The organism is Streptomyces sp. NPDC017095 (genome assembly GCF_044332325.1).
Classification (GTDB): domain Bacteria; phylum Actinomycetota; class Actinomycetes; order Streptomycetales; family Streptomycetaceae; genus Streptomyces.
In genome coordinates this window covers 1-338,294 of sequence record NZ_JBIROU010000001.1, presented here as the reverse complement: position 1 = coordinate 338,294, position 338,294 = coordinate 1, and the positions used below count along the sequence as shown (strand labels likewise).

Genomic DNA, 338,294 nt, shown 5'->3' with positions numbered 1-338,294 from the left:
AGACCCGCATGCGGCCGACGGTTTGGTGGCGGGGGGGGCGGTGGGGGCGGCGGGGGCGGCGGGGGCGGCGGGGGGGGGGGCCCCCGGGGGGGGGGGGGGGGGGGGGGGGCCCGGGGGCCCCCCCGCCCCCCGGGCGGGGGGCCCGCCGCCTCTCCCTCTTTGCTCATAGCGTGAACTAAGGTGTGGGGAAATGTCGCGCCCCGGTACCCGAAGGGGTATGTTGCAGGTCGGGCAGGGTTTGTGAAGGGAGCCACATGGCGGCGCGCAACGGGCGCACGGTACGCGACCTGAGACGGGGCAACCGCACGGCGGTGCTCCAGCGGCTGTACTTCGACGGCCCGCTCAGCCGCTTCGAACTGGGCCCGGCCACCGGACTCAGCTCCGGCTCGGTCAGCAACGTGGTCGCGGACCTGATCGCCGACGGCCTGGTCGAGGAGGCCGGCAGCGTCGACTCCGACGGCGGCCGGCCCCGCACCCTGCTGCGCGTCGCCCCGCACAGCGGACAGATGATCGGCGTCGATGTCGGCGAGACCCGGGTCCGCGTCGAGCTGTTCGACCTGGCCCTGACGGAACTGGCCCGCGTCGAACGCCCGTTGTCCCCGCAGGGCTACGACGTCGACGTCATCACCGGCCACATCCGCGAGGGCATCGCCGAGGTCCTCACCGCCCCGGAGGCCGAGCCCCGCCGGCTGCTCGGCGTCGGCGTCGGCGTCCCCGGCATCGTCGAGCACAGCCCGGACCGGGGCGCCGTCGTCCACGGCCAGACCATCGGCTGGGACGCGGTCCCGCTGGAGCGGCTGCTGCGCTCCGCCTCGCCGCTGCCCGACGAGGTGCCGTACCTCATCGACAACGGCGCCAAGACCCTCGGCCAGGCGGAGATGTGGTTCGGCGCCGGGCGCGGCGCCCGCAACGCGGTGGTCGTGCTCTTCGGCTCCGGTGTCGGCGCCTGCCTGGTCACGCCCGAGGTGGAGCACGGCCGGGCCGTGGAGTGGGGCCATCTGACCGTGCGGGTGCGCGGGCGGCGCTGCCGCTGCGGTGCGCCGGGCTGCCTGGAGGCGTACGCCGGCGCCGAGTCGCTGCTCGCCCGCTGGCGGGAGGAGGGCGGCCGGCCGCCCGGGGACACCGACGAGGAGACCGCGCTCACCGCGATGCTCGCCGCCGCCTACCCGCCCGAGGGCACCGCGCCCGACCCGGTCGCGCTGGCCGTCCTGGAGGAGACCGCCGAATACCTCGGCGCCGGCCTGTCCGACCTGATCAACCTCTTCCAGCCCGAGCGCATCCTCATCGGCGGCTGGGCCGGACTCCAGCTCGGCACCCGCTTCCTGCCCGCCGTCCGCCGGCACGCGGCGACCTACGCGCTGCGGTACCCGGCCGACAAGGTGAGCATCGACCTCGGCCGGCTCGGCCCGGACGCGGTCACCGTCGGCGCCGCGATCCTGCCGCTGGCCGAGTTCTTCGCCAGCGGCGGCCGGCGCCCGGAACCGGCCGCCGAAGACCGCCTGCCCGCCTGGCGCGCCGCCCTCCGCGAACGCATACCGCGATGAGCGGCAGACCCTAGGCGCGATGAACGACAGACCCTAGGCCGACGGCTCGTCCGGTCCCGGGGCCTCCGTGTCGGTGCGGGGCGCGTCCTGGGCGTCGGTGCCGGAACCGTCCGGGCCGGGCGCGGCGTCCTCGTCCGGGCCGGGTGTCGTCTCCTTGTCCGGCTTCTCGCCGGCCGGGCGCCCGGGGGAGAGGTCCCACGGGTCCTCGTCGGGGCCGGCCTGCTGGTCGGGCATGTCCCGGGGCACCGGCTGCTCCTGCGCCCCGGATCCGGGCTCCTGCACAGTCATCGTGTTCTCCGCTTCTCGTAATGTAGGGGGTGGTGTACGGGACCCGTTCAGCCCGCCTTCCGGCCCCGCAGCGGTTCGGTCTCCATCCCGCCGCCCTGCCGCAGGCCCTCCAGGAACTCCTGGATCACCTCCGTCGCCGTACGCCGGGGCTGCCAGCCCAGCTCGGCGCGCGCCCGCGCGGAGTCCATCAGCGGCAGCCGCAGCACGGCGTCGAACAGGTGCGGCGAGGCCGGCAGCAGCCGCAGCCCCCAGGCCGCGGCGATCGCCGAGCGGGCCGCCGTACGCGGCAGCCGGACCGCCCGGGAGCCGAGCAGCCCGGCGAGCACGGTGGCGTCCAGCGGCGGGTCGGCGGCCAGGTTGTACGGGCCCCGGGCGGTGTCCGAGTGCACCGCGAGCCGGTAGGCCTCGGCCGCGTCGTCGGTGTGCAGCGCCTGCACCCGCAGGCCCGGAATGTCCGGCAGGACCGGCAGCAGCTCGGGCCGGGCCAGCGGTCCGGGCAGGAACCGCCCGCCGAAGATCCGCCGCTGCTCGCTCGCCGACTGCCACTTGAACAGGAACGCCGGCCGCATCCGGACCACCCGCACCTCGGGATGGTCGCGCTCGAACACGTCCAGGGTGCGCTCCAGATAGGCCTTCTCGCGGCAGTACGCGGCGTCCGGCCAGCCGTGTGTCGGCCAGCTCTCGTCCACCGCGCGGTCCTTCGGCCCCGGCGAGTACGCGCCGACGGAGGAGGCGTGCACCAGCACCGGCACCCGGGCGGCGGCGACCGCCTCGAACACCCGGATGCTCCCGAACACGTTGGTCCGCCAGGTCTGCACCGGGTCGTGCGTCGGCTGGAACGCCCAGGCCAGGTGGATCACGGCGTCGGCGCCCGCGAACCGCTCGGCGAGGTCCTCCCGGTCCGACCGCAGGTCGACGGCGGACCACTCGGTCTTCGGCGGCGCCCACGCGGGCGTCCGCCGGGCCAGTCCGTGCACCGACGCGACCCCGGGGTCCTCCGAGAGCAGCCGCACCACACTGGTCCCGACGTTGCCGGTGGCGCCCGTGACGACCACCCTGCTGCCCGCTGAGCTGCTCACCTTCGGCTCCTCTCGCCTGCTCACGGAGGCTGTGACGAGCCGCCGGGTACCCGGGCGGACGACCCGCACACGCGGTACGCCAGGCCCGTGGCAGGGCCGTACCCGAGGAGCGGGGGCCCGTGACAGGCCCGTACCCGGGGAGCGGGAGGCTCGCGGCGGTGTCGGTCACGCGGGGCCGGGGCATGGAGAAGCCCCGGCCGTGACGGGGGAATCACGGCCGGGGCGGTCGGGTGGCGGGCGCGGAGGGCGGTCGCCTCGCGGCGAAAGGCTCCACAGGGCTTCAGCCGAACGATCGTCCCTGTGGGCGAGAGATGAGGCCCGGGGACACTGTCCCCTCCGTACCCACGTCTGGTTCAACGGGCAACCACTTCGGGGTGTTCCGGCCCCTTCCGTGACCTGCGTCACCCTGGCTCACGCCAGCGGGCTCTCTGCCAGCCGCGCCAGCAGATCGGCGGGATCGGCGTACACCGCCTCCGCCCCGGCCTCCTCCAGGTCCGCGCGCGGGATCCCGCCGCACAGCACCCCCAGACAGCGCACCCCGGCCTTGCTGCCGGCCCGCATGTCCCACACGGTGTCCCCGACGAACACCGCCCGCGAGGCCGGCACCCCGGCCAGCTCCAGGGCGTGCTCCACCGGCTCGGGCGCCGGTTTGCCCTGCTGCACGTCGTCGGCGCTCGCGGTGTCCGTGATGGCCTCGTCCGCGTCGAGCGCCCGGCGCAGCGCGCCCAGCTCGGCACCGCTCGCCGAGGTCGCGAGCACCACCGTCCAGCCGTCCCCGTGCAGCCGGCGCAGCAGGTCACCGGCGCCGGGCAGGGCGGGGAGCCGGTCGAAGTACTGGCCGTACAGCGCCTTGTGCGCGGCGCTCAGCTCGTCGTCCTGATCCGGGTCGCGGTCGTCGCCCAGCAGATGGGCGATCAGGTCCGTGGAGCCCAGCCCGACGGCCCGGTGCACGGCGTGCATGGGCACGTCGTGCCCGGCCTGGCGGAAGGCCTCCCACCAGGTGACGACGTGCAGATGGTTGGTGTCGACCAGGGTTCCGTCGACATCGAAGACGGCGGCTCGTTCCATGCGGAGTATCCCTTTCCCGGCTCCCGTACGGCGACCACGGCGCCTTCCCGGCTGCCGCCCGGTCTCCCGCCTGGTGCCTCGCGTCCGGCGTCTGTCGTCCGGGCGTCTGTCGTCCGGTCGTATCTGGTCCGGGCGTCTGTCGTCCGGTCTCTCGTACGGGTCCGGGTACCACGACTCCGGGTTCAGGAACCCGCCGCGCGCGCCGGGACCCGGCCCTCCCGCGTCCAGTCCAGCAGTTCCCCGGCCGGCCAGGTGGTCACCACCCGTTCGGCGGGCACCCCGCACTCCTCGGCCCGGGCGCAGCCGAGGATCTGCCAGTCCAGCTGGCCGGGCGCGTGCGCGTCGGTGTCGACGGCGAACAGCACGCCCGCCGCGACCGCCCGGCGCAGCAGCCGCCGCGGCGGGTCCAGCCGCTCCGGCCGGCTGTTGATCTCCACCGCCGTGCCCGACTCGGCGCACGCCGCGAACACCTCGTCCGCGTCGAACTGCGACTCCGGCCGCCCGCGGCCCGTCACCAGGCGCCCGGTGCAGTGCCCGAGCACGTCGGCGTGCGGGTTGCGCACGGCGGCCACCATGCGGCGGGTCATGGACCGGGCGTCCATCCGCAGCTTGGAGTGCACGGACACCACGACCACGTCCAGCCGCTCCAGCAACTCCGGTTCCTGGTCCAGCGAGCCGTCCTCCAGGATGTCGCACTCGATCCCGGTGAGCAGCCGGAACGGCGCCCACCGCGCGTTCAGGTCCGCCACCACCGCGAGCTGCTCCCGCAGCCGCTCCGGCGACAGCCCGCGGGCCACGGTGAGCCGCGGGGAGTGGTCGGTGAGCACGGTCCACTCGTGGCCCAGTCCGGCCGCCGTCCGCCCCATCTCCTCGATCGGGCTGCCGCCGTCGGACCAGTCCGAGTGCGTGTGGCAGTCCCCGCGGATCAGCGCCCGCAGCCCGGACCCGGGACCCTCGGCGCCGGCCGCCGCCCCGGCCTCCTCCTCCAGCCGGCGCAGGTAACCGGGCATCTCACCGGCCAGCGCCTCCCGCGCCACCTGCGCGGTCTTCGGCCCGATCCCCTTCAGCGACTCCAGCGTCCCGGCCGCCGCCCGCGCCGCCACCTCCTCGGCGGGCAGCGCGGCCAGCGTCCGGGAGGCGGTGCGGAAGGCCCGTACCCGGTAGGCGGGCGCGAGCGCCCGCTCCAGCAGGAAGGCGATCCGGTCCAGGGCGGCGACGGGGTCCATGCACTCCAGGTTCACACCGGACGCCCCGGAGCGGCGCGGGGAACCACGCGGACGGCCGACCCATGGCCCGGCGGCCCGCACCAGCCCGTGTCCCCGGACCGCCCCCCGCGCCCGGTCGGCGCGGCCCGTTTGCCGCCCGCGCCCCCGGGTACTGCGAAGGCCCGTCCTTGCGATCACCTACCCGAGGAGGCGAGCCATGCCCACACCGGCCGCGCAGCGAACGGCACTGATCACCGGCGCGGACTCCGGCATCGGCCGTGCCACCGCCGTACGTCTGGCCGAGGCGGGCCTGGACGTCGGCATCACCTGGCACTCCGACGAGAGGGGCGCCGAGGAGACCGCCGAGGAGGTCCGCGCGCACGGCCGCCGCGCCGCCGTGGCCCGGCTGGACCTGACCCGGCTGCCCGAGGCCGCCGACGTGGTGGACACCCTCTGTGCCGAGCTGGGCCGGATCGACGTCCTGGTCAACAACGCCGGTACGGGCACGATGACCCCGTACCTCGACCTCACCCTGGAGGATGTGCGCCGGGTCCTGGACGTCGACCTCGTCGGCCCGTTCCTGCTCGGCCAGCGGGCCGCGCGCCACATGATCCGGCAGGGCGACGGCGGCCGGATCGTCAACGTCACCTCCGTGCACGAGCACCAGCCCCGGGTCGGCGCCGCCCCGTACTGCGCGGCCAAGGGCGGACTCGGGCTGCTCACCCAGGTGATGGCCCTGGAGCTGGCCGAGCACGGCATCACGGTGAACGCGGTGGCGCCGGGCGAGATCGCCACCCCGATGACCGGCCAGGAGGACACCGACGTGCACACCGAGCGCCGCCCCGGCGTACCGCTCGGCCGGCCCGGCGACGCCCGCGAGGTCGCCGCGGTGATCGCGTTCCTGGCGAGCCCGGACGCCTCGTACGTCACCGGCGCCTCCTGGAGCGTCGACGGCGGCATGCTGCGCATGGGCCCGCAGGCCGGATCCCATCTGACCAGCGACGACTGGCGCCGCCCCTGAGCCGGGGCCGTGCGGGCCGCGGTGCTCAGGGGCGGCAGGGACCCGGTGGACGACCCGTCGGCCCGCGTCGCGTTCTAGGCTCTATTGCATGACCGAACAAGCAGCTCCCCACATCTGCCGGCCGCGGGTCCTGGTCCATGGTGTGTGCCCGGGCCGGCACGGTGATCCGCCCTTCCGGATCATGGAGATCGACGGTCAGGTGGTCGGCGAGGCCAGGACCGTCACGGACGTGCTGGAGACGGCCGCCTCCTACGGCGTCACCATCCATGATCTGGACGACCCGGACGTGGTCCGCTTCGTCGGCGGGGACAAGTACACCTGGAAGGTGCGCTGAGCGGACCCCTCAGCCGACCGTCCACTTCTGGTTGGCGCCGCCGGTGCAGGTCCAGATCTGCAGCCGCGTCCCGTTGGCCGAGGTGTTCCCGGCGACGTCGAGGCACTTGTCGGCCTGCGGGTTGACGATGTCGTGCGCACCGGTGACGGTCCACTTCTGGTTGGGACCGCCGGTGCAGTCCCACAGCTGGACGGCGGAGCCGTCGGCCGTGCCGTTGTCCTTCACGTCCAGGCACTTGCCGAGCGCCCGGAGGGTGCCGTCCGAGCCGACCGTCCAGGACTGGGCGCCCGTGCCGTTGCAGTCGTAGAGCTGGACCGCGGTGCCGTTCGCCGGGTTCGCGCCGGCCACGTCCGCGCACTTGCCCGCCAGGCCCCGGACCGGCACACCGGCGGCGCTGTCGCTCGTCGTCACCGACACCGAGTCCACCAGCAGCGTCTGCGGGAACTGGGTGGAGCCGTCGGGGTCGCCGGGCCAGTAGCCGCCGACCGCGAGGTTCAGGATGAGGAAGAACGGCTTGTTGAACACCCAGGTCTTGCCGCCCAGGTCGGCGGGGGTGCGGCGCTGGTAGACGGTGCCGTCCACCGACCAGGTGATCGAGTCGGGCGCCCAGTCGACGGCGAAGGCGTGGAAGGCGTCCGCGAAGGACTGCCCGTTCGGCAGCGAGTACGGCGCGCCGATGCCGCCCGAGCCGGAGTAGCCGGGGCCGTGGATGGTGCCGTGCACGGTCGAGGGTTCGAAGCCGACGTTCTCCATCACGTCGATCTCACCCGAGTCCGGCCAGTTGACCGGGGTGCCGAGCATCCAGAACGCCGGCCACATGCCCTGCCCGCGCGGGATCTTCATCCGGGCCTCGACATGGCCGTACTGGGCGTTGAACTTCCCGGCGGTGTTCAGCCGGGCCGAGGTGTACTGGCAACTGCCGTACCAGCACTGGTAACCGGCCGGGTTCTCCTTCCGGGCCGTGATCACCAGATGGCCCTGGCCGTCCAGGGCCGCGTTCTTCGTCCCCGACGTGTAGTACTGCCGTTCGTGGTTGTTGACGTTGTCGCCGGTCTCCAGGGTCCACTTGGAGCCGTCCACCGCGGCGCCCGCGGGCCCGTCGAAGGTGTCGGAGAAGGTGGTGACGGCCGCGGCCGCCGGTGCGGCGGACTCCGCGTGCGCCGGTCCGACGGCGGCCGAGCCGATCAGCGCGGCCGACAGGGCGGCGAGGAGACATCTGCGGAGCAGGCGTGGGGAGGCCATGGCTCTCCGTTCTCGTGGGGGGACACGGATGCGTGATGCCTCTTGATTTAAGGAGTGAGATAAGGGGTCCGTCAATACTCTGGTACAGACCTGTTGCGCCGGCTCAGCCGGCCGACGGCTCCCGCACGCGCCGGTGCACCCCGTGGCCGAGCCGCCGCCCCAGCAGCAGCCAGCCCAGCAGCGCCCCGGTCGTGTTGAGGATGACGTCGTCGACGTCGAAGGCCCGCCCGGTCACCAGCGCACCCTGCACCAGCTCCACCATCAGCATCACCAGGGCCGTCAGCGCCAGCACCCGCAGCACTCCCCGGGCGCGCGGCGCCAGCACCGGCACCAGCACGCCGAACGGCACGCCGAGCAGCACGTTCCCGCCGATCTGCCGGATCGCCTCCCGGGCCGGCGCCTGCTCCAGATAGGCCCGCAGCGAGCGGCCCGGGTGCACGTTGCTGTGCGTCAGGGACACCGACGCGGGCGACGGCTGGAGCGTCAGCCGGGCCAGGACGACGGCGAACACCACCATGACCGCGAACGCGGCCAGCACCGCCAGCAGCCGTACCGGAAGCGGCAGCGCGTGCCGCGGGGGCCGGGCCGGGGTCTCCGTCTCCGGGTACGGCGCCGGGCCGGCGTCCGCTTCCGGCTCGCGGGCGGCGCCCGTGCGGTCCGGCCGCCGTATCCGGGCGGCGCGCAGGACCTCGGGCAGGCGCGGGACGGTAGGGGCCATGCGGTCCTCCCAGGCGGCGACTTACCGGTGTGGAAGCCCGCTTACCCGCCCGGCGCCGCGAGATGCCACCCGCCGGACGGTCCCGGCCGCCGCCGGCCGCGTCGTTCACGCCTGCGGGGCACCGGGCGCGCGGACCCGCCTGCCGCCGGGTCCGCCCGGCGCCGACGGTGCTTGGATGCCCCCGGCGGTCCACCTGACACGGGACCGCGTACCACCGCACAACGGACCGAGGAGGCACCGCGTGCTCCGTCGTACGGCCCCTCGCGCGGTCCTGCTCGCCGCCGGCGAACTCCTGGTCTGGTGGGTGGCGCTGGCCCTGATGCTGGTGAAGGCGGCTGCCGTGCCGTTCCGCTTCTGGCTCCCGGACGCGCACGCCGTCGCGCCCACCCCGGTGTGCATGCTGCTGTCCGGTGTCATGGTCGAACTCGGCGCGTACGGCGTGTGGCGGGTGTACGGCACCGTCTTCGCCGGACCCGGGGGAGTGCCCGCCGCCGACCTGACGCGGGTCCTGGTGACGCTCGGTGCGCTGACCGCCGTGACGGGCGCCGTCATGTGCTGGTACCAGCGGCACATCAAACGGCTGCCCGCCTGCTCCACCGTCGCCCACACGGGCCTGTTCCTCGTCGGGCTGGGCGTCCTCACGCCCGAGGGGGACGACGGCGTCGCCTTGTACCTCCTCGGGCACGCCGGGGTGAAGGCCGCGCTGTTCGCCTGCGCGGGCGTCCCGCTGGACCGCTTCGGCAGCGTCGACGAGCACGAACTGCACGGCCGGGGCCGGTCGCTGCCCGCCGCCGGGGTGATGTTCGCCGTGGGCGCGCTGGGCCTGGCCGGTCTGCCGCCGTTCGGCACGGGGCTCGGCAAGGCGGTCGGCGAGGAGGCGGCCGGCGGCCCGCTCACCGTGGTGTACGCGGCGGCCTCCGCGATCACCGCGGGCGCGGTCCTGCGGGTCGCCGCCCGGGTGTTCCTGGGCCTCGGACCGCGCCCCGGGGACGCGGCGTACGAGACCAAGGGCTCCGGTGAGGAACCGGAGACCGCCGGCCTGCTCGGCCGGATCCCGGACACCATGACGACCGTGCCCGCCGTGCTGCTGGCCGCCGCGCTCGCCGTCGGCGTGGCACCCGGCTTCGGCGGCCTGGTGGCCCGCTCCGTCAACGAGGCGGGTTCGGGCGGCGCCCACGCCGTCGTGGGCCGGACCGCGCACGGCGTCCTGCTGGGCGTGGCCTCCGCCCTGCTGGCCGTGGCGCTCGCCGGCCTCGCCGTCGTCCGCCCGGCCTGGGCGGCCGCTCCCGGCCGGGCCGAGCCCCTGCGGCGCCTGCAGCCCGGGCACGTCGGCGATTACGCGGCCTGGCTGCTGGTGGGCGCGACCCTGCTGGGGGCGCTGGCCCTGCCGGGCGTGCCGGGCTCCTGATCAGCCGCTCCCGCCCGGAGCGCCGCCCGCGCGCCCGGCGCCGTAGGAGACGTGCACCTCCTTGAAGCCGAGCGAGCGCAGCAGGCCCTGGAGCATCCTGGTGGTGTTGGTCTCGGCGCGGGCGGTCAGTCCGCTGCCGCGTGCCGCGTCGCCGATGTGCCGTACGGCGAGCCGCTGTACGGCCTGCTCGCCGTTGGGGTTGTCCGAGAACAGGTCGCCGAGCCGGTCCAGCAGCCCGCGCTGCTTGGCGACGGCGTAGGAGTGGTCGGGGTCCAGGGCCGGTTTGCCGAGCCGCGCGTGCGGCAGCCGGAGGGTGGCGGACGTACGGCCGGCGTCGACCGTGACGTCCTTCTCACCGACCTGTCCGAGGTCGACATAGGCGTCCACGGTGCCCGCGCCGACGTACAGGGTGCGGGTGCCGCGCAGGGCGTCGGGCAGGAACCTGGCGTCCTTCTCCAGGTCCACGACGACCTGGAAGTTGCCCGACGCGGCGGTGTAACGGCTCATGTCCCGCACCGACTTCAGCAGTGCGGGCCCGGAGCGGTCATGGGTCTCGGTGCCGAACAGGTCCTTGACGCCCGGCAGTACGGCCAGCCGTATCCCGGCGAACAGGACGGCGAGCACCACCACCAGCGCCACCACGGCCTTGACCCAGCCCGGCAGGCGTGCGGGGGAAGTCGTCATCGTGACGGTCCTCCTTCCTGCCCACCGGATGCCCGCCGGCGGCCGGAACAGGCCGGGCGCATGCGCCGAATGGCCGTCAGGAAGCCGTCGTCACGCCGGTGCCCCGTCCGGGGCCACCGCCGCGGCCCGGTCCAGCGCCGTGTCCAGGTCCGGCTGCGGGGGCAGCAGCCGGGCCAGGCCGGTGACACGGAAGACGCGCAGGGTCAGCGGGCGGGTGCACACCAGGTGCAGCCGCCCGCCGCGCTCCCGCACCCGGGCGTGCGCCCGGTACAGCAGCCGCAGCCCCGAGCAGTCGAAGAACTCCACCTGCCGCAGGTCGATCACGGCCCGGACGCCGGTGCCGGCGGTGACCCGGTCGAGGACCGGGCCGATCTCCTCCGCCGCGACGAGGTCGATCTCACCCCGGAACTCCAGCACCGTGTGCCCGCGGTAGGCGTACACGCCCAGTTGCCGGGTGGGGGACACGCATTCCTGTCGCACCTCGGCACCACCTTCCACCCGTGCACCGACGACGTCATCCGATCGTCAAGTTACCCCCGATGGAAGGAATTTGAGCACGTTCGATTGACATATGTCTTCGAGTTTGTGGCGTGTCGCCCCGGGTGCCCCTCAGTCCGTCAGCAGCACCAGCTTGCCCGTGGTCCGGCCGGTGTCGCCCAGCTCGTGCGCCTTCGCCGCCTCCGCCAGCGGGAACGTGCCGGCGATCGTGGGCGTCAGCCGCCCGGACTCCGCCAGCTCGGCGATCGCCCGCATCCCGCTCCGGTCGGCGTCGACGAGCATCCGCACCGCCCGCACGCCCAGCCGCTCCGCCTCCGCGGGGAAGTCCTCGTCCCCGATGGGCAGGATCGACACCACCACACCGCCGGGCCGCAGCGTCCGCAGCGACCGCACCGAGGTCTCCCCGCCGAGCGTGTCCAGGACGACGTCGACGTCCCGCACCGCCTCGGTGACGTCGGTGGACCGGTAGTCGACCGGCTCGTCCACGCCGATCTCCCGCAGGAAGCCGTGCTTGCCCTCGCTCGCGGTCCCGATCACGTACGCCCCGCGCGCCTTGGCGATCTGCACCGCCACATGACCGACCCCGCCGGCCGCCGCGTGGATCAGCACCCGCTGCCCCGGCCGGACGTCCGCGTGCTCGGTCAGCGCCTGCCAGGCGGTCAGGGACACCAGCGGCAGCGCCGCCGCGTGCACATGGTCCAGGGCGGCCGGCTTGAGCGTCAGGGCCCGCACCGGGGCCAGCACGTACTCGGCGTGCGAGCCGTGGCCGTACGGGTACGGCAGCATGCCGAAGACCTCGTCGCCGGGGCGGAAGGCGGCGGCCCCGATCCCGGTCTCCACGACCTCGCCGGACAGGTCCCAGCCGAGGACGAACGGGGGCTCGCCCAGGAAACCGCCGGTGGCCCGGTGCTTCCAGTCGGTCGGGTTGAGCCCGGCCGCCCGGACCCGGACCAGCACCTGGTTCGGACCCGGCACCGGCCGCTCGATCCGTACTTCCCGCAAGACCTCGGGGCCGCCGAGGACGTCCTGGCTGATCGCTCGCATCGTGTTCACATCGCTCATGGTCACCCAGCGTGCCCCAGTCCGCCCGGCCGGGAAATGGCAGAAAAGTCAACCTCCGATAGGATCGTGCCATGTCTGACCGACAGCCGCGCCCCGGCCGCCCGGAACGGGTCGCCGTCCTCGCCCTCGACGGCGCCTACCCCTTCGAACTGGGCATCCCCAGCCGCATCCTCGGCGCGGCCGACGGCCGCTACGAGGTGATCACCTGCTCGGTCGACGGACGGCCGGTGCAGACCTGCGCCGACTTCACCATCGGCGTCGCCCACGGTCCCGAGGTCCTCGATACCGCCGACACGGTGATCGTCACCTCCATGGCGCCCGCCCGTATCCCCGACCGGCTGCCCGCCGAGGTCACCGCCGCGCTCGCCCGGATCCGCCCGGACGCCCGGATCGTGTCCATCTGCACAGCCGCCTTCGTCCTCGCCGAGGCCGGGCTGCTCGACGGCCGCCGGGCGACCACCCACTGGCAGATGACCGACCTGTTCCGGCGCAGCTACCCGCGGGTGGAACTCGACCCGGACGTCCTGTTCGTCGCCGACGGCCGTATGCTCACCTCCGCCGGCGCCGCCTCCGGCGTCGACATCTGCCTGCACATCGTCCGCACCGACCACGGCAGCGAACTGGCGAACGCCGTCGCCCGCCGTTGCGTCGTGCCCCCGTTCCGCGACGGCGGACAGGCCCAGTACATCGAGCAGCCGGTCCCCGACAGCGGCGCCGCCGGCACGGCCGCGACCCGCGCGTGGGCACTGGACCGGCTGGACCGGCCGCTCACCCTGGCGGACCTCGCCGGACACGCCCGGATGAGCCTGCGCACCTTCGCCCGCCGCTTCAACGACGAGGTCGGCCTCAGCCCCGGCCGCTGGCTGATCCAGCAGCGGGTGGCCCGCGCCCGGCACCTGCTGGAGGCCAGCGACCTGCCGGTGGACCGGATCGCCGCCGAGGTCGGCTTCGCCACCGGCGCCTCGCTGCGCCAGCACCTGCACGCGGCGATCGGCGTCTCCCCGCAGGCCTACCGGCGCACCTTCCAGCGGGCCCGCTGAACGTTCCCGCCCGTCCCGGCGTCGAAGGACCGTCCGCGACACGGCGGAGACACGACCGGGACACGAGGGAACAGGGGCGGGAATGCGCGCAGGACACGTGGCGGCGGCGGTGCTGGCGGTGGTGACGGCGGTGACGGCGGCGGGCTGTGACACCGGCCCCCGCCCGGACCTGGTGGTCGAGGGCACCGCGCCGGCCCGACCGTACGGCGGCCCGCTCTCGGTGCCCACCAGGGAACTCGACGAGAGCGGCCCCCGGGCGCTGCGCCTGGCCTCCGGAGCGGCCGGCCGGGCCCTGGAGTGCGACGGCGAGATCTTCGAGGGCTCCGGACCGGACGGGTGGAGCGCGTCCGAGGGCGGCGGCACCCCGGAGGAGGGCCTGGCCCTCCACTTCGACATGGACCAGTCGGACCTGCCCGACCACGGCTACCGCGTGGAGCGCCGGGAGCGCGACCGGGTGCTCTACTCCTACGACGTGGACGGCCGGACCAAAGCGGTGGTCGTGGTGGCCCGGGACCAGAAGGACCGGCCCGGCTGGGGCCCGGAGACCAACGCCTCCTGCGACCCTGCCGAGTTCCCCGAGAGCGTGGCGGCCGCCGAGGGCTGGGAGGTGTGGACCGACCGCGCGGGCCGCAGGGTGCCGGTGAGCCGGCTGCACAGCTCCTCGGGAGCGGAGCACTGCGACTGGCAGTCCGCCCGCTTCCTGACCCTGGCCGGCCGGCTGTACGCCCGCGATCCCGAGGGCGTGCTCGCCGGCCTGCTCCAGGGGCCGTACCACGCCCGGGTCCGCATGCCCGCGGGCGCCCGCGACACCGGCTACCACCGCGCCGGCCGCAGGCTGTGGCTGACCGACGGCAAGACGGTCCTCTACGTCCGCACGGCGACCGGAGTGGAGGCCTGGCCCCGGGTGAAGGACGGCGTCGGCTGCGCCTGAGGCCGCTCACCGGGCGCGGGCCGCTCCCCGGCCGCACACCGCTCCCCGGCCGTCCGCCCGCTCCGCCGCCCGGCGCAAGCGGAACACCCGCCACCGCCGACTGAATCGGGCGGCCCGGGATAAGCGCTGGGAAGAGGACACATCCCGGGAGGACCCATGGCAGTGGTGAAAGCGGGCGTGGTCGTACTGGACTGCGCCGAGCCGGAGAAACTCGCGGAGTTCTACCGCGAGTTCCTGGAAGCCGAGCGGACCGTCGCGTCCGCCAACCTGGTGGAGATCCGCGGCGCCGACGGCATCCGGCTGGCCTTCCGGCGTGACGCCAACGCGACCCCGCCCAGCTGGCCGCGCCCCGAGAACTCCCTCCAGGTCCACCTCGACTTCCTGGTCGAGGACCTGGACGAGGCCGAACGGCGGGTGGTGGGACTCGGCGGCCGGCCGATCGAGACCAGGGACGCGGCGGGTCCCTACGAGGAACGCGGCTACTCCGACCCCGCCGGCCACTCCTTCACCCTCCGCCTGGTGCCGCCCACGGCCCCGAAACAGGGCTGAGCCCTGGCCCTCGAACAGGGCTGAACCACGGTCCCGAAACTGTGTGCAGTCACGGCCGAAGGCCCGGCCGCCGGACCGCAGCCGGCCGGCAGCCGGGCCTTCGGACGGGTCAGTCGCGGCCGCCCTTGCCGGTCGCCGGCCACACGCCCGTCGAGCGGGCTATGGCCTGCGCGCCGGTGCGGTCCACGGCGCTGCGCACCACCGCGAAGATCGCGCCCTGGACGGCCGCCGCCAGCAGGATCTCGCCCCAGCCGCGGTCCGGGTCCAGCGCGTCGGGCGCGTCCTCCTCGTGCCGGATCACCTTCCACGCCTTGCGGAAGGCCATACCGGCCAGCGCGCCACCCGCCCAGCTGAGCGCGAATCCGACCGGCTGGTAGGCGAGAGGGAGCTTGTTCTTCTTGTTCTTGGCCATGGCTGTCTCCTTCCTCGTCAGACGATCCTCATGCGGGCCGTTCTTCCCCGGCCACCCGTCCGCTTCCGCGAGGGTGTCACCGGCCGGATACCGCTGCCCGGACCGCCGCTCACCGACCGGTTCCGGCCAGCGGAAGGCTCTGTCCGGTGCGGTGCGCACGGTGTGAGCCGCCCGGTCCGGGGCAGTCGGCGAAAGGTGAGCGGGACATCCTCGGAACGGGAGACGGCCGGACCAACGGCCGGACACAGGACGACACCACCGGCGTACGGCGCGCCCCCGGACGCGGGCGGGGCACGCCACGCGGCCGGCGCGGCGCCGGACGACGGGACAGCGGCCGACGGCACGCCGGACGCACCCGCCGCCGACGGCGGCCGCACCGGCCGTCGCGGCGGCGAGCGCGCGGAGCCCGGCGCCGGCGACGAGCACAAGGAGCCCGCCGGCGAGGGCGAGGGCTCCGAGGCCGACCGGCACACCAAGATCACCGTCCTCGTCGCGCTCGGGGCCAACCTGGTGATCGCCGTGGCCAAGGCGGCCGGCGGTGTCCTCGCCGGCTCACCCGCGCTGCTGTCGGAGGCCGCGCACTCGGTCGCCGACAGTCTGAACGAGGTCTTCCTGCTGGCCGCCCTGCGCCGCAGCCGCCGCCCGGCCGACACCCGGCACCCGTTCGGCTACGGCAAGGAGCGCTTCTTCTGGTCGCTGCTGGCCGCCGTGGGCATCTTCGTGATGGGCGGCTGCTTCTCGTTCTTCCAGGGCGTCGAGGCGCTTCGCGAAGGCGCCGACGAGACGTTCGGCGGCTACATCGCGGGCCTGATCGTGCTGGCCGTGGCCCTGGCCGCCGAGGCCGGTTCGCTGCTGCGGGCCCTGCACCAGGTACGCCGCCAGGGCGGTGGCCTCGCCGGGCTGCGCGATCCCGCGCTGCGCACGGTGGTCGCCGAGGACGGCACGGCGGTGCTCGGCGTGACGCTCGCCCTGATCGGCATGGCGCTGCACATGGTCACCGGGCAGGTCGTGTGGGAGGCGTCCGCCTCGCTGGCGATCGGCGTCCTGCTGGTCTACGTCGCCTACCGCCTCGGCCGCGAGGCCCGGGACCAGCTCATCGGGCAGGCCGCCGATCCGGAGCTGACGGGCAGGATCCGGGCGCTGCTGCGGGCCCAGCCCGAGATCGACAGCGTGGAGGCGCTGTTCACCATGCAGACGGGTCTCGACTCCACCCTGGTGGCCGCCCGGATCGACCTGGTGCCGGGCCTGGACAGCGAACGCGTCGAGGAGGTCGCCGTACGCATCAAGCGGTCCGTGGCCCGGACGTTCCCGGAGGCCGGACAGATCTTCCTCGACGTCACCGACCGGCCCGCGGGCGAGGCGGCACAAAGCCCCGCCGCGACGGGGGAACGCGGCGGGGCCTGACGGCACGAATGCCCGGGCACCCGCCGGCTCACACGTCCCCGGAACAGATTTTTCTGAAACGGATCGGTGTCCGGCCGGAAATCAGCTCTCGTCCGCGGCGCTGTCCGCGAGGGGTTCCAGCACGAAGACCGGGATCTCCCGGGACGTCTTCTGCTGGTAGTCGGCGTACGGCGGGAACGCGGCCACCGCCCGCTCCCACCACTCGGCCTTCTCCTCGCCGGTCACCTCACGGGCCAGCATGTCCCGCTTGACCGGCCCGTCCTGCAACTCGACGTGCGGGTCGGACTGCACGTTGAAGTACCAGACCGGGTGCTTGGGCGCGCCGCCGAGTGAGGCGACCGCCGCGTACCGGCCGCCGTGTTCCACCCGCATCAGCGGCGTCTTGCGGATCTTGCCGCTCTTCGCGCCCCGGGTGGACAGCACGATCACCGGCAGCCCGGTGTCGAGCAGCGTCGTCCCCTCCGTCCCGCCGGAGCTCTCGTACAGCTCGACCTGCTCGCGCACCCACTGCGTCGGACTGGGCTCGTACTCACCCTCAAGAGGCATTGCCTGCCGTTCCCTTCGTCGTCCAGCACCGTCTGTGCCACCGTCAACACCGGAGGCCTCACGATGCATCCCTACCGCATACCGGGCCGCCGACGCGATCATCGCTGCTCGTACGCACCATGGGAAGGAGGCTGGTTGCCGCCCCTGGGACCCGTGGTGTTCCGGCCAGATCGGCCGGGTCACCGAAGTGGCCGAACTTCACGTCGCACCATAGATGCCTGAGGCATCTAATGAAGATCGGCACGACGCACCTCCCGACGTCTGCGAGGTCTTTCCATGACGGAACTGACGGACACCACCGGCCCGGCTGCCGCGGCCGGACCCGTCGCCTTCCCGCAGGACCGCTCCTGTCCCTACCACCCGCCCACCGGCTACGCCCCCCTGCGCGACGGGCGGTCCCTGTCGCGCGCCACCCTCTACGACGGCCGCGAGGTCTGGCTGGTCACCGCGCGGAACACCGCCCGCGCCCTGCTCGCCGACCCCCGTCTGTCCACCGACCGCCGCCGCTCCGGCTTCCCCGCGCAGACGCCGCGCTTCCAGGCCAGCCTCAGCCGCAAAGTGGCCCTGCTCGGGCTGGACGACCCCGAGCACCAGCGACAGCGCCGGATGCTCATCCCGGCGTTCACCGTCAAACGCGCCGCCGCGCTGCGCCCCTGGATCCAGCGCATCGTGGACGAACTGCTGGACACGATGATCGCGCGCGGTCCGGTCGCCGACCTGGTCACCGCCTTCGCGCTGCCGTTGCCCTCGATGGTCATCTGCGGCCTGCTCGGCGTGCCCTACGCCGACCACGAGTTCTTCGAGGCGCAGTCCCGCCGGCTGCTGCGCGGTCCGAACGCCGCCGACACGCTGGACGCCCGGGACCGGCTGGAGCAGTACATGGGCGAGCTGATCGACAGCAAGGCGAAGGAGGCCGAGCCCGGCGACGGCATCCTCGACGACCTCGTCCGCCACCGGCTGCCCACGGGCGAACTGGACCGGACCGACCTGATCTCCCTCGCCCTCATCCTGCTGGTCGCCGGGCACGAGACGACCGCCAACATGATCTCCCTGGGCACCTACACCCTGCTGCGGCACCCCGCCCGGCTGGCCGAACTGCGCGCCGACCCGGCGCTGCTGCCCACCGCCGTCGAGGAACTGCTGCGGATGCTGTCCATCGCCGAAGGGCTGCAGCGGGTGGCGCTGGAGGACATCGAGATCGAGGGCATCACGATCCGGGCCGGCGACGGGGTGCTCTTCTCGACGTCGGTGATCAACCGGGACACGTCCGTGTACGACGGCCCCGACGATCTCGACTTCCACCGCGCCGACCGCCACCACGTGGCGTTCGGCTTCGGCATCCACCAGTGCCTGGGCCAGAACCTGGCCCGCGCGGAACTGGAGATCGCCCTCGGCAGCCTGTTCACCCGGCTGCCCGGGCTGCGCCTCGCCGCCCCGGCCGAGGACATCCCGTTCAAACCGGGCGACACGGTGCAGGGGATGCTGGAACTCCCCGTGACCTGGTAAGAGGCTTCACTCATGCATATGGACATCGAGATCGACAAGGACGTCTGCATCGGTGCGGGGCAGTGCGCGCTGGCCGCGCCGGGCGTCTTCACCCAGGACGACGACGGCTACAGCGCCCTGCTGCCCGGCAGCGAGGAGGGCGTCGGGGACCCGATGGTCCGGGAGGCGGCCCGCGCCTGCCCGGTCAGCGCCATCACCGTGCGGGAGCGCACCGCCTGACGGCCCGCGGTACGGCGGCCCCGGCCGCCGTACCGCCGTACCGGCCCGCCTCCGGGAGCGGGCGGGCGCTACGGCTAGCGCACCGCGCGGACGTAGGCGGCGCTGCCCGGGGTGGTCACGTCCCGGTCCCGGCGGACGATGCTCAGCCGGCCGGCCCAGCGGGCGCGGGCCGCGCCCAGACCGCGGTCGGTGTACTCGATGTCCACCACCCGGTCGTCGAACGCCTTCGCGTACACCCCGCACTCGTCGTACTGGCCGCACTCCTCCGCCACCGCGAAGTCCAGTCCGGCCCGCTGGCGCCGCGCGGCCAGTTCGGCCGTGTTCTTCTGCGCGATGGCCAGGTGCCGGGTGTGCGCGTGCCGGGAGAGCAGACGCATGAACGCGAGCGCGTCGGCCGTGCCGAGCAGCCCGTGGGAGCGAGTGTAGCTGTCGTAGTTGTCGGGTTCGACGGCGTCGAAGCCCTTGTCCGCGCAGTCGTCGATCCAGCGGTTCACCCGTTGTGCCACCTGTTCCCGCTTGGCCGGAGTGCGCAGGTCCAGCAACGGCTCGTTCCAGTCCTCGTCGATGACGGGCTTGCCGTGCCCGTCGCGCAGCAGCAGGCCGGCCGGCCAGGAGGCGCGCTCGGCGGGCTGGGCCTGGAACGCGTTGACGTAGCAGATGTTGTACAGACCCGGCGCCGGGCGGTCGGAGCGGTCGCGGCTGACGATCCGTACGCCCGGCGGCGGGGGATAGGCGCCGCCGATCTGGTAGTCGAAGCCGGCGCCGCGCGGCGGCAGCCGCACCGCGGCGGGCTTCGGGGAGCCGTGCCGCTCCGTGCCGCCGGAGGCGCAGCCGGCCAGGACCGACGCCGTGACGGTCAGGGCCGCCGCCAGGGCGCCCAGGGCCGCGCGCGACGCCGGGGTGCGCGCATCTCCGGTGGGGGGCACATCCGCTCCATTCCGCCCACGCCGGGCGGCGCGGCACAGGCCAGGATCAAATCCCCCGCCCGCTCCCGTCGTCAAGTCGGGCCGGGCGGCCACCCCGTAGGCTCGGCCACGACCGTCGTTTCCAAGGCAGGAGCAGCAACGATGCGGTATGTGAAGCTCGGAAGGACCGGCCTGGACGTCTCGCGGATCTGTCTGGGCTGCATGACGTACGGCGTGCCGGACCGCGGCACCCACGAGTGGACGCTCGACGAGGAGGCGTCCCGTCCGCTGATCCGGCAGGCGCTGGAGGCGGGCGTCAACTTCTTCGACACCGCCAACATCTACTCCGACGGCACCAGCGAGGAGATCGTCGGCAGGGCACTGCGGGACTTCGCCCGCCGTGACGAGATCGTGCTGGCCACGAAGGTGCACGGCCGGATGCGGCCGGGTCCCAACGGCGCCGGGCTGTCCCGCAAGGCCGTCATGACCGAGATCGACCACAGCCTGCGCCGCCTGGGCACCGACTACGTCGACCTCTACCAGATCCACCGCTACGACCACGACACTCCGGTCGAGGAGACGATGGAGGCGCTGCACGATCTGGTCAAGGCGGGAAAGGTCCGCTATATCGGCGCGAGTTCGATGTACGCGTGGGAGTTCGCCAAGGCGCAGTACACCGCCGAGCGGAACGGCTGGACCAAGTTCGTTTCCATGCAGAACCACTACAACCTGCTCTACCGCGAGGAGGAGCGCGAGATGCTGCCCCTCTGCGCGGACCAGGGCGTCGGCGTGCTGCCGTGGAGCCCGCTCGCCCGGGGCCGGCTCACCCGCGACTGGGGCACGGTCACCGGACGCAGCACCACCGACGACTTCGGCAGCCGGCTGTACCTGGAGAGCGACCGCGCGATCGTCGAGGCGGTCACCCGGATCGCGGCCGGCCGGGGCGTGCCGCGCGCCCGGGTGGCCCTCGCCTGGCTGCTGCACCAGGACACCGTGACGGCACCGATCGTCGGCGCCGCCAAGCCGCAGCACATCGAGGACGCGGTGGCCGCCGTAGACCTGGAACTGACGGACGAGGAGATCTCGGAACTGGGGCAGCCGTACACCCCGCGGGCCGTCAGCGGCCACTGAAAGCGCAAAACCGCCGCCCTTGACGGAATGTCAACAAAGAAAGCTCCGCGGTAAATTCCGGGAATCGCGGAATCTCTTGTTCGGGCCTGTTCCGCTGTGCAAAAGTGAGCGCGGCTTCACAAGAGCCGCCTCGCAGGGACGTTCGAGTTTCCTCACGTCTTTCTCTGCCAGTTGGTATGGACTTATTCCGTCATGCGTGTCGGGAGGAATGCGGCCGTGACCGAGGCGGGCCCGTCGGACGAACGGCTGAGCGGTGCGCTGAAGAACTGGACGGGCGCGTCACCGGCGCCGCATCCCGTCGGCGCGCTCCTCGACCGGCACTGGGCGGCGGCCCTGGCCTACGCCCGGCTGTGCGCCGACGGGCCGCGCGCCGCGGGCATGCTGACCACCGCCGCCTTCACCCGGCTGTTCGGCGACTGCCTCCGCCAGGCCGGCCCCGGTGCCGCCTGGCGGCCCCAGGTGCTGGTCGCCGTCCGCCGTATCGCGGCCGAGTGGAGCGCCGACGAGCGCCGGGAACTCCTCCACCCCGCCCTGCGGTCCGACGCCCGGACCCTGCTGCGCCCGGCACCCGGCCGGCCCCTGCTCTCCCGCGCCTTCCGGCGGCTGCCCGACACCGCGCGCGCCGTGCTGTGGCACACCGAGGTCGAGTCCGAACCCCTCGCCGTACCCGCCGCGCTGCTCGGCCTGGACGAGGAGGACACCCGCGCCGCGCTGCGCCGGGCCCGCGAACGGCTGCGCGAGGAATGCCTCCAGGCGCACCGCGAACTGGCCTTGCGGGAGGAGTGCCGGCGCTATCCGCGGCTGCTCGACGTGACCTTCCGGCGGGCCGGCACCGCGATGGACCCCGATCTGCGCCGGCACCTGGCCGGCTGCGCCCACTGCGACCGCACCGCCGAGCAACTCGCCCGGTTCCACGGCGGCCTGGGCCTCGCCCTCGCCGAGGCGGTCCTCGGCTGGCACGCCCACGCCTATGTGACGGCCCGCGCGACCCATGCCGACGAGCCGTCCGCCCCGCCCCGGGCGGACACCGCCGTCACACCGACAGCGGCGGACACCCCCGTCACATCGGTCGCGGGGGACGCCGCCGTCACACCGGCCGCGCGGGGCGCCGCCGGACTGGCCGGGGAGGGCACCGGGGACGGTGGTGTCTTCCGGGTCGCGGACGGCGAGGCGTCTTGGGGTCCGGTGCCGGGGGTGTTCGGGGGCCGGGGCGGCGGCGCATCGCGGGGCGCGGACGGCGAGGTGTCTCGGGGTCCGGTGTTCGGGGCGTTCTGGGGGCCGGTGTCGGGGGTGTTCAGGGGTCGGGGCGGTGGCGTGTTGCGGGGCGCGGACGGCGAGGCTCCCCGGGGCCCGGCGTCCGAGGTGTCCCGGGGTCCGGTGTCCGGGGCGTTCTGGCGGCCGGTGTCGGGGGTGTTCCGGGGTTGGGGCGGTGGTGTCTTCCGGGGCGCGGACGGCGAGGCGTCTCGGGGGCCGGTGTCGGGGGCGTTCCGGGGTCGGGGCGGTGACGTGTTGCGGGGCGCGGACGCCGAGGCTCCCCGGGGCGCGGACGCGGAGGCTCCCCGGGGCGCGGACGCGGAGGCTCCCTGGGGACCGGTGTCCGAGGCGTCCCGGGGGTCGATGCCCAGGGTGTTCCGGGATCGGGGTGCCGGTGTGCCTCCGGGGTGGGGCGCCGATGCGGCCGGGGAGGGCCGGGCCGGTGGCGGACCGTGGCCGTCGGATGTCCCGGGTGCGCGGGCCGGCCGGCGTCGGGCGGCCGGGCGGAGCGGGCCGCTGTCCCGTCGCGGAGCCGCCGGTGCCTTGGATGCCGGGGCGGGACCCGGACCCGCGGGTGCCGGTGTGCCTCCGAGGTGCGGCGCCGATGCGGCCGGGGAGGGCCGGGCCGGTGGCGAACCGAGGCCGCCGGGTGCCCCGGGTGCGCGGGCCGGCCGGCGTCGGGCGGTCGGGCGGAGTGGGCCGTTGACCCCTCGCGGCGTCGCCGGTGCCCCGGATGCCGGGGCGGGACCCGAACCTGCGCGTGCCGGTGTGCCTCCGAGGTGGGGCGCCGATGCGGCCGGGGAGGGCCGGGCCGGTGGCGGACCGTGGCCGTCGGATGCCCTGGATGCGCGGGCCGGCCGGCGCCGGGCGGGCGGTGAACCGGGCCCGTCGGGTGCCCCGGGTGCGGGGACCGGTCGGCGTCGGGCGGTCGGGCGGAGCGGGCTGCTGACCCGTCGCGGCGCCGTCGGTGCCCCGGATGCCGGGGCGGGATCCGGACCCGTGCCCGTCTCCCGGCGGGTGCGGCGCCGGCATCTCGCGCTGGCCGGCGCCCTCGCCGGCGGTCTGGTCGTCCTGCCGGTCGCGTTGTGGTCGGTGGCCGGTTCCGGCGGCACAACCGCGCCCGCCGGGACGCCGGGCGGCGGCGCGGCCTCGCCCGGCGCTTCCTGGGCCGGGACCGGCCCGTCGCGGGGCGCCCCGCACGGCGGGCTGCGCGACCTCGCCTCCGGGCTGTGCGTCGGCGTCGTGGGCGACCGGGCCGTCCCGGGCGCCGAGACGGAACTGACCGGCTGCTCCGCCGCCGCGAGCCGGCAGTGGACGTACGACAAGGACGGACTGTTGCGCAGCGCCGCCGCGCCCGGTCTGTGCCTGGACTCCCGCCTCGGCTACTCGGTCCGCCTCGCGCCGTGCCCGGCCGCCGGCGAGGCCGCCCCCGGCCTGCGCTACGACTTCACCCGCCAGGGCGGCGCCCTGGTGCCGCGCTCGGACCGGGCGCTGGCCCTCACCCCGGCCGCGACGGACGGCTCCGGCGCCCTCGTGCTCAAGACCCGCGCGCCGGGCCCCGCCCAGCGCTGGACCGTCGGCGCCGCCCCCGCGGACCCGCGGAGGGCGAGCGCCAAGTGGGGCACCGGCAGCCGGGCACCGGCCGCACGGGGTCACGGGTGACGCGGCGGCGGAGGCGGGAGCGTGCCCAGGCCCGGGGCCGGTTGCGGCCACACCAGCAGGACCGGACAGGGCGCGTGGTCGACGGTGAACCGGACGGCGGGGCCGAGGCTTTTCGGCCCGAGGCGGGACCGGTCCCCGTCCCGGGCCAGCACCAGCAGCCCCGCTCCCTCGGCCGCGGCCACCACCTCCCGCTCCACCCGCCCCGACCGCTCCACGCGCGCGCAGGGCCGGCCCAGGCGCCGGGCCGCCGCGTCGAGCAGCGCGGCCGCCGACGTGCCGCCCAGCGCCTCCAGCCGGTCGCCCGGATCGCGCTGCCAGCCCTCGGCCGGACCGTGCCCCGGCCGGTGACCGCGCCCGAGCAGCCCGGCGAACGCGCCGTGCGCCACCGTGGGCACGTCCGGTCCGCTCACATGGAGCAGCACCACCTCCGCGTCGTCCGGCGCATGGGCGCGCACGGCGTCCACACAGGCCGGCCAGGTGCCCTCCACCACCCAGGCGATCACCCGCATCCCTCGGCCTCCCTCCGTCGTGCGCACCGCTACAGCAACCGCAGCGATCCCCACAGTGCCACCACCGCGACGGCGAGCGAGGACGGCACGGCGAGCAGTCCGAGCCGGGTGAACTCCCCGAGGTCCACGTCGTGCTCGTGCTGGTGCACGATCCGCCGCCACAGCAGCGTGGCCAGCGACCCGGCGTAGGTCAGGTTCGGGCCGATGTTCACGCCGAGCAGGACCGCGAGGACCGCTCCCGGCCCCGAGGCCGCCGCCAGCGGCAGCAGCACCAGCACCGCGGGCAGGTTGTTGATCAGGTTGGCCAGCAGGGCGGCGAGCGCGGCGGTCCCGAGCAGCGCGGTCAGCCCGGTGCCGCCCGGCACGACCCGCCCCAGCACGTCCGCGAGTCCGTTGTCGACCACCGCCCGCACCACGACGCCCAGTGCCAGCACGAACGCCAGGAAGGCCGGGGCCGCCGCCCGGACGACCGTCAGCGGGCTCGCCCGGCGCCGCACCAGCGCCCGCCCGGCCAGCACCAGCGCGCCCGCGGCCGCCACCCAGGCCGGTTCGACGCCGAACGCCGACGCCACCACGAACCCGGCCAGCGTGCAGCCCACGGTCACCAGCGCGAACAGCGGCAGCCGCGGTGCCGCGCCGGTCTCCCGGTCCGCCACGGCCGCCGCCGCCAGGTCCCGGGCGAAGAACCGCCGGAACACCAGGTACTCGACGCCGATCGCGGCCAGCCACGGCAGCGCCATCAGCGCCGCGAACCGGGTGAAGCTCAGCCCGCTCGCCGCGAACGCCAGCAGGTTCGTCAGATTGGACACCGGCAGCAGCAGCGACGCCGTGTTCGACAGATGCGTGCAGGCGTACACGTGCGGTTTGGGGCGTACGCCGGTGCGCGCGGCCGTGGCGAAGACCACCGGGGTGAGCAGCACGACCGTCGCGTCCAGGCTGAGCACGGCGGTGATCGCCGACGCCAGCGCGAACACGGCCGTCAGCAGCCGCACCGGCCGCCCCGCCGCCCAGCGGGCCATCCACGCCCCGCACGCCTGGAACAGCCCCTCCACGTCACAGAAATGGGCGAGCACCAGCACGGCCGCCAGGAACCCGACCACCGGGCCGAGCCGTTCGGCCTCGGCCCGGGCGTGCCCGAGCGAGAGGGCGCCGGTGGCGACGGCGATCCCGGCGGCGGGCACGGCCAGCACCGCCTCCGGGAGCCCGAAGGGCCGTACGACGGCCCAGACCAGCACGGCGGCCAGCAGGACGGCGGACAGGGCCTCGGCGAGCGGGGTGTTCAGGGCGGGTCCTTCCGGAGGTGATCACCAGGGTGCCCGCCCATGAAAACAGACCGCAGCGAACGGGTGACGACGACCCGGTGCCCGCCGCGCCGGGGAACTCCGCCGGCGGATCAGGGACCGGTGCCGGGGCCGAGCACCGTCAGCCGGACGGCGGAGGAGGTGCCGGACACCGGTACCGGCCCGCCCGGCCAGCTCACCTTCAACGGGTCCCGCTCGTCCGGCGGGGTGACCACCAGCACGGCCGGGGTGGCCGCCTTCGCACCGCTGACACCCGGGTTGGAGAAGGTCAGCCCGGCCCAGGCGCTCTGCCCCGGCCGCAGGGTGACGGTCACCGCGGAACCCGGCGCACGCCGGGGATCCGCGCCGAGCTGGGCACCGGAGCGGTTCACGAAGGCCGCGCCCGGATAGCCGCGCACGGTGCAGGTGCGGCCGGAGGCGTTGGTGAGCACCAGCGGGAAGTTCTCCTGGCCGGCGCCCGGGTCGTTGCGGCCCACGGCGGCCCGCAGCTCGGAGGTGTGGCAGCGGGAGCCGGCCGCGGCCGTCGCGGACGGGGCCGCTCCACCGTGGCCCGTGGACGACGCCGTCCCGCGCGGCGGGGCCGGCGTGGCGGCGGTGGGCGAGGCGGAGGCGGACGGGGTACCGGGCGGGGCGGCCGGCGTGGACGCCGGGGCGCTCGGGGTGTCCCGCGCGGGCGCGGCCGTACCGGAGTCCGTGACCGGTGGACCGCCGCGGACGCCGTCACCGCCGCCGCAGGCGGTCAGCAGGCCCAGCACGGCGGCCGTGCCCACGAGCAGGGCCCCGTGCCGCGTGGACCGGGGGGTGTGCACCATGTCGCTCCACACTCCTGAAGAATCACGGCACGCGACCGCACGCGTGCCTGGGCGCCGGGTGCGCCGTTCCCACCGTCCGATGCGCGGACCGCCGGAAAAGTTCGGAGCACGCCGGGTTCTCTTCCCCGCCGCGGCCCCCGGCAGGCGTGGTCAGGCCACCCGCAGGGAGCGCAGCACGCCGGCGGTCGCGCCGTCGTCGCCCCGCTGACGCACCTGCACATATACCTGCGGCCGGGCGCCGCCGCCCGCCGGGGCCAGCGCGCACTCGGTGACCGAACCGCCGTCCGGGCAGCCGCTCCAGGACCGGACCAGGCCGCGCCAGGCGGCGTCCGCGAAGGCACGGGCGCCCGAATGGCGGCAACCCGGATGGGTGAGCGCCCTGACCCGGGCGGTGACGCCGCCGCGCGCGCTGACACCGACGAACACCCCGTCGACGGGGGCCGCCGGATCGGACCAGTGGGACAGGTCGTCGGCCACCACCAGGCCCGGCTCGTGCCCCGCCGCCAGCCCGAGCACGCGCGGGTCCCAGCCTGAGCCGCGCAGTTCGCGGCCCCAGCCGGCGGGCACCGCCAGCGTCACCCGCCCGCCGGCGTCCGTGATCCGCACCGTGTCCGGCCCGCCGCCGCCCCGGTGCGCCGCCACGGTCACCGGGACCGCGACGGCGGCGAGGACGGCGGCGAGGGCCAGGGCCGCCCCGCGGAACCGGCCGCGCCGCCCGGCCGGCCGCCGCGGCACCCGGCCGGCCCGCACCCGCCGTACCGGCCCCGCGGCCAGCCGGTCCAGCTCCTCGGCGAACGCCAGGGCGCCCGGCCAGCGCCGCTCCCGGTCCGGTTCCAGCGCCCGCAGCAGCGCCCGCTCCACGTCCTCGCCGAGCTCCGGCCGCAGCCGCCGCGGCCGGACCACCTTGCCGGGCGGTCCGGGCACGGTCCCGGTGAGCAGCGCGTAGCCGACCGCGCCCAGGCTGTAGACGTCCGCCCGCTCGTCGATGCCCGCGCCCGGCTCGGCCTGTTCCGGCGGCCGGTAGCCGGCCGAACCCGCCGCCAGCGTCAGCACCGACGCCTGCGCGAGGCTCTTGGCCAGGCCCAGGTCGGCCAGCAGCACCCGCCGGGCGCCGTCCGGGGCGGTGTGCAGCAGCACGTTGGCCGGCTTGATGTCGCGGTGCACGATGCCCGCCTCGTGCAGCGCGGCGGCACCGCGCGCGGCCTCGGCGGTCAGCGCCAGCGCGTCCGGCACCGGCGGCACACCGCCCGCGAGCAGGTCGGCGAGGGTTCCGCAGCCGGCGTACTCCATTACGAAGTACGGCCTGCCGTCCGGGAGTTCACCGATGTCGTAGACCTGCACCACCCGGCCGGAACCGGCCTGGCGCAGCAACCGGGCCTCGGCCAGGAAGCGTTCCCTGACGTCGAGCCGCTGCGACCAGTTCTCGGCGAGGACCTTCACCGCCACCGGCGCCTGGAGTCCGGGATCGTGGGCGAGCCACACCGTGGCGAAGGCACCGCTGCCGAGCGGCCGTTCGAGACGGTACCGGCCGATCCGCTCCAGGGGACGCATACGACTATCATGCCTGGGCCGGGACCGACGCGGAGGGGGCCGTCCCATGCAGGACCAGGCGCCGGTGGAGGACCTCGCGCGGCGGGCCGCCGCAGGTGACGGCGCGGCCCTGGACCGGCTGCTGGCCGAGATCCGGCCCGAGACCGTGCGCCGCTGCGGGCGCTTCCTGCCCTGCCGGGAGGACGCCGAGGAGGCCGCCCAGGACGTGCTGCTCCAAGTGGCCCGGCACATCTCCGGGTTCGAGGGCCGCAGCCGCTTCGGCACCTGGCTGTACACGGTCGTCGCCAACTGCTGCCGGCAGAAGTACCGGGAACTGAAGCGGCGGGCCGCCGAACAGCCCGCCGTGATCGAGCCGGCGCACGCCGTCGACCCGCGCACCACCAGCGTCATCGCCGGCTCCCGGGTCGATCTGCTGGAGGCCCTGGAGCGCCTGGAGCGTGAGCGCCCGCAGCTCGTCGCGCCGCTGGTCTACCGGGACATCTGCCAACTGGACTACGCCGAGGCCGCCGAGCGCGCCGGCATCCCGCTCGGCACGCTCAAGTCCCGGCTGCACGAGGCCCGCAAGCGGATACGGCCCTGGCTGACGGTGTCCTGACCCGTCAGTGGTCCTCCTCGAACAGCGGCAGCTCGGCCCAGATCGTCTTGCCCTCCGCGGTGTGCCGGCTGCCCCAGCGCTGGGTGAGCTGGGCGACCAGCAGCAGACCTCGGCCGCCCTCGTCGAAGACCTTGGCCCGGCGCAGGTGCGGGGCGGTGTGGCTGCTGTCGAAGACCTCGCAGATCAGCGTGGAGGCGTCATGGATGAGCCGGAGCCGGATCGGATGGGAGCCGTACCGGATGGCGTTGGTGACCAGTTCGCTGACCACCAGCTCCGCCGTGAACGACGCCTCGCTCAGCGACCACGCGGCCAGCTGTTCCACCACCTGCTTGCGGACCGGCGCGACCAGCGCCGGGTCGGCCGGGATGTCCCAGCTCGCCACCTGCGAGGCGGGCAGGCCGTGGGTGCGGGCGAGCAGCAGCGCCACGTCGTCGGGGGCGCCGCCGGACGGCAGCAGCGTGTGCAGCACCCGGTCACAGGTCTCGTCCAGCGAGTCCGCGTACGCCGCCAGCGTCTCGTGCAGCAGCTCCCGGCTGGTCTCCGGGTCCCGCTCCCGGGCCCACACCAGCCCGTCCGTGTACAGCGCGAGGACGGTGCCCTCGGGCAGTTCCACCTCGGTGGACTCGAAGGGCAGCCCGCCCAGGCCCAGCGGCGGACCGGCGGGCACGTCCAGCGCCTCCGGCGCGCCGCCCGGCCGCAGCACCACGGGCGGCGGATGCCCGGCGCGGGCCAGGGTGCAGCGCCGGGACACCGGGTCGTAGACGGCGTACAGGCAGGTCGCGCCGACCTCGCCGGGACCGCCGTCCGCACCGGAGGCGTCCGCGCCGCCGGACTCGTCCGACAGCCGCAGCACCAGGTCGTCGAGGTGGGTCAGCAGCTCGTCCGGGGCCAGGTCGATGTCGGCCAGGGTGCGGACGGCGGTGCGCAGCCGGCCCATGGTGGCCGAGGCCTGGATGCCGTGCCCGACCACGTCCCCGACGACCATCGCGACCCGCATCCCGGACAGCGGGATCACGTCGAACCAGTCGCCGCCCACCCCGGCGCGCGCGGCCGGCAGATAGCGCGAGCACGCCTCCAGCGCGGCGGTGCGCGGCAGGGTGCGGGGCAGCAGGCTGCGCTGGAGCGCGAGCGCGGTCTCCCGCTCGCGCGAGTAGCGGCGGGCGTTGTCGATGCAGACGGCGGCCCGCGCGGTGATCTCCTCGGCCAGCAGCACGTCGTCCGCGGTGAACGCCTCCGGGCGCCGGTGCCGGGTGAGCACGGCGATGCCCAGGGTCAGCCCGCGCGCCTGGATGGGCACCGACATCGAGGAGTGGATGCCGTACCGCCGCACCCGCTCATCGCGTCCTCCGTGCCAGGCCGGCCGCGGGTCCGCCGCGCCGTCCGCCGCCGAGGTGGTCAGGGTGCGTCCCTGGGCCAGCGCGTCCGCCTGCGGCGAGGACCGCGGATACCGCTCGGTCTGCCCGGGGGCGATCACCGCCTCCGGCACGCCGTCGAGTACGGACTGGTGGGCGGCGCGGCGCAGCCGTACCGGCGCGGTGACGCGGGCCGGGGGCTCGCCGCCGTACTCCTGGGGGTCGAGCAGGTCGATGGTGACGAAGTCGGCGAGCGCGGGCACGCACATGTCCGCCAGTTCCTGGGCGGTGCGGGTGACGTCGAGCGTGGTCCCGATGCGCACGCTGGCCTCGTTGACCAGGTGCAGCCGCTGCCGGGCCCGCTGGTTGTCGGTGACGTCGTGCGCGGTCATGCACACGCCCCGCACCCGGCCCTCGGCGTCCCGGACCGGCGCCATCCGGGCGAGCCAGGCGTGGGCCCGGTCCTCGCCGCCGGTGCGCAGGAAGATCTCGACGTCCAGCGGCCGGCCCGAGGTCAGCACCCTGAGCAGGTTCCGCTCCAGTTCCTCGCTCTGCGGTTTGCCGCCGATCTCGGCGAGCCGCAGTCCCCGCACCCGCTCCTGCGGCAGTCCGACGACGGCGGCCATCGCCTCGTTCATCCGGCGCAGCCGCAGCCGCTCGTCGTACACGGAGATCGCGCAGGGCGACTGGTCCAGGCCCGCGTCGGCGAGCGGGTCGCGCGCGGCGGACGGCTCGGCGCCGGGGAGCGGGGTGACCACGAGCCAGTGGCCCGGGTGCCCGTCGCGCGGCGGGAGGTGGTGGGCGAGCAGCCACACGGGGACCGTACGGCCGTCCCGGTGGCGCAGGCCGACCGTGCCCGCCCAGCGGGGGCCGGCGGGCGGCGCGGGAGCGGCAGCGGCCAGCAGGCCGGCGGCGGGGCGGCCCACGACGGCGTCCGCCGGGTGGCCGAGCAGGCGCCGGGCCCCCTCGTTCCACTCCACCAGCGTGCCGTCGTCGCCGATGACAGCGCGGGCCGTGGCCGCATCGTCGAACGGATAGACCCGGCTCATCGTCGCCGCTCCCAAGGGCACACTCACAGTGAACAGGTGGCACCACCCGTGTCCCAGCGTAGTGCTTCACGACCTTCCGTGGACGCCGGCGCCGGGCCCCGGCGGGCCGCCCGGCCGCCCGGCCGGACCCGGCGGGAGCGGCCGGGGGCGGCCGGGAACGGGTCCGCGGCACCCGGCCGGCCGGGCGCGGCGGATCGCCGCGACCCGCTCGTCCGCGACCGGCCATGCCCTCTGGACCGCCCCGGCCGGTACCGCGACGGGTGCCGCCCCACCTGCGCGTATTTACGCGCGAGTACCCGCGCGGTACCGTGGAGGCATGCCAGCTCTCAACGTGGAGTTCAGCGATCGGGAACTCGAGGACCTGCGCCAGATCGCCAAGGAGCGCGGGACGTCGATGAAGGCGCTGGTGCGTGAGGCCGCCGCCGCCGACATCGCCCGGCACCGGGCCCTCCAGGAGGGCGCGGAGGCGTTCCGCCGCTTCTTCGCCGGCCACGCCGAGGAGTTCGCGGCGGCCTTCCCGGACGACGAGCGCCCCGTGCGCGGCCGGGCCGCCTGACCGATGCCCTCCGTCATCCACATCGACGTCCCCTGGCTGCTCCAGCGGCATGAGGAGGTCCTGCCCGACCAGCCCGCCGTGGACGACTTCTCCGCGCTGGTCGCGGCCGTCGCCCGGCACCGGGTGGACCCGCCCCGGCTCGGCGTCGACTCCGACGCGGCCTGGCGCGCCGCCGCGCTGCTGCACACCCTGGCCGTGCTCAAGCCGCTGCCCGCGGCCAACGCCCGGTTCGCCTGCGCCACCGCCGTGGCCTACATGTTCGTCAGCGACGCCGGCATCGACCCGCCCTACGGCGCCCTCGTCGACCTGGCCCGCGACCTGATCTCCGGCAAGACCGACGTCTACGGCGCCGCCGACCGGCTGCGCTCCTGGCAGATCTGACCCGCGGCCGGCCCGGCCGGCGGGGGAGGCCGCCGGGGCCGCCGGCCGGGACCGGGCCCTCCGGAGAGGGCCGCTGCCCACTGCACCACCGGCCGCGCACGCCCGGGAAGCGTGCGCGGCGGGCCGGCGCGCGCGTCCGCCGCACACGGGGCGCGCGCCGAGGGCCGGGCCCCGGGACAGCGCACCTAGTCCGGTTCCAGTGCCGTCCGGTCCACCGTGTCCAAGGCGGCGTGGCCGGACAGGGCCAGGGTGAGGTCGAACTCCGCCAGCAGGCAGCGGATGACGTGTGCCACGCCCGCCTGGCCGTCCAGACCGAGTCCGTAGGCGTACGGCCGGCCCAGCAGGACCGCCCGCGCGCCGAGGGCGAGGGCCTTGAACACGTCGTCGCCGGTGCGCACCCCGCTGTCGAACAGGACCGTCAGCCGGTCGCCGGCCGCGTCCACGACCCGGGGCAGCGCGTCGGCGGCCGCGACGGAGCCGGCCACCTGCCGGCCGCCGTGGTTGGAGACCACCACGCCGTCCATCCCGGCGTCCGCGGCGAGGCGGGCGTCGTCCGGGTGCAGCACGCCCTTGAGGACGATCGGCCCGTCCCAGTGCTCGCGCAGGAAGGCCAGGTCGGGCCAGGTGTGGCCGGCGTCCCCGAACAGGCCGAGGAAGTGCAGCACCGCCGCCTTCGGGTCCTCCTCCACCGGCCGGGCGAGACCGGCCCGGAACGCCGGATCGGTGAAGTAGTTGGCGGTGCCCACCCCGTGCAGGAACGGCAGGTACGCCTGGTCGAGATCGCGGGGCCGCCACGCCAGCAGGGGCGTGTCCAGCGTGACCACCAGCACCGAGTAGCCGGCCGTCCGCGCCCGGGCGAGGAAGCTGCGGGTCACCTCGCGGTCCTTGCCCCAGTACAGCTGGAACCACCTCTCGGCGTCCCCCATCGCCTCCGCCACCCGCTCCAGCGGCGTGCTCGACGCCGACGACAGGACGAACGGCACGCCCTGCGCGGCGGCGGCCCGGGCGGCGGCGGGCTCGGCGTCCGGATGCATGAGGGACAGCACGCCGACCGGCGCCAGGGCGAGGGGCGCGGGCAGCGTCCGCCCGAACACCTCGGTCGTCAGGTCCCGTTCTCGCACGTCGCGCAGCACGCGGGGGACGATCCGGCGCCGGGCCAGGGCCGCCCGGTTGGCGCGGGCCGTGCCGCCGTCGCCCGCGCTGCCCGCGACATAGCCCACCGGACCGGGACCGAGCCGGTGCTCGGCCAGCTCCTCCAGGCGGGTCAGATCGGTCGGCAGCCGGGGCACCGTGCCCGTCATCCCGTTCAGATAGATCTCGTACTGGAAGTCCGCCCAGTGCTGCCCCATCCGTCCCTCCCCGGCAGTCGTCGGCCGCATGCCCGCCCGACGATACCGACCGGTACGTCGGGCGAGGAGGGTGCGGGTGCCGGTCCGGTGCGCGGACGGGGCGCGGGCCGGTCCGTCCCGGGATGGCGGACGGCCCGGCTCCTGGTGATCACTTCATGAACACAGGGAGTCATGAAGGGACGCGGAGGGGGCGGAGTCGGAATGTTTCAGGACGATTAACGAACCGCTGACTTTCGGCCATCCGGCCGTTTCCCTACCGGGGGAACCGCTCTGTTGCGGGGCCCCGACGTTCGAATTCCGTGACTTCGCGCCACTGATTCAACACGAAAGGTTACCGAAACCCATGGGTTCGATGTGAGTTTCGCCCGCGGACTCGGCAGAGTGGCGCACGCCGCTCCACCGCCCCGACCGGGCAGGAGCCGGCACCTCGTCTGTTCGAGCGGAAGGATGCACACAATGCGGAACACCGCGCGCTGGGCAGCGGCCCTCGGCCTCACGGCCGCCGCCGTCTGCGGACCCCTGACCGGGGCCGCCGTCGCCGCACCGGGCGCCGCCCCGTCGTCGCTCTACGCCCCCTCGGCGCTGGTGCTCACCACCGGCCACGGCGACGACGCGGCCACGGCCACGCCGGAGCGCGCCGTCACCCTGAGCTGCGCGCCCACGGCCTCCGGCACCCACCCCGCCCCGGCCCAGGCCTGCGCGGAGCTGCGCGGCCTCGGCGGCGACCTCGACGCCCTGAAGCCCGTCGACGGCGTGATGTGCACCAAGGTGTACGACCCGGTCGTCGTCACCGTCCAGGGCGTCTGGCAGGGCCAGCGCGTCTCCTACGAGCGCACCTTCGGCAACACCTGCGCGAGGGATGCCGTCGGCGGCAGCCTCTTCGCGTTCTAGAGACCGGGATCGCAGGGTGTCCCCGTGACGCCGGATCAGGCCCGCAACTGGGGAGTGCGGCCCCCTGGAGCGGGGAACCTGCGATCTCGCACCGGGACGGGCGGGCGGAGTGGGGCCGCCCGCGTCCCGGGCACACAGCCGCTCCCCGGGTCGGCCCGTGGGGGGCCTCCCCGGGGAGCGGCGAAAAACAACCGGTTTCAACCGTGTGCGTGAGCGCACACGAAGGTGGCGCGGATCACACCGGAACGCCGGCGGCCGCGCCCACGTCTACGCAGAGCAACGCCCGGCCGGCCGCGCACGGACCCGGGTGCCCGGCCCGCGGGAGCGCACTCCTCGCCGGCCGCGCCCCGCGAAGTCACCGGACGGCCCGGCCGCGCGGTGACTCACCCGTCGCCCTCGGCCTGCTCCTGGGCCCCGGTGTTCGGCGTGATGGCGTCCCCGGCCTCGCCCGAGGATTTCTTGCCCCGGTCGTCCTCGTCGCGCTTGTCCTCGCGCTTCCCGGCCTCCTCGACCTCCCGGAGCACCTCCTCCACGGCCGTCTCCGGCCGGTCCTCGTGGTCGTCACGGCCGTTCCCGCCCGGCATGGCGTCTCCTTTCGCCGTCGTGGTGATCTCTCCTGCGAGTTACCCGCCGAAGCCGTCCCAAGCGTTCCGCCGCACCCGGCGGGGGCCCCGCGGGACGGAGGCTCGCCGTGCGCGGTGTTTCAGTGTGTGGCGCCCTGGATACACCGCGAGGGTTCGACCCCCTCAGTCAGCGAGCCCGCGCACGCCGTCGCAGTGAGGTCGTCACCATGTCCCATGCCCCGTCACCCGCAGGACCGTCCCACGGCACCCGGCCCGCCCAGGCCCTGGAGAAGACCGCCGCACGGCCCCCCGGCCCCGGCCGGGCCGGGCGGGGCGGCGCCGCCCTGGTGACGGGCGCCTCCTCGGGCATCGGCGCCGCGGTGGCCCGCCGGCTGGCCGCCGAGGGCGGCTGGCGGCTGGTCCTCAACGGCCGCGACATCACCCGACTGGAGCAGGTGGCCGCGCAGGCCGGCGCCCTCGCGCTCCCCGCCGACCTGGCCCGGCCCGGCGCCGACCGCCTGCTCACCGACCTCGCCCTGGACCACCTCGGCCGGCTCGACCTGCTGGTGGCGGGCGCCGGCGTCGGCTGGGCCGGGGACTTCACCGCCATGCCCGCCGCCCGGATCGACGAGATCGTGACCGTCGACCTGCTGGCCACCGTGCGCCTGGTGCGCGCCCTGCTGCCCCACATGGTCGCGGCCGGTTCGGGACGCGTCGTCCTCATCGGGTCCCTCGCCGGCAGCGTCGGCGTGCGCGGCGAGGCCGTCTACTCCGCGGCGAAGGCCGCCCTCGGCACCTTCGCCGACTCCCTGCGCTACGAACTGCGCGGCACCGGAGTGGGCGTCAGCCACGTCGTCCCCGGTGTGGTCGACACGCCCTTCTTCGACCGGCGGGGCCTGCCCTACGCGCGGTCCTGGCCCCGGCCCGTGCCCGCCGAACGGGTGGCGGACGCGGTCTGCGCCGCCGTACGCCACGGCCGCGACGAGGTGTACGTCCCCGCCTGGCTGCGCCTGCCCGCCCGGGTACGCGGCGCCGCGCCCGGACTCTACCGGCGGCTCGCCGGCCGCTTCGGGTGAGCGGGCCATGACCGCGGTCACGGTGCTGCTCGCCCTGCTCGCGGCCCTGTCCAACGCCGCCGCTTCGGTCCTCCAGCGCCGGGCCGCCGTACAGGAGCCGGACCGGGGCGGCGGGGCGGGATCCGCCGTACGCCGGTTCGGAAATCTGCTGCGGCGCCGCTCCTGGCTCGCGGGCGCCGGGCTGCTGGCGCTGTCCAGCCTGCTCCAGGCCGGGGCACTGGCCACGGGCAGCCTGTCCCTGGTGCAGCCGCTGCTCGCCGCCGAGCTGCTGTTCACCCTGGCCGTCGGCAGCGTCGTCTTCCGGCGCCGCCCCGAGGCCCGGACCTGGCTGGCGTTCCTGGCCCTCGCCGGCGGGCTGTCGCTGTTCCTGCTGGCGGCCGCGCCGACCGCCGGGCGGCCCACCGCGCCGCCGGCGGCCTGGCTGCTGGGCGGCGGCGGCGCGCTCGGCGCCGTCGTCCTGCTCGTGCTCGCCGCCCGCCCGGTCCGCGGCGCCGCCCGGGCCGCGCTGCTCGGCCTGGCCTCGGCGGTGTCCTTCGCCACCACGGCGGCGCTGCTGAAGGAGGCCGTGGGACGTCTCGCGCAGGGACCCGCGGCGATGTTCGGGCACTGGTCGCTGTACGCCACGGGGGCCGCCGGCCTCGTCGCCTTCCTGCTGTTGCAGGGCGCGCTCGCCGCCGGTTCGCTGACCGCCTCGCAGCCCACCCTCACCCTCGGCGACGCGCTCGCCAGCGTCGTCCTCGGCTGGGTGCTGTTCGCCGAGACGATCCACCTGGGCCTGAACCTGCTGCCGGAGGCGGTCGGCGTCGCCCTGATCGGCGCGGGCAGCATCGGCCTCGCCCACGCCCCGTCCGTGGGCGGGCAGTGGGACGCCGGCGACCCGGCGGCGGCCGGCCCGGCCACCACGGTTCCGCGCGCACCGAGGAGGTAGGTCACCGATGCCCGTCCTGTCCGGCCGCTCCTGGCGGACGGCCGCCGCCGTGCTGCCGGCCGCCGCGGCGGTCCACATCGTCCCGGCGGCCACCTGGCTGCCGGGCGTACGGCCGCTGCTCTTCCCCGGGTTCGCCGGCACCGGCCATCCCCGGCACATCGCGCTCACCTTCGACGACGGACCCGACCCGGAGTCCACCCCGCGCTTCCTGGACGCGCTGGACGCGCTCGGGGTGCGCGCCACCTTCTTCGTGCTCGGCGAGCACGCCGTACGCCATCCCGGCGTGGTCCGCGAGACCGTGCGGCGCGGGCACGAGCTGGGCGTGCACGGCTGGCGGCACACCCGGCCCTGGCGGCCCGCGCCCGCCCGCGACGCCGAGGAGGTCGCACGCGCCGTCCGCGTGGTGCACGACCTCACCGGGCGGCGCCCGCGCTGGTACCGCCCGCCCTACGGCATCCTCACCGCCGGCCGCTGGCGGGCCGCCCGGCGGGCCGGGCTGCGGACCGTGCTGTGGTCGGCGTGGGGCCGGGACTGGACGGCCGCCGCCACGCCGGCGTCGGTACGGGCGCGGATCGCCGCCGACCTGCGCGGCGGCGGCACCGTCCTGCTGCACGACTCCGACCGCTGTGGGGCGCCCGGCTGCTGGCGGGCCGCGCTCGGCGCGCTGCCGGCCCTCGTCCGGGACTGCCGCGAGGCCGGCCTGACGGTGGGCCCGCTCGGCGCACACCACGTGGACCCGGCACCGCCCGCCGCACCCGTCCCCGGCGAACGGCCGCCCGGCTGAGGGCACCGGCCTTCCGGCGCACGTCCTGAGGGTGGTACGCCGGGTCAGGGGCGGGCCAGGTGGTCCATCGGGTCCGCCCGGAACAGCGCGTGTCCCCGGGTCACCCGGGCCGCGCGTTCCCGGCCGCCCTCCGCGAGCGCGTCCAGGGCGGTGAGCAGCGCGGGACCGTCCGGGGCGAGCGCGGACAGACCGAGGCCGGCCATCCGGCGCACGCCGTCCGCGCCGTGGCCGGGCAGCGGGCGGTGACCGATCACCGGCAGGCCCGCGGCGAGCGCCTGGACGGCCGTCTGCCCGGCCGCGTTGTCCACCAGGGCGTACGCCGCGGCCAGCAGGCCGGGCATGTCGTCGACCCAGCCCAGGGCCAGCGCGGCCGGCTCCCGGGACACCCGGGCGCGCAGCCGCTCGTTGCGGCCGCACAGCACCACCGGCAGCCAGCCGGCCGCCGCCAGCAGCCGGGCGGTGGCGGCCGGCCGCGCCGCCGCGCCCCAGGCACCGGCGGACAGCAGCACCGCGGGCCGGCCGGGCGCCCGCGCGGCGAACCGCTCCCGCCACCGCGCCGCTGTCGGGGCCGGCCCGCGGAAGGCGGGCGGAACCACCGGCCCGGTCGTGACCGCGGGCACGGCGAGCGCCGCGCGCACCCGCCGCGCCGCCGGCTCCGTCAGGCACAGGTACCGGTCGTTGCCCGGGTGCAGCCACTGCCGGTGCACCGCGAAGTCCAGCAGGAACACCGCGCTCGGCACCCGCAGTCCGCCGTGCGCCCGCAGATGCCCGGTCAGCTGGGCGGCCAGGTGGAAGACGGACACCACCACGTCGGCGTCCAGCCGGTCCACCAGCTCCGTCAGCCGGTCCCCGGCCAGCCGGGCCAGCGGCACCCCGCTGGGCCGCGGACCGCGCCCCTCGCGCAGGAACGCGCCGTAGACCCCGGCGTACAGCCACGGCAGGTGCCGCACCGACGCCTGGTAGCCGCGGCGCAGGCCCGTGCCCAGGCCGTACGGCAGCAGCCGGAGCACGTCGGCCACCTCGGCCTCCTGTCCCCGGGCCACGGCCCGCCGCGCGAGTTCGGCGGCCACGGTGTCGTGCCCGGCCCCCATGCTCGCGCTCACGATCAGGATCCGCCGCGGGCCGTCCGGCGTCCGAGGGTCGCTGCTGCGCACGCATGGACGTTTCTCCGCCGGCGCGCCGCCCAAACGGCGCCTCGGCCGGCCGGGTCACCCGGCCGGCCGCCCGTGCGCGGCACGCGGCGCCCCGGTGCCCGCCCTGCGGCTGCGAGCCGCCCGCCGCGTGCCACGCTGGAGGAACCGGTACGACGAAGGGTGTGGGGCTGGCGAGCACGGGAGGAGCCGTGAGGCGGTTGCGGCACGGCCTGCACCGCGCGTGGCAGTGGCTGCGGATCCGGGCCCTGTTCGAGCACGGGCGGGAGCTGGAGCTGATGCACCGGGCCATGGGCTTCGCCACGCTGGCCCTGGTGACGCTGGCACCGCTGCTCATCGTGGTCGCCGCCGCCGACCCCCTGGTGCGCGGCGGCTTCGCCTCCTGGCTCACCGACGGCATGGGGCTGTCCGGCCGGTCCGCGCACGTGGTCACCGACGTGATCAGCGCGCCCCGCAAGGTCATCGGCACCACCAGCGTCTGGAGCGCCGTCCTGCTCGCCGTGTTCGGGGTGGCCTTCGGCGGCAGCGTGCAGAACGCCTACGAACGGATCTGGGGCCTGGCGGCCGGCCCCTGGCACCGGGTGTGGCGGCAGGCCACCTGGCTGGTGGTGCTGACCGCGTACCTGTACCAGGAGGTGGCGACGAAGACGACCCTGCACGGCGCTCACCGCATCACCCTGTCGGCGGTGAGCGGGGTGCTGTTCTTCTGGTGGGGGCAGCGCTTCCTGCTCGGCGGGCAGGTCCGCTGGCGCGCGCTGCTGCCGGGCGCGGTGGCCACGGTCATCGGCCTGGTCGGGCTGCGGGCCTTCTCCTACCTCGTCTTCACCCCGCTCATCGTCACCAACGCGCTGAGCTACGGCGCCGTCGGCACCGTCCTGGTCGTCGAGTCCTGGCTGATCGGCGTCGGGTTCGTCATCTACGGCGGCGCCCTGTTCGGCCGCTGGTTCACCGAGCACCACTGGATGCCCTCGCATCACCCGCAGGAGTGGACGGACGGCACCGACGAGACGTCCTAGGCGAGCTGCCGGCGTACCAGTTCGTGCAGCCGGCCCGTCGTGTCCGCGAGGAGTTCGGCCGGGGGGCCCTGCTGGACGACCTTGCCGTCCTCCATCACGATCACCCGGTCGGCGTCCAGGACGGTCGACAGCCGGTGGGCGATCACCACGCGCGTGGCGTTCAGCTTGCGGGTGCTGTCGATGACGACCCGCTGGGTGTCGTTGTCCAGGGCGCTGGTCGCCTCGTCGAAGAAGAGGATCCGAGGCCGCCGGATCAGCGCCTGGGCGATCATCAGCCGCTGCCGCTGACCGCCGGAGACCGCCCCGTTGCCCGCGACGATCGTGTGCAGCCCCATCGGCATCCGCTGGATGTCCTCCGCGAGCCCCGCCAGCTCGGCCGCCGCCATCACCTCCTCGGCGGTGTACGGCTCGGCGCCGCAGATGACATCCATGATCGAGCCGCTGAACGGCTGCGCGTGCTGGAGGACCACCCCGCACTGGCGGCGCACCGCGGACTGGTCGAGTGCCGCCAGGTCCTGCCCGTCGTACAGGACGCTGCCGGACACCGGCCGGTCGAAGCCGATGAGCAGCCGCAGCAGCGTGGACTTGCCGCAGCCGCTCGGGCCGACGACCGCCACGAACTCGCCCGGGCGTACGGCGAAGGACACGTCGTCCAGGACGAGCGGGCCGTCGTCGGCGTACCGGAACGACAGCCGGCGGGCCTCCAGGGCGCCCGACAGCGGGCCGGGCCGGGTGCTCGCGGCGCGGACCTCGGGCGTGGCCCGCAGCACCGGCCTGATCTCCTCGAACAGCGGCAGCGCCGCCACCGCCGACACGAACGCGCCGGTGAGCTGGGTGACCGAGGTCAGCAGCATGGTCACCGAGGTGTTGAAGGCGAGGAAGTCCGCCGCCGACATCGAGCCCTCGGCCGGCCCCGCCAGCAGCATGAACATCACCAGGGTGCACACGGGCAGGTAGACCGCGCCCAGCACCGTGGTCAGGTTCTTGATGCGGCCGGCCTTCTGCTGGAGTTCCCGGCTGCGCGCGAACTGCCGAGCCCAGGCCGCGTAGGCGTAGTTCTCGGCCGCCGCCACCCGCAGCTTGGGCAGCCCGCGCAGCGTCTGGAACGCCTGGTTGTTGAGCTTGTTGCCGAGCACCACCAGCCGCCGCTGCCAGCGCACCTGCCACAGCCCGAGCCCGCCGAACAGCGCCGCGACGACGAGGAGCATCCCGAGCGCCGCGCACGCCAGCGGCACGCTGTAGTACAGCAGCAGCCCCAGGTTCATCGCGCCGACGGTCACCGACTGCGCGACCACCGGGCCGACGCCCGCCAGCAGCCGGCGCATCGCGCTGACCCCCATCGCCGCACTGGCCAGCTCCCCGGTCGAACGCCGGGTGAAGAACCGGGTGGGCAGCCTCAGCAGCCGGTCCCAGACGGCCGGTTGCAGCGCCGCCTCGATCCGGCCCTCGAGCCGCAGGATCGACAGGTTCTCCAGCAGCGTGAACGCCGCCGCGACCACCCCGCCGATCATCACCGCCAGGCACACCCGGGCGATCAGGCCCTCCTGCGCCTTCGGCACGTACTCGCCGAGCACCTTGCCGGTGGCGATCGGCACCAGCGCGCCGATCGCCACCGTCACCAGGCCCGCGAGCAGCAGGTTCAGCAGATCGGCGCGGCTGCCGCGCAGACTGAACCGCAGCAGCCCGAGCGGGGTGAGCGGCCGGTCGGGCAGCGGCCGGTAGAACATCACCGCGCGCGGCTCGAACTCCGCCGCGTTCGCCTTGTCCACCGGGGTCCGGCGGCCGGTGCCAGGGTGGACGGCGACATAGCCGCCGCGCCGCCACAGCAGCGCCACCGGCGCCCCGGACAGCGCCCGGTGGCCGACCAGCGGGCCCGTGTTCTCCCGCCACCAGCGCCCGTCCAGGCGGACGGCCCGGGTGCGCACCCGGGAGGCCAGCGCGATCCGCTCGACCGGGTCCAGCCGCTCGCTCTCACTGCCGCCGCGCGCGGGCTCGGCGAGCGTGATCCCGGCCGCCTCGGCGACGATGCGGCAGGCCGCGTACGTGGCGTCCGCGTCGGCGGCCGTCAGCCGGCGGGCCGAGCGCTTGCCGATCGCGGCCAGCAGGGTCCGGTCGGCCTGCGCGCGCACCGCCTCCCCGGCCCTGATCCCGGCGGCCGCCCGGGTCTCGTGCGCCTCCTCCAGCTGTTCGATCCACCGGTCCAGCGTGGTCAGCAGCCGGTACTGCTGGTCCACCACGGTCTGCCACAACGCCGGGTCCATCAGCAGGTCGGCGGCGGCCTCCGCGCCGTACAGCGAGCCGTACTGCACGCTGCCCGGCGGGACCTGCATCCAGAACACGTCGTCGTCGGCGGGCGCGGCGCCGCGGTCCTCCGCCTGCGGCGCCTGGAACAGCACGGACAGGCCCCGGCCCAGGCCGAGCGCGACCGCGTACTCCAGCGGGCTGGAGGCGGGCGGCACGTACTGCGGGTTGCCGTACTCGTCGTACGACCACGTCTGGGTGCCGGCCGGCTGGTACAGCTCGCGCAGGGCGACGCGGTGCACCACGCAGTCCCGGACCGGCCGGGCCACCAGGGTGTGCTGGGGCCCGGCGACCGGGCCGAGCAGCAGCGTGCCCGCCTCCAGCCGGCCCAGGTGGTGCCAGTGGCCCTGCTGGGCGGCGTCCACCGCGAACAGGTCCAGCGCGCCGGCCGCCACCAGCCACAGCACCTGCGGCCCTTCGAGGTCCAGCCGGCCGAGCCCGGCGCAGTCCAGCCGCGTCCCCAGCGATCCCAGGGCGCCCAGTACCAGGTCGCCCTCACCGACGGTCGTCATCTCACCGCTCCCTGACCAGCGCCGCGTACGCGCCGCCGCGTGCCACCAGCTCCTCGTGCCGCCCGCGCTCCACGACCGTGCCGTGCTGGAGGACGACGATCTCGTCGCTGTCGCGAACCGTGCTCAGCCGGTGCGCGATCACCACACAGGCGCAGCCGCGCCGGCGCAGGTTGTCCATCACCACCTGCTCGGTCTCCGCGTCCAGCGCGCTGGTCACCTCGTCCAGCACCAGGATGCTCGGCCGGCGCACCAGCGCCCGCGCGATCTCCAGCCGCTGGCGCTGGCCGCCGGAGAAGTTCCGGCCGTCCTGCTCGACCTCGCTGTGCACGCCGCCGGGCCGGCGCATCACCACGTCGTACAGCGCCGCGTCCTTCAGCGCCTCCACCACGGCCTCGTCCGGGATCGAGGGGTCCCACAGCGCCACGTTGTCGCGTACCGAGCCCTCGAACAGGAAGACGTCCTGGTCGACGAAGGAGACCGAGGCGGCGAGCGCCCCGCGCGGGATGTCCTCCAGCCGGCGGCCGTCGATGCGGATCACCCCGTCCCACGGCGTGTACAGACCGGAGATGAGCCGGGAGACCGTCGACTTGCCGCTGCCGGAACCGCCGACCAGCGCCACCTGCTGCCCGGGGCCGACGGTCAGGTCGAAGCCGCTCAGCAGCGGCCGGTCCAGCGGGCTGTAGCCGAACGTGACGTTCTCCAGCTCCACGTGCCCGCGCAGCCTGCGCACGGAGCCGGCGCCGCCGGGGCGGTCGTAGAGCGGGTCGGTCTGGAAGTTCTCCACGTCCTTCAGCCGGGCCACGTCGGCCGCGAAGTCCTGGATGCGGCCCGCCACGCCGTTGAGCCGGGTCAGCGGCGCGGTGAACCGGGTGACCAGCGCCTGGAACGCGACCAGCAGACCGACCGAGATCTGCCCCTCCACCGCGCGCAGCCCGCCGATCCACAGGATGAGCGCGCTGTTGAAGGTGGCGAGCGCCGGCGCGACCACGCCCAGCCAGGCGCTGGGCACGCCGAGCCGCTGCTGCTCCTCCAGGGTGGCGGCGTGCTGCCCGGCCCACTTGCGGAAGTAACCGTCCTCGCCGCCGGTCGCCTTCAGCGTCTCGATGAGCTGCAGGCCGGTGTAAGAGGTGTTGGTGAGCCGGGCGGTGTCGGCCCGCAGCTTCGCCGTGCGGGTGGCGCGCAGCCGTACGACGAGCCGCATGGCCACCACGTTCAGCAGGGCCACGGCGATGCCGAGGAAGGTCAGCTGCGGGTCGTAGGTGTAGAGCAGCACCGCGTACAGCACGACCACGACGGCGTCCACGCCGGCCGCCGCGAGATCGCGGGCCAGGGTCTCGGCGACCTGGTCGTTGGACTGCAGCCGCTGGACCAGGTCGGCGGGGGAGCGCTGGGCGAAGAACGTCACCGGCAGCCGCAGCAGATGGCGCAGGAATCGGGCGCTGGACAGGGTGGAGGAGATGATCCGGCCGTGCAGCAGGTTGGCCTGCTGCAGCCAGGTCAGCACCAGCGTGAGCAGCACGCAGCCGGCCATCGAGGTGAACAGCACGCCGAGCAGCGAGGTCTGTCCGCCGATGAGGAACATGTCGATGTAGGTGCGGCTGAGCGCGGGCACGGCCGCGCCGACCGCGACCAGCAGCAGACTGGCCAGCACCGCCGCCGGCAGGGCGCCCGCGGTGCCGCGCAGCCGGGCCGGCAGCGCGCCCAGCACGCCGGGCCTGCGCCCGCCCCGGGTGAAGTCCGCGCCGGGCTCCAGCACCAGCACGACCCCGGTGAAGCTGCCGTCGAACTCCTCCATCGGCACGAAACGGCGGCCCTTGGCCGGGTCGTTGACGTACACCCCGCGCCGGCCGAAGCGGCGGCCCATGCCGTCGTAGACGACGTAGTGGTTGAACTCCCAGAACAGGATGGCCGGGGCCCGCACCTCGGCGAGCGCGGCCAGGTCCATCTGCATGCCCTTGGCCGTCAGGCCGTAACCGCGGGCCGCCTTCAGCAGGTTGGAGGCGCGGGAGCCGTCCCGGGAGACACCGCAGGCGATGCGCAGCTCCTCCAGCGGGACGTGCCGGCCGTAGTGGCCGAGGACCATCGCGAGGGAGGCGGCGCCGCACTCGACGGCCTCCATCTGGAGCACGGTGGGCGTGCGGACCGTGCCGGCGCGGGAGGCGGGGGCCGGCCGGCCGGTGGGGGCCGCGCGTCTGCGGCCCCGGGCGGGCCGGGGGCCACCGGTCTGTACGGTCACGGGAGCAGCCAATCGACGGGACGCTGGTCGGCGAGCCGGACGGAGCCGGTGGCGAGGGTCATGGAGCCGAGCCGGAAGGGCGGGCCGCCGGCGGTCGACCACTGGTAACCGCTCTTCGTGGACGGCGACGTGCGCAGTTCCACCAGGACGGCCACCGGGCGGCCGTCGCGGGTGAACTGCCGGCCGAGCTGACTGTCGCCGAGGAACGCGGCGATCGACTGCGCGGACTGCGCGACGCGGTCCACCGACTTCACCTCGCCGCGCAGGACGCCGTAGCGCTCCGCCGGCACGGAGGAGACGGTCAGGTCGACCGGGGCGTGCGCCGGGATGGCGGCGGCCTCCTCGGCGGGCACGTACACGGTCGCGTACAGCGGGTCGGAGGCGTGCGCGGTCTTCTCGACCGCGGCCACGTCGGTGCCGGTCCGGATGATCTGGCCGATGGTCGCGGCGAGCGTGGTCACCTGGCCCGCGGCGACGGTCCGCACGACCGTCTCGCCGTCGCCCGTACGGACCTTGAGGACCGGGGCGCCGGCGGGCAGCCGTTCGCCCTGCCGGGCGAGGACGGCCGTCACCTGTCCGGCCACCGGGCTCTGGAGCAGGTAACTGCCCTGTCCGTGGGTGAGGATGGCGGGTGCGCTCACCGTGGAGGCGACCGAGCCGGTCACCGCCCACACGGAGGCGGCGGCCATGACGACGACGGCGACGCCGAGGGCGAGCCGGCCCTGCGGGCGGGCGAGCCGCACCGGGAGGTCCAGCTCCTCCGGCGACTGCTGCCTGGCGAGGGCCTGTTGGCGGAACTGCACGGAACTTCCCTCACCTGGGGGAGAGACGCAGGAGGGTTCAACACGTCCGAGAGTCCCGGAGCCGAGGGACGGCTCCGGGACTTCGGTGACACCGGGGTGCGGTCAGAGACCGGCGACCAGGCCGGTGACCGGGGCGGTGTTCAGGCCGGTGACACCCTCGACGGTGCCGACGACCGTGTTGACCAGACCGGTCACGCCCGGGGCGATCTCGTTCACGGTGCCGAGGGTGCTGTTGAGGGTGTTCACGGACAGACCGCCGGAGACGTTGTCCAGCTCGGCGTCCGAGATCTCGACGGTCTCGACCTGGGGGGTGGAGTTCATGATGGAACTTCCCTTCGTATGGGTATTTCACAAGGGGGGAGCGGCCCCCTCTGGGGGACAGACGGACGGCCGCGACCGCGGGCACCGGGCCACCCTCTCCGGGCGGCCCGCCGACCCCTGCGGTGCGATGGATCAAAGCACGCACGCGGCGCGCGCTTCCACTCAACCAGTGCTCTCACCTGCGCACTTGGCTCGTGACGGGCGTGAACCGTGCAGGGCTGCGCACGGCTTGTCGGCGACTCCTTCACACGCCGCACGGCATCGCCGCACCCGGCGCCCGGTCCGCCGGAACGCGAAACCGGCACTCCTCGCCAATGGCGCCACACGGGACGCGCGGATGTGCAGATAGCCGGGCGCCCGTGCGGTGCCTGGGTAATCGATGTGCAGATTCCCTGAAGGGGGTATTCCGCTTCACGTCTGGAACCGAGCGTTATCGATCAGTCGCTGAACGTGTCTGACCGGTGTGGTCGAGCGGACCGTCTCGGCCGGGATGTCCGCGCCGGTCCGGGGTCCGTGAGGTGTGGCTGTTTCCTCGCGTCCGCGCTGCGTGGCCGATTCGCAGCGTCCGCGCTCCGGGCCGAGTCCCGCGTTCGCGCTGCGTGGCCGATTCGTCGTGTCCGCACCGCCGTTCGGAAGCGGAACTGAACGCACCGCGCGGCCGGCGCGTACCTAAGGCCATCCAGGCGCCGCACACCCACCCCGCTCCACGCACTGTCCGCGAGCGGCAGCCCCCGTTCCCAGGAGGTCGAGAAGGTTGAGTCACCAGCGCAGGCCGAAGCGCAAGGCCGCGATAGCGGCGGGCGGTGTCGCGGCGCTCGGCGCCGCGGCCCTCCTGCTGCCCCACGCCCACGCGTCCCAGGACCCCCGGGGCACGGACCAGGCGTCGGCCGTCACCGGCACCGCGAAGACCCTGAAGGCCGCGGACGCCTCGGGTCTCGCCACCCGGGTGCGGCAGATCCTCGGCGACGCCTTCGCCGGGTCGTACTACGACGATGGCAGGCGGCAACTCGTCGTCAACGTCGTCGCCGGCAGCGATGGCGATGTCGTCCGGGCGCAGCAGGCGGGCGCGGTCGTCCGCCGGGTGGACCACGGCACCGCCGAACTGCGGGCCGCCGCCCGGACCCTGAAGGCCGAGGCGACCATCCCCGGCACCTCCTGGGCCGTCGACCCGCGCACCGACAAGGTCGTCGTCACCGCCGACAGCACCGTCACCGGCGCGCGGTGGGACCGGCTGCGGACCACCGTGCGCGGCCTCGGCCCCGGCATGGCCACCCTGAAGAAGTCCTCCGGCACGTTCAAGACGTACCTCTCCGGCGGCGACGCCATCTTCTCCCAGGTGCAAGGCGGCGGCGTCCGCTGCTCCCTCGGCTTCAACGTCACCGCCGCCGACGGCAGCCCCGCCTTCCTGACGGCCGGTCACTGCGGGGTCGCCGCCGAGAAGTGGTCCGACTCCCAGACCGGGCGGCCCCTCGCCACCGTCGACCAGGCCACCTTCCCCGGCCAGGGCGACTTCTCCCTCGTCAAGTACGACGACGCCGGCACCCAGGCGCCCAGCGAGGTCGCCGTGGGCGGCGGGCGGACGGTACGGATCAACCAGGCCGCGGACGCCACCGTCGGCCAGACCGTCTTCCGGATGGGCTCCACCACCGGGCTGCACGACGGCCAGGTCACCGGGCTCGACGCCACCGTCAACTTCCAGAGCGAGACGGACCCGAACGGCGTCGACACCGTCACCGGCCTGATCCAGACCGACGTCTGCGCCGAGCCCGGCGACAGCGGCGGCTCCCTGTTCACCCAGGACGGCAGTGCCCTCGGCCTGACCTCCGGCGGCAGCGGCGACTGCACGAGCGGCGGCGAGACCTTCTTCCAGCCGGTCACCACCGCACTCCAGGCCACGGGCGCGACGCTCGGGGACGGGGGAGGGGGCGGGGGTGGTGGCGGCAACGGCGGTGCGGGTGCGGGCGCGGGTGACGGTGCGGCTGCGGGTGCCGGTGACGAGGCCGGGGCCGGTGGTGACCAGATCGGCGGAGGCGCCGAGCCGTCCGACCCGACCGGCTCCGACCCCTCGGGCTCTGACCCCTCTGGCTCCGACCCCTCCGGTTCCGATCCGTCGGCTGCCCACCCGGGCGGTTCCGACCCGACCGGTGACCAGTCCGGGGCCGGGATGGCGGACGACGGCTCGTCGCCGGTGACCGACACGCGCTGAGCGGTCCGGTCACGGACCGGGCGGTCTGGACGCGGAGCGGCGCCGATCGAATGGACTGGTCGCTGACCGAGCGAGCCGGTGCCGACCGAACGGCCCGGTCGCGGACCGGTCTCGGCCGGGCGATCGGGTCGCGGGGCGGCGTCGGCTGAGCGGTCCGGTCGCGGATCGGTGCCGGCCGGGCGATCGGGTCGCGGGCCTGCGTCGGCCGGGAGATCGGGGCGCGGACCGGTGCCGGCCGAACGGTCCGGTCGTGGACTGGTGTCGGCTGAGCGGTCCGGTCGCGGATCGGTGTCGCCCGGGCGATCGGGTCGCGGATCGGTGCCGGCCGAACGGTCCGGTCGTGGACTGGTGTCGGCTGAGCGGTCCGGTCGCGGATCGGTGTCGCCCGGGCGATCGGGTCGCGGATCGGTGTCGACCGTGCGGTCCGGTCGCAGGCCGGTGTCGACCGAACAGTCCGGTCGCGGACCGGCGTCGGCTGAGCGGTCCGGTCGCGGTCCCGCGTCGGCCGAGCGGTCCGGTCACCGACCGAGCGGACCGGTGCCTGCCGAGCGATTCCGTGCCGGCCGATCGGTCCGGGCGTGGTCGCTGTCCGTGGGAGCCGGACGCGCACCCGTTCGGCCGGTTCCCCTCTCTATACCCCCCGCCGGCCCCCCTCGGTTCCAGTCGGCGGGGTGGGGCCCGGCCCTCCGGCGGGAGGGCCGGGTCTTCGCCACGGCGCTCAGCCGTCGTCGCGTGCCCGCAGCAGCAGCACCGCCACGTCGTCCGCCCGCTCCCGCGCCGCCGCGCTATGCCGCACCACCTCGTCCGCCAGGTCCTCCAGCGGCCGGTCACCGACCTCCGCGAGCAGCCCGCCGAGGTCCGCCAGCGCGTCCTCGATGTCGACGCCGGGGGACTCCACCAGACCGTCGGTGTACAGGACGAGCACCGAACCGGGCGCCAGGGACACCTCCGTCGTCGGGTACACGGCCGCCGCGTCGATCCCGAGGAGCGGCCCCCCGGCCAGGTCCAGCACCCGCACCCGCCCGTCCGGCCGGCGCAGCAGCGGCGGCGGATGGCCCGCCCGCGCCATGACAGCCCGCCCGTGCACCGGGTCCAGCCGCAGATACAGACAACTGGCGAACAGCTCGGCGTCGAGGTCGATCAGCAGCCGGTTGGTGCTGCCGATCACCTCGTGCGGCGCCTGTCCCACCATGGTGTAGGCCCGGACACCGGTGCGGATCTGGCCCATCAGCCCCGCCGCGGTCACGTTGTGGCCCTGCACATCGCCGATCACCGCCGCCGCCTGCGGCCGGGTCGGCACCAGGTCGTAGAAGTCGCCGCCGATCTCCATGCCGTCGGTGGCGGGCAGATAGCGGGCCGCCGCCTCGATGCCGGGCAGCGCGGCCAGCGAGCGCGGCAGCAGCGCCTGCTGGAGGCCGTGCGCCAACCGGTGCTTCGTGTCGTAGAGCCGGGCCCGGTCCAGCGCCTGCGCGATCAGCCCGCCGAGCGAGGTCAGCACCGCACGCTCGGCGGCGGGGAACGGGTGCGGCTCGGCGTACGCCAGCACACAGGTGCCGACCGGCCGGCCGGACGCGATCAGCGGCAGATACGCCCAGGCCGCGAAGCCGTCCGGTGTCTCGTGCCGGTTCGGGTACACCCGCTCCAGGTGGTCCTGGGAGTCGAAGAACGCCGGCACTCCGGTGCTGAGCGCCTGGGTGCCCGGGGTCCGCTCGGCCAGCGGCAGCCCGTCGAACCGCTCCACGATGTGCGGGTCCCGGTAACCGCGGTGCCCGAGCACGTGCAGCCGCCCGCCCTGCGAGCCGAGGATCACCACCGCCTGGCCGCCGACGGCCGGGACCACCTCCTCCCAGACCAACTGCACCACGTCGCGCACGCCCACCGCCTCGGTCAGCGCGCCCGCCAGGTTCAGCACCTGGGAGATCGTCACCAGCCGGGTCGGGGCCGGGTCCGTGCGCGGGGTGCCGCGCGCCATCTCGGCCACCTCGCGGGCCCGGCTGACCCGTACGCTCAGCCCGGTCGTGCTGGGGTACAGCCGGAACGACAGCCAGTCCCCGGGCGGGCGCAGCGCCACGAACGACGTCGCCTGCTGGCTGAGCAGCGCCGCCCGGTAACGGTCCTCGTACATCGGGTCGTTCAGCCAGGGCACCGACGCCCACAAGGGCGTGTCCAGCAGCTCCCGGGCCGGCCGGCCGAGCAGCTCGGCGGCGGCCGCGTTCAGGAAACCGATCCGGCCGTGCAGATCCAGCGACATCAGCCCGTACGGCAGCCGGGACACCAGCCGGGCCGCCTCGACCGAGCCCAGGGTGTCCGCCGTGCCCGAGACCGCTGCCGACAGCACGTCGTCCTCGCGGCCGGGCGGGCGGCCCTCCCGCGCGGACCGCTCCAGCCGCAGGGCCAGCCGTTCGCAGGCCGCCGAGAGATGGTCGCGCTCCGCGCCGGACAGCTCCTTCGGATGCCCGCCGGGCCAGGTCACGAACACCGCGCCGTACACCTGCCGCTCGGTCGCCACGGGGACGGCGGCCAGCGCGAACGGGTACGGCAGCACCACGGCGACCCGCGGATAGCGCCGGGCCATCTCCTCCTCGCCCGCGACCCACACCACACGCCGCTCGCGCACCGCGTCCGCCACCGGGAGCGGCGCGTTCAGTCCCACCCGCTCCCAGGGCGCCGCGAAGGCCCGGGGCATGCCCGCGTGCACCGCCATCTCCAGGACCGGCTCGCCGGCCTTGAGCAGGTACACGGCACCGGAGTGGGCGCGCACCTCCTGCATCATCGAGACCAGCGCGAGCGACAGCACCGGCTGGGCGGCCGGTGTCACGCCGGCCGCCGGCGCCGGTTCCGGCCCCGGTCTGTCGGACACGCCGACCACCTCCTCCCGCGCCCGCGCACCGCGTCCGGCACCAGACTCCCCCGGCGCGCGGGCCGGCGCACGGCGAGCCCGCGCGGGTCTTCCGCCCACCGTCCGCGCGGGTCTTCGCGCACCGTCCGCGCCGGTCCTCCGCACCGTCCGCGCCGGTCCTCGGCACCGTCCGCGCGCGGCGGATGCCTCCGCATACCCCCTTCCGCCGTATCCATGCGCGGGCACCCACGGCGCGTGCGCCGGCACCCGGCGCGGAGCCGGTGGCGCCCGCTCCGGCTCGCCCCGGGCACGCCCGGCGCCGGGGCGCGCGACGGTGCGGGAGGAGCGGGGGTGGTGTTCCGAAGTCACGCGTGCGCTCCGGTCGCGCCAGGATGGCCGAATTCATACACAGGGAAGGCGGTCGGCGGCTTTCGGACGCCCGGCCGGGCGGGGACCGGGACGGCTCCGCGGGGAACGCCTCGGGCGTGTCGTGGCCGCGCCGGTGCGGTCCCCTGCGTGTCGCTTCACTCTTTCGAGTGCAGTTTGCCGACTGTCCGATGGCCGGATCATCACCCCAGTTCAGGGAAGGTCCGCCCGGTCCGCCGCGGCGCTCCGGGCGGCACCGCACGGAAGTGGCCAGGGCGCCACGACGGCCCGCACGCCGCTTCGGCGGCGACTTTTCTCGTACACGGCCGGTTTGTGTCCGGGAGGACGGGGCACACGCGTCGGCGACTGTTCCGGTCGAGCTCCCCCCGTGCGCCAGGAGGGAGCGGAATCAGCCGGACGGTGACGCAAAAGCACCGGCACAGCACTCTCCGTTCAACTCCTGGGGGTTGCTTGCTCGTGACTCGCCGTGAAGACTGTGGCCGAGTTCCATCGAAACGAAGGTGTCCTGAGGGGCGCATTGTGCCAATCGCAAGGCGGCGCGCCCGAGGACTGCGTATTGTCACACCTCGTTTCGGACGACCGGGCTGGGGGCCCTGCCGTCCGTCCGGGAACCGGGAGGGTCCCGTGCGTTCGCCGCGCGGGAGGTATCACCGAGGGGATGGGGTTATGTCGGGTTGGCGCGTCACAGGGCCGGGCTCGCCGCGGGGCCGCGGCCGGCCGCGCGGCCGTGGTGTCCGGCACCGTGGGTACGGCGTTCCGTACCGCGTGTGTTGAGGACGTCCGGCGCGCTCCGGCGTCCGGGCGACGGCGGCTGACCCGCCCGCCGTGCACGAGGAGGGCCGCGCGGGCCACGCGCTCCCTCCGTCCGATCTTCCGGAACAGCACAGGCACAGCCGTGCCCGGGACCGCCCGCGGTCCGGGCCGCCCCGGTCCACGACCTCCCGTGCGGGCACCCCTTCGTGCCCGCACCCGCCAGCCGTTAGCGAGGAGACATGGTGATCAGCAGCCAAGAAACTGGCGGACACCTCCTGTTGGAGGAGTTACCCGACCGCTGGCGGCGCTTACGCGAGACCGGTCCGGTGCGCTACGACGAGAGACAGGGCGTCTGGCAGGCGCTGGACCACGAGACCGTCTCCACCGTGCTCGGCGACCCGGCGGCGTACTCCTCGGAGCTCTCCGCCCTCGCTCCCACCCAGTCCGACTTCGAGACCTTCACCCAGGGCAACTTCGTCGGCATGGACCCGCCGCGGCACCGCACCCTGCGCACCCTGGTGAGCCAGGCGTTCACCCCGCGGGTCGTCCAGGGGCTCGGCCCCCGGATCGAGGCCGTCTGCGCCCGGCTGCTGGACGCCGTCGCCGACCGCGACCGGTTCGACCTGGTCGACGCGCTGGCCTATCCGCTGCCGATCATCGTGATCGCCGAACTCCTCGGCATCCCCGCCGAGGAACACCCGCTCTTCCAGGAGTGGGCGAGCGTCCTGTTCGGCGGCGACCAGCTCGGCGAGGCGCCCGACATGGCCGACCTGGAGCGGGCGCTCGACGCCATCGCACCCACCGTGCGCGAGATGAACGCCTACATGCTGGAGTACATCCGCGCCCGCCGCGCCGCCCCCGGCGACGACCTCACCAGCAGGCTCATCGCCGCCGAGGTGGACGGCGTCCGCCTCGAAGACCAGGAGATGGTCGGCTTCGTGGCGCTGCTGCTGGTCGCCGGGCACATCACCACGACCGCGCTGCTCGGCAACGCCGTCGTCACCTTCGACCGGCACCCCGGCACGGACGCCGCGCTGCGCGCCGACCCCGCGCGCATCCCGGCCGCCGTCGAGGAGGTGCTGCGCTGGCTGCCGCCCTTCCCCGAACTGGGCCGCCGGGTCACCCGGCCCGTGGTCCTCGGCGGCCACGCCATCCCGGAGGACTCCCTGCTGATGGCGCACCTGGGTGCCGCCAACCGGGATCCGGCCCGCTTCACCGCGCCCGACCTCCTCGACGTGACCCGCAGCCCCAATCCCCATCTCACCTTCGGGCACGGCATCCACTTCTGTTTCGGCGCGCCGCTGGCCCGGCTGGAGGCCCGGATCGCCCTGCGCATGATGCATGAACGATTCCGCATGGTGGCGATCCCCTCCTGCGAGGACATCGCCTACCAGAACCCGGCCGTCATCGTCGGCGTACGACATCTGCCCGTCGAGGTCCGCAGACCGTAACCCCCCGCGCCCGCAGCGCCTCCGGCCGGTCCCCGCACCGCTCGTCCGCGGACCGCACCGGAACACCCGCACCTGAGCCCCATCCAACGGGAGTCCCTGCTCATGCCGTACACCATCCCCGCCGCTCCGGCCGTATCCCGGCCGCCGTCCCTGTTACACCGGGACCTGCAGGACCGCCTCGACGCCCTCGCCCGCACCCACCGGGTCCCCGGCGCCCAACTGGCCCTGGCCACCGGCACGGACGTGATCGCCGTGCACACCGGCACCGCCGACGTCACGACCGGCGCCCCCTGCGCCGCGGGCACCGCGGTCCCCCTGGGATCGCTCACCAAGCCGTTCACCGCCGCGCTCGTCCTGCTCCTGGCCGACGACGGCGACCTGGACCTGGACGAACCCGCCGCCGGCCACCTCCCCGAACTGAGCGGCATACCCGAGGTGACGATTCGTCACCTGCTCACGCACACCGGCGGACTGCCCACCGGCCCCGACTCGGACACCGCCGCCACGACCACCGCCGCCCGCTATCTCGCGGCCGTCTGCACCGAGCGCGACCTGCTCTTCGCGCCCGGGACCGACTTCTCCTACTCCAACGCCGGCTACGTCGCCGCCGGCCGGCTGGTGGAGACGGTCACCGGCATGCCGTGGCCCGAGGCGGCCGGGGCGCTGCTCCTCGAACCCCTCGGCATCCGGCCCGCGTTCGTCGGCGAGCCCTCGCCGGCGCGTCCCGTGGCCGCCGGACACGCCGTCAACACCGCGACCGGACAGGCCCGTCCGGCCCGGCAGAACCTCGCGCCGCTGGAGGCACCGGCCGGCGCGCTGCTGGCGAGCGCCCTGGACCTGACCGCGTTCGGCCACGCGCTGACCGGCCGCTCCGACCTGCTGCCGCCCGCCGTCGTCAAGGAGATGCGCCGGCCCGATCCCGCCGCCCGCCCCGGCACGCTGGCCGACGGCTGGGGCCCCGGGCTCGCCCTGTACCAGCGGGACGGCCGGGTCTGGTGCGGCCACGACGGCAACGCCCAGGGCACCTCCTGCCACCTGCGGGTCGACCCGGAGAGCGGCGTGGTCGTCGCCTTCACCGGCAACGCCGGCGGCGCCACCGCCCTCTGGCGCGACCTCACCGAGGAACTGGCCGGGCTGACCGGCGTCCGGGTGCCGGCCGCCGTGGAGAGCGCGGACCGCGGCCGGCCCGTCGCCGCCCCGGCCGGCTGCGCGGGCACCTACCGCAACGGCACCACGGCCTATCGGATCGCGCCCGGACCGGACGGCACGCCGGCCCTGTCCGTGGACGGCGACCTGCCCCTCCCGCTGGTCTGCTACGCCGACCTGTCCTGCGATCTGCGCGATCCGGCCACCGGATACCTCGAACCCGGCGGACGGTTCCACCGCGATCCCGCCACCGGCCGGATCGACCGGGTGCAGATCTCCGGGCGCACGGCACGCCGCACCGACGACGGCTGAGCCGGGGCCGCCGGTACGGGGGCTTTCCCGGCCGTCCGGTTCCGGGCCGCTCCGCCTTGGGCGGTGCCGGGTGCCAGGTGCCGGGTGCCGGTGCGCGGCGGGCGTGTTCGCCCCGGTCCGGTGGCGCCGGTCCGGTCGGTGACCGGGCTCCGCACGCCGGCCGGCGGCCGCCGGGCCGGGCGGTTCCGGGTGCCGGGTCCCGCGTGCCGGTCGCCGCACCGGCCCCGGCTGACCGCGGTCACCGGCAGGCGTCCCGCCGGCCGCACGGCCCGCGAACGGCACCGGCAGCAGACAGCACCCCGGCACCAGGCCACTCCGGCACCGGGCCATCCCGGCACCGGGCCATCCCGGCACCGGGCCATCCCGGCACCAGGCCATCCCAGTACCAGGCCACCCGGCACCGGGCCACCCCGGTGCGAGGCCGGCCCGGCACCAGGCCATGGCCCTGGCACCGGTCGGCCGCCCTCCGCTCACCGCACGGCAGCAGTCCCACCGCCGGGCACACCCGGTGTGCCACCTCCGATCCGGCGCGCCGCCTTCGTGGCGGGCCGCGGCCGGCCGGCCCGCGCGTCGCATCGTCCCGCTCTCCAAAGGACTTCACCCATGACGGACCTGCACGACAAGCCCGCTCCGGCGTCCTCCCTGCCGCAGGCCGGCCCCGCGGCCGGTGCCCCGGAGAGCGCCGCGCCCCCGGCGCACCCGACGCTCGGCGAGCTGTTCACCGCCTGGGTGGTCCACACCCCGGACGCGCCGGCCCTCACCGACGGCCGGCGGACCTGGACCTACCGTGAACTGGCCGGCCGTGCCGACCGGCTGGCCGCGCACCTGGTACGGCGCGGAGCCGGGCCCGACCAGGTGGTGGCCCTGGTGCTCCCGCGCTCCATGGAGCTGATCGCGGCGGAGCTGGCCGTGGCCCGGGCCGGCGCCGCCTTCCTGCCCGTGGACCCCGCCTACCCCGCCGAGCGCCGGACCATGATGCTCACCGACGCCGCGCCCGCCGTCACCCTCGACGACCCGCGCCTGGTCAGGGAGTTGCTGGACGGCGACGGCGAAGACGCGGCCGGCGGCGACAGCGGTGACGGTGCGAGACGGCCGGCCGCCGCCGACGCCGATCACGCGGCCTACGTCATCTACACCTCGGGCTCCACCGGCACGCCCAAGGGCGTGACCGTCACCCACCGCGGCATCGGCGGCTTCACCTCGGCCGCCGCCGAACGGTACGCGGTGGGACCCGGCGACCGGGTGCTCCAGTTCTCCTCGCCCAGCTTCGACGCCTCCGTCCTGGAGCTGTGCGTGTCCGTGCTGTCCGGCGCCACGCTCGTCGTACCGCCGCACGGGCCCTGGCTGGGCGACGAACTCGCCGCCGTCCTGGACGAGCACCACATCACCCACGCCCTGATCCCGCCGGCCGCGCTGGCCACCCTGCCCGATCCCGCGCAGGGCACCGCGCGCGAGCTGCGCACACTGATCGTGGGCGCGGAGGCCTGCCCCGCCGGGCTCGTGGACCGCTGGGCACCCGGCCGCCGCATGATCAACTCGTACGGCCCGACCGAGGCCACCATCGTGGCGACCTGGACCGGGCCGCTCACCGCGGGGCAGGGCACGCCGACGATCGGCGGCGCGCTGCCGCACACCCGGGTGTACGTCCTCGACGCCGCGATGCGGCCCGTGCCGCCCGGCGCGGACGGCGAACTGTTCGTCGGCGGCGACGCGGTGGCCCGTGGCTACCTGGGCCGACCGGGGCTGACCGCTGCGCGCTTCGTGGCCGATCCGTTCGGTACCCCCGGCGCGCGCCTGTACCGCACCGGGGACCGGGTGCGCTGGACCGCCGGAGGGGAACTGCAGTTCCTGGGCCGGCTGGACCGGCAGGTGAAGATCCGCGGCTTCCGGATCGAGCCGGGCGAGATCGAGGCGGCCCTGCGCCGGGTCGGCGCCGGCCGGGTCGGCGAGGCGGTGGTCGTCGTACGCGAGGACGAACCGGGCCACCAACGCCTCGTCGCCTACGTCACCCCGGCCACGGAGTCCGCACCGGCCGCGGAGTCCGCCCACGCCGCGCCGGCGGCCGGGACCGCCCCGGCCGCGCAGGCCGTCTCGGCCGCCCGCCGTATCCTCGGCACCCCGGCCGCCCCGGACCCCGTCGCCCTGCGGGCCGCCGTGGCCGCCGTGCTGCCCGGCCACATGGTGCCGGCGGCCGTCGTGGTGCTGGAGCGGATGCCGCTCACCCCGCAGCACAAGATCGACCGGCGGGCGCTGCCGGCACCGGAGCGCACGGTCGCCGCCGGGCGGGTGGCGCCCCGGACGGACCAGGAGCGGGCACTCGCCGTGATCTGGGCGCAGGTCCTGGGCGCCGACGCGGTCGGGGTGACCGACGACTTCTTCGACCTGGGCGGAGAGTCGATCCTCGCCGCCCGGGTCCTCGCCCGGGTCCGGGAGGAGCTGGGGGTCCGGCTGAGCGTGCGGGACGTCTTCACCGCGCGGACGATCGCCGCGCTGGCCCCGCTGCTCGCCGACCCCTCGGCCGCCGCGCCGCCGGAACCGATCCCGCCGGCCCCGGCCGGGGACACGCTGCCCCTGTCCAGCGCGCAGCGACGGCTGTGGTACCTGGACGAACTCACCCCGGGCGGCACCGAGTACAACACCGGAGTGGCCCTGCGGCTGCGCGGTGAGCTGGACCCGGACGCGCTGCGCCGGTCCCTGGACCGCCTTGCGGCCCGCCACGCCTCCCTGCGCACCCTCTTCACCACCGTCGACGGCCAGGGCGCCCAGCGCGTCGTACCGGACGCCGGTCTGCCGCTGCGGACGGCCGACCGCGCCGGCGCGCCCGACCCGGACGCGGCCGTCGAGGCGCTGCTCGCCGAGGAGCTGAACCGCCCCTTCGACCTGGCGGCCGGCCCGCTCACCCGGGCCCTGCTGATCCGGCTGGGCGCCGAGGAACACGTACTGCTCCTGGCCCAGCACCACATCGTCACCGACGGCTGGTCGGTGGGCATCCTCACCCGCGAACTCGCCGCCCTCTACCACGCGGAGACCACCGGCGAACCCGCGGACCTCGCCCAGCCGGCCGTGCAGTACCCGGACTTCGCGGTGTGGGAGCGGCGGCAGCGGGCCGGTGACGCGGACCGCGCCGACCTCGCCTACTGGAGACGGCACCTGGCGGACCTCCAGCACCTGGAGCTGCCCACGGACCGGCCGCGTCCCGCCGTGCGCGGCGCCGCCGGCGCCGCCCACCGGCACGTGCTGCCCGCCCATCTGGTCGACCGGCTGCGGCAGTTGGCCACCGGCCGCGGCACCACGGTGTTCACCCTGTTCGCGGGCGCCGCCGCGCTGCTGTTCTCCCGCTACTCGGGACAGCGGGACATCGCGTTCGGCACCGTCACCACCGGACGCGGCCGGCGGGACCTGGAAGAGGTGCCCGGCTTCTTCGCCAACACGGTGGTGCTGCGCGGCGAGGTGGACGAACGGGCCACCGTGGACCGGTTCGTGGAGAGCATGCGGACCACGGTGCTGGACGCCTTCGCGCACGACGCGGTCCCGTTCGACCGCGTGGTGGAGGAACTGGCCCCGCCCCGCGACCCCAGCCGCACCCCGCTCGTCCAGGCCCTCGTCGTCCAGCAGACCGCCCTGCCCGTGCCGCCGCGCGCCGGCGGCCTGCGCCTGGCCGAGCACCCGCTGCCCCGCCCGGCCGCGCGGTTCGACCTGGTCCTGGAGTTCACCCCGGACACGGACGGCGGCTGCGTGCTGACCGCCGAGTTCAGCACGGACCTGTTCGAGACGGCCACCGTGGCCCGGCTCACCTCCCATCTGCACCGCCTGCTGGAAGGCATGGCGGACGGCCCCGGCCGCACCCTCGCCGAGCTGCCCATGCTCTCCGCCGAGGAGCGGCACACCCTGGTGGACCGCTGGAACCCGCCCGCCCGCCGGTCCCGGGAGTCCGGCCGGGACACGCTGCCCGGGCTGTTCCACGCCCAGGCGGCCCGCACCCCGGACCGTACGGCCGTGATCTGCGGCCCGGACCGGCTGGACTACGCCGAGGTCGCCCGCCGCGCGGCCCGGCTGGCCCGGCTGCTCGTCGCGCGCGGCGCGGGCCCGGAGACGCTGGTCGCGCTCTGCCTGCCGCGCACCGCCGACCTCGTGCCCGTGCTGTGGGCGGTGCTCGGCTCGGGCGCCGGCTATCTGCCCGTCGACCCGGCGTACCCCGCCGAGCGGGTGCGTCTCATGCTCGACGACGCCCGGCCCGCCCTGGTGCTCGCCACCCGGGAGACCGCCGCCGCGCTGCCCGCGGACTGCGACCCGCTGTTCCTGGAGGACTGCGCCGGACCGGAGTTCGCCGACACGCCGCTGGCCGACGCCGACCGGCTCCGGCCGCTGCTGCCGGACCACCCGGCGTACGTCATCTACACCTCCGGCTCCACCGGCCGGCCCAAGGGCGTCGTGGTCACCCACCGCACGGTCGCCGCGCTGGCCCGCTGGGCGGGGGAGCGGTTCGACGCCGGGGAACTGGCCCATGTGATCGCCGCGACCTCCCTCAACTTCGACGTCTCGGTCTTCGAACTGCTCTGCCCGCTGCTGGCCGGCGGCACCGTCGAGGTGGTCGCCGACCTGCCGGCCCTCGCCGACGGCGCCGGTCCGCGCCGGGCCGGGCTGCTCAGCGGCGTGCCCTCCGTCGTCTCCCGGCTGATCGCCGGCGGCACCGCGCCCGTGACCGCGTCCACCGTCGTCCTGGCCGGCGAGGCCCTGCCCGCGCAGACGCCGCACGAACTGCGCGCCGCCCTGCCCGGCTGCCGGATCGCCAACATCTACGGCCCCACCGAGGCCACCGTGTACGCCACCGCCTGGTTCGCCGGGGACCGGCTGCCCGAGCAGGCCCCGCCCATCGGCGACCCGGTGGCGCTCACCCGGACCTACGTCCTGGACGCCTCGCTGCGCCCCCAGCCGGCCGGCGTCACCGGCGAGCTGTACCTCGGCGGCGGCGGTCTGGCCCGCGGCTACCTCAACCGCCCCGGACTGACCGCCACCCGGTTCGTCGCCGACCCGTTCGGCGCGCCCGGCGAGCGCATGTACCGCACCGGCGACCTGGTGCGCCGCCGCTTTGACGGCGCGCTGGAGTACGTCGGCCGGATCGACCAGCAGGTCAAGGTGCGCGGCTTCCGCATCGAGCTGGGCGAGGTGGAGGAGGCGCTGCGCGGCTGCGCCGCCGTGGCCGAGGCGGCGGCCACCGTCACCGACGACGGCGAGGGCCACCGCCGCCTGGTCGGCTACGTCGTCCCGGCCGCCGGACAGCGCACCGAACCCGAGGCCGTACGCCGTGAACTCGGCCGCACCCTGCCCGACTACATGGTCCCCTCGACCGTGGTCGTCCTGGACGCCCTGCCGCTCAACCCGAACGGCAAGGTGGACCGCGGCCGGCTCCCCGACCCCGGCCCCGCCGTCCGCGCGGTACGGCACGTCGCGCCCCGCACGCCCACCGAGCGCGCCCTCGCCGCGGTCTGGGCCGAGGTGCTGCGGACGGAGCGGATCGGCGTCGACGACAACTTCTTCGAACTCGGCGGCGACTCCATCCTCAGCATCCAGGTGGTGGCCCGCGCCCGCCAGGAGGGCCTGCCGCTGACCTCCCGGGACGTCTACCGGCACCAGACGATCGCCGCCCTGGCCCGCTGCGCGGACGCCGCGTCCGGCCCGCGCGAGACCGCCCCGGCGCCGGAGCCGGCCACCGGCACGGCACCGCTGACGCCCATCCAGCGCTGGCTGTTCGACTCCGCCGCCGACCGCGCCGCCCACTTCGCGCAGGCGCTGTCCCTCCGGCTGCCCGACGACCTGGACCCGGCGGCGCTGGAGGAGGCCCTGAACGACCTGGCCGCCCACCACGACGCCCTGCGCTCCCGGTTCACCGCCGGCGGCGCGGACCCCGCGCCCGGCTGGTCCGTCGACGAGCGGACGCCCCGCCTCCCCTTGGCCCGCCACACCGGACCGGAGACGGACACCCCGCACTTCGGCCCCTTCGACCTCGCCCACGGACCGCTGCTGCGGGCCGTCCTGCACGACACCGGCGCCGACGGGCCCCGCGTGCTGCACCTCGCCGTCCACCACCTGGTGGTCGACGGGGTCTCCTGGCGGGTGCTGCTGGAGGACCTGGACCGCGCCTACCGGGCCCGCCGCGCCGGCCGCGACGGCGCCGCCGCGCTGCCCGCCAAGTCCTCGCCGCTGCGCCAGTGGGCCCGCCGGCTGACCGCCCACGCCGCGGACGGCGGCTTCGACGACGAGCGGGCGTACTGGGCCGAGGCGGTCCCCGCCGCCGAACCCGACCTCCCCGCCGCCCTGGCCGGCGGCGCCGGCACCTACGCCGACCAGCGCGCCGTCACCGTGCGCCTGAGCCCCGAGGACACCTCGGCCCTGCTGCGCACCCTGCCCGACACCTACCGCACCCAGGCCAACGACGTGCTGCTCGGCGCCCTCGGCCGGGCACTGTGCGGCTGGACCGGCCGGGAGCGGGTGGTGGTCGACGTCGAGGGCCACGGCCGCGAGGAACTCTTCCCCGAACTCGACATCAGCCGCACGGTCGGCTGGTTCACCACCCGCTACCCCGTCGCGCTCGCCGTCCCCGAGGACGCCGGCTGGGACACCGTGCTGAAGCGGGTCAAGGAGCAACTGCGCGCCGTACCCCGGCACGGCCTGGGCCACGACGCGCTGCGCCGGCTGGCCGGCCCCGGCGCGGCACCGCCCGCCCCCGAGGCGCGGATCAGCTTCAACTACCTGGGCCGGATGGAGCTGCCGGCGGACCCGGACGGCCTGTACCGGGGCACCGTACGCCCGCTGGAGCTGGACGCCGACCCGGCGGCCGGGCGCCCGCACGCCCTGGAGGTCGTCGGGCGACTCGCCGGCGACCGACTGGAGTTCACCTGGTTCTACGCGGACGGACCGGACCGCGAGCAGACGGTCGCGGACCTCGCCGGGCGGTTCGCCGGCGCGCTCGCCGACCTGGCCCGGTACGCGGCCCGGCCCGGCACCGCCGGCCGCACCCCGTCCGACTTCCCGCTGGCCCGGCTGGACCAGGCCGCCGTGGACCGGATCACCGGCACGGACCCGGCGGCGGTGGCCGACGTCTACCCGCTCACGCCCACCCAGACGGGCATGCTCTTCCACGGCCTGTCCCAGGACGACCGCGGGGTCTACGTCCAGCAACTGACCTTCGTCCTCGACGGCGTGCCCGACCCCGGGGCCCTCGCCGCCGCCTGGCAGCGGGTGACCGACCGCACCGAGGCGCTGCGCGGCCGGGTCGTCTGGCAGGACGTGCCCGAACCGCTGCTCGTGGTGCCACGCCACGTCGCCGTGCCCGTCACCCGCCTGGACTGGCGCGACCTGACCGGGGACGAGCGCCGCGACCGGCTGGCCGACCTGCTCGTCCGGGACCGCGCCGAGGGCATCGACCTCGGCCGGGCCCCGCTCCAACGGCTGTGCCTGGCCCGCCTGTCCGAGACCTCGGTACGGGTGGTGTGGTCCTTCCACCACCTGCTGCTGGACGGCTGGAGCATGTTCCAGGTCCTCTCCGACGTCTTCGCCGAGCACGCCGGGACCGGGACCCTCCCGCACCGCCCGCCCCACCGCGACTACGTGGCCTGGCTGCGCCGGCGCGACCCGGAAGCGGCCGAACGGCACTGGAGCCGGAGGCTGTCCGGCCTGACCGAGGCCACCCCGCTGCCGTACGACCGCGAGCCGCGCGAGGCCCACCGCGCCGAGTCCACGCACGCGGTCCGCCGCGCCCTGCCCGCGGCCGCCACCCGGGCGCTCCAGGAACTGGCCCGGACCTCCGGGCTCACCCTGAACACCCTGGTGCAGGGCGCCTGGGCGCTGCTGCTGGCCCGGCAGGCGGGCCGCGACGAGGTGGTGTTCGGCACCACCGTGTCCGGCCGGCCGCCCGAGCTGCCCGGCGCCGACGCCATGACCGGCCTGTTCATCACCACCCTGCCCACCCGGGTCGCCGTCCCCGGCCACGGCACCCTGCTCGACTGGCTGCGCGCGCTCCAGCAGGACCAGAGCGAGGACCGGCGCTTCGACCACCTGCCGCTCACCCGCATCCGGACCTTCACCGGACTCCCCGAGCGCGTCGGCCTGTTCGACAGCATCGTGGTCTTCGAGAACTACCCGGTGGACGACGACCTCGCCGCCGCCCACGGGCTGCGGCTGAGCGGTCTGGAGGGCGTCGAGACCACCAACTACCCGCTGAGCCTGACCGCTTACCCGGGCGCCGAGCTGGGCCTGCGGCTCGGCTACGACCCCGAGCTGTTCGACACCGGCACCGCCGAGCGCCTGGCCGAGTACCTGACCGTCCTGCTCACCCACCTGCCCGCCGGCGCCGGGCGCCCGCCCGCCCGGCTGCCGCTGCTCGCCCCGGACCGCCGCGCCCAGGTGCTCGGCGACTGGAACGACACCGCCACCGACCTGCCCGAGGCCACCGTCGCCGGTCTGTTCGCCGCGCAGGTGCGCCGTACGCCCGACGCCGTGGCCCTGGAGGCCGGGGACCGGCACCTCACCTACCGCGAACTCGACGCCCGCGCCGCCCGGCTGGCGGACCGGCTGACCGGACTCGGCGTACGGCCGGAACGCGCGGTCGGCGTGCTGATGGACCGGTCCGTGGAGCTGATCGTCACCCAGCTGGCCCTGGTCCGCACCGGCGGTGTGTACGTGCCGCTGGACGGCAGGGCACCGGCCGAGCGGCTGCGCCGGACCCTGGCCGAGGCCGGCGCCGGCCTGCTGCTCACCGACGCCGGCTGGGAGGAGACGGCCCGGCAGGCGCTGCCCGGCGACGGAGTGGTGCGGGCCGACGACGCGTCCGGCGCCGCGGGGACCGACGCCGCTCCCGGCGCCCCGCTCGCCGACGGCCCGTCCGGTCCGGCCGTCGCCGTCCACCCCGACAACGTCCAGTACCTGATGTTCACCTCGGGCTCCACCGGCACGCCGAAGGGCGTCGCGGTACGCCAGCGGGACGTCGCCGCGCTCGCCCGGGACCGGGCCTTCGCCGGGCACGACCGGGTCCTCGTGCACTCGCCGCACGCCTTCGACGCGGCCACCTACGAGGTGTGGGTGCCCCTGCTGCGCGGCGGCACGGCCGTCCTCGCCCCGGCCGCCGACCTGGACGCCGCCCAGGTCCGGCACGCCGTCACCGAGCGGCGGGTGAGCTGCCTGTGGCTGACCGCCGGCCTGTTCCGGCTGCTCGCCCAGGAGGACCCGGGCTGCCTGCGCGGCGCCCGCGAGGTGTGGACGGGCGGCGAGGCCGTGCCCGGCGCGGTGGTGCGCCGGGTCCTGGACGCCTGCCCCGGGCTGACCGTCGTGGACGGCTACGGCCCCACCGAGACCACGACCTTCGCCACCCGCCGCGTCTTCCGGTCCGGCGACCCGCTGCCCGCCGTCCTGCCCATCGGCCGCCCGCTGGACAACACCCGCGTGTACGTCCTGGACACCGCGCTCCAGCCGCAGCCCCCGGGCATTCCGGGCGAGCTGTACATCGCGGGCGCGGGTCTCGCCCGCGGCTACGCGGGCCGGCCCGGCGCGACCGCCGCGCGCTACGTCGCCGATCCCTACGGCCCGCCCGGCACCCGCATGTACCGCACCGGGGACATCGTGCGCTGGAGCGCCGACGGCGAACTGCACTTCACCGGCCGCGCCGACGACCAGATCAAGATCCGCGGCTTCCGTGTCGAACCCGCCGAGATCGAGGCCCGGCTCACCGCGCACCCGGCCGTCGCCGAGGCCGTCGTCTCCCTGTACGAGGACGGCGGACGCAAGCGGCTCGCCGCCCACCTCGTACCGGCCGCCGCCGCGCTGCCCACGGCCGCCGAGCTGCGCGCCCACCTGGCGGCCGGACTGCCCGACTACATGCTGCCCGCCGCGTTCGTCACCGTGCCCGCGCTGCCGCTGACCGCCAACGGCAAGGTCGACCGGCGCCGGCTGCCCGCGCCGGACTGGTCGGCCGGCGGCGACCGGGCCCACCGGGAGCCGCGCACCGAGGCCGAGCGCGCCCTCGCCGGGATCTGGGCCGATCTGCTCGGCGTCGAACGGGTCGGCGTGGACGACAACTTCTTCATGCTGGGCGGCGACTCCATCCTCAGCATCCAGGTGGTCTCCCGGGCCCGCGCCGCCGGACTCGCCCTCACCCCGCGCGACCTGTTCCGCCACCCCACGGTGGCCGCTCTGGCCGCCGCCGGCGGCGCCGCGGCGCCCGCCGTCGCCGGGACCGGACCGGTCGACGGGACGGCGGACCTCCTGCCGATCCAGCACTGGTTCCTGGACCCCAAGCCGGCCCACGCCGGGTTCTTCAACCAGTCCGTGGTCGTCGAGACGGCCGGCCCCGTCGACCGGGACGCCCTGCACCGCGCCCTCGCCGCCCTGTGGACCCACCACGACGCCCTGCGCGCCCGCTTCCCGCGCGGCGGCGCCGGCGACGGCACCCGGCGCCAGGACATCGCCGCCGCCGACGGCTCCGTCCCAGAACTGCTCCAGGTCCACGACCGGTCGGCCGAGGAACCCGTCACGGCGGCCACCCACGCCGGACTGGACCTGGACAGCGGCCCGCTGTTCACCGCCCGCCTGTTCACCACCGACGGCCACGGACCCGCCCGGCTGCTGCTCGTCGCCCACCACCTGGTGGTCGACGGCGTCTCCTGGCGCATCCTGCTGGAGGACCTGGAGACCGCCTACCGGCAGGCCGCGTCCGGCGAGCCCGTACGGCTGCCCGCCCGCACCACCTCCGTACGGGAGTGGGCCGGCCGGCTGCGCGACCACGACCGCTTCACCGGACAGCTCGCCCACTGGGAGCGGGCCGCCCGGGCCTGCGCCGACCCGCTGCCCGTGGACGGCACCGGCGGGAACACCGCCGCCGACCTGCGCGAGGTGACCGTCCGGCTGGACCGCGACCGCACCGCCGGCCTGCTGCGCCGGGTCCCCGGCGTCTACCGCACCCGCGTCGACGACGTGCTGCTCACCGCGCTGGGCCGGGCCCTCGCCGACTGGACCGGACGCGACACCGTCGCCGTCGGCCTGGAGGGACACGGCCGCGAGGACCGGCTCTTCGAGGACGTCGACCTGTCCCGCACGGTCGGCTGGTTCACCTCCCTGTACCCCGTCGCCCTCTCCGTCCCGGCCGGCGACTGGGGCACCGCCCTGAAGTCGGTCAAGGAGCAGCTACGGGCCGTACCCGACCGGGGCCTCGGCTACGGCGTGCTGCGCCACCTCGCCCGCCACCCCCGGCTCACCGGCACACCCGAACCCGGCATCAGCTTCAACTACCTGGGCCGCTTCGACTGGTCCGCCCCCGACGCCACCCTGGTCAAGGCGGTGCCCGGCGGACTAGGCGGCGCCGACGCCCCGGACGCCGAACGGCCGCACCTGCTGGACGTCGTGGCCCGCGTCGAGGACGACCGGCTGGAGATCACCTGGCACTACAGCGCCGGACGGCACCGCGAGGAGACCGTCACCGCGCTCGCCGAGGGCATGCTGCGCGCGCTCGGCGAGATCGTCGCGCACTGCGCCCGCCCGGACGCCGGCGGCCGCACCCCGTCGGACTTCCCGCTGGCCGGGCTGGACCAGGCCGCCGTGGACCGGATCGCCGGGAACGGCCGGGACGTCGCCGACGTCTATCCGCTGACCCCGATGCAGGCCGGCATGCTCTTCCACAGCCTGCTGGACCCGGCCGCGCGCACCTACGTCAACCAGGTGCAGCTCGTGCTGTCCGGCGTCACCGACCCGCAGGCGCTCGCCACGGCCTGGCAGCACACCGCCGACGCCAACCCGGTGCTGCGGACCCGCCTGGTCTGGCAGGAGACACCGCGCCCGCTCCAGGTCGTCCGGCACCACGCCACCGTGCCCGTCACCCGGCACGACTGGTCGCGGTGGCCCGCCGAGCGCCGTGAACGCGAGCTGGACCGGCTGCTCGCCGAGGACCGGGACACCGGCATCGACCTGGGCGCCGCGCCCCTGATGCGGCTGACCCTGATCCGGCTGGCACCGGACCGGGTCCGCCTGGTGTGGACGTTCCACCACGTCCTGCTCGACGGCTGGAGCGCCGCCCAGGTCTTCGACGAGGTGTGCGAGCGGTACGCCGCCCTCACCTCCGGGCGCCGCCCGAGTCTGCCCGAGCGCAGGCCGTTCGCCGACTACCTGGGCTGGCTGGCCGGGCGGGACACCGCCGGCGCCGAAGCGTACTGGCGCACCGCCCTGGCCGGCTTCCAGGCCCCCACCGAACTGCCCCGCGACCGGCGGCCCGCCGAGGCCCACCGCAGCTCCTCCTCCGGGTCCGTGCGCGTGACCCTCGGCCCGGACGTCTCGGCGCGGCTGCGGGAGACCGCCCAGCGGGCCGGCCTGACCCTCAACACCGTCCTCCAGGGCGCCTGGGCGCTGCTGCTGTCCCGCTACGGCGGCGGCACCGACGTGGTGTTCGGCACGACCGTCTCCGGCCGGCCCGCCGAACTGCCGGGCGTCACCTCGATGGTGGGCCTGTTCATCAACACGCTGCCCACCCGCGCCCGGGTGGACGGGCGGCGCCCGCTGCTGGACTGGCTCGGCGAACTGCAGTCCGCCCAGTCCGAGGCCCGGCGGCATGACTTCGTCCCGCTGGCCCAGGTCCAGTCGTGGAGCGAAGTGCCGGGCGGTACCGGCCTGTTCGACTCCATCGTGGTCTTCGAGAACTACCCGTTCGACGAGGGCGCGCTGTCCCGGCACGGCCTCGCCATGGAGCAGGAACGCGACCTGGAGCCCACCAACTACCCGCTCAGCGTGGTCGTCGCGCCCGGTGACACCCTGACGGTCAACCTGGACTACGACCCGGCCGCCTTCGACACCGCCACGGTGCGGGCACTCGGCGAATCCCTGCGCACCCTGCTGACCGGCATGGCCGACGCACCGGAGCGCCGGCTGGCCGAGCTGCCGCTGCTGGATCCTGCTCAAGGACGGGCGCTGGTGGCCCGGTTCGGCGGCCGGACGGCCGAGGCACCGCGGGACACCCTGCCCGACGCGTTCCGGCGGCAGGCCGAGCGCACCCCGGACGCCCCGGCCGTACGCCACGGCGACCAGTGCCTCACCTACCGCGAACTCGACGCCCGCTCCAGCCGGCTGGCCCGGCGGCTCATCGCCGCCGGCGCCGGACCCGAGCGCTTCGTCGCCCTCTGCCTGCCCCGCACCGCCGACCTGATCACGGCCCTCCTCGCGGTGCTCAAGAGCGGCGCCGGCTATCTGCCGGTCGACCCGCAGTACCCGGCCGAGCGCGTCGCGTTCCTCTTCGAGGACGTCCGGCCCGACGCCGTGATCACCGCCGCGGAGACCGCCGGCCGGCTGCCCGAGGGCCCCTTCACCCGCATCCTGCTGGACGCCGAACCCGACCCCGGGGTGCCGGACACCCCCGTCGGCGACGACGAGCGGCGCACCGCCCTGCTGCCCGGCCACCCGGCCTACGTCATCCACACCTCCGGCTCCACCGGCCGTCCCAAGGGCGTGGTCGTCAGCCACGCCTCCGTACGGGCCCTGACCGACTGGGCGGCGGCCGAGTTCACCGGGCGCGGCCTGGCCCACGTACTGGCCTCCACCTCGCTCAACTTCGACGTGTCGGTGTTCGAGATCTTCGCGCCGCTGCTGTCCGGCGGCTGCGTGGAGATCGTCCGCGACCTGCTGGCCCTCGCCGAGCGCCCCGGGACCTGGCGGGCCGGACTGCTCAGCGCGGTGCCCTCGGCCCTGGACCGGCTGCTCGCCGAGGACGCCGTACGGATCACCGCGGACACCGTCGTCCTCGCGGGGGAGGGGCTGCCCGCGCGGACCGTGGAGCGGGTCCGCGCCGCCGTCCCCGGCAGCCAGGTCCGCAACATCTACGGCCCCACCGAGGCCACCGTCTACGCCACCGCCTTCACCTGCGACCCGGCCGACCCCGACCGTGACCCGCCGATCGGCCGGCCCCTCGGCGGCGCCCGCGCCTACGTCCTGGACGAGCGGATGCGCCCGGTGCCCGTCGGCGCGCCCGGCGAGCTGCACCTCGCCGGGACCGGGGTCGCCCGCGGCTATCTGGGCCGCCCCGGCCTGACCGCCGGCCGCTTCCTGCCCGATCCGTTCGGCCCGCCCGGCAGCCGCATGTACCGCACCGGCGACCTCGTCCGCTGGACGGCCGACGGCGACCTCGTCTACCTCGGCCGCGGCGACGACCAGGTGAAGGTGCGCGGCTTCCGCATCGAACTCGGCGAGGTGGAGGCCGCGCTGGCCCGCCACCCGGCCGTGGCCGCGGCGGCGGCCCGGGTCGTCGAACACGCCGGCCACCGCCGCCTGATCGGCTACGCGGTACCCCGCACCCCGGACCGCCCGCACACCGGCACCCTCGCGGGTCCGGCCGGGTCGGACACACTCGCCGGGTCGGCCGGGTCGGCCGGGTCGGCCGGGTCCGCCGGGTCCGCCGGGTCCCCGGCGACCGGTCCCGGTCCCACCGGTGACACGGTCACCGACCCCGTCGGTCTGCCCGACCCCGCCGAGCTGCGGGCCTTCCTCGCCCGGAGCCTTCCCGACCACCTCGTGCCCGCGCTCGTCGTCCCGCTGGAGCGGCTGCCGCTCGGGGCCACCGGCAAGCTGGACCGGCGGGCGCTGCCCGTGCCCGAGTGGTCCGCACCGGCCGCCGGCACCGCCGGCCGGCCGCCGCAGACCGAGGCCGAGCAGATCCTCGCCGGGATCTGGACCGAGGTGCTGGGCGTACCCGAAGTCGGCGCCGACGACAACTACTTCACGCTCGGCGGCGACTCCGTCCTCGGCATCCAGATCGTCTCCGCCGCCCGCCGGGCCGGGCTCGCCCTGACCCCGCGCCACCTGTTCACCCACCAGACCCTCGCCGCGCTCGCCGCCGCCGCCGAGCGGCTGCCGGCCGCCGCCGTCACCGCCGAACAGGGACCGGTGACCGGCGACGCCCCGCTCACCCCGGTCCAGCACTGGCTGCTCGGCACGCTCACCGGCGACCCCGCCCACTTCAGCCAGACGGTCGCCCACGAGCTGGCCACGGACCCCGACGAGAACCTGCTGCGGGCCGCGCTGGCCGCCGTGGCCGGGCACCACGACGCGCTGCGGCTGCGCTACGCGCGCACACCGGACGGCACCTGGCGGCAGTACGGCACCGCGCCCGGCGACTACGACGTGGTCCTGGAGGTGCACCACCGAGCGGACCCGGACGAGGTGGCCCAGGCCCTCGGCGCCGACTTCGACCTGGCCGGCGGGCCGCTGCTGCGGGCCGCGCTGTGCCGGCCGGACGACGGCGGCCGGCCGGTGCTGCTGCTCGCCGCCCACCACCTGGTCGTGGACGCCGTGTCCTGGCGGCTGGTCCTGGAGGACCTGGACGCCGCCTACCGCGCGCTGCGCGACGGCGCACAGCCCGCCCTCGCCCCGAAGAGCACCCCGTTCCGCGACTGGGCGCGGCGGCTCGCCGCGCACACCGAGGCGGGTGGCTTCGACGGCGAACTCGCCCACTGGGGCAGCCTCGACACCGGCGCCGCGCTGCCCGTCGACCGGCCCGGCGGCGCCAACACCGCAGCCGACGAGGAGAGCGTGACCGCCGGACTCGACGCCGAGGAGACCCGGCGGCTGCTCCAGGAGGTGCCGGAGGCCTACCGGACCCGCGTCAACGACGTACTGCTGTGTGCGCTGGGCCGGGTCCTGGCATGCTGGACCGGACGGGACCGGGTCGCGGTGACCCTGGAGGGCCACGGCCGCGAGGACCTGTTCGCGGACACCGACCTCGCCCGGACCGTCGGCTGGTTCACCGCCGTGCACCCGGTCGCCCTGGACGTGCCCCGGGACGCCGGCACCGGCACCGTGCTGAAGTCCGTCAAGGAGAACCTGCGGGCCGTACCGCACGGCGGAATCGGTTACGGCGCGCTGCGCCACCTGCATCCCACGGCCGGCCGCGAGCTGCCCGCCCTGCCGCAGATCTGCTTCAACTACCTCGGCCGGCCCGACCGCGACCCGGCCCCGGGCGGCCTGCTGCACGCGCCGTACGGCGGTCTCGCCGGCGGCATGGACCGCTCCGCGGACCGCCCGCACCTGCTCGACGTGCTCGGCCAGGTCGTCGGCGACCGGCTGGAGTTCACCTGGTCGTACTCCCGCGAGGTGCACCGGCGCGAGACCGTCGCCCGGCTGGCGGCGGAGCTGACGCGGGAGCTGCGCGCCGTCATCCGGCACTGCGCCGAACCCGGCGCCGGCGGCCGCACCCCGTCCGACTTCCCGCTCGCCCCGCTGGACCAGGCGGCCGTCGACCGGCTCGTCGGCGACGGAACGGACGTCGCGGACGTGTACCCGCTCACGCCCACCCAGGCCGGCATGGTGATGCACGGTCTGGACGAGGCCGCCCACGGGCTCTACGTCGAGCAGATCACCTTCGTCGCGGACGGCGCCCGGGACCTCGCGACCCTGGCCGCCGCCTGGCAGCACGTGGTCGACCGCACGCCCGTGCTGCGCACCTCCGTCGCCCTGCACGGCGTACCGGTGCCGCTCCAGGTCGTCCACCGGGACGTCACCCTGCCGGTCACCCGGCACGACTGGACCGGGCTGCCGGCCGGCCGGCACGCGGCGGAGCTGGAGCGGCTGCTCGCCGCCGAACGGGCCCCGGGCACCGCCCTGGACCGGGCCCCGCTGCTGCGGCTCGCCCTGGTCCGGCTCGGCCCGGACGCGGTCCGCGTGGTGTGGACGTTCCACCACGTCCTGCTGGACGGCTGGAGCGTCTTCCACGTCCTGTCCGACGTCATGGCCGCGCACGCCGCCCTGGCCCGCGGCGAGCGGCCCCGGCTGCCCGAGCGCCGGCCGTTCGCGGACTACGCCGCCTGGCTCGCCGCCCGCGACAACCGGGCCGCCGAGGAGCACTGGCGCGGCGTCCTGGCCGGCCTGGACAGCCCGACCGCGCTGCCCTACGACCGGCGGCCCGCCCCGGACACCACCGCCCGCTCCGGCACCTGGCTGTCGCAGCGGCTGGACGCGCGGGAGACGCTGCGGCTCCAGGAGTTCGCCCGCCGGCACCGCCTCACCCTCAACACCCTGGTGCAGGGCGCCTGGGCGCTGCTGCTGGCACGGTGGAGCGGCGAGCGGGAGGTCTGCTTCGGCACCACCGTCTCCGGGCGGCCCGCCGGACTGCCCGGCGCCGACACCATCACCGGCCTGTTCATCACCACCCTGCCCGCCCGCACGGCCGTCGACGGCGGTGCTCGCGCCGCCGCCTGGCTGCGCGCGGTGCAGGAGGCCCGGGCCGAGGACCGCCGCCACGACCACCTGCCCCTGAACGCGCTGCACGCCCTCACCGCACTGGAGCCCGGCACCGCCCTGTTCGACAGCCTGGTGGTCTTCGAGAACTACCCGGTCGGCGACGCGACCGCGGGCGCCCACGGGCTCGCCCTGCGCGACCTGGACGCCCGCGAGGCCACCAACTACCCGCTCACCGTGGTCGTCTCGCCCGGCGACCGGCTGACCGTCGAACTCGGCTACGACCCGCGGTACTTCACGGAGGGCACCGCCGCCTCGCTGGCCGGCCAGCTGCTGCGCACCCTGCACGCGCTGGCCGCCTCGGACGGCACCGTCCGCCTCGACGACCTCGACGTCCTGCCGCCCGCGCAGCGCGAGCGGCTGCTGCGCGGCCCGTCCCGGCCGGCTCTCGGCCCGGTGCCCCCGGCCACCCTGCCGGCCCTCGTCGAGGCCGCCGTCGACCGCCGGCCCGACGCGCCCGCGCTCGACGCGCCCGGCACCCTGCTCACCTTCGCCGAGGCCGAGGAGCGGGCCAACCGGCTGGCGCACCACCTCATCGCCCGGGGCACCGGCCCCGGCGACCTCGTCGCGCTGCTGCTGCCCCGCTCCGCGGACATGGTGCTGGCGCAGCTCGGGGTGGCGAAGGCCGGCGCCGCGTTCCTGCCCGTGGACCCCGCCTACCCCGAGGAGCGGATCGCCCTGATGCTGCGCGACGCGGCCCCCGCCCTCACCCTGGACGCCAAGGAGGCCGCCGCGCTGCTCACCGCCGCCCCGGACGGTCTGCCCGGACACCGGCCCACCGACGCCGACCGGACCCGCCCGCTCGACCCGGACGACCCGGCCTACGTCATCTACACCTCCGGCTCCACCGGCACGCCCAAGGGCGTGGTCGTCACCCACCGGGGTCTCGCCGCGTTCAGCGCCGCCGAGGCCGCCCACTACCAAGTCACCTCCGGAGACCGGGTGCTGGCGTTCGCCACGCCCAGCTTCGACGCCTCCGTGCTGGAGCTGTGCATGTCGCTGCCGCACGGCGCCCGGCTGGTCGTACCGCGGCCGGGTCCGCTGCTCGGCGCCGAACTCGCCGAGGTCCTGCGGTCCGAGCGGATCACCCACACCCTGCTGCCGCCGGCCGCGCTGGCCACCCTGCCCGCCGGCACGCCCGGCACCCTGCCGGACCTGAAGACCCTGACCGTCGGCGCCGACGCCTGCGGACCCGACCTGGTCGCCCGCTGGGCCCCGCACCACCGCATGGTCAACTCCTACGGCCCCACCGAGGCCACCGTCGTCGCCACCTGGTCCGCGCCGCTGACGGCGGACGGCACCGCACCGCCCATCGGCCGCCCGCTGCCCGCCACCGGCGCCTACGTCCTCGACGCCCGGCTGCGGCCCGTCCCGGACGGCGTCCCCGGCGAACTGTGGCTCAGCGGACCGGCGCTGGCCCGCGGCTACCTCGGCCGGCCCGGACTGACCGCGGCCCGCTTCGTCGCCGACCCGTTCGGGCCGCCCGGCACCCGCATGTACCGCACCGGCGACCTGGTGCGCCGCGACGGCGCGGGCGAACTGCACTACCTGGGCCGCACCGACCACCAGCTCAAACTGCGCGGCCACCGCATCGAGGCGGGGGAGGTCGAAGCGGCCCTGGTGCGCCATCCGGGCGTGCTGGACGCCGTGGTGAGCGTGCGCGAGGACGAGCCCGGCCTGCCGCGCCTGGTCGCCCACCTGCTCACGGCCCCCGGCGCCGAACCGCCGGCGCCCGCCGCGCTGCGGGAGCTGGCCGCCCGCTCGCTGCCGGGGTACATGGTGCCGTCGGCGTTCGTGGTGCTGGACCGCTTCCCGCTCACCGAGAACGGCAAGACCGACCGGGCCGCCCTGCCCGCGCCGGCCCCGGCCGAGGAGCGGGCCCGGCCCGCGTACGTGGCGCCCCGCACCCCGACCGAGGAGGCGCTCGCCGCCATCTGGGAGGAGACGCTCCAGACGCCCGCGGGCGCCGAGGACGACTACTTCCTGCTCGGCGGCGACTCGCTGCGCGCCCTGCTCATCGCCTCCCGCGCCAACGAGGCGTTCGGGGTCGCGCTCACCCCCCGCGACGTCCTGGTCTCCCGCACCGTGGCCGCCCTGGCGGAACTCGTGGAGGACCAGGTGCTGAGCGAACTGGAACAGGCCGCGTACGGCGGCCACGACGACGAAGACGCCGCGTACGGCGGCCACGACCACGACGAACGGTGAGGACCCGACGACCATGACGTCTTCGACCCCTTCGAACCCCTCCGGTTCCGCCCAGTCCTCCGGGCCGTCCGGGTCCTCCCGGCGGGACCGCGCCGAGGCGCTGCCCGAGGAGATGCGGGAGGCGCTGCGGCGGCGGCTCGCCGGCCGGTCCGGCGGCGCCGCCCCCGCGGCCCGGCAGGGCATCCCGCGCGCCGACCGGGACCGCCCGCTGCCGCTGTCCTTCGCCCAGCAGCGCCTGTGGTTCCTGGACCAGCTGCGGCCCGGCGACGCCCGCTACAACAGCGCGGTCGCGGTCCGCTTCACCGGCACGCCGGACCAGCAGGCGCTGCGCGCGGCCCTGGCGGCCGTGGTCGCCCGGCACGAGGCCCTGCGCACCACCTTCGAGGAGACCGACGGCCGGCCGGTGCAGCGCGTCCACCCGGCGGGCCCGGTGCCGCTGCCGGTCCGGGACACCGGCGACCTGGACGCGGACCTGCTCATCGAGTACTCCCGCCCCTTCGACCTGCGGCACGGCCCGCTGCTGCGCGCCCTGCTGCTGCGCGAGTCCCCGACCGCGCACGTCCTGCTGCTGACGGCCCATCACATCGTCACGGACGGCTGGTCGATGGGTGTGGTCCTGGACGAGCTGTGCACCGCCTACGACGCCCTCGCGCACGGCAGCGCGCCCGAACTGCCGCCGGTGCTCACGCAGTACCCCGACTTCGCGGTGTGGCAGCGCGCGCAGCTCTCCGGCCCCCGCCTCGAACGCCACCTCGCGTACTGGAAGGAGAAGCTGGCCGGGGCGGCGGCACCCGCACTGCCCCTGGACCGGCCGCGGCGCGGCGAGGAGGCGGGCGAGGGCGCCGTCCACACCTTCGCCGTCCCGGCCGCGCTGACCGGACGCCTGCGCGACCTGGCCACCGGACACCACGCCACCTTGCACACCGCGCTGGTCGCCGCCGTCCAGGCGCTGCTGGCCCGCTGGTCCGGCCAGGACGACATCACCGTGGGCTCCCTCACCCCCGGCCGGTCCCGCACCGACCTGGAACGCACCGTCGGGTTTTTCGTGAACACCGTCGTGCTGCGCACCCGGGTGGACGCCGCCGAGTCCTTCGGGGACCTGCTGGCGCGGGCGGCCGAGACGGTCGGCGAGGCCTTCGCCTACGGCGACACGCCGTTCGAGCGGATCGTGGATGCGGCGGGCGCCCACCGCGAGGCGGGCCGCAACCCGCTGTTCGACGTGATGGTCCTGCTGCACCCCGACCCGCCCGCCGCGACCGCTCCGCGCGGCCTCGCCACCACCCCGGTCACCGTGCCCCGGCACGCGGCCACCTTCGACCTGAGCGTGGAGTTCGTCCCGGACGGCGAGGGCCTGACCGGCCTGCTGGAGTACCGCACCGACCTGTTCGACGCCGCCACCGCCGAGCGGCTGGCCGGGCAGTTGCTGCGGCTGCTCCAGGGCGCGGCCGACGCCCCGGACCGCCCGCTGGGCAGCCTGCCGCTGCTGTCCGGGGACGAGGCACGGCACGTCCTGCGCGACTGGAGCGCGGGCCCGCGCCTCACCGCGCCCGACACCGTCCACGCGGAGACGTTCCAGCGCCGCGCGGCCGACGCCCCGGACGCCCTCGCCCTCGTCGCGGGCGGCGAACGGCTGGACTACGGCACGCTCAACGCCCGCGCCAACCGGCTCGCCCACCACCTGATCGCGCTCGGCGCCGGCCCCGAACGGCTGGTCGCGCTGCGCCTGCCGCGCACCGCCGACATGATCGTCGCGATCCTCGCCGTGTGGAAGTCCGGCGCCGGCTATCTGCCGCTGGACCCGGCCCTGCCCGAGGAGCGGGTCCGCTACCTGCTGGAGGACGCCCGTCCGGCCCTGGTCCTGGACGAGGACGCCCTGCGCGCCGTCCCCGCGACCGCCCCGGACACCGACCCCGCCGACGCCGACCGGCGCGCCCCGCTGGACGCGGAGCACACCGCCTACGTCATCTACACCTCCGGCTCCACCGGCCGGCCCAAGGGCGTCGCCGTCTCCCACCGCGCGGCGGCCCATCTGCTGGCCGCCCACCGGGCCGGCTTCGTCGCCGAGGCGGGCGGCGGCCCGCTCAACGTCGCGCTCACCGCGTCGTTCTCCTTCGACACCTCCCTCGAAGGCGTGCTGCTGCTCGCCGACGGCCACCCGCTGCACCTGGTCGACGAGGTCACCCGGATGGACCCGGCCGCCCTGGTCGAGTACGTGGTGGAACACCGGATCGACTTCCTCGACGTCACCCCGTCCTATCTGCGGCAACTGCTGCCCGCCGGGCTGCTCACCGACGCCCGGCACCACCCGCGCGTCCTCATGCTCGGCGGCGAGCCGGTCGGACCCGCGCTGTGGCGGGAACTGGCCGCCCACCCGGACGTGACCGCCCACAACTTCTACGGACCGACCGAGTGCACGGTCGACGCGCTGTCCTGCCGGATCGACGGCCGCGACCGCCCGCTGGTGGGCCGCCCGCTGCCCGGCCTGCGCGCCTATGTGCTGGACGGCCGGCTCCGGCCGGTGCCGCCCGGCGTCGGCGGCGAGCTGTACCTGGCGGGCCCGCAGCTCGCCCGGGGCTACACCGGCCGGCCCGGCCTGACCGCGGCCCGCTTCCTGCCCGACCCGTACGGGGCGCCGGGGGAGCGGATGTACCGCACCGGCGACCTGGCCCGCTGGACCGCCGACGGCCGCCTGGACTACCTGGGCCGCGCCGACGACCAGATCAAGGTGCGCGGCCACCGCATCGAACCCGGCGAGATCGAGGCCGCCCTGCTCGCGCTGCCCGGCATCACCGCCGCCGCGGTCGTCGCCGTGCCCGACCCGCACGGCCACGCCCGCCTCGCCGCCTACGTGGTGCCCGCACCCGACGCGCCCCGCCCCGCCCCCGCCGACCTGCGGGCGGCCCTGCGCCGGGTGCTGCCCGACGCGCTGGTGCCCTCCTCCTTCACCGCGCTGCCCGCGCTGCCGCTGACCACCAGCGGCAAACTGGACCGCCGCGCCCTGCCGGCGCCCGAGAACACGGACGAGGAACGCCGGTACACCGCCCCGCGCACACCCGACGAGGAGACCCTGGCCGGCATCTGGGCCGAGGTGCTCGGGGTCGCCCGGGTGGGTGTCACGGACAACTTCTTCGAGCTGGGCGGCGACTCGATCCTGAGCATCCAGGCCGTCTCCCGGGCCCGCGCCGCCGGCCTGCACATCGGCTCCCAGGACGTCTTCCGGCACCAGACGGTCGCCGACCTCGCCGCCGCCGCGTCCCGCCGCACCGCCCCCGTGCCCGCGCCCCGGCGCCCCGAGGACGACGGGCCCGCCCCGCTCACCCCGGTGCAGGAGTGGTTCTTCGCCACGCACGGGCCGCTGCGCCACTTCAGCATGTCCATGCTGCTCGACCTGCCGCACGACCTCGACATCCGCGCGCTGGAGACGGCACTGCATGCCCTGGTGGCCCGGCACCCCGCGCTGCGCACCCGGTACACCCGCACCGACGGCACCTGGCGGCAGCACCCCGGCGCCGGCCCGGCCACCGCACCGCTGGCCCGGTACGGCGCAGACACCGCACCCGCCGAGGCGGCGCAGACCGCCCGCGCCGCCCTGGACCCGGCCACCGGCACCCTGCTGAGCGCCGCCCTGCTCACCGGCCGGGACCGCCCGCGCCTGTTCCTGACCGCCCACCACCTGGCCGTCGACAGCGTCTCCTGGCGCATCCTGCTCGGCGACCTGGAACAGGCCTACCGGCAGGCCGCGGCGGGCGACGAACCCGCACTGGAACCCGAACACACCCCGTTCGCCGCCTGGGCCCGCGACCTGGCCGCGCGGGTCCGCTCCGGCGGCCTCGACGACGAACTGCCCTACTGGACCGAGGAGACCGCGCAGCCGCGCACCCCGCTCCCCGTCGACCTGCCCGGCACCCCGCTCGCCGGGTCCGTGCGCACCGTCCGCACCCGCGTGGACCGCGCCACCACCGAGGCCCTGCTGCGGCGGGTCCCGGGCGTGTACCGCACCCAGGTCAACGACGTGCTGCTGAGCGCGCTCGGCCGGGTGCTGGCCGACTGGACCGGCACCGGCCGGGTGACCGTCGCCCTGGAGGGCCACGGCCGCGAGGAAGACCTCGCCGAGGGCGCCGACCTGTCCCGCACGGTCGGCTGGTTCACCACCCAGTACCCGGTCACCCTGACCCCGGCGGACGACTGGGGGACCACCCTCAAGACCGTCAAGGAACGGCTGCGGGCGGTGCCCCGCCGGGGCCTGGGCTACCAGGCCCTGGGCCACCTCGGCTCGCCCCGGCCCGAGGCCCGGCCGCTCGGCGGACTCCCGCTGCCGCAGGTCTGCTTCACCTACCACGGCCAGTGGGAGGCGTCCGCCGGAAGCGACTTCGCGCCCGTCGCCGGCGTACCCGGCCGGGACACGGACCCGGACGCGCCGCTGGACCACCTGCTCGACGTGTCCGCGCTGGTCTCCGACGGCGAACTGGAGATCACCTGGCACTACAGCGACCGGGTGCACCGCGCCGGCACCGTCGAGGAACTGGCCGCGGCCATGGTGCGGGCGCTCGGCGCCCTCACCGAGCACTGCGCCGCCCCCGGCGCGGGCGGCCGTACCCCGTCCGACTTCCCGCTGGCCCGGCTGGACCAGGCCGCGGTGGACCGCCTCGCCGGTGACGGCCGGGACGTCGAAGACCTGCTGCCCCTCACCCCGCTCCAGGAAGGCATGCTCTTCCACCGGCTGGTCGGCGGACCGGACGACGTGTACGTCGACCAGGCCGCGCTGCTGCTGGAGGGCATCACCGACCCCGGTGCCCTCGCCCTGGCCTGGCAGCGGGTGACCGACCGCACGCCCGCCCTGCGCACCCGCGTGGTGTGGGAGGGCGTGCCGGTGCCGCTCCAGGTCGTGCACCGCACCGTCCGGGTGCCCGTACGGCAGGTGGACTGGCGGGAGCTGGACGCGGCGGAGCGCGCCGGACGGCTGGAGCGGCTGCGCGCCGACGACCTCGCCCAGGGCATCGACCTCCATACGGCACCCCTGATGCGGCTCACCCTCGTCCGGCTGCCCGACGCCCGGCTGCACCTGCTGTGGACCTCCCACCACCTGATCCTGGACGGCTGGAGCCTCGCCCAGGTGCTCGCCGACGTGTTCGAGGAGTACGCGGCGCTCACCACCGGCGCCGCCCCCAGACCCCCGGCCCGCCGCCCGTTCGGCGACTACGTGCGCTGGCTGGCCGGCCAGGACACGCGGGCCGCGCACGCGCACTGGCGGACCGTCCTCGCCGGCTTCGCCACCCCGACCCCGCTGCCCGCCGACCGCGTCCGGCGCCCGGGTCACGAGACCCGCTCCGCCGGCGTGCACACGGCCGGGCTGTCCGGCGAGGTCTCCGCGCGGCTGGCCCGGACCGCCCGGGCGAAGGGACTCACCCTCGGCACCGTGGTCCAGGGCGCCTGGGCCCTGCTGCTGTCCCGCTACGGCGCCGAACCCGACGTGCTGTTCGGCACCACCGTCTCCGGACGCCCCGACGACCTGCCCGGCGCCGAGTCGATGGTGGGCATGTTCATCAACACCCTGCCCACCCGCGTCCGCGTGGACGGCGGCCGGAGCGCCACCGACTGGCTGCGACGGCTCCAGGAGGAGCAGGCCGAGGCACGGCGGTTCGCGGCGGTCTCGCTGGCCGAACTGACCTCGCTGAGCGACGTGCCCGCCGGCAGCCCGCTGTTCGACAGCATGGTGGCCTTCGAGAACTACCCCTTCGACCAGGCCCGTTCGAACGCCACCGGGATACGCCTCGCGGACGTCTCCGCCCGCGACGCCACCAACTACGCCCTCGTCCTGCGGGCCTACCAGGGCGAGCGGTTCGGCTTCGATCTCGCCTACGACCCCGAGCTGTTCGACGCCGCGACCGTGCGCTCCCTCGCCGGCCGGCTCTGCCTGCTGCTGACCGAGCTGGCCGACGACCCGGACCGGCCCGTGCGTGCCCTCGCCTGGACCACCGCCGAGGAACGGCACCGGATGCTGACCGGCTGGAACGGCACCGAGGAGGGCCGGCCCGCCGCCACCCTGGACGCCCTGTTCGCCGCCCAGGCCGCCCGCACCCCCGGCGCCGAGGCTGTCACCTGCGGCGGGGAACGGCTGGACTACGCCACCCTGGACGCCCGCGCCGGCCGGCTCGCCCACCGGCTCGCCGAACTCGGCGCCGGACCCGAGCGGTTCGTGGCCCTCGCGCTGCCCCGCTCCACCGACCTCGTCGTCGCGGTCCTCGCCGTCCTCAAGACCGGCGCCGCCTACCTGCCCGTCGACCCGCACCTGCCCCCGGAACGCCTCCGGCACCTGCTCGCCGACGCCCGACCGGTCGCCCTGGTGACCACCGGGCCGACGGCGGCGGAGACGGCCGTACCCCGGCTGCTGCTCGACGACCCGGACGTACGCGCCGACCTGGCCCGCCGGCCCGCCGCCGGCCCGCCCCGCCGTGCCCTGCCCGACAGCCCCGCCTACGCCATCTACACCTCCGGCTCCACCGGCCGGCCCAAGGGCGTCGTCGTCCCGCACGCCAACGTCGTCCGGCTGTTCACCCGCACCCGGCAGTGGTTCGGCTTCGGCCCCGACGACGTGTGGACGCTGTTCCACTCCTACGCCTTCGACTTCTCCGTCTGGGAGCTGTGGGGCCCGCTGCTGCACGGCGGCCGGCTCGTGGTCGTCCCCGAGGACACCGCCCGCTCCCCGGAAGACTTCCTGCGCCTGCTCGCCGACGAACGGGTCACCGTCCTCAACCAGACGCCCTCCGCCTTCTACCCGCTGATCCGCGCCGACGCCGAACTCCCGGACGTCAGCCGCCGCCTGGCGCTGCGCACGGTGGTCTTCGGCGGCGAGGCGCTGGACGTCACCCGGCTCGCCGACTGGTACACCCGCCACCCGGACACCGCGCCGCGCCTGGTGAACATGTACGGCATCACCGAGACCACCGTGCACGTCACCCACGCGCCGCTGGACCGCGCGGCCACCCGGGCCGGCACCGCGAGCCCCATCGGCACCGGCATCCCCGACCTGCGGCTCTACGTCCTGGACGGCACCCTCCAGCCGGTACCGCCCGGCGCCGTCGGCGAGCTGTTCGTCGCCGGCGAGGGTCTGGCCCGAGGCTACCTCGACCGGCCCGGCCTCACCGCGGCCCGCTTCCCCGCCGACCCGTTCGGCCGGCCCGGCACCCGCATGTACCGCACCGGCGACCGGGCCCGCTGGCGGGCCGACGGCACCCTGGAGTACCTGGGCCGCGCCGACCAGCAGGTCAAGATCCGCGGCTACCGCATCGAACCCGGCGAGATCGAGGCCGCCCTGCACGGCCACCCGGACGTCGGCGCGGCCGCCGTCGGCGTGTACGAGGACACCGCCGGGACCCGCCGGCTGGTCGCCCACGTCGTGGGCACCGGCACCGGCGACCGCGCCCTGCCGCCGCCGCCCGCCGCCGAACTCCGCGCCCACCTGGAGAAGCTGCTGCCCGCGCACATGGTGCCGGCCGCCTATGTGCCGATGGCCGCGCTGCCGCTCACCGGCAACGGCAAGCTGGACCGGCGCGCCCTGCCCGCGCCCGGCCCCGACGGCTTCGCCGCCGACGGCCCGCGCACCCCGCCGCGCACCCTCGCCGAACGGCTGGTCGCCGCCGCCTGGACGGACGTCCTGGACACCGACGAGGCCGGCGCCGACGACGACTTCTTCGCCCTCGGCGGCGACTCCATCCTCGCCGTCCGCGTCACCTCACGGCTGCGCGCCGCCTTCGGCACGGACGTCTCGCCCCGGCTGCTGTTCACCCACCCCAAGCTGTCCGACCTCGCCGCCGCGCTCGGCGAACCCCGTACCGGGACAGCCGCCGACACCATCCCGGCCACCGACCCGGACACCCCGGCCCCCCTGTCGTACGCCCAGCAGCGCCTGTGGTTCCTCGACCGGTTCGAGCCCGGCAGCGCCGAGTACACCACCCTGTCCGTGCTGCGGCTGCGCGGCCCGCTCGACACCGGCGCGCTGCGCACCGCGCTGGACGGTCTGGTCGCCCGGCACGAGGCGCTGCGCACCACGTTCGCCGAACACGACGGCCAGGCCCGGCAGATCGTCCACCCGCCCCGGCCCGTGGACCTCCCGGTGACCGGCCTCGCGGACGACGCGGCCCTGGACGCCCTCCTCGACCAGGAGGCCGCCACCCCCTTCGACCTGGCCGCCGGCCCCCTGCTGCGGGCCCGGCTGGGCCGGTTCGCCGCCGACGCGCACGTCCTCGTCCTGGCCGTGCACCACATCGTCACCGACGGCTGGTCCGTCGGCGTACTGGCCCGGGACCTGGGCGAGCTGTACGCGGCGGCGCTGGACGGCCGCCGCCCCGACCTGCCCGAACCGGCCGTGCGCTACGCCGACTACGCCACCTGGCAGCGCGCCCGCGCCGCACACGCCGACACCGAACTCGCCTACTGGCGGCGCGTCCTGGACGGCGTGACCCCGCTGGAACCGCCCACCGACCGGCCCCGCCCGGCCGTCCGCGGCCGTGACGGCGCCCTGCTGACGTTCACCCTGCCGGCCGCGCTGACCGAGCGGCTGCGCGAACGCGGCCGGGAAGCCGACGCCACGCTCTACACCACGCTGGTCACGGCCTGCCAGGTGCTGCTCGCCCGCTGGGCGGGCCAGGAGGACGTCACCGTCGGCACCGTCACCGCCGGCCGGGAGCGGTCCGAACTGCACGACGTGGTCGGCATGTTCGTCAACACCCTGGTGCTGCGCTCCCAGGTGCGCCCCGGACTCTCCTTCCGGGAACTGCTGCGCCAGGTGCGCGGCACCGTCCTGGAGGCGTTCGCCCACCAGGAGGTGCCCTTCGAGCGGGTCGTGGACGCCGTCCAGCCCGAGCGGGACACCAGCCGCACCCCGCTGTTCCAGGTCATGGTCGCCCTGCACAACCTCGGCGCCGCACCGCCCCGGCTGCCCGGCCTGGCCGTGGAACCGGTCACCCCGCCGGTCCGCACCGCCACCTTCGACCTCGCCTTCGACTTCGTGGAGGACGACGGCGGCCTCACCGGCCACCTGGAGTACGACACCGGCCTGTTCGACGCCGCCACCGCCGAACACCTCGCCGCCCGGCTGCGCGTCCTGCTGGAGGCCGTCGCCGAGGACCCCGGACAGCGCGTGGCCCGGCTGCCGCTGATGACCGACGCCGAACGCACCCGGGTGCTGGGCCACGGGCAGGGCGCCCGGCTGCCCGAGCCGGACACCACCTTCCCCGCCCTCTTCCAGGCCCAGGCCGCCCGCACCCCGCACCACACCGCCCTGGCCGCCCGCGACACCACCGTGGACTTCGCCGGGCTGAACCGGCGCGCCAACCGGCTCGCCCACCACCTCATCGCCCGGGGCGCCGGCCCCGAGGACGTGGTCGCCGTACGCCTGCCGCGCACCTCCGACCTGGTCGTGGCGCTGCTCGCGGTCCTCAAGGCGGGCGCCGCCCTGCTCTGCCTGGACCCGGAACTTCCGGCGGAACGGCAGCAGTTCCTGCTCGCCGACGCCCGGCCGCGCCTGCTGCTCACCGACCTCGACGCGGTGCCCTGGGACCTGCTGCCCGACCACGACCCGACCGACGCCGACCGGGTCCGGCCCCTGCTGCCCGGGCACACCGCCTACCTCGTCTACACCTCCGGCTCCACCGGCCGCCCCAAGGGCGTCGCCGTCGAACACCGGCAACTGGTCAACCTCTGCCACGACCACCGCACGGGCCTGTTCGCCCCGCACACCGCCGGCGGGCGGCGGCTGCGGGCCGCGCTCAGCGCCTCCTTCTCCTTCGACACCTCCTGGGAAGGACCGCTGCTTCTCGCCCTCGGCCACGAGGTCCACCTCATCGACGAGGACGTCCGCCTGGACCCGGGGGCGTTCTGCGCCCAGGTCGCCGGGGACCGCCTCGACCTGGTCAACGTCACACCGTCGTTCCTGCGCGAACTGACCTCCGCCGGGCTGCTCGCCCCCGGCCGCCACCACCCGCGCCTGCTGCTCGTCGGCGGCGAGGCCGTCACCGCGGCCGGCTGGCGCGAACTGGTGCGCGCCGACGAGGAACTGGGCGTGGCCGTGTACAACATGTACGGGCCCACCGAATGCACCGTCGACGCCGTCTACGGCCGCGTCACCGACCGGCCCGGCCGCCCCGTCATCGGCCGCCCCGGCGGCAACCTGCGCGCCTACGTCCTGGACGCCGCGCTGCGCCCGGTGCCGCCCGGCGTGCCCGGCGAGCTGTACCTGTCCGGGGCACAGGTGGCGCGCGGCTACCTCAACCGGCCCGGACTGACCGCCGCGCGCTTCCTCGCCGACCCGTTCGGAGCACCGGGGGAGCGCATGTACCGCACCGGGGACCGGGCCCGCTGGGACGCGGGCGGACTGCTGGAGTTCCTGGGCCGGGTGGACGAACAGGTCAAGATCCGCGGGTTCCGCATCGAGCCCGGCGAGGTCGAGGCCGCCCTGCGGGACCACCCGGACGTCGCCGACGCCGCCGTCGCCGCCCGCGAACACGCCGGCCGGCTCCTGCTCGTCGGCTATGTCGTGCCCGCCGCCGGCCGCGTCCCGTCCGCCGACGCCCTGCGGCTCGCGCTGCGCCGCACCCTGCCCGACCACATGGTGCCCGCCGCGTTCGTCCCGCTCGCCCGGATCCCCCGCACCACCAGCGGCAAGACCGACCGGCGCGCCCTGCCCGCACCGCCCGCCCAGCCCGACAGCGGCACCCCGTACATCGCGCCCCGGCCCGGCACGGAGGAACGCCTGGCCGCGATCTGGGCCGACGTCCTCGGCGTCGAACGCGTCGGCACCCGCGACAACTTCTTCGCGCTCGGCGGCGACTCCATCCTGAGCATCCAGATCGTCGCCCGGGCCCGGCAGTCCGGGCTCGCCCTCACCACCAAGGACGTGTTCCGGCACCAGACCATCGCCGAACTCGCCCTCCGCGCCACCGAGTCGGCCCCGCCCGCGGCCGTCGCCGAGGAGACCGGCGAGGCACCGCTGACGCCGATCCAGCACTGGTACCTGGACGGCCGCGACCCCGGACAGCCGCTGCGGTTCACCATGACCCAGCGCCTCGAACTCGCCCCCGGCACCCAGCACACGGCGCTCCAGGCGGCCGTCGCCGCGCTCGTCGGCCACCACCCCGCCCTGCGCACCCGGTTCCACCGCACCGCCGACGGCTGGCGCCAGGAGGCGCTGCCCGCGGCCCCGGACGGCGTCTTCACCCGGCACCCGGTGTCCGGGCTGGACGACACGGCACTGGAGGCCGAGGCCCAGCGGCTCACCGACGCGGCGCAGCGGACCCTCGACCCGGCCGCCGGGCGGGTCCTCCGCGTCCTCCACCTGGACCGGGGAACAGACCTCCCGGGCCAATTGGTCATCACCGCACACCACTTGGTGATCGACGGCGTGTCCTGGCGGATCCTGCTCGCGGACCTGGAGACCGCCCACCGGGCGGCCGCGGCCGGCCGGCCCGCCGACCTGCCCCCCGCCGGCACCTCCTACGCCCGCTGGGCCGCCCGGCTCGACCGGCACACCCGCTCCGGCGCCCTGGACGCCGACCTGCCGTACTGGACCCGCACCGGCACGGCCCCCGCCGGCCTGCCCGCCGGCCGCCCCGGCCCGAACACGTACGGCACCGCCGCCACCCTCACGGTCACCCTGGACGAGCCGACCACCGGCGCCCTGCTGCGCCGCGTCCCGGAGACCTACCGCACCCAGGTCAACGACGTCCTGCTCAGCGCCCTCGGCCGCACCCTGGCCCGCTGGTGCGGACGCGACACGGTGCTGCTCGGCGTGGAGGGCCACGGCCGGGAGGAACTGTTCGCCGACCTGGACCTGTCGCGGACCGTCGGCTGGTTCACCGCCGAGTTCCCGCTCGCCCTGCGCGTCGCCCCGGACGCCGGCTGGCACGACACGCTCCGCTCGGTCAAGGAACAACTGCGCGCGGTGCCCCTGCACGGCCTCAGCCACGGCGCCCTGCGCCACCTCGTCCCGGACAGCCCGCTCGCCGGCGCCCCGGCACCCCGGGTCGGCTTCAACTACCACGGACAGTGGGACGCCGACGGCACCGGCGCCGACGGCCTGGTCCGCGGCGCGCTGCCGCCGGCCGGCCGGGACACCGACCCGGACGAACCCCGCCCCTACCTCCTGGACATCACCGGCGTCGTCCAGCACGGCCGCCTCGAACTCGGCTGGACCTACCCGGCGGCCGTCTACGACCAGGACACCGTCCGCCGGCTCGCCGAGGAGACCCTGACGGCCCTGCGCGAGATCGCGGCGCACTGCGCGGACCCCGGGGCCGGCGGCCGCACCCCGTCCGACTTCCCGCTCGCCGGCCTCGCACCGGACCAGCTCGACCGGCTCGTCGGCACCGGCCGGCACACCGAGGACGTCCTGCCGCTCACCCCGCTCCAGTCCGGCATGCTCTTCCACGGACTCGTCGACACCGAGCACGCCTACTTCGACCGCACGGCCGTACGGCTGTCCGGCGTGCCCGACCCGGACGCCTTCGCCGCCGCCTGGCAGCAGGTCGCCGACCGCACCCCGGCGCTGCGCACCAGCGTCCACTGGCACGGCCTGCCCCACCCGGTCCAGGTCGTCCACCGCCACGCCGAGCTGCCCGTCACCCGCCTCGACTGGCGCGCCCTGACACCCGCCGAACGCGCCACGGCCACCGAGCGGCTGCTCGCCGAGGACCGCGCGGCCGGCCTGGACCTCACCACCTCGCCGCTCACCCGGCTCACCCTGGCCGCCCTGCCCGGCGACGAGGTGCTGCTGCTGTGGTCCACGCACCACATCGTCCTCGACGGCTGGAGCACCGGGCAGCTGCTCACCGAGGTGTGCGAACGCTACGCCGCGCTCACCGGCGGCCCGGACCCGGCACCCGCGGTACGGCGGCCCTTCGCGGACTTCCTGCACTGGCTCGCCGCGCAGGACGAGACGGCGGCCGAACGGCACTGGGCCGAGACCCTCGCCGGGTTCACCGCCCGCACCCCGCTGCCGTACGACCGCACGCCCGCCGAGGCCCACCGCGCCCGGTCCGCGGCGAGCGTCCACCACGCGCTGGACCCGGAGGTCTCACGGCGGCTGCGGGAGGGCGCCGCCCGGGCCGGACTCACCGTCAACACCGTGGTGGAGGGCGCCTGGGCGCTGCTGCTGGCCCGCTCCGGCGGCCGGGACGACGTGGTGTTCGGCACCACCGTCTCCGGGCGCCCGGCCGAACTGCCCGGCGTCGAGGGCATGATCGGCATGTTCATCAACACCGTCCCGGCCCGGGTCCGGATACCGGCCGGACCGGTGCTGCCGTGGCTGCGCGACCTCCAGGAACGGCAGAGCGACGCCCGCCGCTTCGACTTCCTCGCCCTGCCCCGCATCCAGGCCGTCAGCGAAGTCCCGCCCGGCGAAGCGCTGTTCGACAGCATGGTGGTGTTCGAGAACTACCCCGTGGACGAGTCGGCGACGGCCCGCACGGGCGTCCGGGTCGAGGAGGTGCGCGCCGACGACGCCACCACCTTCCCGTGGTGCCTGCGCGCCCACCTCGCCGGCCGGCTCGCCTTCGACCTGGCCTACGACCCGGCCCTGTTCGACCCCGGCACCGCCGAGCGCGCCGCGGACCGCCTCGCCGCGCTGCTCACCGCCCTCGCCGACGGGTTCGACACCGACCTGGCCGGCCTGGACCTGCTCACCCCGGCCGACCGCGCGCTGCTGGCCGGCTGGAACACCACCGCCCGTCCGGCCGACCCGCGCAGCCCCGTCGACCTGTTCGCCGAGCAGGCCCGCCGCACCCCGGACGCGCCCGCGGTCCGCGACGGCGACCGCGTCCTGACCTACCGTGAGCTGCACGACTGGGCGACGGCGCTGGCCGGCCGGCTGGTGGCCGGCGGGCTGGCACCCGAGGACCGCGTGGCGCTGGTGCTGGACCGCTGCGCCGAACTCGTCGTCGCCCAGCTCGCGGTGCTCCTGGCCGGCGGCGCCTACGTCCCCGTCGACACCCGCGCCCCCGAGGAACGCCGCCGCACCCTGCTCGCCCGGGCGGGCACAGCCGCCCGGCTCACCACCGCCGACGTGACCGCCGCCCGCCCCGGCCCCGCGGACCCCCGGCCCCCGGCCGCCGGCCCGGCCGCCGACCCCGACCGGCTGGCGTACGTGATGTTCACCTCCGGTTCCACCGGGCTGCCCAAGGCCGTCGCGGTGCGGCACCGGGACGTGGCGGCGCTGGCCACCGACAGCCGGTTCGCCGGCGGGGTGTGCGACCGGGTGCTGCTGCACTCGCCGGCCGCCTTCGACGCCGCCACCTTCGAGGTGTGGGCACCGCTGCTGAACGGCGGCTGCGTGCTCGTGGCGCCCGGCGACACCGTGGACGCGGCCCTGCTGCGCCGGCTGGCCGGCGACGCCGGACCGACCGCGCTGTGGCTGACCGCCGGACTGTTCCGGCTGCTCGCCCAGGACGCCCCCGACTCCTTCCGGGGCCTCAGGCAGGTCTGGACCGGCGGTGACGTCGTCCCCGCGCAGGCCGTGCGCCGGGTGCTCGCCGCCTGCCCCGGCCTGACCGTCGTGGACGGCTACGGGCCCACCGAGACCACCACCTTCGCGACCAGCTTCGCCCTCGCCGACCCAGCGGCCGTGCCCGGCACCGTCCCCATCGGCCGCCCGCTGGACGACATGCGGGTGCACGTCCTCGACGCCCGGCTGCGGCCCGTGCCGCCGGGCTGCCCGGGCGAGCTGTACCTCGCCGGCGAGGGCGTCGCCCGCGGCTATCTCGGCCGTCCCGGCGACACCGCCGCCCGCTTCCTCGCCGACCCGCTCGGTCCGCCCGGCACCCGGATGTACCGCACCGGCGACCTGGCCCGGCGGCACCCGGACGGCACCGTCGAGTTCCTGGGCCGCGCCGACGACCAGGTGAAGATCCGCGGCTTCCGGGTCGAGCCCGGCGAGGTCGAGGCCGCCCTCGCCGCCCACCCGGGCGTCGTGGACATCGCCGTGCTGGCCCGCGAGGACCGGCCGGGCGCCAAACGGCTCGTGGCCTACGTCGTCGGACCGGCCGGGCAGGACGGCGCGGAACTGCGCGCCTTCGCCGCCCGCACCCTGCCCGACTACCTCGTCCCCACCACCGTCGTCCCGCTCACCGCCCTCCCGCTCAGCCGCAACGGCAAGGTCGACCGGGCCGCCCTGCCCGCACCGGACACCGGCCCGGGGCGGACCCGGGTCGAGCCCCGCACCGAGGCCGAGCGGCGTGCCGCGGCCGTCTTCGCCGAGGTGCTGGGCAGCGAACCGCCCGGCGCGGAGGACGACTTCTTCCAGCTCGGCGGCGACTCCATCCTCAGCATCCGGCTCGCCTCCCGGCTCGCCGAGACCTTCGGCACCGACCTCACCCCGCGCGCGGTCTTCACCCACCCCACGCCGGCCGCGCTGGCCCGCCTGCTCGCCGCACCGGGCGACACCGGCCGCCCGGCACTGGTGCCGGTCGCCCGCGACGCGGTCGCGCCGATGTCCCACGCCCAGCAGCGCCTGTGGTTCCTCCAGGAGTTCGAACCCGGCGGCGCCGAGTACGTCACCGCGCTCGCCCTGCGCCTGCGCGGCACCCTGGACACCGGCGCGCTCCGCGCGGCACTCGCCGCCGTGGTGGCCCGGCACGAGTCCCTGCGCACCACCTTCGACAGCGTCGACGGGCACGGTGTCCAGATCGTCCACCCGCCCCAGGACGTGCCGCTGCCGCTGCGCGACCTGTCCGGGCTCGCCGGACCCGCCCGCGAACCTGAGCTGCGCCGTCTGCTCGCCGAGGACCGCGCCCGCCCCTTCGACCTGCGCGAGGGCCCGCTGCTGCGCGCCGGTCTGGTCCGGCTCGGCACGGACGACCACGTGCTCTCGCTCGCCCTGCACCACATCGTCACCGACGGCTGGTCCACCTCCGTCCTGCTCGGCGACCTCGCCCACCACTACCGCGCCGCACTCGGCGCCACCGAGGCGGAACTCCCGCCGCTCCCCGTGCAGTACGCCGACTACGCGCACTGGCAGCGCGCCACCGGCGACACCGAGTCCGCGGAGCACCTCGCCTACTGGAAGGAGCAGCTCGCCGGCACCGCACCGCTGGAACTGCCCGCCGACCGGCCCCGGCCGCCGGTGCGCACCAGCGCCGGCGCGACCACCCGGCTGGTGGTGCCCGCGGCGGCCGTCCGGGGGCTCACCCGGCTCGCCCGGGACCACGGCACCACCCTGTTCACCACGCTCGTCGCCGCCGCCCAGACCTACCTGGCCCGGCTGTCCGGCGCCGAGGACGTCACCGTCGGCACCGTCACCTCCGGCCGCGACCGGCCCGAGACCCAAGGACTCGTCGGGTTCTTCGTCAACACCCTGGTGCTGCGCTCCCGGGCCGCGGCCGACCGGCCGTTCACCGCCTTCCTCGGCGACGTCCGGCGTACCGTCCTCGACGCCTTCGCCCACCAGGACGTGCCGTTCGAACGGGTCGTGGACGAGGTCCAGCCGGTGCGCGACACCAGCCGCAGCCCGCTCTTCCAGGTCATGGTCGTCCTCCAGAACACCCCGACGGCCGGTCTCGACCTGCCCGGCCTGCACGTCACCGACGTCGAACCGGAGTCGGAGCAGGCCGCGTTCGACCTCACCCTGGAGTTCGCCGAGACCGCCTCCGGTGACCTGCACGGCCTGCTCACCTACAACACCGACCTGTTCGAGGCGGCCACCGCCGAACGGATGGCCGGCCAGCTCGGCACCCTGCTGCACGCCGTCGCCGAGGACCCCGGCCGCCCGCTCGGCGCGCTGCCGCTGGCCTCCGCCGACGAGCTGAGGCGCCTGTCGGCCCAGGGCCGGAGCACCTTCCGCCCGGTGCCCGAGACCACCCTGCCCGCCCTGTTCGAACGGCAGGCGGCCCGCACCCCGGACGCGGTGGCACTCGCGGACGGCGACCGGGAACTGACCTACGCGCAGACCGACCGGGCGGCCAACCGGCTGGCCCACCGGCTCCTGCGGGACGGCGTCGGACCGGAGCGCGTGGTGGCCCTGGCGCTGCCCCGCTCCGCGGCGAGCGTGGTGGCCCAGCTCGCCGTCGCCAAGGCCGGCGGCGCCTTCCTGCCCGTGGACCCCGGCTACCCGGCGGAGCGCCGCGCGTTCATGATCCGGGACGCGGGCGCCCACCTGGTCCTCGACGACCCGGCCCAGGTCTGGGACGCCGACGGCGCGGACACGGCGCCCACGGACGCCGACCGCCCCACCGCGCTCACCGTCGGCCACCCCGCCTACGTCATCTACACCTCCGGCTCCACCGGCACACCCAAGGGCGTCGCCGTCACCCACCGCGGCCTCGCCGCGTTCGCCGCGGCCGCCGCCGCGCAGTACGCGGCGGGCCCCGGCGACCGGGTCCTGCAGTTCGCCTCGCCCAGCTTCGACGCCTCCGTCCTGGAACTGTGCGTCTCGCTGCTCGGCGGCGCCACGCTGGTCACCGGCGAGGAAGGACCGCTGGTCGGGGAACGCCTGGCCGAGGTGCTCGCCGGGCGGCGCATCAGCCACACCCTGATCCCGCCGGCCGCGCTCGCCACCGTACCGCCCGGCACCGCCGCCGCCCTGCCCCACCTGCGCACCCTCATCGTGGGCGCCGAAGCCTGCCCCGCCGACCTGGTCGACACCTGGGCCCCCGGCCGCCGGATGATCAACTCCTACGGGCCCACCGAGGCCACCGTGGTCGCCACCTGGACCGGCCCGCTGACCCCCGGCACCGGCGCCCCGTCCATCGGCCGCCCCGCCGCCGGCACCCGCGTCCACGTCCTCGACGCCGCGCTGCGCCCCGTACCGCCCGGCGTGACCGGCGAGCTGTACCTCGCCGGGCCCGGCCTCGCCCGCGGCTACCTCGGCCGGCCCGGGCTGACCGCCCAGCGGTTCCTGCCCGACCCGTACGGGGCGCCGGGGGAGCGGATGTACCGCACCGGGGACCTGGTCCGCTGGACCGCCGACGGCCGGCTCCGGTTCGCCGGCCGCGCCGACGACCAGGTCAAGCTGCGCGGCTTCCGCATCGAGCCCGGCGAGATCGAGAGCGCGCTGCGCCGCAGCCCCCTGGTGCGGGACGCCGTGGTCGTCGTCCGCGCCGGGGAGAAACCCGGCGCACCGGACCGGCTCGTCGCCTACGTCGTCCCGGCCGAGCCGGCCGGCACCGGCCTGCCCGTCGGCGACCTGCGGCTGCACCTGGGCGGACTGCTGCCCCCGCACATGGTGCCCTCGGTCTTCGTGCCGCTCGACCGGCTGCCGCTCACCCCGAACGGCAAGACCGACCGCCGGGCCCTGCCCGCACCCGGCCCCGCCCAGGCCCCGGACGGACCGCGGACCGCGCCGCGCACCGACACCGAACGCCGTATCGCCCGCGTCTGGGCCGACGTCCTGGGCATCGGGGAGGTCGGCGCCGACGACAACTTCTTCGCCCTCGGCGGCGACTCCATCCTGACCATGCAGGTCGTCTCCCGGCTGCGCCGCGACGGCCTGCACGTGGCCACCCGGGACCTGTTCACCCACCAGACCGTCGCCGAACTCGCCACTGTCGTGCGCACCGCGCCCCGCCCGTCCGCCGACGGCCCGGCGACCGGCGAGGTGCCGCTCACCCCGATCCAGCACTGGTTCCTGACCACCCCGCGCGCCGCCCACCACCACTTCAACCAGTCGGCGCTGCTGGAACTCGACGGCACCCCCGACCAGGGGGCGCTGCGCACCGCGCTCGACGCCCTGCTGGAACACCACGACGCGCTGCGCATGCGGTTCACCCGCGACGAGCACGGCTGGCGGCAGTTCAACCCGCCGCCCGCCCCCGGCCACGGCCTCCTCGTCACCCACGACCTGACCGGCCTGTCCGCCGACGAGGCCGACGCGGCCATGGCGAAGGCCGCCGACGAACTGCACGCCGGTTTCGACCTGGCCCGCGGCCCGCACCTGCGCGCCGCCCTGTTCACCGGGGAGGCGGACCGGCCCGCGTTCCTCCTCCTCGTCGCCCACCACCTGGTCGTGGACGCCGTCTCCTGGCGCATCCTGCGCGACGACCTGGAGACCGCCTACGGGCAGGCCCTGGCGGGCGGCCCGGTCACCCTGGGGGAGCGGAGCACCAGCTTCCGCGAGTGGTCCCGGCGACTCGCCGCCCATGTCGCCGAAGGCGGCCTCGACCACGAACTGCCTTACTGGGAACAGGCGGTGCGCACCGAGGAGGCCCCGGCCCCGGCACCCGGCGCCGGACCGGCCGCCACGGTGAGCGTGGAACTCGGCGAGGAGGACACCACGGCCCTGCTGCGCGCCGCGCCCACCGCCTACCGCACCCGCGTCAACGACGTGCTGCTCGCCGCCCTGGCCCTGGCCCTGGCCCGCTGGACCGGACGCGACCGGGTCCGCCTGGACCTGGAGGGCCACGGCCGCGAGGACCTGCTCGACGGCGTCGACCTGACCCGCACCGTCGGCTGGTTCACCACCGTCCACCCGGTCGCCCTCCAGGTGCCCGACCCCGGCGCCTGCGGTCCGGACCGCGACTGGCGGTCCCTGGTGAAGTCGGTGCGCCGCCAGTTGCGCGCCGTACCCGGCAACGGGATCGGCTTCGGCGCGCTGCGCACCTTCGGGCCGCCCGAGGTCCGCGAACGCCTCGGCAACAGCGCCCACAGCCAGGTGGTGTTCAACTACCTCGGCCAGTGGGACGCCCGCCCCGAGACCGGGGACGGCGGCCTGGTCCGCGCCGAACACGGCTCCCTCGGGCAGGACCACGACCCCCGGGACCCCGGCTCCCACCTGGTGGAGGTGGTCGGCGCGGTCCAGCAGGGCCGGCTCGCCTTCACCTGGCACCACCGGCCCGGCGTCCACGACACGCAGACCGTGCGCCGGGTGGCCGAGGACTTCGCCGAGGCCCTGCGCCAGTTGGCCCGGCACGCCCGGGGAGGCCGGTGACGACCTTCCGCCCCCGCGAGGCACCGCCCCGGCGCACCGCCCGGCGCGGCCCTCGCGCACCCCGCGCCCCGACCGGCCACCGCCGGTGCCCACCCGTGAACCCACGACGACGAAAGAGAGACGACATGGATGAGAACACCCGCTACCAGGTGCTGCGCAACGACGAGGAGCAGTACTCCCTCTGGCCCGTCGACATCGAGGTGCCCGCCGGCTGGCAGCCCGTCGGCAAGGAGGGCACCGAGGCCGAGTGCTCCGCCTACGTCGACGAGGTCTGGACCGACATGCGGCCCAAGAGCCTGCGCGAGCGCATGGAGAACGCCGGCGCCTGACCGGGCACGCCGCCACACCCGCCGGGCCGGCCACGCGCCGGCCCGGCACCGCCTCCCCCCACGTGCCGCCGTACCGGCGCCCCACCGCCCTCGGCCCCCGCCGCACCGCACCACTCCCCGAGGAGCCCGCCATGACCCCCGTCCTGCGCACCGAACGCCTGGACTTCCTCCCCTACCGGCCCGAGCACGAGGACGTCTTCGTCGCCCTGCTGCGCGACGCGGAGGTGTGCCGCTGGATGGGGCAGGACCTCGTGCCCGAACCGCAGCTCCGCGAGCTGTTCCGCGCCATCCTCGACGACGTCTACCCGCGGCGCCGGTTCGACGTGTGGGGGCTGTGGCTCGCGGACGCCTACGTCGGCCACGCCGAGGTGAAGCCGACCGGCAACGTCGACGGCCATGAACTCGTCACCGCGCTCGCCCCCGCGTACTGGGGCCGGGGCCTGGGCGGCGAGGTGGTCCGCGGCCTGCTGGCACACGCCGCCGACAACCTCGGCCTCAGCGAGGCGTACGGCATGGTGGGCGCCGGGAACACCGCCAGCCTGGCCATGTGCCGCCGCCTGGGCTTCCGCCACGTCCGCGACGTCGTCGACGACGACGGCGCGGTCACCAAGCTGCTGGTCGTCCCGACCCGGCGGCCCGACGAGGGGACGACCACCGAGGGCGTACCGGTGGTTGGTCAGGCCGAGTCGGCCGGTGACCGGCCTGAACCGGCGGTTGACCGGGGCGAGTCGGCCGTCGCCGGGCTGGAACCGGCGCTTGGCCGGGGTGAGCCGGTCGTCGCCGGGCTGGAACCGACGCTTGGTCAGCAGGAGTCGGTCAGCGCGCTCGATCCGGCGGTTGGTCAGCAGGTCAGCGCGCTCGATCCGGCGGTTGGTCAGCAGGCCAGCGCGCTCGAACCGGCGCTCGGCCGGGCCGAGTCGGCTGTCGGCCGGCGTGAACCGGTGGGCAGCGCCGGTGCGTCGGCGGCTGTCCCCGTTCACTCGGCCGGCCCGGCGGCCGGGCTGGCGGCCGGGCCGCCGGTGGCTTCCGCCGTGGACGCCGCCGGGCCGGCCGCCGCCGAGCACGGTCGCGGCGCGCTGTCCGCCGAGGACGCGGGGTGAGCCGGCCGGCGCCGGGCGACGGCGCGGCCGTGGACACCGGGCGGGCGCCGAGCCTGTGGCGCAACCGCGACTTCACCCTGCTGTGGACCGGGCAGTGCCTGTCCGACCTGGGCGGCGCCATGGTGGACCTGGCGCTGCCGCTGCTGGTCCTCCAGCAGACCGGCTCCCCGGCACGGGCCGGACTCGTCGGCACCGCCGGGCTCGTCACCACCCTGGTGTGCCGGCTGCCGGCCGGTGTCCTCGCCGACCGCTTCGACCGGCGCCGGCTGATGATCGTCTGCGATGTCCTGCGGCTCGCCGGGTACGCCCTGCTCGGCTGGGCGGTCGCCACGGGCGCCGCGAGCCTGCCGGTGATCCTCGCCGTGGTGGTGGCCGGCGCCGCCGCCACGGCCGTGTTCAGCACCGCCGAGCACGCCGCCGTCCGCAATCTGGTCCGCCCCGACCAGCTCACCTCGGCGGTCGCCCGCAACGAGGCGCGCGCCTACGCCGTCTCGCTGACCGGTCCGCCGCTGGGCGGCCTGCTGTTCGGGCTGGGCCGGGCCCTGCCCTTCCTCGGCAACGCGCTCAGCTACCTGCTCTCCCTCGTCGCCGTGTCCCGCATCCGCCGACCCCTCCAGCAGCCCCGGCGGACGGCGGTCCCGGCCGGCGGCGCGTCCGCCACCCAGGGGCTGCGCTTCCTGCTGGCGCATCCGTTCCTGCGCGCGCTGCTGATCATCGCCGCCCCGCTGAACATGGCGTTCACCGGCATGGTCTTCGCCACGACGCTCGCGCTGCGCCGCGCCGGCGCCCCGCCGCTCCTGGTGGGCCTGGCCGGCGCGGTCTTCGCGCTGGGCGGCCTCCTCGGCGCCTTCGCCGCCCCCGCGCTCCAGCGGCGGCTGCCGCTGCCCGCCCTGCTCACCCTGCTGTGCTGGGTGACCGCCGCGCTGATGACGGCCGGCGCGCTGCTCGCCGGCTCGGTCCTGGCCGCCGTACCGCTGGCCGCCGCCGTGTTCCTCGGGCCCACGGCGAACGCGGCCCTCTTCGCCCGCCAGGCCGCCGTCACCCCGGACCACCTGCAAGGCCGCGTGGTCGCCGGTGTGCTGCTCGCCGCCGGGTCGGCCGCCGCGCTCGCTCCCGCGCTGGCCGGCGCGCTGCTGGCCCGCTGGAGCCCGGCACCGGCCATGCTGGTCTTCCCCGTGCTGGTCACCGCCGCCGCGGTGACCGCGACCTTCAGCCGGGGCATCCGGACGACGGACGACTAGGGTCCCCGTCCGGATCCGGCCGGAGCGGACCCGGCCCGGCCGGGCGGTCCCGGCTCCCGTGCACAGGGGCTGCGCGGGCGGCCCGTACGCGCTGTAATGGCGAGGTGGTGAGTGAGGGCGTTGCGGCCGGCGGAACGAGCACGGCGCCGCAGCGTGCCGAAGCCGCCCTCGCCTCGCTGGCGGCCTCCCCGGCCACCCCGGACCGGCTCCGCCGCGTGCTGGAACTGGCGCTGGTGTTCGCCGGGGCGTCCTTCGCCGGGGTGTACACACCCGGTGACGATCCCGCACTGCTCCGCCTCGCCGAGTCGGCAGGTCTGCCGCGCACCCTGTACGGCCTCCGGGACGGCTACCCGGCGGCCGGCTCCTCCGCGGTCGCCGAGGCACACCGCACCGGACGGCCGCTCCGCCTCGGCCCGGCGGAACCGGCCGGCGGCCCGGACGCCCGCCGTGTCCCGTCGCCGGACTTCACCATGGTCGTCCTGCCGCTCGGCGCGGCGGGCGGCGGCTGCCTGCTGGCGGTCGGCGAGCACCCGGGCGGCTTCGGCGCCGGCGACCGGACCTGCCTGGAACTGATCGCCCGCGCGGTCGCCGTCCCCGCGCCGCCCGCCCCGGGCGACCCCGGCGAGCTGTCCGAGGACGCCTTCAGCCTGGCCATGGACACCGGCCGGGTGGAGGCCGGCGACGCCCTCCTGCGGCTGTTCGGGATCGACCGCGACGCCTTCGACGGCCGGGTGGACACCCTGCTGGGCCGCACGGTGCCCGAGGACCTGCCCACGCTGATGTCCGTGGTCGAGGCCGACCACATGTCCATCGGCGAGCGCGAACTGGAGTTCCGCATCCTGCGGTCCGACGGGCCGCCGAGGTGGCTGCGGCTGCGCGGCCGGCTGCTGCCCGGCGGCCCAGGCCGCTCCGCCCGGCTCGTCGGCACGGTCGTCGACGCCTCCACCGTGCGCTCCGACGCCACCGACGTGGCCCGCGTGCAGCGCCTGGCCGCCGCCCTCGCCACCGCCGGGACCGTCAAGGACGTCGGCCGGGCCGTCGTCGCCGCGCTGCGGGAGCCGCTGCGGGCCGACCGGGTCGCCCTGGCCGAACTGGAGAACGACCGGCTGGTCGTCACCGTCCTCGACCCGCCCGAACCCGAGGCCTGGCCCGAGGTGTGGCGCAGCGAATGGCGCACCGAGTGGCCGGACGCGCCGGTGCGCGCCATGCCCACCCTGGCCGCCGCGCTGCGCGCGGGCCGGGCCAGGATCTGGCCCGCCGGGTCCGCGCTGGAGCCCGCTCTCGCCGGGGTCGGCCCGGGCGGCCTCGCCGTCCTGCCGCTGCCCGCCGGCAGCCGTATGGCCGGCGCCTGCCTGGTCGGCTGGGACCGCCCGCACGACTTCGCCCCCGACGAACGCGCCCTGCTGACCGCCTGCGCCGGACTGACCGGTCAGGCCCTGCTGCGCGCCCACGCCTTCGACGCCGAACACGAACTGGTCGGCATGCTCCAGCGCTCCCTGCTGCCGCGCCGGCTGCCCCGGCTGGCCGGTGGGGCCGCCGTCGCCCGCTACCTGCCCACCACGGCCGGCCTGGAGGTCGGCGGCGACTGGTACGACGTGATCCCGCTCGCCGACCACCACGTGGCCCTCGTCATCGGCGACGTCCAGGGCCACAACGCGAGCGCCGCCGCCCTGATGGGCCAGATGCGCACCGCGCTGCGCGCCTACGCGGCGGAGGGACACGCCCCGGACGTGGTCGTCTCCCGCGCCAACCGGCTGCTGCTGGACATGGAGACCGACCTCTTCGCCACCTGCGGCTACGTCGACGTCGACATGGAGGAGGGCACCGCCTGGTGCGTACGCGCCGGCCATCCGCAGCCGGTGCTGCGCCACCCGGACGGCCGCGCCGAGATCCTGCGCACGGAGGGCGGCCCGCCGCTGGGCGTGCTCGCCGAGGCCGAGTTCCCGATGACCCCGCTGCGGCTGCGGCCGGGCACCGTGCTCGCGCTGACCACCGACGGCCTGGTGGAGTCGCCCGGCTCCGACCTGGACACCGGTATGGACCGGCTGGCCCGGGCGCTGGCCGCCGCCGACCCCGCCCACCTGGACCTGGCCGCCGACGCCCTGCTCGCCGGCGCCCACCGCGGCGACGACGTGGCCCTGCTGCTGATGCGCTATGACGGCCTGGCCGTGCGTCCGCTGCGGGAGAGCTGGACGGTGTGGCGGGTGCCGGAGGCGGTCCGCCACGCCCGCCGCTTCACCCGGCGCACCCTGCGCGCCTGGGGCATGCCGCAGGACACGGTGGACGCGGCCCTGCTGGCCGTCTCCGAACTCGTCACCAACGCGCTGGTGCATACCGGGGGCCCGGTACGCCTCGACCTCACCCTGGTCAGCCACCGGCTGCGGCTGGCCGTCGCCGACTCCTCGCCGCGCAGCCCGGTCAAACCCGCCGGCATCGGCTGGGAGGCCACCGGAGGCCGGGGAATCCTGCTGGTGGAAGCCGTGTCGGCGGCCTGGGGCACGGTCCCGGTCAGCGGCGGCAAACAGGTGTGGGCGGATCTCGTGCCCGGCGGCTGACCCGCCACTCGGGTACGGGTGCGGCCGGTTCCGGCAGGTCGCCGGGGGCCCGCCCGCCGGCACTGCCCTAAGGTCGGGTGGCGTGTCGCACACCTTCGAAGAACTGGTCGCCAAGCAGCGCGCGGCCGACGCAGCCCAGGTCCAGGTCCAGGAACTGCGGGACGCCTACGGCCCGCCGGCCGAGCGCCGCATGACGGGCGTCCAGTCGGGCACCTACGAGACCGCCCTGCGGGCCTGGCGCGACCTGGCCCGCGATGTCCAGACGGCGGTGAGCGAGTACGCCAAGCAGACGGGCCGGCCCCGGGCCGAGGTGGAGGCGGAGGTGGAACGCGCGGCCTCGGACACCGGCGACTGACCGCCGGCCCTGCCCCGGTGCGCCGCCGGCCCCGCCCCGGTGCGTCGTCCGCTGGTCAGCCGGTGCGCCGGGGCGGACGTGCGGACGGCCGCGCAGGCATCCGGCGGGCCGCGCCGGGTACCCGGCGGTCATGAACAATGCCATGTACCAAGCGGCCTCGGGCGCCCAGGTCTTCGGATACGCGCTGATCCTGATCGCCGGAGTGGCCTGCGTCGTGGGGATCATCTACGCCTTCCGGCTGGGCATCAAGGTGCGCGAGCGCGAGCCCGCGCCGCCGCGCCCGGAGGAGCAGCCCAAGATGCCGGCGGGGGGCCCGGTGCGCGAGACCCGTGAGGTCCGTGAGCCCGGCGAGGTGCCCCGGGCCGCCGACGGGAGCGACCGCCTCACGCCGCACGAGCTGGGCAACGTGGGCACCAAGCGCGCCGACGACCAGCAGCGGCCGCGCTGGTCGTCCGGTTCGAGCGGCTCCTTCGGCAGTGGCGGCGGCGGCCGCACCTGACCGGCACCGGACGAGCCCGTGGCCACGCGGTGCCGGGCCCGCGGACCTCGCGGCCCGGCCCGGGCGGCGGGGGCGTCATCGCGCGCGGTGAGGACTGACGACCCGCGTCTGACCGCCGGCCCCCGGCTGCCGGGGGCCGGCGGTCAGACGCGGGTCCGGGCGAGCAGGGCCGCGATCTCGTCGGCCGTGCCGGTCTCGCCGAGCCGCGGGAAGATCCGCTCCACACTGTTGGCGTGCGCCTCGGCGTCGGCGTCGGCCATGGCGTCCGTGGCGAGGGTGACGTGGTAGCCCCGGGCGTAGGCGTCGCGCGCGGTGGACTCGACGCCGATGCTGGTGGCGATCCCGGTCAGCACGATCTGCGTGATGCCCCGGCGGCGCAGCTGGTCGTCGAGGTCGGTGCCGTGGAAGGCGCTCCAGTTGTGCTTGGTGACCCGGATGTCGCCGGGGTGGCCGGACAGCTCGTCCACGACGAGGTCCCAGCCCTCCGGGAAGGCGAGCCCGCGAGCCTGACGCTCGGTGCGGCCGGGCACGGCGTCCCCGCCGTCGGCCGCGAAGGAGACCCGGACCAGGACCACGGGCAGGCCGTGGGAGCGGAAGGCGTCGGCGAGCGCGGCGGTCCGGGAGACGACCTCCGGGCCCGGCAGGGGCTGGGTGGGCATGGCCACGATGCCGTTCTGAAGGTCGATCGCGACGAGGGCGGTACGGGGGTCGAGCGTGGTGAGCGACATGCGTCGGTCAGGCCTTTCCTGTGGTTCGGGGGAGACGCCGCGGTGGCGGCGCAGGCGCGCGGCGGCACACCGGCCGCGTCCCGGCGGGCACGCGCCCCGGTGTCAGGGCCGGGACAGCCGGTCCAGCAGCTCCAGCGCCGTGCGGACCGTCTGCCGTTCCTCCTCGGTGTAGCGGTCCTGGAAGGCGCGGGCCAGCCACTCCTCGCGCACCTGCCGGTTGCCCTCCGTGCGGGCCCGGCCGACGTCGGTCAGGGTGACGAGCTGGCGGCGGCCGTCGTCGGGGTCGGGCGCCCGGCGGACCAGCCCGTGCTGCTCCAGGGCGGCGAGCGTGCTGGCCATGGACTGCGGGCGCACACCCTCGGCGGCGGCGAGCGCGCTGGCCGTGGCCGCGCCGTGCTTGCCGACCAGGGTGAGCGCCGACTCCTGCGAAGGGCTGAGGCCGGCGTCCCGCCCGACCTCGCGGATGCGGCGCCGCAGTCTGCTGAAGACCACGCGCAGGTCACGCGCGGCGTGGGCGGCGGAGTCGGAGATGTCGGCCATGGACGCCAAGACTAGGACCGACAGGCCAGGCTGTCCAGCCAAGCCTGTTCAGTTCAGCCTGTTCAGCCTGCCTGTCCTTTTCATGGTGCGGCGCTCCGGGTACTTGCCTGTCCCTTTCGCCGTGCGGCGCCTCGGGCATCTGCCTGTCCCTTTTACGGTGCGGCGCACCGGGTACTCGCCCGGCCCGGACAGCGCGGTACGTCGGTGAACCCAGGGAGCGCAGATGACCCCTCCGGACAGCTCCGGCCTGGAGGCGGCCCTCCACGCCGAGGTGGACGGCGAAGTCCGCTTCGACGCGGGCAGCCGCGGCGCCTACGCCACGGACGGTTCGAACTACCGTCAGCCCCCGCTCGGCGTCGTCGTGCCCCGCACCGTGGAGGCGGGCGCCCGGGCCGTGTCGGTGTGCGCGCGCTTCGACGCCCCCGTCCTGTCCCGCGGCGGCGGCACCAGCCTGGCGGGACAGACCACCAACGCCGCCGTGGTCATCGACTGGAGCAAGTACTGCACCGGTGTCCTCTCCGTGGACGCCGAGCGGCGCACCTGCGTGGTGGAGCCCGGCATCGTCCTGGACGAGCTCAACCGCCGGCTGGCCCGCCACCGGCTCCAGTTCGGCCCGAAGCCGTCCACCCACAGCCACTGCGCGCTCGGCGGCATGATCGGCAACAACTCCTGCGGCGCCTCCGCCCAGGCGTACGGCAAAACCGTCGACAACGTCCGCCGCCTGGAGATCCTCACCTACGACGGACAGCGCGCCTGGGTCGGCCCCACCCCGCCCGACGAGCGGGCCCGGATCATCGCGGGCGGCGGCCGGCTCGCCGGGATCTACGCCGGCCTCGACCGCATCGCCACCGAGTACCTGGCCGACATCCGCCGCGGCTACCCGAAGATCCCGCGCCGCGTCTCCGGTTACAACCTGGACTCGCTGCTGCCCGAGAACGGCTTCGACGTGGCCAAGGCCCTCGTCGGCAGCGAGGGCACCCTGGTGACCGTGCTGCGCGCCGAGATCGACCTCGTGCCCGTGCCGCCGTACCAGTCGCTGCTCGTCCTCGGCTACGACGACATCTGCGCCGCCGCCGACGACGTGCCCCGCCTGCTGGAGCACGGCAACCCCACCCAACTGGAGGCCCTGGACGGCCGGATGGCCCAGCTGATGCGCGAGGAGGGCGCCTACCTGGACTCGCTCGCCATCCTGCCCGAGGGCGATAGCTGGCTGATGGTGCAGTACGGCGGCGACAGCCAGGAGGCCGTCGACGAACAGGCGCACGCGCTGCTGCACGCCCTCGGCCGCCAGGAGGCGGACGCGGATGTCGCCTTCTCCGACGACCCCGAACGCGAACAGAAGATGCTCCGGGCCCGCGAGGCCGGACTCGGCGTGACCGCCCGCCCGCCGGACGACCGGGAGACCTGGGAGGGCTGGGAGGACTCCGCCGTACCGCCCGAACGGCTCGGCGACTATCTGCGCGACCTCAGGGCGCTGTTCGAGGAGTTCGACTACGACCACCCCTCGCTGTACGGCCACTTCGGGCAGGGCTGCGTCCACACGCGCATCCCGTTCGGGCTGCGCACCGCCGAAGGCGTGGCCCGCTTCAGGCGGTTCCTGGAACGCGCCGCCGACCTCGTCGCCTCCTACGGCGGCTCGCTGTCCGGCGAGCACGGCGACGGCCAGTCCCGGGGCGAGCTGCTCACCCGGATGTTCGGGGCCCGGCTGGTGACCGCCTTCGGCGAGCTGAAGGAGCTGTTCGACCCCGGCGGCCGGATGAACCCCGGCAAGATCGTCCACCCCCACCCGGTCGACGGACAGCTTCGCCTCGGCCCCACGTGGCGGCCCGCCGCCCCCGCCACCCACTTCGGCTTCCCCGAGGACGACCACTCCTTCGACCGCGCGGTGCTGCGCTGCGTCGGCATCGGCAACTGCCGCGGCCACTCCGGCGGCGTCATGTGCCCGTCCTACCGGGCCACCAGGGAGGAGGAGCACTCCACCCGCGGCCGGGCCCGGCTGCTGTTCGAGATGCTCGGCGGGCACGCCGACTCCGCGATCCGGGACGGCTGGCGCTCCACCGCCGTACGCGACGCCCTGGACCTCTGCCTGGCCTGCAAGGGCTGCAAGTCCGACTGCCCGACCGGGGTCGACATGGCCACGCTCAAGGCGGAGTTCACGGCGCACCACTACGCGGGCCGGCCGCGTCCCATGGCCCACTACTCCATGGGCTGGCTCCCGCTGTGGGCCCGGCTGTCGCGTACCGCCCCAGGGCTGGTCAACGCCGCACTGCACGCGCCGGGTTTGGCCGGCCTCGGCAAGCGGCTCGCCGGCGTCGACGCGGCCCGCACCGCACCCGTGTTCGCCGGGGAGTCCTTCGTCCAGTGGTGGCGGGCCCGCGACCGGCCGGAACCGGACCCGGCCGACCCCCGCACGGTGGTGCTCTGGCCGGACACCTTCAGCACCTACTTCCACCCCGCCGTCGCGCAGTCCGCCGTCCGCGTCCTTCAGGACGCCGGCTTCCGGGTCGCCGTCCCCACCGAGCCGGTGTGCTGCGGCCTGACCTGGATCTCCACCGGCCAGCTCACCGTCGCCAAGCGGGTGCTGACCCGCACCCTGAACGTGCTGCGGCCCTACCTGGAGGCCGGTACGCCGGTCATCGGCCTGGAACCGTCCTGCACGGCCGTCTTCCGCTCCGACGCGCCCGAACTCCTGCCCGGCGACCAGGACGTGGAGCGGCTGGCCGGACAGGTCCGCACCTTCGCCGAACACCTGGTCCGGCACGCCCCCGACGGCTGGCGGCCGCCCCGGCTCGCCCGGCGGGCCACCGTCCAGACCCACTGCCACCAGCACGCCGTCATGAAGTTCGACGCCGACCGGGAACTGATGCGCCGCGCCCACCTCGACGCCGAGGTGCTCGACGCGGGCTGCTGCGGTCTCGCCGGCAACTTCGGCTTCGAACGCGGCCATTACGACGTCTCCATGGCCGTCGCCGAACAGGGCGTCCTGCCCGCCGTCCGCGGCGCGGCACCCGACAGCCTCGTCCTCGCCGACGGCTTCAGCTGCCGCACCCAGATCGAACAGGGCGGCACCGGCCGGCGCGCGCTGCACCTCGCCGAGGCGCTCGGGCTCGCCCTCGCCGGCGACCTGCCCGGCGACCACCCGGAGCGTCTGGCCCCCCGCCCCGCCCGGCCGTCCCGTACGGCCCGCTGGGCGACGACCGCCTCGGTGGCCGCCGCCGGCGCCGGCGCCGCGGCCGCCGCGGCCGGACTGCGGCGGCGCGGGAGGTGACCATGGACGACCAGCCGGCCGTCGACGCCGTCGACACCGCCGTCTACACCGTGCCCACCGACGGCCCCGAGGCGGACGGCACGCTCGCCTGGGACAAGACGACCCTCGTCCTGGTCACCGTACGCTCCGGCGCGACCACCGGACTCGGCTACACCTACGGCGCCGCCGCCACCGCCCATCTGGTACGCGAACTGCTCGTCGGCACCGTCACCGGCCTGTCCGCCTGGGACGTGCCGCGCGCCAACGAGCTGATGTGCCGCGCCGTGCGCAACGCCGGACTGCCGGGCCTCGCCGCCCAGGCCGTCGCCGCCGTCGACATCGCCCTGTGGGACCTCAAGGCCCGCCTGCTCGGCCTGCCCCTCGTCCGCCTGCTCGGTGCCGCCCGCGACGACGTGCCGGTCTACGGCAGCGGCGGCTTCACCACCTACGACGCCGCCCGGCAGGAACGCCAGTTGCGCGGCTGGACCGAGGAACAGGGCATCCCCCGCGTGAAGATCAAGATCGCGGAGTCCTGGGGCACCCGGCAGGGCCGCGACCTCGAACGCGTCGCCCGCGCCCGGGCCGCCATCGGCGACACGGCCGAGCTGTACGTCGACGCCAACGGCGGCTACACCGGCGGGCAGGCGGTACGCGTCGCGGGCGCGCTCGCCGACCAGGGCGTCACCTGGTTCGAGGAACCCGTCTCCTCCGACCACCTCGCCCTCCTCGCCGACCTCCGCGGCCGGACCCCGCTCGACATCGCCGCCGGCGAATACGGCTACACCCTCGCCTACTTCGGGCACATGCTGGCCGCGGGCGCCGTCGACTGCCTCCAGGCCGACGTCACCCGGTGCGGCGGCATCACCGTCTGGCTGCGCGCCGCCGGGCTCGCCCACGCGCGCGGGCTTGACGTCTCCGGGCACTGCGCGCCCCACGCCCACGCCCACGCGGCGGCCGCCGTGCCCAACCTGCGCCACCTGGAATGGTTCCACGACCACGTCCGCATCGAACGGCTCCTGTTCGACGGCGCCCTCGACCCCGGCGGCGGCAGCGTCACGCCGGGCGCCGACGGAGCACCCGGACTCGGCCTGACCCTCGCCGCCGAACGCGCGGCACCGTACCGGGTGCAGTGAGGAAGACCCCGTTGACCAACCCGTTGACCGAGGAGAGGACCATGCCCCCCACCGTCGTCATCACCGGCGCCAGCGCCGGCATCGGCCGGGCCACCGCCCGCCTGTACGCCCGGCGCGGCGCCGACGTCGTCCTGGTCGCGCGCGGCGAGGGCGGCCTCGAAGCGGCGGCCGACGAGGTCGCGGCGCTCGGCGGACGGCCCCTGGTCCAGGCGGCCGACGCGGCCGACCCGGAGCGGCTGGAGGCCGTCGCCGAGGCCGCGGAACAGGCGTTCGGCCCGATCGACGTCTGGATCAACTGCGCGTTCTCCACGGTGTTCGCGCCGTTCGACGAGATCACCGCCGAGGAGTTCAAACGGGTCACCGAGGTCACCTACCTCGGCTTCGTCAACGGCACCCGCACCGCCCTGCGGCGCATGCTGCCCCGCGACCGCGGCACCATCGTGCAGGTCGGCTCCGCGCTCGGCGAGCGCTCCATCCCGCTGCAGTCGGCGTACTGCGGGGCCAAGCACGCGATCAACGGCTTCACCTCCTCGCTGCGCACCGAACTGCTGCACCGGGGGAGCAACGTGCACGTCACCGTCGCCCAGATGCCGGCCGTCAACACGCCCCAGTTCCAGTGGGTGCGCTCCCGGCTCTCCAAGCACCCGATGCCGGTCCCGCCGATCTACCAGCCCGAGGTCGCCGCCCGCGGCGTGCTCTACGCGGCGGACCACCCGCACCGCAAGCAGTACTACGTCGGCGCCTCCACCGCCGCCACGCTCTGGGCCAACCGGTTCGCGCCGGCGCTGCTCGACCGCTACCTGGCCCGCACCGGCTTCGACTCCCAGCAGACCGACAGCGTCCCGCCGGCCCACCTGGACAACCTCTTCGAACCCGTCGACCGCTCACCCGCCGACGACCAGGGCGCGCACGGCGCCTTCGACGACATCTCCCACGCCCGCTCCTGGCAGGAGACCCTGGTCCGGCACCCGGCCGCCACCGCCGCCGTCCTCGGCGCGGGCACCGCCACCGTGCTGGCCACCGTACGCGGCCTGCGCCGCCGCACCGCGTAGGCTCCGCACGTGCGCCTCCTGCTGCTGTCCGACACACACCTGCCCAAGCGGGCCAAGCGGCTCCCGGAGCAGGTGCTCGCCGAACTCCCGCGCGCGGACGCCGTCCTCCACGCCGGCGACTGGGTGGACACCGCCACCCTGGACCTGCTGGAGAGCCGCAGCCGCCGGCTGATCGCCGTCTACGGCAACAACGACGGCCCCGACCTGCGCGCCCGGCTGCCCGAGGTGGCCTACGCCGGACTGGGCGGCCTGCGCTTCGGCGTCGTCCACGAGACCGGCCCCGCCCAGGGCCGCGAGGCCCGCTGCGCGGCCCGCTTCCCGGACCTGGACGTCCTGGTCTTCGGACACAGCCACATCCCCTGGGACACCACCGCACCCGGCGGCCTGCGCCTGCTCAACCCCGGCTCGCCGACGGACCGCCGCCGCCAGCCGCACTGCACCTACCTGACGGCGACGGCCGCCGGCGGAGCGCTCACCGACGTGACCCTGCACCGGCTGCCGCGGCCGTAGCGCCACCCGTCCGCCGCAGCGGCTGTGCGACCATGCCGGAATGATCACCGGCACCGGCATACCCCCCGTCGTCCCCGCGGGCCGCATGGCCGGCCGCGCACAGCCCGTCCTCGACCTGCCGGACGGCGGCCCGCAACTCAGGCCCTGGCGGCCCGAGGACGCCGACGCGCTGGTCGCCGCCGGGCAGGACCCCGCGATCCGGCACTGGAACCTGTTCACCGTCGCCGACCGCGCGGAGGCCCGCGCCCGGATCGCGCGCATGCACGAGCGGTGGCGGGCCGAGACCGGCGCCGTGTGGGCCCTGGCCCGGCCGGACGGCCCGCCCCTCGGCCTCGTCGGTCTGAACGACGTCGACCTGGCCGCCGGCGGCGCCGAACTCGTCTACTGGCTGCTGCCCGAGGCCCGCGGCGCCGGCCTCGCCGTCACGGCGGTCCGGCGGCTCGCCCGGTGGGCCCTGGACGACCTGGGCCTGCACCGGCTGCGCCTGTGCCACTCGACGGCCAACCCCGCCTCCTGCCGGGTGGCGAACCGCTCCGGCTTCACCTTCGAGGGCACCCAACGCAGCGCCCTGCTGCACACAGACGGCTGGCACGACCAACACCTGCACGCCCGCATAACCGACACCCCGCAAAACCACACGCCATAACACAGCAAGCCCACGCCACCCGCCCAGACCGCCAGCCCCGGCCGGCCGCCCGAACGACGCCCTGCGGCCGGCCCGTTCCGGGTGTCTGGCCGAGTGGCGCCCTGCGGCCGACCCGGCCGAGCGGCGTTCTGCGGACGGACCGCCCCGGGCGTCTGGCCGAGCGGCGCTTCGCGGCCGGCCCGCCTTGGCCGTCTCGCCGGGTGGTCCCCTGCGGTCGGGCCGCCTGGGCTGTCTGGCCGAGTGGTGCTCCGTCGCCGCCTCGGTGCAGGGCCACGCCCGCCGGGCCGCGCGCCCCTGCGGCCGGGCTGCCCCGGCCGTCTGGCCGGATGGTGCCCTGAGGTCGGGCCGCCCGGGCTGTCCGGCCGAGCGGTGTTCCGTCGCCGCCTCCGTGCAGGGCCACGCCTGCCGGGCCGCTCCCGGTGGCCTCCGGGCCGGGGCGACACCGCGCCCTCGGCACAGCCGCCGCGCACACCGCCGGCCTCCTCGCTGTCCGGGCCAGCCACGGGCCGCGTACCGGCGGGCCGGCATCGCGTGACTCTCACGCAGGGTCCGCTCGCCCGGTGCCCCGCCCCAGGGGACGGGGATGTGGTCCTGCCCCGCCCCCGGGGACGCGGGCGTGGTCTCCGGGGTGAGTGGGGCACCCCGGAGACCACGGTCTGGGGGTGTCAGGCGTCGGTGCCGTTCCAGTCGGCCGGTACGTGTCCCAGCCGGACGCGTTGCGGGTGATCGCCGACCGGGACCGACGTCACCTTCCGCCCGGTGGCGAAGTCGATCGCCGTCACCTGGTCGGCGCCGCTCTCGGAGACGACGCAGTCCAAGCCGTCCCCGCTGACCGTCGCCCAGTACGGCTTGGACGCGGGGATCAGCGGGCCCTCCTGGAGCGAGGCGCGGTCGACCACGGTCGCGTAGTCGTCCATGGTGCCCGCGACGCACAGCTTGGTGCCCGCGGGGTTCATCGACAGGCCGTGGTGGCGTGAGTCGTTGACCCAGGTGGTGCGGTCCTCGCTGGTCGCCGGGTTCTTCGGCAGGGTCTTCATCCGGGTGATCTTGTCGGTGGCGACGTCGTACTCGAAGAAGCCGTTGAAGAAGGACACCTGGAAGTACAGCTTGGACTCGTCGGAGGAGAACACGGCCGGGCGGACCGCGTCGGAGAAGTCCTTCAGCCCGTACGCGTCCAGCCGCTGACGCATGTCGACGACCTTGACCTGCTTGTACGTCGTCGCGTCCACGACCGTGATGTGCCGGTCGCCCTTGGTCCAGTCCCAGCCGGGACTGTCGAGGTCGGTGTTGACGTCGCCGATGGACATGTTCCAGATGTACTTGCCGTCCTTGGTGAAGATGTTCTCGTGCGGCTTGGCCCCGGTCGCGAACGAGCCGAGCTGCCGGCCGGTGGCGATGTCCAGCACGTGCACGGTGTCGGCGGTCGAGGCGGAGACCGCCACCCGGGTGCCGTCCGGGGAGACCGCCATGTGGTCGGCCCGGTAACCGGCCACGGGGAACCGCCAGTTGACCTTCCCGCTGGTCAGGTCGATGGAGACGACATCGGCGAAACTGGGCCGGGAGACCACCACCGACCGGCCGTCCGGCGTGGAGTACATGTCGTCGGCGAACTGGTCGTGGCCCTCGCCGACGCTGTTGCGGATCGCCTGGAAGTAGATCCACTTGACCGGGTCGGCGTTGATCTCCGCCAGCCGCGCCGCCTTGTCCGGGATCACGCTGATCCGGCCGATCCTCGCGAAGTCACCGGAGGAGCGGATGACATCGGCGGTGCCGTCCCAGTTGTTGCCGACGAACAGCACCTCGCGCAGGCCGTCGGGGGCGGCGGGACGGGCGGAGGCGGCGGCCGCGGGGCCGGCGGCGGTGAGGGCGAGGGCGACGGCCACGGAGCACAGGAGCCTGGTTCTGGAGACAGCCATGACGGCTCTCTTTCCTCGGAGGGAATCTGAACACGGGCGCTTTCACAGTGGACTTACTGAAAAGTAAGGAGAAGGCGGCCTTCTCGACAAGAGGCGTGCACGACACGATCGAACGACCGGCGGATGACGGAGGGGGACGCGTGGACGGCAGGCTCAGAGCGCCGACGGGACGCTACGGCGGCCGGTCCGCCGCGGAACGGCAGGCCGAGCGGCGCCGCCGCTTCCTCGACGCGGCCCTGCGGCTCTTCGGCGACACGCCCGGCTACCGGAGCACCACGGTCGCCGCGCTCAGCCGGGCCGCGGGCCTGTCCACCCGCCAGTTCTACGAGGAGTTCCGCACCCTGGAGGACGTCCTCGCCGCCCTGCACCTCCAGGTCAACGGCTGGGCCGAGCAGGCCGTCCTGGACGCGCTCGCCGACGCCGAGGGGCTGCCCCTGCCCGAGCGCGCCACCGTGCTCTTCCGGGCCTACGCCCGCGCGGTCACCGCCGACCCGCGCCGCGTCCGCATCGCCTTCATGGAGATCATCGGCGTCAGCGCCCGCCTGGAGGAGCAGCGGCTCGCCCGCCGCGCCCGCTGGGTCGCCCTGATCCGCGCCGAGGCGGACGCGGCCGTGGCCCGGGGCGAGGCGGCGCCGCGCGACTACCGGCTCGCGGCCACCGCCTTCATCGGCAGCGTCAACGGCCTGCTGCACGACTGGACCGCCGGCTGGGTCGACGCCACGCTCGACGAGGTGGTGGACGAGCTGGTCCGGCTGCTGCTCGGCATGCTCCGGCCGGACGGCCGGCGGCCCGGGACCGGCTGACCCCGGCGCCCGGGCCGCAGTCCCGGCGGGCAGGGCGCGGCTCGGCGCGCGTGATCGCAGCGGAGCTGGTCTGCTGGGTGGGAAGGCCGTCGTACCCGTTCACACCGGAGACCACCATGAGTACCTACCGGGTCGCGCAGGTGACCGCTCCCCACGGCTCCTTCGAACTGGTCGAGCGCGAGGTCGCCCGGCCGGGTCCCGGCCGGGCGAGGATCGCCGTCGAGGCGTGCGGCGTCTGCCACAGCGACGCCCTCTTCGTCGGCGCCGCGCTGCCGGGCGTCACGTTCCCGGTGGTGCCGGGCCACGAGATCGCCGGCCGGATCGAGGAGCTGGGCGAGGGCGTGCGGGAGCGCGGCTGGCAGGTGGGCGACCGAGTGGCCGTCGGCTGGTTCGGCGGCAGCTGCGGCCACTGCGTGCCCTGCCGCGAGGGCGACTTCGTCGTGTGCCCGAACCTGACGGTGCCCGGCTGGGCCTACGACGGCGGGTTCGCCGAGCAGGTCACCGTGCCCGCCGACGCCCTGGCCCGCGTTCCCGACGCCCTGGCCGCGAGCGACGCCGGACCGATGGCCTGCGCGGGTGTGACCACGTACAACGGGCTGCGGCGCAGCTCCGCCCGGCCCGGGGACCTGGTCGCGGTGCTCGGCCTCGGCGGTCTGGGACACCTCGGTGTGCAGTACGCGGTCGCCATGGGCTTCGAGACGGTGGGCATCGCCCGGGGCGCCGAGAAGGCCGACTTCGCCAAGCGGCTGGGCGCCCACCACTACATCGACAGCACCTCCGGCACGCCCGTCGCCGAGGCGTTGCGGTCCCTCGGCGGCGCCCGGGCCGTCCTGGCCACCGCCGGGAACTCCGATGCCATCACCGCCACCGTGGACGGCCTGGCCCACCGCGGCGAGCTCGTGGTCATCGGAGCCGACACCGCCCCGCTCGGGGTCAGCCCGGCCCAGCTGCTGATGGCCGGCCGGGTCGTGCGCGGCCACCCGTCCGGCACCGCGCGGGACGTGGAGGACACCATGGCGTTCAGCGCCCTGCACGGCATCCGCCCGATGACCGAGACGGTGCCGCTGGAGCGGGCCGGGGAGGCGTACGACAAGATGCTCGCCGGCGCCGCCCGGTTCCGCATGGTGCTGACCACCGGCTGACCACCGGCTGACCGCCCGGCAGCGGCCCGGCACGGGACGCGAGGGCCGAAACGGCTCAGCCCGGCAGCCGTTCCAGCGCGGCGAGCACGGGCGCGGCACCGTCCTCGTCCCGGATCCGGGCCCCCAGCGCCTCGGCGCGCCGCCGGTACGCCGGATCCCGGGTGGCCCGGACCAGGGCCGCGGCCAGCGCGTCCACGGTCAGTCCGCGCAGCGGTACGACGGCCGGGGCGACGCCCAGCGCGACCAGCCGCGCCGCCCAGAAGCCCGCGTCGAACTGCACCGGCACCGGCACGGCCGGCACCCCGGCGCGCAGCCCCGCCGCCGTGGTGCCCGCGCCCGCGTGATGGACCACGGCGGCCAGCCGCGGGAACAGCGGCGCGTGCGGCACCTCGCCGATGGTCAGCATGTCGTCCCCGTCCGCCGCGAGCCCGCCCCAGCCGCGCTGGATCACTCCGCGCAGCCCGGCCCGCCGCAGCGCCGCCACCACCCGCGCGCTGAGCCGCCCGGCGTCCGGCACGGTGGCGCTGCCCAGCCCGACGAAGACCGGCGGCGGCCCGGCGTCCAGGAACTCCCGCACGGCCCCGGGGAGCGGGGTCCCGTCCTCGTACGGCCACCAGTAGCCGCCCACCTCCAGGCCGGCCCGCCAGTCACCGGGCCGGGGCACCACCAGCGGGCTGAAGCCGTGATGCACCGGCCAGCGCCGCCGCTCCCGGGCCCGCAGCGCGGCACCGGTGCGCAGCGGGGGCAGGCCGAGCCGCTCGCGCAGGGCCGGGACGGCACCGGAGAAGATCTGCTCCACCGCCTGGTTCACACCGTGCCCGGCGAGCCGGTTGACCGGCCCGCCCCAGGACCCGCCGCCGAGCACCGCGGGGGCGAACTCCCGGGTGGCGGCGAGGGGTTGCAGATAGACACCCAGGCTCGGCAGCCGCAGTCCCTCGGCGATCGTCTGCCCGAGTGGGGCCACGGAGGCGGACAGCAGCAGCACGTCGCTGTCCCGGGCCGCGCCGAGCAGGTCCTCGGTCAGCCGGCCGACCACGCGCCGCGCCAGATCCGCCACCCGCAGCAGTTTCCCGCCGCCACCGGCACTGCGGTGCAGGCCCCGGCCGCGCGGGGACTCCAGTTCCGCCCGCGGGTCCACCGGCAGCGCGTGGAACCGCACGCCCGAACCCGCCACCAGCGGCTCGAACCGCCCGTGGGTGACCAGGGTGACCTCGTGCCCGGCCAGCACGAGCCGGTGCCCGAGCCCGGTGTACGGGGCGGCGTCGCCCCGGGAACCCGCCGTCATGACCGCAACGCGCACGAGCGTCAGTATGGCCGCTCCCCGCGGCCCCGGTACCCCGAAGTCCCGATTCCGGGGACGCTTTCCGCCCGCGCGGCCCCGAGAGCTCCAGGGCGGTGACATCGTCGTCCCGCAACGGACGCTTTCCGCCCGCGCGGCCCCGCGCCCGGCCCGCGTCCGGACGGCGCTCTTACGCCCCGAGCTGCCGGGCGGCGGCCGTCACGGTCTGCTCCAGCAGCGTGGCGATCGTCATCGGACCGACCCCGCCCGGCACCGGCGTGATCAGCGCGGCCCGCTCCACGGCGGAGTCGAAGTCGACGTCGCCCACGTTCCCCGGGTTGTAGCCCGCGTCGATCACGACCGCGCCCGGCTTGACGTCCTGCCCGCGGATCAGCCGGGGCCGGCCGACCGCGGCCACGACGATGTCGGCCTCGCGGACCACCGCCGACAGCTCCCGGGTGCGCGAGTGGCAGTACGTCACCGTGGCGTCCCGGGCCAGCAGCAGCATGCCCACCGGCTTGCCGAGGATCGCGCTGCGGCCCACCACCACGGCCCGCTTCCCGGCCGGGTCGACGCCGTACTCGTCCAGCAGCCGCATGATGCCGCCCGGTGTGCAGGAGACGAAGCCCGGCAGCCCGAAGCTCATCGTGGCGAAGGAGGCGAACGTGACACCGTCCACGTCCTTCTCCGGCGCGATCGCCTCGAACGCCGCCCGCTCGTCGATGTGCTCGCCCGCCGGGTGCTGCAACAGGATGCCGTGCACCTCCGGGTCGGCCGACAACTCCCGCAGCGCGCCCACGAGTTCGGCGGTCGTGGTGGTCGCGGGCAGCGTGACGTGCCGGGAGGTGATGCCGGCTTGGCGGCAGCGGTTCTGCTTCATGCGGACGTACGTCACGGACGCCGGGTCCTCGCCGACCAGCACGGTGGCGAGGCACGGCGCGGTGCCGGTGCGTGCGGTGAGGGCGGCGGCCTGCCGCGCGGTCTCCTCGACGATGCGGCGGGCGGGCGCGGTGCCGTCCATCAGACGGGCCTGAGTCATGCGGCACACTCCTGGGCGGGGATCGGCTCTTCTCGCCCAGGCGCGCGGCTGCTGCACGGGCCGCTCCCCGGTGGTGCTCCACCTCAGCGCCAGTCACGGCCCGCGTCCAGGGTAACCGAGCGTGCGTACGTCCGCCGTACCGCCCTCCCGCGGCCCCGGGGCCTACTCGTCCCAGGCCTGGATGATGAGCTGATCGGCGATCTTGCCGTCCCGCAGGGTGACCATCGACTCGGCGAGGACCCGGGTGCCGTCCGCGTACTCGCAGGACTCGCTGTAGGCGGCGCGGTCGCCCTGGACGACGCACTGCTCCAGCTTGTGCGTCATGTCGCGGCTGTAGATGTCGTCCAGCAGCTCGGCGATCGGGCCCCGGCCGTGCAGGACCGTGGGGTGGCTGGGCTGGTGGTCGCGGTCGACGATGCGGATCTTTGCGTCGTCCGCGTAGAGCGACAGCAGGTTGTTGCCGGTGTTCCCCTCGATCCCCCGGCGGAGGGTCTCGATGTCGAAGGCGGAGCCCGTCGTACTCATGGTGACCTCCTTCAGATGCCCGGGGCCCGTCCGGAAGCGGACCGCACGGGTCCCCTTCGACGAGACTCCTCCGCCCCGGCGGTTCCGGCAAGCGCGGCCGCCGCGCTCAGCCTCACGGGTGAGGCCGTCGCGCCGCCCGTGTCCGGCCGGGGCCCGCGGCCGTTGCCGGGACATGATCTCAACACGACGTATCGTCGCCGCCGTCGGTCTGGCCGCCGGGATCGCGGGGCTGGCCGTGCCGCAGGCGAGCGCGGCGGGCTCCGGCGCGCCGCTGGTCGGGAAACTGGGCGCGCTCAACACGCTGGACTCCCTCACGACCGGCGCCGTGCCCGCATCCCACCGGGACCAGGTGCCGCGCGTCAGCGGCCAGGTGCAGGAGCTGAAACACCTCCGCGAGCTGCACCAGCTGAACCAGGTGCAGCAGGTCCTCGCCCCGGCGGCGCCCGTGCTCGGGCTGCTGGGCGGCATCCACTGAGGACACCCGCCGGGGTGCGGGCCGTACCGGCCGGGACGGCCCGCACCCCGGCCGGCGGCCGGAAAGATCCACGAACGCCCCCGTGGCCCGTCCCGCCGGGGATCACTCCCGCGTAGGGTCGGCCGTGCAGGCATTCGACGAAGGGACCAGTCCATGGCGCAGGAAGTACGCGGAGTGATCGCACCGGGCAAGAACGAGCCCGTGCGGATCGAGACGATCGTGGTGCCGGACCCGGGGCCCGGCGAAGCCGTCGTACGCGTCCAGGCCTGCGGGGTCTGTCACACCGATCTGCACTACAAGCAGGGCGGCATCTCCGACGACTTCCCCTTCCTGCTCGGCCACGAGGCGGCCGGCGTCGTGGAGTCGGTCGGCGCGGGCGTCACCGACGTCGCCCCCGGCGACTTCGTCATCCTCAACTGGCGGGCCGTGTGCGGCCAGTGCCGGGCCTGTCTGCGCGGCCGGCCCTGGTACTGCTTCGACACCCACAACGCCCGGCAGAAGATGACCCTCGCCGCCACCGGCCAGGAGCTGTCGCCGGCCCTCGGCATCGGCGCCTTCGCGGAGAAGACGCTCGTCGCGGCGGGCCAGTGCACCAAGGTCGACCCGGCCGTCTCCCCGGCGGTGGCCGGCCTCCTCGGCTGCGGTGTGATGGCCGGCATCGGCGCCGCGATCAACACCGGGAACGTCGGCCGCGGCGACTCGGTCGCCGTCATCGGCTGCGGTGGTGTCGGCGGCGCGGCCGTCGCCGGGGCGAACCTGGCCGGCGCGGCGCGGATCATCGCCGTGGACATCGACGACAGCAAGCTGGCCAAGGCGCGCGCGCTGGGCGCCACCCACACCGTCAACTCCCGGGACACCGGCCCGGTGGAGGCGGTCCGCGAGCTGACCGGCGGCTTCGGCGCCGACGTCGTCATCGAGGCCGTCGGCCGCCCGGAGACCTACCGGCAGGCCTTCTACGCCCGTGACCTCGCCGGCACCGTCGTCCTCGTCGGCGTCCCCACGCCCGAGATGCGGCTCGAACTGCCCCTGCTGGACGTCTTCGGCCGCGGCGGCGCCCTGAAGTCAAGCTGGTACGGCGACTGCCTGCCCACCCGTGACTTCCCGATGCTGATCGACCTGCACCTGCAAGGCCGCCTGCCGCTCGACGCGTTCGTCACCGAGACGGTCCGACTGGACGAGGTGGAGCAGGCGTTCGAGCGGATGCACCACGGTGACGTGCTGCGCTCGGTGGTGGTGCTGTGATGGCCGCCCGCATCGAACGCCTCGTCACCCGCGGGCAGTTCACCCTCGACGGCGGAACCTGGGACGTCGAGAACAACGTGTGGCTCGTCGGCGACGACCGCGAGGTGATCGTCATCGACGCCGCGCACGACGCCGAGGCCATCGCCCGCGCCGTCGGCGACCGGCGGCTGACCGCCATCGTGTGCACGCACGCCCACAACGACCACGTCAACGCCGCCCCGGCCCTCGCCGACCGCACCGGCGCCACCATCTGGCTGCACCCCGACGACCTGCCGCTGTGGCGGCAGACCCACCCGGAGCGCGACCCCGACCGGCACCTCCTGGACGGCCAGGTCATCGAGGCGGCCGGCGCCGACCTCACCGTCCTGCACACCCCCGGCCACGCCCCGGGCGCCGTCTGCCTGTACGACCCCGGGCTCGGCACCGTGTTCACCGGCGACACCCTCTTCCAGGGCGGCCCGGGTGCCACCGGGCGCTCCTACTCGCACTTCCCGACGATCATCGACTCGGTCCGCGACCGCCTCCTCACCCTCCCGCCCGCGACCAAGGTCCTCACCGGCCACGGCGACGCCACGACCATCGGCGCCGAGGCTCCCCACCTGGACGAATGGATCGCCCGCGGACACTGAGACCGCGCAAGTCCCGTCCCGCGCCCGCGGCGGCCGACTGACATCCCGCCCCGGAAAGCCGACAGAAGGTGTCCGGTTTCCCGGTGAGGGTGGGTCACGGCAGCACACGCACCGCACGGGAGGCAGGACATGACAGGACCACTGGACGGCAAGGTGGCGCTGGTCGCCGGGGCGACCCGGGGCGCGGGCCGGGGCATCGCCGTGGAACTCGGCGCGGCCGGCGCCACCGTGTACGTCTCGGGCCGCAGCACCCGGGCCCGCCGCTCCGAGTACGACCGCCCGGAGACCATCGAGGACACCGCCGACCTCGTCACCGCGGCCGGCGGCCGGGGCATCGCCGTACCGGCCGACCACCTCGACCGGACCGCCGTACGGCACCTGGTGGACCGTATCGCGGACGAGCAGGGCCGCCTCGACGTGCTCGTCAACGACATCTGGGGCGGCGAGAAGCTCTTCGAGTGGGACACGCCCGTGTGGGAGCACGACCTGGACAACGGGCTGCGGCTGCTCCGCCTCGCGGTCGAGACCCACGCCGTCACCAGCCACTACGCCCTGCCGCTGCTGCTGCGCCGGCCCGGCGGCCTGGTCGTGGAGGTCACCGACGGCACCGCCGAGCACAACCGCGACACCTACCGCGTGAACTTCTTCTACGACCTCGCCAAGGCGTCCGTGCTGCGCATGGCCTTCGCCCTGGGCCACGAACTCGGCCCGCGCGGGGCGACGGCGGTGGCCCTGACGCCCGGCTGGATGCGCTCGGAGATCATGCTCGACGCGTACGGCGTCCGCGAGGAGAACTGGCGGGACGCCCTGGCCCGCGAACCCCACTTCGCCATCTCCGAGACCCCGCGCTTCACCGGCCGCGCCGTCGCCGCGCTCGCCGCCGACCCGGACGTGGCCCGGTTCAACGGCCAGTCCCTGTCCAGCGGCGGCCTCGCGCGGACCTACGGCTTCACCGACCTCGACGGCAGCCGGCCGGACGCCTGGCGGTACCTGGCCGAGGTGCAGGAGGCGGGCGGCCCGGCGGACGTCACCGGCTACCGGTGAGACCGGTGGTGGGCGTCCGGTGTGTGAGGAAAGCTCGTGCAGCGGCGGTGAAACGGGGCCCGTCGGGACGTACCGTCGGCGCATGACCGATCCCACCCGCTTTGCAGGGCACGGAGTTCTCGTCACGGGCGCCGGCCGTGGCATCGGTGCCGCCGTCGCCCGGCGGCTCGCCGAGGAGGGCGGCCGGGTCCTGGTGACCGACCGGGACCTGCCCGAGGCCGAACGCACCGCCGCCGGACTGCGCCGGCGGGGCCTGGCCGCCGAGGCGTTCGGCTGCGACGTGGCCGACCGCGCCGCCGTCGAGGCGGCCGTCGCCCGCGCCGTCACCGCCTTCGGCTCGCTCGACGTGCTGGTCAACTGCGCCGCCCAGTGCAGCCCGGACGTCCCGCTCTTCGAGGACGACCCCGACGAGGTGTGGGCGCGCGACCTGGACGTCACGCTCACCGGCGCGCACCGCTGCTGCCGGGCCGCCCTGCCCCACCTCGCCGCCTCCGGACGCGGGGCCATCGTGAGCATCGGCTCCGTCAACGGCCTCCAGGACTTCGGCAACCACGCCTACAGCGCCGCCAAGGCCGGCCTCGGCTCGCTCACCCGGACCCTCGCCGGGCACGCGGCGCCCAGAGGCGTCCGGGTCAACCTCGTGGTGCCGGGCACCGTCCGCACCTCCGCGTGGGAGGGCCGGGAGGACGACCTGGACGCGGTGCGCGGCCTGTACCCGCTCGGCCGGGTCGGCGAACCGGAGGACGTCGCCGCCGCGGTCGCCTTCCTCGCCTCGCGCGACGCCGCCTGGATCACCGGCACCACCCTCGTCGTCGACGGCGGCCTCACCGCCGTCCACACCGGATTCCGCGCGGCGGTCCGGCGCGCCCCCTGACCCCGGAGCCCTCACCCGGAGGCCGCCGCCAGCACCGTCAGCACCCGGTCGGTGTCGGCCTGAGTGGTCCGCCAGTTGCTGAACGCCGCGCGCAGTGCGGGCACCCCGTCGTACACCGTCGGTGTCACATACGCCTCGCCGGACGCGGCGACCGCCCGGGCCAGTTCCGCCACCCGCTCCCGCGACGGGTCCGCGGCCAGGGTGAAGCAGACCACGTTGAGCCGCACCGGGGCCAGCAGCCGCAGGCCCGGCAGCGCCTCGATGCCCGCGCCGAGCCGGCGGGCCAGGGCCACGTTGCGCGCCACGATCTCCCGGTGCCCGGCCCGCCCGTACGCCACCAGCGAGAACCAGGCCGGCAGGGCCCGCAGCCGGCGCGAGTTCTCCGGGGTCAGATGCAGGAACTCCGGGTCGCCCTCCGGCACGCCCAGATACGGCGACGCGTTGTGGAACACCTCCACCTGGAGGTCCGGGCGCCGGGTGAACTGGACGGCCGCGTCATAGGGCACGTTGAGCCACTTGTGCAGGTCCACGCAGACCGAGTCGGCCGCGTCCAGCCCGTCGACCAGCGCGGCGTGTTCCGGGCAGAGCGCGGCGAACGCGCCGAACGCCCCGTCCACGTGCAGCCAGAAGTCGTACCGCTCCTTCAGCGCGGCGATCGCCCGCAGATCGTCGAAGTCGACCGTGTTCACGGTGCCCGCGTTGGCGACGACGAGCACCGGCCGGCCGGCCCGCTCGGCCAGCGCCGCCTCCAGCGCGCCCACGTCGACGGCCTCCCGGCCGCCCGGCAGCAGCGGCACCCGCCGCAGCCGGTCCCGGCCGAGGCCCAGCACGGACATGGCCTTCGCGATGCTGGAGTGCGGGCTGCCCGAGAGCACGTCGAGCGGGCCCAGCGCCGCGGCGCCCTGCCGGGAGACGTCCACGCCCAGCCGTTCGCCGGCCCACTGGCGGCCGATGGCCAGCCCGACCGTATTGGACATGGTCGCGCCGGTCACGAACGCCCCGCTGTGCGCCTCGCCCAGCCCGAACAGCTCGCGCAGCCACGCCACCGTCTCCCGCTCCAGCTCCTGCGCCCAGGAACCGCCCGCACCGGACAGGTTCTGGTCGAACGCGGAGGTCAGCCAGTCGCCGGCCACGGAGGCGGGCGTCGCGCCGCCGGTGACGAAGCCGAGGTAGCGCGGTCCGGCCGAACCGGAGAAGCCGGGCGCCCACCGCTCGGCGAAGTGCGCGAGGGCCGCCTCGCCGCCCACGCCGCCGGCCGGCAGCGGGGCGCGGTCCGGGGTCCGGCCGGGCGCGGCGACCGGCCGCCCGGCCAGCTCCGCCACCTCCCGGGCTGCGAGGTCACGGGCGGCCTGGAGCAGTGCGGGGAGCCGGGCGAGATCACCGGCGAGCGTGGGGTCCATGCGCCGCAGCCTAGGCCGCGGGGCATCTCCCGCGCCTGGTCCACTTCGCAGGGAGTGGACCGGTAAAACTGGACCGGTGGACACTGGATTCGTCGCCGCGCTCGGCGACTGGCGCACCCGCTCCGAACCGCTCGCCCACGCCCTGGCCGCGGCGGTCCGGGAGGCCGTGATCGACGGCCGGCTCCCGGCCGGCACCCGGCTGCCCTCGGAACGGGAACTGGCCCGCGCCCTGCGCCTGAGCCGGGGCACGGTGGTCGCCGCGCTCAGCCTGCTGCGCGCCGACGGCTGGCTGCGCACCCGGCACGGCAGCGGCAGCGCCGTACGGCTGCCCGCCCGCCTCACCGAACGCACCAGCCCCTGGTCCCTCGACCGGGGCGGTGCTCCCGGCGCCGACCTCGACCTCACCCTGGCGGTGACCGCCGCACCCCACGACGCCTACCGGGCCGCCCTCGCCCGCGCCGCCGAGCTGAGCGGGCCCCTGCTCGTGGACTCCGGCACCGCCACGGCCGGCCTGCCCCGGCTGCGCGCCCTGCTGGCCGACCGCTACACCCGGGCCGGCCTGGCCACCCGGCCCGAACAGATCCTGGTCACCGCCGGTGCCCAGGCCGCCCTGACGCTGCTCCTGGACCAGCTGCACACCGACCGCACCGCGCCCGTGCTGGTGGAGAACCCCGCCTACCCCGGCGCCCTCGCCGTACTGCGCGCCCGCCGGGCCCGCCTGCTGCCCCTCCCGGTCACCACCCCGGACGGCTGGGACACCGCGCACCTGGCCGCCACCGTGCGCCGGCACCGTCCACGCCTCGCCTATCTGGTCCCGGACTTCCACAACCCGACCGGCGCCCACATGGACACCGCCACCCGCCGCGAGGTCGCCGCGCTCGCCGACCGCCACGAGCTGACCGTCATCGCCGACGAGACCATGCGCGAGCTGGACCTGCGGACACCGCCCGGCACCGAGCCGCACCTCGCCGGCGCCCGGGTCATCCAGATCGGCTCCACGAGCAAGATCCTGTGGAGCGGCCTCAGGGTCGGCTGGCTCCGGGCCACCGCGGAGCTGGTACGGCAACTGCGGCTGAACCCGCTCCAGGCCCAGCTCGCGCCGCCGCCCCTGGAGCAGCTCATCGCCGCCGAACTGCTCGGCGCGCCGCTGCCGGACCTGCTCGCCGACCGGCGTGCCCGGCTGCGCGCCCAGCGCGACCACCTCGCCGGGCTGCTCGCCGGCACCGGCTGGACGTACACCGTCCCGGCGGGCGGACTGACCCTGTGGCTGCGTCTGGACGGCACCGGCCCGCGCGCCACGGACCTGGCCGCCCGCGCCGCCGCCCGCGGTCTCGCCCTCACCCCGGGCCCCCGTTTCGCCGCCGACCGCACCACCCTGACCCGGCATCTGCGGCTGCCGTTCACGGCGACTCCGGAGACCCTGACCCGGGCGGTCGAGCTGCTCCGGGCGTGTTGTACGGTCTGAACTTCACCGTTTCGTCACAGCCTGACCGGAAACACAACCATGCCCTCACCGGCCCGGTCTAGTAGTCCGAGACCGCGGGAATGCGCGCAGGAAGGCACCCGGGGAGGACCGGGCGAACCACCGGAGAACCGGAAAGAAGGAGAGAGGCCGCCATGGGGGGCATACGCACAAGAGGCGTCGTCGCGCTGGGTGTCACGGGACTGGTGGCGCCGCTCGCGCTCGCCCTCACCGCCGCACCGGCACAGGCCGCGAGCTGTACGACGCGCACGGGGCCGTACCAGAAGCAGGTGGAGAAGTTCCTGGGCCGGCCGGTCGACGGCAGGCAGTCCGCCGGCGACTGCAAGGCGGTCCAGGCGTTCCAGAACAAGCACGGCATCACGCCGAACATCGGCTATGCCGGGCCCGTCACCTGGGGCGTGATGGACCTCATGAACAAGCAGAAGGCCGTCGGGAAGAAGCCGAACAAGGACGGCAAGTGCCCGGTGAACAAGGGCCGGATCGCCTGCGTGAACCTCACGCTCCAGCTCAGCTGGATCCAGGACGGCGGCCGGCTGGTCTACGGCCCGGTGCCGGTGCGCACCGGCCGCGACGGCTTCGAGACCCGCACCGGCCTGAAGAAGATCTACTGGCGGGACATCGATCACGTCTCGTCCGTCTACGACGTGCCGATGCCCTACAGCCAGTTCTTCGACGGCGGGCAGGCCTTCCACTCGGTCGGTCTGAGCATGTGGAACCCGCCGGGCTCGCACGGCTGCGTCAACATGACGAAGACGGTCGCCAAGAAGTACTGGTCGCTGCTGAGGAACGGCGACGACGTCTTCGTCTACGGCCGCAAGCCCGGCACCTGAGCCCGCGGCGCCGGGGCGGCGGGTGGCACCGGGAACGGACGTGCCGTTTCCGGTTGACACCTTGACGTGATGAGTAACACGGTCCGGAATGTCCGTATCGCGGGTACTTACTCACATCGCCTTCACGTCGCTCGGCATATGCTTCACAGCATGTCCACCACTGTTGAACCCGTCTCCGAGCGATCGGCCGCGGAGGTCAACGAGGAGATCCGGGCCCTGTGGCGCCGGTCGGGCGGGACTCTGACCACCGAGCAGCGCGCGGAGTATCAGCGCCTCGTGCTGGAGTGGGCCGCCGCGGCCCCGCGGTCGCACCGGGCAGCCTGACCGGCCCGCGCGCACCACGCCGTACCGTGGAGGGCACCCGTGTCACCGCACGGGTGTCCTCTTCTCGTCCTCCCCGCCGCGCCCCGGCGCCCGGTCAGCCCCAGGTCGCCGAATAGTGCCGCCGGTAGGCCTTGCGGTCCTGCTCGGCCCGCAGGTACCGGGTGGCGACCAGCGCGATCAGACTGCCCGCGACCACCAGCAGTCCCGGCCCGACGTTCCGGGTGTCGACCAGCCGGGCCAGCGGGGTGCCGCCCGGCCCGCCCGTCACCGGCGCAGAGGAACCCGGCGAGGCCGTGCCGGGCGCCCGCGCGCCCTGGTCCGCCGGGGCCGACCGCGCGGGCGAGCCTTCCCGGGCGCCGCCCGCGGCGGGACCCGGCACGATCAGCCGGACCCCGAGCGCCGACAGCGCCTTGGTCACCGGCTGGAAGAACGTCGTCCCGCCCGCCGCGCAGTCCCCGTTGCCGCCCGAGGTGACGCCCAGCGCCACGCCCTCGGAGAACAACGGGCCGCCGCTGTCGCCCGGTTCGGCGCACACCGTGGTCTCGATCAGCCCGGTGACCGTGCCCTCCGGGTAGTTGACGGTCGCGTCCAGCGCGGTGACCCGGCCGTCGTGCAGCCCGCTGGTGCTGCCGCTGCGGAACACCCGCTGCCCGACCGCCGGATCGGCCGCCCCGGTGATCCGCACGCCCTTGCCGCCGCCCACCGCCACCACGTCGGCGCCCGCGCCCGCGGTGCCGCCGGCGTACCGCACGAGCGAGAAGTCCCCGCCCGGGAAAGAGCTGTTCACGGTGGTGCCGAGCGGCGGGCCGCCCTGGCCGCCGGCGAACCAGGCGGCCCCGGTGTCCCCGCAGTGCCCGGCCGTGAGGATGAAGTCGGAGCGCCCGTCGGTGACGTTGAACCCGGCCGAGCAGCGCCCGCCGGCCGACAGGATGGGCTGCGCGCCGTTCAGCCGCGTGGTGAACGCGCCGTTCGTCCGTTCCATGTGCACGAAGGAGCCGATCCGGCCCGCGACCCGGCTCAGCCGGGACCAGTCCCCGGCGGACACCGTGGGGTCGGCGCGGACCACGACCCGGTTGGCGCGGTAGTCCACCGCCCAGGCCGTGCCCGGCACCCGCGGCGCCGAACGCAGCGCCGCCGCCGCCGACTTCAGCTCGTCCATGCTGTGCGTCACGATCCGCGCGCCGGCCCCGGCCCGGCGCACCGCCCGCGCCGCCGCCGCGTCGGTCACCGCCACGACCGGACGCCCGTCGGCGCCGAGCCAGCTGCCCGCCGTACGGGCGGTGCCCAGCCGCGCCACCAGCGCGGCGCCGGTGCCGTCCGGGGCGCGCAGGACACCGGCGACGGCCGGCGCAGGCGCACGCGCGAGGGCCGCCTGGGCGGTCATGGCGCTCCCCAGGAGGAGTCCGCCGGCCGCCGCCAGCCGTGTCACTCGCCGGACGACCCGTCGTCGTGCGTGCCGCATGGAAGGCTCCCGAAGCCGAACCCGACCGCGCGGTGCCCGCACCGGGCACCGCGGGGCCCCCGGTACGTCGACGGCCCGCTCCTCCATACGGCGTGCGCGGCACGGGTGTTCACCGGCGCCGGCCGCTCAGTTCTTGCGGGCCACCCCGCCGAACATGGCGACCTCCTCCGGCGCGGCCCCGGCGTCCGGCCCGGGCCGCCACCGCGAGCGGTCGCCGGCGGCTGCCGGGTTGTCGGTCACGTGAGTCAGCTCCTGTGCCTGAGGGATGCCTGACGGGAGGTACACCGTGCGCTAGGAAATCCAGACGGCCGAGCCGATCTTCACGGCCCGACCTGGAATGTGACCGGCCCTTACACTGCGGACATGGACGACACGCGGCTCGACCGGCTCGGTTCCGGCAAGTATCTGCTGCTGACCAGCTACCGCAGGAACGGCACGCCCGTCGCCACCCCGGTGTGGGTGGTCCGGGACGGCGACCGCCTCGGGGTGTGGACCGCCGCCGGCAGCGGGAAGGTCAAGCGGGTCCGGCGCCGCCCCGACGTCCTCGTCGGCCCGTGTGACCTGCGCGGCAACCCGACCGGCGATCAGCGGCCCGCCACCGCCGAGATCACCGACGCGGCCACCACCGCCCGTTACCGCAAGCTGATCGCCCGTAAGTACGGCGTCCTCGGCCGGCTCAGCCTGCTGGGCAGCCGGCTCCGCCGCGGCAAGGCCGGCACGGTCGGCATCCGGGTGACCCTCGGACCGTGAGGGCCACCCGGGGGTGTCCTACGACGCGTCCAGCACCGAACCCGTCAGCTCCAGCCCGCCGGCCTGCGGTTCGCCGGTGCCCAGGTCGGTCTGCCGGAACCGCACCGACTCCGTGGCCTCCCGGACCCGGTCCTTGACCGTGGGCACGGTGATGTCCGCGCTGGTGCGGCCGGCCGGGATGTCCGCCCACAGGTAGAGCCCGGACAGCTTGGACAGGGCACGCTCGGGATCGGGCTTCTCCCCGGTCATGTCCTTCAGCCAGCCGGCCGGCACGTCCTTGGTGGACAGCTCCGGAGCGGTGGCCGGCGCGACCTCGAACAGGGCGCCGAGGTCGACGTCCACCGGCTCCGACAGCGACAGGCGCCAGGTGAGCGTCTTCCCCTCGGTCACCTTGCCGGCCACGGGCGTGACGGTCATCGTGGGCGCCGGGTCGTCGTCGTGCACGGTGACCCCGCCCCGGTAGGAGCCGACCCGCGCGCCCCGGACCGCCTTGACCAGCACGTCGTGCGACACGTCGGTGCCGTAGCGGGTGTTGCCCGTCACCTGGACCGGCACGTCGATGTCCTGGCCGCCCGGACGCACCGTCACCAGCCGGTCCGTGGTCCGCCCGGTCGCCGGGTCCAGGACGTACACCCGGACCCGGCCGCTGCCGCCCCGGCCCGTCACCTGCACCGGGACCCGGTAGGTGCGCGTGCCCGAGTCGCCCTCGTCCACGGTCGTCCGGCCGACGTCCACCCGCGGCAGCGCCTCCGCGCGCACCGCGGGCGTCCCGGGCCGCCAGCCCCAGGCGTCCATGAGCCAGGCCCGCCCGGACGCCGAACGCGACGTCAGTTCCATGGACTTGACCGAACCCAGCTTCAGTCCGGCGCGGCCGGCCGGCGACAGCGGCACCCGGACCTCCCGGGCCCAGTAGGAGGCGGTCCGCTCACTGCCGGGCAGTCCGTCCAGCGTGATCCGGCCCAGCCTGGCCTTCTTGCCGGAGGTGTCGGTCAGGGACACGTCGAACCGCGCGCCCCGCGTGTTCGGCGGCACGAACATCCGCAGCGCCAGCGCCGAGGAACCCGTCAGCGACACCGGTTCGCGCGGGGTCACCCGGACCGGAGCGCCGGTGCGCGTCCAGCGCAGTGCGACCGCGCGCCGGCCGGTCTCCCGCTCGGTCTCCCACTGCGCGAAGTGCGGCGAGGTGCCCTTGGTGTCCGGCCCCAGGCAGCTCTTGGCCGGGCTCGGGTCGACCGCGGCGCACAGCCTGCCGCCGGTCACCGACACCGCGCCGTCCGGCAGGAAGCCGGCGCCCCGGCGGGCGCCCACCGCGTGGCTCAGCACCCGCGCCGGATCCGCGGACGGTGCCCGCTTGCCGGAACCGTCCAGCAGCGGCCGCACCCGGTCGTCGCCGGCCAGGAACAGCCGCGCGGCGGCGGCGATGTAGGTGGCTCCGGCCCGGTGCTGCTGGTTGGCGGTCAGCCGGGTCGCGGCCCGCTTGCCGCACACCGGGTCGGGGTGGTGCGGGTCGTCGGAGAAGTCGTCCTCGGCGGGGGCCGCGGCCTGGCCCGGCGTCCACTCCGAGTTGAAGAAGTTGTGGTCGGCGCCGATCACGTACACCGCGCTGTGCAGCGCGGTGCCCTTGCCGACCCCGCGGGTGCCGTCGACGTACACCTCGCCCTGGAGGTCGGAGACATCGCCGTCACAGCCCGGCAGGACGGACACCGACGGCACGTCCGGCACCGGGTTCTGGCCGAAGACGGTGGGGCCGATGAGGACGGTGCCCTTGATCGTCCAGCGCACCGGGCCGTGGTAGCCGTCCTGGTCGGCGGGGGGCGGGGCCAGGCTGTCCAGCGCGGCCCGGTTGACGCCCTCGCCGCCCCGGGAGTGCCCGACCAGCAGCACCTTCGACAGATCGGCGCGCGGTGCCTCGCGGACCACCTTCGGCGCGGTCTCGGGGTGGGCGGCCCAGCCGGCCCAGCGGGCCAGGTGCAGCCGCACCAGTGACGACCGGGCCTGTGCGCCGCCGTCCTCGGCCGCGTAGTCCTGGCCGTTGACGCCGTTCGCGGAGACCGACACCGTGACATAGCCCTGGGAGGCGAGCAGCCGCTGGTCCCGCAGATAGCCGCGGTGGCTGGGCACCGGCTTGCTGCCGGCCGCGCAGGGCCAGTCGCCGGTGATGTCCGCTCCCTTGTAACAGGTGTAGTGGCGGCCGTGCAGGAACAGCGCCAGCGGGCGCCTGCCGGTCGCGCCGACCGGCGCGACGACCACCGCGCGCATCTCCACCGGCGCCGGCAGACCCGGCAGGCGCACCGACTTCAGCGCGTACTCGCCGGTCCTGGTGCGGTAGGCGCCGGGCTTGCCCGGGTCCACGCCGTTCGCCGGCAGCGGGGCCGGCGGCCGGGCCGCCGGCGCGGTGTCCTGCGTCTGGCGCGCGTCCAACCGCCGCCCGCCGGACCAGACTTGCAGATCACGCAGCCGCTTCGCCCCGGGGCCGTCCAGCGGCAGCCGGAAGGTGTGCCCGTCGGCGCTCGGCCGCGGCACGCCCAACAGCCGTCCGCCGGAACGGAATTCGACCCGTGCGTCACCCATCGGCACCGCCCGGCCCGACCGCCACACCAGGTGCGGTGCCGAACCGTCACCGGCCAGCCGCCAGCCCGGCGGCAACGGCGGGTCGTCCGCCAAGGTGCCTGATCCCGCGGCTGGCCGGGAATCGGCGACAGCCACTCCCGGGGATGCCCCCGCCACCGCGAGCAACGCGGCGGCGGCCACCCATATGCGCCGGGCACGGACCACTGTTCCTCCTCGAACCCCGTCCCTCGGACGTCCCGGCGGTACCGGGCGTCCCTCGCTCCCGGAGGATGGAAAGCGAAGGCTGTGGGTTGCCTGTGCACGGCAGGTGATGTGTCACACCGTCGTGCGGGCGGCGATCAGGTCCAGGCCCGGTACGGCTCGTCCAGCAACTGGAAGACCGGTTCGCCGCGCACCGGGTCCTGGGCGGTGGACAGCCGCACCCGGTCGCCGCTGTGGATCCCGACCGGCGGGCCCATCACCCGGCCGCGGACGACGAATCCCTCGGCCATCTCGATCAGCGACACATTGCGCGCCGCCGGGGTGTTGCGGTGCACCACGGTGGAGTGGCGGACCGTGCCGACGCCCTCACTGCGTTCCGTGCGCAGCTCGCTGCCCTGGCACACCGGGCACAGCAGCCGGTGGTACGTCGCGGTGCCGCACCAGGTGCAGCGCTGGAAGAGGAGGGCGTCCCGCGAGTCCGTGGCGGTGGGTTCGAGAACACCCGTCGCGGACCCGGCCGCCGGCTGCGAGGCGCTTGCTGAGTGGTGGTACACGCTGGTCAACTCCCTGCACTCGGCCGGAATCCCGCATGCCCGTGGGGGGCCGGGCACACGTGTGCGCGGTTGCCGTGCCACCGTGCACGCCGACAGGTTATGGCACTGAGTGTCACGCGTAAAGGCACTCCGTACCCCGAAATCAGGCCGATGCGCCGGGTCAGGAGCGGTCCAGCACCGACTCCAGCTCCCGCACCACCCGCCACAGCGGGGCGTCCCGGCGGGAGACCAGCACCACCACGTCCTCGTCCCGGCCCGCCGCGCCGGAGCCGTCCGGTCCGGCCCAGACGGCGGCCGCCGGGGCGTCCGCCGTCCGCGCGTAGGTCCGCTGCACATGGTCCAGCGCGTGGTCCACGGCCGCGCCCGGATCACCCGCGCCGTCCGCACGCAGCCAGGAGCGCAGCGCGTTGTTGTGCGCGGCGACCACCGCGGCCGCGATCACGTCGGCGCGCAGCGTCCCGTCGGGCCGGCCCGCGAACCGGTCGCGCAGGTACGCGGCGAGCGCGCGCTCGTAGCGCCGCACCACCGACAGTTCGTGGGCGCGCAGCCCCGGCACCCGGCGGGTGATGCGGTAGCGCTGCACGGAGAAGGCCGGGTTCTCGGCGTACATCCGCAGCACCAGCCGGGCCGCGTCGCACACCCGGCGCACCGGCTCGTGCTCCGGGCCGCTCGCCGCGAGGAACGCGGTCATCTCGGCCAGACAGCCCTCGTGATCGGGGAAGACCACGTCCTCCTTGGAGGGGAAGTAACGGAAGAACGAACGCCGGCCGACCCCGGCCAGGGCCACGATGTCGTCCACGGTGGTCTGCTCGTACCCGCGGTCCAGGAAGAGCCGGAAGGCCGCCGCCACCAGGGCGTCCCGGATCGGCGGCCGGGCGGCCGGCGCCGTGCTGCTGGAGCTCATGGACGAGGAACGTAGCACCCGGACCCGTCGCCTGGCACTCGGTGCAGCGCGAAGGGTGTCACGGGGGAACCGAGTGCTGTCCGGCCGCGCCCGCCGGGCGTACCCGGGGTGGACGAAGGGCGCCGTAACCTGCGGCGTAACCTTTCTGCACCGTCTCTGCACCGTCGCCGGAGCACTCCGCTGCCGGACCACTTCCCGAGGAGCCCGCATGCCCGACGCCCGTCCCCGCCTGCTGTACGTCACCGACCTGGCGTACCGGGCCCGCGGGCGCCGCTACGGCGACGAGGACGTCCACCTGGCCTCCCGGCTGCGCGACCGCTTCGACCTGGTCCTGTGTCATCCGGCGGACGCGGTGGCCCTGATGGACGCCTTCGACGCCGTCGTCGTACGCAACAGCGGGCCCGTCCTCGGCTATCAGAAGGAGTACGACGCCTTCCGCGCCCGCGCGCTCGCCACCGGCGCCCGCGTGTACAACCCGCTCACCGGGAAGGCGGACATGGCCGGCAAGCAGTACCTGCTCGACCTGACCGCCGCCGGCTGCCCCGTGATCCCGACCGTCGGCCGCGTCGAGGACGCGCACCTGCTGCCGGCCGCCGAGCGCTATGTGGTCAAGCCGAAGCAGGGCGCGGACTCCCTCGGCCTGCGGATCGTCCCGGCCGGCCGGCTCGCCGGCTTCGCCGCCGGCGACGTCCTGGTCCAGCCCCGCGTCGACTTCGCCTACGAGGTGTCCTTCTACTTCGTCGACGACGACTTCCAGTACGCCCTGTACGCCCCCGACCCCGTCCGCCGCTGGGAGCTGAAGCCGTACGCGGCCACCGCCGCCGACCTGGAGTTCGCCCGCCGCTTCATCGACTGGAACGCCCTCGGCTACGGCATCCAGCGCGTCGACGCCTGCCGCGCCCCCGACGGCAGCCTCCTGCTGGTCGAACTGGAGGACCTGAACCCCTACCTGTCCCTGGACGCGCTGCCGGAGGACACCAGAGACGCTTTCGTCGCCGCGTTCACGGCATCCCTGAGCCGATTCGCAGAGGGAGCCCCCGCCCCGACCGGCCCGTGACCGGCAGCCGGCCGCCGAGACGGTCCCGGCGATGGCCGCTCGGTCCGGCCGGCCCGTGATCTGCCGGCCGGCTCCCGCCGTACCGGTCGGACGGCCGGACGCGGGGGCCGACGCGGGTTCGGTGCGGATTCGGTGCGGCCGGGGCGGGGATGACTGCCGTGACCGTCCCGGCGGCGTCCGCTCGGCCGGGCGGGGCCGTGATCCGCGGTCGGCCTCAGCCGTGGCCGTCGGACGCGGGACGCGGGAGCGGCGGGGGCTCGGTGTCGCCTGGGCGGGCCCGGCGTGGACGGTGCCGCTGTGACCGTCCCGGCGGCGCCCGCTCGGCCGGGCCGGGTCGTGATCCGCGGTCGATCTCAGCCGTGGCCGTCGGACGCCGGGCGCGGCAGCGAGCGGGGCCCGGTGTCGCCTTGGCGGGGGTGTTCGGCGCGGTCGGCGCTGCCGTGAGCGTCCCGGCTATGGCCGCTCGGTCCGGCCGGACCGTGATCCGCCGGCCGGCTTCCGCCGTGCCGGTCGGACCGCCGGGCGCGGGAGTCGGCAGAGGGCCGGTGTCGCCTTGGCGGGCGGGACCGGCGCGGTGCGCGCCGCCGTGACCGTCCCGGCGATGGCCGCTCGGCCTGGCCCGACTGTGATCCGTCGGCCGGCCACCGGCCTGGCCCTGGCACCGCGGGACGCGGGGGCTGGCGCTGGTCCGGTGTCGCCTTGGCGGGGGTGTTCGGCGCGGTCGGCGCTGCCGTGAGCGTCCCGGCGATGGCCGCTCGGTCCGGCCGGACCGTGATCCGCTGGCCGGCTTCCGCCGTGCCGGTCGGACCGCCGGGCGCGGGAGTCGGCAGAGGGCCGGTGTCGCCTTGGCGGGCAGGACTGGCGCGGTCGGCGCCGCCGTGACCGTCCCGGCGATGGCCGCTCGGCCGGGCCGGACCGTGATCCGCCGGCCGGCTTCCGCCGTGCCGGTCGGACCGCGGGCGCGGGAGCGGGCAGAGGGGTCCGGTGCCGCCTTGGCGGGCGGGACCGACGCGGACGGCACTGCCGTGACCGTTCCGGGGACGATTCGCGGGCGGAAGGCGGGGCACACCGAAGCGGGACGGACAGTGCATCGGCCGGCGCGGGCCGGGCGGCGGCGGACGGGAGCGGACCGCATGACGGAGCAGAGCGGCACACGGCATACGGACGGTACGGAGGGCGGTGCCGTGGACGGCGCGGGGCACGAGCCGGACGCGGACGGTCCTTCCAAGCGCCCGGACCCGGACCTGGACGGCTTCTTCGACCGGCTGGACCCGGACATGTGCGTGGTCACCGCCGTGGCGGGCGGCGAGCGCGCCGGCTGTCTGGTCGGCTTCGCCTCCCAGTGCTCCATCCGGCCGCCCCGGTTCGTCGTCTGGCTGTCCAAGGCCAACCGCACCTACCGGGTCGCCGGGGCCGCGCAGCACCTCACCGTCCATCTGCTCACCCGCGACCAGCGGGACCTCGCGGAACTCTTCGGCGGCGAGACCGGCGACGAGACCGACAAGTTCGCGCGGACCGGCTGGCGGGAGGGACACGCCGGCGCCGCCGTGCTGGACGGCGTGGCGGCCTGGTTCGTCGGCACCGTCCTGGACCGCGTCGACGGCGGCGACCACGTCGGCCATGTGCTCGACCCGGTCGAGTGGGGCGAGGGCCGGGACGGACCGCTGCTGCGGCTCTCCGCCGCCGCCACCATCGAGGCGGGCCACCCGGCGGACTGAGCGGCCGGCCGGGTCCGGTCTCCTCGGCTCCGGCACCGCTCATCTCACATCCGACATACCGTCAAATGCCGTAACCAGTAAGAGGGTTCGGCGTCACCTGCCGTTTTCATACGCGCCATCCCCGGTCAACCCGCCATTTTGTCGAAGAGGGGAGGGGGCTGCTCGACCAGCAAGATCATTTACCTTCGGTCCGCACCTGGCTAGCGTCCTTCGCAATCACTGATCCGTGCAGCTCGGGGGCTTGTGGCACGGGGTCCCGGAGCGCGAAGGAGAGAGTCAGGCATGGCTTTGAACGCACAGGGCTTCGCGATCATCGATACACCGGAACTGGACGAGTACACCCTCTCCCAGTTCGAGAACCTCCCGCTCGACCCGTACACCGGCTCGGAACAGCGCTACCGCCGCTTCTCGCAGTTCCGGCTGGTCCACGACGGCGAGTGGAAGCTGGAACTCCTGCCGCACCGTCACTTCGCCCAGCCCCGCCAGTACAACGACCTGGTCGGCGGCCGGCTGCGCACCCTGGAACCGCTGACGACGGACCCCACGCCGCTGATCGCGGCCGGAGCCGAGGCCCTGGACCTGGACAAGGGCACCGTCTGGCAGCTGAACGTGCACCAGTGCCGGGTCGTGTCCACCCCGGAGGTGGAGGGAGTGGCGGCGCCCGAGGGCCCGCACCGCGACGGCCACCACTACGGCATCGTCGCCGTGACCCGGCGGCACAACATATCCGGCGGCGAAACGCAGTTGATGCCGCTCGGCGGTGGTGAGCCGTTCTTCACCACCACCCTCCAGGACGGCCAGGCGATCTGTTTCGACGACCGGTCGATGTTCCATCACGTGACCGACATCGAGCACCTCAGCGAGGAGGGCGGCTACCGCGACGTGTGGCTGGTCGCGGTGAACCCGTGGGAGCACCGGCGCTACGGCGAGGAGTACGAGGCCGAGGTCCTCGCCAGCAACAGTGAGGCGTGAGCCCCGTGACCCACACCGTTCTCGACAGCCTGCCCGCCGCCGACTCGGGCACGGCCGCCGTCTATGACCGCATCGGCGTAGGCTACTCCACCGTCCGCCGCCCCGACCCGCGCTGGGCCGCGCTGATCCGCGAGTCCCTGCAAGACGCGCGTACGGTCCTGAACCTGGGAGCCGGTTCAGGCGCGTACGAGCCGGAGGGTCTCCAGGTGATCGCCGTCGAACCCTCACTGGAGATGCGCGCCCAGCGGCCCGCGGGCAGTGCCCCCTGCTTGGCGGGCCGCGCCGAGGACCTGCCCTTCGACGACCGGACCTTCGACGCGGCCATGGCCGTGCTGACCGTCCACCACTGGTCGGACCTGGAGGCCGGGATCGCGGAACTCCTCCGTGTGGCCGACCGGTTCGCCGTCGTCACCTACGACATGGACGTCCAGGCCGACTACTGGTTCACCCGGGACTACGTACCGGAGATCGCCGACGCCGAGCGGTCCCGGGTCCCGTCCCTGGAGCGGATCACCACGCTGCTCGGACCCTGCGAGGTCGCCGAACTGCCCGTCTGGCACGACTTCACGGACGGTTTCATGACCGCCTTCTGGCGCCGGCCGGCGGCCTACCTGGAGCCGGCCGTCCGGCGGGCCTGCTCGGCGTTCGCGCTGACCGATCCGGCGGCCGTCGAGCGCGGCGTGGCCCGGCTGCGCGCCGACCTCGACTCGGGTGCGTGGCACCGCCGTTACGCCGACCTGCTGGAGCGCGACCACATCGACGCCGGGTTCCGGCTGCTGACGGGGACCTCGCGGCACGCCGCGGCCGGGACGGAGGCCGCGTCGTGAGCCGCCTCGCACAGGACCCCCGGACCGCCGCGGACTGGGACTACGACCGGCTGGTCGACATCGCGGGCCGGCACGGCACTCCGGTGCAGGTGCTGGACGCCGGGCGGCTCGACCGCGCGGCCCGCGAACTGCTCGCGGCACTGGACTCGTTGAGCAGGCCCACGCGGGTCTACTACTCGGTGAAAACCAACTACCTGCCCTATCTGTGCCGGCGGCTCGCCGGTCACGGCATGGGCGCCGACGTGGTCTCCGGCTACGAGCTGGCCGCCGCGCTGGCCGCCGGATTCCCGCCGGAGGCCATCGTGTTCAACGGCCCGGTGAAGACCGAGGAAGAGCTGGCGACGGCCGTACGGCACGGAGTGCGGGTCAACATCGACGGCGAGCAGGAGATCGAGACGCTGGAGCGGCTGGCCGCGGCCGCCGGGCGGAGGATCGAGGTCGGCATCCGGATCTCCCCGGGGCTGCCGCTGTCGACGTCGCCGGACCCGTCGTACCGGGCACTGGCCGAACGGGCGGCCCGCCGCAACCGCTTCGGCTGGCCGGCCGGGTCCGCGCAGCTCGCCGGTCTCGTCGAGCGGATCACGGCCTGCCCGCACCTGTCGCTGACCGCGGTGCACGCCCACCTCAGCAGCCAGATCGTGCACCAGGAGCTGCTGGTGGCCGCGCTGGAGCCGATCCTGCGGGAGGCCGCGGCTCTGCACCGCACGGTCGGGCTGCGCGAGGTCAACATCGGCGGCGGCTTCGGGGTCCCGGGCATCCGCCGCCCCCGCACCGGCCCGCTCACGGCACTGTGGGGTCAGCAGGGCGGCACCCCGCCGCCGGACCCGGAGCCGGTCCTGGACGTGCCCGCGCTGCTGGCCGACGTGGACAAGCGGCTGCGGGAGGCGGGCCTGGCCGACGTCGACCTGGCCTGCGAGCCGGGGCGCTGGCTGGTCTCCGATGCGATGGCCCTGGTGACCCGGGTGATGTCGCGCAAGGAACTGCCGGACGCCCGCTGGCTGATCCTGGACGGCGGCAACAACGTCGCCCCCTGGACGGGCAGCGGCGAGGTGCACCGCCTGGTGCCGCTCGGCCGTGCCTACGCGCCGACGACCGCCGCGTGGTCGGTGGCCGGACCGCTGTGCTACGAGAACGACATCCACGCCGCCTCCGTCGACCTGCCCGAGGACATACGGGCCGGCGACCTGCTGTGCCTGCACGACACGGGCGCCTACTCGCTCGGCCGGAGCAACAACTTCATCCGGACCAGGTCCGCCGTGGTCGCGCTCGACGGCGACCGGGAGGAACTGGTCTGGCGGGCGGAGACGGGAGCCGACGTGTTCCGGCTGGCCGACCCGGGCGCCCGGCCGTCCGAGTCGTCGTGATGTTCAGGAGTTACGCCGAGCTGCTGAGGCTCCCCGGCGCGAGTGCGGCGGCGGTGCCCGCCGCGCTCGCGCGCCTGGCCGGCACGATGGTGCCGCTCGCCCTGCTGCTGGCCCTGGTCCAGTCGGACCGCTCCGTGGCGGTGGCGGGCGGTGCCGGAGCGGTGTACGCCCTCGGCAGCGCCGTGGGCGGACCGTTCATCGGCCGGCTGATGGACCGGCGCGGGCCGGCACCCGTGCTGCGGATCACCGGGCCGGTGGCCGGCGGGCTGCTGGTCGCCGCCGCGCTCGGGGCGTCCCGCGCGCCCACCGGCGTCCTGTTCGCCGTGGCCTGCTGCGCGGGCCTGGTCACGGCTCCGGTGGGTGCGTCGGCGCGGGCGATGTGGCAGGACCTCACCGACGACGAGAACCTGCGCAAGCGGGCCTACGCGTTCGAGTCGACCCTCAGCGAACTGCTGTTCGTGCTGGGCCCGTCGGTGGTCAGCGCGCTCGGCTGGCTCCTCGGGGCCCGCACCGCGCTGCCGGTCACCGCCGTGCTGCTCGCGGCGGGAGCGGTGGGCTACGGGCAGGCGGGCATCGTGCGCCGCCGCGCGCCCGTGCCCCGCCGCCCGGCGGCCCGCGGCACCCGGCGCGGTGCCGCCGCGCTGTCGGTGCTCGCCGCGATCGCCCTCACCGCGGCCCTGTCCAGCGCACTGGCGGTGGCCGTCACGGCGATGCTGCGCGCTCAGGGGTCCGCCCCCGAACTGGCCGGATCGCTGGTCGCCCTGCAGTCCGCGGGCAGCGTCGTGGGCGGTCTGCGCTACGGCGCCCGGACCCGTGGCGGCAGCACCTTCCGCCGGTACGTACGGCTCCTGGTGGTCCTGACCCTCGCGCTGGCCGTGCTGCCGTCGGCCGCCCTGGCCCACCGCGCGGGCCTGCCCACGGTCTGGACGCTCCTCCTGCTGGGCGCCCTGCTGGCGCTGAGCGGGCTGCCCATGGCCCCCACCGGCGCCGAGGAGTTCCAGCTCATCGGCGACCTGACGGCGCGGCACCGGATGACGGAGGCGTTCGCCGGTGTGGGCAGTTTCATCGCCGTGGGCGGCGCGCTGGGCTCTGCGCTCACCGGTGCGGTCGCCGACAGCGCCGGCCCGGTCACGGCCCTCGGCCTGCCCGCCGCGTGTACCTGTGCCGCGCTGCTCCTCACCCTGGCGGTCCGGCGGCCGATCGCCGAGGCCGTCGCCGCGGCCCGCGAAGAAGACCGCGTCCGATGCGCGACGCCCGAATCCGAAAGGCACACCCATGAGCACTGAACCCGGTGTCCTCGCCGTCGTCGAGAGCCAGTTGTCGAACTTCGGCCTGACCCCGCTGCGGGCAGCCCACGAACTGGGCTTCCACACCGTCCTGGTGAGCAACGACCCGGACCGCTACCGCGTGGTCAGCCTGGCCGAGGAGGTGTACGCCAAGCACCTCGACGAGGTCGTCACCGCGGACACCAACTCCGTCGACGCGGTCGTCGCCGCGCTCGCCCCGTTCCACGCCGCGGGCCGGCTGCGCGGGGTGATGACCGTCACCGACTACAACATCCCGATCGTCGCCGAGGTCGCCGCCCGCTTCGGTCTGCCCGGACTGTCCCCCGAGGCGGCCCGGAACTGCCGGGACAAGCTGCTGATGCGCGACGCGTGCCGGGCGGCCGGTGTCGCGGTGCCGGACTACCGCCAGGCCACCGGAGAGGCCGACGCGCTGGCCGCGGCCGACCGCTTCGGCTACCCGTGCGTGGTCAAGCCGATGACGGAGTCCGCGAGCATCGGGGTCACCCTGTGCCGCACCCCCGCCGAGGTGGTCGCGGCCTACCGCGACCTGACCGCGAGCCCCACCGACTTCCGCGGCCAGCCGCGCCGTCCCGGCGTCCTGGTCGAGGAGTACCTGATCGGCTTCGAGGTCAGCGTGGAGTCGGTCCTCGTGGACGGCGAACGGCACATCCTCGGCGTCACCGACAAGGCACTCGGCCCCCATCCCCACTTCGTGGAGATGGGCGACACCTTCCCCTCGATGCTGTCCGAACCGGTCCGCCGGAGCTGCGCCGACCTGGCCCGGCGCGCCCTGGACGCGGTCGGCCACGACTTCGGGGCCGCCCACGCCGAGGTGAAGGTGACCGCCGAGGGACCGCGGATCGTGGAGGTCAACGGGCGCATGCCCGGCGCCGAGATCACCCAGCTGATACGCGAGGCGACGGGCGTCTACCTGCAGCGGGAGGTCGTCCGGCTGCACGCCGGGCAGACCGCCGACCTCACCCGCACGCGCGACCGCGCCGCCGCCTCCCGCTATCTGGCCGCGCACCGCACCGGCATCCTCGCCCGCGTCGAGGGCGTGGACCTGGCGCGGCGCGTCCCGGGCGTGGCGGACGTGGACCTGGAGGTCCGCCCCGGGGACCGGGTGCGGCCCGCCGAGAGCAACCTGGACCTGCTCGGGTACGTCGTCGCCGTGGGCGACACCACCGGCGACGCGGTCCGCCGCGCCGAGTCCGCGCTCGGCCAGCTCGCCCCGGTCTTCGCCGCCGACGAGGACGAGCAGTGACAGCCGCCCCGGCCGAGGGCACCGCCGCGTGGGACGTGGCCGTGCACCGGGACCTGGCGGACGTCGGCACGGAACGCTGGGACGCGCTGTTCGGACCGCGGGGCTTCTACGCGACGTCCCCGTGGCTCCGGCACGCGCAGGCGACCGCGGCCACCCCTCCGTACTACTTCACGGCCCTGCGGGACGGCGAGCCGTCGGCGGCTCTGCCCGCCTACCCGCTGGAGGCGGACACCCCGTACGTCTTCTGCGCCCCCGGACGGGTCGTCGCCTCGATCCACGAGCGGCTGACCGGGCAGACCGCCGACTGGCCCGGCGCGCTCATGCCCGCGCTGGCCTGCGGCGGCCGCAACCCCTCGCACACCAAGGCCGGGGTGCGGGCCGGCCTGCCGCCCGAGGAGCAGCACGCGGCGGTCAGCCGGCTCGTCGCGACGGCGGAGGACGAGGCGTGGCGGGCCGGCCTGGAGGCGGTCTCGTTCCTGTACGTCGACGAGGACGACACCCTGCTGCGCCGGGTGCTGGAGTCCAGGCGGTACACCGTCCTGCCCGGGCAGACGGCCTACTCCCTGGAGGTGCCGGCCGACGGGGACTTCGGCACGTACCTCGCCCGGTTCCCGTCGCGGCACCGGGTGAAGATCCGCAAGGAGGTCCGGGTGCTGGCGGAGGCGGGCGTCACCTACCGGACCCAGCCGCTCACCGGGGAACTCATCGAGCGGATCGCTCCGTTGGAGACGGCCCTGTACGCGAAACACGGGACGCCCGCGGACGCGGCGGCCTTCCTCGCGGTCCTGCGCAGCGTGGCCGCCCACGCCGGTGCGGCGGCCCGGGTCACCACCGCCCACCTGGACGGTGAGCTGGCCGGTTTCGTGCTGACCTTCACCCACGGCGGGCAGCTGTACGCCCGCCAGGGCGGCTTCGACTACGCGGCGAAGGGGCGGCTGCCGCTGTACTTCGGTCTCGTCTATTACGAACTGCTGCGGCTGGCCATGGCCGAGGGCCTGACGCACATCCACTACTCCACCGGCTCGGACGCGGTGAAGCTGTCCCGGGGCTGCACCCCGGTACGGCAGTTCGCCTACGTCAAGGCACGCCGGGAGGACCTCACGCGACGGCTGGCCGAGCTGGCCGTCTGACGACTCTCCGGGCCGGCCCTTTCCGGTCCGTCGCCTGAACGGCGTACCACCCGATGTGCCCGGCGGCCCGCCCGGCCGCCGCGCGCGGTGCCCGCGTGCTCCCCGCGAGCACGCGGGCACTGGACGGTACGGGGAAGCGGCCGCGGCTCCCTAGCCGTCCGTGTCCTGCGGGGTCGCCACCGCCTCCTGTACTGCCTCCAGCGGCAGCCGGATGTCCAGCACGCACACGTCGTCCCGCCGTTCGGCGGCGAGCATCGCGGCGAGCAGGGCGTCCAGCGAGCCGGACTCGCCGCTGCCGTGGCCGCGCACCGCCTCCGCCAGCCGGTCGAAGCCCGCGTCGAGTCCCTCGCCGGGACGCTCCACCAGGCCGTCGGTGTACAGCAGCAGCCGGTCACCGGGTTCCAGCCGCAGTTCCAGCGACTCGTAGACGGGGGCGCCCGTCGCGCCGAGGAGTATGCCGCCGGGACGGTCGAGGAAACGCGCCTCGCCGCGGCGCACCAGCAGCGGCGGCAGATGCCCGGCCTGGGCCCAGGCCAGGACCTGCCGGCCGGGGTCGTAGCGGGCCAGGACCATGGTGGCGGTGGTCTGGCTGTCGCGGGAGTGCAGCAGCAACTGGTTGAGCCGCGCCAGCGCCCCGGTGAGCGAGGAACCGGTGCTCACCATGCCCTTGGCGGTGAACCTGAGCTGGGCCATGGCGGCCACGGCGTCCAGGCCGTGGCCGGCCACGTCGCCGACCACGAACAGCGCGTCGCAGTCGGGCAGTTCGATCGCGCTGAACCAGTCGCCGCCGACGTGGATGCCGGCCTGCGCGGGCAGGTAGGCCACCTCGACGCGCAGCCCGGCCAGCCGCACCGGTTTGCCGGGCTGCGGCAGCAAGGCGTGCTGGAGCCGGGCCGCGAGGGCCCGCTCGGCCTGGAGGATGCCGCGCTGGAGCAGCATCGCGCGTTCGCTCTCCACCAGCGCGAGTTCCGCGCTGCGCTGCGCGGTGAGGTCCTGGACGAAGCCGTGCACCTCGACCGGGGTGCCGTCGGACGCCATGACCGCCTCCGCGACCATCCGCAGATGCCGGACGCCCTCGGACGTCTCGGTCCGGAACGGCACGTCGAAGGGGCGGCCGTGGGTGACGAGCCCGGCGATCGCGTGCGCGAGCGGCCCGGTGTCCTCGGCCACGGCCAGGTCGGGCAGCCGCTCCAGCCGGACCGGCCGTTCGTCCTCCCGCAGCCCCAGTACGGCGTACGTCTGCTCCGCCCAGGAGATCTCCTGGGTGACGAGGTTCCAGTTCGCCCAGCCGAGGTTGCCCAGGCGCTGCACGTCGGCCAGGCGCTGCTCCTGCCGCTCCGCCGGGTCGTGCCGCAGCCAGGACACCACCAGGCCCTCGCCCAGCGGAGCCGCCCGTACCGTGTAGGTGGCGGTCACGGGCAGCTCGCCGATCACGTCCTGGTAGGCGAACGGCTCGCTCTCGAACGGCACTCCGGTGCGCAGCGCGCGCAGGTACCCCTGCCACAGCGGTTCGCCCGCGACCGACGGATAGCTCTCCAGGATGTGCCGGCCGACCATGTCCCGCCCGGTCCGGCCGAACACGTCGACGGCGTCCGGGGTGGCGGCGACGATGCGGTAGTCCTCCACCTCGCCGGCCGCGGCGCGCAGCGGGATTAGCAGGAGCACCGCGCCCGGCAGCGCGTCGAAGACCGACTGCACGGTCCGCGAGGTGTCCTCGGCCGCGTCGTCCCGGGACGCGTCGAAGGCCCGCAGCCGGCCCGCGCACAGCCGGGCCACGGCCCGCAGCAGCTCCCGCTCACGGGGGGTGAACCGCGCGTCGCGCCGGCGCAGCACACCGAGGGCGACGCGCGCGGTGTCCCCGGCGGACACCGGCAGCCAGGCCCGGGTGAGCCAGCGCTGCGGAGGGGTGCCGATGAGCAGATGGCGGGCGCTGTCCCGCTCGTGGTCCTCCAGCCAGTACGGCTCTCCGGCGCGCAGCGCCTCCAGCGCGGGCACACCCGCCACCGGCGGGATCTGGCGCCACTGGGCGGCGAGGGTGGGATCGACGCCCGCGTGCCCGATCAGGCCGAGGCCGCCCTCGGGCAGCCGCTCGTAGAGCATCACCGCGTCGGCGTCCGTCTCGGCCGCCAGATGGTCCAGCAGGCAGCCGGCCAGTTCGTGCGGCGAGCCGACCCGGACCAGGTCGCGGCCGAGGCGGGCGAGCACCGCCGCCGGCTCCCCGGTGCCGGCGGGCCCGCGCCCCCAGGAGCCGACGGCGGGCGGTTCCGGCGGGGCGGCGGGCCGCTGTCCGGGCGGCAGCGCGCCCAGCGTGAGCCAGCACTGTTCGAGAAGGGTGCGGTTGCCGTCCTCGGCACGCCGGACCAGATCCCGGTGAGCGGCGTCCGGCGTACAGCCGGTGACGGCCATCAGCACACCCTTGGCCCGTTCCAGCAGTGCCGAGGAGGCCGCCACGTCCCGCAGCCGTTCCAGCTCGGCGCGCTGCCGGGCCACGATCTTGGCCAGTGCCGCCAGCTCGTCGCTGGTGGCGCGGTCCACCGGAGGCAGGGGCTCGCTCGTCACGCGACGAGCATGGCATACGCCGGCCCGCTCGATCACTCGTATGCCAGGTCAAGGTTTATGCCACCTTCACACGGGGAGGCGGGGCGGCCGCGGGGGTGCCGCGCGCCGCGGCGACCGCTCCCGGCGGGGCCGGACCGGCGGACACGCGGACGCTCGGACCCGTCCGCTGCCGGGGTGCGTCCGGAGCGGGGGACTGGGGGCTGGGGGAGGGTCAGCGGCCCGTGCCGCGGCCGGCCAGGGCCTCGCTGACGGCGCGGACGCTGCGCGCGATGTGCTGGAGCTGGAGGATCTCGGCGGCGTAGAGCTTGATCGTGTGCTCGATCACCGACTCGGGCAGGCCGAGCACCGGCAGCTCGGCCCGCGCGGTCTGCAGGGCGGTCCGCGCGACCCGGATCTCCTGCTGCACCTGGAGCTGCGCGTGCCGGGCGAGCAGGACCGGGTGCCGGATGAGCGCCGGATAGCTGGCGTAGCGCGCGGGGATCAGCTCGCGCAGCCACTTGGCCGCCGAGCGCTCCCAGTCGTAGCTGCCCGGCGTCTTGACCTGACAGGGCCAGTCGGGGCTGATGCGCGTGCTGGTCAGGGGCATGATCATCGCTTCCGGTGGGCGGCGGCGTGCGGGCGGTCGGCGGTGCGGCGGCCGACGGGTTCGGGGCGGCCCCGGCCTAGGGGATGACCGGGGCCGCCACGGGCGCGTCGCGCAGACGACGCGCCCCTCGTCCACCCCGGGCGCCGCCGCGGGTGGGGCGGCGGCTGGGGGTGTCCGTGCGGTGAGTCTGCGGAGCAGTATTTATATATGCCGACCCGTTTTCAAGACGCATGAAAACATTCATGCGCGATATGCGGTGAATGATCCCCGTCCAGGGGGTGGACGACCGCAAGATCTTCACGGATGCACCGGTACGAGCGGAAGGAGCCGGCCACCGCACCGGCCCCCGTCCGGCCCGTCGCGGCAGCGACTCAGTCCTTGTAGAAGAGGCTCAGTCCTTGAGAAAGAACTGATGCTGCTCCGACAACTGCTCGTACGTCTCCAGTCGCGCCTGGGTGCGCTCCGGGTCGGCGTCGGTCATGGCCTGGAGCAGCGCGGCGGCCAGCACCCCGGGCGCCGCGTAGGAGTCGAACACCAGCCGCGACCCGGTGCCCGTGGCGAAGGTGACGTCGGCCTCGTCGGCCAGCGGCCCCAGCGCCAGGTCGGTCACCAGGGCCACCTTCAGACCCGCGGCGCGCGCCACCCGGACCGCGGTCAGCGTCTCCTGGGAGTGCCGGGGCATGGCGAAGGCCAGCACCCAGGTGCCGCCGGCGCCCCGGGCCTGCGACAGCGCGTCGTAGGCCACGCTGCCGCCGCGGGTCACCAGCCGTACGTCCGGGTGGATGCGGCGGGCGGCGTAGCCGAAGTACTCGGCGAGCGACACCGAGATGCGCAGCCCGAGCACGGTCAGCGGAGCGGAGCGGGACAGCTCGCGGCCGACGTGGATGACCCGCTCGGGGTCGGCGAAGTCCCGCCGCAGGTTCTCCAGGTTCTCGATCTCGGCGTCGACGGCCGCCTGGAGTTCGTTGGCCCGGTTCTCCTCGCCGGGCCCGCCCGCCAGGCTGCTCAGCGCGATCGACTGGAGCGTCTCGCGCAGCGCGGGGTAGCCGCTGAAGCCGACGGCGGCGGCGAAGCGGGTGACGGAGGGCTGGCTGACGCCGACCCGGTCGGCCAGCTCGGTGATCGACAGGAACGCGGCCTCGGTGAGGTGCTCGATCAGGTACTGGGCGATGCGCCGCTGGCCCGGCGACAGACGCGGGCCGTCGAACAGTTCCCGCAGCCGCGAGGCGGGGGCGGCGGCCTCGGCCTTCGGAGCGGTCCTGCCCGACGTGATCGCTGATGCCTGTGCGCGTGCCTGCTGCGGCGAGGGCACCGGTCGGCCTCCTTTGTCTGCCACGAGCACTCAACATAGCTCACCCACCGCCGTGACCAGGGGGTTGAGACGAGGGGCTCAGCGCCGGTACAGGGTGATCGAATGGCCCACTTCGCCGACCGGCCGGCTGTCCGCGAGCAGCCCGGCGAGCCGGCCGCGCGCCGTGGCGACGGCGGAGTCCGACACCGCCAGCAGTCCGTGCACCCGGTCCGGCGCCACTGTGCGCGGATCGGCGGCGCGGATGCCGTAGTACGACGGCACCCCGCTGCCCTTGTACACCAGCCACACCCGCTCGCCGGGGTACCGCTCGCGCAGCCGCTCGGCGAGCCGGCCCAGGTCCTGCCCCCAGTCCACGCCGGAGTCGTGCAGCAGCAGGTGGGCGCGCGCGGGCCCGCCGAACGCCTCGTTGGCGTACGGCAGGTAGTACGGGAACGCGCGCACCGAACTCACCGCCGCCCACAGCACCAGCGCGCCGCCCAGCGGCCCCGCCCACCGCCGGCCGGGCACGGGCGCACAGGCCGCCGTCACCGCGAGGAACACCGGCACGAACAGCGCGTACCGGGTCCCGAAGTTGCGCGCCCCCGTCATCGCCGCCGCCAGCAGCACCGCGGGCGGCAGCAGCAGGTACGGCGCAGCGGGCCGGGTCCGGCGCCGTACCGCGGCCGCCACGGCACCGGCCCCGCCCAGCGCCGCCAGCCCGAGCGGGGTCTTCACCAGCAGGGCCACCGGCAGGTAGTACCAGCGCGGGCCGGTGTACAGGTGCCCGAAGAGATAGCCGCGCCACGGAAGCCGCTCCAGCCCGAACTGCGCCCGCATCCCGGCCCGGTACGCGGGCGGCACCGGCAGCAGCTCCACGAGACCGGCGCGCGGCCCGTGCACGGCCGGGACGGGCTCGGCGGGGACGAACCGCAGCCGCGGATCCACGGCCAGATACGCGGCCCACACGATGCCGACCGCCACGACGGCCACGACGCAGGCCCCGCCGAGCGCGGCCACCACGGGCCGCCGTGCGGCGAGCCGGCCGGAGAGCGCGGGGGCGCAGAGCGCGCGGGCGGAACGGAGCGCGGGGTGGGCGATGCGCACGCGGGCGGAGCGGAGCGCGAGACGGGCCACGCGTGCACGGCGCCCGACCGGGGAAGCCGGCGCCCCGCCCGGACCGGGCCGTGCCACCGCCGGGCGGGACGGGCGGACGGAGGCGTCCGGTGCCACCGCCGGGCGGGACCGGCGGGCGGCCGCGACGGACACCGCGGCCAGCGCCATCAGCACCGGAACCGCCGGCAGCGCGCTCATCTTCGTCGCCACGGCCGCGCCCAGCGCCGCCCCGGCGAGCGGCAGATACCGGGCGGGCCGGCACCGGGCCCGCCACACCAGCCAGACCGACGCCAGCACGAACCCGGTGGCCGGTGCGTCCAGCGTGGCCAGCGAGCCGTGCGCGACGACGTCCGGGCAGAACGTGTACAGGGCGAGCGCGGTCAGCCCGCCGGCCGTACTCGTCAGGTCCCGGGCGAACACGAACACCACCAGCCCGGTGAGCAGCGTCAGCGCGATCACCGGCAGCCGCGCCCACAGCATCAGCCGCCAGGGATCGTTGCCCGACTCGTACAGCAGGTGCCGGCCCACCTGTCCCTGACCGCCGTGGTACGCCGGGTCGTAATGCGGGCCGGCCACCGCGACCCCGGCCGCGATCAGCAGCTTGCCGAGCGGCGGATGCTCGGGGTTGTAGCGCAGCCGGTGCGCGCGCAGACAGTCGGTGGCGGTGGCGACGTACACCGGCTCGTCGACGGTCGGGGTCTGCCGGACGGCCGTGGTGACCATCACCGCGGCCATCTGCCCCAGCAGCAGCACGACCAGCAGCGGCGGCCCCCACCGCCGCAACCGGCGCGGCGGCGCGGCGCGGCCGGCCGGCGCGGGAGCCGCGGAGGGCCCGGGCGCCGCGTCACGGCCCCACTGTCGCACCGCCCCACCCCCGCACGCGTCGTACCGGCGGACCTTCCGCCGTACCCACGGATACGGCCGGCGGCCGCGCGGAGTTCACCGGGGCCCACCATCGACCGGAAGGGGCGGCCGTCCGGGTCCGGCCCGATGAACATGACCGGGAACGTCCGCCCAGGGCTGACGACCCGTCAGCTCTCCGCGCCCATCGCTGTCGCCTCCACCACCAGGTCCGCCCGGTCCCGGGTCGCCGCCACCAGGTCGGCGTTGCGCTGGTCCGTGCCCCGGACCCAGGCCACGGCCGCCGCGTGCTCCTTGCCGAACTCCTCGTGCCGGGCGACCAGACGGCGTATCCGCTCGTCCTCGGCCGTCTCGCAGAACCACACCTCGTCCAGGCAGGGCCGCACCCGCGCCCAGGAACCCTCGGTCAGCAGCAGGTAGTTGCCCTCGGTCACGAGCAGCCGGGCTTCCGGCGGCACCGGGATCGCGCCCGCGAGCGGCTGCTCCAGCACCCGTTCGAACGCCGGCGCGTACACCACCCCGTCCGTCTCCTCGCGCAGCCGCCGCAGCAGCGCCGCGTACCCGGCCGCGTCGAAGGTGTCCGGCGCGCCCTTGCGGTCCCGGCGGCCCAGCCGGTCCAGTTCGGCGTCGGCGAGGTGGAACCCGTCCATGGGCACGTGCGCGGCCCACGGCGGCCCGTCGCCGTTCAGGGCGGCCACCAGCCGCTCGGCGAGCGTCGTCTTGCCGGCGCCGGGACTGCCCGCGATGCCGAGCAGGGCGCGCCGGCCGTCCCGGGTCAGGGAACGGGCGCGTACGAGGAGATCGTCGAAGGTGGGCGGCACACAGGAGAGTGTGTCACCACCCGCGGGGAAAACATGTGGTGTGCGCCACCCACTGGACCGTCCCGGACGGGGAAGAGTCCCCGGTATGACTCAGCTCGGTCTCCCCGACACCATCCAGGCCTGCCTGTTCGACCTCGACGGGGTCGTCACCAAGACGGCCGTCGTGCACGCGGCGGCCTGGAAGGAGACGTTCGACGCGTTCCTGCGCGAGTACGACGGCGAACGGGGACGGCCGTTCGACGCCGCCGACTACGACGAGTACGTGGACGGCCGTCCGCGCGCCGACGGCGTCCGCGCCTTCCTCGCCTCGCGCGGCATCGACCTGCCCGAGGGCGACCCCGGCGACCCGCCGGACGCCCGTACCGTGCACGGCCTCGGCAACCGCAAGAACGACCTGCTGCTGGAGAAGATCCGCACCGGCGGCGTCGAGGTCTACGAGGGCACCGTGCGCTATCTGGAGGCGGTCCGCGCCGCCGGCCTGCGCACCGCGATCGTCTCCTCCAGCGCCAACTGCCGGGACGTGCTGCGCTCGGTGGACGCCGAGCACTTCTTCGACGTGCGCATCGACGGCGTGGTGGCGGCGGAGCGGAACCTGCCGGGCAAGCCGCGTCCCGACACCTTCCTCGCCGCCGCCCGCGACCTCGGCGTCGAGCCGTCCGGTGCAGCCGTCTTCGAGGACGCGCTGGCCGGCATGGACGCGGGCCGCGCGGGCGGCTTCGGCTATGTCGTCGGCGTGGACCGGGTGGGCCAGACCGACGCGCTGTACGCGCACGGCGCCGACACCGTCGTACGGGACCTCGCCCAGCTGGGAGACGAGAAGTGATCACCGACCGGTCGTACACCGTCGAGCCGTGGGCCGTCCGGGAGACCGCCCTCGACCTGGACGTCCTCGCCCAGAGCGAGTCGGTGTTCGCCCTGTCCAACGGGCACGTCGGCTGGCGCGGCAACCTCGACGAGGGCGAACCGCACGGGCTGCCCGGCAGTTACCTCAACGGCGTGCACGAGGTGCACCCGCTGCCGTACGCGGAGGCGGGCTACGGCTATCCGGAGTCCGGGCAGACCGTCATCAACGTCACCAACGGCAAGATCCTGCGGCTGCTGGTCGACGACGAGCCGTTCGACCTGCGCTACGGCCGGCTCGTCGCCCACGAACGCGTCCTGGACCTGCGGCGCGGAGTGCTGGAGCGGACCTGCGAGTGGACCTCCCCGGCCGGCTCGACGGTCCGGGTGCGCTCCACCCGGCTGGTGTCGCTGACCCAGCGGGCGGTGGCCGCCGTGGCCTACGAGGTGGAGGCCGTGGACAGCCGCAGCCGGGTGGTGATCCAGTCGGAGCTGGTCGCCAACGAGAGCCTGCCCGCGTCCGACGGCGACCCGCGCGCCGCGCGGGCTCTGAAGTCACCGCTGGAGCAGGAGGACGGCTTCGCCGCCGAGGGCCGGCTGCGGCTGGTCCACCGCACCCGGAACAGCGGCCTGCGGGTCGCCGTGGCCGCCGACCACGTCGTCACCGGGCCCGAGCGCACCACCCTGCGCGCCGAGAGCGGCATCGACGTGGCCCGGCTGACCGTCACCTCCGTACTGGAGCCCGGCCAGACGCTGCGGGTGGAGAAGCTGGTCGCCCACGGCTGGTCCGGCGCCCGCTCGCTGCCCGCGATGGCCGACCAGGTCGACGCCGCGCTCGCCGCCGCCGCGCACGACGGCTGGGAAGGGCTGCTGGCCGGCCAGCGGGAGCGCCTGGACGACTTCTGGTCCCGTGCCGACGTCGAGGTGGAGGGCGACGAGGAGATCCAGCAGGCCGTCCGGTTCGCGCTGTTCCACGTCCTTCAGGCCGGTGCCCGCGCCGAGCGGCGCGCCATCCCGGCCAAGGGCCTGACCGGCTCCGGCTACGACGGGCACGCCTTCTGGGACACCGAGATGTTCGTGCTGCCCGTGCTCACCCACACCGCGCCCCGGGCCGTCGCCGAGGCGCTGCGCTGGCGGCACAGCACCCTGGACGAGGCCCGCGAACGCGCCGCCCAGCTCGGACTCGCGGGCGCCGCGTTCCCCTGGCGGACCATCGCCGGCCCGGAGGGCTCCGCCTACTGGCCGGCCGGCACCGCCGCCTTCCATGTGAACGCCGGCATAGCCGACGCGGTCGTCCGGTACGTCGAGGCCACCGGCGACACCGCCTTCGAACGCGAGACCGGCGTGGAGCTGCTGGTGGAGACGGCCCGGCTGTGGCGGTCGCTCGGCCACCACGACAGCCACGGCGTCTTCCACCTCGACGGCGTCACCGGCCCCGACGAGTACAGCGCCGTCGCCGACGACAACACCTACACCAACCTGATGGCGCGGCAGAACCTGCGCGCCGCGGCCGACGCGGCGGAACGCCACCCGGGCGAGGCACGGCGGCTCGGCGTGGACGAGGAGGAGAGCGCGGCCTGGCGGGACGCGGCCGACGCCATGCACGTCCCGTACAACGCCGAACTGGGCGTCCACGAACAGCACGCCGGGTTCACCCGCTACCAGCGCTGGGACTTCGCCGGCACCCGCGCCGACCAGTACCCGCTGCTGCTCCACTTCCCCTACTTCGACCTGTACCGCAAACAGGTCGTCAAACAGGCCGACCTGGTACTGGCCATGTACACCTGCAACGACCACTTCGAGCAGGTGTACGACGCGGAGCAGATCGCCCGGAACTTCGCCTACTACGAGCCGCTGACCGTCCGCGACTCCTCCCTGTCCGCCTGCTGCCAGGCCGTCATCGCCGCCCAGACCGGCCACCTGGACCTCGCGTTCGCCTACACCACCGAGGCCGCGCTGATGGACCTGGCGGACCTGGAGCACAACACCCGGGACGGGCTGCACATCGCGTCGCTGGCCGGCACCTGGATGGCGCTGGTCGCCGGGTTCGGCGGCATGCGCCGGGCCGGCGACACGCTGCGGTTCGCGCCCCGGCTGCCCGAGCGGCTGCGCCGGCTCGCCTTCCACGTCCAGTTCCGCGGGCGCCGGCTGCGCGTGGACATCGGCGCGGACAAGGTGACGTACGCGCTGCTGGACGGCGAACCCCTGACGCTCAGCCACCACGGCGAGCCGCTGACGGTCGGCACGGACATGCCCGCCGTACGGGCCGTACCACCGGCGCGCCGCCGCCCGGCCCCCGGCCAGCCACGCCACCGCGCCCCGAACGGAGGCAGCACGCGCTGAGCGCGCCCGCCCGCCGCGGCGGGAGCCGTCGGCCGGGCGGGACGCACCGGGCCGGCGGACTCCCGCCGTAAGGTGTGCCGGGGCGTCCGCCGGATGGCCCTGCCCGCCGGGCGCGGCCGGGTGATCCGCGCCGGTGCGGCCGTGTCTCCCCGCCCGCCTCCCGGCCCCCGGGCATCGCGGAGGGACAGTGGACCTCGCGATCCGAGGGCACTTGAGGGGTGGTCATGGGCGGCAGCGCGCACGCGGCACTCGGCACGGCGGACCGGGAACACGAGCGCCCCGCGTCCGCCCGCCCCGCCCCGGCCGGCCGGCCGCTCGCGGCCGTCGCCGTGGCCTTCACGCTGGCCCAAATCCTGCTCGTGCGGCCCGGGATGGGCCTCGGCTGGGACGAGACGGTGTACGTCAGCCAGGTCAGCCGGCACGCCCCGGCCGCCTTCTTCAGCGCGCCCCGCGCCCGGGGCGTCTCCCTGCTGGTCGCGCCCGTCGCCGCCTGGTCCTCGTCCACGGCCCTGCTGCGGACCTACCTCGCCGTTCTCTCCGGTCTCGCCCTGTTCCTGGCGCTGCGCGCCTGGCGCGGTCTGTTCCCGGTGCGGGTGCTCGCCCTGGCCGGCGGTCTGTTCGCCTCCCTGTGGGTGACCCTGTTCTACGGCCCCCAGGCCATGCCCAACCTCTGGGTCGCCGTCGCCGCCCTGACCGCCGTCGCCTGCTTCCTGCGCCTCGGGGCCGACCGGGCCGACCGGGCCGGCCGCGCCGACCGCGCGGCCCTGTGGGGTCTGGCCGGGAGCGCGCTGCTGATGGCGTGGATGCGGCCGGTGGACGCGGTCTGGGCGAGCCTGCCGCTGCTCGCCGTGGGCCTCCGGCGCGGTCACCGGCGGGCGCTGCTCGTCCTCACGGCCGGGCTCGCCGCCGGCGCCGTCCAGTGGGTGGCCGAGGCGTACACGCGCTACGGCGGCCTGGCCCGCCGGCTGGCCGACGGTGCCGCGATCCAAGGCGGCCTCGACTGGCACCTCGCCTTCGCGGACCAGTTGCGGGGCCTGGGCGGCCGGACCCTGTGCCGCCCGTGTGCCGGCGCCCTGCCGCATCCCCTCCTCACCTTCTGGTGGTTCGCGCTTCCCCCGCTCGCCGTCCTCGCGGTGGTCCTCGCCGTCCGCGCCCGGCGCCCGGCGGCCACCGCACTGCCGCTCGCCTGCGCGGCGACCGCCGCGTTCCCCTACCTGTTCCTGCTCGACTACGCGGCCCCCCGCTTCCTGCTGCCCGCCTACGCGCTGCTCGCCGTCCCGGTCGCCGACGCGCTCACCCGGCTGGCGGCCGCCCGGCGCCCGGTGCCGCGTCCGGTCCTCGCGGTGCTGGTCTGCGCCGGGCTCGCCGTGTACCTCCTGGTGCAGGCCGCCATGGTCCTGCGGGTGGCCGGCACCACCACGGCCGCCCGCCGGGCCTGGGCCCGTACCGCGGCCGAACTGCACCGCCACGGCGTCCGGCCGCCCTGTCTGGTCACCGGTCACGAGGCCATCCCGGTCGGCTTCGCCGCCGGGTGCGCCTCGGCCGCGACGACCGGGCCCAACGCCAACACCACCGTGGCCGGCATCCTCCGCACCGCCCGCCGGATCCCGGTCGCCACGCTGGTGCCGGCCGGTGCGGCGCCGCCCGGTCACACCCGCGGCTGGTCCTCCGCGCCGGCCGGCGCCGTCCGGCTCTACTACGCCGTGCCGGGCGCCCGCCCATGACCTCACCGGCCGGCCTCGCCGCCGCCCTCGGCCGCCGCCGCGCCTGCTGGCACGCCGGCGGCTGCCTCACCGTCCTGCTCGGCGCGCTGTACCTGCTCCACCGGTACTGGCCGGTGGTGGAGAGCGGGGCCGGGCGGCTGGCGGTCGCCGATCCCGGCTGGCTGCTGACCGGCGCGGTGGCGGCCCTGGGCACCTGGGCCGCCGCCGCGCTCGCCCAGCAGGGCGCCGTCGTCCGGCGGCTGCCCGGCGCCCGGCTGGTCGCCGCCCAGTTCGCCGCCTCCGCCGCCAACCATCTGCTGCCCGCCGGCCTCGGCGCGGGCGCGGTGAACCTGCGTTTCCTGATGCGCTGCGGGCTGCCGGCCCGGCGCGCGGCCGGCGCCCTCGCCGTCAAGGCCGCCGCGGGCGCCGCCGTCCGCCTCGCGCTGATCGCGCTGCTCGCCCCGGCCTGCCCCGGGCTGCTGCGCCTGCCGCGCGTCTCCCCGGTGGCGGTCGCCGCCGCCGGAGGCGCGGCCGTACTGGTCGCCCTGCTGCCGCTCACCCCGTGGTGGGCGCGGTGCCGGCAGGCGCTCGGCACCGCGCTGGCCGGCCTCCGCGCGCCGCACGCCCGTCCGGCCCGCGCGGCGGCCCTGTGGGGCGGTTCCCTGGCCTTCGCGGTGCTGCACGCGCTGGTCCTCATCGCCGTCACCCGGGCCGTCGGGCTGGCGCTCGCCCCGCTCCAGGTGGCGCTGCTGTACCTCGCCGCCAGCAGCGCCGCCGCCCTGCTGCCCACGCCGGGCGGCCTCGGCTCGCTGGACGCCGCGCTGGCCCTCGCCCTCACCGCCGCCGGCACCCCGGGTGCCGCCGCCGCGTCCGCGGTGCTCGGCTACCGGCTGCTGACGGTCTGGCTGCCGCTGCTGCCCGGTCTGCTGGTGCTCGGCGCGCTGGTGCGCCGCAAGGCGCTGTGACCTGCCCCGGACCAGCGGCCCCGGCAGACTTTCCCGCTCACGCTTTCCCTCTCCATGGGCAAGCCGTGCCGCCCTCTTTACTGCAGGGCTGTTGCAGGTACGGATCGATGGCACAAGGCTTGAGGCGCAGCCGTACCCGCTCCACCCGGAGGAAAGCCTCCACACGGCCGCCCCTGACTCCGCTCCGCGCCTCCCCGCCCGGCCGGACCGAACCGCCCGGCCGGCACCGCGTCCGCGGCTCCACGACGCGGCGGGAGCGGATCAGGGCCGCCGGGCACGCCCCGGGCCGCCGATCATGCTCGGACCCCCGGGCCGTCGATCATGCTCGGACCCCCCGGGCCGCTCCCGCGCCGAGCCGTCCGGGCGGGATTAATGATCCGCCCACGGGAAACGCGGACCGGGACCGCCCGCGAACCCCGAAGGAGGCGACCATGAGCGAGCAGCAGTCCGAGCAGACCCCCATGGCGGACGACGCGTACCAGCCCACCGGAACCAACGAGGAACAAGAGGACGCCGCGCCCCTGGACTTGCAGGACGCGGTCGGCGAGCGCACCTACGACGACATCCTCGACGAGGGCTACTCCCCGCCCGAACGCCCGCTGGGCGTCACCAAGCACGGCATCACCGCCGGTGAGCAGCACGAGGGCGAGAGCCTGGACGAGCGGCTCGGCCAGGAGGTCCCGGACGTGACCGCGCCGCCCGGTGACGAGATCGGCGACCTGCCCGGCGGCGAGGGCGAGCCGGTCGACCCGGAGGCGGGCGGCGCCCGCGCGGGCCGCCTGGTCGCCCCGGACGAGGGCGCCCACACCGACACCACGAAGGAGGAGGTCGCCCGGGACATCGGGATCGACGGGGGAGCGGCCGGCGCCGAGGAGGCGGCGATGCACGTGGTGGAGGAGGAGCCCTGAGCACACCGGGGACGCGGGCGGGTCCTTGCGGGCAGGCGTCCCGGGGGCCGTCCACGGCGGACACGGCGGGCGGGTGACAGCGGGCGGGCCGGGCGCGATCGCACCCGGCCCGCCCGTCCGCCCGGCCTCTGCGCGCCGGATCCCCGGACCGCCCTAAGGCAGCAGCTTCTCGATGGCCGCCGGGCCCTCCGACTCCAGCTTGCGCCGCGCCCAGTCGAGGGTCTTCGGTGTGACGTCCCTGCCCGCCGCCATCACCAGGTCCTCCGGGGTGACATCCCTGGGGGGCGCGGAGTGGAGCAGGGCGTCCGGGGTGCGCACGTCGTCCGACGCACGGGACTCTTCGGGTGTGGGTGCCGACATGATGCCTCCTCCTCGGTCCGGATGACCGCATCCGTGCCGGTGCCTCCGAACGGGGCACACTCTCACCATTGCCCGCCGCGGCCCACCCTGCATCCGGAAGGCCCGGGAACGGACGCCGAGCGCCTTCCCGCGCCACCGCGAACCCCGCACTCGTAAGCTGGAGCAGACACCGCGGACCGGGAGGACCCCGGCAGCGGGAGAACCCCGCGAGCGCGGGGAAACGCACCGCATCGCACCGCACCGCTCACCGGGAGGCCGCCGATGGCCGCGACCCCGTTCGCCGAGGACGCCCCCAGCCCCCGCTACCTGCCCATCGCCGATCACGGCCTCATCGGCGACCTGCGCAGCGTGGCCCTGGTCGGCACCAACGGCACCATCGACTGGTACTGCAGCCCCTCCTTCGACTCCCCGAGCGTCTTCGCGGCCATCCTCGACGCCGAACGCGGCGGACGCTACGAGCTGGCCGCCGCCGTACCGGCCCGCACCAAGCAGTTCTACTTCCCCGACACCAACGTGCTGATCACCCGCTTCTTCACCGACGAGGGCGTCGGAGAGGTGCAGGACTTCATGCCCGTGTACTGCGACGAGGCGCGCGAGGTGTGCGAGGTGCGCCGGCACCGGCTGATCCGGCGGGTGATCTGCGTCCGCGGTACCGTGCCCTTCCGCGCGCTGATCGCCCCCCGCTTCAACTACGGCGCCGACCCGCACACCCTGCGCCTCGTGGACGACATGATCGTCTTCGAGTCGCCCCAGCAGTCCCTGGCCTTCACCTCCACCGTCGCCGTGGAGAACGACGGCCGGGACGCGCGGGCCGAATTCAAACTGGCCGAGGGCGAGACGGCGGTGTTCGCCCTCGACCAGCTCGGCGTCCGGGTGCCGCCCCGCGGCTGCGCCCACGCCGAGGCGGAACACGAGTTCAACGCCACCGTCGCCTACTGGCGCCACTGGCTGCACCAGTCCCGCTACCGGGGCCGCTGGCGGGAGATGGTGCACCGCTCCGCCCTCACTCTGAAGCTGCTCACCTACGCGCCCACCGGCGCCATCGTCGCCGCGCCCACCACCAGCCTGCCCGAGCAGCTCGGCGGCGAACGCAACTGGGACTACCGCTACGTCTGGGTCCGCGACGCCGCCTTCGCCGTCTACGCCCTGCTCCGGCTCGGCTTCACCAGCGAGGCCGCGGCCTTCATGCACTTCCTGACCACGAACATCAGCCCCGGCGACGGCGCGGGCACCGGACCGCTCCAGATCATGTACGGCATCGACGGCCGCACCGAGCTGCCCGAGCGCGAACTGCCCCACCTGGAGGGCCACCTGGGCTCCGCGCCGGTCCGGGTCGGCAACGCCGCCGCCGACCAGCTCCAGCTCGACATCTACGGCGCGCTGATCGACTCCGCCTACCTCTACGACAAGTGGGCGCAGCCCATCCCGAGCGGACAGTGGGACGACCTGTGCCGGCTCGTCGACTGGGTCTGCGACCACTGGGACCAGCCCGACGAGGGCGTCTGGGAGACCCGCGGCGGCCGCAAGAACTTCCTGTACTCCCGGCTGATGTGCTGGGTCGCGATCGAGCGGGCGATCCGCCTGGCCAACCACCGCGGCCTGCCCGCCGACCACCGCCGCTGGCGCCAGACCCGGGACACCATCTACCGGCGGATCATGGACCGCGGCTGGTCGGAGCGCCGGGGCGCCTTCGTGCAGTACGAGGGCGCCGACGTCCTCGACGCCTCGGTGCTGATGATGCCGCTCGCCAAGTTCATCGCCCCCACCGACCCCAAGTGGCTGTCCACCCTGGACGCGCTCACCGAGGACCTCGTCTCCGACTCCCTCGTCTACCGCTACGACCCGCAGGCCAGCCCCGACGGCCTCCGCGGCGACGAAGGCACCTTCTCCATCTGCTCGTTCTGGTACGTCGAGGCGCTGGTCCGGGCCGGCCGGCTGGACGAGGCACGGCTGGCCTTCGAGAAGATGCTCACCTACGCCAACCACCTCGGTCTGTACGCCGAGGAGATCGGCCGCACCGGCGAGCAACAGGGCAACTTCCCGCAGGCGTTCACCCATCTGTCCCTGATCAGTGCCGCCTTCAACCTGGACCGCGCCCTCGGCTGAGCCGCCCCGCGGCGCCGGCCCGGCACCGCCCGCGCCCCGGTGTGGCCGGATACGGCCCGGTGCCCGATGCGTGGCGGTTCCGCACCCGAACGGGCGGTGTGTCCGCACCCGGCCCGGGTACCCGGGCGGTCCCACAGCGGGACCGACTCAGGCTCGACACAAGGAGGGAATCCCGGATGACCAGCACCAGCGAGACCGGCGACGTCACGGGCACGCGCGACAAGGACTACAACCTCATCTGGTACGTCGAGGCGTGTCTGAGCAACGCCCTGCGCCTGGAGCAGTACATCCAGGACGCCGAGCGGGAGAAGGACAACGAGGTCGTGGAGCTGTTCCGCAAGGCCCAGTCCGACAGCCGCAAGGGCGCCGAGCTGGGCAAGCAGCTGCTGCGCGCCCGCCTCGGCGGCGACTGACCGCCGCCCCGCCCGGGCGTCCCGGTGCCCCGCCACGGGCCCGGCGGACCGCGTGCCGCCGTCCGCCGGGCCCGTGCCGTGCCCCGGCGCCCCTTCCGTCCGCGCCGGCCCGCGCTCAGGGCAGCGGCTGCTCCGCCCAGATCACCTTGCCGTGCGGCGTGTACCGGGTGCCCCAGCGCTCGGCGAGCTGCGCCACCAGGAACAGCCCCCGGCCGCCCTCGTCGGTGCTCGCCGCGTACCGCAGGTGCGGCGAGGTCGTACTGCGGTCGGAGACCTCGCAGATCAGCGTCCGGTCCCGCAGCAGCCGCACCCCGATCGGACCGCGCCCGTAGCGGATGGCGTTGGTGACCAGCTCGCTCAGGATCAGCTCCGTCGTGAACGCCAGCTCCTCCAGCCCCCAGTCGGCCAGCCGCCGGGTCACCGAGGACCGCACCCGCGACACCGCCGCCGGATCGGACGGCACCTGCCACTGCGCCACCCGGTCCTCGCCCAGCACCCGGGTACGGGCCACGATCAGCGCCACGTCGTCGCTCGGCCGCGCCGGCAGCCGGTCCAGCACCGTGCGGCAGGTCTCCTCGGCCGAGGCGCCCGGCGTCCCGCCGAGCGCGTCGGACAGCAGAGCCAGGCCCTCGTCGATGTCCCGGTCCCGGTCCTCCACCAGCCCGTCGGTGTACAGCACCAGCCGGCTGCCCTCCGCCAGCTCCAGTTCCGCCGTCTCGAACGGCAGCCCGCCCAGCCCCAGCGGCGGACCCGCGGGCACGTCCGCGAACTCCACCGAGCCGTCCGGACCCACCAGCGCGGGCGGCGGATGACCAGCCCGGGCCAGCGTGCACCGCCGGGACACCGGGTCGTAGATCGCGTACAGACAGGTAGCGCCCGTCACCACGGCCCCGCCCGACGCCGGGGTCTCGTCCTGGTCGATCCGTCCGACCAGCTCGTCCAGCAGCGCGAGCAGCTCGTCCGGCGGCAGATCGAGTGCCGAGAAGTTGTGCACGGCCGTCCGCAGCCGGCCCATCGTCGCCGCCGCGTGCAGCCCGTGCCCCACCACGTCCCCGACGACGAGCGCCACCCGGGCACCGGACAGCGGCAGCACGTCGAACCAGTCGCCGCCGACACCCGACTGGGCCGGCAGATAGCGGTAGGCGATCTCCAGGGCGCCCTGCTCGGGCAGGGAGCGCGGCAGCAGGCTGCGCTGGAGCGTGACCGCCATGCTGTGCTCGCGGGTGTACCGGCGGGCGTTGTCGATGGACACCGCGGCCCGCGCCACCAGCTCCTCCGCCAGCGACACGTCCTCGGCGTCGAACGGCTGCGGCTTCTCCGCCCGCCAGAAGTTCGCCACGCCCAGCACCAGCGCGCCCGTCCGCAGCGGCACGGTGATCAGCGAGTGGATGCCGTACGCCAGCACCTGGTCGGTGCGCTCCAGGTCCTGCGCCCGCCAGCCGGGCGTGTCCCGCAGCCGCGCCGCCACGACCGACTGCCCCGTCGTCAGGGCACGGGTCTGCGGCGAGGTCGCCACGAACCGGATCCGCTCGCCCACCGGGTACAGCGGGACGTCCTCGCGGTCGCCCGCGCAGGCCGTACGGCGCAGCGCCGTATCCGGCCGCGGCTCCTCCCCGCTCAGCACCGCCTCGAACAGGTCGACGGTGGCGAAGTCCGCGAACCGGGGCACCGCCAGCCCGGCCAGCTCCTCCGCGGTCCGCGACACGTCCAGACTGGTGCCGATGCCCACCCCGGCGTCGTACAGCATGTTCAGCCGCTCGCGGGCCACGTCCGCGCGGCCCGACAGGGCGCGCAGCTCGGTGGAGTCGCGCAGCGTGGTCACACTGCCGGGCGGGCCGCCGCGCAGATCCGTCGGCCGCTGGTTGATCGCCAGCAGCCGGTCCTTGACCAGGTGCACCTCGTCCGTCGCGACCCGCCCCGAGGCCAGCAGACCCGCCGTCTCGTCGTTCAGACCCAGCTCCAGCACATGCCGCCGCTCGGCGTCCGCCGGCAGGTCCAGCAGCCGGTGCGCCTCGTCGTTGGCGAGCAGCAGCCGGCCGTCGTCCGCGACGATCAGCACACCCTCGCGGACCGCGTGCAGCACCGCGTCGTGGTGCTCGTACATCCGGGTCATCTCGTACGGCCCGAGGCCGTGCGTCTGGCGCAGCAGCCGTCTGCTGACCAGGGCCGTGCCCGCCGTGGCCAGCGCCAGCGCGGCGGCCGCCGCGGCGAGCAGCAGCGGCAGCTGCTGGTCGGCGGTGCCGCCCACGTGCGCGGTGGTGATCCCGGCGGACACCAGGCCCACCACCGTGCCCGCCGCGTCCCGCACCGGCACCACGACCTGCACCAGCGGGCCGATGGTGCCGGTGACGTGCTCGGTGACCGTCCCGCCGGCCAGCGCCGGACCGATGTTCCCGACGAACTTCTTGCCGATCCGGTCCGTCTCGGGGTGCGTGTAGCGGATACCGTCGGTGTTCATCACGACGATGAAGTCCACGCCGGTCGCCTTGCGGGAGGCCTCCGCGCGCGGCTGGAGCACGGCCGTGGGATCGGCGGAGCGCAGGGCCGCGGCCGTACCCGGAGCGTTGGCGAAGGTCTCGGCCACGGCGAGGGAACGATTCGCCGCCTCGGTGTCGCTGTCGTGCCGCACCTGGAGTACCTGGGCCACCACCGCCGAGACGACCAGCAGCAGCACGATCACCACTTGCAGCAGGAACACCTGACCGGCCACGCTGCGCCCGGTCACCGCCGACCGGAGCACCCCGGGCCGGCCGCCCCCCGGGCCACGGCCCGGCTGCGCCGGGCCGTGCGGTGCGCGCGGGTACCCGAGCGTTCGGGGCGGCCGGGTCGCGGACCGGCCGGGCAGTCGCACCATGTGCCCATGTCTACACTGCCCGGCGCCGTCCGGCGAGACCGTCACCCGGTCGGAGCAGGGCCCGCTGCCGGTTCTCTCACACCGGCGCGCCGCCCGGGTGGCGGGGCCCCGGACCCGCTCGTAGGAATGGACTGCGCGCCGCCGTGACCGGCGACGGACCACGTACGTGCCGTGACCGGCCGACCGGCCGCGGACCGTGTGACGCCGACCGCGTGCGGGGGCGCGCCCCCGCACCCGTCCCCTGGAGCCGAGATGACCACCCGCTCTCCGTCACCCCGTCCCGAGGACACGCTCATAGCCCCGGCGCCCACCGGCCCGCCCGCGGAAGGCTCCGGGGACCCGCGCGACCGCACGCCTGACGGCTCCGCGCGTGACAGCGCCGAGTACGACGGGCACCACGATCCCGTGTCCAGCGTCCCGGTGTACGACACCCCGGCGGACGGCGACCCGCTGCACGGTCTGGTCCACGCGGCCGTCGCCGACCGCCCGCTGGAGGACGTCGTCCGGCTCCTCGGCTTGCTGGAGCGCTCGCCCGGACACGCCCGGACCACGGCGTCCGCGCTGCGTGCCCTGGGGACCGAACGGTCGGTGGAGGACGTCACCCGCCTGGTGGCTCTGCTGACCGAGCCGCCCCGGAAGACCGACAGCGCGGACGAGTTGATCCGCGCCGCCGCCGAGGGCCGCCCGCTGGCGGAAGTGTCGCGGCTGGTGCGGCTGCTGCACCGCGGCCCCGTGGAACCGCACTGCGGGCAGGCGGCCATACGCGCGGTGGCCGTCCACCGACCCGTCGAGGAGCTCGCCGAACTGATCGACAGCCTGGCCACGGAAGGCGAGCCGCCCGAACGCTCGGCTCTGAACCCGGCGGACTCCGGTCCGACCGGTGCCAGGTCGACGGGCTTCAGGGCGGCTGATGCGCCGTTCCAGCAGGGGCGGGGGACACCGCCGCGGGCAGGATGGCCCGCGAAGGAGCCGGCGACGCAGGGGAGCACGATCGAGGTGCGGGCTGCTTCGGTGCCGTCGCCTTCCGCTTCTGCACCTCTCGCTTCCGCCCCGGCCTCCGCGTTCCTCTTCGCGTCCGCCTCCGTCCCGGCCACGGCTGTGCACCGGGCCGGTGGCGGACGGGCGCCCGCGGCCACCGTGTGGGCCGCCCGGTGTGCCGCGCTGCTGGTGTTCCTGTGCGGGTTGGCCCACCTGCCGCGCTACTGGACCGGGCTGTCCCACGGCAGCCTCGGGACCACCCTGCTCGCCTCCGCGCTGTGCGGGCTGCTGGCGCTCGCCCTCACCGCGCGCACCGCACCGGCCCGGCTGGTCGGGGCGACGGCCTCGGCCGTCCTGACGGCGGCGCTCGCCGCGGGACAGGTGTTCGGCGCCCGTCTCGGCCTGCCGGACGTGGCGCTGCCGGCGGCGACCCTGGCCCCGCCCTGGCTGGCCGGCCCGGTGGCCGTGACAGCCACCGCCGGGGCACTGGCGGTGCTGCTGACGGCCGTGACGGCGCGCAGGACGGAGGGTGCGGGAGCGGGCTGAGCCACGGTCCCCTCGCCGGCGGATCACCCATAGCGAGCCGGGCCGGGCCTGGGCCGGTCAGGCGTCCTTCGTCCCGCCCGGCAGCGGCCGGGCGCTGCGCAGGCTGCGCAGGGCGAGGAGGAGGACGCCGATGTCGTCCAGGTAGACCGGGTCGGGCATCAGGTCGGTGGGCAGCAGCAGATACGCGACCGCGCCCCAGAACACCCAGCGCGGACCGGTCGGCAGCCCCGCGCGCCGCAGCGTCTGCCGGGTCCGCACCAGCCGCACCAGCAGGACGACCGCGACGGCGAGCAGCACCGCCGCGACGACGCCGCCGAGCACCAGCAGGGTCGTGGTCGTGTCCATCCTCGCTCCTTCTCCGGTCCGCCCTCTGCGCTCCGCGCTCCGCGGTCCGCGTTCTCCAGTCCGCGTTCTCCGGTCCGCGCGCCGAGCAGGCCCGGCCGGTGGTCCGGACCGCTCTAGGACGCCTTCCCGTCCCCGCGGCCCGTACCCCCGACGCCTTCCCGCACGATCTCCTCCGGCGCACCGGACGCGTCCGGTGCGCCGTCCGGTGTGCCAGGCGCGTCCGCCGACGCCGCCGCGCCGGAGTGTTCCGGCTCCGGCTGGCGGCCCCTGCCCGGCAGCCGCAGCCGCTCGAACGTCCGGGTGAGCTGCTGCAACGCGCCCGGCGAGCGGGAGCCGGGCCGCTGCTGGGGCAGGGTGGGCACCGGGACGTCGCGGTAGGCGGCCAGGGCCTCCAGCGCCTGCTCGGCGGCCTCCTTGTACAGGTCCCGCGACTTCGTCATCGCCTCCAGCGCCTCGGCGTACATAGCCACCAGCCGCCGCTGGGCCTCCAGCTCCTCGCGCAGGGTCAGCAGGGTCCAGTTCTCGCGCAGGTCGGCCAGCGCCTCCGCGGCCCCCTGGGACAGCGGCCGGGGCAGGGCGACGAAGTGCCGCAGGGCTGCGATCAGCTCGGCCGGCTCCGAACCGTCCAGGAAGACGTTGCGTACGCTGTGCTCCCGGCCGTCGTAGCCGTCCGGCGCCGGATCCGGCGGCAGCAGGACCGCGCCGCCGCGCGGCACCTCGACGCCGAGGTCCTTCAGGGCCCAGTTGACTCCGCGCAGCTGCTGCGGGGCGGCCCGGTGCTCGATCACGCGGTGGCGCAGTCCGGGCGGGAGCAGCCGGGCCAGCGGCCGCCGGCCCCGCTCGTCGGGGGTCATCGCCTCGTGCACGACGACATGGACGCACCACGCCTCCCGGGCCGCGTCCCGAAGCCGGCGCCGCATCTCCTTGTCGTCCTCGGGCAGCGTGTTGACGTGCCGGAAGCGCAGCCCGGGGACCGCGGGGTGATGGTCCCAGGAGCCGTCGCCGTCCTCGTCGGCGGCGCCGTCGGGCCAGAACAGGGTCGCCGGCGAGGGCCACGCGTCGTCCCACGGCCGCTCGGCCTCCGCGACCAGCCGCCACTCGTGCCCCGTGAGCCGGTCCCGCGGCGGTACGAGGGTCAGCCGGGCCCGCACGGTCACCGTGCCCCCGGCCCGCCAGCGGGCCTCGAAGACCCGCAGGCCAAGGTCCCCGGCCGCGGCCGGCTCGGCGAAGTCGTCGATGTCCCCGCTCTCCTTGTGCCGGCGCAAGGTGCGGCGGACGACGTCCTCGGGGGCGGGACCGGTGTGACGGCCCCGCACCGCCCAGAGCGTCTGCGGGACGGTGGCGTGGTCGGCGGCGGAGTTCGACATGAGCCAATCTGCTGACGGGGGCGGGTGCGCCTCCCAGTATCACCGCTCGGCGGCGCGACCGGGGCGCGGGGGCCCGGCGCCGCGCGTCGCCCGGGAGTGCGACCGGCGCACGGAGCGCACGCCGTACGCCGGGGCCCGCGGACCGTCAGCCCAGCAGCGCGAGCAGCCGCCCCAGCGCCTCCATGACGGGCCTGCCCACCTCGCCCACGGTCGCCGCGATCTGCGCGACGGACGCCAGGATCATGCCGCGCTCACGCAGGGCGGCCCGGTCGGGGGTGAGCGCGGGCAGCGCGTTCTCCACGGTCCGGGCCTGCTCCGGGGCGAGCGCCGGGCGCAGGTCGTCGAGGAGGAGGGTGAGGTCCGTCACGGCGGCCTGGAGCCCGGTGTCCTGAGCGGTGCCGTCGTGGTGGACGACGGTGCCGTGGTTGATGCCGACGACCTTTTCGCCGCCGTTCACGTTGACGACGTCCCCGTAGTAGTTCGACGTGTCGCTCACAGTCTGATCCCCGTGTTTCCCCTGCCGCCGTTCAGGTTGACGACGGAACCGAAGTTGTTCGTGGTGTTGTACTGCTGAAGGACGGCGGAGAACTCGTATTCCGGGTGGTCGATCGCGTACACGATCTGCCCGGCGATCGCCCGCAGCTCATCCATGGTCGGCAGGGTCAGGACCACCCTGGAACCGCTGTTCATCTCGACGACCAGCACCGGCTTCCTCGGCCAGACCAGGACGACGAAGACGACGATCAGGGGGAACAGGACCAGGACGTTCGGGGCAGAGCCGCCGCCCCCGTCCGTGGAGTCGAGCCGGGCGGAGACCAAGAGGACGGCGACCACCAGCAGCAGGGAGTAGACGCCGGCCTTGCCCCAGGCGCGCTTCAGTCTGAACACTTCGACCCAGCTGACATTGCGCAACGGCACCGCCGCCGACCCCACCCACAGGATCTGCCGCTGGACCCGGAGTTCCAGTGGCCTTCCCCGGCGGGGAGGCAGCGGCATCGGCGGTATCCGAGGAGGCGGCTGGGACGGAGGAGACGAGGGCTGGGGCGGAAGTTGTGGCGGAGGCCAGGGAGGTGTCCCGGGACGTGGTACGCCGATGCCGCCGGTGCCATCCATGGTTCCCCCGTGCTGTCGTCACACCCACCCGCGCGGTGCGTGACGCGGGAGCATCATTAAGCCGGTGCGGGGTCATGGGACGGCAGACGAGATACGGCCAATCTGCCGTGCTCCTGCACGGATGAGCTGGGGCTTCGTCGTCACGTGCGGGCGATCTTCAGGAAGACGAACCGCTCCGGTCCGGCGCGGGCCGCGCGGCCGCGGGGGCCGGCGCACTCGCGCCGGCCCCCGCCGTCCCGCCGGTGGAGCCGGGGCCTTACGCCCCGCTCTCCCGCAGCATGTCCTCACGCTCGACCAGCTTCACCCGTTCGCGGCCCTGCGGCTCGCCGAGGGCCCGCTCGGCGGCATCCAGGCGGTACCAGCCCTCCCAGGTGGTGAAGCGGACGTTCCGCTCGGCGAGGAAGGCGTCCACGGCCTCCGGCTCGGGCGTGGCCGGGGTGTGCAGGCGGCCGTTCGCGTAGTCGTCCAGCAGATTGGCGACGGTCTCGTTGGCGTCGCCCTTGGTGTGGCCGATGAGACCGACCGGGCCGCGCCGGATCCAGCCGGTGACATAGGTGGACTGCAGCGGGGTGCCGCCCTCCTCGACGACGCGGCCGCCCTGGTCCGGGACGGTGCCGGAGGCGATGTCCCAGGGCAGCTTGGGCAGTTTCTCGGAGAGGTAGCCGACCGCGCGGTAGACCGCCGTGACGTCCCAGTCCTTGAAGACGCCGGTGCCCTTGACGTTGCCGGTGCCGTCCAGGGCGGTGCGCTCGGTGCGCAGGCCGACGACCCTGCCGTCCTCGCCGAGGATCTCGGCGGGCGACTCGAAGAAGTGCAGGAACAGCTTGTGCGGACGGTTGCCGACGTCCCGGATCGCCCAGTTCTCCAGCGTCTTGGCGACCATGTCGGCCTGCTTGTTGCCGCGCCGGGTCTCGATCGAGCCCTCGTCGTAGTCGATGTCCTCGGGGTCGACGATGACCTCGATGTTCGGCGAGTGGTCCAGCTCGCGCAGCTCCATCGGGCTGAACTTCGCCTGCGCCGGGCCACGGCGGCCGAAGACGTGGATCTCCACGGCCTTGTTGGCCTTCAGACCGTCGTAGACGTTCGGCGGGATCTCGGTCGGCAGCAGTTCGTCGGCGGTCTTGGCCAGGATGCGGGCCACGTCCAGGGCCACGTTGCCGACACCGAGGACGGCGACCTTCTCGGCCTCCAGCGGCCAGGTGCGCGGCACGTCCGGGTGGCCGTCGTACCAGGAGACGAAGTCGGCGGCGCCGTAGGAGCCGTCCAGGTCGATGCCGGGTATGGACAGGTCGCGGTCGGCCATCGCGCCGGTGGAGAAGATCACCGCGTCGTAGAAGGCGCGCAGGTCATCCAGGCCGAGGTCCGTCGGGTAGTCGACGTTGCCGAACAGCCGGATCTGCGGCTTGTCCAGCACCTGGTGCAGGGCGGTGATGATGCCCTTGATGCGCGGGTGGTCGGGCGCGACGCCGTACCGGATCAGGCCGAACGGGGCGGGCATCCGCTCGAAGAGGTCGATGGACACACCGGGGCCGGCGGCCACCTCGGACTTGAGCAGGGCGTCGGCGGCGTAGATCCCGGCGGGGCCGGCTCCGACGATGGCTACCCGCAGGGCGCGCGGCATGATCAGGTTCCCTTCGCGTGAAAATGGGCGACTTGATCAGGAAGCCTAAACTAAGGCAGCCCTAAGTTGGTACGGGGGTCTGGTCTATGACCTCATAAGTCGGTCTTATGGCTCACCCAGGCCGCACTTATGGCCCTGCTGTCGCGAACCACCCAGGCTCCCCACCGGGCGGGCGGTACGTACGACGTTTCCCGGGCGCATCCCCCGCGAGAGCTACAGGAGCTGTCCATGCGCGGGTGATTCGCGGACGGCGCCGGATTCCTAGCGTGGTGGTCGGGTCGCCGCCGGGGCGACCGCGACAGGGGGCCACCATGAGTACACCATCCACCGCACGGCGCGCCGGAGTCCCCGGCCCGGGCCCGGGCCCGGGCTCCGACGATCCCGGCGCGCGCGGCGGCCGTCTCGGCCGGATCGTCCGCTCTCCGCTCGGCTGGATGGTGACGGGCCTGGTCGGCGTCGGCCTGGTCTCGGCCCTGACCGCCACGGGCCCCGGTCCGGTTCCGGCGCTGGGTGCGGTGGCCGCATTGGCCGTGTACTGGCTGGTCATGCGCCGTGTCGCGCGACGCCCGACGCCGGAGATCGCCCGGCGGGGAGCCGGCGGGGAGGCGCTGCTGGGCGGCGCGACCGGCCTGGGCTTCGTAGCGGTGTCCGCCTTGCTGATCACGGCGTTCGGGGGTTACTCGTTCTCCTGGGCGGGCCACGGCTTCACGGCGGTCGTCTGGTCCGCGGTCATGGTGCAGACCGGCGCCGCGGTCACCGAAGAGTTGTTGTTCCGCGGTCTCGCGCTCCAGGCCCTGGAGCAGTTGTGGGGCAGCCGGGCCGCCATCGTGATCACCGGGCTGTTCTTCGGCATCGCCCATCTGAGCGTTCCGGAAGCCAGTGTGTGGAGCGCGCTGGCGATCGCCGTGGAGGCGGGCGTGATGCTCGGCGCCGCGTTCCTGTGGCGGCGTAACATCTGGTTCGTCGCGGGGCTGCACTTCGCCTGGAACACCACCGAGGGGCTGCTCGGCATCCCGGTCTCCGGGCACACCGCCGAGGGCCTGTTCACCGTCGACGCGCATGGCTCCGCCGTGCTGACCGGCGGTGGCTTCGGCTTGGAGGCGGCGCTGGTGCCCGTCGTCCTCGGTGTGCTGCTCGCCGTCCGCATGGTCGTCCTCGCCCGCCGCGGCGGCCGTCTGCTGCCCCGCCGATCCGCACGACACACCCAGGCCGGCTGACCGGAGGAAACGGTAGTGACATTCCCTCAGGCGCCCTGGAGCCGTGCGCTGTTCCGTGCGCCGCTCGACTGGTGGGAGGAGCGGGACGCCTTCCTCAAGGACGGCGTCCTCGCCCTGGCGCTGGCCCTGTTGGCCTTCGTGCCCACCGTGTCCCACATCGGGGCGCAGATCGGGGATCTGCCCGAGCGGCCGGTGAGCGTGCCGAGCATCGGGCTGATCCTGGCCCAGACCCTGCCGCTGGCGGCCCGCCGGCGATGGCCCGCGGGCTGTCTGGCTGTCGTCGCGGGCGCGTTCGCCGTGTACCAGGCGCTGGGCTTCGCGACGACGTCCGGGAGTCTGGGGCTGTATCTGGCCCTGTACTCGGCCGGGGCCCACCAGGTCCGCCTCCGCCACGCTCTGGCGGGCGTGGTGAGCGCGGGCTACGCCGCACTGGCCCTCGTCCTGAACCGCCTCGGCTCACCGCAGGGCATCGCGGACTATCTCGCGTTCTATCTGACGCTGGGCGCGTTCTGGCTGGTGGGGAGCGCCGTACGCACACGGCGGGCGGAGGAGGCGCAGCGGCGGCGGCTGGCCGCCGAAGTGGCCACGGCCGCGGAGCGGGCACGCATCGCCGGCGAGTTGCACGACGTGGTCACCCATCATGTGACGGCCATGGTGGTCCAGGCGGACGCGGCACAGTTCCTGCTCACCTCCGCACCGGACAAGGCCGGCGAGGGACTGTCGGCCGTCAGCGACACCGGCCGGCGGGCGCTGACAGAACTGCGCTACCTGCTCGGCGTATTGGAGGCGACCGGCGAGTCGGCGTCTGCGGGCCCGGCGCGCGCGGACCGGGCACCCACCCTGGGACGGCTCGGCGACCTGGTCGAACAGGCCCGCTGGTCGGGGCAGCCGGTCGAGTTCAGCGAGCGGGGCGAGCGGCGAGCGCAGTCCGTGGACGTGGAGCTGGCCGCGTACCGGGTGGTGCAGGAGGCGCTCACCAACGCGATGAAGCACGCCGCCGGGCAGCCGACACGGGTCCTGGTCCGGCACGGCGAGGAGCGCATCGTGATCACGGTGACCACCGACGGGCCCACCGCCTCCCCGGCGGCCCCACCCGCCGTGCGGCAGACGGGCCCTGGGGGCGGGCGCGGACTGGCGGGGCTGCGTGCACGGGCGTGGATGGCCGGTGGTGAACTGGAGGCCGGACCCCGGCCCGAAGGCGGGTTCGAGGTCCACGCCACCCTTCCGTCCAAGCCCCCACCGGAGTGACCCCGTGAGCCATGCGCCGCCGCCGATCCGTGTGCTCGTCTGCGACGACCAGGCACTGGTGCGCACCGGCTACGTCACCATCTTCTCCGCCCAGCCCGACCTGGAGGTCGTCGGAGAGGCCGAGAACGGGCACGAGGCGGTCCGGGCCGCACGGCGCCTGCGTCCCGACGTGGTGGTGATGGACATCCGGATGCCCCTGCTCGACGGCATCCAGGCGACCCGGCAACTCGCCGGCCCCGACGCCGAGGCACCCCCGAAGGTGCTGGTCGTCACCACCTTCAACGTCGACGCCTACGTCTACGACGCGCTGCGTGCCGGGGCCAGCGGCTTCCTCCTCAAGGACGCGCCCCCGGCGGAGCTGGTCAACGGCATCCGGACGGTCGCCCGGGGCGAGACCCTGCTGGCCCCCGCCGTCACCCGCCACCTCATCGGCCACTTCGCCGCACACCTGCGCCCGGCCGACACGTCCCGGCCGGCCAGGGAGGACGTGGTACGGGCACTGACCCCGCGCGAGCTGGAGGTGCTCCGGCAGATCGCCGAGGGACTGTCGAACGCGGAGATCGCCGCGCAGCTCTACATCACTCCCGAGACGGTCAAAACCTACGTGTCGAGAATCCTGGCCAAACTCGGCCTACGCGACCGAGTCCAGGCCGTCGTCCTCGCCTACCGGGTCGGACTGGTGACCTCCACGGGCTGACCGGCCGGCCAAGACGCATCACGAGGCTCCGGTCGACTCGGCTGGTTACGGCCCGTGGTGCCGCCCGCAACTCCAACCGCCGGACGCGGGCGGGGATTGAGGTCACTTTGCCGCAGCTTCGGGAGAGCAGGCCGTTATGGCTCACGCCGGGCGGTCTCAGGCGGGCCGGATGATCCGGCGGATCGCCGCCTCGCCGGCGCCGTAGATCGACTCCTCGCGCACCGACGAACCGGGTCCCGGAGCGTGCACCATCATGCCGCCGCCGACGTGGAGGCCCACGTGCCGCTCGTCGTCGAAGAAGAAGACCAGATCGCCGGGCTCCATCGTGGCCACCGTCACCGGGGCCCCGGCCAGCGCCTGTTCGTACGCGGCGCGCGGCAACGTCACCCCGGCGGCCCGCCAGGCGGCCCGGGTGAGGCTGGAGCAGTCGTACGAGTCCGGTCCGGTCGCACCCCACACGCACGGCTTGCCGACCTGCGCCCGGGCGAACGCGACCGCCTTGGCGGCACGCAGCGCACGCAGGGCACCCGGCGGCTCCGGGACGGGAGCATCGGTGAGGGGGGACCCGGAAGCCCAGGTGGGGGTGGGCGCGAGGGCGAGGGAGGCCGGGTGTGGAGTGGCTGGCGCCGGGGCCGGCGGGGGTGCCGGTGTCGTGATCGTTGCGGTTGCGGTTGCCGTGGGCAGGGGCATCGGCGGGGTGGACAGGGTGGCGTGGTGGGTGAGCGGATCACCGGGGGTGGCCGGCTCCGGGGGCATGCCGAAGGACTGGTGCTGGGGCTGGAGCGACACGGCACCGGGTACCTCACCCGCCACGCGAACCACCGGCGGTTGCGGCATGACGCCCCCGACTGTCAGCGCGACCGTCGCAGCGCTGTCGGGCGCCGGGGCCGCCACACCTCTCCCGGGCGAGGCGTCCAGCGGTGCGGCCGGGGGTGGCGTGACCGGCGCGCCTCCCTCGGGTGCCGCGGTCAGCACAGCCCGTGCAGGCAGTGCAGTCACCGCACCCGTCGGAAGCGGTGTGGTCATCGCGCTTGCCGTAGGGAGCGCGTTCGCCGCAGGCACGGCCGGTGACCCGTCCGTACCGTCCTCCAGGGCCGCGGGCGCCGGGCCGGACGGGCCCGGTTCCAGGGCCGCCGCCGGGCCGGCGCCCGGCAGGATGGCGCCCTCGCCGATCGACGGAAGGCGGGCCGGGGCGGGTGCCCGGTCGGGCAGGCGGGCGGCGGGCAGTACGGCGGGGACGGTCGGGCCGAGCGCGGTGCGTGCCGTGTCGAACCACTGCCGGGTGATCTCGTCCGGCTCCGACATCGGCTCCGGGCCGGGACGCCGGCCCGGCCGCCTGGCCGGTGGCACTCCGCGGGAGCGCGCCCGGACGGCCATGGCCCGGGTGGCGTTGAAATTGCCGGTGTCGTTCTCGGCCTGGTCGTACAGGAAGTCGATCCGCTGCCGAACCTCGTCGCGGCTATCCGGCGCCATCGAAGACGTGCTCCTTCCTCGCCCCGCAAGGCAGTTGGGCGGCACGCCGGGTGCTGCCGGGCGGCGGCCTCGCGTCAACCTAGCCAACGTGTGTGCCACGTGTGAAGGTTGAGGCGCGGAATGCCCGATACGTATGCGTGATCTTCGTGATGACGTGCGACGCCCCAGAGGTGTGAACCGTGCTTTCCTGTGTGTTCCGGCGCACGCGCGACTCCGTTGAAAATGACGGCCTCGTGTGAACACGGCGGCCTCGTGTGAACACGGCGGCCTCGCCATCCGTATGAGGTCGGGGAACTCCATACCCGACCGGTGATCACACACAGGGAAACGACCTTGGCACGCAACAGGCGCAGACGCCCGCCCCGCGCGCGACGCGCGATCCTCACGGCGGTCGCCCTGATACTCGGCGGAGCCGGGCTCGTCGCCGCGAACGTCTACGCCTTCGCCTCCGAGAGCCGGAGCGCCGCATCCGTCCCGGACACCGCCGGACCCGTCCCGCCCGCCGGCCCGCAGGCCGGTGCGGGGCAGGGCGGCAACGGGCCCGTCGCCTCCGACTACGCCGACATCACCGCCGTACCGCCGGACGCGCCCGCCCCGCCGCCTCGGCCCGGCGCCTCGCGCGGCACCTTCACCTCCGACTGCGGGGTGAACGCGGGCGGCCTGTTCAACTCCGACAACCTGATCGTCGCCCCCGGAGTCGCCAACGGCGCCCACCACGTCCACGACTACATCGGCAACCAGTCCACCAACGCCTTCGCCACCGACACGGACTTGGCGAACGCCGCCACGAGCTGCGTGAACAAGGGCGACAAGTCGGCGTACTACTGGCCGGTGCTGCGCCTGCAGAACGGCAGGCCGGAACGGGACGCCGGGGCCCCGGGCGGCGGTACGGAGGGCAACACCGGCCAGATCGTCACGCCTGAGGAGGTGACGCTGACGTTCGTGGGCAACCCGCGCGGCAAGGTCACCGCCATGCCGCGCCTGCTGCGTGTCGTCACCGGCGACGCCAAGGCGTTCGTCAACGGTCCCGGGAACGCCAACGCGTCGTGGAGCTGCACCGGTTACGAGGACCGGCAACTGACGGACAAGTACCCGCTGTGCCCGCCGGGCAGCGACGTGGTGCGCACCTTCCGCTTCCAGAGCTGCTGGGACGGCCGCAACACCGACAGCGCCAACCACCGCACCCACGTGGCCTTCACCGCGCCGGACGGCTCCTGCCCGGCCGGCTTCCGGGCGATTCCGCAACTGGTGCAGCGCATCGTCTACGACGTCCCCGCGCCGAGCGTCTCGGACGGTGGCCGTACCGTCCCGCTGTTCGCGGTGGACTCCTTCCCCGAGCAACTGCACAAGCCCGTCACCGACCACGGCGACTTCATCAACGTCTTCGACGAGGACCTGATGCGCGAGATGGTCGACTGTGTCAACACGGGCCGCGCCTGCCGGCCTTCGGGCGACTCCGGTACGGCGGCGACGCCCACGGCGTCCGGCGGGACCGCCGTCTCCGCACCGGCGCCCAGCACCAAGAGCGACACCCACGACACCGCCCCGGCCCCGGCAACCGCCCCGGCCCCGGCAACCGCCCCGGCACCGCCCGCCTCCCTGCCCCCGGCTCCCCGGGCTCAGCCCCAAGCGGCGCCAAGTGGTCTGGCCGGCACCGGAGTCCACCTCTGGTCCGCGGCCGCCGGCACACTGCTCGCCCTCTCGGGCCTGTTCATGCTGCTCCGGGCCAGGCGCCTGCGCTACTGACGCCAACGCCAACGCCAACGCCTCCGCCCCGCCCGGCAGGCCCCGCGATCGGCCCTCATCCTTGTGGGAGCGCTCCCAAACCCCGCAGGATAGCCCCATGGCAACCCCGCACCCGTACCCCGTCATCCGGCCCTACCGCCCTGCCGACCGCGACGCCGTCGCCGATGTCTGCGTCCGTACCGCGCATGCCGGAGGCGACTCCCGGGCGATCTACCCCGACCTCCGTCTCCTGCCGTCGATCTTCGCCGAGCCGTACTGCCACTTCGACCCGGACCTCGCCTTCGTGCTGGACGACGGCACGGGCCGGGCCGTGGGATACCTCCTCGGCACCGCGGACACCGGGCGCTTCGTCGAGCAGTTCCGGCGGGACTGGATCCCCCGGCTGGCCGACCGTTACCCCAGGCCCGCCGGACCGCCGCGCACGCCCGCCGAGGAGATGATCCACCTCCTGCACCACCCGGAGCGGATGCTCGTGCCGGAACTCGCCGGCTACCCGGCCCATCTGCACATCGACCTGCTGCCCCGCTGGCAGGGGCAGGGACACGGCCGCCGTCTGCTGCACACCTTCCTGCGTGCCCTGCGCGGACAGGGTGTCCAGGCGGTCCACCTGGGCATGGTCACCGCCAACACCGCCGCCCGCGCCTTCTACGACCGGGTCGGCTTCCATCCGATCCGGGTGCCGGACGCCGGTCCCCTCACCTATCTGGGCCGGGCCACGGCCACGGACTGAGCGGCCCGGCCGACGGCCGTCAGGACAGCCCGAGGGTCTGCTTGGCCAGCTCGTACGCCGGCCGCATCGCCTCGTGCTCCCCGGTGTCCAGGCCGCCGAGGTGCAGGACGACCGGGCCGCCGGGCGTGCTGACGGCGAAGGCGCTCTCCTTCTTGGTCTCCTCCAGCAGCTTGCTGGTGTACAGGTACTCCACCTCCACGGCGGCGAGGCCGCCGCCGGTCGTGAAGGAGTGGTACGCCGCCTTGCCCGAGCCGTCCTCGGCGGCGACGAACGCGCGCAACACCCCGCCCGCGTCCGCGTCGCCGGGCCCGCCGGTCCACACGCGCAGGAAGCCGAGGTGGCCGGCCGGCTTGGCGTCGATCTCGCAGGCCGCGGTGACCGGTCCCTGCCGGAGGAGGCCGTCGAGCGCCGCCGCCAGGTCGTCGTCCCCGCCGTTCGCCGTCTGTGCCGGCTCCTTCACGGCCTCGACCGCCTTGGCCTTCCAGCCCTGGGCGACGGCGAACCTGACGGGCAGTTCACAGGCCGAACCAGCGGGCCCCACCGTGCCGCCGCGCGCCGCCGCGGCCTTCGCCGACGTGTCCCCGGCCGTCGCCCCCGTGCTGCCGGACGGCGTGCTCGCGGACTTCTTCCCGTCGTCGTCCGCCGGCTGTGCGCACCCGCCGAGCAGCGCCGCGAGCGCCGCCGCGGCGACCACGCCGCCCCCGACCGTCCCCACCCTGACCTGCACTGTCGTCTCCCCTCCGGTTCGGAGCCGTCACTGTAGCCGAGGGCCGGGGCAACGCCGGAGGGAGTACGGCTCACCCGCTCGCGGAGGGCCCCGTCTCCCGCCGGGCGTGCAGGAACAGCTGCGGCTCGGGCACGGCCCCGGGGTGGTCCGGGGCGAACAGGGTCCGCTCCTCGGCCAGCACCGTCAGACCGGCGCCGGTCACCAGGTCGGTGAACGCCTCCGCGCTGAAACTGGTCAGCGACGCCGGCTGGCCCATGAAGAGGCCCTGGGCGTCCTCCACGTCCACGGGCACGGTGGCCAGCGCGACCAGACCGCCGGGCCGTACCGCGCGCGCCAGCCTGGCCACCACGTCCGCCTGTTCGGCGCGCGACATCTGGAGCAGCGAGAAGTACGCGCACACGGCGTCGAACGAGGCTTCCGGCAGCGGCGTCTCACGGATGTCGGCGAGCCGGAACTCGGCCCCGGGCACCTGCCGGGCGGCCAGGTCCACCATGACCGGCGAGACGTCGATGCCCAGCACCCGGTGCCCGGCCTCGGCCAGCGTGTGCGCGGTCGGGCGTCCCGTCCCGCTGCCCACGTCCAGCACCCTGCTGCCCGGTGCCAGCCGCTCCAGCAGCCGGCGCAACGACGCCCGGTGCGCAGCGGAGCCGGCGAACGCCCGCTCGTAGTCCAGGCCCAGCGCGTCGAACACCGCGGCGGCCGGCGCCCGGCGGTTCTCCTCGGTCACGGCGACTCCTTCCGTCCTCCCCGGCCGTCCGTCCCCTCGCGACGCCCGCCGCGGCCCGTCGTTTGCACGGGCGGCGGCCACGGGGCAGGGTGCCGGGTGTGCCTACTGTGCTGATCATCCATCACACCCCGTCGCCGAACTGCCAGACCCTGCTGGAGGCCGTCGTGTCGGGCGCCACGACACCGGAGATCGAGGGCGTCCGTGTGGTACGCCGGGCCGCCCTCTCGGCCACCGCCTCCGACGTGCTGGAAGCCGACGGCTACCTGCTCGGCACGCCCGCCAACCTCGGCTATATGTCGGGCGCGCTCAAGCACTTCTTCGACCAAATCTATTATCCGTGTCTGGACGAGACCCGGGGCCGCCCCTTCGGCTACTACGTCCACGGCGGCAACGACGTCACCGGTGCCGTGCGCGCCGTCGAGGCCGTCACCACCGGCCTGGGGTGGCGCCGGGCGGCGGAGCCGGTGACCGTCACCGGGGAGCCGGACAAGGCCGCCACGCAGGCGTGCTGGGAGCTGGGAGCCACGCTCGCGGCGGGCCTGATGCCCGGCGGCTGAGAGGGCCGGGCATACCGCCGGGCCCCCCCACGCGGCCACCGGAGTGATCTTCATACGATCACGCCGCGTGACCGGCGTGGACCGCGGCCGCCCGGACAGGGCCCTGCTAATCCTCTCCCTGTGCTCGTAGCGGTGACAGGGAGGCAGGGGCGGACCCTCGCGGCCCGCCTCCCCACGGTGCTTCCGCTGCTCCTGACCATGTGCGCCGGGGCGGCGGACCGCGCCGTCGCCGACGGCGCGGGCAGTCGCGGGCTCGCCCTGGAGGTCACCGTCGACACCAGGCCCGGCACGGAGGCGATCGACCCGGGCATCCGCGTCGGCCACCCGCTCGTCAAGACGTACCGCCTGGTCAACCGGACCGGGGCCGACCTGTACGACGTCCGCGTCAGCGACCCGGAACTGCCCGACGCCGCCATCCGCTGCCCCGGCGGCGGCGATCACGTCCCGATGCTCCGCGGCCTCGACACGGCGACCTGCACCGCCTGGTCCACCGCGCGCGAGGGCGTCCGGACCGCGGACGTCACGGCCGTCGGCCGCGTGCCCTCCCTCGGCTACGAGTCCCGGGCGGCCTACCGGTCCGGCTACGCGGGCGTCGGCGGACGGCTGTCCCTCTCCGAGACGGTGATGACGGCACTGCCCGAGACCGTGCTGCCCGGCGGCGAGATCTACGACGGGGCCCTGGCCCTCGGCCGGGCCACCGTGTTCTACGACGTGACCAACACCGGCAACCGCACGGTGTTCGACCTGCGGATCACCGACCCGGTGCTCCAGTCGCCCGTCATCGTCTGCCCGTCCGGCGACGATACCGTCCCGAGTCTGGAGCCGGGCGGCTCGGCGCGCTGCGTGGCGACGGTGGAGCGGCCACCGGGGGAGTACTTCAGCGAGGGACACGTCAAGGGAACCGACCGGATCAAGACCCTGCGGCCCGACGGCTGTCCGGAGTGGCCGCCCCCGCTCAAGGCCTGGGCGACCGGCGGGTTCACCCTGTACCCACCGCCCCCGCCGCCCGCTCCGCCGGCCCCCACACCCGTCCCGGTCCCGTCGCCACCTCTCCCCGTCCCCGTACCGCCGCCGGTCCCGTCCGTCCCCGCGCCGCCCGTTCCGGCCCCGCCCGCCCCCGTACCCGTGCCGCCGCCCGTGCCGCCGGTCCTGCCCGTGCCGCCCGGAACCGTCTTCCCGCCACCCCTGCCGCTGCCCCTGCCCGGCGCACCGGCACCTGTCCCCGGAGTGATCGTGCCGGTGCCGGGTGGGGCCGTACCCGGGCCTGGCGGCGGTGCGCCCGGTGCGGTGGCGGGTGCCGCTGCGGGAGGGGCGGGTGCGGCTGCCGGTGCCGGTGCGGGTGCGGCGGCTGGAGCCGGGGCCGCGGGAGCGGCGGCGGGCGTCGGCGCGGCAGCGGGGGCCGGAGCGGCAGCGGGAGCAGGTGTGGGGGCGGGCGCGGCTGCGGGCGTTGGAGCGGTCGCCGGGGCAGGTGCCGGGGCGGCGGCGGGCACGGGTGCGGGTGCCGGTGGAGGGGCAGCCGCTGGTGCTGGTGCTGGTGCTGGTGCTGGTGCAGCAGCGGGGGCGGGCGCGGGTGCGGGTGCCGGCGCTGGAGCGGGCGCGGCCGCCGGGGCGGGAGCAGCCGCAGGTGCCGGCGCGGGAGCGGCTGCCGGTGGCGCGGGTGCTGCGGCCGGGGCTGGGGCCGGGGCTGGGGCCGGCGCTGCTGCCGGTGCGGGCGCCGCTGCTGGGGCCGGTGCTGCCGCCGCTGCCGGCGGTGCGGGCGCTGCCGGCGGTGCGGGCGCCGCAGCAGGTGGAGGCGCCGCAACAGGCGGAGCGGCGGCTGCCGGCGGGGGCGGAGCCGCGACCGGTGGAGGAGCCGGGGCCGGAGGCGGAGCCGCGGCCGGCGGAGCAACAGCGGGTGCGGTCGGCGGAGGGACGGCGGGAGCCGTCGCCGGCGCCTCAGCCGGCCAGGGCGGGACCACCACGGGAGGCGAAGCAACCGGCGGCCAGTCCACGGGCGGCCAGTCGACCGGCGGCGAATCCGCAGGCGGCCAGTCCACGGCAGGCCAGGCCACTGGCGGCCAGGCCACAGCCGGTCAGGCCACCGGCGGTCAGACCACCGCAGGCCAGACCACTGCCGGTCAGGCCACCGGCGGTCAGACCACCGCAGGTCAGACCACTGCCGGTCAGGCCACCGGCGGCCAGGGCACCGGCGGTCAGTCGACCACCCCCAACTCCCCCTCCACCCCCCGCACCTCCCCGACCGCGCACGCCTCCCCCCGCAACCCCTCCATCACCTCCCGTTTCATCCGGCCCAGCGGTGGGCCCACCGGGCTCGGGCTGCTCGCCGCGCTGTTGCTGCTGCTGATCCCCGCCGCCCTCGCCGCCGCGCTCCTCGGCTCGCGGCGCATCGGCAAGTAGCCGCCGTTCCCGCCGCCGAGCACCCCTACGCCACCGAGCACACGTAGACGACAGGAGCATCCGAGCCGATGATCGAGACCTTCGCCGTCGTTCTGGGCATCGCCGTGGTCGCCGCCGGCATCGTGGTGATCCGGCACCGCTACTGGCCGCCCGCCCCGGACGAGGAACCCCGCGAGGACGTCGCCGAGTACATCTCCATGATGGTCGGCGTGCTCTACGCCCTCGTGCTCGGTCTGTCGATGGTGTCGGTGTGGGAGACGCGGTCCGGCGCGGAGGGCCATGTGCAGGCGGAGGCGAGCGCCGCCCACCAGATCCGCCTGCTCTCGGCGGGGCTGCCGGCGCTGGAGGGCGAACGGACCAGGACCGCCGTGGACGCGTACGTCCACCAGGTCGTGAGCGAGGAGTGGCCCGCCATGACCGGCGGACAGCCGCCGGGCCGGCGCGGCTGGGACCTGCTGAACGACCTGCGGGCGGCGGGCCGGCTCCCCGCCGACGCCACGCTCGCCCAGCAGGCCACGCTCCAGGAGATCCTGGCCCAGCTCAGCACCCTGGACGACGCCCGGCGCGGCCGGGAGGCGGACGTGGGAAGCTCCATGTCACCCGTGCTGTGGTTCGGGCTGATCGTCGGCGGCGTGCTGACCGTTGCCTTCATGTTCATGTTCGGCGTACGGCGCAGCGTCACGCACGTGGTGATGGTGATGGGCCTGACCGGACTCATCACCTTCACCGTGCTGCTGGTCTACCAGCTGAACGAGCCCTTCAGCGGCATGTTCGCCGTCGACTCGACCCCGTTCTCCCGTTACTTCGCGGGCGGCTGACGGTCCGGCGCCCACCGGCCGGCCGCCCCGTCGCGCAGCCGGGCGCTGATCCGCCGCTCGTCCGGCCAGCGCACGTCGTACGCCCAGCCCCACCGCTCGAACCGGGCGATCAGCCACGCCGTCAGGTCCGGCTGGCCGCGCAGCCCGCCGTGCCGGGCGCTGTTGGGGTCGGCGTGGTGGAGGTTGTGCCAGCCCTCGCCGAAGGTCAGCAGGGCCACCCAGGGCACGTCCCGGGACTGGTCGCGGGTCGCGTAGTGACGGGAGCCGAAGGCGTGGGCCACGGAGTTGACCGACCAGGTGACATGGTGGACGACGGCGTACCGGACCAGGCTCGCCCAGAAGAAGGTGACCAGCGCCGACCGCCCGTCCTGGGTGAGCGCCCAGACCAGCGCCGGCGGCAGCGCCAGCGAGACGGCGATGGTGAGCGGGTAACAGCGGTCCAGGCGGCGCACGTCGGGGTCGGCGAGCAGGTCGGGGACGTAGCGCGGATGGTGGGAGCGGACCGGCGAGGAGGAGAACCAGCCGACCTGCGCGTGCCACAGCCCCCTCAGCAGCGCCCGTCGGCCGGTGCCGTACCGCCACGGCGAGTGCGGGTCGCCGTCCCGGTCCGCGTACTGGTGGTGGCGCCGGTGCTCGGCCACCCACAGGGTCACCGGTCCCTCCATCGCGAGGCCGCCCGCGATCCCGAGGGCGATCCGCAGCGGCCGTTTCGCCTTGAACGACAGATGGGTGAAGTGCCGGTGGTAGCCGGCGGTGATGCCCATGATCGCCAGCGCGTACATGCCGGCGCCGAGGACCGCGTCGTACCAGCGCGGCCCCCAGCCGCCGGCCAGGGCGGCCGGCAGCGCCAGCGCCAGCACGGCCAGCGGGCCCACCACGAGGGTGAGCAGATAGCCGGTGCGCAGCGGCAGTCCGACCGGGACGGTGTCGGGGAGCGGGCTGGTGCGCAGCGGCAGTCCGACCGGGACGGTGTCGGGGAGCGGGGCGGGCAGGCCCTCCGGGTGGTCGGGGGACAGGGTCACGGCGCGCCTCCCGCGAGGCGGCGCGGGGCAGTGCAGGGGGTCATGTGCGGCGATTATGCGCCCGCCCCGGGCACCCGGCGCCCAGGCTCGGCGCCCGGCGCGGCCCCGGCGGACATCCTCTACCTGGATGGATGAAGGTGCGGGCGCCGCCCCGCTGGCCGACCATGGGAGCGGGCGCCGCGCCACGGCGCGGCGCCCGCACCTCCCGCCCCATGTCGTCGAGCAGAGGGAGCGTCGGATGCGCGCGGACGGCACCGCACCCGGACGGCCCGTGCCGGACGGCCAGGAGACCAAGGAACTGCTGCGCCGGTGCGCGCGCGACGTGGTGGACGTCGCCGAGGGCATCCGCGCGGTGTCCGCCCGCACCAGCACCGCGCTGTTCTCCCCGGCCCTGACCGTCTCCGCGCGCCGCCGGCCCCGCACCGGCCTGGCCGCCCAGTGGGCGCTGCTGCGGGCTCTGACCACCAGACAGGGCCTCGGCGGCTCCGCGATCACCGCGCCCAGGGGCGTGGGCCACCTGCTCGGCGCGGCCGGCGAGGTGCTGGGCCGGGAGAGCCTGGCGGCGCTGGTGGCGGTCGGCTCGCTGCGGCTGCGGATCGCCGCCGTGCTGGCCGACCACCCCGAGTTCGTGCGCGACCCCGGCATGCGCCGGCTGACCGAGGCCGTCACCGCCGACCGGGACCTGGAGGCCGTACGGGCCCTGCGCGCCCTGTTCCGCGACCAGGGCGCCCAGCGCGCGCTGTCCGGGCTGGCCCCGCTGATGGCCGAACTCCTCGCCATCCGCGCCCTGCTGGACGAGGACCCGAAGAACGACGAGACCGGCTGGGCGCTGGCCGCCGGCCGGGAGCTGTCCGCCGACCCGCTGCACGGCGTCAGCGCCGCCCGGCTGGCGAACCTGGACCGGGGCGAGGGCGCCGCGGAGGCCGTGCCCCTGACCGACCAGGAACGGCAGGTCATCGCCACGGAAGGCACCTTCCTCGGCTTTCTGCGCAACATCGAGACGCTCTCCACCGACGGGCGGATCCTGCTGCAGAACGTGCGCGGCCCGGACGGCGTCGTCCGCTACGTCCTCCAGGCGCCCGGCATGGCGCCCGGCCGCCCCCGCAACGACTCCCCGCAGGACTTCATCGGCGCCTGGCGCAACCTGTTCATGCCCGACTCGCCGTACACCCGCTCCCTCCTGCTCGCCCTGCGCGACTACGGCATCCCGCGCGGCGCCGACCTCGCGCTGATCGGGCACAGCGAGGGCGGCATCGCGGTGATGAACCTCGCCCAGGACGAGGAGTTCTGCCGCACCTACCGGGTCACCCACGTGGTGACGGTCGGCTCCCCGGTCGACAACAAGAAGCCCGCCGACCCGCGCACCTGGGTCGCGAGCATCACCAACCAGCACGACATCGTGCCCGTCCTCGACGGCCGGGGCGCGGGCTCCGCCTTCGACCCGCACCCGAACTGGTACGAGGTCGACTACACCGGGCCCACCCACGAGTTCCCGCTGTGCCACATGATCCACGAGTACATCGAGCACCTCAGGACCGTCGTCCCCGAGGCCCGCCTGCGCGTGGACGAGGCCCTGGCCCCCTACCGGGGCCCCGTCGTGCGCACCCAGGCCTACCAGCTCAAGGACCGCGCCAACCCGCCCGAGGGCTACCCCTTCCTCACCCTGCCCACCGCCTCGCTGCCCACCGCGGCCGGTCCGGTCGACGTCCCCGTGCGCTACTACGACTCCTCCGCCGCCCACCTGTGCTTCCCCGTCGACGCGGACACCGCCCGCACCCTGCTGCCGGACGTCACCTGGATGACCCCGAGCCGGCTCGGCCGGCACGCCCTGGCCGTGCTCTCGCTGTACGAGCACCGCTGCACCACCATCGGGCCGTACGCCGAGATCGCCCTGTCCGTGCTGGTGGACGACCTGTGGCGGCCCCGTCCCTACGACGTCGCCCTGGACCTGCTGCGCCGCGTCGACCTCCGGCGCACCGGCCGGTACCTCCTCTCCCTCGCCGTCACCAGCGAGGAGGCCCGGGTCGTGGCCCGGGAGATCTGGGGCCAGCCCGCGACCCGGACGGCCGTCGACGCCGAACTGACGGGCCGGCGGATCGACGTCCGCTCCCCGGACCTCGGCCTCACCGTGGACGGCCGCCTCGGACCCGGCGCGCGCTGCCCCGACGCCGACTGGATCCTCTACGGCCGCCGGGGCGAGAGCACCATCCGCACCCAGGTCCGGACCCACGGCCGGCTCCGGCTGCACGGCGGCGGCGGCCTGCGGCTGCGGCTGGACACCGCGGCGGCCGTACCCCTCGCCGGGCAGCTGCGCCGGCTCGGCATCGCCGCGGCCCGCCCCCGGTTCGTCCTGACCTGCCCCCAGTTCATGCTCCACCGCAGCGCCGGCGCCGTCCTGCCGCGCTGATCCCCACCCCCTCCACCGCCTCGCGGGAGCACTCCATGGTGACCGAGACCCCCGACGTCACGTCGTACGCCACCGAACTGCTGGAGCGCGCCGCGGCGTTGCGGTCGGACGCCGCCTTGATGGAGGAGTACGCCCGGCGGCTGCGCGCCACCGCGGCCGCGCTCGCCGGCTGCCCGGCGGCCCCGGACTGGAGCCGCCCCACCCTGGAGCGGCAGGCCGCCTCCTGCACCTCGGCGGCGGGCCAACTGCGCACCGCCGCGGAGGCGTTGCGCGCCCACGCGGGAACCGACGCCTGACCCCGCTCAGCGGGCCCCGCACGAGGCCTCGGCCGCGCTCCTGCCCAGCGACACGAGGTAACGGCCCTTGTCCTCGGGCAGGTTGCGGTGCACCAGGTCCGAGAAACCGCGGGTCCGCCGGACGATCTCCAGCCCCTCCGGGGAGAAGGTGGCGGGCCCGAACAGCCGGGGCGCGAGCAGCGGGTTGTTCAGCGCCTCGGAGAACGCGTCCACGGAGATGACGCGTTCGAGCAGCCGCCCGAAGAGCGCACCCGGCTCGGGCTCCTCCGCGAACAGCCCGACGTACAGGTCGATCGCGTCGACGTCGCCGTACAGGTCGAGCAGCGCCTCCCGCACCCGCGGGTCGCCCGAGATCTGCCCGACGTCGGTGACCCGGGGGAAGCCGTAGTGGGCGCGGTAGTCGTTGTACGAGGCGAGGCGCAGCTCCCGGCCCACGGCGACGGCGTGCGCCTCCAGCGGCAGCAGCAGCTCGTCCGTGTTGAACAGGCCCACCAGACCGGCCGGCTGCCGGGACAGGTCCTCGAACAGCGGGCCGAGGCCCCGGTCCAGGACGAGCTGCCCGTTGGCGATGGTCCGCACGAGCGGCACCGTGCGGCCGGCCAGGGTGTACGCGGACGGGACCAGGCTGTGCCAGCGGTAGACGAGGCTGAACTCGATCGTCGCCCGGTTCTCCCGGTGCCACCGCCCGCGGTCGGTGCGGACCGGATCGAGGACGAAGTCGAAGTGGTACGGCGTGATGTGGTTGATGTACTCCTCCAGCATCACCCGGATCATCATCACGATCAGCGTGTTGCGGGTGGTCTGGAAGATCCGTTCGTCGTCCCAGCCGGGGTGCGCGGCGGCGAGGATCCCGGCGACCCGGTTGTGCTCGCGCAGGAACAGGACGTTCAGCGCCATCGGCCCGATGTGCGCGTGCGCGCGCTCCCCGCCCCACGCGAACAGCGTGTCCACGAACTCCTCGGGCACCTCGTCGAACCGGACCGGCCGGATCGGCCGGTACTCGTCCAGGACGCGGCCGCCCTCGCACAGCGCGGGCGGGAACTCGCCGCCGCCGACGGTCCGGCTCTTCAGCCGGCCGCCCTCGAAGGCGCGCAGACAGGCGGTGACCTCCTCACGGTCGCCGTAGAGCTGGCTCATGTCCAGGGTGTGCGGGGAGTCGGTGCGGCGCGGATCGCCGGTGGCCGCGTGACCGCGCAGGAAACCGTCCGTGAACCACTGCGCGAAGGCCGGCAGCAGCGCGCTCGACCGGGTGCAGTAACGGCCCCCGCCCTCGCGGCGGAACAGCCCGGCCACCCGCTCCGGGGACGGCAGGTCCCGGCGTACCTCGGCCACCGGTGGCAGGTGCCGGCCCACCCACGACCGGTCGGTCAGCGAGTCCCAGGAGGTGTACGGGGCCTTCGTGCTCAGCGGGTTGGGGCGCGGCGGCGCCTTCAGCACGGCCAGGTCGGTCAGCGTGGAGTTGAGCCTGCGGTGCAGCCACCGGCTGCGCCGCACCGTCCGCCAGGCCGGGCCGTAGTGGGTCAGCAGATGTGTCTCGAAGCGGTTGCGCACCCCGTCCCGGGACCGGTCCCGGGCCCCGGTCCACGGCAGGGCCCCGGACGGACGAGAGGTGACGGTCATGGGTCCTCCGGTGGGTTCGCGGACCGGACCGGCGCTGCCGGGGCCGCGGGTCGCGGGTCGGTGCCGGTGTCAGGGCGTGGGCACGGCGGTACGGCCGGACCGCACCGTGTAGTGCTGCGGGAACGGGGTGCCCGCGTAGTCCAGGTCGCGTTCGGCGCCGGGCAGCGGACGGACACCGGGCCGCAGCAGCACGCGCCGCACCAGCTCGGGCACGATGACCCGGGCCGCGTACCTGCCGACGCAGTCGTGGGCGCCGTAGCCGAGGACGAGGTCGTGCGCGGGCGGGCGGCCGGGCCGGAACTCGGCGGGCCGGTCGAGCACCTCCTCGTCGAACATCGCCGACGCGAAGCAGGCCAGCACCACGCTCTTGGCCGGGATCACCGTCCGCCGCCCGGTGCCCGCGGCCAGCACGTGGTCGCGCACGCACAGCCGGGGCGTGACCGGCACAAACGGGTGGAAGCGCAGCGCCTCCCACACATAGGCGTCGAAGCGCGCCGGGTCGCCCTCGCCGGCCGCGCGCTCCGCCTCGGCCAGCACACCGGGACGTACGGCGAGTTCCTTGAGCGCGGTGACGGTGCACTGGGTGGCGTTCTGCTGATAGCCCGTCAGATAGCCGACCAGATTGGCGTTGACCCGCTCGTCGTCGAAGCCGTACCCGGCGGGCAGCGGGGTGCCCAGCATCCGGGCGAGCACATCGTCGGGGCCGTCCCCGGCGGCCGTGGCCCGGCGGCGGGCGATCACCTCGGCGACCCGGTCGCGCAGTTCCCGGCCGGCGGCCACGCCCGCCGCGTGGATCTCCGGGTCGCGGCCGGGGTTCACGGCGAACGCCCACTGCATCCGGCGGGTGCAGGAGTGCAGCGTGTCCTCCTCGATCCCGGTGAAGCCCAGGTAGGCGGCGGCGACCCGGGCGGCGGCCAGACGGGCGTAGTCCTGGACGAGGTCGAAGGTGTCCGCACCCCGGCCGATCGCCTCGTCCAGCGCCTCGTCCGCGATCCGCGCGGTCAGCTCCCGCACCCGGGGCGCGTCCTCGGCGGCGAGCATGAGCTGCCCGTACCCGCGCTCCCGCCAGTGCACGTCGGCACCGTCCCGGGCCAGGATGAACGGCGCGCCGAGCACATCCTCCAGGACCGGCCCGAAGACGCCCACCGTGAACGTCTCGGGCGCCGACAGCACCTCCAGCACATCCGGGTGCCGGGTGACGAACACCCCGATCGGCGTGGTGAACACCGGCCGGCGGGCGCGCAGTTCGGCGAACAGGGCCGCCCTGCCGGTCACCATGGTCCGCCGCAGCAGCGCCACCCGCTGCGGTACGTCGTCCTCGGGGATCGCGTCGTACGCGGCGAGAAACTCCATGACGGCCATTCAGCCACCGGCTCCCGGGCACCGCACGCCGGACGGGCATTCGGGGCGGCACGGGCGTGCGCGCGGGCACCGGGCCGGTGATGATCGGCACCCGGGCGGGAAGCGGCCGAGAGGAGCGCCCGATGCTGTACGCGTGGGCCGGGGCCCTGGTGCCCGTCTTCGGTGACACGAGCGTGAGCGGCACCGGCAACCTGCCGCGCACGCCCGGCGGCGGGTACGTCCTCGCCGCCAACCACACCTCGTTCTTCGACCCGGTGCTGCTCGTCGGCACCCTGCACCGGCTCGGCCTGCGCCCCGCCGTCCTGGCCACGGCCGGACTGTGGCGGGTGCCGCTGCTCGGCCGCGTCCTCACCCGGGAGGGCCACGTCCCCGTACACCGGGGCAGCCGCCGCGCACCGGACGCCCTGCGGCACGCCGCCGACGCCCTGGCCGCCGGACGGGGCGTGCTCGTCTACCCCGAGGGCCGCCTGCCCCGCTACCACCCCGCCCACGACCGGCCGCCCGGGCGCCTGAAGTCCGGGGTGGTCCGGCTGGCGCTGTCCACCGGCGCCCCGGTGTTCCCGGTCGGGCACGCGGGCGCCCGCCGGGTCTCCTCCGGCGGCCACGCCAAGCAACTCGCCGGCTGGGCCACCGCACCGGCCCGCCGCCCCCGCGTCCACGTCCACATCGGCCCCGCCCTCCGCCTCGACGCCTCCGGCCGTCCCCTGCGCGACCTGGAGGCGGCGCTCACGGCGGCGTGGTCGAGCGCGGTCCGGGCCCTGGACCCGGCCGACGCCGGGAACGACACGGACGACGCGCCCGAGGACACACCTGACCCGGAGGACGGCCCCGACGCTTCCGGGCCGGGGCGGTAGACCCGGCCCGGCCCCGGGGAGGGGGCGGTGCCGAAGCGGGCCGGTCGGGGTTGCCGGGGCGGGCCGTGCGTCCGGGTCGGGCGGGAGAGCCGGGGCCGGGCCGGTCGGGGGAGGCGGGGCGGGCTTTGTGTCCGGGTCCGGTGGGAGGGCCGGAGCCGGGCGGGCTGGGGGAGCCGGGGCGGGCCGTGCGTCCCGTGTGGGTGGCGCTGTCCGGGGGCCGTCCGTCCCGGGGCGGGCGGCCGTCGAGCCGGCGGGTCCCGGCGGCGGATCGGCGCACGCGTTCGTTCATCCGGGTGGTAGCGCCCGCCATGCCGCGCCGATGGCCCGGTCACGGCCCGCGGCCGGCTGCTCCCGCCCGGATAATCACGCCTCATGCAGCAGGTGGAAGCAGGTACGCGGCGGGCCCCGGTGGCCGTCACCGGGCTCGGTCTGATCACCCCGGCGGGCATCGGCCGGGACGCGGCCTGGGCGGGACTGCTGGCCGGCCAGTCCACCGCCGCCGCCGACCCCGCCCTGGCCGGGCTGCCCGTGGCCTTCTCCTGCCAGGTGCCCGGCCTGGACCCGGCGGCCCTGCTCGGACACCGGCTGGCCCGCCGGCTCGACCGGTTCACCACCTTCGCGCTGCTCGCCGCCCGCGAGGCCGTCGCCGACGCCGGGCTCGCCCCGGCCGGCTGGGACGGCGCCCGGATCGGCGTCGTGATGGGCGTCGGCACCGGCTCCATGCAAGGCTGGCAGACCGAGTTCGACCGGCTCGCCGGCGACGCCCCCGACCGGGTCTCCCCGCTGGCCCTGCCCCGCAGCGTGCCCAACATGGCCGCCGCCGAGATCGCCCTGGACCTCGGCGCCCTCGGCCCCAACATGGTGGTCAGCACCGCCTGCGCCTCCGGCACCACCGCCATCGGCCTGGCCCGCGACTGGCTGCTGTCCGGCCGCTGCGACCTGGTCCTGGCCGGCGGCAGCGAGTCGGCCCGGCTGCGGATGACCGCCGCCTGCTTCGCCCAGATGCGCGCCCTGTCCCGCCGCAACCACCGGCCCGACACGGCCTCCCGCCCGTTCGACCGGGACCGCGACGGCTTCGTCCTCGGCGAGGGCGCCGCCGTCCTCGTCCTGGAGCGAACCGAGGACGCCCGCGCCCGGGGCGTCCGGCCCGAGGCGCTGCTCGCCGGGTTCGGAGCCTCCTGCGACGCCCACCACTTCACCGCCCCGCGTCCCGACGGCGACGGCGCCGCGCGCGCCCTCGGCGGCGCCCTCGCCGACGCCGGCCTGGGCCCCGAGGACATCGACCACGTCAACGCGCACGGCACCGCCACCCCGCAGGGCGACGCCGCCGAGCACAACGCGCTGCGCCGCGTCTTCCACCGGCCCCCGCCCGTCACCGCGGTCAAGGGCACCATCGGACACGCCATCGGCGGAGCCGGGGCCATCGAGGCGGCCTGCACCGTGCTCACCCTGCGCCACCAGCTCATCCCGCCCACCGCCAACCTGGATACCCTCGACCCGGCGATGGACCTGGACATCGTCACCAAGACGCCGCGCCCGCACCGGATACGCGCCGCGGTGAGCAACTCCTTCGGCTTCGGCGGCCAGAACGCCGTACTGGCCTTCACCGCCGTCGACTGACGGCCTCCCGGCCCGGATCGCGCCGGGTCCGGGGTGCCGGGCTCAGCGGACCCGTCCGGCCGCCGCGCGCGTGAGGTGACGGCGGGGCCCGGACGCGCCCCGGGCCCGGCCCGCGCCCGGCGCCTGCGCGTCGGCCAGCTGCCGGACGAAGAGGCTGACCGTGGCCTCCTCGGCGAAGCCGTTGCGGCGCATCAGCTCGGCGGAGGCGGTGTTGCCGCGCTCCACGTCCGTGACCACGCACACCGCGCCGGCCTCGGCCAGCCGCGCACAGCACTCCCGCACCAGCCGGGAGGCCGCCCCGCGTCCCTGGTAGTCCGGGTCGACGGCGATCCACTCCAGGTAGCCCCAGTCGGCGCGCTGCTCGAAGGAGAGCGAGCCGAGCACGAACCCGGCGACCCGGTCGCCGTCGAGCAGCACCAGACAGGCCGGGTCCGGTGCGTCCAGATGCCCGGCGACGGCCGACAGCGACCAGCCGGTGTAGGGCATCGCGTCCGTGTCGTACACCCGGCGACCGAGGTCGAGGACGGCGGCCAGGTGCGCGAAGCCGAGCGGCCGGAGCGTCAGCTCGGCGGCCGGGGAGCCGGACGGGCCCGATGCGCCGGATGAGTCCGACGGGCCCGGTGCGTCCGGGGGGCCGCCTGGTGCGTCCGATGGGTCCGGTGCGGCGGTGGGGCCGGTGGGCGTGTCGGCCATGGGCACTCCCTTCGAGGGCGGCATTTCGCAGCATATGTCCGCTCCGCCGGCCAGGCACGGCCGAGCGCCGCGACCACCGGTGTCCCCGAGTGTCCGCCCGACCACCGGGACCGGTACGCCCGCCTGCCCCGCACGCCCCTTCTGCCCTGCCTGCCCCGTGATCAGCGGCAGCGTGTCGCGGCCGGGCTGTCGTGCCGGTGCCAGACCGCGTCGACCACGCGGCCGTCGGGCAGGGTGTGCCGGGCCGGGCCGCCGTCGGGAACCAGTCCCGCGCGGAGCAGGGCCCCCCGGCTCGCGGTGTTCCCCCGCTCCGCCCCCGCGCGGACCGTGGCGAGCCCGAGATGGGTGTGGGCCAGCTCCACGCCCGCGCGGAACAGCTCCGCGCCCAGGCCCCGGCCACGGCAGCCCGGTGCCAGCCAGCCGCCCATCTCGCCCGTCCGCGGATGCAGTTCGAGACCGCCGGCGTAGCCGAGGTCGGACCGGCGCAGGCAGACCAGCAGCAGCGGGCCGTCGGGACCGGGTGCGTACGGCTCGGCCAGCACGGGAGGGATCCGGCGGCGGTCGTGGCCGGCGGGCCGCCAGGCCAGCAGGGCCCGGCGGACGGCGGGGTCGGGCAGCAGCTCGTCCGCCTGGGTGCCGAGCCATCGCTGCGCCTCGGCGTCCGCGCTCGCCGCCAGCACCGCCACCACGTCCAGCCGGGTCCGCGGGGTGAACAGCAGCAGCCGTTCGGTGGCCAGCACGTGCCGGCCGGGCCCGCACTTCCCGGGCGTGGGGAGCGCGGACGCGGCCCGGCGGCGGAGCAGCGACCAGACCATGGCACCCCTCGGCGGTACGGAACGCGCGGCGGGCCCGGACACCGGTGGGTAACCGGCCGCCGACGGGTGCGGACCACCCGCACCGGCCGTGAATCTAGCGGGTCGCGGGCCGGAACGCCGCAGCGGTACGGCCGGTTCGCCGGCCGGGGCGGACGGCCTCCCGGCCCGCGGTTCAGCCGGCCTGTTCCCGGGGGCCGGGCTTGGGGTGGGCGCGGGTCCAGGACGGATCGGCGGACGCGGGGGAGGGGAGCGTCGGGTGCACGGGTTTCCTTCGGACGAGTGGGGGATGGTCCGGGGCGGTACGAAAGGGGGGTGCGGCGAAGACGGGCGCGGGCGGAACCCGGCCCGGCGTCCGCCGGCGGCGGTCAGCGCACGGCCGGCGGCCCGCCCGTGGCACGGCGGCCGGTGCGCACGGCCCCGCGCCGGGCGGTCGGGCCGTGGCCGGTCGGGCCGGTGGCCGGCCACGGGCGGCCGGTGAGGCGGGGGAGTGCGGCCCCGGAGGCGAGCCGGTCGGGGCCGTAGGGCCCAGGGAGTCGACCAGGACGCTCGCCTCCGGGTGGTCCGGAGCGGCGGGCCGGGTCCGGCGGCCGGCGTGGAGGCCGGCTGTCCGGTGTCCCGCCGAGGCGGAGCACGGTCTCCGCCGCCCGGTGCCGGGACGCCGGCGCGACCGGGTACGGGTCCGGGCGCGCCGGGGCGGAACGCCCCGGCCGGTTGGGACCGGCCGGGCGGCGGAGCCGTCGGGGATGGAGCGGTGGGCGCGGGAGCGGTCGGAGCGGAGAGGGCCGAGCCATGCGCCTTTCCTCTCGTCCGACCGTGCACGAGCGGGCTCGCGGCCACCGGGGCGGCGGACTCCGTACCGTCCGCCCGGCTGCTTGCTTTGCCCGCTGGAGCAGTGCGCCCACTCTGGCACCTGCCAACCGGGCACCGCAACCGACAAGTTGAAATTTGCAAGTGGCGACGTGCATGCTGCATCCGCCACGACGTGATCGAATGGGTGCCGGACCGGACCCGTGCGAAGGTGATCCCGGGAGCTGACGAGGGGGTGGGCGTGACCGCGGAGACCGACTGGGGCGGCGCACCTTCCGTGCTGCGCATGATCCTCGGCAGACAGCTCGGCGGGCTGCGCGTCCGGGCCGGCCTCAGCTATGCCGAGGCGGGCGCGGCCATCGGGGTCAGCCACTCCACGATCCGCCGCATGGAGGCCGCCAAGGTGGCGCGGCTGCGGCTCGCGGACGCCGAGAAACTCCTGCGCGTCTACGGCGTCACGGACCAGGAGGAGATCGAGACCTTCCTGCAGTCCGTGCGCGAGGCCAACAAGCGCGGCTGGTGGCACGCCTACCGGGACGTCATGCCGGACTGGTTCGCCGCCTACCTCAGCCTGGAACAGGCGGCCCAGCAGATCCGCGCGTACGAGAACCAGTTCGTGCACGGCCTGCTCCAGACCGAGGACTACGCCCGCGCCCTGCTCACCGCGGGGGAGCCGCACGCCACCGAGGAGACCGTCGAACGCCGCGTCGCGCTCCGCCTGCGCCGCCAGCAACTGCTGGCCAGGCCCGCCCCGCCGCGCCTGTGGGTGGTGATGGACGAGACCGCGCTGCGCTGGCCGGTCGGCGGCCCCGAGGTGATGCGCGCGCAGATCGACCACCTCGTCGAGCTGAGCCGGCTGCCCCAGGTCACCGTGCAGCTCATGCCGTTCGCCAACGGCCCGCACCCCGCCCTGCGGGCCGGCGCCTTCCACCTGTTCCGGTTCCGGGCCCGCGAACTGCCCGACGTCGCCTACCTCACCGGTCTGGCCGGGGCGGTGTACCTCGACAAGTCCGAGGAGGTCGTGGTCTACCGGGAGGCCCTGGACCGGCTCAGTGCCCAGGCCGCGCCCGCCCGGAAGACCGAGACCCTGCTCGCCGCACTGCGCAAGGAGTGGTGAGCCGCCGCCCGTACCGCCCGCCACACCCCTCCTCCACGCGCCACCGCGCTCGCGGACGCACCCGCGGGCGCGAGCCCCGACCTCGACCGAATGGGAGACACGGCGTTGCCCGACAACGGATGGCCGGCCGACCGGATCGACACCGAGAACGCCCACAGCGCCCGCATCTACGACTACATACTCGGCGGCAAGGACTACTACCCCGCCGACAAGGAAGCGGGCGACGCGATGGCCCGGGAGTGGCCCGCGCTCCCGGTGCACATGCGCGCCAACCGCGACTTCATGAACCGCGCCGTGCGCTGGCTCGCCCGGGAGGCGGGTGTGCGCCAGTTCCTGGACATCGGCACCGGCGTCCCGACCTCGCCCAACCTGCACGAGATCGCGCAGGCCGTGGCGCCCGAGTCGCGTGTCGTCTACGTCGACAACGACCCGATCGTGCTCACCCTCTCCCAGGGCCTGCTGGCCAGCGCCCCCGAGGGCCGGACCGCGTACCTGGAAGCCGACTTCCGCGACCCGGCCGCCATCCTGGACGCCCCCGAGCTGCGCGAGACCCTGGACCTGAACCGGCCCGTGGCGCTCACGGTCATCGCGATCGTGCACTTCATGCTGGACGCGGACGACGCGGTCGGCGTCGTACGGCGGCTGCTGGAGCCGCTGCCCTCCGGCAGCTACCTGGCGATGTCCATCGGCACGGCCGAGTTCGCGCCCGAGGAGGTCGGCCGGGTCGCCCGGGAGTACGCGGCCCGGAACATGCCGATGCGGCTGCGCACCGCGGAGGAGGCCCAGGAGTTCTTCGCCGGCCTCGACCTGGTCGAGCCCGGCATCGTCCAGGTGCACCACTGGCACCCCGACGGCAGCGGCGAACAGGGCATCCGGGACGAGGACATCGCCATGTACGGCGCGGTCGCCCGCAAGCCCTGACAGACCCGGGGCCGGGGTCCGACCCACCTCCCGGACCCCGGCCCCGTCCCGCCCGTACGACGGGCACGGCGGCCGGCGCCCCCGACCCGCCCCTCCGGCCCGTGCCCCCCCAACGGGCGAATTGACCCGAACGGACCATGGGGAAGCGGAACCGGAGCGCGCGGAATACGGTCTTAGGGACCGTCGGTGACCGGGATGGCCCGGTCGCGCAGAATCCGGGGGAACGAAACGTATGTCCGTCCGCAACCGCAAGACCCTGCTGACCGCCGCGGCCCTCACCGCGGGCCTCACCCTGGCCGCCGTCACGCCCGCCCTCGCGGGCGCCTCCGCGAGCCACACCACCCGCGCCGCCGCCGTGTCGTCCGCGCAGGGCGATCCGCGCAACGTCAGCCAGCGCGTGACCGACTTCTACGGCGCCTACATCGACGCCGTCTGGGCCGCCGACGAACCCGGCGCCGCGGCGACCGCCAAGGCCCTGCGCGGCTTCTACCTCTCCGCCGCGGCGCAGAAGTCCGTGGCCGCCTTCGAGAAGAAGGAGCACGCCGACGGCATCCTGTTCGCCCAGAACGTGCCGGTGAAGTGGAAAGTGGCCTACACGGGCTCCGGCATGGGCCACGCCACCAGCCGGGTCACGCTCACCTGGGGTGACGGTCCGCACCCGCAGGTCAGCCGGATCGACGTCCAGTCGGACCTGAAGACCCTGAAGATCACCGGTCTGAAGCAGGCCGGCTGAACCGGGGACGGCCCCGCCCCGCCCCATTCGGGGCGGGGCCACGACCGGCGCCGCGCGCGGCAGCCGTCGGCCCCCGCCGTGCGGGCGGCAGGACCGCGGCAGCCGCCTGCCCGGCCGGCCATGACCCGCCGCACCCCGCCGCACCCGGCCGGGATCGTCGGCCTCGCCGTCCTGCGGGAAGCCGTAGCCGGGGGAGAGGGCCGTGAGAGCGGGCACGGCCGACGCCGTCCGGACGACGTCACCGCCGTAGTCGTCGGCGTCGAAGCCCGCCACGGCTTCTCCCCGGCGGCCCGCCGGGCGGACCACCCTCCCGGCTGAACACCGCCGCGCGGACGGGTGGACGTTCCGCCGGCCGGCCGGGCCGCGCCGGTCGCCGCACGGACGGGTGAGCGCTACGGCCGGTCAGCCCGGCCGCGTCGGGTCGCCGTGCGGGAGGTGGTGGCGGCGTCCGGCGGGGGAGCGGTACAGGGCGATCAGCGCGGCGTCGTCGCCGAGCCGGCCGCCGGCGTGGGCGAGCAGATCACGCCGCAGGTGGTGCATCAGCGCCTCGGGGCCGTCCCCGGTCCACCGCGCCACCCGTTCGGCGAGCGGATAGAACCGGCCGCGCCCGTCCCGCGCCTCCACCACCCCGTCCGTGTACAGCAGCAGCGTGTCGCCCGGTCCGAAGGAGAGGACGTCGAGCGTGTGCCCGGCGCCGTCGTACACACCGAGCGGCGGCGACGGGTGCAGGCCCGGAACCGTGACGACGTGGCCGGGGCCCAGCAGCAGCGGCGGCGGATGGCCGCAACTGGTCAGCCGGGCGACCGGCTCCCCGTCCGGGATCTCCACGAGCAGCGCGGTGGCGAACCGCTCGCCCCGCTCCTCCGGCGGGTCCAGCTCCGCGGCGTACCGGGTGATGCTCCGGTCCAGCGCGGCGGCCAGCTCCGTCAGCGGGATCCGGCGGTGCGCGCTCTCCCGGAAGGCGCCGAGCAGCAGCGCGGCCTCGCCGATCGCGGGCAGCCCCTTGCCCCGCACATCGCCGATCAGCACGCGCACGGCGCCGTCGCACCGGGCCGCCGCGTAGAGGTCGCCGCCGATCTGGGCCTCGTCCTCGGCGGCCAGGTACAGCGAGGCGATCCGCAGCGTGCCGAGGCGCTCGGGCAGCGGCCACATCAGGACGTGCTGCGCGGCCTCGGCGACCGTGCGGACCCGGGCCAGCTGGGCCTGCCGGCGCTCGCGCAGGGCGCTGTAGAGGACGGTGAGCACCACGAGGAGCGTGAGGGTGACGATCTGCACGACGTGGTTGGTGGTGCCGAGCCCGCCGTGGGTGACGCCGAGGAGGACCTGGGCGGCGACCGCGAGGGCGCCGACGCCCGCGGTGGTCCGGGGGCCGGCGAAGGACGGGGTGAGCGCGGGGGCGATCACCAGGGCCGGTCCGAGGTGGACGTCGACGGGTGTGTGCATGTCCACCACGGTGATCACCACGATGAGGGCGACCGGGAGCACGAGCAGCGCGTGGGCCGACCGCCATGGCCGCCGCGGTGCCGTGTGCCCGGGCCGGGAGGTCATGCCTCCCAGGGTGCGCCGACGACGGTAGTGGCGCACGTCACAGGGAAAGAAAGGGAACGGGATATTCCGGACGGCCCTTCGTTTCCCGAATGGCGGACAGTCGCCGCGTTGCCTTCATCCCGTGGATCGACTAGCGTAATCTGCCGTTCAAATACCGGCCGGTTTGCTCGATGAGCCTGCGGATCAAAGGTTTACCGGGTTCCTTCTGTACCGCCCTCAACCGAAATCGCAGCATTTAGCGTCCTGTGTCATGACACAGACGGCGATGAGGCCGGACGCCCCCGACACGGCAACCGGCGACGGTGTGCGGGGCAAGGGCCTCGGCGGCAATTCCATCGGCCTGCTGGGCAGCGCGGTCATCGGTGTCTCCACCGTGGCCCCGGTCTACTGCCTCACCTCCACCCTCGGCTCCACCGCCGGTGAGGTCGGCCTGCACATGCCGGCCGTCTTCCTGGCCGGCTTCCTGCCGATGCTGCTGGTCGCCTTCGCCTACCGGGAACTGAACAAGGCGGTGCCCGACTGCGGCACCTCCTTCACCTGGACCGTCAAGGCGTTCGGCCCGCACGTCGGCTGGATGTGCGGCTGGGGCCTGGTCATCGCGACCGTGATCGTCCTGTCCAACCTCGCCGGCGTCGCCACCTCCTACCTGTGGCTGCTGGCCGGGGAGATCACCGGCAGCGACGCGGTCGCCGGCCTCGACGCCCACAAGGCCGTCCACATCCTCACCTGTCTGGCGCTGATCGCGGCCGCCACCGCGATCAGCTACCGCGGCATGACCACCACGAAGGGCGTGCAGTACGCGCTGGTCGGACTCCAGCTCGTGGTGCTCGCCCTCTTCGTCGTCATGGCCCTGCGGAAGGCCCGCGCCGGCGCCTTCCCCGGCCACACCGACTTCTCCTGGTCCTGGCTGAACCCGTTCGCGGTGGACTCCTTCGCCTCCTTCAGCGCCGGACTCTCCCTGTCGATCTTCATGTACTGGGGCTGGGACACCTGCCTGACCGCCAACGAGGAGACCGTCGGCAGCGAGAAGACGCCCGGCCGGGCCGCCCTGATCGCCATGGCCGTCCTGGTCGGCTCCTACCTCACCACCGGCGTCGCCGCCCAGATGGCCGTCGGCTCCGGCACCTCGGGCCTGGGCCTGGCCGATCCGGCCACCTCCGACAACGTCTTCGCCGCCCTGGCCGGACCGGTCATGGGCCACGCCTTCGGCATCCTGCTCTTCGCCGCCGTCCTCGCCTCGGCCGCCGCCAGCCTCCAGACCACCTTCATCCCGGTCGCCCGCACGGTGCTCGCCATGTCGACGTACCAGGCGCTGCCCGCCTCCTACGCCCGCGTCCACGAGCGGTTCCGCACCCCCGGCCGGGCCACCGTCACCGCCGGCGTCGCCACCGGCGCCTTCTACACGGTGATGTCCCTGCTCAGCGAGCACGTCCTGGTCGACACCATCTACGCCCTCGGCCTGATGATCTGCTTCTACTACGCGCTCACCGCGTTCGCCTGCGCCTGGTTCTTCCGCCGCGAGCTCACCCGCTCCGCCCGCGACGCCCTCTTCAAGGGCTTCTTCCCGGTCCTCGGCGGCCTGCTGCTCACCGCCGTGTTCGGCAAGACCCTCTACGACATGTGGAACCCGGCCTACGGCAGCGGCTCGGCCGTCCTCGGCGTCGGCTCCGTCTTCGTCATCGGGGTCGGCCTGCTGCTCCTCGGTGTGGTGATCATGCTGGTGATGCGGCGTCGCGCCCCGGCCTTCTTCCACGGACGGACCCTCACCGCCGGCACCCCGGCGCTCGTCGTGGAGGAGTGAACCTCCGTAGCACCCGGTGTCGCGGGCGCGGCGCCGGGTACCCGTACTCCCCGGGCCGACCGGCCGCCCGGGGAAGTCAGGGTGCGAATGGAGAGGTCATGACGCACAACGGGGAGGACACCGCGCCCGTGGGGCGACCGGAGGTCACCGAACTCCGCATCGCCACGGACGGACCGGACCGGGAGCCGGCGCCCGCTCCGGAGCCACGGCAGCCGACGGGCGCACACGCCCCGGAGCCGTCCGGGCCCGCGCTCACCCACGCCCCGGGACCCGTGCAGCCGACGCCCGCGCCCGCCCCGGGACCGGTGAAGCCGGCGCCGCCCCCCGCTCCGGGCCCCGCCCAGCCGGTCCGCACGCCCGCCCCGGGACCGGTACGGCCGGCGCAGCCACCGCTCCCGCCCGCTCCGGAGGCGCCGCACGCGGCCGACACCGAGCCACCGCACGCGGCCGAGCCGGCGGAGCTGCCCCAGGACCGCAGCCAGGCGATCCTGGAGGCCGCCAAACACATCGGCGCGCTCCTGAAACGCGCGGGCCACCCCTTCGCGCTCGCCGGCAGCGTGGCCGTCTACGCCCACGGCGGCAGCCGCTACCTCCAGCACGACGCCGACTTCGCCATCCTGCCCGACGACGCGGAGGCGGTGGCCGCCACCCTCCGGGAGGCCGGGCTCGGCGTACGGACCCCGCCGGAGGACTGGCTGCTGAAGACCACCAGCCACGGCCAGAACGTCGACATCATCTTCGCGCTGGCCCACCGGCCCGTCACCCGGGACATGCTGGAGCGGGCCCACGTCCTGCCGGTCGACTCGGTCCTGATGCCCGTGCTCAGCCCGACCGACCTGATCCAGAGCCTGATCCACGCCTTCTCCGAGCACTACTGCGACTTCGGATCGGTCCTGCCGGTGGCCCGCGCGGTCCGCGAGAAGGTCGACTGGGACGCGGTCCGCGCGGCCTGCGGCGACGAACCCATGCCCGCCGCGTTCCTGTTCCTGCTCGAACGGCTGAACGTGATCGAACCCCGGGAGGGGCAGCCATGACCGACACCAGCCCGCCCCCGCAGACGGCCGGGAGCCTGGACTACCGCGTCGCCCACCTCGCCGAACGACTCGCCTCCGGAGACCTCGGCGAACTCGGCGTACGCCTGGAACTGCGCGGCGACGCCGTCCTGCTCACCGGCACCGTGCCGTCCGCCCAGTGCCGGGACGACATCCTGCGCATGGCCCGGGAGCAACTGGCGGGACATCCGGTCCACAGCGACCTGCTCATCGCCGGAACCTCCTCGCCCGACCACGGAGAGGACCTGACATGATCCGCGTCGCGGCCGTCGGGGACATCCACATGGGCCCCGAGAGCCAGGGCACGCTGCGCCCCTCCTTCGAGACCCTGCCCCAGTGCGCCGACGTCCTGCTGCTCGCCGGCGACCTCACCCGGCACGGCACACCGGAGGAGGCGGCCGTCGTCGCCCGGGAGATCAAGGACCTCGGGGTGCCCGTCGTCGCCGTCCTCGGCAACCACGACCACCACGACGAGCGGCCCGAGGAGGTCACCGCGATCCTCGAGGAAGCGGGCGCCCACGTCCTCGAAGGACAGTCCGCCGTCGTCACCGCGGACGGCGTCCGGATCGGGGTGGCCGGGACCAAGGGCTTCGGCGGCGGCTTCGTCGGCCGCTGCGCCGGAGAGTTCGGCGAACCCCTCATGAAGGAGTTCGTCCGCTACTCCCGCCGTTGCGCCGAGGGCCTGCACGGCGCCCTGAAGGAGCTGGAGGAGCAGGACTGCGCCGTACGGATCGCGCTGACCCACTTCTCGCCCGTCCCGGAGACCCTCGCCGGGGAACCGCTGGAGATCTACCCGTTCCTCGGCAGCTATCTGCTCGCCGAGGCGATCGACACCGGCGGCGCCGACCTCGCCGTGCACGGCCACGCCCACGCGGGCACCGAGCACGGCATGACCAGCGGGGGCGTGCGCGTGCGCAACGTCGCCCAGCCGGTGATCGGGCAGGCGTTCCACGTGTACCACCTGCCCGGCCGGACCGCCTGACGCCGGGCGGGGCCCGTCAGGCCGCCGTGCCGAGGGCCGCGCGGCCGGTGACGTCGCCGTCCTTCGCGGGCAGCGCCACCGGCACCGGGCCGCCCCGGCCGCGCCGCACCAGCAGGCCCGCGCCGACCGGCCCGGCGATCAGCAGCCCGCCCGCCACCAGGGCACCGCGCGCCCCGGCCCACTCCATCAACAGCCCCAGGAGCGGCGGCCCGCCCAGGCTCCACACCGTGCCGACGCTGCTCCACACGCCGAGCACCCGGCCCCGCAGCCGCGGCGGCGGATCGGTCTGGAGCACGGCCGTGCCCGCGGTGTCGGAGACCGACTCCACGACCGCCATCGGCAGCACCAGCACCAGCAGCACGGCCAGCGACGGCGACAGCCCCGCCACCACCTGGAGCAGGGCGCCCGCCGCCGCGAGGAGGCCCACGGTCCGCACCGAGGGCGCGCGCAGCCGGGCGCCGAGGACCGCGCCGAGGATGCCGCCGACGGCCAGCACCGTGGAGACCGTGCCGAACGCCCCGGCGCTGCCCGCCAGCGGCCCGGTGACCAGGACGGCCAGGGTCAGGCCGTAATTGCGGCCGAAGACGGAACTGAGCCCGGTGATGCCCGCCAGGGCGACCAGGCGGGGACTGCGCAGGAAGAAGGACAGGCCCTCCCGCACGGTCGTCTCCGCGCGCGCCGCGGCCGGCCGCGGCCCGGCCGCCGGCTCCCCGGCGGCCCCGGGAGCCGGCCGCAGGAACGGCACCACCGCGGCCACGCACAGGAACGACAGCCCGTTGGCGGCGTACGCGGCGCCCGTGCCGAGGAAGCCGACGGTCACCCCGGCCAGCGCGGTGCCGGTCAGCCGGCCCGCGCCGTGCACCAGCGCGCCCACCCCGATCGCCGAGGGCACATCCGCCGCGGGCACGAGATCGTTGCCGAGCAGGGCACAGGCCGGGCCGTCGACGGTGGCGATGACACCGGTCACGGCGGCCAGCACCAGCAGCGCCGTCATGTCGATCCGGCCCGCCGCCACGAGCAGCGCCGTCGTGAAGGCGACCGCGCCGAGCAGGGCCTGGCTGACGGCGACCGTCGTCTTCCGGGGCCAGCGGTCCACGGCCGCGCCGCCGAGCAGGCTCACGAACAGCGCGGGCGCCGCCTGGACGGACATGGACAGACCGGTCGCCGCCGCGGAGCCCGTGAGGTGCAGCACGAGCAGGTTCTGCACGGTGAGCTGCATCCACGTACCGGCGTTGGAGACGAAGTTCGCCGCCGACCACCAGCGCATGCCCCGGTGGCGCAGGGAGCGCCACGGTGCGTGCGAGGCCGGGGCCTGGGCGGGCGCGGACGTGGGCGGGGCGGAGGCACGGGGCACGGCGGGATACTCGACAACCAGGCGGGGGAAGAGAGACCGGCGGAGCCCGAGGGTCCGGCTGTGCTGCACGGCCGGGCCGCCTGGTCAAGGGCGCCGACCATGCTGGCAGACGGGACACCCCGGTCATCGCCACACCGGCCGCCGGCCGCGCCCCCGCCCCGGCAAACCCCCCGCGCGCTACGGCGGTTGGCCCGCGCGTGGGTTTCCTCACAGCTCCCTTCCGGGGAGGCCGGCTAGCGGTTGACCGAGCGCATCCCCGCCTCGTCGTACCGCTCGCCCGCCGCCTCGGGCAGCTCGGCGTCGATGCGGGCCAGGTCCTGCGGGGTCAGCTCGATGTCGACCGCCGCGGCGTTCTGCTCCAGGTAGGCGCGCCGCTTGGTGCCGGGGATCGGCACCAGGTCCTCGCCCTGGGCCAGCACCCAGGCGATGGCGAGCTGGGCCGGGGTGACGTCCTTCTCCGCGGCGATCTCCTTCACCTTCTCCGCCAGCCGCCGGTTCGCCTCCAGGTTGGCGTCCGTGAAGCGCGGGTTCGTCCGGCGGAAGTCGTTCGGGTCCAGCTCGTCCGGCGAGGAGAACCGGCCCGCGAGGAAACCGCGGCCGAGCGGCGAGTACGGCACGAAGCCGATGCCCAGCTCCCGGCAGGCGGGCAGCACCTCGGCCTCCACGTCCCGCGTCCACAGCGAGTACTCGCTCTGCACCGCCGTGACCGGATGGACGGCGTGGGCGCGCCGGATGGTCTCCGCGCTCGCCTCGCTCAGCCCGATGCAGCGCACCTTGCCCTCGGCGACCAGCTCGCCCAGCGCGCCGACCGTCTCCTCGATGGGCACCTCGGGGTCGACACGGTGCTGGTAGTACAGGTCGATGTGGTCGGTGCCCAGGCGCCGCAGCGAGCCGTGCACCGAGCTGCGCACATGCTCGGCGGAGCCGTCCTGCGGGCCGATCGTGCTGATGTCGCCGGGTACGGCGTCGTCCATCCGGTAGTTGAACTTCGTCGCGATCACGTACTCGTCACGGCGCCCCTTGACCGCCTCCCCGACCAGCGACTCGTTGGTGAGCGGGCCGTAGAGCTGCGCGGTGTCCAGGAAGTCGACGCCGAGGTCGAGGGCGCGCCGGATGGTGGCGATGCCTTCCGCCCGGTCGGCGGAGCCGTAGAAAGCGGACATCCCCATGCATCCGAGTCCGATGGCCGATACCTGGAGTTCCCGCAGGCTGCGCTGGTGCATGGAAGTTCCTTCCGTGAGCTGGTCCGTCCTTCTCCGGGCGCGAGGGACTGCTTCCATCTAGCGACGGATCCGGGCACCCGGCATCCCGTGGGAAGGACCGGGCGCGCACATCCCCACGCACCGGCCGTGACGCTACGGGTTCGAGCGCTCTCGAAGTCAAGCCGGGCGGGCGGGTGCCCCGGCGGACGCACGTCAGGCGTGGAAGTGGTGGCGTGCGGCCTCGATGGCGCCCAGGTGCCGGCGGGTCCACGCGCACATGCCGTGGACGGTGGCGCGCAGACCCTGGCCGGGGCCGGTGAGGGTGTAGTCGACCCGTGGCGGGACGGTCGGGTGCACCTGACGCCTGACCAGACCGTTGCGCTCCAGCATGCGCAGGTTCTGGGTGAGCATCTTGTGGCTGACGCCCTCGACCGCGTCGCGCAACTCGCTGAACCGGAGCGTGCGTTCACCGAGTGCCTCGATGATCAGGAACGCCCACTTGTTGGCCACGTCGGAGAAGATCTCCCGCGCCAGCGAGTCCACGCGCCGGAAATCCGCGTCCTCGGGCGGGTCGGACTCCTCGGTGGCCATGCGGTTTCCCTCTCACTGGACGGTGCGTTCTTCCACGCCGGCGGTCACTCTCCTACGGTTCCCGGGCCGCCACAAGGGACGCTCACCCCGCCTGGGGCGCCTTGTGGGCGAGAGCCCCGGCCGGGCCGGTGCCGGCCGAGGCGCCCGGGACGACGCGGTTACGGGTTCAGGCGCACCGGCAGCTCGTACAGGTCGTTCTGCGTGACCACCGGCTTGTTGCGCAGCTCTGCCGCAGGGACCGCCAGGTCCAGGCCGGGGAACCGGGCGTAGAGCGCCGGCAGGGCGACACCCGCCTCCAGCCGGGACAGGGCGGCACCGGGGCAGACGTGCGGGCCGTGACCGAAGGAGATGTGCCGGTTGACCGGCTCGCGGGTGAGGTCGAACTCCCCGGCGGTCGGACCGTGCGCGTTCTCGTCGCGGCCGATCGCGCCGTACGACACGATCAGCGCGTCCCCGGCCGGGATCACCTGGTCGCCGACCGGCACGTCCTCGGTCGCGAACCGGATCAGGACGTGCGAGGTGGGCGTCGAGTAGCGCAGGGTCTCCTCGATCACCGCCGACCACTCGGCCTTCCCGGACAGCACCAGATCGCGCTGCCCGGGGTGGGCGGAGAGGTTGACGACGGCGTTGACGATGAGCGAGATCGTCGTCTCGTGGCCGGCCGCCACCATCAGCTGGAGCGTGGAGACGATCTCCTCGTCCGTGAGCCGGTCGCCGTCCTGCGAGGCCAGGATCAGCGCGCTGGTCAGGTCGTCACCGGGCTCGGCCCGCTTCGCCGCCACCGTCGCCGCCATGATCCCCGCCAGCTCGGTGAGGGTCGCGAGCACCTCGGCGGGCGGGGTCTGGGTGGAGAAGAACTTCTCGAACAGCGTCTTCAGCCGGGGCAGCCGGGCCTCCTCGATCCCCATGAGGTCGGCGACGACGTACATGGGCAGCGGGTAGGCGAAGGCCGCCTTCAGGTCGACCACCCCGCCGTCCGCGGGCAGCGCGTCCAGCAGCCCCTCGGTGAGGTGCTCGATCCGCTCCCGCAGCCGCTCCACCCGGCGCGGGGTGAGTGCCTGCGCGACCAGGGCGCGCAGCCGGCGGTGGTCGGCGCCGTCGACCGTGAGCATCGAGCGGCCCGGGTTGGCCAGGCCGATCAGCGGCCAGTCGGCGGGTATCTCCCCGCGCTGCCAGGCACCCCACACGTTGATGTCCTTCACCAGGCGCGGATCGGTGAGCAGCGCCTTCGCCTCGGCGTGGTGGGTGACGGCCCACACCGGGACACCGCCCGGCAGCTCCACGGCGGCGAGCGGACCGGCCGCGCGCAGCGCCGCGCTCTCGGCGTCCAGGTCGGTGACGAAGGGATCCAGGACGATGCGGGGTGCTTCGGTACCGGTCGTCATCGTGACGTGCCTCCCAGTCGGGGGTCGGAGTGCGGCGGTACGGCGCCGGTCCGGGGACGGTGCCCGGGCCCCGGCCGCACCGCTCACCGGCCGGGTCGGCGCGCGATCAGCGGGCGGGTACGGGGGTGAACCGCACGGGAAGTCTGGTCAGCCCTCTCAGCCAGGGCGAGGGCCGGCGGGCGAGGGAGTCGGCGGGCACCGCCAGATCGATGTCCGGGAGCCGGTCCAGCACCACCTCGATGCCGGTCCGCGCGATCACCTCGGCGACCTCCTGCGCGGGGAACGGGCAGCGGTGCTCGCCGTGCCCGAAGGAGAAGTGCGCGCTGTTGCCGCCGGTCAGCGCCGAGGCGTCGGTCCGCACCTGCGGGTCGGAGTTGGCGCCCTGGAGACCGAGCAGCAGCAGATCGCCGGCCCCGATCCGCCGGCCGCCGAGGTGGGTGTCGCGGGCGGCCCAGCGGCCCGCCACGTTCTGTGTGGGCGTGTCCTCCCACAGCACCTCGTTCATCGCCTCCGCGACGCTGTGCCGGCCTCCGAACAGGGAGGCCGCGAACCGCTCGTCGGTCAGCATCAGCCGCAGCGAGTTGCCGATCCAGTCGGCGGTCGGCTGGTGCCCGGCCGCCATCATCACCATCAGGTCCTGCACGATCTCCTCGTCGCCGAACCCGCCCTCGTCGGCGAGCATCCGGGAGACCACGTCGTCCGCGGGCTCCTTGCGCCGGTCGGCGACCAGCCGCGCCATGGAACCGGCCAGATGCGCCTGCCCGGCCAGCGCCCGCTCCCGGCCGTCGATCATGTCGTTGAGGGCGGTGACCAGCCCCGGGCCGTCCTCGTCCGGGACGCCGTAGAGCCGGGCCAGCACCCGCACCGGCAGCAGCATCGCGTACTGCGCGATCAGATCGGCCTCGCCCGCGCTGCACAGCGCGTCGATCAGCTCGTCCGCGAACCGCTCGGCGTGCGCGCGCAGTTCGAACGCGTCCACCTCCTCCAGCGCGTTGCTGATCATCGCCGCGCGCTGCCGGTGCCGTTCGCCGACCGTGTACAGGATCGACGGCTGCTTGCGCCCGATCATCGGCAGCAGCGGCCAGTCAGCCGGGATGTTCTCCCACTGGTTCCACAGGTCCGAATCCCGGCTGAACAGCACCGGATCGCCGGTGACCTGGTGCAGCTCGCGGTAACCGAGCACCAGCCAGGCCGGGATGCCGCCGTCGAGCACGACCGGCACCACGGCGCCGTGGTCGCGCCGCATCTCCCGGTACAGGCGGGCGGGTTCGGTCTGGAACCTGGGTCCGCCGAGCGGGACGGCGTCGGGGGTGGTCACACGAACTCCTGTCGGGGCAGGCCCGCCCGCGCGGACGGGTCGGCGTACCGGTTCTTCACATGCTGCACCAGCGTGATCAGCACCTGTTTGGACGACTCCCGGGAGCGGGCGTCGCAGTCGATCAGCGGCACGTGCGGGTCCAGGTCGAGGGCCTCGCGGACGTCCGCGCCGGCCCGGACCGGGCCGCCGAAGTCGTTGCAGGCCACGATGAACGGCGTGCCGTGGTGCTCCAGCCGGTCGATGGCGTACCAGGAGTCGTCGATGCGCCGCGTGTCCACCAGGACCACCGCGCCGAGCGTGCCGGAGAACAGCCGGTCCCACAGGAACCAGAACCGCTCCTGGCCCGGCGCGCCGAACAGGTACAGCACCTTGCGCGCGTCCAGCGTGATCCGGCCGAAGTCGAAGGCCACCGTGGTGGCGGTCTTGCCGCGCACCTGGCCGATGTCGTCGACCGTCTCGCCGGCCCGCGTCATCGTCTCCTCGGTGTTGAGGGGGCGGATCTCGCTGACCGAGCGGACCAGCGTCGTCTTGCCGACGCCGAAGCCGCCCACGACCACGATCTTGAAGCCTTGGTCGGCGGAGGCACCCAACGGGGTGCGCGCGTCAGAGATTGCGGAGTCCAACGAGCACCTGCTCCAGGATGTCGGGATCGGTTATGGCCGGCGGGCGCGGATGCCGCGCGCTGACGCGGCCCGCCGCCAGCAGGTCGGAGAGCAGCACCCTGGTGATGCCCACGGGCAGCCGCAGCTCGGCGGCGATCTCCACCACCGAGGTGGGCGAGCGGGTCAGCTCCAGGATCGCCACGTGCTCGGACTGCATGCCGGTCGTCGGCTCCGACTCGGCGACCACCAGGGTGACCAGGTCGAAAGGGTTGTCCGGGTCGCTCCGGCTGCGGCCCTGGGTGATGGTGTACAGCCGGTCCGGGGCGTCGTCCCGGCCCGGCCGGTGCCCGCCGGGTCCGCTCATGAGGTGCGGGGCGGAGCGGTCAGGTGCTCGCCGAGCTGCTCCACCAGTTCGCTCATGTTGTGCCCGACGACACCGGCGTCCGCGTCCTCGGTGGTGATCACGGCCAGATGGGCGCCGGCGCCGGCCTCCACGATGAACAGCACACCGCCGTAGAACTCCGTCATCGCCGAGCGCACGCCACCGCTGCCGTCGCCGAACTCCACGGACGCGCCGTGCGACAGCGACTGGATGCCGGCGGCGATCGCGGCGAGCTGGTCGGCCTGGTCGACGCTCAGCTCGGGCGTCCGGCACAGCTTCAGCCCGTCCCGGGACAGCACGAGCGCGTGCCGGGCGCCCGGGGTCCTCTCCAGCAGGCCCTCCAGGAGCCAGGTGAGCGTGTCGTCGGCGGTGGTCGGGCCGGTCATGAAGTGGTGTCGCCTTCCGGGTGCGTGTGCGGGTGGGTGTCCGAGGGGAGATGCGGGTGGCGGCCGGCGGCGGCCTGGTCACCGGCTGCGGTGCCCGGCCCGGCCGCCTGGCCGGGTTCCTGGTGCGAAGAGGGTACGGTCGTCTGGCCGCCGGGTGCGGGGTGCGCTGAGGCTACGGCCGTCTGGTCGCCGGGTGCCTGGTGCGGGGAGGGTACGGCGGCTCGGGCGCCGGGTGCGGGGCGGGACGGGGACACCGGGGGGAGCGCGTCCGCGGCCCGGGCGTCCGGCGCGTGGGCCGTGCCCTCGCCGCCGTCCCACGCGGTGCCGCGCACGGGTGTGGCGGCGAGGCCGTCCGGCACCGGCGCGTGCGAGGCATCGACCGAGGGGTTGGTATTCGGAGTGCTGGGCCCGTCGCCGGCCGGTGTGGTGGGCGTGGCGCCCGGCCGGCCGCTTGGCGGATCCGCCGGTGTGGCACCCGGCCCGCCGCTCGTCGGGGCGGTGCGCGGGGTGTCGGTTCCGTCACCGACCGGTGTGGTGGGCGTGACGCCCGGTCGGCCGCTCGTCGGGGCGGCCGGTGTGGCACCGGTGCCGCCGTTCGTCGGGATGGCCGGAGTGGCGGCTGAGCGGCCGTTCGGTGGGCTGGACGGGCGGACGGCCTGGCGGAAGCTGCTGAAGCGGGCGACGCGGGTCCTGCTCTCCTCGGCCGTCGGCGCGGTGCGGGACCCGGTGCCGGACGCGGACCGGGCGCGCTCGGCCTCGGCGAGCGTACGGCCCCGGCGCCGCTTGGGCAGCCCGGCCGGGCCGTGTTCCGGCGGGGGAGCGGACTCGGGGGCGGAGGCCGCCACGGCGGCCGGTGCCGGTGCGGGCGAGGCGCCCGGGGAACGCGGGGCGGCGGCGGGCGGCGCGGCCGCGGCCGGGCTGCTCAGGATGTCCTGCGGGACGAGCATCAGCACACCCGTGCCGCCGCGCGCCGACGGCCGGAACGACACCTTCAACCCGTGCTTGCGGGCCAGCCGGCCGACCACCGCGAGCCCGAGCCGGGTGCCGGTCAGACCGCCCAGCTCGGAGGCGTCACCGGAGACCGCCCGCTCGGCGCGGCGCAGTTGCACCTCGCCCATCACCAGGCCGCTGTCCTCCACCGACACGATGACCCCGGCCGGCACCTCCTCCACATAGACGTGCACCTCGGCCGTCGGCGGCGAGAAGTTCGCGGCGTTGTCGAGGAGTTCGGCGAGCGCGTGCATCACGCCCTCGGCGGCGTGCCCGGCGACGGCGGTCTCGCTGACCGAGTGCACCCGCACCCGTCGGTAACCGGCGATCCGGCCCATCGCGCCGCGCAGGATCGACTCCATCCCGATCGGACGCGCCCAGCGGCGGCCCGAACGCGCCCCGGTGAGCACGGCGATGGAGTCCGCGAGCCGGCCGGCCTGCGCGGTGCGGTGGTCGAGGTGGAGCAGATCGGCCAGCACGTCCTCGTCGGTGTGCCGGTCCTCCATGGCCCGCAGGTCGGCGAGCGTGGCCGTGGCGAGCGCCTGCATCCGGGCGGCGGCGTTGGAGGTCGCGGAGATCGCGGCCGCCCGCTCCCGCCGGGCCCGCTCCGCCTCGCCCGCCAGCCGGGCGTTGTCCTGCCGGAGCCGCTCCAGATCCCGGGCGCCCTCCGCCGCCAGCCGGTCCCGCTCGGCGGCGAACGACTCCGTGAACTCCGCGCGCTGCCGGGCGAGTTCCTCGGCGAGCCGGTGCTGCTCCTGGCGCGCCTCCTCGGTCGTACGGGCCTGCTGCTGGAGCAGCCGTCCGATGTCCTGGGTGACCTCCTCCAGCCGGCGCCGGGCGTCGCGCGCGGTGCGCCGGGCGTGCGCGGCCGTGGCCACCACCACGCTGAGCAGGACCGCCGCCGCGGCCCCGCCCCGGACGACGGTGGTGTGCGCCGGCCCCGGTGCCACCGCCACGGCCGCGCAGACCGCGAGCGCCGACAGCACACCGGTCACGGCGAGGGCGGAGACGAACGTACGGAGGGTGGCTCGGTCGCCGGGTTGCGTGGGCGCGGTCATCGGTCCGGTCTGGTCCTCATACGGCTGGGAGAGGTGACACTGCAGGTGAAGTTGCGGTCACTATACGAGAATTCGTGATCCAAATAGAAAGAGTCCAGGCATCTTCCCGAAAGCGGACGGTCGGTCAGGCCGGGAAGCCCGGATCCGGGAACGGAGCAAACGGGGCGAAGATCACCTCTCGGTGATCTGTGGCGCCGCACACCCTGTCGGTGTGACGGTTTTCGCACCTTGCCCCCTACGGTCAGACCCTAGGGTGTCCGCGAGTACGGCAGGGCGGGCCGACACCAGGGTGTTCGTCGCCGGGCAGGCAGCTGAAGGGAATCCATGATGTTCCGCAAGGTGCTGGTCGCCAACCGTGGGGAGATCGCCATCCGGGCGTTCCGGGCGGGCTACGAACTCGGCGCGCGCACGGTCGCCGTGTTCCCGCACGAGGACCGCAACTCGCTGCACCGGCTGAAGGCCGACGAGGCGTACGAGATCGGCGAGCCGGGCCACCCGGTGCGGGCCTACCTCTCCGTCGAGGAGATCGTGGCCGCCGCCCGCCGGGCCGGCGCCGACGCCGTCTACCCGGGCTACGGCTTCCTGTCCGAGAACCCCGCGCTGGCCCGCGCCTGCGAGGAGGCGGGCATCACCTTCGTCGGGCCCGGCGCGGACACGCTGGAGCTGACCGGCAACAAGGCCCGCGCGGTCGCCGCCGCCCGCGCGGCCGGCGTGCCCGTCCTCGGCTCCTGCCCGCCCTCCACCGACGTGGACGAACTGGTGCGCGCCGCCGGGGACATCGGCTTCCCCGTCTTCGTCAAGGCGGTCGCGGGCGGCGGCGGACGCGGGATGCGCCGGGTGACGGACCCGGCCCGGCTGCGCGAGTCCGTCGAGGCCGCCTCCCGCGAGGCCGCCTCCGCCTTCGGCGACCCGACCGTCTTCCTGGAGAAGGCCGTCGTCGAGCCCCGCCACATCGAGGTGCAGATCCTCGCCGACGGCGAGGGCGGGGTCATCCACCTCTTCGAGCGCGACTGCTCGGTGCAGCGCCGCCACCAGAAGGTCATCGAGCTGGCCCCGGCGCCCAACCTGGACCCGGAGCTGCGCGACCGGATCTGCGCCGACGCGGTCCGCTTCGCCCGCGAGATCGGCTACCGCAACGCCGGCACGGTCGAATTCCTGCTGGACCGCGAAGGCAACCACGTCTTCATCGAGATGAACCCGCGCATCCAGGTCGAGCACACCGTGACCGAGGAGGTCACCGACGTCGACCTGGTCCAGGCCCAGCTCCGCATCGCCGCCGGCGAGACCCTCGCCGACCTCGGCCTCACCCAGGACGCCGTCACCCTGCGCGGCGCCGCCCTGCAGTGCCGGATCACCACCGAGGACCCCGCCAACGGGTTCCGCCCGGACACCGGCCGCATCAGCGCCTACCGCTCCCCGGGCGGCTCCGGCATCCGGCTCGACGGCGGCACCACCCACGCCGGTACGGAGATCAGCGCGCACTTCGACTCGATGCTGGTCAAGCTCACCTGCCGGGGCCGGGACTTCCAGGCCGCCATCGGCCGGGCCCGGCGCGCGGTCGCCGAGTTCCGCATCCGCGGCGTGGCCACCAACATCCCGTTCCTCCAGGCCGTCCTGGACGACCCGGACTTCCAGGCGGGCCGCGTCACCACCGCGTTCATCGAGCAGCGCCCGCAGCTGCTCACCGCCCGGCACTCCGCCGACCGCGGCACCAAGCTGCTCACCTACCTCGCCGACGTCACCGTCAACAAGCCGCACGGCGAACGGCCCGGCCTGCCCGACCCGCTGACCAAGCTGCCGCCGCTGCCCGCCGGCGCGCCGCCCGCCGGATCCCGGCAGCTCCTGGCGGACCTCGGCCCCGAGGGCTTCGCCCGGCACCTGCGCGCGTCGCCGACCATCGGCGTCACCGACACCACCTTCCGCGACGCCCACCAGTCCCTGCTCGCCACCCGGGTGCGCACCAGGGACCTGCTCGCCGTCGCCCCGGCCGTCGCCCGCACCCTGCCGCAACTGCTCTCCCTGGAGTGCTGGGGCGGCGCCACCTACGACGTGGCGCTGCGCTTCCTCGCCGAGGACCCCTGGGAGCGGCTGGCCGCGCTGCGCGAGGCGGTGCCGAACATCTGCCTCCAGATGCTGCTGCGCGGCCGCAACACCGTCGGCTACACGCCGTACCCGACCGAGGTGACCGACGCCTTCGTGCGGGAGGCCGCCGCCGGCGGCATCGACATCTTCCGCGTCTTCGACGCCCTCAACGACGTGGACCAGATGCGCCCCGCCATCGACGCCGTGCGCGAGACGGGCACGGCGGTCGCCGAGGTGGCCCTCTGCTACACCGCCGACCTGAACGACCCGGCCGAGCGGCTCTACACCCTGGACTACTACCTGCGCCTGGCCGAGCGGATCGTCGCGGCCGGCGCCCACGTCCTCGCCGTCAAGGACATGGCCGGCCTGCTGCGCGCCCCCGCCGCGGCCAAGCTGGTCTCGGCGCTGCGCCGCGAGTTCGACCTGCCGGTGCACCTGCACACCCACGACACCGCGGGCGGCCAGCTCGCCACCTACCTCGCCGCGATCCAGGCCGGCGCGGACGCGGTCGACGGCGCGGTGGCCTCCATGGCCGGTACGACCTCGCAGCCGTCGCTGTCCGCGCTCGTCGCCGCCACCGACCACTCCGACCGGCCCACCGGCCTGGACCTCCAGGCGGTCGGCGACCTGGAGCCGTACTGGGAGGGCGTGCGCCGGATCTACGCGCCGTTCGAGGCGGGCCTCGCCGCGCCGACCGGCCGCGTCTACCACCACGAGATCCCCGGCGGCCAGCTCTCCAACCTGCGCACCCAGGCCGTCGCCCTCGGGCTCGGCGACCGCTTCGAGGACATCGAGGCGATGTACGCCGCCGCCGACCGCATCCTCGGCCGCCTGGTCAAGGTCACCCCGTCCTCCAAGGTGGTCGGCGACCTGGCCCTGCACCTGGTCGGCGCCGGGGTCTCCCCGGACGCGTTCGAGGAGACCCCGGACCGGTTCGACATCCCGGACTCGGTGATCGGCTTCCTCCGCGGTGAGCTGGGCACCCCGCCCGGCGGCTGGCCGGAGCCGTTCCGCACCAAGGCGCTCCGGGGCCGGGCCGGGGCCAGGCCCGCCCCCGAGCTGTCCGCCGAGGACCGCGAGGGACTGGCCAAGGACCCGCGGGCCACCCTCAACCGGCTGCTGTTCCCCGGCCCGGCCCGCGAGTTCGACACCCACCGGCACAGCTACGGCGACACCAGCGTGCTGGACAGCAAGGCGTTCTTCTACGGCCTGCGCCCCGGCAAGGAGTACGCCGTCGACCTGGAGCCCGGTGTCCGGCTGCTGATCGAGCTCCAGGCGATCGGCGAGGCCGACGAGCGGGGCATGCGCACGGTGATGTCCACGCTCAACGGGCAGCTTCGGCCCATCCAGGTCCGGGACCGGGCCGTCGCCTCCGACATCCCGGCGACCCAGAAGGCGGACCGCACCGACCCGGGCCAGGTGGCCGCCCCGTTCGCCGGGGTGGTGACCCTGGCCGTGGCCGAGGGCGACGAGGTCGCGGCGGGCGCCACGGTCGCCACCATCGAGGCGATGAAGATGGAGGCCGCGATCACCGCCGCGAAGGCGGGCCGCGTCTCCCGGCTGGCCGTCCACCGCGTCCAGCAGGTGGAGGGCGGCGACCTGCTGGTGGAGATCGCCTGACCCGCGACCGCCGCCCGGCACACCCGGCACACCCGGCACACCCGGCACGCCCGGCGTGACCGGTCGTGCCGGGCGCGCGGCCCCGCCGCGGCCGGCCGGCACCCCGGCTAGAGCCGGCCGGAGGGGTACCGCAGCCGGGCCAGGACCAGGTTCGGGGCCCGCCGGGTCCGGTAGGCGGCGCTGGGCACGTAGACCGTCCGGCCGCGTACGGCGACGGAGGTCGGGCCGGACAGCCCGTCCGCCTCGCCGAGAACGGCCGCGCGGCTGCCGTCGCGCCCGACCAGCACCACCTGGCCGCCGTCCAGCGCGGCCAGGACGGTGCGGCCGGTGCCGGCGAAGCAGAAGTCGTCGACGCCGTCGAGCCCGGCCGCCCGGGTCTCCGGCGGACCGGCGGAGCCGTCGTCGCGGACGGGGAGGCGCAGCAGCGTGCCCCGGTCGGAGTTCGACACCCACACGGCGCCGCGGTGGACCTTGACGCCGTTGGCGCCGAAGCCGCCGGCGCGGGACGGCTCCAGCTCCGTCCGGCGGGCCCAGGCGACCGCCGGGCCGCCCGACCCGGGCACGCGCCAGACGGTGCCGCGCACCGAGTCGGCGGCGTAGAGCACGCCCCGGCGCTCGTCCAGGGCCAGCCCGTTGGGGAAGCCGTCGGCCGGCAGCCGGGCGATCCGCACGGGCGGGCCGCCGCCGGGGGAGAGGCGCCAGATGCCGGTGGCGCTGGTGCCGGTGGCGTAGTTGACGTACAGCGTGCCGTCGTGGGCGCGGGCGATGCCGGTGACGACGGCGCGGCGCAGACGGGGCGTGGCCGGGTGTGCCACGACCGGCAGGGTCGCGCGGGTGGTGGTGGTCCCGTCGAGGCTCACGTGGGCGACCGTACGGGCGTACGCGAAGGTGAGGTCGGCGGAGCCGTCGGGTTCGAGCGCGATGTTCTCGGCCGTCTGCCCGGCGGCCGGGTCGAAGCGGGCGACGATGCGCGCGTCGGTGACGGGCGGCTCGGGGCCGGCGGCGGGCGCGGCGGCGACGAGGCCGAGCGCGAGCGCGGCCGTGGCGGCACCGGTCAGGCGGGGGCGTCGGGGCATGTGACCTCTTTCCGGTCGGCGCGCGGGGCGCCGGCGTGCGGGGTCACACCAACATGAGGGCGGCGGGCCGCCGGTGGCGGGAGCCGGGCCGCGGGATCGCCCGCGCGGACCACGCGGGGCCCGCCGGGCGGCGGTGCCGGGGTGCCGGCCGGCCGCACCGGTGTCTCAGGGGCGTCGGGCCCCGGCCGCACTGGCGTTCCAGGAGCCGTCGGGACCCGGCCGTACCGGTGTGCCGCGGACCGCCGGGCCCCGGTCGCGTCCCGCGGGACGGGCGGCGCGGGGCCGGGGCGGGTCAGTCCCAGAGCGGGTAGGTCATGACGTGCCGGTAGCCCGCCGGGCGGTCGCCCGGGTAGGTGAGGCTGATCCGGGTGTAGTGCCGCAGGCCGGGGTGGTTCCGCCACGGCTCCGGGCGGTCGAGCCGGACGTTCACCGGGTAGGCGCGGAAGGTGCCGGCCGCGCAGTACGGCCGGCAGTCGTTGACCACGTTCGTCCCCACGGCCGTCGCCTCGCCCCGGTTCCACTCGGACCAGCTCAGGTTGGTGAGGCGGCTGTTGCCGTCGCCGCAGGCCAGCAGGAAGTCGCCGGGGCGGACCGTGCGCTGCCACCGGCAGTCGACCAGGACGGGCCGCGCCGTGTGGCCGTGGCGGGGCGGGGCGGCGCCGGCCGGCGCACCGGCCGAGCCCGTGGTCACGGCCGCCGTCAGCAGGGTCCCCGTCGCCAGGGTGACCGCCGTTCTCACCAGTGATCCGCGCATGGCCGCTCCCGCCCGTCGTGCTTGGTCCGACCGCGTGCACCCGACGCTACGACCGTCCCGCCGTTCGCACCAGTCGCGCAGGTCGGGCCGGGTGCCGGAGCCTCGGCGCCGGGTGCTCGCGGCAGGTCAGGACCGGTGCGGGCTCAGCAGGCGCCCTCGTCCTGCCAGGGTCCCCACTGCGAGGCGCCGGGCGTCTCGTTCTGGGTCCACCACTTGGCCTTCCAGTTGTGCTTGCCGTAGGAGACCTCGGTGCCGGAGGTGTACGCCGTCGCCGCGCTCCAGGCCGGCTTGCAGGAGCCCGGGGTCGGCGTGGGAGTCGGGGTCGGCGTGGGCGTGGGCGGGGTGGTCGGCGGGGTGACGCCGGCGAATTTCACCGAGTACTTGGCGAAGTCCCACGGGCTCTGCGCCACGCTGGAGCAGGTGCCGGAGGTGCGGCCGCCGTTGTCGGGCGGGCTGCACTGCCGGTCGCGGTTGAGCGACCAGAACGTGAACCGGTCCATGTGGTGGCCGGTGGCGTAGTCGAGGACGGTCTGGAAGTCGGCCTGCGTGAAGTACTCGCCGGTGTCGCTGCGGCCGTTCATGCCCGAGAAGCCCTCATGGGCGTAGGCGGTCGCCTCGTCCCAGCCGAAGGTGGACTGCAGGACCGCGTTGAACTTGGTGAGCGCGCTGGTCTGGCTCGCCGCGTTGTTGAAGCCGCCGTCGAACGGCATGATGGAGAAGTTGTTCGGGGTGAAGCCCTGCGCCTTGGCCTCCAGCAGCATCTGCTTGCCGAACCAGCCGGTGCCGTCCGCCGTGCCGGCCGTGGTCACGGAGACGTACAGACCGGGGTTGTTCTGCTGGAGGATCTTCGCCGCGCCGATCTCGTTGTGGATGGCCGCGGTGTTCTCGTACTCCGGTTCCTCCAGGTCGAAGTCGATGGCGTGCAGTCCGTACTTGGTGATGACCTGCTGGTAGGCCGCCGCCGTGGCGGCCGGGTCCGCGCAGGCCTGGCCCAGCTTGGTGCCGCCGTAGCCGCCGATGGAGACCGAGACGTCGCCGCCCTTGGCGCGGATGGCGTCGATCACCGACCGTACGGCGGTGTCCGAGCCGACCGGTGCCGTGCCGTCCCAAGTCGGTGTGCAGCCGCCGCCGTTGGGTGCCAGGACGAAGGCGAGCTGGAACGCCTTCAGACCGGTGGCGTCCATGATGGCGCCCGCGTCCGGCGGGTCGTTGTCCTGCGGCATCAGGTAGGGAGCGGCGGCGTACCAGCGGTTGTCGAGCGCGGTGGTCGCGCCCGAGGCGTTGCCGGCGAGCAGCGCGGTGGCGCCGGCCGCGGCGAGGGTGACGGCCGCCGCCGCGCCCAGACATGCCCGAAGACGTCTCATGCGTGCCTCCAGAGGATGGGGACCCCGAACGGGGAGCCCCACCCTCCGGGAGCTGTTGCGGTCACGTCAATAAGTTGGACTAGACCAACCGAGTCTTTGGACTAGACCATACGATTCCTTTACCTCCGGTCGACCAGCCGCAGGGTGAAGCCCCGGTCGAGCGGCAGCCGCGGGGTGAGCACGGTGGTCACGCGGGTGTCCGCGTCGTACGACCAGGCGCCGGCCGGCAGCGGGCGCCCGTCGAGCAGCACCCGGGCGGGCGTCTGGGTGCCGTGCACGGTGAACCGGTACGCCCGCGCGTCCGCCTTGCCCGTGTACGCGCCCCGGCTCGCGCCGGCCGTCACGGTCGTGCCCCGGGCGTCGGCGCGCACCGACACCGGCTGCGTGGCCGCGGCGCCCCGGGCGAAGTCACGCGTCACGCCGTCGTCCTCGTACAGCGTGTAGCGGCTGGTGCCGCGCGCCGCCGGGTACAGGTCCCAGTCCAGCTCGTGCCGGTCGCGGGTCTGCCAACTGGTCGTGCCCTTCGGCCACATGGGCACGATCGCGCCCTCGCGCACGAACAGCGGCAGGGTCTCCAGCGGGGCGTGGTAGCCGTCCAGCGTCACCGGGCCCTCGTAGGTGCGCCCGGTCCAGTAGTCCGTCCAGGTGCCCTTCGGCAGATAGATGCCGTCGCGGGTGTCGGAGTCCTCGTAGACCGGCGCGACGAGGAAGTCCGGACCGGACAGGAACTCGTACTTCGCCGCGGGGCCCAGGGTGGCCGGGTCGTCCGGGTACTCCAGCCACAGCGGACGCACCGCGCCCACTCCCGTCTTCGCCGCCTCGGCGGAGAGCGTGTACATGTACGGCAGCAGCCGCTCCTTGAGCTGGAGGTACGCGCGGTTGACCGAGGTGTACGGCTCGCCGTCGCGCCACGGCTGCTGGTCGGCGGGCTTGCCGGTGGTGAGGTCGCTCGCCCAGCCGTCCATCGTCATGACGGCCGGCAGGAACGCCTTCCACTGGAGGTCGCGGGTGTACATCTCGGCGTCGTGGCGGTAGATGCTGCCCACGTCCCCGGTGTTGTAGGCGATGCCGGACATCGTCGCGCCGGCGTAGGTCGGGATCTGCCAGCGGATGTAGTCCCAGGACAGCTTCTGGTCGCCGCTCCACAGCACCCCGCAGCGCTGCGCGCCCGCCCAGGACACCGGCAGCCACACGAAGCCGCGGGCGTCGCTGTTGTCCTCGATGCCCTTCTTGGCGGCGTCGCAGGCGTCCAGTGCGAACTTGTAGCCGTTGCCGACCCAGGCCACGTCCAGCTTGGCCACCCGCTGGCCCGCCCTGACCTGCTCGGCGAGCGTGCCGATGCCGTCCTGGGTCCACAGGCCGAGCTGGGCGTGGTGGTCCTGGAGGCCCTTGGCGGTCTGCTCCAGGTTCTCGTACCCGCAGCCGTAGCCGTCGTTGACCAGCATCCAGCCGAGCGGCATGCCGTGCTCGGTGTAGCCCTCGGCGACCTTCAGCGCGTCCAGGGTGTGCCGCTCGCCCCGGTTGGCGTTGTGCAGATAGCAGTCGGAGTCGCCCGGCTCCAGGCCGTACACCGGCGGCATGAACGGCCTGCCCGTCAACGCCGTGTACTTTCCGATCACTTGCTTGGCGTCGCCGAGGAAGTAGTAGGCGTCGAACCGCCGTTCCTGCTGTCCGGTCGTCACCGGCGAACCGAAGGTGTACACACCCGGCGCGAAGGTGTTGCGGAAGACGCCGTAGCCCGCGCTGGAGAGGTAGAACGGCTGGGAGTTGTTGTAGCCGCCCTCGTTCCAGTCGAAGCTGTTGGCGACGTACACCGTCCGGCCGCGGTGCGAGAAGGAGCCGTTCTGCTCGCCGCCGCCGAAGAACTGCTCGCCGGCGCCGCGCGCGAGGCTCTGCCGCATCCCGCCGGTCGACCAGCGCAGCGGCCGGTCCTCCTGCCAGATCCGGGTGCGGTTGTCGGGCCGGTACAGCCCGAACCGCAGCGGCTTCTTGTACACGCGCAGCACGGCTCCCGGCGCGCGGACGCCGTAGTAGTCGCCGGCGTCGAAGGACGAGGTGCGCGGCTGGAGGGCCGGCCGCTCGCGCACGATCGCGGTGCCGGCCGGGTCGCTCAGCGCGCCCGACGGGTCCGCCTGGAGCCGCAGCCGGCCGTCCGTCAGGAAGTCGGCGCGGGCGGTGAGGGCGCCGGCCCCGACGGTGTAACTGCCGTGGCCGCCCGAGAAGGACGTGAGATCACCGGCGTCCGTGGTCCGGGGCAGGTAGGCGGTGCCGGTGAAGGAGCCGTCGTGCACCTCGTACGGCACGACGAGCACGTGGTACGTCCCCGAGGCCCGCGGGATCACCGTGGCCTCGGGGTCCGCGGTGCCCGCGGCGGACGCCACCTGCTTGCCGTGGTCGTCGTAGACGTACAGGTCGAAGTCGTCCGAGGGGTGCTCCCAGGCGATCGACAGCGGGACACCGCCCTCGGGGTTGTCGTCCCAGTAGCCGTCCGGCACCGAGACGGTCAGGTCGAAGCGGTCGCACACCCTGCCGTCGGGGTCGTCGGCCGCGGCGGGGCACTTCTCGGGGCCGGCGCCGGTGCCCCGGGCGTAGACCGGACTCTGCCAGCCGGCGCGGGTCTGCGCGGGATCGAGTACGGCGCCGGAGGCGGTGGCCGCCGCCTCGGCGGGTGCCGGACCGGCCAGCACGGTCGCGGCCAGGGCGGTCGCCAGCCCCAGCGGTACCCAGGCCGGCCACGGCATCCGATGTCGGAGTCTTCGCACGGCGGAACAGCTCCCCTCGCACCTTTGCGGATTGACTGTCCTGACGAGAGTGCTCGGAGACGCTCGAAACAAGCCTCAATCGAGCAACTTCACGCACGAAGCCTCGGGGGTGACACAGGTACATGTCAATACCGCGGGGCGGTCACCGCGCCGGCGCGGGGCTCAGACGATGCCGCCGTTGGCGCGGACGACCTGGCCGTTGACCCAGTGGCCGGCCGGCGAGGCGAGGAACGCCACCACCTCGGCGATGTCGGCGGGTGTGCCCAGCCGCTCCAGCGGGGGCTGGGCGGCCAGCCGGGCGACCGTCTCCTCGTCCTTGCCGTCCAGGAACATGTCCGTGGCCGTGGGGCCCGGGGCCACCGCGTTGACGGTGACGTCCCGGCCGCGCAGCTCCCGCGCCAGCACCAGGGTGAGCGCCTCGACCGCGCCCTTGCTCGCGCTGTAGGCGCCGTAGGACGGGAAGGCCAGGCCCACCACGGAGGTGGAGAAGGTGATCAGCGCGCCGCCCGGGCGCAGGGCCCGGGCCGCCTCCCGGGCGACGACGAAGGTGCCGCGGATGTTGACGCGGTGCAGCTCGTCCAGGTCCGCGAGGTCGAGTTCGGCGATCGGCGCGAGCAGCATCCGGCCCGCCGTGTGCACGACGACGTCGACCCCGCCGTACTCGGCCTCCGCGGTCCGGAACAGGGCGGCGACCTGCTGCTCGTCGGCCACGTCGGCGCGGACGGCGACCGCCCGGCCGCCCGCCGCGGTCACCTCCTCGACGGCGGCGCCGGCCGCCTCGTGGTCGCCGGCGTAGCCGACCACCACGGCGTACCCGTCGGCGGCCAGCCGCCGGGCCGTCTCCCGGCCGATGCCGCGCGAGCCGCCGGTGACGACGGCGACGCGGGCGGGGGGCCGCGAACCGGTCGGCCGGGGAGCGGCTTCCGGTGCCGTGGCGGCGGGCTCCTGCGCGGTGGCGGTGGGCTGCTGGGCGGGGGTGGGGTCCTGCGAGGTCATGGTGGGTTCCTGCCGGTCGGAGGGGTGGGCGGTGCCCCTCCAGCGTGGGCCGCGCGCCGGACGCGGACCAGGGTTGTCCGCACCCTGGGGCCGGCAACCCCTGGCTCCGCGGGCGCGCGGGCGTGACCATGGGGAGCGTGAACCATTCGGAGCTGGCCGCATTCCTGAAGTCCCGGCGTGACCGGGTCCGCCCCGCCGACGCCGGTCTGCCCACCGGGCCCCGGCGCCGGGTGCCCGGCCTCAGGCGCGAGGAGGTCGCCCAGCTCGCCGGGCTGTCCGCCGACTACTACACGGAGCTGGAGCGCGGCCGGGGCGCCCAGCCGTCCGGACAGGTGCTGGCCGCGCTCGCCCGCGCCCTCCGGCTGAGCGGCGACGAACGCGACCACCTCTTCCACCTCGCCGAACGCCCGCTCCCGGCCGCCGCGCACGGCCCCGCGGCACATCCGCAGCCCGCCCTGCTCGGCCTGCTGGACCGGCTCACCACCACGCCCGCCCGGATCATCACCGACCTGCACGAAACCCTCGCGCAGAACGCGCTCGCCGTCGCCCTCCTCGGTCCGGCACCGCTCGGACGCGGACTCGACGGCAGCTTCGCGTACCGCTGGTTCACCGACCCGGCCGCCCGCGCCCTGCACCCGGCCGAGGACCATCCGCACCACTCCCGGGTGTTCGCCGCCGACCTCCAGGCGGTAGCCGCCCGGCGCGCCAGGGACGCCGACGTGACCCGGATGGTGGCCGCGCTGCGCCGGCACAGCGAGGAGTTCGCCGCCCTCTGGGAGCAGCGGGACGTCGCCCTGCGCCGCACCGAGCGCAAGCGGATCGTGCATCCCTCGCTCGGCGTCATCGAACTGGACTGCCACAACCTGTTCAGCGAGGACGGCCGGCAGCGCCTGCTGTGGTTCAGCGCCCCGCCCGGCACCGAGGGAGCCGCCCAGTTGGAGCTGCTGTCCGTGATCGGCACCCAGGACCTGGCACCGGGCGGGGACCGGCTGGGAACCGGCCCGGCTGACGGTCCCGCACACCGGCATCGCTGACGGTCCCGCACACCGGCATCGCTGACGGGGCTCTGCTGCATTGGCAGCACGGAAGTCACCGGGTCGGGGGACCGGGACGCCGCCCGGCGGGCCGGGCCTGCCGGCCGGTGTGACGATCACGGCAAGGTGACACGGCGATTCCGGCCGTCACCACAGCCGGTAGGAGGACCCCACGATGAACCTCACTCTCACGCGCCTGTGCGGCGTCGGCGCCGCGGTGGCCACGGGCGCCGCCGCGCTGCTCGGCACCGGCGCCGCTACCGCCGAGGCCGCCGGCCGCGCCCACTGCGACCGCGCCGAACGCCCCATATGGAGTGAAGGGCCCAGCCGTAACCTGACCGCCCGTCACTGCGACGTGCCGGACCAGGACCACCGCTGGTACATCGTCGAGATCGACACCCTCGTACAGCCCCACCACAAGAACGACTACGTGGACGGAGGCGTCGAGCGGACCGGCACCCTGCACGACAAGATCATCAGGTGCCTGGGCTACACCACCGACGAGGACGAGGTGGACTGGTTCGGCTGCGTGCCCCGCCTGCGGGACGCCTCCTGACCGGGTCCCCGGACCCGGTCCGTCAGGCCGGCGGGCTCGCGATGCGCAGGGCCGCCGCCGGGGGCGGTGCCGCACTGCCGGCGGTGGCGTCCGCCCACCAGTCGGCGCCGTCCTCGGCATAGCGCAGCAGCACGCCCTCGCGGATCGCCCAGGGACAGACGACGGCCCGGGGCAGGCCCATCAGCTTCAGCGCGGTGTGCCCCACCACCGCCCCGGCCAGGCTCTGCGCGGCCCGCGGCGCGGAGATGCCGGGCAGCCCGGCCCGCTCCGCCGCGGGCAGCGCGCCGAGCGTGCGCACCGCCTCCGCGAGGTCCCGGCAGGCCAGCTCCCGCTCCACGAACGGACCGTACCGCCCCGGCGCGGCCCCGCACAGCCGGGCCAGCTGCTGGAACGTACGGGAGGTGACGGCGGCGGTGCGCGGGCCCTCCCAGCGGATCCGCGCGGCCACGTCCCGCAGTTCGTGGCGGATACGGCGGCGCAGCACCTTCAGGTCGTCCGCGCCCGGCGGGTCCTGGGCGGCCAGGTGCTCCCGGGTGAGCCGGCCGGCGCCGAGCGGCAGGGACGCGGCGAAGTCGGGCAGCCGGCCCCGCCCGAACGCCACCTCCAGCGAGCCGCCGCCGATGTCCAGCAGCGCGAGCGGGCCCGCCTTCCAGCCCAGCCAGCGGCGGGCCGCCAGGAACGTCAGCTCGGCCTCCGTCTCGCCGGGCAGGGTGCACATGCGGATGCCGGTCCCGGCCGCCACCCGGCGCAGCACCTCGTCGCGGTTCGGAGCGGTGCGGACCACCGTGGTCGCGAACGCCAGCGGGCCCTCCGCGTGCCACTCGCGCGCCGCCGCGCCCGCCGCGTCCACCGCCTTGACCAGACGCTCCACCGCCTCGTCGGTGATCACACCGTCCGCACCGGCCTCCTCGGACAGGCGCAGCTTCCACTTGACGGTGTGCACCGGCAGCGGAACACCGCCTTCCACATCCGCGATCACCAATCGGACCGTGTTCGACCCCGCATCCACCACGCTCACCCGCATGGCCGGGACGTACCCACTTCCCCGGCGATCATCCTTCGCACACGGGGGCGTGCCGGTGCACGGCGGTCACGGAGCGTGTCCCGGGACCGGTCCGCCCGGCCTTGCGACGCGCCCCGGGAGCGGGAGGCGCACGACCCGGGAACGGGCCGACGCCGGTCCGGTGGCAGCCACCGCGCGCACGTCCGCTCACGCCCGCTCACCACGGAGCCTGCCGCCGTCGCCACCGGCCGCCCTGTCCGGATCCCGGCCCCGTCCGGCCGTCGCTGCTGTTGGATGGTCACGCCAGGGGCCGCGCGAGGGGTCCGAGCACTGCCGGGGGAGCGGACGCGATGAGGGTACTGGTCGTCGGCGGCGGGATCGCGGGCACCGCGACCGCCCTGGGGCTGCACAAGGCCGGCTTCGACGTCACCGTCCTGGAGGCCCACCCGGACACGGCGGAGGACATCGGCGCCTTCCTCACCCTGGGAAGCAACGGGATGCGCGCGCTGGCCGAACTGGACGCCACGGACGCCGTCACGGCCGTCGGTTTTCCGCTGACTTCCCTGCGGCTGCTCGACGACCAGGGCACCGAGGTGGCACACACGCCGCTCGGCGAGGCGGACGACCCGGCCCTGCGCTACCGCTGTCTGCGCCGGGGCGCGCTGAACGCGGCCCTCCAGGCCGAGGCGGTCCGGCGGGGCGTCCCGCTGCGCCACGGCGTCCGGCTGGTGTCCGTGGCGCAGGGCCCGGACGGCGTCACCGCCCGCTGCGCCGACGGCACCACCGTCACCGCGGACCTGCTCGTCGGGGCCGACGGACTGCACTCGACCGTGCGCCGCCTGGTGCTGCCGGGCGTCCGGCCGGTGTACGCGGGCCAGCGGGTCTACTACGGCTACACCGCCGCCGCGCCCGGCACCGCGCCCGCACCCGGCCCGGACGGCGCCATCACCATGGTGCGGGGCAGCGCGACCGCCTTCGGGTACGCGGTGTCCCCGGCGGGCGAGACATACTGGTTCGCCCGCGCCGGCGGCGAGCCGCTGCCCACCGGGGCGTCCGCCGGACCGCCCGCCGACCCGCGTGAGCGGCTGCTGGCGCTGCTGCGCGCGGACGCCACGCCCGCCGCCGCGCTGGTCGGGGCGGCCGGCGCGGTCATGGTCACCAACGCCACCGAACTGCCGCTGGGCGCCCCCTGGCACGCCGGGCGGGTCCTGCTCGTCGGCGACGCGGCCCACGCGGCGTCCCCGGCCACCGGCCAGGGCGCCTCGATGGCGCTGGAGGACGCCGTCGTGCTGGCCAAGGCGCTGCGCGACCTGCGGGAGCCGGCGGCCGCGTACGCGGCCTACGAGCGGCACCGCCGGCCCCGGGCCGAGCACAACATCACCGTCAGCGGCGGTCTGTCCCGCGGCACCCGCGCGCCGTCCGGACCGGCTCCCGTCGTGGCCCGCCCGGCCGGACCCGACGAGCGGCTCCTCGCCCAACTGGCCTGGGACACTCCGCTGTCCGCGGTCCCGCCCGAGCCGCGCTGACCCGGGCCGGCCGGGCCGCGGGACGCACGCGAAAGTGCAAGAGGCGCGGCACGGGAGTCCATGGCCGGGGCGCCGCCGGGACCGCATCGTTCCGTGTCACCGGCCCTTCGGCGATGAGGAGTTCTCCGTGCGACTGTCGAGCCGAGCGGGCGGCGCCGTGGCCGCCGCCGTCACCCTGCTCCTGGGCGGCGCCACCCCGTCCCCCGCGCACACCGCGTCGACCGCCGACGCCCGCTACACCGTGACCGTGGGCACCCCGGTCCCGTTCACCCACCCCACCGACACCCCCGCCACGCCGTTCCTCGACCGCGACGGCACCTTCCACTACCAGCAGTCCGCCGCGCTCTACGGCGCCGGCGACCCCCGGGTGTGGGACTTCTACACCGGCGCGGACTTCGACACCGCCGTCTTCGACCGGAGCCTCAGCGAGGCGGCCGACCCGGCCAACCCCGCCGACCGCAACGACGACACCACCTGGCGGTGCGACAACAGCCCCACCGGGCGCGAGGCGACGTACGCCCCGAGCGGCTCGCACTACACGCAGCGCAACTACTGCGACCTGTCCGGAGTGTGGGTCGACCCGGACACCGGCGACTGGTACGGCCTGGTGCACAACGAGTTCACCCCGCAGCCCTTCGGCGACGGACTGCACTACGACGCCATCGACTACGCCGTCTCCACCGACCGGGGCCGCACCTGGACCATCGAGGACCATGTGCTCACCTCGCCGTACAGCACCGGGCGCGGCGACACCACGGCCTTCCCGCACCAGACGTACTCCTACGGCGACGGCGACCAGCGTCTCTTCGTCGACACCGCCTCCGGCTACTTCTACGTCTACTACGGCTCGCGGATCGTCGACAAGGACGGCGGCTGGAAGGCGTTCCACGCCCACGTGGCCCGCGCCCCGATCGCCGCGAAGATGGCCCCGGGCTCCTGGCGCAAGTGGTACGGCGGAAGCTGGTCGCAGCCCGGCACGGGCGGCCGGGAGAGCACCCTCGTCCCGGCCGACGCGAGCCATCCCGCCGGCTACCCGCCCGTCTCCGCCGAGTACGACCCGGCCCGCCCCGGCACCGCCGCCGAGCAGATCGCGGCCGGCGACATGCCCCCGACCTCGCCGCTGTTCCTGCTCAACATCGCCTACGACGCCCACCTCGGCCGGTACATCGGCACCCCGCAGGCCGTCGACCAGAGCGGCGGCGCACCGCAGTACCTGTACGCCACCGACGATCTCGCCACCCAGAAGTGGCGGCTCATCGGAGACACCGGTGACTACACCACCGCCTCCTGGTACCGCTGGTTCCTGGACCCCGTCAGCCGCACCGGCTCGTCCGTCGTCGGCCGGACCTTCCGCGCCTACTGCTCCTTCGGCTGCTCGCACGGCTCCTCGGGCGAGTACGCCGATCTCACCGTCGACTCCGCCGCGCCGGCCGCGCCGCCCGTGGACCCCGGCCGCCGCTACCGCATCGCCGGCGGCACCGGCCGCGTCCTCGCCCAGGAGTCCGGCGGCTTTGCCGTCACCTCCGTGGCACCGTCCGCCGGCTCCGCGCGCGCCGTGTGGTCGTTCGCGCCCACGGGCGACGGCGCCTACACCGTCGTCAACGCGGCGACCGGCCGGCTGCTGGGCGTCGACTCCACGCGGCCGGCCGTGCCTGGGGAGCCCGGCCCACCGCCACCGCGGCCCGGTCCGGGGAACCCGCCGCCGGACAGCAGTGGTTCGTGCTGCCCGCCCCGGCCGACGGCACCCACCGCCTGGTCAACCGCTACAGCGGCCTCGTCCTCGGCCTCTCCGCGACCGCCGGCCGGCGTGCCGAGACCACCCCGGCGCGCACCTGGACCGCCGCCGCGGGCACCCTCGGCGACGGCCGCGGCCCGGCCGAGCAGACCCTGTCCTTCCTGCCGGCCGGAGCCTGACACCGGCCGCCCGGACCCCGCCCCGCCGGCGGGGCAATCGAAGTTCTTCGGTTCCCGAGTCTTGTGGGCCGGTTGGTTCATCACTTAAATCAAAACATGAACTAAGCCGTGGGGTCAGGCATGTGGACCCCGCCCACCTCTGGAGCCGCCCGAAATGAGATGGAGATCCCTGGGTGTCGCGCTGGCCGCAACGGCCGCGCTGACCGCCCTCCCCGCCACCCACCCCTCGGCCACCGCGGCCGAGATCCCCCTGTCCCAGGGCAGGTCGGCCACCGCGTCGTCCCAGGAGAACGCCGGAACCGCCGCCGGCCTCGCCGTCGACGGCGACACTTCCACCCGCTGGGCCTCGGCCGCCACCGACGACCAGTGGGTCCGGGTCGACCTCGGCGCCTCCGCCTCGGTCACCCGCGTGGTCCTCGACTGGGAGGCCGCCTACGCCAAGGACTACAAGGTCCAGATCTCGGCGGACGGGACCGCCTGGACCGACCTGAAGTCCGTCACCGGGTCCGACGGCGGCGCCGACACGCTCGACGTGTCCGGGCACGGCCGCTACGTCCGGATGCTCGGCGTCCACCGGGCCACCCAGTGGGGCTACTCGCTGTGGGAGTTCCAGGTGTTCGGCGGCCTGGACGGCGGCCAGGCCGGCTGCGACACCGCCAACGCCGCCCGGGGCAAGCCCGCCACCGCCTCCTCGGCCGAGAACGCCGGCACGCCCGCCTCCGCCGCCTTCGACGGTGACACCGCCACCCGCTGGTCCAGCCAGGCCACCGACCCGCAGTGGCTCCAGGTCGACCTCGGCGCCGTCCGGGACCTGTGCAAGGTGGACCTGAACTGGGAGGCCGCCTACGCCAGGGACTTCCAGATCCAGGCCTCCGCGGACGGCCAGAGCTGGAGCACCCTCAAGAGCGTCGCCGGCGCGTCCGGCGGCACGGCGTCGTACGACGTCGGCGGGTCCGGCCGGTACGTCCGGATCCTCGGCACCGCCCGCGGCACCGGCTACGGCTACTCGCTGTGGGAGGTCGCCGTGCACACCGGCACCACCGGTGTCCCGCCGGTCCAGGGCGGCGGCGACCTCGGCCCGAACGTCATCGTCGTCGACCCCTCCACCCCGAACCTCCAGCAGAAGTTCGACGACGTCTTCGCCCGGCAGGAGTCCGACCAGTTCGGCACCGGCCGCTACCAGTTCCTGCTCAAGCCCGGCACCTACAACGGCATCAACGCCCAACTCGGCTTCTACACCTCGCTGTCCGGGCTCGGCCTCAACCCCGACGACACCCAGATCAACGGTGACGTCACGGTCGACGCCGGCTGGTTCAACGGCAACGCCACCCAGAACTTCTGGCGTTCGGCGGAGAACTTCGCCCTCACCCCGTCCAACGGCACCGACCGCTGGGCGGTCGCGCAGGCGGCACCTTTCCGCCGCATCCACGTCAAGGGCGGCCTCAACCTCGCCCCGAACGGCTACGGCTGGGCCTCCGGCGGCTACATCGCCGACTCCAAGATCGACGGCACCGTCGGCCCGTACTCCCAGCAGCAGTGGTACACCCGGGACAGCTCCGTCGGCGGCTGGACCAACGGCGTGTGGAACATGACCTTCTCCGGTGTCCAGGGCGCACCGGCCACCAACTTCGACAGCGGCCCGTACACCACCCTGGACACCACCCCGGTCTCCCGCGAGAAGCCGTTCCTCTACCTGGACGGCTCCGCCTACAAGGTGTTCGTCCCGGCCAAGCGCACCAACGCCCGGGGCGTCTCCTGGCCCGCGAACGCGGGCACCTCGCTCCCGCTCGACCAGTTCTACGTCGTCAAGCCGGGCGCCACGGCCGCCACCATCAACGCGGCCCTCGCCCAGGGTCTCAACCTCCTGTTCACCCCCGGCGTCTACCACCTCGACCAGACCATCGACGTCACCCGTCCGAACACCGTCGTCCTCGGCCTCGGCCTCGCCACCCTCGTCCCCGACAACGGCGTCGACGCGATGCACGTCGCCGACGTCGACGGCGTGAAGCTGGCCGGCTTCCTGATCGACGCGGGCTCCGTCAGGTCCGACACGCTCCTGCGGATCGGCACCCCGGGAGCCACCGCCGACCACTCCGCCAACCCGACCACCATGCAGGACGTGTTCGTCCGCATCGGCGGCGCCGGACCGGGTCTCGCCACCGATTCCGTGGTGGTCGACAGCAACAACGTCATCGTCGACCACACCTGGATCTGGCGCGCCGACCACGGCAGCGGCGTCGGCTGGGAGACCAACCGCGCCGACTACGGCCTGCGGGTCAACGGCAACGACGTGCTGGCCACCGGCCTGTTCGTGGAGCACTTCAACAAGTACGACGTCTACTGGAGCGGAGAGCGCGGCCGGACGGTCTTCTTCCAGAACGAGAAGGCGTACGACGCCCCGAACGCCGCCGCCGTCACCCACGACGGCATCGTCGGCTACGCGGCCTACAAGGTCGCCGACTCCGTCACCACCCACGAGGCGTGGGGCCTGGGCAGCTACTGCAACTACACGGCCGATCCGTCGATCGTCCAGGCCCACGGCTTCCAGGTGCCCGCCACCTCCGGAATCAGGATGCACGACCTGCTGGTGATCTCCCTCGGCGGCAAGGGCCAGTACGCGCACGTCGTCAACGGCACCGGCGCACCCACCTCGGGCACCGACACCGTGCCGTCCAAGGTGACGTCCTTCCCGTAGTCCGCCGGTCAGCCGGCCGACAGGGTCTCGTGCGGGGGCCCGGCGGTAGGCGCTCCGGTACAAGGACGCGAAGCGGCCCGGGTGGTGGAAACCCCACCGGGCCGCGACCCGCGTGACCGTGGCCCCGCCGCTTTTTCGCTTTCTGTACGGCCGTATGCCGGATCGTTCGCCGGACGGCTGGCGCCGGGCGGGCATGCCGCGCAAGGTGATCGCATGATCGGACGTGACGAGCAGGCCGACCAGCTGGGAGCACTCCGGGAGGAGGTCGCCCAGCTACGCCGGGCGCTCGGCTCGCACGCCCTGGTCGACCAGGCGATCGGGGTCGTCATCACCATGGCCCGGATGCGCCCGGAGGAGGGCTGGGAGGTCCTCAAGCACATCTCGCAGCACACCAACACCAAACTGCGCGAGGTGGCGCGCTGCGTGGTGGAGTGGCCCGTTCGGGGCACGCTGCCCGAGGCGATCCGCCGGGCGCTGCCCGCCGCGGTGGAACACGTGCGCGCCCGGGCCGCAGCCGACGGCCGCGACGACGAACGCGAGGTCCGCTGCGGCGGCCCGTCCTGACCCTCCTGTCCTTTCCGCCCGGCCCGGCCTCCGCCCTCACGCCTCGGACCGGCGCAGCCCTTCCCAGGCCCGCTCGCGCAGGCCCTCATCCGTCAGCGTGTCCGCCGCCGTGCAGGCCAGCGCCTCCACCACCGCGAGGAGCACCCGGCGGGCCCGGTCCGAGGCCGCCGCCTCGGCGAACTCCGGCGTGTGGTCGGAACCGGCGCCCATGATCGAGACGAACGGATGGATGGCCGGCACCCGGCCGCTGACGTTGCCGATGTCGGACGAGCCGAGGTAGACGCCGGGAGCGGGCGGGGTCAGGGTGATCCCGGCGCGGCCCAGATGACCGGCGAACCGCTCGGACAGCGCCGTGCTGTCCCGGAAGTGCTCGTAGCGCACGCTCGCCCGGTCCACCGTCACGGTCGTGCCGGTCGCCCGCGCCACACCCTCGGCGGCCGTCCGGAGCTGTCCCGCCAGCTCGTCCAGCGCGGTGGTGGTGAGCGCGCGCAGCCCGAACCGGCCCTCCGCGTACTCCGGGACGATGTTCGTGGCCGTGCCGCCGTGCGTGATGATGCCCTGCACGTGGGAGCCCTCCGGCAGCCGCCGGCCGAGCGCCGAGACCACGTTGAACAGCTCGATCAGCGCGGCGAGCGCGTCGACGCCCTCCGTCGGGTTGCCCGTGGGATGCGCGGCCCGGCCCCGGAACGCGACCCGGTACTGCTCCTGCGCGGTCAGCGGCGCCCGCACCCAGTCGTACACCCCCGGATGGAACATCAGCGCCGCGTCCACCCCGTCGAAGACGCCCGCCTCCACCTCCAGCGCCTTCCCGCCGCCTCCCTCCTCGGCGGGCGTGCCCACCGCGAGGACCGTGCCCGGCGCACCGTCCCGCACGGCGTCCACCACCAGGGCCGCCCCGAGGCCGGCCGCCGCGATCAGGTTGTGCCCGCAGGCGTGGCCGAGCCCGGGCAGCGCGTCGTACTCCAGCGGGAACGCCACCACCGGCCGGCCGTGGCCCGAGCGGGCCGTGAACGCCGTCGGCAGCCCCGCCGCCTCGCGCCGCACCGTGAACCCCGCGCCCTCCAGCTCACCCGTGAGCAGCGCCGCCGCCCGGTGCTCGGCGAACGCGGTCTCCGGGTCGGCGTGCAGCGTCGACGCCACGGCCCACAGCGCGTCGGCGCGCCGCGCGACCTCCTCGCGGATCCGGTCGTACAGGGACACGAGAACCTCCTGCGGGTACGGCGGAACGGGTGGGTGCGCCCGCCGGGTTCCACCCGAACGGCCCTGTGACACCGGCCCACCGGGTTTGGGCCGCCCGGCCGGTGCAACACGGAGGATGCGGAACCGACCGGCTCAGGAGGCTTGCATGGACCACTCACGCGTACCCGTTCTGGAGGCTCTGCAGGAGTTCCGGCGGCGAGGGGACGTGGCGTACGGGCCTCCCGGGCACAAGCAGGGCCGCGGCGCCGACCCGCGGGTGGCCGAGATCGTCGGACTGGACGTCTTCCGCTCCGACGTGCTGAGCCTCAACGGGCTGGACGACCGCCGCCAGTCCCAGGGCGTGCTCCAGCAGGCGCAGGAGCTGATGGCGGACGCGGTCGGCGCCGAGCAGGCCTTCTTCTCCACCTGCGGCAGCTCCCTGTCCGTGCGGACCGCGATGTGCGCGGTCGCCGGCCCGGGCGAGAAGCTGCTGCTGTCCCGCAACGCGCACAAGTCGGTCATCGCCGCGGTGATCATCAATGGAGTGGAACCCATCTGGGTGCACCCCAAGTTCGACGGCGAACGGCACATGGCCCATCCGCCGGAGGCCGACGACGTGCGCGCCCGGCTGCGGGAACACCCGGACGCCAAGGGCATGCTGCTGATCACGCCCACCGACTGGGGCACCTGCGCCGACGTGCGCGCGGTGGCCGACGCCTGCCACGCGTCCGACGTGCCGCTGATCGTGGACGAGGCCTGGGGCGCCCACCTGCCCTTCCACCCGGACCTTCCGGTGTGGGGCATGAACGCGGACGCCGACCTGGTCGTCACCAGCGTCCACAAGATGGGCGGCGCCATCGAGCAGAGTTCGGTCTTCCACCTCCAGCACGACCGGGTCTCGCCCGACGTGCTCAAACAGCGCGAGGACCTGCTCGGCACCACCAGCGCCTCCAGCCTGGTGTACGCGACCCTGGACGGCTGGCGGCGGCAGATGGTCGAGCAGGGCCACGGCCTCCTGGACGCCGCCCTGCACCGCGCCGAGCGCATCCGGGCCCGGCTGCGGGAGCTGTCCGGGCTGCGGGTGATGGGCGGCGAGATCATCGAGGAGGGACTGGCCGCCGAGTACGACCCGCTGAAGATCGTCGTCGACGTGCGGGACCTCGGCATCAGCGGCATGCAGGCGGCGGAGTGGCTGCGCACCCACTGCCACATCGACGTGGGCGGCTCGGACAGCTGCCGGATCAGCGCCTCCATCACCTACGCCGACGACGACGAGACCGAGAAGCTGCTGGTGGAGTCGGTGCACTCGCTGGTGGAGCGGGCGGACACCATCGAGCGGCAGCCCGCCGTGCACCTGCCCGCGCCCGGCGTCCTCGAACTGGAACAGGCCGTCCTGCCCCGCGACGCCTTCTTCGGCCCCGCCGAACAGGTGCCCGCCGACCAGGCCGTGGGCCGGATCGCCGCCGAGACGATCAGCCCCTATCCGCCGGGCGTCCCGGTCGTGGCGCCGGGCGAGGTGATCACCGCGGAGGTCGTCGACTACCTGCGCAGCGGTGTCGCCCACGGCTTCCTCATCCCGGACGCGGCGGACCCCGCCCTGGACAGCTTCCGCGTCGTGGCCCGCCCGTGACACCGGCCGGACCCGTACGCCCCTGACCGGCCGGCCGAGGACTCGTCACCGGTCCGCTGACCGACCGGCCGCAGGCCCGTCGCCGGCCCCGCACCGAACTGCGCCGGCTCCCGTCTGCGCCTAGGGTGACCAGTGCGGGCGGCCGGATCACGGTCCGCCCCGGGTCACGGCGCCGGCCCTGCCGAGGCACACGCCCTCGGCGGGAGGCGGTGCCTGGCCCTGCCGGTGGTCCCCGGGTCCGGGCCGACGCGTCCGGCGGGCCTGCCGTCCCGGCAACTTGATGGGAGACGGCCCGACTTCACCCCGACCGGGAACTCCCCGAGGTTCCCGGTTTCGGACGCTCCCGCCCGGGGACCCCGGTACGGGGCCGCCACCGACCCCTTCCATCCGCATCTCATCCGTATCCCACCCGCATCCGGCCCGGCCGGCGCCATGGCGCCCGCGCCAGCTCCCCGGCGTCGCCACCGCGCACCCGGCGGCCGCCCGTGCCTGCCGGACCCACCCGCACCCGTGACCAGCGAAGGACTGCATCACCGATGAGCGAGACGAACCCCCTGAAGCGCGCCGCGGACAAGGTGGCGGACGCCCTCCAAGGCGGACCCGCGGGCCCGGAGGACGGCATCCCGGGCAAGCCCGCGCCGCAGTCCCCGACCGTCGCCGAACCGACCGAGCCCCGTGAGCCGCTGCCGCCCAAGCCCGACCAGACCGGCCCGGACACCGTCTCCCCGACCGGCCAGCCGACCGGCGCCGACCAGGCCCGGATGGCGCAGAGCGGCAGCTATCTGACCACCGCCCAGGGCGCCCGGCTCCCCGACACCGACCACTCCCTCAAGGCCGGACCCCGCGGCCCGGTGCTCCTCCAGGACCACCACCTGCGGGAGAAGGTGATGCACTTCGACCACGAGCGCATCCCGGAGCGCGTGGTCCACGCCCGCGGCGCCGGAGCGCACGGCGTCTTCCGCAGCTACGGCACCGCGGCGAACGTGACGAAGGCGGCGTTCCTCGCCGAGGACGTCGAGACCCCGGTGTTCGTCCGCTTCTCCACCGTGCTCGGCTCCCGGGGCTCCGCCGACACCGTCCGCGACACCCGGGGCTTCGCGACGAAGTTCTACACCAGCGAGGGCGTCTTCGACCTGGTCGGCAACAACATCCCGGTCTTCTTCATCCAGGACGCCATCAAGTTCCCGGACGTCATCCACGCCGGCAAGCCGCACCCCGACCGGGAGATCCCGCAGGCGCAGAGCGCCCACGACACCTTCTGGGACTTCGTCACCCTGCACACCGAGGCCGCCCACCACACCCTGTGGAACATGTCCGACCGCGGCATCCCGCGCTCGTACCGGACGATGGAGGGCTTCGGCGTCCACACCTTCCGCCTGGTCAACGAGGCCGGCGAGACGACGCTCGTGAAGTTCCACTGGAAGCCGAAGCTGGGCGTGCACTCCCTGGTGTGGGAGGAGGCGCAGATCATCAACGGCGTCGACCCCGACTTCCACCGCCGGGACCTCGCCGACGCCATCGAGGCGGGCGCCTACCCGCAGTGGGAGTTCGGCATCCAGACCTTCCCCGACACGCCCGACCAGACCTTCGAGGGCATCGACCTGCTGGACCCGACCAACATCGTCCCCGAGGAACTGGCGCCCGTGCAGCCGATCGGGCTGCTCACCCTGGACCGCAACCCGTCCAACTTCTTCGCCGAGACCGAACAGGTCGCCTTCCACGTCGGCCACCTCGTCCCCGGCATCGACATCACCGACGACCCGCTGCTCGCCGGCCGGCTCTTCTCCTACCTGGACACGCAGATCACCCGGCTGGGCGGCCCCAACTTCCCGCAGCTCCCGATCAACCGGCCGCACGCACCCGTCAACGACATGCTCCGCGACGGCTTCCACCAGACGGCCGTACACCGGGGCGTGGCACCCTACCGGCCCAACTCCCTCGACGGCGGCTGCCCCTTCACCGCGGGCGCCGACCTGGGCGCCTTCGTCGAGACACCCGTGCGCGTCCCCGAGGCGACCAAGGTCCGCGAGGCACCCGAGTCGTTCAGCGACCACTTCAGCCAGCCGCGCCGGTTCTGGCTGAGCATGAGCCCGCCCGAGCGCGAGCACATCATCGCCGCCTACACCTTCGAGCTCGGCAAGTGCTACGAGCAGGCCATCCGGGAGCGGGCCTTGCAGGTCCTGGCGAACATCGACCCGGAGCTGTGCGCGGGCGTCGCCGCCGGCCTCGGCCTGCCCGCGCCCGAGCCCACCGTGCCCCTCGCCGACGTCGAGCCCAGCCCCGCGCTCTCCCAGATCGGGCAGACCTGGCCCACCGACGGTCGGATCATCGGCATCCTCACCGGGCCCGACGGCGACCTGGACGGCGTACGCGCCGTACGCCAGGAAGTGCTCGACGGCGGCATGGTCCCGCTGGTCATCGCACCGGCCGGCGGCACCCTCGGTGACGGCGCCGACCCGGTGACCGTCCAGCGGACCTACGCCACCGCGCGCTCCGTGGAGTTCGACGCCATCCTGGTGGCCGGCACACCCGGGATCGGCGCCGACGCCTACGGCGCCCGGGACGCCAAGGCCGGCCAGCCCGGCGGCCACGGCGCCGCGCCCGACCCGCGCGTGGGACTGCTGCTGCAAGAGGCGTACCGGCACGGCAAGGCCATCGGCGCCGCCAAGGGCGGAGAAGCCGCGCTGGAAGCGGCCGGCATCCCGCTCGACGCGCCCGGCGTGCTCGTCGGCGACACCGCGACCACCGTGCTCGGGCAGCTCACCGGGCTGCTCGCCGCTCACCGCGTCTGGGAACGCTTCCCGTCCGCCGCCTGACCCGCGGACCCGGCGGAGATCCGGGCGAGGGCCTGCCCGAACGGCGTACCAGGAGAGGCGAACGGCACACCTCACGGGATGTGATGAAGGCGTCCCAATGCCAACCGTGAGGAAGAACATGCGTCTTCGCAGCTTCGCCACCACGACCGTACTCGCGGGCGCCCTCGCCCTGACCGGCGCCACCGCCGCCGTCGCCGACTCGGACCCGGGCACGACCGGCGTCGCGGTGGGCAGCCCGGGCGTCCTGTCCGGCAACGTCGTCCAGGTGCCGATCGAGATCCAGGCCAACGTGTGCGGCAACAGCATCAACATCGTGGGGCTGCTGAACCCGGCCTTCGGCAACTACTGCCTCAACAAGTGACGCCCCGCCCTGTGCCGGCCTCCGCGACCGGAGGCCGGCGCACGGCTGGTCAGCCCCGCGCGGTGCGGCAGAGCAACAGACAGATGTCGTCGTCGTGTTCGGAGTCGTGCAGCATCGGCTTGAGCAGCGCGTCCGCCGCCGCGTCCAGATCCGTCAGATCCGCTCTGCCGAGGTCGCCCATCGCCCGGGCCAGCCGGTCGATGCCCGCGTCGATCCCGGCGGACCGCCGCTCCACCAGGCCGTCCGTGTACAGCGCGAGCGTGGAGCCCGCAGGCAACTCCACGGCGTGCTCCTCGTATTCGTACGGCAGCGGAACCCCGAGCATGATGCCCGGCTTCTCCTCCAGCACCCGCACCTCGCCGCCGGGACCGCGGGCGACGGCCGGCGGATGGCCCGCGGCGGCCCACACCACGTCCGGCTCGCCGGGCGTGAACCGGGCGATCGCGCAGGTCGCGTACAGCTCCGGCTGCTGGTGGCGGAGCATCCGGTGCAGCAGGGTGAGGATCCGCGCCGGGCCGTTGCCCTCGACGGCGTAGGCACGCAGCGCGGTGCGCAACTGGCCCATGATCACCGCCGCGCGCAGCCCGTGCCCCGTGACGTCGCCTATCACCGCCAGCACACTGCCGTCCGGCTGGGAGAAGGCGTCGTACCAGTCACCGCCGATGTTCAGGCCGCGCGTCGCCGGCAGATAGCGCGCGGCCAGCGCGAGGTCCGAGGTGTGGGGCAGGTCGGTCAGCTGGGCTCGCTGCAACGCCTCGGCGACATCCCGGTGCTGCTCGTACTGGCGGGCGTTGTCCAGGGCGGTACCCGCGCGCCGGGCCAGTTCCAGCAGCATCACGGTGGTGTCCGGGTCGAAGTGGTCGCCCGGCGCGACCAGCGTCAGCACGCCCTGCACGGTGCGCGCGCCCAGTGGCAGGCACAGCAGCGGCCGGTCCGGGGAGATCGCCGAGGCGGGCAGGTCGTCCACGCCGGGCAGCCCGCCGGGGCGGGGTCCCGCGTGCTGGGGCCGGCCGGTGCGCGCCGCCGTCACCGTGGCCGCCACCCGCTCGCCCGGGGTCCGCTCGTCGTCCATCAGCCAGACGTCGACGTGCCGGGCGTACCGCGGGACCAGCAGCCGGGGCAGCCGGCGCAGGATGTCCTCGTGATCCAGGGAGGCGTTGAGGGTCGCGCTCGCGTCGGCCAGGAAGGTCAGCAGCCGGCGTGCCTTCTCCGCCTCGGCGCGCGCCGCCCGCTCGGCGTCCAGCAGATCGCGCTGCGCCAGCGCCGCCGCCTCCAGCTCGGCGTGCAGCGCCAGCACACCCTGGTTGGTCTGGTGCAGCTCCTCCCGGTGGAACCCGAGCAGCTCCTCCGTCTCCGCCAGACTGGTCAGCAGCGCGGCGGTGTCCTCGTCGGCCTCCAGCAGTGCCTCGGCGAGCGAGACCTCGTCCGGGCGGGGCAGCGGGCCGGGCACGGGAGCCGGGCAGCGGAGCGTGTGCCGCCAGGGCTCCGGGCCGTCCACGGCGACCCGCAGCTCCCCGTCCGCGCCGGCGGCCACGGCCACTTCCGTACCGCCCGCGGCCAGGCCGTGCCGCAGCCGGGCGCCGAGCGCGCCGAGGAACCGGGCGCGGTCCAGCGCGGGCACCCCGGCGTCCGCGGTCAGCCGCGCCAGCACGGCGCGGACGCGGGCCGCGTCCGCGGCGGAGGCGAGGGTCCAGGTCTCAGAAGCGGCTGTCATGGGTGCGGGTCCGGCGGTCGGGGGCCAGTACGGCCACGGTGGTGTCGTCGCGTACGGGGCGGGCGGGGCTGCCCGCGTCGCGCAGGATGGCCGCGGCCACCACCGAGGGATCGTGGGCGAGCAGCCCGGAGTCCTCCGGCGGTGTCCACCGGCTGGGCAGTCCGTCGCTGTACAGGACGAGCAGACTGTCCCGCCGCCACGGCAGCCGGCGCACCGGAACCTGCGCCGGGAAGTACGCCCCGACGATCCCCGGGTGCGCGACCAGCGAGGACCACGACTCCCCGGTACGCACCCGCCCGCCCACGTTGCCGACCCCGGCGACACTCAGTTCCGCCCGGTCCGTGTCCACCTGGGCCACCGTCACCGCCGCACCCCGGGTGGGCCGCAGCGCCGTGTGCAGCCGGCGCAGGATCTCCTCGGGCGGCAGATGCGCGGCGCGGCGCAGCTCCCGCACCGCCGCGGTAGAGGCGTGCGCCGCCTTCGGGCCGTGCCCGAGACCGTCCGCGAGCAGCATCGTCAGCGTCCCTCCCGAACGCGCCCAGCCCCAGGCGTCACCGGAGTCCCCGGCCTGCCCGAGGGCCACCGTGATCCCGCCCGCGGGCAACTGGGCCGTGGGCGCCCCGCGTCCGGCGGGCTCCGGGTCGATCCGGGCCGTCGCCACCGTGCCCCGGCCCGGCCTGCTGAACAGGTGGAAGGCGTTGGCGCTGCGCAGACAGCTACCCAGCCCCGCGCCGAGGGAGCCGTCGGCGGTGGAGTAGCCGTCGCGCAGCGCGGCGCCCACGTCGGGGATGCCCGGCCCCTGGTCGAGCGAGAACAACTGCACCGACGTGCCGCCCGCGCCGTCCGGCGGCTCCACCAGGTTCACCACCATGCGCCCGCCGTCGGCGTGCCTGAGCAGATTGGTGGCCAGCTCGGTGGCGACCAGCTCGGCCGCCGCCGTACGCGCCGGAGCGAGCCCCGACTCACCGCACGCCTCGCGCGCCGCGATCCGGGCGTCCCGGACCCGGGTGGAGTCGTGCACCGGGACCTCCCACACCCGGCTCATCCCACCCCCGGACGCGACCCGGGCACCTGGCTCACCCAGGATGCGGCCGTCACCGTCGTGCCCCGGCCGGGCTCGGTGTCCACACTGAACTCGTGCACCAGCCGTTTCGCTCCGCTCAGTCCGAGGCCGAGACCGCCACCGGAGGTGTACCCGTCGGTCATGGCCAGTTGAAGATCGCGGATGCCAGGACCGCTGTCGATGAAGGACATGCGCAGGCCCCGGTTGCGCCCGTCGTCCAGCGGAGTGATCTCCACCCGGCCGCCACCACCGTGCACCAGCGTGTTCCGGGCCAGCTCACTCGCCGCCGTCACCAGCTTCGTCTGCTGCACCAGGCCGAATCCGAGCGCCGCCGCGCACTGCCGCACATGCTGCCGTACCCAGGCCAGGTCCGCGTCCGACCCGATGGGCAGGCTCGTCGCGGTCACCTGGCCGGACGTCTGCATCAGCTCCCCCTCTGGGAGAGGAGTTCCATGGCACGGTCGACATCCAGGGCGGTGACCAGGCCGGGCAGGGTCAGACCCAGCTCGACCAGGGTGATCGCCACGGCGGGCCGCATCCCGGCGAGGACGGTACGGGCCGCCAGCAGCCGGGCCGTGGAGGCGATCTCCGCGAGCACCCGGCCGAGGAACGAGTCGACCATGTCCACACCGGAGATGTCGATCACCACACCGGTCACCCGGTGGGTGGCGATCCGGTTGGTGATGTCGTGCTGCAACTGCTCGGCCATGCCGTCGTGCAGCTCGCCCTGCAAGGAGACGAGCAGGATGTCACCCAGGGCGAGCACCGGGATCTGGGTCGAGTGGCCGGGGAAGGGCTGGCTCACCGGGCGCTCACAGCCGCGTCCGAACGGGACACCTCGATGCCCTGCTTGCCCAGCGCGTAGGCCAGCGCGTCGGACAGCGAGGCCCGGGTGAGGACCGAGCCCAGGTCGATGCCGAGCTGCACGATGGTCTGCGCGATGGCCGGGCGGATGCCGGAGACGATGCACTCCGCGCCCATCAGCCGGGCCGCGGCCACCGTCTTCATCAGGTGCTGCGCGACCAGCGAGTCGACCGTCGGCACACCGGTGATGTCCAGGATGGCGTACCGGGCGCGCTGGTCGACGATCGCCTCCAGCAGCGACTCCATCACCCCCTGGGCCCGCGCGCTGTCCAGCGTCCCGATCAGCGGGACGGCGACCGTGCCCTCCCACAGCTTGATGACCGGCGTGGCCACCTCCAGCAGCTGCTGGCGCTGCCGCTCGATCAGCTCCGTGTTCGCGTCGAGCGCCGTCTCCAGCACCACCAGGCGCAGCGTGCCCAGCAGCAGGGTCAGCGCCAGCACGCACTCCTGGGCCTGCGGGGCCGCGGGATCGGGGAACTCGTCGCGCAGCAGCTCGATCACGGGGGCGCGCAGCGCGGCCACCTCGTCGGCGATCTGGGCCGGGGTGGACCCGGTGCGGGCCCGGGACTGGGTCATCCGCCCCAACTGGTCGCGCACCGGCGCGTAGCCGGGCGCCCTGGTGTCCTCCAGGCGTCCGCTGACGGCCACCTCCGACAGGGCGTCCACCACGGCCTTGCACGCCTCGACCGCCTCGTCGCGGGAGACGGTGAAGACCGAGCGGAACAAGGGGGCGTCGGCCCAGCGCTGGGCGATCTGTTCCTTGCGCTGTTCCAGGAAGGAACTCACCACTTGCGGTGCCGACGGGGCCGCGTCCTGCTCGGGCACTGTCATCCTCTCCTCTCGCGCAGCCAGGTGCGCTGGTGGACCGGCTCTCCCGAGCCGATCATTGCCGACCGCCCACCGTAGCTCTCGGTGTCGGGGCCTTCAAAACCCGCTCCCGTCAGCGTTTTCTCCGGCGTGACCGGGCCGGCCGAGGGGCGGTCCCGGGACGGCCGGCCGGGCACCCGGCGCGGTCCGGAGGGCCGGCCGAGCCGTGCGGCGGGTACGGCGGAGGGGGCCGGGGACAGCCGGTGCGGTGCGGCGGTCACGGCCGGCGCGGTGGCGCGGCCGGCGGCCGGCGGGCACCGGTCTGCGGCTGCCGGGGCGTACGTCCCGGGCGACAGGACGTGCTCCGGACGGCTCGGGAGGCGCCCGGGCAGGGGCCGGCGTGGCGCGGTGCGCCGGTGGGCAGGGGAGGGGGACCGGCCGGTGGCCGGCCACCCGCTCGCCCCGTGCTGTCTTCCGCGCACGCTGCTCGGCTCCTTAGATGCGTGAGTGCGGCCGGCCCGGCGGAACACGCCGCCGGCCCGGTGTCGGCAGGCGCCTACCCCGAAATCCGCGAGACTCTCCTCGATGTTGCGGACGTCACTCGCGTGTACGCGGGACGGCTCGGCCGGAACGCCGGGCCGCCCGTGCTTCCGCGCGCGGAAACCCGTGCTGACCAGGGCGCCTACGCTTCCGTCGCAGCCGGCCGCCGCTTGTCGCCGCCCGTCGCACCCGGTGGCCGCTCGTCGCCTCCTGTCGCCTCCTGTCGCCGTCTGTCGCAGTCGGTGGCCGTCAGTCGGGTACCTGGGCCGGGGCCTCCCGACGGGCCGGAAGCGGATCCGTCGGCGCGGGCGGCCGGCGGCGGTAGAGCAGCAGCCGGCGCGCCGGACGCTCCACCCCCTCGTACAGGGCCCAGGACAAGGCGAGCGACACGGCGAACGCGGCGGCGCTCACCGCCAGCCCCGGCAGCACGCCGAACCGCGGCTTCGGGCCCAGCACGGTGGCCGCCGCGCGCAGCACCAGCAGATGGACCATGTAGAAGGCGAACGACAGCTCCCCGAGCCGCACCATCCGCCGGCGCCGCCACAGGGACGGCAGCCCGCGCAGGTCCGCGACCGCCGCCGCGGGGATGAGCAGGGCGAACCCGGCGAGGGTGCACACGGTGGCCGAGTAGCCCGGGGTCACCTGCGGGACCAGGAAGTACCCGATGACGGCCAGGGCGAGCGACGCCTCAAGGCCGGGCCCACGCCAGCGGCCGAGCAGCACCAGCCGCGCGGTCACCGCGCCGAGCACGAACTCGGGCAGCCGCGCGGCGGGGAACGAGTACACCGAGTGCGTCCACCAGTGATGGGCGTCGGCCCAGGCCAGCACGGGGACCGCGACCGCCGCCAGCCCGCCGAGCAGGACCGAGCCGCGCGCCCCGAGCCGCCGCAGCAGCAGGTACAGCAGCGGGAAGGCGGCGTAGAAGAACGCCTCGCACGCCAGGGACCAGCTCACCGGGTTCAGCGTCTGCCACCACGGCCGCCACCAGGAGTGCAGCAGCAGCGCGTTCGCCAGGGCCTGCTTCGGCGTGGGCCGCGCCTGGTGCGTCAGCGCGGACGCCAGGAGGAAGGCGCCGGCCAGGGTGACCAGGTGCACCGGGTAGATCCGCGCGATCCGCCGTCGCCAGAAGGCGAGCACGCGGTCCCGGGGCCGCGCCGACCAGGTCAGGACGAATCCCGACAGGAGGAAGAAGAAGGACACTCCGCTGGCGCCGGCGCCGAAACCCCAGGCGACGAGGCGGCCGCCGGTGCCGCCGAACCAGGCGAAGTTGTGCACGTGCAGTCCGAACACCAGCAGCGCCGCCATCCAGCGCAGTCCGGTGAGCGAGGGCAGCGAGGGCGCGGCGGCCGGTGCGGGGGGTCCGGCGGCCGTCGCGCCGGTCCGTGCGGGCGGCGTCCGGGGCGTCCGGGTCGTCGCCGTGGTCATCGCATCACCTGCCGCAGGGAAATCGCGTGGGGCATGAACGGGTACGTTGCCCGTCCGCCCCCCGCGCCTCACGCCGCCCGGCGAACATCACACTGCTGCCGGACGAGGACCGGCACGGATGCCCCGTACGGCGGACCGGGTATGCCCGCTCGGGTGAGGGCGGTCCCGCGGTGTGGGCGGCTCCCGCGGTGCGGGGCGCGGAGTGCGGCCGCCGCGCAGCAGCACGTCCGCGCCCCGGCCGGCATGGCGAAGGGCCGGCCCGTGTGGTGGAAGGGCCGGCCCGCGTGGTCGCCGGGGGCGGGTGCCGTCCCGGCGTCCGGTCAGTGTCCGGCGAGGAGTTCCAGCGTGTCGATCACACGGTGGGAGAAGCCCCACTCGTTGTCGTACCAGGCGACCACCTTGATGTGGCGGCCGTCGACGCGGGTGAGGGCCGAGTCGAAGATGGACGAGGCGGGGTTGCCGGTGATGTCGGACGACACCAGCGGGTCGTCCGAGTACTCCAGGATGCCGGCGAGCGGCCCCTCCGCCGCGGCCCGGTACGCCGCCAGCACGTCGTCACGCGTCACGTCGCGGGCGACGGTCGTGTTGAGTTCGACGATCGAGCCCACCGGGACGGGGACGCGGATCGAGTCACCCGACAGCTTGCCCTCGAGGTTCGGCAGCACCAGGCCGATCGCCTTGGCGGCACCGGTCGTGGTCGGCACGATGTTGACGCCGGCGGCCCGGGCGCGGCGGGGGTCGCGGTGCGGACCGTCCTGGAGGTTCTGCTCCTGCGTGTAGGCGTGCACCGTCGTCATGAACCCGTGCTCGATGCCCGCGAGTTCGTCGAGGACCGCGGCCAGCGGCGCGAGCGCGTTGGTGGTGCACGAGGCGTTCGAGACGATCGTGTGCACGTCCGGGTCGTAGGCGTCGGTGTTGACGCCGTACGCGAGCGTGACGTCGGCGCCGTCCGAGGGCGCGCTGACGAGCACCTTCTTCGCACCCGCGTCGAGGTGGGCGCGGGCGGCCTTGGCCGAGGTGAAGCGGCCGGTGGCCTCCAGGACGATGTCGACGCCGAGTTCGGCCCAGGGGAGCTGCGCGGGTTCGCGCTCGGCCGGCACCGTGATCCGCCGGCCGTCGACGACCAGCGTGTTCCCGTCCACGCTCACCGGGCGCCCGAGCCGGCCGGCCGTGCTGTCGAAGGCGAGCAGCCGGGCGAGCGCGGCGGGCTCGGTGAGGTCGTTGACGGCGACGACCTCCAGGGCGCTGTCGCGCTCCAGCAGTGCGCGCAGCACATTGCGCCCGATGCGGCCGAATCCGTTGATGGCGATGCGAGTCATGAGTGATGTCCCTTCCCTTCGCCCGACCAGGCTCGCCCGCGGCCGGGCACCGCCGACAGTGGCGGGATCGCCATGGTTCAAAAGGATCCCGCCAGGAGGTCCGGGGCGGTTCATTCGCCCCGGGTGAAGGTGCGCCGGTACTCGCTCGGGGTGGTGCCCAGGATGCGCTGGAAGTGCAGCCGCAGGTTCGCGCCGGTGCCGAGGCCGACATCGGCGGCGATCTGCTCGACGCCGCGTTCGGAGCGCTCCAGCAGTTCGCGGGCCAGGTCGATGCGGGCGCGCATCACCCACTGCATCGGGGTGTAGCCGGTCTCCTCGACGAAGCGCCGGGAGAACGTGCGCGGCGAGACCCCGGCCTGCCGCGCCAGTATGTCGAGGGTGAGGGGTTCGCCGAGCCGGTGCAGCGCCCACTCGCGGGTGTCGGCGAACCGCTCGCCGAGCGGCTCGGGGACGCTGCGCGGCACGTACTGGGCCTGGCCGCCGCTGCGGTAGGGGGCCGCGACCAGGCGGCGGGCCGCGTGGTTGGACGCGGCCACCCCGAGGTCGCCGCGCAGGATGTGCAGGCACAGGTCGATGCCGGAGGCGGCGCCGGCCGAGGTGAGCACGCTGCCCTCGTCGACGAACAGCACGTTCTCGTCGACCTGGACGAGCGGGTGCCTGGCCGCGAGTGCCCGGGTGTAGTGCCAGTGGGTCGTGGCGCGCCGGCCGTCGAGCAGGCCGGTGGCGGCGAGCGCGAAGGCGCCCGTCGAGATCGCGGCGAGCCGCGCGCCCCGGGTGTGGGCGGCGACCAGCGCGTCGACGACGGCCGGCGGCGGGTCGTCGCGATCCGGGAACCGGTAGCCGGGGACGAAGACGATGTCGGCCCACGCGAGGGCGTCGAGTCCGTGGGCGACGTAGTATGCGAGTCCGTCGCCGCCGGTCACGAGACCGGGTGCCGCCCCGCACACCCGCACCTCGTACGGCATGCTCGCGCGGGTCGTGAACACCTGCGCAGGGATTCCGACATCGAGCGGTTTCGCGCCTTCGAGCACGAGGACGGCGACGCGATGCAGGCGGGAGGCTGGCACGGGAAGAGGGTACGGGGGCGTGACGACCCGCTGTGCGGGCGCCGCCCGGCGACCGGCGTCCTCGGGAACGGACGGGTGCGGCCCCGCACCGTGGCGGCGGCAGCGTGCGCGTACGGCGCCCCGCCTCCACCCGTGCGGCGGACCGGCCGTCGTACCGCTGTCCCCGGTCCGCTATCCGCTGCCCAGCCGGTCCGCCCGGGCCGCGGCGGTCCCGGCGCGGCGCCGGGCCTCCTGGACGGCGCGGCCGGCCTGCCGGGTGCGGTCCCGTGCCGTCTGCTCCTCGGTACGGGCCCGCCGCCGCTCCTCCTCGGCGCCGCGCAGCTCGGCGCGCAGCGCCCGCACGCGCTCGTCCGCCCCGGCCACGCGGTCGCGGGCGCTCGCCGCCTCCCGCTCGGCGGCGCGGGCCTCCGTCTCGCGGGCGTGCAGCTCCTTCTCGGCGGCGCGCACGGCGTCGCGCGCCTCGCGGAGCCGACGCCGGTGTGCCGGCTCGTCCGCACGCCGCGCCACCCCCGACCCACGCTCCGTCTCGACTCCGCCGAACTCCTTTGTCCCGCTGAGCTTTTCGGCCGTCCCGGAAACCCCGGCCCCGACGGGTTCGCCCCCCGCACCGGACTTCCCGGCGCCCCCGGCCTTCCCGGTCCGGCCGGACTTCCTGACGGCGGCGGTCTTCCCGGCCCGACCGGACTCCCTGACCGCGGCGGTCTTCCCGGCCCGACCGGGAGCGGCTGCGGCGGAGTCTTCGGCCAGGGCCTCTGCGTCGGCTCCACCGGCTTTTCGGACGCTGCCGGGTTTCTGAGGTCTGCGGGACTTCTCGGCTGCGGCGGGTCTTCCGGCGCCGCTGGGCTTCTTTGTCCTGCTGGGTGTCTTGGGCCTGTCGGGTCTGCCGATCTTTTCGGCGCTGCTGAGCTCCGCGGCGCTGCTGGGCTCCTTGGCCCCACCGGGCTCCTTGGCCCCACCGGGAATCTCGGGCCCGTCGGGCTTCTTGGCCCTGTGGGACTCTGTGGTGCTGCTGGCTCCGCCAGGCTTCTCAGCCTTGCCGGCTCCGTCGGCTCGGCCGGGCTTCTCGATCCCGGCGGACATCTGGGCCCCGCCGGGCTCCCGGGCCCCGCCGAGCCCCTTTTCCCCACCGGGCTCCTTGGCCTTGCCGGGAACCTGGGGCCCGTCGGGCTTCTTGGCCCTGTCGGACTCTCCGGTGCTGCCGGCTCCGCCGGGCTTCTCGGTCTTGCCGGGCTGTCCGGTCTTGCCGGCTCCGTCGGCTCGGCCGGGCTTCTCGGTGCCGGCGGACATCTGGGCCCCGTCGGGCTCCCGGGCCTCGCCGAGCCCCTTTGCTCCACCGGGCCTCGCCACCCCACCGGACCTTTTCTTGCCGCCGGGCCCCTCCACCCCACCGCGCTTCTCCACCCGACCGGGCCTTTCCACCCCGCCGGGCTTCTCGGCTCCGCCGAGGCTCTTCGCTCCAGCGCGGCCCTTCGGTGCGGTCGTCGCTGAAGGGGTCGTGTGGTGTTTCAGGGCGGTCTCGTCCGTCTGGGGGAAACCGGACACGGGCCGGAGCGGTTTCGCCAGGCGGCCCGTGGCCCACTCGTGGGCCGCGTCCGGGTCGGCGAGCACGGCGTGCAGGGTCTGCTCGACCTCGCGCTGCACGTCGTCGCTCACCGGGTGCCCTTCCCACGCGGCCAGCCGCCGGGCCTCCCGCCCCAACGCGCCGATCACCTCGTTGCGCCGCCGGGTCAGCTCGCGCAGCCGCGCGCCGTCCAGTTCGCGGTGCGCCCGGCGCAGCTCCTCGCCGAGGGCGGCCAGCGGCCGGACCTCCGCCGGCTCATGGCGTACCAGGAGGTTGCCGGCCCAGGCGGCCAGGCTGGGCCGCCGCAGCGCGCCGATCGCCTTGGCCAGAGCCCGGTCACCGGCCGCGCGGGCGTCCAGGGCACGCCGGTCGCGGGCCGCGACGAACTCCTCCGGCCGCAGCGCGTACAGCTCGTCGGCGACGGTGTCCAGGTCCACCGGCGTCCCTCCCGACGACCACTTCGACCACTAAGTCAGATTTTCCCACCGTTCGAGGTTCGTGCCTTTCGTGTGGCGGTCCGCCCCCTGGAACACCGCAGAACACCGCATCCGGAAGGCGGCCAGAATTGCATTCTTCATTTCCTTGAACCGTTCGTGTTTATGCCGGTAGGTTCAGCGCCATGACCGCCTCCCGGACACCGACCACCGCCGAGGAGCTGCGCGGTGCCGGACTGCGTGTGACGGCGGCCCGCGTCGCGCTGCTGGAGACCGTCCGGGGCGGCGACCACCTCGGCGCCGAGGCGATCGCCTCCCAAGTCCGTGACCGCGTGGGCCACATCTCGCTGCAAGCCGTCTACGAGGCCCTGCACGCGCTGACCGCGGCGGGTCTCGTACGCCGTATCGAACCGGCCGGCCACCCGGCCCGGTTCGAGGGACGCGTGGGCGACAACCACCACCACATCGTGTGCCGGTCCTGCGCGGCCGTGGCCGACGTCGACTGCGCCGTCGGCGACGCGCCCTGCCTGACCGCCTCGGACGACCGCGGCTTCGCCATCGACGAGGCCGAGGTCGTGTACTGGGGCCTGTGCCCCGACTGTTCCACCGGCCGCAGATCCTGAGCACCGAGTTCCGCACAGTTCGGAAGGATTGCCATGACTGAGAACCACGACGCGATCGTCACAGACGCCAAGTCGGAGGGCGAGAGCGGCGGTTGCCCCGTCGCGCACGACCGGGCCCTGCACCCGACCCAGGGGGGCGGCAACCGTCAGTGGTGGCCGGAGCGGCTGAACCTGAAGATCCTCGCCAAGAACCCGGCCGTGGCCAATCCGCTCGACGAGGACTTCGACTACGCCGAGGCCTTCAAGGCCCTCGACCTCGCGGCCGTGAAGCAGGACATCGCCGAGGTGCTGACCACCTCCCAGGACTGGTGGCCCGCCGACTTCGGCCACTACGGCCCGCTGATGATCCGCATGGCCTGGCACAGCGCCGGCACCTACCGCATCAGCGACGGCCGCGGCGGCGCCGGCGCCGGCCAGCAGCGCTTCGCCCCGCTCAACAGCTGGCCCGACAACGCCAACCTCGACAAGGCCCGCCGGCTGCTGTGGCCGGTCAAGAAGAAGTACGGCCAGAGCATCTCCTGGGCCGACCTGCTGGTCCTCACCGGCAACGTGGCCCTGGAGCAGATGGGCTTCCAGACCTTCGGCTTCGGCGGCGGCCGCGAGGACGTCTGGGAGCCCGAGGAGGACGTCTACTGGGGTCCCGAGACCACCTGGCTCGACGACCGGCGCTACACCGGCGACCGCGAGCTGGAGAACCCGCTCGGCGCCGTCCAGATGGGTCTGATCTACGTCAACCCGGAGGGCCCGAACGGCAACCCGGACCCGCTCGCCGCGGCCCGCGACATCCGTGAGACGTTCCGCCGGATGGCGATGAACGACGAGGAGACCGTCGCCCTGATCGCCGGCGGCCACACCTTCGGCAAGACCCACGGCGCCGGCCCCGCCGACCACGTCGGCCCCGACCCGGAAGCCGCCGGCCTGGAGGAGCAGGGCCTCGGCTGGCGGAACACCTACAACACCGGAAAGGGCGCGGACGCCATCACCTCCGGTCTGGAGGTGACCTGGACCAGCACGCCGACCCGGTGGAGCAACGGCTTCTTCAAGAACCTGTTCGAGTTCGAGTACGAGCTGACCCAGAGCCCGGCCGGCGCCAACCAGTGGGTCGCCAAGGACGCCCCGGAGATCATCCCCGACGCGCACGACCCGGCGAAGAAGCACCGCCCGACGATGCTCACCACCGACCTGGCGCTGCGCTTCGACCCGGTCTACGAGCCCATCTCCCGCCGGTTCCACGAGAACCCGGAGGAGTTCGCGGACGCCTTCGCCCGCGCCTGGTACAAGCTGACCCACCGTGACATGGGCCCGAAGTCGCTGTACCTCGGCCCGGAGGTGCCGCAGGAGACCCTGCTGTGGCAGGACCCGCTGCCGGAGCGCGAGGGCGAGCTGATCGACGACGCGGACGTCGCCGCCCTGAAGACCAAGCTGCTCGACTCGGGCCTGTCCGTGACCCAGCTGGTCACCACCGCCTGGGCGTCGGCCTCCACCTTCCGCGCCAGCGACAAGCGCGGCGGCGCCAACGGCGCCCGTATCCGCCTCGCCCCGCAGCGCGGCTGGGAGGTCAACGAGCCCGACGCGCTGGCCCTGGTGCTGCGCACCCTGGAGGGCATCCAGCAGGAGTTCAACGCCTCCTCCGGCGCCAAGAAGGTCTCCCTGGCCGACCTCATAGTCCTCGGTGGTGCCGCCGCCGTGGAGAAGGCCGCCAAGGAGGGCGGCTTCGCGGTGCAGGTGCCCTTCACCCCGGGCCGCGTGGACGCCGGCGAGGAGCACACCGACGCCGAGTCCTTCGAGGCACTGGAGCCGACCGCGGACGGCTTCCGCAACTACCTCGGCAAGGGCAACCGCCTGCCGGCCGAGTACCTGCTGCTGGACAAGGCCAACCTGCTGAGCCTGAGCGCGCCCGAACTGACCGCGCTGGTCGGCGGTCTGCGCGTCCTCGGCGCCACCTACCAGCAGTCGCAGCTCGGCGTCCTCACCAAGACGCCCGGCGTCCTCACCAACGACTTCTTCGTCAACCTGCTCGACCCGGGCACGGCGTGGAAGGCGACATCCGAGGACCAGACCACCTTCGAGGGCCGGGACGCGAGCACGGGCGAGGTGAAGTGGGCCGGCAGCCGGGCCGACCTCGTCTTCGGCTCCAACTCCGAGCTGCGCGCCCTCGCCGAGGTCTACGCGAGTGACGACGCGAAGGAGAAGTTCGTCAAGGACTTCGTCGCCGCGTGGCACAAGGTGATGGACGCGGACCGGTTCGACCTGGTCTGACCGGCCGGACAGCGCGTCCGGGTCCGCCCCGCGGGGGCAGTCCCGGACGCGCTGTTTTCCTGTCCGCCGGTGCCGGCCGGGGTCAGCGGCCGAGCACCGCCGCGCCCGCCCGCGCGTACCGCTCGTCCAGGTCGCCCGACGGGGCGCCCGCGACACCGATGGCCGCGACCGGCGCGCCCTTGGCGGTCACCGGCGTGCCGCCCGCGAGGAACAGCGTGCCCGGGATGTCCTTCAGGTTCGGCGTCTGCGCCAGCCGCCCGGCCAGCTCCGAGGTCGGCGCGTTCCAGGAGACCGCGGTGTACGCCTTGCGCTGGGCGGACTCGTACGACTGCGGGCCCGCGCCGTCCCCGCGCAGGGTGACCACGGTGTTGCCGTCGCGGTCGACGACGGCCACGGACACCTGCCGGCCGTCCTTCCCGGCGGCCTCCAGCGCGGCCCGCGCCGCCTTCTCGGCGGCGTCCACGGTCAGCCGCGTGTGCCGGGTCAGCTCCCCGTCACGGGCGGTCGCGGGCGCGGCGGCGGTGGCGCCGGGGGAGTCGGCGGCGCTGGCGGCGACCGTGCCGGCCGCACCGGCGGCCAGGGCGGCGAGGGCGGCGCCGCCCACCAGGACACGGGTACGGCGGGACGGCTTCGTGCGGCTGGGCATGCTGGGGGTTCCTTCCGGTGGGCGAGGGGAGCGGATGCGCTTCCGCCATCGATCCTGGGCCCGGAACGGACGGTGCCCGGTCGGTGGACCGGATGTCCCGGGGGTCATCCGATCGGATGACCCCGCGGTTCGCGTACCCGGGCACAATGGAGGGTGTTTGCCCAGTTCAGCGCGGATCCGAGGGAGGTGCCGACGATGGCCGTAGCCGAGCGCGACGACACCCGCGTCCTCGCCGTCGTCATGCACACGGCGTTCTTCGTGCTGCTCTTCGCCTCCGCCGCCCGCTACCTGGCCCGGCACGCCGACCGACCCCACACCCCGTGGGTGATCGCCCTGACCGCGCTGCTGGCCGGGCTCTACGCCCTCGGTCCCGCTCTCGGCGTCCGCCCCACCCCGCGCCGGCTGACCTGGCTCGGCCTGGTCGTGGCGGCCTGGGCCCTGCTCGTCGTCCTGGCCCCCAGCTTCGCCTGGTGCGCGGTCCCGCTCTTCTACACCGGCCTGCGCACCCTCCCGCCGCGCGCCGCGGTGCCGCTGGTGGCCGTGCTGACCGCGCTCGCGGTGGCCGCCCAGCTCCGCCTGGCGGGCTGGGCCGACCCGAACGTGCTGCTGGCACCGCCCGCGGTGGCGGCCGTGGCCACCACCGTCTTCGTCGTCATGCAGCGCCAGGCGGCCCGCCAGGACGCGCTGATCGCCGACCTGGTGCGCACCCGGCGCGACCTCGCCGCCACCGAACGCCGCGAGGGCACCCTCGCCGAACGCGAACGGCTCGCCCGGGAGATCCACGACACGCTCGCCCAGGGACTGTCCAGCCAGCGCATGCTGCTCCAGGCCGCCGACCGGCTGTGGGAGACCGCGCCCGGCACGGCCCGCGACCACGTCCGCACGGCCGCGGCGACCGCCGAGCGCGGCCTCGCCGAGGCCCGCCGCTTCGTGCACGACCTCACCCCGGCCGACCTGGCCGGGGGCGACGGCCTGCACCGGGCGCTGCACGCCGTCGCCGAGCGCGAGACGACACCGGCGCTCACCGTCCGCGTGCACACCGAGGGCAGCCCGCCCCGGCCGCTGCCCGCGCCCGTGGAGTCCGCCCTGCTGCGCATCGCCCAGGGCGCCCTGGCCAACGTCCGCGAACACGCGGCGGCCACGACCGCCACCCTCACCCTGACCTGCCTGGACGACCAGATCCTGCTGGACGTCACGGACGACGGCCGCGGCTTCGACCCGCGCACTCCCGCCGCCTCCGCGGCCGGCGCGGGGGAGCGCGGCCACGGCCTGCCCGCCATCCGCGCCCGCCTGCGTCAGCTGGGCGGCACCCTCACCGTCGAGTCGGCGCCGGGCGAGGGCACCGCCCTGTCGGCGGCGATCCCCTGGCAGCCGAGATGACCCAACCGCCCGGTACGGCCGCCCGGACCCCGGTGCGCATCCTCGTCTGCGACGACCACGCCGTCGTACGCGCCGGACTGCTGGCGCTCCTGCACAGCGCGCCCGGCATCGAGGTCGTCGGCGAGGCCGGCAGCGGCGAGGAGGCGCTCGCCCTGGCCCGCAGGACGGCCCCGGACGTCGTCCTCATGGACCTGCAACTGGGCGAGGGCATCGACGGCGTCGAGACCACCCGCCGGCTGCGCGCCCAGCCGTCCGCCCCGCACGTCCTGGTCCTCACCACGTACGACACCGACGCCGACGTCACCCGCGCCGTCGAGGCGGGTGCCACCGGCTATCTGCTGAAGGCCGAGCGCGCCGAGGACCTGTTCACGGCGATCCACGCCGCGGCCCAGGGCCACCCGGCGCTCTCACCCCCGGTCGCCGACCGGGTCATGTCCCGGCTGCGCGACCCGCGCCCCACCCTCACACCCCGGGAACGCGACATCCTCGCCCATCTCTCCCGTGGCCTGGCCAACCACGCCATCGCGCGCGCCCTCTACATCAGCGAGGCCACCGTCAAGACCCATCTGCGCCGCATCTACGACAAACTGGGCGTGGAGACCCGGGCGGGAGCGGTGGCGCTGGCGAAGGAACAGCGCCTGCTGCCCTGACGGACCAGGGGCGCGGGGCCGCACTCCCCGTCCGCCCGACCGGCCTTCCCACGGTGCCGGCCCGCCCGCGCTACCCGCGCAGCGCCTCGAACGCCTCCCGCCCCGCCGTCCCGACCGCCAGATCGATGTCCGCCGCCACCCCGGCGGAGCGCCCCGCGCGGGTCAGCGCCGCCATCGCCACTCGCTCCCCGGACTCCGCCTCCACCACGCCCGCCTCGTGCCGCAGATGCAGGAACGAACCGGTCTTCCCGCTCCACCGCAGGGTGTCCGTGCGCAGCTCGCCCCCCAGCCGGTGCGTGAAGACCTGGAGCCCCATCAGCCGGCGCAGCTCCGCCGTCGCCGAGGGAGTGGCGATCTCGTCGCGCCACACCCGCTGGAGCAGACCGACGAGCGCCGCGGCCGAACCGGTGTTGGCGTGCGCCGGGTCCAGGGTCTCGATGGTGTGCCGGCCCGCCCGCTCGTCCCGGACGGCCAGCTCCAGCGCGAGGGAGAAGTCGTTGCCGGCGGCACCGGCCGCGCACTCGTACAGGTGGTTCATCCGGTGCCGCACCCGGATCCCGGCACATCCCCAGGCGCGCAGCCGGGCGTCCACCTCCGCCGCCGGGACCAGCGTGAACAGCGCGTCCGCCGCGGCGTTGTCGCTCACCGACAGCATCAGCAGGAGCAGGTCGCCCACGGCCACGGTGGCCGGGTGCCGGAAGGCGGCGAGCCCGGTGGGTCCGACGCTGCTGGTGCCGGGGTCCACCGTCACCGGCCGCGCCGGGTCCAGCTCGCCGGCCGTGATCCGGTCCAGCACGACCAGGGCGAGCGGGACCTTCGCCACCGACGCGAGGGGCACCGGTTCGTCCGCGTCGAAGCCGAGCTGCTCGCCCGTGTCGAGGTTGCGGGCGAGGAAGGAGCCGCGCACGCCCAGCGCCGCCCAGTCCGCGGCGATGGCCTCCGCGACGTCCAGGAGGGCGCCGTGACCGCCGGTGTACACCGGGTGGTGCGCCGCCGCGCTCATCCGCGCGCCGCCAGCCGTGCCGGAACGTCCCCGGCCCCCGGTCCCGGGCCATACCCGGCCCCGGACCCCTCCCCGGGCGCCGGCCCGCCACGCCGGTGCGGTACGGCGCCCACCGCGGACGCCAGCAGCGCGGCCAGCCAGTGCGGCACCTCGCCCGCGCCGCCCCGGTCCCGGCCGGCGCTCACGTCGTACCCGCGGTGCAGCGCACGGTCGGCCAGCGGCGCCCAGTGGGCGCCGTGCTGCCGGGCGAACGGCTCGGCGCACAGCAGCAGCGCGTGCCCGGCCAGCGTCTCGGCGAGCGCGGTGGCCGCCGGCCCGGCGGGCCGGATCCGCTCCTCGGACAGCCCCGCGCGGGCCGCGGCCCGGCCCAGCCGGTCGGTGTAGTACGGCACCTGATCTTCCGTCAGCAGCAATAGCGGCGGGGCGGTGCCGCGCCCGGCCGTGCGAGCGCGGCGTGGCCGCAGCTCTTCGAGGTGGACCGTGCGCCGTCCGGCCCCGCTTCCCGCGCCGTCCGGGACCGGCGCGGACGCCAGCCCCAACGGCACCCGGAACCCGGCCTGTTCCGGAGCGGCCCGCACCAGAGCCCAGCCGAGGGAACCGTCCGCCAGCCCGGACACCCGCTCCAGGGGCGGCAGTTCACGCATGCCCAGGGTGACGCCGTGCTCGGTGCCGGCGCGGATGACCCGGGCGAGCGCGGCCGGCGCGCTGTCCGCCGGCACGCCGACGGCGCGCACCCGCGAGCGCCGGGCCGAACGGGCGGCCTGCCGCAGCCGCTGCGCCCGGTCGAGCACGTCCCGGGCGTACGGCAGCAGCAGCACGCCCAGCTCGGTGACCGTGATCTGCCGCCGGGACCGGTCGAACAGCGAGCCGCCGACATGCTCCTCCAGCGTCTTGATCCGGCGGCTGAGCAGGGGCTGGGCGATGCCGAGCCGGTCGGCGGCCCGGGAGAAGCCCGCCTCCTCGGCCGTCGCCACATACGCCTCGAGATGTGCCAGCAGATCCATCCGGCAGTCATATCAACAAGGCATGAGTCGTTCAAAGTTCCCTCTTGGACATGGCTGTCCTGCCGCTGGTTCGCTGTCCTCGTCGCCGGCCGGACGCCGGCGGCGGATGACCCGTGAAGGAGTACGCCCATGCCCAGCACCGACCGTTTCACCCCGCTGCCGCGCCGCCGCCTGCTCCAGGCCGGTCTCGCGGTCGCCGGCACCGCGCTGACCGCCACCGCGCGGTCCGCGCGGGCCGCGTCGGCGGCCCCGGACGCCCGGTCGCGCGCCGGACAGGCCGGACTGGCCGGGCTGGAGCGGCGCTACGGCGCCCGGCTCGGCGTGTACGCGCGCAACGTCCGTACCGGGCGGACCATGGCCCACCGGGCCGGGGAGCCCTTCGCGATGTGCTCGACGTTCAAGGCGTTCGCCGCGGCGGCGGTGCTGCGCGACCACGCCGGCCACGCGCCCCTGGACCGCGTGGTGCACTACCCGCCGCACGACCTCCTGCCCAACTCCCCGCGCACCGCGGAGCAGGTGGCGACCGGCATGACCGTGGCCGACCTGTGCGCGGCGGCGATCCAGTACAGCGACAACGCGGCCGGCAACCTGCTGCTCCGGGAGATCGGCGGCCCGGCCGGCCTGAGCCGCTTCTACCGGTCGCTGGGCGACGCGGTGAGCCGGCTCGACCGGTGGGAGCCCGAGCTGAACACCGCGATCCCGGGCGACCCGCGGGACACCACGACCGCGGCGGCCGCCGCCGCGAGCCTGGAGCGCGTCGCCCTGGGCCGGGCGCTGGCCGATGCCGACCGTGAGCGCCTGGTCGGCTGGCTGAAGGGCAACACCACCAGTGCCGAGCGGTTCCGCAAGGGGCTGCCCGCGGGCTGGGTCGTGGCCGACAAGACCGGCACCGGCGACTACGCGAGCGCCCACGACATCGGCGTGGCCTGGACGACCCGGGGGACCCCGCTCGTGCTGGCCGTCCTGTCCGGCAAGAGCACCAGGGACGCCCCGGTGGACCAGGCCCTGATCGCCGACGCGGCGGCGATCGTGGCCCGCACCCTGGCGCCCGGCGAATAACCCCGCACTCCTTCCCCATTCACCCATCTGAATATGAATCATGTACGCGGTGGTTGACGTGTGCATGACGTCTCTCTACCGTCGGAAAGGTCCAGGGAGAAAGCGCTTTCCCTCACCCGGTCACCATGCCACGACCGGGGGCCGGGTTCACCCCCCTGGACCACTCGCATCCGCACAGCCGAGTCAACCCGCAGGGAGACAAGCCGATGCAACTGAAACCAGCCATCGCGTGCGCCGGTCTGCTCACCGGCGCGCTCGTCGCGCTGTCCGGCACCACGGCCCTGGCCGTGCCCGCCCCGTACCAGACCGGCGGGCCCGGCTCCGCCTCGCCCGCCACCGGCGGGGCCGCGGCGGCGGCCGGCACCGTGCTCTACGTGTCGCCGAAGGGCACCGACGGCGCGGCCGGCACGGAATCGGCCCCGACCACGCTCACCTCGGCCATCAGCCGGATCACCTCCGGCGGCACGATCTACCTGCGCGGCGGCACGTACACCCCGGCGGCCACGGTCACCATCCCGGCCGGCCGCGACGGCACGGCAGCCGCCCGGACCACCCTGTCCGCCTACCCCGGCGAGAAGCCCGTCCTGAACTTCTCGGCGCAGACCGAGGCTCCCGCCAACCGGGGCATCCAGCTCAACGCCAACTACTGGCGGCTGTCCGGCCTGACCGTCGAGCACGCCGGCGACAACGGCATCTTCGTCGGCGGCAGCAACAACATCGTCGAGCGCGCGGTGACGGCCTACAACCGGGACACCGGGCTCCAGCTCGGCCGGATCGCCTCCACCACGCCCAACTCGCAGTGGCCGTCGAACAACCTGATCGTCAGCTCCGAGTCGCACGACAACGCCGACTCCGACGGCGAGGACGCCGACGGCTTCGCCGCGAAGCTGACCACCGGCACCGGAAACGTCTTCCGCTACGACGTCTCCCACAACAACATCGACGACGGCTGGGACCTGTACACCAAGACGGACACCGGCGCCATCGGCCCGGTGACCATCGAGTACTCCCTGTCCTACGGCAACGGCACGCTGAGCGACGGCACCGTCAACTCCAACGGCGACCGCAACGGCTACAAGCTGGGCGGCGACGACATCGCCGTCAACCACGTCGTCCAGCACAGCATCGCCTACAAGAACGGCCACCACGGGTTCACCTACAACAGCAACCCGGGCAAGATGACGATCTCCAGCAACGTCGGCATCGACAACGCCGAGCGGAACTTCTCGTTCGACAAGGGCACGTCCGTGTTCCGCACCAACACCTCGTGCCGCTTCGCCGGCAGCGGCTCGAACGACAAGACCATAGGCGACGCCGACGCCTCCAACCAGTTCTGGACCGGCGCGAACGGCTCCCGCTGCTCCTCGTACGCGGGCGCCCTCGGCTGGTCCTTCGCCTCCGACGGCCACCTCGCGGTGACCTTCGGCGGCCGCGTCGTGACGCCGTAGCCGCCACCCGTCACCCGCCACGCGGGACGCCGCCTCCAGCGGCGTCCCGCTTCCTGCCGTCAGCCGACGAGGTCGCCCGGTGCCACCGGGTGCGCCTCCAGGCCGGGCGCGGCCAGCAGACCGGCGATCAGCTCCGCCGAGCCGCCGACGTAGGTGCTGACCAGATCCACGTCGCCGCCGACGATCCACGCGCGGTCCTGCGGCCACCACAGGTCGGGGAGTTCGGAGAACTCGTCCATGGCCACCGGGGAGACGACGTCGGCCAGCCGGCCGGCGAGCAGGACCTCCTCCCGGCCCGGTGTCCCGAACGTGGGGAACCGGTCCCAGTCCCAGCGGCCGTACCCGTGCCACAGCCCGAACCAGCACCGCTCCGGAGTCCGGGTGTGCCGGGCCAGCACGGGCAGCAGCGCCCGCGCCACCCCGGGCGGTGTCGGGCCCTCGGCGGGATGCTCGTCCCACACGCCCGGCACTCCGGGACCGGAGCGGTCGACGTACTCGCGGTCCTTGCCGATGACCTCGTGCCAGCGGACGCCCGGCGTGATCCGGGTTCCCCGGGCGGCGGCCACGGCCGACCAGCGCACCGGCCGCTCGTCGAGCGCGGCCGGGTGCAGGACGCGCGCGTAGGCGGCGAAGCCCGGCGCGGCGACGCCCGCCACGGTGCCGAACGCGCCCTGCCCGGGCCCGCGCACGGTGAGCCAGTCGGCGGGCGAGAGGTCGTCGCTCCGCGCGCGCAGCCGTCCGTACCACTCGGGAGCGGTGTCCTGGCAGATCAGGCCGAAGTCGTTCATCCCCCCAGTGTGCGCCACCGCGCCGGCGCGGGTCCGCGCGTGGTTCTCGAACGACGAGGTCCTACCAGCCCGGTCCCCGGTGCACCACATGCCCGCCGGTGACCGTCAACGTCACGGGCGCGTCGGTGAGTTCGTCTCCGGGCGCCCGTACCGGGTCGACGCCGAGCGCGGTGAGGTCGGCGCGGCGGCCGGGCGCGATCCGGCCGGCGACGGCGCTCTCGCCTGCGGCGGCCGCCGCATGGCTGGTGCAGCCCTCCAGCGCCTGTACGGGCGTGAGCCCCGGCCGGTGCGCCGCGGCACCCCTGGGCCGGCGGGCCGTCGCCAGCACGGCCCGCACGTCGTAGTGCGCGATGGGCCAGTCCGAGCCGAGGGCGACCGTGGCACCGGCCTCCCGCAGGTCGCGCAGCCGCCAGGCGCGGGCGGCCCGGTCGCCGCCCAGCCGGCGCGACCACTCGTCGGTGCCGTCGTCGCGCGTGTAACCGGTGTGCGGCGGCTGGAGCGAGGCCGCCACCCCCAACTCGGCGAACCGGGGCAGCAGTTCGTCGGGCGCCGTCTCGATGTGCTCGATCCGGTGCGCGCCGTGCCCGCCCGGCCCGAGCGAGGCCACGGTGTCCAGGACATGCCGTACGGCCGCGTCCCCGATGGCGTGCGTGGCGGTGCGGACACCGGCCGCGTGCAGGGTCCGGACCGCCTCGGCGTAGGCGTGCGGGTCCGGCCAGAACGCGTCGGTGCCCTGGCCGTGGCAGTCGGGATGCTCCAGCCAGGCCGTGCCGCCCTCCACGGTGCCGTCCATGAAGAACTTGACCCCGCCGACCACCCAGTGCCGGCCGCCCCGGCCCTGCGCCTCGACCAGTTCGCGCAGCGCGTCGGCGTCCGCGCCCGGCATGCACCAGGGCGCGAACCGCAGCCGCACCGGCAGCACGGTCACCCGCGCCACCGCCTCCACCAGCTCCAGGTCCCCGCCGTCCATGACATGGGCGCCGGTCAGCCCGGTCGCGGCCATGGCGGACAGCAACTCCAGCAGCCGCGCCCGCCGTTCGGCGTAGGACGGCCGGGGCATGACCTCGGTGACCAGGTCCATCGCCGCGTGTTCCACCAGATGACCGGTGGGCCGGCCGGCGGCGTCGCACACCACCTGGGCCCGCTGGTCGAAGGCGCGCGGCCCGGTCACCCCGGCGGCGGCCAGGGCGGGGCCGTTGGCGAGGGCGGAGTGGCCGTCGTAGAGCCGCAGGAAGGCCGGGGTGTCCCCCAGGACGTCCGCCACCAGCTCGTGGTGGACCGGGCGGCCCTCGAACACGTTGTGGTCCAGGCCGTGGCCCACCACCCAGCCCGCCATCCGCTCGGCCCGGGCGAGCGCCGCGCGCAGTCCGGCCAGGTCCGTCACGCCGGACAGGTCGGTGCCGGTCGCCATGCCGAGCCCCCACACCGGGTGACTGTGCGCGTCGGCCAGACCGGGCACGAGGTGCGCGCCGCCCAGATCGACGACCTCGGTGCCGGGGCCGCGCCAGTCCGGGACGTCGTCCGCCGTTCCGACGGCGGTGATCAGTCCGTCGTGCAGGGCGACGGCCGTGGCGGCGGGGCGGGCGGGGTCGAGTGTGTGGACATGGGCGCCTGTGAGGATCAGACCGGCAGCGGGCATGCTGTGAACTCCTGGGTGAGGAAGGGTCATTCGGTGGGTTCGGTGCCGAACGCGGCGTAGACGGCCGGGCGGTTGCGGCGCAGCCACCACGCCAGCGGCAGACCGAGCAGGAAGACGACGGGCGCGACGGCGGCGAGCACGGTGTTCACGGTCGGGGACGCGCTGGTGAACAGGTCGATATGGCCGACCACCAGCACGATCGCGGCCGTCAGCAGGACGGCGGCGAGGGCCGGCGCCAGCACCGTGCGCACCCGGCCCTCGGTGTGCCGTACCCGCCGGAAGTAGCACAGCACGGCGATCGCTGCCAGCAGTTGCAGCAGCAACAGGCCGATCATCCCCGGGGTGTTCACCCACAGCAGGAGCTGCTGGTACGGATCGGCGCCGGCGGCCCGGAAGACGAGGACGACCACGGCGCCGAGCGCGGTCTGCGCCAGGCCGGCGACGTACGGGGAGCGGTGCCGGCCGTGGACGCGGCCGAGGCGGCGGGGCAGCACGCCCTCCTCGGCCAGGGCCAGCGCGTAGCGGTTGATGGCGTTGTGGAAGGCGAGCAGCGAGGCGAGCACGCTGGTGACGATGAAGACGTGCATCAGGCCGGCCGCCCAGCCGCCCACGTAGGTGGTGATCGCGGTGAAGAAGAGCCCGGCCGGGTCCTCGCCCGCGGCCCGCACCACCTGGTCGTCGCCGAACGCCTGGACGGCGATCCAGACGATGAAGGCGTAGAACAGGCCGAGGAAGCCGACCGCCGCGTAGGTGGCGCGCGGGACCGTGCGTTCGGGGTCGCGGGCCTCGCGGCGGTAGATGACGGTGGACTCGAAACCGGTGAACGCCGCGAAGGCGAAGGCGAGGACGGCCGCCGTGCCCGGCACGAACACCCGGTCCGGGGCCAGCGAGGCCAGGGAGAGGCCGTGCGCGCCGCCCCGCAGCAGCACCCCGCCCGCGAGCAGGACGAGTATCCCGGTCTCGGCGACCAGCAGTATCCCGAGCAGCTTGGCGCCGAAGTCGATCGAGCGGTAGCCGCCGTAGCCGATCAGCAGCAGACCGGCCAGGGACACGGGCAGCCAGGGCACGTCGGTGCCGAACAGGGTGTGCAGGGTGTCCCGGGTGGTGGTGGCGAGCAGGCCGTAGACCCCGATCTCCATGCCGTTGTAGCCGACCAGGGCGAGCAGGGCGGCGCCGACGCCGGCCGGGCGGCCCAGGCCCCGGGTGATGTAGGCGTAGAACGCGCCGCCGCCGGTGACATGGCGGCTCATGGTGGTGAAGCCGACGGCGAAGACGGCCAGGGTCAGCCCGGCCAGCAGATAGCCGACGGGTGCGCCGACACCGCCCAGCAGGATGGCGAGCGGGGCGACTCCGGCCATCACGGTCAGCGGCGCGGCGGCGGAGACGACGAAGAAGGTGATGTCGGCGGTGCCGAGCGTGCCGGAGCGGAGGGCGGCCGCGCCGGACGGCGCGGCCTCCTCCGGGATCTCGCGGGTGGACACGGACATGCGGGGAGCCCTTCTGGCGGCGAGAGGGGAGGGGGTCCCGGTGGTGGGGCAGCCGGGTTCGCGGGCGCCGGCGGGCACGGCCGGGGTGGGCCGTACGGAGCCGGTGTCTCGCGGGGGCACGACGGGATGGCGGCCCCCGGAGCCGTAAACCTAAAGGCTTTCGGTTTCCGCAATGTAACCTGCCGTTGGGCATCCGGGAAGACCTCAGGGGGAACATCGATCATGGGACGGCCGCGCACACCGCTCCTCGACCGCGAGCGCATCACCGCCGCGGCGCTCCGGCTCGTCGACGAGACGGGCGACTTCAGCGTCCCGCGCATCGCCCGGAAGCTGGGCGTGCAGACCGGGTCCGTCTACCACCACGTGGACGGCCGGGACGGCATCGTGGAACTGCTGCGCGAGCACATCAGCGCGGCCATCGACCCGGGCACGCTGGACGCGACCCCGTGGGACGCGGCCGTGGAGGCGTGGGCGCGGTCCTACCGGGCCGCGTTCGCCGCCCACCCCCGGGTGATCCCGCTGCTCATGACCTCGCCCGTCCGCGCGCCCCGGGTGCTGGCCCAGTACGAGCGCGCGGTGGGCGTCCTGCTGGCGGCCGGGTTCGCACCGGCCGGGATCATGCCGCTGCTCATCGCCCTGGAGAACCTGGTGCTGGGCTCGGCCCTCGACCTCGCCGCCCCCGAGACCATGTGGGAACTGACGGCGGGCGCCCCCACCCCACGCCTCGCCCAGGCCCTCGCCGCGGTCGGCGACGGCCGCGCCGACCGCGCCTTCGACGTCGGCCTGACGGCCTTCCTGGAACACGCCCGGCGACTACGGACAGGGGGGTGACCGCGCGGGGCCCGCTCAGTCGGTCGGGGTCAGTTCGCCTGTCAGGGGTACGGCTGGGTGGGCCGTGTTGTCGACCACGGTCAGGCGGGGGCCGTCCGGGCCCGGTTGCCACTGGCCGCCCACCAGCGGGAGCAGCGCGATGTTCGGGGTCGGGCCGGCGGTGAAGTCCAGCCGGCCGGCGACGGTGTCGAGCCGGGTGCGGGCGAGGGCGCCGGCCGACCGCGGCGCGGTCGGCCGGGTCGGCGGCCGTGGCCAGGGCGTGGCGGGCGGTCTCCAGCAGGGCGTGTGCGAGCCCCAGGGTCTGGAGCCAGGGATCGCCGGTGTCCTCCTGGTAGGCGCGGGCCGGCTCTGCGGCCGTGGTGCCCTCCAGGCTGGAGCGGCAGGGGTGGCCCGGGCTCCAGTAGACGAGCGTGCCCACCCGCGCGGCGCCGAGTTCGGCATGCACCTCGGGCGCCGGACGGGTGTGCGGGTGCGGGTAGGTCAGCCGGCGCGAGCAGGTGATCAGCCGGAGCCGCAGGCCCGCCTCGCGGACCCGGCGGTGGAAGAGGGCCAGGTCGGCCGCGGTGGCCGCGCTGGTGACGATCTCCGCGCCGAGCGCGCGCAGCCGGTCGGCCTGGTCCTGGAGGTCGCCGGCCGGCTCCCGGTAGGCACCGAGATCGGCGAGCGTGTGGCCGCGATCCGACAGCGCGGCCGGGAACCCGTACCGCTCATGCCGCAGCAGCCGGCCGTGGAGGCCGTCGTTCCCCAGGCAGCCGACCGTGGCCCGCGCGCAGACCCGCTCCCACAGCCCGGCGAAGACCCGGGCGATGTCGTCCAGACCCCACGCGAAGTGGTACGTCCACCGGAACCGGTGCGCCGGATCGGCCCCCCGGGCCCGCAGGTACGCCTGCCACGGGAACGTCGTCGACGGGCACGGCACGGCGGCCTCCTCGCAGGCGTCGGCGACGGCGGGCAGCGCCCGGGTCCCGGCCATGGTGAGCACGACCCGGGCCCCGTCGCGGTCTGCGAGGTCGCGCACCGCCTGCCGGGCGGCCCGGGCGCGGAGCGGCTGTCGCGCACGGCGACGGTCACCTCGTACCGCCGGCCGCCGTTGTGGACGTGCGCGAGGTACGGCGCGAGGGCGCGCAGCACGTAGGAGAGCGGCGCCCCGAGCGGGGCGAGCCGTCCCGTCAGGGGAGCGACGACACCGATGCGCAGGGGGGAGGAGGCCATGGCGCGCGTCCTTCACGTGGTTTCCCGCCGAGCGGTACCCGGGCACCCGGGACAACGAGGAAACGCACCGCCGGCTTCGGTCCCGCCGGGGTGAAAGGCCGGGCGGGGGAGGGCGCGCGCAGGGGGCGGGCGGGGCGGCCGGGGTCGTGGTGACAGTACGAGTTTCCCAGTACCGCCAGTAACATGATCACCTTGTTTCGGGTGTACCAGTCAGTCAACTTCGGCGCTGTCCCTCCCCGGACGCGCCCTGCCCGGAGAAGTCCATGTCTTCTGTCAACGACGCGTTGGAAAACGCGCGCCTCACCTACGAGCAGCACCTGCGGACCTGCCGCCAGTGCCATGCCGACGCCGCGCCCTGCGCCGTGGCCAAGCACTTGCTGCGGCTGTACAACCTCGCCCGGCGGGACCGGATGCGGGCCGGCGGCCCGGACGCGCCCACGGCCTGACCGGCGCCGGACGCTTTTCGTCCGCCGCTAGGCGGGAACACGGTCGGCTGTACCGAACGCGCGACACGTGAGGAGGCCACCGTGCCGGACCAGCAGGGTGAGCGGCCGAACCCGGTCACACAGCACGCCCGCCCCGACTTCCCCTCCCAGGACCAGCCGCATCCGGGGCACACCGGCCCGATGGACCCGCCGCCCGACCACGGCGAGGACTCCTACCGCGGCTCCGGCCGGCTCGACGGCCGCAAGACCGTGATCACGGGAGGGGACTCCGGCATCGGCCGGGCGGTGGCGCTCGCCTACGCCCGCGAGGGCGCGGACGTGCTCTTCACCTATCTCGCGGAGGAGGAGGACGACGCCCGCGAGACCGCCCGCCTGGTGGAGGACGCCGGGCGCAAGGCGGTCGCCGTGCCCTGCGACATCAGGGAGGAGAGCAACTGCCGCGAGCTGATCCGGCGGGCGGTCGACGAGTTCGGCCGCATCGACGTCCTCGTCAACAACGCCGCCTACCAGATGGCCCAGCCGGACGGCATCGAGGCGATCAGCACCGAGCAGTTCGACCGCGTGCTGCGGACCAACCTGTACGGCATGTTCTGGCTCACCAAGTTCGCCCTGCCGCACATCCCGGCCGGCGGCTGCGTCATCAACACCACGTCGGTGCAGGCGTACCAGCCCAGCCCGCCACTGCTGGACTACGCGATGACCAAGGGCGCGATCGTCACCTTCACCCAGGGGCTGGCCCAGATGGTCGCCGAGCGCGGCATCCGGGTCAACGCCGTGGCGCCCGGACCGGTGTGGACCCCGCTCATCCCGGCGACGCTGCCCGACACGGCGGAGTTCGGCAAGCAGAGCCCGCTCGGCCGCCCGGCCCAGCCCGCCGAACTGGCCCCCGCCTACGTCTATCTGGCCTCGCCCCAGGCCAGCTTCATCACGGCCGAGATCCTCAACGCGACCGGCGGCACCCCGCTGCCCTGACCGTCCGGGCGGTCAGCCAGCCCCGAACGGCGGCTCGGCCAGGAGTTCCAGCAGCCACTGGGCGCTCTGGGCCGCTCCCGGCCGGGCGCCGGCCGGGCCGGGGAACATCCGCCCCCAGGAGGCGGCCCGGCCCAGCGCGCTCAGCCGCCAGGCGAGCGCCGCCGCCCGCCGCAGCTGTGCGGCCGTGCGGCCGGGGCCGGTCCACGGTTCCAGATAGGCGTCACGCAGCCGGGGCAGCACCTGCGGCCCGTAGCGGTCGCGGGCCCGCTCGGCGGTGACGCGCAGACTGCAGAACGGGTGGGAGACGGCGGCGTCGCCCCAGTCGAAGAAGGTGAACCGGCCCGGCTCCGGCCGGAACAACTGGCCGTCGTGCAGGTCGGCGTGGTCGAGCGTGTCCGGCACGCCGACGGCGGCGAGTTCGGCACACCAGTCGGCGAGCCGGGGCCGCAGGGCCGCCAGCCGGGCGCGCTCGTCCGGGTCCAGCGCGTGGCTCGCGGCGAGCAGACGGTCGAACACCGCGGGCAGAGCGGCGGTGCGCGCGGAGGGCACGCCCAGCCGCTCGATCCCGGCCGCGTGCGGCACCAAGTCGCTCTGCATGCCGGCGTACTGACGCAGCAGCGCCTCCCACTCGCGCGGCGCGACCGGCTCCCGGTCCAGCACGGCCCGGAACAGTTCGCCGCCGTGCGGCAGCAGCGACCAGCCGCGTCCGGCGTCGACGGCCAGCGGCCGCAGCACCTGCCCGGGCACCCAGCGGGCCAGCGCGGCGGTCAGCGGGCCCTCGAACGCGCTGGCCGCCGGGTTCGCCTTGAACCAGACGGCCGTCCGCCCGGCCACGGGCACCCGGACGAGCACCGACCACGGCCGCAGCCGCACCTCCAGGGCCCCGTCCTGGACCAGGCCGTGCGCGGCGAGGCGGTCCGCGACCCACTCCAGGGCCGCGGCACGCCAGGACTCGCGCTCCCAGGGGGTCACCGCGTCCGGGTACCGGCCGCGGTCCACGACCGCCGTGTGATCCTCTCGCATCGCCTCATCCCAGCACCGCGGCCAGGTGCCCGGCCAGCGATTTTTCCCGCGCGGCGACGCCGGCCGGCCGCGGGGAGCGGGCGGCCGGCGTCAGTCCTTCACCGCTCCGCCCAGCCCGGAGACCAGGCGCCGCTGGACCAGGACGAAGAACACCAGGACCGGGACCGTCATCACGGTGGACGCCGCCATGACCCCGCCCCAGTCCGGCTCGTCGGGCTTGTAGAAGACCAGCAGGGCCATCGGCAGCGTCGACTGCGTGGTGTCGCTGATGATGAACGACTTGGCGAACAGGAAGTCGTTCCAGGCGGAGATGAAGGAGAACACGCTCGTGGCCACCAGGCCCGGCAGGACCAGCGGGAACAGGATCCGCCACAGGAACCGCGCGCGGCTGGCCCCGTCGAGGTACGCGGCCTCCTCCAGGGACTCGGGGACGGCCCGGACGAACCCGCGCAGCATCCAGATCGCGAACGGCAGCGAGAAGGCGATGTGCGGCAGGACCAGGGACCCCAGCGTGTTCAGCAGGTCGGCGTCCCGCATGAGGAAGAACATCGGGATGGTGAGCGCCTCCACCGGCACCATCTGGGCCACCAGGAACAGCACGAGCAGGGTGGTCCGGAACCGGAACCGGAAGCGGGTCACGGCGGTCGCGGCGAGGAACGCGATCAGCGCGGAGGCGAGCACCACGCTCACCGCGACGACGAGGCTGTTGACGAAGTACCGGCCGAAGGCGTGCTGTTCGAACACGCGCCGGAAGGAGTCGAGCGAGGGCGAGGACGTCCAGGGCCGCGGCTCGGTGGACTGGATCTCCCCGGCCGGCCGGAGCGCGCCGAGCAGCATCCAGTACAGCGGGAAGGCGACGACCGCGGCGGTCAGCAGCGCGGTCGCCTCGGCGGCCGTGCGCCAGGGGCGCCGCAGCAGGGCGCGTACGGGGCTCACAGTTCCTCCCCCTGGCGGCGCAGCAGCCGCAGATAGCCGAGCGTGACGGCCAGCAGGACCAGCAGCGTCACGACGCCGATCGCCGAGCCGAGACTGTACTGCGAGGACGCGAAGGCCTTCTGGTAGGCGTAGACGTTCAGCACCAGGTTCTGCCCGGCGATGCCGCCGCCGCCCGTCATCACGTAGATCTGGGTGAACACCTTGAAGTCCCAGATCACCGACTGCACGGTGACGATGACCAGGATGGGCCGCAGCATCGGCGTGAGCACCGAGCGCCAGATCCGCCACTGCGAGGCGCCGTCCAGGGCGGCGGCCTCCAGCACCTCGCCGGGTACGGCGCGGATGCCGGCGTAGACGGTGACCATCACGAACGGGAAGGAGCACCAGACGACTTCGAGCAGCACCAGCAGGAAGGCGCTGTACCGGCCGTACGTCCAGGAATAGTCGCCGAGGCCCAGGAGGCGGTCGGCCGGGCCGTAGTCGGGGTCGAAGAGGAACAGCCAGACCGTCGAGCCGGTGACCGTCGGTGTCGCCCAGGCTCCCAGCGCGGCTAGCAGCAGAGCGGTCCGCGGGACGGCGCGGACCCGGGTGAGCAGGACGGCGAGCGCGCAGCCCACCGCCAGCGTGCACACCACACAGGCCGCCGCGAAGCCGACCGTCGCCAGCAGCACCTGCCGGAACTGTTCGTCGGCGAACAGCCCGGTGTAGTTGTCCAGGCCCCGGAAGCGGGTCGGTTCACCGCCGCTGACCTGGGCCTGGGTGTACTCCAGGAACGACATCAGCCCGAGCTGGTACACGGGGTAGACCAGCAGTGCCCCGGACACGAGGAGGGCCGGCGCGAGATAGAGCCAGGGTGTCCAGCCGGCGTGGGCACGGGACCCACGGCGCGGCCGGGAGAGCGGGGGTAGGGCTTGGCGGGCCGCCTTTCGCGTCATCCCGCGGTGCCGAACGCGTCGTTCATCCGGCGGGCCGCGTCCGCGGCGGCGGCCGGCAGGTCCTTCTTGCCGCTGACGATCTGCTGGAACATGGTCGGCAGCACCAGCGAGGAGTCGATCTGCGCCCAGGCGGGGGAGGCGGGCACGAACCGGGTGCCGGCGGTGAGCGTGTCGACGAACGGCTTCGCGAACGGGTCCTTGGCGGCGGCCTGTTCGCGTACGTCCGCGAACGTCGGCAGGAAGCCCATCGCGTCGAAGAGCCGCCCCTGCGTCTCCTTGCCCGCGAGCCGCTTCATCAGGTCCACGGCGAGCGTGCGGTGCGAGGTGCTCTTCAGCACACCGATGTTGTTGCCGCCCGCGAACGCCGGCGCGATGGAGCCGGGCCGCACGCCCGGCAGCGGCACCACCGCGTACTTCCCCTTGGCCTTCCCGGCGTCCACGGCGGCGTGACTGAAGTTGCCGCCGATCGCCATGGCCGCCTTGCCGGCGGCGAAGGCGGTCACCGTGTCGTTGCCGTTCATGCCCGCGCACTTGGCGGCGGGACAGTTGTCGTCACCGAAGAGGGAGGTGTACGCCGTGATGCCCTTGCGGGCGGCTGGTCCGGCGATGGCCGAGGTGTACCCACCGCCTTTCCGGGTGGCCAGGTCGCCGCCGTTGGCCCAGATGAAGGGCATCGCGCCGTAGGTGTAGGCGCCGCCGACCGCGAGGCCGTACAGGTCGGGGCGCGCGGCGTGCACCCGCTTCGCGGTGGTGATCAGCTCGGCCTGTGACTTCGGCACGTGGAGGCCGAGCTGTCGGAAGACGTCGGTGCGGTAGTACAGCGCCCGGATGCCGACGTAGTACGGCGCACCGTAGACCTTGCCGTCCACGGTGACCGACTGCCGGGCGGTCGCATCGGTGTCCTTCGCCTCGCTCCAGGCGCCGAACTCCCGGGTGACGTCGGCGAGTCCGCCGTCGTGCACATAGCCGGCGGTGTCGGTGTTGCCGTACTCGATGACGTCGGGCGCGGACCCCGGGTCGTTGAAGGCGGCCTTGACGCGCTGGGCGCGGGTGTCGACGGGGATGTACTCGACGCTGACGCGGGCGCCCCGGTGGGCCTTCTCGAACCCGGCCAGGACGGTGTCGACGACCCGCTCCTTGGGCTGGTTGTCGACCTCCTGGAAGAGCCAGACGCGCAGGGTGCCGGTCTTCTCGTCCTTGCCGGGCGAGGAGGTGCCGGAGGTCTGGGGCGCGCAGGCGGTGCCCAGCGCGGCGGCGAGCGCGGTGAATACGGCGAGGCGGACGGACAGCTTCATGGACTGCTCCTCCTGAGGCGTTGCAACATGCGCAATGCTGGTTTCGCTGTGCACAACGCCTCGGAGGCTAGGCGCTGCCCGAACACGCCCACAAGAGGTTTCCACCACTCTGTGACCAGCGGACGCACCCCGTGCAACGCCTCACCGGTACAAAGACCCCATGACCGGCAAACGCCCGGTCAGCGCACGGGGAAACCGAAGGCGTACCCCTGCTGCTTCAGCCACGGCAGCAGGGTGCGCAGCGCCTGCACCGTCTGCGAGCGGTCGCCGCCCGCGTCGTGGAACAGGATCGTGGGACCGTTGGCCAACTGGCTCTTCACGGTGGCGACGACGGTCTCGCTGCCCGGCCGCTCGAAGTCCTTGGAATCCACGTTCCAGCCCAGCGGCCGCATCCCGTGGGAGGCCGCCAGCTTCCGGCTGTACGGGGTGAAGGCGCCGCCCGGGGCCCGGTAGTACAGGGGCCGCACACCGCCCGACGCCTGGGTGATCTGCCGCTCCGCGTCGAGGATCTGCCGCGCTTGGTACGCCGGGGACTTGTGGTCCATGGCCGTGTCGTGCGCCACCGTGTGGTCGCACAGCCGGTGACCGGCGGCCACCACCTGCCGGACCAGCTCCGGGTGGGCCTGGGCCTGCGGGCCGACCATGCAGAAGGTCGCCTTCACGCCGTTGTCCCGCAGCAACCGGAGCACCTGCGGGGTCCAGACCGGGTCCGGGCCGTCGTCGATGGTGATGTTGACCGCGTGCGCGCCCCGGTCGGAGGCGTGGACGATGGTCGCGGACACGGGCGCCGCCTGCGACGCGCCGGGCCGCGCGGCGGCACCCGGGGCGGCGGACCCGCCGCCGGGCTGGCCGGCCTGCGCCGTCCACACCGAGGTGGCGGCGGCCACCGCCGTCACCCCGACCGCCGCCGCCAGCACCCGCCCGTACCAGCCCCGTCCACCGTGCCGTGCCATGTCGTCCCCGCCCCTGAAGTGTCGTTCCGCCGTGCCGATCGGTTCCGTGCACCTGGCAGGACGACGGAGAACGATCACGGGATCCGTCTGTTACGGACCACGGACAATTCCGGGGCGCTCCCGCGACAGTGGGCCGGCGGCCGGGTCCGGAAATCGTCCGTCGCCTCGTCAGGTCTGTTGCGCACCGGCGTGCCACCGCTTCCAATGGCCCTGCCCGACGGCGGACCGCTGCCGGGCAACGAGCTTGTGGGCGTGGGGGGTTGGGGACAGTGAGGCAGTGCGGAACGCGCGCCGGGCGGCCGGCGGCAGGGGCGAGAGCCCGGCGGAACCTCTTGTCCGGTGCGGCGGCGCTCCTGGGGGCCGCCGCACTCGTCGTTCCGGCGGCACCCGCCGGCGCCGCCGCGCCGCCCGGCCCCCGGGACCCGGCGACGCCCGCCCTGGTGGACGGCATCCGGGAGCAGGCACCCACGGCGCGTACCGCCGCGGACGCCGCGCGCGCCTACCTCGCCGGCCGCGCGGACCGCTACCGGATCGCCGACCCGCTACGGGACCTGGAGCCCGCCGGCACGCTCGCCTCCGGGGACCGGCGGACCGTGCGGCTGAGGCAGACGTACCACGGGGTGCCGGTCCTGGGCGGGCAGTACATCGTCCGCATGGAGCAGCGGGACGGCCGCCGCATCGTCACCGGCACCTCCGGCCGGTACTTCGGCGGACTGCGCACCGGAACGGCCGCCGGGATCGGCGACACCCTGGCGGTCGAGCGCGCGGTCGACTCCGTACGGCGCGACCTCGCCGCCGGGCCGGACGGCGGGGACGCGGCGACGCCGCTCACCGGGACCTCGCACGGCCTGGTCGTCGTGCCCCGGGGCACCGGCATCCTCACCCGGCACATCACCGTCCGCGGCACCGGCCCCGCATCCGGCGAACCGGTGCTGCGCGAGGTGTACATCGACGCCCGGGCCGGCTATCCGGTGCTCCAGTACAGCGGTGTCCGCACGTTCGCCGCCCCCGGCACCAAGGCCGCCTGGAGCACCACGACCTCCCGCAGCGGCGCGGGCCGTGCCCCGGCCGCCGGCCCCGCACCCGGCACGACGGGTTCCGTTGTCCGGCTGGGCGACGGGCCCGGGACGACGGGTTCCGTTGGCCGGCTGGGCGACGGGTCCGGCGCGACGGGCTCCGCAGTCCGGCTGGGCGACGGGCCCGCGACGACCGGTTCCGGTGTCCGGCTGGACGGCACCACCGTGCCGCTCGCCGTCACCCACGACGACACCCGCGACGCCTATATGCTGCGCGACCGCACCCGGGTCCAGGGCGAGGACGATCCCGGGCACGTCCTCGCCACCTGGGACGCGCGCGACCGCTGGGCGAGCGACCTGTCCGGAGCCTGGCCCGACGGCCTGGAGGAATGGGCCTCGCCCACCCCGCTGTTCGGCACCGACGCCACCGCGTCCGGCGCGGTCGACGCCCACTGGGCCGCCGGACAGGTCTACGACCACTACCGGACCAGGTTCGGCCGGGACGGCCTGGACGGACACGGCATGACCGTCAACTCCCTCGTCGGTGCCACCGATTACGGGCAGCCGTACGTCAACGCCTTCTGGGACGGCCAGAAGATGGTCTACGGCTCCGGGGACGACGAGTACCGCCCGCTGTCCGCCGCCCTGGACGTCGTCGGCCACGAGATGACCCACGCCGTCGTCCAGCACTCCGCCGACCTGGTGTACGCGGGCCAGTCCGGCGCCGTGAACGAGGCGCTGGCCGACTACTTCGGCAACGCCATCGAGGCGGACGTCCGCCACCTCCCCATGGACGACCCCGACTCCGGGCTCCTCGGCGAGAGCCTGTGCCGCACCAAGGACCCGCGCGCCTGCGCCATCCGCGACCTCAACGACGGGCGCACCACCGCCGGTTCCTTTCTCGGCGTCGGATTCGGCACCGACAACGGCGGTGTCCACCTGAACTCCACCATCTTCGCCGGCGCGCTCTGGGACATCCGCCAGGACCTCGGGCCCGAACTCGCCGACGCGGTCGTCTACAAGGCGCTCACCGAATACCTCACCCCGCTCGACGGGTTCGCCCAGGGCCGGGACGCGGTCCTCGCCGCCGCCAAGCAGCTCAAGGCCGGTGGCAGACAACTCGCCGCCGTACGTCGGGCCTTCACCGCGCACGGCATCGTCCCGCACTGGGAGGAGGCCCTCGGCATCGACTCCGACGTGCTGCTCTCCCGCGTCGACACCTACGACTCGCGGCTCGGCGCGGGTGGCGGCTGGTGGGCCGCCGCCGACTCCGACGAGTCCGGCGCGGAACCGTACTCGGTGTGGGCCGGCCGCACCGACGGCAAGGGACAGCTCCGGCTGGTGAGCCCCAACGACGGCCGCTACCACGTGAATCCGGCCACCGACGGCAGGACCGTGGTGTGGCAGGCCCACGGCCCCGGAGGCGTGGACATCCTGGCCCGGCCGCTCGCCGGCGGACCGGTACGCACCCTGTGGCACGGCCGCAGCACCGGCACCGCACTGGACGTCGACGGTGACCTCGTGACCTTCGCCTACTACAACATCGGCGGGCGGGCCGGTGTGGCCTACCTGAGCCTGAAGGACCCCGCGAACGTCGTCACCATCGGCGGCGGCACCTACCACCGGGCGACCTTCCCGTCCGTGAGCGCCGGACGGATCGTCTACCAGGACTGGCAGCGCGTCTCCGCGGTGTACGAGGCCACCACCCGGCTGCGGGACACGGCCACCGGCGCGGAGACGGTGATCCAGCAGGCGGGTCCGCAGACCAGCCTGGGGCCGACCGCCCTCACCGCCGACCGCGTCTACTGGCTGCTCGACGCCACCGGCCAGAACGGCGCCACCACCCTGCGCCGCGCCGGGATCGACGGCTCGGGCGTCACGGACCTCAGCCCGGAGACCGGAGCCGGGGCCCTCGGCATCGCCGACGTGACGGCCTCCGCGGCCGCGGTGACGGTGGTCGCCCGCACCCCCGACGCCGAGACCGGCAACGCGGCGCTGTCCAAGCTGTGGCAGTTCACCCCGGACCGCGCGGGCGACGGCACGCACCGCGCCCGGGTCTCCTGCGACCGGGGCGAGCAGCTCTCCGCGGCGGCGGCCGACGGCACCCGGGTCGTCTGGCTGGACGCGACCACCGGCATCACCGACGCGGTGACCCGCGCCCGCCCCACCGGCACCTGCGCCTGACGGGGAGCGGTGCCACCCGCCCCGACGCCCTCCCGGCCACCTCGGCACCGGCGGGCGGTGCCCTGAGAGGAGCCGGTGCGGGGGAGGGCGGGGTTCGCCGGCCGGGGCGGCGGGGGCCGGGGGATGCCGGCCAGGGCAACGGGGTCGACGGCAAGCGCGGTTACGACCACGCACGGGTACGCGCTGACGGGCGGTGCCGTCACTGGCCAGAGGGCGTGTCGGCGCCGGTCGTGGTGCCGGGGCCGGTGGTGTGGGGGAGACGCCGGTGGCAGGCCACGGCTGGTATGCGCCCGTGTCCGGCCCTGACCGGCGGTCCCGCCCCGGAGGCCCGGCCCCCCGAAGGTCCCGCGCCCGCGCGGACCCCAGGGGTTTCCGTGCCGGGCGCGTGGGCGGGCCGCGGCCGTTCAGCCGGCGGCCAGGGCGGTCCGTGCGCGCACCGCCGTCCCGCCCGGTACCAGGACCGTGTCGCCCAATACCAAGACGTCCCGCCCGGTATCAGGACCGGCGTGACGCTGCGCCCCGTCCGGCCGGACAACCGGCGTCGGCCGCCCGCGCCAGCCGCCCGCGCCCGCCCGACGGCGTGGTCCGGCGGGTTCACGCGCCCCCGGAACCGGCCGTCGCGCGCGTCCGCCCGGCGCGCGGGCCGTTGGCCGGCGCGCGGGCGGGGCGAGGTGGCGTGGTTACCAGAAGTGGCGGCGGCCGCCGACCGCGTGGCCCATGGACCCGAGGATCCACAGGATGGCCCCTATCACCAGCAGGATCACCCCGATGGTCCACAGGATCGAGATCCCCGTGAGGAAGCCGACGACGAGCAGGATGATGCCGAGGACGATCATGGCGTGCCTCCGGATAGTGGTGCTCCTGCCCTCCGGGTGCCCATATTGCGACCGTCACCGCACGGAAAACAGGTAAAACTTCGTATAACCGAACTATTGCCCCGTGATGGGGTGACGGCCCCGGGCGGGTCCGGAGGTCCGTGTTTCAAAAGTTCGGTCCGCGATGTTGACTCCGTGTTTCGCCGGCCGCACATTACCTATCGGTAGTACTCCGTGGTAATCCCGCGGCCGGTCTCCCGCCCCGGCCCGGTCGAACCGTCCCGTTCTCGCGTTCCGGCGCAGCTCGTGGCACCGCCATGCCCGTTGGCGCACGCCCGCCGGTGCGTCCGTCGTGTCCCCTTCCGGGAAGGAAATGTCATGTCCATGACTACTCTGCGCCGTGTCCTCACCGCGGCGTCCGCGGTCGTCGGCGCGCTGGCCCTCGGTCTCGGCACCGCCCCCGCCCAGGCCACCGAACCCCTGCGCTACGCGGCGCTCGGCGACAGCTACAGCGCCGCCTCCGGCGTCCTGCCCGTCGACCTCGGCAGTCCGCTCTGTCTGCGCTCCACCGCGAACTACCCGCACGTCATCGCCGGCCGGACGGGCGCCCGGCTCACGGACGTGACCTGCGGCGCCGCCCAGACCAAGGACTTCACCGAGGCGCAGTACCCCGGCGTCGCGCCCCAGACCGACGCGCTCACCGCGGACACCGACCTGGTGACGCTGACGATCGGCGGCAACGACAACGGCACCTTCATCAACGCCGTGACCGCCTGCGGCACCGCGGGCGTCTTCAGCGGCGGCAAGGGCAGCCCCTGCAAGGACAAGTACGGCACGTCCTTCGACGACCAGATCGACGCCACCACCTACCCGGCGCTGAAGACCGCGCTCCGCGCCGTACGCGCCAAGGCGCCCCACGCCCGGGTCGCCGTCCTCGGCTACCCGTGGATCACCCCGGCGACGGCCGACCCGTCGTGCTTCGTCCAACTGCCCCTCGCCGCCGGTGACGTGCCGTACCTGCACGCCCTCCAGACCCACCTCAACGACGTGGTCCGGCGCGCCGCCGAGGAGACCGGCGCCACCTACGTGGACTTCACCACGGCTTCCGCCGGGCACGACGCCTGCCGGCCCGTCGGCACCCGGTGGGTCGAGCCGCTGCTGTTCGGGCAGAACATCGTCCCGGTCCACCCCAACGCCCTCGGCGAGCGGCGCATGGCCGAGCACACCATGAGCGTCCTCGGCCTCGGCTGACCGGGCGGGGTCCGGACCGGGCCCCGGATCAGGCGTCGGCGAGCAGCGGGTCGTACGGGGTCGAGCGTTCGCGGCCCGACATGAAGGACAGGAAGTCCCGTACGAAGGCCCCGCGCGGGTACGTGCCGTCGGCGCCGGCCAGGTCACGCCCGAAGCCCCGGCGGAACAGGGCCCGGTACTCGGCCGCGTCGATGCGCTGGTCACCGTTGGCGTCCGTGACGTCGAAGAGGACCTCGGCGACCCGGATCAGGGCGGGACCGGCGAGCGACGGCACGGCCTCGGCGTACTCGCGGCGGCTGACGCGGCCGTCGCCGTCGGTGTCGAGAGCCGCCTGGAGTTCCCGCCACCAGTCGGCGAACGCGTCGTAGAGCCGGGTCTCGGCCGGCTCGTCCAGGTCGAGCCGGCCGGCGAGTTCCCGGGCCATGGCGGCGAGGTCGGGCCAGTCCAGGTAGCCGTCCCCGGTCTGGTCCAGCACCGTGGCGAAGAACTCCTCAGCGCCGCGCCGCGTCCCCTGCGCGTCGCCGGGTTCCGGTTCCGGCGGCAGCGGGGTGATCAGCCGGACCAGGGCACCGGCCCGCTTCATCCGGTCCCGGAGCGCGCTGAGCGTCCGGGCCCGCGGGTCGTCGCTGTCGGGAGAGCCGGGGGAAAGCGAGAGCAGGTCCGTGAGGGTGTCGGTGCGGATCCAGCCGTCCGGCAGGAACCGGGCGAGACCGGCGCCCAGATAGGCGCCCTGCATCAGCGTCTGGGCGCCGGGCAGTTCGGGCAGCCCGGCGTGCCGCCGGAAGGGTTCCGGCAGCGACGCCACCGTGACCACGCCGACGAGCGGTCCGGCGAGCGCCCGGCCCGCCGCCCACAGGGTGGGCAGGCCGTGCAGCAGCGGCGGGGCGGGCAGGTGGTCGAAGAGCCGGTAGAGGATGATGCGCACCGCCTCGGTGCTCTCCAGCTCCTCCTCGACCACCCGGTCGAAGTACGGCCAGAACTCCTGCACGGTGGGCGGAAGCTGGCCGGCGTCGCCGTCCAGCACGGCGAGGTACGCCCGGAATTCGGCGTACAGCTCCTCGATGACCGTCTGCTCCAGCGGCTGTCCGCTCAGGCGGCACATCGTGACGCTGCTCTCGAAGAGGGTCGCGACCACCCAGGCCCGCACCGCCGGGTCCATCGCGTCATAGGGCCGGCCGTCCGCGTCGGTGCCCTTCAGCCGGGCGTGCATCCGGTTCAGGCGCGCCGCCTCCCTGCGCCGTACCTCGTCGTCGGCTCCGAACATGCGCTGGAGGCTCACGACCGTGTTGCGCAGCCGCCGCCACGGATGGGCCACGAACGTGGAGTTGTCGATCAGGGCCGCGCCGATCTGCGGATGCGCGGCCTCCAGGACGGTGGCCCGCACCATGGCCGGCGCCCAGCGCGGGTCGTTGAAGAAGCCGTGGAACCGGCTGCCCGCGCCGAAGAGCCGGCCGGTGTCCGCGGGATCGCCCGCGCCGGCACCGTCCCGCGCACCGGCCGTGGCACCGGCATCGGCACCGCCGTCGGGGTGCGTGGGCTCGTCGCTGCCCGTCTCCGTCATGGTCGTCGTTCTCCGTTCACGTGCGGCGGTACGCCACCGAAGCGGCGGTCGCGCTGCTGATAGGTGTGCAGGCACTCCAGGAAGTGCTCCGCGCGGAAGTCGGGCCACAGGACCGGCGGAAAGATCCACTCCGCGTAGGCGACCTGCCAGAGCATGAAGTTGGAGATGCGCTGTTCCCCGGAGGTCCGGATCACCAGGTCCACATCGGGTGTGTCGGGGAAGGGCAGATGGGCGGCGAAACACCGCTCGTCCACGTCCTCGGCCGGCACTCCGCTGCGGATCAGCGACCGGGCCGCCGCCACGATGTCCCGGCGTCCGCCGTGATCGAAGGCCACGGTGAGCGTCATGCCCCGGTTCTCGCCGGTCAGGGTCGCCAGATCGGCGAAGTCCCGGGCCAGCGGCGGAGGGATGCGCGGATCCGTCGCCCCGAGGAACCGGCAGCGGATCCCGCGCACGTGCAGCAACGGCGCGTGCCTGCGCACCACACGGCGGACCAGCCGCATCAGGAACTCGACCTCCGGGCCGGGCCGTTGCCAGTTCTCCGTGGAGAACGCGAACAGGCTCAGCCACTCCACGCCCGCCGTCCGCGCCGCCTCGATGACGTCGATCACCGTCGTCTCCGCCGCGCGGTGGCCCGACGTACGGGGCAGCGACCGCTGGGCCGCCCAGCGGCCGTTGCCGTCCATCACGCAGGCCACGTGCCGCGGCACCCTCCGGCGCGCCCCGTCCGGCGGACCGGGGGACGCGGCGGAACCGTCCATCACTTCCTCCACCGTCCTGCCCGCCCTCGGCGGCGACAGAGCGGACCCGTGGCCGCTGTCGCCCGGCCCTGCCGGATGCGGGCCGGATCGTCCCCAGCAGACTGCCAGGACCCGGACCCGGCGGCGGCACAACAACCCCTCGTTCACCCTTGGTATGCCTGTACGAATATCGGTTCAGTGATCGGCTCACCGGGCTGCGGTCCGCCCACCGGCTCGCCCGGCCGTACGGGCACCCGTCCGCCCACTGGCTCGCCGGGCTGTGCGGCACCCGTCCGCCCACTGGCTCGCCGGGCTGTGCGGCACCGGTCCACCCGCCGGCTCACCGGGCTGCACGGGCACCCGCCCGCCCGCCGGATCGCACCGGATCACCGAGCGCACGCGCCGGCGGGCGGGCCGGCGCCGGGGGTTTTCCTCCCCTTGCGCACGGGGGCCGGTCCCCGTGCGGATGCGCCTGCCTGCCGGAGTGAGGACGCCCCGGGCGCTGCCTAGCGTGGAGCGCCATGGCGATCTTCTTACCGACCCCCGCGCGGCGCCGTCGTACCGGCCCCGTGGCCCTGACCCTGGCCCTGACCTGCCTGCTCACCGCGGCCCCGGCCGCCGTCGCGCAGCCGTCCCGCGACGCGCCCCGCACGTGCGCCCCGCACCCGCAGGTGACCCGGTCCGTGCGCCACCTGGTGGCGCACGACCACATCACCGGCGCCGCGGTCCTGGTCACCGGCCCCGACCCGGCCGCCCCGTGCGCCCGCTGGACGGCGACGGACGGCACGGCCGACCTGCGCACCGGCCGCCCCATGAACACCACCGACCGGCTGCGCGCCGGCAGCGTCACCAAGACCTTCACCGCCACCGTCGTCCTGCGCCTCGCCGCCGAGCGGCGGCTCTCCCTGGACGCGCCCGTCGAGCGCTACCTCCCGGGACTGATCCGCGCGGGCGGCTACGACGGCCGCCGGATCACCGTACGGCAGCTCCTGCGGCACACCAGCGGACTGCCCGACTACCTGGAGGCGCCCGAGTGGCAGCACCCCGAGCGGATGCGGTACCGCCACTTCACCCCGCGCCGGCTCATCGCCCGCGCCCTGCGACTGCCCCGCCCGGAGCACACCTGGCACTACGCGACCACCAACTACCTGATCGCGGGGCTGATCATCCGCGCGGTCACCGGCCACAGCCCGGAGACCGAGATCACCCGCCGCATCATCACGGCGCTCGGCCTGCGCGACACGTACTGGCCGGGTGACGAGCCCCGCATCAAGGGCCCGTACTCGCACAGCTACTTCACCTCGGCCGACGGCCACCGGGTGGACGGGACCGCCTGGAACACGACGTTCGGCGGCGTCGGCGGCGCCCTGGTGTCCAGCCCGGCCGACCTGACCCGGTTCGCCACCGCGCTGTTCACCGGTCGACTGCTGCCCACACGCCAACTCGCCGAGATGCGGCGGACGGTGGCCGCCGACCCCGACCGGCTCTGGCCCGGCGCCCGCTACGGGCTCGGCCTGATCTCCTCACCGTTGTCCTGCGGCGGCACCTGGTGGGGCCACGCCGGGACCGTGCCCGGCGGCCACCGGGCACTGGTCGCCCGTGGCCCCGGCGGGCGCACCGCCGCCGTCGCCCTGACCGAGGTGCCCGCCACGCTCGAGGCCGAAGAGGACTTCCTCGCCATCGTCGACACGGCCCTCTGTGAGGGCGCGTCCAACGGAAGGACACCCGCATGACCCGCGTCACCCGTCCAGGCGGCGGACCCCGCCCGCGGCGCCTCGACCCCCGGGCCGCGACCGCCCTCGCCCTGACCCTCGCCGGCACACTGTCCCTGGGCGCAACTACGGCCGCGTCAGCAGCGCCTGTCGCATCGGCCACCACGGCCGCGCCTGCCGAGTCGGCCACCGCCACTGCCGCCTCAGTCGCGTCCACCGCGTCCGCCATGCGGGCCGCCTCGGCCGCACAGACCGCACCCGCCGCGGACCGTCCGGCCGGCGATCCGCTCGCCCGCTACCACCACCAGCACCTCCACTGGAAGAGCTGCCTGCTCGGGCCCGACGACGCCACCGGCCGGGAACTGGAACAGGCCGGTGCCCAATGCGCCGACGTCACCGTCCCGTTGGACTACGACCGTCCGCACGGCCGCACCCTGACCGTCGCCGTCTCCCGGATCCGGGGCACCGACACCGCCCACCGCGTCGGCCCGCTGCTCCTCAACAGCGGCGGCCCCGGCGGCCAGACGCTCGGCGACCCGCCCTACGTGCACGACGCCCTGCGCGAAGTGGCCGCGCGCTACGACGTGATCGGCGTGGACCCCCGCTTCGTCGGCCGCAGCACCCCGCTGGACTGCCACTGGCCCACCGGCAGCATGGTCCGCGGCGCCGGCACCGGCCGCGCCGGCTTCGACCGGATGACCGGCTTCGCCGCGGACCTCGCCCGCCGCTGCCGTACCCACGCCGGCGACCTGGTGCCGTACGCCGGGACCCGCAACACCGCGCGTGACATGGACGTGATCCGCGCCGCGCTGGGCGAGCGCAGGATCTCCTACCTGGGCTATTCCTACGGCAGTTACCTGGGCCAGGTGTACGCGACGATGTTCCCCGGCCGCACCGACCGGGTCGTCCTGGACGGCGTGGTGGACCCCGCGACCTACGGCCCCCGGCTGCTGCGCGGCACCGAGGAGGCCAACGGGCACGCCCTGCGCGACTGGGCCGGCTGGGCCGCCGCGCACGACGCGGACTACGGGCTCGGCCGCACCGCGAGCGCCGTGCTGGACACCGTCGAGGCGGTCCGGGCGGCCGCCGCCCGCACCCCGCTGCGCCTCGGCGGCCACCGCGTGGACGGACACATCCTGCCGGTCGTCGTCTTCAACGGCCTCTCGCAGGACAATCCCACCGCCTACGGCCAGTTCGCCGAGGCCGTGAGGGACGTGCGGCAGGCCGCCGAGGGCCGGACGGTCTCGCCGTCCCCGTGGCTGGCCCAGACCCTGGACTTCCTGCTGACCGGGCACGACTCCGCCTACGGCAGCGCGCAGACGGCCACCCTGTGCGCGGACGGGTCCGCACCCCGCGACCCGGAGACGTACTGGCGCGACCTGCGCCGCGCCGGGACCGGGGACCGGCTGTTCACACCCGTCAGCCACAACATCAACCCCTGCGCGTTCTGGGCCCTGCCGCGCGAACGCCCCACCGCGGTCCGCGCCGACCTGCCCGCCCTGCTCGTCAACGCCACCGGCGACCCGCGCACCCTCTACCGGAACGCCGAGGCGGTGCGCCGCAACTGGCCCAGCTCCCGTCTGGTGACCCTGCGCGACGCCGACCAGCACGCGGTCTACGGCGTCTTCGGCAGCGCGTGCGTGGACGCCGCGGTCAACTCCTACTTCGCCACCGGGCACCTGCCGGCAGGCGACGTCACCTGCCCCCGGCCCGTCGCGTGAGATGAGGCCGGCCGGACCCGCCGTCGGCGCCGCCCGGCACCGGGCCGGACGCGCGGCGGCGGGTCCGGCCGAGGGCCGTGAGCACCACCAGGCACAGCACGGCGACGACACAGGCGAAGGACTGGACGGCGAGCAGCAGACCGGTCACCGAGGCGAGGAAGCCGACCCCGATGACGGGCAGCCCGACCCCCAGATAGATGATCACGTAGAAGGTGGAGAGCACATCGGCGCGGCGGCCGGCCGGCGCCGCCTGGTTGACCGCGCTGAGACCGCCGAGATACGCCAGCCCGTGGCCGGTCCCCGCGACCACGGTGGCGGCGAGCAGCAGCGGCAGCGAGGAGACTCCGCCCGCCAGGGCCAGCAGCGCCAGCCCGGCGGCCAGCAGCGGCAGACCGGCGCGTTCGAGGGTGCCGGACGGCCTGCCGTGGCCGGCGAGCTGGGCCAGCGCCGAGCAGCACAGCAGCAGCGCCACCGCCGTGCCGCCCAGCACCAGGTTGCCGCTGCCCGAGAGCGTGGCGGCATAGGCGGGGACCAGGGCGAGGAACAGGCCGGTCACGGCGAAGGCGAGGAAACCCGTCGTACCGCTGGTGGCGAACACCGCCCGCAGCTCACGCGGGACACCGGGGCGGCGCGGACGCCACCGGACGCCGGAGCGCCCGGCCGGCAGCGCCCGGATCGCGGCCGCCGCCGGCACCAGCAGCGCGATCTCCACGGCGAACGGCAGCACTCGGGGCGCGGGCGCGTACTGCGCGAGCAGGCCGGCCAGCACGGGGCCGAGCCCGAGGCCGCCGACGGAGGCCACCGTGGACACCAGCGCCGCCCGGCGTTGGTCGCCGCGTGGTTCCAGCTCCGTCAGCGCCGCCGTGAGCGGGCCCGAGGCCGCGCCCAGTGCGAGGCCCTGCAAGGCGCGGGCGGCGAACAGCCACGCGGTGTCCCGCGCGAGGGCGAAGACCAGGGCTCCCAGCGCGGCCACGGCCACCGCCGGCAGCAGCACGCGCCGGTGGCCGACCGCGTCCGCGAGGGGGCCCGCGACGAGCAGGGCCGGGATCAGTACGGCGACGTACACGGCGAAGACCAGCGTGACGACCAGGGGCGAGAAGCCGAACTGCGCCTGGTAGCCCCGGTACAGCGGGGTGGGCAGGTTGGTGCCGGTCAGCAGCACCAGCAGGGTGTAGGCCGTGGCCCGAAACCGCAGCCGGCGCCCCGGATCGAGCGGCCCTCGGGAGGGCGCGGCGGCGACAGGACGGTGGAGCGGCATGCGTGCCTCCCGGAGACAGGGTGCGGGTGCGTTCGGAGAGCCGTTCATGTTCAAGTTCGGCGAACATAGCAGATGTTCGGAGATACTGAACATGAATCCAGGGGGAGGGGAGGATGTTCATGACGGCCGAACATGCTTGGGTACCCTGGTGGCATGGCCAGCCGTACCGCGACCCCGCTCGTCCATCCCGACCGCGACCAGTTGCGCATCGACACCGTGCTCGCCGCCCTCGGCGATCCGGTCCGGCTGGCCATCGTCGCCCGGCTCGCCGGCGTCGGCCCGGACGGCGAACTGGCGTGCACGACGTTCGCGCTGCCGGTCAGCAAGTCCACGCAGAGCGGCCACTTCAAGGTGCTGCGCGAGGCCGGTGTCATCCGTCAGCGCGACGAGGGCACCCGCCGTCTGAACCGGCTGCGCCGCGACGACCTGGACATCCGCTTCCCGGGCCTGCTCGACCTCGTCGTCTCCGAGGCCGGCGAGCCGGCCACGGCCCGGACCGAAGACGGCCGCACGGATGGCGGCTGTGCAGGAGACGGCGGTACGGGCGGCAGCCGTACGGGAGACGGTCGTACGGAGAGCTGAAGCGACGCTTCCGGATCGCGCGGGCGTCGAGAGGCCGTCCGTGTGGCGGCTCCGGGCGTATGAGCGTACGTATTCGGCCAACTTCCCGTCCGCCGGGCCGGACCGCGGCGGGGTCGGCGCGTGTCCGCTCCCCGTGACCGGCTGTCCGGCATCCGGGCGTTCAGCACGGCCGTCGCCGAGGTGTCGACCTCGCTCGCGACGCGGCTCGCAGGCGTCGGCGTGGGGAGTCGGACCGGAGCGCCGTTGGCCGGCGAAAGTCTGAAAACGACTGGTCGGCGAGGTTTCGGGTGCCCTGGCGATTAAGTGGTCAACGATCTTGGGCAGATTCCGGAGGCCGTCGGCACGTGATCTTCACCGGTTCACTCCGGAGTTGCCGCGTGTCATCCTTCCGCCCCCGAGAGGAGGTGCCGCCATGAAGCTCCTTTTCGCCATCCGCAACCGGGTCGCCGCCACCAAGAGCCTGAAGGCCAACGCCTGGTACCTGTGGTACTGATCCCGCGCCGCGCGCACAGGCGCTGACACCGCTGTCCGGTCGTACCGCGCCGCGGTCCGGCCGGACAGCGGCGTCCTTCCCCCGCCCCGCCTCACCCCCGCCCCACCCCCGTATCGGAGGAGTCATGCCGTCGTCATCCGCCCCGCCGGCGCGCACCACGGTGTTCGCGCCGCGCCTCGCCGCCCTCATCGGCGAGCACCTGGGCCGGGACGTCTTCCGGCTGGAACCGGACACCATCGGCGTCGCGGGGCACGAGGTCGCCGACCGCATCCTGGCCGCCCGCCGGGCCACCGAGACCGAACGGCCCACCTTCAAGCCGCTGCACGGGCGTTCCATCAGCCGCGCCGAGGCGTCCGCCGTCACCCGCACCATCGGCAACGACGTCCGCGAGGCGCTGGCCCGGCCGCTGCCCCGGCACGTGGACCTGGCCGGCCCCTGGCCGCTGACCGGACACCTCTTCCTGCGCGACCTCATCCTCGGCCAGGACCCCCGCCGGCTGCGCATGCTGATGAGCCGCACCCTCGAACTGACCCCGAAGCTGACCTGGTCGGTGATCGGCGTCGGCGCCGCGCTGCCCGGCTGGCCCCGGCCGGACGCCCGGCTCACCGGCCTCGCCGACCGCGCGGCGCGGGCCCGGGGCTACCAGGAGCGGCGGTACGCCATGGGCGTCTACCGCCGGGCCGCGGCCCCCGTGTGCTTCACCGTCTCCACGCTCGTGGCCAACGCGCTCTGGCTCGGCGCCCCGTTCGACGAGGGCGCGTCCCACCGCAACATCATCCTGGAGTCGCTGCGGCTGCTGCCGCCCTCCTGGAACATCCTGCGCAACGCCTCTCCCGAATACCCGGTGGTCGACAGCCGGATCGGCGCCCGGGACGACGTCCTGCTGCTGCCGCTGCTGTCCCACCGCGACCCCGCGCTCTGGGGCGAACCGGACGCCTTCCGCCCGGAGCGCTGGGACACCCTCGACCCGGACGCCACCCCGGGCTACCTGCCCTTCGGGCACGCGTCGGAGCGCTGCTGGGGCCGGCACATGGTGATGCCGCTGGCCGAGCTGCTGCTGGACCTGATCCGCGGTTCCGGGCTGACGGTCGATCCCGGGCAGCGGGCCGGCAAGGTGCCGCTGCTCGGGCTGCTGGGCGTGGAGGAGGTACGGCTCGTCCGGCGGCGCTGACGGCACCGGACCGGAACCGGGGTCCTCCAGGCCGTTGGCCACGCGTGCTATGTCAGGTAACCTGACATTAGTCAGCGCACCAACCGGAGGCTCCGCATGACCATCGAATACGCCACCCGCTACCGGTCCCGCTCCTTCATCCCGCCGGAGCCGGGCAAGCCGTACTTCATCGAGAAGGGCCTGGGCGACCGGGCGCACCTCTTCGGTGACCTCGTCACGGTCTACGCGGGCGGCGAGCAGACCGAGAACACCTTCAACTTCTTCACCTGCGAGGGACCCAAGGGCGAGCTGATCCCCGCGCACTCCCACGCGGACACCTACGAGGTCTTCTACATCACGCAGGGAGCCGTACGGCTCTTCGTGGAGGACCTCGAAGGCGAGCAGTACGAGAAGCTGCTCACGCCCGGGGACTTCGGGTTCGTACCGAAGAACTGTCCGCACTCCTACCGCATGGAACGCCACCACTCGCAGGTCGTCGGCGTGGCCGCCGGGCCGGGCGGCACGTTCGAGCGGTTCTTCGAGTCCCTCGGCACACCGGCCGACGGCCTCGGCCTGCCGGCCCGGCCGTTCGTGCCCGAACCGGAGAAGTTCGGGACCGTGCCGCGGCAGTACGACGTCCGCTTCCTCCCCGACCACCAGTGGCGCACCGGGAGCTGACGGCCGTGCCGTACGTCTAGGCGTGGCCGACGGGGCCCTCCCGCGCCAGGCACCCGCTCCGCTCGGGCCGGCCGACCCGGACCGGCTGCTGTACGGCAGCGACTGCTGCCGGACCCCCGCCGAGGCCGCCCGGGCGCACACCGTGTCCTTCGACTCCGCGCCCGAGCCGCTGCCGGGCACCGCGCTCTTCGACTCCGCGCCCGAGCCGCTGCCGGGCACCGCGCTCTTCGACTCCGCGCCCGAGCCGCTGCGGGGCACCGACTGACGCTCACCGGCCACCGACAACGCCCGGACCCCGTTCCCGCTCCTCGCCCACCGAGAGAAACCCGCCATGCCGACCGAGAACCCGATCCCCCCGCACCCCGTGCCGGACCACAGCGTTCCCGGCACCGGCGCGTCCGCGTCCGCCGACGTGCCCGCGTCGCCCCTCGCACTCCCCGCGCCACCGGACCCGGCCCGGCTGCCGCTCCCGCCGCCGGCCCGGCCCGCGCCCGGCGTACGGCTGCTGCGCGCCGCCGTGTACGCCGTACCCGACGGCAGCCGGCCGCTGGAGACCGACGTATGGCTGCCCGAGCCGGCGGCCGGCCCGCTCCCGGTCGTCGTCTTCGTGCACGGCGGCGGCTGGCGCACCGGACGGCGCGACGACCCGGGCCCGCGGCTGCGGCACTGGACGCCCGGCCCGTTCGCCCGGCTGGTCCGGGCCGGTGTGGCCGTGGTCTGCCCCGACTACCGGCTCAGCGGCGAGGCCCGCTTCCCGGCCCAGCTCGACGACCTGCGGACGCTGCTGGTCTGGCTGCGCGACCGGGCCGGCGCGCTCGGCGTGGACCCGGACCGCGTGGTGCTCTGGGGCGAGTCCGCGGGCGGTCATCTCGCCGCGCTGACCGCGCTCACCGCCGCGCCCGGCCCCGGCGGACCGGCGGCGACCGTGCGCGGCTGCGTCACCTGGTACGCGCCGACCGACCTGACCCGCCTCGCCGAGGACCACCCGCCGGGCCGCTTCGACCCGCACGACCCGGCCACCCGCGAGGCGCTGCTGCTCGGCGCCGCCCCGGCCGCCGCGCCCGGCCCGGCCCGTGCCGCGAGCCCCGCGCTGCGGGTGACGCCCGGGGCGCCGCCGTTCCTGCTGCTGCACGGCACCGGCGACGAGTTCGTGCCCTGCGCGCAGAGCGACCGGCTCGCGACGGCGCTGCGGGCCGCGGACGTACCGGTCGAGCAGGTGAAGGTGCCCGGCGGCAACCACCTGTGGGTGGGGCTCACGGAGGAGGAGGTCGAGCGCTGCTTCACGCGGACCGCCGAGTTCGTCGTACGGCACTGCGCCGGGGGATAATCCGCCGGGTACCGCCGGGTGCCCGAACCTCCGAGGAGCCATGAGCCATCGCGCCGCCCATCTGCCCCAGCTTCTGTCCGAGGCCCGCCGCTGGTTCGAGGACGCCCTGTTCGCCAGCATGGAGGCGGCGGGCGAGCAGCCGGTGACGACGGCGCAGGCGTCCGTCTTCGCGATGCTCGACTCCGACGGCACCACCGTCTCCGAGCTGGCCCGGCGGATCGGCGTCACCCGGCAGACGGCCCACCAGGCGGTGCACGGCCTGATCGGCATGGGACTCCTGGAGCAGGAACCCGATCCCGGTTCGGCGCGCCGGCGGCTGATCCGGATGACCGCCGAGGGCCTGCGCGTGCACGAGCGCGCGCAGGCCACCATCGGGGTGATCGAATCGGTGCTGGTGGAGCGCGTCGGCCCGGACGCCGTCCGCGCCCTGCGCACCGCACTCGTCGCCGACTGGGGCGTGCCCCCGCTGGTCACCGCTCCCTGAGCGGCCTCACGAGACCGCGTCCCGTTGCGGCGCGGGCGCCGGGAGCACGACGATGCGCTGCACGGCCCGGCTGAGCACCAGCACCCCCACGACGATCAGCAGGGCCCCGCACGCCTCGGGCACGAGCCACCAGCCGGTGCGGACGCGTTCGCCGAAGAGGGTGATGCCGAGGGCCAGGCTCACCACCGCGTCCCCGATGGTCAGCGCGGGCTGCGCCGCGGCCAGCGGACCGGCCTGCAACGCGTTCTCCAGCAGCAGTACGGCGGCGACACCGGCGAGCGCGAAGCCGTACGTCTGCCAGGACCGCAGGAACGCCGGCAGGCCGTGGTCGGCGAAGGTGCCGCTGGCCGACTTCAGCAGGGCCGCGGTCAGGGCGTTGCCGGTCGCGGAGGCGGCGGCCAGCAAGGCCGCGCGCCGGGCCGGCGGGCGGCCCCGGCCGGCCAGCAGCACCGCGGCGCCCATCACGGCGACACCCAGGACCAGCGCCGGGATCCACCGGGCGAGCGGCGCCTGGTCGGCCGCGCCGCGCGGGGCCGCCGCCACCAGCAGGACGGCGAGGCCCGTCACACAGCCGCCGACGCCCCACCAGCCCGAGCGCGGCAGCCGCCGGCGCATCAGCACGCCGCCGACCAGCAACGCGAAGGGCAGTTCCAGGATGAACAGCGGCTGGACCAGCGCGAGTGGACCGTTGACCAGGGCCAGACTCTGGAACAGCGCGGCGCAGATCACGCCGGCCATGCCGATGACCCAGTACGGCCGGCGCACCAGCTCCGCGAGGAGCCGCAGTCCGCCGCGGCTGCTGGCCGAGGCCGCCTTGCGCTGGAACGCGGTGCCCACGGCGTTGCTCGCCGCTCCCGCGACGCCGAACACCGCGGCGAGTTCGATCACGACCGCCTCCTGCCCGTGACAGACCTCCCGGCCCGAGGACCGGACTCCTTCAGCCTACGGAAGGCCGCCCGGCCGCGCGCACGCCGAGGACGGGCCCCGCCCGCTCAGCTGGCGCGGGTGCCGCCGCCGCGCCGGATACGGCCCAGCAGGTCCCGGTGGTACGCCGCGAGCCGGCCGGCCGGCACCGGGGCCGGGCTCCCGGAGAGGGTGTACCAGGTGTCGTCGCCGTAGTGCTGCACGGCGACGCGCACGCTGTGGCCGTCCGGCAGGAGGAGGGTCGCCACGGTGAGGTCACCGGTCAGGACGCCGGCTTCGTCGGTCATCGCGCCGCCGGGCCCGGCCGTGACCCGGTCGACGTAGCTGTTGACGCTGGGAGGCATGTTCATGGCCGCAGGCTTCCATCCTCCCGGCCGGGCCGCCCCGCACCGCGCGGACACCGTGTCCGCGTGTCGCCGGGTCGGACGTGCGGCCGGCGGGCCGCCGGCCCTCCGGGGACGGCTCACCCGAACAGCGGGAACCGGTCCGCCACCGGGCCCAGCGCGGCACGCTCGGCGTCGGTCAGTGCGGTCCGGCCGGTGCCCACGCGCGCGTAGTGGGCGTCGCTCCACTCCGGCAGGGCGGGGCCGCCGAGCAGCCCGTCCAGGGTGGCGCGCACCGCGGCCAGCCCTTCGGGTGAGGGGCCCGGGGCCAGCGGGAGGGCCACCGTCAGGTCGAGATGGTGGACCGTCGCCTCCACCGCGAGCGTGGTGATCAGGTCGCCGGCCGTCAGCACATGCCCCTGCGTGGCCACCCGGCGTCCGGGATCGGCCTGCTCCGCCGCGTGCACGGCCGCCGCCAGCGTCTCCAGGTACGCCTCCTTCAGCTGCCCGAAGTCGAGGAACATGCTGCCGTTGACCCGCGCGTAGCGCCGGCCGTGCGCCGCCCCGGTGGTGTCCGGGCGCCAGTCCCGCCAGTACGTCACCGCGTCCCGGTCGGCGGGCTCCTCCGTGAGGGTGTGCAGGGCCACCAGGGCACGCCGGGCGTCGGCCAGGCAGTGGAAGACGAGGTCGCGCACCGCCCAGCCCGTGCAGCCGGTCGGCTGCCACGACTCCTCGTCGCCGAGGCCGGCGACCACCGCCGAGGCGGCCTCGTAGGAGGCGCGCAGGGTCCGTGCCCGGCCCGTCGTGTCCCCACCCGTCATGCCGCAGCCCCTTCCCTCCGTACCGGCACGATCATCGTAGGCGGCCGGAGCGGGCGGACCCCGGCGGCTGCCCGCGAACCGGCGCCTACACGCGGCTCGACGTGGCCGTGTCCGCGGACAGCCGCTGGGCGGCGTAGACCGGGAGCACCGACAGCAGGACGAGGACCGCGGCCACGACGTTCACCACCGGTGCCTGCCGTGGCCGGGCCAGATTGTCGTAGATCCACAGCGGGAGGGTCTGGACGCCGGGACCGGAGGTGAAGGTGGTGACCACGATCTCGTCGAAGGACAGCGCGAAGGCGAGCAGGGCGCCCGCCAGCAGCGCGGAGCGCACCAGCGGGAAGGTGACGTCCGCGAACGCCCGGAAGGTGGTCGCGCCGAGGTCCATGGCCGCCTCCTCGTACGAACCGGCCGTACGGCGCAGCCGGGCCACCACGTTGTTGAAGACCACCACGACACAGAACGTGGCGTGCCCGACGATCACCGTGAACAGCCCGAGGCCCACCCCGAGCGGCTCCAGCACGGTGCCGAAGGCCGAGTTCAGCGCGATGCCCGTGACGATGCCGGGCAGCGCGATCGGCAGCACCACCAGGAAGGACACCGTGTCCCGGCCGAAGAAGCGGTGCCGGGCCACCGCGAACGCCAGGAGGGTGCCGAGCATCAACGCGAGGGCGGTGGCCCCGAGCCCGGCCTTCACCGAGACCCACAGCGCCTGGCGGACACCGGGGTTGTGCGCCGCCACCGACCACCACCGCGCGGTCAGCCCCGGCGGCGGCCAGCCCGCGCTGCGGTCGGGGTTCAGGGAGTTGAGCAGGACCAGCAGCAGCGGGGCGTAGATCACCGCGAAACCGAGCCCGGCGCCGGTCCGCAGGGCGATGCGCGCGGCGCGGCCGAGACGCATGGTGCTCCTTCCTCCGGGTTCCTACAGGGTGTCGAGGGCGCCCGTACGGCGGACCGCCAGCAGGTACAGGACGATCACGGCCACGGGCACGGTGCCGAGCGCGGCGGCCATGGGCAGGTCGAGGTCGATGTTCGCGTACACGAGGTTGCCTACGAGCTGGGTCTTGCCGCCCACGATCTGCACGGTGATGTAGTCGCCGAGGCTCAGCGAGAAGGTGAAGACGGAACCGGCGGCGACGGACGGCAGCACCAGGGGCAGCACGACCGAGCGGAAGGTGCGGCCCGGCCGGGCCCCGAGGTCGGCGGAGGCGTCGAGCAGCCCGGCCGGCACCTGTTCGAGCGCGGTGTGCACCGGCAGGATCATGTACGGCAGCCACAGGTACGTCAGCGTGAGCACCGTGGCGGGCAGGCCGTAGCCGGGGCCGTGCAGTCCGAACGGGGCCAGCAGCCAGTCGGCGAGCCCGCCCCGGGACAGGATCAGCCGCCAGGCGTACACCTTGACCAGGTAACTCGCCCACAGCGGGGTGAGGATCGCCGCCACCAGCAGCGGACGCCGGCGCGGCGGGGCGAGGCGGGCGGTGTAGAACGCGACCGGGAAGGCGAGCACCGCGCACAGCACGGTCACCGCGAGGGCCACCACGACGCTGCGCAGGACGACCTGCCGGAAGACCGGTGTCGTCAGCAGCGCGTGGAAGTTGTCCGCCGACCAGACCTTCACCACCTGGGAGGTGAAGGAGTCCGTCGTCCAGAAGGCGGAGACGAACAGGACCGCCAGCGAGCCGAGGTAGAGGACGGTGAGCCAGAGCAGCGGGGCGGTGAGCAGGAGCGTCAGCCGCAGCCGGGGCCCGCGGTGCAGGAGCGAGGCGAGCCGCCGGACGGTGCCCCGGCCGGCGGCGGCCGGCACGTCGGTCGGCACGACTCAGCCCTTGATCCCGGTCCAGGCCCGGACCCACTCGGCGTACGGCACGCACGTCACGTCCCTGCGGCCGTCCAGGCACTGCTCGATGGGCGTGTTCCAGAAGGCGATCCTCTTCCAGTAGCCCTCGTCGGCCGCGTGGTAGGCCGCGCAGAAGTTCTTGTCCTCGGTCTCCGCGCAGGCCCGGGAGTTGGCCGGTGCCTCGCCGAAGTACTCGGCGACCTGGGCGTTGACCTTGGGCGAGACGATCCAGTCCAGCCATTTGTAGGCGCAGTTGGGGTGCTTGGCCTTGCTGGAGACCATCCAGGTGTCCGACCAGCCGGTCGAACCCTCCTTGGGCACCAGCGTCTTCACCTTCGCGCCCTCGTCGGCGGCGAGTTGGGCGATCACCTGCCAGGTCGTGCCGAGCACCGAGTCGCCGCTCTTGAAGGCCGAGACCTCCTTCAGGTAGTCGCTCCAGTACTCGCCGATGTTCGCGTTCTGCCGCTTCAGCAGCGCCACGGCCGCGTCGAACTGCTTCCGGTCGAGCGCGTACGGGTTCTCGATCCTCAACTCCGGCCTGGCGGACTTGAGATACAGGGCCGCGTCGGCGATGTAGATCGGCGAGTCGTAGGCGGTGACGTGCCCCTTGTACCGGGCGGCGCCGTCGAAGACGGCCGACCAGGAGGTGGGCGCGGGCCGCACCTTCTCGGTGTCGTACATCAGCAGATTGGCGCCCCGGCCGTGCGGGATGCCGTACATCCGGCCCTCGGCGGAGTTCCAGGGGCCGTTCTTCAGCCCGCTGAAGACGTCCTTGTAGTTCGGGACCAGGCCGGTGTTGACGGGGGCCGCGTCACCGGAGGCGATCAGGCGCAGCGAGGCGTCCCCGGAGGCGGAGACGGCGTCGTACGCGCCGGTCTTCATCAGCTTGACCATCTCGTCCGAGCTGGCGGCGACCTTGGCGCGGACCTGGCACCCGGTCCGCTTCTCGAAACCGCTGACCCAGTCGGCGTGGGGGTCGTCGGAGCCGTCCTCGACATAGCCGGCCCACGCGATCAGGTTGACCTGGCCCTCGGTCCGGCCCAGTGCCGCCGGTGCCTTCAGGTCCGGCGGGTGGAGGCCGGTGGCGGAGGGACCGCCGGACCCGGAGGAGTCGCAGGCGGCGGCGAGCAGCAGCGCGGCGGCACCGAGGGCCGCGGCGCGTGCGGTACGGGTGAGGCGCACGGCGTTCCTCCAAGGGGAGAGGACGGGTAAGGGACCAAGGGCAGAGGACGGGATCAGGAAGTCAGGAAGGGAGCCGGACGGTGTGCCGGCGGTGCCACGCCAGGCGGACCCGGGTGCCCCGGTAGGCGGCGGCGTCCGCCGAGGAGGTCTCCAGGTTCTGCTGGAGCGCGGTCAGCCGGCCGCCGCCGTCCAGGTCGACCACGAAGCGGGTGGCGTCCCCGAGGTAGACGACCTCGGCCACGGTGCCGGTGGCGGTGGCGTGGTCCGGCTCGTCCGGCGCGGCAAACTCCTTCAGGAGGCGGATCTTCTCCGGGCGGATGCTGTAGGTGCCCGGAGCGCCGGCGATCCGGTGGGCCGTCTCGCCGTCGAGCAGGTTCGAGACGCCGACGAAAGAGGCGACGAACGCGGTCGCCGGGCGCTCGTAGATCTCCGCGGGCGTGCCGGTCTGGGCGATGCGGCCCTGGTCGACGACGGCGATCCGGTCGCTCATGGTCAGGGCCTCCTCCTGGTCGTGGGTGACGAGGACGAAGGTGATGCCCACCTCCCGCTGGAGCGCCTTGAGTTCGCCCTGCATCTGCTCGCGCAGTTTCAGGTCGAGCGCGCCGAGCGGTTCGTCCAGCAGCAGCACGCGGGGCCGGCCGACGAGCGCCCGGGCCAGTGCGACGCGCTGGCGCTGACCGCCGGACAGCTCGCGGGGACGCCGCTGCCCGTAGCCTTCGAGGCGGACCTCGGCGAGCGCCTTGCGGGCGCGGACCAGCCGTTCGGCCTTCGGCACCTTGCGGACCCGCAGCCCGTAGGCGACGTTCTGCTCGACCGTCATGTGCGGGAAGAGCGCGTAGTCCTGGAAGACGGTGTGCACGTCCCGTTCGAACGGCGCCAGACCGGTGACCTCCTGTCCCGCGAGTTCGATCCGGCCGTGGTCGGGCGTCTCGAACCCGGCGATCAGCCGCAGCAGGGTCGTCTTCCCGGAGCCGGACGGGCCGAGCATCGAGAAGAACTCGCCGTCCCGTATCTCCAGGTCGACGCCGGCCACGGCGGCCGTCGCGCCGAACGCCTTCCGCAGGCCCTGCAGCCGGATCGCCATTCCCTCCATACGGGAACCTTTCTGGCGCGCTGAACGTTGACCGCAAACATATGAAGTCATAGGTCATAGCTCAAGAGGGCCTTAGGGTAAAGGTTGTGTCAACGCGCGAGGTGGTGACCGTGAGGCAGGACGAGACAGAGGGCGGCGCCCGCCGGGCCGTCTTCAGCCCGGTGGACAGCCGGGCCCGCGTGGACGCGGTCGTCCACCGCATCGGCGACGCCATAGAACTGGGCCTCCTCGCCGACGGCGAGCAGTTGCCCGGCGAGAGCGAACTCGCCGGACGGCTCGGCGTCTCCACGGTCACCCTGCGCGAGGCGCTCATGGCGCTGCGGCAGCAGGGCCTGGTCACCACCCGGCGGGGCCGGGGCGGCGGCAGCTTCGTCTCGCTGCCCGAGGTCCCCGCCGACGACCGGCTCCGGGACCGGCTGCGCGGCTGGAGCACCGAGGAACTGCGCGACCTCGGCGACCACTGGGCCGCGCTGTCCGGCGCCGCCGCCCGGCTCGCCGCCGGGCGCACCGAACCCGCCGACCTCCGGCCGCTGCGCCGTACGGCGCGGGAGCTGGCCCGGGCCGGGGACGCGGCGGCGCGCGGCCGGCTGTACGGCCGCTTCCACGTCGAACTCGCCGCCGCCGCCCAGTCCGCCCGGCTCACCCGCGCACAGGTCGCCCTCCAGAGCGAGGTGGGCGCGCTGCCCTGTCTCGTCCTCGCCGAGGACGCCTGTCGTGAAGAAGTTGCGGACCGGCACCGCCGCCTCGTCGCCGCGGTGCAGGATGGGGCCGACCACACGGCCGGCACGCTGGCCGAGCGGTGCGTCAGGGAGACGACGGCGCGGCTCGTCGCCGTACGCCTCACGCTCTGACCGTGCCGCGTCCGGTTCCCGTCCGCTGGAGGACACCATGGACGTCAGGTCCCGGCTCGCCGCCGTCGGCACCGAACCGGAGACCTGGGTGGCCGCACAGGTGGGCGGTGCGCTGGAAGCCGTCTTCGAGGCGGTCGCCGCCACCCGCGCCGACACCGCGGCCCTGCTGCGCCGGGTGGCCGCCGAGGGGCGCCGGCCCGTCAGCCGCGACCTCGCCGCCCTGCGCCCCGGACTGCACCTGCGGCTGGACCGGGAAGCGCTCGTCTCGGGGGCCGGCTTCGTCGCGGACCCCGGGCTGCTGGCCGATGCGCCGGCCTGGCTGGAGTGGTGGCAGTCGGGCGCCGACGGTGTCGTACGCCCGCTGCTGCTCGATCTCGACCCCGGCCGGTCGGCCTACGCCGACTACACGCACTGGGACTGGTTCGCGCTGCCCCGCGCCACCGGACGCCGGGCCGTGGCGGGCCCGTACGTGGACTACCTCTGTTCCGACGAGTACAGCCTCACGCTGTCCGAACCGGTCTGGTTCCAGGGGAGGTTCGCCGGGGTGGCGGCGGCCGACGTGTATCTGCGGCACTTCGAGGCGGCGGTGCTCCCGCTGCTGCGCGGCCTCGCCCGCCCGGCCCGGCTGGTGAACGCCCGCGGCCGGGTCGCCGCCTCCGCCGACGCGGCCCACCTCGCCGGCTCCCTCACCAAGGGCCCGGACTTCGGCGACGTCCTCGCCACCGCCCGGCCCCGCACCTGCGAGGGGCTGCGGCTGGTGCCGTGCCGGGGCGTGCCCCTGGTGCTGGTCCTGGCCTGAGGGCGGCCGAGCGGGCGGTGGCGCGCACGCGGCCCCGGACCGCGGGTGTGGCGGTCCGGGGCCGGGGGGGGGCGGGGCCGCCTGGGCGCGGTGGCGCCTTGGCGACCGCGGCGCCGTGGTGGTGCGGCGCCGTGGCGGTGTGGGCCGGGCGGTGTCGTGGTGCCCGGCGGGCGCGGGCCGGTGCGGGCGGGAGCCGGTTCAGGCGCCTGCCGGTTCGGGCATGGGCCCGTGCGGGCTCACGCCCGTGCGGACTCAGGCCGCGAGGCGCTTGGCGAGGTCCCGCGCCCGGGTGGCGGCGTCCGCCAGGGCGCGGTCGCGGGAGGCCTCGTACAGCGGGACCAGCTCGGACATCGCCGGGTTCTGCGTCGCCGCGGTCAGCTCCGGGACGATGAACTCCACGTCCATGCCGAAGGCGTCGGCGAAGACGGCCTTGAGGTAGTTCTGCACGTACTCGTATCCCTCGCGCGGTGTGCCCGGTGCGTACGAGCCGCCGCGGCTGGCGACTATGGTCACCGGGGTGCCCTTGGCGGAGGGCGACGCGCCCGCGGTGCGGCCGATCAGGACCACGTTGTCCACCCAGGCCTTGAGGGTCGACGGGATCGAGTAGTTGTACATCGGGGCGCCGATCAGCACCGCGTCGGCCTGCTCCAGCTCCTCGATCAGCTTGACGCGTTCGGCGAAGGCGGCGGCCTGCTCCGGAGTGTGGTCGGCCGGGTCGACGAAGCCGGCGAGGTGCGCGTCGGCGGTGATGTGGGCGACGGGCTGCGCCGCCAGGTCGCGGTAGACGACCGTGCCCTCCGGGTGCTCCTCCTCCCAGTGCTTGCGGAAGGTTTCCGTCACGGCGCGGGAGGCGGACGCCCCGGCCGGGAAGAGGGACGAGTCGATGTGCAGCAGCGTGGCCATGGATGTCTCCGGGGAAAGGGCTGGGCAGCCGGACGCCGGGAGCGTTGGGCTGATGTTTCGTACTGGACTATGTTTACCACATGAGCTTACTTTTCTTCAGCACCCTACGGCGGGGTAGTAGCATGAGGTAATGGACGAGAACCACGACAGCGCGGCCTGCAAGCGGGTGGACGACGGCATCACCCGTGTCTTCCAGCTCCTCGGCAAGCGCTGGAGCGGGCCGATCGTGGCCGTCCTGGTGGAACAGCCCGCGTACTTCGCCGACCTCCGCCGGGCCATCCCCGGCATCAGCGAACGCATGCTCTCCGACCGGCTCGCCGAACTCGGCGCGGCCGGGCTGCTCCTGCGCGAGGTCGACGAGGGCCCGCCCCTGCGCGTGTCCTACCGGCTGACCGGCGCCGGCGCGGCCCTGGAACCGGCGCTCCGCGAACTGGCGCAGTGGGCCAAGACCCACCTGCCGGAAGCCTCGGCATGCCCGGGAACCAGCCTGGAACGACCGACCCGGGCACCGGCCTAGGATCTGTCCGCAGTGCCGGCCCCGGCGCCGGTCAGTCGACCGGCCAGGTGTGCACCGGGGCGTTGAGGTGCATGTAGTCGATGTACACCTGCGTCATCCGGCGCAGCGCCTCGTGCCGGCCTGAGTGGGTGGTGGCGGCGAGGTGGTGGAACATCTCCTTCTGCCACACCGCCCCGTTGCGCGCCGTCACACAGCGCTGCTCGATCACGCCGAGCAGCGGCTCCCGCCAGGCGGCGTCCATGCCGGACAGCTCCAGGCCCCGGTGCGCGAGCGGCAGCAGCCGGCGCAGCACCAGTTCCGGCGCCGGCACCTCGCCCATCCCGGGCCAGTACAGCGGCGCGTCGATGCCGTACCGGGCGGCGGTGTGCAGGTTGTCCTCGGCGGCGGCGAAGGACATCCGCGACCACACCGGCCGGTCCTCCTCCACCAGGGCGCGGGTGAGGCCGTAGTAGAAAGCGCCGTTGGCGAGGGTGTCGGCGACGGTCGGCCCGGCGGGCAGCACCCGGTTCTCCACCCGGATGTGCGGCCGGTCGTGGGCTACGGCGTACACCGGCCGGTTCCAGCGGTAGATCGTGCCGTTGTGCAGGGTGAGTTCGGACAGTTCCGGGACGTCGCCGCGGTCCAGGGTCTCCGCCGGGTCCTGCTCGTCGCACAGGGGCAGCAGGGCCGGGAAGTAGCGCAGGTTCTCCTCGAACAGGTCGAACACGCTGGTGATCCACCGCTCCCCGAACCACACCCGGGGCCGTACTCCCTGCACCTTGATCTCCTCCGGGCGGGTGTCGGTGGCCTGCTCGAACAGCGGGATCCGCGTCTCGTGCCACAGCTCCTTGCCGAAGAGGAACGGCGAGTTGGCCGCGAGCGCGACCTGCACCCCGGCGATCGCCTGCGCCGCGTTCCAGTAGCCGGCGAACTCCTCGGGCGACACCTGGAGATGGAACTGCGTACTGGTGCACGCGGCCTCCGGGGTGATGGTGTCCGCGTAGGTCCGCAGCCGGTCGGCGCCGTCGATCTCGATGCGCAGGTCCTCGCCGCGGGCCGCGAAGACCTGGTCGTTGAGCAGCCGGTAGCGGGGGTTCTCCGACAGCGCGCCCTCGCCGATCTCCTCCTGCCGCAGGGTGGGCAGGATTCCGACCGTGATCAGCCGGGTGCCGACCGACCGGGCGCGCTGTTCGGCGTGGTTCAGCGCGGCCCGGATCTCCGCCTCCCAGGCGTCCGGGCCGCCCGCGACCAGCCGTCGCGGCGGGACGTTGATCTCCAGGTTGAAGCGGCCCAGCTCGGTGGACCACGCCGGGTCGGAGATCGCCTCCAGCACATCGCTGTTGCGCATCGCCGGCTCGGCGTCCTCGTCCACCAGGTTCAGTTCGATCTCCAGGCCCACCTGGGGCCGCTCCGCGTCGAAGCGCGCCTCGCGCAGCATCTGCGCGAACGCCTCCAGGCACCTCTGCATCTTGGTCCGGTACCGGCGGCGGTCCTCGCGGGTGAAGACGAGCGCCGGAACGTCACGCCCCATCGGCCCTCCACCGGTCGCCTGGTCGGACACCTCTCTCCACCAGCGTCCCACCGGTACGCCCGGCGCACCACGGGGGTCGGTGGCACCATGGTGGTCGGCGGCGGCCCGTGCGGGCGGCGGCTTCCCGGGTGGGGGCGGCTGTCGCTCCCGCGCCTTGGCCGTGCGGGGCCGTGGCGCTTTCCCGTGCGGGTCCGTGGCACCTTCCCGTGCCGGTCCGTGGCGTCCCGTGGTGGCCCGTCCTCGCCGATGGCGGGCCACCGGTCCTGCGTGCGGGAGCGCTGCGGGAGTGCGGGAGGGGACCGGCCGGTCAGGCGGACTTGCGGGCCACGCCGCCGTAGAAACCGATCTCCTCGGACCGGGGCGGCGGCGGGGCGTCCGGGCGCCAGAACGGCACCTGGGCCAGGCCCGGTTCGACCAGCTCGAAACCGTCGAAGAACCGCTCCACCTCGGCGCGGGTGCGCAGGTTCAGCGAGGCGGTGGCGTTGGTGTAGACGTCCTGGGCGGCGGAGCGGTCGGCGAAGTCACCCGTCGCGTGCGACAGCACCAGGAAGCTGCCGGCGGGCAGCGCGTCGCGCAGGGTGGCGACGACCTCGGCGGGCCGGTCCGTGTCGGCGAGGAAATGCAGGATGGCGACGAGGAGTACGGCGACCGGCTGGTCGAAGTCGATGAGCTGGCGGATGTCCGGGTGGTCCAGGACGGCCCGCGGCTCACGCAGGTCGCCCAGGACGATGCGGGTCGTACCGGATCGGCTGAGCAGGGCGTTTCCATGCGCGGCGACGATCGGGTCGTTGTCGACGTAGGCCACGCGCACATCGGACGCCACCTTCTGCGCGACCTCGTGCACGTTCGGCGAGGTGGGCAGTCCGGTGCCGATGTCCAGGATCTGCCGGATCCCGCTGCCCACCACGTAGCGCACGGCGCGCTGGAGGAAGGCGCGGTTCGCCCGGACGCCGATCCGTGCCTCGGGGGCCGCGGCGGCGAGCCGGTCGCCGGCCTGCTGGTCCACCTCGTAGTTGTCCTTGCCGCCCAGCAGGTAGTCGTAGATCCGCGCGGGATGGGGTCTGCTGGTGTCGATGGTGACGGCCTCGACGCCGTTCTCTGTCACGCTGTGCTCCTCTCCACGGTCGGTACGGCCTCGGCCCGCACCGGCCGGGCCCAGCTTCCCATATCAACTTCCCGGGCGGCGCAGGGAGTTCCCGCAGGTCGTCGACGGGGGTCGAGGGGCGGGGGAGCGGGGTGCGGGCGCCGGGGACGCGGACGGGAGCGGGGCGGGCCGGCGGCTGGGGTGAGCGGAGGGGACGAGCGCTCCTCTTTCACCCGCCCGGACCCCTGCGGATGGCGCGGGCGGGCGCGGTGGCGGAGGGTCGGAGCAGGACCGGCGACCGGCGGTGCGGGTTCGCGCGCCGGTCGTGTCCGTGGACCGGCGCGCCGCCCCGGCCGCCCAGGCGTCGGCGGTCCGGCCGGCAGGGGCGGGGAACGGTCATCCACGCGCTCGGGCCATTCCCCGCCCCGTCGGTCGCCGCCCCACCTGCTCAGTTGGGATTTCCCACGCACTCGCATCTGACTTGAGCATCCCGCTTGCCGAGGGAAACCGATCGGTTTACGGTGGGTGGAAACCGATCGGTTTTCCCGTCTGGAGACGCACATGACCTCGATCAAGAACTCCGTCGCGCTGGTCACCGGCGGCAGCCGCGGGCTGGGCAAGGCGCTGGTGGAAGAGCTGTACGCGCGCGGCGCCGCCAAGGTGTACGCGACGGCCCGCGACCCCCGCACCGTCACCCATCCCGACGCCGTGCCCCTCGCGCTGGAGGTCACCGACCCGCAGTCCGTCCAGGCCGCGGCGACGGCGGCGCCCGACGTCACCGTCCTCGTCAACAACGCCGGCATCTCGCTCGGCGCGCACTCCTTCCTCGACGCCCCGCTCGACGACGTACGCCGGGAGTTCGAGACCAACTTCTTCGGCCCGCTGCTGGTCACCCGGGCCTTCGTGCCGATCCTCCAGCGCAACGGCGGCGGTCACCTGCTCAACGTCCACTCCGCGCTCTCCTGGGTCGGGCTCGCCGGCTCCTACAGCGCGACCAAGGCCGCCCTGTGGTCCCAGACGAACTCCCTGCGCCTGGAGCTGGCCCCGCGCGGCATCGGCGTGACCGGGCTGCACGTCGGCTACGTCGACACCGACATGACCGCGCAGGTGGACGCGCCCAAGTCCAGCCCCCACCAGGTCGCCGCGCTCGCCCTCGACGGCGTGGAGACCGGGGCGTACGAGGTGCTGGCGGACGACGTCAGCAGGCAGGTCAAGGCCGGTCTGTCCGGAGACCTCGCGGCCATGTATCCCCAGCTCTCGGCTCAGCGGTCCTGACAGAAGTCGTCGCCGGGCTCCGGCCCGGGGATGACCGGCGACTACGTCACCATCAGCGACAACTCCACCCGCGGGGGCGCCCGGGCCGTCCAGGCCCCCTACGCCGGCACTGACGGGCGGTCCTACCCCGCGCCCAACCAGACCTTCTGCCTCCACCCCACACCCCAGTAGGCCCCCGACGCGCGCTCGGCGCCAAGGCGTTCCGCGTCGCTGTGCCCCGGCCGTCACGGGTGGCCGGGGCACAGCACTACGACGAGAGCAGACCTGCGCCGAGCGCCGGCCCGCGCACCGCGGCGGTCAGAAGTGGGTTCCGCCGTCGACGCGGATCTCCGTGCCCGTGATGAACGCGCCGTCCCGGGAGGCCAGCATCGCCACGACGGACGCCACCGTCTCCGGTCCGGCGAAGCCCTGGCCGAGGGCCGGGGACAGCTTGGCGAACAGGGTCATGTCGGCGTCGGCGGGCAGGCCCGGCCCCGTGCTCTGGCCGCTGGCACCGCTGCCGTCGGTCATGCCGCTGGAGATGGAGCCCGGCTGGACGGCGGTGAAGCGGATGCCCCGGCCGGCGTACTCGGCCGCGAGCGCGTGCGTCATCGACTGGATGCCGCCCTTGCTCGCCGCGTACGCCGCCATATAGGGGTGCGCGAACGCGGCGGAGGTGGAGCTGAAGTTGACGACCGCGGCGTCCCGGCCGGCCAGCAGCGCCGGTATCGCCTCGCGGATCATCAGGAAGGTGCCGACGAGGTTCACCTGGAGGACGCGGGTGAAGTCCGGGAGGCTCGTGCGGTCCGTGTGTGAGGAGCGCAGGATCCCGGCGGCGTTGACCAGCACGTCCAGACCGCCGAGCGAGGCGATCGCCGCGGCCGTCCCGGCACGCACGGAGGTCTCGTCGGCGACGTCGATGACCAGGGTCGTCAGCCGGTCCGCCAAGCCGCCGGCCTTCTCCGCGGTGTCCCGAAGGCCCCGTTCGCTCACGTCCGCGGCGACCACGCTGCCGCCCTCGGTGAGGACACGCAGCACGGTGGCCTGGCCGATGCCGGAGCCGCCTCCGGTGATCAGCACGCGGCGGCCGTCGTAGCGGTTCATGTGTGTTTCTCCTGCCCGGCCCGCCGGGGTGCGGCGAGCCCTGTGGGACGCCGGTTCTCTTGCCGTCCGGCGCCTCGGTGTCCTTCACGTTACGCCGTTGTGGCACGTTTTGCCACGTCGGCATCACATGCCATTTGGCTGTCCGGGGCCGTACGCGCTGACTGCCCGGGGCCGTACGCTTCAGAGGTGAGCACGAAGCCGCCGCCCTCCTCCCTGACCGAGCGCCGCAAGGCCGCGACCCAGCTCGACATCGCCCACGCGGCGGCCGGGCTGTTCGCCGCCCAGGGCCCGCACGCGACCACCGCCGAGGAGATCGCCCGGCACGCGGGCGTCGCGCTGCGCACCTTCTACCGCTACTTCCGCTCCAAGCAGGACGCGGTGAGTCCGCTGCTCGCGGCCGGGGCCGACCGGTGGCGGGCGCTGCTGGAGGCGGCCGAGCCCGGGGCCGGTCTGTTCCGGGCGCTGGCGACGGCGGTGGAGCAGTCGCTCGCCGCGCCGGACGAGGAGGCCGCCGAGGCGCTGCTGCGGACCCGGGGGCTGCTGCGCGCCGCCGCGGACGATCCCGCGCTGCGCGCGGTGTGGTACCGGGTGAACCAGGAGTCCGAGGAGCGGCTCGTCCCGGTCGTCGCCCGCCTGGCGCAGGCGGGTCCGGACGCGCTGGAGGTGCGCCTGGTCGCGGCGGCGGCCACGGACGCGATCCGCATCGCGCTGGAGACCTGGGCCGGCACGGAGGCCGGCGTCACGGGCGAGGGCTCCCCGGCCGCGCTCGCGCTCCGGTGCCTGCACCGGCTACTGGGCGGCACGGAGCCACCGACGCCGACGCCGACGCCGACGCCGACGCCGACGCCGACGCCGACGGCGGACGGCACGCCGTAACCGCTGACGGCCAGCTACCGGCTGCTGACCACCGAGCCGACCGTCGACCACCGAGCCGGCTGCCGATCACCGAGCCGGCTGCCGGCTGCCGGCTGCCGGCTGCCGAGCCAGCTGCCGGCTGCCGACCACCGAGCCGACCGCCGACCACCGAGCCGGCTGCCGACCGCCGAGCCGGCTGCCGGCCGCCCACCGCCGAGCCGCAGCCGACCGCCGATGGCCGTACCCGCCGTCCGCGGCGACCGGTGGCGACCCGCGGCGACCGCCCGCGACCTGCGGCAGGGCCGGACGCCGACGCCGACGGCCGACGGCACGCCGTAACCGCTGACTGCCGACCGCCGATCACCGAGCCGACCGTCCCCTAGCTGGCTGCCGGCCGCCGATGGCCGTTCCGCCGTCCGCAGCTTCCGGCCGCGACCGACGGCTACCCACGGCTCCCGGCCGCGACCCGCCGCAGGCCCGATTGTCAGTGCCTGCCCCTACCGTGAACAGCAGTCGGGGACCTGCCGGAACGGCCGCGGGTCCAGCTGGGGGAGAGGTCTGCCATGTCCGCGGTGTCCGCGCTGTCGACGACGTATCTGGAGCTTTCGCAGGAGGGCGGCGGCGCCCACAAGTTCTACGAGGTGGCGGTCGACGGCCGGGTGGTGACGGTGCGGTACGGCAGGATCGGCGCCGAAGGGCAGACCCAGACCTCCACCTTCCCGACCGAGGAGAAGGCGCGGGCCGCCGCCGCGCGGAAGGTCGGCGAGAAGGTCCGCAAGGGATACGCGCCGGCCGTCCGCGGACAGCGCCCGCCCCGCGCGGTGACCCGCCGTCAGGTCGGCTCCGCCCCGTCCACCGCGCGGGCCGTGGCACCGGTGCTGTGGCGGTTCCGCACCGGCTCCGCCGCGTTCGGTATCCACGTCGACGACGAGCGCTGCTGGGTGGGGAACCAGGCCGGCGACGTCTACACCCTGGACCACGAGGGCGCCGTCCTGGCCCGCTTCAGCCTTCCCGACGGCGTGAAGTGCCTGGTCGCCGACGACTTCTGGATCTACGCCGGCTGCGACGACGGCAAGGTGTACGACCTCTCCGCCAAACTCCCCTTCGCCGCCTACGACATCGCCGCGGACGTCGACATCTTCTGGCTGGACATCCACGAGGGCGTCCTCGACGTCTCGGACCGCGCGGGCGGACTCACGGTCATCGACCACGAGGACGAACACCAGTGGTCCCGCCGCAGCCAGGGCGAGCACGCCTGGATGGTGCGCGCCGACGACCGGGCCGTGTACCACGGCCACCACCGGGGCGTCACCGCCTACGCGCCGGACGGCGGCGGCCAGTTGTGGCACACGCCCACCCACGGCGGCGTGCTCTTCGGCTGGCAGGAGGAGGACGCGGTGTACGCGGGCACCGCGCACCGCGTGGTCCAGCGGCTGTCGAAGGCCACCGGCGCCGTCGAGGCGACGTACGCGTGCGACGGCCCGGTGTACTCGTGCGCCACCTCACCCGGCGGCCGGTTCGTCTTCGCCGGTGACGCGGCCTCCTCCGTGTACTGCTTCGACCGGGACGGCCGGCGGCTGTGGAAGCTGGGCACGGGCGGCGGTTCGGCGCTGTCGATGCAGTACCGCGACGAGCGGCTGTACCTGGTCACCACCGACGGCTCGCTGGTGTGCGTGGACGCGAGCGAGGCGGCCGTCGCCGCGGCCCAGGAGGGCACGGTGCCGGTGGTGCGGGACGTGAAACTGGCCGCCGCCCTGCCGGCGTACGCCCCCGCCACGGGCGCGGCAGCGGTGTCCGCGGTCGAGCGGGCGCCCGCCGGGTCGGTGGTGGTCGAGTGCGTCCAGGAGGACGGCCGGGTGCGGGTGCACGTGATATCGGACGGCTACGACTCCTCCTGGAACGTCCAGTTCCCCCGCGCGATACGCGAACCCGGCGCGCGCTACGTGGTCGACGCCCTGCACCCGGCGGCAGGCGGCTTCTACCGGGTCCGCGGCGACATCCACCGCCTGCTCTGACCCGGCGGGACGGGCACGCCCGGCCCGGTGCGGGCCGGGGGAGCGGTCGTCCGGGTCAGCGGTGTGCCGTCGGTGCGCGCTCCAGCGTCTCCCGGGCGGCGGGCAGCGCTCGGGCGCGGTCCTCGGGGACCAGGCCGATGCGGGTACGGCGGTCCAGCAGGTCGGACTCGTCCAGCGCGCCCTCGTGCCGGGCCGCCCAGAGCAGTTCCGCGCGGGTGACGGGGTGGCCCGGGAGCACGGGCTCGGCCAGGGCGGGGTCCTGGACGGCGAGGGCGTGGACGGCCACGGCCTCGGTGCCGTAGCGGCGGATCAGCCGGCCGGGCGCGGGCAGGGCGCGCAGCCGTCCGGGCGCGGCGGCGCCGATCAGGGGCAGCGCGGCGGTGGGGGAGGGGGCCGCGCGCAGCCCGCTCGCCCCGGCCGCGGCGTCCACGGCGTCCTCGGCCATCCGCCGGTAGGTGGTGAGCTTGCCGCCGACCACGGTGCTGACACCGTCGGGCGAGGTCAGCACCGCGTGCCGGCGGGAGATGTCGGAGGTGCGCGGCGCCGGCCCGGCACCGTCGTGCGCGGAGGTGTCCAGCAGCGGGCGCAGCCCGGCGAAGGCACCGACGACCTCGTCCCGGGACACGGGAGCGTCCAGCAGGGAGCCGAGCACGTCCAGCAGGAAGCCGATGTCGGTCTCGGGCACCTCCGGCACATCGGGGATGCCGCCGTCGACCGGCTCGTCCGTCAGGCCGACGTAGACCCGGCCGTCGCCCTGCGGCAGGACCAGCACGAAGCGGTTGCTCTCGCCGGGGACGGGGACGTGCAGACCGGCGGGCAGCGCGCCGAGCCGCTCCGAGCGCAGCACCAGATGGGTGCCGCGGGACGGGCGGATCCGGATGCCGTCGGCGAGGCCGCCCGCCCACACCCCGGCGGCGTTGATCACCGCGCGGGCCCTGATCTCGCCCTCCTCGCCGGTGAGTTCGTCGCGTATCCGGGCGCCGGACCCGGTCAGCTCCAGTGCCCGCACCCGGGTCAGCACCCGGGCGCCGCGCGCGGCGGCCGTCCTGGCGAGCGCGGTCACCAGCCGGGCGTCGTCGGTCACCTTGCCGTCCCAGGACAGCAGCCCGCCGCGCAGCCCGGCCGCGCGGACCGAGGGCGCCAGGTGCCGGGCCTCGGTCGCCGACAGCCGGCGCGGCGCGGGCAGGACCCGTCGGGGGGTGCGGGCGGCCAGCCGCAGCATGTCCCCGGCCCGGAAGCCGGCCCAGGCCACCCCGGCCTGGGCCCGGGACACCAGCGGGGTCAGCGGCAGTACGAACGGCTGGGCGGCCACCAGGTGCGGGGCCGTACGGGTCATCAGCACACCGCGTTCGACCGCGCTCTCGTGGGCCACGTCGAACTGACCGGAGGCCAGGTACCGCAGCCCGCCGTGGATCAGCTTCGAACTCCAGCGGGAGGTGCCGAAGGCGAGGTCGTGGGCGTCCACCGCGACGACGTCCAGCCCGCGGGCCGCCGCGTCCAGCGCGGCCCCGGCACCGGTGGCGCCGAGCCCGACGACCAGGATGTCGGCCGTCCGGCCGGACGCGGCCTCCGCCAGGTCCCGGGCGCGCCGGCCCGCGTCGAGGGACGAGCCGGGCGCGGCCTCGGTGTGGCTCATGGCGTCAGGGTCCTCTCCAGAAGGGCGCGCAGCTCGCCGAGGAACGCGGCGGAGTCCAGCTCCGGGTCGTCCTCGTCGGTCATCGTGCGCAGGGACAGGGTGAAGGACTGCACGGTCAACAGCACGGCGCGGGCCTGCCGTTCGGTGTGACCAGGCCGTACGGACCCGTCCGCGTGGCCCTCGCGCAACGCGTCCCCCAGCAGCGCCAGCAGCGCTTCCTGGCTGGCGCCGCGCCGGTCGAGCACATACGGCAGGAGCAGTTCCGGGTCCACGTCGACGATCTTGCGGAAGAGCGGATGCGCGCGGAACGCCTCCACCCCGGCCACGAGTCCGTCCACGATCCGGGTGCGCGTGGCGACGCCGGGCGCGGGCTCCGGGATGGCCCGGGTGGCCACCTCGATCCACTCCCGGGTCATCAGATCGCCCACCAGGGTCCGCAGGTCCGGCCAGCGCCGGTAGAGCGTCATCCGGGAGACGCCGGCCCGCCGGGCGACGTCGGCGAGCGTGGTGCGCCGTACCCCGACGGCGAGCACGCAGTCACGTGCCGCGTCGAGCACGGGATCACTGTCCGAACCGTTGTGACGAATAGGCGTCATGTGTCACAGTGTAACGCCCCGGAGGTCGGGCGGAAGCGCCCCGGCACGGGGCACGGCAACCGCACCGCGCACCGAGCACCGTGCACAAGCAACCGAGCACCTGCACCGAGCCGAGCACCAAGCACCGGACACCGGGGCCAGGACCCCGACCAGCACACCGACCCTGTGAGGACGACCGTTCAATGGACATGCTGTGGAACGGCTGGGGCGACCCGGCCAAGGCGGCGCCACTGCCCGACACGGTGACCGGGCTGCTGCGCGACCTGCTCGGCGTCCGGCCGCGCAGCACGCCCCCGCTCGCCCTGGCGGACGTCCGCCCGCCCGAACCCGTCGTCGCGCCCGCCGCCCTGACGGCGCTCGCCGGGGCCGTGGGCGGCGCACAGCACGTCCGCACCGACCCGGAGACCCGCGTCCGGCACACCCGCGGCAAGTCCACCCCCGACCTGCTGCGCATCCGCGCCGGGGACCTCGCCGACGTACCGCAGGCCGTCGTCCTGCCCGCCGGCCACGACCAGGTGCTCGCCGTGCTCCGCGTCTGCGCCGCGCACGGCCTGGCCGTCGTCCCCTTCGGCGGCGGCACCTCCGTGGTCGGCGGACTCGCCCCGCAGCGCAGCGCGTTCGTCGCCCTGGACCTGCGCCGCATGGACGCCCTGCTCGACCTCGACCCGGTCTCGCGCACCGCCGTCCTCCAGCCCGGCCTGCGCGCCCCCGAGGCCGAACGGCGGCTCAACGCACGGGGCTTCACCCTCGGCCACTTCCCGCAGTCCTTCGAGTGGGCCACCCTCGGCGGGTTCGCCGCCGCCCGCTCCAGCGGTCAGGCGTCCGCCGGCTACGGCCGGTTCGACGAGATGGTGCTCGGCCTGACCCTCGCCACCCCCGAGGGCACCCTCGACACCGGCCGCGCCCCCCGCTCCGCCGCCGGACCCGACCTGCGCCAGCTGATCCTCGGCTCCGAGGGCGCCTTCGGCGTCATCACCTCCGTCACCGTACGGATCCGCCCGCTGCCCGAGGCCCGGGTGTACGAGGGCTGGCGGTTCGGCTCCTTCGAGGAGGGCACGGCGGCCCTGCGCCGGCTCGCCCAGGACGGGCCCCGGCCCACCGTGCTGCGCCTGTCCGACGAGACCGAGACGTTCATCGGCCTCGCGCAGCCCGACGCGATCGGCGCCGGCCCGGAGCCGGACGGCACCGGCTGCCTGGCGATCGCCGGCTACGAGGGCACCGCCGAGGACACCGCACACCGCCGCGAGCGGGCGGCGGACGTCCTGCGGGCCTGCGGCGGCACCCCGGCCGGCACCGCACCCGGCGAACGCTGGGCGCACGGCCGCTACTCCGCGCCCTACCTGCGCGACGCCCTGCTCGACGCGGGCGCCTTCGCCGAGACGCTGGAGACCGCCGCGTTCTGGTCCCGCCTCCCCGGCCTCTACACGGCCGTCCGCACCGCCCTCACCGACACCCTCACCCGGGCCGGCACCCCGCCCCTGGTGATGTGCCACATCTCCCACGTCTACGAGAACGGCGCCTCGCTGTACTTCACCGTCGTCAGCGCCCAGGGCGAGGACCCGGTGGCCCACTGGACGCCCGCCAAGCACGCCGCCAACGAAGCCGTCCTGGCGGCCGGCGGCACCATCTCCCACCACCACGGGGTCGGCACCGACCACCGCGACTGGTACGTCCGCGAGGCCGGCCCGCTCGGCGTCTCGGTGCTGCGCGCCGTCAAGCACCGCCTGGACCCGGACGGCCTGCTCAACCCGGGCGTCCTGCTGCCCACCGACTGACCACCCGAACCGACCGCCTGCCGCGAAAGGCACACCGATGCGCCAGTTCACCGCCGTCGTCAACCCCACAGCGGGCGGCTCCACCGGGGCGGCGACCCTGCTCCGGCTGGCCCGGCTGCTGCGCGCGGCCGGCGCCGGACTGGAGACCGAGTACAGCCACAGCCTCGCCCACGCCCAGGACATCGCCCGCAGGGCGGGCGGGCGCGGCCGGATCGTCCTGGCCGTGGGCGGGGACGGCATCGCCGGCGGCATCGGCGGCGCGCTCAGCGGCACCGGCACCGTGCTCGGCCTCGTACCGGCCGGCCGCGGCAACGACTTCGCCCGCGCCCTGCGCCTGCCCGCCGAACCCGAGGCGCTGGCGGACCTCCTGCTGCACGCCGAGCCGCGGCCCGTCGACACCATCGAGGTCGAGTCGGCCGTCCATCCGCGCACCGTCGTCCTGGGCAGCGTGTACGCCGGTGTCGACGCGGAGGCCAACCGGCACGCCAACAACGCCCGGCTGCTGCGCGGTGCCGCCTCCTACTACGCGGGCGGTCTGCGGGCGGTCGCCGCCTGGCGGCCGGCCGACTACCGCGTCACCGTCGACGGTACGGAGCACACCCACCGCGGCTACACCGTCGTAGCCGCCAACTCGCCCTATTACGGCTCCGGCCGGCTCATCGCCCCCGGCGCGAAGGTCGACGACGGACTCCTCGACATCGTGCTGATCCGCGAGGCCCCCCGCCGGCTGTTCTTCACGCTGATGCGCGAGCTGCGGACCGGCGCCCACGTCCGCCGCCCCGAGGTGCGCGTCCTGCGCGGCCGGGAGCTGCGCGTCGAGGCCGGCCGGCCCGTGCCGTACGGCGCCGACGGCGAGGTGGAGGCCACCTTGCCGGTCACCCTGCGGGTCCGCCCCGGGGACCTGCCGGTGCTCTACTGACCCGTGCTCCAGGGGAGTACCGCGCACCCGTGTGAGCCGTTGCGCGGGAGCCCCGCCCCGTCCCCGCGGAAGGCGCCGCGGCGGGCTTCGGCGGGCTTCCCCGTTCCGGTTCCCGGACCGGCGGGTGCCCCTTCCCGGCGGTCTCCCGCCCGCCGTCCTCCGCTTGCGGTGCCGTCCACCGAGGGTTTCAGTGATTACGGCCCCTTCGTGGGCGCCGCTCGCGGACGCCTTCCGCGGACCGCCGACCTCCCCGCGCGCCAGGAGCTGTCATGTCGATGTCGTTCGGTGCACCGTTCGGTTCGTCGGATCCCTTCAGTGAGCTGCTGAATCGTTTCTTCGGGATGTCGCCGGCATCGTCGCCCCCCGCCGTGCAGCGCGTGCCCATCGGACGGCTGCTGACCGAGTCGGCGCAGGAACTGCTCAACCTGGCCGCGCGGCGGGCCGCCGAGGACGGCACCCCCGACCTCGACACCGAGCACCTGCTGTGGGCGGCCACCCAGGTCCCCTCGTCCCGCCGGCTGCTCTCCCAGGCCGGTCTGGACCCCGAGGCGCTCGCCGCCGGACTGGCCAAGGTGCTGCCCCGCGAGTCCGGTGAGCCCTCCGCGCGACCGGGCCTCACCCCGGCCGCCAAGCGCACGCTCGGCGCGGCCTACGCCCGCTCGCAGGCGGCCGGTGCGTCCTACATCGGTCCCGAGCACATCCTCGGCGCCCTGATCGGCGACAGCGACACGGGCGCCGCCCGGATGCTGCGGGCCGAGGGCGCGGACACCCAGCGCCTGGCGGGCCTGACCGAACAGCCGGCGGCGCGCACCGAGGCGGCCCCCGCCGAGCGCGGGAAACCGGCCACCACCCTGGACGAGTTCGGCCGCGACTTGACGGAGGAGGCGAAGGCCGGCAAGCTGGACCCGGTGGTCGGGCGGGCCGAGGAGATCGAGCAGACCGTCGAGATCCTCTCGCGGCGCTCCAAGAACAACCCGGTGCTGATCGGCGAACCCGGGGTCGGCAAGACCGCGATCGTGGAGGGACTCGCCCAGCGCATCGTCGCCGGCGAGGTCCCCGACAGCCTGAAGGACAAGCGGGTCGTCGTGCTGGACCTGTCGGGCATGGTGGCGGGCGCCCAGTACCGCGGGCAGTTCGAGGAGCGGCTGAAGAAGGTCATCGAGGACGTCCAGGCGGCCGACGGCGGGATCATCCTCTTCATCGACGAACTGCACACGGTCGTCGGCGCGGGCGCCACCGGTGAGGGCGCCATGGACGCGGGCAACATGCTCAAGCCCGCCCTCGCGCGCGGCGAACTGCGCGTCGTGGGGGCCACGACCATCGACGAGTACCGCAAGTACATCGAGAAGGACGCCGCGCTGGAACGCCGCTTCCAGCCGGTGCTGGTGCCCGAGCCCAGCGTCGAGGAGACCGTGCAGATCCTCGAAGGGCTGCGCGACACCTACGAGGCGCACCACCAGGTCCGGTTCGACGACGAGGCGTTGGTGGCCGCCGCCGAACTCTCCGACCGCTACATCAGCGACCGTTTCCTGCCCGACAAGGCGATCGACGTGATGGACCAGGCCGGCGCCCGGGTGCGGTTGCGCGGCACCGGCCGCTCCACCGAGATCGTCGGTCGCGAGGACCGTATCGCCATGCTGCGCCGCGAACTCGAACAGGCCGTCTCCGCCGAGGACTTCGAGAAGGCCTCGGAGCTGAAGCGGCAGATCGCCGAGGTGGAGGGCGAGCTGGCCGGCATCGAGGAGCGCCGCGAGGGCGTCGTCTCCGTCACGGCCTCCGACATCGCCGACGTCGTCGCCCGCCGCACCGGCATCCCGGTCTCCCAGCTCACCGCCGACGAGAAGGAGAAACTCCTGCGGCTCGAAGAGGAGATGCACGCGCGGATCGTCGGCCAGGACGAGGCGGTCACCGCCGTCTCCCAGGCCGTGCGCCGCAATCGCGCCGGCATGGGCGACCCGAACCGTCCCGTGGGCTCGTTCCTCTTCCTCGGCCCGACCGGAGTCGGCAAGACCGAACTCGCCAAGACCCTCGCCGCCCTCCTGTTCGGCAGCGAGGACCGCATGATCCGCTTCGACATGAGCGAGTTCCAGGAGAAGCACACCGTCGCCCGGCTGGTCGGCGCGCCTCCCGGATACGTCGGCTACGAGGAGGCGGGCCAGCTCACCGAGAAGGTCCGCCGCCGCCCCTACAGCGTGGTCCTCTTCGACGAGGTGGAGAAGGCCCACCCCGACGTCTTCAACACCCTGCTCCAGATCCTGGACGACGGCCGGCTCACCGACGCCCAGGGCCGCACCGTCGACTTCCGGCACTGCGTCGTCATCATGACGTCCAACATCGGCGCCCACCGCATCCTGGACCACCAGGGCGATGTCTCCGCGCTCAAGGACGAGTTGATGGACGACCTGCGCACCCGGTTCCTGCCCGAGTTCCTCAACCGGATCGACGACATCATCATCTTCCACGGTCTGACCCAGGACGACCTGGGACGGATCGTGGACCACCTGCTGGACCGCAGCAAGCACAAGGTGCGCGCCCAGGGCCTGGACCTGGAGGTGACCGAAGCCGCCAAGAAGCTGCTCATCGCCCACGGCCACCAGCCCGAGTTCGGCGCCCGCCCGCTGCGCCGCACGATCCAGGCGGAACTGGACAACCGCATCGCGACCCTGCTGCTCGGCGGCGAGGCCGAGCCCGGCGACACCATCGTGGCCGACGTGCGGAACGACACCCTGCACTGCACGGTGCGCAAGGGCGAGGCCGGCGCGGCACCGGCTCCAGTGGAGTGACGGCCGGCGGTCGTCAGGAGGACGGAGACGAGCCGATCGACTCCAGGACGGCCGTCGCCGGTCCGTCCGGGGTGTCGTAGCGCACGCTGTCCCCGGGCCGGCGGCCGAGCAGCGCGCGGCCGAGCGGGCTGTCGGCGGTGACCAGCCTCTGGTCCAGCGCCTCGGCCATCTCCGCGATCTCGAGGGTCTCGGTTGTGCCGTCCGGGAACCGGACGGTGACCGTGCTGCCCACGCCGGCCACGTCGGTGGGCGCGGGACCGGCCGCCTCCGCCTGGCGCAGCCGATCGGTGATCTCCTCGATACGGCGGTCCAGCCGCGCCAGCTGGTCGACGCGCCGCAACGCGTCGGCCTGGTCGGCCTGGTCGCCGACCGAGGCGGAGTCCCGGAGGGTCCCGGCGACCAGCCGGCGTTCGTCCCGCAGGTCGGCGAGTTCCTGTTCCAGCGCACGGCGGGCCTGCGCGCCGATCGGCTCCGGATCACCGGTCATGGGCTCTGCTCCTCTGCGGCGGACGGCGGACGGCAGCCGGACGGGAGAGAGAATCCGGCATTCCGCATCATAAGCGGATAGATCGCTTACGGGAGTGTGCGGTGGGGCGCGCTGTCACGGCGTACGCCGACCCCATGGGGCGACCCGTGCGCAAGCCCCGCCCCCGTCCCCGCGCGCCGGTCCGCCGTCAGTCCTCCAGGGCCTCGCGGACGCTGGGGTAGCAGGCGATGAGCGGCGTGAGGCCGACGATCTCCAGGGTGCGCAGGACGGGCCTGCGGACGCCCGCCAGCCGCAGCCAGCCCGCCGGCTCGTGGGCCTGGTGGCCGGCGATGAGGACGTTGATGCCGCTGGAGTCCATGAACGGCACGCCGCTGAGGTCCGCGACGGTGCGCGCCCCGGGGGCGGGGTCCGCGGGGGCGAGGGCGGCCCGCAGCACACCCGAGGTGTGGTGGTCGATCTCGCCGGTCACCGTGACGACGGTGACGCCGTCCACGGTGGACCGGGTGACCGACAGCCGGTCCGGTCCCACCTCTTCGTTCGTCTCGACCGTGTCCGCCACGCGTTCCTCGCTCATCAATCCTTGCCCAGAGCTTTCCTCACGAGGAGGCTGCCCGGGATCGCGCGGACGATGCCGGTCTTCCGCGCCACACTCCCGTCCGCCTCCGTCGAAGGGGGCGTGCACCGGCGTACGCACCGGGCGGTGCGGCGGCGAGCGCCCGCTGCCGCGACGGCGGCCGACGGGACCGGCCGCCCGGCGGACCTCGACAAGCGGTATCGTATGGCGGAAGTTGCATGCCGTATCGCGGAATAGTGCACGATGAGCTTCGGGGAGGGGCGGGGCGTGGGGCGGTCGTACGGGGTCCGCTGGCGGCGGCGGGGACGCGGCACGGAACGCGGCGCGGGTGCCGGACGGCACGTGCTGCGCGGCCCGGCCCAGGTGATGTTCCTGGCCGACGCGCGGACCGGCGCCGTCGTCCTGCTCGCGCTGGCCACGGCCGACTGGCGCTACGCCGGCTACGCCCTGGCCGGCGCCGCCCTCGGCACCGGCACGGCACGGCTGCTGCACGTGGCCCGCGACCGGGTGGAGCAGGGCCTGGAGGGCTTCAACTCCTGCCTCCTCGCCCTGTGGTGCGCCGTGTTCCTGGGACCGGGCCGGCCCGGCACCGCGCTGCTGGCCGCCGCCGGCTGCGTCGTCACCGTGGTCGTCACCGCCGCCGTGGTCCGGCTGTTGCGGGTCTGGCGGCTGCCGTCGCTGACCCTGCCGTACTGCCTGCTCGCGAGCGCCGTCACCATCGCCGCGCCCGCCTTCCGGCGGGTCCGGCCGCCCGGCCGCGGCCTCGCCGCGCTGCCCCGCCCGGCCGCCGGCCCCACCGCGCCGGGCCCGGACGAGCTGTGGCGGGCATTCTTCCGCAACGTCTCCCAGGTCTTCTTCCTGGACGAGTGGTACGCGGGTGCGCTGCTGCTCGCGGGCCTGTTCCTGGCGAGCCGGGTGGCGGCGCTGGCGGCCTGCGCCGGCAGCGCGACGGGCCTGCTGACCGCCTGGGCGCTCGGCGTGCCGGCGGCCCGGATCGCCGACGGCACGATGGGCTGCAACGCGGTGCTCGTCGCCGTGGCGCTGTGCGGTGTCTTCCTGGCGGCGGCCCCGGCCACGCTGCCGTACGCGCTGCTCGGCGCCGCGACGGCCACCGCCGTGACACCCGCCGTCGCGCATCTGCTCGCACCCGCCGGCGGGCAGGCGTTCACCTGGCCGTTCGTGCTGACGACGCTCGGCTTCCTGGCCGCCGCCCGCTCCTTCCCCCGGTTGGCCGGCCCGGCCCCCGCGGCGGACGACACGCGCCCGCACCGGCCCGGCGCGACGGCACCGACCGTGTAGCTCCGACCAGCCTCCCGCCGTGCCGTCCGGCACCCTGCCTCCTGTGAATTCCGTAAGGATCCGTGCTGTCCGGTTCGTACGTTTGTTAGATTGCGCAACCAGGCGCGAACAGACGCGACCAGGCGCGATCAGACGACCGACGACGCACAGGCCCGACCGTTCAGGGGGAGTGGAAGATGAGCGACCCGTGGAACGGGCAGGCCGGCCGGGCCACACACGGCCCCGGCGCCCGGATACCCGGTGGGCGAGCGGCGGGCACGGGACCGGCGGGTCAGCGGGCGGCCGGTGCGGCACCGGCGGGTCCGTCCGGCGGCCGGGCCGCGGCCCGCGTCGCCTCGCGCGCACGCGGCGGCAGGCCGCCCCGCCCGGCCCGCGCGCCGGGACGCGGCAGGCGCATCCTGCGGGGCTCCGCCATCACCCTGTCCGCCCTCATCGTGCTGACCTCCGGCGTGGGCTGGTGGTTCTACCAGCATCTCGACGGCAACATCCACAGCGTCTCGCTGGACGGCAAGGGCGGCGCGGAGAAGGCCGACGCGTTCGGCCGCACCCCCATCAACATCCTCGTCATGGGTTCGGACGGCCGCACCAGCGCCGCCGACTGCGCGCTCGGCGGCGGCTGCGCGCACACCGGGGTGCAGACCGGCAGCAACGCGGACGTGGAGATGGTCCTGCACATATCCGCCGACCGCTCCGACGCCACCGTGCTGAGCATCCCCCGCGACACCATGACGAAGGTCCCGGCCTGTTCGGACACCGAGTCGGGCAAGTCCACGCCCGGCTACTACGGCCAGATCAACAGCGCCCTCCAGTACGGCCCCGCCTGCCAGGTCGCCACGGTCCACCGGCTCACCGGCATCCCCATCGACCACTTCGTCAAGCTGGACTTCTCCGGTGTGGTCAAGATGTCCGACGCGGTCGGCGGTGTCTCGGTGTGCGTCAGCGACGACGTCTACGACACCTACTCCCACCTGAAGCTGTCGAAGGGCTCCCACACCCTCAAGGGCGAGGCGGCGCTGGAGTTCGTACGCTCCCGGCACGGCTTCGGCGACGGCAGCGACCTCGGCCGTACGGTCTCGCAGCACATCTTTCTCAGCGCGATGATCCGCAAGTTCAAGAGCGCGGGCACGCTCACCGACCCCTCCGCGGTCTACAAGCTGGCCGACGCCGCCACCAAGGCGCTGACCGTGGACGACGGCCTGGGCACCGTCCGGAAGCTGATCGGGCTCGCGACCGACGTGAACAAGGTGCCCGCCCAGCGCATCACCTTCGCGACGATGCAGACGGCACCCGACCCCGCCGACCACGACCGCGTGGTGGCCGGACCCGGGGCCGCGTCCCTGTTCGCCGCCATCGCGGACGACCGGTCCCTGACCGCGGGCTCCGGCAAGAAGCCCGCCACGGCGTCCGCGTCCGCGTCCGCCACGGCCGCCGCCGTGCCCGCGTCCCGGATCGCGGTGACGGTGGAGAACGGCACCGGTATCACCGGCCGCGCCTCCGCCGTCGCCGGCGCCCTCACCGGCCGGGGCTTCAGCTCCGCCACCAGCACGGGCAACGCGCCCCGCCCCGCGGCCACCACCACCCTCACGTACGGCACCGGCCACCGGCCCGAGGCGCTGACGGTGGCCAAGGCACTCGGTCTGCCCGCCTCGCACCTCAGGCAGGGCACCGGCACGGGCCTCACCCTCGTGATCGGCGGCGACTGGCCGAGCGGAGCCGGCTACCCGGGCGGGAGTTCCGTATCCGCCGCCGGCCCGGCGCCGAAGACGTCCGACGCCAAGACCGCCGTCGGCGGCGCCCACGCCTCCACCGCCGACCAGGCCAAGACCTGCGCCCAGGTGAGCCCCTACAAGACGGTCAAGCTGGACGGCGTCACCATGACACCGGCCCAGGCGTACGCCGCGGCGCGCGGCAAACCCGACTCCGCCGACTGACCGCGTCCCGGGACCCGGGGGCCGCCGGCCGTCGGCTCAGAGGTCGCGCCAGCGGGCGGAGCACCAGGAGAAGAGCCCGAACGCGGCCAGACCGAGGGCGACCAGCGTGAGCAGCCACGGCCCGGCCGGCAGGTCCCGGAACCCGCGCAGCGTGTCGTCCATGCCCCTGGCCTGCCCCGGCTGGTGCCGGACGGCCGCGACGACGGCGAACACACCGGCCGCGGCGAAGACGATGCCACGGGTCGCGCCACCGGTCACGCCGAGGAACTCGACCACCGGACGGACCCGGGGGGACATGGCCCCGGTCCGCAGGTGCTTGCGGAACTTCCGCAGCACGGCCCGCCCCGCGATCCACAGCCCGGCGATCACCACACCGGCGCCCGCGAGGCCCAGGAGCCACTGGCCGCCGGGCCACTCCAGCACCCGGGCGGTGACATCGTCGGTGTGCCGGTCGGAGGACCCGCTGCCGCTGCCCCGGTCCCCGGCCGCGTAGGCGAGCACCGAGTACGACACGAAGCCGTAGAACACGGCACGGAACAGGGCCGTCACCCGCTTCGAGAGCTTCGAGCCGTCGGTGCCCGAGCCGCCGAACACCGCCTCCGACAGCCGCCACAACGCCATTCCGGCCAGCGCCACGCCCACGGCCCACAGCAGCACCGACCCGAACGGCCGCTCGGCCAGCTCGCCCAGGGCACCGCCCCGGTCGGCCTGGCGCCCGTGGCCGGCGCCGCCGAAGGCGATCTGCAGCGCGATGACCGCCACGAGCACGTAGATCAGCCCGCGCGCGGCGAAACCGGCCCGCGCCGCCACGGTCATCGCCGTACTGTCCGCCGCCTGCCGCGCCTGGGACCGGCCCCGCAGTGTCCAAGTCCGTGCATCCATACACCGCCGATGCCCCCGCGTCCCGGTCCGACACCTGCGCGCCGCGGGCCGGGGCCCGCGGCGCGGCACGGGGGAAGATCAGTCCGGCCCCGGCGGACAGGACAGGCGTGGCCGGCGTGACAGCGGCGACAGGCGTTCGCCGAGCAGCACCGCGCAGGCCCCCGCGGTCAGCACTCCGCCCGCGAGGAAGACGCCCCGCGCGCCGGTGTGCGGCAGGAGCAGCGCGCCGAACGCGGCGCCCGCCGCGATCCCGGCGTTGTAGCAGCCGGAGTTCGCCGCGAGCGCGAGGTCCGTACGGCCCGGAGCGCAGTGCAGCATCGCGTGCTGCGCGGCCATGAACACCGGCCCCAGCGCACCGCCCGTCAGCACCAGGAACACCACGGCGGCCACCGGCCGGGCGCCGGCCGCGGACAGGCCGAGCATGCCCACGGCCTGTACGCACACGGCGGCGGTCAGCGCCGGGCCCGGGAAACGGTCCAGGAGTACGGCGGTGACGCTCACCCCGGCCAGGCACGCGGCACCGAAGACCGAGAGCAGGACGCCGGCCGTGCCCGGGGCGAACCCGCTCACGCCTTCCAGGAACACCGCGATGTAGGTGTAGCCGGCGAACGCCCCGGTGGCGGAGAGGAACCCCGCCGTCAGCACGAGGGCGAACCGGCGGACATCGGGCCGCTCGGCGTACGCGGCGGGCTCCTCCTCCGGGGGCGAGGCCGGCAGCAGGGCGGCGATCGTCACCAGGCAGAGCAGTCCCGGCACGGCCGGCAGGACGAACGGCAGCCGCCAGCCGCTGTGCCGGCCCAGCCAGGTCGCGGCCGGCACCCCGGCCACCAGCGCCAGCGAGCCGGCGACGGACAGCGCCCCGGCGACCCGTCCGCGCACCTCGGGCGCGAACAGGCCCACCGCCACCGGTCCCGCCACCGCCCAGAACAGCGCCTGGGCGAGAGCGGACAGCAGCCGCGCCAGGAGGAGCTGCCCGTAGGAGGCGGCCGTCGCGGCGATCAGGCCGGACACGGTCAGCGCGGCCAGCAGTCCGGTGCACACATGGCGCCTGGGCACCGCCCGCACGAGCCGGGCCAGCGGCACGGAGGCCACGGCCACCGTCAGGCCGTACCCGGTGACCAGTAATCCGGCCGCCGACAGCGACACGCGCAGGCCGTGGGCGACGGGTTCGAGCAGACCGACCGGCAGGCTCTCCACGGTGTTGAGCGTGAACGCGGACAGCATCAGCGCCGCGAGGACGGCCCGCCCGCGCCAGGGAGCCGGCCGCGTCACGGCCGCGCCCGCCGCCCCGGCCCGTCCCGCCTGTTCCGTGGCACCGCCCATGGGACCAGCACACCCGGCTCACCGGCCCCGCCGCAACCGAATTCGGCCGCCGCCGGGCCGTCTCCCGGCACCGGGGGACCGTTCCTTTCAACAACCTTTGCCCACCGCGGTGTTGACCGGACGTGCGGTATGGTGCGTGCTGTTCGGTCTGGTTTCCGGCCTGAGGGAGGGTCCGTGGCACGGCAGGAGCGAGGTGTCCGGACCCGACGCGCCGTTCTGGCAGCCGCCGCGGCCGTCTTCGCGGAGCGCGGGTACGCCGCCGCCACCATCGCCGAGATCCTCAAGCGGGCCCGCGTGACCAAGGGCGCCCTGTACTTCCACTTCGACTCCAAGGCGGACCTCGCCCGGGGCGTGCTGGAGGAACAGCTGAGCCCCGAGTACCTCCTGCCCCGGGAGCTGAAGCTCCAGGAGTGGGTGGACGCGGGCATGGTCCTCGCCAGGCGCCTGCCCAGGGAGCCCCTCCTGCTCGCCGGGGTCCGGATCTCCGCCGACCTGCCCGGCAACGAGGTGCTCGGCAGCGCCTGGCCGGCCTGGGCCCGCCTGACCTCGGGCGTGCTCACGGACGCCAAGGAACGCGGCGAGGTGCTGCCGCACGTGGTGCCCGAGGAGACCGCCCAGGTCTTCCTCGGCGCCTGGATCGGCGTGCAGTTCGTCTCGCAGACCGCGGCCGGCTGGACCGACCTGACCGACCGCACGTCGGCGCTCTACGGCCATCTCCTGCCCGCGATCGCCGTCCCGGACGTCCTGCCGCGGCTGGACACCGCGCCGGACCGCGGCGCCCGCGTGATCGCGGAGGCCCGGCAGCGGCCGGCCGCCCTGGTCGGCGCCGCGGGCTGACCCCGCCACCACGCGGGCACCCTCCATGGCCGAGGCACCCGGGCCATGGACGCGGCCCCGGACGTCAGGTGAGGCCGGCCAGGAAGTCCTCCAGCAGGCCGTGCAGCACCTCCGGCCGTTCGAGATGCAGGTCGTGCCCGGTGCCGGGAACGCTCACCGCCCGGGTGTCCGGCCGCTGGGCGAGCATCGCGTCTGTCCGCCCCGTCAGCAGACTCGACTGCGCGAACACGGCCGGCGTGGGGCAGCCGACCCGCTGCCAGGCGGGCCGGGAGGAACACCGCGCGTTCTCCGCGACCGAGGCCACCATCACCGCACGGTCGAAGCGCGGATGCCAGCCGCCCTCGCGGTACTCCAGCCCGGCCGCCCAGCCCTCGCCCACCGGGCCGCCGCCGAAGAAGGAGACCGCCGCCTCCCGGGAGGGGAACGGCACCGGCCACGAGTCGAGCCAGGCGGCGATGGCCTGCGGAGCCCCGGGATCGGGATCGCGGGGCGCGGCCTCGACGAGGACGAGCGCGCGGGCGAGTCCCGGATGCGCGGCGGCGGTTAGCAGCGCCGTGTGCCCGCCGAGCGACTGCCCGGCCAGGACCGGCCGGTCCAGCCCCAGTTGCCCGGCGACCGCGACCACGTCCGCCACCAGGGCCGCGCGCGAGACGTCGGACGGATGCCGCTCGGCGGCGCCGTGCCCGCGCTGGTCGACCGCGGCCGGCCGGAACCGTCCCGCCGGCCGCCGGGCCACCGCGTCCCATTCGCCGACGTGGCCGGCCGGCCCGTGCAACAGCACCACGGCGGGTCCCGAGCCGCCCCGGTCACGGCACACCAGCCGGACGCCGTCCCGGACGACCACCCGCTCCGACCACTCCACGCGCCACCTCCGCACCGCCGCCGGCCATCCGAGCATGCCGTACCGGGCCCGGTACGCGCGACGCGACGGCCACGCGGCACGCGGGCCCGGCACCTGACGACCGCTCACCCGCGGCCGTCTCCCCGCGGCCGTCTCCCCGCGCCCGCGCGCCCTTGGCCGTCTCCCCGCGACCGCTCGCCCGTGGTCCTTCACCCGCCGCCGCCGTCCCCGGCCGTGGGGGAGGGGCCGTGCGCGTCCGATGAGGGGATGCGGGCGCGCGGTCACTAGGATGAGACACCAAGACAACCATGCGACCGGCCCGTTCCACGTGTGCCGGTCGGGGTCGCCGATGCCAGGGACCGCTCCCCGGGCTGCGGTGATCTTCCTTCCCAGGAGGACCCTCCGCATGTTCCGACGAATAGGCAGCGCCGTCGTCCGTCATCCCGTGTGGACGATCGTGGCGTGGCTGATCGCCGCGGTGGCCATCGTCGCCACCGCCCCGAGCCTGCCCTCGAACAGTGACGAGAGCAGCTTTCTACCCAAGAGTTACGAGTCCATCCAAGCGGCGGACCTTCAGCAGAGGGCGTTCCCCAGCGCCTTCACCCCGTCCGCGATCGCGCTCTACCAGCGCACCGACGGCGGCAAGCTGACCGCCGACGACCAGCGCGATGTCGCCCGCATCACCGAAGAACTGGGCAAGAAGCACATCGACCAGGTGCAGAAGGTCGTCCCCGGCCAGCCGTCGAAGGACGGCAAGTACACCATGACCCTGGTGCAGATGGACAGCAAGAAGGCCGGTCAGCCCGAACAGGCCGACGCGGCGAAGGTCTTGCGTGAAGAGGCCGGGAAACTGGCCAAGGGCACGCATCTCGACGTCAGACTGGGCGGCTCCGCGGCCCAGGCCCTCGACCAGCAGGACTCGTCCAAGCGCGGTCAGGCGCTGATCGGCATCGGCACCTTCGTCATCATCCTGGTGACCCTGCTGATCATCTTCCGGGCGCCGATCCTCGCCGTACTGCCCCTGGTGCTGATCGGCCTGGTCTCCGCCATCGCCAACGGACTGATCGCCTACGCCACCAAGCTGTTCGACCTCCAGGCCAACAGCTCGATCTCGTCGATCCTCATCGTCGTCCTCTTCGGCGTCGGCACCGACTACTTCCTGTTCCTGATCTTCCGTTACCGCGAAAGCCTGCGTGCCGGGGACGAACCGAAGGAGGCCATGGTCAACGCGGTCGGCCGGGTCGGCGAGGCCATCGCCTCGGCGGCGGGGGCGGTCATCATCGCCTTCCTCGCCCTGGTGCTGTCCACGCTGGGCTTCCTGAAGCAGATGGGCCCGGCGCTCGCCATCGCGGTCGCCGCCACCCTGGTCGCGGGCCTGACCCTGATCCCCGCCGTGGTCTCGCTCATCGGACCGAAGGTCTTCTGGCCCTCGAAGTCCTGGCAGAAGGAACCGCAGAACGCCCGCTTCGCCGCGCTCGGCCGGGGCATCCAGCGCCGCCCGGCGCTGGCCGCCATCGCCTCGGGTCTGATCCTGCTGGTCCTGTCGGCCGGCACCTTCGGCTACAAGGCCACCTTCGACCTGGCCTCGGGCTCCATGCCCAAGACCAAGGAGTCGATGGTCGTCCAGGACGAGATGCAGAAGGCGTACTCGGCGGGCGCGGCCGCACCCACCGACGTCTACCTCTCCAGCGTTGACGGCAAGCCGCTCGACAAGTCCGGCTTCGACGCGTACGCGCGGAAGCTGGCCGCGGTGGACGGGGTCGCCGCCGCCCGTATGACCCAGCTCAACAAGGCGGGCACCACCGCGGACTTCACCGTCACGCTCAAGTACGAGGCGTCGACGGACAAGGCGATCGACGCCGTGGGCCGGGTCCGCGAGGTCGCGCACTCGGCGGCGCCGGGCGGCAGCGAGGCGGTGGTCGGCGGTATGTCGTCGATCTTCAAGGACATCAACGCGGCGGTCAACCACGACTACAAGACGGTCTTCCCCGTCGCCGCGCTCCTCATCATGATCATTCTGGGGCTGCTGCTGCGCAGTGTGGTGGCTCCCTGGTACCTGATGGCCTCCGTGGGCCTGGGCTTCGGTGCCACCCTGGGGGCCACCGTGTGGATCTTCCAGGGCGCGCAGGGGCACTCCGGCCTGATGTTCATGCTGCCGGTGATCATGTACCTCTTCGTGGTCGCGATCGGCACCGACTACAACATCCTCATGATCGCCCGGCTGCGTGAGGAGGCCCGCGAGGGCCGGGAGCCGCGCGAGGCGGCCGGCATGGCGCTGCGGCATGCCGGGCCGACCGTGGCCGCGGCCGGCTTCATCCTGGCGGCGACCTTCGCCACCATGATGCTCGCGGGCAACGCGCTGCTGTCGGAGATGGGTTTCGCGGTCTCCTTCGGCATCGCGGTGGCGGCGTTCGTCATGGCGATGTTCTTCACCCCGAGCCTCACGGCCCTGATCGGCCACGCCGCCTGGTGGCCGGGCCACGGCGACCGGGCGGAGCCGTCGGCCACCGGAGCCGCGGGTTCCGGACCGCTCCGGGATGACGCCGAGCGCGACGACACCTCCGCGCAGGATCCGGCCGGACGCCGCGGCTAGCCACGCCCGCTCCGACCGACGAGTCCTGCCGGGCCCCCGGGCCCGGCAGGACTTTTTCGTGCCCGTCACACCGTCCAGGTCCGTCTCGCCATCTCGTTTACGCCTGCTCATGGCTGCTCATGGCTGCTCACGCGAGGAGCCGATCGGGTCGCGCCGTGTCGCGTACGCCGTCCCCGCATGCCCGTGTGAGCCCTGTACGCGCCCCCTGCCCGCCGAGAAGACTGCGCTGTCGGCGGGGCGGCCGTCCGCCCCTCGTCCCGAGTCCCAGAAAGGCAGGTCGGCCGCTGTGCTGTTGCGTCTGCCCACCTCCGTGCCGGAAGCCCGGGAGTGCCTGGCCGAGAGGGCCGTGCCGATAGGCGGGGCGACCCTCGTCTGGGCGACCTGGCAGCGGGACGGGTTCCCGGAGCTGGCGATGTCGCTCCGCGGGGTGCCGGAGGCGAACGTCATCGGGCCGCAGGCGCTGGGCGGCGCCGTGGTGCTGCACCGGATCGACACCCGGGTGCCGGACGTCATGCGGCTGGCCGCCGCCACGGTCGGCACCGGCGCCGTACGGCGGACGGCCACGGTCGGCGGCAACCTCGCCGGCAGTACGCTGCGCTGTCTGCTGCCCGCCGCCCTGGTCCTGGACGCCCGGGCGACGGTCCTGGAGTCCGACGCCGTCCGCGAGACGGACCTGGCCGAGGTGGTCGCCAAGCGTCCCGTGCTGCTCGGCCTGCGCTGGCCCGCCCCGCTCGCCTCGGCCTACCGCAAGCTGCCCGCCCCGCCCGGCGGGGCACCGCCCCTGGTCGTGGCCTCCGCCCTGCACACCGAGGACGGGACGGGGCGCCGCCTGCGCGTGGCCGTACGGGACGGCTACGACGTACTGACCGGCACCACCCGCTACGACGCCGACGCCCTCGCCGGGCCCGGCCCCGGTCCCGGCGCCGAGGAGGCCCTCGACGCCCTGCGCGCCACGGACCTTGGCCACCTGCCGGGCCCCGCCTGGGACGTCATCGGCCCGCAGGTCACCGGCCTCCTGGAGGGCCAGGACCGGGGCTGACGGCATCCGCCCGCAGGTCACCGGCCTCTTGGCGGGCCAGGGGTGGGGCTGACGGCATCGGCCCGCAGGTCACCGGCCTTCTGGAAGGCCACGGCCGGGGCTGACGGCATCCGCCGGGCGTGCCGTCGCCGGTGTTCTCGCCCGGGTCCGGGACGGCGTGCCATCGTGGCGGGTATGGCGACGCACGCGGATCTGGCGGTGCTGGTCGGGCTGCAGGCGTCCGGCAAGTCCGCCTTCTACGCCCGGTGCCTCGCCGACCGGTACGAGCTGGTCGGCAAGGACCTGTTCCCGCGCGGTGCCAGGAACAAGCAGGCCCGGCAGATGCGGCTGGTGACGGAGCACCTGGCGGCGGGGCGTGCGGTGGCCGTGGACAACACGAACCCGTCACCGCAGGAGTGGGCCCCGCTGGTGGCGGCGGCGCGGGCGTACGGGGCGACCGTGACGGCGTACTGGTTCCCGCCGGACGTGGCGGGCTCCCTCCGGCGCAACGCCGCGCGCGAGGGCCGCGAGCGGGTGCCCGACGTCGGTGTCCTGGCCACGCTGGGACGGCTGCGCAGACCGTCGACGGCGGACGGGTTCGACGCGGTGTGCGAGGTGCTCTTCGACGGGCGCGGCGGCTTCGAGGTACGGACCTGAGCCGTGGCGCCCGCGTCCCGCTGCCGCCCTTTCCGGCCTCCACCGCAGACCGTCCGCCGAGAGCGCCCGGGCGCCGGAAACACAAGGCCGGAAGGGGGTTCCGCTCCGGTGGCCCGGCGGGATACCCCTGAAGGGCGGCCCCGAGCCGGGGCCGCCTGCCCGTGGAGAGGAGTCCGCCGTGGACGGATGGTACGTGGACGACCGCTGCGTGAACTGCGACGTGGCCCGGCAGTTCGCGCCCGGGCTGATCGACGAGGCCGGCGGGAAGTCGCGGGTGCTGCGGGCCCCGGCGGACGAGGCGGAGAACCGGAGCCTGCACGCCGCGGTCTTCGCCTGCCCCACCCGCTCCATCCGGCCGGTGACCGGCCGCGCGGACCGGGCCCTGGACCCGTTCCCGCTGGCCCTGGACGACGGTGTGCTGATCTGCGGGCACAACTCGCCGCGCACCGCGGGCGCCAACTCCTACCTGCTGCTGCGGCCGGGCGGCACCCGCATCATGATCGACACACCCCGCTGGAGCCGGGAGCTGGCCGCGCGCCACACCGCCGGCGGCCCGGTCACCGATGTGCTGCTCACCCACCGCGACCACGCCGCGCACGGCCGCCGATACGCCGACCACTTCGGCGCCCGGCTGTGGATCCACGAAGGGGACCTGGACGCCGCCCCGGACGCGGACCGGGTGATCCGCGGCCTGGACCCGGTGGAGATCACCGAAGGCGTCACCGTCCACCCGCTGCCCGGGCACACCCGGGGCAGCGTCCTGTGTCTCGCGGACGACCGCTACTGCTTCAGCGGCGACAGCTTCTACTGGTCGCGTACGACCGGTGACCTGGAAGTCGCCGACAGCGTGACCTGGTACTCCATCGAGGCGCTGGCCGGCTCCCTGGCCAGGACGGCGGGCCGGCTGCGGTTCGAATGGGTCCTGCCGGGCCACGGGGACCGGCGCCGCCTGCCGGCCGACGAGATGTCCCGGCGGCTGCGCGGCCTGGCGGACCGCACGCGCCTGCTGCGCCCGCGGCCGGTCGACTTCACGGCCGTCCGCTGGTGACGGGGAGCACCGGGCCGTCCCGCGCCCGGGTCTGCGATCATGAGACGGACCGCCACGCGCATCCGGCCGGATGGTGATTGAATGTAAAACAATCGGCGGTGGAGAGGTGGTCCATGATGAGCAATGTCGAGGCGGTACCCGTCGAAGTGCGCTGCGGCACGGTAGCCGACGGCGAGCCGCTGGCCGGGACGGCACGGGTCGACGTACTGACACCTCGCGACGTGCCGCTGGGCGGACCGCGCGCGATGACCGTACGGCGGACGCTGCCGCAGCGCGCCCGGACCCTGATCGGCGCCTGGTGCTTCGCCGATCACTACGGCCCCGACGACGTCTCCGAGACCGGCGGCATGGACGTCGCCCCGCACCCGCACACCGGACTGCAGACCGTGAGCTGGCTCTTCAGCGGAGAGATCGAGCACCGCGACAGCCTCGGCAGCCACGCCTTCGTACGGCCCGGGGAACTGAACCTCATGACCGGCGGCCACGGCATCAGCCACTCCGAGGTCTCCACCCCGCGGACCACGGTCCTGCACGGCGTACAGCTCTGGGTGGCACTGCCGGAGGCGCACCGCGACACCGCGCCCGACTTCCGGCACCACGTCCCCGAGCCCGTACGGACCGAAGGCGCCGAGATCCGCGTCTTCCTGGGCTCACTCGCCGGCGTCACCTCCCCGGTGCCGGCCTTCACGCCCCTGCTCGGCGCCGAGATCCTGCTGCGACCCCACACCTCGGTGACGCTCGCCGTCGACTCCGGCTTCGAACACGGTCTCCTGGTCGACCAGGGCGCCGTCCGCCTGGCCGGCACCCTGCTGCGCCCCGCCGACCTGGGCTACGTCCACCCGGGCCCCGCCACCCTGACCCTGACGAACGAATCGGACACCCCCGCGCGCACGGTCCTCCTCGGCGGGACACCTTTCGGCGAGGAGATCATCATGTGGTGGAACTTCATCGGCAGGTCGCACGAAGAGATCGCCAAGGCGCGTGAGGAGTGGATGACGGGGGACCGGTTCGGCACGGTCCAGGGCTACGACGGCGACCCGCTCCCGGCCCCCGAACTCCCCACGGTCTCCCTGAAGCCGCGCCGGATCCCTCGGTGACCTGCGGAGGCGACGCAGGCTCCGTGAAACACCTACGGGACGGATGCGCGCGGCCCTGAGGAGCGGTGATCTCCAGGCTCGTAGAGGCTCGTACGCGACTGACCGAGGCCACGAGTGTGGCTGCCTCTGACAGGCTTCGGCCGGCCTTTTGCTGTCCCGATGCTGACTTCACTGACGAGTCCTCAGGTATGGATGCTGCCGATGCTGCCGCTGCTGCCGCTGCTGCCGCTGGTCCGCTGCCATCGCTACGTTCGGGACCGAGGTGTGTCGGTATGGTGGTTGCCGATCTGCCGGGCGCGAAGAGAGGGACCGGACCGAAAGGCGCGGTCCCCAGCGCGTTGCAATGTAGGGATGCGCTAAGACCGCGGTTCAACTAGTCATTTCGTTTGGCGGGTCGATGGCAGCCCGTCAGTCAGGCCATGGTGCGTGCGAGGGTCCAGCGGTTCCCGCGTCGGCGGGGGACGACGAGCCGCCGCAGCACGGCCAGCAGGTCGGCCTTGGAACACGCCCGCGTCGGCGGGAAAGACGTCGAGAAGATGGAGAAGACCCTCACGCGTTTTTGCTTCCCACCATGGCCACTGGCGATCAGATGTCCCGGAAGAGACCACCCAGTGGTGTGACCTGCGATGATGGTCCATAACGGACCACTGACCTGCACGAACGGTCTTTCAGTTGTTTCCCACTCGTGCCCGTTGATGCAGCCGGAAGTCCCAGAAAAGTCCCAGGGCACTCCCACGGTCCGCAGCCACTCGTTACGAGCTGGTGCGTGATAGCAGGTGAGGCGTGTTTCTCCTGTTCGTGGCTGTTGTCAGTCGGTGGTGGTGCGGTCGGAGACGAGGCTGGCGATAGCTTGGTAGGTGGCGGGCAGGACGTCTCGCCGGTGGGTCCAGCGGGTCAGTTGCTTCCAGCGTTTGTGGTCGGCGAGGGCGTGTTCGACGGTGATGCGCTGTGAGGAGTGCCGGTGGCGGGCTCGGCGTCGGGCTTCAAGGACTTCGGGCGGGCTGATCTTGTTGCCCTTTCTCGGCGGGGTCACCGCCTGCCCGGGGTGATCACGGCGAAGCCCGAGGTAGCCGTCGTCGAGGAGGACCTCGACGTCAGGAAACTGTTGGAAGCAGATGGTGATGCCTTCGTTGCGTGCGGCGGTCGCGTCATGCATCCGTCCAGGTCGCATGGCATCGACCCATAACGTGCGTCCCTGGTGGTCGGCGATGACGGTGGCCTTCATCGTGTTCTGTTTCTTCTTGCCGGACACGAACGCCTGCCGTCCGCCGCGGCCGGCAGGCGGCCTGCGAACCTGGATCTCGGTGGCGTCCAGACGCAGTTCGATCCCCTCCGCCTGGGCATAGGCGAACACATCGGCCAGGGTCCGAAGCCGCAGGCCGGGACGGTCGGGAACCGCATACCCGCGCCCGGCCAAGAGGGCGCGTACTTCTGTGACCGCGCGGGTGATGGTGGAGCGGTCGACACCGAACAGCAGCCCGAGCACCGAGTGCGGCAGGTCGTGCCGCAGATGGATCAATGTGGCCACCAGCCGGTCGACGAACACCAGCTGGTGGCGGGCGCCGGCACCAGCGGCCCGCTTCCTGGCCCCGCCCCGCGCAGCATGACGGCGGCTCTCGAGCCCGGCCTCCCACGGCACCGCCAACTCCTCGATCAGACAGGCCAGATGACGCCGCGAAATTCCCGTGAACAGCCGATGCGCCAGCACCGCCCGATTGACCGTGATCGCCACAGCCGGATCATGCCACCTACCAGGCACGACGCCTCACCTGCTATCACGCACCAGCTCGTAAGGTTCATGATCGCGAACGCACAGCGGCTGCACAGGACATGACGGCAAGGCCGTGCGCCAGGCGCAGCAGGTCTGTGTCCGGCCAGACACAGCAAACCCGCGCCGAAGACGCGCGGGGCTGGCCGTTCCACGGTGCCGGTCGTCTGGCCGATGCTGCATCGGCTCCAACGGATGGATCACGGAGCCGTCGTACCCGGTCCGTGCCACGGCGTCGCGGGTGACGGCAACTTCCTCTTGGACCGGGCCCCGGCCCCGCGCCCGGCCAGCGACGGCGTGCCGCCCGAGCTGCGGGCGCTGACCCGCCACTGCCGTCACGTCAACAGCGCTTCAGCGGGCGGCCTCGTCGATCCCGCCGCGCCGCGCCCGCACGCCGTTGACCACCCGGTGCCGGGTGCTTCGTCCAGCTCGGCCTCGATGACGTGCTCTCCTGGCCCGGGGCAGCGCCGAGCACACCCCGCCGCGCACCCCGAGCACCGCGGCGACCGTAACGCGCCCGCACTGGGTTCCCTCACATCTTGCGTCGACACGGTCCGGCTGCGGCTACTGGCTGTCAGCCGGGTCCCGCGCCGGCGGCTTGACCGGCCCGCGTTGCGCCAGGCCGCCGTCAGCACCCCCCCGGCCCTGCGCCCCGGACGCCTTTGCATGCGCGGCGGTCCGGTCTCGGAGGTCGCTGCTCGGGGCGTTGGTTCGCGGAGACCGTGGTCAGTGACCGCCGCTCGGGGGCTGGCAGCCGGTGCCGTCCGGGTAGCCGCCGAAGGCCTTCACCTCGGTGGAGTCAACGCTCATCGTGCCCTCCACACACCAAGGGGAGGCACCGATGTCGACAAGGAAGCCGACCCCGGTGGACCTGTCCTGGTACGTCTGTATCTTCCCGGCGGAATAGCCGAGGCTGGTGAGTGTTCCGCGGACGTCCTGCGGGGCGAAGTCACCGCGCCGACGCAGCGGCTCGAGTGCCCTCGTGACACGTCCGACGGCGGTGAGCCCGTCGCAGCGGTTCTGACCGTGGAGGGGAAGGGGAACTTGAAAGCCGTGGTTCTCGACGTAGTGGTCTGTTGGCGGCGCGGTTGGGCTGGGGGTCGTGGCGTCCTTGGGTGGCACCGGCTTTGGGCTTTCGCCGGGGCAGGGGAAGTCCGCCTGCGTACTCGGTGTCGATATGCCGGTCGACGTCGGATGCGAAGGTCGGTACGCGTCTGGGGTAGTTCCTGCCTGCTGGGTTCCGCACCCCGCCGCCAGCAGGACCGCCATCGCCACCGGCAGCATCCCGAGCCGGGGTTTCGTCTTACGTGACGTCGTCATCCCCTGATCCTGCCCTCGTGGGTCAGCGCGCGTCATGAGTCTTCCTACTCATGAGCCACAACAGCCCGGTCGGCCTCTGGCGGGCAAGATCCGCGGTGCTGTCGGTGGAAACTCGCCGACAGCAATTGTCGCGCGTCAGCGGGGAGGGGCCGTGCCTCCGGCTGCTGCTTGATCTAGTCTCGGCGCGCATCTCACAGCCGGCCGCGCACACCCGCACCGGGACTTCACTGCTTCCCTCTGCCCAGGGCCGCCGGGCCGCAACGGAAGACGAGGCCGTCGCGACGCCGACGCGCGCTGTGGCGGTCTGGCGGCTGTTGTGAAGCCGCAGACCGGCGGGCGCACTGGCCGGTGGAGAGTGGTGCAGCCCGTATGACGACCACTACGTCCAGGGTCCGCGCGGCCTGGACATCGACCACCTAGTCCCGCTCGCCGAAGCCTGGGACTCCGGCGCCTCGGCCTGGACGACCGCCGAGCGGGAGGCGTACGCCAACGACCTGGGCGACGGCCGGGCGCTGATCGCAGCGTCGGCCACATGGAACCGGTCGAACAGACCGGGACCCGGCGACGTGGCTGCCGCCGGCCGCCGGCTACCGCTGCCGATACGTCACCGACTGGGTTGCCGACAAGACCCGCTGGACCCTCAGCGTCGACCCCAGCGAGGAAGCCGCCCTGGCGGAGAACCTCAGCCGCTGCTCCAACAGGCCGGTCACCGTCACCCTCGCCCGGTAGAGCCTCGCCGCGCCGGTGTAGCCATCTGCCGCTGTCGACCGCGAAGGCGATCGGAATCGACGCGTTTGTGCCGCTGGAGTCGGTCGACCCGGTCCGGATCGGCAAGGGCTACTACCTCCAGCCCGCCAGCCCAGTCGCGGCCAAGCCGTACAAGCTGCTGGTCAAAGCCCTCTCCCGCTCGTCCAAGGTGGCCGTCGCGAAGTACGCCTGGTCCGGTCGCGAGCGCCTGGGGCTGCTGCGGGTGCGCGACGATGTCCGGTCCTGCAGGCCATGCGCTGGCCCAACGAGATCCGTGACCCCAGCTCGCTGCTGCCCCGTCGACCGAGGCGTCCGAGGAGCAGCGCGCTCGCGCTGATGGACAAAATGACAGTCGACAAGCTGGAAGGTTCGACCGCTACACCGAGGCGGTCGCGCGGATCATCAAGGCCAAACGCGAGGAGAAGCCGCTCCCTCAGGTCCCTCAGGTCCGCAGTCGGAGGAGCCGACGCAGGTCCTTGATCGCAGCGCTGCAGGAGTCGGTGCAGCAGGCCGAAGAGTCCCGCACCGGGGGCGTGGGACCGGTGCGAGTGCACGAGCTGCCGAAGCCGCAGAAGAAGACAGCCGCGAACAAGCAGCCGGGTAAGAAGGCCGCGGCGAAGAAGTTACCGGGCCGCTGGCCGTGCAGCGCGTAGATCCCCGGGCCGGCCTGCATCGCGGCGGGGCCCGGGTTCCGACCGCCTGGCCGCATCACCCGCCAACCTTTAGCACGGTGGCGGGCTGCACCAGGCAGGGAATGTAAGTACCGATCAGGACTTTATATGGCTTGTTCTGCGTAGGTGAGGGGTGCGATTCTGCCAATGACTGCCGCAGCAGAATCGCAATTCTGTGTTCCACGTCACTCGCAGATCTGCATCTCTTTGGCTTCTCAGGGGCGTGATGTCCGCTTCTTCAGGCCTAGACCTCTGCTTGAGTCTCTGTTTACGTCATGTGCACGGTCCGTAAGAGATTGATCACGCGGGGGCGGAGTCTGGGGAGGCTCTGTGGGGAGGGTGTGTCATGCCTGTGGAGAGACGATGGTGTGTTGCCGGAGTGGTGTGTGCGGCAGTGATGCTGGGCTTTGTCCCGGCAACCGAGGTGTCGGCAGCCTCCCTAAACGGCGCATCGACCGGCCAGGTGTCGGATGTTTCAACCGCCGAGGATGCCGAGCCGGCTACTGCTGCCACTGAAGTCGAGGCCATGGCCCGGGCCAAGACGTCGGGGCTCCCGGTGGAGATAACCTCACTGAGAGGCGAGAGCAGCGAGGTCTTCGCCAACCCAGACGGTAGGCTTGAGACACGTGAGCACCTTCGCCCCGTCCGCACGCGCGTGGACGGTGTGTGGAAGGCCATCGACACCGACCTGATGCAGACGGCCGGCGGGATGGTTGCGCCGAAGGTCGCGACCATCGGTCTGGAGTTCTCCGGCGGCGGTGACGTCCCGATGGTCAGGATGACGAAGGCGGGTCGGGAACTGGCCTTGTCATGGCCGGGAAAGCTGCCCGCTCCACAGCTCCAGGGCGACACCGCAACCTATCCGGACGTCCTGCCGGGGGTCGACCTGCGGTTGGGGGCACAGCAGGACGGTTTCACGCAGCTGCTGGTCGTGAAGTCGGCCGATGCCGCTTCCAGTCAGGAACTGGCCGAACTGCGCCTGAAGCTGGACGCCAGCGGCATGGAGGTGAAGGAGACCAGCGCCGGCGGCCTGCAGGCCGTGGACAAGGGAGCCGGAAGCGCGGTGTTCGAGGCGGCACAGCCGCTGATGTGGGACTCGAGCACAGGCACCTCGGCGCAGAAGGCGCAGGGCGTACGAACCTTGGCGGCGCCGAAAGCGGCCCCGAGTTCCACCGATGACGCCGAGCCCGGCGCGGCGGAGTCGGGCAAGCTCGCCCCGGTCGGTGTGGAGGTTCCCGCCAGCCAGGACGAGCTGGTGCTGACGCCGGATACCGAGGTCCTGACCGGCAAGGACACCGTGTACCCGGTCTTCATCGACCCGAAGTGGGACACGCCCAAGGCCACGGCCTGGACGGTGGCGTCGAAGTACTGGGCGTCGTCCCCGCAGTGGAAGTTCAACGGTGACCCGGACGCCGGCCTGGGTTACTGCATCTGGTACTACTGCAAGCCCTACGACACCAAGCGGCTCTTCTACCAGATTCCGGTCTCGAAGTATGCGGGCAAGGATGTCCTCTCGGCCGAGTTCGTCGTGCGTAACACGTGGTCGGCTTCCTGTAGCGCGCGCGGTGTGCAGCTGTGGCGGACGAAGGCGATCTCGTCGGCGACCACGTGGGACTCCCAGAACGCATCCGGTTTCTGGATCGATCACCTGAAGACGACGCCGTTCGCCTACGGCTTCGAGGGGTGTGCGGCGAGGGACGCGGAGTTCGACGTGAAGTCGGCCGTGCAGCAGGCAGCGGACGCGAAGTGGTCGACGATGACGTTCGGTCTTCGCGCCGACGACGAATCCGACGCGTACGGCTGGAAGCGGTTCTCGGACGATGCCTATCTGCGGGTGAAGTACAACCGGCCTCCGCAGCAGATCAGAATGTCGCAGCTGGACATGGAGTACGGAGGTATTTGCAAGAGGCCGTCGGATGCTCCGCGTGTACGTTCTCTGGGCCAGATCTCCGTCGACAACGTCACCGACCCCGACGGTGACAACGTCAGGGTGCAATTCCGTGCCGAATGGGATGGCGGTAAGTGGACCCCGGATGTGACCGGCTACAAGGGTTCGGGATCCGGTTTCAACGTCAGCCTTCCGTCGTCCATCCCTGAAAATAAGGCGATCCACTGGTTCGTTCGTTCCTACGACGGTGCCCAGTACTCCCCATGGTCGTGGGCCGGTGGTGCAACAGCCTGCTATTTCATCTACGACAAGCATGCGCCGGCGTCGCCCACCGTTTCCTCGGGTGACTACCCTCGCTCCGACACGTCGGATCCGGACGATGAGTGGTTCGACGGCCTCGGCAAGTACGGCACGTTCACATTTGGCGGCAACGACTCCCAGACGGTGAAGTACCTGTGGGGCATCAACGTCGACCCGTCGTCGAAGAACGCCATCACGACCTCAAGCGGAGCGTCCAGATCTATGAGGCTGTTGCCGCCGAAAGTGGGGGTGAACACCCTCTACGTTTCCTCCGTCGATGCGGCAGGAAATATTTCCGCGCCTGCCAGATACCGGTTCAGGGTCAAGGCCGGCCAGCCGGAGCGCGCGATGTGGCAACTGGACGATGCGGCCACCGCAGCCGCCGCTTCGGGCACGGCCCCGGAGCGAACGGTGCGACTGAACGGTGGGGCCACGCCGCACGTTGCCGGGGCCAAGGGCACAGCCGTGTCGTTCGACGGCGTGGACGACTACGCCGTCAGCGACGTCCCTGTCCTCGATACCTCGACAAGTTTCTCTGTCTCCACCTGGGTCAAGCTCGACACTGTCCCCGACCACGCGGCCGTTGCGATCACCCAACCTGGCAACAACTCACCTGGGTTCGAGCTCTACTACTCCGCCGGTCTGGACCGATGGGTGTTCAGCCAGCACACCTCGGACACGCTCAACTCGGGCAGTGTCACGGTCAAGGCCTCCACCGCAGGGGGCGTGAAGGCCGACGAATGGACCCACCTGGTGGGCACCTACAGCGCGGGCAGCGACGAACTGAAGCTGTACATCAACAACCAGCTTGCGGGCACGACCAGTTACAGCACTCCTTGGGACGCGCGGCGCGGCCTGCAGTTCGGTGCGGCGAGCCTGAACGGCAAGAGGACGAACTACTTCCCCGGCGTGATCGATGAGGTGCAGATCTTCGATAAGCCCCTCACGGCAGCCGAGGTGACCCAGCTGTACGGCAAGTCGTCCTCCACCCTCGGCCGACCCGCTCGAGCCGTGTTCACGATGGACGAGCCGGACACCGCCACCGAGCTGACCGGCAGGGCCGAGGTCCCGGACGCCACCCTCATGAATGGGGCAAAGCCCGGACAGCAGGGCATCGCCGGCAAGGACCTGACGCTGGACGGGGTCGACGACTACGCCACCACCAGCCGGCCGATTCTGAACAACCTCAACAGCTACACCATCTCCGCCTGGGCCAAGCTGCCGAAGACCAAACCGAACCATGCGGCGGTCGTCGCCACCCAGGCTGGCGCCCACCGCTCGGGTATGGAGCTTTACTATTCCAACACCTCCGACCGGTGGGTGATCAGCGAGTTCTCGGACGACTCCGCAACCGCCACTCCGATTCGCGCCATGCAAGCCGACGACCAGACCGCTTACGGCGACACCTGGACACACCTGGTCGGAGTGCACGACACCGTTGCCAACAAGCTGACCCTGTACGTCAACGGCACCAAGGCTGGTGAAACGGACCTGCAGGCGAGCTGGTACGCCAGCGGCTCGGTACAGATCGGGGCCGGCTCCAACGAAAGCCGGCCCGACTGGTTCTTCCCCGGCCAGATCGACGACATCCGGCTCCTCGACCGGCCCGCGTCCGCCCCGGAAGTGCAGCAGCTGTTCAAGCAGCGGCCTCTGGTCAAGGGACGCTGGACGTTCGAGGAGGCGACCGGCTTGCCGCTCGTTACTCCGGACGCATCCACGTCGAACAACGACATGACCCTGTACGGCGTCGATCACCTCAATGGTGGCCTGGCCGACGGCGGCAAGGCTGACGGCGGCGTGTCCCTCGACGGCATCAACGACTATGGAACAACTGCCACGGTGCCGGTGGACACCAGCGGCAGCTTCACGGTCACTGCATGGGCGCAGGCGGCAGCGGTCCCCGCCAAGGGCGTCACCTTGCTGAGCGTCCCAGGAACGAACAAGAGCGCCTTCACGGTCCGCTACGACCCACCCACCACGCCAGGGTCTGACCCCGGACGATGGCGGATCGTGATGGCCTCAACCGACGCTGACAACGCCACCGTCGCCCAAGTCGATAACAGCCAGTTCTACTGGCCCACCGAATGGACGCACCTGGCCCTCGTCTATGACGGCTTCTCCAAGCACCTGACCCTGTATGTCAACGGCGAGCAGGAAGAAGTTGCCTGCAAGGACAACGACGGTGACGGGGCCGCCGACGATCCCGCGTGCACGGACAAGTTCTCGTGGGCGGACGACGTACTGGCCTTCAAAGCTGCACAGCCGATGCAACTCGGCAGGCTGAAGACCGGAACAAACACCGGCAGTGAGTACTGGCCGGGCGCCATCGCCGACGTGTGGGCCTTCCAAGGCGCACTGTCGGACGAGCAGATCAGATCGGTGTCCATGGGGCAGCCCGGAATGGCAACCGAAGTACCCGGCGTCAACTGACAATCGGCGGGCCCTCACGAGTGAGGAACCGACCCGGCGATCTCTGCCCTGACAAACCCACTTCACTTCAGCCCACCGTGCGGTCGGCACGCACGCGGAGCACCGCAGCGAAGGACGAAGAACACGATGAACGGCAGATCGAGCAGACGCTTCCCGGGCTTCCGGCGACGCCTGGCACTGGCTTCGGCCACGGTCATGGTGGGCACGCTCCTGCAAGGAGTCACGCAGCCCGCTCTCGCTGCGGACAGCGGCAAGGGACGGCCCGCCCTGCCTGCCTCTGAGCGCCCGGTTGCCACCATGACCGGCAAGGTGGAGCCGCGCACCCTGATGAAGGGACCGAGGACCCCGCAGGCGATACCCGATGCTGCATGGCCCAAGGCAGCATCCACGGTCCTGCACATGCCGGCTGCCGCCGAGGAGAACTCCGCGCCGGCCGTCCGCGCCAAGGGCCTGCCGCTGACCCTCGACACACAGGGCGCGGCGCGCAAGAAGCCCTTCCGCGGGGATGTCGAGGCACGGCTGCTCAGCCGTACAACCGCGCGGAAGGTCGGTGTCGACGGCGCCCTGCTCACGCTGAAGCCCGTTACCAAGCCCACGTCCAAGACCGGTGCGAAGACCGGGCAGGTGGGCCGCGTCCAGGCTCACCTTGACTACTCCGGCTTCGCCGGCGCCTACGGCGGCGGTTACGCCTCGCGCCTGACCATGATCGAGCTGCCCGCCTGCGCGCTCACCACGCCGGACAAGGCTGCCTGCCGCTCCAGCAGGCTGGTCCCCATGGTCAACGACGCGGAAAAGAAGACCCTGACAGCGCAGAACGTGAGCCTCAACGCGGGTTCGGCCACGGTGCTCGCCGTCGTCGCCGGCGCGCAGAGCGACAAGGGCGACTACAAGGCGACCTCTCTTTCGCCCTCGGCGACCTGGAACACCAGCCTCAACACCGGTGATTTCACCTGGTCCTACGACATGCCGGCCCCCGGGGTCCCCGGCGGACTCGCGCCCAAGGTGGGGCTGTCCTACTCCTCCGGATCGGTCGACGGCCGTACGGCCAACACCAACAACCAAGCCTCCTGGGTGGGTGACGGCTTCGACCTGTGGTCCGGCTACATCGAGCGCCGCTACAAGCCGTGCGCCGACGACGGCGTCAAGCACACGGACGGCAGCAAGCCGGGCGACCTGTGCTGGGGCTACGACAACGCCTTCATCACCTTCAACGGCAAGGGCGGCGAACTCGTCCCCGCCGGCAAAGACTCCTGGAAGCTCAAGGACGACGACGGAACGAAGATCGATCACCTGACGTCCAGCGACCGGGGCAACGGCGACAACGACAACGAGTACTGGCGCCTCACCACGACGGACGGCACGCAGTACTACTTCGGCTACAACCGCCTGCCCGGCTGGGCCGCAGGCAAGGAAGCCACCGACTCCACCTGGACAGCCCCCGTTTTCGGCGACGACGCCGACGAGCCCTGCCACGCCACGACCTTCGCTGACTCCTACTGTCAGCAGGCCTGGCGGTGGAACCTCGACTACGTCGTCGACGTGCATGGCGACGCCATCGCCTATTACTACGACAAAGAGGGCAACTCCTACGGTCGTAACCTTGAGGCCAAGGACGACACCCCCTATGTGCGTGGCGGGACTCTGGACCGCATCGAATACGGGTTGAAGTCGTCGTCCGTGTACAGCACCAAGGCCCTGGCCAAGGTCGACTTCACCAGTGGTGAGCGCTGCCTGCCGGACAGCCACACCAAGTGCTCGGACATCTCCGCCGACACCTTCTACTGGTACGACACGCCCTGGGACCTGAACTGCGACACCGGCAAGGACTGCGACAAGGGCCGCTTCTCGCCGGCGTTCTTCACCCGCAAGCGCCTCACCGATGTCACCACCCAGATCTACAACGGCACTGCCTACCACGACGTCGACACTTGGCATCTGGAACACCGCTGGGGGATGGCCGACACCGACTACCAGCTGCTGCTCGACTCCGTCCAGCACACGGGACGCAGCGCCGAACCGGCGATCGCCCTGCCGAAGACCACCTTCGCGTACACGCAGCTGGCCAACCGGCTGGACAAGACCGGAGACGGCTACCCGCCGTTCATCAAGGACCGGCTGTCCACCGTTGCCGACGAGTTCGGCGGCCAGATCGACGTCAACTACTCGGCGGCCGCCTGCGACTGGGATGCACTGCCCACACCCGAGACCAACACCACCCGCTGTTTCCCGCAGTACATCGGCGGCAGCTCTTCGGACGACGCCGAGCGAAAGTGGTTCAACAAGTACGTCGTCACTTCCGTCACCGCCACCGACCGCACCGGCGGAGCCCCTGACCAGGTCACCCGGTACGACTACCTGGACGGTGCGGCCTGGCACTACGACGATGACGACGGGCTGACCAAGGAGAAGGAGAAGACTTGGTCTCAGTGGCGCGGCTACGGCCACGTCCGGGTCCGTACCGGCGGCCAGGGCGGCGACGCCGCCATGAAGACCCAGCAGGACAGATACTTCCTGCGCGGCATGGACGGTGACCGCAAAACCACCAGCGGAGGCACCAAGAACGTAAGTATCAGTCTCGCCGACGGTGAAGGAGATCTGATCACCGACCACGAGTCGGCGGCAGGCTTCTCCTACAAGACTCTCACCTACTCAGGCCCCGGCGGCAAGGTCCTCACCAAGGCTGTCAACCGCCCTTGGCACCACGAGACGGCGAAGAGGGTGAGGGACTGGGGCACCGTCACCGCCAACTTCACTGGCACCGCGGACTCCAAGACCTGGACGTCTCTGGACAACGGCGCCGGCACCTCCTGGCGCACCACGTCCACGGCCACGACCTACGACACCGTTGCCGGACGCGCCACGCACGTCGACGACTTCGGGGACAGCGGCACCAAGGCGGACGACACCTGCACCCGCACCACCTACGCCACCAATTCCACCGCCAACATCCTCACCCTGCCCTCCCGCGTCGAGACGGTGGCCAAGTCCTGCTCCGACGCGGTTAGCCGCCCCGACGACGTGATCTCGGACGTGCGTACCGCCTACGACGGTGCCGCCTATGAGGCGGCACCGGCCAAGGGGGATCCGACCAGCACCGCGGTGCTCAAGCAGTACGACGGCACCACCGCCGTCTACCTGGAGTCCGGCACCACCTACGACGACTACGGACGCCAGCACACAAGCACCGACCTGACCGCGGACGTCAAGGTCACCGCCGCCGGTACCGTCACGCGCACCGAACGTTCCGACGGCCGCACCACCACCACAACCCCGGAACCCACCACCGGCTTCGCGATCAAGGTCAGCACCGCCACACCGCCGGCCAGGACCGGTGACGCCACCACCGCTCAGACCTCAAGCGTCACGTACGACCTCCTGCGCAACCTGCCGAAGACCCAGACCGACACCAACGGCAAGGTAACCAACTTCGACTACGACGCGCTGGGCCGCTCCACCAAGGTCTGGCTCGCCGACCGCCTCACTGGCCAGACCCCCACCTACGAGTTGACCTACACCACTGGCGACAGCAAGCCGGTCGCCATCGCCACCAGAACACTCGGCAACAACGGCACACAGCTGACCTCATACGCCCTCTACGACGGATTCCTGCGACCGCGCCAGAGCCAGGCCCCCGGCCCGGACGGCGGCAGCCTGCTGACCGACACCTTCTACGACGAGCGCGGCCTGGTAACCAAGGAATTCGCTTCCTACTACTCGACGAAGCCGCCGGCGACCGTCCTGGTCAAACCGGAAGACGCCCTCGACGTCGAGACCCAGAACCGCTACACCTACGACGGCCTCGGCCGGCAGACCGAAGCCAAGCAGCTCGCCGACAACGGCGACGGCGGACCGGTGCTGTCCACCACCAGGACCATTTACGGTGGCGACCGCACCACCGTCATCCCGCCCGAGGGCGGCACCGCCACCACCACCCTCGTTGACGCACGGGGCCACACCACGGCGCTGCGCCAGCTCCACGCCCGAAACGCCGACGCCGCCTACGACACCACCACCTACGACTACACACCCCGCGGCAAACTCAAGAAGGTCACCGACCCGGCGGGCAACAACTGGTCGTACACCTACGATCAGCTCGACCGGCAGATCAAGACGGTCGACCCGGACAAGGGCACCACCCTCAGCACCTATGACGACCGCGGCCAGCTCACCACCACCGACGACGCCCGCCCCGACAGCGCCACCGACGACCGTCCCGACACACCCCGCCTGTGGTACGGCTACGACAACCTCGGCCGCAAAACAGAGGTGAGGGAGAAGTCCTCCACTGGCACCCTCCGTGCGTCGTGGGTCTACGACACCGTCAGTGGCGCTAAAGGCCAGTTGGCCGCGTCCATTCGCTACGAGGGCACCAACGCCTACACCACCAAGGTCATCGCCTACGACCGGCTCTACCGGCCGCAGAGCACCTCGGTCACCATCCCGGCCGCGGAGAAGGAACTGGCCGGCACCTACATCTCCACCACGTCGTACAACGTGTCGGGGCTTACCGGTGGCGTCGGCTATCCGAAGGCCGGTGCCCTGTCCGCGGCAACCGCCGTCTACACCTACGACGACGCTACCCTGCGTCCGACCGCCGTCACCGGCAGCCAGGGCATCAAGGCGACCACGAGCTACAGTCTCACTGGCAAGCCCCTGCAGTACGAGCTGTCCAACAACGGTGGCAAGAAGACCTGGGCCACCAACACCTATGAGTGGGGCACCCAGCGCCTGGCCACCTCTCGCGTGGACCGAGAGGACATTGCCGGCGTCGACCAGAGCAACAGCTACCACTACGACGAGGCGGGGAACGTCCTGTCCGTGTCGGACGTCTCCCGCGACGGCACCGACACCCAGTGCTTCACCTACGACTACCTGCGCCGCCTGACGGAGGCCTGGGCTCAGAACACCACGTCCTGCGCCACCGCCCCCGGCGGCAGCGTCCTGGGCGGCGCGGCCCCGTACTGGCAGTCCTACACCTACGACCTGGTCGGCAACCGCCGCACCGAGACCCTGCACGACATCACGGGTGACGCCGCCAAGGACACCAAGCGGACCTACACCTACCCGGATCCGGGGAAGGCCCTGCCACACGCGCTGTCCTCAGTGACCACCACCGGGCCCACCAGCACTATCCAGGACAGCTACCAGTACGACGAGACTGGCAACACCACCAGCCGCACCCTGAACGGTGACGACCAGAACCTCACCTGGGACTCCGAAGGCCACCTCGCCAAGGTGACCGCCGCAGGCCAGACCACCGCCTACCTCTACGACGCGGACGGCAACCGGCTGATCGCCCGTACGCCCACCGCGACCACCCTCTACCTCGGTGCCACCGAAATCACGCTGCCCAAGGAAAGCACCACCCCCAAGGTCACCCGCTACTTCGACCTTGGCGGCGGTAACCAGGCCGTCCAGCAGGATGACGGCACCATCTCCTTCACCCTCACCGACCACCACGGCACCGCCCAACTCGCCATAGCAGCAGACACGCAGAAACTCACCCAGCGCCGTACCCTGCCCTTCGGCGGCATCCGAGGAGCCAAGCCGACCGCCTGGCCCGGAACCAAGGGCTTCGTCGGCGGCACCGACGACACCAAGGACACCGGCCTCACCCACCTCCGCGCCCGCGAATACGACCCGACAACCGGCCGGTTCATCAGCGTCGACCCCATCCTCAACGTCTCCGACCCACAATCCCTTGGCGGTTATTCATACGCCGGTGGAAATCCGCTTACCTTCAGCGATCCAAGCGGGACAATCCGCCTGGAGCCAAACGGAGATCAGTGCAGTGGCGGCTGGCAGAAGTGCGGGCCCGGTACAGGAAGCACGGGGAGTGGAACTGGTACAGCCCACACCGGCAACACTGGACAATCGGGAACGGCGCCCTCAGGCCCCACCGGTGGAGTGGGTGGAACGACGACATGCGGAGTGCTCTTTGAGGTGCCGTGTGCGCCACCTGCACTTGGTCCGCAGGTAGGGCCGACGCAGTTCCAGCTCCCGTACCTACCGCCTGGCATCGCAGCGCCCTCGTACATGAAGGCCCGCGCTTGCAGCGGTATGCCAGCATTGCTGATGTGCAACCCGGAGGATGCAGTTCTAGGTGGAGGCCAAGATGACTTGCGTACTATTGGTCTCAAGTGGGCGGCCGGGATGCTAGACGGCGCCACAGTCTACGGTGAAGACAGTCGTGTTGCACAGCAGGTCATGATGAGCGACGTAACAGCGCAGCAGCGCAAGGAGATTACTCGGCAGTGGATGCAAGGAAGGACCGAGGGAATGCTAGAACCCTACTCGATCGGGAAAAAGAGCGGGTCCGGGAAAGTGAAGCAATTCCTGGCCGATCAGCAGTCGATCGTCACGGGGGATCACAATGCATCCACGGCTGTCCTCGGCTCCTATGCGGCGGACTATAAAATCTTGCGTGCTAGCGATACGGGCATCCAGGCCCGAATCACCATCAAGAACAACATGACAATGTCCTCTTTTGCTCATATCGCCACCGGATACGGCACGGCGGCTGACAGATTCGTGCAGCGTTACGACAATGACGGCATCGTGGCTGGTGGTCACGCTGCGGCATCGCATTACATGGAGATTTCTTTCAGGATGGTTATTCCATTCTGACTCTTAAGGACGGGGATTTTGTGCGGCAAAGGAAAAACGATGTGGTGCGCCTTCGTGCTGCATTTAGAGTGACGGCGCTTATGGTCCTTGCGTCCATTGTGACTGTCGGGTGCTACTCCTCCACCGATTCTGCCAAATATCCGCAAGGTGCATTTGTGCGAGAGGACTCTTTGGTGGGTCGTTGGAACGGTGATGGTGGGACCCTCGAGCTCGATGCGAATGGAGGGTTCTCTGCGGTCAAACTGAAACTGCGCTATTTTGAATGCTCCTCCGAAAGCCTCCTGGCTAAAACTGGTCATGGGGCATGGAGGGTAGCTAGAGGTCGGCAGGCGAGTGAAGTACAACTGCGGTTTGCAGACGGGTGTTCCGCCACCGTATGGGCGGGTAAATCCAGCAAGGAATCTATCCTCTGGGGCGTCGACGCGAATAATGATCAGGTCGTCATCCTCCGGTGATAATTTCCTGAGGGTCCGCGCCACCGGAGCCAGCACGAACTCACTCCAGCACACCTGCGTTTCAGCCGCTGTAAGTCCCGGGAAATCGCACCACCCTTGCCGGGGTCTGTAGTGGGTGTGAGCTGCGGGGGGGTGCCTCTATGTCTTTCGTCAAGCGATGCGGGGGCTCCTGGGTTCGTAGAAGGTTCCGTCGCGGAGCATGGCGAACAGGACGCTGGTGCGGTGGCGGGCGAGGCGGAGGAGGGCCTGGGTGTGGGTTTTGCCGCGGGCT

At 74.5% G+C, this 338,294-nt stretch carries 252 protein-coding genes, 3 pseudogenes and 1 riboswitch; of the genes and pseudogenes, 136 read left to right on the top strand and 119 right to left on the bottom strand.

What is annotated here, in order from left to right; all coding sequences use genetic code 11:
- Positions 1–254 precede the first annotated feature (254 nt).
- Positions 255–1,544, top strand: a complete 1,290-nt coding sequence (locus ACH4OA_RS01275) for an ROK family protein (RefSeq protein ID WP_397967010.1) — start codon at positions 255–257, stop codon at positions 1,542–1,544.
- Positions 1,545–1,577: 33 nt separating this feature from the next.
- Here ACH4OA_RS01275 and ACH4OA_RS01270 read toward each other — a convergent pair whose 3' ends face one another.
- From ACH4OA_RS01270 to ACH4OA_RS01255, 4 genes are all read right to left on the bottom strand, one after another.
- Positions 1,578–1,832: a hypothetical protein gene (locus ACH4OA_RS01270; RefSeq protein ID WP_397935029.1), complete on the bottom strand. Its 255-nt coding sequence runs from the start codon at positions 1,830–1,832 to the stop codon at positions 1,578–1,580.
- Positions 1,833–1,879: 47 nt separating this feature from the next.
- Positions 1,880–2,911, bottom strand: a complete 1,032-nt coding sequence (locus tag ACH4OA_RS01265) for an SDR family oxidoreductase (protein WP_397967009.1) — start codon at positions 2,909–2,911, stop codon at positions 1,880–1,882.
- Between the two features lie 411 nt (positions 2,912–3,322).
- A complete protein-coding gene (locus ACH4OA_RS01260) occupies positions 3,323–3,979 on the bottom strand; it encodes an HAD family hydrolase (RefSeq protein WP_397935026.1) in 657 nt (218 codons plus the stop codon).
- Positions 3,980–4,161: 182 nt separating this feature from the next.
- Positions 4,162–5,205, bottom strand: coding sequence for a PHP domain-containing protein (locus ACH4OA_RS01255; protein ID WP_397935024.1), 1,044 nt, complete (start codon positions 5,203–5,205; stop codon positions 4,162–4,164).
- A gap of 196 nt (positions 5,206–5,401) precedes the next feature.
- Between ACH4OA_RS01255 and ACH4OA_RS01250 the strand changes: the two genes are divergently transcribed.
- Together ACH4OA_RS01250 and ACH4OA_RS01245 are read left to right on the top strand one after the other, a co-directional pair.
- A complete protein-coding gene (locus tag ACH4OA_RS01250) occupies positions 5,402–6,205 on the top strand; it encodes an SDR family oxidoreductase (RefSeq protein ID WP_397935022.1) in 804 nt (267 codons plus the stop codon).
- Positions 6,206–6,293: 88 nt separating this feature from the next.
- On the top strand, positions 6,294–6,539 hold the full coding sequence (locus ACH4OA_RS01245; protein WP_365878767.1) for a hypothetical protein: 246 nt from the start codon (positions 6,294–6,296) through the stop codon (positions 6,537–6,539).
- A 9-nt stretch (positions 6,540–6,548) separates the two neighbouring features.
- On the opposite strand, the gene ACH4OA_RS01240 is transcribed toward ACH4OA_RS01245, so the two are convergent.
- Both ACH4OA_RS01240 and ACH4OA_RS01235 read right to left on the bottom strand, forming a co-directional pair.
- Entirely contained in the window at positions 6,549–7,781 is a 1,233-nt protein-coding gene (locus ACH4OA_RS01240; protein ID WP_397967006.1) for an RICIN domain-containing protein, read from the bottom strand.
- A 103-nt stretch (positions 7,782–7,884) separates the two neighbouring features.
- Positions 7,885–8,499, bottom strand: a complete 615-nt coding sequence (locus ACH4OA_RS01235) for a VanZ family protein (protein ID WP_397935020.1) — start codon at positions 8,497–8,499, stop codon at positions 7,885–7,887.
- Positions 8,500–8,758: 259 nt separating this feature from the next.
- Between ACH4OA_RS01235 and ACH4OA_RS01230 the strand changes: the two are divergent.
- Positions 8,759–9,907: pseudogene (locus ACH4OA_RS01230) on the top strand (complex I subunit 5 family protein); the annotation flags it as partial.
- Here the strand turns inward: ACH4OA_RS01230 and ACH4OA_RS01225 are convergent.
- The 3 genes from ACH4OA_RS01225 to ACH4OA_RS01215 all read right to left on the bottom strand — a co-directional run bounded on the left by ACH4OA_RS01225 (position 9,908) and on the right by ACH4OA_RS01215 (position 12,151).
- On the bottom strand, positions 9,908–10,591 hold the full coding sequence (locus tag ACH4OA_RS01225) for a DUF4230 domain-containing protein (protein ID WP_397935018.1): 684 nt from the start codon (positions 10,589–10,591) through the stop codon (positions 9,908–9,910).
- 90 nt (positions 10,592–10,681) lie between these two features.
- Positions 10,682–11,071, bottom strand: coding sequence for an anti-sigma factor antagonist (locus tag ACH4OA_RS01220; protein ID WP_397967004.1), 390 nt, complete (start codon positions 11,069–11,071; stop codon positions 10,682–10,684).
- Positions 11,072–11,200: 129 nt separating this feature from the next.
- A complete protein-coding gene (locus ACH4OA_RS01215) occupies positions 11,201–12,151 on the bottom strand; it encodes an NADP-dependent oxidoreductase (protein WP_397935016.1) in 951 nt (316 codons plus the stop codon).
- A 71-nt stretch (positions 12,152–12,222) separates the two neighbouring features.
- On the opposite strand from ACH4OA_RS01215, the gene ACH4OA_RS01210 reads away from it, so the two are divergent.
- The 3 genes from ACH4OA_RS01210 to ACH4OA_RS01200 all read left to right on the top strand — a co-directional run bounded on the left by ACH4OA_RS01210 (position 12,223) and on the right by ACH4OA_RS01200 (position 14,671).
- Positions 12,223–13,191, top strand: a complete 969-nt coding sequence (locus tag ACH4OA_RS01210; RefSeq protein ID WP_397967001.1) for a GlxA family transcriptional regulator — start codon at positions 12,223–12,225, stop codon at positions 13,189–13,191.
- A gap of 82 nt (positions 13,192–13,273) precedes the next feature.
- A complete protein-coding gene (locus ACH4OA_RS01205; RefSeq protein ID WP_397966999.1) occupies positions 13,274–14,122 on the top strand; it encodes a hypothetical protein in 849 nt (282 codons plus the stop codon).
- A 156-nt stretch (positions 14,123–14,278) separates the two neighbouring features.
- Positions 14,279–14,671: a VOC family protein gene (locus tag ACH4OA_RS01200; protein WP_365882307.1), complete on the top strand. Its 393-nt coding sequence runs from the start codon at positions 14,279–14,281 to the stop codon at positions 14,669–14,671.
- A 109-nt stretch (positions 14,672–14,780) separates the two neighbouring features.
- Here ACH4OA_RS01200 and ACH4OA_RS01195 read toward each other — a convergent pair whose 3' ends face one another.
- Positions 14,781–15,083, bottom strand: coding sequence for a DUF4235 domain-containing protein (locus tag ACH4OA_RS01195; protein ID WP_365882305.1), 303 nt, complete (start codon positions 15,081–15,083; stop codon positions 14,781–14,783).
- Positions 15,084–15,278: 195 nt separating this feature from the next.
- On the opposite strand from ACH4OA_RS01195, the gene ACH4OA_RS01190 reads away from it, so the two are divergent.
- Positions 15,279–16,487, top strand: a complete 1,209-nt coding sequence (locus ACH4OA_RS01190; protein ID WP_397966997.1) for a cation diffusion facilitator family transporter — start codon at positions 15,279–15,281, stop codon at positions 16,485–16,487.
- 81 nt (positions 16,488–16,568) lie between these two features.
- On the opposite strand, the gene ACH4OA_RS01185 is transcribed toward ACH4OA_RS01190, so the two are convergent.
- Positions 16,569–17,033: a nitroreductase family deazaflavin-dependent oxidoreductase gene (locus tag ACH4OA_RS01185; protein ID WP_397935009.1), complete on the bottom strand. Its 465-nt coding sequence runs from the start codon at positions 17,031–17,033 to the stop codon at positions 16,569–16,571.
- Between the two features lie 276 nt (positions 17,034–17,309).
- Here ACH4OA_RS01185 and ACH4OA_RS01180 point away from each other — a divergent pair, with 276 nt between their 5' ends.
- Both ACH4OA_RS01180 and ACH4OA_RS01175 read left to right on the top strand, forming a co-directional pair.
- Positions 17,310–18,539: a cytochrome P450 gene (locus tag ACH4OA_RS01180; RefSeq protein WP_397966994.1), complete on the top strand. Its 1,230-nt coding sequence runs from the start codon at positions 17,310–17,312 to the stop codon at positions 18,537–18,539.
- 18 nt (positions 18,540–18,557) lie between these two features.
- Entirely contained in the window at positions 18,558–18,758 is a 201-nt protein-coding gene (locus ACH4OA_RS01175; protein WP_365941871.1) for a ferredoxin, read from the top strand.
- Between the two features lie 74 nt (positions 18,759–18,832).
- On the opposite strand, the gene ACH4OA_RS01170 is transcribed toward ACH4OA_RS01175, so the two are convergent.
- On the bottom strand, positions 18,833–19,684 hold the full coding sequence (locus ACH4OA_RS01170) for an endo alpha-1,4 polygalactosaminidase (RefSeq protein WP_397966991.1): 852 nt from the start codon (positions 19,682–19,684) through the stop codon (positions 18,833–18,835).
- Positions 19,685–19,825: 141 nt separating this feature from the next.
- Here ACH4OA_RS01170 and ACH4OA_RS01165 point away from each other — a divergent pair, with 141 nt between their 5' ends.
- Both ACH4OA_RS01165 and ACH4OA_RS01160 read left to right on the top strand, forming a co-directional pair.
- Positions 19,826–20,794: an aldo/keto reductase gene (locus tag ACH4OA_RS01165; protein WP_365883860.1), complete on the top strand. Its 969-nt coding sequence runs from the start codon at positions 19,826–19,828 to the stop codon at positions 20,792–20,794.
- 216 nt (positions 20,795–21,010) lie between these two features.
- Positions 21,011–23,710 (top strand): RICIN domain-containing protein, encoded by a 2,700-nt coding sequence (locus ACH4OA_RS01160; RefSeq protein WP_397966988.1) that lies wholly within the window; start codon positions 21,011–21,013, stop codon positions 23,708–23,710.
- Here the strand turns inward: ACH4OA_RS01160 and ACH4OA_RS01155 are convergent.
- From ACH4OA_RS01155 to ACH4OA_RS01140, 4 genes are all read right to left on the bottom strand, one after another.
- On the bottom strand, positions 23,701–24,219 hold the full coding sequence (locus ACH4OA_RS01155) for a universal stress protein (RefSeq protein ID WP_365884018.1): 519 nt from the start codon (positions 24,217–24,219) through the stop codon (positions 23,701–23,703). The two genes, ACH4OA_RS01160 and ACH4OA_RS01155, sit on opposite strands and share 10 nt — an antisense overlap.
- A gap of 29 nt (positions 24,220–24,248) precedes the next feature.
- Positions 24,249–25,502: an SLC13 family permease gene (locus tag ACH4OA_RS01150; RefSeq protein ID WP_397945650.1), complete on the bottom strand. Its 1,254-nt coding sequence runs from the start codon at positions 25,500–25,502 to the stop codon at positions 24,249–24,251.
- 110 nt (positions 25,503–25,612) lie between these two features.
- Complete coding sequence (locus ACH4OA_RS01145) at positions 25,613–26,332, bottom strand: DUF4232 domain-containing protein (protein ID WP_397935001.1); 720 nt, start codon at positions 26,330–26,332, stop codon at positions 25,613–25,615.
- Positions 26,333–26,482: 150 nt separating this feature from the next.
- Positions 26,483–27,883 (bottom strand): serine/threonine-protein kinase, encoded by a 1,401-nt coding sequence (locus ACH4OA_RS01140; RefSeq protein ID WP_397966987.1) that lies wholly within the window; start codon positions 27,881–27,883, stop codon positions 26,483–26,485.
- 46 nt (positions 27,884–27,929) lie between these two features.
- Between ACH4OA_RS01140 and ACH4OA_RS01135 the strand changes: the two genes are divergently transcribed.
- Positions 27,930–28,478: an RNA polymerase sigma factor gene (locus ACH4OA_RS01135; RefSeq protein ID WP_365941875.1), complete on the top strand. Its 549-nt coding sequence runs from the start codon at positions 27,930–27,932 to the stop codon at positions 28,476–28,478.
- Between the two features lie 4 nt (positions 28,479–28,482).
- On the opposite strand, the gene ACH4OA_RS01130 is transcribed toward ACH4OA_RS01135, so the two are convergent.
- Positions 28,483–30,879, bottom strand: coding sequence for a SpoIIE family protein phosphatase (locus tag ACH4OA_RS01130; RefSeq protein WP_397934998.1), 2,397 nt, complete (start codon positions 30,877–30,879; stop codon positions 28,483–28,485).
- 316 nt (positions 30,880–31,195) lie between these two features.
- On the opposite strand from ACH4OA_RS01130, the gene ACH4OA_RS01125 reads away from it, so the two are divergent.
- Positions 31,196–31,435 (top strand): hypothetical protein, encoded by a 240-nt coding sequence (locus ACH4OA_RS01125; protein WP_365942263.1) that lies wholly within the window; start codon positions 31,196–31,198, stop codon positions 31,433–31,435.
- Positions 31,436–31,438: 3 nt separating this feature from the next.
- Positions 31,439–31,816 (top strand): toxin Doc, encoded by a 378-nt coding sequence (locus ACH4OA_RS01120; RefSeq protein WP_365942264.1) that lies wholly within the window; start codon positions 31,439–31,441, stop codon positions 31,814–31,816.
- A gap of 185 nt (positions 31,817–32,001) precedes the next feature.
- Here ACH4OA_RS01120 and ACH4OA_RS01115 read toward each other — a convergent pair whose 3' ends face one another.
- Entirely contained in the window at positions 32,002–33,165 is a 1,164-nt protein-coding gene (locus ACH4OA_RS01115; protein ID WP_397966986.1) for a lactate 2-monooxygenase, read from the bottom strand.
- 456 nt (positions 33,166–33,621) lie between these two features.
- On the opposite strand from ACH4OA_RS01115, the gene ACH4OA_RS01110 reads away from it, so the two are divergent.
- On the top strand, positions 33,622–34,056 hold the full coding sequence (locus ACH4OA_RS01110; protein WP_397934992.1) for a protease inhibitor: 435 nt from the start codon (positions 33,622–33,624) through the stop codon (positions 34,054–34,056).
- 383 nt (positions 34,057–34,439) lie between these two features.
- Here the strand turns inward: ACH4OA_RS01110 and ACH4OA_RS01105 are convergent, their stop codons facing one another.
- Positions 34,440–34,640 (bottom strand): hypothetical protein, encoded by a 201-nt coding sequence (locus ACH4OA_RS01105; RefSeq protein ID WP_397934991.1) that lies wholly within the window; start codon positions 34,638–34,640, stop codon positions 34,440–34,442.
- 206 nt (positions 34,641–34,846) lie between these two features.
- Here ACH4OA_RS01105 and ACH4OA_RS01100 point away from each other — a divergent pair, with 206 nt between their 5' ends.
- Genes ACH4OA_RS01100 through ACH4OA_RS01090 form a run of 3 tightly spaced genes read left to right on the top strand, consistent with a single transcriptional unit; the run spans position 34,847 to position 37,407 of the window.
- Complete coding sequence (locus ACH4OA_RS01100) at positions 34,847–35,695, top strand: SDR family NAD(P)-dependent oxidoreductase (protein WP_397966985.1); 849 nt, start codon at positions 34,847–34,849, stop codon at positions 35,693–35,695.
- A gap of 7 nt (positions 35,696–35,702) precedes the next feature.
- A complete protein-coding gene (locus ACH4OA_RS01095) occupies positions 35,703–36,623 on the top strand; it encodes a DMT family transporter (protein ID WP_397966982.1) in 921 nt (306 codons plus the stop codon).
- A 7-nt stretch (positions 36,624–36,630) separates the two neighbouring features.
- On the top strand, positions 36,631–37,407 hold the full coding sequence (locus ACH4OA_RS01090; RefSeq protein ID WP_397934986.1) for a polysaccharide deacetylase family protein: 777 nt from the start codon (positions 36,631–36,633) through the stop codon (positions 37,405–37,407).
- A gap of 44 nt (positions 37,408–37,451) precedes the next feature.
- Here the strand turns inward: ACH4OA_RS01090 and ACH4OA_RS01085 are convergent, their stop codons facing one another.
- On the bottom strand, positions 37,452–38,498 hold the full coding sequence (locus ACH4OA_RS01085) for a galactosyldiacylglycerol synthase (protein ID WP_397967365.1): 1,047 nt from the start codon (positions 38,496–38,498) through the stop codon (positions 37,452–37,454).
- 260 nt (positions 38,499–38,758) lie between these two features.
- On the opposite strand from ACH4OA_RS01085, the gene ACH4OA_RS01080 reads away from it, so the two are divergent.
- The gene (locus tag ACH4OA_RS01080) at positions 38,759–39,574 is read left to right on the top strand and encodes a ribonuclease BN (protein WP_397967363.1); all 816 of its coding nucleotides are present in this window, start codon (positions 38,759–38,761) and stop codon (positions 39,572–39,574) included.
- On the opposite strand, the gene ACH4OA_RS01075 is transcribed toward ACH4OA_RS01080, so the two are convergent.
- From ACH4OA_RS01075 to ACH4OA_RS01060, 4 genes are all read right to left on the bottom strand, one after another.
- The gene (locus tag ACH4OA_RS01075) at positions 39,571–42,387 is read right to left on the bottom strand and encodes an NHLP bacteriocin export ABC transporter permease/ATPase subunit (RefSeq protein ID WP_397966980.1); all 2,817 of its coding nucleotides are present in this window, start codon (positions 42,385–42,387) and stop codon (positions 39,571–39,573) included. The genes ACH4OA_RS01080 and ACH4OA_RS01075 overlap by 4 nt on opposite strands.
- Position 42,388: 1 nt before the next feature.
- Positions 42,389–44,623, bottom strand: coding sequence for an NHLP family bacteriocin export ABC transporter peptidase/permease/ATPase subunit (locus ACH4OA_RS01070; protein ID WP_397966978.1), 2,235 nt, complete (start codon positions 44,621–44,623; stop codon positions 42,389–42,391).
- Positions 44,620–45,426, bottom strand: a complete 807-nt coding sequence (locus ACH4OA_RS01065) for an HlyD family efflux transporter periplasmic adaptor subunit (RefSeq protein WP_397945487.1) — start codon at positions 45,424–45,426, stop codon at positions 44,620–44,622. The genes ACH4OA_RS01070 and ACH4OA_RS01065 overlap by 4 nt, the downstream gene beginning before the upstream one ends.
- A 102-nt stretch (positions 45,427–45,528) precedes the next feature.
- Positions 45,529–45,747, bottom strand: a complete 219-nt coding sequence (locus ACH4OA_RS01060) for a type A2 lantipeptide (RefSeq protein ID WP_365872658.1) — start codon at positions 45,745–45,747, stop codon at positions 45,529–45,531.
- Between the two features lie 754 nt (positions 45,748–46,501).
- On the opposite strand from ACH4OA_RS01060, the gene ACH4OA_RS01055 reads away from it, so the two are divergent.
- Positions 46,502–47,953: a S1 family peptidase gene (locus ACH4OA_RS01055; protein ID WP_397966976.1), complete on the top strand. Its 1,452-nt coding sequence runs from the start codon at positions 46,502–46,504 to the stop codon at positions 47,951–47,953.
- A 718-nt stretch (positions 47,954–48,671) separates the two neighbouring features.
- Here ACH4OA_RS01055 and ACH4OA_RS01050 read toward each other — a convergent pair.
- Entirely contained in the window at positions 48,672–50,822 is a 2,151-nt protein-coding gene (locus ACH4OA_RS01050; RefSeq protein WP_397945485.1) for a SpoIIE family protein phosphatase, read from the bottom strand.
- 1,349 nt (positions 50,823–52,171) lie between these two features.
- Between ACH4OA_RS01050 and ACH4OA_RS01045 the strand changes: the two genes are divergently transcribed.
- From ACH4OA_RS01045 to ACH4OA_RS01000, 10 genes are all read left to right on the top strand, one after another.
- Positions 52,172–53,383, top strand: coding sequence for a cytochrome P450 (locus tag ACH4OA_RS01045; protein ID WP_397966974.1), 1,212 nt, complete (start codon positions 52,172–52,174; stop codon positions 53,381–53,383).
- 102 nt (positions 53,384–53,485) lie between these two features.
- On the top strand, positions 53,486–54,841 hold the full coding sequence (locus ACH4OA_RS01040; protein ID WP_397945483.1) for a serine hydrolase domain-containing protein: 1,356 nt from the start codon (positions 53,486–53,488) through the stop codon (positions 54,839–54,841).
- Positions 54,842–55,444: 603 nt separating this feature from the next.
- Positions 55,445–74,305: a non-ribosomal peptide synthase/polyketide synthase gene (locus ACH4OA_RS01035; protein WP_397966972.1), complete on the top strand. Its 18,861-nt coding sequence runs from the start codon at positions 55,445–55,447 to the stop codon at positions 74,303–74,305.
- Between the two features lie 13 nt (positions 74,306–74,318).
- Positions 74,319–94,214, top strand: a complete 19,896-nt coding sequence (locus tag ACH4OA_RS01030; RefSeq protein ID WP_397966970.1) for a non-ribosomal peptide synthase/polyketide synthase — start codon at positions 74,319–74,321, stop codon at positions 94,212–94,214.
- 125 nt (positions 94,215–94,339) lie between these two features.
- On the top strand, positions 94,340–94,543 hold the full coding sequence (locus tag ACH4OA_RS01025) for an MbtH family NRPS accessory protein (protein ID WP_014676677.1): 204 nt from the start codon (positions 94,340–94,342) through the stop codon (positions 94,541–94,543).
- Between the two features lie 131 nt (positions 94,544–94,674).
- Positions 94,675–95,643 carry a GNAT family N-acetyltransferase gene (locus tag ACH4OA_RS01020; RefSeq protein ID WP_397966968.1) on the top strand — a complete coding sequence of 323 codons (969 nt, stop codon included), beginning with the start codon at positions 94,675–94,677 and terminating at the stop codon, positions 95,641–95,643.
- Positions 95,640–96,884, top strand: coding sequence for an MFS transporter (locus ACH4OA_RS01015; RefSeq protein ID WP_397945479.1), 1,245 nt, complete (start codon positions 95,640–95,642; stop codon positions 96,882–96,884). Before ACH4OA_RS01020 ends, ACH4OA_RS01015 begins: the two co-directional genes overlap by 4 nt.
- A gap of 107 nt (positions 96,885–96,991) precedes the next feature.
- The gene (locus tag ACH4OA_RS01010; RefSeq protein ID WP_397934966.1) at positions 96,992–99,439 is read left to right on the top strand and encodes a SpoIIE family protein phosphatase; all 2,448 of its coding nucleotides are present in this window, start codon (positions 96,992–96,994) and stop codon (positions 99,437–99,439) included.
- Between the two features lie 82 nt (positions 99,440–99,521).
- Positions 99,522–99,794, top strand: a complete 273-nt coding sequence (locus ACH4OA_RS01005; RefSeq protein ID WP_397934965.1) for a hypothetical protein — start codon at positions 99,522–99,524, stop codon at positions 99,792–99,794.
- Between the two features lie 130 nt (positions 99,795–99,924).
- Positions 99,925–100,293, top strand: coding sequence for a DUF6479 family protein (locus ACH4OA_RS01000; RefSeq protein WP_365941632.1), 369 nt, complete (start codon positions 99,925–99,927; stop codon positions 100,291–100,293).
- A gap of 143 nt (positions 100,294–100,436) precedes the next feature.
- On the opposite strand, the gene ACH4OA_RS00995 is transcribed toward ACH4OA_RS01000, so the two are convergent.
- Both ACH4OA_RS00995 and ACH4OA_RS00990 read right to left on the bottom strand, forming a co-directional pair.
- Positions 100,437–101,021 (bottom strand): isochorismatase family protein, encoded by a 585-nt coding sequence (locus ACH4OA_RS00995; protein ID WP_397966966.1) that lies wholly within the window; start codon positions 101,019–101,021, stop codon positions 100,437–100,439.
- Between the two features lie 102 nt (positions 101,022–101,123).
- A complete protein-coding gene (locus ACH4OA_RS00990; protein ID WP_397966963.1) occupies positions 101,124–101,561 on the bottom strand; it encodes a MarR family winged helix-turn-helix transcriptional regulator in 438 nt (145 codons plus the stop codon).
- A gap of 223 nt (positions 101,562–101,784) precedes the next feature.
- On the opposite strand from ACH4OA_RS00990, the gene ACH4OA_RS00985 reads away from it, so the two are divergent.
- The 5 genes from ACH4OA_RS00985 to ACH4OA_RS00965 are packed head-to-tail and all read left to right on the top strand — an operon-like array spanning position 101,785 to position 108,149.
- On the top strand, positions 101,785–104,829 hold the full coding sequence (locus ACH4OA_RS00985) for an FAD-binding and (Fe-S)-binding domain-containing protein (protein ID WP_397966961.1): 3,045 nt from the start codon (positions 101,785–101,787) through the stop codon (positions 104,827–104,829).
- Between the two features lie 2 nt (positions 104,830–104,831).
- Complete coding sequence (locus ACH4OA_RS00980; RefSeq protein WP_397934959.1) at positions 104,832–105,941, top strand: enolase C-terminal domain-like protein; 1,110 nt, start codon at positions 104,832–104,834, stop codon at positions 105,939–105,941.
- A gap of 41 nt (positions 105,942–105,982) precedes the next feature.
- Complete coding sequence (locus ACH4OA_RS00975) at positions 105,983–106,993, top strand: SDR family oxidoreductase (RefSeq protein ID WP_365880023.1); 1,011 nt, start codon at positions 105,983–105,985, stop codon at positions 106,991–106,993.
- A 9-nt stretch (positions 106,994–107,002) separates the two neighbouring features.
- Positions 107,003–107,503 carry a metallophosphoesterase family protein gene (locus ACH4OA_RS00970; RefSeq protein ID WP_397966959.1) on the top strand — a complete coding sequence of 167 codons (501 nt, stop codon included), beginning with the start codon at positions 107,003–107,005 and terminating at the stop codon, positions 107,501–107,503.
- A 40-nt stretch (positions 107,504–107,543) separates the two neighbouring features.
- A complete protein-coding gene (locus tag ACH4OA_RS00965; protein ID WP_397934957.1) occupies positions 107,544–108,149 on the top strand; it encodes a GNAT family N-acetyltransferase in 606 nt (201 codons plus the stop codon).
- A gap of 665 nt (positions 108,150–108,814) precedes the next feature.
- Here the strand turns inward: ACH4OA_RS00965 and ACH4OA_RS00960 are convergent.
- Positions 108,815–110,065 carry a YncE family protein gene (locus ACH4OA_RS00960; protein WP_397945473.1) on the bottom strand — a complete coding sequence of 417 codons (1,251 nt, stop codon included), beginning with the start codon at positions 110,063–110,065 and terminating at the stop codon, positions 108,815–108,817.
- Between the two features lie 140 nt (positions 110,066–110,205).
- On the opposite strand from ACH4OA_RS00960, the gene ACH4OA_RS00955 reads away from it, so the two are divergent.
- Positions 110,206–110,868, top strand: coding sequence for a TetR/AcrR family transcriptional regulator (locus ACH4OA_RS00955; RefSeq protein WP_365883216.1), 663 nt, complete (start codon positions 110,206–110,208; stop codon positions 110,866–110,868).
- 116 nt (positions 110,869–110,984) lie between these two features.
- Positions 110,985–112,010 carry an alcohol dehydrogenase catalytic domain-containing protein gene (locus ACH4OA_RS00950; protein ID WP_397945472.1) on the top strand — a complete coding sequence of 342 codons (1,026 nt, stop codon included), beginning with the start codon at positions 110,985–110,987 and terminating at the stop codon, positions 112,008–112,010.
- Between the two features lie 55 nt (positions 112,011–112,065).
- Here ACH4OA_RS00950 and ACH4OA_RS00945 read toward each other — a convergent pair whose 3' ends face one another.
- The 3 genes from ACH4OA_RS00945 to ACH4OA_RS00935 form a co-directional block, all read right to left on the bottom strand.
- The gene (locus ACH4OA_RS00945; protein WP_397967361.1) at positions 112,066–113,295 is read right to left on the bottom strand and encodes a glycosyltransferase; all 1,230 of its coding nucleotides are present in this window, start codon (positions 113,293–113,295) and stop codon (positions 112,066–112,068) included.
- Positions 113,296–113,479: 184 nt separating this feature from the next.
- Positions 113,480–114,328 (bottom strand): bifunctional 5,10-methylenetetrahydrofolate dehydrogenase/5,10-methenyltetrahydrofolate cyclohydrolase, encoded by an 849-nt coding sequence (locus ACH4OA_RS00940; protein WP_397934953.1) that lies wholly within the window; start codon positions 114,326–114,328, stop codon positions 113,480–113,482.
- A gap of 27 nt (positions 114,329–114,355) precedes the next feature.
- Positions 114,356–114,435: riboswitch (ZMP/ZTP riboswitch) on the bottom strand.
- Positions 114,436–114,490: 55 nt separating this feature from the next.
- Entirely contained in the window at positions 114,491–114,853 is a 363-nt protein-coding gene (locus tag ACH4OA_RS00935; protein WP_365883219.1) for a nuclear transport factor 2 family protein, read from the bottom strand.
- 172 nt (positions 114,854–115,025) lie between these two features.
- Between ACH4OA_RS00935 and ACH4OA_RS00930 the strand changes: the two genes are divergently transcribed.
- From ACH4OA_RS00930 to ACH4OA_RS00910, 5 genes are all read left to right on the top strand, one after another.
- The gene (locus tag ACH4OA_RS00930) at positions 115,026–115,328 is read left to right on the top strand and encodes a hypothetical protein (protein WP_397934952.1); all 303 of its coding nucleotides are present in this window, start codon (positions 115,026–115,028) and stop codon (positions 115,326–115,328) included.
- 153 nt (positions 115,329–115,481) lie between these two features.
- On the top strand, positions 115,482–116,570 hold the full coding sequence (locus ACH4OA_RS00925) for an S-(hydroxymethyl)mycothiol dehydrogenase (protein ID WP_397966957.1): 1,089 nt from the start codon (positions 115,482–115,484) through the stop codon (positions 116,568–116,570).
- Complete coding sequence (locus ACH4OA_RS00920) at positions 116,570–117,199, top strand: MBL fold metallo-hydrolase (RefSeq protein WP_397966954.1); 630 nt, start codon at positions 116,570–116,572, stop codon at positions 117,197–117,199. Before ACH4OA_RS00925 ends, ACH4OA_RS00920 begins: the two co-directional genes overlap by 1 nt.
- 129 nt (positions 117,200–117,328) lie before the next feature.
- Positions 117,329–118,243: an SDR family oxidoreductase gene (locus ACH4OA_RS00915; RefSeq protein WP_397934947.1), complete on the top strand. Its 915-nt coding sequence runs from the start codon at positions 117,329–117,331 to the stop codon at positions 118,241–118,243.
- A gap of 82 nt (positions 118,244–118,325) precedes the next feature.
- The gene (locus ACH4OA_RS00910) at positions 118,326–119,117 is read left to right on the top strand and encodes an SDR family NAD(P)-dependent oxidoreductase (protein ID WP_397945468.1); all 792 of its coding nucleotides are present in this window, start codon (positions 118,326–118,328) and stop codon (positions 119,115–119,117) included.
- An 11-nt stretch (positions 119,118–119,128) separates the two neighbouring features.
- On the opposite strand, the gene ACH4OA_RS00905 is transcribed toward ACH4OA_RS00910, so the two are convergent.
- Entirely contained in the window at positions 119,129–120,517 is a 1,389-nt protein-coding gene (locus ACH4OA_RS00905; RefSeq protein WP_397966953.1) for a pyridoxal phosphate-dependent decarboxylase family protein, read from the bottom strand.
- 76 nt (positions 120,518–120,593) lie between these two features.
- Between ACH4OA_RS00905 and ACH4OA_RS00900 the strand changes: the two genes are divergently transcribed.
- The 3 genes from ACH4OA_RS00900 (at position 120,594) to ACH4OA_RS00890 (ending at position 123,154) form a co-directional block, all read left to right on the top strand.
- Positions 120,594–121,982: a PLP-dependent aminotransferase family protein gene (locus tag ACH4OA_RS00900; RefSeq protein WP_397966951.1), complete on the top strand. Its 1,389-nt coding sequence runs from the start codon at positions 120,594–120,596 to the stop codon at positions 121,980–121,982.
- A gap of 152 nt (positions 121,983–122,134) precedes the next feature.
- Complete coding sequence (locus tag ACH4OA_RS00895; RefSeq protein WP_397934942.1) at positions 122,135–122,830, top strand: L,D-transpeptidase family protein; 696 nt, start codon at positions 122,135–122,137, stop codon at positions 122,828–122,830.
- Between the two features lie 138 nt (positions 122,831–122,968).
- On the top strand, positions 122,969–123,154 hold the full coding sequence (locus ACH4OA_RS00890; protein WP_365883817.1) for a hypothetical protein: 186 nt from the start codon (positions 122,969–122,971) through the stop codon (positions 123,152–123,154).
- Positions 123,155–123,248: 94 nt separating this feature from the next.
- On the opposite strand, the gene ACH4OA_RS00885 is transcribed toward ACH4OA_RS00890, so the two are convergent.
- Positions 123,249–124,616 (bottom strand): S1 family peptidase, encoded by a 1,368-nt coding sequence (locus tag ACH4OA_RS00885; protein WP_397966948.1) that lies wholly within the window; start codon positions 124,614–124,616, stop codon positions 123,249–123,251.
- Positions 124,617–124,979: 363 nt separating this feature from the next.
- Between ACH4OA_RS00885 and ACH4OA_RS00880 the strand changes: the two genes are divergently transcribed.
- Positions 124,980–125,366 (top strand): PPOX class F420-dependent oxidoreductase, encoded by a 387-nt coding sequence (locus tag ACH4OA_RS00880; RefSeq protein ID WP_397945463.1) that lies wholly within the window; start codon positions 124,980–124,982, stop codon positions 125,364–125,366.
- Positions 125,367–125,384: 18 nt separating this feature from the next.
- Here the strand turns inward: ACH4OA_RS00880 and ACH4OA_RS00875 are convergent, their stop codons facing one another.
- The 3 genes from ACH4OA_RS00875 to ACH4OA_RS00865 form a co-directional block, all read right to left on the bottom strand.
- Positions 125,385–128,141 (bottom strand): hypothetical protein, encoded by a 2,757-nt coding sequence (locus tag ACH4OA_RS00875; protein WP_397966946.1) that lies wholly within the window; start codon positions 128,139–128,141, stop codon positions 125,385–125,387.
- Positions 128,142–128,275: 134 nt separating this feature from the next.
- Positions 128,276–128,692 carry a Zn-ribbon domain-containing OB-fold protein gene (locus ACH4OA_RS00870; RefSeq protein ID WP_397934937.1) on the bottom strand — a complete coding sequence of 139 codons (417 nt, stop codon included), beginning with the start codon at positions 128,690–128,692 and terminating at the stop codon, positions 128,276–128,278.
- A gap of 160 nt (positions 128,693–128,852) precedes the next feature.
- Positions 128,853–129,596, bottom strand: coding sequence for a TetR family transcriptional regulator (locus tag ACH4OA_RS00865; RefSeq protein WP_397966943.1), 744 nt, complete (start codon positions 129,594–129,596; stop codon positions 128,853–128,855).
- Positions 129,597–129,804: 208 nt separating this feature from the next.
- Here ACH4OA_RS00865 and ACH4OA_RS00860 point away from each other — a divergent pair, with 208 nt between their 5' ends.
- The 8 genes from ACH4OA_RS00860 to ACH4OA_RS00825 all read left to right on the top strand — a co-directional run bounded on the left by ACH4OA_RS00860 (position 129,805) and on the right by ACH4OA_RS00825 (position 139,214).
- A complete protein-coding gene (locus tag ACH4OA_RS00860; RefSeq protein ID WP_397966942.1) occupies positions 129,805–130,653 on the top strand; it encodes a hypothetical protein in 849 nt (282 codons plus the stop codon).
- A 1,277-nt stretch (positions 130,654–131,930) separates the two neighbouring features.
- Positions 131,931–132,371, top strand: a complete 441-nt coding sequence (locus ACH4OA_RS00855) for a flavin reductase family protein (RefSeq protein ID WP_365877503.1) — start codon at positions 131,931–131,933, stop codon at positions 132,369–132,371.
- Positions 132,372–132,653: 282 nt separating this feature from the next.
- On the top strand, positions 132,654–133,343 hold the full coding sequence (locus ACH4OA_RS00850) for a 2OG-Fe dioxygenase family protein (RefSeq protein WP_397966941.1): 690 nt from the start codon (positions 132,654–132,656) through the stop codon (positions 133,341–133,343).
- 5 nt (positions 133,344–133,348) lie between these two features.
- A complete protein-coding gene (locus tag ACH4OA_RS00845; protein ID WP_397966939.1) occupies positions 133,349–134,170 on the top strand; it encodes a class I SAM-dependent methyltransferase in 822 nt (273 codons plus the stop codon).
- A complete protein-coding gene (locus tag ACH4OA_RS00840; protein ID WP_397945461.1) occupies positions 134,167–135,534 on the top strand; it encodes a diaminopimelate decarboxylase family protein in 1,368 nt (455 codons plus the stop codon). The genes ACH4OA_RS00845 and ACH4OA_RS00840 overlap by 4 nt, the downstream gene beginning before the upstream one ends.
- Positions 135,534–136,820, top strand: a complete 1,287-nt coding sequence (locus ACH4OA_RS00835; RefSeq protein ID WP_397966937.1) for an MFS transporter — start codon at positions 135,534–135,536, stop codon at positions 136,818–136,820. Before ACH4OA_RS00840 ends, ACH4OA_RS00835 begins: the two co-directional genes overlap by 1 nt.
- Positions 136,810–138,084: an ATP-grasp domain-containing protein gene (locus tag ACH4OA_RS00830; protein WP_397966934.1), complete on the top strand. Its 1,275-nt coding sequence runs from the start codon at positions 136,810–136,812 to the stop codon at positions 138,082–138,084. The genes ACH4OA_RS00835 and ACH4OA_RS00830 overlap by 11 nt, the downstream gene beginning before the upstream one ends.
- Entirely contained in the window at positions 138,081–139,214 is a 1,134-nt protein-coding gene (locus tag ACH4OA_RS00825) for a GNAT family N-acetyltransferase (RefSeq protein WP_397966932.1), read from the top strand. Before ACH4OA_RS00830 ends, ACH4OA_RS00825 begins: the two co-directional genes overlap by 4 nt.
- 150 nt (positions 139,215–139,364) lie before the next feature.
- Here the strand turns inward: ACH4OA_RS00825 and ACH4OA_RS00820 are convergent, their stop codons facing one another.
- The 5 genes from ACH4OA_RS00820 to ACH4OA_RS00800 form a co-directional block, all read right to left on the bottom strand.
- On the bottom strand, positions 139,365–141,773 hold the full coding sequence (locus ACH4OA_RS00820) for a SpoIIE family protein phosphatase (RefSeq protein ID WP_397966930.1): 2,409 nt from the start codon (positions 141,771–141,773) through the stop codon (positions 139,365–139,367).
- A gap of 211 nt (positions 141,774–141,984) precedes the next feature.
- Complete coding sequence (locus ACH4OA_RS00815; RefSeq protein WP_365877505.1) at positions 141,985–142,365, bottom strand: hypothetical protein; 381 nt, start codon at positions 142,363–142,365, stop codon at positions 141,985–141,987.
- 385 nt (positions 142,366–142,750) lie between these two features.
- Positions 142,751–143,671, bottom strand: a complete 921-nt coding sequence (locus ACH4OA_RS00810; protein ID WP_365883108.1) for a MurR/RpiR family transcriptional regulator — start codon at positions 143,669–143,671, stop codon at positions 142,751–142,753.
- A 78-nt stretch (positions 143,672–143,749) separates the two neighbouring features.
- Entirely contained in the window at positions 143,750–145,486 is a 1,737-nt protein-coding gene (locus ACH4OA_RS00805; protein WP_397967359.1) for a phospholipid carrier-dependent glycosyltransferase, read from the bottom strand.
- Between the two features lie 308 nt (positions 145,487–145,794).
- Complete coding sequence (locus ACH4OA_RS00800; RefSeq protein WP_397945457.1) at positions 145,795–146,445, bottom strand: nucleoside/nucleotide kinase family protein; 651 nt, start codon at positions 146,443–146,445, stop codon at positions 145,795–145,797.
- A gap of 85 nt (positions 146,446–146,530) precedes the next feature.
- On the opposite strand from ACH4OA_RS00800, the gene ACH4OA_RS00795 reads away from it, so the two are divergent.
- From ACH4OA_RS00795 to ACH4OA_RS00775, 5 genes are all read left to right on the top strand, one after another.
- A complete protein-coding gene (locus ACH4OA_RS00795) occupies positions 146,531–147,268 on the top strand; it encodes an HAD family hydrolase (protein WP_397966928.1) in 738 nt (245 codons plus the stop codon).
- The gene (locus tag ACH4OA_RS00790; RefSeq protein WP_397945455.1) at positions 147,265–149,628 is read left to right on the top strand and encodes a glycoside hydrolase family 65 protein; all 2,364 of its coding nucleotides are present in this window, start codon (positions 147,265–147,267) and stop codon (positions 149,626–149,628) included. The genes ACH4OA_RS00795 and ACH4OA_RS00790 overlap by 4 nt, the downstream gene beginning before the upstream one ends.
- 224 nt (positions 149,629–149,852) lie before the next feature.
- The gene (locus ACH4OA_RS00785; RefSeq protein WP_397945454.1) at positions 149,853–151,352 is read left to right on the top strand and encodes a hypothetical protein; all 1,500 of its coding nucleotides are present in this window, start codon (positions 149,853–149,855) and stop codon (positions 151,350–151,352) included.
- Positions 151,349–152,296: a lysylphosphatidylglycerol synthase domain-containing protein gene (locus ACH4OA_RS00780; protein ID WP_397966926.1), complete on the top strand. Its 948-nt coding sequence runs from the start codon at positions 151,349–151,351 to the stop codon at positions 152,294–152,296. The genes ACH4OA_RS00785 and ACH4OA_RS00780 overlap by 4 nt, the downstream gene beginning before the upstream one ends.
- A gap of 431 nt (positions 152,297–152,727) precedes the next feature.
- Positions 152,728–153,204 carry a DUF5709 domain-containing protein gene (locus tag ACH4OA_RS00775; protein WP_365941751.1) on the top strand — a complete coding sequence of 159 codons (477 nt, stop codon included), beginning with the start codon at positions 152,728–152,730 and terminating at the stop codon, positions 153,202–153,204.
- 153 nt (positions 153,205–153,357) lie between these two features.
- Here the strand turns inward: ACH4OA_RS00775 and ACH4OA_RS00770 are convergent, their stop codons facing one another.
- A complete protein-coding gene (locus ACH4OA_RS00770) occupies positions 153,358–153,564 on the bottom strand; it encodes a hypothetical protein (protein ID WP_365883144.1) in 207 nt (68 codons plus the stop codon).
- Positions 153,565–153,825: 261 nt separating this feature from the next.
- On the opposite strand from ACH4OA_RS00770, the gene ACH4OA_RS00765 reads away from it, so the two are divergent.
- Complete coding sequence (locus ACH4OA_RS00765; RefSeq protein WP_365883145.1) at positions 153,826–155,670, top strand: glycoside hydrolase family 15 protein; 1,845 nt, start codon at positions 153,826–153,828, stop codon at positions 155,668–155,670.
- Positions 155,671–155,846: 176 nt separating this feature from the next.
- Positions 155,847–156,083, top strand: a complete 237-nt coding sequence (locus ACH4OA_RS00760; protein WP_397934920.1) for a hypothetical protein — start codon at positions 155,847–155,849, stop codon at positions 156,081–156,083.
- A 115-nt stretch (positions 156,084–156,198) separates the two neighbouring features.
- Here the strand turns inward: ACH4OA_RS00760 and ACH4OA_RS00755 are convergent, their stop codons facing one another.
- The gene (locus tag ACH4OA_RS00755) at positions 156,199–158,937 is read right to left on the bottom strand and encodes a SpoIIE family protein phosphatase (RefSeq protein WP_397966923.1); all 2,739 of its coding nucleotides are present in this window, start codon (positions 158,935–158,937) and stop codon (positions 156,199–156,201) included.
- Positions 158,938–159,189: 252 nt separating this feature from the next.
- On the opposite strand from ACH4OA_RS00755, the gene ACH4OA_RS00750 reads away from it, so the two are divergent.
- Positions 159,190–160,461 carry a hypothetical protein gene (locus ACH4OA_RS00750; protein ID WP_397934916.1) on the top strand — a complete coding sequence of 424 codons (1,272 nt, stop codon included), beginning with the start codon at positions 159,190–159,192 and terminating at the stop codon, positions 160,459–160,461.
- Between the two features lie 57 nt (positions 160,462–160,518).
- Here ACH4OA_RS00750 and ACH4OA_RS00745 read toward each other — a convergent pair whose 3' ends face one another.
- The 5 genes from ACH4OA_RS00745 to ACH4OA_RS00725 form a co-directional block, all read right to left on the bottom strand.
- Positions 160,519–160,806 (bottom strand): DUF1232 domain-containing protein, encoded by a 288-nt coding sequence (locus tag ACH4OA_RS00745; RefSeq protein WP_397945451.1) that lies wholly within the window; start codon positions 160,804–160,806, stop codon positions 160,519–160,521.
- A gap of 113 nt (positions 160,807–160,919) precedes the next feature.
- The gene (locus ACH4OA_RS00740) at positions 160,920–162,173 is read right to left on the bottom strand and encodes a hypothetical protein (RefSeq protein ID WP_397934912.1); all 1,254 of its coding nucleotides are present in this window, start codon (positions 162,171–162,173) and stop codon (positions 160,920–160,922) included.
- Positions 162,174–162,318: 145 nt separating this feature from the next.
- Positions 162,319–162,669: a hypothetical protein gene (locus ACH4OA_RS00735; RefSeq protein ID WP_397934910.1), complete on the bottom strand. Its 351-nt coding sequence runs from the start codon at positions 162,667–162,669 to the stop codon at positions 162,319–162,321.
- Positions 162,666–163,169, bottom strand: coding sequence for a DUF6232 family protein (locus tag ACH4OA_RS00730; RefSeq protein ID WP_397934909.1), 504 nt, complete (start codon positions 163,167–163,169; stop codon positions 162,666–162,668). Before ACH4OA_RS00730 ends, ACH4OA_RS00735 begins: the two co-directional genes overlap by 4 nt.
- 373 nt (positions 163,170–163,542) lie before the next feature.
- A complete protein-coding gene (locus ACH4OA_RS00725) occupies positions 163,543–164,907 on the bottom strand; it encodes an FAD-dependent oxidoreductase (RefSeq protein ID WP_397966921.1) in 1,365 nt (454 codons plus the stop codon).
- Positions 164,908–165,218: 311 nt separating this feature from the next.
- Between ACH4OA_RS00725 and ACH4OA_RS00720 the strand changes: the two genes are divergently transcribed.
- From ACH4OA_RS00720 to ACH4OA_RS00710, 3 genes are read left to right on the top strand one after another with little or no spacing between them, the layout of a single operon-like run.
- Entirely contained in the window at positions 165,219–166,124 is a 906-nt protein-coding gene (locus ACH4OA_RS00720) for a lysostaphin resistance A-like protein (RefSeq protein WP_397966920.1), read from the top strand.
- A gap of 15 nt (positions 166,125–166,139) precedes the next feature.
- Positions 166,140–167,372 carry a sensor histidine kinase gene (locus ACH4OA_RS00715; RefSeq protein ID WP_397966917.1) on the top strand — a complete coding sequence of 411 codons (1,233 nt, stop codon included), beginning with the start codon at positions 166,140–166,142 and terminating at the stop codon, positions 167,370–167,372.
- Between the two features lie 4 nt (positions 167,373–167,376).
- The gene (locus ACH4OA_RS00710) at positions 167,377–168,069 is read left to right on the top strand and encodes a response regulator (protein WP_397966915.1); all 693 of its coding nucleotides are present in this window, start codon (positions 167,377–167,379) and stop codon (positions 168,067–168,069) included.
- Between the two features lie 156 nt (positions 168,070–168,225).
- Here ACH4OA_RS00710 and ACH4OA_RS00705 read toward each other — a convergent pair whose 3' ends face one another.
- Positions 168,226–169,542 carry an NlpC/P60 family protein gene (locus tag ACH4OA_RS00705; protein ID WP_397966913.1) on the bottom strand — a complete coding sequence of 439 codons (1,317 nt, stop codon included), beginning with the start codon at positions 169,540–169,542 and terminating at the stop codon, positions 168,226–168,228.
- A 333-nt stretch (positions 169,543–169,875) separates the two neighbouring features.
- On the opposite strand from ACH4OA_RS00705, the gene ACH4OA_RS00700 reads away from it, so the two are divergent.
- Together ACH4OA_RS00700 and ACH4OA_RS00695 are read left to right on the top strand one after the other, a co-directional pair.
- Positions 169,876–171,288, top strand: a complete 1,413-nt coding sequence (locus ACH4OA_RS00700) for a DUF1996 domain-containing protein (RefSeq protein WP_397966911.1) — start codon at positions 169,876–169,878, stop codon at positions 171,286–171,288.
- 97 nt (positions 171,289–171,385) lie between these two features.
- On the top strand, positions 171,386–172,018 hold the full coding sequence (locus ACH4OA_RS00695; protein ID WP_397945446.1) for a GNAT family N-acetyltransferase: 633 nt from the start codon (positions 171,386–171,388) through the stop codon (positions 172,016–172,018).
- Between the two features lie 19 nt (positions 172,019–172,037).
- Here ACH4OA_RS00695 and ACH4OA_RS00690 read toward each other — a convergent pair whose 3' ends face one another.
- Positions 172,038–172,745: a lipoprotein gene (locus tag ACH4OA_RS00690; RefSeq protein WP_397966909.1), complete on the bottom strand. Its 708-nt coding sequence runs from the start codon at positions 172,743–172,745 to the stop codon at positions 172,038–172,040.
- A gap of 70 nt (positions 172,746–172,815) precedes the next feature.
- Positions 172,816–173,472 carry a class I SAM-dependent methyltransferase gene (locus tag ACH4OA_RS00685; protein ID WP_365883548.1) on the bottom strand — a complete coding sequence of 219 codons (657 nt, stop codon included), beginning with the start codon at positions 173,470–173,472 and terminating at the stop codon, positions 172,816–172,818.
- 98 nt (positions 173,473–173,570) lie between these two features.
- Between ACH4OA_RS00685 and ACH4OA_RS00680 the strand changes: the two genes are divergently transcribed.
- The 3 genes from ACH4OA_RS00680 (at position 173,571) to ACH4OA_RS00670 (ending at position 177,244) form a co-directional block, all read left to right on the top strand.
- Positions 173,571–174,029, top strand: coding sequence for an NAD(P)H-dependent oxidoreductase (locus ACH4OA_RS00680; protein WP_365883547.1), 459 nt, complete (start codon positions 173,571–173,573; stop codon positions 174,027–174,029).
- Between the two features lie 132 nt (positions 174,030–174,161).
- The gene (locus ACH4OA_RS00675) at positions 174,162–176,426 is read left to right on the top strand and encodes a hypothetical protein (RefSeq protein ID WP_397966906.1); all 2,265 of its coding nucleotides are present in this window, start codon (positions 174,162–174,164) and stop codon (positions 176,424–176,426) included.
- Between the two features lie 68 nt (positions 176,427–176,494).
- Positions 176,495–177,244 (top strand): hypothetical protein, encoded by a 750-nt coding sequence (locus tag ACH4OA_RS00670; protein WP_365880459.1) that lies wholly within the window; start codon positions 176,495–176,497, stop codon positions 177,242–177,244.
- Here the strand turns inward: ACH4OA_RS00670 and ACH4OA_RS00665 are convergent.
- On the bottom strand, positions 177,226–178,266 hold the full coding sequence (locus tag ACH4OA_RS00665) for an acyl-CoA desaturase (protein WP_397966904.1): 1,041 nt from the start codon (positions 178,264–178,266) through the stop codon (positions 177,226–177,228). The genes ACH4OA_RS00670 and ACH4OA_RS00665 overlap by 19 nt on opposite strands.
- A gap of 127 nt (positions 178,267–178,393) precedes the next feature.
- Here ACH4OA_RS00665 and ACH4OA_RS00660 point away from each other — a divergent pair, with 127 nt between their 5' ends.
- A complete protein-coding gene (locus ACH4OA_RS00660) occupies positions 178,394–180,673 on the top strand; it encodes an acetoacetate decarboxylase family protein (protein ID WP_397966902.1) in 2,280 nt (759 codons plus the stop codon).
- Between the two features lie 35 nt (positions 180,674–180,708).
- The gene (locus ACH4OA_RS00655) at positions 180,709–180,969 is read left to right on the top strand and encodes a hypothetical protein (RefSeq protein WP_397966900.1); all 261 of its coding nucleotides are present in this window, start codon (positions 180,709–180,711) and stop codon (positions 180,967–180,969) included.
- A 6-nt stretch (positions 180,970–180,975) separates the two neighbouring features.
- Here the strand turns inward: ACH4OA_RS00655 and ACH4OA_RS00650 are convergent, their stop codons facing one another.
- Both ACH4OA_RS00650 and ACH4OA_RS00645 read right to left on the bottom strand, forming a co-directional pair.
- On the bottom strand, positions 180,976–182,589 hold the full coding sequence (locus ACH4OA_RS00650) for a peroxidase family protein (protein WP_397945441.1): 1,614 nt from the start codon (positions 182,587–182,589) through the stop codon (positions 180,976–180,978).
- A gap of 69 nt (positions 182,590–182,658) precedes the next feature.
- Complete coding sequence (locus tag ACH4OA_RS00645; protein WP_397934893.1) at positions 182,659–183,942, bottom strand: cytochrome P450; 1,284 nt, start codon at positions 183,940–183,942, stop codon at positions 182,659–182,661.
- Between the two features lie 131 nt (positions 183,943–184,073).
- On the opposite strand from ACH4OA_RS00645, the gene ACH4OA_RS00640 reads away from it, so the two are divergent.
- The gene (locus tag ACH4OA_RS00640; RefSeq protein ID WP_397966899.1) at positions 184,074–184,805 is read left to right on the top strand and encodes a lysophospholipid acyltransferase family protein; all 732 of its coding nucleotides are present in this window, start codon (positions 184,074–184,076) and stop codon (positions 184,803–184,805) included.
- Positions 184,806–185,177: 372 nt separating this feature from the next.
- Positions 185,178–186,425, top strand: a complete 1,248-nt coding sequence (locus tag ACH4OA_RS00635) for a beta-ketoacyl-[acyl-carrier-protein] synthase family protein (RefSeq protein WP_397945437.1) — start codon at positions 185,178–185,180, stop codon at positions 186,423–186,425.
- A gap of 42 nt (positions 186,426–186,467) precedes the next feature.
- Here ACH4OA_RS00635 and ACH4OA_RS00630 read toward each other — a convergent pair whose 3' ends face one another.
- Positions 186,468–187,118, bottom strand: a complete 651-nt coding sequence (locus ACH4OA_RS00630; RefSeq protein WP_397934887.1) for a GNAT family N-acetyltransferase — start codon at positions 187,116–187,118, stop codon at positions 186,468–186,470.
- 161 nt (positions 187,119–187,279) lie between these two features.
- Entirely contained in the window at positions 187,280–187,933 is a 654-nt protein-coding gene (locus ACH4OA_RS00625; RefSeq protein ID WP_397934886.1) for a GNAT family N-acetyltransferase, read from the bottom strand.
- A 1,048-nt stretch (positions 187,934–188,981) separates the two neighbouring features.
- Here ACH4OA_RS00625 and ACH4OA_RS00620 point away from each other — a divergent pair.
- From ACH4OA_RS00620 to ACH4OA_RS00605, 4 genes are all read left to right on the top strand, one after another.
- Positions 188,982–189,857, top strand: a complete 876-nt coding sequence (locus ACH4OA_RS00620; protein WP_397966896.1) for a helix-turn-helix domain-containing protein — start codon at positions 188,982–188,984, stop codon at positions 189,855–189,857.
- Between the two features lie 105 nt (positions 189,858–189,962).
- Entirely contained in the window at positions 189,963–190,778 is an 816-nt protein-coding gene (locus ACH4OA_RS00615; RefSeq protein ID WP_397934883.1) for an SAM-dependent methyltransferase, read from the top strand.
- A gap of 232 nt (positions 190,779–191,010) precedes the next feature.
- Positions 191,011–191,511: a hypothetical protein gene (locus tag ACH4OA_RS00610; protein ID WP_365883667.1), complete on the top strand. Its 501-nt coding sequence runs from the start codon at positions 191,011–191,013 to the stop codon at positions 191,509–191,511.
- A 120-nt stretch (positions 191,512–191,631) separates the two neighbouring features.
- The gene (locus ACH4OA_RS00605) at positions 191,632–191,829 is read left to right on the top strand and encodes a hypothetical protein (protein ID WP_397966894.1); all 198 of its coding nucleotides are present in this window, start codon (positions 191,632–191,634) and stop codon (positions 191,827–191,829) included.
- Between the two features lie 84 nt (positions 191,830–191,913).
- Here ACH4OA_RS00605 and ACH4OA_RS00600 read toward each other — a convergent pair whose 3' ends face one another.
- Complete coding sequence (locus ACH4OA_RS00600; RefSeq protein ID WP_397934880.1) at positions 191,914–193,059, bottom strand: PP2C family protein-serine/threonine phosphatase; 1,146 nt, start codon at positions 193,057–193,059, stop codon at positions 191,914–191,916.
- Between the two features lie 250 nt (positions 193,060–193,309).
- Between ACH4OA_RS00600 and ACH4OA_RS00595 the strand changes: the two genes are divergently transcribed.
- The 4 genes from ACH4OA_RS00595 (at position 193,310) to ACH4OA_RS00580 (ending at position 196,894) form a co-directional block, all read left to right on the top strand.
- Positions 193,310–194,860, top strand: coding sequence for an APC family permease (locus ACH4OA_RS00595; protein WP_397966891.1), 1,551 nt, complete (start codon positions 193,310–193,312; stop codon positions 194,858–194,860).
- Positions 194,861–195,165: 305 nt separating this feature from the next.
- Entirely contained in the window at positions 195,166–195,894 is a 729-nt protein-coding gene (locus ACH4OA_RS00590) for a hypothetical protein (protein ID WP_397935635.1), read from the top strand.
- Entirely contained in the window at positions 195,891–196,166 is a 276-nt protein-coding gene (locus ACH4OA_RS00585; protein WP_365884276.1) for a BON domain-containing protein, read from the top strand. Before ACH4OA_RS00590 ends, ACH4OA_RS00585 begins: the two co-directional genes overlap by 4 nt.
- Positions 196,163–196,894, top strand: a complete 732-nt coding sequence (locus ACH4OA_RS00580) for a metallophosphoesterase (protein ID WP_365884274.1) — start codon at positions 196,163–196,165, stop codon at positions 196,892–196,894. Before ACH4OA_RS00585 ends, ACH4OA_RS00580 begins: the two co-directional genes overlap by 4 nt.
- Before the next feature lie 16 nt (positions 196,895–196,910).
- Here ACH4OA_RS00580 and ACH4OA_RS00575 read toward each other — a convergent pair whose 3' ends face one another.
- The 9 genes from ACH4OA_RS00575 to ACH4OA_RS00535 form a co-directional block, all read right to left on the bottom strand.
- On the bottom strand, positions 196,911–198,161 hold the full coding sequence (locus tag ACH4OA_RS00575; protein WP_397935634.1) for an MFS transporter: 1,251 nt from the start codon (positions 198,159–198,161) through the stop codon (positions 196,911–196,913).
- 320 nt (positions 198,162–198,481) lie between these two features.
- On the bottom strand, positions 198,482–199,471 hold the full coding sequence (locus ACH4OA_RS00570) for an aldo/keto reductase (RefSeq protein WP_397966889.1): 990 nt from the start codon (positions 199,469–199,471) through the stop codon (positions 198,482–198,484).
- A gap of 192 nt (positions 199,472–199,663) precedes the next feature.
- Entirely contained in the window at positions 199,664–200,041 is a 378-nt protein-coding gene (locus tag ACH4OA_RS00565; RefSeq protein ID WP_365880168.1) for a helix-turn-helix domain-containing protein, read from the bottom strand.
- A 158-nt stretch (positions 200,042–200,199) separates the two neighbouring features.
- Positions 200,200–201,426, bottom strand: a complete 1,227-nt coding sequence (locus tag ACH4OA_RS00560; RefSeq protein ID WP_397934874.1) for a cytochrome P450 — start codon at positions 201,424–201,426, stop codon at positions 200,200–200,202.
- 106 nt (positions 201,427–201,532) lie between these two features.
- Complete coding sequence (locus ACH4OA_RS00555; RefSeq protein WP_397934873.1) at positions 201,533–202,744, bottom strand: cytochrome P450; 1,212 nt, start codon at positions 202,742–202,744, stop codon at positions 201,533–201,535.
- A complete protein-coding gene (locus ACH4OA_RS00550; RefSeq protein WP_397966886.1) occupies positions 202,741–203,367 on the bottom strand; it encodes a GTP-binding protein in 627 nt (208 codons plus the stop codon). The genes ACH4OA_RS00555 and ACH4OA_RS00550 overlap by 4 nt, the downstream gene beginning before the upstream one ends.
- Positions 203,348–203,710: a DUF742 domain-containing protein gene (locus ACH4OA_RS00545; protein ID WP_397934870.1), complete on the bottom strand. Its 363-nt coding sequence runs from the start codon at positions 203,708–203,710 to the stop codon at positions 203,348–203,350. The genes ACH4OA_RS00550 and ACH4OA_RS00545 overlap by 20 nt, the downstream gene beginning before the upstream one ends.
- Positions 203,707–204,114, bottom strand: a complete 408-nt coding sequence (locus ACH4OA_RS00540; protein WP_365880160.1) for a roadblock/LC7 domain-containing protein — start codon at positions 204,112–204,114, stop codon at positions 203,707–203,709. The genes ACH4OA_RS00545 and ACH4OA_RS00540 overlap by 4 nt, the downstream gene beginning before the upstream one ends.
- Positions 204,111–206,162 (bottom strand): ATP-binding protein, encoded by a 2,052-nt coding sequence (locus tag ACH4OA_RS00535; RefSeq protein WP_397966883.1) that lies wholly within the window; start codon positions 206,160–206,162, stop codon positions 204,111–204,113. The genes ACH4OA_RS00540 and ACH4OA_RS00535 overlap by 4 nt, the downstream gene beginning before the upstream one ends.
- 327 nt (positions 206,163–206,489) lie before the next feature.
- On the opposite strand from ACH4OA_RS00535, the gene ACH4OA_RS00530 reads away from it, so the two are divergent.
- Positions 206,490–209,864 (top strand): pyruvate carboxylase, encoded by a 3,375-nt coding sequence (locus ACH4OA_RS00530; protein ID WP_397945646.1) that lies wholly within the window; start codon positions 206,490–206,492, stop codon positions 209,862–209,864.
- A gap of 107 nt (positions 209,865–209,971) precedes the next feature.
- Here the strand turns inward: ACH4OA_RS00530 and ACH4OA_RS00525 are convergent, their stop codons facing one another.
- From ACH4OA_RS00525 to ACH4OA_RS00505, 5 genes and pseudogenes are all read right to left on the bottom strand, one after another.
- The gene (locus ACH4OA_RS00525) at positions 209,972–210,940 is read right to left on the bottom strand and encodes a hypothetical protein (RefSeq protein ID WP_397934866.1); all 969 of its coding nucleotides are present in this window, start codon (positions 210,938–210,940) and stop codon (positions 209,972–209,974) included.
- Between the two features lie 292 nt (positions 210,941–211,232).
- Positions 211,233–211,694 carry a hypothetical protein gene (locus tag ACH4OA_RS00520; protein ID WP_397934864.1) on the bottom strand — a complete coding sequence of 154 codons (462 nt, stop codon included), beginning with the start codon at positions 211,692–211,694 and terminating at the stop codon, positions 211,233–211,235.
- 143 nt (positions 211,695–211,837) lie between these two features.
- Positions 211,838–213,058 carry a carbohydrate-binding protein gene (locus ACH4OA_RS00515; RefSeq protein WP_397945428.1) on the bottom strand — a complete coding sequence of 407 codons (1,221 nt, stop codon included), beginning with the start codon at positions 213,056–213,058 and terminating at the stop codon, positions 211,838–211,840.
- Positions 213,059–213,192: 134 nt separating this feature from the next.
- Positions 213,193–215,349 (bottom strand): annotated as a pseudogene (locus ACH4OA_RS00510) (TIM-barrel domain-containing protein); the annotation flags it as partial.
- A 633-nt stretch (positions 215,350–215,982) separates the two neighbouring features.
- A complete protein-coding gene (locus ACH4OA_RS00505) occupies positions 215,983–216,816 on the bottom strand; it encodes an SDR family oxidoreductase (RefSeq protein ID WP_397966882.1) in 834 nt (277 codons plus the stop codon).
- A gap of 137 nt (positions 216,817–216,953) precedes the next feature.
- On the opposite strand from ACH4OA_RS00505, the gene ACH4OA_RS00500 reads away from it, so the two are divergent.
- Complete coding sequence (locus ACH4OA_RS00500; protein WP_397966881.1) at positions 216,954–217,850, top strand: helix-turn-helix transcriptional regulator; 897 nt, start codon at positions 216,954–216,956, stop codon at positions 217,848–217,850.
- 175 nt (positions 217,851–218,025) lie between these two features.
- Complete coding sequence (locus tag ACH4OA_RS00495) at positions 218,026–218,406, top strand: hypothetical protein (RefSeq protein WP_397945425.1); 381 nt, start codon at positions 218,026–218,028, stop codon at positions 218,404–218,406.
- Between the two features lie 22 nt (positions 218,407–218,428).
- Here ACH4OA_RS00495 and ACH4OA_RS00490 read toward each other — a convergent pair whose 3' ends face one another.
- Positions 218,429–219,430 carry a Ppx/GppA family phosphatase gene (locus tag ACH4OA_RS00490; RefSeq protein WP_397945424.1) on the bottom strand — a complete coding sequence of 334 codons (1,002 nt, stop codon included), beginning with the start codon at positions 219,428–219,430 and terminating at the stop codon, positions 218,429–218,431.
- A 329-nt stretch (positions 219,431–219,759) separates the two neighbouring features.
- Between ACH4OA_RS00490 and ACH4OA_RS00485 the strand changes: the two genes are divergently transcribed.
- From ACH4OA_RS00485 to ACH4OA_RS00470, 4 genes are all read left to right on the top strand, one after another.
- On the top strand, positions 219,760–220,935 hold the full coding sequence (locus ACH4OA_RS00485) for an FAD-dependent oxidoreductase (RefSeq protein ID WP_397945423.1): 1,176 nt from the start codon (positions 219,760–219,762) through the stop codon (positions 220,933–220,935).
- 127 nt (positions 220,936–221,062) lie between these two features.
- Positions 221,063–222,937: an RICIN domain-containing protein gene (locus tag ACH4OA_RS00480; RefSeq protein ID WP_397966878.1), complete on the top strand. Its 1,875-nt coding sequence runs from the start codon at positions 221,063–221,065 to the stop codon at positions 222,935–222,937.
- A 66-nt stretch (positions 222,938–223,003) separates the two neighbouring features.
- Entirely contained in the window at positions 223,004–225,544 is a 2,541-nt protein-coding gene (locus ACH4OA_RS00475; RefSeq protein WP_397934854.1) for a discoidin domain-containing protein, read from the top strand.
- Positions 225,545–225,757: 213 nt separating this feature from the next.
- Positions 225,758–226,108 carry an ANTAR domain-containing protein gene (locus tag ACH4OA_RS00470; RefSeq protein WP_397934852.1) on the top strand — a complete coding sequence of 117 codons (351 nt, stop codon included), beginning with the start codon at positions 225,758–225,760 and terminating at the stop codon, positions 226,106–226,108.
- Between the two features lie 36 nt (positions 226,109–226,144).
- On the opposite strand, the gene ACH4OA_RS00465 is transcribed toward ACH4OA_RS00470, so the two are convergent.
- Positions 226,145–227,308 carry an amidohydrolase gene (locus tag ACH4OA_RS00465; RefSeq protein WP_365881296.1) on the bottom strand — a complete coding sequence of 388 codons (1,164 nt, stop codon included), beginning with the start codon at positions 227,306–227,308 and terminating at the stop codon, positions 226,145–226,147.
- 145 nt (positions 227,309–227,453) lie between these two features.
- Here ACH4OA_RS00465 and ACH4OA_RS00460 point away from each other — a divergent pair, with 145 nt between their 5' ends.
- The 3 genes from ACH4OA_RS00460 (at position 227,454) to ACH4OA_RS00450 (ending at position 232,094) form a co-directional block, all read left to right on the top strand.
- On the top strand, positions 227,454–228,917 hold the full coding sequence (locus tag ACH4OA_RS00460) for an aminotransferase class I/II-fold pyridoxal phosphate-dependent enzyme (RefSeq protein ID WP_397934851.1): 1,464 nt from the start codon (positions 227,454–227,456) through the stop codon (positions 228,915–228,917).
- Between the two features lie 536 nt (positions 228,918–229,453).
- Positions 229,454–231,733 (top strand): catalase, encoded by a 2,280-nt coding sequence (locus tag ACH4OA_RS00455; protein ID WP_365881293.1) that lies wholly within the window; start codon positions 229,454–229,456, stop codon positions 231,731–231,733.
- 118 nt (positions 231,734–231,851) lie between these two features.
- A complete protein-coding gene (locus tag ACH4OA_RS00450) occupies positions 231,852–232,094 on the top strand; it encodes a chaplin (RefSeq protein ID WP_365881291.1) in 243 nt (80 codons plus the stop codon).
- A gap of 49 nt (positions 232,095–232,143) precedes the next feature.
- Here the strand turns inward: ACH4OA_RS00450 and ACH4OA_RS00445 are convergent, their stop codons facing one another.
- From ACH4OA_RS00445 to ACH4OA_RS00405, 9 genes are all read right to left on the bottom strand, one after another.
- Positions 232,144–233,808, bottom strand: coding sequence for a PP2C family protein-serine/threonine phosphatase (locus tag ACH4OA_RS00445; protein ID WP_397934849.1), 1,665 nt, complete (start codon positions 233,806–233,808; stop codon positions 232,144–232,146).
- Entirely contained in the window at positions 233,792–234,844 is a 1,053-nt protein-coding gene (locus ACH4OA_RS00440) for a SpoIIE family protein phosphatase (RefSeq protein ID WP_397935631.1), read from the bottom strand. Before ACH4OA_RS00440 ends, ACH4OA_RS00445 begins: the two co-directional genes overlap by 17 nt.
- Before the next feature lie 5 nt (positions 234,845–234,849).
- Positions 234,850–235,296: an anti-sigma regulatory factor gene (locus ACH4OA_RS00435; RefSeq protein WP_397966876.1), complete on the bottom strand. Its 447-nt coding sequence runs from the start codon at positions 235,294–235,296 to the stop codon at positions 234,850–234,852.
- On the bottom strand, positions 235,296–235,676 hold the full coding sequence (locus ACH4OA_RS00430) for an STAS domain-containing protein (RefSeq protein WP_397934847.1): 381 nt from the start codon (positions 235,674–235,676) through the stop codon (positions 235,296–235,298). Before ACH4OA_RS00430 ends, ACH4OA_RS00435 begins: the two co-directional genes overlap by 1 nt.
- Positions 235,673–236,566, bottom strand: a complete 894-nt coding sequence (locus ACH4OA_RS00425; RefSeq protein ID WP_397934845.1) for an STAS domain-containing protein — start codon at positions 236,564–236,566, stop codon at positions 235,673–235,675. Before ACH4OA_RS00425 ends, ACH4OA_RS00430 begins: the two co-directional genes overlap by 4 nt.
- A gap of 765 nt (positions 236,567–237,331) precedes the next feature.
- On the bottom strand, positions 237,332–238,507 hold the full coding sequence (locus tag ACH4OA_RS00420) for an acyltransferase family protein (protein WP_397966874.1): 1,176 nt from the start codon (positions 238,505–238,507) through the stop codon (positions 237,332–237,334).
- Between the two features lie 320 nt (positions 238,508–238,827).
- On the bottom strand, positions 238,828–239,826 hold the full coding sequence (gap, locus tag ACH4OA_RS00415; protein WP_397934841.1) for a type I glyceraldehyde-3-phosphate dehydrogenase: 999 nt from the start codon (positions 239,824–239,826) through the stop codon (positions 238,828–238,830).
- 110 nt (positions 239,827–239,936) lie between these two features.
- The gene (locus tag ACH4OA_RS00410) at positions 239,937–240,893 is read right to left on the bottom strand and encodes a GlxA family transcriptional regulator (RefSeq protein ID WP_397934839.1); all 957 of its coding nucleotides are present in this window, start codon (positions 240,891–240,893) and stop codon (positions 239,937–239,939) included.
- Positions 240,894–241,064: 171 nt separating this feature from the next.
- A complete protein-coding gene (locus ACH4OA_RS00405) occupies positions 241,065–242,891 on the bottom strand; it encodes a hypothetical protein (protein WP_397966872.1) in 1,827 nt (608 codons plus the stop codon).
- 182 nt (positions 242,892–243,073) lie between these two features.
- Between ACH4OA_RS00405 and ACH4OA_RS00400 the strand changes: the two genes are divergently transcribed.
- Together ACH4OA_RS00400 and katG are read left to right on the top strand one after the other, a co-directional pair.
- Entirely contained in the window at positions 243,074–243,511 is a 438-nt protein-coding gene (locus tag ACH4OA_RS00400) for a Fur family transcriptional regulator (RefSeq protein WP_365883586.1), read from the top strand.
- Positions 243,512–243,544: 33 nt separating this feature from the next.
- Positions 243,545–245,770, top strand: a complete 2,226-nt coding sequence (katG, locus tag ACH4OA_RS00395) for a catalase/peroxidase HPI (RefSeq protein ID WP_397945417.1) — start codon at positions 243,545–243,547, stop codon at positions 245,768–245,770.
- An 82-nt stretch (positions 245,771–245,852) separates the two neighbouring features.
- Here the strand turns inward: katG and ACH4OA_RS00390 are convergent, their stop codons facing one another.
- On the bottom strand, positions 245,853–246,416 hold the full coding sequence (locus tag ACH4OA_RS00390; RefSeq protein ID WP_397934835.1) for a heme-binding protein: 564 nt from the start codon (positions 246,414–246,416) through the stop codon (positions 245,853–245,855).
- A 195-nt stretch (positions 246,417–246,611) separates the two neighbouring features.
- Here ACH4OA_RS00390 and ACH4OA_RS00385 point away from each other — a divergent pair, with 195 nt between their 5' ends.
- Both ACH4OA_RS00385 and ACH4OA_RS00380 read left to right on the top strand, forming a co-directional pair.
- On the top strand, positions 246,612–247,796 hold the full coding sequence (locus ACH4OA_RS00385) for a sensor histidine kinase (protein WP_397966870.1): 1,185 nt from the start codon (positions 246,612–246,614) through the stop codon (positions 247,794–247,796).
- Complete coding sequence (locus ACH4OA_RS00380; RefSeq protein WP_397966868.1) at positions 247,793–248,446, top strand: response regulator; 654 nt, start codon at positions 247,793–247,795, stop codon at positions 248,444–248,446. Before ACH4OA_RS00385 ends, ACH4OA_RS00380 begins: the two co-directional genes overlap by 4 nt.
- A gap of 70 nt (positions 248,447–248,516) precedes the next feature.
- Here the strand turns inward: ACH4OA_RS00380 and ACH4OA_RS00375 are convergent, their stop codons facing one another.
- A complete protein-coding gene (locus ACH4OA_RS00375; protein ID WP_397945415.1) occupies positions 248,517–249,449 on the bottom strand; it encodes a serine hydrolase in 933 nt (310 codons plus the stop codon).
- Positions 249,446–250,453, bottom strand: coding sequence for a LysR family transcriptional regulator (locus ACH4OA_RS00370; RefSeq protein ID WP_397966865.1), 1,008 nt, complete (start codon positions 250,451–250,453; stop codon positions 249,446–249,448). Before ACH4OA_RS00370 ends, ACH4OA_RS00375 begins: the two co-directional genes overlap by 4 nt.
- Before the next feature lie 129 nt (positions 250,454–250,582).
- Here ACH4OA_RS00370 and bla point away from each other — a divergent pair, with 129 nt between their 5' ends.
- Entirely contained in the window at positions 250,583–251,512 is a 930-nt protein-coding gene (gene bla / locus ACH4OA_RS00365) for a class A beta-lactamase (RefSeq protein ID WP_397966862.1), read from the top strand.
- Positions 251,513–251,718: 206 nt separating this feature from the next.
- Positions 251,719–252,960: a right-handed parallel beta-helix repeat-containing protein gene (locus ACH4OA_RS00360; RefSeq protein WP_397966860.1), complete on the top strand. Its 1,242-nt coding sequence runs from the start codon at positions 251,719–251,721 to the stop codon at positions 252,958–252,960.
- A 59-nt stretch (positions 252,961–253,019) separates the two neighbouring features.
- Here the strand turns inward: ACH4OA_RS00360 and ACH4OA_RS00355 are convergent, their stop codons facing one another.
- The 3 genes from ACH4OA_RS00355 to ACH4OA_RS00345 all read right to left on the bottom strand — a co-directional run bounded on the left by ACH4OA_RS00355 (position 253,020) and on the right by ACH4OA_RS00345 (position 256,874).
- On the bottom strand, positions 253,020–253,748 hold the full coding sequence (locus ACH4OA_RS00355) for a hypothetical protein (RefSeq protein WP_397966858.1): 729 nt from the start codon (positions 253,746–253,748) through the stop codon (positions 253,020–253,022).
- A 61-nt stretch (positions 253,749–253,809) separates the two neighbouring features.
- Positions 253,810–255,387, bottom strand: a complete 1,578-nt coding sequence (locus ACH4OA_RS00350; RefSeq protein ID WP_397966856.1) for an amidohydrolase — start codon at positions 255,385–255,387, stop codon at positions 253,810–253,812.
- A gap of 26 nt (positions 255,388–255,413) precedes the next feature.
- Positions 255,414–256,874: an APC family permease gene (locus ACH4OA_RS00345; RefSeq protein ID WP_397934822.1), complete on the bottom strand. Its 1,461-nt coding sequence runs from the start codon at positions 256,872–256,874 to the stop codon at positions 255,414–255,416.
- Positions 256,875–257,096: 222 nt separating this feature from the next.
- On the opposite strand from ACH4OA_RS00345, the gene ACH4OA_RS00340 reads away from it, so the two are divergent.
- Positions 257,097–257,705, top strand: a complete 609-nt coding sequence (locus ACH4OA_RS00340; protein WP_397966854.1) for a TetR/AcrR family transcriptional regulator — start codon at positions 257,097–257,099, stop codon at positions 257,703–257,705.
- A gap of 280 nt (positions 257,706–257,985) precedes the next feature.
- Here the strand turns inward: ACH4OA_RS00340 and ACH4OA_RS00335 are convergent.
- Positions 257,986–258,678 (bottom strand): annotated as a pseudogene (locus tag ACH4OA_RS00335) (ABC transporter substrate-binding protein); the annotation flags it as partial.
- Between the two features lie 502 nt (positions 258,679–259,180).
- Here ACH4OA_RS00335 and ACH4OA_RS00330 point away from each other — a divergent pair.
- Together ACH4OA_RS00330 and ACH4OA_RS00325 are read left to right on the top strand one after the other, a co-directional pair.
- Positions 259,181–259,363 carry a hypothetical protein gene (locus ACH4OA_RS00330; RefSeq protein ID WP_365877554.1) on the top strand — a complete coding sequence of 61 codons (183 nt, stop codon included), beginning with the start codon at positions 259,181–259,183 and terminating at the stop codon, positions 259,361–259,363.
- Positions 259,364–259,444: 81 nt separating this feature from the next.
- Positions 259,445–260,335 carry an SDR family oxidoreductase gene (locus tag ACH4OA_RS00325; RefSeq protein ID WP_397934816.1) on the top strand — a complete coding sequence of 297 codons (891 nt, stop codon included), beginning with the start codon at positions 259,445–259,447 and terminating at the stop codon, positions 260,333–260,335.
- Positions 260,336–260,347: 12 nt separating this feature from the next.
- Here ACH4OA_RS00325 and ACH4OA_RS00320 read toward each other — a convergent pair whose 3' ends face one another.
- The 5 genes from ACH4OA_RS00320 to ACH4OA_RS00300 form a co-directional block, all read right to left on the bottom strand.
- Positions 260,348–261,358 (bottom strand): phosphotransferase, encoded by a 1,011-nt coding sequence (locus tag ACH4OA_RS00320; protein ID WP_397966851.1) that lies wholly within the window; start codon positions 261,356–261,358, stop codon positions 260,348–260,350.
- A gap of 90 nt (positions 261,359–261,448) precedes the next feature.
- Positions 261,449–262,294 (bottom strand): carbohydrate ABC transporter permease, encoded by an 846-nt coding sequence (locus tag ACH4OA_RS00315; RefSeq protein WP_397966849.1) that lies wholly within the window; start codon positions 262,292–262,294, stop codon positions 261,449–261,451.
- Positions 262,291–263,229, bottom strand: coding sequence for a carbohydrate ABC transporter permease (locus tag ACH4OA_RS00310; RefSeq protein ID WP_397945408.1), 939 nt, complete (start codon positions 263,227–263,229; stop codon positions 262,291–262,293). Before ACH4OA_RS00310 ends, ACH4OA_RS00315 begins: the two co-directional genes overlap by 4 nt.
- Positions 263,226–264,524 (bottom strand): extracellular solute-binding protein, encoded by a 1,299-nt coding sequence (locus ACH4OA_RS00305; RefSeq protein ID WP_397934810.1) that lies wholly within the window; start codon positions 264,522–264,524, stop codon positions 263,226–263,228. Before ACH4OA_RS00305 ends, ACH4OA_RS00310 begins: the two co-directional genes overlap by 4 nt.
- Before the next feature lie 179 nt (positions 264,525–264,703).
- Complete coding sequence (locus ACH4OA_RS00300; RefSeq protein WP_397934809.1) at positions 264,704–265,477, bottom strand: polysaccharide deacetylase family protein; 774 nt, start codon at positions 265,475–265,477, stop codon at positions 264,704–264,706.
- A gap of 332 nt (positions 265,478–265,809) precedes the next feature.
- Here ACH4OA_RS00300 and ACH4OA_RS00295 point away from each other — a divergent pair, with 332 nt between their 5' ends.
- Positions 265,810–268,677 carry a M4 family metallopeptidase gene (locus tag ACH4OA_RS00295; protein WP_397966847.1) on the top strand — a complete coding sequence of 956 codons (2,868 nt, stop codon included), beginning with the start codon at positions 265,810–265,812 and terminating at the stop codon, positions 268,675–268,677.
- Positions 268,678–269,357: 680 nt separating this feature from the next.
- Here ACH4OA_RS00295 and ACH4OA_RS00290 read toward each other — a convergent pair.
- Positions 269,358–269,513, bottom strand: coding sequence for a DUF6131 family protein (locus tag ACH4OA_RS00290; protein WP_365877571.1), 156 nt, complete (start codon positions 269,511–269,513; stop codon positions 269,358–269,360).
- Between the two features lie 357 nt (positions 269,514–269,870).
- Between ACH4OA_RS00290 and ACH4OA_RS00285 the strand changes: the two genes are divergently transcribed.
- On the top strand, positions 269,871–270,743 hold the full coding sequence (locus ACH4OA_RS00285) for an SGNH/GDSL hydrolase family protein (RefSeq protein ID WP_397934805.1): 873 nt from the start codon (positions 269,871–269,873) through the stop codon (positions 270,741–270,743).
- A 28-nt stretch (positions 270,744–270,771) separates the two neighbouring features.
- Here the strand turns inward: ACH4OA_RS00285 and ACH4OA_RS00280 are convergent, their stop codons facing one another.
- Both ACH4OA_RS00280 and uppS read right to left on the bottom strand, forming a co-directional pair.
- Complete coding sequence (locus ACH4OA_RS00280; RefSeq protein ID WP_397966845.1) at positions 270,772–272,304, bottom strand: oxygenase MpaB family protein; 1,533 nt, start codon at positions 272,302–272,304, stop codon at positions 270,772–270,774.
- The gene (uppS, locus tag ACH4OA_RS00275) at positions 272,301–272,990 is read right to left on the bottom strand and encodes a polyprenyl diphosphate synthase (RefSeq protein WP_397945643.1); all 690 of its coding nucleotides are present in this window, start codon (positions 272,988–272,990) and stop codon (positions 272,301–272,303) included. Before uppS ends, ACH4OA_RS00280 begins: the two co-directional genes overlap by 4 nt.
- A 575-nt stretch (positions 272,991–273,565) precedes the next feature.
- Here uppS and ACH4OA_RS00270 point away from each other — a divergent pair.
- On the top strand, positions 273,566–274,777 hold the full coding sequence (locus ACH4OA_RS00270) for a serine hydrolase domain-containing protein (protein WP_397966842.1): 1,212 nt from the start codon (positions 273,566–273,568) through the stop codon (positions 274,775–274,777).
- A gap of 206 nt (positions 274,778–274,983) precedes the next feature.
- A complete protein-coding gene (locus tag ACH4OA_RS00265) occupies positions 274,984–276,477 on the top strand; it encodes an alpha/beta fold hydrolase (protein ID WP_397966839.1) in 1,494 nt (497 codons plus the stop codon).
- On the opposite strand, the gene ACH4OA_RS00260 is transcribed toward ACH4OA_RS00265, so the two are convergent.
- Positions 276,452–277,735, bottom strand: coding sequence for an MFS transporter (locus ACH4OA_RS00260; protein WP_397966836.1), 1,284 nt, complete (start codon positions 277,733–277,735; stop codon positions 276,452–276,454). The genes ACH4OA_RS00265 and ACH4OA_RS00260 overlap by 26 nt on opposite strands.
- 153 nt (positions 277,736–277,888) lie before the next feature.
- Between ACH4OA_RS00260 and ACH4OA_RS00255 the strand changes: the two genes are divergently transcribed.
- The 7 genes from ACH4OA_RS00255 to ACH4OA_RS00225 all read left to right on the top strand — a co-directional run bounded on the left by ACH4OA_RS00255 (position 277,889) and on the right by ACH4OA_RS00225 (position 282,449).
- Entirely contained in the window at positions 277,889–278,317 is a 429-nt protein-coding gene (locus ACH4OA_RS00255; protein WP_397966833.1) for an ArsR/SmtB family transcription factor, read from the top strand.
- A gap of 370 nt (positions 278,318–278,687) precedes the next feature.
- Entirely contained in the window at positions 278,688–278,810 is a 123-nt protein-coding gene (locus ACH4OA_RS00250; RefSeq protein WP_397966831.1) for a tryptorubin family RiPP precursor, read from the top strand.
- Positions 278,811–278,934: 124 nt separating this feature from the next.
- Positions 278,935–279,981, top strand: a complete 1,047-nt coding sequence (locus ACH4OA_RS00245) for a cytochrome P450 (protein ID WP_397934796.1) — start codon at positions 278,935–278,937, stop codon at positions 279,979–279,981.
- 96 nt (positions 279,982–280,077) lie between these two features.
- The gene (locus ACH4OA_RS00240) at positions 280,078–280,638 is read left to right on the top strand and encodes a quercetin 2,3-dioxygenase (protein WP_365882926.1); all 561 of its coding nucleotides are present in this window, start codon (positions 280,078–280,080) and stop codon (positions 280,636–280,638) included.
- Positions 280,639–280,660: 22 nt separating this feature from the next.
- Positions 280,661–280,903: a hypothetical protein gene (locus ACH4OA_RS00235; RefSeq protein WP_397966828.1), complete on the top strand. Its 243-nt coding sequence runs from the start codon at positions 280,661–280,663 to the stop codon at positions 280,901–280,903.
- 66 nt (positions 280,904–280,969) lie between these two features.
- Positions 280,970–281,965 carry an alpha/beta hydrolase fold domain-containing protein gene (locus ACH4OA_RS00230; protein ID WP_397934793.1) on the top strand — a complete coding sequence of 332 codons (996 nt, stop codon included), beginning with the start codon at positions 280,970–280,972 and terminating at the stop codon, positions 281,963–281,965.
- Between the two features lie 40 nt (positions 281,966–282,005).
- Entirely contained in the window at positions 282,006–282,449 is a 444-nt protein-coding gene (locus ACH4OA_RS00225; RefSeq protein WP_397934791.1) for a MarR family winged helix-turn-helix transcriptional regulator, read from the top strand.
- Positions 282,450–282,455: 6 nt separating this feature from the next.
- On the opposite strand, the gene ACH4OA_RS00220 is transcribed toward ACH4OA_RS00225, so the two are convergent.
- The 7 genes from ACH4OA_RS00220 to ACH4OA_RS00190 form a co-directional block, all read right to left on the bottom strand.
- Positions 282,456–283,337, bottom strand: a complete 882-nt coding sequence (locus ACH4OA_RS00220) for a DMT family transporter (RefSeq protein WP_397934789.1) — start codon at positions 283,335–283,337, stop codon at positions 282,456–282,458.
- 104 nt (positions 283,338–283,441) lie between these two features.
- A complete protein-coding gene (locus ACH4OA_RS00215; RefSeq protein WP_365882801.1) occupies positions 283,442–283,723 on the bottom strand; it encodes a hypothetical protein in 282 nt (93 codons plus the stop codon).
- A gap of 113 nt (positions 283,724–283,836) precedes the next feature.
- On the bottom strand, positions 283,837–284,517 hold the full coding sequence (locus ACH4OA_RS00210; RefSeq protein ID WP_397966825.1) for a maleylpyruvate isomerase N-terminal domain-containing protein: 681 nt from the start codon (positions 284,515–284,517) through the stop codon (positions 283,837–283,839).
- 85 nt (positions 284,518–284,602) lie between these two features.
- On the bottom strand, positions 284,603–285,418 hold the full coding sequence (locus ACH4OA_RS00205; RefSeq protein ID WP_397934785.1) for an ABC transporter permease: 816 nt from the start codon (positions 285,416–285,418) through the stop codon (positions 284,603–284,605).
- Between the two features lie 21 nt (positions 285,419–285,439).
- Complete coding sequence (locus ACH4OA_RS00200) at positions 285,440–286,333, bottom strand: ABC transporter permease (RefSeq protein WP_397934783.1); 894 nt, start codon at positions 286,331–286,333, stop codon at positions 285,440–285,442.
- Positions 286,334–286,336: 3 nt separating this feature from the next.
- A complete protein-coding gene (locus ACH4OA_RS00195; protein ID WP_397966823.1) occupies positions 286,337–287,536 on the bottom strand; it encodes an ABC transporter substrate-binding protein in 1,200 nt (399 codons plus the stop codon).
- Positions 287,537–287,597: 61 nt separating this feature from the next.
- Positions 287,598–288,629 carry an ABC transporter ATP-binding protein gene (locus tag ACH4OA_RS00190; protein ID WP_397966822.1) on the bottom strand — a complete coding sequence of 344 codons (1,032 nt, stop codon included), beginning with the start codon at positions 288,627–288,629 and terminating at the stop codon, positions 287,598–287,600.
- 110 nt (positions 288,630–288,739) lie between these two features.
- Between ACH4OA_RS00190 and ACH4OA_RS00185 the strand changes: the two genes are divergently transcribed.
- Together ACH4OA_RS00185 and ACH4OA_RS00180 are read left to right on the top strand one after the other, a co-directional pair.
- Positions 288,740–289,480, top strand: a complete 741-nt coding sequence (locus ACH4OA_RS00185) for a FadR/GntR family transcriptional regulator (protein ID WP_397966820.1) — start codon at positions 288,740–288,742, stop codon at positions 289,478–289,480.
- 37 nt (positions 289,481–289,517) lie between these two features.
- Positions 289,518–290,279: a cache domain-containing protein gene (locus ACH4OA_RS00180; protein ID WP_397945397.1), complete on the top strand. Its 762-nt coding sequence runs from the start codon at positions 289,518–289,520 to the stop codon at positions 290,277–290,279.
- A gap of 252 nt (positions 290,280–290,531) precedes the next feature.
- Here ACH4OA_RS00180 and ACH4OA_RS00175 read toward each other — a convergent pair whose 3' ends face one another.
- Positions 290,532–291,182: an NAD(P)H-dependent oxidoreductase gene (locus tag ACH4OA_RS00175; RefSeq protein WP_365881354.1), complete on the bottom strand. Its 651-nt coding sequence runs from the start codon at positions 291,180–291,182 to the stop codon at positions 290,532–290,534.
- Between the two features lie 130 nt (positions 291,183–291,312).
- On the opposite strand from ACH4OA_RS00175, the gene ACH4OA_RS00170 reads away from it, so the two are divergent.
- The gene (locus ACH4OA_RS00170) at positions 291,313–291,699 is read left to right on the top strand and encodes a helix-turn-helix domain-containing protein (protein WP_365881356.1); all 387 of its coding nucleotides are present in this window, start codon (positions 291,313–291,315) and stop codon (positions 291,697–291,699) included.
- A 31-nt stretch (positions 291,700–291,730) separates the two neighbouring features.
- Here the strand turns inward: ACH4OA_RS00170 and ACH4OA_RS00165 are convergent, their stop codons facing one another.
- Together ACH4OA_RS00165 and ACH4OA_RS00160 are read right to left on the bottom strand one after the other, a co-directional pair.
- A complete protein-coding gene (locus ACH4OA_RS00165) occupies positions 291,731–293,209 on the bottom strand; it encodes a glutamate-cysteine ligase family protein (protein WP_397934773.1) in 1,479 nt (492 codons plus the stop codon).
- A 307-nt stretch (positions 293,210–293,516) separates the two neighbouring features.
- Positions 293,517–294,314 (bottom strand): SAM-dependent methyltransferase, encoded by a 798-nt coding sequence (locus ACH4OA_RS00160; RefSeq protein WP_365881360.1) that lies wholly within the window; start codon positions 294,312–294,314, stop codon positions 293,517–293,519.
- Positions 294,315–294,854: 540 nt separating this feature from the next.
- On the opposite strand from ACH4OA_RS00160, the gene ACH4OA_RS00155 reads away from it, so the two are divergent.
- Positions 294,855–295,568, top strand: a complete 714-nt coding sequence (locus ACH4OA_RS00155; protein ID WP_397966818.1) for an SDR family oxidoreductase — start codon at positions 294,855–294,857, stop codon at positions 295,566–295,568.
- Between the two features lie 30 nt (positions 295,569–295,598).
- Complete coding sequence (locus tag ACH4OA_RS00150) at positions 295,599–295,739, top strand: hypothetical protein (protein ID WP_397934769.1); 141 nt, start codon at positions 295,599–295,601, stop codon at positions 295,737–295,739.
- A gap of 126 nt (positions 295,740–295,865) precedes the next feature.
- Here ACH4OA_RS00150 and ACH4OA_RS00145 read toward each other — a convergent pair whose 3' ends face one another.
- Positions 295,866–296,651 (bottom strand): SDR family NAD(P)-dependent oxidoreductase, encoded by a 786-nt coding sequence (locus tag ACH4OA_RS00145; RefSeq protein ID WP_397966816.1) that lies wholly within the window; start codon positions 296,649–296,651, stop codon positions 295,866–295,868.
- Positions 296,652–296,837: 186 nt separating this feature from the next.
- On the opposite strand from ACH4OA_RS00145, the gene ACH4OA_RS00140 reads away from it, so the two are divergent.
- Entirely contained in the window at positions 296,838–297,527 is a 690-nt protein-coding gene (locus ACH4OA_RS00140) for a TetR/AcrR family transcriptional regulator (RefSeq protein ID WP_397966814.1), read from the top strand.
- Positions 297,528–298,069: 542 nt separating this feature from the next.
- The gene (locus tag ACH4OA_RS00135) at positions 298,070–299,521 is read left to right on the top strand and encodes a WGR domain-containing protein (protein WP_397945395.1); all 1,452 of its coding nucleotides are present in this window, start codon (positions 298,070–298,072) and stop codon (positions 299,519–299,521) included.
- A 55-nt stretch (positions 299,522–299,576) separates the two neighbouring features.
- On the opposite strand, the gene ACH4OA_RS00130 is transcribed toward ACH4OA_RS00135, so the two are convergent.
- Positions 299,577–301,157, bottom strand: coding sequence for a glycerol-3-phosphate dehydrogenase/oxidase (locus ACH4OA_RS00130; protein ID WP_397966813.1), 1,581 nt, complete (start codon positions 301,155–301,157; stop codon positions 299,577–299,579).
- Positions 301,154–301,753: a TetR/AcrR family transcriptional regulator gene (locus ACH4OA_RS00125; protein ID WP_365882645.1), complete on the bottom strand. Its 600-nt coding sequence runs from the start codon at positions 301,751–301,753 to the stop codon at positions 301,154–301,156. Before ACH4OA_RS00125 ends, ACH4OA_RS00130 begins: the two co-directional genes overlap by 4 nt.
- A gap of 182 nt (positions 301,754–301,935) precedes the next feature.
- Between ACH4OA_RS00125 and ACH4OA_RS00120 the strand changes: the two genes are divergently transcribed.
- The 3 genes from ACH4OA_RS00120 to ACH4OA_RS00110 all read left to right on the top strand — a co-directional run bounded on the left by ACH4OA_RS00120 (position 301,936) and on the right by ACH4OA_RS00110 (position 307,230).
- Positions 301,936–303,528: an FAD-binding oxidoreductase gene (locus tag ACH4OA_RS00120; protein ID WP_397966811.1), complete on the top strand. Its 1,593-nt coding sequence runs from the start codon at positions 301,936–301,938 to the stop codon at positions 303,526–303,528.
- A gap of 37 nt (positions 303,529–303,565) precedes the next feature.
- A complete protein-coding gene (locus tag ACH4OA_RS00115; protein ID WP_365882641.1) occupies positions 303,566–304,447 on the top strand; it encodes a diacylglycerol kinase family protein in 882 nt (293 codons plus the stop codon).
- Positions 304,448–304,716: 269 nt separating this feature from the next.
- Entirely contained in the window at positions 304,717–307,230 is a 2,514-nt protein-coding gene (locus tag ACH4OA_RS00110) for an ATP-dependent Clp protease ATP-binding subunit (RefSeq protein ID WP_397966808.1), read from the top strand.
- A 13-nt stretch (positions 307,231–307,243) separates the two neighbouring features.
- Here the strand turns inward: ACH4OA_RS00110 and ACH4OA_RS00105 are convergent, their stop codons facing one another.
- Together ACH4OA_RS00105 and ACH4OA_RS00100 are read right to left on the bottom strand one after the other, a co-directional pair.
- Positions 307,244–307,717 (bottom strand): GreA/GreB family elongation factor, encoded by a 474-nt coding sequence (locus ACH4OA_RS00105; RefSeq protein WP_397966805.1) that lies wholly within the window; start codon positions 307,715–307,717, stop codon positions 307,244–307,246.
- 187 nt (positions 307,718–307,904) lie between these two features.
- The gene (locus tag ACH4OA_RS00100; protein WP_365882635.1) at positions 307,905–308,291 is read right to left on the bottom strand and encodes an STAS domain-containing protein; all 387 of its coding nucleotides are present in this window, start codon (positions 308,289–308,291) and stop codon (positions 307,905–307,907) included.
- A 243-nt stretch (positions 308,292–308,534) separates the two neighbouring features.
- Between ACH4OA_RS00100 and ACH4OA_RS00095 the strand changes: the two genes are divergently transcribed.
- Together ACH4OA_RS00095 and ACH4OA_RS00090 are read left to right on the top strand one after the other, a co-directional pair.
- On the top strand, positions 308,535–309,590 hold the full coding sequence (locus ACH4OA_RS00095; protein ID WP_397966802.1) for an urea transporter: 1,056 nt from the start codon (positions 308,535–308,537) through the stop codon (positions 309,588–309,590).
- Between the two features lie 176 nt (positions 309,591–309,766).
- On the top strand, positions 309,767–311,521 hold the full coding sequence (locus ACH4OA_RS00090) for an LCP family protein (protein WP_397966801.1): 1,755 nt from the start codon (positions 309,767–309,769) through the stop codon (positions 311,519–311,521).
- 36 nt (positions 311,522–311,557) lie between these two features.
- Here the strand turns inward: ACH4OA_RS00090 and ACH4OA_RS00085 are convergent, their stop codons facing one another.
- On the bottom strand, positions 311,558–312,337 hold the full coding sequence (locus ACH4OA_RS00085; protein WP_397945385.1) for a DUF1206 domain-containing protein: 780 nt from the start codon (positions 312,335–312,337) through the stop codon (positions 311,558–311,560).
- A gap of 144 nt (positions 312,338–312,481) precedes the next feature.
- Positions 312,482–313,627: an MFS transporter gene (locus ACH4OA_RS00080; protein ID WP_397967357.1), complete on the bottom strand. Its 1,146-nt coding sequence runs from the start codon at positions 313,625–313,627 to the stop codon at positions 312,482–312,484.
- 273 nt (positions 313,628–313,900) lie between these two features.
- On the opposite strand from ACH4OA_RS00080, the gene ACH4OA_RS00075 reads away from it, so the two are divergent.
- Entirely contained in the window at positions 313,901–314,563 is a 663-nt protein-coding gene (locus tag ACH4OA_RS00075; RefSeq protein WP_397966799.1) for a ScbR family autoregulator-binding transcription factor, read from the top strand.
- A 64-nt stretch (positions 314,564–314,627) separates the two neighbouring features.
- Here the strand turns inward: ACH4OA_RS00075 and ACH4OA_RS00070 are convergent, their stop codons facing one another.
- Positions 314,628–315,425 (bottom strand): alpha/beta fold hydrolase, encoded by a 798-nt coding sequence (locus tag ACH4OA_RS00070; protein ID WP_397966797.1) that lies wholly within the window; start codon positions 315,423–315,425, stop codon positions 314,628–314,630.
- A gap of 385 nt (positions 315,426–315,810) precedes the next feature.
- On the opposite strand from ACH4OA_RS00070, the gene ACH4OA_RS00065 reads away from it, so the two are divergent.
- From ACH4OA_RS00065 to ACH4OA_RS00045, 5 genes are all read left to right on the top strand, one after another.
- The gene (locus ACH4OA_RS00065; protein ID WP_397966796.1) at positions 315,811–317,997 is read left to right on the top strand and encodes an MMPL family transporter; all 2,187 of its coding nucleotides are present in this window, start codon (positions 315,811–315,813) and stop codon (positions 317,995–317,997) included.
- Between the two features lie 286 nt (positions 317,998–318,283).
- Positions 318,284–319,036 (top strand): FAD binding domain-containing protein, encoded by a 753-nt coding sequence (locus tag ACH4OA_RS00060; protein ID WP_397966794.1) that lies wholly within the window; start codon positions 318,284–318,286, stop codon positions 319,034–319,036.
- Between the two features lie 174 nt (positions 319,037–319,210).
- A complete protein-coding gene (locus ACH4OA_RS00055) occupies positions 319,211–319,672 on the top strand; it encodes an AAA family ATPase (RefSeq protein ID WP_397934740.1) in 462 nt (153 codons plus the stop codon).
- A 178-nt stretch (positions 319,673–319,850) separates the two neighbouring features.
- On the top strand, positions 319,851–320,720 hold the full coding sequence (locus ACH4OA_RS00050) for an MBL fold metallo-hydrolase (RefSeq protein WP_397966791.1): 870 nt from the start codon (positions 319,851–319,853) through the stop codon (positions 320,718–320,720).
- 116 nt (positions 320,721–320,836) lie between these two features.
- A complete protein-coding gene (locus tag ACH4OA_RS00045; protein ID WP_397967355.1) occupies positions 320,837–321,817 on the top strand; it encodes a pirin family protein in 981 nt (326 codons plus the stop codon).
- 412 nt (positions 321,818–322,229) lie between these two features.
- On the opposite strand, the gene ACH4OA_RS00040 is transcribed toward ACH4OA_RS00045, so the two are convergent.
- The 3 genes from ACH4OA_RS00040 to ACH4OA_RS00030 all read right to left on the bottom strand — a co-directional run bounded on the left by ACH4OA_RS00040 (position 322,230) and on the right by ACH4OA_RS00030 (position 324,905).
- Complete coding sequence (locus ACH4OA_RS00040) at positions 322,230–322,370, bottom strand: hypothetical protein (protein WP_397966790.1); 141 nt, start codon at positions 322,368–322,370, stop codon at positions 322,230–322,232.
- Between the two features lie 255 nt (positions 322,371–322,625).
- Positions 322,626–323,549, bottom strand: a complete 924-nt coding sequence (locus ACH4OA_RS00035; protein WP_397944682.1) for a transposase family protein — start codon at positions 323,547–323,549, stop codon at positions 322,626–322,628.
- A 762-nt stretch (positions 323,550–324,311) separates the two neighbouring features.
- Complete coding sequence (locus tag ACH4OA_RS00030; protein ID WP_397936206.1) at positions 324,312–324,905, bottom strand: hypothetical protein; 594 nt, start codon at positions 324,903–324,905, stop codon at positions 324,312–324,314.
- Between the two features lie 50 nt (positions 324,906–324,955).
- On the opposite strand from ACH4OA_RS00030, the gene ACH4OA_RS00025 reads away from it, so the two are divergent.
- The 5 genes from ACH4OA_RS00025 to ACH4OA_RS00005 all read left to right on the top strand — a co-directional run bounded on the left by ACH4OA_RS00025 (position 324,956) and on the right by ACH4OA_RS00005 (position 337,568).
- Entirely contained in the window at positions 324,956–325,225 is a 270-nt protein-coding gene (locus ACH4OA_RS00025; RefSeq protein ID WP_397936205.1) for a hypothetical protein, read from the top strand.
- 212 nt (positions 325,226–325,437) lie between these two features.
- Complete coding sequence (locus tag ACH4OA_RS00020) at positions 325,438–325,989, top strand: Ku protein (protein WP_397966788.1); 552 nt, start codon at positions 325,438–325,440, stop codon at positions 325,987–325,989.
- A 139-nt stretch (positions 325,990–326,128) separates the two neighbouring features.
- The gene (locus tag ACH4OA_RS00015; protein ID WP_397936202.1) at positions 326,129–326,305 is read left to right on the top strand and encodes a hypothetical protein; all 177 of its coding nucleotides are present in this window, start codon (positions 326,129–326,131) and stop codon (positions 326,303–326,305) included.
- Positions 326,306–326,669: 364 nt separating this feature from the next.
- Positions 326,670–330,941 (top strand): LamG-like jellyroll fold domain-containing protein, encoded by a 4,272-nt coding sequence (locus ACH4OA_RS00010; RefSeq protein WP_397966787.1) that lies wholly within the window; start codon positions 326,670–326,672, stop codon positions 330,939–330,941.
- A gap of 126 nt (positions 330,942–331,067) precedes the next feature.
- Positions 331,068–337,568, top strand: coding sequence for an RHS repeat-associated core domain-containing protein (locus tag ACH4OA_RS00005; RefSeq protein WP_397936199.1), 6,501 nt, complete (start codon positions 331,068–331,070; stop codon positions 337,566–337,568).
- Positions 337,569–338,294: the final 726 nt, after the last annotated feature.

What these genes read in the sequence shown, in the direction of transcription:
- ACH4OA_RS00320 (WP_397966851.1), bottom strand. Translation starts at nt 261,358, where the DNA reads ATGCGAGAGGATCACACGGCGGTCGTGGACCGCGGCCGGTACCCGGAC.
- ACH4OA_RS00985 (WP_397966961.1), top strand. Translation starts at nt 101,785, where the DNA reads ATGACCCCTCCGGACAGCTCCGGCCTGGAGGCGGCCCTCCACGCCGAG.
- ACH4OA_RS00030 (WP_397936206.1), bottom strand. Translation starts at nt 324,905, where the DNA reads ATGACGACGTCACGTAAGACGAAACCCCGGCTCGGGATGCTGCCGGTG.
- ACH4OA_RS01115 (WP_397966986.1), bottom strand. Translation starts at nt 33,165, where the DNA reads ATGGGGCAGCACTGGGCGGACTTCCAGTACGAGATCTATCTGAACGGG.
- ACH4OA_RS01275 (WP_397967010.1), top strand. Translation starts at nt 255, where the DNA reads ATGGCGGCGCGCAACGGGCGCACGGTACGCGACCTGAGACGGGGCAAC.
- ACH4OA_RS00975 (WP_365880023.1), top strand. Translation starts at nt 105,983, where the DNA reads ATGCCCCCCACCGTCGTCATCACCGGCGCCAGCGCCGGCATCGGCCGG.
- ACH4OA_RS00390 (WP_397934835.1), bottom strand. Translation starts at nt 246,416, where the DNA reads ATGCCCAGCCGCACGAAGCCGTCCCGCCGTACCCGTGTCCTGGTGGGC.
- ACH4OA_RS00115 (WP_365882641.1), top strand. Translation starts at nt 303,566, where the DNA reads ATGCGCCAGTTCACCGCCGTCGTCAACCCCACAGCGGGCGGCTCCACC.
- ACH4OA_RS01095 (WP_397966982.1), top strand. Translation starts at nt 35,703, where the DNA reads ATGACCGCGGTCACGGTGCTGCTCGCCCTGCTCGCGGCCCTGTCCAAC.
- ACH4OA_RS00425 (WP_397934845.1), bottom strand. Translation starts at nt 236,566, where the DNA reads ATGACAGTGCCCGAGCAGGACGCGGCCCCGTCGGCACCGCAAGTGGTG.
- ACH4OA_RS00660 (WP_397966902.1), top strand. Translation starts at nt 178,394, where the DNA reads ATGGATGAAGGTGCGGGCGCCGCCCCGCTGGCCGACCATGGGAGCGGG.
- ACH4OA_RS00010 (WP_397966787.1), top strand. Translation starts at nt 326,670, where the DNA reads ATGCCTGTGGAGAGACGATGGTGTGTTGCCGGAGTGGTGTGTGCGGCA.
- ACH4OA_RS00645 (WP_397934893.1), bottom strand. Translation starts at nt 183,942, where the DNA reads ATGGAGTTTCTCGCCGCGTACGACGCGATCCCCGAGGACGACGTACCG.
- ACH4OA_RS00505 (WP_397966882.1), bottom strand. Translation starts at nt 216,816, where the DNA reads ATGACCTCGCAGGACCCCACCCCCGCCCAGCAGCCCACCGCCACCGCG.
- ACH4OA_RS00475 (WP_397934854.1), top strand. Translation starts at nt 223,004, where the DNA reads ATGAGATGGAGATCCCTGGGTGTCGCGCTGGCCGCAACGGCCGCGCTG.
- ACH4OA_RS00570 (WP_397966889.1), bottom strand. Translation starts at nt 199,471, where the DNA reads ATGCACCAGCGCAGCCTGCGGGAACTCCAGGTATCGGCCATCGGACTC.
- ACH4OA_RS01135 (WP_365941875.1), top strand. Translation starts at nt 27,930, where the DNA reads ATGCAGGACCAGGCGCCGGTGGAGGACCTCGCGCGGCGGGCCGCCGCA.
- ACH4OA_RS00775 (WP_365941751.1), top strand. Translation starts at nt 152,728, where the DNA reads ATGAGCGAGCAGCAGTCCGAGCAGACCCCCATGGCGGACGACGCGTAC.
- ACH4OA_RS01145 (WP_397935001.1), bottom strand. Translation starts at nt 26,332, where the DNA reads ATGGTGCACACCCCCCGGTCCACGCGGCACGGGGCCCTGCTCGTGGGC.
- ACH4OA_RS00565 (WP_365880168.1), bottom strand. Translation starts at nt 200,041, where the DNA reads ATGGCCACCGAGGAGTCCGACCCGCCCGAGGACGCGGATTTCCGGCGC.
- ACH4OA_RS00110 (WP_397966808.1), top strand. Translation starts at nt 304,717, where the DNA reads ATGTCGATGTCGTTCGGTGCACCGTTCGGTTCGTCGGATCCCTTCAGT.
- ACH4OA_RS01235 (WP_397935020.1), bottom strand. Translation starts at nt 8,499, where the DNA reads ATGGCCCCTACCGTCCCGCGCCTGCCCGAGGTCCTGCGCGCCGCCCGG.
- ACH4OA_RS00580 (WP_365884274.1), top strand. Translation starts at nt 196,163, where the DNA reads ATGATCCGCGTCGCGGCCGTCGGGGACATCCACATGGGCCCCGAGAGC.
- ACH4OA_RS00610 (WP_365883667.1), top strand. Translation starts at nt 191,011, where the DNA reads ATGTCCGTCCGCAACCGCAAGACCCTGCTGACCGCCGCGGCCCTCACC.
- ACH4OA_RS01045 (WP_397966974.1), top strand. Translation starts at nt 52,172, where the DNA reads ATGGTGATCAGCAGCCAAGAAACTGGCGGACACCTCCTGTTGGAGGAG.
- ACH4OA_RS00215 (WP_365882801.1), bottom strand. Translation starts at nt 283,723, where the DNA reads ATGAACATGCCTCCCAGCGTCAACAGCTACGTCGACCGGGTCACGGCC.
- ACH4OA_RS00695 (WP_397945446.1), top strand. Translation starts at nt 171,386, where the DNA reads ATGGCAACCCCGCACCCGTACCCCGTCATCCGGCCCTACCGCCCTGCC.
- ACH4OA_RS01245 (WP_365878767.1), top strand. Translation starts at nt 6,294, where the DNA reads ATGACCGAACAAGCAGCTCCCCACATCTGCCGGCCGCGGGTCCTGGTC.
- ACH4OA_RS00360 (WP_397966860.1), top strand. Translation starts at nt 251,719, where the DNA reads ATGCAACTGAAACCAGCCATCGCGTGCGCCGGTCTGCTCACCGGCGCG.
- ACH4OA_RS00190 (WP_397966822.1), bottom strand. Translation starts at nt 288,629, where the DNA reads ATGGAGGGAATGGCGATCCGGCTGCAGGGCCTGCGGAAGGCGTTCGGC.
- ACH4OA_RS00455 (WP_365881293.1), top strand. Translation starts at nt 229,454, where the DNA reads ATGAGCGAGACGAACCCCCTGAAGCGCGCCGCGGACAAGGTGGCGGAC.
- ACH4OA_RS00560 (WP_397934874.1), bottom strand. Translation starts at nt 201,426, where the DNA reads ATGACGACCGGTACCGAAGCACCCCGCATCGTCCTGGATCCCTTCGTC.
- ACH4OA_RS00780 (WP_397966926.1), top strand. Translation starts at nt 151,349, where the DNA reads ATGACCTCACCGGCCGGCCTCGCCGCCGCCCTCGGCCGCCGCCGCGCC.
- ACH4OA_RS00020 (WP_397966788.1), top strand. Translation starts at nt 325,438, where the DNA reads ATGGAACCGGTCGAACAGACCGGGACCCGGCGACGTGGCTGCCGCCGG.
- ACH4OA_RS00330 (WP_365877554.1), top strand. Translation starts at nt 259,181, where the DNA reads ATGTCTTCTGTCAACGACGCGTTGGAAAACGCGCGCCTCACCTACGAG.
- ACH4OA_RS01225 (WP_397935018.1), bottom strand. Translation starts at nt 10,591, where the DNA reads ATGACGACTTCCCCCGCACGCCTGCCGGGCTGGGTCAAGGCCGTGGTG.
- ACH4OA_RS00995 (WP_397966966.1), bottom strand. Translation starts at nt 101,021, where the DNA reads ATGTCGCTCACCACGCTCGACCCCCGTACCGCCCTCGTCGCGATCGAC.
- ACH4OA_RS00705 (WP_397966913.1), bottom strand. Translation starts at nt 169,542, where the DNA reads ATGGCGCCGGATAGCCGCGACGAGGTTCGGCAGCGGATCGACTTCCTG.
- ACH4OA_RS00865 (WP_397966943.1), bottom strand. Translation starts at nt 129,596, where the DNA reads ATGAGCTCCAGCAGCACGGCGCCGGCCGCCCGGCCGCCGATCCGGGAC.
- ACH4OA_RS00260 (WP_397966836.1), bottom strand. Translation starts at nt 277,735, where the DNA reads ATGCCGCTCCACCGTCCTGTCGCCGCCGCGCCCTCCCGAGGGCCGCTC.
- ACH4OA_RS01140 (WP_397966987.1), bottom strand. Translation starts at nt 27,883, where the DNA reads ATGCGTCCCCTGGAGCGGATCGGCCGGTACCGTCTCGAACGGCCGCTC.
- ACH4OA_RS00255 (WP_397966833.1), top strand. Translation starts at nt 277,889, where the DNA reads ATGGCCAGCCGTACCGCGACCCCGCTCGTCCATCCCGACCGCGACCAG.
- ACH4OA_RS00655 (WP_397966900.1), top strand. Translation starts at nt 180,709, where the DNA reads ATGGTGACCGAGACCCCCGACGTCACGTCGTACGCCACCGAACTGCTG.
- ACH4OA_RS01085 (WP_397967365.1), bottom strand. Translation starts at nt 38,498, where the DNA reads ATGGGGGCCGGGCACGACACCGTGGCCGCCGAACTCGCGCGGCGGGCC.
- ACH4OA_RS01075 (WP_397966980.1), bottom strand. Translation starts at nt 42,387, where the DNA reads ATGACGACCGTCGGTGAGGGCGACCTGGTACTGGGCGCCCTGGGATCG.
- ACH4OA_RS00740 (WP_397934912.1), bottom strand. Translation starts at nt 162,173, where the DNA reads ATGTCGAACTCCGCCGCCGACCACGCCACCGTCCCGCAGACGCTCTGG.
- ACH4OA_RS00380 (WP_397966868.1), top strand. Translation starts at nt 247,793, where the DNA reads ATGACCCAACCGCCCGGTACGGCCGCCCGGACCCCGGTGCGCATCCTC.
- ACH4OA_RS00850 (WP_397966941.1), top strand. Translation starts at nt 132,654, where the DNA reads ATGGCTTTGAACGCACAGGGCTTCGCGATCATCGATACACCGGAACTG.
- ACH4OA_RS00625 (WP_397934886.1), bottom strand. Translation starts at nt 187,933, where the DNA reads ATGGTCTGGTCGCTGCTCCGCCGCCGGGCCGCGTCCGCGCTCCCCACG.
- ACH4OA_RS00520 (WP_397934864.1), bottom strand. Translation starts at nt 211,694, where the DNA reads ATGCGCGGATCACTGGTGAGAACGGCGGTCACCCTGGCGACGGGGACC.
- ACH4OA_RS00785 (WP_397945454.1), top strand. Translation starts at nt 149,853, where the DNA reads ATGGGCGGCAGCGCGCACGCGGCACTCGGCACGGCGGACCGGGAACAC.
- ACH4OA_RS01270 (WP_397935029.1), bottom strand. Translation starts at nt 1,832, where the DNA reads ATGACTGTGCAGGAGCCCGGATCCGGGGCGCAGGAGCAGCCGGTGCCC.
- ACH4OA_RS00065 (WP_397966796.1), top strand. Translation starts at nt 315,811, where the DNA reads ATGTTCCGACGAATAGGCAGCGCCGTCGTCCGTCATCCCGTGTGGACG.
- ACH4OA_RS00965 (WP_397934957.1), top strand. Translation starts at nt 107,544, where the DNA reads ATGATCACCGGCACCGGCATACCCCCCGTCGTCCCCGCGGGCCGCATG.
- ACH4OA_RS01195 (WP_365882305.1), bottom strand. Translation starts at nt 15,083, where the DNA reads ATGGCCAAGAACAAGAAGAACAAGCTCCCTCTCGCCTACCAGCCGGTC.
- ACH4OA_RS01105 (WP_397934991.1), bottom strand. Translation starts at nt 34,640, where the DNA reads ATGCCGGGCGGGAACGGCCGTGACGACCACGAGGACCGGCCGGAGACG.
- ACH4OA_RS00930 (WP_397934952.1), top strand. Translation starts at nt 115,026, where the DNA reads ATGATCTCAACACGACGTATCGTCGCCGCCGTCGGTCTGGCCGCCGGG.
- ACH4OA_RS00240 (WP_365882926.1), top strand. Translation starts at nt 280,078, where the DNA reads ATGACCATCGAATACGCCACCCGCTACCGGTCCCGCTCCTTCATCCCG.
- ACH4OA_RS01040 (WP_397945483.1), top strand. Translation starts at nt 53,486, where the DNA reads ATGCCGTACACCATCCCCGCCGCTCCGGCCGTATCCCGGCCGCCGTCC.
- uppS (WP_397945643.1), bottom strand. Translation starts at nt 272,990, where the DNA reads ATGGACGGCAACGGCCGCTGGGCGGCCCAGCGGTCGCTGCCCCGTACG.
- ACH4OA_RS00745 (WP_397945451.1), bottom strand. Translation starts at nt 160,806, where the DNA reads ATGGACACGACCACGACCCTGCTGGTGCTCGGCGGCGTCGTCGCGGCG.
- ACH4OA_RS00350 (WP_397966856.1), bottom strand. Translation starts at nt 255,387, where the DNA reads ATGCCCGCTGCCGGTCTGATCCTCACAGGCGCCCATGTCCACACACTC.
- ACH4OA_RS00720 (WP_397966920.1), top strand. Translation starts at nt 165,219, where the DNA reads ATGAGTACACCATCCACCGCACGGCGCGCCGGAGTCCCCGGCCCGGGC.
- ACH4OA_RS00885 (WP_397966948.1), bottom strand. Translation starts at nt 124,616, where the DNA reads ATGCGGCACGCACGACGACGGGTCGTCCGGCGAGTGACACGGCTGGCG.
- ACH4OA_RS00120 (WP_397966811.1), top strand. Translation starts at nt 301,936, where the DNA reads ATGGACATGCTGTGGAACGGCTGGGGCGACCCGGCCAAGGCGGCGCCA.
- ACH4OA_RS00270 (WP_397966842.1), top strand. Translation starts at nt 273,566, where the DNA reads ATGGCGATCTTCTTACCGACCCCCGCGCGGCGCCGTCGTACCGGCCCC.
- ACH4OA_RS00025 (WP_397936205.1), top strand. Translation starts at nt 324,956, where the DNA reads ATGAGCCACAACAGCCCGGTCGGCCTCTGGCGGGCAAGATCCGCGGTG.
- ACH4OA_RS00495 (WP_397945425.1), top strand. Translation starts at nt 218,026, where the DNA reads ATGAACCTCACTCTCACGCGCCTGTGCGGCGTCGGCGCCGCGGTGGCC.
- ACH4OA_RS00045 (WP_397967355.1), top strand. Translation starts at nt 320,837, where the DNA reads ATGAGCAATGTCGAGGCGGTACCCGTCGAAGTGCGCTGCGGCACGGTA.
- ACH4OA_RS01205 (WP_397966999.1), top strand. Translation starts at nt 13,274, where the DNA reads ATGCGCGCAGGACACGTGGCGGCGGCGGTGCTGGCGGTGGTGACGGCG.
- ACH4OA_RS00355 (WP_397966858.1), bottom strand. Translation starts at nt 253,748, where the DNA reads ATGAACGACTTCGGCCTGATCTGCCAGGACACCGCTCCCGAGTGGTAC.
- ACH4OA_RS00265 (WP_397966839.1), top strand. Translation starts at nt 274,984, where the DNA reads ATGCGGGCCGCCTCGGCCGCACAGACCGCACCCGCCGCGGACCGTCCG.
- ACH4OA_RS00635 (WP_397945437.1), top strand. Translation starts at nt 185,178, where the DNA reads ATGCAGCAGGTGGAAGCAGGTACGCGGCGGGCCCCGGTGGCCGTCACC.
- ACH4OA_RS01165 (WP_365883860.1), top strand. Translation starts at nt 19,826, where the DNA reads ATGCGGTATGTGAAGCTCGGAAGGACCGGCCTGGACGTCTCGCGGATC.
- ACH4OA_RS00880 (WP_397945463.1), top strand. Translation starts at nt 124,980, where the DNA reads ATGGACGACACGCGGCTCGACCGGCTCGGTTCCGGCAAGTATCTGCTG.
- ACH4OA_RS00280 (WP_397966845.1), bottom strand. Translation starts at nt 272,304, where the DNA reads ATGACGGAGACGGGCAGCGACGAGCCCACGCACCCCGACGGCGGTGCC.
- ACH4OA_RS00540 (WP_365880160.1), bottom strand. Translation starts at nt 204,114, where the DNA reads ATGACCGGCCCGACCACCGCCGACGACACGCTCACCTGGCTCCTGGAG.
- ACH4OA_RS00485 (WP_397945423.1), top strand. Translation starts at nt 219,760, where the DNA reads ATGAGGGTACTGGTCGTCGGCGGCGGGATCGCGGGCACCGCGACCGCC.
- ACH4OA_RS01030 (WP_397966970.1), top strand. Translation starts at nt 74,319, where the DNA reads ATGACGTCTTCGACCCCTTCGAACCCCTCCGGTTCCGCCCAGTCCTCC.
- ACH4OA_RS00935 (WP_365883219.1), bottom strand. Translation starts at nt 114,853, where the DNA reads ATGAGTACGACGGGCTCCGCCTTCGACATCGAGACCCTCCGCCGGGGG.
- ACH4OA_RS00945 (WP_397967361.1), bottom strand. Translation starts at nt 113,295, where the DNA reads ATGACGGCGGGTTCCCGGGGCGACGCCGCCCCGTACACCGGGCTCGGG.
- ACH4OA_RS00575 (WP_397935634.1), bottom strand. Translation starts at nt 198,161, where the DNA reads ATGCGCTGGTGGTCGGCGGCGAACTTCGTCTCCAACGCCGGTACGTGG.
- ACH4OA_RS01000 (WP_365941632.1), top strand. Translation starts at nt 99,925, where the DNA reads ATGAACAATGCCATGTACCAAGCGGCCTCGGGCGCCCAGGTCTTCGGA.
- ACH4OA_RS00640 (WP_397966899.1), top strand. Translation starts at nt 184,074, where the DNA reads ATGCTGTACGCGTGGGCCGGGGCCCTGGTGCCCGTCTTCGGTGACACG.
- ACH4OA_RS00310 (WP_397945408.1), bottom strand. Translation starts at nt 263,229, where the DNA reads ATGACGCGAAAGGCGGCCCGCCAAGCCCTACCCCCGCTCTCCCGGCCG.
- ACH4OA_RS00370 (WP_397966865.1), bottom strand. Translation starts at nt 250,453, where the DNA reads ATGGATCTGCTGGCACATCTCGAGGCGTATGTGGCGACGGCCGAGGAG.
- ACH4OA_RS00375 (WP_397945415.1), bottom strand. Translation starts at nt 249,449, where the DNA reads ATGAGCGCGGCGGCGCACCACCCGGTGTACACCGGCGGTCACGGCGCC.
- ACH4OA_RS01025 (WP_014676677.1), top strand. Translation starts at nt 94,340, where the DNA reads ATGGATGAGAACACCCGCTACCAGGTGCTGCGCAACGACGAGGAGCAG.
- ACH4OA_RS00080 (WP_397967357.1), bottom strand. Translation starts at nt 313,627, where the DNA reads ATGCTGTCCGCGTTCACGCTCAACACCGTGGAGAGCCTGCCGGTCGGT.
- ACH4OA_RS00445 (WP_397934849.1), bottom strand. Translation starts at nt 233,808, where the DNA reads ATGACAGCCGCTTCTGAGACCTGGACCCTCGCCTCCGCCGCGGACGCG.
- ACH4OA_RS00950 (WP_397945472.1), top strand. Translation starts at nt 110,985, where the DNA reads ATGAGTACCTACCGGGTCGCGCAGGTGACCGCTCCCCACGGCTCCTTC.
- ACH4OA_RS00490 (WP_397945424.1), bottom strand. Translation starts at nt 219,430, where the DNA reads ATGCGGGTGAGCGTGGTGGATGCGGGGTCGAACACGGTCCGATTGGTG.
- ACH4OA_RS01255 (WP_397935024.1), bottom strand. Translation starts at nt 5,205, where the DNA reads ATGGACCCCGTCGCCGCCCTGGACCGGATCGCCTTCCTGCTGGAGCGG.
- bla (WP_397966862.1), top strand. Translation starts at nt 250,583, where the DNA reads ATGCCCAGCACCGACCGTTTCACCCCGCTGCCGCGCCGCCGCCTGCTC.
- ACH4OA_RS00910 (WP_397945468.1), top strand. Translation starts at nt 118,326, where the DNA reads ATGACCGATCCCACCCGCTTTGCAGGGCACGGAGTTCTCGTCACGGGC.
- ACH4OA_RS01120 (WP_365942264.1), top strand. Translation starts at nt 31,439, where the DNA reads ATGCCCTCCGTCATCCACATCGACGTCCCCTGGCTGCTCCAGCGGCAT.
- ACH4OA_RS01250 (WP_397935022.1), top strand. Translation starts at nt 5,402, where the DNA reads ATGCCCACACCGGCCGCGCAGCGAACGGCACTGATCACCGGCGCGGAC.
- ACH4OA_RS00915 (WP_397934947.1), top strand. Translation starts at nt 117,329, where the DNA reads ATGACAGGACCACTGGACGGCAAGGTGGCGCTGGTCGCCGGGGCGACC.
- ACH4OA_RS00230 (WP_397934793.1), top strand. Translation starts at nt 280,970, where the DNA reads ATGCCGACCGAGAACCCGATCCCCCCGCACCCCGTGCCGGACCACAGC.
- ACH4OA_RS00085 (WP_397945385.1), bottom strand. Translation starts at nt 312,337, where the DNA reads ATGACCGTGGCGGCGCGGGCCGGTTTCGCCGCGCGCGGGCTGATCTAC.
- ACH4OA_RS00795 (WP_397966928.1), top strand. Translation starts at nt 146,531, where the DNA reads ATGACTCAGCTCGGTCTCCCCGACACCATCCAGGCCTGCCTGTTCGAC.
- ACH4OA_RS01200 (WP_365882307.1), top strand. Translation starts at nt 14,279, where the DNA reads ATGGCAGTGGTGAAAGCGGGCGTGGTCGTACTGGACTGCGCCGAGCCG.
- ACH4OA_RS00470 (WP_397934852.1), top strand. Translation starts at nt 225,758, where the DNA reads ATGATCGGACGTGACGAGCAGGCCGACCAGCTGGGAGCACTCCGGGAG.
- ACH4OA_RS00545 (WP_397934870.1), bottom strand. Translation starts at nt 203,710, where the DNA reads ATGAGCGGACCCGGCGGGCACCGGCCGGGCCGGGACGACGCCCCGGAC.
- ACH4OA_RS00090 (WP_397966801.1), top strand. Translation starts at nt 309,767, where the DNA reads ATGAGCGACCCGTGGAACGGGCAGGCCGGCCGGGCCACACACGGCCCC.
- ACH4OA_RS00245 (WP_397934796.1), top strand. Translation starts at nt 278,935, where the DNA reads ATGCCGTCGTCATCCGCCCCGCCGGCGCGCACCACGGTGTTCGCGCCG.
- ACH4OA_RS00225 (WP_397934791.1), top strand. Translation starts at nt 282,006, where the DNA reads ATGAGCCATCGCGCCGCCCATCTGCCCCAGCTTCTGTCCGAGGCCCGC.
- ACH4OA_RS00305 (WP_397934810.1), bottom strand. Translation starts at nt 264,524, where the DNA reads ATGAAGCTGTCCGTCCGCCTCGCCGTATTCACCGCGCTCGCCGCCGCG.
- ACH4OA_RS00855 (WP_365877503.1), top strand. Translation starts at nt 131,931, where the DNA reads ATGTGCGTGGTCACCGCCGTGGCGGGCGGCGAGCGCGCCGGCTGTCTG.
- ACH4OA_RS01175 (WP_365941871.1), top strand. Translation starts at nt 18,558, where the DNA reads ATGGACATCGAGATCGACAAGGACGTCTGCATCGGTGCGGGGCAGTGC.
- ACH4OA_RS00725 (WP_397966921.1), bottom strand. Translation starts at nt 164,907, where the DNA reads ATGCCGCGCGCCCTGCGGGTAGCCATCGTCGGAGCCGGCCCCGCCGGG.
- katG (WP_397945417.1), top strand. Translation starts at nt 243,545, where the DNA reads ATGACTGAGAACCACGACGCGATCGTCACAGACGCCAAGTCGGAGGGC.
- ACH4OA_RS00650 (WP_397945441.1), bottom strand. Translation starts at nt 182,589, where the DNA reads ATGACCGTCACCTCTCGTCCGTCCGGGGCCCTGCCGTGGACCGGGGCC.
- ACH4OA_RS00765 (WP_365883145.1), top strand. Translation starts at nt 153,826, where the DNA reads ATGGCCGCGACCCCGTTCGCCGAGGACGCCCCCAGCCCCCGCTACCTG.
- ACH4OA_RS00210 (WP_397966825.1), bottom strand. Translation starts at nt 284,517, where the DNA reads ATGACGGGTGGGGACACGACGGGCCGGGCACGGACCCTGCGCGCCTCC.
- ACH4OA_RS00890 (WP_365883817.1), top strand. Translation starts at nt 122,969, where the DNA reads ATGCTTCACAGCATGTCCACCACTGTTGAACCCGTCTCCGAGCGATCG.
- ACH4OA_RS00300 (WP_397934809.1), bottom strand. Translation starts at nt 265,477, where the DNA reads ATGGCACGGCACGGTGGACGGGGCTGGTACGGGCGGGTGCTGGCGGCG.
- ACH4OA_RS00095 (WP_397966802.1), top strand. Translation starts at nt 308,535, where the DNA reads ATGAGCTTCGGGGAGGGGCGGGGCGTGGGGCGGTCGTACGGGGTCCGC.
- ACH4OA_RS01240 (WP_397967006.1), bottom strand. Translation starts at nt 7,781, where the DNA reads ATGGCCTCCCCACGCCTGCTCCGCAGATGTCTCCTCGCCGCCCTGTCG.
- ACH4OA_RS00760 (WP_397934920.1), top strand. Translation starts at nt 155,847, where the DNA reads ATGACCAGCACCAGCGAGACCGGCGACGTCACGGGCACGCGCGACAAG.
- ACH4OA_RS00155 (WP_397966818.1), top strand. Translation starts at nt 294,855, where the DNA reads ATGACCTCGATCAAGAACTCCGTCGCGCTGGTCACCGGCGGCAGCCGC.
- ACH4OA_RS01060 (WP_365872658.1), bottom strand. Translation starts at nt 45,747, where the DNA reads ATGAACTCCACCCCCCAGGTCGAGACCGTCGAGATCTCGGACGCCGAG.
- ACH4OA_RS00345 (WP_397934822.1), bottom strand. Translation starts at nt 256,874, where the DNA reads ATGTCCGTGTCCACCCGCGAGATCCCGGAGGAGGCCGCGCCGTCCGGC.
- ACH4OA_RS01125 (WP_365942263.1), top strand. Translation starts at nt 31,196, where the DNA reads ATGCCAGCTCTCAACGTGGAGTTCAGCGATCGGGAACTCGAGGACCTG.
- ACH4OA_RS00435 (WP_397966876.1), bottom strand. Translation starts at nt 235,296, where the DNA reads ATGCAGACGTCCGGCCAGGTGACCGCGACGAGCCTGCCCATCGGGTCG.
- ACH4OA_RS00100 (WP_365882635.1), bottom strand. Translation starts at nt 308,291, where the DNA reads ATGAGCGAGGAACGCGTGGCGGACACGGTCGAGACGAACGAAGAGGTG.
- gap (WP_397934841.1), bottom strand. Translation starts at nt 239,826, where the DNA reads ATGACTCGCATCGCCATCAACGGATTCGGCCGCATCGGGCGCAATGTG.
- ACH4OA_RS00830 (WP_397966934.1), top strand. Translation starts at nt 136,810, where the DNA reads ATGAGCACTGAACCCGGTGTCCTCGCCGTCGTCGAGAGCCAGTTGTCG.
- ACH4OA_RS00925 (WP_397966957.1), top strand. Translation starts at nt 115,482, where the DNA reads ATGGCGCAGGAAGTACGCGGAGTGATCGCACCGGGCAAGAACGAGCCC.
- ACH4OA_RS01155 (WP_365884018.1), bottom strand. Translation starts at nt 24,219, where the DNA reads ATGCGGGTGATCGCCTGGGTGGTGGAGGGCACCTGGCCGGCCTGTGTG.
- ACH4OA_RS00205 (WP_397934785.1), bottom strand. Translation starts at nt 285,418, where the DNA reads ATGCGTCTCGGCCGCGCCGCGCGCATCGCCCTGCGGACCGGCGCCGGG.
- ACH4OA_RS01180 (WP_397966994.1), top strand. Translation starts at nt 17,310, where the DNA reads ATGACGGAACTGACGGACACCACCGGCCCGGCTGCCGCGGCCGGACCC.
- ACH4OA_RS00175 (WP_365881354.1), bottom strand. Translation starts at nt 291,182, where the DNA reads ATGGCCACGCTGCTGCACATCGACTCGTCCCTCTTCCCGGCCGGGGCG.
- ACH4OA_RS01100 (WP_397966985.1), top strand. Translation starts at nt 34,847, where the DNA reads ATGTCCCATGCCCCGTCACCCGCAGGACCGTCCCACGGCACCCGGCCC.
- ACH4OA_RS00630 (WP_397934887.1), bottom strand. Translation starts at nt 187,118, where the DNA reads ATGGCCGACACGCCCACCGGCCCCACCGCCGCACCGGACCCATCGGAC.
- ACH4OA_RS00150 (WP_397934769.1), top strand. Translation starts at nt 295,599, where the DNA reads ATGACCGGCGACTACGTCACCATCAGCGACAACTCCACCCGCGGGGGC.
- ACH4OA_RS01130 (WP_397934998.1), bottom strand. Translation starts at nt 30,879, where the DNA reads ATGAGCCGGGTCTATCCGTTCGACGATGCGGCCACGGCCCGCGCTGTC.
- ACH4OA_RS00805 (WP_397967359.1), bottom strand. Translation starts at nt 145,486, where the DNA reads ATGGTCACCACGGCCGTCCGGCAGACCCCGACCGTCGACGAGCCGGTG.
- ACH4OA_RS00940 (WP_397934953.1), bottom strand. Translation starts at nt 114,328, where the DNA reads ATGACTCAGGCCCGTCTGATGGACGGCACCGCGCCCGCCCGCCGCATC.
- ACH4OA_RS00670 (WP_365880459.1), top strand. Translation starts at nt 176,495, where the DNA reads ATGATCGAGACCTTCGCCGTCGTTCTGGGCATCGCCGTGGTCGCCGCC.
- ACH4OA_RS00290 (WP_365877571.1), bottom strand. Translation starts at nt 269,513, where the DNA reads ATGATCGTCCTCGGCATCATCCTGCTCGTCGTCGGCTTCCTCACGGGG.
- ACH4OA_RS00180 (WP_397945397.1), top strand. Translation starts at nt 289,518, where the DNA reads ATGGACGTCAGGTCCCGGCTCGCCGCCGTCGGCACCGAACCGGAGACC.
- ACH4OA_RS00515 (WP_397945428.1), bottom strand. Translation starts at nt 213,058, where the DNA reads ATGAGACGTCTTCGGGCATGTCTGGGCGCGGCGGCGGCCGTCACCCTC.
- ACH4OA_RS00450 (WP_365881291.1), top strand. Translation starts at nt 231,852, where the DNA reads ATGCGTCTTCGCAGCTTCGCCACCACGACCGTACTCGCGGGCGCCCTC.
- ACH4OA_RS00005 (WP_397936199.1), top strand. Translation starts at nt 331,068, where the DNA reads ATGAACGGCAGATCGAGCAGACGCTTCCCGGGCTTCCGGCGACGCCTG.
- ACH4OA_RS00895 (WP_397934942.1), top strand. Translation starts at nt 122,135, where the DNA reads ATGGGGGGCATACGCACAAGAGGCGTCGTCGCGCTGGGTGTCACGGGA.
- ACH4OA_RS00460 (WP_397934851.1), top strand. Translation starts at nt 227,454, where the DNA reads ATGGACCACTCACGCGTACCCGTTCTGGAGGCTCTGCAGGAGTTCCGG.
- ACH4OA_RS01020 (WP_397966968.1), top strand. Translation starts at nt 94,675, where the DNA reads ATGACCCCCGTCCTGCGCACCGAACGCCTGGACTTCCTCCCCTACCGG.
- ACH4OA_RS00990 (WP_397966963.1), bottom strand. Translation starts at nt 101,561, where the DNA reads ATGGCCGACATCTCCGACTCCGCCGCCCACGCCGCGCGTGACCTGCGC.
- ACH4OA_RS01185 (WP_397935009.1), bottom strand. Translation starts at nt 17,033, where the DNA reads ATGCCTCTTGAGGGTGAGTACGAGCCCAGTCCGACGCAGTGGGTGCGC.
- ACH4OA_RS00055 (WP_397934740.1), top strand. Translation starts at nt 319,211, where the DNA reads ATGGCGACGCACGCGGATCTGGCGGTGCTGGTCGGGCTGCAGGCGTCC.
- ACH4OA_RS00145 (WP_397966816.1), bottom strand. Translation starts at nt 296,651, where the DNA reads ATGAACCGCTACGACGGCCGCCGCGTGCTGATCACCGGAGGCGGCTCC.
- ACH4OA_RS00385 (WP_397966870.1), top strand. Translation starts at nt 246,612, where the DNA reads ATGGCCGTAGCCGAGCGCGACGACACCCGCGTCCTCGCCGTCGTCATG.
- ACH4OA_RS00730 (WP_397934909.1), bottom strand. Translation starts at nt 163,169, where the DNA reads ATGCCGCTGCCTCCCCGCCGGGGAAGGCCACTGGAACTCCGGGTCCAG.
- ACH4OA_RS01110 (WP_397934992.1), top strand. Translation starts at nt 33,622, where the DNA reads ATGCGGAACACCGCGCGCTGGGCAGCGGCCCTCGGCCTCACGGCCGCC.
- ACH4OA_RS01035 (WP_397966972.1), top strand. Translation starts at nt 55,445, where the DNA reads ATGACGGACCTGCACGACAAGCCCGCTCCGGCGTCCTCCCTGCCGCAG.
- ACH4OA_RS00905 (WP_397966953.1), bottom strand. Translation starts at nt 120,517, where the DNA reads ATGGACCCCACGCTCGCCGGTGATCTCGCCCGGCTCCCCGCACTGCTC.
- ACH4OA_RS00420 (WP_397966874.1), bottom strand. Translation starts at nt 238,507, where the DNA reads ATGACCACGGCGACGACCCGGACGCCCCGGACGCCGCCCGCACGGACC.
- ACH4OA_RS00165 (WP_397934773.1), bottom strand. Translation starts at nt 293,209, where the DNA reads ATGGGGCGTGACGTTCCGGCGCTCGTCTTCACCCGCGAGGACCGCCGC.
- ACH4OA_RS01210 (WP_397967001.1), top strand. Translation starts at nt 12,223, where the DNA reads ATGTCTGACCGACAGCCGCGCCCCGGCCGCCCGGAACGGGTCGCCGTC.
- ACH4OA_RS00755 (WP_397966923.1), bottom strand. Translation starts at nt 158,937, where the DNA reads ATGGTGCGACTGCCCGGCCGGTCCGCGACCCGGCCGCCCCGAACGCTC.
- ACH4OA_RS01260 (WP_397935026.1), bottom strand. Translation starts at nt 3,979, where the DNA reads ATGGAACGAGCCGCCGTCTTCGATGTCGACGGAACCCTGGTCGACACC.
- ACH4OA_RS00535 (WP_397966883.1), bottom strand. Translation starts at nt 206,162, where the DNA reads ATGACCGCGCCCACGCAACCCGGCGACCGAGCCACCCTCCGTACGTTC.
- ACH4OA_RS00135 (WP_397945395.1), top strand. Translation starts at nt 298,070, where the DNA reads ATGTCCGCGGTGTCCGCGCTGTCGACGACGTATCTGGAGCTTTCGCAG.
- ACH4OA_RS00105 (WP_397966805.1), bottom strand. Translation starts at nt 307,717, where the DNA reads ATGACCGGTGATCCGGAGCCGATCGGCGCGCAGGCCCGCCGTGCGCTG.
- ACH4OA_RS00815 (WP_365877505.1), bottom strand. Translation starts at nt 142,365, where the DNA reads ATGATCATGCCCCTGACCAGCACGCGCATCAGCCCCGACTGGCCCTGT.
- ACH4OA_RS00530 (WP_397945646.1), top strand. Translation starts at nt 206,490, where the DNA reads ATGTTCCGCAAGGTGCTGGTCGCCAACCGTGGGGAGATCGCCATCCGG.
- ACH4OA_RS00525 (WP_397934866.1), bottom strand. Translation starts at nt 210,940, where the DNA reads ATGCCCCGACGCCCCCGCCTGACCGGTGCCGCCACGGCCGCGCTCGCG.
- ACH4OA_RS00130 (WP_397966813.1), bottom strand. Translation starts at nt 301,157, where the DNA reads ATGAGCCACACCGAGGCCGCGCCCGGCTCGTCCCTCGACGCGGGCCGG.
- ACH4OA_RS00600 (WP_397934880.1), bottom strand. Translation starts at nt 193,059, where the DNA reads ATGACCTCCCGGCCCGGGCACACGGCACCGCGGCGGCCATGGCGGTCG.
- ACH4OA_RS00980 (WP_397934959.1), top strand. Translation starts at nt 104,832, where the DNA reads ATGGACGACCAGCCGGCCGTCGACGCCGTCGACACCGCCGTCTACACC.
- ACH4OA_RS00170 (WP_365881356.1), top strand. Translation starts at nt 291,313, where the DNA reads ATGGACGAGAACCACGACAGCGCGGCCTGCAAGCGGGTGGACGACGGC.
- ACH4OA_RS01215 (WP_397935016.1), bottom strand. Translation starts at nt 12,151, where the DNA reads ATGAGCGATGTGAACACGATGCGAGCGATCAGCCAGGACGTCCTCGGC.
- ACH4OA_RS00835 (WP_397966937.1), top strand. Translation starts at nt 135,534, where the DNA reads ATGTTCAGGAGTTACGCCGAGCTGCTGAGGCTCCCCGGCGCGAGTGCG.
- ACH4OA_RS00605 (WP_397966894.1), top strand. Translation starts at nt 191,632, where the DNA reads ATGACCCGCCGCACCCCGCCGCACCCGGCCGGGATCGTCGGCCTCGCC.
- ACH4OA_RS00860 (WP_397966942.1), top strand. Translation starts at nt 129,805, where the DNA reads ATGCCCGACGCCCGTCCCCGCCTGCTGTACGTCACCGACCTGGCGTAC.
- ACH4OA_RS00960 (WP_397945473.1), bottom strand. Translation starts at nt 110,065, where the DNA reads ATGGCTGTCTCCAGAACCAGGCTCCTGTGCTCCGTGGCCGTCGCCCTC.
- ACH4OA_RS00595 (WP_397966891.1), top strand. Translation starts at nt 193,310, where the DNA reads ATGACACAGACGGCGATGAGGCCGGACGCCCCCGACACGGCAACCGGC.
- ACH4OA_RS00585 (WP_365884276.1), top strand. Translation starts at nt 195,891, where the DNA reads ATGACCGACACCAGCCCGCCCCCGCAGACGGCCGGGAGCCTGGACTAC.
- ACH4OA_RS01090 (WP_397934986.1), top strand. Translation starts at nt 36,631, where the DNA reads ATGCCCGTCCTGTCCGGCCGCTCCTGGCGGACGGCCGCCGCCGTGCTG.
- ACH4OA_RS00750 (WP_397934916.1), top strand. Translation starts at nt 159,190, where the DNA reads ATGACCACCCGCTCTCCGTCACCCCGTCCCGAGGACACGCTCATAGCC.
- ACH4OA_RS00125 (WP_365882645.1), bottom strand. Translation starts at nt 301,753, where the DNA reads ATGACGCCTATTCGTCACAACGGTTCGGACAGTGATCCCGTGCTCGAC.
- ACH4OA_RS00340 (WP_397966854.1), top strand. Translation starts at nt 257,097, where the DNA reads ATGGGACGGCCGCGCACACCGCTCCTCGACCGCGAGCGCATCACCGCC.
- ACH4OA_RS00285 (WP_397934805.1), top strand. Translation starts at nt 269,871, where the DNA reads ATGTCCATGACTACTCTGCGCCGTGTCCTCACCGCGGCGTCCGCGGTC.
- ACH4OA_RS00400 (WP_365883586.1), top strand. Translation starts at nt 243,074, where the DNA reads ATGACCGCCTCCCGGACACCGACCACCGCCGAGGAGCTGCGCGGTGCC.
- ACH4OA_RS00920 (WP_397966954.1), top strand. Translation starts at nt 116,570, where the DNA reads ATGGCCGCCCGCATCGAACGCCTCGTCACCCGCGGGCAGTTCACCCTC.
- ACH4OA_RS00770 (WP_365883144.1), bottom strand. Translation starts at nt 153,564, where the DNA reads ATGTCGGCACCCACACCCGAAGAGTCCCGTGCGTCGGACGACGTGCGC.